At 62.7% G+C, this 453,502-nt stretch carries 426 protein-coding genes, 4 tRNA genes, 1 rRNA gene, 1 other RNA gene, 5 pseudogenes and 1 riboswitch (2 of these 438 running past the window's edge); of the genes and pseudogenes, 225 read left to right on the top strand and 212 right to left on the bottom strand.

Going from position 1 to position 453,502, the window contains the following annotated elements; translation table 11 throughout:
• Window positions 1-1,045: ribosomal RNA gene (locus AFIC_RS03505) — 16S ribosomal RNA — on the bottom strand; it reaches 442 nt to the left of the window's first position.
• Window positions 1,046-1,726: 681 nt separating this feature from the next.
• Here AFIC_RS03505 and AFIC_RS03500 point away from each other — a divergent pair.
• Entirely contained in the window at window positions 1,727-3,799 is a 2,073-nt protein-coding gene (locus tag AFIC_RS03500; RefSeq protein WP_275247793.1) for a M23 family metallopeptidase, read from the top strand.
• Between the two features lie 77 nt (window positions 3,800-3,876).
• Here AFIC_RS03500 and clpB read toward each other — a convergent pair whose 3' ends face one another.
• Entirely contained in the window at window positions 3,877-6,513 is a 2,637-nt protein-coding gene (clpB, locus tag AFIC_RS03495; protein WP_275247792.1) for an ATP-dependent chaperone ClpB, read from the bottom strand.
• 180 nt (window positions 6,514-6,693) lie between these two features.
• On the opposite strand from clpB, the gene AFIC_RS03490 reads away from it, so the two are divergent.
• On the top strand, window positions 6,694-7,464 hold the full coding sequence (locus AFIC_RS03490) for an MOSC domain-containing protein (protein WP_275247791.1): 771 nt from the start codon (window positions 6,694-6,696) through the stop codon (window positions 7,462-7,464).
• Here the strand turns inward: AFIC_RS03490 and AFIC_RS03485 are convergent.
• The 3 genes from AFIC_RS03485 to metX form a co-directional block, all read right to left on the bottom strand.
• Window positions 7,461-8,096: a TIGR02594 family protein gene (locus AFIC_RS03485; protein ID WP_344965898.1), complete on the bottom strand. Its 636-nt coding sequence runs from the start codon at window positions 8,094-8,096 to the stop codon at window positions 7,461-7,463. The two genes, AFIC_RS03490 and AFIC_RS03485, sit on opposite strands and share 4 nt — an antisense overlap.
• Window positions 8,097-8,289: 193 nt before the next feature.
• Window positions 8,290-8,943, bottom strand: a complete 654-nt coding sequence (gene metW / locus AFIC_RS03480; protein ID WP_275247789.1) for a methionine biosynthesis protein MetW — start codon at window positions 8,941-8,943, stop codon at window positions 8,290-8,292.
• A 1-nt stretch (window position 8,944) separates the two neighbouring features.
• Complete coding sequence (gene metX, locus AFIC_RS03475) at window positions 8,945-10,153, bottom strand: homoserine O-acetyltransferase MetX (RefSeq protein WP_275247788.1); 1,209 nt, start codon at window positions 10,151-10,153, stop codon at window positions 8,945-8,947.
• A 58-nt stretch (window positions 10,154-10,211) separates the two neighbouring features.
• Window positions 10,212-10,291: riboswitch (SAM riboswitch) on the bottom strand.
• A gap of 139 nt (window positions 10,292-10,430) precedes the next feature.
• On the opposite strand from metX, the gene AFIC_RS03470 reads away from it, so the two are divergent.
• From AFIC_RS03470 to AFIC_RS03460, 3 genes are read left to right on the top strand one after another with little or no spacing between them, the layout of a single operon-like run.
• The gene (locus AFIC_RS03470; protein WP_275247787.1) at window positions 10,431-11,279 is read left to right on the top strand and encodes a chorismate mutase; all 849 of its coding nucleotides are present in this window, start codon (window positions 10,431-10,433) and stop codon (window positions 11,277-11,279) included.
• Window positions 11,280-11,297: 18 nt separating this feature from the next.
• Complete coding sequence (gene hisC / locus AFIC_RS03465) at window positions 11,298-12,392, top strand: histidinol-phosphate transaminase (protein ID WP_275247786.1); 1,095 nt, start codon at window positions 11,298-11,300, stop codon at window positions 12,390-12,392.
• Window positions 12,389-13,342, top strand: coding sequence for a prephenate/arogenate dehydrogenase family protein (locus tag AFIC_RS03460; protein WP_275247785.1), 954 nt, complete (start codon window positions 12,389-12,391; stop codon window positions 13,340-13,342). The genes hisC and AFIC_RS03460 overlap by 4 nt, the downstream gene beginning before the upstream one ends.
• Before the next feature lie 9 nt (window positions 13,343-13,351).
• On the opposite strand, the gene AFIC_RS03455 is transcribed toward AFIC_RS03460, so the two are convergent.
• Window positions 13,352-14,551, bottom strand: coding sequence for a DUF2125 domain-containing protein (locus AFIC_RS03455; protein ID WP_275247784.1), 1,200 nt, complete (start codon window positions 14,549-14,551; stop codon window positions 13,352-13,354).
• Between the two features lie 109 nt (window positions 14,552-14,660).
• Here AFIC_RS03455 and AFIC_RS03450 point away from each other — a divergent pair, with 109 nt between their 5' ends.
• Window positions 14,661-15,245, top strand: coding sequence for a gamma-glutamylcyclotransferase (locus tag AFIC_RS03450; protein ID WP_275247783.1), 585 nt, complete (start codon window positions 14,661-14,663; stop codon window positions 15,243-15,245).
• 12 nt (window positions 15,246-15,257) lie between these two features.
• Here the strand turns inward: AFIC_RS03450 and AFIC_RS03445 are convergent, their stop codons facing one another.
• The 4 genes from AFIC_RS03445 to ftsE form a co-directional block, all read right to left on the bottom strand.
• A complete protein-coding gene (locus tag AFIC_RS03445; protein WP_275247782.1) occupies window positions 15,258-16,025 on the bottom strand; it encodes a lysophospholipid acyltransferase family protein in 768 nt (255 codons plus the stop codon).
• Window positions 16,025-16,735: a YdcF family protein gene (locus AFIC_RS03440; protein ID WP_275247781.1), complete on the bottom strand. Its 711-nt coding sequence runs from the start codon at window positions 16,733-16,735 to the stop codon at window positions 16,025-16,027. Before AFIC_RS03440 ends, AFIC_RS03445 begins: the two co-directional genes overlap by 1 nt.
• A gap of 104 nt (window positions 16,736-16,839) precedes the next feature.
• Window positions 16,840-17,772 (bottom strand): cell division protein FtsX, encoded by a 933-nt coding sequence (locus AFIC_RS03435; RefSeq protein WP_275247780.1) that lies wholly within the window; start codon window positions 17,770-17,772, stop codon window positions 16,840-16,842.
• A 23-nt stretch (window positions 17,773-17,795) separates the two neighbouring features.
• Complete coding sequence (gene ftsE / locus AFIC_RS03430) at window positions 17,796-18,455, bottom strand: cell division ATP-binding protein FtsE (protein WP_009337508.1); 660 nt, start codon at window positions 18,453-18,455, stop codon at window positions 17,796-17,798.
• Between the two features lie 171 nt (window positions 18,456-18,626).
• Between ftsE and AFIC_RS03425 the strand changes: the two genes are divergently transcribed.
• Window positions 18,627-19,487, top strand: coding sequence for an MJ0042-type zinc finger domain-containing protein (locus AFIC_RS03425; protein WP_275247779.1), 861 nt, complete (start codon window positions 18,627-18,629; stop codon window positions 19,485-19,487).
• Complete coding sequence (locus tag AFIC_RS03420; protein ID WP_275247778.1) at window positions 19,487-19,867, top strand: response regulator; 381 nt, start codon at window positions 19,487-19,489, stop codon at window positions 19,865-19,867. Before AFIC_RS03425 ends, AFIC_RS03420 begins: the two co-directional genes overlap by 1 nt.
• Here AFIC_RS03420 and AFIC_RS03415 read toward each other — a convergent pair.
• The 4 genes from AFIC_RS03415 to argH form a co-directional block, all read right to left on the bottom strand.
• Window positions 19,861-22,377 carry a TIGR02302 family protein gene (locus AFIC_RS03415; protein ID WP_275247777.1) on the bottom strand — a complete coding sequence of 839 codons (2,517 nt, stop codon included), beginning with the start codon at window positions 22,375-22,377 and terminating at the stop codon, window positions 19,861-19,863. The genes AFIC_RS03420 and AFIC_RS03415 overlap by 7 nt on opposite strands.
• A gap of 101 nt (window positions 22,378-22,478) precedes the next feature.
• Window positions 22,479-23,744, bottom strand: a complete 1,266-nt coding sequence (lysA, locus tag AFIC_RS03410) for a diaminopimelate decarboxylase (RefSeq protein WP_275247776.1) — start codon at window positions 23,742-23,744, stop codon at window positions 22,479-22,481.
• Window positions 23,745-23,750: 6 nt separating this feature from the next.
• A complete protein-coding gene (lptM, locus tag AFIC_RS03405; protein ID WP_275247775.1) occupies window positions 23,751-24,053 on the bottom strand; it encodes an LPS translocon maturation chaperone LptM in 303 nt (100 codons plus the stop codon).
• Between the two features lie 81 nt (window positions 24,054-24,134).
• On the bottom strand, window positions 24,135-25,532 hold the full coding sequence (gene argH / locus AFIC_RS03400) for an argininosuccinate lyase (RefSeq protein WP_275247774.1): 1,398 nt from the start codon (window positions 25,530-25,532) through the stop codon (window positions 24,135-24,137).
• 73 nt (window positions 25,533-25,605) lie between these two features.
• Between argH and tlpA the strand changes: the two genes are divergently transcribed.
• Both tlpA and AFIC_RS03390 read left to right on the top strand, forming a co-directional pair.
• The gene (tlpA, locus tag AFIC_RS03395; RefSeq protein ID WP_275247773.1) at window positions 25,606-26,265 is read left to right on the top strand and encodes a thiol:disulfide interchange protein TlpA; all 660 of its coding nucleotides are present in this window, start codon (window positions 25,606-25,608) and stop codon (window positions 26,263-26,265) included.
• 79 nt (window positions 26,266-26,344) lie between these two features.
• Window positions 26,345-26,704, top strand: a complete 360-nt coding sequence (locus AFIC_RS03390) for a DUF1428 domain-containing protein (protein ID WP_275247772.1) — start codon at window positions 26,345-26,347, stop codon at window positions 26,702-26,704.
• On the opposite strand, the gene AFIC_RS03385 is transcribed toward AFIC_RS03390, so the two are convergent.
• The 6 genes from AFIC_RS03385 to AFIC_RS03360 form a co-directional block, all read right to left on the bottom strand.
• Window positions 26,701-26,892, bottom strand: coding sequence for a putative motility protein (locus AFIC_RS03385; RefSeq protein WP_275247771.1), 192 nt, complete (start codon window positions 26,890-26,892; stop codon window positions 26,701-26,703). The two genes, AFIC_RS03390 and AFIC_RS03385, sit on opposite strands and share 4 nt — an antisense overlap.
• 73 nt (window positions 26,893-26,965) lie before the next feature.
• On the bottom strand, window positions 26,966-27,847 hold the full coding sequence (locus AFIC_RS03380) for a 3-hydroxybutyryl-CoA dehydrogenase (RefSeq protein WP_275247770.1): 882 nt from the start codon (window positions 27,845-27,847) through the stop codon (window positions 26,966-26,968).
• 109 nt (window positions 27,848-27,956) lie between these two features.
• Window positions 27,957-28,901: an electron transfer flavoprotein subunit alpha/FixB family protein gene (locus AFIC_RS03375; RefSeq protein WP_275247769.1), complete on the bottom strand. Its 945-nt coding sequence runs from the start codon at window positions 28,899-28,901 to the stop codon at window positions 27,957-27,959.
• Window positions 28,901-29,647, bottom strand: a complete 747-nt coding sequence (locus tag AFIC_RS03370; RefSeq protein ID WP_275247768.1) for an electron transfer flavoprotein subunit beta/FixA family protein — start codon at window positions 29,645-29,647, stop codon at window positions 28,901-28,903. Before AFIC_RS03370 ends, AFIC_RS03375 begins: the two co-directional genes overlap by 1 nt.
• Window positions 29,648-29,769: 122 nt before the next feature.
• A complete protein-coding gene (locus AFIC_RS03365; RefSeq protein ID WP_275247767.1) occupies window positions 29,770-30,342 on the bottom strand; it encodes a cob(I)yrinic acid a,c-diamide adenosyltransferase in 573 nt (190 codons plus the stop codon).
• Between the two features lie 12 nt (window positions 30,343-30,354).
• Window positions 30,355-30,549 carry a twin transmembrane helix small protein gene (locus tag AFIC_RS03360; RefSeq protein ID WP_275247766.1) on the bottom strand — a complete coding sequence of 65 codons (195 nt, stop codon included), beginning with the start codon at window positions 30,547-30,549 and terminating at the stop codon, window positions 30,355-30,357.
• A gap of 151 nt (window positions 30,550-30,700) precedes the next feature.
• Between AFIC_RS03360 and AFIC_RS03355 the strand changes: the two genes are divergently transcribed.
• Window positions 30,701-31,585, top strand: a complete 885-nt coding sequence (locus AFIC_RS03355) for a YihY/virulence factor BrkB family protein (protein ID WP_275247765.1) — start codon at window positions 30,701-30,703, stop codon at window positions 31,583-31,585.
• Here AFIC_RS03355 and AFIC_RS03350 read toward each other — a convergent pair.
• Complete coding sequence (locus tag AFIC_RS03350) at window positions 31,518-32,786, bottom strand: ATP-binding protein (protein ID WP_275247764.1); 1,269 nt, start codon at window positions 32,784-32,786, stop codon at window positions 31,518-31,520. The two genes, AFIC_RS03355 and AFIC_RS03350, sit on opposite strands and share 68 nt — an antisense overlap.
• Before the next feature lie 46 nt (window positions 32,787-32,832).
• Window positions 32,833-33,717, bottom strand: coding sequence for a tRNA glutamyl-Q(34) synthetase GluQRS (gene gluQRS, locus AFIC_RS03345; RefSeq protein WP_275247763.1), 885 nt, complete (start codon window positions 33,715-33,717; stop codon window positions 32,833-32,835).
• A gap of 18 nt (window positions 33,718-33,735) precedes the next feature.
• Here gluQRS and AFIC_RS03340 point away from each other — a divergent pair, with 18 nt between their 5' ends.
• Window positions 33,736-34,527 carry a DNA-3-methyladenine glycosylase family protein gene (locus tag AFIC_RS03340; protein WP_275247762.1) on the top strand — a complete coding sequence of 264 codons (792 nt, stop codon included), beginning with the start codon at window positions 33,736-33,738 and terminating at the stop codon, window positions 34,525-34,527.
• 89 nt (window positions 34,528-34,616) lie between these two features.
• Entirely contained in the window at window positions 34,617-35,174 is a 558-nt protein-coding gene (locus AFIC_RS03335; protein ID WP_275247761.1) for an HNH endonuclease, read from the top strand.
• Between the two features lie 139 nt (window positions 35,175-35,313).
• On the opposite strand, the gene AFIC_RS03330 is transcribed toward AFIC_RS03335, so the two are convergent.
• The 5 genes from AFIC_RS03330 to AFIC_RS03310 form a co-directional block, all read right to left on the bottom strand.
• Window positions 35,314-36,348 carry a carbon-nitrogen hydrolase family protein gene (locus AFIC_RS03330; RefSeq protein WP_275247760.1) on the bottom strand — a complete coding sequence of 345 codons (1,035 nt, stop codon included), beginning with the start codon at window positions 36,346-36,348 and terminating at the stop codon, window positions 35,314-35,316.
• Between the two features lie 42 nt (window positions 36,349-36,390).
• On the bottom strand, window positions 36,391-37,506 hold the full coding sequence (locus AFIC_RS03325) for an enolase C-terminal domain-like protein (RefSeq protein ID WP_275247759.1): 1,116 nt from the start codon (window positions 37,504-37,506) through the stop codon (window positions 36,391-36,393).
• Window positions 37,503-40,445 carry an FAD-binding and (Fe-S)-binding domain-containing protein gene (locus tag AFIC_RS03320; RefSeq protein WP_338063149.1) on the bottom strand — a complete coding sequence of 981 codons (2,943 nt, stop codon included), beginning with the start codon at window positions 40,443-40,445 and terminating at the stop codon, window positions 37,503-37,505. Before AFIC_RS03320 ends, AFIC_RS03325 begins: the two co-directional genes overlap by 4 nt.
• Window positions 40,446-40,578: 133 nt before the next feature.
• A complete protein-coding gene (locus AFIC_RS03315) occupies window positions 40,579-41,793 on the bottom strand; it encodes a pyridoxal-phosphate-dependent aminotransferase family protein (protein ID WP_275247758.1) in 1,215 nt (404 codons plus the stop codon).
• Window positions 41,794-41,955: 162 nt separating this feature from the next.
• Entirely contained in the window at window positions 41,956-42,831 is an 876-nt protein-coding gene (locus tag AFIC_RS03310; protein WP_275247757.1) for a LysR family transcriptional regulator, read from the bottom strand.
• 267 nt (window positions 42,832-43,098) lie between these two features.
• On the opposite strand from AFIC_RS03310, the gene AFIC_RS03305 reads away from it, so the two are divergent.
• On the top strand, window positions 43,099-44,814 hold the full coding sequence (locus tag AFIC_RS03305) for an L-lactate permease (protein WP_275247756.1): 1,716 nt from the start codon (window positions 43,099-43,101) through the stop codon (window positions 44,812-44,814).
• A gap of 110 nt (window positions 44,815-44,924) precedes the next feature.
• Here AFIC_RS03305 and AFIC_RS03300 read toward each other — a convergent pair whose 3' ends face one another.
• The 14 genes from AFIC_RS03300 to AFIC_RS03235 form a co-directional block, all read right to left on the bottom strand.
• Window positions 44,925-45,938, bottom strand: a complete 1,014-nt coding sequence (locus tag AFIC_RS03300; RefSeq protein ID WP_275247755.1) for an XdhC family protein — start codon at window positions 45,936-45,938, stop codon at window positions 44,925-44,927.
• A gap of 334 nt (window positions 45,939-46,272) precedes the next feature.
• The gene (locus AFIC_RS03295) at window positions 46,273-47,445 is read right to left on the bottom strand and encodes an MHYT domain-containing protein (protein WP_275247754.1); all 1,173 of its coding nucleotides are present in this window, start codon (window positions 47,443-47,445) and stop codon (window positions 46,273-46,275) included.
• 416 nt (window positions 47,446-47,861) lie between these two features.
• Window positions 47,862-48,479: an SRPBCC family protein gene (locus AFIC_RS03290; protein ID WP_275247753.1), complete on the bottom strand. Its 618-nt coding sequence runs from the start codon at window positions 48,477-48,479 to the stop codon at window positions 47,862-47,864.
• The gene (locus AFIC_RS03285) at window positions 48,479-49,324 is read right to left on the bottom strand and encodes an XdhC family protein (RefSeq protein ID WP_275247752.1); all 846 of its coding nucleotides are present in this window, start codon (window positions 49,322-49,324) and stop codon (window positions 48,479-48,481) included. The genes AFIC_RS03290 and AFIC_RS03285 overlap by 1 nt, the downstream gene beginning before the upstream one ends.
• 3 nt (window positions 49,325-49,327) lie before the next feature.
• The gene (locus tag AFIC_RS03280) at window positions 49,328-50,533 is read right to left on the bottom strand and encodes a vWA domain-containing protein (RefSeq protein WP_275248626.1); all 1,206 of its coding nucleotides are present in this window, start codon (window positions 50,531-50,533) and stop codon (window positions 49,328-49,330) included.
• Window positions 50,533-51,420 (bottom strand): AAA family ATPase, encoded by an 888-nt coding sequence (locus tag AFIC_RS03275; protein WP_275247751.1) that lies wholly within the window; start codon window positions 51,418-51,420, stop codon window positions 50,533-50,535. Before AFIC_RS03275 ends, AFIC_RS03280 begins: the two co-directional genes overlap by 1 nt.
• A gap of 36 nt (window positions 51,421-51,456) precedes the next feature.
• Window positions 51,457-53,886, bottom strand: a complete 2,430-nt coding sequence (locus AFIC_RS03270) for an aerobic carbon-monoxide dehydrogenase large subunit (protein ID WP_275247750.1) — start codon at window positions 53,884-53,886, stop codon at window positions 51,457-51,459.
• The gene (coxS, locus tag AFIC_RS03265; protein ID WP_275247749.1) at window positions 53,883-54,383 is read right to left on the bottom strand and encodes a carbon monoxide dehydrogenase small subunit; all 501 of its coding nucleotides are present in this window, start codon (window positions 54,381-54,383) and stop codon (window positions 53,883-53,885) included. The genes AFIC_RS03270 and coxS overlap by 4 nt, the downstream gene beginning before the upstream one ends.
• Before the next feature lie 20 nt (window positions 54,384-54,403).
• Window positions 54,404-55,282, bottom strand: coding sequence for an FAD binding domain-containing protein (locus tag AFIC_RS03260; RefSeq protein WP_275247748.1), 879 nt, complete (start codon window positions 55,280-55,282; stop codon window positions 54,404-54,406).
• A gap of 155 nt (window positions 55,283-55,437) precedes the next feature.
• Window positions 55,438-56,724, bottom strand: coding sequence for an MHYT domain-containing protein (locus AFIC_RS03255; RefSeq protein ID WP_275247747.1), 1,287 nt, complete (start codon window positions 56,722-56,724; stop codon window positions 55,438-55,440).
• Entirely contained in the window at window positions 56,721-57,026 is a 306-nt protein-coding gene (locus AFIC_RS03250; protein ID WP_275247746.1) for a hypothetical protein, read from the bottom strand. The genes AFIC_RS03255 and AFIC_RS03250 overlap by 4 nt, the downstream gene beginning before the upstream one ends.
• A 9-nt stretch (window positions 57,027-57,035) precedes the next feature.
• Window positions 57,036-57,935 (bottom strand): transporter, encoded by a 900-nt coding sequence (locus tag AFIC_RS03245; RefSeq protein ID WP_275247745.1) that lies wholly within the window; start codon window positions 57,933-57,935, stop codon window positions 57,036-57,038.
• Between the two features lie 555 nt (window positions 57,936-58,490).
• Entirely contained in the window at window positions 58,491-59,483 is a 993-nt protein-coding gene (locus AFIC_RS03240; RefSeq protein WP_275247744.1) for a beta-ketoacyl-ACP synthase III, read from the bottom strand.
• A gap of 183 nt (window positions 59,484-59,666) precedes the next feature.
• On the bottom strand, window positions 59,667-59,942 hold the full coding sequence (locus tag AFIC_RS03235) for a ribbon-helix-helix domain-containing protein (RefSeq protein WP_275247743.1): 276 nt from the start codon (window positions 59,940-59,942) through the stop codon (window positions 59,667-59,669).
• 432 nt (window positions 59,943-60,374) lie between these two features.
• Between AFIC_RS03235 and AFIC_RS03230 the strand changes: the two genes are divergently transcribed.
• Entirely contained in the window at window positions 60,375-62,465 is a 2,091-nt protein-coding gene (locus AFIC_RS03230; RefSeq protein ID WP_425583837.1) for a methyl-accepting chemotaxis protein, read from the top strand.
• Between the two features lie 106 nt (window positions 62,466-62,571).
• Here AFIC_RS03230 and AFIC_RS03225 read toward each other — a convergent pair whose 3' ends face one another.
• The 6 genes from AFIC_RS03225 to AFIC_RS03200 form a co-directional block, all read right to left on the bottom strand.
• Window positions 62,572-63,408: an ABC transporter ATP-binding protein gene (locus AFIC_RS03225; RefSeq protein WP_420833379.1), complete on the bottom strand. Its 837-nt coding sequence runs from the start codon at window positions 63,406-63,408 to the stop codon at window positions 62,572-62,574.
• A gap of 22 nt (window positions 63,409-63,430) precedes the next feature.
• Window positions 63,431-64,264 carry an ABC transporter permease gene (locus AFIC_RS03220; protein WP_275247740.1) on the bottom strand — a complete coding sequence of 278 codons (834 nt, stop codon included), beginning with the start codon at window positions 64,262-64,264 and terminating at the stop codon, window positions 63,431-63,433.
• Window positions 64,265-64,274: 10 nt separating this feature from the next.
• The gene (locus AFIC_RS03215) at window positions 64,275-65,243 is read right to left on the bottom strand and encodes an ABC transporter substrate-binding protein (protein WP_275247739.1); all 969 of its coding nucleotides are present in this window, start codon (window positions 65,241-65,243) and stop codon (window positions 64,275-64,277) included.
• Window positions 65,244-65,525: 282 nt separating this feature from the next.
• Complete coding sequence (locus AFIC_RS03210; RefSeq protein WP_275247738.1) at window positions 65,526-66,884, bottom strand: sigma-54-dependent transcriptional regulator; 1,359 nt, start codon at window positions 66,882-66,884, stop codon at window positions 65,526-65,528.
• Entirely contained in the window at window positions 66,877-68,607 is a 1,731-nt protein-coding gene (locus AFIC_RS03205; protein ID WP_275247737.1) for a sensor histidine kinase, read from the bottom strand. The genes AFIC_RS03210 and AFIC_RS03205 overlap by 8 nt, the downstream gene beginning before the upstream one ends.
• A gap of 486 nt (window positions 68,608-69,093) precedes the next feature.
• Complete coding sequence (locus tag AFIC_RS03200) at window positions 69,094-69,579, bottom strand: hypothetical protein (protein WP_275247736.1); 486 nt, start codon at window positions 69,577-69,579, stop codon at window positions 69,094-69,096.
• A 172-nt stretch (window positions 69,580-69,751) separates the two neighbouring features.
• Between AFIC_RS03200 and AFIC_RS03195 the strand changes: the two genes are divergently transcribed.
• On the top strand, window positions 69,752-69,976 hold the full coding sequence (locus tag AFIC_RS03195; protein ID WP_275247735.1) for a PsiF family protein: 225 nt from the start codon (window positions 69,752-69,754) through the stop codon (window positions 69,974-69,976).
• Window positions 69,977-70,069: 93 nt separating this feature from the next.
• On the opposite strand, the gene AFIC_RS03190 is transcribed toward AFIC_RS03195, so the two are convergent.
• Window positions 70,070-70,552: a disulfide bond formation protein B gene (locus tag AFIC_RS03190; RefSeq protein ID WP_275248625.1), complete on the bottom strand. Its 483-nt coding sequence runs from the start codon at window positions 70,550-70,552 to the stop codon at window positions 70,070-70,072.
• Between the two features lie 189 nt (window positions 70,553-70,741).
• Between AFIC_RS03190 and AFIC_RS03185 the strand changes: the two genes are divergently transcribed.
• A tRNA-Leu gene (locus AFIC_RS03185) sits at window positions 70,742-70,826 on the top strand.
• Window positions 70,827-71,097: 271 nt separating this feature from the next.
• On the opposite strand, the gene AFIC_RS03180 is transcribed toward AFIC_RS03185, so the two are convergent.
• Window positions 71,098-72,804, bottom strand: a complete 1,707-nt coding sequence (locus AFIC_RS03180) for a methyl-accepting chemotaxis protein (protein ID WP_275247734.1) — start codon at window positions 72,802-72,804, stop codon at window positions 71,098-71,100.
• A 737-nt stretch (window positions 72,805-73,541) separates the two neighbouring features.
• Between AFIC_RS03180 and AFIC_RS03175 the strand changes: the two genes are divergently transcribed.
• Window positions 73,542-73,796, top strand: a complete 255-nt coding sequence (locus AFIC_RS03175) for a DUF3551 domain-containing protein (RefSeq protein WP_275247733.1) — start codon at window positions 73,542-73,544, stop codon at window positions 73,794-73,796.
• A gap of 7 nt (window positions 73,797-73,803) precedes the next feature.
• On the opposite strand, the gene AFIC_RS03170 is transcribed toward AFIC_RS03175, so the two are convergent.
• The 5 genes from AFIC_RS03170 to AFIC_RS03150 form a co-directional block, all read right to left on the bottom strand.
• Entirely contained in the window at window positions 73,804-74,838 is a 1,035-nt protein-coding gene (locus tag AFIC_RS03170; RefSeq protein ID WP_275248624.1) for a GGDEF domain-containing protein, read from the bottom strand.
• A gap of 262 nt (window positions 74,839-75,100) precedes the next feature.
• Window positions 75,101-75,631, bottom strand: a complete 531-nt coding sequence (locus tag AFIC_RS03165; RefSeq protein WP_275247732.1) for a hypothetical protein — start codon at window positions 75,629-75,631, stop codon at window positions 75,101-75,103.
• Between the two features lie 123 nt (window positions 75,632-75,754).
• Window positions 75,755-76,336: a YqaA family protein gene (locus tag AFIC_RS03160; protein WP_275247731.1), complete on the bottom strand. Its 582-nt coding sequence runs from the start codon at window positions 76,334-76,336 to the stop codon at window positions 75,755-75,757.
• 62 nt (window positions 76,337-76,398) lie between these two features.
• Window positions 76,399-76,791 (bottom strand): phosphoribosyl-ATP diphosphatase, encoded by a 393-nt coding sequence (hisE, locus tag AFIC_RS03155; protein WP_275247730.1) that lies wholly within the window; start codon window positions 76,789-76,791, stop codon window positions 76,399-76,401.
• 114 nt (window positions 76,792-76,905) lie between these two features.
• Entirely contained in the window at window positions 76,906-77,310 is a 405-nt protein-coding gene (locus AFIC_RS03150; RefSeq protein WP_275247729.1) for a hypothetical protein, read from the bottom strand.
• 190 nt (window positions 77,311-77,500) lie between these two features.
• On the opposite strand from AFIC_RS03150, the pseudogene AFIC_RS03145 reads away from it, so the two are divergent.
• The 5 genes and pseudogenes from AFIC_RS03145 to AFIC_RS03125 all read left to right on the top strand — a co-directional run bounded on the left by AFIC_RS03145 (window position 77,501) and on the right by AFIC_RS03125 (window position 84,956).
• A pseudogene (locus tag AFIC_RS03145) lies at window positions 77,501-79,301 on the top strand (glucan ABC transporter ATP-binding protein/ permease).
• A 237-nt stretch (window positions 79,302-79,538) separates the two neighbouring features.
• Window positions 79,539-80,954 carry a D-alanyl-D-alanine carboxypeptidase family protein gene (locus tag AFIC_RS03140; protein ID WP_275248623.1) on the top strand — a complete coding sequence of 472 codons (1,416 nt, stop codon included), beginning with the start codon at window positions 79,539-79,541 and terminating at the stop codon, window positions 80,952-80,954.
• 145 nt (window positions 80,955-81,099) lie between these two features.
• On the top strand, window positions 81,100-82,782 hold the full coding sequence (locus tag AFIC_RS03135; protein WP_275247728.1) for a long-chain-fatty-acid--CoA ligase: 1,683 nt from the start codon (window positions 81,100-81,102) through the stop codon (window positions 82,780-82,782).
• A gap of 167 nt (window positions 82,783-82,949) precedes the next feature.
• Entirely contained in the window at window positions 82,950-83,498 is a 549-nt protein-coding gene (locus AFIC_RS03130; RefSeq protein ID WP_275247727.1) for a DUF924 family protein, read from the top strand.
• An 81-nt stretch (window positions 83,499-83,579) separates the two neighbouring features.
• Window positions 83,580-84,956, top strand: a complete 1,377-nt coding sequence (locus AFIC_RS03125) for a lipopolysaccharide biosynthesis protein (RefSeq protein ID WP_275247726.1) — start codon at window positions 83,580-83,582, stop codon at window positions 84,954-84,956.
• A gap of 9 nt (window positions 84,957-84,965) precedes the next feature.
• Here AFIC_RS03125 and AFIC_RS03120 read toward each other — a convergent pair whose 3' ends face one another.
• From AFIC_RS03120 to cysG, 8 genes are all read right to left on the bottom strand, one after another.
• A complete protein-coding gene (locus AFIC_RS03120) occupies window positions 84,966-85,754 on the bottom strand; it encodes a 3-hydroxybutyrate dehydrogenase (RefSeq protein WP_275247725.1) in 789 nt (262 codons plus the stop codon).
• An 84-nt stretch (window positions 85,755-85,838) separates the two neighbouring features.
• Window positions 85,839-86,342, bottom strand: coding sequence for a CAP domain-containing protein (locus tag AFIC_RS03115; RefSeq protein ID WP_275247724.1), 504 nt, complete (start codon window positions 86,340-86,342; stop codon window positions 85,839-85,841).
• 92 nt (window positions 86,343-86,434) lie between these two features.
• Window positions 86,435-87,481, bottom strand: coding sequence for a sulfate/molybdate ABC transporter ATP-binding protein (locus tag AFIC_RS03110; protein ID WP_275247723.1), 1,047 nt, complete (start codon window positions 87,479-87,481; stop codon window positions 86,435-86,437).
• The gene (gene cysW / locus AFIC_RS03105) at window positions 87,471-88,349 is read right to left on the bottom strand and encodes a sulfate ABC transporter permease subunit CysW (RefSeq protein WP_275247722.1); all 879 of its coding nucleotides are present in this window, start codon (window positions 88,347-88,349) and stop codon (window positions 87,471-87,473) included. The genes AFIC_RS03110 and cysW overlap by 11 nt, the downstream gene beginning before the upstream one ends.
• A 1-nt stretch (window position 88,350) precedes the next feature.
• Window positions 88,351-89,229 (bottom strand): sulfate ABC transporter permease subunit CysT, encoded by an 879-nt coding sequence (gene cysT / locus AFIC_RS03100; protein WP_420833360.1) that lies wholly within the window; start codon window positions 89,227-89,229, stop codon window positions 88,351-88,353.
• 39 nt (window positions 89,230-89,268) lie between these two features.
• Window positions 89,269-90,258, bottom strand: a complete 990-nt coding sequence (locus tag AFIC_RS03095; RefSeq protein ID WP_275247720.1) for a sulfate ABC transporter substrate-binding protein — start codon at window positions 90,256-90,258, stop codon at window positions 89,269-89,271.
• A gap of 123 nt (window positions 90,259-90,381) precedes the next feature.
• Entirely contained in the window at window positions 90,382-91,140 is a 759-nt protein-coding gene (locus tag AFIC_RS03090) for a phosphoadenylyl-sulfate reductase (RefSeq protein ID WP_275247719.1), read from the bottom strand.
• Window positions 91,083-92,495, bottom strand: coding sequence for a siroheme synthase CysG (gene cysG / locus AFIC_RS03085; protein ID WP_275247718.1), 1,413 nt, complete (start codon window positions 92,493-92,495; stop codon window positions 91,083-91,085). Before cysG ends, AFIC_RS03090 begins: the two co-directional genes overlap by 58 nt.
• Window positions 92,496-92,637: 142 nt before the next feature.
• Here cysG and AFIC_RS03080 point away from each other — a divergent pair, with 142 nt between their 5' ends.
• The 4 genes from AFIC_RS03080 (at window position 92,638) to AFIC_RS03065 (ending at window position 98,125) form a co-directional block, all read left to right on the top strand.
• The gene (locus tag AFIC_RS03080; protein ID WP_009337567.1) at window positions 92,638-92,952 is read left to right on the top strand and encodes a 2Fe-2S iron-sulfur cluster-binding protein; all 315 of its coding nucleotides are present in this window, start codon (window positions 92,638-92,640) and stop codon (window positions 92,950-92,952) included.
• 19 nt (window positions 92,953-92,971) lie between these two features.
• Window positions 92,972-93,766: a sulfate adenylyltransferase subunit CysD gene (gene cysD, locus AFIC_RS03075; protein ID WP_275247717.1), complete on the top strand. Its 795-nt coding sequence runs from the start codon at window positions 92,972-92,974 to the stop codon at window positions 93,764-93,766.
• 15 nt (window positions 93,767-93,781) lie between these two features.
• Window positions 93,782-95,698, top strand: a complete 1,917-nt coding sequence (gene cysC / locus AFIC_RS03070; protein WP_275247716.1) for an adenylyl-sulfate kinase — start codon at window positions 93,782-93,784, stop codon at window positions 95,696-95,698.
• A 261-nt stretch (window positions 95,699-95,959) separates the two neighbouring features.
• The gene (locus AFIC_RS03065; protein ID WP_275247715.1) at window positions 95,960-98,125 is read left to right on the top strand and encodes a malate synthase G; all 2,166 of its coding nucleotides are present in this window, start codon (window positions 95,960-95,962) and stop codon (window positions 98,123-98,125) included.
• A 184-nt stretch (window positions 98,126-98,309) separates the two neighbouring features.
• Here the strand turns inward: AFIC_RS03065 and AFIC_RS03060 are convergent, their stop codons facing one another.
• The 3 genes from AFIC_RS03060 to AFIC_RS03050 all read right to left on the bottom strand — a co-directional run bounded on the left by AFIC_RS03060 (window position 98,310) and on the right by AFIC_RS03050 (window position 100,019).
• Window positions 98,310-98,468 (bottom strand): Thivi_2564 family membrane protein, encoded by a 159-nt coding sequence (locus AFIC_RS03060; RefSeq protein ID WP_009337575.1) that lies wholly within the window; start codon window positions 98,466-98,468, stop codon window positions 98,310-98,312.
• A 90-nt stretch (window positions 98,469-98,558) separates the two neighbouring features.
• On the bottom strand, window positions 98,559-99,200 hold the full coding sequence (locus AFIC_RS03055) for a DUF2865 domain-containing protein (RefSeq protein ID WP_275247714.1): 642 nt from the start codon (window positions 99,198-99,200) through the stop codon (window positions 98,559-98,561).
• Window positions 99,201-99,245: 45 nt separating this feature from the next.
• On the bottom strand, window positions 99,246-100,019 hold the full coding sequence (locus tag AFIC_RS03050) for a L,D-transpeptidase (protein WP_275247713.1): 774 nt from the start codon (window positions 100,017-100,019) through the stop codon (window positions 99,246-99,248).
• A gap of 273 nt (window positions 100,020-100,292) precedes the next feature.
• On the opposite strand from AFIC_RS03050, the gene AFIC_RS03045 reads away from it, so the two are divergent.
• The 3 genes from AFIC_RS03045 to AFIC_RS03035 all read left to right on the top strand — a co-directional run bounded on the left by AFIC_RS03045 (window position 100,293) and on the right by AFIC_RS03035 (window position 102,321).
• Window positions 100,293-101,390: an AI-2E family transporter gene (locus tag AFIC_RS03045; protein ID WP_275247712.1), complete on the top strand. Its 1,098-nt coding sequence runs from the start codon at window positions 100,293-100,295 to the stop codon at window positions 101,388-101,390.
• A 101-nt stretch (window positions 101,391-101,491) separates the two neighbouring features.
• Complete coding sequence (locus AFIC_RS03040; RefSeq protein WP_275247711.1) at window positions 101,492-101,827, top strand: ElaB/YgaM/YqjD family protein; 336 nt, start codon at window positions 101,492-101,494, stop codon at window positions 101,825-101,827.
• 74 nt (window positions 101,828-101,901) lie between these two features.
• Complete coding sequence (locus tag AFIC_RS03035) at window positions 101,902-102,321, top strand: hypothetical protein (RefSeq protein WP_275247710.1); 420 nt, start codon at window positions 101,902-101,904, stop codon at window positions 102,319-102,321.
• A 56-nt stretch (window positions 102,322-102,377) separates the two neighbouring features.
• Here AFIC_RS03035 and AFIC_RS03030 read toward each other — a convergent pair whose 3' ends face one another.
• Window positions 102,378-102,803 carry a hypothetical protein gene (locus AFIC_RS03030; protein ID WP_338063148.1) on the bottom strand — a complete coding sequence of 142 codons (426 nt, stop codon included), beginning with the start codon at window positions 102,801-102,803 and terminating at the stop codon, window positions 102,378-102,380.
• Window positions 102,804-102,967: 164 nt separating this feature from the next.
• Window positions 102,968-103,768, bottom strand: a complete 801-nt coding sequence (locus AFIC_RS03025) for a response regulator (RefSeq protein ID WP_275247709.1) — start codon at window positions 103,766-103,768, stop codon at window positions 102,968-102,970.
• A 220-nt stretch (window positions 103,769-103,988) separates the two neighbouring features.
• Between AFIC_RS03025 and AFIC_RS03020 the strand changes: the two genes are divergently transcribed.
• Window positions 103,989-104,210 carry a NepR family anti-sigma factor gene (locus tag AFIC_RS03020; RefSeq protein WP_275247708.1) on the top strand — a complete coding sequence of 74 codons (222 nt, stop codon included), beginning with the start codon at window positions 103,989-103,991 and terminating at the stop codon, window positions 104,208-104,210.
• Complete coding sequence (locus AFIC_RS03015) at window positions 104,210-104,758, top strand: sigma-70 family RNA polymerase sigma factor (protein ID WP_002718381.1); 549 nt, start codon at window positions 104,210-104,212, stop codon at window positions 104,756-104,758. The genes AFIC_RS03020 and AFIC_RS03015 overlap by 1 nt, the downstream gene beginning before the upstream one ends.
• Window positions 104,759-104,863: 105 nt before the next feature.
• Here the strand turns inward: AFIC_RS03015 and AFIC_RS03010 are convergent, their stop codons facing one another.
• Entirely contained in the window at window positions 104,864-106,504 is a 1,641-nt protein-coding gene (locus AFIC_RS03010; RefSeq protein ID WP_275247707.1) for a CHASE domain-containing protein, read from the bottom strand.
• Window positions 106,505-107,194: 690 nt separating this feature from the next.
• Between AFIC_RS03010 and AFIC_RS03005 the strand changes: the two genes are divergently transcribed.
• The 3 genes from AFIC_RS03005 (at window position 107,195) to AFIC_RS02995 (ending at window position 109,458) form a co-directional block, all read left to right on the top strand.
• Window positions 107,195-108,727, top strand: a complete 1,533-nt coding sequence (locus AFIC_RS03005; RefSeq protein ID WP_275247706.1) for a DEAD/DEAH box helicase — start codon at window positions 107,195-107,197, stop codon at window positions 108,725-108,727.
• Between the two features lie 18 nt (window positions 108,728-108,745).
• On the top strand, window positions 108,746-109,027 hold the full coding sequence (infA, locus tag AFIC_RS03000; protein WP_275247705.1) for a translation initiation factor IF-1: 282 nt from the start codon (window positions 108,746-108,748) through the stop codon (window positions 109,025-109,027).
• A gap of 218 nt (window positions 109,028-109,245) precedes the next feature.
• The gene (locus AFIC_RS02995) at window positions 109,246-109,458 is read left to right on the top strand and encodes a cold-shock protein (protein ID WP_002714433.1); all 213 of its coding nucleotides are present in this window, start codon (window positions 109,246-109,248) and stop codon (window positions 109,456-109,458) included.
• Window positions 109,459-109,578: 120 nt separating this feature from the next.
• Here AFIC_RS02995 and AFIC_RS02990 read toward each other — a convergent pair whose 3' ends face one another.
• The 3 genes from AFIC_RS02990 to cpaB form a co-directional block, all read right to left on the bottom strand.
• The gene (locus tag AFIC_RS02990; protein ID WP_275247704.1) at window positions 109,579-110,163 is read right to left on the bottom strand and encodes a TadE/TadG family type IV pilus assembly protein; all 585 of its coding nucleotides are present in this window, start codon (window positions 110,161-110,163) and stop codon (window positions 109,579-109,581) included.
• 20 nt (window positions 110,164-110,183) lie between these two features.
• On the bottom strand, window positions 110,184-110,729 hold the full coding sequence (locus tag AFIC_RS02985; protein ID WP_275247703.1) for a TadE/TadG family type IV pilus assembly protein: 546 nt from the start codon (window positions 110,727-110,729) through the stop codon (window positions 110,184-110,186).
• A 154-nt stretch (window positions 110,730-110,883) separates the two neighbouring features.
• Window positions 110,884-111,708 (bottom strand): Flp pilus assembly protein CpaB, encoded by an 825-nt coding sequence (cpaB, locus tag AFIC_RS02980; protein ID WP_275247702.1) that lies wholly within the window; start codon window positions 111,706-111,708, stop codon window positions 110,884-110,886.
• A gap of 365 nt (window positions 111,709-112,073) precedes the next feature.
• Between cpaB and AFIC_RS02975 the strand changes: the two genes are divergently transcribed.
• From AFIC_RS02975 to AFIC_RS02940, 8 genes are all read left to right on the top strand, one after another.
• Window positions 112,074-112,244, top strand: a complete 171-nt coding sequence (locus AFIC_RS02975) for a Flp family type IVb pilin (RefSeq protein ID WP_275247701.1) — start codon at window positions 112,074-112,076, stop codon at window positions 112,242-112,244.
• 289 nt (window positions 112,245-112,533) lie between these two features.
• Window positions 112,534-113,058: an A24 family peptidase gene (locus AFIC_RS02970; protein WP_275247700.1), complete on the top strand. Its 525-nt coding sequence runs from the start codon at window positions 112,534-112,536 to the stop codon at window positions 113,056-113,058.
• Between the two features lie 133 nt (window positions 113,059-113,191).
• Window positions 113,192-114,646 carry a type II and III secretion system protein family protein gene (locus AFIC_RS02965; RefSeq protein ID WP_275247699.1) on the top strand — a complete coding sequence of 485 codons (1,455 nt, stop codon included), beginning with the start codon at window positions 113,192-113,194 and terminating at the stop codon, window positions 114,644-114,646.
• A 20-nt stretch (window positions 114,647-114,666) separates the two neighbouring features.
• Window positions 114,667-115,407: a CpaD family pilus assembly protein gene (locus tag AFIC_RS02960; RefSeq protein WP_275247698.1), complete on the top strand. Its 741-nt coding sequence runs from the start codon at window positions 114,667-114,669 to the stop codon at window positions 115,405-115,407.
• Entirely contained in the window at window positions 115,404-116,669 is a 1,266-nt protein-coding gene (locus AFIC_RS02955; protein ID WP_275247697.1) for a CpaE/TadZ family protein, read from the top strand. Before AFIC_RS02960 ends, AFIC_RS02955 begins: the two co-directional genes overlap by 4 nt.
• An 18-nt stretch (window positions 116,670-116,687) precedes the next feature.
• The gene (locus tag AFIC_RS02950) at window positions 116,688-118,154 is read left to right on the top strand and encodes a TadA family conjugal transfer-associated ATPase (protein ID WP_275247696.1); all 1,467 of its coding nucleotides are present in this window, start codon (window positions 116,688-116,690) and stop codon (window positions 118,152-118,154) included.
• A gap of 11 nt (window positions 118,155-118,165) precedes the next feature.
• Window positions 118,166-119,140 (top strand): type II secretion system F family protein, encoded by a 975-nt coding sequence (locus tag AFIC_RS02945; protein ID WP_275247695.1) that lies wholly within the window; start codon window positions 118,166-118,168, stop codon window positions 119,138-119,140.
• 10 nt (window positions 119,141-119,150) lie between these two features.
• On the top strand, window positions 119,151-120,128 hold the full coding sequence (locus tag AFIC_RS02940) for a type II secretion system F family protein (protein WP_275247694.1): 978 nt from the start codon (window positions 119,151-119,153) through the stop codon (window positions 120,126-120,128).
• A 61-nt stretch (window positions 120,129-120,189) separates the two neighbouring features.
• On the opposite strand, the gene AFIC_RS02935 is transcribed toward AFIC_RS02940, so the two are convergent.
• Entirely contained in the window at window positions 120,190-120,999 is an 810-nt protein-coding gene (locus tag AFIC_RS02935) for a tetratricopeptide repeat protein (RefSeq protein ID WP_275247693.1), read from the bottom strand.
• A 153-nt stretch (window positions 121,000-121,152) separates the two neighbouring features.
• On the opposite strand from AFIC_RS02935, the gene AFIC_RS02930 reads away from it, so the two are divergent.
• Complete coding sequence (locus AFIC_RS02930) at window positions 121,153-122,529, top strand: leucyl aminopeptidase family protein (RefSeq protein WP_275247692.1); 1,377 nt, start codon at window positions 121,153-121,155, stop codon at window positions 122,527-122,529.
• Window positions 122,522-123,379 carry a C40 family peptidase gene (locus AFIC_RS02925; protein ID WP_275247691.1) on the top strand — a complete coding sequence of 286 codons (858 nt, stop codon included), beginning with the start codon at window positions 122,522-122,524 and terminating at the stop codon, window positions 123,377-123,379. The genes AFIC_RS02930 and AFIC_RS02925 overlap by 8 nt, the downstream gene beginning before the upstream one ends.
• A 6-nt stretch (window positions 123,380-123,385) precedes the next feature.
• On the opposite strand, the gene AFIC_RS02920 is transcribed toward AFIC_RS02925, so the two are convergent.
• The 6 genes from AFIC_RS02920 to AFIC_RS02895 all read right to left on the bottom strand — a co-directional run bounded on the left by AFIC_RS02920 (window position 123,386) and on the right by AFIC_RS02895 (window position 131,764).
• Entirely contained in the window at window positions 123,386-125,023 is a 1,638-nt protein-coding gene (locus tag AFIC_RS02920) for an ABC transporter ATP-binding protein (RefSeq protein WP_275247690.1), read from the bottom strand.
• A gap of 5 nt (window positions 125,024-125,028) precedes the next feature.
• Complete coding sequence (locus AFIC_RS02915) at window positions 125,029-126,201, bottom strand: ABC transporter permease (RefSeq protein WP_275247689.1); 1,173 nt, start codon at window positions 126,199-126,201, stop codon at window positions 125,029-125,031.
• Window positions 126,198-127,304 (bottom strand): microcin C ABC transporter permease YejB, encoded by a 1,107-nt coding sequence (locus tag AFIC_RS02910; protein ID WP_275247688.1) that lies wholly within the window; start codon window positions 127,302-127,304, stop codon window positions 126,198-126,200. Before AFIC_RS02910 ends, AFIC_RS02915 begins: the two co-directional genes overlap by 4 nt.
• A gap of 3 nt (window positions 127,305-127,307) precedes the next feature.
• Window positions 127,308-129,170: an extracellular solute-binding protein gene (locus AFIC_RS02905; RefSeq protein WP_275247687.1), complete on the bottom strand. Its 1,863-nt coding sequence runs from the start codon at window positions 129,168-129,170 to the stop codon at window positions 127,308-127,310.
• On the bottom strand, window positions 129,167-131,050 hold the full coding sequence (locus tag AFIC_RS02900; RefSeq protein ID WP_275247686.1) for an extracellular solute-binding protein: 1,884 nt from the start codon (window positions 131,048-131,050) through the stop codon (window positions 129,167-129,169). The genes AFIC_RS02905 and AFIC_RS02900 overlap by 4 nt, the downstream gene beginning before the upstream one ends.
• A gap of 198 nt (window positions 131,051-131,248) precedes the next feature.
• A complete protein-coding gene (locus tag AFIC_RS02895; protein WP_275247685.1) occupies window positions 131,249-131,764 on the bottom strand; it encodes a c-type cytochrome in 516 nt (171 codons plus the stop codon).
• Window positions 131,765-131,984: 220 nt separating this feature from the next.
• On the opposite strand from AFIC_RS02895, the gene AFIC_RS02890 reads away from it, so the two are divergent.
• Together AFIC_RS02890 and AFIC_RS02885 are read left to right on the top strand one after the other, a co-directional pair.
• Entirely contained in the window at window positions 131,985-132,728 is a 744-nt protein-coding gene (locus AFIC_RS02890; protein ID WP_275247684.1) for a 3-deoxy-manno-octulosonate cytidylyltransferase, read from the top strand.
• Window positions 132,729-132,736: 8 nt separating this feature from the next.
• Window positions 132,737-133,600, top strand: coding sequence for a prephenate dehydratase (locus AFIC_RS02885; protein WP_275247683.1), 864 nt, complete (start codon window positions 132,737-132,739; stop codon window positions 133,598-133,600).
• Window positions 133,601-133,700: 100 nt separating this feature from the next.
• On the opposite strand, the gene AFIC_RS02880 is transcribed toward AFIC_RS02885, so the two are convergent.
• A complete protein-coding gene (locus AFIC_RS02880; protein ID WP_275247682.1) occupies window positions 133,701-134,720 on the bottom strand; it encodes an LLM class flavin-dependent oxidoreductase in 1,020 nt (339 codons plus the stop codon).
• A gap of 323 nt (window positions 134,721-135,043) precedes the next feature.
• On the opposite strand from AFIC_RS02880, the gene metF reads away from it, so the two are divergent.
• The 3 genes from metF (at window position 135,044) to AFIC_RS02865 (ending at window position 140,614) form a co-directional block, all read left to right on the top strand.
• Complete coding sequence (metF, locus tag AFIC_RS02875; protein WP_275247681.1) at window positions 135,044-135,949, top strand: methylenetetrahydrofolate reductase [NAD(P)H]; 906 nt, start codon at window positions 135,044-135,046, stop codon at window positions 135,947-135,949.
• A 60-nt stretch (window positions 135,950-136,009) separates the two neighbouring features.
• Complete coding sequence (gene metH, locus AFIC_RS02870) at window positions 136,010-139,858, top strand: methionine synthase (protein WP_275247680.1); 3,849 nt, start codon at window positions 136,010-136,012, stop codon at window positions 139,856-139,858.
• Window positions 139,859-140,083: 225 nt separating this feature from the next.
• The gene (locus AFIC_RS02865) at window positions 140,084-140,614 is read left to right on the top strand and encodes a hypothetical protein (protein ID WP_275247679.1); all 531 of its coding nucleotides are present in this window, start codon (window positions 140,084-140,086) and stop codon (window positions 140,612-140,614) included.
• A gap of 9 nt (window positions 140,615-140,623) precedes the next feature.
• Here the strand turns inward: AFIC_RS02865 and glpK are convergent, their stop codons facing one another.
• Both glpK and AFIC_RS02855 read right to left on the bottom strand, forming a co-directional pair.
• Window positions 140,624-142,156 (bottom strand): glycerol kinase GlpK, encoded by a 1,533-nt coding sequence (glpK, locus tag AFIC_RS02860; protein WP_275247678.1) that lies wholly within the window; start codon window positions 142,154-142,156, stop codon window positions 140,624-140,626.
• 112 nt (window positions 142,157-142,268) lie between these two features.
• Window positions 142,269-143,456, bottom strand: coding sequence for an acetyl-CoA C-acyltransferase (locus AFIC_RS02855; protein WP_275247677.1), 1,188 nt, complete (start codon window positions 143,454-143,456; stop codon window positions 142,269-142,271).
• Window positions 143,457-143,683: 227 nt separating this feature from the next.
• On the opposite strand from AFIC_RS02855, the gene AFIC_RS02850 reads away from it, so the two are divergent.
• Window positions 143,684-144,964, top strand: coding sequence for a glycerate kinase type-2 family protein (locus AFIC_RS02850; protein ID WP_275247676.1), 1,281 nt, complete (start codon window positions 143,684-143,686; stop codon window positions 144,962-144,964).
• Between the two features lie 84 nt (window positions 144,965-145,048).
• On the opposite strand, the gene AFIC_RS02845 is transcribed toward AFIC_RS02850, so the two are convergent.
• The 5 genes from AFIC_RS02845 to AFIC_RS02825 form a co-directional block, all read right to left on the bottom strand.
• On the bottom strand, window positions 145,049-145,435 hold the full coding sequence (locus tag AFIC_RS02845) for a hypothetical protein (RefSeq protein ID WP_275247675.1): 387 nt from the start codon (window positions 145,433-145,435) through the stop codon (window positions 145,049-145,051).
• A gap of 94 nt (window positions 145,436-145,529) precedes the next feature.
• Window positions 145,530-146,153 (bottom strand): hypothetical protein, encoded by a 624-nt coding sequence (locus AFIC_RS02840; RefSeq protein WP_275247674.1) that lies wholly within the window; start codon window positions 146,151-146,153, stop codon window positions 145,530-145,532.
• A 116-nt stretch (window positions 146,154-146,269) separates the two neighbouring features.
• The gene (locus AFIC_RS02835) at window positions 146,270-146,773 is read right to left on the bottom strand and encodes a TPM domain-containing protein (RefSeq protein WP_275247673.1); all 504 of its coding nucleotides are present in this window, start codon (window positions 146,771-146,773) and stop codon (window positions 146,270-146,272) included.
• An 11-nt stretch (window positions 146,774-146,784) separates the two neighbouring features.
• Window positions 146,785-147,648 (bottom strand): TPM domain-containing protein, encoded by an 864-nt coding sequence (locus AFIC_RS02830; protein WP_275247672.1) that lies wholly within the window; start codon window positions 147,646-147,648, stop codon window positions 146,785-146,787.
• 24 nt (window positions 147,649-147,672) lie between these two features.
• Complete coding sequence (locus AFIC_RS02825; RefSeq protein ID WP_275247671.1) at window positions 147,673-148,332, bottom strand: LemA family protein; 660 nt, start codon at window positions 148,330-148,332, stop codon at window positions 147,673-147,675.
• Window positions 148,333-148,645: 313 nt separating this feature from the next.
• Here AFIC_RS02825 and AFIC_RS02820 point away from each other — a divergent pair, with 313 nt between their 5' ends.
• The 4 genes from AFIC_RS02820 to AFIC_RS02805 are packed head-to-tail and all read left to right on the top strand — an operon-like array spanning window position 148,646 to window position 153,096.
• Window positions 148,646-149,818, top strand: coding sequence for an ABC transporter substrate-binding protein (locus AFIC_RS02820; protein ID WP_275247670.1), 1,173 nt, complete (start codon window positions 148,646-148,648; stop codon window positions 149,816-149,818).
• Window positions 149,819-149,876: 58 nt separating this feature from the next.
• Window positions 149,877-151,055: a hypothetical protein gene (locus tag AFIC_RS02815; RefSeq protein ID WP_275247669.1), complete on the top strand. Its 1,179-nt coding sequence runs from the start codon at window positions 149,877-149,879 to the stop codon at window positions 151,053-151,055.
• Entirely contained in the window at window positions 151,043-151,717 is a 675-nt protein-coding gene (locus AFIC_RS02810; RefSeq protein ID WP_275247668.1) for a response regulator transcription factor, read from the top strand. The genes AFIC_RS02815 and AFIC_RS02810 overlap by 13 nt, the downstream gene beginning before the upstream one ends.
• Before the next feature lie 5 nt (window positions 151,718-151,722).
• Window positions 151,723-153,096: a sensor histidine kinase gene (locus tag AFIC_RS02805; RefSeq protein WP_275247667.1), complete on the top strand. Its 1,374-nt coding sequence runs from the start codon at window positions 151,723-151,725 to the stop codon at window positions 153,094-153,096.
• Window positions 153,097-153,261: 165 nt separating this feature from the next.
• Here the strand turns inward: AFIC_RS02805 and AFIC_RS02800 are convergent.
• Window positions 153,262-153,338: transfer RNA gene (locus AFIC_RS02800), tRNA-Arg, on the bottom strand.
• Window positions 153,339-153,515: 177 nt separating this feature from the next.
• A complete protein-coding gene (locus AFIC_RS02795) occupies window positions 153,516-154,949 on the bottom strand; it encodes an ATP-binding protein (RefSeq protein WP_275248621.1) in 1,434 nt (477 codons plus the stop codon).
• Between the two features lie 401 nt (window positions 154,950-155,350).
• Here AFIC_RS02795 and rpmH point away from each other — a divergent pair, with 401 nt between their 5' ends.
• The 10 genes from rpmH to AFIC_RS02745 all read left to right on the top strand — a co-directional run bounded on the left by rpmH (window position 155,351) and on the right by AFIC_RS02745 (window position 163,263).
• On the top strand, window positions 155,351-155,485 hold the full coding sequence (gene rpmH, locus AFIC_RS02790; RefSeq protein WP_006609582.1) for a 50S ribosomal protein L34: 135 nt from the start codon (window positions 155,351-155,353) through the stop codon (window positions 155,483-155,485).
• 29 nt (window positions 155,486-155,514) lie between these two features.
• Window positions 155,515-155,892, top strand: coding sequence for a ribonuclease P protein component (gene rnpA, locus AFIC_RS02785; RefSeq protein ID WP_275247666.1), 378 nt, complete (start codon window positions 155,515-155,517; stop codon window positions 155,890-155,892).
• Between the two features lie 22 nt (window positions 155,893-155,914).
• On the top strand, window positions 155,915-157,747 hold the full coding sequence (yidC, locus tag AFIC_RS02780; RefSeq protein WP_275247665.1) for a membrane protein insertase YidC: 1,833 nt from the start codon (window positions 155,915-155,917) through the stop codon (window positions 157,745-157,747).
• A gap of 81 nt (window positions 157,748-157,828) precedes the next feature.
• The gene (gene yihA / locus AFIC_RS02775; protein WP_275247664.1) at window positions 157,829-158,494 is read left to right on the top strand and encodes a ribosome biogenesis GTP-binding protein YihA/YsxC; all 666 of its coding nucleotides are present in this window, start codon (window positions 157,829-157,831) and stop codon (window positions 158,492-158,494) included.
• A complete protein-coding gene (locus AFIC_RS02770; protein WP_275247663.1) occupies window positions 158,491-158,874 on the top strand; it encodes a DUF423 domain-containing protein in 384 nt (127 codons plus the stop codon). The genes yihA and AFIC_RS02770 overlap by 4 nt, the downstream gene beginning before the upstream one ends.
• A gap of 85 nt (window positions 158,875-158,959) precedes the next feature.
• The gene (gene argB / locus AFIC_RS02765; protein WP_275247662.1) at window positions 158,960-159,847 is read left to right on the top strand and encodes an acetylglutamate kinase; all 888 of its coding nucleotides are present in this window, start codon (window positions 158,960-158,962) and stop codon (window positions 159,845-159,847) included.
• 35 nt (window positions 159,848-159,882) lie between these two features.
• The gene (locus tag AFIC_RS02760; RefSeq protein WP_275247661.1) at window positions 159,883-160,575 is read left to right on the top strand and encodes a pyrimidine 5'-nucleotidase; all 693 of its coding nucleotides are present in this window, start codon (window positions 159,883-159,885) and stop codon (window positions 160,573-160,575) included.
• Between the two features lie 100 nt (window positions 160,576-160,675).
• Window positions 160,676-161,521 (top strand): 2,3,4,5-tetrahydropyridine-2,6-dicarboxylate N-succinyltransferase, encoded by an 846-nt coding sequence (dapD, locus tag AFIC_RS02755; RefSeq protein ID WP_275247660.1) that lies wholly within the window; start codon window positions 160,676-160,678, stop codon window positions 161,519-161,521.
• A gap of 4 nt (window positions 161,522-161,525) precedes the next feature.
• A complete protein-coding gene (gene dapE, locus AFIC_RS02750) occupies window positions 161,526-162,680 on the top strand; it encodes a succinyl-diaminopimelate desuccinylase (RefSeq protein ID WP_275247659.1) in 1,155 nt (384 codons plus the stop codon).
• A gap of 10 nt (window positions 162,681-162,690) precedes the next feature.
• Window positions 162,691-163,263 (top strand): phosphorylase family protein, encoded by a 573-nt coding sequence (locus AFIC_RS02745; RefSeq protein WP_275247658.1) that lies wholly within the window; start codon window positions 162,691-162,693, stop codon window positions 163,261-163,263.
• Here AFIC_RS02745 and truA read toward each other — a convergent pair.
• Genes truA through def form a run of 3 tightly spaced genes read right to left on the bottom strand, consistent with a single transcriptional unit; the run spans window position 163,257 to window position 165,453 of the window.
• Window positions 163,257-163,994, bottom strand: coding sequence for a tRNA pseudouridine(38-40) synthase TruA (gene truA, locus AFIC_RS02740; RefSeq protein ID WP_275247657.1), 738 nt, complete (start codon window positions 163,992-163,994; stop codon window positions 163,257-163,259). The two genes, AFIC_RS02745 and truA, sit on opposite strands and share 7 nt — an antisense overlap.
• Window positions 163,994-164,926, bottom strand: coding sequence for a methionyl-tRNA formyltransferase (fmt, locus tag AFIC_RS02735; RefSeq protein WP_275247656.1), 933 nt, complete (start codon window positions 164,924-164,926; stop codon window positions 163,994-163,996). Before fmt ends, truA begins: the two co-directional genes overlap by 1 nt.
• An 11-nt stretch (window positions 164,927-164,937) precedes the next feature.
• Window positions 164,938-165,453: a peptide deformylase gene (def, locus tag AFIC_RS02730; RefSeq protein WP_275247655.1), complete on the bottom strand. Its 516-nt coding sequence runs from the start codon at window positions 165,451-165,453 to the stop codon at window positions 164,938-164,940.
• Between the two features lie 138 nt (window positions 165,454-165,591).
• Here def and AFIC_RS02725 point away from each other — a divergent pair, with 138 nt between their 5' ends.
• Together AFIC_RS02725 and AFIC_RS02720 are read left to right on the top strand one after the other, a co-directional pair.
• Entirely contained in the window at window positions 165,592-166,794 is a 1,203-nt protein-coding gene (locus AFIC_RS02725; protein WP_275247654.1) for a DNA recombination protein RmuC, read from the top strand.
• Window positions 166,795-166,858: 64 nt separating this feature from the next.
• Window positions 166,859-168,211: an AmpG family muropeptide MFS transporter gene (locus tag AFIC_RS02720; RefSeq protein WP_275247653.1), complete on the top strand. Its 1,353-nt coding sequence runs from the start codon at window positions 166,859-166,861 to the stop codon at window positions 168,209-168,211.
• A 1-nt stretch (window position 168,212) separates the two neighbouring features.
• Here AFIC_RS02720 and recR read toward each other — a convergent pair whose 3' ends face one another.
• The 4 genes from recR to ffs all read right to left on the bottom strand — a co-directional run bounded on the left by recR (window position 168,213) and on the right by ffs (window position 171,199).
• Window positions 168,213-168,818, bottom strand: a complete 606-nt coding sequence (gene recR, locus AFIC_RS02715) for a recombination mediator RecR (protein WP_275247652.1) — start codon at window positions 168,816-168,818, stop codon at window positions 168,213-168,215.
• Window position 168,819: 1 nt separating this feature from the next.
• On the bottom strand, window positions 168,820-169,137 hold the full coding sequence (locus AFIC_RS02710) for a YbaB/EbfC family nucleoid-associated protein (RefSeq protein WP_275247651.1): 318 nt from the start codon (window positions 169,135-169,137) through the stop codon (window positions 168,820-168,822).
• A gap of 18 nt (window positions 169,138-169,155) precedes the next feature.
• Window positions 169,156-171,009 carry a DNA polymerase III subunit gamma/tau gene (locus AFIC_RS02705; RefSeq protein ID WP_275247650.1) on the bottom strand — a complete coding sequence of 618 codons (1,854 nt, stop codon included), beginning with the start codon at window positions 171,007-171,009 and terminating at the stop codon, window positions 169,156-169,158.
• A gap of 93 nt (window positions 171,010-171,102) precedes the next feature.
• An RNA gene (ffs, locus tag AFIC_RS02700) (signal recognition particle sRNA small type) lies at window positions 171,103-171,199 on the bottom strand.
• A 186-nt stretch (window positions 171,200-171,385) separates the two neighbouring features.
• Between ffs and AFIC_RS02695 the strand changes: the two genes are divergently transcribed.
• The 5 genes from AFIC_RS02695 to AFIC_RS02675 all read left to right on the top strand — a co-directional run bounded on the left by AFIC_RS02695 (window position 171,386) and on the right by AFIC_RS02675 (window position 175,572).
• Entirely contained in the window at window positions 171,386-171,802 is a 417-nt protein-coding gene (locus AFIC_RS02695; protein WP_275247649.1) for an HIT domain-containing protein, read from the top strand.
• A gap of 107 nt (window positions 171,803-171,909) precedes the next feature.
• Entirely contained in the window at window positions 171,910-172,848 is a 939-nt protein-coding gene (locus AFIC_RS02690) for a sugar kinase (RefSeq protein WP_275247648.1), read from the top strand.
• Between the two features lie 84 nt (window positions 172,849-172,932).
• Entirely contained in the window at window positions 172,933-173,448 is a 516-nt protein-coding gene (locus AFIC_RS02685) for an Lrp/AsnC family transcriptional regulator (RefSeq protein ID WP_275247647.1), read from the top strand.
• A 187-nt stretch (window positions 173,449-173,635) separates the two neighbouring features.
• A complete protein-coding gene (locus tag AFIC_RS02680) occupies window positions 173,636-174,673 on the top strand; it encodes a YeiH family protein (protein WP_275247646.1) in 1,038 nt (345 codons plus the stop codon).
• Between the two features lie 8 nt (window positions 174,674-174,681).
• On the top strand, window positions 174,682-175,572 hold the full coding sequence (locus AFIC_RS02675) for a LysR family transcriptional regulator (protein WP_275247645.1): 891 nt from the start codon (window positions 174,682-174,684) through the stop codon (window positions 175,570-175,572).
• Window positions 175,573-175,579: 7 nt separating this feature from the next.
• On the opposite strand, the gene AFIC_RS02670 is transcribed toward AFIC_RS02675, so the two are convergent.
• Window positions 175,580-177,079: a phosphomannomutase/phosphoglucomutase gene (locus tag AFIC_RS02670; RefSeq protein WP_275247644.1), complete on the bottom strand. Its 1,500-nt coding sequence runs from the start codon at window positions 177,077-177,079 to the stop codon at window positions 175,580-175,582.
• A 144-nt stretch (window positions 177,080-177,223) separates the two neighbouring features.
• On the opposite strand from AFIC_RS02670, the gene AFIC_RS02665 reads away from it, so the two are divergent.
• Window positions 177,224-177,826: a DUF938 domain-containing protein gene (locus AFIC_RS02665; protein WP_275247643.1), complete on the top strand. Its 603-nt coding sequence runs from the start codon at window positions 177,224-177,226 to the stop codon at window positions 177,824-177,826.
• Window positions 177,827-177,838: 12 nt separating this feature from the next.
• Here AFIC_RS02665 and AFIC_RS02660 read toward each other — a convergent pair whose 3' ends face one another.
• From AFIC_RS02660 to AFIC_RS02650, 3 genes are all read right to left on the bottom strand, one after another.
• A complete protein-coding gene (locus AFIC_RS02660) occupies window positions 177,839-178,369 on the bottom strand; it encodes a TIGR02281 family clan AA aspartic protease (protein ID WP_275247642.1) in 531 nt (176 codons plus the stop codon).
• A 172-nt stretch (window positions 178,370-178,541) separates the two neighbouring features.
• Complete coding sequence (gene hrpB, locus AFIC_RS02655) at window positions 178,542-181,013, bottom strand: ATP-dependent helicase HrpB (protein ID WP_275248620.1); 2,472 nt, start codon at window positions 181,011-181,013, stop codon at window positions 178,542-178,544.
• A gap of 151 nt (window positions 181,014-181,164) precedes the next feature.
• The gene (locus AFIC_RS02650) at window positions 181,165-182,475 is read right to left on the bottom strand and encodes a UDP-glucose dehydrogenase family protein (protein ID WP_275247641.1); all 1,311 of its coding nucleotides are present in this window, start codon (window positions 182,473-182,475) and stop codon (window positions 181,165-181,167) included.
• 181 nt (window positions 182,476-182,656) lie between these two features.
• Between AFIC_RS02650 and AFIC_RS02645 the strand changes: the two genes are divergently transcribed.
• Entirely contained in the window at window positions 182,657-183,718 is a 1,062-nt protein-coding gene (locus AFIC_RS02645; protein WP_275247640.1) for an acyltransferase family protein, read from the top strand.
• An 8-nt stretch (window positions 183,719-183,726) separates the two neighbouring features.
• Here AFIC_RS02645 and AFIC_RS02640 read toward each other — a convergent pair whose 3' ends face one another.
• Window positions 183,727-184,320, bottom strand: a complete 594-nt coding sequence (locus tag AFIC_RS02640) for a hypothetical protein (RefSeq protein ID WP_275248619.1) — start codon at window positions 184,318-184,320, stop codon at window positions 183,727-183,729.
• Between the two features lie 132 nt (window positions 184,321-184,452).
• On the opposite strand from AFIC_RS02640, the gene polA reads away from it, so the two are divergent.
• From polA to AFIC_RS02615, 5 genes are all read left to right on the top strand, one after another.
• Window positions 184,453-187,485 carry a DNA polymerase I gene (gene polA, locus AFIC_RS02635; RefSeq protein ID WP_420833359.1) on the top strand — a complete coding sequence of 1,011 codons (3,033 nt, stop codon included), beginning with the start codon at window positions 184,453-184,455 and terminating at the stop codon, window positions 187,483-187,485.
• A gap of 19 nt (window positions 187,486-187,504) precedes the next feature.
• A complete protein-coding gene (locus AFIC_RS02630) occupies window positions 187,505-188,140 on the top strand; it encodes a LysE family translocator (protein WP_275247638.1) in 636 nt (211 codons plus the stop codon).
• A 107-nt stretch (window positions 188,141-188,247) separates the two neighbouring features.
• The gene (gene pyrE / locus AFIC_RS02625; protein WP_275247637.1) at window positions 188,248-188,808 is read left to right on the top strand and encodes an orotate phosphoribosyltransferase; all 561 of its coding nucleotides are present in this window, start codon (window positions 188,248-188,250) and stop codon (window positions 188,806-188,808) included.
• Window positions 188,809-188,814: 6 nt separating this feature from the next.
• Window positions 188,815-190,254 (top strand): sodium:proton antiporter, encoded by a 1,440-nt coding sequence (locus AFIC_RS02620; protein WP_275247636.1) that lies wholly within the window; start codon window positions 188,815-188,817, stop codon window positions 190,252-190,254.
• A 115-nt stretch (window positions 190,255-190,369) separates the two neighbouring features.
• Complete coding sequence (locus tag AFIC_RS02615; protein ID WP_275247635.1) at window positions 190,370-191,173, top strand: DUF2865 domain-containing protein; 804 nt, start codon at window positions 190,370-190,372, stop codon at window positions 191,171-191,173.
• A 12-nt stretch (window positions 191,174-191,185) separates the two neighbouring features.
• On the opposite strand, the gene AFIC_RS02610 is transcribed toward AFIC_RS02615, so the two are convergent.
• The 3 genes from AFIC_RS02610 to AFIC_RS02600 all read right to left on the bottom strand — a co-directional run bounded on the left by AFIC_RS02610 (window position 191,186) and on the right by AFIC_RS02600 (window position 194,290).
• Entirely contained in the window at window positions 191,186-191,629 is a 444-nt protein-coding gene (locus AFIC_RS02610; RefSeq protein WP_275247634.1) for a hypothetical protein, read from the bottom strand.
• A gap of 145 nt (window positions 191,630-191,774) precedes the next feature.
• The gene (locus tag AFIC_RS02605) at window positions 191,775-193,391 is read right to left on the bottom strand and encodes a phosphoenolpyruvate carboxykinase (RefSeq protein ID WP_275247633.1); all 1,617 of its coding nucleotides are present in this window, start codon (window positions 193,389-193,391) and stop codon (window positions 191,775-191,777) included.
• 161 nt (window positions 193,392-193,552) lie between these two features.
• On the bottom strand, window positions 193,553-194,290 hold the full coding sequence (locus AFIC_RS02600) for a HugZ family pyridoxamine 5'-phosphate oxidase (RefSeq protein ID WP_275247632.1): 738 nt from the start codon (window positions 194,288-194,290) through the stop codon (window positions 193,553-193,555).
• A gap of 224 nt (window positions 194,291-194,514) precedes the next feature.
• Between AFIC_RS02600 and AFIC_RS02595 the strand changes: the two genes are divergently transcribed.
• The 14 genes and pseudogenes from AFIC_RS02595 (at window position 194,515) to modC (ending at window position 205,829) form a co-directional block, all read left to right on the top strand.
• Entirely contained in the window at window positions 194,515-195,219 is a 705-nt protein-coding gene (locus AFIC_RS02595) for a response regulator transcription factor (RefSeq protein ID WP_275247631.1), read from the top strand.
• 74 nt (window positions 195,220-195,293) lie between these two features.
• Entirely contained in the window at window positions 195,294-197,126 is a 1,833-nt protein-coding gene (locus tag AFIC_RS02590; RefSeq protein ID WP_275247630.1) for a sensor histidine kinase, read from the top strand.
• A pseudogene (locus tag AFIC_RS02585) lies at window positions 197,123-197,567 on the top strand (HPr kinase/phosphorylase). Before AFIC_RS02590 ends, AFIC_RS02585 begins: the two are co-directional and overlap by 4 nt.
• Window positions 197,568-197,777: 210 nt before the next feature.
• Entirely contained in the window at window positions 197,778-198,179 is a 402-nt protein-coding gene (locus tag AFIC_RS02580) for a PTS sugar transporter subunit IIA (RefSeq protein ID WP_275247629.1), read from the top strand.
• Window positions 198,180-198,182: 3 nt separating this feature from the next.
• The gene (locus AFIC_RS02575; protein ID WP_275247628.1) at window positions 198,183-198,479 is read left to right on the top strand and encodes an HPr family phosphocarrier protein; all 297 of its coding nucleotides are present in this window, start codon (window positions 198,183-198,185) and stop codon (window positions 198,477-198,479) included.
• A gap of 103 nt (window positions 198,480-198,582) precedes the next feature.
• The gene (gene lepA, locus AFIC_RS02570; RefSeq protein WP_275247627.1) at window positions 198,583-200,388 is read left to right on the top strand and encodes a translation elongation factor 4; all 1,806 of its coding nucleotides are present in this window, start codon (window positions 198,583-198,585) and stop codon (window positions 200,386-200,388) included.
• A 133-nt stretch (window positions 200,389-200,521) separates the two neighbouring features.
• A complete protein-coding gene (locus AFIC_RS02565; protein ID WP_275247626.1) occupies window positions 200,522-200,704 on the top strand; it encodes a YegP family protein in 183 nt (60 codons plus the stop codon).
• A gap of 137 nt (window positions 200,705-200,841) precedes the next feature.
• Window positions 200,842-201,765, top strand: a complete 924-nt coding sequence (mepA, locus tag AFIC_RS02560) for a penicillin-insensitive murein endopeptidase (RefSeq protein ID WP_275247625.1) — start codon at window positions 200,842-200,844, stop codon at window positions 201,763-201,765.
• A 160-nt stretch (window positions 201,766-201,925) separates the two neighbouring features.
• On the top strand, window positions 201,926-202,513 hold the full coding sequence (locus tag AFIC_RS02555) for a rhodanese-like domain-containing protein (RefSeq protein WP_275247624.1): 588 nt from the start codon (window positions 201,926-201,928) through the stop codon (window positions 202,511-202,513).
• A gap of 154 nt (window positions 202,514-202,667) precedes the next feature.
• Window positions 202,668-202,877, top strand: a complete 210-nt coding sequence (locus AFIC_RS02550; protein WP_275247623.1) for a TOBE domain-containing protein — start codon at window positions 202,668-202,670, stop codon at window positions 202,875-202,877.
• A complete protein-coding gene (locus AFIC_RS02545) occupies window positions 202,877-203,380 on the top strand; it encodes a hypothetical protein (RefSeq protein ID WP_275247622.1) in 504 nt (167 codons plus the stop codon). The genes AFIC_RS02550 and AFIC_RS02545 overlap by 1 nt, the downstream gene beginning before the upstream one ends.
• 255 nt (window positions 203,381-203,635) lie before the next feature.
• Window positions 203,636-204,448, top strand: coding sequence for a molybdate ABC transporter substrate-binding protein (modA, locus tag AFIC_RS02540; protein ID WP_275247621.1), 813 nt, complete (start codon window positions 203,636-203,638; stop codon window positions 204,446-204,448).
• Between the two features lie 18 nt (window positions 204,449-204,466).
• Complete coding sequence (modB, locus tag AFIC_RS02535; protein WP_275247620.1) at window positions 204,467-205,162, top strand: molybdate ABC transporter permease subunit; 696 nt, start codon at window positions 204,467-204,469, stop codon at window positions 205,160-205,162.
• A 1-nt stretch (window position 205,163) separates the two neighbouring features.
• The gene (modC, locus tag AFIC_RS02530) at window positions 205,164-205,829 is read left to right on the top strand and encodes a molybdenum ABC transporter ATP-binding protein (protein WP_275247619.1); all 666 of its coding nucleotides are present in this window, start codon (window positions 205,164-205,166) and stop codon (window positions 205,827-205,829) included.
• Between the two features lie 4 nt (window positions 205,830-205,833).
• Here the strand turns inward: modC and AFIC_RS02525 are convergent, their stop codons facing one another.
• The gene (locus tag AFIC_RS02525; RefSeq protein WP_275247618.1) at window positions 205,834-206,676 is read right to left on the bottom strand and encodes an ABC transporter substrate-binding protein; all 843 of its coding nucleotides are present in this window, start codon (window positions 206,674-206,676) and stop codon (window positions 205,834-205,836) included.
• Between the two features lie 92 nt (window positions 206,677-206,768).
• Here AFIC_RS02525 and AFIC_RS02520 point away from each other — a divergent pair, with 92 nt between their 5' ends.
• Window positions 206,769-207,776, top strand: a complete 1,008-nt coding sequence (locus tag AFIC_RS02520) for a FecCD family ABC transporter permease (protein ID WP_275247617.1) — start codon at window positions 206,769-206,771, stop codon at window positions 207,774-207,776.
• Window positions 207,773-208,558, top strand: coding sequence for an ABC transporter ATP-binding protein (locus AFIC_RS02515; RefSeq protein ID WP_275247616.1), 786 nt, complete (start codon window positions 207,773-207,775; stop codon window positions 208,556-208,558). The genes AFIC_RS02520 and AFIC_RS02515 overlap by 4 nt, the downstream gene beginning before the upstream one ends.
• An 18-nt stretch (window positions 208,559-208,576) precedes the next feature.
• Here the strand turns inward: AFIC_RS02515 and AFIC_RS02510 are convergent, their stop codons facing one another.
• The gene (locus AFIC_RS02510; protein ID WP_275247615.1) at window positions 208,577-210,370 is read right to left on the bottom strand and encodes a potassium/proton antiporter; all 1,794 of its coding nucleotides are present in this window, start codon (window positions 210,368-210,370) and stop codon (window positions 208,577-208,579) included.
• 231 nt (window positions 210,371-210,601) lie between these two features.
• On the opposite strand from AFIC_RS02510, the gene AFIC_RS02505 reads away from it, so the two are divergent.
• The 7 genes from AFIC_RS02505 (at window position 210,602) to AFIC_RS02475 (ending at window position 219,217) form a co-directional block, all read left to right on the top strand.
• Window positions 210,602-211,951, top strand: coding sequence for a mechanosensitive ion channel family protein (locus AFIC_RS02505; RefSeq protein ID WP_275247614.1), 1,350 nt, complete (start codon window positions 210,602-210,604; stop codon window positions 211,949-211,951).
• A 96-nt stretch (window positions 211,952-212,047) separates the two neighbouring features.
• Window positions 212,048-212,875 (top strand): type I methionyl aminopeptidase, encoded by an 828-nt coding sequence (map, locus tag AFIC_RS02500; RefSeq protein ID WP_275247613.1) that lies wholly within the window; start codon window positions 212,048-212,050, stop codon window positions 212,873-212,875.
• Window positions 212,876-212,967: 92 nt separating this feature from the next.
• Window positions 212,968-213,576 carry a JAB domain-containing protein gene (locus AFIC_RS02495; RefSeq protein WP_275247612.1) on the top strand — a complete coding sequence of 203 codons (609 nt, stop codon included), beginning with the start codon at window positions 212,968-212,970 and terminating at the stop codon, window positions 213,574-213,576.
• Window positions 213,577-213,732: 156 nt separating this feature from the next.
• The gene (locus tag AFIC_RS02490; protein WP_275247611.1) at window positions 213,733-214,986 is read left to right on the top strand and encodes a tyrosine-type recombinase/integrase; all 1,254 of its coding nucleotides are present in this window, start codon (window positions 213,733-213,735) and stop codon (window positions 214,984-214,986) included.
• The gene (locus tag AFIC_RS02485) at window positions 214,983-216,329 is read left to right on the top strand and encodes a PDDEXK nuclease domain-containing protein (RefSeq protein ID WP_275247610.1); all 1,347 of its coding nucleotides are present in this window, start codon (window positions 214,983-214,985) and stop codon (window positions 216,327-216,329) included. The genes AFIC_RS02490 and AFIC_RS02485 overlap by 4 nt, the downstream gene beginning before the upstream one ends.
• A gap of 179 nt (window positions 216,330-216,508) precedes the next feature.
• Complete coding sequence (locus tag AFIC_RS02480; protein ID WP_275247609.1) at window positions 216,509-217,276, top strand: HNH endonuclease; 768 nt, start codon at window positions 216,509-216,511, stop codon at window positions 217,274-217,276.
• 123 nt (window positions 217,277-217,399) lie between these two features.
• The gene (locus AFIC_RS02475; protein ID WP_275247608.1) at window positions 217,400-219,217 is read left to right on the top strand and encodes a competence protein CoiA family protein; all 1,818 of its coding nucleotides are present in this window, start codon (window positions 217,400-217,402) and stop codon (window positions 219,215-219,217) included.
• Window positions 219,218-219,342: 125 nt separating this feature from the next.
• Here AFIC_RS02475 and AFIC_RS02470 read toward each other — a convergent pair whose 3' ends face one another.
• The 6 genes and pseudogenes from AFIC_RS02470 to AFIC_RS02445 form a co-directional block, all read right to left on the bottom strand.
• Window positions 219,343-220,044: a 3'-5' exonuclease gene (locus tag AFIC_RS02470; RefSeq protein ID WP_275247607.1), complete on the bottom strand. Its 702-nt coding sequence runs from the start codon at window positions 220,042-220,044 to the stop codon at window positions 219,343-219,345.
• A gap of 22 nt (window positions 220,045-220,066) precedes the next feature.
• Window positions 220,067-220,921 (bottom strand): IS21-like element helper ATPase IstB, encoded by an 855-nt coding sequence (gene istB / locus AFIC_RS02465; RefSeq protein WP_338063147.1) that lies wholly within the window; start codon window positions 220,919-220,921, stop codon window positions 220,067-220,069.
• Between the two features lie 8 nt (window positions 220,922-220,929).
• A pseudogene (istA, locus tag AFIC_RS02460) lies at window positions 220,930-222,420 on the bottom strand (IS21 family transposase); the annotation flags it as partial.
• A 438-nt stretch (window positions 222,421-222,858) separates the two neighbouring features.
• Complete coding sequence (locus AFIC_RS02455; protein WP_275247606.1) at window positions 222,859-224,157, bottom strand: ATP-binding protein; 1,299 nt, start codon at window positions 224,155-224,157, stop codon at window positions 222,859-222,861.
• Window positions 224,154-224,819 carry a response regulator gene (locus AFIC_RS02450; protein ID WP_275247605.1) on the bottom strand — a complete coding sequence of 222 codons (666 nt, stop codon included), beginning with the start codon at window positions 224,817-224,819 and terminating at the stop codon, window positions 224,154-224,156. Before AFIC_RS02450 ends, AFIC_RS02455 begins: the two co-directional genes overlap by 4 nt.
• Window positions 224,820-225,048: 229 nt before the next feature.
• Window positions 225,049-225,927: a MurR/RpiR family transcriptional regulator gene (locus tag AFIC_RS02445; protein ID WP_275248618.1), complete on the bottom strand. Its 879-nt coding sequence runs from the start codon at window positions 225,925-225,927 to the stop codon at window positions 225,049-225,051.
• A 99-nt stretch (window positions 225,928-226,026) separates the two neighbouring features.
• On the opposite strand from AFIC_RS02445, the gene AFIC_RS02440 reads away from it, so the two are divergent.
• The 4 genes from AFIC_RS02440 to AFIC_RS02425 all read left to right on the top strand — a co-directional run bounded on the left by AFIC_RS02440 (window position 226,027) and on the right by AFIC_RS02425 (window position 227,971).
• The gene (locus AFIC_RS02440) at window positions 226,027-226,788 is read left to right on the top strand and encodes a COG4280 domain-containing protein (protein ID WP_275247604.1); all 762 of its coding nucleotides are present in this window, start codon (window positions 226,027-226,029) and stop codon (window positions 226,786-226,788) included.
• Window positions 226,785-227,000 (top strand): hypothetical protein, encoded by a 216-nt coding sequence (locus tag AFIC_RS02435; protein WP_275247603.1) that lies wholly within the window; start codon window positions 226,785-226,787, stop codon window positions 226,998-227,000. Before AFIC_RS02440 ends, AFIC_RS02435 begins: the two co-directional genes overlap by 4 nt.
• Window positions 227,001-227,244: 244 nt before the next feature.
• Window positions 227,245-227,553: a hypothetical protein gene (locus tag AFIC_RS02430; RefSeq protein ID WP_275247602.1), complete on the top strand. Its 309-nt coding sequence runs from the start codon at window positions 227,245-227,247 to the stop codon at window positions 227,551-227,553.
• Between the two features lie 100 nt (window positions 227,554-227,653).
• Complete coding sequence (locus AFIC_RS02425) at window positions 227,654-227,971, top strand: YMGG-like glycine zipper-containing protein (protein ID WP_275247601.1); 318 nt, start codon at window positions 227,654-227,656, stop codon at window positions 227,969-227,971.
• 306 nt (window positions 227,972-228,277) lie between these two features.
• Here the strand turns inward: AFIC_RS02425 and AFIC_RS02420 are convergent, their stop codons facing one another.
• Window positions 228,278-230,413 carry a heavy metal translocating P-type ATPase gene (locus tag AFIC_RS02420; protein ID WP_275247600.1) on the bottom strand — a complete coding sequence of 712 codons (2,136 nt, stop codon included), beginning with the start codon at window positions 230,411-230,413 and terminating at the stop codon, window positions 228,278-228,280.
• Between the two features lie 67 nt (window positions 230,414-230,480).
• Between AFIC_RS02420 and AFIC_RS02415 the strand changes: the two genes are divergently transcribed.
• Window positions 230,481-230,903: a MerR family transcriptional regulator gene (locus AFIC_RS02415; protein WP_275247599.1), complete on the top strand. Its 423-nt coding sequence runs from the start codon at window positions 230,481-230,483 to the stop codon at window positions 230,901-230,903.
• Between the two features lie 37 nt (window positions 230,904-230,940).
• On the opposite strand, the gene AFIC_RS02410 is transcribed toward AFIC_RS02415, so the two are convergent.
• From AFIC_RS02410 to AFIC_RS02400, 3 genes are all read right to left on the bottom strand, one after another.
• Window positions 230,941-231,498, bottom strand: coding sequence for a phosphatase PAP2 family protein (locus AFIC_RS02410; protein WP_275247598.1), 558 nt, complete (start codon window positions 231,496-231,498; stop codon window positions 230,941-230,943).
• 55 nt (window positions 231,499-231,553) lie between these two features.
• A complete protein-coding gene (locus tag AFIC_RS02405) occupies window positions 231,554-232,777 on the bottom strand; it encodes an MFS transporter (RefSeq protein ID WP_275247597.1) in 1,224 nt (407 codons plus the stop codon).
• Between the two features lie 84 nt (window positions 232,778-232,861).
• Window positions 232,862-233,518 (bottom strand): Chromate resistance protein ChrB, encoded by a 657-nt coding sequence (locus AFIC_RS02400; protein WP_338063146.1) that lies wholly within the window; start codon window positions 233,516-233,518, stop codon window positions 232,862-232,864.
• Window positions 233,519-233,656: 138 nt separating this feature from the next.
• Here AFIC_RS02400 and AFIC_RS02395 point away from each other — a divergent pair, with 138 nt between their 5' ends.
• The 8 genes from AFIC_RS02395 to AFIC_RS02360 all read left to right on the top strand — a co-directional run bounded on the left by AFIC_RS02395 (window position 233,657) and on the right by AFIC_RS02360 (window position 247,128).
• Window positions 233,657-234,697 carry an efflux RND transporter periplasmic adaptor subunit gene (locus AFIC_RS02395; protein WP_420833378.1) on the top strand — a complete coding sequence of 347 codons (1,041 nt, stop codon included), beginning with the start codon at window positions 233,657-233,659 and terminating at the stop codon, window positions 234,695-234,697.
• Window positions 234,690-237,845, top strand: a complete 3,156-nt coding sequence (locus tag AFIC_RS02390; protein WP_275247596.1) for an efflux RND transporter permease subunit — start codon at window positions 234,690-234,692, stop codon at window positions 237,843-237,845. The genes AFIC_RS02395 and AFIC_RS02390 overlap by 8 nt, the downstream gene beginning before the upstream one ends.
• Before the next feature lie 573 nt (window positions 237,846-238,418).
• Window positions 238,419-239,114 (top strand): VIT1/CCC1 transporter family protein, encoded by a 696-nt coding sequence (locus tag AFIC_RS02385; protein ID WP_275247595.1) that lies wholly within the window; start codon window positions 238,419-238,421, stop codon window positions 239,112-239,114.
• Between the two features lie 2 nt (window positions 239,115-239,116).
• Window positions 239,117-241,093, top strand: coding sequence for a heavy metal translocating P-type ATPase (locus AFIC_RS02380; RefSeq protein WP_275247594.1), 1,977 nt, complete (start codon window positions 239,117-239,119; stop codon window positions 241,091-241,093).
• Window positions 241,094-241,203: 110 nt separating this feature from the next.
• Window positions 241,204-242,478, top strand: coding sequence for a TolC family protein (locus tag AFIC_RS02375; protein WP_275247593.1), 1,275 nt, complete (start codon window positions 241,204-241,206; stop codon window positions 242,476-242,478).
• On the top strand, window positions 242,475-245,732 hold the full coding sequence (locus AFIC_RS02370) for an efflux RND transporter permease subunit (protein ID WP_275247592.1): 3,258 nt from the start codon (window positions 242,475-242,477) through the stop codon (window positions 245,730-245,732). Before AFIC_RS02375 ends, AFIC_RS02370 begins: the two co-directional genes overlap by 4 nt.
• Window positions 245,733-245,805: 73 nt before the next feature.
• Entirely contained in the window at window positions 245,806-246,345 is a 540-nt protein-coding gene (locus tag AFIC_RS02365) for a cytochrome b (RefSeq protein WP_275247591.1), read from the top strand.
• A 216-nt stretch (window positions 246,346-246,561) separates the two neighbouring features.
• Window positions 246,562-247,128: a hypothetical protein gene (locus AFIC_RS02360; RefSeq protein ID WP_275247590.1), complete on the top strand. Its 567-nt coding sequence runs from the start codon at window positions 246,562-246,564 to the stop codon at window positions 247,126-247,128.
• Between the two features lie 194 nt (window positions 247,129-247,322).
• On the opposite strand, the gene AFIC_RS02355 is transcribed toward AFIC_RS02360, so the two are convergent.
• On the bottom strand, window positions 247,323-247,973 hold the full coding sequence (locus tag AFIC_RS02355) for a DeoR family transcriptional regulator (RefSeq protein ID WP_275247589.1): 651 nt from the start codon (window positions 247,971-247,973) through the stop codon (window positions 247,323-247,325).
• A 111-nt stretch (window positions 247,974-248,084) separates the two neighbouring features.
• Between AFIC_RS02355 and AFIC_RS02350 the strand changes: the two genes are divergently transcribed.
• Genes AFIC_RS02350 through AFIC_RS02340 form a run of 3 tightly spaced genes read left to right on the top strand, consistent with a single transcriptional unit; the run spans window position 248,085 to window position 251,477 of the window.
• Complete coding sequence (locus AFIC_RS02350; RefSeq protein ID WP_275247588.1) at window positions 248,085-249,650, top strand: recombinase family protein; 1,566 nt, start codon at window positions 248,085-248,087, stop codon at window positions 249,648-249,650.
• Complete coding sequence (locus AFIC_RS02345; RefSeq protein ID WP_425583833.1) at window positions 249,647-250,549, top strand: plasmid partitioning protein RepB C-terminal domain-containing protein; 903 nt, start codon at window positions 249,647-249,649, stop codon at window positions 250,547-250,549. Before AFIC_RS02350 ends, AFIC_RS02345 begins: the two co-directional genes overlap by 4 nt.
• Window positions 250,542-251,477, top strand: a complete 936-nt coding sequence (locus AFIC_RS02340) for a plasmid partitioning protein RepB C-terminal domain-containing protein (protein WP_275247587.1) — start codon at window positions 250,542-250,544, stop codon at window positions 251,475-251,477. Before AFIC_RS02345 ends, AFIC_RS02340 begins: the two co-directional genes overlap by 8 nt.
• Before the next feature lie 55 nt (window positions 251,478-251,532).
• Here AFIC_RS02340 and AFIC_RS02335 read toward each other — a convergent pair whose 3' ends face one another.
• On the bottom strand, window positions 251,533-251,766 hold the full coding sequence (locus AFIC_RS02335; RefSeq protein ID WP_275247586.1) for a helix-turn-helix domain-containing protein: 234 nt from the start codon (window positions 251,764-251,766) through the stop codon (window positions 251,533-251,535).
• Window positions 251,767-251,908: 142 nt separating this feature from the next.
• Here AFIC_RS02335 and AFIC_RS02330 point away from each other — a divergent pair, with 142 nt between their 5' ends.
• The gene (locus tag AFIC_RS02330; protein WP_275247585.1) at window positions 251,909-252,235 is read left to right on the top strand and encodes a GrlR family regulatory protein; all 327 of its coding nucleotides are present in this window, start codon (window positions 251,909-251,911) and stop codon (window positions 252,233-252,235) included.
• 29 nt (window positions 252,236-252,264) lie between these two features.
• Here the strand turns inward: AFIC_RS02330 and AFIC_RS02325 are convergent, their stop codons facing one another.
• The 5 genes from AFIC_RS02325 to AFIC_RS02305 form a co-directional block, all read right to left on the bottom strand.
• Window positions 252,265-253,179 (bottom strand): ArdC family protein, encoded by a 915-nt coding sequence (locus tag AFIC_RS02325; RefSeq protein WP_275247584.1) that lies wholly within the window; start codon window positions 253,177-253,179, stop codon window positions 252,265-252,267.
• A gap of 67 nt (window positions 253,180-253,246) precedes the next feature.
• The gene (locus tag AFIC_RS02320; protein WP_275248614.1) at window positions 253,247-253,552 is read right to left on the bottom strand and encodes a DUF736 domain-containing protein; all 306 of its coding nucleotides are present in this window, start codon (window positions 253,550-253,552) and stop codon (window positions 253,247-253,249) included.
• A 1,129-nt stretch (window positions 253,553-254,681) separates the two neighbouring features.
• Window positions 254,682-255,161 carry a hypothetical protein gene (locus AFIC_RS02315; protein ID WP_275247583.1) on the bottom strand — a complete coding sequence of 160 codons (480 nt, stop codon included), beginning with the start codon at window positions 255,159-255,161 and terminating at the stop codon, window positions 254,682-254,684.
• A gap of 188 nt (window positions 255,162-255,349) precedes the next feature.
• The gene (locus AFIC_RS02310) at window positions 255,350-257,344 is read right to left on the bottom strand and encodes a ParB/RepB/Spo0J family partition protein (protein WP_275248613.1); all 1,995 of its coding nucleotides are present in this window, start codon (window positions 257,342-257,344) and stop codon (window positions 255,350-255,352) included.
• 504 nt (window positions 257,345-257,848) lie between these two features.
• Window positions 257,849-258,775 (bottom strand): hypothetical protein, encoded by a 927-nt coding sequence (locus tag AFIC_RS02305; RefSeq protein WP_275247582.1) that lies wholly within the window; start codon window positions 258,773-258,775, stop codon window positions 257,849-257,851.
• A gap of 154 nt (window positions 258,776-258,929) precedes the next feature.
• On the opposite strand from AFIC_RS02305, the gene AFIC_RS02300 reads away from it, so the two are divergent.
• The 11 genes from AFIC_RS02300 (at window position 258,930) to AFIC_RS02250 (ending at window position 270,854) form a co-directional block, all read left to right on the top strand.
• Window positions 258,930-259,331 carry a DUF3846 domain-containing protein gene (locus AFIC_RS02300; RefSeq protein ID WP_275247581.1) on the top strand — a complete coding sequence of 134 codons (402 nt, stop codon included), beginning with the start codon at window positions 258,930-258,932 and terminating at the stop codon, window positions 259,329-259,331.
• A 13-nt stretch (window positions 259,332-259,344) separates the two neighbouring features.
• On the top strand, window positions 259,345-260,085 hold the full coding sequence (locus AFIC_RS02295) for a hypothetical protein (RefSeq protein WP_275247580.1): 741 nt from the start codon (window positions 259,345-259,347) through the stop codon (window positions 260,083-260,085).
• A gap of 54 nt (window positions 260,086-260,139) precedes the next feature.
• The gene (locus AFIC_RS02290; protein WP_275247579.1) at window positions 260,140-260,625 is read left to right on the top strand and encodes a hypothetical protein; all 486 of its coding nucleotides are present in this window, start codon (window positions 260,140-260,142) and stop codon (window positions 260,623-260,625) included.
• A gap of 203 nt (window positions 260,626-260,828) precedes the next feature.
• On the top strand, window positions 260,829-262,010 hold the full coding sequence (locus tag AFIC_RS02285; protein ID WP_275247578.1) for a hypothetical protein: 1,182 nt from the start codon (window positions 260,829-260,831) through the stop codon (window positions 262,008-262,010).
• A 102-nt stretch (window positions 262,011-262,112) separates the two neighbouring features.
• Window positions 262,113-262,943: a hypothetical protein gene (locus tag AFIC_RS02280; protein ID WP_275247577.1), complete on the top strand. Its 831-nt coding sequence runs from the start codon at window positions 262,113-262,115 to the stop codon at window positions 262,941-262,943.
• Complete coding sequence (locus AFIC_RS02275; RefSeq protein ID WP_275247576.1) at window positions 262,943-263,320, top strand: hypothetical protein; 378 nt, start codon at window positions 262,943-262,945, stop codon at window positions 263,318-263,320. The genes AFIC_RS02280 and AFIC_RS02275 overlap by 1 nt, the downstream gene beginning before the upstream one ends.
• A 22-nt stretch (window positions 263,321-263,342) precedes the next feature.
• Window positions 263,343-265,115 (top strand): type IV secretion system DNA-binding domain-containing protein, encoded by a 1,773-nt coding sequence (locus tag AFIC_RS02270; protein ID WP_275247575.1) that lies wholly within the window; start codon window positions 263,343-263,345, stop codon window positions 265,113-265,115.
• Between the two features lie 147 nt (window positions 265,116-265,262).
• Complete coding sequence (gene mobF / locus AFIC_RS02265; RefSeq protein ID WP_275247574.1) at window positions 265,263-267,959, top strand: MobF family relaxase; 2,697 nt, start codon at window positions 265,263-265,265, stop codon at window positions 267,957-267,959.
• A gap of 198 nt (window positions 267,960-268,157) precedes the next feature.
• Window positions 268,158-268,592, top strand: a complete 435-nt coding sequence (locus AFIC_RS02260; RefSeq protein WP_275247573.1) for a hypothetical protein — start codon at window positions 268,158-268,160, stop codon at window positions 268,590-268,592.
• 78 nt (window positions 268,593-268,670) lie between these two features.
• Window positions 268,671-270,335, top strand: a complete 1,665-nt coding sequence (locus AFIC_RS02255) for a recombinase family protein (protein WP_275247572.1) — start codon at window positions 268,671-268,673, stop codon at window positions 270,333-270,335.
• Between the two features lie 291 nt (window positions 270,336-270,626).
• Window positions 270,627-270,854 carry a helix-turn-helix transcriptional regulator gene (locus AFIC_RS02250; protein ID WP_275247571.1) on the top strand — a complete coding sequence of 76 codons (228 nt, stop codon included), beginning with the start codon at window positions 270,627-270,629 and terminating at the stop codon, window positions 270,852-270,854.
• 156 nt (window positions 270,855-271,010) lie between these two features.
• Here AFIC_RS02250 and AFIC_RS02245 read toward each other — a convergent pair whose 3' ends face one another.
• The 5 genes from AFIC_RS02245 to AFIC_RS02225 form a co-directional block, all read right to left on the bottom strand.
• Entirely contained in the window at window positions 271,011-271,394 is a 384-nt protein-coding gene (locus AFIC_RS02245) for a hypothetical protein (protein ID WP_275247570.1), read from the bottom strand.
• Between the two features lie 171 nt (window positions 271,395-271,565).
• Window positions 271,566-272,210: a hypothetical protein gene (locus AFIC_RS02240; protein WP_275247569.1), complete on the bottom strand. Its 645-nt coding sequence runs from the start codon at window positions 272,208-272,210 to the stop codon at window positions 271,566-271,568.
• Between the two features lie 36 nt (window positions 272,211-272,246).
• Window positions 272,247-273,659: an exonuclease domain-containing protein gene (locus AFIC_RS02235; RefSeq protein ID WP_275247568.1), complete on the bottom strand. Its 1,413-nt coding sequence runs from the start codon at window positions 273,657-273,659 to the stop codon at window positions 272,247-272,249.
• 15 nt (window positions 273,660-273,674) lie between these two features.
• On the bottom strand, window positions 273,675-274,196 hold the full coding sequence (locus AFIC_RS02230; RefSeq protein WP_275247567.1) for an ImmA/IrrE family metallo-endopeptidase: 522 nt from the start codon (window positions 274,194-274,196) through the stop codon (window positions 273,675-273,677).
• On the bottom strand, window positions 274,193-274,546 hold the full coding sequence (locus AFIC_RS02225) for a helix-turn-helix domain-containing protein (RefSeq protein WP_275247566.1): 354 nt from the start codon (window positions 274,544-274,546) through the stop codon (window positions 274,193-274,195). Before AFIC_RS02225 ends, AFIC_RS02230 begins: the two co-directional genes overlap by 4 nt.
• 159 nt (window positions 274,547-274,705) lie before the next feature.
• Between AFIC_RS02225 and AFIC_RS02220 the strand changes: the two genes are divergently transcribed.
• From AFIC_RS02220 to AFIC_RS02195, 6 genes are read left to right on the top strand one after another with little or no spacing between them, the layout of a single operon-like run.
• Complete coding sequence (locus tag AFIC_RS02220) at window positions 274,706-275,629, top strand: AAA family ATPase (protein ID WP_275247565.1); 924 nt, start codon at window positions 274,706-274,708, stop codon at window positions 275,627-275,629.
• Window positions 275,626-276,102: a hypothetical protein gene (locus AFIC_RS02215; protein WP_275247564.1), complete on the top strand. Its 477-nt coding sequence runs from the start codon at window positions 275,626-275,628 to the stop codon at window positions 276,100-276,102. Before AFIC_RS02220 ends, AFIC_RS02215 begins: the two co-directional genes overlap by 4 nt.
• Window positions 276,099-276,599 carry an HORMA domain containing protein gene (locus tag AFIC_RS02210; protein WP_275247563.1) on the top strand — a complete coding sequence of 167 codons (501 nt, stop codon included), beginning with the start codon at window positions 276,099-276,101 and terminating at the stop codon, window positions 276,597-276,599. Before AFIC_RS02215 ends, AFIC_RS02210 begins: the two co-directional genes overlap by 4 nt.
• Window positions 276,599-277,495 carry a CBASS oligonucleotide cyclase gene (locus AFIC_RS02205; protein ID WP_275247562.1) on the top strand — a complete coding sequence of 299 codons (897 nt, stop codon included), beginning with the start codon at window positions 276,599-276,601 and terminating at the stop codon, window positions 277,493-277,495. Before AFIC_RS02210 ends, AFIC_RS02205 begins: the two co-directional genes overlap by 1 nt.
• A 32-nt stretch (window positions 277,496-277,527) precedes the next feature.
• On the top strand, window positions 277,528-278,253 hold the full coding sequence (gene nucC, locus AFIC_RS02200; protein WP_275247561.1) for a CBASS effector endonuclease NucC: 726 nt from the start codon (window positions 277,528-277,530) through the stop codon (window positions 278,251-278,253).
• A 55-nt stretch (window positions 278,254-278,308) separates the two neighbouring features.
• Window positions 278,309-279,367 carry a hypothetical protein gene (locus AFIC_RS02195; protein WP_275247560.1) on the top strand — a complete coding sequence of 353 codons (1,059 nt, stop codon included), beginning with the start codon at window positions 278,309-278,311 and terminating at the stop codon, window positions 279,365-279,367.
• Between the two features lie 196 nt (window positions 279,368-279,563).
• Here AFIC_RS02195 and AFIC_RS02190 read toward each other — a convergent pair whose 3' ends face one another.
• The 5 genes from AFIC_RS02190 to AFIC_RS02170 form a co-directional block, all read right to left on the bottom strand.
• Complete coding sequence (locus AFIC_RS02190; RefSeq protein WP_275247559.1) at window positions 279,564-281,468, bottom strand: UvrD-helicase domain-containing protein; 1,905 nt, start codon at window positions 281,466-281,468, stop codon at window positions 279,564-279,566.
• 2 nt (window positions 281,469-281,470) lie between these two features.
• Window positions 281,471-283,453 (bottom strand): ATP-dependent nuclease, encoded by a 1,983-nt coding sequence (locus AFIC_RS02185; RefSeq protein WP_275247558.1) that lies wholly within the window; start codon window positions 283,451-283,453, stop codon window positions 281,471-281,473.
• 841 nt (window positions 283,454-284,294) lie between these two features.
• Window positions 284,295-285,566: a hypothetical protein gene (locus AFIC_RS02180; RefSeq protein WP_275247557.1), complete on the bottom strand. Its 1,272-nt coding sequence runs from the start codon at window positions 285,564-285,566 to the stop codon at window positions 284,295-284,297.
• Complete coding sequence (locus AFIC_RS02175) at window positions 285,563-285,913, bottom strand: hypothetical protein (RefSeq protein ID WP_275247556.1); 351 nt, start codon at window positions 285,911-285,913, stop codon at window positions 285,563-285,565. Before AFIC_RS02175 ends, AFIC_RS02180 begins: the two co-directional genes overlap by 4 nt.
• A complete protein-coding gene (locus AFIC_RS02170; RefSeq protein WP_275247555.1) occupies window positions 285,913-286,407 on the bottom strand; it encodes a hypothetical protein in 495 nt (164 codons plus the stop codon). Before AFIC_RS02170 ends, AFIC_RS02175 begins: the two co-directional genes overlap by 1 nt.
• 237 nt (window positions 286,408-286,644) lie before the next feature.
• On the opposite strand from AFIC_RS02170, the gene AFIC_RS02165 reads away from it, so the two are divergent.
• The 4 genes and pseudogenes from AFIC_RS02165 to AFIC_RS02150 form a co-directional block, all read left to right on the top strand.
• Window positions 286,645-287,325, top strand: a complete 681-nt coding sequence (locus AFIC_RS02165) for a DUF6088 family protein (RefSeq protein WP_275247554.1) — start codon at window positions 286,645-286,647, stop codon at window positions 287,323-287,325.
• Window positions 287,322-288,362 (top strand): nucleotidyl transferase AbiEii/AbiGii toxin family protein, encoded by a 1,041-nt coding sequence (locus tag AFIC_RS02160; RefSeq protein ID WP_275247553.1) that lies wholly within the window; start codon window positions 287,322-287,324, stop codon window positions 288,360-288,362. The genes AFIC_RS02165 and AFIC_RS02160 overlap by 4 nt, the downstream gene beginning before the upstream one ends.
• A 196-nt stretch (window positions 288,363-288,558) precedes the next feature.
• The gene (locus tag AFIC_RS02155; RefSeq protein WP_275247552.1) at window positions 288,559-288,810 is read left to right on the top strand and encodes a helix-turn-helix transcriptional regulator; all 252 of its coding nucleotides are present in this window, start codon (window positions 288,559-288,561) and stop codon (window positions 288,808-288,810) included.
• 189 nt (window positions 288,811-288,999) lie between these two features.
• Window positions 289,000-289,164: pseudogene (locus AFIC_RS02150) on the top strand (JAB domain-containing protein); the annotation flags it as partial.
• 10 nt (window positions 289,165-289,174) lie between these two features.
• Here AFIC_RS02150 and AFIC_RS02145 read toward each other — a convergent pair.
• From AFIC_RS02145 to AFIC_RS02125, 5 genes are read right to left on the bottom strand one after another with little or no spacing between them, the layout of a single operon-like run.
• Window positions 289,175-289,876: an AprI/Inh family metalloprotease inhibitor gene (locus AFIC_RS02145; RefSeq protein ID WP_275247551.1), complete on the bottom strand. Its 702-nt coding sequence runs from the start codon at window positions 289,874-289,876 to the stop codon at window positions 289,175-289,177.
• Window positions 289,873-290,853, bottom strand: coding sequence for a 2-hydroxyacid dehydrogenase (locus AFIC_RS02140; RefSeq protein ID WP_275247550.1), 981 nt, complete (start codon window positions 290,851-290,853; stop codon window positions 289,873-289,875). The genes AFIC_RS02145 and AFIC_RS02140 overlap by 4 nt, the downstream gene beginning before the upstream one ends.
• Before the next feature lie 5 nt (window positions 290,854-290,858).
• On the bottom strand, window positions 290,859-291,686 hold the full coding sequence (locus tag AFIC_RS02135) for an ABC transporter permease (RefSeq protein ID WP_420833358.1): 828 nt from the start codon (window positions 291,684-291,686) through the stop codon (window positions 290,859-290,861).
• Window positions 291,686-292,453: an ABC transporter ATP-binding protein gene (locus tag AFIC_RS02130; RefSeq protein WP_275247549.1), complete on the bottom strand. Its 768-nt coding sequence runs from the start codon at window positions 292,451-292,453 to the stop codon at window positions 291,686-291,688. The genes AFIC_RS02135 and AFIC_RS02130 overlap by 1 nt, the downstream gene beginning before the upstream one ends.
• Window positions 292,450-293,475, bottom strand: a complete 1,026-nt coding sequence (locus tag AFIC_RS02125; protein ID WP_275247548.1) for an ABC transporter substrate-binding protein — start codon at window positions 293,473-293,475, stop codon at window positions 292,450-292,452. The genes AFIC_RS02130 and AFIC_RS02125 overlap by 4 nt, the downstream gene beginning before the upstream one ends.
• Before the next feature lie 106 nt (window positions 293,476-293,581).
• On the opposite strand from AFIC_RS02125, the gene AFIC_RS02120 reads away from it, so the two are divergent.
• Window positions 293,582-294,394 carry a creatininase family protein gene (locus tag AFIC_RS02120; protein ID WP_275247547.1) on the top strand — a complete coding sequence of 271 codons (813 nt, stop codon included), beginning with the start codon at window positions 293,582-293,584 and terminating at the stop codon, window positions 294,392-294,394.
• A 272-nt stretch (window positions 294,395-294,666) separates the two neighbouring features.
• A complete protein-coding gene (locus tag AFIC_RS02115; RefSeq protein ID WP_420833376.1) occupies window positions 294,667-296,655 on the top strand; it encodes a carbohydrate porin in 1,989 nt (662 codons plus the stop codon).
• A gap of 2 nt (window positions 296,656-296,657) precedes the next feature.
• On the opposite strand, the gene AFIC_RS02110 is transcribed toward AFIC_RS02115, so the two are convergent.
• The 3 genes from AFIC_RS02110 to AFIC_RS02100 all read right to left on the bottom strand — a co-directional run bounded on the left by AFIC_RS02110 (window position 296,658) and on the right by AFIC_RS02100 (window position 300,660).
• Entirely contained in the window at window positions 296,658-298,283 is a 1,626-nt protein-coding gene (locus AFIC_RS02110) for an FMN-binding glutamate synthase family protein (RefSeq protein ID WP_275247545.1), read from the bottom strand.
• A 147-nt stretch (window positions 298,284-298,430) separates the two neighbouring features.
• Window positions 298,431-298,507 (bottom strand) — tRNA-Arg (locus AFIC_RS02105).
• Between the two features lie 224 nt (window positions 298,508-298,731).
• Complete coding sequence (locus AFIC_RS02100) at window positions 298,732-300,660, bottom strand: methyl-accepting chemotaxis protein (protein ID WP_275247544.1); 1,929 nt, start codon at window positions 300,658-300,660, stop codon at window positions 298,732-298,734.
• 247 nt (window positions 300,661-300,907) lie between these two features.
• Between AFIC_RS02100 and AFIC_RS02095 the strand changes: the two genes are divergently transcribed.
• Window positions 300,908-301,318 (top strand): VOC family protein, encoded by a 411-nt coding sequence (locus AFIC_RS02095; RefSeq protein WP_275247543.1) that lies wholly within the window; start codon window positions 300,908-300,910, stop codon window positions 301,316-301,318.
• Between the two features lie 242 nt (window positions 301,319-301,560).
• Window positions 301,561-302,064 (top strand): hypothetical protein, encoded by a 504-nt coding sequence (locus AFIC_RS02090; RefSeq protein WP_275247542.1) that lies wholly within the window; start codon window positions 301,561-301,563, stop codon window positions 302,062-302,064.
• Between the two features lie 91 nt (window positions 302,065-302,155).
• Here AFIC_RS02090 and AFIC_RS02085 read toward each other — a convergent pair whose 3' ends face one another.
• Window positions 302,156-304,528, bottom strand: a complete 2,373-nt coding sequence (locus AFIC_RS02085) for an efflux RND transporter permease subunit (RefSeq protein WP_275247541.1) — start codon at window positions 304,526-304,528, stop codon at window positions 302,156-302,158.
• Window positions 304,529-304,780: 252 nt separating this feature from the next.
• Between AFIC_RS02085 and AFIC_RS02080 the strand changes: the two genes are divergently transcribed.
• The 5 genes from AFIC_RS02080 to AFIC_RS02060 all read left to right on the top strand — a co-directional run bounded on the left by AFIC_RS02080 (window position 304,781) and on the right by AFIC_RS02060 (window position 308,460).
• A complete protein-coding gene (locus AFIC_RS02080; RefSeq protein ID WP_275247540.1) occupies window positions 304,781-305,101 on the top strand; it encodes a DUF6496 domain-containing protein in 321 nt (106 codons plus the stop codon).
• Between the two features lie 143 nt (window positions 305,102-305,244).
• Window positions 305,245-305,841: a YidB family protein gene (locus AFIC_RS02075; RefSeq protein ID WP_275247539.1), complete on the top strand. Its 597-nt coding sequence runs from the start codon at window positions 305,245-305,247 to the stop codon at window positions 305,839-305,841.
• Window positions 305,842-305,882: 41 nt separating this feature from the next.
• Window positions 305,883-306,152: a GlsB/YeaQ/YmgE family stress response membrane protein gene (locus AFIC_RS02070; protein ID WP_275247538.1), complete on the top strand. Its 270-nt coding sequence runs from the start codon at window positions 305,883-305,885 to the stop codon at window positions 306,150-306,152.
• Between the two features lie 67 nt (window positions 306,153-306,219).
• Window positions 306,220-306,969: a thermonuclease family protein gene (locus tag AFIC_RS02065; RefSeq protein ID WP_275247537.1), complete on the top strand. Its 750-nt coding sequence runs from the start codon at window positions 306,220-306,222 to the stop codon at window positions 306,967-306,969.
• A 3-nt stretch (window positions 306,970-306,972) separates the two neighbouring features.
• Window positions 306,973-308,460, top strand: a complete 1,488-nt coding sequence (locus tag AFIC_RS02060) for a M48 family metalloprotease (RefSeq protein ID WP_275247536.1) — start codon at window positions 306,973-306,975, stop codon at window positions 308,458-308,460.
• Window positions 308,461-308,547: 87 nt separating this feature from the next.
• Here AFIC_RS02060 and AFIC_RS02055 read toward each other — a convergent pair whose 3' ends face one another.
• From AFIC_RS02055 to AFIC_RS02035, 5 genes are all read right to left on the bottom strand, one after another.
• A complete protein-coding gene (locus tag AFIC_RS02055; RefSeq protein WP_420833357.1) occupies window positions 308,548-309,510 on the bottom strand; it encodes a CarD family transcriptional regulator in 963 nt (320 codons plus the stop codon).
• Window positions 309,511-309,724: 214 nt separating this feature from the next.
• Window positions 309,725-310,063 (bottom strand): ferredoxin FdxA, encoded by a 339-nt coding sequence (gene fdxA / locus AFIC_RS02050; RefSeq protein WP_275247535.1) that lies wholly within the window; start codon window positions 310,061-310,063, stop codon window positions 309,725-309,727.
• Window positions 310,064-310,155: 92 nt separating this feature from the next.
• Window positions 310,156-310,425, bottom strand: coding sequence for an RNA-binding S4 domain-containing protein (locus AFIC_RS02045; protein WP_275247534.1), 270 nt, complete (start codon window positions 310,423-310,425; stop codon window positions 310,156-310,158).
• A 9-nt stretch (window positions 310,426-310,434) separates the two neighbouring features.
• On the bottom strand, window positions 310,435-313,617 hold the full coding sequence (locus tag AFIC_RS02040) for a helicase-related protein (RefSeq protein WP_275247533.1): 3,183 nt from the start codon (window positions 313,615-313,617) through the stop codon (window positions 310,435-310,437).
• A gap of 308 nt (window positions 313,618-313,925) precedes the next feature.
• Window positions 313,926-314,762, bottom strand: a complete 837-nt coding sequence (locus tag AFIC_RS02035) for a DUF3108 domain-containing protein (RefSeq protein ID WP_275247532.1) — start codon at window positions 314,760-314,762, stop codon at window positions 313,926-313,928.
• Between the two features lie 280 nt (window positions 314,763-315,042).
• Here AFIC_RS02035 and rpmB point away from each other — a divergent pair, with 280 nt between their 5' ends.
• Window positions 315,043-315,336: a 50S ribosomal protein L28 gene (gene rpmB, locus AFIC_RS02030; RefSeq protein WP_275247531.1), complete on the top strand. Its 294-nt coding sequence runs from the start codon at window positions 315,043-315,045 to the stop codon at window positions 315,334-315,336.
• Window positions 315,337-315,483: 147 nt separating this feature from the next.
• Here rpmB and AFIC_RS02025 read toward each other — a convergent pair whose 3' ends face one another.
• The 6 genes from AFIC_RS02025 to cobS all read right to left on the bottom strand — a co-directional run bounded on the left by AFIC_RS02025 (window position 315,484) and on the right by cobS (window position 322,804).
• A complete protein-coding gene (locus AFIC_RS02025) occupies window positions 315,484-316,995 on the bottom strand; it encodes a tripartite tricarboxylate transporter permease (RefSeq protein ID WP_275247530.1) in 1,512 nt (503 codons plus the stop codon).
• Window positions 316,996-317,041: 46 nt separating this feature from the next.
• Window positions 317,042-317,542 carry a tripartite tricarboxylate transporter TctB family protein gene (locus AFIC_RS02020; RefSeq protein WP_275247529.1) on the bottom strand — a complete coding sequence of 167 codons (501 nt, stop codon included), beginning with the start codon at window positions 317,540-317,542 and terminating at the stop codon, window positions 317,042-317,044.
• 73 nt (window positions 317,543-317,615) lie between these two features.
• Window positions 317,616-318,632, bottom strand: coding sequence for a Bug family tripartite tricarboxylate transporter substrate binding protein (locus AFIC_RS02015; protein ID WP_275247528.1), 1,017 nt, complete (start codon window positions 318,630-318,632; stop codon window positions 317,616-317,618).
• 214 nt (window positions 318,633-318,846) lie between these two features.
• Window positions 318,847-319,887: an esterase-like activity of phytase family protein gene (locus AFIC_RS02010; protein ID WP_275247527.1), complete on the bottom strand. Its 1,041-nt coding sequence runs from the start codon at window positions 319,885-319,887 to the stop codon at window positions 318,847-318,849.
• A gap of 7 nt (window positions 319,888-319,894) precedes the next feature.
• On the bottom strand, window positions 319,895-321,799 hold the full coding sequence (cobT, locus tag AFIC_RS02005; protein WP_275247526.1) for a cobaltochelatase subunit CobT: 1,905 nt from the start codon (window positions 321,797-321,799) through the stop codon (window positions 319,895-319,897).
• A gap of 6 nt (window positions 321,800-321,805) precedes the next feature.
• Complete coding sequence (cobS, locus tag AFIC_RS02000) at window positions 321,806-322,804, bottom strand: cobaltochelatase subunit CobS (protein WP_275247525.1); 999 nt, start codon at window positions 322,802-322,804, stop codon at window positions 321,806-321,808.
• 286 nt (window positions 322,805-323,090) lie between these two features.
• Between cobS and AFIC_RS01995 the strand changes: the two genes are divergently transcribed.
• Window positions 323,091-323,732, top strand: coding sequence for a DedA family protein (locus AFIC_RS01995; protein ID WP_275247524.1), 642 nt, complete (start codon window positions 323,091-323,093; stop codon window positions 323,730-323,732).
• Window positions 323,733-323,742: 10 nt separating this feature from the next.
• Here AFIC_RS01995 and AFIC_RS01990 read toward each other — a convergent pair whose 3' ends face one another.
• On the bottom strand, window positions 323,743-324,387 hold the full coding sequence (locus tag AFIC_RS01990) for a J domain-containing protein (protein ID WP_275247523.1): 645 nt from the start codon (window positions 324,385-324,387) through the stop codon (window positions 323,743-323,745).
• A gap of 150 nt (window positions 324,388-324,537) precedes the next feature.
• On the opposite strand from AFIC_RS01990, the gene AFIC_RS01985 reads away from it, so the two are divergent.
• The gene (locus tag AFIC_RS01985) at window positions 324,538-324,804 is read left to right on the top strand and encodes a BolA family protein (RefSeq protein WP_275247522.1); all 267 of its coding nucleotides are present in this window, start codon (window positions 324,538-324,540) and stop codon (window positions 324,802-324,804) included.
• Window positions 324,805-324,811: 7 nt separating this feature from the next.
• On the opposite strand, the gene AFIC_RS01980 is transcribed toward AFIC_RS01985, so the two are convergent.
• Genes AFIC_RS01980 through AFIC_RS01970 form a run of 3 tightly spaced genes read right to left on the bottom strand, consistent with a single transcriptional unit; the run spans window position 324,812 to window position 327,962 of the window.
• Complete coding sequence (locus tag AFIC_RS01980; RefSeq protein WP_275247521.1) at window positions 324,812-326,167, bottom strand: HlyC/CorC family transporter; 1,356 nt, start codon at window positions 326,165-326,167, stop codon at window positions 324,812-324,814.
• On the bottom strand, window positions 326,164-327,336 hold the full coding sequence (gene aroB / locus AFIC_RS01975; RefSeq protein WP_275247520.1) for a 3-dehydroquinate synthase: 1,173 nt from the start codon (window positions 327,334-327,336) through the stop codon (window positions 326,164-326,166). Before aroB ends, AFIC_RS01980 begins: the two co-directional genes overlap by 4 nt.
• Before the next feature lie 11 nt (window positions 327,337-327,347).
• Window positions 327,348-327,962 carry a shikimate kinase gene (locus tag AFIC_RS01970; protein ID WP_275248610.1) on the bottom strand — a complete coding sequence of 205 codons (615 nt, stop codon included), beginning with the start codon at window positions 327,960-327,962 and terminating at the stop codon, window positions 327,348-327,350.
• Between the two features lie 176 nt (window positions 327,963-328,138).
• Here AFIC_RS01970 and AFIC_RS01965 point away from each other — a divergent pair, with 176 nt between their 5' ends.
• The 4 genes from AFIC_RS01965 (at window position 328,139) to AFIC_RS01950 (ending at window position 331,956) form a co-directional block, all read left to right on the top strand.
• Entirely contained in the window at window positions 328,139-328,285 is a 147-nt protein-coding gene (locus AFIC_RS01965) for a histidine kinase (RefSeq protein ID WP_275247519.1), read from the top strand.
• Between the two features lie 13 nt (window positions 328,286-328,298).
• Window positions 328,299-329,258, top strand: coding sequence for a site-specific tyrosine recombinase XerD (gene xerD / locus AFIC_RS01960; protein ID WP_275247518.1), 960 nt, complete (start codon window positions 328,299-328,301; stop codon window positions 329,256-329,258).
• 115 nt (window positions 329,259-329,373) lie between these two features.
• Window positions 329,374-330,336: an acetyl-CoA carboxylase carboxyltransferase subunit alpha gene (locus AFIC_RS01955; RefSeq protein ID WP_275247517.1), complete on the top strand. Its 963-nt coding sequence runs from the start codon at window positions 329,374-329,376 to the stop codon at window positions 330,334-330,336.
• A 192-nt stretch (window positions 330,337-330,528) separates the two neighbouring features.
• Complete coding sequence (locus tag AFIC_RS01950; protein ID WP_275247516.1) at window positions 330,529-331,956, top strand: L,D-transpeptidase family protein; 1,428 nt, start codon at window positions 330,529-330,531, stop codon at window positions 331,954-331,956.
• Between the two features lie 74 nt (window positions 331,957-332,030).
• Here AFIC_RS01950 and secA read toward each other — a convergent pair whose 3' ends face one another.
• Window positions 332,031-334,865 (bottom strand): preprotein translocase subunit SecA, encoded by a 2,835-nt coding sequence (gene secA, locus AFIC_RS01945; RefSeq protein WP_275247515.1) that lies wholly within the window; start codon window positions 334,863-334,865, stop codon window positions 332,031-332,033.
• Between the two features lie 356 nt (window positions 334,866-335,221).
• Here secA and AFIC_RS01940 point away from each other — a divergent pair, with 356 nt between their 5' ends.
• The 3 genes from AFIC_RS01940 to mutT all read left to right on the top strand — a co-directional run bounded on the left by AFIC_RS01940 (window position 335,222) and on the right by mutT (window position 337,982).
• Complete coding sequence (locus AFIC_RS01940; protein ID WP_275247514.1) at window positions 335,222-336,115, top strand: peptidylprolyl isomerase; 894 nt, start codon at window positions 335,222-335,224, stop codon at window positions 336,113-336,115.
• Window positions 336,116-336,269: 154 nt separating this feature from the next.
• A complete protein-coding gene (gene argJ, locus AFIC_RS01935; RefSeq protein WP_275247513.1) occupies window positions 336,270-337,505 on the top strand; it encodes a bifunctional glutamate N-acetyltransferase/amino-acid acetyltransferase ArgJ in 1,236 nt (411 codons plus the stop codon).
• Window positions 337,506-337,580: 75 nt separating this feature from the next.
• Window positions 337,581-337,982 carry an 8-oxo-dGTP diphosphatase MutT gene (gene mutT, locus AFIC_RS01930; RefSeq protein WP_275247512.1) on the top strand — a complete coding sequence of 134 codons (402 nt, stop codon included), beginning with the start codon at window positions 337,581-337,583 and terminating at the stop codon, window positions 337,980-337,982.
• Between the two features lie 13 nt (window positions 337,983-337,995).
• Here the strand turns inward: mutT and AFIC_RS01925 are convergent, their stop codons facing one another.
• On the bottom strand, window positions 337,996-338,844 hold the full coding sequence (locus AFIC_RS01925) for a methyltransferase domain-containing protein (protein ID WP_275247511.1): 849 nt from the start codon (window positions 338,842-338,844) through the stop codon (window positions 337,996-337,998).
• Window positions 338,845-338,933: 89 nt separating this feature from the next.
• Between AFIC_RS01925 and AFIC_RS01920 the strand changes: the two genes are divergently transcribed.
• From AFIC_RS01920 to AFIC_RS01900, 5 genes are read left to right on the top strand one after another with little or no spacing between them, the layout of a single operon-like run.
• Window positions 338,934-339,734, top strand: a complete 801-nt coding sequence (locus tag AFIC_RS01920) for a ComF family protein (RefSeq protein ID WP_275247510.1) — start codon at window positions 338,934-338,936, stop codon at window positions 339,732-339,734.
• A gap of 31 nt (window positions 339,735-339,765) precedes the next feature.
• On the top strand, window positions 339,766-340,041 hold the full coding sequence (grxC, locus tag AFIC_RS01915; RefSeq protein WP_275247509.1) for a glutaredoxin 3: 276 nt from the start codon (window positions 339,766-339,768) through the stop codon (window positions 340,039-340,041).
• Between the two features lie 5 nt (window positions 340,042-340,046).
• Window positions 340,047-340,940: a carbon-nitrogen hydrolase family protein gene (locus AFIC_RS01910; RefSeq protein WP_275248609.1), complete on the top strand. Its 894-nt coding sequence runs from the start codon at window positions 340,047-340,049 to the stop codon at window positions 340,938-340,940.
• Complete coding sequence (locus AFIC_RS01905; protein ID WP_275247508.1) at window positions 340,937-341,401, top strand: DUF1178 family protein; 465 nt, start codon at window positions 340,937-340,939, stop codon at window positions 341,399-341,401. The genes AFIC_RS01910 and AFIC_RS01905 overlap by 4 nt, the downstream gene beginning before the upstream one ends.
• A gap of 15 nt (window positions 341,402-341,416) precedes the next feature.
• Window positions 341,417-341,857, top strand: a complete 441-nt coding sequence (locus AFIC_RS01900; protein WP_275247507.1) for an EamA family transporter — start codon at window positions 341,417-341,419, stop codon at window positions 341,855-341,857.
• On the opposite strand, the gene AFIC_RS01895 is transcribed toward AFIC_RS01900, so the two are convergent.
• The 3 genes from AFIC_RS01895 to AFIC_RS01885 form a co-directional block, all read right to left on the bottom strand.
• Entirely contained in the window at window positions 341,854-342,750 is an 897-nt protein-coding gene (locus AFIC_RS01895) for a DMT family transporter (protein ID WP_275247506.1), read from the bottom strand. The two genes, AFIC_RS01900 and AFIC_RS01895, sit on opposite strands and share 4 nt — an antisense overlap.
• A 103-nt stretch (window positions 342,751-342,853) precedes the next feature.
• Complete coding sequence (gene ubiG / locus AFIC_RS01890; protein ID WP_275247505.1) at window positions 342,854-343,606, bottom strand: bifunctional 2-polyprenyl-6-hydroxyphenol methylase/3-demethylubiquinol 3-O-methyltransferase UbiG; 753 nt, start codon at window positions 343,604-343,606, stop codon at window positions 342,854-342,856.
• Between the two features lie 12 nt (window positions 343,607-343,618).
• On the bottom strand, window positions 343,619-344,086 hold the full coding sequence (locus tag AFIC_RS01885) for a PH domain-containing protein (RefSeq protein ID WP_275247504.1): 468 nt from the start codon (window positions 344,084-344,086) through the stop codon (window positions 343,619-343,621).
• A 140-nt stretch (window positions 344,087-344,226) separates the two neighbouring features.
• Here AFIC_RS01885 and AFIC_RS01880 point away from each other — a divergent pair, with 140 nt between their 5' ends.
• From AFIC_RS01880 to AFIC_RS01855, 6 genes and pseudogenes are all read left to right on the top strand, one after another.
• Window positions 344,227-345,483, top strand: a complete 1,257-nt coding sequence (locus AFIC_RS01880; protein WP_275247503.1) for an aspartate kinase — start codon at window positions 344,227-344,229, stop codon at window positions 345,481-345,483.
• A 16-nt stretch (window positions 345,484-345,499) separates the two neighbouring features.
• Entirely contained in the window at window positions 345,500-346,180 is a 681-nt protein-coding gene (locus AFIC_RS01875) for a MarC family protein (RefSeq protein WP_275247502.1), read from the top strand.
• A gap of 117 nt (window positions 346,181-346,297) precedes the next feature.
• Window positions 346,298-348,567, top strand: a pseudogene (gene ptsP / locus AFIC_RS01870) (phosphoenolpyruvate--protein phosphotransferase).
• A gap of 45 nt (window positions 348,568-348,612) precedes the next feature.
• On the top strand, window positions 348,613-349,695 hold the full coding sequence (gene prfA / locus AFIC_RS01865; protein ID WP_275248608.1) for a peptide chain release factor 1: 1,083 nt from the start codon (window positions 348,613-348,615) through the stop codon (window positions 349,693-349,695).
• A complete protein-coding gene (gene prmC / locus AFIC_RS01860) occupies window positions 349,692-350,570 on the top strand; it encodes a peptide chain release factor N(5)-glutamine methyltransferase (RefSeq protein ID WP_275247501.1) in 879 nt (292 codons plus the stop codon). The genes prfA and prmC overlap by 4 nt, the downstream gene beginning before the upstream one ends.
• 473 nt (window positions 350,571-351,043) lie before the next feature.
• Entirely contained in the window at window positions 351,044-351,733 is a 690-nt protein-coding gene (locus tag AFIC_RS01855) for a DUF4167 domain-containing protein (RefSeq protein ID WP_275247500.1), read from the top strand.
• 15 nt (window positions 351,734-351,748) lie between these two features.
• Here the strand turns inward: AFIC_RS01855 and AFIC_RS01850 are convergent, their stop codons facing one another.
• The gene (locus AFIC_RS01850; protein ID WP_275247499.1) at window positions 351,749-352,492 is read right to left on the bottom strand and encodes a class I SAM-dependent methyltransferase; all 744 of its coding nucleotides are present in this window, start codon (window positions 352,490-352,492) and stop codon (window positions 351,749-351,751) included.
• A 113-nt stretch (window positions 352,493-352,605) separates the two neighbouring features.
• Between AFIC_RS01850 and gloB the strand changes: the two genes are divergently transcribed.
• A complete protein-coding gene (gene gloB / locus AFIC_RS01845) occupies window positions 352,606-353,373 on the top strand; it encodes a hydroxyacylglutathione hydrolase (protein WP_275247498.1) in 768 nt (255 codons plus the stop codon).
• Entirely contained in the window at window positions 353,373-353,816 is a 444-nt protein-coding gene (locus tag AFIC_RS01840; RefSeq protein ID WP_275247497.1) for a cupin domain-containing protein, read from the top strand. The genes gloB and AFIC_RS01840 overlap by 1 nt, the downstream gene beginning before the upstream one ends.
• A 3-nt stretch (window positions 353,817-353,819) precedes the next feature.
• On the opposite strand, the gene yddG is transcribed toward AFIC_RS01840, so the two are convergent.
• The 3 genes from yddG to AFIC_RS01825 all read right to left on the bottom strand — a co-directional run bounded on the left by yddG (window position 353,820) and on the right by AFIC_RS01825 (window position 356,802).
• Window positions 353,820-354,692 carry an aromatic amino acid exporter YddG gene (yddG, locus tag AFIC_RS01835; protein ID WP_275247496.1) on the bottom strand — a complete coding sequence of 291 codons (873 nt, stop codon included), beginning with the start codon at window positions 354,690-354,692 and terminating at the stop codon, window positions 353,820-353,822.
• Window positions 354,693-354,751: 59 nt separating this feature from the next.
• Window positions 354,752-355,477, bottom strand: a complete 726-nt coding sequence (gene phbB, locus AFIC_RS01830) for an acetoacetyl-CoA reductase (RefSeq protein ID WP_275247495.1) — start codon at window positions 355,475-355,477, stop codon at window positions 354,752-354,754.
• A gap of 146 nt (window positions 355,478-355,623) precedes the next feature.
• Window positions 355,624-356,802 carry an acetyl-CoA C-acetyltransferase gene (locus AFIC_RS01825; protein WP_275247494.1) on the bottom strand — a complete coding sequence of 393 codons (1,179 nt, stop codon included), beginning with the start codon at window positions 356,800-356,802 and terminating at the stop codon, window positions 355,624-355,626.
• Between the two features lie 280 nt (window positions 356,803-357,082).
• Here AFIC_RS01825 and phaR point away from each other — a divergent pair, with 280 nt between their 5' ends.
• Window positions 357,083-357,685: a polyhydroxyalkanoate synthesis repressor PhaR gene (gene phaR / locus AFIC_RS01820; RefSeq protein WP_275247493.1), complete on the top strand. Its 603-nt coding sequence runs from the start codon at window positions 357,083-357,085 to the stop codon at window positions 357,683-357,685.
• A 60-nt stretch (window positions 357,686-357,745) separates the two neighbouring features.
• On the opposite strand, the gene AFIC_RS01815 is transcribed toward phaR, so the two are convergent.
• Window positions 357,746-359,494, bottom strand: a complete 1,749-nt coding sequence (locus AFIC_RS01815; RefSeq protein WP_420833356.1) for an EAL domain-containing protein — start codon at window positions 359,492-359,494, stop codon at window positions 357,746-357,748.
• 353 nt (window positions 359,495-359,847) lie between these two features.
• Between AFIC_RS01815 and AFIC_RS01810 the strand changes: the two genes are divergently transcribed.
• Window positions 359,848-360,045: a hypothetical protein gene (locus tag AFIC_RS01810; RefSeq protein ID WP_275247492.1), complete on the top strand. Its 198-nt coding sequence runs from the start codon at window positions 359,848-359,850 to the stop codon at window positions 360,043-360,045.
• 10 nt (window positions 360,046-360,055) lie between these two features.
• On the opposite strand, the gene AFIC_RS01805 is transcribed toward AFIC_RS01810, so the two are convergent.
• From AFIC_RS01805 to mtgA, 3 genes are all read right to left on the bottom strand, one after another.
• Window positions 360,056-360,805, bottom strand: a complete 750-nt coding sequence (locus AFIC_RS01805) for a hypothetical protein (RefSeq protein WP_275247491.1) — start codon at window positions 360,803-360,805, stop codon at window positions 360,056-360,058.
• A 131-nt stretch (window positions 360,806-360,936) separates the two neighbouring features.
• Window positions 360,937-361,122: a 50S ribosomal protein L32 gene (gene rpmF / locus AFIC_RS01800; protein WP_002718196.1), complete on the bottom strand. Its 186-nt coding sequence runs from the start codon at window positions 361,120-361,122 to the stop codon at window positions 360,937-360,939.
• A gap of 132 nt (window positions 361,123-361,254) precedes the next feature.
• Entirely contained in the window at window positions 361,255-361,926 is a 672-nt protein-coding gene (mtgA, locus tag AFIC_RS01795) for a monofunctional biosynthetic peptidoglycan transglycosylase (protein ID WP_275247490.1), read from the bottom strand.
• 156 nt (window positions 361,927-362,082) lie between these two features.
• On the opposite strand from mtgA, the gene AFIC_RS01790 reads away from it, so the two are divergent.
• The 3 genes from AFIC_RS01790 to AFIC_RS01780 are packed head-to-tail and all read left to right on the top strand — an operon-like array spanning window position 362,083 to window position 365,362.
• Window positions 362,083-363,021 carry a polyprenyl synthetase family protein gene (locus AFIC_RS01790; protein ID WP_275247489.1) on the top strand — a complete coding sequence of 313 codons (939 nt, stop codon included), beginning with the start codon at window positions 362,083-362,085 and terminating at the stop codon, window positions 363,019-363,021.
• A 7-nt stretch (window positions 363,022-363,028) separates the two neighbouring features.
• Window positions 363,029-363,745 (top strand): DUF1345 domain-containing protein, encoded by a 717-nt coding sequence (locus tag AFIC_RS01785; protein ID WP_275247488.1) that lies wholly within the window; start codon window positions 363,029-363,031, stop codon window positions 363,743-363,745.
• A gap of 9 nt (window positions 363,746-363,754) precedes the next feature.
• On the top strand, window positions 363,755-365,362 hold the full coding sequence (locus tag AFIC_RS01780) for a Na+/H+ antiporter (RefSeq protein ID WP_275247487.1): 1,608 nt from the start codon (window positions 363,755-363,757) through the stop codon (window positions 365,360-365,362).
• Window positions 365,363-365,474: 112 nt separating this feature from the next.
• Here the strand turns inward: AFIC_RS01780 and ispG are convergent, their stop codons facing one another.
• On the bottom strand, window positions 365,475-366,767 hold the full coding sequence (ispG, locus tag AFIC_RS01775) for a flavodoxin-dependent (E)-4-hydroxy-3-methylbut-2-enyl-diphosphate synthase (RefSeq protein ID WP_275247486.1): 1,293 nt from the start codon (window positions 366,765-366,767) through the stop codon (window positions 365,475-365,477).
• A gap of 184 nt (window positions 366,768-366,951) precedes the next feature.
• Window positions 366,952-367,440, bottom strand: a complete 489-nt coding sequence (locus AFIC_RS01770) for a Fur family transcriptional regulator (protein ID WP_275247485.1) — start codon at window positions 367,438-367,440, stop codon at window positions 366,952-366,954.
• 203 nt (window positions 367,441-367,643) lie between these two features.
• Between AFIC_RS01770 and AFIC_RS01765 the strand changes: the two genes are divergently transcribed.
• Window positions 367,644-368,750, top strand: coding sequence for a patatin-like phospholipase family protein (locus AFIC_RS01765; RefSeq protein ID WP_275247484.1), 1,107 nt, complete (start codon window positions 367,644-367,646; stop codon window positions 368,748-368,750).
• Between the two features lie 87 nt (window positions 368,751-368,837).
• Window positions 368,838-371,573: a DNA mismatch repair protein MutS gene (gene mutS, locus AFIC_RS01760; protein ID WP_275247483.1), complete on the top strand. Its 2,736-nt coding sequence runs from the start codon at window positions 368,838-368,840 to the stop codon at window positions 371,571-371,573.
• A 3-nt stretch (window positions 371,574-371,576) separates the two neighbouring features.
• Here mutS and AFIC_RS01755 read toward each other — a convergent pair whose 3' ends face one another.
• From AFIC_RS01755 to AFIC_RS01740, 4 genes are all read right to left on the bottom strand, one after another.
• Window positions 371,577-372,089 carry an OsmC family protein gene (locus tag AFIC_RS01755; RefSeq protein WP_275247482.1) on the bottom strand — a complete coding sequence of 171 codons (513 nt, stop codon included), beginning with the start codon at window positions 372,087-372,089 and terminating at the stop codon, window positions 371,577-371,579.
• A gap of 107 nt (window positions 372,090-372,196) precedes the next feature.
• Window positions 372,197-372,979 carry an ABC transporter ATP-binding protein gene (locus AFIC_RS01750; RefSeq protein ID WP_275247481.1) on the bottom strand — a complete coding sequence of 261 codons (783 nt, stop codon included), beginning with the start codon at window positions 372,977-372,979 and terminating at the stop codon, window positions 372,197-372,199.
• 2 nt (window positions 372,980-372,981) lie between these two features.
• Entirely contained in the window at window positions 372,982-373,830 is an 849-nt protein-coding gene (locus tag AFIC_RS01745) for an ABC transporter permease (protein WP_275247480.1), read from the bottom strand.
• Window positions 373,831-373,969: 139 nt separating this feature from the next.
• On the bottom strand, window positions 373,970-374,944 hold the full coding sequence (locus AFIC_RS01740; protein WP_275247479.1) for an aliphatic sulfonate ABC transporter substrate-binding protein: 975 nt from the start codon (window positions 374,942-374,944) through the stop codon (window positions 373,970-373,972).
• A gap of 281 nt (window positions 374,945-375,225) precedes the next feature.
• Between AFIC_RS01740 and AFIC_RS01735 the strand changes: the two genes are divergently transcribed.
• Both AFIC_RS01735 and AFIC_RS01730 read left to right on the top strand, forming a co-directional pair.
• The gene (locus AFIC_RS01735) at window positions 375,226-377,955 is read left to right on the top strand and encodes a [protein-PII] uridylyltransferase (RefSeq protein ID WP_275248606.1); all 2,730 of its coding nucleotides are present in this window, start codon (window positions 375,226-375,228) and stop codon (window positions 377,953-377,955) included.
• A gap of 103 nt (window positions 377,956-378,058) precedes the next feature.
• A complete protein-coding gene (locus tag AFIC_RS01730) occupies window positions 378,059-380,329 on the top strand; it encodes a transglycosylase domain-containing protein (RefSeq protein ID WP_275247478.1) in 2,271 nt (756 codons plus the stop codon).
• A gap of 15 nt (window positions 380,330-380,344) precedes the next feature.
• Here AFIC_RS01730 and AFIC_RS01725 read toward each other — a convergent pair whose 3' ends face one another.
• The gene (locus tag AFIC_RS01725; RefSeq protein WP_275247477.1) at window positions 380,345-381,184 is read right to left on the bottom strand and encodes a M48 family metallopeptidase; all 840 of its coding nucleotides are present in this window, start codon (window positions 381,182-381,184) and stop codon (window positions 380,345-380,347) included.
• Between the two features lie 254 nt (window positions 381,185-381,438).
• Window positions 381,439-382,764, bottom strand: coding sequence for a polyhydroxyalkanoate depolymerase (locus tag AFIC_RS01720; protein ID WP_275247476.1), 1,326 nt, complete (start codon window positions 382,762-382,764; stop codon window positions 381,439-381,441).
• Window positions 382,765-382,914: 150 nt separating this feature from the next.
• On the opposite strand from AFIC_RS01720, the gene AFIC_RS01715 reads away from it, so the two are divergent.
• The 5 genes from AFIC_RS01715 to AFIC_RS01695 all read left to right on the top strand — a co-directional run bounded on the left by AFIC_RS01715 (window position 382,915) and on the right by AFIC_RS01695 (window position 386,576).
• Entirely contained in the window at window positions 382,915-384,246 is a 1,332-nt protein-coding gene (locus AFIC_RS01715) for an ActS/PrrB/RegB family redox-sensitive histidine kinase (protein ID WP_275247475.1), read from the top strand.
• Window positions 384,247-384,337: 91 nt separating this feature from the next.
• Complete coding sequence (locus AFIC_RS01710) at window positions 384,338-384,910, top strand: ActR/PrrA/RegA family redox response regulator transcription factor (protein ID WP_275247474.1); 573 nt, start codon at window positions 384,338-384,340, stop codon at window positions 384,908-384,910.
• Between the two features lie 107 nt (window positions 384,911-385,017).
• Window positions 385,018-385,248: a hypothetical protein gene (locus AFIC_RS01705; RefSeq protein ID WP_275247473.1), complete on the top strand. Its 231-nt coding sequence runs from the start codon at window positions 385,018-385,020 to the stop codon at window positions 385,246-385,248.
• Between the two features lie 19 nt (window positions 385,249-385,267).
• A complete protein-coding gene (locus AFIC_RS01700) occupies window positions 385,268-385,825 on the top strand; it encodes a biliverdin-producing heme oxygenase (RefSeq protein ID WP_275247472.1) in 558 nt (185 codons plus the stop codon).
• An 82-nt stretch (window positions 385,826-385,907) separates the two neighbouring features.
• The gene (locus AFIC_RS01695; protein WP_275247471.1) at window positions 385,908-386,576 is read left to right on the top strand and encodes an MBL fold metallo-hydrolase; all 669 of its coding nucleotides are present in this window, start codon (window positions 385,908-385,910) and stop codon (window positions 386,574-386,576) included.
• 7 nt (window positions 386,577-386,583) lie between these two features.
• Here the strand turns inward: AFIC_RS01695 and AFIC_RS01690 are convergent, their stop codons facing one another.
• Window positions 386,584-387,732, bottom strand: coding sequence for a DUF3095 domain-containing protein (locus tag AFIC_RS01690; protein WP_275247470.1), 1,149 nt, complete (start codon window positions 387,730-387,732; stop codon window positions 386,584-386,586).
• Window positions 387,733-387,824: 92 nt separating this feature from the next.
• Between AFIC_RS01690 and AFIC_RS01685 the strand changes: the two genes are divergently transcribed.
• From AFIC_RS01685 to AFIC_RS01670, 4 genes are all read left to right on the top strand, one after another.
• Window positions 387,825-388,925, top strand: a complete 1,101-nt coding sequence (locus tag AFIC_RS01685; RefSeq protein WP_275247469.1) for an NADH:flavin oxidoreductase/NADH oxidase — start codon at window positions 387,825-387,827, stop codon at window positions 388,923-388,925.
• An 11-nt stretch (window positions 388,926-388,936) separates the two neighbouring features.
• Window positions 388,937-389,200: an Ada metal-binding domain-containing protein gene (locus tag AFIC_RS01680; protein WP_275247468.1), complete on the top strand. Its 264-nt coding sequence runs from the start codon at window positions 388,937-388,939 to the stop codon at window positions 389,198-389,200.
• Window positions 389,201-389,230: 30 nt separating this feature from the next.
• Window positions 389,231-389,635: a YccF domain-containing protein gene (locus AFIC_RS01675; RefSeq protein ID WP_275247467.1), complete on the top strand. Its 405-nt coding sequence runs from the start codon at window positions 389,231-389,233 to the stop codon at window positions 389,633-389,635.
• 51 nt (window positions 389,636-389,686) lie between these two features.
• Window positions 389,687-389,763 (top strand) — tRNA-Arg (locus AFIC_RS01670).
• 1 nt (window position 389,764) lies between these two features.
• Here the strand turns inward: AFIC_RS01670 and murC are convergent.
• Window positions 389,765-393,712, bottom strand: coding sequence for a UDP-N-acetylmuramate--L-alanine ligase (gene murC, locus AFIC_RS01665; protein WP_275247466.1), 3,948 nt, complete (start codon window positions 393,710-393,712; stop codon window positions 389,765-389,767).
• Complete coding sequence (locus AFIC_RS01660; RefSeq protein WP_275247465.1) at window positions 393,713-394,321, bottom strand: YdcF family protein; 609 nt, start codon at window positions 394,319-394,321, stop codon at window positions 393,713-393,715.
• A 255-nt stretch (window positions 394,322-394,576) separates the two neighbouring features.
• On the opposite strand from AFIC_RS01660, the gene AFIC_RS01655 reads away from it, so the two are divergent.
• The 7 genes from AFIC_RS01655 to AFIC_RS01625 all read left to right on the top strand — a co-directional run bounded on the left by AFIC_RS01655 (window position 394,577) and on the right by AFIC_RS01625 (window position 399,127).
• Window positions 394,577-395,545, top strand: coding sequence for a glycoside hydrolase family 3 N-terminal domain-containing protein (locus AFIC_RS01655; RefSeq protein ID WP_420833355.1), 969 nt, complete (start codon window positions 394,577-394,579; stop codon window positions 395,543-395,545).
• A gap of 85 nt (window positions 395,546-395,630) precedes the next feature.
• Complete coding sequence (blh, locus tag AFIC_RS01650; protein WP_275247463.1) at window positions 395,631-396,923, top strand: bifunctional sulfur transferase/dioxygenase Blh; 1,293 nt, start codon at window positions 395,631-395,633, stop codon at window positions 396,921-396,923.
• On the top strand, window positions 396,917-397,261 hold the full coding sequence (bigR, locus tag AFIC_RS01645; RefSeq protein WP_275247462.1) for a sulfite-sensing transcriptional repressor BigR: 345 nt from the start codon (window positions 396,917-396,919) through the stop codon (window positions 397,259-397,261). The genes blh and bigR overlap by 7 nt, the downstream gene beginning before the upstream one ends.
• Entirely contained in the window at window positions 397,258-397,665 is a 408-nt protein-coding gene (locus AFIC_RS01640) for a YeeE/YedE family protein (RefSeq protein WP_275247461.1), read from the top strand. The genes bigR and AFIC_RS01640 overlap by 4 nt, the downstream gene beginning before the upstream one ends.
• Window positions 397,662-398,087, top strand: coding sequence for a YeeE/YedE family protein (locus AFIC_RS01635; protein WP_275247460.1), 426 nt, complete (start codon window positions 397,662-397,664; stop codon window positions 398,085-398,087). The genes AFIC_RS01640 and AFIC_RS01635 overlap by 4 nt, the downstream gene beginning before the upstream one ends.
• 41 nt (window positions 398,088-398,128) lie before the next feature.
• Window positions 398,129-398,602, top strand: a complete 474-nt coding sequence (locus AFIC_RS01630; protein ID WP_275247459.1) for a TlpA disulfide reductase family protein — start codon at window positions 398,129-398,131, stop codon at window positions 398,600-398,602.
• Window positions 398,603-398,668: 66 nt separating this feature from the next.
• Window positions 398,669-399,127, top strand: coding sequence for a group III truncated hemoglobin (locus tag AFIC_RS01625; RefSeq protein ID WP_275247458.1), 459 nt, complete (start codon window positions 398,669-398,671; stop codon window positions 399,125-399,127).
• A gap of 6 nt (window positions 399,128-399,133) precedes the next feature.
• Here the strand turns inward: AFIC_RS01625 and AFIC_RS01620 are convergent, their stop codons facing one another.
• The 7 genes from AFIC_RS01620 to AFIC_RS01590 form a co-directional block, all read right to left on the bottom strand.
• Window positions 399,134-399,451: a cupredoxin domain-containing protein gene (locus AFIC_RS01620; protein WP_275247457.1), complete on the bottom strand. Its 318-nt coding sequence runs from the start codon at window positions 399,449-399,451 to the stop codon at window positions 399,134-399,136.
• A gap of 35 nt (window positions 399,452-399,486) precedes the next feature.
• Complete coding sequence (locus AFIC_RS01615; RefSeq protein ID WP_275247456.1) at window positions 399,487-400,008, bottom strand: DUF4142 domain-containing protein; 522 nt, start codon at window positions 400,006-400,008, stop codon at window positions 399,487-399,489.
• 126 nt (window positions 400,009-400,134) lie between these two features.
• Window positions 400,135-401,661, bottom strand: coding sequence for an FAD-dependent oxidoreductase (locus AFIC_RS01610; RefSeq protein WP_275247455.1), 1,527 nt, complete (start codon window positions 401,659-401,661; stop codon window positions 400,135-400,137).
• A gap of 16 nt (window positions 401,662-401,677) precedes the next feature.
• Window positions 401,678-402,301 (bottom strand): GTP cyclohydrolase I FolE, encoded by a 624-nt coding sequence (gene folE / locus AFIC_RS01605; protein WP_275248605.1) that lies wholly within the window; start codon window positions 402,299-402,301, stop codon window positions 401,678-401,680.
• Window positions 402,302-402,364: 63 nt separating this feature from the next.
• The gene (locus AFIC_RS01600) at window positions 402,365-403,060 is read right to left on the bottom strand and encodes an RNA polymerase sigma factor (RefSeq protein WP_275247454.1); all 696 of its coding nucleotides are present in this window, start codon (window positions 403,058-403,060) and stop codon (window positions 402,365-402,367) included.
• Window positions 403,061-403,167: 107 nt separating this feature from the next.
• Window positions 403,168-403,611, bottom strand: coding sequence for a PAS domain-containing protein (locus tag AFIC_RS01595; protein WP_275247453.1), 444 nt, complete (start codon window positions 403,609-403,611; stop codon window positions 403,168-403,170).
• Window positions 403,612-403,692: 81 nt separating this feature from the next.
• Entirely contained in the window at window positions 403,693-405,480 is a 1,788-nt protein-coding gene (locus AFIC_RS01590) for a chloride channel protein (protein WP_275247452.1), read from the bottom strand.
• 109 nt (window positions 405,481-405,589) lie between these two features.
• Here AFIC_RS01590 and AFIC_RS01585 point away from each other — a divergent pair, with 109 nt between their 5' ends.
• Window positions 405,590-406,075, top strand: coding sequence for a MarR family winged helix-turn-helix transcriptional regulator (locus tag AFIC_RS01585; RefSeq protein WP_275247451.1), 486 nt, complete (start codon window positions 405,590-405,592; stop codon window positions 406,073-406,075).
• 12 nt (window positions 406,076-406,087) lie between these two features.
• Here AFIC_RS01585 and AFIC_RS01580 read toward each other — a convergent pair whose 3' ends face one another.
• Both AFIC_RS01580 and ftsY read right to left on the bottom strand, forming a co-directional pair.
• Entirely contained in the window at window positions 406,088-406,690 is a 603-nt protein-coding gene (locus AFIC_RS01580) for a septation protein A (RefSeq protein ID WP_275247450.1), read from the bottom strand.
• Window positions 406,691-406,698: 8 nt separating this feature from the next.
• Window positions 406,699-407,655, bottom strand: coding sequence for a signal recognition particle-docking protein FtsY (ftsY, locus tag AFIC_RS01575; RefSeq protein WP_275247449.1), 957 nt, complete (start codon window positions 407,653-407,655; stop codon window positions 406,699-406,701).
• Window positions 407,656-407,724: 69 nt separating this feature from the next.
• Here ftsY and AFIC_RS01570 point away from each other — a divergent pair, with 69 nt between their 5' ends.
• Entirely contained in the window at window positions 407,725-408,459 is a 735-nt protein-coding gene (locus tag AFIC_RS01570; RefSeq protein WP_275247448.1) for an RluA family pseudouridine synthase, read from the top strand.
• Here the strand turns inward: AFIC_RS01570 and mtaB are convergent.
• Window positions 408,448-409,701, bottom strand: coding sequence for a tRNA (N(6)-L-threonylcarbamoyladenosine(37)-C(2))-methylthiotransferase MtaB (mtaB, locus tag AFIC_RS01565; RefSeq protein ID WP_275247447.1), 1,254 nt, complete (start codon window positions 409,699-409,701; stop codon window positions 408,448-408,450). The two genes, AFIC_RS01570 and mtaB, sit on opposite strands and share 12 nt — an antisense overlap.
• Window positions 409,701-410,573, bottom strand: coding sequence for a diaminopimelate epimerase (gene dapF, locus AFIC_RS01560; protein WP_275247446.1), 873 nt, complete (start codon window positions 410,571-410,573; stop codon window positions 409,701-409,703). The genes mtaB and dapF overlap by 1 nt, the downstream gene beginning before the upstream one ends.
• 140 nt (window positions 410,574-410,713) lie before the next feature.
• Here dapF and AFIC_RS01555 point away from each other — a divergent pair, with 140 nt between their 5' ends.
• On the top strand, window positions 410,714-411,514 hold the full coding sequence (locus tag AFIC_RS01555; RefSeq protein ID WP_275247445.1) for a GyrI-like domain-containing protein: 801 nt from the start codon (window positions 410,714-410,716) through the stop codon (window positions 411,512-411,514).
• A gap of 10 nt (window positions 411,515-411,524) precedes the next feature.
• The gene (locus AFIC_RS01550; RefSeq protein WP_275247444.1) at window positions 411,525-412,220 is read left to right on the top strand and encodes an SIMPL domain-containing protein; all 696 of its coding nucleotides are present in this window, start codon (window positions 411,525-411,527) and stop codon (window positions 412,218-412,220) included.
• A gap of 121 nt (window positions 412,221-412,341) precedes the next feature.
• Here the strand turns inward: AFIC_RS01550 and AFIC_RS01545 are convergent, their stop codons facing one another.
• Window positions 412,342-413,403, bottom strand: a complete 1,062-nt coding sequence (locus tag AFIC_RS01545; RefSeq protein WP_275247443.1) for an MBL fold metallo-hydrolase — start codon at window positions 413,401-413,403, stop codon at window positions 412,342-412,344.
• 269 nt (window positions 413,404-413,672) lie between these two features.
• Here AFIC_RS01545 and ffh point away from each other — a divergent pair, with 269 nt between their 5' ends.
• The 5 genes from ffh (at window position 413,673) to rplS (ending at window position 417,496) form a co-directional block, all read left to right on the top strand.
• Window positions 413,673-415,220: a signal recognition particle protein gene (ffh, locus tag AFIC_RS01540; RefSeq protein WP_275247442.1), complete on the top strand. Its 1,548-nt coding sequence runs from the start codon at window positions 413,673-413,675 to the stop codon at window positions 415,218-415,220.
• 40 nt (window positions 415,221-415,260) lie between these two features.
• A complete protein-coding gene (gene rpsP, locus AFIC_RS01535) occupies window positions 415,261-415,587 on the top strand; it encodes a 30S ribosomal protein S16 (protein WP_275247441.1) in 327 nt (108 codons plus the stop codon).
• Window positions 415,588-416,127 carry a ribosome maturation factor RimM gene (gene rimM, locus AFIC_RS01530; RefSeq protein ID WP_275247440.1) on the top strand — a complete coding sequence of 180 codons (540 nt, stop codon included), beginning with the start codon at window positions 415,588-415,590 and terminating at the stop codon, window positions 416,125-416,127.
• Window positions 416,124-416,843, top strand: coding sequence for a tRNA (guanosine(37)-N1)-methyltransferase TrmD (trmD, locus tag AFIC_RS01525; RefSeq protein ID WP_275247439.1), 720 nt, complete (start codon window positions 416,124-416,126; stop codon window positions 416,841-416,843). The genes rimM and trmD overlap by 4 nt, the downstream gene beginning before the upstream one ends.
• A 263-nt stretch (window positions 416,844-417,106) precedes the next feature.
• Window positions 417,107-417,496: a 50S ribosomal protein L19 gene (gene rplS / locus AFIC_RS01520; protein WP_275247438.1), complete on the top strand. Its 390-nt coding sequence runs from the start codon at window positions 417,107-417,109 to the stop codon at window positions 417,494-417,496.
• 72 nt (window positions 417,497-417,568) lie between these two features.
• On the opposite strand, the gene AFIC_RS01515 is transcribed toward rplS, so the two are convergent.
• Entirely contained in the window at window positions 417,569-417,979 is a 411-nt protein-coding gene (locus AFIC_RS01515; protein ID WP_275247437.1) for a VOC family protein, read from the bottom strand.
• A gap of 137 nt (window positions 417,980-418,116) precedes the next feature.
• On the opposite strand from AFIC_RS01515, the gene leuC reads away from it, so the two are divergent.
• Window positions 418,117-419,529 (top strand): 3-isopropylmalate dehydratase large subunit, encoded by a 1,413-nt coding sequence (gene leuC / locus AFIC_RS01510; RefSeq protein ID WP_275247436.1) that lies wholly within the window; start codon window positions 418,117-418,119, stop codon window positions 419,527-419,529.
• An 84-nt stretch (window positions 419,530-419,613) separates the two neighbouring features.
• Here the strand turns inward: leuC and AFIC_RS01505 are convergent, their stop codons facing one another.
• The 3 genes from AFIC_RS01505 to AFIC_RS01495 all read right to left on the bottom strand — a co-directional run bounded on the left by AFIC_RS01505 (window position 419,614) and on the right by AFIC_RS01495 (window position 420,773).
• Window positions 419,614-419,955 (bottom strand): hypothetical protein, encoded by a 342-nt coding sequence (locus AFIC_RS01505; RefSeq protein ID WP_275247435.1) that lies wholly within the window; start codon window positions 419,953-419,955, stop codon window positions 419,614-419,616.
• 130 nt (window positions 419,956-420,085) lie between these two features.
• Window positions 420,086-420,304: a hypothetical protein gene (locus AFIC_RS01500; RefSeq protein WP_275247434.1), complete on the bottom strand. Its 219-nt coding sequence runs from the start codon at window positions 420,302-420,304 to the stop codon at window positions 420,086-420,088.
• Window positions 420,305-420,506: 202 nt separating this feature from the next.
• Entirely contained in the window at window positions 420,507-420,773 is a 267-nt protein-coding gene (locus tag AFIC_RS01495; protein ID WP_420833354.1) for a hypothetical protein, read from the bottom strand.
• Window positions 420,774-420,991: 218 nt separating this feature from the next.
• Here AFIC_RS01495 and leuD point away from each other — a divergent pair, with 218 nt between their 5' ends.
• A complete protein-coding gene (gene leuD / locus AFIC_RS01490; protein ID WP_275247432.1) occupies window positions 420,992-421,597 on the top strand; it encodes a 3-isopropylmalate dehydratase small subunit in 606 nt (201 codons plus the stop codon).
• 138 nt (window positions 421,598-421,735) lie between these two features.
• Here leuD and AFIC_RS01485 read toward each other — a convergent pair whose 3' ends face one another.
• Entirely contained in the window at window positions 421,736-422,620 is an 885-nt protein-coding gene (locus tag AFIC_RS01485; protein ID WP_275247431.1) for an HpcH/HpaI aldolase/citrate lyase family protein, read from the bottom strand.
• 115 nt (window positions 422,621-422,735) lie between these two features.
• Between AFIC_RS01485 and AFIC_RS01480 the strand changes: the two genes are divergently transcribed.
• On the top strand, window positions 422,736-423,425 hold the full coding sequence (locus tag AFIC_RS01480) for a carbonic anhydrase (RefSeq protein WP_275247430.1): 690 nt from the start codon (window positions 422,736-422,738) through the stop codon (window positions 423,423-423,425).
• A 63-nt stretch (window positions 423,426-423,488) separates the two neighbouring features.
• Here the strand turns inward: AFIC_RS01480 and AFIC_RS01475 are convergent, their stop codons facing one another.
• Entirely contained in the window at window positions 423,489-424,523 is a 1,035-nt protein-coding gene (locus tag AFIC_RS01475; protein WP_275247429.1) for an aspartate-semialdehyde dehydrogenase, read from the bottom strand.
• A 305-nt stretch (window positions 424,524-424,828) separates the two neighbouring features.
• Between AFIC_RS01475 and AFIC_RS01470 the strand changes: the two genes are divergently transcribed.
• Entirely contained in the window at window positions 424,829-425,200 is a 372-nt protein-coding gene (locus AFIC_RS01470; protein WP_275247428.1) for a hypothetical protein, read from the top strand.
• 73 nt (window positions 425,201-425,273) lie between these two features.
• On the opposite strand, the gene leuB is transcribed toward AFIC_RS01470, so the two are convergent.
• Window positions 425,274-426,386, bottom strand: a complete 1,113-nt coding sequence (leuB, locus tag AFIC_RS01465) for a 3-isopropylmalate dehydrogenase (protein WP_275247427.1) — start codon at window positions 426,384-426,386, stop codon at window positions 425,274-425,276.
• 125 nt (window positions 426,387-426,511) lie between these two features.
• Between leuB and AFIC_RS01460 the strand changes: the two genes are divergently transcribed.
• Together AFIC_RS01460 and AFIC_RS01455 are read left to right on the top strand one after the other, a co-directional pair.
• Complete coding sequence (locus AFIC_RS01460) at window positions 426,512-427,708, top strand: YbfB/YjiJ family MFS transporter (protein ID WP_275247426.1); 1,197 nt, start codon at window positions 426,512-426,514, stop codon at window positions 427,706-427,708.
• 90 nt (window positions 427,709-427,798) lie between these two features.
• Window positions 427,799-429,328 carry a malonate--CoA ligase gene (locus AFIC_RS01455; protein ID WP_275247425.1) on the top strand — a complete coding sequence of 510 codons (1,530 nt, stop codon included), beginning with the start codon at window positions 427,799-427,801 and terminating at the stop codon, window positions 429,326-429,328.
• A gap of 81 nt (window positions 429,329-429,409) precedes the next feature.
• Here the strand turns inward: AFIC_RS01455 and AFIC_RS01450 are convergent, their stop codons facing one another.
• Window positions 429,410-429,640: a hypothetical protein gene (locus tag AFIC_RS01450; RefSeq protein ID WP_275247424.1), complete on the bottom strand. Its 231-nt coding sequence runs from the start codon at window positions 429,638-429,640 to the stop codon at window positions 429,410-429,412.
• Between the two features lie 294 nt (window positions 429,641-429,934).
• Between AFIC_RS01450 and sdhC the strand changes: the two genes are divergently transcribed.
• The 4 genes from sdhC to AFIC_RS01430 are packed head-to-tail and all read left to right on the top strand — an operon-like array spanning window position 429,935 to window position 433,379.
• Window positions 429,935-430,330: a succinate dehydrogenase, cytochrome b556 subunit gene (gene sdhC, locus AFIC_RS01445; RefSeq protein ID WP_275247423.1), complete on the top strand. Its 396-nt coding sequence runs from the start codon at window positions 429,935-429,937 to the stop codon at window positions 430,328-430,330.
• Complete coding sequence (gene sdhD, locus AFIC_RS01440; RefSeq protein ID WP_275247422.1) at window positions 430,327-430,734, top strand: succinate dehydrogenase, hydrophobic membrane anchor protein; 408 nt, start codon at window positions 430,327-430,329, stop codon at window positions 430,732-430,734. The genes sdhC and sdhD overlap by 4 nt, the downstream gene beginning before the upstream one ends.
• A gap of 3 nt (window positions 430,735-430,737) precedes the next feature.
• Window positions 430,738-432,549 carry a succinate dehydrogenase flavoprotein subunit gene (sdhA, locus tag AFIC_RS01435; RefSeq protein WP_275247421.1) on the top strand — a complete coding sequence of 604 codons (1,812 nt, stop codon included), beginning with the start codon at window positions 430,738-430,740 and terminating at the stop codon, window positions 432,547-432,549.
• A 47-nt stretch (window positions 432,550-432,596) separates the two neighbouring features.
• The gene (locus AFIC_RS01430) at window positions 432,597-433,379 is read left to right on the top strand and encodes a succinate dehydrogenase iron-sulfur subunit (protein WP_275247420.1); all 783 of its coding nucleotides are present in this window, start codon (window positions 432,597-432,599) and stop codon (window positions 433,377-433,379) included.
• A gap of 82 nt (window positions 433,380-433,461) precedes the next feature.
• Here AFIC_RS01430 and AFIC_RS01425 read toward each other — a convergent pair whose 3' ends face one another.
• Together AFIC_RS01425 and AFIC_RS01420 are read right to left on the bottom strand one after the other, a co-directional pair.
• The gene (locus tag AFIC_RS01425) at window positions 433,462-434,514 is read right to left on the bottom strand and encodes an alpha/beta fold hydrolase (protein ID WP_275247419.1); all 1,053 of its coding nucleotides are present in this window, start codon (window positions 434,512-434,514) and stop codon (window positions 433,462-433,464) included.
• Between the two features lie 78 nt (window positions 434,515-434,592).
• Complete coding sequence (locus AFIC_RS01420; RefSeq protein ID WP_275247418.1) at window positions 434,593-435,027, bottom strand: organic hydroperoxide resistance protein; 435 nt, start codon at window positions 435,025-435,027, stop codon at window positions 434,593-434,595.
• 153 nt (window positions 435,028-435,180) lie between these two features.
• On the opposite strand from AFIC_RS01420, the gene AFIC_RS01415 reads away from it, so the two are divergent.
• Complete coding sequence (locus AFIC_RS01415; RefSeq protein ID WP_275247417.1) at window positions 435,181-435,663, top strand: MarR family winged helix-turn-helix transcriptional regulator; 483 nt, start codon at window positions 435,181-435,183, stop codon at window positions 435,661-435,663.
• A 100-nt stretch (window positions 435,664-435,763) separates the two neighbouring features.
• Complete coding sequence (locus tag AFIC_RS01410) at window positions 435,764-436,093, top strand: c-type cytochrome (protein ID WP_275247416.1); 330 nt, start codon at window positions 435,764-435,766, stop codon at window positions 436,091-436,093.
• A 17-nt stretch (window positions 436,094-436,110) separates the two neighbouring features.
• Here AFIC_RS01410 and AFIC_RS01405 read toward each other — a convergent pair whose 3' ends face one another.
• Complete coding sequence (locus tag AFIC_RS01405) at window positions 436,111-436,488, bottom strand: MAPEG family protein (RefSeq protein WP_275247415.1); 378 nt, start codon at window positions 436,486-436,488, stop codon at window positions 436,111-436,113.
• Between the two features lie 128 nt (window positions 436,489-436,616).
• On the opposite strand from AFIC_RS01405, the gene AFIC_RS01400 reads away from it, so the two are divergent.
• From AFIC_RS01400 to AFIC_RS01390, 3 genes are all read left to right on the top strand, one after another.
• Window positions 436,617-436,856 (top strand): hypothetical protein, encoded by a 240-nt coding sequence (locus tag AFIC_RS01400; RefSeq protein WP_275247414.1) that lies wholly within the window; start codon window positions 436,617-436,619, stop codon window positions 436,854-436,856.
• Between the two features lie 738 nt (window positions 436,857-437,594).
• Window positions 437,595-438,860, top strand: coding sequence for an OmpA family protein (locus AFIC_RS01395; protein ID WP_338063145.1), 1,266 nt, complete (start codon window positions 437,595-437,597; stop codon window positions 438,858-438,860).
• Window positions 438,861-438,967: 107 nt separating this feature from the next.
• On the top strand, window positions 438,968-439,753 hold the full coding sequence (locus tag AFIC_RS01390) for a class I SAM-dependent methyltransferase (RefSeq protein WP_275247412.1): 786 nt from the start codon (window positions 438,968-438,970) through the stop codon (window positions 439,751-439,753).
• 14 nt (window positions 439,754-439,767) lie between these two features.
• On the opposite strand, the gene argG is transcribed toward AFIC_RS01390, so the two are convergent.
• The 8 genes from argG to AFIC_RS01350 all read right to left on the bottom strand — a co-directional run bounded on the left by argG (window position 439,768) and on the right by AFIC_RS01350 (window position 446,966).
• Complete coding sequence (gene argG / locus AFIC_RS01385) at window positions 439,768-441,105, bottom strand: argininosuccinate synthase (protein ID WP_275247411.1); 1,338 nt, start codon at window positions 441,103-441,105, stop codon at window positions 439,768-439,770.
• 134 nt (window positions 441,106-441,239) lie between these two features.
• Window positions 441,240-442,739 (bottom strand): ArnT family glycosyltransferase, encoded by a 1,500-nt coding sequence (locus AFIC_RS01380; protein ID WP_275247410.1) that lies wholly within the window; start codon window positions 442,737-442,739, stop codon window positions 441,240-441,242.
• Window positions 442,736-443,521 carry a phosphatase PAP2 family protein gene (locus AFIC_RS01375; RefSeq protein WP_275247409.1) on the bottom strand — a complete coding sequence of 262 codons (786 nt, stop codon included), beginning with the start codon at window positions 443,519-443,521 and terminating at the stop codon, window positions 442,736-442,738. The genes AFIC_RS01380 and AFIC_RS01375 overlap by 4 nt, the downstream gene beginning before the upstream one ends.
• Window positions 443,518-444,000, bottom strand: coding sequence for a hypothetical protein (locus tag AFIC_RS01370; protein ID WP_275247408.1), 483 nt, complete (start codon window positions 443,998-444,000; stop codon window positions 443,518-443,520). Before AFIC_RS01370 ends, AFIC_RS01375 begins: the two co-directional genes overlap by 4 nt.
• A 68-nt stretch (window positions 444,001-444,068) precedes the next feature.
• Window positions 444,069-445,280 carry a dual-specificity RNA methyltransferase RlmN gene (gene rlmN / locus AFIC_RS01365; protein WP_275247407.1) on the bottom strand — a complete coding sequence of 404 codons (1,212 nt, stop codon included), beginning with the start codon at window positions 445,278-445,280 and terminating at the stop codon, window positions 444,069-444,071.
• 134 nt (window positions 445,281-445,414) lie between these two features.
• Complete coding sequence (locus AFIC_RS01360) at window positions 445,415-446,059, bottom strand: invasion associated locus B family protein (RefSeq protein ID WP_275247406.1); 645 nt, start codon at window positions 446,057-446,059, stop codon at window positions 445,415-445,417.
• Window positions 446,060-446,200: 141 nt separating this feature from the next.
• Window positions 446,201-446,578 carry a YkvA family protein gene (locus AFIC_RS01355; protein WP_275247405.1) on the bottom strand — a complete coding sequence of 126 codons (378 nt, stop codon included), beginning with the start codon at window positions 446,576-446,578 and terminating at the stop codon, window positions 446,201-446,203.
• 85 nt (window positions 446,579-446,663) lie between these two features.
• Window positions 446,664-446,966 (bottom strand): 4a-hydroxytetrahydrobiopterin dehydratase, encoded by a 303-nt coding sequence (locus AFIC_RS01350; protein WP_275247404.1) that lies wholly within the window; start codon window positions 446,964-446,966, stop codon window positions 446,664-446,666.
• 254 nt (window positions 446,967-447,220) lie between these two features.
• Between AFIC_RS01350 and AFIC_RS01345 the strand changes: the two genes are divergently transcribed.
• The 3 genes from AFIC_RS01345 to AFIC_RS01335 all read left to right on the top strand — a co-directional run bounded on the left by AFIC_RS01345 (window position 447,221) and on the right by AFIC_RS01335 (window position 451,969).
• The gene (locus tag AFIC_RS01345; protein WP_275248604.1) at window positions 447,221-448,546 is read left to right on the top strand and encodes a TAXI family TRAP transporter solute-binding subunit; all 1,326 of its coding nucleotides are present in this window, start codon (window positions 447,221-447,223) and stop codon (window positions 448,544-448,546) included.
• A gap of 169 nt (window positions 448,547-448,715) precedes the next feature.
• Complete coding sequence (gene typA / locus AFIC_RS01340; RefSeq protein WP_275247403.1) at window positions 448,716-450,539, top strand: translational GTPase TypA; 1,824 nt, start codon at window positions 448,716-448,718, stop codon at window positions 450,537-450,539.
• Between the two features lie 191 nt (window positions 450,540-450,730).
• A complete protein-coding gene (locus AFIC_RS01335; RefSeq protein ID WP_275247402.1) occupies window positions 450,731-451,969 on the top strand; it encodes a flavin monoamine oxidase family protein in 1,239 nt (412 codons plus the stop codon).
• On the opposite strand, the gene AFIC_RS01330 is transcribed toward AFIC_RS01335, so the two are convergent.
• Window positions 451,966-452,832, bottom strand: a complete 867-nt coding sequence (locus AFIC_RS01330; RefSeq protein WP_275247401.1) for an alpha/beta hydrolase family protein — start codon at window positions 452,830-452,832, stop codon at window positions 451,966-451,968. The genes AFIC_RS01335 and AFIC_RS01330 overlap by 4 nt on opposite strands.
• Window positions 452,833-453,009: 177 nt before the next feature.
• On the opposite strand from AFIC_RS01330, the gene AFIC_RS01325 reads away from it, so the two are divergent.
• On the top strand, window positions 453,010-453,502 hold the 5' portion of the coding sequence (locus tag AFIC_RS01325; RefSeq protein WP_009338487.1) for a GNAT family N-acetyltransferase. 17 nt of this gene lie beyond the right edge of the window; 493 of the gene's 510 nt are visible here — the first part of the coding sequence; the start codon lies at window positions 453,010-453,012; its stop codon lies off the right edge, out of view.

The raw sequence follows: 453,502 nt of genomic DNA, 5'->3' as shown, positions 1-453,502 counted from the left end.
TGCGGGACTTAACCCAACATCTCACGACACGAGCTGACGACAGCCATGCAGCACCTGTGCTCCAGGCTCCGAAGAGAAGGTCACATCTCTGCGACCGGTCCTGGACATGTCAAGGGCTGGTAAGGTTCTGCGCGTTGCGTCGAATTAAACCACATGCTCCACCGCTTGTGCGGGCCCCCGTCAATTCCTTTGAGTTTTAATCTTGCGACCGTACTCCCCAGGCGGAATGCTTAAAGCGTTAACTGCGCCACTGAAAAGTAAACTTTCCAACGGCTGGCATTCATCGTTTACGGCGTGGACTACCAGGGTATCTAATCCTGTTTGCTCCCCACGCTTTCGTGCCTCAGCGTCAGTATCGGGCCAGTGAGCCGCCTTCGCCACTGGTGTTCTTGCGAATATCTACGAATTTCACCTCTACACTCGCAGTTCCACTCACCTCTCCCGAACTCGAGATCCTCAGTATCAAAGGCAGTTCTGGAGTTGAGCTCCAGGCTTTCACCTCTGACTTAAAGACCCGCCTACGCACCCTTTACGCCCAGTGATTCCGAGCAACGCTAGCCCCCTTCGTATTACCGCGGCTGCTGGCACGAAGTTAGCCGGGGCTTATTCTTGCGGTACCGTCATTATCTTCCCGCACAAAAGAGCTTTACAACCCTAGGGCCTTCATCACTCACGCGGCATGGCTGGATCAGGCTTGCGCCCATTGTCCAATATTCCCCACTGCTGCCTCCCGTAGGAGTTTGGGCCGTGTCTCAGTCCCAATGTGGCTGATCATCCTCTCAGACCAGCTACTGATCGTCGCCTTGGTGAGCCGTTACCTCACCAACAAGCTAATCAGACGCGGGCCGATCTTTCGGCGATAAATCTTTCCCCGTAAGGGCTTATTCGGTATTAGCACAAGTTTCCCTGTGTTGTTCCGAACCAAAAGGTACGTTCCCACGCGTTACTCACCCGTCTGCCGCTCCGTATTGCTACGGCGCTCGACTTGCATGTGTTAAGCCTGCCGCCAGCGTTCGCTCTGAGCCAGGATCAAACTCTCAAGTTGGACTTGAACTTTGAACCGGCTGATCACAACGTTTGACGAGGTCCCACCATTGTCGATCGAAATCGACTTGCTGTCTGCGATTCACATCGCTGACAACGATGGTGTAACCTTTGAAACGTGTACCGCCGAAGTCTTTTGTCCGGTCCCGAACCGAAAGCCGAAGCTCTCAATTGCGAGACCCGCAAGGACTCCGCCGTCCACGTTTCTCTTTCTTCATCTTTACTTGTCAAACAGCCCGGGACCGAAGTCCCAACTCTCTATTAAGGACCTTCCGACGCCAAATAACAACCGACAACTATCGGCTGTTACTTCACTCATCGGAATGAGGAACCTCAAGGGTGCGCAGTCCTGCCCGCCCGAAGGTCAAGCAACGCCGCACCGGAGTGGGCGGGTTATAGGCCGCCCCCTCGCCGCTTGTCAACGACATTGTCAATAAATCGTCGCAACGCACCAAAATTCAAGAAGTCCCTGAATTGATTGGCCCGCAGGGGCCTCACGCCGCACTTGAGCCACATTCCTCGGACGTTCTGGGCACAGAAATTGTCGGCCCTGACCGACATATTTCGAAGATCGGCGTTTTCGGCTATCACTGTGTCACCCCGCGGGGGCGGCGGATCGACCGGACGAGCTTGAGCGGACGCCTTCTGGCGCCGCCAAACAGACGACGTTGGGGACCACGGCTTGCACCACAGGACGACAGGCGGACAATACGGACGTTCCGCGCCGATCGATCTCGGCCACGAACCGCCATTGTCGGTCGACGGCTCGGAAGCCGCCGTCATCGATCGCCGCAGCGTCTCCGTGCAATGGTTCAGCGGCACCATTCTCACAGGTCTTTGCGGCGCGGCCCTGATCGGCGGCGCCGTTTTCGCGTCCCTCGACGGCGAGACCACCTTCGCCAAGGTGCCCGAACGCGTGGAAACCGCGCTGCGCGGCGCATTCGGCGGCGCCGACAAGAACGCCATCGCCCGCAAGAGCGACCGCCTGCCGCCGCCGAGTGAAGCCACCGCCGCGCGGCAGGTCATCAAGGTTTCGATGGTCTCCAAGCTCGGCAATCGCGAAGTGGTCCGCGTGCGCCCGTTCGTGCGAATCGCCGGCAACCTGTCGCTCTCCGAGGCGGCCGATCTTGCCTCCAAGATCCCGCCCTTCGACGCCCAGCGCATTCTGACCGATGTCAGCCGCGCAGCACCCGACGGTGACGATGCCCGCGGTCCCGGTGCCGCCGCCGAGCCCGACGCGGAGGTCTCATTCGTGATGCGGGATCTCGGCAGCGTGTTGCCGCATGCGAAGATCGCGGCGACCGTGCCCGCGGAGGAAGTGCTGATCCAGGTCCGCAATGCCTCGAACTGGCGCGGCAATTCCGGCGTTCGTTACGCCTATAACGGCTCCTCCGGGCTGAAGATGGCCTACGCCTCCGAAGGTGGCATCGATCCCTATCGCGGCTTCGAGGCGCGTCTGGTGCCGGAAAACGTCACGCTTCTCGCCAAGACCAGCGCGCAGGCCACCGGCGGTTCGAACACGGCCGAGCGGGTGCGCGTCGTCAAGAAGGGCGAGAGCGTCGAATCGATCCTGCGCGACGAAGGCGCCAGCGCCAGCGATGCCCATGCCATCGCCTCCCAGCTTGGCGTCCGCGGCCGCGATGGCGGCCTGAGGGAAGGTCTCAAGCTGCGCATCCTGATGGCGCCGGCCGGTCCCGGCCTGCCGCTACAGCCCGTGCGCGTGATCGTCGCCAACGAAACCGCCATCGAAGCCGTCGCCGCGCTGTCCGATCTCGGCAAATACGTCGCCGTCGATGTACAGAGCTTCAACGCCTCGACCGAGACGGCTTCCAATGCGAGCGACGATGACGACGAGGACGATGACGGCACCGGCGTTCGCCTCTACCAGAGCATTTACGAGACCGCCCTGCGCGACAAGGTCCCGCAGCATGTCATCGACGACATGATCCGCATCTACTCCTACGACGTCGACTTCCAGAGGAGGGTGCAGGCCGGCGATTCGTTCGAGGTGTTCTTCGCCGGCGAGGACGAGACGCCTGCGGCCGGTGAAAAGCCCGAAATTCTCTACGCCGCGCTGACCACCGGCGGCGAAACCAAGAAATACTACCGCTTCCAGACCCCCGACGACGGCGTCGTCGATTACTACGACGACACCGGCAAGAGCGCGAAGAAATTCCTGGTCCGCAAACCCGTCAACAACGCCATCATGCGCTCCGGCTTCGGCGGCCGCCGCCATCCGATCCTCGGCTTCACCAAGATGCACACCGGCGTGGACTGGGCCACCGCCTACGGCACGCCGATCTTCGCTTCCGGCAACGGCGTGATCGAAAAGGCCGAGTGGGAAGGCGGCTACGGAAAATATATCCGCATCAAGCATCCCAACGGTTACGAGACGGCCTATGGCCACATGAGCGCCTTCGCCAAGGGCATGGAGCCGGGCAAGCGCGTGCGTCAGGGCCAGGTGATCGGCTTCGTCGGCTCCACCGGCATGTCCACCGGCGCGCACGTCCACTACGAAATTCTCGTCAACGGCCGCTTCGTGGATCCGATGCGCGTGAAGCTGCCGCGCGGACGTTCGCTCGAGGGCGGCATGCTCACCGCATTCGAAAGCGAGCGCGACAGGATCGACGCGATGATGGCGAGCCGCAGCGCGCCGAAGGTGGCGCAGAACCAGCCGGCCGTCACGCAGACGCCCGCCAACCGCGTCCCGAGCCTGCCGCCGATCTCCTCCGCGATCAGCACGCGCGCGCGCTAAAGCTCAACCCCTTTCATGAAAAAAGCCCGGCCAGAGCCGGGCTTTTTCATCGTTACTGCCGGAGCGCGCGGGCATGTTCAGTTCAGCACCCGCTTCGCATTCGGCGCTTCATCGAGATCCGATGCGTCCTCGCCGACAGCCTTGCCGTTGAAGGTCAGGCCGCTCTTGCCGGCCGAGATTTTCACGGTGGCGCCGTCATGGACATCGCCGGCGAGGATCATCTCGGCCAGCGGGTCCTGCACGCTGCGCTGGATCACGCGCTTGAGCGGACGCGCGCCATAGGCCGGGTCCCAGCCTTTTTCCGCCAGCCAGTCGCGGCCTTTGGCGTCGAGCACGAGGTCGATCTTGCGATCCTCCAGCAGCCTGCGCAGCCGTCCGAACTGGATTTCGACGATCTTGCCCATCTCGCTCTTTTGCAAACGATGGAACAGGATGATCTCGTCGATGCGGTTCAAAAATTCGGGACGGAAGTGCGTGCGCACCATGCCCATCACCTGATCGCGCACCGCCGCCGTGTCCTCGCCTTCCGGCTGGTTGACGAGGAATTCCGCGCCGATGTTCGAGGTCATGATGATCAGCGTGTTGCGGAAGTCGACGGTGCGGCCCTGACCATCGGTCAGGCGGCCGTCGTCCAGCACCTGCAACAGCACGTTGAACACATCCGGATGCGCCTTCTCGATCTCGTCGAACAGCACGACCTGATACGGCCTGCGCCGCACGGCTTCGGTCAGCGCGCCGCCCTCGTCGTAGCCGACATAGCCCGGAGGCGCGCCGATCAGCCGCGCCACCGAATGCTTCTCCATGTATTCGGACATGTCCATGCGCACGAGCGCGGTCTCGTCGTCGAACAGATATTCGGCAAGCGCTTTCGTCAGTTCGGTCTTGCCGACGCCGGTGGGCCCTAGGAACATGAACGAGCCGATCGGCCGGTGCGGGTCCTGCAAGCCCGCGCGCGCGCGGCGCACGGCGGTCGAGACCGCGCGCACCGCCTGTGCCTGACCGATGACGCGGTGGCCCAGCATCTCCTCCATGCGCAGCAGCTTGTCCTTCTCGCCTTCCAGCATCTTATCCACCGGCACGCCGGTCCAGCGCGACACCACCTGCGCGATGCTGTCGGCGGTGACCGCCTCGTCGATGGTGGACGTGCTCTCGCTGGCTTCCACCGCCGCCAGCCGCTTTTCCAGATCGGGGATACGGCCATAGGCGAGTTCGCCCGCGCGCTGGTACTCGCCCTTGCGCTGGGCGTTGGCGAGTTCGGTGCGCAACTGCTCCAGTTCGCTCTTCAGCTTCTGCGCATCGGAGAGCTTGCTCTTCTCCGCCTGCCAGCGCGAGGTGAGGTCGGCGGATTTCTTCTCGAGATCGGTGAGATCGGTTTCCAGCGCCTGCAAGCGGCTCTTCGAGCCCGCATCGGTTTCCTTCTTCAGCGCCTCCTGCTCGATCTTGAGCCGGATGATTTCGCGGTCGAGCGAATCCAGTTCTTCCGGCTTGGAATCGACCTGCATCTTCAGCCGCGCCGCGGCCTCGTCCACAAGGTCGATCGCCTTGTCCGGCAGGAAGCGGTCGGTGATGTAGCGGTTCGACAAGGTGGCGGCAGCGACCAGCGCGGAATCCGCGATGCGGATGCCGTGATGCAGTTCATATTTTTCTTTCAGGCCGCGCAGGATCGAGATCGTGTCCTCGACGGTCGGCTCGGAGACGAATACCGGCTGGAAGCGCCGCGCCAGTGCCGCGTCCTTCTCGACATGCTTGCGGTATTCGTCGAGCGTGGTCGCGCCGATGCAGTGCAGTTCGCCGCGCGCCAAAGCAGGCTTGAGCAAATTGGAGGCGTCCATCGCGCCATCCGCCTTGCCCGCGCCGATCAGCGTGTGCATCTCGTCGATGAACAGGATGATGCCGCCCTCGGCGGACGTCACTTCCTGCAACACGGCCTTGAGCCGCTCCTCGAACTCGCCGCGATATTTCGCCCCGGCGACCATCGCGCCGAGATCGAGCGACAAGAGCTTCTTGTCCTTGAGGCTTTCCGGCACATCGCCGTTGAGGATGCGCAGCGCCAGCCCCTCGACGATGGCGGTCTTGCCGACGCCGGGTTCGCCGATCAGCACCGGGTTGTTCTTGGTGCGGCGGGAGAGAACCTGAATCGTGCGGCGGATTTCCTCGTCGCGACCGATCACAGGATCGAGCTTGCCGTCGCGCGCGGCCTGGGTGAGGTCGCGGGCGTATTTCTTCAGCGCGTCATAGGCGTTTTCTGCCGACGCACTGTCGGCGGTGCGGCCCTTGCGCAGCGCGTTGATCGCAGCATTGAGGTTTTGCGGCGTGACGCCGCCCTTGGCGAGCAGCTTGCCCGCCTCGCTGTCCTTGTCCAGCGTCAGCGCCAGCAACAGGCGCTCGACAGTGACGAAACTGTCGCCCGCCTTCTCCGCGGCCTGCTCGGCCGCGGTGAAGGCCCGCGCCGTCTCGGGCGCGAGATAGATCTGGCCCGCGCCGCCGCCGGAGACTTTCGGCAGCTTCGCGAGCGCCTGCTCGGTCGCCTGCAAAATGGCGCGCGAGTTGCCGCCGGCGCGGTCGATCAGACCGCCCGCAAGCCCCTCGCTGTCGTCGAGCAGAACCTTCAGGATGTGGAGCGGGGAAAATTGCTGATGCCCTTCCCGCAAGGCGAGCGACTGCGCGGACTGGATGAATCCCTTCACGCGGTCGGTATATTTTTCAACATTCATAAGTGGCCTTCCCTCAGCCTGCCCCGCCGCCTCGAAAGCACGGCGAAGGCATCTTCAATGGGTTGCACCGGCATTGCACCGGCCTGGTCACAATGTGGGAACACAGGGTGGTTTGGGGAAGGGGCAGATCCGGAAAATCGGGTCATTGGCGCGCGGCCAGAACCTCCGTTAAAAGGCGATATGTTTGATCCCGCTCAAGTCACGCTCACCGGCCTTTACCGCTACCCGGTCAAGGGGCTTTCCCCCGAACCGCTCGCCGGAGCCGCGCTGGCCGCCGGGCAGACGGTGCCGGGCGACCGACGCTACGCCATCGCCAACGGGCCGCTCGATTTCGACCCCGCGCACCCGAGGCACTTTCCTAAAATCCGTTTCCTGATGCTGATGCGCGACGAACGTCTGGCGGCCCTGCGGACCTGCTTCGACGACACCAGCAGTACCCTGCGCATCGCCTTTAACAACGCCGAGGTGGCGCGCGGCGATCTCTCCACCGCCACGGGACGAACGGCGGTCGAGGATTTCTTCGCCGCGAACTTCACGAAGGAATTGAAGGGGCCGCCCAAGATTCTCGAGGCGCCGGGTCACAGTTTTTCGGACGTCGCCGCCAAGGTGGTGTCGATCGTCAATCTGGCGAGCGTGTCGCAGATCGAGGACGCGGTCGGCCAGCCGGTCGATCCCTTGCGCTTTCGCGCCAACCTGTATGTCCGGGGATGGCCCGCGTGGCACGAGCTTGAATTGATGGGGCGGGAAATGCGTATCGGCGGCGTCCGCTTGCGCGTGACGCGCAATATCGTGCGCTGCGCGGCGACCAATGTCGATCCGGTGACGACGGAGCGCGACATGAACATTCCGAAGACGCTGATGGACCGTTTCGGCCATGCCCATTGCGGCGTCTATGCGGAAGTGATCGCCGGGGGCGAGATCGCACCCGGCGACCGGATCGAGGTTCTTTAGCTCGACGGCATCACGTAGGCGTAGATGCGCCCGCGCGAATAGGTCGCCTCGGCGACACGATGACCGTGGTTGCCGGAGATGATGATCGGGTTGCCCTTGGCATCGATGCCGCTGACGACGCCGACATGACCGCCGCGACGGCCGCGCGACATCACCGCGATGGCCCCGATTTGCGGACCGGACACGCGCTGGCCATAGCGCGCGAACGAACTCGCCATGTCCGAGCCGGTGCCCTTATGGCCGGTCTTCTGCAAAACCATGTTCATGAAGCGCGCGCACCATAGCCGCGAGCGGCCCGTGGGATTGCCCTTGCCGATAAAGCTCCGCGCTTCCGCAACGACGTTCGAGCCGCCGAAGCCGCCACCGAAACCGCCGGACGTGTCCATCGACGCATTGGTCTCGCCGAACTGCTGCGCCTGCGCCCGGAATGCGCCCCAGCGCGCGCTGTGGCGCACATGATGGCGATGGGCATGATGCTTGTGGGCGTGATGCTGGCTGACGTGATGCCTGCCGTGATGGCGCGGACGCGCCTCAGCCGGATTGGTGATCGCCGCAACCGCAACCGCAACCGCAACCGTACACATGACACAGGCTGCGAGACGCAACGGCGAAAAAGTCGTGGATCGTTTCATTCTTCGAAGGTTCCTTTACGCAGACATTTCGCGCACGCAGCGCGAGATGGCGCGTAAGACCCCTTTCGATGTGGCGAGAAGACGGCACGATATGTCAGCGCATGACAGGTATTCGCCATGCGGGCAGACTGGGGGCACTTCCGGCCCTCACATCCGAAAGAATCGCGGAAATGCCCTATTTTGGCCGCTCAGATTAATTGCGCCGGGTGAGCAGAAACACCCCCTGCTCGCCGAACATATTCCAGAACCACCACGGCGCGTTGAGGCGCAGCGGCCTTCCGTAAAGGTCGAGCGCCACCGCGCGTTCCATCCTGACGTTGATCTCGTCGCACAACTGGACGAAATCCTTGATGGTGCAGAAGTGAATGTTCGGCGTGTCGTACCACGTCGCGGGCAGATTCTCGGTGCGCGGCATATGCCCGCCGACCAGCAATTGCAGCCGCATCCGCCAGTGACCGAAATTCGGAAACGAGACGATGGCGCGGCTGCCGATGCGCAAAAGATTTTCCAGCACCTTGCGCGGCTGCCGCGTCGCCTGCAACGTCTGCGACAGGATCACGTAATCGAACGAGTCGTCGGGATAACTGTCGAGGTCGGTGTCTGCGTCGCCCTGCACCACCGCGAGGCCCTTGGCGACGCAACTGTTGACGCCCTCGCGCGACAGTTCGATCCCGCGCCCGTCGACGCCGCGCGCTTCCAGCAATTGCAAGAGATCGCCCTCGCCGCAGCCGACGTCGAGCACCTTGGACCCCGGCGCGACCATTTCAGCGACCAGAAGATGATCGCCGCGAACGCCGTCGATCTTCGGGAGTTGCGCTGTCGGGCGGAAAAATTCAGGCGCGTTCATGTCAGCTCACAGTATTCAGGCCATGCGTGCTCGCGGCCGCTTCCAGAAAGGCGCGCGAGATCGCGAAGAATTCAGGCTCGTCGAGCAGGAATGCATCGTGCCCCTTGTCGGTGGTGATTTCGGCGAAGGAGACGCGCGCGCTGCTCGCGTTCAGCGCATGCACCACGGCGCGCGCCTCCGAACTCGGAAACAGCCAGTCGCTCGTGAACGAGATCACGCAGAAGCGCGTCCGCGTGCCGAGAAACGCCGCCGCCAGCACGCCGTTATGATCGGCGGCGATGTCGAAATAATCCATCGCGCGGGTGAGATAGAGATAGGAGTTGGCATCGAAGCGCTCGACGAACGACGAGCCCTGATGGCGCAGATAGCTTTCCACCTCGAAATCGGCGTCGAACGAAAAAGTCGGTTCGTCCCGGTCCTGCAAACGGCGACCGAACTTGCGATGCAGCGCCGCGTCAGACAAATACGTGATGTGCGCGGCCATGCGCGCGACGCCGAGGCCGCGTCGCGGATGCGTGCCGTGCTCGAAATATCGCCCCTGCCGCCAGTCCGGATCGGCCATCACCGCCTGACGGCCCAATTCATGGAAGGCGATGTTCTGCGCCGAATGCTTCGCGCCGCAGGCGATCGCCAGCGCCGCGAACACCCGTTGGGGATACGCGGTCGCCCATTGCAGCACCTGCATGCCGCCCATCGAGCCGCCGACCACCGCGAACAGTTTGGTGATGCCGAGATGATCAATCAGCATCGTCTGCGCGCGCACCATGTCGGGGATGGTGATGACCGGAAAATCCAGCCCCCACGGCTTGCCGGTGGCGGGATTGGTCGAGGACGGCCCGGTCGAGCCCATGCAGCCGCCGACGACATTCGAGCAGATCACGAAATAGCGGTCGGTATCGATCGGCTTGCCCGGCCCCACCAGCGTCTGCCACCAGCCGGGCTTGCCCGTGACCGGATGCGTGTTGAACACATGCTGGTCGCCGGTGAGCGCGTGGCAGATCAGGATCGCGTTGGAACGGTCGGCATTGAGCGTGCCGTAGCTTTGATAGGCGATCTGGAACGGCGAGAGATCGACGCCGCAATCGAGATGCAGCGGCTTGTCGGCGCCGAACACGACAGACGGCGACGACGGATGGTCCGCCTCGCGCGCGCGCTCCTCGCTGCGGGTGGGTTTTTTGCCGGCCGGTTGTCGGCTTGCAACGTCGGACATCGTCTCTCCCGGACCCTTCAGGCCCAAAAAAACCGGCCTGAACCAATTGTTCGGCCGGGATCACATGTCCCCGGCCTGTTTAGCGAATTCTTTAACGTGGCTGCAAGCCGGCCGGCTCAAATGACCACGGAACACAGGAAAAATAGTCCTGCGACCCTAGCCCGTCAAGACGCATCGGGCGGGTGCATGGCCGCCAACCGCCGTTAAGCATGAAGGTTTTCTTTGCTTTCGGGCACCGTCTTTCCTAATCAGAACCCCTGTCGCGAAAGCTGTCTGCATGCCCGATACACCTGCCCCCATTTCACTCCAGGATTTGCGCCACGAGATCGATACGATCGACGAGCAGGTGCACACGCTCTTGATGCGGCGCGGCGATATCATCGACCGCCTGATCCGCGTGAAGCAGACACAGGAGGTCGGCTCCGCGTTTCGCCCCGCGCGCGAGGCGGACATGATGCGCCGTCTCGTGACGCGGCATCACGGCATCCTGCCGCTCGACACCGTTGAGAGCATCTGGCGCGTCATCATCTCGACTTTCACTTACGTGCAGGCGCCGTTCTCCGTGCATGCCGACCTATCGTCGGGCGAAAGCGCCATGCGCGACAGCGCGCGCTTCCATTTCGGTTTCACGGTCCCGTTCCTCGCTCATTTCAACGCAGGCGCGGCCGTCGAGGCGGTCGCGAAATCGCGCGGCGATCTCGCTCTGGTCTCGGCCACATCGAGCCAGACGCCGTGGTGGAGCGCCCTCGAACAGCCGGGCGCGCCGAAGATCATCGCGCGGCTGCCGTTCGTCGAGCGCGCCGACCATCCGGCCGCGATGCCGGTCTTCGTCATCTCCCGTGTGGCGGACGATGCGCTGGTGACCGAGATCGAGACCTGGAGCCTGCATGTCAACGGCTGGAGCCCGGCCGCCGCCCGCGCCCTCTCGCCCTTGTCCGACGTGCTGGCGGTCGCGGACGCCGCATCGGGCACCGCCGCGCTGCTGGTGTCGGTCGCCCACACCGACGGCGTCGAAAAGATCATATCTGCCCTGACCGAGGCAGGCGCAGCCGTGCGGGCATCCGCTCTCGTCGGCGGCCACGCAACGCGCTATAGGGTGCCCACGGCCGGCACCGCCGCGCCCTGAATTTTTCTGGAGCCCACAATGTCCCGCCCCGTGCCGAAGCCCGGCATTCTCGATATCGCGCCTTACGTGCCCGGCAAGAGCGGCGCGGGCATGCATGGGCGCGTGTTCAAGCTGTCGGCGAACGAGGCGGCTTTGGGTCCCTCGCCGAAGGCGGTGGAGGCATTCAGCCGGACAGCCGCAGGGCTTGAGATTTATCCGGACGGCTCGGCGCGCCTCATGCGCGAGGCCATCGGCCGCGCGTTCGACATCGATCCCGCCAATGTCGTCTGCGGTGTCGGCTCGGGCGAATTGCTGCACACCATCGCCAACATCTATCTCGGCCCCGGCGACGAGGCGATCCACACCACGCACGGTTTCCTGCTCTATCCGATCGCGACCATGAGCAACGGCGCGACGAACGTCGTCGCGCCGGAGACAAACTTCACCGCCGACGTCGACGCGATTCTCAAAGCCGTCACCCCGCGCACGAAAATCGTCTGGCTCGCCAACCCGAACAATCCCACCGGCACCTATGTGACCGCCGCCGAAGTGCGGCGGCTGCGCAAAAATCTGCCGCCGCAAACGCTGCTGGTGCTGGATGCGGCCTATGCCGATTTCTGCTCGAACGCCGACTATGAAGCGGGCATCGAACTGGTGAAGGAAACCGACAACACCGTGATGGCGAGGACCTTCTCGAAGATCCACGGCCTCGCCGCCGTGCGCCTCGGCTTCATCTTCGGGCCCAGCCACCTGATCGACGTGGTCAACCGCGTGCGCGATCCGTTCAATTCGAACGGACCCGCGATGCAGGCAGCTATCGCCTCGCTCGCCGACACCGAGCACTACAAGGCGGCGCAGACGCACAATGAAAAATGGCGCGCATGGCTGACGGATGAAATCTCAAAGCTCGGCCTCACCGTGACGCCGAGTGCGGCGAATTTCATCCTGATCCACTTCCCGACCACGCTGGGCAAGACGGCGGCGGATGCCGACGCTTTCCTCACAAAGCGCGGGCTGATCCTGCGCGCGGTCGCGGCCTACAAGCTGCCGCAGGCGCTGCGGCTCAGCGTCGGCACCGAGGAACCCAACCGCCTCGTCGTCGAGGCCCTGCGCGAATTCATGGGTGCAGCGTGAGCACGATCCAGTTCAACCGCATCACCATCATCGGGCTTGGCCACATCGGCTCCTCGATCGCACGCGCTGTCAAGCAACTGCGCCTCGCCAATGAACTGGTGGTGACGGACGGCTCCGCCGCGATCCGCGCGCGCGCCGCCGAGATCGGTTTGGGCGACCGCGTGGCAGCGGACAATATCGAGGCCGTGAAGGATTCCGACCTCGTCATCGTCTGCGTGCCGGTGGGCAATCTCGGCAAGGCCACAGCCGAGATCGCATCGCATCTCAAGGCTGGAGCCATCGTCTCCGATGTCGGCTCGGTCAAGGGCCCGGTGACGCGCGAGATGGCAAGCCATCTGCCAAAGACCGTTCACCTCGTGCCGGGGCATCCGGTCGCGGGCACCGAGGATTCCGGCCCGGATTCCGGCTTCGCCGAACTCTTCATCAACCGCTGGTGCATCCTCACTCCGCTGCCTGACGCGGATGCCGCCGCCGTTGAAAAACTCGCCACGCTCTGGCGCACCATCGGCGCCAATGTCGAAACCATGTCGCCCGATCATCACGACATGGTGCTCGCGGTGACGAGCCACCTGCCGCATCTGATCGCCTACACCATCGTCGGCACCGCCGAGGACATGGAGAAGGTGACGGAAGCGGAGGTGCTGAAATTCTCCGCGGGCGGCTTCCGCGACTTCACCCGTATCGCGGCCTCCGATCCGACGATGTGGCGCGACATCTTCCTCGCCAACAAGGACGCGGTGCTGGAGATGCTCGGCACGTTCCAGGAAGACCTGTCGAAACTCACCCGCGCCATTCGCCATGGCGACGGCGAGGCGCTGTTCGACCATTTCACGCGCACGCGCGCGATCCGGCGCGGCATCGTCAATCTCGGTCAGGATTCATCCGGCGCCAATTTCGGCCGCCCAACGGAAAAGCTTCCGCAGGATAAGACACCGGCGCCGTCGAAGTAATCGCGCCGCCTAGAACAGCGCCGGGGTCTGCGCCACGCGCAGCGGCCCGAGCAGCAGCGCACCGTCCATGAAGCGCAGCGTGATCGCGCGCGCGGGACGGCCTTCCAGCGTGGTCTGCTGACCGATCAGATTCAGCCCCGCGATCAGTCCCGCATTGGCGTTCTTGCGCGCGACACGTCCAAGCCCCGGAATGATCCGGTCGAGCGAATCGATCACCTTGTTGACGTCCTGCGTCGAGACGCCCGGCGCGACATTCGACGGCGGCGCGCCTTCGGCGAGGGCCTTCTCAAGGCCGAGCGCGGGCACGATCTTCTCGAATCCCGCGATCGTCATCTGCAACTGGCCATCGAGATGCCCGCTCGGGGTCAGGCTGAGCGTGCCCGCCGCCACCGCGACGGTATCGCCCTGCTGGATACGCGATTCGGTGACGTCGATGCCGCCGCCATTGGCCTGAATCTCGCGAAACCGCTCCGGCCACGGCTTCGGCGAAAAATCGTTGAGCCCGCGCAGCTTCACGTGAATGGTTTCATCGAACGGCGTCGCCAGCACCGGATGAACGTCCTGCACGCTGGCGCCCTCGCTGCGCAACACGCTCTCGATCACCGGATGATCGTGGAGTTCGCCCTCCACCAGCCGGACATGCCACTCCAGATGCCTGGCGCTGAAAAACGGCGCGGTCACGCCCGCCACGATCCGCTCGACGACGGGATCGTTGAACTCCATGGAAATGCGCTTGGGCACCGACGGCAGACCCGCGGCGCTGGCATGGCCGAGCGTCCAGTTGGCGGTCGCGAACGGCTGCTGCCCGGTTTCTCCGACCGTCACCGGCCCGGTAAATTCCGCGATCACGCGGGTGGGGTCGTAAATCTGGGCGACGGCGAGAATCTGGCTCAGCTTCGCCGTCAGCGGCGTTTTGGTGGCGAATTGCTGCGCGGTCTGCGCCGTCAGCGAGACCACCGGATCGGCGCAGCGCACCTCGAAGCGGAACGGAAAGCCGCCGACATCGCGCCGCGCGCAATTATAGAGGCGCCCCGATTTCGCCTCGCGCTCCTGCCATCCCTTGAACTGCACATCGACCTGATTGGCGGCATAGAACCAGAATCCGCTCCAGCCGATGGCGGCGAGCAGCAGCAGCGCGGACGGAACAAAAACCGGCCACAACCGGCGGCGGCGAGGCAAAGAAGCGCGTGGTTCGGCATAAGTCATCATAGGCGGTCCCAGAGCATTCAAATCCGGCGGATGAAAGACACTCATCGCCGCGTTAGGCCTTGAAGTCCAGTCGAACAGATATGATGATTCACTCAAGAAGGCGCGATTCATGGCGATGAGACCCATTCCCGACGAAGACCTGCCCCGGGGGGACCTGTGGGTGTTCGGCTATGGATCGCTGATGTGGCGCCCCGGCTTTGAGTACATGGCCGAATTTCCCGCGCGCCTGATCGGCGAACACCGCGCCTTGTGCGTCTTTTCGCACCACCATCGCGGCACGGCGGAACGGCCGGGCCTCGTGCTCGGGCTCGACCGTGGCGGCACCTGTCAGGGCACCGTGTTCCGTGTCGCGGAAAGCCTGCGGAAGGCCACGCTCGACTATTTGCGCGAGCGCGAGCAGATCACCGGCGTCTACCGCGAGGTGCTGCGCTCGGTCTGGATCGAGGGTGATGCCCGCGAACGGGTTCAGGCGCTGGCCTTCGTGGTCGATCGCAGCCACCCGCAATATGCCGGGGCGCTCACGGTGGAGCAGCAGTTACATTATGTCGCGCACAGCCACGGCGCTTCCGGGGCCAATCGCGACTACGTGATCTCGACGGTGAAAACGCTGGAAGCCCGCGGCTGCCGCGACGAACAGCTCCATCGTCTCGTCGCGCTCCTGCAAAATGAAGTGCCGTTGCAAAAAGCGGAATGATCCGCAGGCCGCTTACGGCGCGGAAAATCCCATGATCCGCTCCTGCTCGGCGCGCCCTTCCCGGATCAGGCGATTGCTCGCATCCTCGATCGCGGACGAGACCTGCGCGGTGAAGTCGTCGCGTGCCAGCCCTGCCGGAATAGGTTTCAGGAATTCCACCACCAGCGTGCCGGGATAACGCAGGAAGGTGCGGCGCGGCCAGAACAACCCCGAGTTCAGCGCCACCGGCAGGCAGGTGACGCCACAACCGACATAGATCTGGCTGACGCCGACCTTGTAATCCGGCGGCGCGCCCACGGGCCGCCGCGTACCTTCGGGGAAAATGATGAGCTGTCGCCCGCGCTGGACCTGATCGCGCGCGCTCTTCATCATCTTCAGCAAAGCGCGCCCGCCCGACTCGCGGTCGAGGCCGATCATCTGCGCCTTGACGAGATACCAGCCGAAAAACGGAATCCGCGTCAGCTCGCGCTTGAGGATGAACAGCGGCTGATCGAAGAACGGCATCAGCGCGAAGGTCTCCCACGCCGACTGATGCTTGGACGCGACGAGCAGAGGTCCCTCCGGAATATTCTCGACGCCGCGATATTCCACCTTCACGTTGCAGATCAGCGTCAGGAGCCACGCGCTGGTGCGCGCCCATGTCTTGGCGATCCAGATGATGCCCCAGCGCGGCATCGCGTAGGTCGGCAGGCCGATCACGCACCACAGGATCGTGTTGAGATAGAACACGACGTTGTAGACCAGCGACCGCACGAACAGCGAAAACTTCGTCATGCGCATCAACCGGCCGATACTGATGGTCTGGACACCGCGCCGCTTTTGGCGGGCTGCTCCTCCCACTCGGGGAAATTGATGCCGAACGCCGCGAGGCGCACGCGAACCTGCGCAACGAGATATTTCACGTATTCAAGCGCCACCAGCCGCACCCCGGCGGGACTGTTCCACCACGGCTCCCCGCGCCATGCTTCGCTGACCACGGGATAGAAGATGAGATCGATGTCGGGCATCGCGTGCGTCAATTCCACGGTGGCGCGCGGCATATGGTAATTCGAGGTCACCACGATCAGCGAGCGGTAGCCGCGCTCCTTCACCCAGCGTTGCGTCTCGATGGCGTTGCTGCGGGTGTTGACGGCGGAACGGTCGAGGTCGACGCAGCATTTCAGCAGCGCCTCTCTCTCCGGCTGCGCCCGCAGGATGTCAGCGGTGCCGTTGGCGGGATGCACGCCGGAAATCAGGAGCCGCTTGCCGTACCCCTTCGACAACAGATCGAGCGCATCCGCCACGCGCGAAGCGCCGCCGGTCAGCACCACGATGCCATCGGCATGGCGGTCAGGCTTGCTTTCCTCGGAGCGCAGTTGCGAGGCGAACCAGGCAAATCCGGCAAGAAAGATAATCAGGAATGAGAACAAAAACCGCGTCACCGGCCAGCCGCCGGCGCGCGCCCGCGCTTCGGCCTCGCTCATTTTCGAATGATCCGGCCTGCCGGTCATGACCGTGATGCGCTCCGTCCCGATCGTATCGTTTCCCCGCGCCCAAAATGCCCGAACCGGCTGCCGCCCGCAATCACTCCCACGACATCATTCCCAGGCCCGTCTCAATCGATCTCGTCGAGGGTCGCGAACAGCGTGCGGCGCGACGCCCATGCCGTGACGGCGGCAATCAGCATCGCCTGCCCCGCGAGCACGAGATATCCGGATGCCGGCAGCGCGAAGGTGCCGAGGAGTGCCGCGAACTGGTCGCCGGCCGGGGTGCCGGAAAACCAGCTTGCGATGGATTCCGAGAATCCGAACACCAGAATCGCGGCTATGCCGCCGATCGCGCCGCCTTCGAGGCCCAGTTGAAGGAAGTGCCGGAAGAAACGATTGGCGATGAAGCGGTCCTGCGCGCCGACGAAATGCAGCACCTCGACAATCGGCCGGTTGGCGGACATCGCGCCGCGGGTGGCGAACGACACCGAGATCACGGTGGCAAGGATCACAAGGGCGAGAACGCCCGTTCCCGCCAGCACGATCGCGCTGCTCATCGAGCGCATCCGCTCGATCCATGCCCGATGGTCATCCACCGTCGCCGAGGGCGCGATCGCCACGAGGCGCTGTTGCAGCCCCGCGATGTCGATCGCGCCGCCGACCCGCGCCACGATGATGCGCGGCACCGGCAGGTCGTCGATGGAAAAGCCGGTGCCGAGCCATGGCTCGAGCAGCTTGGCGGATTCTTCCTTGGTGAAAGCGCGCGCATCGACGATGCCGCTCTCGCCGCGCACGGCGTCGGTCACCGCCTTGACGTCGCGGTCGATATCGCGCCCGGAGGTCGCACGCACCTGAATGGTGATTTCGCTCGCGACATCCGACTGCCATTGGGCGGCGGAGGCCCGCACCAGCAGCACCGCGCCGGTGGTGATGGAGGCGAGAAACGTCATGATCGCGACCACCGCGACCAGCGCCCGGCCGGACATCGAGCCGCGCGGCACGATCGGCGAGACGTTGCGCGACGGCCCATCGTCCCCGGTCTGGTAGCGCGCATCAGTCACGGCGGTGCACCCGAGCGAAAAGCCTACTCATAGATATGCAGCCTGGATTCATGAAGGACCATGCGGCGCGCCTGATACTGATCCATCAAGGCGATATCGTGGGTGGCGATGATGACGGCGGTCCCGGTCTTGTTGAGCTGGATGAAGAGATTGAGCAGCCGCCGCGCCAGCGACGGATCGACGTTGCCGGTGGGCTCGTCGGCGAGCAGAATCTGCGGCCGCGCGATCACCGCACGCGCGATCGCCGCGCGCTGCTTCTCGCCGCCGGACAGGATCGGCGGCAATGCATCCATCCGCTCGCCGAGGCCGACCCATTTCAGCAGATCGATCACCTCGCGGCGATAGCTCGATTCATCCTTGCCCATGACGCGGAACGGCAGCGCCACGTTCTCATACGTCGTCATGTGATCGAGCAGGCGGAAGTCCTGCAACACGATGCCGATGCGCTGGCGCAGCCGCGCGATGGCATTCTTGTCCAGGAGCGAGATATCCTGCCCGAACATGTTGACGAGGCCGCGCGTCGGCCGCAGCGACAGGAACAGCATCCGCAGCAGCGAGGTCTTGCCCGCGCCGGAAGGGCCGGTGAGGAACTGAAAGGAATGCGCCGGTATCTGGAAGGTCAGATCCCGCAACACCTCCGGACCAAGCCCATAGCGCAAACCGACATTTTCGAATCGGACCAAGCTCAGCTCCGTTCGGAAAGGGGCGCGAATTCCATGGCGGGAACAATTCCGCCGCGAAGCAGGGAAATATCTCTCGCCAGTCTCGGTACCAGTCTTGGGGCCGTTATGGTTTCCGATTCGTTAACGGACGCCGCATAGACTGCGGGCGGCTCACTCTCGGCGATTCGATTTATGCAGATCATCTGTCCCCATTGTACGACATTCTACGACGTGGACTCGTCCAAATTCGGCGCCGCCGGCCGCAATGTCCGCTGCGCGCGCTGCGGCGAGACCTGGCTCGCGAAGCCGGAATCCGCCTCCGCGATGGCGGGCCCCGACCCGTTCGAGGAGGTCGATGCGGGCTGGGGTCTGGCGGCGGAAACGCCGGTCCGAGAGGAGGAAACCCCTCACGTTCAAAGCCCCTCGATCGCAGCGGACTGGCGGGATGAATATGCCGCTCACGAGGCAATCGATGGCGAGGATGAACCTCGCGCTTCCCGCGCCCCGGAATGGCTGCAAAGCCTGCTGCGCCCGCTGCGGCCTGTCCTCCATGCTCCTGCCGTGTCCGGCATCGCATCCCGCATTCCGGGCGTGCCGCACCTGCGGCTGCCGAAGGTCAGCCTGGCTTTCATCAGCACCGCGATGGCGGCCGTCTGTCTTGGCCTCATTATCTGGCGCGCCGATGTCGTGCGGCTGATGCCGCAGACCGGCCCGTTCTTCAAAATGACGGGGCTCGGCGTCAATCTGCGCGGGCTTGAGTTCGACAAGCTCAAGCTCTCCTCGGAGATGGTGAACGGCAAATCCGTGCTGGTAATTCAGGGGGCGATGAAAAACATCACCCGCAAGCCGGTCGAACTGCCGCGCCTGCGCTTCATCGTCCGCGACCAGAACGGCGCCGATATCTACGCATGGAATTCCGTGCTGGAGCAGCCGGTGCTGAAGGCCAACGAGCGGCTGGCGTTCAAATCCCGTCTCGCCTCGCCGCCAGCAGAAGGCCGGGAAATCGCCGTCCGGTTCTTCCAGCGCCGGGATATCGGGGCCGGGGCGACCTGATGGCGAAAATCCTGATCGCCGACGACGAGGAGTCGATGCGCCTCCTCGTCGCCCGCGCCATCGCGATGGACGGCCACGACATCACGACCGCCGAGGACGGCGCGGAGGCCCTCGACATCATCACCCGCGCCGACGGCGCGTTCGACCTGCTGCTGACCGACATCAAGATGCCGGTGATGGACGGCATCGCGCTCGCGCTCGCGGTCGCGCGCGACTACCCGAAGCTCACGATCCTCCTGATGACCGGCTTTGCCGACCAGCGCGAACGCGCCTCGGGTCTCGAGGCCATCGTACATGACGTGGTGACGAAACCGTTCGCGATCGCCGACATCCGCACCGCCGTCGCCGACGCGCTGGCCTCGCGGCCCGACGCTCAATAGTCCTTCAACAGCCGCTCGATGTAGTCGAGTTCGATCTGCGGACGGTACGAGTCGCCGAGCCGCCGCCGCAGTTCTTCCAGAATGCGGCGGACGCGCTGCACGTCGATCTCGCCGGGAATCTTCACGCTCTGGTCGTCGCTGTAATCGCGCCCCTTCAGCGGCCGCCCGAGCGGATCGGTCTCCTGCCCACCGCTCTGGCGCTGGCCGAAGCGATTGCCCTGTTGGCCTTCGCCCTCGCCCTGATTCTGCTGCGCGAGATTCTGCGCGCCCTTCTTCAACGCATCGACCGCGCGACCCTGCGCATCCGTTGCGCCACTTGCGCTGCCCTGACCGAGCTGGCCTCCCGCTTCGCCCATCGCGTTGTCGGCGTCGCCGAGCGGATTGCTCTCGCTCAACTCGCCGTTCTCGCCGGGCTGTTTGCCGCCCTGCTGGGGCATCATGCCCTTCTGCTTCATGCCGTCGAGCAGCTTCTGCAAGCGGTCGCGCAGGTTCTGCTGCTCGCGTTGCAGATCGCCCATCGCGCTGCGGCCGTCCTGCTGATCGCGATGCGAATTGCGCGAATTCTGCCCCTCGTTATAGGTCCTATCGCGCAACTGCTGCTGCTTGCGGGCGAGATCGCTCAATTCGTTGAGCGCCTGCTGCATGTCCTGATCGCCCTGCCCCGGCTGCGCCATTTGCAGGTTTTCCAGCATCTGCTGCATCTGTTCGAGCAGTTGCTGGGCTGCCTCCTTGTCGCCGGAACGCGCCAGACGCTCCATGCGGTCGATCATCGCCTTGAGATCCTGCTCGCTCATCACCCGCGCGTTGCGGTCGAGCGGGCGCGCCAGTTCCTGCGGATTCTTTTGCAACTGCTGCGCCAGTTGCCGCAGATAGTCGCTCAGCGCCGCGCGCAGATCCTGCGTGAGCTTCCTGATTTCCTCGTCGCTCGCGCCGCGTTCCAGCGCCTGCTTCAGCGCATCCTGCGCCGCGCGCAACGCCTTCTCGACATCGGTGACGTTCTTGTCCTCGATCGCCACCGCCAGCGCCCACAGGTTGTCCACCGTGCCGCGCAACGCCTCGCGGGTGTTGGCATGCGCGAGCTGGTTGGCAACGGCATGGAGGCCGAGATACTCGCCCGACTCCGGCGTGAACGCCTGCGGCGCGACCAGAAGCGCTTCCAGCGCGATCATCACCAGCGGCTTCTGGCTGGCGTCGAGCGCCAGAAGGCGGCGCTGCTCGATCAGGGCCCGCGCCAGCGGCTTGTTGAAGACACGTTGCGGCAGCCGCATGTTGAAAGGCTCGCTGCGCCCTTCGTTGCCGGCTTCGTCCCGGGCCGTCAGGGTCAGCGTGACCTCCGCGCCCGCATAAGGATGCTCGCTCAGATCCTTCACGGTCTGGCCGACGCCCGTTTTCGTCCGCGCGTTCGGCAAGCCCAGGGCAAACGCGATCGGGTCGTACAGCGGCGAGGTGGCTTTTTCCGGCGTGCCGTCGTCATCCGCATTGCGAAGGGCGATATGCGCCTGCGCCTGCGTGACGCCGTAGTCGTCCTCGAGCTTGTAGGACAGCGACAGGCCGCCATGCGCCTGCCGCTCGGGGTCCTTCGCCAGCGCAATTGTAGGCGCATGGTCGGGAATCGCCCTGAACGACCATTGCGGCAGCGAGGACGGCGAGCGGACCCGCGCGCTGCCATCGGTCGCGATGGTGAAGCGGCGCTCGTCGGTGCCCTTCGGCTTGCCTTCGGTGTCCGTGGCCGCGGCGACGCCGCCGCTCAGGCTGACGTCGAGCGAACCGCCGCTGGCGCGCACGATCAGCGTGCTGCCCGCCGGAACCGAGATCGGCTCCCCGGCGGAAGCCGCCTTCTGCGGACCTGAGATCACGACCGGCGGGCGGTTGGTGTAGGGCGGCGGATCGATCCAGGCATCGATGCGCGCCGGAGTGCCCGAGAACATCCCGTTCCAATCGAATGCCTGCATGAGGCGCGCGGTCCGCTCGTCACCGGCGGCGATGAAGGTCGCGATCAGCAACAGGATAGCCGCCGCGCGCAGCGCCAGCGGATCGTGACGCGGCAGGCCCGGCGACGGCAGCCGCGCGCGGATGCGGTCGAGCGAGGCCCGCATCCGCGCGCGTTGCGCGTTCCACAAGGCCAGCGCCACCGGGTCTTCCGACTTCAGCGTGTCGGTCAGCGCGGTCGCGGGACGATGAACGATGCCGGAATCGAGATCGAGACGCCGCAGCGCCTCCTCGCGGGCGGGCCAGCGGAAGCGCACCAGCGGCACCAGCGCCGCAAGACCGGCGATGGCGAAAACCGTCACGCCCGCGACACGCAGGACAAACGGCGCCACCGCCCACGCGCCTGCCCAGGATGCGGCGAGAAACAGACCGACGACCGTCAACACGCGCGCCAGCGACGGCCACAGCCGCTCCCACGCGATCGCAAACCGCGCGCGCTGCACCGCGCGGGCGATCGTCTGGCGCAGCACATCCTCCTCGGTAGGAGGCGTCCGCGGGGAATCGGGGGTCTGGCCGCTCACGAAAATCTCCGGTTGAACGAAGATCAGCCTATCACGGCGGCCTCAATGAGGCACGGCCGGAACCCGGCCCTGCCCACGCTAAAGGGTCACAGCCAAATCACTTAGAGCCAGGGCGCGATCCGGTCCATCGCGATCAATTGCGCGGCATCGATGCGCGGGCGGACCACGGCATATTGATCGCCCTTGACCAGAACCTCCGGCACCAGAGCGCGGGTATTGTAGGTGCCGGCCTGCACCGCGCCATAGGCCCCCGACGACATCACCGCCACGAGATCGCCCGCCTTCAGTGCGGGCAGATGACGCCCGAGCGCGAGGTAATCGCCGGTTTCGCACACCGGTCCGACCACGTCGGCCACGATGCCATCCCCCGGAGACGATGCCTTGCGCACGGGAATGATGTCGTGATGCGCCTCGTACAGCGTCGGCCGGATCAAATCGTTCATCGCCGCGTCGATGATGACGAAATTGCGCGCCTCGCCATGCTTCACATAGATCACGCGGCTGACGAGAATTCCGGCATTGCCGACGATCATCCGCCCGGGCTCGAACATCAGGGTGCAGTCGAATCCCCTGGTGACGCGCCTGACCACCTCCGCATAAGCATCCGGCGCCGGCGGCACCGGCAGGTCGCTCTCATAGGGAATGCCGAGGCCGCCGCCAAAATCGATGTGATCGATCGCATGACCGTCGGCGCGCAAGGTGCGCACGAAATCGACCAGCAGCGTGAAGGCCGACTCCATCGGGCCGAGATCGGTGATCTGGCTGCCGATATGCATGTCGACGCCGGTGACGCGAATGCCCGGCAGCTTCGCCGCCCGCGCATAGACCGCGCGCGCGCCGTCCAGCGGAATCCCGAACTTGTTCTCCGACTTGCCGGTGGAAATCTTGGCGTGGCCGCCCGCGCCGATATCGGGATTGAGCCGCAGCGAAATGCGCGCGGTGTGGCCGGTCTCGTGCGCGATGCGCGAGAGCAGATCGAGTTCGGGCTCGGACTCGACATTAATGCAGAGGATGTTCCCGGCGAGCGCCTGACGCAACTCGTCTTCCGTCTTGCCGACGCCGGAGAACACGATCTTCTCAGCCGGGATGCCCGCGGCGCGCGCGCGCATCAATTCGCCGCCCGAGACGACATCCGCGCCCGCGCCGAGCCGCGCCAGCGTGCGCAGCACCGACTGGTTGGAATTCGCCTTCATGGCGTAGCACACGAGCGTGTCGAGACCCGCGAATGCCTCGATGAACACGCGGTAGTGCCGCTCCAGCGTCGCGGTCGAATAGCAATAGAACGGCGTGCCGACGCTCTCCGCCAGACGGCCTATATCGACGTCCTCGGCATGAAGAACGCCGTTACGATAATGGAAGTGATGCATGGCCGCTCAATCCAGGATCGGATCGAGAATAATGCGCTTCTTCTCGCCGCGAGGCGCGACCATCTGCCTGCCGCCCTGACTTCCGGACGGCGCAAAGAGCGTCTCGTCGGCCGACGAACCGGGCGATGCCTGCGAACGATAGGTCTGCGTGTTGCTGCCCTCGACCTCGGTCTGCGAGGGTGTCAGCGCAGCGCCGGGCGGCAGATCGAGCGGTCCCTTCCGGCCGCAGCCGCCAAGTGCGCAGGCCGACAGAATCAACCCAAGCGCAGCGAGCTTCGACCAGGAAACGTGAGAAACGAGACGGTTCACGGCAGTGTCCTTGAATTCGGCCGCACCATACAAAGAACGGCTGCCGCTGGCGAGGCCCCCGCGCCGTCAATCTTCGGCCTGTCAGCCCGATTTTTGCTCTTTTTCCAGCCGCATCAGCCAGTTTTTCGCCTGTTCACGCACGTTTTCCGGAGCGGTGCCGCCGAAGCTGGTGCGGCTCTCCACCGAGGCTTCCACCGACAGCACGCCGAACACATCTTCGGTGATGGCAGGCTCGACGGCCTGCATGTCGGCCAGCGGTAATTTGTGCAGCGCCAGTCCCGCCTCCGCCGCCTTGGCGACGATCCGGCCCGTGACGTGATGCGCCTCGCGGAACGGCATCTTCAGTGTCCGCACCAACCAGTCGGCCAGATCGGTCGCCGTCGCATAGCCTTCACCGGCGGCCACCTTCATGCGCGCCTCGTCCGGTTCGATGTCGAGCACCATGCCGGTGATGGCGCGGATCGCCAGCGACATCGCGGCGAACGCTTCCATCGCGCCCGCCTTGTCCTCCTGCATGTCCTTCTGATAGGCGAGCGGCAGGCCCTTCATCACCATCAGGAGCGCGTTCAGCGAGCCGACAATGCGGCCGGTCTTGGCGCGCACCAGTTCGGCCGCATCGGGATTGCGCTTCTGCGGCATGATCGAGGAGCCGGTGGTGAACTTGTCCGACAGATGGACGAGCCCGACCAGCGGCGAGGTCCAGATCACGATTTCCTCGGCGAAGCGCGACAGATGCACCGCCGCGATGGAGCACGCGGACAGTGTCTCCAGCACGAAGTCGCGATCCGAAACCGCGTCGAGCGAGTTCGCCATCGGCCGCTCGAAACCGAGCGCCGATGCCGTCGCGCGCCGGTCGATCGGGAACGAGGTGCCCGCAAGGGCGGCCGCGCCGAGCGGATTTTCATTGAGGCGCTTGCGCGCATCGGCGAAACGCCCGCGATCGCGCGCGACCATTTCGACATAGGCCAGAAGATGATGGCCGAACGTCACCGGCTGCGCGGTCTGCAAATGCGTGAATCCCGGCATCACCGTTCCGGCATGCTCGAGCGCACGCTTCACCAGCGCCCGTTGCAGCGAGGCGAGATCGTCATCGAACGAGTCGATCGCATCGCGCACATAAAGGCGAAAATCTGTCGCGACCTGATCGTTGCGCGAACGCGCGGTATGCAGGCGGCCCGCAGCGGGGCCGATCAACTCTCCGAGCCTGCTCTCCACATTCATGTGAATGTCTTCGAGCGCGCGTTTGAAAGTGAACGTGCCCGCTTTGATCTCTGACAAAATCGTGTCTAGACCACCGGCGATGTTTTTTGCATCGTTGGCGGTAATGATCCCTTGCGCGGCCAGCATGGCTGCGTGAGCCTTTGACGCGGCGATGTCCTGGGCATAGAGGTGCTGATCGACGTCGATCGAGACGTTGATTTCCTCCATGATCGCATCGGGGCTCTCTCCGAAGCGGCCGCCCCACATCTTGTTGCTCATGACCGATGACTCACGACTGATAACTTACGACTGCCGACCTGACTTCACATTCAATCCGCGATAAATAGCACCAATGACCGAACAGACACCGCCGACCCGTTCCCGCCCCCGCATTCCCATGGCGCTTGCCACCGTTATTATCGGCGTTGGCGTCGCCACTGTGGCGATATACGGGATGCGAGGCATGCAAGGCAATGCGTCTGGCGACCCGGTTTGCCGCCCGGCGGTCAATCTCGCGCAGAAACTCAAGCCTCTCGCCCAGGGCGAAGTCGCCGCGTTAACCATGGCCTCGCAGCCGCTGCGGGTCCCGGATCTCACTTTCGACGACGCCTCCGGTAAATCGCGCAAGCTGTCGGAATTCCGTGGCCGCACCCTTCTGGTGAATTTGTGGGCGACATGGTGCGTGCCGTGCCGCAAGGAGATGCCGGCGCTCGACCAGCTTCAGGCCAAGCTCGGCGGGCCGAAATTCGAGGTCGTCGCTGTCAATATCGACACTCGCGACCCCGAGAAGCCGAAGGACTTCCTGAAAGACGGCGGCCTCACCCATCTGGGCTATTTCTACGACAACAGCGCCAAGGTGTTTCAGGACCTGAAGGCCGCCGGGCGCGCGCTCGGCATGCCGACCTCGATGCTGGTCGATCCTTCGGGCTGCGAAATCGCGACCATCGCGGGCCCCGCCGAATGGGCCAGCGGCGATGCGATCAAGCTCGTGACCGCGGCCCTCGGACAATAGGCCGCCCTTCTTTCCTTACATTCGTCGCCTTTGACGGCGTCCATGTCGCTGCGATGCATCAGCAGCGAAAGGGCCTGTCATGCAATATATCGACGGATTCATCGTCCCTGTGCCGAAGAAGAAGCTCGCCGCCTACCGGGCGCTCGCCCGCAAGGCCGGCAAAGTCTGGCGTGAGCACGGCGCGCTCGAATATCGCGAATGCGTGGCCGAGGACGTCAAACCCGGCAAGCTGACCTCGTTTCCGCAGAGCGTGAAACTGAAACCGCAGGAGACCGTGGTGTTCTCCTGGATCGTCTACAAATCGCGCAAGCATCGCGACCGCGTCAACGCCAAGGTGATGAAGGACCCGCGTCTCGCCGGCATGATGGACGCCAGGAAGCTGCCGTTCGACGGCAAGCGGATGATCTATGGTGGCTTCGAGATGATGCTGAAATTCTAGGCGAAAATATCGAGCTGCCCGCCGATACCCGCCGCATTGTTCGCGGCGGGGGCGTTTTGCGCGGGCGCAAGCAGTTGCAGCACCGAGCCTTGCGCGTTCAGTTGCGATTTGAGCACGCTGGTCGCGATCTGCTGCTGGGTATTTCCAGCCTGCATCGCCATCGCTGCGGCAACGAGACTCATATCCATGGCGCGCTCATCCTGTTCGAGACAGGCAAACTAACCCGCGAAGGTTAACAATCTCGAACCGGTGCGCGGCGCGTCAGCGCGTCGGAACCGGCTTGTCGCCGCGATAGTCGTAGAAGCCGCGCTGCGACTTGCGGCCGAGCCATCCGGCCTCGACGTACTTCACGAGCAGCGGGCATGGGCGGTATTTCGAATCCGCGAGCCCTTCATGCAGCACCTGCATGATCGACAGACAGGTATCGAGACCGATGAAGTCGGCCAGTTCCAGCGGCCCCATCGGATGGTGCGCGCCGAGCCGCATCGCGGCGTCGATCGCCTGCACGTTGCCGACGCCTTCATAGAGCGTGTAGATCGCCTCGTTGATCATCGGCAGCAGGATGCGGTTGACGATGAAGGCCGGAAAATCTTCCGACACCGCGATCTGCTTGCCGACCCTGGTGACGAAAGCGCGCGCGGCCTCGAACGTGGCGTCGTCGGTGGCGATGCCGCGGATCAACTCCACAAGCTCCATCAGCGGCACCGGATTCATGAAGTGGATGCCGATGAACTTTTCCGGACGATCGGTGGACGCGGCAAGGCGCGTGATCGAGATCGAGGACGTGTTCGAGCCGATGATGGCGTCAGGCTTCAGCACCGCGCACAGGTCGTGGAAGATCTTGCGCTTGACTTCTTCCTTCTCGACCGCGGTCTCGACCACGAGATCGCAGGAGGCGAGGCCGTCCAGCGTTGCCGAGGAACTGATCTTTTTCAGCGCGGCCTGATGCTCCGCTTCGGTGATGACCTTCTTCGTCACCTGTCGCGACAGGTTGCCGTTGATGGTCGCCATCGCCGATTTCAACCGGTCTTCCGAAATATCGTTCAGCACGACATTCATCCCGGCGAGGGCGGCGACATGCGCGATGCCGTTGCCCATCTGACCCGATCCGATCACGCCGATTGACTTGATTTCCTTTGTCATCTTTCCGTCGCCATCCGTTCGCGGCACATCCGCTGCAAGTCTTCGCGGGCCTGCGCTCTCTGTATTACACCAAAACCCCGCCGCCTGCCGGGTCTTCCGGCATGCGTCATTAACGCCGTCGCTTGGCCAGTTCCTCGGTCAGTTCCGGCACGATCTGATAAAGGTCGCCGACCAGACCGTAATCCGCGACCTGGAAAATCGGCGCATCCTCGTCCTTGTTGATCGCCACGATCACCTTCGAATCCTTCATGCCGGCGAGATGCTGGATCGCACCGGAGATGCCGACGGCGATGTAAAGATCGGGCGCGACCACCTTGCCGGTCTGCCCCACCTGCCAGTCGTTCGGCGCATAGCCCGCATCGACGGCGGCGCGCGACGCGCCGACGCCCGCGCCGAGCGTATCGGCCAGCGGCTCGATATATTTCGTGAAGTTCTCCCGGCTCTGCATCGCGCGGCCGCCGGAAACGATCACCTTGGCGGAAGCAAGCTCGGGCCGGTCGCTCTTGGCGACCTCCTCGCCGATATAGGCCGACTTGCCCGGCCCCGCCACCGCCGCGACATCCTCGATTGGCGCGTTGCCGCCGTCCGCAGCGGCCGCGAACGACGAGGTGCGCACCGTGATGACCTTCTTGCCGTCCTTCGACTTCACGGTCTGAATGGCGTTGCCCGCATAGATCGGCCGCTCGAACGTGTCGGAGGCCACGACCTTGGTGATCTCTGAAATCTGCATCACGTCGAGAAGGGCCGCCACGCGCGGCAGCGTGTTCTTGAAGCGCGAGGTCGCGGGCGCGACGATGGCGTCATAATCGCCCGCGATCGAGACGATCAGCGCGGCCAGATTCTCGGCCAGATCGTGAGCATAGGCCGCGTCATCGGCGAGCCGCACCTTGCGCACGCCGGAGAGCTTGGCCGCAGCCTCGGCGGCTGCACGGGCGTTTTGACCCGCGACCAGAATATCGACCTCGCCACCCAGCGCCGCCGCAGCGGTGAGCGCCTTGGCGGTTACGTCCTTCAGCACGCCGTCCGCGTGCTCGGCCATCAATAATGTCGCCATCACAGCACTCCCGCCTCGGTGAGCTTGCCGACGAGTTCGGCCACCGAGGCCACCTTGACGCCAGCGCTACGGCCCGAGGGTTCGGACGTTTTCAGAATTTCGAGACGCGGTGCGAGATCGACGCCGAGTTGGTCCGCCGTGATCTCCTCGATCGGCTTCTTCTTCGCCTTCATGATGTTCGGCAGGCTCGCATAGCGCGGTTCATTCAACCGCAGATCGGTGGTGACGATGGCCGGGCCCTGCAACTGCACCGTCTGCAACCCGCCATCGACTTCGCGCGTCACCTGGATGTTGGCGCCGTCGGCTTCGAGCTTGAACGCGAAGGTCGCCTGCGGCCAGCCGAGCAGCGCCGCCAGCATCTGGCCGGTCTGGTTGGAATCGTCGTCGATCGCCTGCTTGCCGAGAATAACGAGACCCGGCTGCTCGCGCTCCGTGACTGTCTTGAGAACCTTGGCGACCGCGAGCGGCTCGACGGTCGCATCGGTCTTGACGTGAATGCCGCGATCCGCGCCCATCGCGAGCGCGGTGCGGATCGTCTCCGCCGCCTGCGCGGGCCCGATGGACACCGCGACCACCTCGGCCGCTTTCCCGCCCTCTTTTAACCGCAGAGCCTCTTCGACCGCGATTTCATCGAACGGATTCATCGACATCTTGACGTTGGCAAGCTCGACGCCGCTGCCATCGGCTTTGACCCGGATCTTGACGTTGTAGTCGATGACCCGCTTGACCGGCACCAGAACCTTCATGGTTCCCCTTCATTCTGATTTAGTGTGCGCTGCGGAACCTAAAGAGGTCGCCCAGCCGGGTCAACGCGCTTGGACGGTGGAAGGGCTTGAAAGCACCCGAAAGCACAATGGCCGCATCCCGTTCATCGGTTCCGGCCCGGCACCCAAAGCACGTCCCCCGCGCCGTCGCGGTTCGCGGCCCGTGACGCCACGAACAGGAAATCCGACAAACGGTTGAGATAGCGCACCACGGCATCGCCGACCGGCTCATTGTCTTTCCCGGCCAATTCCACCACCAGCCGTTCGGCGCGGCGGCACACCGTCCGGGCCTGATGCAGATGGGCCGCCGCAGGCGTTCCACCCGGCAGGACAAACGACGTTAGCGGTGCGAGCGCCCCGTTCAACGCGTCGATGTCCCGTTCCAGCCGCTCGACCTGCACCGGCAGGATCCGCAACCGCTCGGCCTTGCCTTCACGTTCCGGCACCGTGAGATCGGCGCCGAGATCGAACAGATCGTTCTGGACAAGACCCAGCATCGCATCGAGCCGGGCATGATCTGCGAGGTGCAGCCGCGCCACCCCGATGGCGGCATTGGTTTCGTCCACCGTGCCGATGGCCGCGACCCGCAGGTCGTATTTTGGCCGCCGCTCGCCGCTGCCGAGCGCGGTGGTACCGTCGTCTCCGGTGCGGGTGTAGATGCGGTTGAGGGTAACCATATCCTCGCTCGACTAGCGGCCCATCGCCCAGACCGCCGCCATGGCGATGATGATGGCGATGAACTGAAACAGCACCCGCAACCGCATCAGGCGCTGCGAGGTGTTCGGCGAGCCGCCGCGCATCATGTTGATCAGGCCCAGCAGCAACACGCAGGTGACGGCGATCAGGGCGATTGGAAGAAGGAATAAGGAAAAAAAGGAGGTCATGAGCGTTACATACCACCCGGCGACCCTCCCCCCAAGGATTTAGAGAGCTTTCTGCCGGTCTCGCGGGAGGAACATGGCTGGGCATCCCGGATTTCATGACTTGCTCACCGTCTCCCGCTAACCTCATCTCCGAGAGGAATCCCCGCGCCTCATGACACTCATCCGCCGCGCCTTTCAGATCGGGCTCGACGCCTTCAATGCGTTTCTGGCCGACGACGGCTGGGCGATCGCGAGTCATATTGCGCTGTCGGCGCTGATGGCGTTCTTTCCGTTCCTGATCGTGCTGGCCTCGCTGGCGGGGTTTCTGGGCTCCAAGGATCTGGCCGATCAGGCAGCCAGCCTGATGTTGCAGGTCTGGCCAAGCCAGGCCGCCGATGCGCTGGTGACACAAATCCACGGCGTCCTGACCCAGACGCGCGGCGATGCGCTGACCTTCGGCCTCGTGCTGTCGCTGTATTTCTCCTCCAACGGCGTGGAGAGTTTGCGGGTCGGGTTGAACCGCGCCTACGGCGTCACCGAAACGCGGCCCTGGTATTGGCTGCGGCTGGAGTCGATCGGCTACACCCTGATCGCGGCGGCCGTCTCGCTGGTGCTCGCGCTATTGCTGGTGCTCGGCCCGCTGCTGCTTGCCGCCGCGCGCTATTACTTGCCGCTCATCATCGCGCCGAAAGAACATCTGCTCAACTTCGCGCGTTATGCCATCGCACTGGTGTCGCTTGTGAGCGCCCTGTTCGTGCTGCACGCATGGCTGCCCGCCGGCCACCGGACGCTCCGTCAGATCATGCCGGGAATTGCGTTCACCGTGATCGCCTCGCTCGCCTCGGCGGCAGGCTTCGGACAATATCTGGCGCGCTTCGCAAACAATTACGTCACGACCTATGCGGGCCTCGCCTCGGTCGTGATCGCGCTGGTGTTTCTGTATTTCGTCGCCGCGATTTTCATCTATGGCGGCGCGCTCAATGCCGCGATCATCCGCCGGAAGCAGCCCGGCGAACCGTCGCCTGCCCAAGCGCCGCCGCCAGCGCACGGGGACTGACCGGCTTCATCAGGAAAGCATCGGCGCCAGCGGCGCGCGCCTTGGCTTCGTCCTGCTCACGGCCGGAGACACCGATGATCCCGACGCGCTCGCCCGCAGTCCCAAGCGCGCGCAACCGGCGAATGGTCTCGACGCCGTCGATACCCGGCAGCACCATGTCCATCAGCACGACATCGAGATCGCCGCGTGACACGCGCTCCGCCGCAAGCTCGCCCTGTCCGACGAATTCGATTCTGTGTCCCAACTCGCCAAGCACCGTGTTGAGCACGACGCGGCCGAACGGATTGTCCTCGACGCTGAGGATTTTCAGCGCGCCCGCATAGGATGATGACGGCGCGGACGGCGTGCGCTCCTCGCGCGGCACGCCGACGCGCACCGTCAGCGTAAAGACGGTGCCGCCGTCCTTGCGCCGCACGACATCAACATCGCCACCCATCGCCTGCGCGAGTTGTTTCACCGACCACAGGCCAAGTCCCGCGCCGCCAAAGCGCGATGCCACATCTATGCTGGCCTGCGAGAACGGCTTGAACAACCGGTTGATCTCGGCGAGCGACAGGCCGATGCCGCTGTCGGACACCGCGAAGGAGACATTCATTCCATTCTTGCCGTGTGACGCGGCGGAAACGTCGAGTTCGACCAGCCCGGACGGCGTGAATTTCACCGCATTGTCGATCAGGTTTTCCAGCGCGGCGCGCAGGCGCACGGCGTCGCCTGTCACGAATTGCGGCAAACCCTCGGCAACCGTCACCCTCGATTGCAGACCGTTGGCGGTGGCGCGGCCGGCAAGTCCATCGCCCGCCGAACGCGCCAGCGCACGCAGGTCGAAAAAATCCTCCCGCATCGGCAGGCGCGCGGCCATGCTTTTGGCGGCATCGACATAGAGCGTCGCGAGTGCCGCGAGATGCTCCGCGCCGGTGCGGATGGTTTCCACCCAGCGACGCTCGCGCGCGCCCAGATCCGACGTCTCCAGCAGCGATGAGATCGCGAGGATGCCGGTCAGCGGCGTGCGCACCTCATGGGCAAAAGCGGCAAGCGCCGTCTCCACCACGCCACGCGCCGGGCCTGCGGGCTTGCGTGGCGGCTTGCTGGCAGCGCGCTTGGGCGCAGCCTTCCTGACCGGCTTCTTCGCCGGAGGCCGCTTTCCCTTGCGCGATGTTTTCGACTTCCCCAGGCGGCGCGTCGAACGCGGCTTCGTCGCCATGTAATCCCCCAGCAAGGCTTCATCCTGCCATCCGTGGGGACAAGAGTCACGGCAACCCGACCATCTCCCGGATATTTTGTGGGCTGAGACCCTGCTCCCGCAGCGATTGCAGCGAGGCCGCCCGCGCCGATTTGGAAAGTTTCCGGCCGTCCTCGCCGCGCAACAAGCCGTGGTGCCGGTAGACCGGTGCGGGCAGGCCCAGCAATTGCTGCAACAGCCGATGCACGCTGGTGGCCCAGAACAGGTCCTGCCCGCGCACCACATGGGTCACGCCCTGCAAGGCGTCATCGAGCACGACCGAGAGGTGATAGCTGGTCGGCGTCTCCTTGCGCGCCAGCACCACGTCGCCCCACGCCTCGGGCCGCGCCGCAACTCGCTTTGTCTCCCCTCCGGGGCCGGAACCTTGCTCTTCCCACATGAGCGCGCCCGCCTGCCGGCAGGCCGTCCCGGAATCCAGCCGCAGCACGAACGGTTCACCCGCCCGCATCCGGGCTTCACGCTCCTGCGGCGGCAAAGTCGTCACCGAACCGGGATACAGCGGCGAGCCGTCGGGGTCGCGGGGCCAAGGCTTGGCCGAAACCTGCATGTGCGGACTCTGCTCGATCATCCGCACAATCTCCGCCCGGCTCTCGAACGCGGGATAAACGAGCCCATGCCCGGCGAGCCGTTCCACCGCATCCCGGTAGAGATCGAAATGCTCCGACTGTCGCCGCACCGGCGTTTCCCAGACGATGCCGAGCCATGCAAGGTCCTGATAGATCGCCGCCTCGTAGTCCGGGCGGGATCGCGCCCCGTCGATATCCTCGATCCGCAGCAGAAACCGCCCGCCGTTCTGCCGCGCGAGGTCGAAGTTCAGCAGCGCCGAATAGGCGTGACCGAGGTGCAGCAGGCCATTCGGACTCGGGGCAAAACGAAAAACAGGTGGCGGCATTGATCCAATTCACGCGACATGCTGATTCTAAATGACATGACACTATACCTGAACACGCAGGCTGACCTCGACCGCGCCATCTCCACGCTCATCGCAGCCGACCCGAGCCTTGCGGACATCGCGCAGGTGGCGGGAACGCCCGCGCTGCGCCGTCGCGAGCCGGGGTTCACCGGCCTTGCCGCCATCGTCTGCGGCCAGCAACTCTCGACCCATGCCGCCGCCGCGATCTGGAAGCGGGTCAGCGATGCATTCGACCCGTTCCATCACGACCTGATCCGCAACGCGCGCGCGGCGCGGCTGGCACGGCTCGGCCTCTCGGCCGCCAAGATCAAGACGCTGAAGGCGCTGGCGCGCGAGCTTGCAGCGAACCGGCTCGACCTCGATACGCTCGGCCGGCAAGAGGCTGATCTCGCTCACGCCGCATTGACGGCGCTGCACGGCATCGGCCCATGGACCGCCGACATCTATCTGCTGTTCTGCCTTGGCCATGGCGATGCCTGGCCGGGAGGCGACCTCGCCGTGCAGGAAGCCATGCGAATCGGACTGAACCTCGAATCCCGCCCGACCCCTAAACAGGCGACGGTGCTGGCGGAACGCTGGCGACCCTGGCGCGGGGCGGCGGCCCATTTATGGTGGGCCTATTATCACGCCGTGAAGCGGCGCGAGGGTATTCTGCCCGATGACAGGACGCACCCGAAACCCAGAGCACCGGCACGGCCGCGCCCGCCTGCCGCTATCGCCCCCGCTCAAGCCCCCGTGAAGGCCGCCAAAAAACCGCGAACGGCGAAACCGGTGCACCGGAAAAAATAGCTGGTACCCTTCACAATCGTGTCGCGCTGCATGTAGTATTCTGCCCATAAAGCTGCTTCGCAGCCGATCAGGGGGGTCAGGAGCGTTACTTGAACGCACATGTCTCACAAGGCGGTTGGCCGGCATTGGTGTTGAACGCCGATTTCCGGCCACTGAGTTACTACCCGCTCTCACTTTGGTCATGGCAGGACGCAATCAAAGCCGTGTTCCTTGACCGCGTGAATATCGTTGCCAGTTACGAGCACGCGGTTCACAGCCCATCTTTCGAAATGCAACTGCCGAGCGTCGTCTCGCTCAAATCCTTCGTCAAGCCGACGACCCATCCCGCGTTCACGCGCTTCAATGTTTTCCTGCGCGACCGCTTCTCCTGCCAGTACTGCACCTCGCAGGAAGACCTCACATTCGATCACATCATCCCGCGTTCGCGCGGCGGACAGACGACGTGGGAAAATGTCGTCGCGGCCTGCTCACCCTGCAATCTGCGCAAGGGCAGCATGACGATGCAGCAGGCCAACATGTTTCCGCGCCAGACGCCCTATGCGCCGACGGTCCACCAGCTTCATCGCAACGGCCGGCTATTCCCGCCGAACTACTTGCACGATAGCTGGCTCGACTATCTCTACTGGGACACCGAACTCGACCCATAGGCCGCGGGTATTGGGATTTCGCTTCTGTTCATCCACACCTATCCGCGCAAATTCCCGCAATCCGATCAGCGATATCGATCGGACGACTGGACTCGCAACGGATAGGCGTTGTCATGGAAACAAAGAGCCGAAATATCCCTTACGCTTCCGTTTCTGAAGCGGGCGCAGAGTCATCCAATCCTTCAAAAGAGGGAATCTGTTCGCTGACAAATTCCGCCGCCACAAGCGCGCGGCGATTCACCTTGAGCTGGAAAACGTCGAAGCGGTTGTAGTAGCCGACAACATCCTGGAATTGCTTCGGCACAACGCAGAGCGACAGGTCGATATCGGCGTAGGCGATGCCTTCCTCCTCCTTGAGAACATTGCTGATCGGTGTCCCGCCCGGGCCCATAATCAGCGACACGCTCTTCGATGCCTCTTCCAGAAGCTGCCGGGCACGAGCGTTATCGCGGCTAATGATATCGATCGCCTCCGGCGGCAGGAAGCCTGACGCCACGATGTTAAACAGCTTGCCTTCGAACGCGTGAGCGCCCGCGCGCAGACGGATCGCGGCCTCGAGATCGTAGGCCGCCTCACCCGGCGGATGGGTCGGCCAACGCGGCGAGAACGATGAAATATGCACGTTCTCGCCCTGCGCCAGCAGCGCAAATCGCGCGAGACCGTTGGTGTTCTCACCGCACACCAGAGCGCCGATGCGGCCGATCCGGGTGTTGACGACACGCAAACCCGAACCGTCGCCATTGCTCCAGGTGAGTTTTTCCCAATAGGTCGGAACGAGCTTGCGGTGGACGTTCAGCAGCGCACCGTCGTCGCCGATCAGGATGTTGGTGTCATAGATGCAGCCGTCGCTGATGGGCGAAGCCTCGTTGATACCGATCGAGACAAAAACGCCATGACGGCGCGCGACGCCACGAATGCGCGCTATCTCCGGTCCATTGACCTCGACCGACGACGCCACCAGCTTGCAGAAGAATTCATGGACATCGACCGGGGCCCACACCCCGGACCACACCGGGAATGAGGCAATAAAAGCCTCGGGGAAAGCGATCAGTTCGGCGCCGTTGCGCGCGGCCTCTTCGATCCAGGCACAGGCCTTGTCGACCGTGGCGTGCGCGTCGAAATAGACCGGCGCGGCGTGGCAGGCGGCCGCCTTGAAGCGTGGGTACTGTTTCATGCTTGGGTATCCTCTGATGTTATGTGTTGATTGAATGCGTGTTCAGGTCAGCAGTCTTGCGACCGCGGCTTCGTTCCACTCGATCCCGACGCCCGGCGCATCGTCCGCGCGAACCTTGCCGTTGCGCACCGGCAGCGACTTTGCCAGAACCGGTCCCGCCAGATCGAAATACTCGACGAAATGCGCGGTCGGCGTCACCGCCATCAGATGCGCACTTGCCTCCTGGAAGAAATGATTGCTGACCGGCATGCGCGCGCCATGGCAGATCGCCGATGCGCGGAGCCAGCCGCTGACGCCACCGACCTTGATCAGGTCCGGCATCATCAGATCGGATGCGCCAAGCCGGATGCTCTCGGCAATGTCCTGCGGACCCCACAGGTTCTCGCCGAGTTGCAGTGGAGTGCGAATGCTGGCCGCGATCTTGGCGTGACCTGCCGTGTCGTCATAAGACGTCGGCTCCTCGATCCAGGCCAGGCCTTCATCATCCAGCGCGCCGCAGCGCATGATCGCGTCGGGGACGTTGAGGCTTTGATTGTAGTCGATCAGCAACGACACATCGCCGATCGCCCGTTTGACGGCGCGAACAACGGCAAGATCGTCGGCAAAATTCTCGTAGCCGACCTTGATCTTCACCGCGCCGAAGCCTTGCCCGGCCGCCTCCGTCGTCAGGCGTACGGCATCATCGAGTCCATCCATGCCGAAGCTGGCATAGGCCGGCAGGTCGACCGGCTCTCCGCCGAGAAGACGGACCAGCGGTTGCTTGAGATGTTTCGCATGGGCATCCCACAACGCGATGTCGAGTACCGCAAGGGCCATGTCGATCAGGCCCCGGCTTCCGATCAGTACAAAGCGCGAGCGCAGCGACTGCATCAATGTCTGCGGCTGGAGCGGCTTACCATCGAGAAGATCGGCGATATCGGCCACAAGGCGCGTCAGCGACGCGAGCACGACCGGCGTATAGGCAAACGCATAACCGCGTCCCACAACGCCATCCGTGGTCGCGATATCGACCAGCACCAGCGGCGCGCTGCTCATGACGCCGCTCGCGGTCCGCAGCGGACGCTGCATGGGCGCGATCACGCCACGGGCCGTGATCGCCGTAATCTTCGGCCCGTCCTGTACGGCCGACCCCGCCACCGGCGTAAATTGCTGATTCACCGGGCAGCCTCCTCTTCTTCTGTTTTCAGTGCCGCAGCGAGAATGCATGCAACATGATGAGCTTCCGTATGAGCACCGTCGAGAATTTGATGGCGGCAGCTCGTGCCGTCGGCGATCACGATCGCATCAGGCCCGGCCTTGCGCACAGCCGGAAGCAGCGACAATTCCCCCATCGCCATCGATGCTTCAAAATGCTCAGCCTCGTAACCGAAACTTCCGGCCATTCCACAGCACGATCCCTCGATCTCGCCGACATCGAGAGACGGTATCCATGACAGGACGGTCTTGATCGGCGTCACGGCATTGAACGCCTTCTGGTGACAATGGCCATGCAGCAAGGCACGCGATATCGGCAACGGCTTCAACTCGAGATTCAGCCTGCCGGCGCTGTATTCACGCACAAGGAACTCCTCGAACAGGAAAGCCGATTGCGAAATGAGACGCGCTTCCTCGCCAAAACCATACGTCAGGAATTCGTCACGGAGCGTCAGCAGGCAGGACGGCTCCAACCCCACAATCGGCACGCCACGACGCACGAGCGGCAGCAGCGCATCGATCATCCGCCGCGCCTCGGCCTTGGCCTTGTCGACCAGACCCGCCGCAAGGAAAGTGCGTCCGCAACAAAGCGGACGCTTCCGATCCCCGGCGTGCAGATGGACGCGATAGCCACCCGCGCGGAGAACCTTGAATGCGGCCTCGGCATTGCCCGGCTCCATCGAGTTGTTGAAAGTGTCCACGAACAGGAACACCTCCTTCCCGGCAACGGCACTCTCCGAACTATTCCGCGCGCGGGAAAGGAACGAACGCCGGAAGCGCGGCAGCGAGCGCTGGGGAGCGATCCCCATCGTTCTTTTGGCGAAAGCCGAAATCAGCGGCAGGCGATCGGCCAACGCAAGCAGCCACGACACATAGCCCGCCGGGGTCGCATAGTATGGCATATACGCAACCATGCGATCGCGCAGCCGCACGCCATTCTCCGCCGCCCATACCGCGCGCGCCTCGATCTTGACCTTGGCCATGTCGATGCCTGTCGGGCAATCGCGCTTGCAGCCCTTGCACGACACACAGAGATCGAGAACCTCCTTGACCTCCTGGCTTGCAAGCCCACCGCGTCCGAGTTGCCCGGACAATGCGAGGCGGAGCGTATTGGCGCGGCCGCGCGTGACGTGGCGCTCGTCACGGCTGATGCGATAGCTCGGACACATCGTTCCCGCATCGAATTTGCGGCAATGCCCGTTGTTGTTGCACATCTCCAGCGCCTTGGCGAAGCCGCCGGTGAGGTCGCCGCCGCTGCCGCGCGCACCCTCCACGCCTGTCATGGGGTCGCGCGTTACATTCCATGGTGACCAGTCGAGTTGGGGAGAAAACGGCAATTCGCGATAGGCTGGCGGATAACGAAACAGCCTCGTGTCGTCCATTCTCGGCGGATTGACGATGCGATCCGGACTGAAGCGGTTTTCAGGATCGAACAGGGACTTGATACTCTGAAACGCCGCATTGATCTTCGGGCCGTATTGCCAGGCCACCCACTCGCCGCGGCAAATGCCGTCGCCATGCTCGCCCGAATAGGCGCCCTTGAAGTGGCGAACCACGGCCGATGCCTCCTCCGCCAGCGCACGCATCTTCACCGCGCCGTCGCGCCGCATGTCGAGAATCGGCCGCACATGCAGAAGACCCACACTGGCATGGGCATACCATGTGCCTTCCGTGCCGAATTTGCGGAACAGACCCGTCAACCGATCGGTGAATTCCGCGAGATGCTCGAGCGGGACGGCGCAATCCTCGATGAAGGAGACAGGCTTGCCGTCGCCCTTCATGCTCATCATGATGTTGAGACCCGCCTTGCGCACGTCCCAGAGTGACTTCTGCTCTCCCGGCGATGTCAGATCGACCACCGATCCCGGCAACCCAAGATCGCCCATCAACTCGCCAAGCCGCGACAAATGACGCTTCCCGGTTTCCAGATCGCCGCCCGCAAACTCCACCAGCAACAAGGCCTGCGGGTCCCTCACCAGAACCTTTTCAATGACCGGCCGGAAAGCCGCATTCCCGAGAGCAAGATCGATCATCGTGCGATCGACCAGCTCGACCGCCGCCGGAGCCAGCTTGACGATATGCTGGGTCAGATCCATCGCCTGATAGAAAGTCGGAAAATTCACCACGCCGAGCACGCGATGGTTCGGCAACGGCGACAGCCTCAAGGTCAGTTGCCGGCTAAAGGCGAGCGTACCCTCCGATCCGACCAGCAGGTTGCTGAGATTCGGAACACCATCCGATGTGTAGGATTTTTGGTTTTGACAATTGAATAGATCGAGATTGTAACCCGCCACGCGGCGCAGAACCTTCGGCGTGCGCTCGACCAGTTCGGCATCGACGCTGCGAGCGATCGTCTGGATATTCCGAACCAGCTCCTGCGTGCCCGCATCCGGCGTCATCGCATGCAGCGTACCGAACAGGATCTCGCGTCCATCCGGCAGGATGGCATCGATCCCCTCGACATTGTGCACCATGTTTCCGTAGCGGATGGAGCGCGAACCGCAAGAATTGTTTCCGGCCATGCCCCCGATGGTGGCCTGCGCGCTGGTCGAGACATCGACAGGATACCACAGCCCGTGCGGACGCAGGAACGCATTGAGATGGTCGAGCACGATTCCGGGCTCGACCGTAACGGTCATCCTGTCCGCATCGAAGGCGATGATCTTGTTGAGATGCCGCGTGGTGTCGATGACGACGGCCTCGCCGATGGTCTGGCCGCACTGGCTCGATCCCGCGCCGCGGGCGAGAACAGGCGCATGATGCGCCCGCGCCACATCCAGCGCACGACGAAGATCATCCTGACTTTTCGGAATGACCACGCCGATCGGCATGATCTGATAGATCGAGGCATCCGTCGCGTAGCGTCCGCGACTCCCGGCGTCGAACAGGACATCACCGCTCAACGCGGATCGGAGGTCTTTCTCCAACCCGGAGAGCCCGGCGCGAGGTTGGACGCGGCTCATCATGCTTTGTGTGGGAGGGATGTTCATACAAAATGCCGATGAGCCGCGCCCGGTCTGCAATATCTTCCCAGCCTTAAAGTGACAGGCCAAACTGACTTGCAGACGATTCCAGATGATCCATGGCCGCGCGCGCGCCCTTGGCGTTCACGGGGACGCCCGCGATGCGAAGCCCCATCTCGCAACCGGACAGGGCCGCCATCAGTGTCAGTTCGTTGCAGTTTCCAAGATGCCCGATCCGGAACATCTTGCCCTTCGCCTTTCCAAGGCCCGCGCCCAGCGACAGATTGAATTTCTGATAGATAACCTTGCGGACGTGATCGGCATCGACGCCCTCGGGCATCACCACGCCGGTCAGAACCGGGGAATAAACTTTCGGATCGAGACACTGGATCTCAAATCCCCAGGCCTGCACTGCAACCCGGCACGCCTCGCCAAGACGCTTGTGACGCGCGAACACGTTGTCAAGACCTTCGCCCGCGATCATGTCGAGTGCTTCGGACAGCGCGTAAAGCAGATTGGTGTTCGGTGTGTAGGGCCAGTAACCCGTCTCGTTCGCCTTCAGGATCGGCGTCCAGTCCCAATAACTGCGCGGCAAGGTCGCCTTTTTATGAGCCGCGAGAGCACGATCGGATATCGCGTTGAAGCCAATGCCGGGCGGCAGCATCAAGCCTTTCTGCGAACCGGAAACCGTAACGTCCACGCCCCATTCGTCGTGACGGTAATCAGCCGATGCAAGACTTGAAATCGTATCGACAAACAGCAGCGCCGGATGGTTGACACTATCGATGGCGCGGCGCACCGCGACAATATCGGACGTCACGCCGGTGGATGTCTCGTTATGAACGACGCAGACGGCCTTGATGTCATGCGCCTTATCCGCACGCAGCCGCTCGGCGATCATCTCCGCCTGCACGCCATGACGCCAGCTTTCGTAACTGGACAGGCCGATGAATTCCGGCTTCAGGCCGAGGCTCTCGGCCATCTCTTTCCAGAGCGTGGCGAAATGCCCGGTTTCGTACATCAGCACGGTGTCGCCGGCATTCAGCGTGTTGACCAGCGCGGCTTCCCATGCGCCGGTGCCGGAAGATCCGTAAATGACCACAGGGCTATTGGTCTTGAAGATCGCCTTGATCCCGCCCAGCACCTGACGGCCGAGCGCGCCAAATTCCGGACCACGATGATCGATGGTGGGATAACTCAATGCCCGCAACAGACGATCCGGCACCGGGCTCGGACCGGGAATCTGCAAAAAATGCTGTCCGGACGGATGAAAATTCAGATTGAGCATTCTTCCTCCTCGGCCTTGTGCCCGGCCCTGTTGCTGGCTTCGCATCGTCAGGGACGGATGCTGCGCAAAAGGGTGATAGGCCGCAGGAGAACTGAGATAAATTGAAATGGAATCGCGATATTGTTGCCTTCAGGCTAATCAGGGATTCCGAGCTTCGACCGGCTACGGCAATGCCGACTTGCGGATCTGCGCGATCAGCGCGCGGGTCGCGGGCGACCATTCATTTCGTCTGTAAGCCACGGCGATCTCGGACAAAATGGGGGGCGCGGTCAGTTCACGATAGACAACCCGGCCAATGTTCACGGCATGACGCAGCGAACCCGGCACGATGGCGACACCCGAGCCAAGCGACACATGCGTGATGACCGCCGTCAGACGGCCGGGCTGAGGCCCCAGATGGGGGTCGTATCCTCCCCGGCGGCCAACCTCCAGCGTGCCGGAAACCTGTTCGGGAAGAACGAAAATCTCTTTCTCGAGCAGTGCGGGCTTGATCCGCTTGTGAGCGGCCAGGCGATGACCGTGCGGCAAGGCAACCACGAACGGATCGCGGAGCAACGTCATTGACGCCACGCCCGTGGGATAGGTCATCGGCGGCCGGAGAAAAGCAATGTCGATCCGGCCGTCATCCAGCATGTCCGGCAAGCGATCCATATCGACTTCATGAAACCGCAGGTCGACTCCGGGATACGACTTCCGATACAGCGCCGCTTCCCTTTGCAGCAGTCCAAGATAGGCCGTCGAGGCGACATATCCGACCTCGATGCATCCGGCCTCGCCACGCCCGGTACGGCGCGCCGTGTCCTCGGCCCTTTCCACCTGTCCCAGCACCCGGCGCGCATCCTGAAGAAAAATATCTCCCGCCGCCGTGAGAAAGACCTTGCGCTTGGTCCGCTGGAACAGGCGCACGCCAAGTTCGCGCTCAATCTCCTGTATCTGCTTGGTCATCGATGGAGGACTGATGCCTACATCGTCGGCAGCCTGCGAAAAATGCAGGCGTTCGGCGGCAGCCACAAAATAGCGGTACTGGCGCAACTCCATAGCTTCCTGCCTTCAATTTTGTGCCGTCGTCGCGACGGCAGCTAGCATGCCCTCGCTCCGATATCGCCGACCGGAGCCGCCGCCAATGCCCGGCGGCATTTTCGATAAGAACCAAAATTAGCTCACGCGCAATTATTTGACGACGATCCGGCAATACACAATCGCGCGCGGTAGCCTAACGATACTCCCGGCAAATTGACGATCGTCAATAGCGTCGCACGCCTGAAATAGGGCGGCACGGAAAAAAACACGCCATGGAGGAAATCAATGAATGTCTGGCACCAGATTTACGATCCATTTGGGAATCCACTTCTCTCGACCGCGATAGCGGCTATTCCGGTTGTTATCCTGCTGGGGTTGATCGCACTCGGCCACGTCAAGACGCATGTCGCCGCGATGATCGCATTGGCCGCCGCTTTTCTCGTCGCGGTGTTCGGATTTTCAATGCCCGCCATGATGGCCGTCAAGGCATCGTGGTACGGCTTCATGATCGGCCTGTTTCCAATTGGCTGGATCATCATCAACGTCATTTTCCTGTATCGACTGACCGTCGAGAACGGATCGTTTCAGACGCTGCAAAACTCTCTTGCCGATATCGTCCCGGACCGGAGGCTTCAACTTCTGCTGATCGCGTTCTGTTTCGGCGCGTTCTTTGAAGGAGCGGCGGGCTTCGGCACGCCTGTCGCGGTGACGGGCGCGATCCTGATCGGACTTGGATTTTCTCCGCTCGCCGCATCCGGCCTCGCCCTGATCGCCAACACCGCGCCGGTCGCCTTCGGCGCACTTGGCACGCCGATCATCACACTCGCATCGGTGATGCAACTGACGGGCAACAACGATCTCGACGCTTTCCATCTTGGCGCGATGGTTGGACGCCAGCTTCCGTTCTTTTCGCTGCTGGTGCCGTTCTGGCTGATCTGGGCGTTCGCCGGCTTCCGCGGAATGATCCAGATCTGGCCTGCGATTCTGGTCTGCGGAGGATCGTTCGCGTTGATGCAATTCGCGATCTCGAACTACCATGGTCCATGGCTCGTCGATGTCGCCGGATCGCTCGTGTCGATGCTCTGCCTGATCGGCTTCCTCAAAATCTGGCAGCCTCGCCAGATCTGGACCAGCGCGAAGTTGCGCAACAGGCCGGACGACATACCCGCCGACGCGGTGCCCGCCGGATCGTTGAGCGCCGCCGCCACTCCCGAAAGCCTTCGCACGACAGCCGACCGCAAGGCCGTTCTATCGTCGTGGGTGCCATGGATCATCCTCTGTGTCTTCGTTTTCATCTGGGGCACACAGACCTTCAAGAGCATCGTCAATCCGATCTTCTCGCCGAAATGGGCAATCGATGGTTTGCACATGCTGGTCCAGAAGATGCCGCCGGTCGTTCCGACGCCGGTGCTGGAAGGCGCGGTCTTCAATTTCAATATCCTGACCATGACCGGCACGGGCATCTTCGTTGCGGCCATCGTCGCGGGGCTGGTGATGAAATATTCTCCCGTCCGCCTCGTTCGGGCGTATGGCGAAACTTTCTGGGTCCTTCGTGCGCCGCTCCTGACCGTTGCCGCCATGCTTGCTCTGGGAACGCTGACCAAATACTCCGGCGTCGACGCGACGCTCGGTCTCGCCTTCGCAAGCACCGGTGTGCTCTATCCCTTCTTCGGCACGCTTCTTGGCTGGCTCGGCGTCGCACTCACCGGATCAGACACGGCTTCGAACGTCCTGTTTGGCGGCCTGCAAAAAACAGCCGCGCAGCAGCTTGGCCTCTCACCCATACTGATGGGCGCGGCCAATTCATCCGGTGGCGTGATGGGCAAGATGATCGACGCCCAGTCGATCGTGGTTGCGGCGACGGCAACCAACTATGTCGGCAACGAAGGAAAAATCCTGCGCTACGTGTTCTGGCACTCGATCGTCCTCGCCTGCCTCGTCGGCGGACTGATCATGCTTCAGGCCTACGTCTGGCCGTTCACATCCCTGGTTATCCACTAGGCCAGACCATACTGCCGCGATGCCCTCACAGGCATCGCGGCTTTTTATTGAAGGCTCAACACAGATCCAATTCAATCGGCGCGGGCTCACCCTAAGACTTAAATGCCTGATCAGCCTTCCATCCTCATTGCCGATGCCGCGATGCAGTGAGAGACAGGGATGAGAGGCGCGCCATCAGTGAAGCAGGCGCGAAGCGCTTTCTGATTTTCGTCCTGCTCGATCTGCGAAATCTCCGAAAGAATCGAAAGCGCGACATCACTGGCGCTTTTGCCACCGGCGTACAGCCCGGCCGGACCGTGAATACGCTTGAGCTGCATCTCACTGATCCCGAGCTCACTCAATTGCACAAGCCGCTGGCGATGCGTCGTACGGCTGCCGAGCGCTCCCACGTAAAATGCATCGGTCTTGAGTATTTCCGGCAGGAAGCTCAGTTCCCAATTGTGGTCGTGAAACATTGAAACAAAAGCCGTTCGCGAATCCGCACACAAAGGAGGAATCACGCTCGGACTGATGACACCAGTGACCTCCACATCATGAGATTCCGCGGCCTGTAGCGTCGGTTTATCGGGCGAATAAAGGTGGGTATCGAATCCACTCATCCGCGCCAGACGTGCAAGTTGCACGGATGAGGGACCAACTCCGGCAATCAGCAATTGCCGGCGCGGAAGATAGTAGCACTGCTCAAAATTATCGTGACCACTTTCGTGGCGGGACACTCCGATCTTCATCGATGCAGGTCGGCGGCTGCGCAGCAGCGCATCGATATCCGAAAGTTCGGCTAGCCTCCTGTCAACCTCGAACACAAGTTCAATGGCGCTTCCGCAAGGCAATTGAATGTCGAGATATTTCGATCCGCGCCCGTAGCGCACCGTCCGGTTTTTACGTTCCTTGATAGCTTCAATCGCCTCAGCCACAACGGCTCGCTCAATACATCCTCCGGAGAGATAGCCTACCCACTTCCCGGTTTCCGACACGGCCATCTGCGCACCTAGCGGTCGCGGCGATGATCCTTCGATCTTGGCAAGGGTAACGATCGCAATTCGCGTGCCCGCGCGCATCTGATCGACCGCGAAATCGAGAACATAGTCCTCAAAAACATCCCAGCTCCCATCGCAATTCTTCATCGCGGCGCGTCCACACCGCTTGCATGTCTTGCCAGGCATGTCGCCGCGAATTGCGACACCCGGCCGAGTTGCCAGCAGACCGATGAGTATCCTCGCCAAAATCCGGGAGAATCATCAAAGAAGGATGACTTCGAAGGCACGTCGCTCCTCCCGGGAGGCTGTCTTTTCTACAGTTGGCCCGGAATGAGAAAACCAAAGCGATGTCACGGCAATCGGACGTGAACGAATGGCTGCGGAAAAGCACGAACGCCAATACTGGGCAGCACGAATTGCAGTATTTCCGCATCAACTGCCGAGGGCTGCCCGACTCTATGGGAGCCTGAACGCCGTAGTCTTATTGCGCCAGACTCACTCGTGCCTGTAGCTGCTGCTTGACCCACGTGCGGCGGCCTCGACTTAACGGAACTTTATAAGGCCTCTTGCTTATTGCCTCGAACATTCCGCCATTGCCTGCGCCGCGCACAAGCCTGAAACGGTCGAGGTTGATAATATGGCTACGATGGACTTGCGCGAATTTCGCGGGATCCAGGGCCTTGGCGACTTGCGAAAGCGACAACGGACAAAACCACGTGTCTTCGCCGTCAAATAATAAAGTGTAATGGGCCTGGGCCTGCACGGCAAAAAGCCGGGAAACCGCTATCGTGCTACGTTGACCGTTTTTCTCGACAGGAAGGACACGATCTAAAACCGAGACAGAGGTGTCTAAGGGAGAATTTCCCAAGCCCGCCATGGACACCTCAACCGGTAGAACCTCATGACCTTGGAAGGCGGACAAATCACTTGATACGACCGCGATAAGACCGCTCTCCGGCACCAGCGTGAGAAGGAAAATTCCAGAGATCACAAACGCCATCACCGCAACAATGATGGCGAGGAATCCCTGAGAGAGCGCCGGCGCTTCAATCGCACTACCCGGCTCGCACAGCGAAAGAATCTGAAATCCAGCCATGGCTGTGTAGTGCATCGCCGAAATAGCAAGGGCCATCACCACGGCGGACAAAACCGTTGAACGCCACGTTGCGCCGACAAACGTCAGCCACAACGACAGGCCCGACGCCGCTACTCCGATCACGATGCTTGCCGCCACAAACAAAGGCGCGTGGGCCATGTTGACGCTGGAATGCAGCGCATACATTCCGAGATAGTGCATTGTGACAATGCCGGCGCCCATCAAGACCGCCGCTATGGCAATGCGGTTGAGCGTCGGCACGCCCGTTCCCATTGCCAGCACCGCACCACCTACAACCAGCACACACACCAGAAATGACACCAGAGTCGGCAAGGCCAGAAAATCAACTGGCACCGGCAACTCGACAGCAAGGATACCGATAAAGTGCATCGTCCAGATCGCCAGCGCGATAGAGAATGCTGACATTGAAATAATGACGCGGCGGCGAACTCCACCGGCAAGACCTGCCTTACGCGCGAGATGCAATCCCACGTAGCTGGCTTGAAAAGCCATTATGAGGGACAGGGCGACCAACCATAAATCGTGTTTCAGTCCCATGGCTCTCTCTCCAGGAGCACGGGTCTCCCGCTCTCACCAGAGCGGGAGACTTCAACAAACGCCTTTAGAATGGCTCTTAGTTATCGAGATTACGCATGCCGGCGGGAGATGCAATATTGCAGTGGGCAGACTTGTGCCTGCTGCTCTGGCTTATGATTTACAAGCCACACGGTTCTCATGCTGCGGTGCCGCACTACATTCAGCTCTTGGCAAAATCATCTGGCGACCGCCTCGACTGACAGTGCAAGCGCAAGTCCTCGCGCCATTCACCGTCCGGTGCTGCACGATATGATTCCGGATTTTGACCTTTTCACGCAGGAGATCGGGCTACGATCTCGCCAATCCTCACCATACCGACCCTGGCCGATACGCCGCGCCTCAATCGGAGCACCGCCAAGCCCGTGGACGTAGATATTTCAAATTCGCGATGAACAAATCGAAGACATCAGCGGATCGTCCTGACCATGAATATGGCCGCCGATACAACACCAGTGCGCGCCAACCAGGAGACTAAAGACAAGAACGCTGAGCGCGCCGGTGATCTTGCGGAGCCAGCCCTTCTTCTCTGACGGTTCTTCTTCATTTGCGGGCGCTACAGGCCCGACAATATTGCTGAACTTCTCGAAAAATTCCCCGGCGAGCTTCGTCGCCGTCGCATCGATCAACCGCCCGCCAAGCTGCGCCAGCTTGCCGCCAACCTCCGCCTTAACAGTGTAGTGAAGAATCGTCGCGTCTCCATCCGCTTCCAGTTTCACCGTGGCACCGCCCTTGGCAAAGCCAGCCATACCGCCTGTGCCCTCACCCACAATGGTGTAACCGTTTGGCGGATCCAGATCCGACAGGGTCACCTTGCCGTTGAATGATGCCTTCACGGGACCAACGCGCAGCGTGACCTTTGCAGTCATTTCATTGTCGGAGATCTTTTCGATGGACTCGCAGCCAGGAATGCACTGCTTGAGCACCTCGACGTCATTGAGCGCGGCATAGACTTTTTCACGTGAAGCCTCGATGCGCTGTGATGCGTTCATATCCATCAGATCGTTCCTTCTTGCTTCTGAGTGTCCGGTTGCCGCTGCCCGCGGCGACGTATTTCGACCATCTCCGCCACGATCGAGAGCGCGATTTCATCAGGTGTGATGGCGCCGAGATCGAGCCCCGCAGGCGCATGCAGCGTTTCCAGGAGGGATGGAGTAATGCCTGCCGCGGCAAGTTCTTCCTTCAACACCGAAGCCTTCTTGCGCGAGCCGACAAAAGCTACGTAAACCGACGGCGAGGACAATGCCGATTTCAGCGCGGCAGTATCGCCACGCCCTTGCGTCGAGACGACCACATAGCGATTGCCGCCGCTTTCGGGAGGAATCTCATATGCGTCGATCAGCCGATCCACACCTTCGAACAGCGTATGATCTGCCGACGGCGCACATACCGACACGAAAAATCCCATGCGGGGCGCAATGGCTGAGATCGCCACAGCGACAGGCGACGCACCGCAAATATAAAGTTGCGGGCGCGGCAGGATCGGTTCGACAAAGATATCCATGCTACCGTGACTCGGACACATATTGTTTGCGTAGAGCACCCCGTCCTGAGCGTCGCCTGCCTTCAGGCCCTGCTCTTCCAGCACATCCTTCGGCTGCACACTGATCAGGCGCGGCTGGCCATCCGAAAGAGATTGCCGTGCGGCCTTGAGCACATTGGATCGCGCGCAACCGCCGCCAATCCATCCGGCCGTCATGGTGCCGTCGCTTAGGATAACGGCCTTTGCACCTGCCTTGGCCGCCGTGAGCGACACCGTGCGCACCACAGTCGCGAGAGCAAACGGCTCACCGCGGGCTTTCATGTTGTTGACGAGATCGAGCACGTCAGGAGCAAGTGTCATGACTCAAATCCTCGCAAGGTAAGGCTCAATGGCTTGCAGGCTTTCGAGATTGTGAGCAGGCGCGAACAAATCGACATGCGGCAGCGCCGCCTTCATCCCTGCCGCTTCCGGCGAATAGCCGCGCCAGCCGATCATCGGATTGAGCCAGGCGATACGGCGGCAGCGGCGGCGCAGCGCGGCCATCTCCTGCCCCAGTTGTTCGGCCGGCCCGGTGTCGTAGCCGTCCGACACAATCATCACACAGGTGCGCGAATGAATTGCACGCTTCGCATGCCACCGGTTGAACGTGGCAAGCGACTCGCCGATCCGGGTGCCACCGCCGACCCCCTGCGCCAGCAGCGACATGCGCTCCACGGCACGCGTCGCATCGCGCTCACGCAGCGCCGGCGAAATGTGAATGAGGCGCGTATGGAAGACAAAGGCCTCGGCCTCCCGGAAATTATCAAGAATGCCGTGCATGAACCGCAGGAACACCGCCGAATACATGCTCATCGACCCGGACGCGTCGAGCAGCACCACCAACCGCAATGGCTTGTGCTTGCGTTGCCGCCAGACCAGTTCGAGCGGCGTTCCGCCATGGGCAATGCTTTTGTGAATCGTGCGGCGGAGGTCTATGCGACGGCCCGCACGGCGCGCCTGTTCGCGGCGGGTTAGTCTCACCCGCATCGCCTTTGCAAGCCTTGCAGCTACGGCATGAGCCGCAGCGAGATCGTCCGGATTGGCGAGATGACGGAAATCAGCTTTCGCCAGCGAAGCCGCACGCGACGCGCCTTCCCGCAGGCCAGGGCTATTTTCATCGCTGTCATGATCCGCCCCCAGCCTTCGCTGCACGTGATCCGGCGCGCCATCCGGATTTCCCGGCCGGGTGCCGTCCCTTGAACTGTCCATGCCAGGCGGAGTTTTTTGCAGCACTCCGGAAATGCGCGTCGCAGATTTCATACCGCGCCCAAGCCAGAATGCATCGAAGATTTCGTCGAATTTTTCCCAATCTGCCTTGTTGCCGCAAAACAGCGCGCGCAGCGCCGGACGCAGCCGCGATGGCGTCACAGAGGCCGCGCTGCTCAGCATTGAGAGCGCATCGCCCGTCTCCGCAAGTCCCACGACGAATCCATTGTCACGGAGCACGCGGACAAAATCGCCAAGCTTGCGGCGAGTACCCGCGCTTATCGTAGCCGCGCCGGTTTCATGGATGGTCGCGGTTACCGCCATCACGCGACCCTGCCCAGAAGCCGGTCGGACACTTCGCGCGTTACGCGCGACTTGTCTTCCGCCGTTTTGATCAAGCACATCATTGTTTCGAAGACGGCTTCGGGGGCGGCACGCAGATCCTCGACGCCCAGCCCTGCCAATGCCGCCGCCCAATCGAGGGTCTCCGCGACGCCGGGGCTCTTGCGCAAATCTTCCTTGCGGATTCCCTCGACCATTCGGGCGATCTGCAACGCCAGCGCGACATCGATGTCGGGCATGCGCACGGTGATGATGTGCGCCTCGCGTTCGACATCGGGATAATCGACGTAATGATAGAGGCAGCGGCGGCGCAACGCATCGGACAACTCGCGCGTGCCGTTGGATGTGAGAACCACTTGCGGGATCGTCGTCGCGCGGATGGTTCCGAGCTCAGGAATCGACACCTGATAATCCGACAGCAATTCAAGCAAAAATGCCTCGAACTCTTCATCGGCGCGATCGACCTCATCGATCAGCAGCACCGGAGGCCTGGATTGACGGATGGCGGCCAACAGCGGCCGCTCAAGCAGAAATTTTTCCGAAAAAATATGATCCTCGATGACATCCACTGCGTCCGCGCGCGCCTCCCGCGCCTTGATCGCCAGTAATTGCCGTTGATAGTTCCATTCATACAATGCCGCGTTTTGATCGAGGCCTTCGTAGCATTGCAGGCGAATGAGCTTCGTTTCATTCGCCCGCGCCAGCGTCAGCGCAACCTCGGTCTTGCCGACACCCGCCTCGCCTTCCAGCAACAGCGGACGCGACAGGCTTTCCATCAGCCAAACGGCAGTCGCAAGATCGCGATCGGGAATATAGCCCGCCGAGGCCAGCCTTTCTGCGATCTTGTCTCGTTCAACGTGATGACGCATGAGCTATTTCAAAACTCCAACCGCGATAGCGCGAGACTAGACATGCAGACCGAGACGCTCGCCCACCTTCCATAACCGCCAGGCGTCGTGCGGCATCTGGATGTGGCCGGCATTCAGAAATGCATAAGCGTCGTTCACGGCATTCGAGAAGCATGGCACGCCGCCGACATGCGGGCTTTCACCCACGCCCTTGGCACCGATTGGATGGTGCGGCGACGGCGTCACGGTGTAGTCGGTCTCCCACTTCGGCGTCTCGACAGCCGTTGGCAGGAAGAAATCCATGAACGATGCGCCAAGCACGTTGCCCTGCTCGTCGTATCGAATCTCCTGCCCCATCGCGACGGCAAAAGCCTCGGTGAGACCACCATGAACCTGCCCTTCGATAATCATCGGGTTGATGCGCGTGCCGCAATCATCAAGAGCGTAGAAGCGCCGGGTCTTAGCGACGCCAGTATCGACATCGATATCCATGATGCAGAAATAGGCGCCGAAGGGATAAGTCAGGTTCGGCGGATCGTAATAATTCACCGCTTCGAGCCCTGGCTCGAGATTCGGCGGCGGGCTGTTGTAGGACGCCCAGGCGAGTTCTTTCATGGTCTTGAATTTTTCCGGAAGGCCCTTCACCCGGAAACGATCCACGTCCCATTCCAGATCGCCCTCGTGCACTTCGAGCATGTGCGCCGCGATCATCTGCGCCTTGGCCTTGATCTTGCGCGCAGCCACGGCGGTTGCCGCGCCAGCCGTCGGCGTCGAACGCGATCCATAAGTGCCGAGGCCATAAGGAGCGGTGTCTGTGTTACCTTCCTCGATCATGATGTCGTCGGCGGGAATGCCGAGTTCGGTGGCGATGATCTGGGCATAGGTCGTCTCGTGCCCCTGGCCCTGGCTTTTGGTGCCCATTCGGGCAATCACCGAGCCCGTCGGATGGATGCGTATTTCCGCCGAGTCAAACATCGACACACCGAGAATATCGCAATTCTTCGATGGGCCGGCACCGACAATCTCGGTGAAGAACGAGATGCCAATGCCCATGATCTCGCGTGTCTCGCCGCGCCTGAAGGCTTCCTGCCTGGCTTTCTGCTCGGCCCGAAGCTGACGATATCCGACCGTATCCATCGCCTTCTTCATCGCGAGCGGATAATTGCCGCTGTCGTACTCCCAGCCCAAGGGCGCCTGATAAGGAAACTGTTCCGGCTGGATGAAGTTCTTGATGCGCAGATCGGCAGAGTCCATTCCGAGTCGCTGCGCCAGCGTCTCGATCGCGCGCTCGATGGCATAAACCGCTTCCGTCACCCGGAACGAGCAACGATAAGCCACGCCGCCGGATGCCTTGTTGGTATAGACGCCATCCACGGCCAGATGCGCCACCGGCATGTCATAAGAGCCGGTGCAGATGTTCATGAAGCCCGCCGGCCATTTCGATGGATCGGCACAGGCGTCAAACGCTCCGTGATCGGCCAGCACGTGACAGCGCATCGCAAGAATCTTGCCGTCCCTGGTGGCAGCAAGCTCTGTCGTCATATGGTAATCGCGCGCAAACGAGGTCGTGGAGAGATTCTCCATCCGGTCCTCGACCCATTTCACAGGAACGCCGAGCACGATCGAGGCAACCACCGCGCAGACATAGCCGGAATAAGCACCCACCTTGTTGCCAAACCCGCCCCCGATGTCCGGTGCGATAACGTGGATTTTGTGCTCCGGCAAACCCGAGATCAGCGACACGACGGTGCGGATGACATGCGGCGCCTGGAATGTGCCCCACAATGTCAGCTCGCCCCTGATCTTATCCATCGAAGCAACGCACTGGCACGTTTCCAGCGGCGACGGATGCACCCGATGATAGGTGAACATATCCTTTGATACGACGTCGGCCTTGGCGAAGGCCGCATCGGTGCCTTCCTTGTCGCCTATTTCCCAGCAAAAAATATGATTGTGATGTTTGCGCGCGCCGTGTGCGCCGGTCATCTTGTCTTTGATGTCTTCCCGCAACAAAGGCGCATCCGGCTCCATGGCCTTGAACGGATCGACCAGAACCGGCAGCGGTTCATAATCGATCTCGACCAGTTCGATCGCATCCGCCGCGATGTAGCGATCCTTCGCCACCACAAAAGCGACTTCCTGATTCTGGAAAAGAACCTTCTCGTCCGCCAGCACGGCCTGCACATCACCAGCCAGCGTCGGCATGTAATGCAGGTTCAACGGCTTGAGGTCCGCCGCTGTCAGAACGGCCAGCACGCCGGGAAGCGCCTTGGCTTTCGAAGTATCGATGCTTTTGATGCGTGCATGGGCGTGCGACGAACGCACGAAGTCACCAAACAGCATGCCGGGCAGCTTTACGTCATCGACGTAATTGCCCTTGCCTTGGGTAAAGCGGATATCCTCGACACGCTTGCGCTTGCAACCCATGCCCTGAAGCTTTTCGGCGCGCTCCGCGCTTGTCGGTTCAACAGTGGTCTGGATGTTCATTCCGCGGCCTCCTCGAAAGGCACGCCGTTGATCTTTGCGGCGGCATACTGGATTGCTTTGACAATGTTCTGATAGCCGGTGCAGCGGCACAGATTTCCCCCGATACCAAAGCGTATTTCCGCCTCGGTCGGATTTGAGTTTTCCTGCAACAAGCGGTGCGAGCGCATGATCATACCCGGCGTGCAGTAACCGCACTGCAAGCCATGCATCATGCGGAAGCCTTCCTGCAACGCGCTGAGCGTGCCGTCCGGAGCGGCCATGCCCTCAACCGTAGTGATGGAAGCACCATTGGCCTGGACGGCGAACATCGTGCAGCTTTTAACCGACATGCCATCGAGATCGACCGTGCAGGCGCCGCAGTGGCTGGTGTCGCAGCCGATATGCGCGCCGGTGAGATTCTGCTGCTCGCGAATGAAATGGATCAGCAGCGTGCGCGGTTCGACCAGCGCCTCCACCTGCTGTCCGTTGATCGTCAACTCGATGTGGGCTTTCGCCATGCTGGACTCTCCCTGATTTTCTAGTTTTTGGCGCCGGTCATCGCGCGCTCCTTGGCCCGCTCGGCCGCGCGACGCAGCATGACACCCGCCATCCTGGTTCGATATTCCGCTGGCCCGCGGCCATCCGATGCCGGCGCGGTGATCGCCTCAGCCAACGCGACAGCCTTGTCGAGAGCGGGCTTATCGAGCGCCGTTCCGATCAGCGCCTTGCCAGCGTCTTCCGCCCACAGCGGTGTGTCCGCGACATTGGTGAGACCGATTGATGCCGTCATGCATTTGCCACCGCTCATCGTCAGCACGATGGCGGCCGCTGCGGTGGCATAGTCGCCGATTTTCCGCTTCAGCTTTTCGTAGGCGTAACCGTGCCCGCGGGGAGGCACTGGAATTCGAAGGGCGGTCAGAAGTTCGCCGGGTTCGATCGCCGTGAAGTACGCGCCCTGATAATAATCGCGCGCTGCAACCTTGCGCACGCCATTGGGCCCGGTGAGCTCGTAGGCCGCGCCGAGGCACTGCATCAGCGCCGGCATGTCGTTGCCCGGGTCGCCGTTGGCGGCATTCCCGCCGATGGTGCCCATGTAGCGGATTTGCGGGTCGGCGATCAGCAACGAGGTTTCGCGAATGATCGGTAATTTTGCCGCCAGCAGATCGGAGTCTATGAGCATGTGCTGGGTGGTCATCGCTCCGATGACGACGTCCTGGCCATCCTCCCGAATTCCGACGAGATCTCCGATATCCCTGAGATCGATCAGATGCTCCGGCGTGGCCAGCCGGGTTTTCATCATTGGAATTAGGCTGTGACCTCCGGCCAGCGGCCGGGCGTCCTCACCGAGTTTCGTCAGAAGCGCGACGGCATCTGCGACCGATTTCGGGCGATGATAATCGAATGAACCAGGTATCACGGCGACCTCCCCAGGTTACCTGCGCCCCAGATCTTTGCCGATCCGGTTCACATCAGCGCAACTCCGAGGAAGCCGGGAAGGTTGGAAGCGTTCAAGCGCAACCACACCAGACAGCTGTTTTCGTCACCAAACGCAGCTTCGCTGCACGAAATGCGTCAGTGTTGCTGGCTTAAATTGGCTTTTGTCTGCAAATATGCCGCCAGTTGCTCGCGCAAGTGCGGGAGCCGGCTGCGGCTGACCGGCACAGAACGGCGGACCGGCGAATCGAGATCGGCAATTCCATTGTCACCGGCACGCCTCAAACGAGAAACGCAGTGGATATTGACGATATAGCTGCGGTGCACGCGAAGAAAAGAATCGGGCGGGAGCCGTTCGATAATCTCGCCAATGGAAAGTGGGCAGAAGATGTCCTCCCGGCCATTGAACACATAAGTATAATGTGCGTTGGCGTGGACCGAGAAGATATCCGCTATATCGATCACCTTGCTGCCGTGATGCTTTTCGATCGGCAAGGTCTTTTCGTATGTGTGAGCATTCGGAGCGTGCATCGGCTCGCCTGCCGAGGCGGCAGCTTCTCCCACGGAAGCGATAACCGGAATTTCCTCCTGCGCTGCGGCCGCCTCTGAAACCGGCGCGGGCGTGCTGGATTCGATCGAGCCCGATGCCTCCGTTGCATATTCCGTCTGATCAGGAACCAGCGTCAGCATGAAGAAGCCGGAAACCAGAAACGCAACGACACTCACAATCAGCGCAAGCAGGCCGCTTGAGATGGCGGGTACGGCCACAGGCCGCACTCCGGCCATTGCGTGCCACGTTACCCCCGCCATCGCGGAATAGTGCATTCCCGCGATAGCGCAGCCGAGAACCGCAGCACATACAAGCAACGGTGGGCGCGTCTCGGAAGCGAACGCCAGCCACAGTGCCAGGCCGGAGGCGAAAACGGCAATCAGAATGCTCGCGACGACATATATTGGATCATGAGTCATATGGATGCTGGCATGAAGTGCCAGCATCCCGATGTAATGCATCGAGACGATTCCGAATCCCATCACCATTGAGGCAATGAGCAACAATCGTTGCGAGCGTTGCGTTGCAAGATATACGGCTATTCCAACGACCAGCACACAGATCAGAAGCGACAGCAGCGTCGGCAACACCAAATAGTCGACGGTCACGGGAAGTCTGACTGCCAGCATTCCAACGAAATGCATCACCCAGATGCCTATCGCGAAGGAGAGAGCCGCCCCGGCAATCAGCAACCGCCGCCGCAGCGCAAACGCCGGCGAAACGCGAAGAGAAAGATTTAAGCCGACGTAGCTTGCCTGTATTGCCACGAGCAATGATAGAGCTACCAGCATCGGATCGTGTGCGATGGGCATATCCCAGCATTCCTGTCCAACCCGCAACCAGCGTAATTTGGTATGCAAAGTAAAATCAATCAATCAGGAATCAAAATCGGTTTTACGCCGGGATAGATCGCTACGATTGCATTGCCTTCATCGCTCGGTTTGGGAACGCGCGCGCCATTCATTTCTGCGTTACGATATATCTTTCCAGCGAGAGGCATCATGGCGCTGTTTGTAGCGCGCCTGAAAATCAGCGATGCGGCGCGCGTATCGCAAAGTCGTCCCCCGAGCTCCGCACTGCATGTACCAATCGTATTTTCAGTTGGCTCCGCGACGGCGATCCGGCATGCCTGAGCAAACGATAGCCTGCCGAAATTCCGGCAGGCTATCGTCACCATGAAGACCCGTTACTTAGTAATGAGAGGCTTGCGTGACACCGGGGCATCGGGGTTCCAGAGCGGAACAATCACGCGCGTCCAGACTCGGGTATCATAGCCAGTGTAGTTGCTTTCCGTGATGTCGCGCGTCATGTAGACCTGCGCAATGACAGGACCGAAATTGTAACCAATCAGGCCGCCCAGAGCGAACTGGCTCTGCTTCGAAATCTGGCCCAACGGGCCGCCCGGACCGGCGGCTATCAGTCGTGGGCCTGCATAGTCGAGATCGGCCGATCCGTATCCGACAAGACCCACCTCCCATTTATTGAAGTGCCTGGAAATCGAAAAATCCACCTGCGCCGTATCGGGTTGAGTCCGATAGCCGACAAAGCTGTTGCTACCGCTGTGCGAGTAGAAGAAGTTCGCGCTGGCACTCCAGCCATCGCGATTATAGGATAACGCGGCCGCTTCCACGAATGTCGCGAAATTGCCTCCAAGATTGAGGTTGTTGCCGATGTAGGTATTCACCGGCGCGAACCCACCGATGAAGTTGGAGAAGCCCCAGCCGCCGCCGAGATCCCAGGCAAGGCCGACCAGGCCCGCGGGATTGTAGACATCGCGCGCCCAACTCGTCGTGCCGACGCCGATGCCGCTGTTCGGACTGGTGCCGACGGCAAGCTCGGGCACGGTGCCGATCACTTCCAGACGGCCGCCCAGAACCGTCCACGGCGTGGACCACGCGATCATCGGCAGGTTGACTGCCGCATCGATCTTTGGCGCGCCTGACGCCTTGGCAGATCTTTCAAAATAGGTGGCCGTATCGAGAAAATAAACGCCTTGCGGAAGAGCCGCACCGAGCGCGAGTCCCGCGGTCGAGCCCGCCGGCAAAACAGGATCCGCGACAGCGGCGCCGGTCAGCGCGATCAGCATGGTTGCTGCAAGCGTGGCCCTTACGTTGAATTTAGCGAACGGCGTCCGCGACGTTATCTTCTGCATCTTGATACCCCCATGGTTCAGTTGCCAGCAATCGCTGTCATCAGTACCGCCCGCGAAAATGCGACCGATACTCCGCAGCAGTTGAAGAGAGATTGGGAGAGTTCGAGCCGGTTCCCGGCCTGGCGGCACGGTACTTGCCGCGCCTGCGTCGTTCGCAACCCATTTGCGTGTCCCCCGGCGTCGCATTCCTGACGATGCGACGTTCACAGGACACGATAGAAGTTGCCGCAAAGCAGCATCAAAGGCTTTCGCCTAAATGGGTTCTAAATTCCACCAACTGCGGTGGCTTCTGCATGAACTGCACAATAGATGCGAGTCTCCTGCACGAATGGAGGCGCACATCTCCACGCGGTTCAAATTCAATACTCGAATCGGATTTCTTTTTGCGTTGCGAAGACAGAGCGCATGTGCCGGGCCGTCTCGCCCACGACTGTCATTCAGCGGAACCGCAATATAATTTTCGGGGACGCGTGCCGACCTCCCGGCACATCAATCCATCGCCATCCTGAACACGATCGCGCCGCCGGTGAAGCCCGCGCCCACCGCGGACATCAGAAGAAGCTGGCCGTCCGCCAGATGGCCGTCCTGCGCCGCGAGCGACAGAGTGAGCGGAATGGTGGCCGCCGACGAATTGCCGAACTCCTCGATCGACCGCAGAGTCCTGCACGGATCGATGTCCAGATTTTCCGCGACGAGATCGAAGATGCGCGCATTGGCCTGATGTGGAATGAAGTGATCGATCTGCGAAGCCTTGATGCCCGCCCGCCCCAGCGCCTGCTCCGAGCAGAGCGTCATCAACTTCACCGCCTTCTCGAAGACCACCTTGCCATCCTTGATCCGGATCACGCGGTCTTCCAGCTCCGCCGCGCTGATGTCCGGATTGCGCGTGCCGCCCGCCTTGATCGCAATCATGTCGTAGAGACTGCCGTCGGACATCACGCTTGAGCCGAGCAGCCCGGCATCGTCCCGCGACGATGGCGCAAGCACCATCGCCGCCGCAGCATCCGCGAACAGAACGGCGCTCGTCGTATCCGCCTTGTTGATGCGCCGGCTCAGGATATTGGCCGCAACGATCAGGACCGATTTACCGGTGGTTTTGACGAACCCGTCGGCGAAAAGGAGCGCGTAGACGAAACCCGAACACGCGCCCGTCAGATCGATCGCTCCGCAGGTGAGCCCGAGGCGATGCGCCAACAATGGCGCGGATGGCGGCAGCAGATGATCCGGTGTGGAGGTCGCCAGCAACACGAGACCGATATCGTTCGCCTCAGGCTGCGCGCGCGCAAGAGCGGATGAGGCGGCCTCCACGGCGATATCCGTCAACGCCTGCTCCGGTGCCGCCCAGCGCCGTGCCTTGATGCCGGTGCGGCGCGCGATCCATCCGGCCGGCAACCCGAAATCCTGCTCGAGAACGGAATTCTCGATACGGTGCTCGGGCACGTAATGACCGAGGCCTGCGATCCGCGCGGACCGCACATTCATGGAATGTTTCACGTCGAAAAAATCTTGCATCGATCATCGGATCACGCGTTGCCGCGCCATCCATCGCACGCGCGTTGCCTGCCCGCAATGAGGCGATCATACCGCTGGATGACAAGCGCGTCACCCGCAGGATAGCCCGCTACCTTTGCATGAAATCCGACAGATGAATTCTGCTACGCGGCCTCAGGTCGCAAGCAGGATTTTCTGAATCCTGTTATCTTCCCGCGCATGTTTCTTGTGAAAGAAATAATCGAAGACGAACAGCCGTATCTCCGAAGACAGATTGCTGTCTTCCCGATCCTCCTTGATCCTGGTCACGATGCGCGCCAGCGATTGGTTGTGCGTTTGCGCGATTTCCTTGAGTGCGTCCCAGAACGGCTGTTCCATGCTCACACTGGTCTTGCGGCCAGCAACCGCGATCGAGCGCTGAATGATAAGAGACTTCGTCGATGAGACCATTATTTGTTTCCCCGGGTAGCGACTGGTCATGAAGCGAGCCTTGAACGGCCATTGCGCTTAGCTTTGAGTCACGAGGAGCAAGAAAGATGCCAGTGTAAAAATCTCGTCACACGATCGTATCGTGGGAAATTTCGGGAAGACCATGGATTCTTTTGCGCTGTTTTTTGCCGAGATGATCCATCCTCGGCAATAATCCGCCGAGAAGACGGCCAGAAACACTCATTCGCGATCTGAAATCGCAGAGAGCGGTACCGCTATCGTTGCGCGATGCAATTTCACGCGAGCGGAAATCCGCACACCGAAGCGATACATTGCCCTTATCAAAAATTTAAATCGAAGCAGCGAAAGTATCCGGATAGGGGGAGTTATCGGACGGTTGCGTATGCCATGCCGTTAGCTGCCCCGTTCCAATTCAGCGCCTGGGGGCACTTGATGAAACGTCCAAGCATTGCTTCGACCTTGAATTTGATGATCACGTTGATGGCGGTCTCGATTGTATTGATGCTTGCCCGTCAGTCCTGGCATTCCTGGGAACGCCTGACCGAGACAAAACGGATGACCGTGATCTCCGATTTGTCGGCCGATGCCTTCCAAGCGATGCACAATTTGCGCGCCGACAAATCGACCATGGTCCGCACGCTGAAGGACACCAAGACGATCGAGCCCAAGATCCAAAAATATCTCGATGACCTTCACACCGGTGAAATCAGGGCGATGCGCGCGGTCGGCAAGAACCTCGCATCCATCAACTTCGATGGCCAGGCAAAAATCCGCGAAGAGCTTCTCAGCCTCACCGATCGCTTCGCCGCGCTCCAGACCGAATCCATGGGCGCCGTGCACAACGAGAAAGCGACCCGCCGCGCCGCCTTGCCGACCGAGTACAATGAGACCAGCATCAAGCTGCTCAGCCTTCTGGAAGACCTGTCCACGCGGCTGGTCGGTTTGATCAATCACGCCGACGCTACCGTCGACCAGTTGCTCGCCATCAAGCAATCAGCATGGCTGTTGCGCAGCACGACCGGCGAAGCATCGCTTGCCGTCTCGACGGCGTTAGGTGCCGGAAAAATGTCTCCGGAAGCGCATACGAAATTCATCAAGGACGTCGGCGGCATTGCAGCGGCGTGGGAGGGCGTGAAAATCGCGGCAGAAGGCATGCAACTGCCGGAAGCCGTCAAGAACGGGATGAAAGCCACGGAGACCGCTTATTTCGACGAGAAATATACCGGGCTTCGCGAGCGTCTGGCCGATGCGTTGACCAACGGCACCCCGCCGGAAACCAATGCGGATTATTGGAGCCCGTATTCCGTCAAACAGATGGGTAACGCGGTCGTGCTTGCCGAGAGCGCGCTGGACGCCGCCCGCGCCCGCAGCGCCGATCTGTACGCCCAGGCCAAGACATCGTTGATGTGGCAGATTGGATTCCTTCTCACCGCGATCATTTTCGCGGGCTCCTGCATCGCGGCGGTGAACAAGGTCGTGATCCGCCCGCTTCACAAAATCCGTGACGCCATGCAAAGCGTCGCGGCGGACGACCTCAGCGTGAAGGTGCCCTTCGCCACCCGTGCCGATGAAATCGGAGCCCTGGCGGCGACGCTCGCGACCTTCAAGCAGAACGCCGAGGACAAGAAGCGCATCGAGAGCGAAAACGGCGCGGAGAATGCCCGCAAGCTCGCGCGGCAGCGCACCGTGGAATCCCATATCGCCGCTTTCGAACAACAGATCGGCAGCGCGCTCGATGCGCTCTCGATGTCTTCCGAGCAGATGAACCATACCTCCGAGGAGATGTCTGAAATCTCGGATCGGACCAACGATCAGGTCATGACGGCGGTCAACGCGGCGAATGCGGCGCTTGCCAACGTCCAGAGCGTTGCCGCGGCTTCCGAAGAGCTGACCGTATCGATTCATGACATCAGCCGTCAGGTCACCCATGCGGCCGACACGGCGCTGCGCGCCGTCGAGCAGGTTCAGCAGACCGATGATCGCGTCAAAGGCTTCTCGGAAACCGCGAGCAAGATCGGCGATGTGGTCAATCTCATCAACAACATCGCTGCCCAGACCAACCTGCTGGCGCTCAACGCCACCATCGAGGCGGCCCGCGCAGGCGACGCCGGCAAGGGCTTTGCGGTAGTCGCATCCGAAGTGAAAATGCTGGCCAGCCAGACCGCCAAGGCGACCGAGGAAATCTCGACGCAAATCCTTGCCGTCCAGAACGTCGCGCAGGATTCGATGGAGGCGATGAAGGGCATCCGCGGCACGATCATGGAGGTGAGCGAGGTCGCGACCGCCATCGCCGCCGTGATCGAGCAGCAGGGTGCCGCCACGCAGGAAATCTCCAGCAACACCCAGCAGGCCGCCCAGGGCACGCAGGCCGTCTCCGACAATATCGGCGGCGTGTCGGAAGACGCCAAGTCCACGGGCGATTCGGCCCGGAACGTCCGGGAAGCGGCGGAGGTGCTGTCCGTGCAGGCGCAGCAACTCCGGCAGCAGGTCGACAATTTCCTGGGACAAATTCGCGCGGCCTGATCCGCACCACCAATACACCACGCGATCGTCCGGCCCTTCAGGGCCGGGCGATTTCTTTAGCCGACGCTGATCCGACCGCGAATGCCCATGTCGCCCCTCAGATCATCTAGCCGCGAAGCCCGGCAAGCTTGCCTTCGTCCTCCGCAAACCGCTCCTGCTCCTTCATGACCAGCGACGTGAGGTACTTCTTCAGGTCGTTGAACTCGGTCCGCGTCGAATCGCGCGGCCGCTCGATCTCGACACGGACATCCGCCTTCACGGTGCCGGGGCGATAGGTCATGACGATGATGCGGTCGGCGAGGTAGATCGACTCGTCGATGCTGTGGGTGACGAAGATGATGGTCTTCTTCAGCTCGGCCCAGATCCGCAGCAGTTCGTCCTGCAGGGAGCGCCGCGTCAGTGCATCGAGCGCGCCGAACGGTTCGTCCATCAGCATGATCGGCGAATTCAACGCCAGGACGCGGGCAATCGCCACGCGCTGACGCATGCCGCCTGACAAGTCCTTCGGAAAGCGATCCCTGAAATCCTGCAGCTTCAGCTTGTGCATCAGCGTCTCAGTGCGCTCGTCGATTTCAGCCAGCGACCGCTTCTGGATTTCAAGACCGAACGCGATGTTCTGGCGCACGGTCATCCAGGGGAACAGCGCGTATTCCTGAAACACCATGCCGCGGTCGGGCCCCGGCGCCACGACATCCCTGCCCTCGACGGTGATCCGCCCCTCCGTCGGAGACGAAAATCCCGCAATCGCGTTCAGCAAAGTGGACTTGCCGCAGCCGGACGGCCCCAGCAGGCAGACGAACTCGCCATCGCTGATTTCGAGATTGATGTCCTTGAGCGCCGTCACGGTGTCATCAGCCGTACCGAAGCGCTTCTGGACGCCCGCAACCTTGATCTGGGTGTCCTCCCGCTGGCGTCCGGGAAGAATCGGCGTATCCATGATCATGACATTGTCCTTACGCACTGCTTCACGCATCGATGCCTCTATGCCAACGCAGAAGATGATTGTTGATACGAGTCATCACGGTGTCGATGGCCAGGCCGAGAAAGCCGATCGTGAACATTCCGGCGATGATCTTGTCGGACCAGAAATACTCGCGCGCTTCCAGAATGCGGAAACCAAGCCCGCTGTTGACCGCGATCATCTCCGCGACGATCACGACGATGAACGCCGTGCCCATGCCGATGCGCGCGCCTGACAGGATGTACGGCGTAGCCGCAGGCAGGATCACCCGCACGAACATCTGGTACTGGCTGACGCCGAGATTGCGCGCGGCGCGGATATAGATGCCGTCCACATGGCGCACGCCGGCGATGGTGTTCAGCAGCACGGGGAAGAACGCCCCGATGCTGATGAGAAAATAAGCCGGCGGATTGCCGAGGCCGAACCACAGGATCGCCAAGGGAATGTAGGCGATCGGCGGGATCGGACGCAGCACTTCGATCAGCGGATTGAACAGCCGATAGATCTTGTCGTTCGCGCCCATCAGGAGGCCGAGCGGCAAGGCAAGACCGGCGCCGATGAGAAATCCGACGACGACGCGCTGGAAACTCGCAAAAGCATCGAGCGGCAACTCGCCCGACAGCGCCCATGACAGCCAGCTATCCGTCAACGGATTGCGGGGCAGCGGCGGCAGCAGGTAGGCCCACCACTTCTGGATCACTGCAAGCGGGCCCGGCAGGATGATCGGGCTGAGAATATGAGCCGATGAAAAGGCCTGCCACACCACGAGAACCGTGATGGGAATGATGGTCGCCCGAAACAGGCGACCACCTTTCTCTGTTAGAGTGCGCTTGGACATCACACGCCTCTCAGTTGATCTTCAGATCGGCCTTCGCGGCCTTCAGCAGATCGAGTTTGGTCCAGTCGGCAGCCTTCGGAGGCACCGCCATGCGGCCGACACCGAACTTCTGCATCATATCGGTCGTGACCTGAACGTGACGCAGGTCGATGTCGTAGGAGAACGACGCGTTCGACATCGCATCCTTGTAGTCCTGCTCACTCAATTGACCCTTGAACAGGCTGGTGCGGACATACTTCTCGGCCAGAGCCGGATCGTTCTTGAAGGTCTGGGTCGCCTTCACGAACAACTGCATGAAGCGCTTCGCAACCTCGGGGCGCTCCTTGTACATTTTCTCGGTCATGACGAGCGCGCGGATCGGCTCGCCCATCTCGGTGTCATACGGCTTCAGAATCTCGACGCCCGCACCCTTGTTGATGACCTGGGCGGCCTGCGGCTCGGACTGACAGATCGCATCGATCTGACCGCCGATCAGCGCCTGATTGAGATCGGCGAAGGCGAGATAGTAGATCTGCACGTCCTTGCCGGGCTTGTCCGACCAGGTCAGGCCGGCCTTCGACAACTCCGCCAGAAGCAGAAGCTCCTGAGCGCCGCCGCGAGCCACGCCGATCTTCTTGCCCTTGAAATCGGTGATCGAATGAATGCCGCTCGCTTTCGAGGCGACGATACGCACGCCGCCCTTTGCAAATCCGGCAACGACATAGATCGGCGCGCCGCCGGACCGCCCGGCAATCGCGGCGTCCAGAGCACTCGCGGCGACATCGATCTCACCGGCGAGAATTGCCGGTATGATGTCGAGACCCTTGGCGAAAATCCGCTCCTCGACCTTCAGACCGAACTCCGGCGCAATCTCCTTCATGTAGGAGACGGCTCCATAGTGAGCGAACTTTAGATTGCCCAGACGGACAACATCCTCGGCATGCGCGGACTGAATGCCCACGGCCATGGCGATGGAGAGAATGACAGCACGAAACTTCATGATAGACGTCTCCTCACAGGACAGAGTCTTCCCGCCGGTGGACCGGCGTGGCGTGATCGTTTTGGAAGGAAAGAAAAGTTGCCGGCTCAAGTCCGCAACGGCGGCGCCCTCCCAGACGCCAGAGCGTTTGCCGCCCTTTGCCATCAGGATCGCAAGAACGATGCCAACACAAAAAATACAGTCATTTCAGAAGGAGGATGAAGCGGGCACGAAATCGCCCGCGGATATCGGCAGATTATCGCCGAGCAAAACACATCGATGAGCCAAATTCCGCCGCCCGCGTCACGGACGGCAATAATCCTTCCGCTCGATCGCGTAGCGCGTCATCTTCTCGTTCAGCGTACGGCGCGGGATATCGAGCATTTCGAGGACTTTCGCGACATTACCCTCGCTTGCGAGCAACGCTTTTTCGATGACGCCGCGCTCGAAGTCGGCGACCAGATTGGCGAGCGACTGCGGCAGCGCCTGTCCGCCCGCAACCACCGCGCCCGCGGGCTTGCCCCCGACGCTCAGCCCGAGCGCGAAGCGTTCGGCGACGTTCTTCAGTTCGCGCACGTTGCCGGGCCACGTATGGCTCAGCAGACTGGTGAGATCGACGGCGGTGATCTCCCGGCTTTTGCGGTTTTGCGCAGCCGCGGTTTCGGCGACGAAATGCTCGAACAGAAGGCCAATGTCCTGTAGCCGCGCGCGCAGCGGCGGGATCGTCAGTTCGGAGACGTTGAGCCGGTAATAGAGATCTTCCCGGAAATTGCCTTCCTTCACCGCCTCGGACAGATCGACCTTTGCCGCAACCACGATCCGCGCGTCGAACGGGATCGATTTGTGCGAGCCGAGCCGCTCGAAGGCCTTTTCCTGAAACGCGCGCAGCACCTTGACCTGCAACGCAGGCGGCATGCTTTCGATCTCGTCGAGAAACAGCGTGCCCTTGTGCGCGTATTCCAGCCGGCCGATCCGCTTGCCGACCGCGCCGGTGAAAGCGCCCTGCTCGTGACCGAAGAACTCGCTCTCGAACATGGTCTCGGGAATAGCGCCGCAGTTCACCGCCACGAAGGGATGTTCGCTTCGCGGCCCGAACTCATGCAAACATCTGGCGACAAGCTCCTTGCCCGTGCCGGTTTCGCCGCGAATGACGACATTGAGCGGCGTCGCGGCAAGTTCGAGGATATCGGCGCGAAGCTGGCGGATTGCCGGCGAGATACCCACCAGCCGCCGTTCGATCCGGTTGCCGAATGTCGCGTCCAGCCGCAGGCGCCTGTTCTCCAGCACGAGCTGGCGCATCTCGCAGGCCCGCCGCACCGTGCCGATCAGCCGATCCGGATCGAACGGCTTTTCAAGAAAGTCGTAAGCGCCCTGCTTCATCGCATCGACCGCCATCGCCACGTCGCCGTGGCCGGTCAGCAGCACCACCGGGATATCGCGATCGATCGCAAGACATTCCTGAAGCAGATCGAGCCCGCTCATCTTCTTCAACTGAACGTCCGTGAGCACGACTCCGGAAAATTGCCGGTCGATGATGGCGCGCGCATCTTCCGCCGATGAAAGGATGGTGGCGTTGATATCGGCGAGCGCCAGCCATTGCTTCATGGATTCGCGCATGGCGGCTTCATCATCGACGAAAATGACTTGATTGGTCTCAGGCATGGTCACCGGCATCTTTGAAGATCGGCAGCTTCACATAGAACGAAGCGCCGCCATCGGGATTGTTCTCGCACGTTACCGTTCCGCCGAATCCGCGGATGATCGTATAGGACAGCGACAGCCCGAGCCCCAATCCCACGCCCGCGTTCTTGGTGGAGAAAAACGGCTCGAACAGTTTTGAAAGATTCTCTTTCTTGATACCCGAGCCGGTGTCGCCGACTTTCAGGATCCAGAAATCCCGGTCGCGGGTCGCCTGAAGCGTCAGCTTCCGCACGGGCTGCTCCCGCATCGCGTCGATCGCATTCCGGATCAGGTTGACGAGCACCTGTTCGAGGCGAATTTCATTGCCGCAGACCACCGCATCGCCGGGCACCGTGCGATCGATCTCGATCTCCGCATGGTCGATCGTCGTTTGCAGCAGCGCCAATGCCCGCTCGACACAATATTCCAGCGACACCGGGTCGCGCTTCATCGCCGACTTGTGCGAGAAGGTCCGCAAATGGCCGGTGATGCCGGCAAGGCGCTTCGTCAGGCTGCCGATCATGTCCAGATTGGTGCTGACGCCCTGCTTGTCGCCTTTCTCATATAGAAGGCGGGTGCTCGCCGAATAGGTCTGGATCGCGGCAAGCGGCTGGTTGATCTCATGGGCGATGGCCGCAGACATCTGCCCCAACGCCGCCATCTTGCCCGCGTGAATCAATTCCTCCTGCGTCGCGCGCAATTCGAGTTCGGCCTTTTCGCGCTCCGATATCTCCGCCTCCAGATCGAGCGTTCGCTCCCGCACCTTCTGCTCAAGCTGATCGTGCGCCACCCGCAACGCCTCGGAAACCGCCTTGCGGGCGTTCAATTCGGCATGCAGGCGCAGACGCCTTTGCCAGAAGAACAACCAGATCAGCACGAGAAGCGCGAGGACCGCGCCACTCGAGATCATGACCTCGCGCCATTTGGCGTTCACCGGCGCGATGTCGCTCAGATAGCCGATGGTCCAGCCGTCGTCACCGAAATCGCGGGTCTGCATCAGATAGCGGTGCTTCTCGAAATCCACCACCGAGGAATGCGTGGCCAGACTGCCGAGTCTCTTGAACGCCAGAGCATGCAGATTAGCGTTGCCGTACTCCTGCGTTTCCTTCAATTCCTCGGCGATGCCCGGTCCGAGCGCGTGCAGCATCCCGTACTTCCAGCCGAGATAGCTCGACAGGATCACGACCTTGTTCCGGTCCATGACGAACAGGCGTTCGCCGCCGCTCGCCCATTCGGCCTGCAACGGCTCGAGGTCGATCTTGACGACCACGACGCCGACGATCGTGCCGTCCGCGTAAATCGGGCTGGATATGAAGTAGCCGGCGAGATTCGTGGTCGTGCCCACGCCGTAGAAATGTCCCGACTGTCCCTGCATCGCCTGGATGAAATAGGGCCGGTACGAATAGTTTTTTCCGACAAACGACAGCTGACTGTCGAAATTACTGGATGCGCGGGTCAGCCCCGTGGTGTCCATCACATAGATCGCGGCACTGCGCGCATTTTCATTCGTCAGTTTCAGCTTGGCGTTTGCGGCTGCCACACGCGACGCATCATCGCTTCTCACGGCGGCGGCGATGTCGCTGTCGCGCGCAAGCACCGACGGAAGATAGGCATAGGTCGCCAGCGCGTTCGAGACCGTGCTCGCATAAAGCTCGATCCGCTGAAAGCCCGCAGCCTCGATTTCGCGCAGGGCGCGCGACGACATCGCCGATGCGATTTCCCAGACGGCAATCGCACCGATCACAATAAAAACGGCAAGCGCCGCAAAAACGCGGCGGCTACCGTGAAATGTTGAAAATCCAAAGTTCAGCCGGCTTCGCGGGGCCGATGCAGTTATCGTCATTCACCTGAACCTGACCGTTGTCCTGAGGCAACGTCACGGTCACCGATTACCACACGCAGAAAATAAAATCGCGATTCAACTGTCCAGCGTTAATGCCGGAATGCTTGACGCATGATGTAGGTTAACTTCTGATATTTTGTATACCAAGAATGCCGGCGACTTTAGCTGATGCGTCTCGCAAGGCGCGGGAGCGCAGGCAAGAGACGGCCGTCACAGCGGCATCTCGTGACACGATACATAACCATGACACGATGCATAATATGAGCATCGCGGCGGTGGCGGGCCTGCGCCCAGCCGTCCGCCGCGATGACCGTCATATCTTGCTGGAGCGTTCCATAGCGGACAGGACTAGCCGCCCTTCAGGCGCTTGGTGCATTCGCTGTAATAGCCGCCGCCTTTTTGAATCCACTTCAGGCCGCCATTGGCATTGGAGGCTTTGTTGGCGTTGTACTGATCCACGCAGGTGTGCATGCGAGCCTTGCCCGCGCTCTCGGACGCATATTTCGGCGCAACTGCGTTCGGGAAAACAGCCGGGCCGGACGCCGTCGCCGCAGGAGCGGCCGCTGGCTTGATCGCAGGCTTGGCGGCGGGTTTTGCTGCCGCCGTGGCCGGTGCTGGCGCAGGCGCCGCAGCCGGAGCAGCCGCAGCCTCCGCACCGCATTGGGCCTTGCGGAAATCCTTCCAGCTCTGGCCGCCGAGCGAGCCGTCGGCCTTCGCTGACTTATATTTGGCGCTGCACTCCGTCATCGACAGCGCGCTTGCCGGACTTGCCGCAACGACGGCCATCAAGCCCGCCATAGCCGCAGCAAAAAGCAATTTTGACTGAAAACCCATTGCCTGCCTCCTGAGATGAAGAGGACCCGATCCTAGCGCAGCGCCGGAGGGTTTCAACGGATGAACGAAAGCGTGATCAAAATATCGTCTTCCGATGTCGGCCGCCCTGGCCATTCATGAACAGTTCATCCGCCGGAAGACAGGGTGTGGACCTGAACTTGAGGGTCCAACCATGACATTCCTGTCTCGCGCCATCGGCGCCGTATTCGTCGTCAGCCTGCTGGCAGGGCCAGCTCTCGCCCAGGCTCCAACGGCGCCCGCGCCCGCCGCCAAGGCCGAGAAGCCGCGCTCCGCCGCCTCGCTCGACTGCTCCAAGCAGGCCGACGCGAAGGGGCTGCACGGCAAGGAGCGCCATAAGTTTCGCTCCAAGTGCAAGCACGATGCGACCAAGAAGTAGTTTTTTGTTGCGTGCGTAGACGTACCTCACCTGCCCTGAAACTTGAGCCGGCGGTCTGACCGCCGGCTTTTTCATTGCGCGCAGGAAAAGCCTTTATGTCGTGCGGCGGCCCAAACCAAGCAGGCCCCATCCCGCCAACGCCGCCATCAGGGCCGAGATCAACGCGTTGTAGCCCGCCAGCGACAGGCCGAGGAAAGACCACTGCACCTCGTCGCAACGCACGACCTTGGCGGTCTTGAGATTTTCCAGCAGATTGCCCGGATTGCCGAAATCGACGGCCGACCCGGTACATTCGGTCGGGCCCGGCCAGAAGCCCCATTCGACCCCGGCGTGATAGGCGCCGAAGGCGCTGTTGAACACCGTCACGCAGAACAGCACCGCAAATCCAGCCACGAGCAGGGAGCGGGACCCCTCGCGAGCGGCCACCAGGGCCAGTACGGCGGCCAACGGAATCCCGATGTAGTAGGCGTATCGCTGCTCAAGACACATCGGGCATGGCTGAATGCCGAGCACAAGCTGGAAGAACCAGGCCCCCGCGATGGTGGCGAATGCAATCACGCAGATCGCCAGCGCCATCCGGAAAGCGCGCGACCGCGCCGGTCGATCGGATGAAAAAACAACGTCGGTCAAGGCGGCCTCCGGGTTCGCCCGCTCCTAGCGCGCCCTCCGGCGGGTGTCGAGAGAGGCAGGATCACAGCCGGTTGACCCGCCGACGCCGCTGGCTATAGTCCGCCCCGCTCGCCGCGCCTGACCCGTGCTGCAAGCGCCCCTGTGGCGGAACTGGTAGACGCGCTCGACTCAAAATCGAGTTCCGCAAGGAGTGCTGGTTCGATTCCGGCCAGGGGCACCAACAGCCCGTTCGGCGCCGTTTCTCTCTCATCGAGAAACATCATTATTATCTATATATATCAATAGCTTATATAAAGACTGCGGTCGTGCAGATCTGCCGCTGGTCGCGGATGCGCGCGAACTTCCCGGCCTGAAGCGACCGTTTTCGCTCAACGGCAACTGCCGGACGCCAGCCCCGCCATTCCTCAGCCGCCAATCCAAAAAGGCCGGGCTTAACCCGGCCTTTTCCACTCGCTTGAAGCGTTCATCGCGCGTGCGCGAAAGGCGGTCAACTACGCCGCGCGGACGTTCGTGAGGAACGCATCCATCTGATAGCGAAGCTGCTCAGACTGCTTCGCGAGATCGGCCGAGGCGCCTTGCACCTGATTCGCCGCAATGCCTGTCTGCTCCGCCGCCGACGCGACACCGGCGATATTGGACGTCACTTCGCCGGTACCGACCGATGCCTGATTGACTGCCTGCACGATCTCGCGCGTCGCCGCGCCCTGCTGCTCCACCGCCGCGGAGATTGCGGACGTTGCATTGTCGATCTCGCGCACCGTATGCGTGACGCGCTGGATCGCCTGCACCACGTTGCCGGTCGTGTTCTGGATGCCCGCCAGTTGCGTGCTGATCTCGGCCGTCGCCTTGGCGGTTTGCGTCGCCAATTCCTTGACCTCGCTCGCCACCACGGCGAACCCGCGTCCCGCCTCACCGGCGCGCGCCGCCTCGATGGTCGCGTTAAGCGCCAGCAGATTGGTCTGGCTTGCGATGGTCGAGATTATATCGGCGATGCTGTCGATACGCGCCGCCGCCTGGCTGAGCTCGTTGACCGTCGTTGCGGCCGCTTCGATCTCGCCGACGGCGGACCGGGTCATCTGGGACGATTGCTCCGTCTGCCGGCCGATTTCCACCACCGATGCGCCAAGCTCCTCAGCCGACCCCGCGACCGATGTTACGTTTGCCGCAGCCAGATCCGCGGCGGAAGACACCGAGTTCGATTGCGCCGATGTTTCTTGTGCGGAAGCCGTCAACTGGCTCGCGGTTGCCTGCATCTCGGTGGCGGCAGATGCGACCTGATCAACGATAGCCCCGACGGAACGCTCGAACTGATCGGCAAGCTGGACCATGTCCGCCTTGCGCTGTGCCGCAGCGCGCTCGGTGGCTTCACGCTGCTCCGCCTCCAGTCGAATCTTGGCGAGACCATTGTCCTTGAACACCATCGCGGTCTGGGCAATGTCGCCAACCTCATCCTTGCGATCGGCCCCCGCCACCTCGACCTGGTAGTCCCCGCTCGCGAGTTTCTGCAACAATGCAACGGTCCGGCGGATCGGCAATGCAATTCCATATTGTCCGATCAAGAATCCGATCATCAACCCCATGACGATGCCGATGCCCGCGACGATCATCAGCAAATTCGAGGTCCGGTTGTACTCCTCGGCCGCCGCCTCGGTTTCTCGCGTGACATCATTCTGGAGCGTTTCGGAAATCTCCCGCAACGACGCGCGCAGTTCATTGGCGACCTTGGTGCTCTGGATCGCCTCGTTGCGCAGTTGCTCCAGTTGCTCGGTCATCCGGAAATCGGTGACGGCAGCGGCAGCCCGATACGTCCCTTCCAGCTCTTCGCGATATTTAGTCCATCCGGTTTCGAGCACTGCGACATGATGACGGGTCGATCCGGCACTGCGCTTGCTGAATGCTTGCAGGCGCTCCTCGAAAAGCTTCGTCTCCGCCTCGATGGCCCGATGCGCAGCCTTGATGTTATCCGGGCGCGGATCCGTGGACATCTGGAATTCAGCCCGATTCATCGTGATCAGATTCACCGCCAGCTGCTGGGCCAGCATCGCACGCGCCGCGCCAGACTCCATCCGGTCAGTCGCGTCGTTCAAGGACTTCAGCGCGCTGATGCCGAGGGCCGCCAAACCGCAGGCGATTGTCGAGAGGAGAAGGATGACCGAAAGAATTTTCGGCAGAATTCGGAAGCGGGATAAAAAGGACATGCTGAATCCAGATTGGCTCTTTTGTGACAGAGACGATATATTTTCGGCTATTATTTTTTTAAAACGATCTACACGATATATTTTATCGATCCGTAAATTTTGCTTTTCTCCCCGCACGCAGAACTATACGCACGCGATAATGACATGACGGGTGATCGCTGAAGAAACGATCGCCTTGTTGTCCGGAATGACAGCGACGATATCCATCATGACAATCGTCGCATTCAGGATGGGCCGATGTTCTTTTCGTCCATGTCTCGGCCTCCGCACGTACTGCATCTTTCAGCCTTCACAGCGCGACCGGCACCGCACTTATCCGCGACATATCGGTGTTTGTTGATCTCATGTCGCGCCTGCTCAAGCCGCCGCGGCACTCGCCATCGGGACAATGACTGCAAGAATTTCGATCAGAATTTTAGTGTTGGAGAGCAACGGGACTGAAGATGATTTCGCCAAAGGCTCGCTCCTCCGGGAGTTCGCCAGATGCGCCCCACACGTCGTCAGAGATTCCACCTTGCGGGAAGAATGTTCGAGGTGCGACAATATGACAGCGCCTCAAACCTGTATTTTACAAGGCGCAAGCGGCTTTGGAGAAATGCTCCAACCAAAGTATGAGCATGCTGATATGCGGCTCATCCTTCGATACAAACGGCATGTCCGCATTTCTTGCTGGCCGCATCTTCAGGAACCTCTTTCCGCAGCCAGACTTGGATTGCCGACCAACTAAGGAGGATCACATGCGCATTTCAATGGCTGCCATTCTGGCGTCTGCGCTGGCAGGCTTGATCTGGAGCGCGCTTCCGGCGCAGGCCCGCAACTATCGCTATTGCCTCTACGAACACAACGATACTGCAAGCGACTGCGCCTTTGACACGTATGCCCAGTGTGCGGCCTCGGCGTCAGGCCGCGTCGCTTACTGCAACATCAATCCGATGTATACCGAGCCGACGAAACCGCGCCGGCATCGCCGCAAGCCACCACGGGACTATTGAGGCTCGCTTACGCCGCGCAGTCGGCGTCGGTGAGATCGTCCTCAGAGACGACACGATTACGGCCTTCCGCCTTGGCCTTGTACAGCGCTCGGTCACAGCGCTCGATCAGTGTCGCCATCGATTCGCCGGGTCGGAATTGCGCCACCCCGATCGAGACCGAAATGTCCGGCAGCGATTCCCCCGTCGAACGGCGGGTGAGATGGCAACCCGCGACAGTCGCCCGAATCCGCTCGGCGACCTCGTGGCAGGTCGCAAGGTCGGCACCGGGCAGCACCGCGATCAATTCCTCGCCGCCATAGCGCGCCGGCAGATCGTTCTCCCGCACCCGCTCGCGCAACACGCTCGCAATCAGCCGGATCACCTGATCGCCGACGCTGTGGCCGTAAGTGTCGTTGAACTTCTTGAAATGGTCGATGTCGAGCATCAGGAGGCTGAGCGGGTCCTCCACCTCCATGGCCCGCATCTGCGCCATGCGGAAGAACTCCTCGAGCGCCCGGCGGTTCGGCAGCGCCGTCAGCGTGTCGGTCTTGGCGCGCTCCTCCGCATCGCGCAGCGAGGTGCGGATGGTGTCGAGCTCCTGCGAGGCTTCGGTGAAATTGGATTCGAGAACCGAGGCGCGGCTCGCGGCGCTCGACAATGCGCCCATCAGACTCTCGATCAGCGAACGCGGGTTGATTCCCTGATCCGCCTGTGTGGCAACCCCGTCTATTTCGCGGATATGATCGCGGTTGTCGGTGATGGCGGTCGCCAGATACTGCTGCGCCTGCGACATCACGAGAGCGAGCTGCTCGGAAATATTCTGGGCCGCAGGCGCGTTGACGCCCGGCGTCGCGATATACATCGAACGCAGATCGTCGCAGACGAAGCTGTCGAACTTGCGCTTGTTGCCGACCAGGATGTCGATCGTCCGTTTCAGATCCGGCGGCGTGCCGAGGCAATAATTGAACCAGACGGTGAAATTGTTCGGAGTCAGCGGGACGTTCTCGCGGATCATATGATCCATGGCCCTGTCCGCGATCTCTTTCGCGGAGTCGAAGTCCATGTCGTCCTGTACAATTCTTGTCATGACCTGCGGTCTAAATTATCAAAAATTCCACCGCGAGGTTCTTCGCGTGGAGAGCGTCAGGAAACCGGATTACCGCGAGCGGATAGCCCACGAGAGTCCGGCACCCGGCACAGGCGCAGACTCACTCAATTACTGTATGTCTATACCAATGCGGTTTAGGAAGTATTGCAAAAGCGATACCGCCCATCCCCATCATTCATGATGCAGCGCAAAATAAGCAGCACGCCGGTCAATGCCCTTATTGGCAGACCGCTCGCGTTACATAATTTTCGGTGCGGCACTCGCCCGGCGCGCCGGTTCGCCCCGACAGGTAAACCTTCGCCGAGCATTTTTCGGAGGTCTCGATATCGAGGCTTTTGCCGCTCTTGAACCCCTTGCCCTTGCACAATTGCTCCGCGGCGACGTTGCAATCAGGCGCTCCATTGGCCGTCATCGGGCAAGCAGCCCGGCCAGTCGTGACCGACTGCACCCGCGTCAGGCTTTCCGTTGCGTCCTTGGTCTTGGCGTTGAGGTCTTCCAGCGTCTTCTGAGAGCCCTTCCATCCCGATGAGAGCTGTGAGGCCGAATCCTTCAGCATCTTGCCGAGTTCTTCCACGAAGCCCGGATTGTGTACCGGCGCGGGTGGTGGCGCAGGTGAAGGTGGCGATGCAGGAGACGGGGGTGGCGGCGCGACGGCGGGAGCGGCTGGCGGCGGCGGTGTCGAATCCGGCGCCTGTCCGGACGGCACGAGCGCTTGAGAGAAGGCAGGAAGCGGCGCCGCAATCATCATGGGGCACGCCACGAATCCGGCCGCAAAGCAGCAAGTCCGGATTCCCAGATACCAAAGCCATCGTGCCATGGCCGGACACTATCGCGCCACCGGCGGCACGCAAGGGTGTTCAACGTCTCAGGTTTAAAACAGCTTGAATGCGATAATGAAGCCCGCGACCAGCACCGCTGCGCCGATTCCGACCCAGAGGCCAAGGCGTTTCTCGATATGGTGGCGGATCGTCTCGCCATAGCGGTTCAGCAGGACCGCGGCGATGAAGAAGCGCGCGCCGCGGGTGATCGCCGAAAGCAGGATGAACAGCCAGATATTATAACCGGCGAAGCCGGAGGTGATGGTGACGATCTTGTAGGGGATCGGCGTCAGGCCCTTCAGCAGGATGATCCATGCACCGTAATGGGCATAGGATTCACGGAAGGCCTCGACCTTGTCGCCATAGCCGTAAAGCCCGATCAGCCATTGTCCGACGGAGTCATACAGCAGGAAGCCGATCGCATAGCCCAGCACGCCACCGGCGACAGACGCCACAGTGCAAACCCCGGCATAGATCCATGCGCGCTGCGGCCGTGCCAGCGCCATCGGAATCAGCATGATGTCCGGCGGAACGGGAAAAAACGAGCTTTCGGCAAAGGATACGGCCGCCATCAGCCACAACGCGTAGGGCTTGTCGGCGGCGGCGATGCACCAATCGTAAATCCGTCTCAGCATGGCGCGATGAAACACGCGGACGCGCGTTTGTCCATGCATCGCATCGGGTCAGCTTGCAATGGTCAGCGTGTCGCCGCAGGCCGAGCCAAAACCCGGCGGCGAGGCGCCGGAATTCCGGCGGGGCCGGTCTTGATCGCGGCTTTCTGTTTCGGCAGCTTCTCGGCGATTCCCTGAGTGCGCTCGCGGCGATCCATCTCGTCCCAGACATCCTGCGGGCAGATGCCGGCGGCGGCCCATAACACCGTCAGATTGTAGAGAAGGTCGGCACTTTCACGAACCACCGCGTCCTGCTTGCCGCCGACCGCGTCGATCACGACTTCGATGGCTTCCTCGGCGAGCTTCTTCGCCATCTTGGAGGGGCCGTGCTGAAACAGCCGCGCCGTCCGCGACGTCGCCGGATCGAGGGTTCGTGCAGCGATCACCGCACGGTATAGCCGCTCAAGCGAATCACTCATGTCTTCAAACTAATCCAACCTTGTCGCCATGGGGTTAACGCATGCCGGACGCATGACTGTCACAAACGAACGCCGGGGCCGATCTGCCCCGGCGCAGACTCGCGGCTTCATTCCTCAGTAAGGATAGTAGCGGTAACCGCCGTAATAGGCCGGGCCGCCGTAATAGGGGCGTCCGTAATAGGGGTCGCCGCCGTAGTAATAATCCTGCCGGTAGTAATCGCGGCGGCGCGACTCCACGATCGCGGTCCCGATCGCACCCGCGGCAAGGCCGAAGATCGCGGCGGCAGCCGCATCGTTGCGGCGATAGTTGCGCCGCACGTGACGCTGCCGGGCGCGCGCGCTCACATCCGTCAGGCGCTCACCGGCAACGGTACTCGCGGCCATCGACGAAGTCCCCGGCAGAGCCGTCGATGCCGCCTGGGCAGACCCCGAACCGGACACGGCCACCAGCATGGCCGCCGCGAAAGCAACCGCCGCACCCTTGCCTGCGACGGAGATGGGTTGCCTCGGAAATGTCATATGTCGCTCCTCTGAACGGACTGGGGTATCCAGAAAGAAACCCTTGTGGGAACATGGGGTTCCATTCTGCTCCGTCAAGCGGCAGATGGCCGCATCACAAACTCCGCCGATACCGTCAAACATCCAAACCTGTCAGTCACTTGTATGAAACCGGCGGGTTTGCCAAAGTCGGGCCGCACCGGTTTCACCCATGTCCCTCCTCCGTCTTTATCTGCGGGTTCTCGATCAGCTCGGCAACGAAGCCCGGCTGGCCTGGATTCTGGCTTTCGCAAATCTTCTGCTCGCGACCGCGCAATTCGCCGAGCCGGTGCTGTTCGGCCGCATCATCGACGTGCTGTCAGCAAGTCCCGGCGCGGGCAACGGCCGCCGCGATCCCCGCGCAATCGCCGTGGCTCCTGCTCGCCGCATGGGCCGGATTCGGACTGTTCACGATTATCTGCAATGCCGCCGTCGCCTGGCATGCCGACCGGCTCTCGCACCGCCAGCGGCAGGCCGTGCTGACCAGCTATTTCGACCACATCATGCAATTGCCGCTCACCTTCCACACCGGCACGCATTCGGGCCGGCTGATGAAGGTGATGCTGCAAGGCACCGACGCGCTGTGGCGGCTGTGGCTGTCGTTCTTCCGCGAGCACTTCGCATCCGTGCTGTCGCTGCTCGTGCTGTTGCCGCTCGCGTTCTACATCAACTGGCGGCTCGCGATCCTGCTGTTCGTGCTGTGCATCGTCTTCACGACGCTGACGACGCTCGTGGTGCGCAAGACCTACGGCATGCAGAACGAGGTCGAGGAACAGTACAGCAACCTCTCCGCGCGCGCCTCCGACGCACTCGGCAACGTGGCGCTGGTGCAGAGTTTCGTGCGCATCGACGCCGAGGTGCAGGGCCTGCGCGGCATCGCCGACAAGCTGCTCGCCGCACAGATGCCGGTGCTGTCATGGTGGGCGCTGGTTTCGGTGATGACGCGCGCCTCCACCACCATCACCGTGCTCGCGATCTTCACCGTCGGCATCGTCCTGCACCAGCGGGGCCTCACCAGCGTCGGCGAGATCGTGATGTTCGTGTCCTTCGCCACGATGCTGATCCAGCGGCTCGAGCAGGTGGTCGGCTTCGTCAACAGCGTGTTCATGGAAGCGCCGCGATTGCAGGAATATTTCGACGTCCTCGACGCCGTGCCCGCCGTGCGCGACCGGCCCGGCGCCATCGATCCCGGCCGTCTGCAAGGGCTCGTCGAATTCAACGACGTGTCGTTTTCCTATGACGGCAAGCGGCCAGCGATCGAAGACCTGTCGTTCACCGCCCTGCCCGGCCAGACCATCGCGCTGGTCGGCGAAACCGGCGCGGGCAAATCCACCGCCATCGCGCTGCTTCACCGGGCGTTCGATCCGCAATCCGGCGTCATCAAGATCGACGGCATGGACATCCGCGCCCTTACGCTCGCGGGCCTGCGGAAGAATATCGGCGTGGTGTTTCAGGAAGCGCTTTTGTTCAACCGCTCCATCGCCGAGAACCTGCGTGTCGGCAAGCCGGACGCGACCGACGAGGAATTGCGGCAGGCCGCGAAAGGCGCGCAGGCGCTCGACTTTATTGAGCGCAGCGAACAGAAATTCGAGACCAATGCGGGCGAGCGCGGGCGCATGCTGTCCGGCGGCGAGCGCCAGCGACTCTCGATCGCGCGCGCGCTGCTGAAGAACCCGCCGATCCTCATCCTGGACGAAGCCACCTCCGCGCTCGACGCCGTCACCGAAGTCAAGGTCAACGCCGCTCTCGACACCGTGATGGAGGGCCGCACCACGTTCGTGATCGCGCATCGCCTCTCCACCATCCGCAACGCGACGCGCATTCTCGTGTTCGACAAGGGGCGCGTGATCGAGAGCGGAACCTTCGATGAACTGGTTGCGCAAGGGGGATATTTTGCCAATCTCGCCCGTGCCCAGTTCATGGTGCAGGAAGCCGACCGTGATGCTCCGCCGATAGCCATCGAGAAGCTTTAGGAATCCCCGACGGCGACGAAATTTAGCCCAGTTCGTGGCGGATAGACTGCCGAAAGGGGCGTTCACAGGCTTTCTCTCGCGCCCAACCCGGTATAGGTTTGCCCGCGTCGCTCCATCCGTTTTCATGCATCCGCAAGAGCGGCTTCATCGCAACGCGTCAGCCTGCTTCGCCGGCGCCACAACGAACCGGACTTAAGCGTGACTGATTTTATGCTTCGCCATTCCGGCGCATTTCGCATGTGGCTGATCGCAATCGCTGCGGCGTTTTCGCTATATGCTTCAGCCACACCGGCCCGCGCGGAAGCCTATCTGCTGATCGACGCCAATTCCGGTAAAGTGCTGCAAGCCGAGAATGCCACCCAGCCATGGTATCCGGCATCTCTCACCAAGATCATGACCGCCTATGTGACGCTGACGGCGGTGAAGCAGGGCCGCATCAGCCTGGACACGCTGCTCACCGTATCGCCGAACGCGGTCGCGCAAGCTCCCTCGAAAATGGGTTTCCCCGCCGGGACGACGGTGACAGTCGATAACGCGCTGAAGATGATGATGGTGAAGTCCGCGAACGACATGGCGGTCGTGCTCGCCGAAGGCGTCGGCGGGTCCATCGAAGGTTTCGCGGGAATGATGAACGAGACCGCCCGGCAGCTCGGCATGACGCAGAGTCATTTCGTCAATCCCAACGGCCTGCCCGACGACGCACACATTTCATCGGCGCGCGACATCGGCATCCTCGCGCGCGCCTTCTACCGCGATCTGCCGGAATACGAATATTTCGCACATCTGCCCGGCATCAAGTTCGGCCGTCGCGTGACGATGAACTTCAACAAGCTGATCGGCCGCTATCCCGGCGCGGACGGCATGAAGACCGGCTTCATCTGCGCCTCCGGCTTCAATCTCGTCGCCAGCGCCACGCGCAACGACAGGCATCTGATCGCGGTGGTGCTCGGCGCGCCCTCATCGGCCCAGCGCACGATCAAGGCCGCGCAACTTCTGGAAAAGGGGTTCAACCACAGCAAGCTCGCCTGGCTGAAGCCCTCCCTCGGCACCGTCGAACAATTGCCGCCCCTCGACGCCGCGCCGCCAAACCTGCGCGATCAGGTCTGCGGTCCGCATCGCAAGCGCCCCGCCGCCGAGGACGAAGACGACGATGTCGAGATCACGCTCGACAACAAGAGCGACTCCGCGAACCCCGCCTTCGCGCTCGCCAAGCTTCAGGTCAACATCAAGGCGTCGGACATCCTGTCGGTCCCGGCCGTGCAGGCACAACCGATCATCGTCTATACCGGACCCACGCGCAGCGGCTCCGCGCTGCTTGCGGCCAATGCCGAGGAAGCCGCCAAACAGGCCGCAGCGGGCAAGGCCCTCCGCAAGGCCAGGGCGGCCAAGCATGGCGCGCGCAAGCACGCCAGACAGGCGGCCGCATCGGCAGAAAAGCCGGAAGCATCGAAACAGGCGGCACCGGCCGCCGGCAAGAAGCACACCGCCTCGGCTGCCCCGGCCGCAAAGCCCGCGGCCCAACCAGCGCCTACAAAGCCCGCAGCCCACGCGAAGCCTGCAACGCACCCGGCCAAGAAACCCACGGCGAACGCTTCCGCCAAGCCGAAGCCAAAACCCGCCACGTCGCAAAAAGACACCGCACCAAAAACCTGACGATGCGATGATCCTGCCGCATCGCTAAGAGCGCGCGGCAAAATGTTCGGTGTGCATCCCGATCGCGCGGACCCTGTGCCTTGCGTTGGGCAGGCCGCTCTCCGATACTCGCGCAAGGAGTAGCCGCGCCGCCTCGGGAGATGTCATGGAACGTATCTGGCTCAAAAGTTATCCGCCCGGCATACCGGCGGATATCGATGCGAGCCGTTACGCTTCCCTTGTCGATCTGATCGAGGAAAGCATGGCGGCTTTCGCCGACCGCACCGCCTTCACCTGCATGGGAAAGTCGCTGAGCTATCGGCAGTATGACGAGTTCTCCGTCGCTCTCGCCGCTTATTTCCAAAGCCTCCGCCTGCCCAGGGGCTCACGCGTCGGCGTGATGATGCCGAATGTGCTGCAACACCCGATTACGTCCACCGCGATTCTGCGCGCGGGCTTCGTCGTGGTGAACATCAATCCGCTCTACACGCCGCGCGAGCTAGAGGTGCAGCTCAAGGACAGCGGCGCGGACGCCATCGTCGTGCTGGAGAATTTCGCGCACACGCTGGAAAAGGCGCTGGCCGTCACCCCGGTGCGGCACGTCGTCGTCGCCTCGCTCGGCGACCTGATGGGCTTCAAGGGCAGGATCGTCAATTTCGTGGTGCGGCACGTCAGGAAGATGGTGCCCGCGTTCTCGATTCCCGGCGCGATGCCGTTCAACGATGCGCTGGCGCGCGGGCGTAGCCTTTCATTCAAGAAGCCCGCGCTCGGCCCGGACGATATCGCCTTCCTGCAATATACCGGCGGCACCACCGGTATCGCCAAGGGCGCGGTGCTGCTTCATCGCAACATCGTCGCCAACGTGTTGCAGAACGATGCATGGCTGCAACCGGCACTGAAGAAGAAGCCTGTCGAAGGGCAATTCCTTCAGGTCTGCGCGCTGCCGCTCTATCATATCTTCGCACTCAGCGCCTGCTTCCTGCTGACATTGCGCGCGGGCGGCGCAAGCCTGCTCATCCCCAATCCGCGCGACATTCCCGGCTTTATCAAGGAATTGAAGCAGTACCGCGTTCACAGCCTGCCGGCGGTGAACACGCTTTACAACGCGCTGCTGCACGCGCCGGGATTCGACGAGATCGACTTCAGCCACCTGATCGCCTGCGCGGGCGGCGGCATGGCGGTGCAGCGCACGGTCGCCGAGGAATGGAAGAAGCGCACCGGCTGCGCCATCGCCGAAGGCTATGGCCTGTCGGAAACGTCGCCGGTGCTGACCTGCAATCCGTCCGACATCGACAGCTTCAACGGCACCGTGGGGCTGCCGTTGCCCTCGACGATGATCTCGATCCGCGATGACGACGACCACGAGATGCCTGTCGGAGAGCGCGGCGAGGTATGCGCCAGCGGACCGCAGGTGATGCAGGGCTACTGGAACAGGCCCGACGAGACCGCGAAGGCGATGACGGCGGACGGCTTTTTCCGCACCGGTGACATCGGCTTGTTATCGGCCGAGGGTTATCTTCGGATCGTGGACCGGAAAAAGGATATGATTCTGGTGTCCGGCTTCAACGTCTACCCGAACGAAGTCGAGGAAGTGCTATCGAGCCATCCCGGCGTACGGGAATGCGCGGTGATCGGCGCTCCGGATGGAAAGTCCGGCGAGGTGGTGAAGGCGTTCGTGGTCAGGAAAGACCCCAATCTGACAGAACAGGCGCTGCACGATTTCGCCGCCGAGCAACTCAGCAAATACAAAACGCCGCGACGCATCGAATTCCGCGACGAGTTGCCCAAATCCAATGTCGGAAAAATCCTGCGCCGCGCGCTGCGCGATGAAGAAATGGCAAAACACTAGTGTGGTGGTTCAGAAGTTTGCTTCGTTATCTCCGCGACTCCTTCAAGCGAGCTTCCGAACCTAAACCACACTAGAATCAGAGATTTGCTAGTGTCCTTTCGAATCCGAAGTTCGCTAAGGAAGGCGCGGTTACAGTGAAGCGAACTTCGGATTCGGGACACTAGACGATGACAACTTCGTTTTCTCCCGACGACATCATCTCGTTCTGGCGTGACGCCGGCGAGGATCGCTGGTTCAAGGCGGATGCCGGTTTCGACGCCGATGTGCGCGCGCGTTTTCACGCGCTATGGCAGGAAGCCCGTGACGGCCACCATGCCGATTGGGAAACGAATGCCGAAGGCATGCTGGCGCTGATCCTCGTGCTCGATCAATTCCCACGAAACATGTTTCGCGGCAGCGCCGAGGCATTCTCGACCGATCCGCAGGCCCTCGCCCTCGCCAGGCGCGCCATCGAACAGGGCATGGACCAGAGCATCGGTCCCGACCTGCGCGCCTTCGTCTACATGCCTCTGATGCATTCGGAAAACCCCAAGGACCAGCTTCGCTGTGTCGAGCTGTTCCGCGCGTTCGGCAATACGAACAATCTGGCGTTCGCCGAAATCCATGCCGACATCATCCGCAAATTCGGCCGTTTTCCTCATCGCAATACTGTGCTCGGGCGGCAAACGACCGCCGAGGAAGCGGCGTTCCTCGCCGAGGGCGGCTTCAAGGGGTAGGTTCGCGCCGCCCAACCATATCTTAACGAATCCTTGCTAGGTGGGACCATCGCCGCGGATGCGGCAGATGGATCATCACTCTTGGCTCTCATGGACGCGCAACGCCCGACCAACCGCCTATCGCACTGGCTGGAGCGGCTGCGCGGCATGCTGGGCGGCACCGCCGAAGCATCGCTGACCAACCGCCTCGCAGGCACCGTATTCATCATTCGCGTACTCAGCGCCGGTCTTGCCTATCTGTCGCAGATCCTGCTGGCACGCTGGATGAGCGGATCGGATTACGGCATCTACGTCTATGTCTGGACCTGGGTGTTGCTGGTCGGCAGCGTTCTTGATTTCGGCCTCGCTGTTTCATCGCAAAAGCTCATTCCGGAATATCGCGCCAGCGGCCAGCACAATCTGCTGCGCGGCTTCCTGTTCGGCAGCCGCATGATGGCTCTCGGCGCCTCGACGCTGATGGCCCTTGTCTTTGCCGGGATCGTCCATCTCGTGACGCCATGGCTGGAAGCAGGACTCTCCACACCTCTCTACATCGGCTGCCTGATGCTGCCGCCCTTCGTCGTCGCCAACATGCAGGACGGCATCGCCCGCTCGCATGACTGGATGCGCCTCGGGCTGATGCCGCAATTCATCGTCCGCCAGACGCTGATCATTGCGTTCACGGCCGGCATGGTCGCGCTTGGGCTGCATCTCGGGGCAACCGCCGCCATGCTCGCGAGCGCGGCCGCGGTGTGGATATCCGTGACGGGGCAGATGTTCGTTCTGAACCGGAAGCTGCGCTCCGTGGTCGAACACGGACCGCGAGACTACGCGCTCGCAAGCTGGCTCAAGCTGTCGCTCCCCATCATGATGGTGGAAGGCTTCTATCTGCTGCTGTCCTACACCGATATCCTTGTGTTGCAGCACTTCCGGTCATCCGAGGAAGTCGGCCTATATTTCGCGGTGGTGAAGACGCTGGCGCTGGTGTCCTTCATCCATTACGCGATGTCGACCACCACGGCGCACCGCTTCACCGAATATTATACCAGCGGCGACACCGAACGGCTGTCGGCCTACGTGACGCACGCGATCAAATTGACGTTCTGGCCCTCGCTCGCCGCGACGCTTGCGCTGCTTGCGGTCGGCAAGCCGTTGCTGTGGCTGTTCGGTCCGCAATTTACCAGCGGCTATGGCATCATGTTCGTCGCCGCGATCGGATTGATCTCGCGCGCGGCGATCGGTCCGGTGGAGCGGCTTCTCAACATGAGCGGCAACCAGAACATCTGCGCGCTGACCTACGCCCTCGCCTTCCTGATGAACCTCGGCCTGTGCATCGCGCTGGTGCCGCGCTACGGCGGTTACGGAGCCGCCGTCGCGACCTCGACGGCGCTGGTGTTCGAGAGCGTGCTCCTGTTCGTCCTCACCAAGCGACGGCTCGGACTCCACGTCCTCGCCTTCGGCGGGCGCAAGAGCGCCTGAGCAAGACGCCTACGCCGCCGTCCAGCCGCCGTCGATCGACAGGTTGGCGCCCGTGATCTGGGCCGCGTCATCGCCGCACAAATAAACCGCAAGCGCCGCGACCTGCTCGGAGGTGACGAACTCCTTGGTCGGCTGCGCCAGCAGCATCACATCCTTGATGACCTGATCCTTGGTCATGTTGCGGGCCTTCATGGTGTCAGGAATCTGCTTTTCGACCAGCGGCGTCCAGACATAGCCGGGGCTGATCGCGTTGCAGGTGATCTTGAAGGTCGCAAGCTCCAGCGCCACGGTCTTGGTGAGACCGGCGATGCCGTGCTTGGCCGAGACATAGGCCGACTTGAACGGCGAAGCCACCAGCGAATGCGCCGAGGCGGTGTTGATGATGCGGCCCCAGCCGCGCTTCTTCATCCCCGGTACCGCCGCGCGGATGGCATGAAAGGCGGATGACAGATTGATGGCGATGATCGCGTCCCACTTCTCGGGCGGAAACTCCTCGATCGGTGAGACGAACTGGATACCGGCGTTGTTGATGAGGATATCGACCGAACCGAAAGTCTTCTCTCCGAGCGCGATCATCTGCTCGATCTCGGCAGGCTTGCTCATGTCCGCCGGAGAATGCACCGCCTTCACGCCGAACTCGCGCTCGATGCCGGAGCGTTCCTTCTCGATATCGGCGGGCTCGCCCATGCCGTTGAGCACGATATTCGCGCCAGCCTTGGCAAGCGCGCGTGCGTAAGCGAGACCGATACCGCTGGTCGATCCGGTGATGACGGCGGCCTTGCCTGCCAGTGAACCCATTGCGTGCTCCTGCGTATGGAAGAATGTCGCGGAGAACGTGGGGCGTGATCGATGCGCCGTCAATCCCGACAAGCGCAGGAGATGTTAACGATCCGGCGAGGCCAGGATCATGGTCCAGAACACCTTGTATTTGGAGTTCGGCGCATAGACGGCGGCGATGCCCATTTTTGTGACACCGCTCGCCAGCATATTGGCGCGATGCGAAGGCGAGTCACGCCAGCCGGAAAACGCTTCCGCCATCGTGTGGTAGCCGGCGGAAATGTTCTCGACCGCCTTCGCCGCATTGAAGCCCGACGCTTTCACCCGCTTGCCGAACGGTGCAGCGACATCGTGATCGAGCTTGTTCTTCGCCGCCATCGCCCGCGACTGCGTTTCGGCGGCGGCCATCAATTCGGGATCGATCGTCACCGCGCCCAGGCCGTTGTTCTGGCGGTATTGGGAAATCATCGAGGCCGCCGCACCAGCATCGAGCCTGGCGTTCGGATTCGCCATGCTGACATAAAAGGACGGCTGTTCGCTGGAGATGTCGTTACCGGCACAACCGGCGAGCACGAGCAATCCCAGAATGGCGGCGGCTAATCGTAACATCTGTGCAAAGGCCCCTTGAGAGAGCCGTTGTTGCACAGGAACCGTGGCTGAAAGGTGAACGCGACGCAATTTTCCAGATCGCCCACCCCGATTCAGGCCCCGGCAAAAATCCGGAACCGGCGGGGTTGTAGCCCCACCACATCGCCGGACTTGAGCCCACGGTCGCGCGGCGCATCGATTTCGATCATGGTTTCCTCACCGCCGACATGGAGCGCGATATCGGCCCGCTGGGTGGGCCCGAACGTGCGCACATGCCTGACATCGCCTTCAAGAAGCCCGCTGCCCGCAGGACCCACCGCGACATCGTGGCGGCGGATGAACAGTTTCGACGGCCCCGAAGCGCTGCCCTGCGAGTCCAGCGCCAGCGTCGTCTCGCCGAGGCGGATCTGGCCGTCCACGACATGCACCGGCAGCACGATGGATTCGCCGATAAAGCCATGCACGAAGGCGCTGGCCGGATTGTCATAGACATCGCCCGGCGAGCCGACCTGCTCGATCCTGCCCTTGTCCATCACCACCACTCGGTTGGCGACTTCCAGCGCTTCCTCCTGATCGTGCGTCACGAAAATCGAGGTGACGTGAATCTCGTCATGCAACTGGCGCAACCAGCGCCGCAACTCCTTGCGGACCTTGGCGTCGAGCGCGCCGAACGGCTCATCCAGCAGCAGAATGCGCGGCTCGATCGCCAGCGCACGCGCCAGCGCGATACGCTGGCGCTGGCCGCCGGAGAGTTGCGCGGGATAGCGGTCGGACAACCAGTCCAGTTGCACGAGATCGAGCAATTCCTTCACGCGCCTGCGGATGGCATCCTCGCTCGGGCGTACCGCGCGCGGCTGTACCCGCAGGCCGAAGGCGACATTCTCGAACACGGTCATGTGGCGGAACAGCGCATAATGCTGGAAGACGAAGCCGACATTGCGTTCGCCGGCGCCGCGCGACAGCGCATCATTGCCATCGAACCGCACCGAGCCTGCATCGGGCCAATCGAGGCCCGCAATGATGCGCAGAAGCGTGGTCTTGCCCGAGCCGGACGGGCCGAGCAGCGCCAGTAGCTCTCCATCATCAACCCTCAGACTGACATCGTCGAGCGCCTTGAACGCGCCGAACCGTTTGACGAGATTGCGAACATCAATCGTCATTTGCGGGTTCTCCTTCCAAATGTCCTTCGAGGATGGTCTTGGCGACCAGCGTCACCAGCGCCAGCAATGCGAGCAGCGAGGCGACAGCGAACGCCGCGACGAGTTGATACTCGTTGTATAAAATCTCGACCAAGAGCGGCATCGTGTTGGTCTCGCCGCGGATATGGCCCGACACCACCGACACCGCGCCGAATTCGCCCATCGCCCGCGCGTTGCACAACAGCACGCCATACAGGATGCCCCATTTGATGTTGGGAACAGTGACGCGGAAAAATGTCTGAAGCCCGGATGCGCCGAGCGAGATCGCGGCCTCTTCCTCCTGCGTGCCCTGCTCCTGCATCAGCGGAATCAGTTCGCGCGCAACGAACGGGAACGTGACGAACGTCGTCGCCAGCACGATCCCCGGCGTTGCGAACAGAATCTGAATACCGTGCTGTTGCAGCCAGACGCCGAACAGACCCTGAGTGCCGAACAAAAGCACGAACACGAGTCCCGAAATCACCGGGCTCACCGAGAACGGCAGATCAATCAGCGTGATCAGCAGCGTCTTGCCTCTGAACTCGAACTTGGCGATCGCCCATGCCGCCAAAAGGCCAAACACGAGATTGGCGCTCACCGAGATCAGCGCCGTCGTCAGCGTCAGCAGGATCGCCGATAGCGTCTCGGGGCCTGACAATGCATCGAAATAGACCGACACACCCTTGGCGAGCGCGGTGACGAAAACCAGAATCAGCGGCAACAGCACGAAGACCGACAGGAACGTGATCCCGAAGGCGATGACAAGACACCGCAGGATACGCGGCTCCGAGCGCGCATCGGGGCGCGCCAGCGGCAGAATACGGCTTGTGGTGAGGACAAGATCGCTCATTTCAATAACTCGCGGCGCCACGGGTCTGGGCCCAGCGCTGAATGCGGTTGATGACGAAGATGATCAGGAAGGCCACGACCAGCATGACGACCGCGATAGCGGTCGCATCGGCATAGCGGAATTCGGACAGCCGGATCACGATCAGCAGCGGCGCGATCTCCGACACGTTCGGCAGGTTACCCGCGATGAAAATCACCGAGCCGTATTCGCCGACCGCCCGCGCGAAAGCGAGCGCGAAGCCGGTGAGAATGGCCGGCGTGAGACTCGGCAGAATGACCCGCGTGATGACCTGCCAGCGCCGCGCGCCGAGGCTGCTCGCGGCCTCCTCCAGCTCCGGCTCCAGATCGGCCAGCACCGGCTGCACCGTACGCACCACGAACGGAATGCCGATGAAGATCATCGCCACGAAAATGCCGAGCGGCGTGAACGCCACCTTGATGCCCAGCGCCGCCAGCGGCGCGCCGAGCCAGCCCTTCGCGCCGAACAGCGTGCTCAACGCGATCCCCGCGACCGCCGTCGGCAATGCGAACGGAATATCGACGATGGCGTCGAACAGGCGGCGGCCGGGAAAATCATAGCGCGTCAGGGCCCAGACGACGATGACCCCGCCCACGAGATTGACCAGCGCCGCGGCGAACGCGATGCCAAACGACACCGACAGCGCATGAAGCGTGCGACCGCTCGTCACCGCATCGACAAATCCGGACCAGCCAAGTTCCGCGCTCTTCAGGAACAGACACGCAAGCGGCAGCAGAATCAGGATCGATAGCCATGTCAAAGTGAGCCCGAGGGTCAGCCCGAACCCCGGCAACACGCTCCGTCTCGTCAACACACTCACAGCGCCTCGCTTGCTTCGATAAACCGTGACCGCCGGGCGCATGTGATGCACCCGGCGGTCTTTCGCCGATCGATGGGTTGGTCAGTTCTTGTAGATCTTGTCGAACACGCCGCCCTCGGTGAAGTGTTCCTTCTGGGCCTTGGTCCATCCGCCGAACACATCGTCGATGGTGAACAGATCAACCCTGGCGAAGTTCGCCGCATATTTCCTGGCGACTTCTGGATCGCGCGGGCGGTAGAAATTACGCGCGGCGATCTCCTGCGCTTCCGGCGTGTACCAATGTTTCAGATAGGCCTCGGCGACGGCGCGCGTCCCCTTCTTGTCCACGACACTATCGACGATCGCGACCGGCGGCTCGGCCAGAATGGAGACTGACGGCGCCACGATCTCGAACTTGTCCGCGCCAAACTCCTTCACCGCGAGATAGGCTTCATTTTCCCATGCCAGCAGCACGTCGCCGACACCACGCTCCACGAACGTCACGGTCGAGCCGCGCGCGCCGGTATCGAGCACCGGCACATTCTTGTAGATGCTCGCGACGAATTCACGCGCCTTGTCTTCGGAGCCGTATTTCTTCAGCGCATACCCCCAGGCGGCGAGATAATTCCAGCGCGCTCCGCCGGAGGTTTTCGGGTTGGGCGTAATCACGCTGACGCCGGGCTTGATGAGATCGTCCCAATCCCTGATCGCCTTCGGGTTGCCCTTGCGGACGAGGAACACGATCGTCGAGGTATAAGGCGACGAATTCTGCGGCAGGCTTTTCTGCCAGTCCTTCTTCAGCACGCCCTTGTTGGCAATGGCATCGATGTCATAGGCCAAGGCGAGCGTCACAACGTCCGCCTGCAAGCCGTCGATCACCGAGCGCGCCTGCGAACCCGAGCCGCCGTGCGACTGCTTGATCTCGACGGTCTTGCCGGTTTCCTTCTGATAGGCAGCCGCGAATGACTTGTTGAAATCGACGTAAAGCTCGCGCGTCGGATCATACGATACATTCAGCAACGTATAATCGGCGGCATGCGCGGCGCCTGCAATCACGATTCCCGCAAGCGCAAGAAGGGTACGACGGATCATTAAAATCTCCATGCAAGCCAGCGACAAAACGTCATCGGCGATGGAGCTACAGTCGGAAACTCGCACGCTTACGTCAACGAAACGGGATTTCTTAGTTTCGCGCGAAGCGCAACGAACGTGCTCTCAAGTCTTCGCAACGTGAATGCCGCATTCTGTCTTGGCTTGTCCGCGCCAGCGACCGGCACGCGCGTCTTCTCCCGGCGCACTTCGACTCGAGCACGGCATGCACCCGACCGACGCGAAGCCGGACGCGACCAGAGGATGCTGCGGCAGTTTCGCATCCACATAGAGTTTTTTCAGTTCATCCGCCGTCACATTGGCGAGCGGATTGAATTTCAATCGTGCACCATCGCGCTCGACGACAGGAATGGCCGCACGCGCGCCGCCCTGAAATCGCTTGCGGCCATTGAGCCAGCCTGCGAACGGCGCGAGCGCCCGCGTCAGCGGCTCCACCTTGCGCAGATGGCAGCAGGCATCGGGATCGGTCAGCCACAATTCGCGATCCGCATCCTGCCGCGCGACATCTTCGGTGAGCGGGTGGATCGTGCGCACATCGGTCAGGCCGAGATGGTCGATCAGCGTATCGCGGTAGACGAGCGTTTCCGCGAACAGCCAGCCGGTATCGAGAAACACAACCGGGATCGCCGGATCGACATCGGCCGCGAATTTCAGCAGCGCCGCCGATTCCGTACCGAACGACGACACCAGCGCGAGCTTCTCGCGTCCGACCGCCTCAACGGCCGCACGAATGATCTCCGCGGGCGAAGCATCGTTCAGCCGCGCGTCCAGCGCCGCGACGTCCTCAGCTTTCACATCCAATACCGTCACTGGATTTTCTCCATAAGACTCGCGGCCAACCGGCCCAAGTCGGAGCCGCGCCATAACAGCGAGCGCTCCACCACGTCGCCGATGATCAGGATCGCGGGGCCGTTCTCAACCTGCGTGACAAGATCGGGAAGCTGGTCGAGCGTGCCGACCACCGCCTTCGCATCCGGGCGCGTCACGCGCGCGAACACGCCGACCGGCGTGTCGGGCGAGCGTCCCGCCGCCAGCATTCCGGCGCGGATCGCGGGCGCCGCCGTGATACCCATGTAAACCACCACCGTCATCGCGACATCGGTGAGCAGCGACCAGTCCACGGCTTCGGCATCGTGTGTCTTGTGCGCGGTGAGGAAGGTGATGCGCGTGGCTTTCTTGCGGAACGTCAGCGGGACCTCGAATTGCGCGGCAGCGCCGATGCCGGCGGTGACGCCCGGAATGACGGCATAGGCAACACCCGCTTCGCGCAGCGCCGCGATCTCCTCGCCGCCGCGACCGAAGACGAAAGAGTCTCCGCCCTTGAGGCGGACGGCACGCTTGCCTTCGCGCGCAGCCGCGATCATCAGCGCGTTCGTTGCGTCCTGCCCAATGCCCGGCTTGCCGATCCGGCGGCCCACCGACACACGCGCGGCATCGCGGCGCGCGCGGTCGAGCACTTCCGACGACACCAGATCATCATAGAAAATCACGTCGGCGTCCTGCAACGCGCGCAACGCCTTGATCGTGAGCAGATCCGGATCGCCCGGCCCCGCGCCGACCAGCGTGACGAGACCGCGCTCGGATGCGAAGGCTTCCGGGTTTTCAATCGCGCGCAACGCCTGCTCGGCCTCGCTTTCGCGCCCGGAGAGAATCAATGCACCGATCGGGCCGTCAACGATGCGCTCCCAGAATGTCCGCCGCGCCGACATCTCCGGCAGACGCGCCTGCATCGGCTTGCGCCAGCGGCCGATGAACGCCGCAAGGTCGCCGATGCGCGCGGGCAGAATGCTTTCGATCTTCTCGCGCACACGCCGCGCCACCACCGGCGAACTGCCGCCGGTGCCGACCGCGACGACGACATCGCCGCGATCGACGATGGCCGGGAAGATGAAGGTCGAATGCGCAAGATCGTCCATGACGTTGACGGGGATGCCCGCCGCCCGCGCCCGCGCTGCCACGGTTTCGCCCAACTCCCCCGCCCCGGCGCAGAGAATGGCGATGACACCATTCAGGTCGGCTGATAAAGGATCGCCGGCGCGTTCGACCCGGCCGGCAGCCTCGCTATCGAGGCCGGATTCGTAGTCGCCATCCACGGCAAACCACCTCACCCGCGCTCCCGCTGACAACAGCAGCCGCAGCTTTGCCCGCACCAGATCCCCCGCGCCCACCAGAAGAACGGGCCCGGCTTGAAGGTCGAGAAAGATCGGCAGGAAGCGCATGATAACTCGAAGCTGAAATTCTGGATTGACTAGAATTAATTTCTATATATGTATCTATAAGATACACAAAGTAGAATTTAATTCTTCTATAGAACGATCCGATCGAAGAATTTTTGCCTTCCCAAATAGTGAAACAAGGGAAATGTATCTTCTTGTCGAAGACCGCGACGGCCAAGAGCACAAACTGGAAGGTCTGGACGGATGGCGCGTCATGGAGGTCATCCGCGATTGGGGACTTTCGATCAAGGCCGAATGCGGAGGCGCCTGCGCCTGCGCGACCTGCCACGTCTATGTCGACCCGGAATGGGTCGGGCGGCTCGCGCCGCCGAGCGATGAGGAAATCGACATGCTCGACGGAGCGTTTTTCGTCGAGCCGAATTCACGGCTTGCCTGCCAAATCCTGATGACTCCCGAAACCGACGGCCTGCGCGTCAAGCTGGCCCCAGGCACGGAGTAGCTGCCAAATATGAGGACGCATGGACCATCTCGACGAGCTTGAAGCACAAAGCATCTATATTTTTCGAGAAGGGTTCGCGCGCCTGAAACGGCTCGCCTTGCTGTGGTCGCTCGGCAAGGATTCGAACGTCATGATCTGGCTGGCGCGCAAGGCGTTCTTCGGCAAGGTGCCGTTCCCGTGCCTGCACGTCGACACGCAAAAGAAATTCCCGGAGATGTACGCCTTCCGGGATCACTACGCGAAGGAATGGGGCCTCGACCTCAAGGTCGATTTCTGCCCGCCTGTGGAAGAGATCGACCCGACGCTGCCGCCCGCCGCCCGCTCGGCGGCACGCAAGACCGAAGGGCTGAAGCTCGCACTCGCCAAATACGGCTTCGACGGCCTGATCGCCGGCATCCGCCGCGATGAGGAAGCCACCCGCGCCAAGGAGCGCGTGTTCTCGCCGCGCGGCACGGAAGGCGGATGGGACGTCCGCGACCAGCCGCCCGAGTTCTGGGACCACTTCAACGCCTCGGTGCCCACGGGCGCGCATCTGCGAATTCATCCGATCCTGCATTGGACCGAGACCGACATCTGGGCCTACACCCAGCGCGAGAACATTCCCATCATCCCGCTTTATCTGTCGAACAACGGCAAGCGTTATCGCTCGCTCGGCGACCAGGACATCACCCATCCCGTCGCCTCGAACGCATCGAACATCCCTGAGATTCTCGCCGAATTGCACAGCACCAAGGTGCCGGAGCGCGCGGGCCGCGCGCTCGACCATGAAACCGAAGATGCCTTCGAGCGGCTGCGCGTCGCTGGTTATCTGTGAAGCGGGAGCAGCGCCATGACCATTCTTGTTTCTCCTTCCGCCGTTCCGCACGCCGCAACCGGCGAGCGCCCGCAGGTTTCCATCGTCATCGTCGGCCATGTCGATCACGGCAAGTCCACTCTCGTCGGCCGCCTGCTGCATGAGACCGGCAGCCTGCCTGATGGCAAGCTCGAAATGCTCAAAGCGGTCAGCGCGCGGCGCGGCATGCCGTTCGAATGGTCGTTCCTGCTCGACGCATTGCAGACCGAGCGCGATCAGGGCATCACCATCGACACCACGCAGATCCGTTTCCGCACGCCCTCGCGCGACATCGTTCTGATCGACGCGCCCGGCCATGCCGAATTCCTGCGCAACATGATCACCGGCGCCTCGCAGGCCGACGCCGCAGTGCTGATTATCGACGCGCTTGAGGGCGTGCGCGACCAGACCCGTCGCCACGGTTATCTGTTGCATCTGCTCGGCGTGAAGCAGGTCTGCGTCGTCATCAACAAAATGGACCGCGTCGAGTTCAGCGAGGCGCGCTTCGAGGAGATCAAGCGCGAGATCAGCGAGCACCTCACCGGGCTCGGCGTGACGCCCATCGCCGTGATCCCGATTTCCGCGCGCGACGGCGATGGCGTCGCGCACAACACGCCGCGCATCGCCTGGTACAAGGGCCCGACCGTCGTCGGCGCGCTCGACACGTTGACGCCGACACGGGCTCTCACCGAATTGCCGCTACGCCTGCCGGTGCAGGCGATCTACAAATTCGACGACCGCCGCATCGTCGCAGGCCGCATCGAGGCCGGACGGCTCGCACCCGGCGATGAAATCGTCATCATGCCGGCGGGCAAGATCGCCAAGATCAAGACCGTCGAGAGCTGGCCGAACACCCCCTTAAGCGGGCCGCAAGGTGCGGGCCGCTCGGTCGGCATCACGCTCGACCGCGAACTGTTTCTTGAGCGCGGCGACGTCATCGCCCACACGGCCACGGCTCCGCGCGACACCCGCCGCCTGCACGCCCGCATCTTCTGGCTGCACGAGGCGCCGCTGAAGACCGGCGACACTGTGCTCGTGCGCATCGGCACGATGGAAAGCCGCGCCACCGTGGTCGCCATCGAGAAGGCCGTCGATCCCGGCGAACTGACGGGCGTCGCAAGCACCTCGATCGCGCGCAACCATGTCGGCGAGATCGATCTGTCGCTCGCGCGGCCCGCCGCCGCCGATGCCTATGCGGACAATCCGCGCAACGGACGGCTGGTGATCGAGGTCAATGGCCGCATCGCGGGCGGCGGACTCGTGCTCAGCGTGGATGCCGGACAGCGCGCCGTGCCGGTCGATATCGTCCCCGTCGAATCCGCCCTGCAACCGCAGGAGCGCGCGGCGCGGCATCATCACTCCGGTGCGGTGCTGTGGTTCACGGGCCTGCCCGGCGCGGGCAAATCGACGCTCGCGCGCGCCCTGGAGCGCAGGCTGTTCAGCCGTGGCGGCTCCGCGATCCTGCTCGACGGCGACACGCTGCGCGCGGGCCTCAACAGCGATCTCGGATTTTCCGCCGACGACCGGCGCGAAAACATCCGCCGCCTCGCCGAAGTCGCGGCGCATCTTGCCCGCAACGGCCACATCGCCATCGTCGCCGCCGTATCACCCGCCTCCGAAGACCGCGCGCAAGCCCGCCGCATCGCCGACGACCTGTTCCATGAGATCTACGTCTCGACCTCCGCCGAGGTCTGCGAAAGCCGCGATCCGAAGGGCCATTACGCCAAGGCGCGGGCGGGCGGCCTGCCCGGTTTCACCGGCACCGGCACGGATTACCAGCCACCGGCCGCCGCCGAGCTTGTGCTCGACACCGCGACCCGGCCCGTTCTCGAGGCGGTCGGCGAGATCGAGCGCATGCTGCTTGCGAGCCATGTCCTTCAGCAAGAACCGGTGGATATTGCCGCTCACATCTGAGGGCAGCAGGCACGCTTTCCTCCGCGCGGGGCAAAATCTGTCATCGCGCGGAGTAAAATTGTAAATTTTGTAAAAATAGATTTGCAAAATCGCAACGCCTAGTCGTTTTCGTGCGCCATAGGTCTAATAGGTGCTATGCAGCAAAACGCTTCTCTTTATGGGGTGTTTATCGTTAGATCGTCTCAATCCAATTCATTTCGGCGGACATTTCATTCCATTTTTTGAAATGGCCGCCGGTGGCTGTTTGGGAATGGGACTGAAATGACTCGCACAGAAATCGCCGGCCTGAAGATTGCTCCTGTCCTCGCGGAATTCGTCGAGAAAGAAGCCGTGCCCGGCACCGGCATTTCCGCCGAGACATTCTGGAGCGGCGTCGCCACGCTGGTGAAGGAATTCGCCCCTGACAATCAGGCGCTTTTGAAAAAGCGCGACGAACTGCAAAAGCAGATCGACGAATGGCATCGCGCGCATCGCGGCAAGCCGATCGACCTCGCCGCCTACACCGCGTTTCTGAAGGAGATCGGCTACCTCGTGCCCGAGCAACCGACGCAGCCGGTGAAGACCGCCAACGTCGATGACGAGATCGCCTGCATTCACGGGCCGCAGCTCGTGGTGCCGCTGAGCAACGCGCGCTATTCGCTCAATGCCGCCAATGCGCGCTGGGGCAGCCTGTATGACGCGCTCTATGGCACCGACGCCATTCCTTACGATCCCGGTTACAACAAGAACGGCTACGACAAGAATCGCGGCGCCAAGGTCATCGCCAAGGCCAAGGAATTCCTCGACCAGTCCGTGCCGCTCGCCAAGGGCAGCCATGCCGACGTTACCGGCTACTCGGTCGAGAAGGGCGAACTGGTGGCGCGGTCGGCCAGCGGCGCAACCGCGCTGAAGAACCCCGCGCAGTTCATCGGTCATCGCGGCAACGCCGCCGCTCCCTCGGCGATCCTGCTCGTCAATCACCGTCTGCACATCGAGATCGAGATCGACCGCACGGCGACGATCGGCAGGGACGATCCCGCCGGGGTCAACGACATCGTCATCGAATCCGCCGTCACGACCATTCTCGACATGGAAGACAGCGTCGCCGCCGTCGATGCCGAGGACAAGGTCCTGATCTACCGCAACACGCTCGGCCTGATGCAGGGCACGCTCAAGGCGCAGTTCGTCAAGGGCGGCAAGACGCTTCATCGGGCGCTGAATGAGGACCGCGCCTACACCGGCCGCGACGGCAAGGAATTGACGCTGCCCGGCCGCAGCCTGATGCTGGTGCGCAATGTCAGCATCCACATGTACACCGACGCCGTGCTCGACGCCGCCGGCCAGGAAATTCCCGAAGGCATCCTCGATGCCGCGATCACCGCGCTGCTGGCGCTGCACGACCTCAAGGCGCGCCGCAACAGCCGCGCCGGTTCGGTCTATATCGTCAAGCCTAAACTGCACGGCCCCGAAGAGGTGGCGCTGACCGCGCGTCTGTTCGGCCGCGTGGAAGAAGTGCTGTCGCTGCCCGCCAACACGCTCAAGGTCGGCATCATGGACGAGGAGCGCCGCACCACCGTCAACCTCAAGAACTGCATCCAGAACGCGTCCGAGCGCGTCTGCTTCATCAACACCGGCTTCCTCGACCGCACCGGCGACGAGATCCATACCTCCATCGAGGCGGGCCCGATGGTCCGCAAGTCAGAGATGAAGGCCAGCGCCTGGATCAAGGCCTACGAGGATTCCAACGTCGATACCGGCCTGCTCGACGGCCTCCCCGGTCATGCCCAGATCGGCAAGGGCATGTGGGCCGCGCCCGACAAGATGGCGGACATGCTGGCGCAGAAGATCGCGCATCCGCAGGCGGGTGCCGCGACCGCATGGGTCCCATCGCCCACCGCAGCCACGCTGCACGCGATGCACTATCACCTCGTCGATGTCGATGCGCGCCAGAAGGAACTGAAATCGCGGCCACGCGCGAAGCTGTCCGACATCCTCACCATTCCGCTCGCCAACTCCAACTGGTCCTCGGATGACGTGAAGGAAGAACTCGACAACAACTGCCAGAGCATTCTCGGCTACGTCGTGCGCTGGCTCGATCAGGGCATCGGCTGCTCGAAGGTTCCGGACATCCACAATGTCGGCCTGATGGAAGACCGCGCGACGCTGCGCATCTCCAGCCAGTTGCTGGCCAACTGGCTGCATCATGGCGTGATCGACCGCGAGCAGGTGATGGAAGCACTCAAGCGCATGGCCGTCATCGTCGACAAGCAGAACGAGGGCGACGCGGACTACACGCCGATGGCGCCGCGCTATGACGGCATCGCCTTCCAGGCGGCCTGCGACCTGATCTTCAAGGGCCGCGAGCAGCCGAATGGCTACACCGAATTCATCCTCCATGCGCGCCGTCGCGAAATCAAGGAAGCGGCGCGGCGGAAGCTGGCGTCCTGAGCACAATCACATCGGCAAACAAAAAGCCCGGCCTTTGCGCCGGGCTTTTTCATCTTCGTCTGAGATTGTCATGCGCGGACTTGATCCGCGTATCCATCTTCTTAAAAAATGAGATGGATTGCCGGGCCGAAAGGGCGTTCACGCCCGTCTACGACGGGCTATGCCCGGCAATGGCACCTCATGCTCACAGCGTGATGTATCGCACCAGCGAGAGAATGCCGATGATGATGACGACGATGCGGATAATCTGCTTCGCCCGTCCCTCGATCGGCAGCATGTTGACCAGATACAGAACGAGAATGACGACAACGAACGTAATCAGCGCGCTGATGAGCAATGACATGAAGGCCCCGTCTGTTTGAACACGGCGGAAATCGCCGCTCCTCACATACGCAACGCACCACGGAACCCGGAGTTCCCACGCGGGAACGGATTACTGCGCCGCCATGACCGGAATGGTCGCGAAGCGGGAGGCTCCGCTCTTCGGCTGGGCCGGGCTGGTCTTCAGCGTCACCCGGCCGGTCTTCGCTCCGGTCGCCGCCAGCTCACCGTCGGCGTTGGCAACCAGATCGCCCTTTCGCAGCGTCGGGTCATCCCTGATATCGATATGCGCCAGCCCGCCCGGCGTCCTGCCGTTGCAGGTGCATCCGCTCACGAGTTCATTGCGATAACGGAAAGCGTTCGGAAGCGCGGAATAGGGTTTGCCACTGTCGGTCGCGGCGCTGTCGATGTCATGCCCGTACACGACCCTGGTTGCGCTGGCGGGGCAAAGGCTCTGGCACATCCCGGCCTTGCTCTCGTTGCCCGTCGCGCCAAGCGGGAAATACCGGCCATCGCAGGTGCGCACGCAGTAAGCCTTTGAAGGCCCCGCCGCGACGCGCGGCTGCTCCGGCGCGGCGTTATCGTAGCCCGGCTCGGCAAACGGCAACGACGGAGCGTGATAACTGGGCCGCGAAAATCCGCCGAACAGCGATGAAAAGAAATCCTGAGCTTGCGCCGGGGAGCCGGACACGGCGACGGCCATGGTCAACCCTGCGGCGAGCCCCGCGATCCACGTTGCATGTTTCGGCGGCATTGCACTTCTCCTCACACCCATCCCGCGCGTGCTACCGGGATAGTGTTAATCGAGCCTCGACAACTGCATCGGCTGGCCGGCTGTTTGCGTGGTTCTGGTTAGCGAGGCTTGAGACGGCATCGCGCGTTTTGCTTCAAATTGCGGAGATCGGCTCTTCGGCAGCACGATGACCTTGGCTCCCACCTTCACGCGGCTGAACAGGTCCTCGACATCGGTGTTGGTGAGGCGGATGCAGCCGCTGGAGACGAACTTGCCGATGGTCGAGGGATCGTTGGTGCCGTGAATGCGATAGTCGCTATGGCCGAGATACATCGCCCGGGCGCCGAGCGGGTTGCCCGGGCCGCCCGCGACGAAACGCGGCAGATAGGGCTGGCGCGCGATCATTTGCGCCGGCGGATGCCAGTCCGGCCATTCCGCCTTGCGCGAGATGGTCTGCACGCCGGACCATGTGAAGCCTTCCCGCCCGACGCCGACGCCATAGCGCATGGCGCGGTTGCCACCGAGAATGAGATACAAATACGTATTGCGCGTATCGATGACGATCGTGCCCGGCGCCTCTCGGCTCGGATAGGACACCACCGCGCGCCGCAAGCGATCCGGCAACGCCGCATCCTCTGAGACATCATCGTCGGGCACGCCCGACGGAGCGGCTGCATTCTGCGGCCAGTACAGGCCCGGCTGCGCCGCGTAGCTCAGCGACTGCGCCGAAGCCGGCGCGGCCACGATCATGGCCGCTGCCATCACAGACACACCGGCGCCCCGGCTCAGCACCGAGCGCAATGCGAAGAAGTCCCTGCCACCGCGAGCCAGCTTACTCATGACACCACGCCTCCGCGCATCCCATGATGCGAGCGCCGAGCCAATGCACGGGCAAGCCTTGCGGTTCCTTCCGTCCGCGCCGATTGATGAAAAACGTTCAGCCTGCGAGGAGGAACCATTTTCCAATCCGCCTCGTTATGACGCCTGCCAGATCGGAGCCACCGGCGCCGGCGAATGCCGCCGGAGGAAGTCCGCAGCATCAGGCGGCAGCCGGCGTTTCTGCCAGTCCATTTCAAGTTGGCCATCGCCGGATGCCGATCGAGCGAAAATCCCATGAACGAACGCACGATCGAGACCCTCGGCGAGCCCGTCCCCGAAGGCAATGCGCTGTCCCCTCCCATCATTCAGCGTGCCGAGATCACCTCCCTCTGTCTGGTGACGCTGGTGATACTCGCCGCTGTCGCTGTGCTGTATGTCGCGCGCGCGTTTTTTCTCCCGGTCGTCACCGCGATCATTCTCGGCACCATGCTCTCGCCCGCGGCCAAGCGCCTCGAAGCCTTCCGGGTGCCGCGCCCGGTCTCGGCCGCGCTGATCGTCGTCCTGACATGGGCGGCTTTCGTGCTGATGATCGGACTGATCTCGGTCCCCGTGATGGATTGGTTCGGCAAGCTGCCGGAGCTTGGCCCCATCCTCAAAGATAAGTTGCACGTGTTCGACCGCCCGCTGGCGGTCTGGCACCAGTTGCAGACCATGCTCGGCACGCCGGATACGGGGGAGCAGCCGTTTCAGTTGCCGAAAGTCGCGTGGGTGCAGCCGACGCTTGAATTCCTGTCTCCCACTTTTACCGAGATTTTGCTGTTCTTCGCCGTGCTGGTGCTTTTCATCGCGAGCTGGCCGGATCTGCGCCGCGCGCTGGTGATGAACTTTCCCAATCACGACTCGCGGCTGCGGATGCTGAAAATTTGCAATGCCATCGAGACCAATCTCGGCAACTATCTGCTCACCGTCACCCTCATCAACGCAGGGCTGGGCGCCGCCACCGGGCTGGCCTGCGCCGTCGCGCACATGCCCAATCCAGCTGGCCTCGGCGGACTCGCCGCCACACTGAACTTCATCCCCATCATCGGCCCGATCCTGATGTTCGCGATCCTGCTGTGTGTCGGGATCGTCGCGATTCCGACCCTTGGCGGCGCGCTGATCGCGCCCCTCGCCTTTGTGGCGATCGCCTTCGTCGAAGGACACTTCGTCACACCGACGATCATCGGGCGACGGCTGTCGCTCAACGCGCTCGCGGTGTTTCTCGCGCTCGCATTCTGGACCTGGCTGTGGGGCCCGATGGGCGCATTTCTATCGTCTCCGCTCCTGATCGTCGGCCTCATCGTCAAGGAGCACATGATGCCCGAGCGCGAGCAGCCATTTCTCACGGAATGAAGCTGCGGAACCTTCCGCGATGCGGACGCGTTTGTGCTGCACACGCCCGCCGCCGCGGCGGGCATTCAGATGCCGCGTACCTGTAACGGGAAAAACAGCCGATGACCGACCAAGCCAATCTCGACCGCATCCAGAAAGATTTCGACTCCCTCAAAAAGGACGTATCCAACCTCACCAGGCAGCTCTCCGAGTCGCTCAATTCACTCGCCGACGACGCCCAGAGCCGCGCCCGTCGCGGCTATCGTCAGGCGCGCGCGCAGGTCGATGCCGCCGTGTCCGATGCGGCGGACCGCGGCAGCGCGGCGCTCGACATGGCGCAGGACGCCGCAAACTCGCTGGAGGAAACCCTCGAGGAGGCAATCAGCGAACGCCCCCTCGCGGCCGTCGGCCTCGCCATCGGCCTCGGCTTCCTGATCGGCGTGACGTGGCGACGCTAGTTTCGTGAGCCTGGAAGGCGGGCGCGTTCGCGGCCGCCTTTTTCATTTGTCCTGTTTTGTGGATCGAGGCTTTCATGCTCGACAAATTCGTTGACGACCTGAAGGAAAGCGCCGGAACGGCGATGCGTCTCACCTCGCTCGCCGCTGCTGTCGCTGTCTGTCTTTTCATCACCACCGGATTCCTGTGCGGAGCGGCCTTCATCGCCGTGCTCAACAAATATGGTCCGGTCTATGCCTGCCTCGCGGGCGCTGCGGTGTTCTTTGTCTGCGCGGCAATGGCCGCGATCTGCTACGCGCTGCGCAAACGCGCCATCCGCCAGCGGCCCGTGGAAGCCGCGAAATCGACGCTGCAAACGGCGCTCGGCGACCCGATCGTCATGGCGACCGCATTGCAGGCTGTCCGGATCATCGGCGTGAAACGGATGATCCCGCTGCTCGCGGTCGGCGGCCTAGCGCTGGGATTGATGTCGAAGCGGCCTTCCGCGAAAGACTGATCGCCCGCGTAAAGACGCGGGCGATGCAAGCTCTATCATCCAACGCTTTGAAAACGTCAGGTGACGCAGCGTGAAGGTTGCAGCAGTTTCGCCACCGGCGTCAGCACGCTGACGGACGGCTCGCATGCCACCATGCGCTTGCCGATGGAAGCCCGCTCCACGGAAGGACGCGCCGTGTGGTCTGCCGCGGGCCCGCCCGCGGTCAACGGAACACGCATCATCACCGAGCTATCGGCACCCGGAAGCTGGAAGGAGACGGTCAGGTTCTTTCCCTCCACGGAGGGCGACGGGAGACGGTCGCCTTTGCCCGCGCGTTCGATCTGAGGCGCCGCATCGGCCCGCACAATCGCGGCCTGCTGGCCCTGATCGCCTTTGGCGGAGACTTCGAGATGCACGGTGCCGAACGCCAGCGTCGCCGCGGCAGCACCCAGAATTCCTGAAGCCAACTGAAACATGGTCGTCGTCGCTTTTGCCAAACGCATCACATGCGATGCACGGGATAACGACTGCCGGAAGGCTTCGTTCCTGAGGCTGGCGGCGGATGGTCAGGTGTTTCGGCGCAGTCCGTGTATGCGGGGCGGCGGCGCATGAAAAAGCCCTGCCGAAGCAGGGCTTTTCCAGTTGTTCCATTTAAGCAGCCGCCGGGTCAGGCGCTCGCCCGCTGGTTACGATTGCGTGAGTTCCTCTGGAAGAACAGTGCCTGGCTTGCCACCGCCGAAACCATCGCCGGCTGGAACGGCTTCGAGATCAGGAAGGCCGGTTCGGGACGCTCGCCGGTGAGGAAGCGCTCCGGATAGGCGGTGATGAACACCACCGGCACCTCGAAAGTGCGCAGCAGTTCGTTCACGGCATCGAGACCCGAACTGCCATCCGCGAGCTGGATGTCGGCGAGGATCAGGCCCGGCCGCTTGGTTTTCGCCAGCGCCAGCGCATCGGTATGGGTGCGCGCGACGCCGATCACGTTATGGCCGAGGTTCTTCACCAGGCTTTCGAGATCCATCGCGATGAAGGTCTCGTCCTCGATGATGAGCACATCGGTCGCGATCTCGGCCGCGAGTTCGCGGCCCGCCGTGTCGGTCAAAGCGCGCACTTCCGCGACATCGATATCGAGAATGAAGCTGACTTCTTCCTCGGAGAAACCTTCAAGGGACAGCAGCAGAAAAGCCTGACGCGCGAGCGGCGTGATGTTGGAGAGCCGCCGCTCCGACGCGGCCAGAGGAACAGGCTCGCCCTCCTCGTTCAGCGCGACCGAATGCCAGATCTTGGTGAAGAGACGAAACAGGCCGACCCGGGGACCATGACTCTCATCCAGCAGAGAGGGATCTTGCAGCAAGGCTTCCAGCATCGCACCGACATAAGAATCTCCGGACGCCTGGCTTCCTGTCAGCGCGCGGGCGTACCGGCGCAACAGGGGCAAATGTTCAGCAACAAGCTGAGAACGGGACATACCCCCTCCATAAATCGATATCGTGGCTGCGGGCGATCAGGACTATGTCCCGGAAGCCGTATCCCTATCTACCCCCGAGCCCGATTAAAGTTCCCTTCTCCCGGAACTTTCTGGTTTGAACCGCATTAGATTTCGGAGAACGGCCTACAGACTATCTGGCTGGCCCAAAAAAGCATTCTCCTCGAAGGAGTTAACCGATGGCGACCGCATGGATTCACCCATGAAAGACCCCAAGCCGCTCCCCACCAAGCCGGCCCCCAAAAGTGGCCTCAATGCAGAAATTCAGGCACGGATCGGCCACCAGCTCCGCGCCATGTACGACGATGTCGTCAAACAGGGAGTGCCGGATCGTTTCGCCGATCTGATCCGCAAACTGGACGCCGGGGAGACACCGGGGACCGACGCCGAAGGCCTGCCGCAAAACAGTATCGGGAGGGACTGATGCCTCTCACAGATTCTCTTCGCGACGAGATCCTCGCGTCGGTGCCGAGTCTGCGCGCCTTCGCGATTTCGCTCAGCGGCAAAAGCGACCGCGCCGACGATCTGGTGCAGGAAACGCTGCTGCGCGCACTCGCCAATATCGACTCATTTCAGCCCGGCTCGAATCTGCCGGCCTGGCTGTTCACGATCCTGCGCAACCTGTTTCGCTCGGATTATCGCAAACGGCGGCGCGAGGTCGAGGATGCCGAGGGCAGCTATTCTAAGACGCTGAAGTCGCAGCCTGCGCAAAGCTCGCATCTCGAATTCGAGGAGTTTCGCGCGGCCCTCGAGAAATTGCCGCAGGACCAGCGCGAGGCTCTCATCCTCGTCGGCGCCTCCGGTTTCTCGTACGAGGATGCAGCGGCGATCTGCGGATGCGCGGTCGGCACCATCAAGAGCCGCGTCAACCGCGCCCGTTCGAAACTCAGCGCCATGCTGTATGTCGACGGCACGGAGGACTTCGGCCCCGACAGCACGGTTCGCGCCGTGATCGGCGGCAGCGGCAACTGATCGCCGCTGTCCCTGCATCGAAACGAGACAACGGGACGCCATCCGGCGTCCCGTTGTTATTTCGCGCACTATTCCGGAGATCCGGCGGACATGATGACTCCGCCTTCAGGTCGTCCGAGAGATATAGCCGGTGCGGTTCATCTCGTTTTCATCCACCACCGTCGCCATCGGCGCCGTCAACTCATAGACGTAGCTGACATCGGTGAAGTATCGCTTCGAGGTGCCTCCAAGCGCCTCGGGGGCGACGCGATCAAGCAGCACGATACCGAAATCGCTCTCGGGCCGGCGCGTCGCCACGCTGGTGTTGAATTCCTCCCAGTGAAATTTGAAGGTCGCATGCGGCTCTTCCCCGGAGACGGTCCAGTTCGCCACGATATGCGGATGCTTGCCGACCAGCGACAACCCCTCGTCGGAATGCGAGGCCAGCTCGAAGAACAACAGCGACAGGCTCTGCGCCGCGCGCGCCGACACCGTGATGTCGGGCCCATCGAGCGCGATGCGGTCGCCATGCGGAATCGCGCGTGAATCGAACAAGCCCTTGAGCTTCACGCCCTGCCACTGACTGTCACTCAACAGCGTGACGACATTCGACATCGCGTGAATACGGCCGATCAGCAGTTCGCGCGCGCTGTCGATATCGGAGCCATGGCGCAAGGTCCGCGTCACGATCGACTGGATCACCGCGAGGATATTCTTGACGCGATGATTGAGCTCGTCGATCACCGCCGTGAGCCTGCGCTCGAACCCGATCCGGGTCTGTATTTCGCGGCTGAGGCGCACGTTGTTGTAGGAGACGTAGCCGAACAGCGAACACAACACGACCGTCACCGCGAGGCCGATCAGGCCCGCGACGAGCGCATGATTGAGGGCACGCTGCATGGTGTCGGTCTTGGGATAATAATCCAGCGCCCACTGCCGGCCGCCGAACACGATCTTGCGAATCTCGGGCCGGTTTTCTTCCGGCCGCGACGCCGCCGTCACCACCTCGCCGTCATTATCGAGCACGAGTTCGCCGCCATTGGCGCGGGGATCTCGCAACGCCACGGAAAACAGCGAAAGGTCGTCATTTCCCAGCATCAGCGACAGCCGGTATGAGGTGGTGATGAAGCCGATCGGGGACTTCGTCTCCGGCTTCATGACAGGCACGACCAGGACCACGCCCAGGGGGCTTCCCACCGGTGACAAATTCACCGGATCGGACGCTTCCGGCTCGCCTGTTTCGCTTGCCTTCGCCAGCGTGGGACCGATCACCGGATGCTGGTCGTAAGCACGTCCCGGCAGCTTCAACGTGTTGTCGTCCTGCGGCTCGACGTCCATCAGCACATCGACGCCTTTCGCTGCTGCTGCGGCGTCGAGCGGCTTATCGTTGAAATTGCGGATCTGCGGATTCCTGAAGCCGGCTTTTTTCAATTCAGCTTCGGCGGCCGGAAAATCAGACGGCATCAGGCGAGCGATCCAGCCCGTCACCACGAAATTCGTCTTGAAGGTGTAGATCGAGGGGCGCAGCGGCTGCAAGGCCCGCGAGGAAATGGCCGTGGAAGGCTGGAAGGCGCCCGCAGAAACGCGCGCCAGAACTTCACGCTCGCTCAATCGCTCCTGAACAAGTCCGGCATGGGCATCGATCTGGCGCGTCAGCGCGGCGCGATCGATAACGCCTTCCTGCTCATAGATACGATACGACACCAGCCCGGAGACCAGTATCCCGATGATGGCGAGAAGCCCGATGAAAAAACCAACCCGGAGCACGCTTATCAACTCGCAACAGAGATTTGCGGGAGACGCTTCAAGATGACTGCTCCTCCTCCGGATACAGGGCAGATAAAAAACGGCCCACCTCGGGCCAATTCAAAATAACAATGAACCCTCTATCGAAACTTACTGACCCCATCCGGCAAAACCGAAACGACGTCAAACCCCGGCATGACTGATAGTTCCTCCCGTCGAACCTCAAAATACCAGAGAAATCAACGTATAAGGACTGTCATAAGTCCCGCCACCATAATGAAGAGCCCAAGCAGGATCATGGCGAGGAGAAAGTCGCCGTAATCGATGGATTTCTTTTGGACCCTCAGCCACATGCAGGTTCAACGGGCGACCCATAGGACCGTTCCGCTCAAAGATGGGAATTAGCCTATTGGATCATGTGGTTGGGATGATGACCCCCCGGATGGGATCGCCGGGACGGAACATTCTGGCGCGCTTGTTTGATTTTAACCTTGAAAGCGCCGCCTTCGTGCTTCATAGGCTTGCCCACGACCTTGAGAATCGTCAGGTCTTTGCGAGCCGCGTGTTCGGATCCGTTTACGGTTTCTGGCTTGCCTTCTTTCAGCTAACCGAACCGACGCCCCAAACACGCGGGTGTCTCCGACACCCGAGCGCCCCCGAGGTCCAAGAAGACCGCCGGGCTCGCCCTTTGATTCATACAGAAAGCCTCACTTGACCTCCTTTCAGGATTTCGGCCTCGCCGATCCCATCTCTCGTGCTCTCGCCGAAGAGAATTACGTCACCCCCACTCCCATCCAGGCCCAGACCATTCCGATCGCGATCACCGGACGCGACGTGGTCGGCATCGCCCAGACCGGCACCGGCAAGACCGCCTCGTTCGCGCTGCCGATCCTGCATCGGCTTCTGGAGAACCGGGTTCGCCCGCAGCCCAAGACCTGCCGCGTTCTGGTTCTTAGCCCCACCCGCGAACTGTCCGGGCAGATCCTCGACAGCTTCAACGCCTATGGCCGCCACCTGCGCCTGAGCGCCACGCTCGCCATCGGCGGCGTGCCGATGGGCCGTCAGGTCCGCGCCATGATGCAGGGCGTCGAGGTGCTGGTGGCGACCCCCGGCCGCCTCATCGATCTCGTTCAGGGCAATGCCGTCCGGCTCAATCAGGTCGAGTTTCTCGTCCTCGACGAGGCCGACCGCATGCTCGACATGGGCTTCATCAACGACATCCGCAAAATCGTGGCCAAGCTGCCCGCACGCCGCCAGACGCTGTTCTTCTCGGCCACCATGCCGAAGGACATCGCCGAACTCGCCGAGCACATGCTGCGCGATCCGGCGCGCGTCGCGGTGACGCCGGTGTCCTCCACGGCCGAGCGCATCACCCAGCGCATCATCCAGCTCGATCACAGCGCCAAGCCGGCCATGCTTTCGGAGCTGTTGAAGTCCGAGCCGGTCAACCGGGCGCTGGTCTTCACCCGCACCAAGCACGGTGCCGACAAGGTCGTGCGCGGCCTCGTCAAGGCGGGCATTCCCTCGGAAGCGATCCACGGCAACAAATCGCAGAACCATCGCGAGCGCGTGCTGGCCGCGTTCCGCAACGGCGACATCCGCACGCTGGTCGCGACCGACATCGCGGCGCGCGGCATCGACGTCGATGGCATCACCCACGTCTTCAACTTCGATCTGCCGAACGTGCCGGAGACCTACGTCCACCGCATCGGCCGCACCGCGCGCGCGGGCGCCGATGGCACCGCGATTTCGCTCGTGGCGGGTGAGGAAAATACCTATCTGCGCGACATCGAGCGGTTGATCCGCGTCAATCTTCCCCGCGAGGACCGGCGCACCGGCAAGCACGATGCGACCCCGCCCGCCGCGCAGCCGCGCAAGAACCATCGTGGCAAGGGCCACGGCGGCCAGGGGCACGGCGGTCATCAGGGACATAATGGTCAGGGACACGGCAAAGGCCGCTCCTTTGAGGCGCCCGATCGGGGCCATGGCGATAACGCCCCCGGGGCCCGCGGGCCGCAACGCCGGCGGCGGCATCCCGGCCATGGCGCCAACCCCGGCCCGAACCCCGGCTCCCATCACGATCCGGCGGCCACGCCCCGCGCCGAACAGGGCAAACATGAGCGAACTCGGCCGTCGCAAGCCGGCCAGGGAAGCGGTATACAGGGCGTCGCCTTCCTCCACCGTGGCAGCGCGCCCGCGCGCACCGCATCACAACCCAATCGCAATCGGCGCCCGCAGCGCTGAACTGATCCGGAGACGTTTATGGCTAAAGAAGAACTGATCCAATTTGAGGGATTGGTAACCGAAATCCTCCCCGACGCGCGCTATCGCGTCCAGCTGGATGCCGGGCATGAAATCGTTGCCTATACCGCGGGCAAAATGAAGAAGAACCGCATCAAGACGCTGGCGGGCGATCGCGTGACAATCGAAATGTCACCCTACGATCTGGAAAAGGGCCGCCTGATTTTCCGTCACAAGGACGAGCGCCCGGCCGGCGCGCCGCGTCCCGCATCGCCGCGCGGTGGCCAATTCCGCCGCCGCTGACCGCCCTTTTGCATGCCCGAAACCTGCCTCCAAAAACGTCGGGGGCAGGATTGTTTTGGGGGCTTCTTTCGAATAATATCGCCCAATCGAATTTCGGCCGGACGACAATAGCTATCCCCGGTATAGCCGGTTAGCGCTGACGACCTCTTCCAAATTTCGATCTCACCAACCCGTGGCGACACGGGTCATTCGACATCTACTTGAGAGGAACTACCCACGTGAGCATGGGAACAGTGAAGTGGTTTAACGCGACCAAGGGCTACGGCTTCATTCAGCCGGATGATGGTGGCAACGACGTGTTCGTCCACATCAGCGCCGTTGAACGCGCTGGCCTCGGCACGCTGCGCGAAGGCCAGAAGATCAGCTACGAAATCGTTGCCGATCGCCGTTCGGGCAAGTCGTCTGCCGATAATCTTCGCGCGGCCGGTTAAAACCGATCTCGCCGATATTTCGGTGATCTATCAAGGCCGCGCTCTGCGCGGCCTTTTTAGTTTGATGGCTTTTGGCTTGATGACTTGAGACTATGGGGCGCGCGTGAAATCGCGGCCCTCTCAGTTACAGACCGGAGCGGAGGGATAAGCCACCGAGTCCGTCTGCCGCGGACGGGTGAAGGTTCTGTCGCTCAGATGGAGTGTCGGCGGCGTGAAGCTCCCGCCGCTCATCCCCGCAGCCGGCGTGAAATCGTAAGCTACCTCGCTCATGATGAGATAGGTACCTGCGACGTTGATGCCGGGTGGGACAAGCGTGGTCACCACCTCGTTGCAGCTATGTACCGACGTGTTCGACGCCTTGCTCCACTTGACCTTGGCGACCCCGTTGCTGTCGATGAAAACCTGCGAGATCTTCGCCTGCACCGGGGTGTTGGAATAAGGCGCCATCACCGCGGACGAGATATTGAATGCATTGCTGATATCCGTGTCGGTGACCGACTTCGCCTGCGAAATCAGGTCGGACAGCGTCCGCGTCAGGATGATGACCTTGCGATCGACGGCAACGCCTGTCGACACTTCGATTGTTCCGAAAAACAGCATCAAGGCGACTGGAAAAATAACGGCGAACTCGACGGCGGCGAGGCCGCGAACATCGCGCACAAAATTGCGTGCATTCAACCATTCAGCCAGTCGATAAAGCGACATTGTCATGTTTCCAAATCGCGTTACGGCTCGACGCGAAACGCCGTCGTCGAAGAGAGAAGCCGCTTGTCGGTTCCGAGATTCGCCAGCGAGAAACCAAGGTTCGTGATCAGGAGCGGCCATTTGTAAAACGTCCTCACCACGACGATGCTGGCACTCCCCGCCGCCGGCGGCTGATAGGAGAAATTGTTGGTGGCGTTTCCTGCGCCATCGAACAGCGTCGGCACGGTAAAGGGATCACCGGCGGGATAGGCTCGCACGTCGAGATAGATGCCGCTGCATGTCAGCAGGAAATCAACCCGGCCGCACAGATTGTCGTGAATCTGTTCGGCGGTCATCTGCTGATCTTGCGCCTGATGCGTCAAAAGCAGGCGCGCGGTGTCCTGCGTCCCTGTCTCGAGAACCTGCGTGGCAAAGAACATCATCGCGACTTCGACGATCGCGAACAGCAATGCGAAAAACAGCGGCGCGACCATCGCGAACTGAACCGCCGCGCTGCCCTTCCGGTTCGCGCCAAAGCGGCGAAGAACATCTCTCAGGCGCAGCGTGTGCGGCAACGGCGCGGGCATCGTGTTATCCTCAGTCGGGCCATTAAATAGCTACCGCCGAGACTAACCGACAGAGATTGTCGAATGCTTGCGCCCGATCCAGACAAGGCAAGGGGTGCAGTTAAGGAAATGGTAACCAGTTTGTTCCGGGCTTTGGATCCGTCAGAAAGCAGGGTTAGCCGCCGTCGCTGCCGCGCTTCTTGCACGACGCCGAGCAATTGTAGGTTTCACGCTCGCTGCCGCCCTTATAAACCGTAATCAGCTTATCATCGCTCGCGTCCTCGACCTTGCCGGGCTTATTGGCATCGACGAGGCTGCGCAGGGCAAGCGACAGCGTTCCGCTCTGGCGGGAACGTGCCAGCGTTTCCGCCTCGGCGGGCTTTAGCTCCAGTGTCGCGGTCTTGCCGACGACGACCTTCTGGCCGTTCTTTTCCTCGACCGTCTGGTCGATCGCGAGGACCCGTACATCGCTCAGGATGATCTCCGAGCTGACGCTCTCGCCGCCATTTCCGTCGCGGCTCTTCTGACGGCGGGACAGCAGCACATCGACGCGGTCGTTAGGCAGGATAAAGCCCCCGGCTCCGGTTTCCGGCGAGATTTCGGTCGAGATCGCGCGCATTCCGCTCGGCAGAATGGCCGCCATGAAGCCCGAGCCGTTGGCCTTCACCAGCTTGGTTTCGCGGATCGGTTCACCGGCGAGGAAAGGCGAGCGCACGATCGAACCTGTCATGTCCTTAATAGCGTCGGCGCGTTCATTCTTCTTGATGAAGCTGGAGCTTGCCGTCGCGGCGGGCCAGGACTGCCATTTCATGTCGTCGGCGGAGATGGTCTGGCCAAGCGGGATGTCGTTCTTCGCCACCAGAACATCTGTGGTTTCCAGTTGCGGCGCCGGGGCAGCGACACGCGGCGCCGGCTTCTGGTCCGATCCACTGGCAAGGAAGGCTGCAACGCCACCGGCGCTGACAGCAATGGCCAGCACCACAACACGCGCGGTGTTCATCTGCTTACTCTCTTACGCAACAGTACAGGGGCCTCGACACGACCCGGTATGGCAAATCTGCCGTTAATTGATGAATGAACTGCAAATATTCAGGGATGCATTGGACCTAACGGTTGCACGCAGACATCTCGACTCTCATTTATCTCAATATTCACGCACCAATTCAGCACCATTCAAATGCGATACATCGGCTTAACGCTGCATTTACCGTGTGCAAGAAGACCCTGATACAAGCGACTTTCCGCAATCGAATTAACTGCGACGCAATTCCTAGATTTTAGTCTCGCGCTTGGCCTCGGTGCCCACCCGCTCCGGATGGACCAACTGAAACAGACAGCCACGTAAATACATTTATGGAGTCTCCAATGACCAATCTGCTCGCTCGCTTCGTCAAGGACGAATCCGGCGCCACCGCTATCGAATACGCGCTGATCGCCGCCGGTATTTCCGTCGTCATCATCGGCGCTGTGCAGACCCTCGGCAGCACGCTGAACGGCGTTTTCACGAGCATCAACGGCTCGCTGACCGCGAAGTAAGCCTCCAAGGATGCAATGAAGGCTTCGGGAAACCGAAGCCTTTTTGCGTTCATGCCACCCATGATAACGCAGGGCCTCGACGTGAAAGTCCAACCAGTGCCGCGCCATCAGGGTGCGAGCCTGCTCCGGCGCACAGTGGTTGCGCACGATCTGGAAGGGCTGTTGCTCATCTGCGCCGGGCTCGGCCTGGCCTGCGTGATCCTTGCCGTCAGAATTCTAAGCGTTTGGTGATTGTTCACGTCTGACATCTAGTCTTCGCGGGAACGCTCCGAACAATCTGCGAGACCCCATGCTGCTGGACCTGGCGCGCCTGTTTCTGTTCCCCGCGCTGATGGCATTCGCCGCCGCCAGCGACCTTCTCACCATGACCATCTCCAACCGCGTATCGCTGCTGCTGACCGCGGGGTTCTTCGCTCTCGCCCTCGTCACCGGAATGGGCTGGGAGGCGATCGGCTGGCATACGCTCGCCGGACTGAGCGTCCTCATGATTGCCTTTGCCTGCTTCGCGTTCGGCTGGATCGGCGGCGGCGACGCCAAGGTGGCGGCCGCTGCCGCGCTGTGGTTCGGGTTCGGTTATCTGCTCGATTATCTCCTGCTCGCATCGGTGCTCGGCGGCGTGCTCACGCTGGGGATCTTGCAGTTCCGCAACTGGACGCTGCCGGCCTGGCTCATGGGCCAGGACTGGCTGGTGAGGCTGCATGGCAGGCAGACCGGGATTCCCTACGGCATTGCCCTCGCCGCCGCGGCGCTTCTGATTTATCCGGACACCGAGTGGACCAAGGCGGTCGATCTGTTCCAGCTCGCAATGCGGTGAACAACAACAGCGGGCGATAAAGCTTCCATTAACCCGATTTAGATACGCCTCATTAACCATGCTTTGACGAATAACTGGTCAAATCCCCTCACAGCGACAGAGCCGTCGCCGCGTGATGTGGAAAGTGAAGCGTATGAAGACCGCCCCCTTGATTGCCCGCGCTCTGTCGTTCGTGGCCGTCTCCGCTCTCATTCTTAACTCATCCCTTTCGCCCGTTCTGGCAACGGACTACCAGGCCGCCTCCGCCCATACCGCATCCGCGGATGCCCTGAACGCAAGATCGCTGAGGCTTGGCATCAGCAAGTCGCTGGTCGTCGACCTGCCGCGCGACGTCAAGGACGTCCTGGTGGCGGACCCAAAAATCGCCAACGCGGTCGTGCGCTCGTCGCGGCGCGCCTACATCATCGGCGCCGCCGTCGGCCAGACCAACATCATCTTCTTCGACGCCGACGGCCAGCAGATGGCCGCTTACGACGTTGCCGTGACCCGCGATCTCAACGGCATCCGCGCCGCGATCCATCAGGCATTGCCGCAATCTGACATCCAGGTCGAAGGTCTGGGCGATGGCGTGGTGCTGAGTGGCAGCGCCGCCAACCAGGCCGAGGCGCAGCAGGCTTACGAGCTTGCCGCGCGCCTGATCGGCGGCCCCTCCAAGGCCAACGATCTGGTCGTCAACAACATCACGGTCCGTGGCCGTGATCAGGTGATGCTGAAAGTCACCGTCGCGGAAGTCCAGCGCAACATCGTCAAGCAGCTCGGCGTCGATCTGAGCGGCAAATTCAGCTACGGCACCGCCGTTGTGGATTTCAACAACGCCAACCAGTTCAGCGCGCTCGGTCACGCGCTGGCGCCCGATAATGCGGTTTCCACGTCTTTCGGCTCCGCGCCTTCGGTGAAAGCGACATTGCGCGCGATGGAAAGCGCGGGCGTGGTCCGCACCCTTGCGGAACCGAATCTGACCGCGATTTCCGGTGAAAGCGCCACGTTCATCGCGGGCGGCGAATTCCCGATCCCGACCGGCATCACCTGCCAAACGGGAGCAGGCACCTCCAGCAATTGCCAGCCTTCCATCGCCTTCAAGAAATTCGGCATTTCATTGAACTTCACGCCGATCGTGCTGACCGAAGGCCGCATCAGCCTGCGAGTGATGACAGAAGTCTCGGAAATATCGAACGAGAATTCGATCACGGTCAGCAACATGACGATCCCTTCCATTAAAACCCGCCGCGCCGAAACCACTCTGGAAATTCCCTCGGGCGGCTCGATGGCGATGGCCGGCCTGATCCAGGAGCAGACCAAGCAGGCGATCAACGGCCTGCCGGGCCTCGCGCAGGTGCCGGTGCTCGGCTCGCTGTTCCGCAGCCGCGATTTCATCAACAACCAGACCGAACTGATGGTGCTGGTGACGCCTTACGTGGTGCGCGCCGTGGCGCAGAAGGATCTGTCGCGGCCGGACGACGGCTTCGCCTCGGCATCGGACCCGCAGACCGTCCTGCTCGGCAACATCACCCGCATCTACGGTGTCCCGCGCCGCGAAGGCCCGGCCGGCAGCAATTATCGCGGCAAATACGGCTTCATCACCGATTAAGGTTGGACAGGATTTCGACCATGAGCAAACGCGTATCCAACCTCTCCTCCACAACGGCCCTGGCCGCACTGGCGCTGGTGAGCCTCACCATGCTGGGCGGGTGCATGCACAGCCAGGAAGCCGAGATCGTGACCGGCTCGGTGCCCGAAGACTACCGGCTGCGCCATCCGATCGTCATTCAGGAAGCAGCCAAGACCACCGAGATTTTTGTCGGCCATGCGCGTGGCGGGCTGACGACGGCGCAGCGCGCCGATATCGTCGGGCTCTCACAGGCGTGGCTCAGCGAAGGCACCGGCGCCATCACCATCGACGTTCCGGCAGGCACACCGAACGCGCAGGCCGCGAACGTCACGGTTCGCGACATCCAGAACATTCTGGCCGCCGCCGGCATTCCGCCGAAGGGGATCAGGGTGATGCCCTATCATCCGAACGACCCGCGCCAGTTCGCGCCGGTTCGCGTGCGTTATGCGCGAATCATCGCGGATGCCGGCCCCTGCGGACTCTGGCCGGAAGATCTCGGCCCTTCGGTCAAGAACAAGTCCTATTACGAAAACCGCTCCTATCAGAACTTCGGTTGCGCCTATCAGCGCAACATGGCGGCGATGGTCGCCAATCCGGCCGATCTCGTTCAGCCGCGCGCGGAAACGCCGCCGAATTCGGCGCGCCGCACCGAGGCCTTCGCCAAGTATCGTAGCGGACAGACGACCGCGACCGATTACCCCGAGGCCGAAAAAGCCAAACTCAGCACGGTAGGCAAATGATCAGTTACGCGCGTCAGGGCGAGCAGAACGACGAGACCAGTCAGGCGGCGGTGGACGACCATATCGCCCCCGCGCCGCGCGTATCCGTGCAGGCGTTCTGCGAAACCGTCGAGACCGCGGCCGCCGTCCAGGCAGCCTGCGAGGACCGGCGGCTGGCCAAGGCTCACCTGAAGATCCAGATGGGCGGCATGGCCGCCGCGATCGAGGCCTATCGCACGGCGCCGACGCCCAACGTCATTCTTCTCGAAACCGAGAGCGAGACGGGAATCCTGTCCGGCCTCGACCAACTCGCAGCGGTTTGCGATGCCGGCACCCGCGTCGTCGTCATCGGCCGCATCAACGACGTCACACTCTACCGCGAACTCGTGCGGCGCGGCGTCAGCGATTACGTGATCTCGCCTGTCGGCCCGCTCGATATCGTACGCTCGGTCTGCAACCTGTTCACGACCCCGGAAGCCAAGGCCGTCGGCCGCATCATCGCCGTCGTCGGCGCCAAGGGCGGCGTCGGCGCCTCCACCATCGCGCACAATGTCGCCTGGGCGATCGCCCGCGACCTCGCGCTGGATGCTGTGGTGGCGGACCTCGACCTCGCCTTCGGCACGGCCGGGCTCGACTACAATCAAGACCCGCCGCAGGGCATCGCCGATGCCGTGTTCTCGCCGGATCGCGTCGATACCGCCTTTCTCGACCGCCTGCTGTCGAAGTGCACGGACCACCTCAACCTGCTCGCGGCGCCCGCCACGCTCGACCGGGTCTATGATTTCGGCAACGATGCGTTTGACGCGATCTTCGACACGCTGCGCACCACCATGCCCTGCATCGTCCTCGACGTTCCGCATCAGTGGTCCGGCTGGACCAGACGCGCGCTCGTCGGAGCCGACGACATCCTGATCGTGGCTGCGCCGGACCTTGCCAATCTGCGCAACACCAAGAACATGTTCGACACGCTGAAGGCCGCCCGCCCGAACGACCGCGCGCCGATCTATTGCCTTAATCAGGTCGGGATTCCGAAGCGTCCCGAGATCAAGGCCGGAGAATTCGCCAAGGCGATCGAGAACGATCCGATCGTTTCGATTCCGTTCGAACCGCAGATTTTCGGGTCTGCCGCCAACAACGGCCAGATGATCGCGGAAATCTCGGCCAATCACCGGACCGCCGAGATGTTCTTGCAAATCGCGCAGCGCCTCACCGGCCGCGGCGACTCCAAGAAGTCAGGTAATTCATTCTTAGCCCCCCTTCTCGGAAAGTTACGCCGGAAATAATCCGGTTTGAGGTAGAGCGTGTTTGGCAAGCGTAGCGGAGGAGACACGAACTTCGGGCCCGGAAGCACCGCCGTAAAACCGGCGGAGCCCCAGGCAGCGGCTCCGCGCGCACCGGTCATCGACGTGCCGAAAGCCGCGGCGCCGCCGCTGGCCCCCGCGCGGACGACTCCGCCGCCCGTCAGTGACTCACGCCGCTCGGAAACCTACTATCAGGTCAAGGCGACAATCTTCGGCGCGCTGATCGAAGCGATCGACCTTGCCCAGCTCGCCAAGCTCGATGCCGAGTCGGCGCGCGAGGAGATCCGCGACATCGTCAACGAGATCATCGCGATCAAGAACATCGTGATGTCGATCGCCGAGCAGGAGGAACTGCTCGACGACATCTGCAACGACGTGCTGGGCTACGGCCCGCTGGAACCGTTGCTCGCCCGTGATGACATCGCCGACATCATGGTCAACGGCGCCGGCACGGTGTTCATCGAAGTCGCGGGCAAGATCCAGAAGACCGGGATTCGCTTCCGCGACAACCAGCAGCTTCTCAACATCTGCCAGCGCATCGTGAGCCAGGTCGGCCGCCGCGTCGACGAATCCTCCCCGATTTGCGACGCCCGCCTTGCCGACGGTTCCCGCGTCAACGCGATCGTGCCGCCGCTCGCCATCGACGGGCCCGCGCTCACCATCCGCAAGTTCAAGAAGGACAAGCTGACGCTCGACCAGCTCGTCAATTTCGGCGCGATCTCGCCGGAAGGCGCGCAGATTTTGCAGATCATCGGCCGCTGCCGCGCCAACGTGCTGATCTCCGGCGGCACCGGCTCCGGCAAGACCACGCTGCTGAACTGCCTGACCAACTATATCGACGAAGACGAACGCATCATCACCTGCGAAGACGCCGCCGAACTGCAACTTCAGCAGCCGCATGTCGTGCGCCTTGAAACCCGCCCGCCGAACATCGAGGGCGAGGGTCAGGTCACCATGCGCGATCTGGTCAAGAACTGCCTGCGTATGCGTCCCGAACGCATCATCGTCGGCGAAGTCCGCGGACCCGAGGCGTTCGACCTGTTGCAGGCGATGAATACCGGCCATGACGGCTCGATGGGAACGCTGCACGCAAACAACCCGCGCGAAGCTCTTTCCCGCTGCGAATCCATGATCACGATGGGCGGCTATTCGCTGCCCTCGCGCACCATCCGCGAAATGATGTGCGCCTCGATCGATGTCATCGTTCAGGCCGCGCGCCTGCGCGACGGCTCCCGCCGCATCACGCACGTCACCGAGGTGATGGGCATGGAAGGGGACACCATCATCACACAGGATATTTTCGTCTACGATATCACCGGCGAGGACATCAACGGCAACATCCTCGGCCGGCATCGTTCGACCGGCATCGGGCGTCCGCGCTTCTGGGATCGCGCGCGCTACTATGGCGAGGAAAAGCGGCTCGCCGCGGCGCTCGACGCGGCGGAAGCGCCAGATCCGACACGGTAAGGGGTGATCTCATGAAGATTCAGACCCTTGCGATTGCATTCATGAGCGCGGTGACGCTGGGCGGTCTTGCCTGGGTGTTTCTGTATCCCCTCCTGTCCGGCGAACGGCAGGCCGAGAAGCGCCGCGCATCGTTCTCCCGCACCGAAGCCGCGACGCGGCGTACCGATCGCAACCAGCGTTCGCGCCGCGAGCAGGTCGAGGACACGCTGAAGGATGTTGAAGACCGCGCCAAGCAGGCCAAGAAGATTCCACTCAACACACGGCTGGCCCAGGCTGGCGTGAGCTGGAGCAGGCAACAATTCATCATCGGCTCGGCTGCTCTTGGCCTTCTGGTGTTCTTCATTTGCCTCGTGACCGGCGCAAATCTGATCGCAACGGCCGCGCTCGCCCTCTCCGCCGGGCTGGGCCTGCCGCGCTGGGTGCTGGGCTATCTGAAACGCCGCCGCGAGAAGCAGTTTCTGGAGGCGCTTCCCGATGCCGTCGATGTCATCGTCCGTGGCGTCAAGGCAGGCCTTCCGCTGTTCGACTCGCTCAAGGTGGTCGTCACCGACTCGCCGGAGCCGCTGCGCTCGGAATTCCGCGCCATCATCGAGACCCAGAGCATCGGCATGCCGCTCGGCGAAGCCTGCATGCGGCTTTACGAGCGCATGCCGCTGCCGGAAGCCAATTTTTTCGGCATCGTGATCGGCATCCAGACGAAATCCGGCGGCAATCTGTCCGAGGCGCTCGGCAATCTGTCCAAGGTGCTGCGCGAACGCAAGAAGATGAAAGCCAAGATTCAGGCGATGTCGATGGAGGCGAAAGCCTCCGCCGCCATCATCGGCGCGCTGCCGCCTTTCGTCATGACCGCCGTGTACATCATGTCGCCGGATTACATTTCGCTGCTGTGGACCCACCCGACAGGCCGTTTCATGCTCGCTTGTTGCGCCGTCTGGATGACCGCCGGCATTCTCGTGATGAAAAAAATGATCAACTTCGATTTCTGATGGATACGTCATGCTCGACATGTTGATCGATAAAGTCCAGGACGTCCGGTTTCTGACGATGGTGTTTGCCGCGATCGCCGCGAGCGCCACGGCCTATGCCCTGATCTCTCCCATGTTCGCCAGCGACGGATTGGCGCGGCGAATGAAAGCGGTCGCCAGCGAGCGCGAGCGTATCCGCCAGCGTGAACGCGACCGCATGAGCCGCAACGAGAGGGTCACCCTGCGCCAAAGCCCAAAGCAGTTCATCGGCAAGATCGTCCACGACTTCAACCTGGGCAAATGGCTCGCGCAGGAAGAGGCCAAGGAAAAACTGGTCATGGCCGGCTATCGCGGCCATGCGCCATACATCACCTTCCTGTTTTTCCGCATGGTAACCCCGCTCATCCTTCTGGCGGTGACCGCGCTCTACATCTTCGTGATCCTGAAGCTCAATCAGACCACGCTGGTCAAAATCGGCATCTGCATCAGCGCTGCCTGGCTCGGCATGCAGGCCCCGATGATGTTTCTCAAGAACGCGATCAGCAAGCGGCAGCTCTCGATCAAGCGCGCCTTTCCCGATGCGCTGGACCTTCTCCTGATCTGCGTCGAATCCGGCATGTCGATCGAGGCGGCTTTCCGTAAGGTCAGCTTCGAGATCGGATCGCAGTCCGTGGCGCTCGCCGAGGAATTCACGCTGACGACCGCCGAACTGTCCTATCTGCAAGACCGCAAGACCGCCTACGAGAACTTGCAGAAACGCACCGGCCTCGATGGCGTGAAATCGGTCTGCATGGCCCTGATGCAGTCGGAGCGCTACGGCACGCCGCTCGGCCAGACCCTGCGCGTCATGGCGCAGGAAAATCGCGACATGCGCATGAACGAGGCCGAGAAGAAGGCCGCGGCCCTGCCGCCGAAGCTCACCGTGCCGATGATCGTGTTCTTTCTGCCGATCCTGTTCGTGGTCATTCTGGGACCGAGTGGCATCAGGATCGTGGCCACCATGCACTGAAACGCGACAGCGGTTCGCCGCCGAAGCGGGCCCGCGCACGCTTACTCAAAATCGAGAATTTTCAGGACCGCGACGATGCGACGTTGCGCGGACGAACGGTCGTCTTGCCGTTCTGCCCGCTGTTCAGCATGTTCTTGAGGTAGGCGACATTGGCGGCGGCTTCATCCGGAGGCAGGTCCGCCTGCACGATGGCCTCGGCTTCCGCGAAGCGGCCCTGCAAGCCGAGCGCGAGCCCGAGGTTCTGCCGGATGCGGGGATCGTTTGGCGCGAGCTTCTGGGCGCGGCGCAACGTCGCCTCCGCTTGAGGCAATTCCTTGGTGAGCACGTAGGACAGCCCGAGATTCGACAGCACCGAAGGATCGTCCGGCCTGATCTTCAGCGCGCTCGCGTAATAGCCCCGCGCTTCATCCGGCTTACCCATCTGGTCGAGCACCGCGCCCTGGATCGAGAGGATGCGCCAGTCCGGATTGGCCGGAGTATGCGCGCGCGACAACACATCGAAGGCCAGCTTGAAACTGCCGTTCTCCGCCAGCGCCCGGCCATAGGCACCGAGCACGGCGCGATTGCCGGGGTGCGCGAGATTGACCTGCTCCAGCACAGCCACGGCCTGCTCATGCTGACCGTTGGCGCGCAGGGCCTGTCCGTAGCGTAGCCCGGCATCGAGGTCTTTCGGATTGGCGCGATATTTCTCGCCATAGGCTTCGGCCGCGTGGCGCGTATCCGTCTCCGGTGCAGCGGCACTAGCCTTGCCGCCGAGCGATCCCGTGATGTCCGGCGCACCCGTCGTCTGGCAACCGGCAAGACCAACTACGGCGATGGCCAGAAAACCGGCCGAGCCGAGATAACGGGCGAGACGGGATGATGGACGCATGGCACGTTCGCTCAAGGCATGATGGATGACGAAAGTCGGCCGATCCTTCAGCAGTAAATTGTTAACCCTAATGAGTGGTTAATTTCGCCGGCGTCGTGATACACCCATCCCCGACCGCGCTTCACGCCCGCCGAATGACCCCGAGTTGCCCTGATGCCAGCCCCTTTTTCGACTGCTCCCGCCTCCTCCGCCATACCCATCCTGTTCGCCACGGCATCGACCTGGGACAAAGTCGCCGCCACCCTGCCCGCGCCGGCGCGCGAATTCGCGACCGCGAATGGTTTCTCCGCGAAACCCGGCGAATGCCTCACTTTGCCCGGCGAGAGCGGCAAGCTCGGCTTCGTCCTGTTCGGGCTGGAGGACGATGCCGCCAAGGCCGATCCGTTCCGGGCCGGGCAATTGCCCGCCAAACTGCCGAAAGGCACCTATCGCTTCGCTAACGCGCCGCATGACGCACGCCTTGCCGCGCTCGCCTTCGCGCTCGGTAGCTACCGATTCGGCCGCTACAAAAAGGCGGAGCCTTACGAAGTCAGCCTGGTTCCGCCCGAAGGCATCGACACCGATGAACTGGCGCGCATGGCGGACGCCGCCGCGCTCGCGCGCGACCTCATCAATACCCCGCCCAACGACATGGGACCGGACGAACTGGCGGACACGGCCAAGGCACTGGCGGATGAATTCGGCGCAGCCTGGCACTGCGTCGGCGGTGAGGAACTGGCGCGCGAATTTCCGCTGATCCATGCCGTCGGCATGGCCTCGACCCGCGCGCCGCGCCTGATCGACTTCAGTTGGGGCGATGCCTCGCACCCGAAGGTCACGCTGGTCGGCAAGGGCGTCTGTTTTGATACCGGCGGCCTTGATCTGAAACCTTCCAGCGCCATGCTCATCATGAAGAAGGACATGGGCGGCGCGGCCAACGTGCTCGCACTGGCGCGGATGGTAATGGGTGCGAAGCTGAAGGTGCGGCTGCGGGTGCTGATTCCGGCGGTGGAGAATTCCGTCGCCGGCAATGCCTTCCGCCCGCTCGATGTCTTCACATCGCGCAAAGGACTGACCGTCGAGATCGGCAACACAGACGCCGAGGGCCGCCTCGTGCTGGCCGATGCCCTCACTTTGGCCTGCGAGGACAACCCCGATCTGCTGATCGACATGGGCACGCTCACGGGCGCAGCGCGCGTGGCGCTCGGCCCCGATCTGCCGCCCTTCTACACCAACGATGAAGCGCTCGCCGCCGATGTCGCCCGTCACGCGCGGCAGGAGAACGATCCGCTGTGGCGGCTGCCGCTGTGGCAGCCTTACGACGCGTGGCTCGATTCCAAAGTGGCCGATATCAACAACGCGCCATCCGGCGGCTTCGCGGGCTCGATCACCTGCGCGCTGTTCATGCAGCGTTTCGTCACCGCCGAAACGCGCTGGCTGCACGCCGACATCTATGGCTGGACGCCGTCGGCGAAGCCCGCCCGCCCTGAAGGCGGCGAATGCCAGGGCGCGCGCGCGTTCTACAAGCTGTTGAGCGAACGCTATGGCTGAGACGAGGCTCGATCCACGGCTCACGCCCGCGCGTCCCGATCTTGCGGCCTCGTACCTGCGAGGCAAGGTGGAGGCCGCGCGTTTCGTTGATGGCGAGGAGAACGAGGTGATCGACTCCATCGCGCCGGTGCGATGCGAGCCTTCCCATCACGCCACGCTGCTCACGCAGGCGCTGAAGGGCGAGCGCGTCACCATCTACGATCGCGACGGCGAAGGCTGGGCCTGGGGGCAGTTGAACGCCGACGGCTATGTCGGCTGGATACCTGAATCGGCGCTGGTCTTGCCACGCACGACGCCGACGCATCATGTCATCGTCCAGCGCACGCTGGCTTTTCCCGGCCCGTCCATCAAGCTGCCGCCGGTCGAGAGCCTCCCGCTCGGGGCGCATGTCGAGATCGTGAAAACCAGCGACAATTTCGCCGTGACGCCGCAAGCCCATTACATTCCCTCGCGGCATCTCGCGACGCTTGCTGCTCATGAAAATGATTTCGTCGCGGTCGCGGAGCGTTTCATCGGCACGCCCTATCTCTGGGGCGGCAAGAGCAACATGGGTATCGATTGTTCGGGACTCGTGCAGGTCTCGCTGGCCGCCGCAGGGATCAAAGCGCCGCGCGACAGCGACATGCAGGAAAATGCTCTGGGCGAGGCTGTCCCGCCCGCGCAATGGAACGAACTGCGGCGCGGCGATCTGGTGTTCTGGAAAGGACATGTCGCCATCGTCAGCGGCTACGACATGCTCGTGCACGCCAACGCCTATGCGATGGCCACGGCCCATGAGCCTTTTGGACAGGCCATCGCGCGGATCGAGGCGGCTGGCAGCAAGGTGACGAGCGTGAAGCGCTTGAAGTAAGACGCCTCACGCCTCCGGCGCAATCGTCGCATCGGCCTCGATATTGAACGCCGCCGCGAACAGCGCGCGGGTGTAATCCGTCTTCGGATTTTTGAACAGCGTGGTGGCTTCGCCTTCTTCCACCACCTTGCCCTGACGCATCACGATCAGATGACTAGCGAGCGAGGCCACCACGCGCAGATCGTGGGAAATGAACATGTAGGTGAGATCGCGCTTGCGTTGCAAACTGCGCAAGAGATCGACCATCTGCGCCTGAAACAACATGTCGAGCGCGCTGGTCGGCTCGTCGAGCACGACGAAATCCGGCTCCAGCACGATGGCTCGCGCCACGCTGATGCGCTGGCGCTGCCCGCCCGAAAACTCGTGCGGATAACGAAACCGCACCTGCGGATCGAGGCCGACATCGGTGAGCGCCTTCACCACGCGCGCCTCGCGTTCGGCCGCAGACAGTGACGGCTGATGCACGCTCAACCCCTCCGCCACGATATCATTCACCGACATGCGGGGGCTGAGCGCGCCATACGGGTCCTGAAACACGATCTGCATGTCGCGCCGGAACGGCCGCATCTCCTTGAAGCGCAGTCCCTGAATGGGCTTGCCGAGAAATACGATGGGGCCTTCCGAGGAAATCAGCCGCAACAGCGCCAGACCAAGCGTGGTCTTGCCCGAACCGGACTCCCCCACTACTCCCAGCGTCTCGCCCTTGCGCACCGCGAGCGATACGCCATCGACCGCCTTGACGTGGCCGACGGTCTTGCGCAGCAGCCCGCGCTTGATCGGAAACCAGACCTTGAGATCGTCCGCCTGCATCACCACCGACTCATCGGGACGCGGCGGCGCAGGATCGGGCTTCGGCTCGGCGGCCAGCAGCGCTTTGGTGTAATCGTGCTGAGGCGCGGTGAACACTTGCTCGACCGGCCCCTGCTCGACGATCTTGCCGTTGTGCATGACGCAGACGCGATCGGCGATGCGCCGCACGATGCCGAGATCGTGCGTGATGAAGAGAAGGCTCATGCCGAGCCGCGCACGAATATCGGCGAGCAGCTTGAGAATTTGCGCCTGCACGGTGACATCGAGCGCCGTGGTCGGCTCGTCCGCGATCAGGAGGTCCGGCTCGTTGGCGAGCGCCATCGCGATCATGATGCGCTGGCGCTGCCCGCCGGACAATTGATGCGGATACGCGCCAAGCCTCGTCTCCGGATCGGGAATGCCGACCTGCGTCAGAAGCTCCAGCGTTCGTGCGCGCGCAGCCTTGCCGCGCAGGCCGCCGTGCAGCAGCAGCGCCTCGCCGATCTGGTCCTCGATGGTATGGAGCGGATTGAGCGACGTCATCGGCTCCTGGAAAATGATCGAGATGTCGTTGCCGCGCACGCCGCGCATTTCATTCTCGTCGAGCGGCAGCAGATCGCGCCCGTTGAATTTGATGCTGCCCGAGGGGTGAGATGCCGTTGGATAGGGCAGTAGCTTCAGTACCGACAGTGCGCTGACGGACTTCCCGGAGCCGGATTCACCAACCAGCGCGACGCACTCGCCGCGATGGATCGTGAACGAGATTTTATCGACCGCAATGGATATCTTGCCGCCCTGCCGGAAAGCCACCGATAGGTCCCGCACATCGAGCAAGGGTTGCGAGCTTGTATCCATGCCGCTCACTCGAACGTCTTGCGCGGATCGAACGCGTCACGCACCGCTTCGCCGATAAAAATCAAAAGCGACAGCATGATCGCGAGTGAGAAGAAGCCGGAGAGGCCGAGCCACGGCGCCTGAATGTTGGCCTTGGCCTGCGACAGCAATTCTCCGAGCGAGGGCGAACCCGGCGGCAGGCCGAAGCCGAGGAAGTCCAGCGCGGTCAGCGTCATCACCGACGAGGAGACGATGAAGGGCAGGAACGTCATGGTCGCGACCATCGCGTTCGGCAGCAGATGGCGGAACATGATGGTTCGATCCGAGACTCCGAGCGCGCGCGCCGCCTGGATGTACTCGAAGTTGCGCCCGCGCAAAAATTCCGCGCGCACGAGCCCCACCAGCGACACCCACGAGAACAGCAAGAGGATGCCGAGCAGCACGAAAAATCCCGGCACCAGAATCGATGACAGGATGAGCAGAAGATAAAGCGAGGGGATCGCCGTCCACACCTCGATGAAGCGCTGGAAACCGAGATCGACCCAACCGCCGAAATAGCCCTGAATGCCGCCGGCGGCGACGCCGACGATCGAGGAGACGATGGTGAGCGCCAGACCGAACAACACCGAAATACGGAAACCGTAGATCAGCCGCGCCACCACATCCCGGCCCTGATCGTCGGTGCCGAGCCAGTTGTATTCGAGATCGCGGCAGCTCTTCAGCCCCTTGCGCTCCACGACAGGCGCGCATTCCTTCTCGGTCAGCATCCATGTGGGCTTCGACGGCGCGGGCGTCGGCAGGTCGAGATTATGCGTGTCGTAGGAATAACGGATCAGCGGCCAGACGATGTGCCCGCCTTTGTCCGCGATCAGCTTCTGCAAATAAGGGTCGCGATAATCCGCCGCCGTCTCGAAATCGCCGCCGAAGGCCGTCTCCGGATAGGTGACGAAGGCGGGAAAATACAAATGGCCGTCATACTGAATGAGGAACGGGCGATCGTTGGCGATCAGTTCCGCGAACAGCGAGACGATAAACAGGATCGAGAAGATCCAGAACGACCAGTAGCCGCGGCGGTTGGCCTTGAAATTCTGCCAGCGCCGCCGGTTCAGCGGCGACAGCCGCAAACCATGCTGCGAGGCAGGCACCGCCTCTCCGAGCGGCGACAGGCTTTGCGTCTCGATCGGCGGGGTCACGCTCATGCCTGACGCGCCTCGAAATCGATCCGCGGATCGACCCACATATAAGTGAGATCGGAGATCAGGTTCACGACAAGGCCCACCAGCGAGAAGATGAACAGCGTGCCGAACACCACGGGATAGTCGCGGTTCAACACACTTTCAAAGCCGAGCAGCCCGAGCCCGTCGAGCGAGAAGATCGTTTCGATCAGCAGCGAGCCGGAAAAGAACGCATGGACGAACGCGCCGGGGAAACCGGCGATCACGATCAGCATCGCGTTGCGGAAGATATGGCCATAAAGCACTCGATGCTCGCTGCATCCCTTGGCGCGCGCGGTCATGACATATTGCTTGCGGATTTCGTCGAGGAACGAATTCTTGGTCAACAGCGTCATGGTCGCGAACGAACTCAGCGCCATCGACAGCAGCGGCAGCGTCAGGTGCCAGAAATAATCGATGATCTTCCAGTACCACGGAAATTGCGACCAGCCATCCGAGGTCAGCCCGCGCAACGGGAAGATGTCGTAAAACGAGCCGCCCGCGAACAGGATGATGAGCAGGATCGCGAACATAAATCCTGGAATCGCGAAGCCGATGATGATGACCGCCGAGGTCCAGGTATCGAAGCGTGAGCCGTCCGCCACCGCCTTGCGGATGCCGAGCGGAATCGAGATCAGATAAGTCAGGAGCGTCATCCAGATGCCGAGCGACATCGACACCGGCAGCTTCTCCTTGATGAGCTGCAACACGCTGACATCCCGGAAATAGCTCTTGCCGAAATCGAAGCGGGAAAAATTCCACAGCATCAGCGCGAAGCGTTCCGGCGCCGGCTTGTCGAAGCCGAATTGCTTCTCGAGACTCTTGATGAATTCAGGGTCGAGCCCCTGCGCGCCGCGATATTTCGAATTCATCGCATCCATCGAAGCGCCCGGCGCGCCGCGGGCTCCGAGATCGCCGCCGCCCCCCGAAATGCGCGAGCTTGCGCCGGTGTCAGCGCCCGAGAGTTGCGCGATCACCCGCTCCACCGGGCCGCCCGGCGCGAACTGCACCACCACGAACGACACGAACAGGATGCCGAACAGTGTCGGCACCATCAGCAGAATGCGGCGAGCGATGTATGCGCCCATGGTTTATTTCGCCTGCTCTGGCTTCGAAGCCTTTGCCACATCATGCCACCACAGGTCCGGTACGCCCACGCCCGCGTAGCGCGGCAGCTTCGCCGGATGGCCGAACACATCCCAATACGCGATGGGATGATTGTTGCGGTACCATTGCGGCACCCAGTAGCGGCCCGCGCGAAACACCCTATCGAACGCATGACAGGCCACGCGCAACTCATCGCGACTGTTGGCCGCGATGATCTTCTCGATCAGCGCATCGAGCACGGGATCGGCCACGCCCGACAGATTGTTCGATCCCTTGATGGCGGCGGACTGCGAGGAGAAGAACGTACGCAGCGCCTCGCCCGGCGTCGAGGCCATCGAGAACCGCTCGATGGTGACGTCGAAATCGAAATCGTCGCGGCGGGCGCGGTATTGCACCGGGTCCACCACGCGCAGGCTGGCATCAATGCCGAGCACGCCGAGATTCTTGATGTAAGGCGCATGGTGAGGCTGGAACGACGGCTCGTCGAGCAGAAATTCGAGCGTGAAGCGCTGGCCCGAGGCAGACACGCGCTTGCCGTCCTTGATGGTCCAGCCCGCTTCCTGCAACAGATGCGCAGCCTTGCGCAGCAGCTTGCGGTCCTGTCCGGAACCATCGCTCACCGGCGGCACGAACGGCGCGCTGAACACTTCATCCGGCACCTGCCCGCGGAACGGCTCCAGCAGCTTAAGTTCGTCCGCGTCTGGCGCGCCTGTCGCCATCAGATCGGAATTCTGGAACGGCGAGACGGTGCGCGCATAGGCACCGTACATGATGCTCTTGTTGGTCCACTCGAAATCGAACGCGCAGCCAAGCGCCTCGCGCACGCGCGGGTCCTTGAACTGGTCGCGCCGCATGTTGATGAACCAGCCCTGCGCGCCGGACGGCGTCTCGTCCGGCAGCGTTTCGCGCTTCACCCGCCCGTCCTTGACGGCCGGAAAATCATAGCGCGTCGCCCAGACGCGCGCGGTGAATTCCTCGCGATAGAGATAGTTACGCGCGGTAAAGCCCTCGAACGCCACATCGCGGTCGCGATAGAATTCGTAACGCACGGTGTCGAAGTTGAACGCGCCCTTCGCCACGGGAAGGTCCGCGCCCCACCAGTCCCTGACGCGGTCGTATTCGATGAAACGGCCGACCTCGAACTTGCCGACTTTATAAGGGCCGGAGCCGAGGGGCGTTTCCAGCGTCGATTCCTCGAACGGCTGCCTTGCGTAATAGGCGCGCGAGAGAATCGGCAGCGTCGCCACGTAAAGCGGCACGTCGCGCGCGCGATTCGGCGCGAACGTCACCACCAACGTGGCATCGTCGGGCGCTTCCGCCTTGATGACGTCGCGCATCTGCTGGCGGATGATCGGATGACCCTTCTCTTTCAGGATGCTCAGCGAGAAGGCCGCATCTTTCGCGGTCAGCCGCGCGCCATCATGGAAGCGCGCTTCGGGACGCATCCTGAAACGATAAATCAAACCATCCGCGGAAACCTGCACGCCGCTCGCGGCCAGGCCATACATCGCATCGGGTTCGTCACTGGCACGCGCCATCAACGCGGTGAAGGTCTGCTCCATCCCGATCGCACCGTCGCCCTTGAGAATAAAGGCATTGAGCGAATTGAAGGTCTGGAACGACTGGTTGTAGGAACGAATCCATGGCACCGTCGAAAACAGCCCGCCCTTCGGGGCATCGGCGTTGACATAATCGAACTGCTTGAAATCCTTCGGGTACTTCAGGTCGCCGAACGCCGACATGCCATGCACGAAGCCGCCATCGCCGCCTATCGCCGGTCTGAGAACGCCCGCCGCAGTGGCGGCGCCGCCAAGCACCAGAACGTGTCGGCGCGAAATCCGCGTCAAGAGCGCCGCCCGATCTTGCCGGCCTTATCGGCGTCAAACCACCAGATATCGGGGAACGCGGACATGCCGTATTTCGGCATCTCGGCAGGGCGGCCGAACCGGTCCCAGCGCGCGGTGCGGGTCTTGCCATAAGTCCATTGCGGCACGACGAAATTGTGCCAGAGCAACACGCGGTCCAGCGCCTTCGTCGCCGCGACAAGATCCTCGCGATCCTTGGTGAAAATCACCCGTTCGATCAGCTTGTCGATCGCGGCATTCTTGATGCCGATGATGTTGCGCGACCCCGGCATGTCGGCGGCCTGCGAGCCCCAGAACTCGCGCTGCTCGTTGCCGGGAGACAACGACTCGGCCCACGAATTCACCACCACGTCGAAATCCCAGTTGCGCAGGCGATTTTCGTACTGGGTGGCATCGACGGTACGCACGCTCACCGTCATGCCCATCCGTTCCAGCGAAGGCTTGAAGAACAGCAACACCCGCTCGAAGCTCGGATCGTAGGTCAGCAATTCAAGCTCGAACGGCGCGCCGGTCTTGGCATCGACGAGCTTGCGGTCCTTGATGTCGTAGCCTGCCGATTTGAGAAGTTTCAGACCTTCGCGCAAATTATTGCGCACGTTCTCCGGCGAGCCTCCGACCGGATTGGTGTATGGCGTGGTGAACACTTCGGGCGGCACCCCGTCGCGAACGGTTTCGAGAATCTCTAGCTCCCGGCCCTGAGGCAAGCCACTGGAGGCTAACTCGGTGCCCTCGAAATAACTCGCGATGCGCGTGTACTGGCTGAAAAAGATCTGCCGGTTCATTTCCTCGAAATCGAACGCGAAGTTCATCGCGCGCCGCACGCGCGGGTCCTTGAACTTGTCGCGCCGGATATTGAATGCGAACGCCTGCATGATGCCGACGGTGCGGTTGGGGAATTCCTCCAGCACCACGCGCTTGTCGGTCACAGCCGGAAAATCATAGGCCGTCGCCCAGTTCTTGGCGCTGTTCTCGCTGCGCCAGTCGATCTGGTCGCCCTTGAAGGCTTCGAGCGCCACGGTGGAGTCGCGGAAATATTCGTAGCGCAGCTCGTCGAAATTGTTGCGGCCGACATTGATGTTGATGCCGTTGCCCCAGTAGTCCTTGACGCGCTCCAGCACGATGGAGCGGCCCGGCACGAAACTCTTGATCTTGTAGGGACCGCTGGAAACAGGCGGCTCCAGAGTCGTCGCGCCGATGTCGCGCGGCTTGCCGTCGCTGTCCTTGCCTTCCCAGTAATGCTTCGGCAGCACCGTCAACTGACCGAGAATCTGCGGCAGTTCGCGATTGCCCGGCGCATCGAAGGTGAACTTGATCTCGCGCGGCCCGGCCTTCTCCGCCTTCGTCACGTGACGGTAATAGGCCGAGTAGAACGGATGATATTTCTTGAACGTCTCGAGCGAGAAGATCACGTCGTCCGGCGTCACCGGCTTGCCGTCGTGCCACCTGGCTTCCTTGCGCAACCGGTAGGTAACGGACGAATAATCCGCCGGATAGCTCATCGCTTCCGCGAGCAACCCGTATTGCGTCGAGACCTCGTCGAGCGAGGACACCGTCAGCGCCTCGTAGATATCGCCGATATTGGCGATCGCACCCTTCACACCGGCGACGACCATATTGAAATTGTCGAACGTGCCGATCGCGGTCTGCCGCACCAAACCGCCCTTCGGCGCTGTCGGATTGACGTAATCGAAATGCGCAAAGTCGGCGGGATATTTGACGTCGCCGAACAGTGACAGGCCGTGCGTCCATGCGCCGTCCTTGGGCGATGCCGTTTCAGCAAACGCCGGCCTGACAGAGCTGAGGAGAGGAAACGAGGCGGCGAGTGCGCCGCTGCGGAGGAGTTGGCGTCGGGAAATCGGCAACCGTCAAAATCCTGTGGTTGTGAAATAAACGCAACGCGGCAGTGCGCGACCGCTTCACCGTCCGCGTTCATTATGTCGGTTTTTGGATACGATTCCAGCCCGCCGAAACGATAAATCCGCGCGACGATGTCGCGCGGATTCTAAAAAATTGTTTAGGCTGGACCGTACCGCCCGGATGACGGACGGGGGAGCCTCGCCTTACTTGAGCGTCTCGAGATAGGCGATCAGGTCCGCGCGCTCGCTGTCCTTGCTGATGCCCGCGAAACCCATCGCCGTGCCGGGGACAAAGCCCTTCGGGTTCTTGATGAAGTGGTTCAGGTCCTCGGCGGTCCAGTTGCCGCCCTTGGCCTTCATGGCGGCGGAGAAGTTGAAGCCGCCGCGGCCCTGGCCCCTCGGCTCATCGACAATGCCGAACAGGTTCGGACCGACCTTGTTCGGGCCGCCCTTCTCGAATGTGTGGCAGGCCGCGCACTTCTTGGAAACCGCCTGGCCCTTTTCGGCGGAAGCCGTCTTGAGCAGATCCGCGATCGGCACTTCGGGCGCTTCCTTGGCTGGCGCGCCAGCGGCCGCCGCTTCCTTCACCGCGATCTCAAAGCCCGGCTTGTCCAGCTTCTTCGGAGCAAAAATCGCATTGGCGGCGAAATTCGTTACCAGCAAAACAAGGCAGGTGCCGAGAATCGCACCCATGATCTTGTTGAGTTCGAAAGAGTCCATTTCAGATCAGGCTCCGGGCCGGGAAATTGACCTGATGCCTTGCATTTTCCGCTGAAAAGCGGACCAAAACATCAGTGCAGGGTCAGCTACGCGCCACTTGCGAGGCAGCGCCGAGGGAATAACGGTTTGCCCGGCTTCTGGCAACCCGTATAAATGTCCCGATCCTGCGAATATCCCGCATTTCCGTGCGTTTCCAGCCCTACAGCCCGGCCTTCCGTCCATGACCGAACAAGACACCCTGGTCCTGATTCCCGCCCGCATGGCGGCGTCGCGGCTGCCGGGAAAACCGCTTCTGGACATCGCGGGGCTGCCGATGATCGCCCATGTGCTGCGCAGGGCGCAGGATGCCCGCCTCGGCCGGGTCGCGGTCGCCACCGATTCAGCCGAAATCGCCGCCGCCGTCACCGCGCAGGGCGGCGAGGCGATCATGACCCGCGCCGACCACCCCTCCGGGTCGGACCGTATTTTCGAGGCATTGGGCAAACTCGACGGCGCTGGCCGCATCCAGACCATCATCAATGTCCAGGGCGACCTGCCGACCATCGCGCCCGCCGACATCCGCGCGGTGCTGCAACCCTTCAGCGAACCCGCCGTGGATATCGCTACCCTGGCCGCGGAAATCCGCATCCCGGAAGAACACACCAACCCCAACGTGGTGAAGGTGGTGGGCTCGCCTTTATCCAAGGACACCCTGCGCGCGCTCTACTTCACCCGCGCCACCGCGCCCCATGGCGAGGGGCCGCGCCACCATCACATCGGGCTTTATGCCTATCGCCGTTCGGCGCTGGCGCGCTTCGTCGCGCTGCCGCCCTCGCCCCTCGAGCGGCGCGAGAAGCTCGAACAATTGCGCGCCCTGGAAGCCGGCATGAGGATCGACGTCCGGATCGTCGATTCGGTGCCGCTCGGGGTCGACACCCCGCACGATCTGGAAGCCGCGCGCCGGACACTGGCAAAACAGGTATAACGACAAGCATGACGACAGAACCCATGACCATCGCCTTTCAGGGCGAGCCCGGCGCCAACTCGCATATCGCCATCGACGAGGCATATCCCGGCGCCAAGGCCCTGCCCTGCGCGACCTTCGAAGATGCGCTGGCCGCGATTTCCTCCGGCGAGGCCGATCTCGGCATGATCCCGATCGAGAATTCGGTCGCGGGCCGCGTCGCGGACATCCACCATCTGTTGCCGAAGTCGAACCTGTTCATCGTCGGCGAATGGTTTCTGCCGATCCATCATCAATTGATGGCCCCGCGCGGCGCGACGCTCGATGGCCTCAAGACCATCGAAAGCCACGTCCACGCGCTCGGCCAGTGCCGCAACATCATCCGCAAGCTCGGTGTGCGCTCGATCGTGGCCCCCGACACCGCGGGCTCGGCGCGCGCGGTCGCGGCAGCAGGCGACAAGACCCGCGCGGCGCTTGCGCCGAAGATCGCCGCCGGTATCTACGGTCTCGACATCCTCGCGGAAGACGTCGAGGACGAACACCACAACACCACGCGCTTCGTCATTCTCGCGCGCGAGCCGAAATGGGCGGCCCACGATTCCGGGGCGACGGTCACCTCTTTCGTCTTCCGCGTGCGCAACCTGCCCGCCGCGCTCTACAAGGCGCTCGGCGGCTTCGCCACCAATGGCGTCAACATGACCAAGCTGGAAAGCTACATGGTGGAGGGCAATTTCGCCGCCACGCAGTTCTTCGCCGATGTCGATGGCCACCCCGACGACCAGAACCTTGCCTATGCGCTGGAGGAATTGAAATTCTTCTCGGCGGAATTGCGCATCGTCGGCGTCTATCCGGCGCATCCGTTCCGCATCGCGTTCAACGGAAAAAACGGCTAGTAACCGTCATTGCGAGCGAAACGAAGCAATCCAGGAGCTAAAAATAAGGTCTGGATTACTTCGTCGCTTGCGCTCCTCGCAATGACGAAAGGCGAATGCATTATGTCGCCTCTTTTTTGTTCAGCCCGAACGCCTCGGCCAGCAACGCATAAGACCGCTTGCGTGCCTCGTGATCGTAGATCGCGCTCGTCACCATCACCTCGTCCGCCTTGGTTGCCTCGATCAACGGCGTCAACCGCTCGATGATCGTGGCAGGCGAACCGACAAACAGTTTCCCGCGATTGCGCGCGATGATGGCGCGGTCGGCTTCCGTGTACGGATAGGTTTTCGCTTCCTCGACGCTCGGGATCGGCAGATACGCGCCGCGCTCGCGCTGCAAGCGGTTGAGGTCCATCGACATCGCCAGTTCTTCCGCTTCCGCATCGGTCGATGCCGCGACAACCGCGACCGCGAGGATGCCATATGGCGCCTGCCGCCATGGCGACGGACGGAAATGCGCGCGATAATGCGTCAGCGCCGCGACCGCATCGAACGACGCGAAATGGTGCGCGAAGGCGAAGCCCATGCCGACCTGCGCCGCCAGTTGCGCGCTGTAGTCGCTGGAGCCGAGCAGCCACAGCGGCGGCAGCGGCGTGTCGTCCGGCATCGCGACGACCTTGTTGAAGGGATGGTCGGGCGGGAATTCCCGCGTCTCCCACAGCATCAATTCCTGCAACCGCTCGAGAAAATCGTCGCCCGGCCGGCCATCCAGCCGGTTGCGCAGCGCATAGGCGGTGACGCCATCGGTGCCCGGCGCGCGGCCCAATCCCAGATCGATACGGCCGGGAAACAAGGCCTCCAGCATCTTGAAGCGCTCGGCCACCACCAGCGGCGCATGGTTCGGCAACATCACGCCGCCGGAGCCGACGCGGATGCGAACTGTGGCCGCCGCGATCTGCCCGATCATGATGTCGGGCGCGGGACTTGCGACCGAGGCAAGCCCGTGATGCTCGGCAAGCCAGTAGCGGGTGTAACCCAGCCGGTCGGCCTCCCGCGCCAGATCGATGCTGTTGCGCAGCGCCTGTGCGGGTCTGGTGCCGGTGGTGACGACGGAAAGGTCGAGGACGGACAGAGGGGGCATGGTCTCTCAGGTAATGGCTGCGTCAGCACGCTCAAGTTGCCGGTGGGCAAGGGCGCCTGACAAGCCTCTTGAAAGCGCTCTCCAACCAACCCTTCCCTGTTGTTTTCTCCGGGAACGCGGCACCAAACCTTCACTGCCTCGGCCCACCGGGTGGCCAGCAACTGGATTTTTCCGCATTGCCTCCCATGTTATGGGCAATTTCCCACTATGGTAGACATCGTAGTGGGCTGTCGAATTGGAGCTTTATCGCCTATTTTAGCGTATGCGCGGTAGCTTGAAGCCACCGCGCCACACACTCACATTTCAGCGGCTCTCGAGGCGTCATGAGCGACACCATCTCCTCTGCCCACGCGCAGGCCAAACGGCCCACGATCTCGTTCGAGTTCTTCCCGCCGAAGACCGAGGAGATGGAGCAGAATCTGTGGGGCGTCATCAATCGTCTCGCGCCGCTGTCGCCGAATTTCGTCTCCGTCACCTACGGCGCGGGCGGCTCGACCCGCGAGCGCACCCATTCGACGATCAAGCGCATCCTCGACGAAACCAGCCTCACGCCCGCCGCGCACCTGACCTGCGTCGATGCCGTGCGCGCCGATGTCGATGATGTCGTGGACCGTTATCACGAGATCGGCGTCCGCCATATCGTGGCGCTGCGCGGCGACCCCTCGGGCGGCATCGGCACGGCCTACCAGGCCCACCCGCAAGGCTACAAGACGTCCGCCGACCTCGTCGCCTCGATCAAGCGCCGCCACCCCGATATGGAAGTGACGGTCTCGGCCTATCCGGAAAAGCATCCCGAGAGCAGCAACCTCGATGCTGACATCGACGTGCTGAAAGCCAAGGTCGATGCCGGGGCCGACCGCGCCATCACCCAGTTCTTCTTCGATAACGATCTTTACTTCCGTTATCTCGACCGCGTGCACGCGGCGGGGATCACGATTCCGATCGTGCCGGGCATCCTGCCGGTGCAGAATTTCAAGCTGGCGAAGAACTTCGCCACGCGCGCGGGCGCCACGGTGCCGGATTGGCTCGCGAGCAAATTCGAGGGCCTCGACGACGACGCCGAGACCCGCAAGCTCGTCGCCGCCACCGTCGCCGCCGGACAGGTCCAGAAGCTCGCCAAGCACGGCGTCGAGAATTTCCACTTCTACACCATGAACCGCGCGGACCTCGTGTTCGCCATTTCGCATTTGCTCGGCATCCGCCCGAACGGATCGCAACAGGCAGCGTGATATTTTCTTCCATCATGTCCGCGTTTGCTGCGGAAGTGATGCATGCAGGGTAATGAGTAAATGACCTCCTCCACCGCCGACAAATTCCGCGCCCTCGCCCGCGAACGCATCCTCGTGCTCGACGGCGCGATGGGCACCATGATCCAGCGGCTCGAACTGGACGAAGCGGCATTTCGCGGCGAGCGATTCAAGGATTTTCACCGCGACGTGCGCGGCAACAACGATTTGTTGATCCTGACCCAGCCGCAGGCGATCGAGGACATCCACTACGAGTATCTCAAGGCCGGCGCGGATATCGTCGAGACCAATACTTTCTCCTCGACCTCGATCGCGCAGGCCGACTACGATATGTCGGACCTCGCCTATGAACTGAACCGCGAGGGCGCGCGGCTGGCGCGCAACGCCGCCGACCGCGCCGAGGCCGGGGACGGCAAGCCGCGTTTCGTCGCCGGCGCGCTCGGCCCGACCAACCGCACCGCCTCGATCTCGCCGGACGTCGCCAATCCCGGCTATCGCGCGGTGACGTTCGATGGCCTGCGCATCGCCTACAGCGAGCAGATCAACGGGCTGCTGGACGGCGGCGCCGACCTGTTGCTGGTCGAAACCATTTTCGACACGCTCAACGCCAAGGCCGCGCTCTATGCCATCGCGGAAATCTGCGAGGCACGCGGCATCGACGTTCCGGTGATGATTTCCGGCACCATCACCGACAAATCCGGCCGCCTGCTGTCGGGCCAGATGCCGGAAGCGTTCTGGTATTCGGTGCAACATGCGAACCCGATCACCATCGGCTTCAACTGCGCGCTCGGCGCGGAAGATTTGCGCGCGCACATCGCCGATATCGGCCGCATCGCCGATACGCTGGTCTGCGCCTACCCGAATGCGGGCCTGCCCAACGAGTTCGGCCAGTATGACGAGACGCCGGAATACATGGCGCGCCTCGTCGGCGAATTCGCGCAGGCCGGTCTCGTCAACGTGGTCGGCGGCTGCTGCGGCACCACGCCCGACCACATCAAGGCGATCGCGCAGGCGGTCGCGCCGCACAAGCCGCGTGTCGTGCCGGTGATCGAACCGCGCCTGCGGCTGTCGGGCCTCGAGCCGTTCGTGCTGACCAGCGACATTCCGTTCGTCAATGTCGGCGAGCGCACCAACGTCACCGGCTCGGCCCGCTTCCGCAAGCTCATCAAGGACGGCAATTACACCGCCGCGTTGCAGGTCGCCCGCGATCAGGTCGAGAACGGCGCGCAGGTGATCGACGTCAACATGGACGAGGGCCTGCTCGACTCCAAGCAGGCGATGATCGAATTCCTCAACTTGATCGCTTCCGAGCCGGACATCGCCAAGGTGCCGGTGATGGTCGATTCCTCGAAGTTCGAGGTAATCGAGGCCGGGCTGCAATGCATCCAGGGCAAATCGATCCTGAATTCGATCTCGATGAAGGAAGGCGAGGAGAAATTCCTTCATGAGGCCGCCATCGCGCGCCGCTATGGTGCGGCTGTCGTGGTGATGGCGTTCGACGAGGTCGGACAGGCCGACACCTACCAGCGCAAGATCGAGATCTGCAAGCGCGCCTACGACTTGCTGACGGCGAAGCTCAATTTCCCGCCGCAGGACATCATCTTCGACCCGAACATCTTCGCCATCGCGACCGGACTTGAGGAGCACAACAATTACGGCGTCGACTTCATCGAGGCGACGCGCTGGATCCGCCAGAACCTGCCGCACGTCCACATCTCGGGCGGCGTCTCGAACCTGTCGTTCTCGTTCCGCGGCAACGAACCGGTGCGCGAGGCGATGCATTCGGTGTTCCTGTATCACGCCATCAAGGCGGGCATGGACATGGGCATCGTCAATGCCGGGCAGATGGTGATCTACGACGACATCGATCCGGAACTGCGCGAGGTTTGCGAGGACGTCATCCTCAACCGCGATCCCGGCGCGCCCGAACGGCTGTTGCAGCTCGCGGAAAAATTCCGCGGCCAGGGCAAGCAGGTCAAGGAGCAGGATCTGAGCTGGCGCGAATGGCCGGTCGAGAAACGGCTGTCGCACGCGCTGGTCAACGGCATCACCGAATATATCGAGGTCGACACCGAAGCCGCGCGCCTCACCGTCGAGCGGCCGCTCAATGTGATCGAAGGCCCGCTGATGGCCGGCATGAACGTGGTCGGCGACCTGTTCGGCTCCGGCAAGATGTTCCTGCCGCAGGTGGTGAAGTCCGCCCGCGTCATGAAGCAGGCGGTCGCCTATCTGATGCCGTTCATGGAAGAAGAGAAGGAACGCAACAAGGCCGCCGGCCTTACCGAGGGCCAGCGCTCGTCCGCCGGCAAGATCGTAATGGCGACGGTGAAGGGCGACGTCCACGACATCGGCAAGAACATCGTCGGCATCGTGCTCCAGTGCAACAATTTCGAGGTGGTCGATCTTGGCGTCATGGTGCCCGCCGCCAGGATTCTCGAAACCGCGAAGAAAGAGAACGCCGACATCATCGGTCTTTCCGGCCTGATCACGCCCTCGCTCGACGAAATGGCGTTCGTCGCATCCGAAATGGAGCGCGAAGGCTTCGACATTCCGCTCCTGATCGGAGGGGCGACCACGAGCCGCGTCCACACCGCCGTGAAAATCGATCCGCGCTACCGCAAGGGCGCGGTGGTGCACGTCAACGACGCGAGCCGCGCGGTCGGCGTCGCGTCCTCGCTGCTGTCGGCGGAGAAGCGCGACGAATACATCGCCGAGGTCCGCGCCGATTACGCCAGAATCGCGGACGCGCATTTCCGCGCCCAGCAGAACAAAAAGCGGCTCACGCTCGAAGCCGCGCGCGCCAATCATCTGAAGATCGACTGGAGCAAAACCAAACCGGTCAAGCCGTCGTTTCTGGGCCTGAAGACCTTCACCAACTATCCGCTCGCCGAACTCGCCGAGTGCATCGACTGGACGCCGTTCTTCCAGGCGTGGGAGCTTGCGGGCCGCTTCCCCGGCATCCTGAAAGACCCGAATGTCGGCGAGGTCGCGCAATCGCTCTACAACGACGCGCGCAAGATGCTCGACACCATCATCAAGGAGAAGTGGTTCACGGCGAACGCCACCATCGGCTTCTGGCCCGCCAATTCAGACGGCGACGACGTCACGCTCTATGGCGACGAAGCGCGCACCAGGCCGGTCGCGACGCTGCATACGCTGCGCCAGCAGCTCGAGCGCCGCGCCGGCGTGCCCAATCTCGCGCTCGCCGATTTCATCGCGCCGAAGGACAGCGGCGTCGCCGACTATATCGGCGCGTTCGTCGTCACCGCCGGGATTGGCGAGGAAGCGATCACCATGCGCTTCAAGAAAGCGAACGACGATTACTCCTCGATCATCGTCAAGGCGCTGGCGGACCGGCTCGCGGAAGCCTTCGCCGAGCGCATGCACCAGCGCGTCCGCATGGAATTCTGGGGTTACGCCGCCGACGAGGCGCTGTCGAACGACGACCTGATCCTCGAGAAGTATCAGGGCATCCGTCCGGCGCCGGGTTACCCCGCGCAACCCGACCACAACGAGAAGACCACGATCTTCAAACTGCTCGATGCCGAGCGCAATGCCGGCGTGACGCTGACCGAAAGTCTCGCGATGTGGCCGGGCTCATCGGTGTCCGGCATCTATTACAGCCACCCCGACAGCGCCTATTTCGGTGTCGGCAAGATCGAGCGCGATCAGGTCGAGGATTACGCCGAGCGCATCGGCGCGACCGTAGCCGAGACCGAGCGCTCGCTGGCATCGGTGCTGAATTACATTCCCGCGAGCGAACCTCAGCCGCCCGCGCCTGCGGACGACGACATCGCCAGTCTTCCCCCGGCCCAGCACCCGCCGGGTTGCGGCTGCGCGATCCATATGCGCATGAAGATGAAGCCGCGCACGGATCCGTTGCCGAACTGACGCCCTCATTATTTTCCCAAGATTTTCAACAAAAGGCCGAACGGAACCTCCATTTCGTTCGGCCTTTTCCGTTCACGTCTGAGTGACGCGAAACCCCGCCGGAACTCGATCCCTTCCGGTTCGTTCTGCCCGCACAACGCCGGAAATTCGGCGGCGTTGCGCCACGTCGGAACTTTCCTCCGGCCTTCTCATCGAATTTTCTCAACAGAAGAAAGGAGACTCACTGTGAACAAGGCAACTCTCCTCGCGGCGGCCGCCGCGATTGCGTTCATCGCCACCCCCGCGCTCGCACGGGATATGGCCAAGCCGCACTCCAATGCGCAGATGAAATCATCCAAGATGCACCACCACAGCATGCATCAGGCTCGCACCATGCGCTCAGGCGACCGCCTTGCGCGGCGTGATGAACGCGACAGCAACTGGAACCATCGCAGCGGCTTCTGGCCCGCCGCCACCGCAGGCGCGATTGCCGGCGGCGCGATCGCAACTGCCGGCGCGATTGCTACGGCGCCCTTCCATGGCGGCTATTATGACAACGGCTATTACGGAGGATACAACCGGCCATATGGCGACATCGCCTATCGCAGCGGCTATCGCTATGACAACACCTATGCCTCCATGGACGAGGACTTCGGCCCCTACAACTATAACGGCACCGCCATTCCGGGATCACCGAGCTTCGATGCCCGCAACGGCTTCACCTGCCGTCCCGGCACCATCATCAAGCTGAATGGGCAACCTACGCTCTGTCAGTAACGACCTCTCCTAACCCTCCCCCGCATGCGGGGGAGGGGCAAAGGCCGCATCGTCGCTCGCGAGCAGACCTTGCACGGCCTGCGACCAGCCTCGCAATTTCCGCGCGCGGGTTGCATCGTCCATCAATGGCGTGAAGCGACGATCAAGCTGCCATTGCGCGGCGAACGTCTCGGGCGGCGGGCAGACACCCGCAGCCAATCCCGCGAGATAGGCCGCGCCCAGCGCCGTGGTCTCCGGGATCATGGGGCGATCGACCGTCGCCTTCAGGATGTCGGCGAGACGCTGCATGGTCCAGTCCGAGACCGACATGCCGCCATCGACGCGCAGCGAAACATCCGTGATAGCGAGATCCGGCCAATCGGCACGCATCGCTTCCCACAAATCGCGCGTCTGATAGCAGACGCTTTCCAACGCGGCATGCGCGAGTTCGGCGGGGCCTGTGTTACGCGTCAACCCGAACAGCGCCCCGCGCACGCGCGGATTCCAGTATGGCGCACCTAACCCGACGAAAGCCGGGATCAGATAGACCGACTGCGTCTCGTCCGCCTGCGGCGCGAGGTCGTCGCTGTCATGCGCGGTCTCGATGAGATGAAGGCCATCGCGCAGCCATTGCACGGCGGAGCCCGCGACAAAGATCGAGCCTTCCAGCGCATAAGTGCGCTTGCCGTTCAACTGATAGGCGATGGTCGTCAGCAGCTTGTTTTTCGACGCCACCGCCGTTTCGCCGGTGTTGAGAAGCGCGAAGCATCCGGTGCCGTAGGTGGATTTCATCATTCCCGGCATGAAGCAGGCTTGTCCCACAGTCGCCGCCTGCTGGTCGCCCGCGACGCCGCGAATGGCGACCGGAGCGCCGAACAATTCCGGCAGCGTCACGCCGAAATCCGCCGCGCAATCGCGGACCTGCGGCAGCATCGCGCGCGGCACCCGCAGCAGATCGAGTAGATCGTCGTCCCATTCGCCGGTGTGAATGTTGAACAGCAGCGTGCGCGAGGCGTTGGTCGCATCGGTCGCATGAACCGCGCCGCCGGTGAGCCGCCACAACAGATAGCAATCGACCGTGCCGAACAGCAGCTCGCCGCGCATGGCGCGTTCGCGCGCACCACTGACGTGATCGAGAATCCATGCGATCTTCGTGCCGGAGAAATAAGGGTCCGCGATCAATCCGGTCCTGGCGGAGATCAGCGGTTCATGCCCGTCCGCCTGCAACCGCGCGCAGACATCCGCCGTGCGCCGGTCCTGCCAGACGATGGCGCGATGGATCGCCTTGCCCGTGGCGCGCTCCCACACCACCACCGTCTCGCGCTGGTTGGAAATGCCGATGGCCGCGATGTCGCGCGCGCTGACATTGCCTTCGCGCATCGCGGCGCGGCAGGTCGCGATCGTGCTTGTCCAGATATCTTCGGGCTCGTGCTCGACCCAGCCCGATGCCGGAAAGTGCTGCGGATATTCCTGCTGCGCCCTAGCGGCGACAGAAAGATCGCCGCGAAACAGCATCGCGCGCGAGGATGTCGTGCCCTGATCGATGGCGAGGAGGTAAGCCATTCGCGGATGCCTCGAGCATGATCCCGAAAAGTGGAGACCGGTTTTCGGAAAAGATCATGCTCAAACAAAAAGATAAACAGTAGAGTCTGGTTCAACGCAGTTGAACCAGACTCTACTGCACGATCTCGAACAGTCCGGCCGACCCCATACCGCCGCCGACGCACATCGTCACCACGGCGTATTTCGCCTTGCGCCGCCGCCCTTCGATCAGCACATGGCCCGCGAGCCGCGCGCCGGTCATGCCGTAAGGATGGCCGACCGCGATGGCGCCGCCATTGACGTTGAGCTTTGCCGGATCGAGGCCGAGCCTGTCGCGGCAGTAAATCACCTGCACCGCGAACGCCTCGTTCAATTCCCACAGGTCGATGTCATCGACGCTCAGCCCATGACGCTTCAGAAGGCGCGGCACCGCGAACACCGGGCCGATGCCCATTTCGTCCGGCTCACAACCCGCCGACACCATGCCGCGAAAGATTCCGAGCGGCTTGAGATTCTTCCGCGCCGCCATCTTGTCGCTCATGATGACGACGGCGCTGGCACCGTCCGACAACTGGCTGGCGTTCCCGGCGGTGACGGTGAAGCCCTCGCCCATCACCGGCTTCAGGGCGGCAAGGCCCTCGGCGCTGGTGTCGGGACGCGGTCCCTCGTCCTGCGACAGCGTGATATCCTTGAACGACACCTCGCCGCTGGCCTTGTCGAGCACGCCCATCTTGGTCGCGATCGGCGCGATCTCGTCATTGAACTTGCCCGCGGCCTGCGCGGCGGCGATGCGGCGCTGGCTCTCCAGCGCGTATTCGTCCTGCCGCTGCCGCGAAATGCCGTAGCGCTTCGCCACCACCTCGGCAGTGTCGAGCATCGACATGTAGATCTCCGGCTTGACCGCCTTCAGCGCGGGATCGACGGCGTGAAACATGTTCATCTTGTCGTTCTGCACGAGGCTGATCGATTCCCCGCCACCGCCAACCGCGATTCCGGCACCGTCGAACAGCACCGAGCGCGCGGCGTTCGCGATGGCCTGCAAGCCCGACGCGCATTGCCGGTCGACCGTGGTGCCGGCAACGCCCACCGGCAATCCCGCCCGCAACAGCGCCTTGCGCGCGATGTTGCCGAAGGTCGCGCCTTGCTGGAGCGCCGCGCCCATTGTCACGTCCTCGATTTCCGCAGGATCGAGGCCCGCCCGCTCCACCGCCGCCTTGATGGCATGGGCGAACAGCGTCGCTCCCTCGGTGGCGTTCAGAGCCCCTCGATAGGCCTTCCCGATTGGGGTGCGGGCTGTGGACACAATGACGGCCTCCGGCATGCAATTCCCCCTTGTCGCACAGGCGCCGATTCTCGCGCCTGACGATGTTGCGCGCTTCACCAGCCAAAAACCATGACCGGCTACCCGGCGTTAGCCACGCCGGGTTCCAGAATAGGCCAAAGGTTGTAATCCGTTCCGCTTTTCCTTATTCCGGCGCAGTCCGTTCAGTATGCGCCGGCAGAAATCTCCTGTTTCAAGCGGTACCGAATCCATGCATAAGGTATCTAATGACCGATAAACGTCCCCTGCTTCGCACCATTTTCGATGCTGCCGTGGGCGCTGCCCACCCTGACAAAATGCTGCGCCGGCATTTGCCCGGCCCGCCGCGAGGCAAGGTGTTCATCGTCGCCGCCGGCAAGGCTGCCGCCGCGATGGCCGCCGCCGCCGAGCGCCATTACATGGACGATGCCGGTCTGGGTGCGGACCGGATCGCGGGCGTTGCGACCACCCGGCACGGCCATGCCGTGCCGACCCGCCGGATCGAAGTCATCGAAGCGGGTCATCCCGTCCCCGACGAGGCCAGCGTGCGCGGCGCCGAGAAAGCCCTGGCTCTCGCCGCCGAAGCCGGGCCGGACGATCTGGTGCTGGCCCTGATTTCGGGCGGCGGCTCCGCCAACTGGATCGCCCCCGTCGAAGGCATCCCCTACGCACTCAAGCAGCAGGTCAACAAAAGCCTGCTGCGTTCCGGCGCGCCGATTTCCGACATGAACACCGTGCGCAAGCATCTGTCGCGCATCAAGGGCGGGCGGCTTGCCCGCGCCGCCTATCCCGCCCAGCTGGTGACGCTCGCCATCTCGGACGTGCCGCATGACGACCCGGCGGTGATCGCATCCGGCCCGACCGTTCCCGATCCCTCGACGCTTGCTGATGCCCGCAACATCGTCGAGCGCTACAAGCTGCAAGTGGACGACGCGGTGCGCGCCGCCCTCGCCGACCCAGGCAACGAGAGCGCCAAACCCGGCGACAAGGCCTTCGAGCGCGCGCGCTTCGACATCGTCGCCAGACCACGCGATTCACTCGACGCGGCCGTGCGGGTCGCAGCGCAAGCCGGTTACGAGATCATCGACCTCGGCGCGGACCTTGAAGGCGAGGCGCGCAAGGTTGCCGCCGAGCACGTCAAGCTCGCTCTGGATGCCCGCGCCAAGGGCAAGCGCGTCGCCATCATGTCGGGCGGCGAATTGACCGTGATCGTGCGCGGCAACGGGCGCGGCGGTCCGAACCAGGAATACGTTCTCGCCGCAGCGGCGGCGCTGGCCGATACCAAGGGCATTTCCGTCCTCGCCGCCGATACCGACGGCGCCGATGGCGGCGGCGGCTCGCCGACCGATCCTGCCGGCGCGATGGCCGACGAGACGACATTCGCGAAGATGCGGGAGCTGAAGCTCGACCCGGTCGCCTATCTGGACAACAACGACGCGACGACCTTTTTCGAGAAGACCGGCGATCTCGTGCTGACCGGGCCGACGCTGACCAACGTCAACGACATCCGGATCATTCTGGTCGATTAAGGCATCGACCGGTTGGCGCTTGCCCCTCGCGGCAAGCGCGGTCCCGGCGCATCATGCGCCCGGATAAAATTGGCCTGATATCGATCAGGCGCTGAGCGGCTCGATATCGTCGTCGGCCATTTCGGGAATGGCCCGTAGCGGCCTGGTCGACAGCGTGATGGCGCGGCGGCTGCTTGAAGCGGGAGCAACCTGTTCGGACGGCGCCTCGCGCGACATCGCGAACAATGTCGCGCCGACGGTCCCGCCCTGCTCTCTCAAATCCTGCTCGCTGCATGTCGCCGCGATCGCAAGGCTCATCGAATGCAGATGCGCCCGGCGATAACAGAACAGCGCCAGCATCGCCCGCACATCGCCCGACACCGTCTCGACCAGATGGGCGAGGCCGTGTTCGCTCGCGCGATAGAGGCTGCCGAGCAGTTCGTCACCGACGGGGCAGGAATCATTGTCCAAGGAAGTACGGCTGGAAGGCATGGCTCTCTCCTTCCGCGAAAGATGCGATGCAATTCGCTAACGGAAGGTTAACCATAAGGAACCACGGCGCCGGGCAAAGACTATTCGCCTGCGCTCAGTCTTCCTTCAGCCAGCGCTCGACCGGCATGACGTCGGGGGCCTCGGCATATTTCTTCGGCCACAAATCCACCACCCATTCGGTTCCGGTAGCCTTGTCGACCACCACCGCCGTGTTGTGCGGCGTCTGGAGCGCGAACGGATTGCCCCGGTAGCGCGGATTGCCGACGGTGTGGAATTTCAGCAGGCCCCACTCTTGCAGCACCAGCAGCAGGCTGGTGGTGTCGCGGGTGGTATCGAAACAATCGAAATTGGTGGCGTCCGATCCGGCACGGATATCGGCCTTGGCGACCCGCTTGCTGGTGCCGATCACCGGCCCCACGCGGCGGTCGAACCAGATGACGGCCTTCTGAAGCGCCGCGCGCTCGGCAGCGGCATTCACTTTTCCCGCCGACAGGGTCTGCGTCAGCGTCCTGCGATCCGCGTCGGAGAACACCAGAGTCATGCGGCGGCGGCAGACGAAGCCGTAGCACACCGTCATCTCGCTTCTGGACGGCGGATTGATCGACACCGAAGAATAAAGATCGGCCTGCGGCGGGGTCAGTTCCATCGCGATGGCTGGAGCCGGCGACATTGCAACCATCGCCAGAAGCGCGCCCTGGATGACTGACCTGCGGAACATGAGCAACCCTGCCCGTTACGAGATGACTTCCCGAAAACTAATCGAGGACCACCGCCCCGCCAAGCCGCCGTAACATTCTCACCGCCACGCGCGGAAATTTCCCCTGAACTGATGCATCAAAGAACCACCGGCTGGTCCGGCAATTCATTACGGTGCACGCCTTGAGCCGGAAAATGCGCGGCGAGTTCAGCCGTGATCCGCTCGATCCCGGACAACGCACCTTTTTCGAAATGGCCCTGCTGGAACTCGCTCTCCATAATGGCGCACACCTCGCGCCAGCGAGCCGCGCCGACCTTCGCGTCGATGCCGCGATCGGCGACGATCTCGACATCGCGGTCCGCCAGCAGCAGATAGATCAGCACGCCGGAATTGTGTTCGGTATCCCAGATACGCAGATGCGCAAACAGGTCAAGCGCGCGCTCCCTCGCCGATTGCCCCGCCAGCAGCGGGCGGCCATCGAGCGCGCCTTCGACCACGAAACGGATCTGGCCGGCATGGCGCGCTTCGCTCGCCTTGATCGCAGCCTCGATGCGCTTCAATCCCTGCGGCGAAAACGCCTTGCGCACGCGCGCGCGGTTGCCGAGAAGATGCTTGCCCAAGCGCTTGATGTTCACCGCCATCGCCGTTCCCGCTACCAGCTTCCCGATGCGCCGCCGCCGCCGAAGCTGCCGCCGCCTCCGCTGAAGCCTCCGCCCGATCCGCCACCCCAACTCGATCCGCCGCGGCCACCACCATACCCGCCACCGCCGCCGGACAACGGAATGGCATCGCCGATCAATGTGAAGAAGAACGCGATGAACCCGACGATCAGCGCCACCGCCCAAAAGCCCGCAAACCACCACGCCACCATGGCGACGCCGCCGCCGGTCAGCAGCGAGCCCGGAAACCGGCCAAAGACCTGACGCAGAATCCCACCGATCACGATCGTCAGGATCAAAAGCACCGGGAAGGCCTGGCCGATCTCGTCCCAACTGCCCTGACTGATCTCATTCCGCGGCTTGGGCGCGGGCAGCGGCTCGCCATCGATGACCTTGATGATCCGATCAACCCCGGCATCGATGCCGCCGGCGAAATCACCCTGCTTGAATTTCGGCGTGATGATCTCGTTGATGATGCGGTTGGCGGTGACATCAGGCAACGCGCCTTCGAGGCCATAACCGACCTCGATGCGCAGGCGGCGATCGTCCTTGGCGACCAGCAGCAGCACGCCGTCATCGACACCCTTGCGTCCGAGCTTCCATTGCTCGACGACGCGGATGGAATATTGCGCGATGTCTTCGGGCTGCGTCGTCGGCACGACCAGCACCGCGATCTGGCTACCCTTGCGGGCTTCGAACGCGGCCAATTTCTGGTCGAGACTCGAGATGTCGGCGGTGCTGAGCGTGCCGGTCAGATCGGTGACGCGCGCTGTGAGCTGCGGCACCGCGACATCCGCCACGGCGACCGCCGCCCAGCACAGCAGAAACGCAAGAACGAGCTGCCTCGCGATCTTCATCGGCCCGCTCCGCCGGTCACCCCGCTACTTGGCAGGCGCGGGAGCCGGCGATGGAGCGGGAACAGGTGCAGGTGCAGGTGCTGGCACCGGAGCAGGCGCGTTGAAATCGACCTTCGGCGCGGTCGAGATCGACTTCTCGTTATCGACAGTGAAGTTCGCCTTGGTCTTGTACCCGAATGCCATCGCGGTCAGGTTGTTCGGGAAGGTGCGGATGTTGACGTTATAGTCCTGCACCGCCTTGATGTAGCGGTTGCGCGCCACCGCGATGCGGTTCTCGGTGCCTTCCAGTTGTGCCATCAGATCGCGGAACAACTGGTCGGACTTGAGCTGCGGGTAGTTTTCGGTGACGACCAGCAGGCGCGACAGCGCGCTCGACAGTTCACCCTGCGCCGCCTGGAATTTCTGCAACGCCGCCGGATCGTTGACGACATCGGGGCCGGCCTGCACGCTGCCGACCCTGGCGCGCGCGTTGGTGACGCCGAGCAGCACGTCTTTCTCCTGCTGCGCGAAACCCTTCACCGAATTGACGAGGTTGGGCACGAGATCCGCCCGGCGCTGATACTGGTTCACCACTTCCGACCAGGCCGACTTCACCTGCTCGTCGTTCTGCTGGATCGCGTTGTATCCGCAATTGGTCAGACTAAGTGTCGCGAGCGCGGCGAGAACCGTCAGCAACCTGCGCATGAAAAATCTCCTGTCATTGGACACGCCCATCCGCGTGCGATGATGGCCGCATCATATATCATCACGACGACTGCATCGCATCACAGCCGCAGGCATCGAACCGGCGAGGCGCGACCTTGTATAGAGGCAGGATAGCGTCAGAGCATCGATGAATAAAATCAATCGATGCCATCGGTTCCACCGATTAATTCAAAATAGATGCTTTTGCCGGATTGTATGCAATCGGGACTGAGTCTTCGCGGGGGCGGGACGTCGGAGAGTTTTCGTCGACCTTGCCGGCAACCAACACAATTGAAATTCAAGGATATTTTCCATGCGCCCGTCGTTCAGAATGGCTTCGATTGCGCTGGCTGGCTTCATGGCCGCCCTACCCACCGCCCACGCCGAGGATGGCGTCTCGACGGACAAGATCGTGCTTGGACAGGCGGCAGCGTTGACCGGTCCGGCAGCGGCCCTGGGACAGGGCATGAAGCTGGGCCTCGAAGCGGCATTCGCCGAGGCCAACAAGGGGGGCGGCATCAAGGGCCGCAAGCTCGAACTCAAGAGCATCGACGACGGCTATGAACCGACGCGCTCGATCGGAGTGGTCAAGAAGCTGCTGGAAGAAGACAAGGTCTTCGCAATCATCGGCACGGTCGGCACGCCGACCGCCGCCGCGATCCTGCCGATCGCAACCAATGCCGGCGTTCCGATGATCGGCGCATTCTCCGGCGTCGAGTTTCTCCGCGAGCCCTATAAGCCGTTGGTGATGAATGTCCGCGCCTCCTACTATCAGGAGACCGAGGCAATGGTCGAACATCTCACCAAGGATCTCGGCTACACCCGTATCGGCATCATGTATCAGGATGACGGCTACGGGCAGGCAGGTCTCGCCGGGCTACAGCGCGCGCTGGAAAAGCGCGGCATGAAACTCGCCGGCGAGGGAACGTACGAACGCAACACGGTCGCGATCAAGGCCGCGCTGCTTGCGGTGCGGAAGGCCAAGCCCGAAGCCGTGGTGATGATCAGCTCCTACAAGCCGGCGGCGGCATTCATCAAGCTGGCGCGCGAGATCAAGTTCGATCCAACCTTCGTCAATGTCTCCTTCGTCGGCTCCGACGCTCTCGCCAAGGAGCTTGGCTCCAATGGTGCGGGCGTGGTCGTGACGCAGGTCGTGCCGTTCCCGCTGGACAATAAAATTCCCGTGGTTGAACGTTATCAGGCGGCCCTCAAATCCGTGGCGCCGGATGCCAAACCCGGCTTCGTATCGCTGGAGGGTTATCTGGTTGGCCGCACATTGATCGCCGGGCTTGAGAAGATCGATGGCGCGCCGACGCGCAAGGGATTGATCGAGGCGGTCCAGAAAGCCAGCCCGATCGACGTCGGCGGCATGAAGCTGTCCTACAGCACCACCAGCAATCGCGGTTCCGATCAGGTCTTCCTGACGGTGATTCAAGCCGACGGCAGCCTGCAAGCGGTCAACCGCTTGCAAAAAACAGGAATGTGACGGCGAAGGCTTCAGTCAAGACAGCAACAATGAATAAGCACGAGCTTCGGGGGATACGATGAAGGCCGTACTGTCGAAATTGCATTTTGGTTTGCGAGGCCGCCTGTTCATGGCGTTCGGATTGGTCGCGGCATTGACCGTGATTGCAAGCCTGAACGCGATATTCTCCTATGTCAGCCTCGGCAATTCTCTCGGCGTCATCGCCAAGCAGAGTCTTCCCGAATTGACGCGGTCTTCCAGCGTCATCAAGGCAGCAGGCGATGTCGGCGCGGCCGCCCCAAGCCTGCTTGCCGCGGCGAACAAAGCCGAGCGCAGCGATGCCCTCAAGGCGCTCACAGCGGCGCGCGAGGAGATGAAACGCAGCATCGGCCTGCTGAGCGCGGATGATGCCGCCAAGCTCGACGGAACGGCCGGACGCATTCTTGAAAACCTGACGCTGCTGGAAAAGTCCGTCACCGAGCGCCAGTCGATCGCCGAAGCCCGTCATGCCCTGATCGGCGAACTGCGCAAGACACACCAGAAGCTCGCAGAAAAACTGATCCCGATTGCGGACGATGTCGCCTTCGCGCTCACGATGGAGCTGGAAAAGACAGCTAACGAGCCCAACCCTGCAACCGTTCACACCACGCTGATGGGGTTGGCGGACAACGAGCTGGGTGCCTTGCAGGCGGTACTGGCCCTGCGCGCCGAATCCAACCTGATGCTCGGCGTCCTCGTCGAGGCCGCCGATCTCGCATCCGCCGATCTGCTGCCGCCGGTGAAGGATCGCTTCAATGCAGCCGCCAATCACATCAACAAGGCGGCGGCGATCCTCAAGGACGCGGAAACGACCAGGCTTGTCGGCCAACTGGTCGCGATCGGACGCGGTTCGAACAATATTTTCGACCTGAAGCAGAAGGAAATCGCGGTCACCAAGGCCGGCGTGGACGTGGTGGCGAAGAACCGCGTGCTCGCAACGGAGTTTGCCAGGGAAGTGGCCGGGCTTGGCCGGCGGAGCGAAGTCGCCGCCGCGGGCGCGGTGCAGGCCTCCCAGGCCGAAATCGGACGCGGCCGGGTCGTGTTGATCACGATCGCCCTTGCGAGCCTGCTCGCGGCGCTGCTGATCGGCTGGTTCTATGTCGGCCGTGGCGTGGTGCGCCGCCTCGTCGGATTATCCCGATCGGACTTGTTCGAGGCGCAAATTCGTCCCATTGGTAGGCTCTCATCTCACCCAACGGGCAACCGATGCGTTTGCTGATCGTGGAAGACAATGTCGAGCTGGCCGGCCTCCTGGCAAAGGGGTTGCGGGCCGCCGGATATGAAGCCGATGTTCTCTCCACCGTTGACGATGCCAGCGCCGCTCTCCGCACTACGTTTTATGCGGCACTCATTCTCGATCTCAGCCTTCCCGATGGCGACGGTCTGGCACTTCTACGCGAGATCAGGCACCGCGACATTCCGATGCCGGTGCTGATTCTGACGGCGCGAGGCGGCTTGCAGGATCGCGTGCATGGATTGCGCAGCGGCGCGGACGACTACCTCGTAAAACCGTTCGCGCTCGAGGAGCTGATTGCGCGCCTCGAAGCGCAGCTACGAAGGCCCGGACATTTGCTGGGAGGCATGCTGCGCATCGCCAATCTGGAGTTCGACACCGGAAACCGCCAGGCTTCGATCAACGGTCAACCGCAGCTTCTCTCGTCGCGGGAAACCGCGGTCCTGGAGCTTCTGATGCGCAGCAAAGGCCGAGTCGTATCGAAGAAACAGGTCGAAGATCATATTTTCGGACATTCCAACGAGATCGCGTCGAACGCAATCGAGGTTTACGTTCATCGGCTGCGGAAACAACTCGCGGATATGGGAGCGAAGGTACAGGTCCATACGGTCCGGGGCGTCGGATATCTCCTTGCGGAGGACAAATAGCATCGATGCCTCAATTCAAATCGATCATTTCGCGAATTGTCATTCTGCATGTCGCCGCGGTCGCCGTAACATCGATCCTGATATCGGTGGCATTGTCCTGGCTCCTCAACTACGCGACCGACAGTATCCATAACCAGGCCATGAAGAAGCAGGCTGCGGCACTGGCCCAGCGCTTGCAAACGATGCCGGATGGCAAGCTCAGCCTGAACCTCACACCGGATCTTCAGGGCCTCTATTCACAGCCCTACGGGCGTTATTCTTATGCAGTGATCGATGGCGAGAACCGCGTACTTTTTTCCTCGCTCAAGGACCACGCCGCGCTGTTTCCGACCCATACAAAATCGAGGAACGTAGAATTCTTTCAGCGCAGCCATGGCTCAGCCACCGTTTCGGGCGTGAGCATCAAAAGGAGTATCGGCGGACATAACTTTTGGATTCAGACAGGCGAAGACCTCGACAACCGTGATGTGCTGACCGACGATATTGTCGCCGAGTTCTTCAGGAAAGTCGGCTGGATCGTCCTCCCCATTCTCCTTGTTTTATTATTCACCGACATTGCAATTTTCCGGCGCGCCCTGAAGCCCCTGCGGCAAGCATCGGAGACCGCCAAAAGAATCGGACCACTGCGTACAGATCTTCGGCTGCCGACCACGGAGATACCGCGTGAGGTCCAGCCTCTCGTGCTGGCGGTCAATCAGGCATTGGACCGTCTCGAGGAAGGTTTCCGCGTCCAGCGCGATTTTACAGCAGATGCGGCTCACGAGCTTCGCACGCCGCTAAGCATCCTGCGAACGCGTATCGAGACTCTCGAAGATCGGCAAATTGGAAATGTTTTGCTCAGCGACATCGACAGCATGGCACGCATCATCAGCCAGTTGCTCGATATAGCGGAACTGGATTCATTCGTGATCGACCCGCACGAGAAGGTCGACCTGCAAATGGCCTGCGCGGAAGTCGTGGAATTTCTCGCACCGATGGCACTGGCGCAGGGAAAGGAGGTTGCATTGATGGGAACGCCGAACCCGGTTCTCATTCACGGCAATGCTGAAATGCTCAATCGCGCCCTCCGGAATCTGGCAGAGAACGCCATCAGACACACACCCTCGGGGTCGGCGGTGGAATTCATCGTCGAGGAAAATGGGACGGTCAGCGTCCTGGATCACGGGCCCGGTATCTCGGATGCGGAACGCGATTTTATCTTTCAACGTTTCTGGCGCCGCGATCGCAATATCACAGGAAGCACTGGCCTGGGCCTTCCAATCGTCCAGCGCATCGTCGAATTGCACGCAGCCGCTCTCACGCTCAGTAGCCGCGAACCCACCGGCGCGTGCTTCTCAATCAAGTTTGCATCGCAAATCGTACAAAAAACTTCCGTCTGACTCCTGCCAGAGTCAACGCTCAACGGTTTTCCGACCAATGTCCGCTTGGGTTAAAACCGACCACCGCAAATCAACAGAATGATGCGGGCGATAAGCCTTATCGGAACGCGTATTTGCACCCTATCGTAACACGGTGCTGAAAACTGACGTAAGTCTTTGATTTAATGGCGCGCCCGAAGAGATTCGAACTCCTGACCCCCAGATTCGTAGTCTGGTGCTCTATCCAGCTGAGCTACGGGCGCGTGTCGCGGATATGGGACGGAGATGCCCTCGCGAGGGGGCATAGCTAGCGGCTCCGGTGCTGATTGGCAAGATCGGTTTTGACAGGATTATGTCCAAGCCATACGGCCCGTTTCACAAGAACCCTCTCAGGGTTTCGTCCAAGGATTCATCCAGAGCAGCCCCCGGTTTCCGCCTTTTCAGGCGCGGGAACGCTCCTGCCGGAGTTGATGCAGCGGAATGGTCCGGTCGGGAATGACGATCCGGAACGTCGCGCCGATCGTCCCCTCCACCAGATCAATCTGCCCGCCATGAGCCTTTATAAGCTCGGCGGCGATTGCAAGACCGAGCCCCGTGCCGCCGTCGCGCGAGGACCCCTGAAACGCCTCGAACAGATGGGCCCGCGCCTGCTCCGGAATGCCGGGGCCGGTATCGGAAATCTCCAGCACGGCGACGGCGCCTTCCCGGCGGCCCGCGATGCGGATCTGCTTCGGCGCAATGTCGGCATGCGGCTGGCCTTCGAGCGCCTGAAACGCGTTGCGCACCAGATTGAGCAGCACGCGGAACAACTGGTCCGGATCGGCATCCACCACGAGACCGCGTTCGATCGCGTTGCTCCAGACGATATCGGGATCGGTGGCGATGCCCGCGGATTCGCGCACCTCGTTGATGATCGGCTCGACCGCCACCATGCGCCGCTCGGGCCGCGCCTCCTGCACCTTGCCGTAGGACAGCGTCGATTGGCAGAACGCGATGGCGCGCTCCAGCGAACGCAATAGCTTCGGCGCAAACCGCTGCACGCGCGGGTCCGGCACGCTCGCGAGCTGGTCGGACAAGAGCTGCGAGGACGCGAGAAGATTGCGCAGATCGTGGTTGATCTTCGACACCGCGAGTCCGAGCGCCGCCAGATGACTTTTCTGATGCAGCATGGACACCAGATCATGCTGCATGTCGGCGAGTTCGCGCTCGGCCACGCCGATCTCGTCCGCGCGGTTCGATGGCACGATCGCGCGATCGGCGCTTTCCGGGTTCTCGTGGAATGCAATGAGATTGGCGGTCATCCGCCGCATCGGCCGCACGAACAGGAAATGCAGGGCGAGATAGATCAGTCCCGCCGTGGCGATGGCGAAGCCGAGCGACAGCAGCAGCACGTTCGAGGAGAAGCGGTACATCGCCCTGCGCAGCGGCGCTTCGTCCACCACCACCTCGATGAACTGCTCGCCCTGCGGCGCCGGCCCGATGATACGGATGACGCCGTCGCCGCGCTCCAGCATCATCGAAAATGAATCGACGATGGCTTCCCACACGTTCATGGTGCGCATGTCGATATCGCGCACCACGGCGGGCGGCATGTCCGCCACCGCGAGCAGGCGGCGCTGCTGGCCGGTCTTGATCGCAACCGCGCGCGCACCGATGCTTTGCAGGATGCTCCGCGCCAGCGAATCCGGGACCATGCCCGCGGGCGCCGCATCAAGCACCAAAGCGGCGGTGTTGGCGGCGGCGATGCGATCGTTCAGGCGGTTGACGCTGAAATTGGCGATCGAGGGCACGTAGATCAGCACCTCGGCGATCATCACGAGCGGGATCGTCAGCAGCAGCAGCTTGCCGGACAGGTTGAGCCGCCCGCGCGGCATCGCCGGCCTCTCCTGCGACGTCATCGGCGGCACGCTTTCAGTCACGATCCGGCTCTTGATTTTCGATCTTCCGCGCCGCCACAGTCGCACCTGCGGCTGGCCCCGTCAAACCCCGGAAATACCTGAAATTGATGGATATTTCAGGGCAACCGCCGTGGGCGGGCGGCAAGAGGGCGATTTGGGCGCTCCGTTGACGAAAACAGCCCGCTCCCGTATAAGCCCGGCCAACTGTCCGCGATGGCCCGGCTCGACCGGGCCGGTTCATTTAAGGACCCTGGTCTTCAAACCTCGGCCCCGCTGAACCCGGACGATACCATTAAACCTGCTCGGCAATTCGAATTTGCTCGGCACTCACTGGGGCGATGCCATCATCGGCAACCGCCCGGTAGCGGAGAACGACCGTGAAGCGGACTTATCAACCCAGCAAACTGGTGCGCAAGCGCCGTCACGGCTTTCGCGCGCGTCTCGCGACCACCGGCGGCCGCAAGGTTCTCGCTGCCCGCCGTGCGCGCGGCCGCAAGCGTCTGAGCGCCTGAACCGGCACCACGATGCGCCGGTTGACAGCATGGACCGGTTGAAAAAACGCGCGGATTTCATTGCCGCAGCCCGAGGCCCCCGCATTGCCCGGCCCGCCTTCGTGGTGCAATCGCGGCTTCGCGACGACACCGGCCCCACCCGCATCGGCTTCACCGTCACAAAAAAAGTCGGCACCGCGACCGAGCGCAACCGCGTTCGCCGCAGGCTGCGCGAAATGGTCCGGCTGGCGGGCGTCATCGCGCCGCCATCGCCGTGCGATTACGTCATCGTCGGCCGGCGCGCCGCGCTCCATCATGAATTCTCCGTCATGATCGAGGATTTCCGTTCCGCACTGATGCGTCTGGCCCGTATGAAGGATCGCACCGGCGATCCCCACGTTTCCCGCCCTTCACCGAAATTCTCTTGAGCCTACCCACGAGACCTGACCGATGACCGAGAATCGCAACACCATCATCGCCGTGCTTTTGTCCGGCCTCGTGCTGCTTGTCTGGCAGTATTTCTACAACATGCCGCAGATGGAGAAGCAGCGCGCCGCGCAGCAGGCCCAGATGCAGGCCGCCAACCCGGCCAACTCCTCGGCACCCGCGGCGACCACGCAGACGCCCGCCGCCGGCAGCGCCGCGCCGACACCCACTTCTCCGAGCGCTGCGCAGCAGCAGGCCGCACCGGTGAGGGACCGTGCCGAGGTGATCGCCTCGTCGCCGCGCGTCAAGATCGACACGCCGAACCTGATCGGCAGCATCGCGCTGAAGGGCGCGCGCATCGACGACGTTTCGCTGGTGAAATACCGCGAGACCGTCGATCCGAAATCTCCGGCTGAGGTGCTGTTCTCGCCCACCGGCACCAAGGCGCCTTACTACGCGGAGTTCGGCTTCGTGCCCGCCGCTGGCGCGAACACCAAAATGCCGGGCCTCGACACGGTCTGGACCCAGCAAGGCTCGAATGCGCTGACGCCCGCGACGCCGGTCGTGCTGACATACGACAACGGCCAGGGCCTCACCTTCACCCGCACCATTTCGGTGGACGACAAATACGTCTTCACCATCCAGGACGATGTCGCCAATTCGGGCACGGCCGCCGCGACGCTCTATCCGTTCGGCCTGATCTCGCGGCACGGCCTGCCGGAAACCTCCGGCTATTACATCCTGCATGAAGGCCCGATCGGCGTTCTCGGCGACAAGGGCCTGCAAGAATACAGCTACAAGAAGATGGACGAGGCCAAGACCTCCGAATTCAAGGTCAGCAATGCCTGGCTCGGCATCACCGACAAATACTGGGCGGCAACGCTGTTGCCCGACCCTGCCGCCGCGCTGACCGCGCGCTTTTCGTCGAACCTGTCCGGCACCACCCGCGTCTACCAGACCGATTACCTGCTCGACCCGGTGACCGTGCAGACCGGCAGTCATACGACCACCACCACACGCCTGTTCGCGGGCGCCAAGGAGGTCTCGACCGTCGATGCCTACGACAAGCAGCTCAAGCTCAACCGTTTTGAACTGCTGATCGACTGGGGCTGGTTCTACTTCATCACCAAGCCGATGTTCTGGACGATCGACCACCTGTATCGCCTGTTCGGCAATTTCGGCGTCGCCATCCTGCTCGTCACCGTGATCGTGAAGGCGATCTTCTTCCCGCTGGCCAACAAGTCCTACGCCTCGATGGCGAAGATGAAGGCCGTGCAGCCGCAACTCGCCGCGCTGAAGGAGAAGTATCCCGACGACAAGGTGAAGCAGCAGCAGGAGATGATGGAGATCTACAAGAAGGAGAAGATCAATCCGATCGCAGGCTGCCTGCCGATCGCGATCCAGATCCCGGTCTTCTTCGCGCTTTATAAAGTGCTGTTCATCACCATCGAGATGCGCCACGCGCCGTTCTTCGGCTGGATTCACGATCTTTCCGCGCCGGACCCGACGCATGTCTTCAACCTGTTCGGCCTGCTGCCTTACGATCCAAGCGCGGTGCCGCTGATCGGCCATTACCTCGCGATCGGCGCGTGGCCGCTGATCATGGGCGTGACGATGTGGTTCCAGATGAAGCTCAATCCCGCGCCGCCGGATGCGACGCAGAAGATGATCTTCGACTGGATGCCCGTGATCTTCACCTTCATGCTGGCGTCCTTCCCCGCCGGTCTTGTGATCTACTGGGCCTGGAACAACCTGCTGTCGGTGCTCCAGCAGAGCGCGATCATGAAAAAGAACGGCGTGAAGATCGAGCTGTTCGACAATCTGAAATCGACCTTCGCGGGAAAGAAAAGCGGGTAGCTGTCCTCTGACAAGCTCCAGCACCTATCATCATGCCCGGTCTTGTGCCGGGCATGACCATTTTTATAGTCTCGAAAGACCATGATGACCGAACCCGACGCCGAACTGATTGAATCCGGCCGCAAGCTGTTCGCCGGCGACTGGCAGTTCTTCTGGGCGTCACCCTCCATCGAGACGCTGCCGCCGATGCAGGGCGTCGAGATCGCCTTCGCCGGCCGCTCCAATGTCGGCAAGTCGAGCCTCATCAACGCGCTGACCAACCGCAACGCGCTGGCCCGCACCTCGCACACGCCGGGCCGAACGCAGGAATTGATCTTTTTCAAGGGGCCGGGGCCGCTCGACGCGCGCACGCCCGAACTGCGGCTCGTCGATATGCCGGGCTATGGCTACGCCTCCGCGCCGAAGACCCAGATCGCGTCTTGGACCAAGCTGATCCATAACTTCCTGCTCGGACGCGCCAGCCTCGCGCGCGTCTATGTGCTGATCGACTCCCGCCACGGCTTCAAGGATGCCGACAACGAGGTGCTGACCACGCTGGATAAAGCCGCCGTCAGCTACCAGATCGTGCTGACCAAGGCGGATCAGGTGAAGAAATCCGCGCTCGAACAGACCATGGCCACGATGGCTTCCAGCCTGCGCAAGCACCCGGCCGCCTTTCCCGAGATGCTGGTGACATCGTCACGCGACGGCGGCGGCATGGCCGGGATGCGCGCGGCCATCGTCAAACTTCTAAGGGAGCGGGCATGATGTCCACCTTGTCGCTGCGGATCGCTGTCATCTTTGCGGGCCTGATGGGCGCCACCGGCGTCGCGCTGGCCGCCGCCGCCGCGCATCTGGCGGATGCGCGGCATCTGGGCATCGCATCCTCGATGCTGCTGTTCCACGCCTGCGCGGTGGTCGGCGCGGTGCTGCTGGTCAATCAAGGTCTGGTGAGACGGCGGCTCGGACTGACCGCCGCTTACGGATTCGTGCTCGCCGGTATTCTTTTCGGCGGCGACCTCGTGTCGCTGCACTATGCCGGTCACGGCCTTTTCCCGATGGCGGCGCCGACCGGCGGCACCCTGTTCATCGTCTGCTGGCTGATGCTGGCAGCCGGAGCTCTCGCGCCCGGACGCCCGCGCGCCTGAGGTGCTTTGCACCGTCACATCAATCGGCTAAACCCTTTCCGCCCGGCCAAATCTTATGGGCCGCCCGCCATTCAAGGTTCGCTTCATGTCCGAGATCAGCCCGCAGGATCAGGCCCGCATTCTGTCCGAAGCGCTGCCGCATATGCAGCAGTACGACGAGGAAACCATCGTCATTAAGTATGGCGGCCACGCCATGGGCGAGGAAAACCTCGCCCGCGAGTTCGCCCGCGACATCGTGCTTCTGGAGCAGACCGCGATCAATCCGGTGGTGGTGCACGGCGGCGGTCCGCAGATCGCCACCATGCTGGCGCGCCTCGGCATCAAGTCCGAATTCGCGGCCGGCCTGCGCATCACCGATGCCTCCGCCATCGAGATCGTCGAGATGGTGCTGGCGGGTTCGATCAACAAGCAGATCGTCAGCCACATCAACGCGGCGGGCGGCAAGGCCGTCGGCCTAAGCGGCAAGGACGGCAATATGGTCACCGCCGTGAAGGCGACGCGCACCATGGTCGATCCGGATTCCAACATCGAGAAGGCGATCGACCTCGGCTTCGTTGGCGAGCCGGACAAGGTCGATCTCGCATTGCTGAACCAGTTGATCGGCCACGAGCTGATCCCGGTGCTGGCGCCGCTTGCGGCGTCCTCCGATGGACAGACCTACAACGTCAACGCCGACACCTTCGCGGGGGCGGTCGCGGGAGCGCTGCGGGCAAAGCGCCTGCTGCTGTTGACCGATGTTCCCGGCGTGCTCGACAAATCGAAGAAGCTCATTCCCGAACTGTCGATCAAGGATGCGCGCGCGCTGATCGCGGACGGCACCATTTCCGGCGGCATGATCCCGAAGGTCGAGACCTGCATCTATGCGCTGGAAGCGGGCGTCGAAGGTGTCGTCATTCTGGATGGCAAGACCCCGCACGCCGTGCTGCTGGAGCTGTTCACCAATCAGGGCACCGGCACGCTGATGTACAAATGACGGAGCGGGCGCGGCGCGCCGCTTCAGAAGAAATCATGACGGACAGACGCGGCTTCGGCCATATCGACACCTGGGTGTTCGATCTCGACAACACCCTTTATCCGCATCACGTCAATCTGTGGCAGCAGGTCGATGGCCGCATCCGCGATTTCGTCGCGGACCGGCTCAAGGTCGAGGCCGCCGAAGCCTTCCGCATCCAGAAGGATTATTATCGCCGCTACGGCACCACGATGCGCGGCATGATGACCGAGCACGGCGTCAGCCCCGACGACTTTCTGGCTTACGTCCACGACATCGATCACTCGCCGCTGGAGCCCAACCCGGCGATGGGACAGGCGCTGGCCAAACTGCCCGGCCGCAAACTGATCCTGACCAACGCCTCCGTCGCCCATGCCGAGAAGGTGCTGGAGCGGCTTGCTCTCGGCGTCACCTTCGACGGCGTGTTCGACATCATCTCCGCCGAGTTCGAGCCGAAGCCCGCGCGCCAGACTTACCGGCGCTTCCTCGATCTGCACGGCGTCGATGCCGGGCGCGCGGCGATGTTCGAGGACCTCGCCCGCAATCTCGCGATCCCGCATGAGTTCGGCATGACCACCGTATTGGTGGTGCCGGACGGCACCAGGGAGGTCGTGCGCGAAGCGTGGGAAATGGAGGGCCGCGACGCCCCCCACGTCGACCATGTCACCGAAAACCTGACAGGATTTCTGGCGCAATTAGCGAAGTCCTGATCGCGCCCGCCTTGCTCTCCCCGGAAAATTCCGTCAAAGATCGTCTGCAATTATGCAGGCCATCTGCAATTCCTATCCATCTGATTTTCCAAGGAAACCGATGTCTCTCTCCGCCCTCGAAACCACGCTGAACACTGCTTTCGACGCCCGCGACACCGTCAACGCCTCGACCAAGGGCGAGGTGCGCGACGCCGTGGAGCTGGCGCTCGACATGCTCGACAAGGGCGAGGCGCGGGTCGCGGAGCCGCAGGCGAACGGGCAGTGGAAGGTCAATCAGTGGCTGAAGAAGGCCGTGCTGCTGTCGTTCCGGCTGAACGACATGGCGCCGATTCCCGGCGGCCCCGGCGGCGCGCACTGGTGGGACAAGGTGCCCTCGAAGTTCGAGGACTATTCCGAGCAGAGCTTCCGCGAAGCGGGCTTCCGTGCGGTGCCGGGCGCGATTGTCCGCCGCTCCGCCTTCATCGGCAAGAACGTCGTGCTGATGCCGTCCTTCGTCAATCTCGGCGCCTATGTCGATGAGGCGACCATGATCGATACATGGTCCACCGTCGGCTCCTGCGCGCAGATCGGCAAGCACGTCCACATCTCCGGCGGTGTCGGCATCGGCGGCGTGCTCGAGCCGCTACAAGCCGGTCCGGTCATCATCGAGGACGATTGTTTCATCGGCGCGCGCTCGGAAGTGGCCGAGGGCGTCATCGTGCGCAAGGGCGCGGTGCTGTCGATGGGCGTGTTCATCGGCGCATCGACCAAGATCATCGACCGCGCCACCGGCGAGACGTTTGTCGGCGAAGTGCCCGCCTATTCGGTGGTGGTGCCGGGCTCGCTGCCCGGCAAGCCGATGAAGGACGGCACGCCCGGCCCGTCGCTGTATTGCGCGGTGATCGTCAAGCGGGTGGACGAGAAGACCCGCTCGAAGACCTCCATCAACGAATTGTTGCGCGACTGATCCCATGAGCAAGGCGCTCGACATCGCCCGCGACCTGCTGCGTTGCCCTTCGGTGACGCCGGCGGATGCGGGCGCGCTCGGCGTTCTTGAAAAGCTTTTGAAGGACGCGGGTTTTGAAACCCATCGCCTGACCTTTACCGAGCCGGGCGCGGACGACACCGACAACCTCTACGCCCGGATCGGCACCAGCGCACCACACATCACCTTCGCGGGCCACACCGACGTGGTGCCTCCGGGCAATGACGCGGCATGGTCGCACGATGCGTTCGCGGGCGAGGTCGATGGCGGCGTACTGTACGGGCGCGGCGCGGTCGACATGAAGGGCGCGATTGCCTGTTCGGTCGCGGCCGTGCTGGATTATCTGCAAGCGAACGATGGACACCCGAAAGGCTCGATTTCTTTCCTTATCACCGGCGACGAGGAAGGCCCCGCCGTCAACGGCACGGTGAAGTTGCTCGACTGGGCGGCGAAGCGCGGCGAAAAATTCGACCATTGTCTGCTCGGCGAGCCGAGCAACGTCAACGCACTCGGCGATTGCATCAAGGCCGGGCGGCGCGGCTCGCTGTCCGGGACGCTCATCGTCGAAGGCAGGCAGGGCCACGCCGCCTATCCCGACCGCGCGCACAATCCGCTGCCGGACATCGCGGCGCTGGTCAGCGCGCTGAACGCCGACCCGCTCGATCAGGGCAGCGAACATTTCCCGCCGTCGAATCTGGAATTTCTCTCGATCGACACCGGAAACCCGGCGTGGAACGTGATCCCCGCGCAGGCACGGGCGCGCTTCAACATCCGCCATAATGACAGCCGCACGCAGGACGCGCTGCGCAAGTTGATCGAGGAACGCGTCGAAAAACTTTCCGGCAACCGCATCACCGCGCGCATCGAATGGGAGCCGTCGAACGCAGACGCCTTCCTGACGCAGCCCGGCGCGTTCACCGATCTCGTCACCGGCGCGATCAGCGAGGTCACCGGCCGCACGCCGAAACTCGACACCGGCGGCGGCACCTCGGATGCGCGTTTCATCACGCATTATTGCCCGGTGCTGGAATTCGGCCTCGTCGGCCAGACCATGCACCAGATCGACGAGCGCACGCCGGTCGCCGATCTCGAAGCCCTGACGAAAATCTATCGCGGCGTGCTGGATCGCTACTTCAAGTGAGGGCGCGCGCATGAGCGGCAACATCCTCGTTCTCACCGCCATCGACGACGAACTCGACAAGGCGCGCGCGCCGGACGGCGTCGAAGTGATCTACACCGGCGTCGGCAAGGTCAACGCGGCAAGCGCTGCGACGCTCGCGCTTTTAGTGCTGCGCCCGCGCCTCGTCGTCAATTACGGCACCGCCGGGAAAATTCACAAGATGCACAACGGCCTCGTCGAGGTCGCCCATGTTATTCAACGCGACATGATGGCGATGCCGCTAGCACCGCGCGGGCGCACGCCATTTTCACCGGAGATCGATCGTCTGTCCTCCGGGCACGACGGCGTGATCTGCGGCACCGGCGACAGTTTCGTCACCGCGGCCGATCCATGGCTGGTCGAGAACAACGTCGATATCGTCGACATGGAGCTTTACGCCATCGCCCATGTCTGCCAGCGTCATTCGATGCCGTGGCGCGCGTTCAAGTTCATCACCGACGAGGCCGACGACAACGCCGCCGATCACTGGCAGGACAACGTCAAAGACGGCGAAGAACTGTTCTGGGATGCGATGAAGCCGCTGCTCGCGCAGACCGCTCAGTAATCCACCTTCACCAGATATAGCCCGTCCGGCGGTGCGACCGGACCACAGGCGGCGCGATTGCGCGCATTGAGCGCCTTGCGCATGTCGTCAGCATTCCAGCGCCCATGCCCGACCCAGACCAATGAGCCGACCATCGAGCGGACCTGGCTGTGCAGGAACGAACGTGCGGAGGTGATGATGTTGACGGCATCGCCGTGGCGCACGACATCAAGCTGATCGAGCGTCTTCTCCGGCGACTTCGCCTGACATTCGGTGTCGCGGAATGTCGTGAAATCGTGCTTGCCGATCAGCACCTGCGCGGCGTCCTGCATTTTCGCGACATCGAGCGGCCGCGCCACGCGCCACGCATGATTCACATCGAGCGCGAGGTTCGCGCGGCGGTTGCTGATGCGATAGATGTAGTGCCGCTTGAGCGCCGAGAACCTCGCCTCGAACGTCTCCGGCACGATCTCCGCCGACAACACGCCGATGGGATGCGGCCGCAGATGCGCGTTCAGCGCGTCACGCACGCGATCGGCGCGATAGGTTTTTTCCAGATCGATATGCGCGACCTGCCCCAGCGCATGCACGCCGGCATCGGTGCGGCCCGCGCCATTCACGCGCACACGGCTTCCCGTCATTGCATGGACGGCATCTTCCAGCGCGCCCTGTACCGATGGGCCGTTGTCCTGATACTGCCAGCCACAAAACGGCGTGCCGTCATATTCGATGATGAGCTTGTAGCGCGGCATCAGACCACACGCAGCGGTGGCGACAACGGTGTACCGCGCAGAAAGTCCGCCGCCATCATCGGCTGCTTGCCCGCGCGCTGGATTTGAATAAGGCGGATCGCGCCACTCCCACATGCGATTGTCAGCCGATCGTCGAGCAGCGCGCCCGGCGCGCCTGAGCCTTTCGCCAGTTCACACCGCAACACCTTGATGCGAACCGGCGCGCCATCGATCTCCACCTCGAACCACGCGCCAGGAAACGGCGACAGACCATGGATATGTCGCAGCACCTCGCGCGCGGGTTTCGTCCAGTCGATCTTCGCCTCAAGCTTGCCGATCTTGGCGGCGTAGGTGACACCCGGTTCATCCTGCGGCGTAAGAGCGAGACGGCCCTGCTCCAGCGCGGCCATCGCCCGCACCATGAGGTCCGCACCGCGCGGCGCGAGCGCGTCGTGCAGATCCTGCGCGGTCATCTCGTCCGTGATCGGCAGGCGGTCCGTCATCGCGACATCGCCGGTATCGAGCCCGACGTCCATCTTCATCACCATGACACCGGATTCGGCATCGCCCGTCATGATGGCGCGCTGGATCGGCGCGGCGCCGCGCCAGCGCGGCAGCAGCGAGGCATGAAGGTTGAAGCAGCCCAGCGGCACAGCGTTGAGAATATTTTCGGGCAGGATCATGCCGTAGGCGACGACGACTGAGGCATCGGCCTTGTGGGAGCGAAATTCGACTTCCGCTTCCGGTGTCTTCAGCGTGGACGGCGTCAGCACGGCAAGGCCCAGTTCGCGCGCCGCTCGCTCCACAGGCGTGGGCTGCAATTTCATGCCGCGCCCTGCGGGCTTGGCCGCGCGGGTATAGACCGCCACGATCTCGTGGCCGTGCGCATGCAGCGCGCGTAGCGTCGGCACCGCGAAATCCGGCGTGCCCATGAAGATCAGACGAAGCGGCATGAGGCTCGCTGTTACTTCGCCGCGAGTTTCGCGGCCTTGGTGAACTTCTTCATCACGCGGTCGCGCTTGAGCTTGGACAGATAGTCGATGAACAGAACGCCGTTGAGATGATCGATCTCGTGCTGGATGCAGGTCGCGAACAACCCTTCCGCATCCTCCTCATGCACCTTGCCGTCGAGGTCCATGAAGCGCACACGCACCGATGCCGCCCGCTCGACTTCCTCATAATATTCCGGGATCGACAGGCAACCTTCCTCGTAAACCGAAAAATCCTCGGACTTCGACAGAATTTCCGGATTGATGAAGACTCGCGGCGCCTTCTCGCCCTCCTTCTTGGCGAGGTCCATGGTGATCAGCCGCAACGGCACCGCCACCTGGATGGCGGCGAGTCCGATGCCCGGCGCGTCGTACATGGTTTCGAACATGTCCTCGGCGAGCGCGCGCACCTCGGGCGTGATCTTGGCGACAGGATCGGAGACAGCGCGCAGGCGCTTGTCAGGAATGCTGATGATGTCACGAATGGCCATGCCCGCGATGTAATCGCTGCGCGTTTCGCGGTCAAACGGCCCATGCGGACTCGCGCCCGGCGCGGCCGAAATAAATTATTAACCATAAATGTTCCCTATTCGTTCGCACCGCATTCCGAATCGCGCTACAGTGCCGCGATGAACGAGATCCTGTTTTCCATCGGCGACCTTCCCGTCCGCACCGGCGCGGCCCTGCTCGGCTTCGGCGTGCTCGCGCTTGTTCTGCTCGCGATCATCGCGCTCATCATGTCCCTCTCGGGACGCCGAAGCGCTGCGCTCGCCATGGCGCAGGCGATCCGCGCCGACGAGATGGAGGAGCGCCTCAGCGAGGTGCTGCGCACCCAGAACGAAGCCGCGGGCCGCGTGCACGAGATGGGACAGGCGCTTGTCGGGCGGCAGGCCGAGATGGCGCGCGCAGTGAACGAGCGGCTGGATTCGGTGACGCACCGCGTCGGCCAGTCCATGGAGCAGACCACGCGCAACACCATGGACAGCCTGCGCGCGCTGCACGAGCGCCTCGGCATCATCGACAACGCACACAAGAACCTCACCGATCTCACCACGCAGGTCACGACGCTGCGCGACGTGCTCGCCAACAAGCAGGCGCGCGGCGCGTTCGGGCAGGCGCGGATGGAAGCCATCGTGCAAGACGGGCTACCGAAAGGCTCCTTCGCCTTCCAGCACACACTGACCAACAACAAGCGCCCGGATTGCGTGGTGTTCCTGCCCGACCAGCGGCCACTTTGCATCGACGCGAAATTTCCGCTCGAAGCCGTCACCGCGCTGCGCGAGGCGAAAACCGACGACGAGAAGAAATTTGCTTCGCAGCGGCTGCGGCAGGACGTGATGAAGCACGTCTCCGACATTGCCGAGAAATATCTCGTTCCCGGCGAGACGCAGGACACGGCATTGATGTTCGTGCCGTCCGAATCCGTCTATGCGGAAATCCACGATGGCTTCGACGACGTCGTGCAGAAAGCCTATCGCGCCCGCGTCGTGCTGGTATCGCCCTCGCTCCTGATGCTCGCGATCCAGGTGATGCAGCAGATTTTGAAAGATGCGCGCATGCGCGACGCGGCGGATCAGATCCGCACCGAGGTCATGAACATGATGACCGACATCGAGCGGCTGCGCGACCGCGTCAGCAAGCTCGGAGGCCATTTTGATCAGGTCAACGAGGATGTCCGTCAGGTGCTGATCTCGGTCAACAAGATCGGCAAGCGCGCAGCCAGGATCGAGGAACTCGATTTCGAGAAGACTGACGCGTCCGAGACAGCCAAGGCCAGCGGCGGCTCCGACCTGTTTCCCGCGCAACCGCGTCGGTTGCAGGCGGGGGAGTGACATCCCAATGAGGCGGTCCCCGTGCGGGCGGGGAAAAGTCGGACGAATCTGCTAACACCGCTTCATGACATCGCCCGAGAACGCCGAGACATCCCCCACCCCCCGCACATCTTGGCGCACAGCGCTCGCGGTCTATCTTCAGCCGCGCGTGCTGGTGGTGCTGTTCCTCGGCTTCTCCTCGGGCCTGCCGCTGGCATTGTCGGGCTCGACGCTGCTGGTGTGGATGCGCGAGGCGGGCGTCGATCTCAAGACTATCGGCCTGTTCGCGCTGGTCGGCACGCCCTACACGATCAAGTTTTTCTGGGCGCCGCTGGTCGATGCGCTGAACGTCCCGATCCTCACCCGCCTTCTCGGACGGCGGCGGGCTTGGCTGATCTTTTCCCAATTGCTGCTGATGGCCGCGATCGTGTTGCTGGCGCTGAGCGATCCAACAAGGCCGCTCGGTGTCGCGCTAGCCGCGCTGTTCGTCGCCGCGGCGTCGGCGACGCAGGACATCGTGATCGACGCCTTCCGCGTCGAGGCGCTGCCCGAGAACGAGCAGGCCGCCGGCATGGCCTCTTATGTCGCGGCCTATCGCGTCGGCATGCTGCTCTCGACCGCGGGCGCGCTGTTTCTCGTCAGCGGGTTCGAGAGCGCCGGCTTGAACCGGCATGCGGCATGGCAGTGGGGCTACATCGCGATGGCGGCGCTTGTCGTCATCGGCATGGTGACCGCGTTGCTCGCCACCGAGCCTGAATCATCGCGGCGGTCCGAAGAAGGCAGCACCGAGCGCACGTTCGGCCGCATCGTTCATGCCGCGACCGGCGCGTTCACCGAATTCGCGGCCTACAAGGATGCGTGGGCCATTCTCGCTTTCGTCGTGCTGTTCAAGTTCACCGATGCGTTTTCCGGCACCATGACCGCCCCCTTCGTGATTGATCTCGGCTTCACCCGCAATGATTACGCTGCCATCGTGAAAGGGCTCGGCCTTGGCGCGACGCTGCTCGGCGGGTTCGCGGGCGGCTTTCTCGCCAGCCGCTACTCGCTGGTCGCGAGCCTGTGGATCGGCGGCATCCTGCAAGCCGTCGCCAATTTGTCATTCTCGTGGCTCGCCATCGTCGGCATCGATCATTACGCGCTGGCGCTGGCGATCACCGCCGAGAACTTCACCAGCGCCGTCGGCACCGTGATCTTCGTCGCCTATCTCTCCGCTCTATGTAGGAACCCCGCGCACACCGCGACCCAATACGCGCTGCTCACCGCGCTTGCTGCCATCGGGCGCACCTATCTCTCATCCGGCGCGGGCTATGTTGCGGCCGCGACCGGCTGGGCATGGTTCTTCGCGATCTGCATGCTGGTCGCAATACCGAGCTTCATGCTGCTGGCATGGTTGCAGGCGCGCGGGCATTTCGAGACGCTCGGTCCGATCAAGACGTAGGTTAAAACAACGTCCGCTGTCGCATCGCCGCCGACAGCGTGCCCTCGTCGAGATAATCGAGCTCGCCGCCGACCGGCACACCATGCGCGAGCCGCGTCACCTTCACGCCCGCGTCCTGCAACAAATCAGTGACGTAATGCGCCGTGGTCTGGCCATCGACAGTCGCGTTGAGCGCGAGAATGATCTCCGTCACCTCGGGCGCCTGCGCGCGCGTCACCAGCGCGTCGATGGTGAGATCCTGCGGCCCGATGCCGTCGAGCGGCGACAGCGTCGCGCCCAGCACATGATAGCGGCCCTGCGTGGCGTGCGCGCGCTCCAGCGCCCAGAGGTCGGCGACATCGGCCACCACCACGATGATCGCCGGATCGCGGCGCGTGTCGGTGCAGATCGTGCACGGGTTCTGCGTGTCGATGTTCCCGCAGGTATGGCACACTTGGATGCGCTCGATCGCGACCTGCAACGCGGAAGCCAGCGGCGTCATCAACGCTTCGCGCTTCTTGATGAGGTGCAGCGCCGCGCGCCGCGCCGAACGCGGGCCGAGGCCCGGCAGCCGCGCCAGCAACTGGATCAGCCGCTCGATCTCGGGTCCGGCAACCGTGGACGCCATCTCAGCCGAGACCCAGCCCCGGAATGTTGAACCCGCCGGTGATGGACTTCATCCGCTCCTGCATCGCGTCTTCCGCCTTGCGGCGCGCGTCGTTCTGGGCCGCGACAAGCAGATCCTCCAGCACCTCGCGCTCCTCCGCCTTCATCAGCGACGGATCGATGGACACCGACTTCAACTCCATCTTCGCGGTCATGCGCACGGTGACCATGTTGCCCCCGGCCGAGCCTTCGACCTCGATCTGGTCGAGCTGCTCCTGCATCTCCTTCATCTTCGATTGAAGCTGGGCGGCCTGCTTCATCATGCCGAGAAAATCAGCCATCAATTGTCCTTCTCGTTCTCAAAGATCGTCGTCGTTATCGAAGCCGTCGCCATCGTCCTCGACCGGCATCACCGCTGGCGGCGGCTCCGGCGCGAGACGGCGCACATCGATTACCTGCGCGCCGGGAAACGCCGTCATCACCGCCTGCACGCGCGGGTCGGCCTGCACGTTTTCGGTGAGCTTGTCCTTTTGCTCGCGCGCCTGCGCGCGCAACGTCGGCTGGCCTTCTTCGTTCGAGACCGCCACGGCCCAGCGGCGGCCGGTCCATTGCTTGAGCTTGCGTTGCAGATCGTTGACGACCGAGCGCACGGCGCTGCGCTCCAGTGCAACCTCGAGCTTGCCGTCCTCCATCCGCACCAGCCGAAGATCGGCCTCCAGCGCGGTCTTGAGCGCGATGTCGCGCTTCTCGGCCGCGAGCGCGACGATCTCGGGATAGCTCGACAGCCGCAGTGTGGGCGCAGTCTGGGGCGCCGTCGATTGCACCGGTTGCGGCTGCTGGCGCGCCACGGTCTCGCCTGATGAGCGTTGCGGCGGCAGCGCGCGCGGCGCGGGCGATGTCGGCGCGGATGCGCGCGGCGCGGCACCAGCGCCGGAAACAGGCGAAGATGCAGTAGGCGCACCGCCCCCCTCGCCGATCATCCTGATGGCCTCGTCCGGCGTCGGCAGATCCGCGACATAGGCGATGCGCACCAGCACCATTTCGGCGGCGGCCTGCGGGCGCGTGGCGTTCTGCACCTCCGCGATGCCCTTGAGCAGCATCTGCCACATCCGCGACAGCACGCGCATCGAGAGCTTGGTCGCGAACTCGCGCCCGCGCGTACGCTCCGCCTCGCCAAGCGCGACGTTGTCCGCCGTCGCGGGCACGACCTTCACCCGCGTGACGAAGTTCACGAACTCGGCGAGATCGCTCAGCACCACCACCGGATCGGCACCGGTGTCGTACTGCTCGCGGAATTCGGCGAAGGCGCTGGCGATATCGCCTTTCGCCAGATGCTCGAACAGATCGATCACGCGGGTACGGTCGGCGAGGCCGAGCATCTGCCGCACGTCCTCGGCACGCACGAGGCCCGCCGCATGCGCGATCGCCTGATCGAGCAAAGATAGAGAATCGCGCACCGAGCCTTCGGCGGCGCGTGCGATCAGGCCCAGCGCCTCGGGTTCCGCCTCGACGCCTTCGCGTGTCACGATATTGGCGAGATGCGCCATCAGCACGTCTGCATCGACGCGGCGCAGATCGAAACGCTGGCAGCGCGACAGCACCGTCACCGGCACTTTACGGATTTCGGTGGTGGCGAACACGAACTTGGCGTGCTCCGGCGGCTCCTCCAGCGTCTTGAGGAAGGCATTGAACGCTTTCTCCGACAGCATGTGGACTTCGTCGATGATGTAGACCTTGTACCTTGCGCTCGATGGTGCATAGCGCACGCCATCGGTGATCTGGCGCACGTCATCGATGCCGGTGTGGGACGCGGCGTCCATCTCCAGCACGTCGATGTGCCGGCTTTCCATGATCGCCCTGCAATGCACACCGGGCGCGGGCATGGTGATGGTCGGCCCCTTCACCGAGCCGTCGGCCAATTCGTAATTCAGCGCGCGGGCGAGAATGCGCGCAGTCGTGGTCTTGCCGACGCCGCGCACGCCGGTGAGGATCCAGGCCTGCGGAATGCGTCCGGTCTCGAACGCATTCGAGAGCGTGCGGACCATCGCGTCCTGTCCGATCAGGTCGTCGAAATTCGAGGGACGATATTTGCGCGCCAGAACGCGGTAGCCGGATGCGCTCGAAGTCCCGCCCGTGTCGGCGGCAATGCCGGGACCCATATCAAGGCCCGCTTGATCGTCCGCACTCAGGCCTGGAAGGTCGGACTCTGACATCGAACGATCCGCATCGGTTATCGGGCGCGCCGCTCTGCCACGCGGAATGGCGGGCAGTCGGCCGGCATCGCGCCAGCCCCGGCATGAAAAGAGGTAGGAGACTGACGAGCGACCCGATCCGGACCTCGTTAGGGCTGCTTCCTTCCGGACCTGACCCGGTTGGCGAGTGGCTCGTCCACCGCCAATCTCCCGAGGCCTATTTGGGGCCAAACCGGCGGGAAAGCAAGCAAGGCGGCGGCGGTTTTACCGCTTTACACGGCGGAGCGAAGGCACGCAGGACGATGCCCGGATGCGTATTCCGGCGGATGCGCAAGTTCCTCACGCAGGTGTTTACCCTGCTAGAGTGAGACGTTGCAGAATCAATTGCGAGGCCCGCATGCCGTCATCGTGGTCGCTTCATCATCAACTCGCGAAGGACACGCTTGAAGTCGGCGACCTGCCGCTGTCGCGCCTCCTCATCATCAAGGATTCCAATTATCCGTGGCTCCTGCTGGTGCCGCGCCGCGACGGAGCATCGGACATCATCGACCTCAACGAGGTCGAGCAGGCGCAGCTCACCACCGAGATCAACCGCGTCTCGAAGGCGCTGAAAGAGATCACCAGGCCCGACAAGCTGAACGTCGCGGCGCTCGGCAATGTCGTGCCGCAACTGCACGTGCATATCATCGCGCGGCGGATCAGCGACGCCGCCTGGCCGCGTCCGGTCTGGGGGCTGTTGCCGCCAGCACCCTACGACCCCGCCGAAGCCGCACGCTTCACGCAGGCGTTGCGCGACAAAATCTGGATCGCGTGAACCGCGCATTCGCGCGTCAGGTATGGCCCATATGATCTCAGGAGGGGAACCGGCTGCATGGTCCGGCTGTTTCCTTCAAATGCCTCGCTCGTTTGAGGGGAACCCGCATGCCCGCACAACGCCGATCGGCCGCCCCTAACATCCTTTGCATCGGCATGCCGGTGCGCGATCTGGTGTTCCGCGTCGAGAACATCCCGGCGCGCGGCAACAAGATGCGCGCCACGCATTTCACCGAATATAGCGGCGGCAACGCGTTCAATGCCGCCATCGCCATCGTCCGCCTCGGCGGCCGGGTGCTGATGTCGGGGCCGATGGGCCATGCCGGAGAGAAGGCCGCCGAACAAATTCTGGAGGATGTCGCGCGCGAAGGCATCGACGGCAGCGCGATGGTGCGGATGCCCGGCCTCGTGACGCCGATCTCCAACATCATGATCGACGCCACCGGCGAGCGGACCATCGTCACCTACCGCGATCCGGAGATGTGGAACGTGACGCTGCCCGATACCGATGAACTGCTGAAGGACTGCGACGCGATCCTCACCGAGAACCGCTGCGGTTTCGTGCGCGATCTCTGCTTCGAAGCCAGGGAGCGCGGCATTCCGGTGATCCTCGACGCCGACCGCGCGATGCCGCTGGACGAGCCGCTGCTGCAAGCCTCCAGTCACATCGTGTTTTCCGCCGAAGCCCTGCACGCCACCACGGGGGCCGGGAATGACACCGACGCGTTGCGCGCCATCGCGGCGCTGACATCGGCCTTCGTCGGCGTGACCAACGGCGCGGACGGCATGACATGGCTCGAAGACGGACAGCCCCGCCACATGGCGGCGTTCCAGATCGAGGCGGTGGACACGCTCGGCGCGGGCGACGTGTTCCACGGGGCGTTCACGCTGGCGATCGCCGAGGGCCGTTCCATCGAGGACGCGATGCGCTTTTCCGCCGCCGCCGCCGCGTTGAAATGCACCCGGTACGGCGGCGCGTTCGGATCGCCTCAACGCATTGAAGTTGAAAAGTTTTTGGCAAAATTAGTGACGCTGCATTTCGCCTGACAGCGTTCCGGAATCTGGACTTGCCGTGAGAATATTTTTCTATATGATGGCTATATATCCCATTCATATAGAAGAATGTTTTCAATGTCAGAGACCGACCTCGCCACCGCCGTGCCCGACGCTCCCCGCCGGCTCGATGCCATCGACCGCAAGATTTTGACCGTGTTGCAGGACGACGCCTCCCTGTCGGTTGCCGAAATCGGCGACCGGGTCGGTCTGTCATCGACGCCGTGCTGGAAGCGCATCCAGCGGCTGGAAGCCGAGGGCATCATCCTGCGCCGCGTCGCGCTGGTCGATCAGAACAAGATCGGCCTCGGCATCACCGTGTTTGTTTCAGTCGAGAGCGGCGACCATTCCGATGCCTGGCTGAAGACCTTCGCCACCGCCGTGAAGGCGATGCCCGAGGTGATGGAATTCTACCGAATGGCGGGCGATGTCGATTACATGCTGCGCGTCGTCGTCGCCGACATGCAAAGCTACGATGTCTTCTACAAAAAGCTCATCAGCGCCGTGGCGCTGAAGAACGTCACCTCGCGCTTCGCGATGGAGAAGATCAAATCGGTGACGGCCCTGCCCGTGCCGGCCCTGACCCCGGCCTGAGACAGGGCCTTCCTGAACATCCCTTCGCCTGCTCCGCCAACGCGCCGCCCCGCCAGCGGCGCGTTTGCTTTTGGCCGGGGAGCGTCTCCCTAAATAATCGCTTTTATAGATTGAATATACATATACAATGCGTTTGAACGATTAATCGTGATTTGCGATCAGTGGCCGCATTCAAGGAGTTCGGCCCATGTCCACCATCACTTACACCTCCGCGGAGCAGGATAAGCCCCGCACCCAACGCAGCTTTCGTGTCACGGGCATCTGGCCGGGCCTGTTCCTGACGACCCTAATCGCTTGCGCCGCCTATGGCCTGCACCTGCTTCCCGTCGTCTCCACCTTCAGCCCGCTGATCCTCGCGATCCTGCTCGGCATGATCTTTCACAACGTCGTCGGCACGCCCGCCAGCGCCAAGCCGGGGGTCACCTTCTCGCTGCGTCGGATCCTGCGGCTGGCGATCATCATGCTCGGCCTGCAACTGACCGTATTGCAGATCGGCGAGATCGGCGCGACCGGCATCGCCATCATCGCGGTGACGCTCATCGCCACCTTCCTGTTCACCGGCTGGTTCGGCCGCGTGATGGGCATCGACCCCAAGCTCGCCCAGCTCATCGGCGCAGGCACCTCGGTCTGCGGCGCGTCCGCCGTGATCGCGACCAACACCGTGACCGACGCGCACGATGAAGATGTCGCCTACGCGGTCGCCTGCGTCACCGTGTTCGGCTCGATCGCGATGTTCGCCTACCCGACGCTCGGCACCCTGCTGCATCTCGACCCGCGCGCCTACGGCCTGTGGGCCGGCTCCTCGATCCATGAGATCGCGCAGGTCGTTGCCGCTGCCTTCCAGGAAGGCCGTCAGGCCGGCGAGTTCGGCACCATCGCCAAGCTGTCCCGCGTGATGCTGCTGGCGCCGCTGGTGATCGCGCTCGGCATTGCCGCCGCCCGCCGCAGCAGCGGCGCCTCCAGCGCCCGCGCGCCGATGCCATGGTTCGTGCTCGGCTTCATCGCGATGATCGCGCTCAACAGCGTCGTCGCCATCCCGCCGGACGCGAAGTCGGTGATCGTTTCCGTCACCACCTTCCTGCTGACCATGGCGCTGGCCGCGATGGGACTCGAAACCGACATCGGCAAACTCTATGCTAAGGGGCTTCGCCCGCTGGCCGTCGGCGCGGTCGCCTCGATCTTCATCTCAGTGCTCAGCCTGACGCTGATCAAGCTGACCTCGTAAGGTAACGAATGACGCTGGAGCAGCTTCGAATCTTCGTTGCGGTTGCGGAGCAGGAGCACATGACCCGTGCCGCAGGCGTTCTCAATCTCACCCAATCGGCGACCAGCGCCGCCATCGCCGCGCTGGAAGACCGTTATGCCGTCAAACTGTTCGACCGGATCGGCCGCAACATCCGCCTGACCGACGCCGGACGGCAATTCGTCGTCGAGGCGCGCGCGGTGCTGGCGCGCGCCGCCGCCGCCGAAGCCGTGCTCACCGATCTCACCGGCCTTGCGCGCGGTTCGCTGTCGCTCGCGGCCAGCCAGACCGTCGGCAATTACTGGCTGCCGCCGCTGATCCATCGCTTCCACCAGAAATATCCCGGCATCAACGTGACGCTGAAGATCGGCAACACCGAACAGGTCACGGCATGGGTGCACAGCGGGCTGGCGGATCTCGGCTTCATCGAAGGCGACATCGAGGACTCTGGACTGTCAATCAGCAATGTCGCCAACGACGAGCTTGCGCTGGTCGTCGCAGACACGCATCCCTGGGCGGCGATGAAGAAGCCCACGGCCGCTGATCTCAAGGACGGAAAATGGGTCGTGCGCGAGCCTGGCTCCGGCACCCGCCATGTGCTCGAGACGGTTCTGTCGGGACTCGGCATCGCCCGCAACGAGATTTCCATCGCGCTCGAACTGCCCTCGAACGAATCGGTACGCGCCGCCGCCGTCGTCGCGGGCGCGGGCGCGACCATCATCTCCCGCATCGTGGTCGCGAACCTTTTAACTTCCGGTGCGCTGGTCGAACTGAAAATCCCGATGCCCTCGCGGCGCTTCTTCCTGCTGCGCCACAAGGAGCATCACGTCACGCAGGCCGAGCGCGAGCTTGAAAAGCTGATTGCGGAGACGCCGCAGTAAACCGCGCTCAGATCTTCTGATTGTATTCGCCGACCTCGGGATGGGTGCGGAGCACCGCATCCATCGCCTCGAACATGTCGCGCATGCGCTGCTCGGACACCGGGCTTTCGACCACGACGACAAGCTCCGGCTTGTTCGACGAGGCGCGCACCAGGCCCCAGCTTCCGTCCTCGCAGGTGACACGCACACCGTTGACGGTGACGAGGTCGCGGATCGGTTGACCGGCGACCTTCTCGCCCTTCGCCTGCGCGGCCTCGAAATGCTTCACCACATCGGCGACGATGCCGTACTTGGCTTCGTCCGCGCAGTGCGGCGACATCGTCGGCGACGACCATGTTTTCGGCAGCGCGTTCTTCAGGTCGGACATTTTCCTGTTGCCCGCGCGCTGGAGCATCTCGCAGATCGCGATGGCCGAGACGAGACCGTCGTCGTAACCGCGCCCGACCGGCGGATTGAAGAAGAAGTGCCCGGACTTCTCGAAGCCCGCCAGCGCGCCCAACTCGTGCGTGCGCCGCTTCATGTAGGAATGGCCGGTCTTCCAGTAGGTCGCGTTAACGCCCTGCTTTTGCAGCACCGGGTCCGTCACGAAGAGACCGGTCGATTTCACGTCCACCACGAACTGCGCATTCTTGTGAACCGCCGACATATCGCGCGCCAGCATCACGCCGACCTTGTCGGCGAAAATCTCCTCGCCGGTGTCATCAACCACGCCGCAGCGGTCGCCGTCGCCGTCGAAGCCGAGACCGACATCCGCCTTGTTGGCGAGCACCGCATCGCGGATCGCGTGCAGCATCTCCATGTCTTCGGGATTGGGATTGTATTTCGGGAAGGTGTGATCGAGTTCAGTATCGAGCGGAATGACGTCGATGCCGAGTTTTTCCAGCACCTGCGGCGCGAACGCACCCGCGGTGCCGTTGCCGCAAGCCACCACCGCGCGGATGCGGCGCGCGAAAGGCTTGCGGTTGGTGAGATCGGCGATGTAGCGCGCCGGGAAATTCTCGTGGAATTGATAGCCGCCGGCCGGCTTCAGCTTGAACGCGGCACCGAGCACGATCTCCTTCAGCCGCGTCATTTCGTCGGGACCGAAGGTGAGCGGACGGTTCGCGCCCATCTTCACGCCGGTCCAGCCATTGTCGTTGTGCGAGGCGGTGACCATGGCGACGCACGGCACGTCAAGATCGAACTGCGCGAAATAGGCCATCGGCGTCACCGCGAGGCCGATGTCGTGCACCTTGCAGCCCGCAGCCAGCAGGCCCGAGATCAGCGCGTATTTGATCGAAGCCGAGTAGCCGCGAAAATCGTGCCCGACCACGATCTCCTGCTTCACGCCCATCTCGCCGATCATGGTGCCGAGGCCCATGCCGAGGGCCTGAATGCCCATCAGGTTGATCTCCTTGCCGAACAGCCAGCGCGCGTCGTATTCGCGGAAGCCGGTGGCCTTCACCATCGGCTCGGACTCGTAGGCATAGGTGTTGGGCTTCAGCTCGGCTTTCGGCTTCGGAAACATGCAGGGGGCCTCGTGGAAAGAACAAGTGGCAAGAGCCATAGCGAGTGCGGCGGCTCGGGAAAAGGCGGGACAGAGACTTTAGAAATGAATTGCGGCAGTTTGGCAGTCATACTACGACCAGATATCTAACGCATTCTTCCCGTCATGACCGACTACCGCCTGCAATACCCCGCCACGAGCCGCAACCGCGACGCCATCCTCGACGTGCTGCGCGGCGTGCTGCCGCCTGCGGGGCTGGTGCTGGAGATCGCGAGCGGTTCGGGCGAGCATATCGTGCATTTCGCGACCGCGCTGCCGGGCCTGACGTTCCAGCCATCGGACCCGGAGGACGCTGCCCGCCTCAGCGTCGCGGCATGGACGGCGGAAACAGGCCTTCCCAACATCCGGCCGCCGCTCGCCATCGACGTGCGGCGTGAGCCGTGGCCGATCGCGCAGGCCGACGCGATGCTGTGCATCAACATGATCCACATTTCGCCGTGGGAGGCGACGCAGGCGCTGATGCGCAACGCCGGGCGAATTCTTGCGAAAGGCGCGCCGTTTTATCTTTACGGGCCCTACCGGCAGACGGAGGTCGTGACCGCCGACAGCAACGAGGCCTTCGACGCGAGCCTGAAGTCGCGCAACCCGCAATGGGGGCTTCGCCAACTGGACGATGTGGCGGCGCTGGCGCGCGAGGCGGGATTCTCGGGGCCCGAGGTGACGCCGATGCCGGCCAACAATCTCAGCGTGGTGTTCCGGCGGATGTGACCAGGCGAGAGCTTACTGCTCCAGCACCAGATTGCCGCTGCTGTATTCAAACCGCTTGAGCTTCGACAGATACGCCATGCCGAGCAGGTTCTGCTGGAGCGCGCCTTCCGGCATCACCAGCGCATCGACATCGCGCACCACCACGCCGCCGATATCGATGCGGTTGATGCGTGCGCGCGCGGCCTTCGCCGGACCGTTCGCGGTGTTCACGCTGGTGGTGTAGTCGCTGAGGAACGGGCGGATGCCGATCCGCTCCGCGTCCTTCTGCGTCAGCGCGATCACGGTCGCGCCGGTATCGACCAGAAAATCGAGATCGCGGCCATCGACCCGCGCCTCGGTGCGGAAGTGTCCGCTGCGGTCGGAGCGCAGCGACACCCGGCGCGACCCGCTAGAGGCGTCCGGCATCGCGGCATAGGCATTCATCACCTTCGCCGGCTGGCTATCGGCCTTCGCGGGCAACGGAAGATCCAGCCGCTCGGCAACCTTGGCTATATAGCTGCCGGAGGCGGCCATGATGATCGCAACGATCAGGACAGTACGCATTCGCCAACGCCTGCTTTCTCGAAACCATGGCCCGCCAAAATCCGCTTCACGCCGATCAGGCCGACCGACTCCCTGCCCGGAGGTGTTAACAAACCGTCCGCCCCGGCAGGCACTGCTCCTGTTTCGGGCAATAGGGTAAGCAAAGTCTTAATTTTGGGGCCGGTTCCCGCTCTCAGGTGCCGCGCGGCTTCACCCGGCGCGTGGGTTCCGCCGCGGCCGGGTCTTCCGGCCAGGGATGGCGCGGATAACGCCCGCGCAGGTCGGCGCGCACGGCAGCATAGGAGCCGCGCCAGAACCCCGGCAGATCGCGCGTCACCTGCACCGGCCGGTGGGCGGGCGACAGCAATTCCACCACCAGCGGCAACCTGCCGTTTGCGATCGAGGGATGGACATTCAGGCCGAACAATTCCTGCAACCTTACCGCAATGGTCGGTCCCTGCTCGGCTTCATAATCGATCGGCAACGGCGTGCCGGTCGGCGCGGTGAAGTGGGTGGGCGCGTCGCGCTCCAGCCGCGCGCGCTTGTCCCATGGCAGCAGCGCCATCACCGCATCGGACAGATCGCCCGCCGAGAGATCGGACAGCGAGGTCTTGTCGATCAGCGCGGGCGCGAGCCAGTCCGCGCGGCTCGCGGCGAGAGCAGTATCGGACAGGTCCGGCCATTCATCGGGCGCGGCCCCTCGCAGGAACATGACGCGGTCACGCCATTGCTTCAGCGGCTTTGACCAAGGCAGACGCTCGAGCCCTGCGGCGACAAGACCATCGGCGAGAATTCGCGCGGTCTCCTCGGACGCCGCGACCGGCAGGTTTTGTTCCGACAGCGTAATCGCATGCAGCCGCTTGCGCCGCCGTGCGCGCAACGCCATCGCGGATTTATCGAAGCTCGTTTCATCCTCGATCGTGATGTGATCGGCGAAACGCGCCTCGATCTCGTCCTGCGTGATGGGTGCTGCGAGCAAGATGCGCCCGCTGGCGGCGGTGCCGGTCAGTTCGGCCACCGCGATATAGGGCGCTTTCGCCAGCGCCGAGGCCGGATCGGCATTGGCGCCGCGTCCGTTGGCCAATGTAAAATTCGCCTTGCCGCGATTGCGCGCGACGCGATCCGGAAACGCGAGCGCGAGTATCGCGCCGGTCGAGAGTCCCTCACCCCGCTCGGTGGGTCGGAGGATTTCCTTCACCTGTCCGACCCATCGCTGCGCCAGTTGCCGCGCACCCTGCGCGCGCGGCGAGCGATCCCGCGCAAAATTCTCCAGCCGCGTGTCGCAATCGACGCTGTCGCCACCAAGCCCGCGCTCGGTCAGAATCGCAGCGATCCGCGCCGCCTCCTCGCCTGCACCATGACGATGTGCATCGACGATCATGCGCGCCAGACGCGGCGGCAGCGCCAGCGCGCGCAACGCCTGGCCTTCCGCCGTGATGCGCCCGTCCACATCCAGCGCATCGAGTTCGCGCAACAGCGCGGCCGCTTCCTTGAGCGCCACCGGCGGCGGGGGATCGAGAAACGCCAGCGTCGCCGGATCGCTTACGCCCCAATGCGCGAGGTCGAGCACCAGCGAGGACAGATCGGCGGAGAGAATCTCAGGCCGCGTGAACGCCTCGAATGATGCCGTCTGCGGCTCGTCCCACAGCCGGTAGCACACGCCGGGCTCGGTGCGCCCCGCGCGGCCACGGCGCTGATCGACCGCCGCGCGCGAGGCGCGAACTGTTTCGAGCCGCGTCAGCGCGATGTCGGGCTCGTAGCGCGGCACCCGCGCCAGCCCTGAATCGACCACGATCCGCACGCCCTCGATGGTGAGCGAGGTTTCCGCGATCGAGGTCGCCAGCACCACCTTGCGCGCGCCCTTCGGCGCGGGCGAGATCGCGCGGTCCTGCACGGCGGCATCGAGCGCACCGAACAGCGGCACAATTTCGATGGAAGGATCGTGGATGCGCTCGGCAAGAAAAGTCTGCGTGCGGCGGATCTCTGAAGCGCCCGGCAGGAACGCCAGCACCGAGCCGGAATCCGCACGCAACGCGGACGCGATCGCGTCCGCCATCTGCCGCTCGATCTGAACATCCGGCTTGCGGCCGAGATAGCGCGTCTCGACCGGGTAGGCGCGGCCCTCGCTCTCGATCACGGGCGCATCGCCCAGCAGTTTCGCGACCCGCGCGCCGTCGAGCGTCGCCGACATCACCAGAATGCGCAGGTCTTCACGCAAGCCCGCTTGCGCATCGCGCGCGAGCGCGAGACCCAGATCGGCATCGAGCGAGCGTTCGTGGAATTCGTCGAACAGTACCGCCGCGACGCCCTTGAGTTCAGGATCGTCGAGAATCTGGCGGGTGAAGATGCCTTCCGTCACCACTTCGATCTGCGTCTTGCGCGAGATTTTAGAGCCGAAGCGGACGCGATAGCCGACGCGTTCCCCGACCTTCTCGCCAATCGTGTGCGCCATCCGCTCGGCGGCGGCACGCGCTGCGATGCGGCGCGGCTCCAGCACGATGATCTTGCCCTCTCCTACCCACGGCGCATCGCGCAGCGCCAGCGGCACCCGCGTGGTCTTGCCCGCGCCGGGCGGCGCGACCAGCACGGCGGTATTGGTCCGCGCGAGCGTCGCCGCGAGATCGCCGAGGACGGCATCGATGGGAAGGGGCGTGGTGAAGTTCATCAAATCCATCAGCGTCGCTCCCGCGAAGGCGGGAGCCCATAACCACCAAGGTGGCCGGCGCCATGCTTATATCAGCTTGTCAGGAAAGTATGGGTCCCCGCCTCCGCGGGGACGACATCGCAAATAGGGTGCGAGCGCCTGCTCAAGCGGCTCAGATATCTCCCCGCCCCACGCTCTCGTAAATGAAGCCGAGCGCCTTCATCTCGTCGCGGCGGTAGATGTTGCGCAGATCGACGATCACCGGATGCGCCATCTCCTGTTTCAGCCGCACCAGATCGAGCGCGCGGAACTGCACCCACTCGGTGACGATCACCAGCGCATCCGCGCCCTTGGCACAGTCGTAGGGATCGACGGCGTAGGCAATGTCCGGCAGATCGTGCTTCGCCAGCTCCATGCCGACCGGATCGTAGGCCCGCACCTGCGCGCCGAGATCGAGCAGGCCCGTGATCAGCGGAATCGACGGCGCCTCGCGCATGTCGTCGGTCTCCGGCTTGAAGGTAAGGCCGAGCACCGCCACCGTCTTGCCGCGCAGATTGCCGCCGACAGCCGCCGCGACCTTGCGCGCCATCGCGCGCTTGCGGTTGTCGTTCACCGCCAGCACCGCCTCGACGATGCGCAGCGGCACGTCGTGATCGAGCGCGGTCTTCACCAGCGCGCGGGTATCCTTGGGAAAGCACGAACCGCCGAAGCCCGGCCCCGCGTTGAGAAATTTCGAGCCGATGCGGTTGTCGAGGCCGATGCCGCGCGCCACCTCCTGCACGTCCGCGCCGACCTTCTCCGACAGATCGGCGATCTCGTTGATGAAGGTGATCTTGGTCGCGAGAAACGCGTTCGCCGCGTACTTGATGAGTTCGGCGGTGCGCCGCTCGGTGTACATGATCGGCGCCTGGTTGAGATAAAGCGGACGATAGACCTCGCCCATCGCCTTGCGCGCGCGCTCGTCGTCGGTGCCGACCACGATGCGGTCGGGATGCTTGAAGTCGCGGATCGCGGCACCCTCGCGCAGGAATTCCGGATTCGACGCCACCGCCACATCCGCGTTCGGATTGGTTTCGCGGATGATGCGCTCGACCTCGTCGCCGGTGCCCACCGGCACGGTCGATTTCGTGACGACGACAGTGAAGCCCTTCAGCGCGGCGGCGATCTCGCGCGCGGCCGCGTGGACGTAGCTCAGGTCCGCGTGGCCGTCGCCGCGACGCGACGGCGTGCCGACCGCGATGAACACCGCATCCGCTTCGCCGACGGGCCCGGCAAGATCGGTCTGGAAATCGAGGCGGCCCGCCTTCACGGAGGCTTCGACAAGCTGATCGAGACCCGGCTCGAAGATCGGCATCTCGCCGCGATGGAGCGCCGCGATCTTGGCGGCATCGGTATCGACGCAGGTCACGCGATGGCCGAAATCGGCGAAACAGGCGCCCGAGACAAGCCCGACATAGCCCGTCCCGATCATCGTTATCCGCATTTGTCAGCCCGCCTCATGGTTAACACCCGCTTGACGAATTCCTTCGCCTCTTAGCGGCTTTGGTAACGGGAGAAAACCCATGCCGCAAACCCAAAGAGCAACCCGGCATGACATTTGAATGAATAAACCGGAATGAAACCTGGGGCATCGAATGTGCCGCCAGCATACCGGACATGGGACAATGGTGAGCAAAAACGGGACACATGCGGCACCTCGCGTCAATGCCGAGCGCGTCGACTGGGTCGATTACGCCAAGGGCATCTGCATCATCATGGTGGTGATGATGCATTCGACGCTCGGCGTCGAGGCCGCGACCGGCCAGACCGGCTTCATGCATCTGGTCGTGGCTTTCGCCAAGCCGTTCCGGATGCCCGACTTCTTCCTGATCTCCGGCCTGTTCCTGCCGCTCGTCATCAACCGCGACTGGCGCACCTATCTCGACCGCAAGGTGGTGCATTTCTTCTACTTCTATCTGCTCTGGACCGCGATCCAGTTCGGCTTCAAGGCGCCGCATTTCGCCGCCGAAGGCGGAAGCTGGGCGCATGTCGGCGTGATGTATCTGGAAACCTTCATCGACCCGTTCGGCACGCTCTGGTTCATCTATCTGCTGCCGATCTTCTTCGTCGTCACCAAGGCGACGCTGCGCGTGCCAGCCTGGGCGATCTGGATCATCGCCGCGCTGCTGGAAACTTCCCACCTCAATACCGGCTGGACCACGATCGACGAATTCGCCTCCCGCTTCGTCTATTTCTATACCGGCTACCTGTTCTCCAGGCACGTGTTCGCGCTCGCGGAAGCCATGCGCCGCAATCCGGGGCTCGCTTGTGCCGGACTCGGTGCATGGGCGCTGGCGAATGCGGGCCTCGTCTATGCCGGCATGAGCGAGTGGCCGGTGATCTCTCTGGCGCTCGGCATCGCCGGTGCATGCGCCATCATCACCATCGCCACGCTGCTCGCCCGCATGAACTGGATCGGAGCGATCCGCTACTGCGGCGAACATTCGATCGTGATCTACCTCGCCTTCTTCCTGCCGATGGCATCGACCCGTACGCTGCTGCTGAAAACGCACCTCATCACCGACATCGGATGGATCTCGCTGATCGTCACCGCCGTCGGCGTGACCGGCTCGCTCCTGATCTGGTGGGCGCTGCGCAACACAAGGCTCGGCTTCCTGTTCACGCGCCCGGCGATGTTCTGGATCGCCCCGCCGAAACAGCGGGTGGTGTTGCAGCCCGCGGAGTAAATCCGCTCCTACTGCAACATTCCGGGCTTCACGCCGTCTTTCATGTCCGCGATCCGCTCGCGATACGCATCGGCATCGCCGAAATCGGCGAACCCGACATAATGCGGATGCGGGCCCAGCACGCGGCGCGCATGCTTGATCGGACACCAGTAGACCTCGGTGCGCGACGCCACTTCGCGAACGAAGGCGACCGTCTGGTTGAAATACGAACAGTAGGCGCAGTTTATCTTCTCGATGATATTCAGATAGGCGAGGTGATGCCGGTCGAACACCAGATAGTCGCGGCGGCGCACTTTCGGAATTCCGTAGATCGGAAAACAGATCGCCTGATAGGCCATCACGAAAATATCGAGAACGATCATCGGAACGATCAGCGAGTAGATCACCGGCGCGGTCAGCATCACCAGCAGATTGGCCTCGAACAGATAGCGCAGCGTGTGGGTCTTCATGGTTTGGTGAAGGCGGCGAACCTCCTGCTCGAAAACCACGCGCCGGTTGTGCATCTCGTAACGCAGGGCTTCGCGCCGCCGCGTCAACTCGGCCTCGATGTCGGTCTCGGCCGCCCGCAGCTTCTCGAACAATTCTGACAACTGCGCATCCATCATAGTCTCCTTCGTCACCGACACCGCAACCGGCCATGGAAAACGCTTCTCAAAACTGTTTCCACGGCATTTCCAGGTAGCGCCGATCCGGTTCAGGGTGATATTGCCTAGGTTCCCTCCTATATGAGCGCCATGGCAAAGTCCCCCGCAAAATCCGCCGCTCCGCGCACGCCCGCCGGGGTGAAGCCGCCCGCGAAGGGCGACCATGTGTTTCTGGTCGACGGCTCGGGTTACATCTTCCGCGCCTATCACGCGCTGCCGCCGCTGAATCGCAAATCGGACGGCTTGCAGGTCAACGCCGTGCTCGGCTTCTGCAACATGCTGTGGAAGCTGATGCGCGACATGCCGCCGGACAACCGGCCGACGCACCTCGCCATCGTGTTCGACAGGTCCGAGGTCACGTTCCGCAACACGATCTATCCCGAATACAAGGCACACCGTCCGCCCGCGCCGGACGATCTCATTCCGCAATTCGCGCTGATCCGCGAAGCGGTGCGCGCCTTCGACCTGCCCTGCCTCGAACAGGCGGGCTTCGAGGCCGACGACCTGATCGCGACCTATGTGCGGCAGGCCTGCGAGCGCGGCGCGAGCGCGACCATCGTCTCCTCCGACAAGGACCTGATGCAACTCGTGACCGATTGCGTCACGATGTACGACACCATGAAGGACCGCCGCCTCGGCATCCCCGAGGTGATCGAGAAGTTCGGCGTGCCGCCGGAGAAGGTGGTCGAGGTGCAGGCGCTGGCGGGCGATTCCGTCGACAATGTGCCGGGCGTGCCCGGCATCGGCATCAAGACCGCAGCCCAACTCATCAATGAATATGGCGACCTTGAAACGCTGCTCGCGCGCGCAGGCGAGATCAAGCAGCCGAAGCGGCGCGAGTCGCTGATCGAACATGCCGGGAAGGCGCGCATCTCCCGCGAACTCGTGCTGCTCGACAACAACGTGAAACTCGACGTTCCGCTCGACGAGCTTGCTGTGCACGAGCCGGATTCGCGCAAGCTGATCGCGTTCCTCAAGGCGATGGAATTCTCCACGCTGACGCGGCGCGTGGCCGAATACGCCCAGATCGACGCCGCCGATGTGCGTCCCGACGATCACCTGAAAAGCGCGAACGCACCTTCGCCTCTCCCGCCTTCGGGGGAAGCCAGCGCGCGCAGCACGACGGGTAGCGACCTTTTTTCCAGCGACGACACCCCGCCCTCCCCCGCGCGCGGGGGAGTGAGCAGGGTCGTGACCAATGGCGACAGCTCGCCTTCCTCGCCGCAGACCCTCGCGGCCGCCCGCACGTCGCAGGCCGCGACCGGCAAGATCGAGCGCAGCAAATATCAGACCATTCGCACGCTCGACGAACTGAACGTGTGGATCACGCGCGCCCACGATCTCGGCCATGTCGCCATCGACATCAAGGCGACCTCGATTGATCCGATGCAGGCCGGCATCTGCGGCATCGCGCTGGCGCTCGCGCCCAACGAAGCCTGCTACATTCCGCTCGGCCACAAGAAATCCGGCGGCGGCGACGATCTGTTCGCGAGCGGCCTTGCCGAGGGACAGATTGAGACCGCACAGGCGTTCGAGGCGCTGCGCAGGCTTCTCGAATCCAACGCGGTGCTGAAATCCGGCTTCGACATCAAGTTCACCTCCGTGATGCTGGCGCAGCACAAGATCGCGTTGCGCACCATCGACGACGTGCAACTGATGTCCTACGCGCTCGACGCCGGGCGCGGCGCGCACGACATCGAATCGCTGTCGGAGCAATGGCTCGGCCATGCGGCGATCAGCCATGGCGACGTGATCGGCAGCGGCCGCAACAAGCTCTCGCTCGATCAGGTGACGATCGAACGCGCCACCGAATATGGCGCGGAGACTGCCGACATCGTCATCCGGCTGTGGCTTTTGATGAAGGCGCGGCTCGTCGCCGAGCGCATGAACAACGTCTATGAATCGCTGGAACGGCCGCTGGTCGGTGTGCTGGCGCGGATGGAACGGCGCGGCATCATGATCGACAGGCAGGTGCTGTCGCGCCTGTCCGGCGATTTCGCGCAAACCGCGACGCGGCTCGAAGCCGAAATCCGCGAGATCGCGGGCGAGGACATCAACCCCGGCAGCCCCAAGCAACTCGGCGACGTGATCTTCGGCAAGATGGGTTTGCCCGGCGGCCAGAAGACGAAAACCGGCGCATGGTCGACCTCCGCCTCGATCCTCGAGGATCTCGCCGAGGAAGGTCACGTCTTCCCGCGCAAGATTCTCGACTGGCGTCAGGTCTCGAAACTGAAATCGACCTACACCGATGCGCTGCCGACTTACGTCAATCCGCAGACCCAGCGCGTCCACACCACCTACGCGCTCGCCGCCACCACCACGGGACGTCTGTCGTCGAACGAGCCAAATTTGCAGAACATCCCGGTGCGCACCGAGGACGGCCGCAAGATCCGCCGCGCCTTCATCGCCGAGAAAGGCCACAAGCTCGTCTCGGCCGATTATTCGCAGATCGAATTGCGACTGCTCGCCGAGATCGCCGATATTCCGGTGCTGAAGCAGGCATTCCACGACAAGCTCGACATTCACGCCATGACGGCGTCGGAAATGTTCGGCGTGCCGGTGAAGGACATGCCGGGGGAAGTGCGCCGCCGCGCCAAGGCGATCAATTTCGGCATCATCTACGGCATCTCGGCGTTCGGCCTCGCCAACCAGCTCGGCATTCCGCGCGAGGAAGCCGGCGCCTACATCAAGAAATATTTCGAACGCTTCCCCGGCATCCGCGCCTACGTGGACGCGACGCGCGATTTCTGCCGCGAGCACGGCTATGTCGAGACGCTGTTCGGGCGCAAATGCCATTACCCCGACATCAAGGCGAGCAATCCGTCGCTGCGCGCCTTCAACGAGCGCGCCGCGATCAACGCGCGTTTGCAAGGCACCGCCGCCGACATCATCCGCCGCGCCATGATCCGGATGGAGGACGCGCTGACGCAAAAGAAGCTCGCCGCGCGGATGCTGTTGCAGGTGCACGACGAGCTGGTGTTCGAGGTGCCGGACGGCAAGGTCGATGCGACCATTCCCGTCATCCGCGAGGTAATGGAGAATGCGGCGTTCCCCGCAGCGCGCCTGTCGGTGCCGCTGCATGTCGATGCCCGCGCCGCCCACAATTGGGACGAGGCGCACTAGACCATCATGGCCTGACCGAATGGGCGAAATACTTGCCAGTCCGCTCGCGGGGTTTGCGCTGACCGCGCTCGTCATCGAGATGACGCCGGGGCCGAACATGGCCTACCTCGCGGCGCTGTCGTTGTCGCAGGGCATTCGCGCGGGACTTGCCGCCGTGGTCGGCGTCGCGCTCGGCCTTTCGGTCTATGGCGTGGCGGCGGCCCTCGGCCTCAGCGCCATCATCGATAATTCGCCGTTCCTCTACGAGATGCTGCGCTGGGGCGGAGTCGCCTATCTGTTATGGCTGGCGTGGGAAGCGTGGGCGAACGAAGCCGAGACCTCGCCCGAAACGGCAGACGACCTCAATGCACGGCCATGGATCGCCTTCCGCCGCGGTCTCATCACCAACCTGCTCAACCCCAAGGCGGCGGTATTTTATGTCGCGGTGCTGCCGGACTTCGTCCAGCTCGGCAAGGGCCCGGTCGCGACGCAGACCCTGATGCTGTCGGCGATCTATGTCGGCATCGCCACGGCCATCCATCTCGTGATCGTGCTTCTCGCCGGACGCCTGCAAGGCGTGATCGCCACACCGGACAAGCGCAGGACCATTCGCCGCACACTGGCGCTGCTTCTGGCTGCCATTGCGATCTGGTTCGCCTTCAGCACCGCCCGCTGACAGCCGGACATTGATTGTTGACGGGCTGCTGCTGCGGTAGCGCCTGTCGGCCACAGTAGGTTAAAGTGCTGGCCATCCGACAATCAACCAACAATCAGAGCCTGCCCGTGTCCACCTCCTCCCGCGCCCGCCTGGCCGACATCATCCGCACCCGCTCGTTCGGGCGCGGCGAGATCACCCTCGCCTCCGGGCGCAAGAGCGATTTCTACTTTAACCTCAAGCCGACCATGCTCGACCCCGAAGGCGCGGCGCTGCTGGCGGAATTGTCCTACGACGCGCTGAAGGACGAGAAGATCGATTACATCGGCGGACTGGAGATGGGCGCGGTGCCGCTCGCGGGCGCCATCGCCCAGCTCTCGTGGATGAAGGGCAATCCGATCGCGGCGTTCTTCGTGCGCAAGAAGCCGAAGGAGCACGGCGCGCGGCTCGCGGTCGAGGGACTTGCAAAGGGCGAGAGTCTCAACGGCAAGCGCATCGTCATCGTCGAGGACGTCACCACCACCGGCGGTTCGGCCATCAAGGCCATCGACGCGGTGAAGGAGTCCGGCGGCGATGTGGTGATGGTGCTGACCATGGTGGACCGCAACGAGGGCGCCGACGCAAATTTCCGCGAAGCCGGCCTCACGCTGCGCGCGCTGTTCAAGGCCGACGAATTCCTGAAAGGCTGACGCGGCATGACGGCAGCCAGCGCGCGTTTCCATACACGCCGGCTTTCCGCCGCCGCCATCGGCATTCTTGTTGCGGCCATTCCCGCGCCCGCCTTCGCAGCCGAGGGTCTGAACGGCGCAAATCTTTCACTATGGTGGGGCCTGCCGTTCGTCGGCATTCTCCTGTCCATCGCCACCGGCCCGGTGCTCTATCCCCATCTGTGGGAGCATCATTTCGGAAAATTCACCGCGTTCTGGTCGGCGTTGATCGTGATCGCGCTGCTGGCGGCGACCGACATCGCGACCGTTACCGGCGCGCTCGCGCACACCGCGTTTCTCGAATACATGCCGTTCATCCTGCTGCTGCTGGCCCTGTTCACGGTCGCGGGCGGCATCTATCTCGAAGGCAATCTGCACGACAGTCCCTTCACCAACACCGCGCTGCTCGCGTTCGGCGCGCTGATCGCCAGCGTCGTCGGCACCACGGGCGCGGCGATGATCCTGATCCGCCCCTTGATCCGCGCCAACGACGACAGAAAGTACAACGCCCATGTCGTGGTGTTCTTCATCTTCCTCGTCGCCAATATCGGCGGCGCGCTGACCCCGCTCGGCGATCCGCCTTTGTTCATCGGCTTTCTCAAGGGCGTCGATTTCTTCTGGACCGCGCAGCATCTGTGGCTGGAGACGTTGACCACCGCCGGCATCGTGCTCGCGATCTTCTGCGCGCTCGACCTTTACTTCCACCATCGCGAAGGACGCTTCGCGCGCGTCAAGGACCCGACGCCGGACAAGCCGCTCAGGCTGCACGGCCAATCCAATCTGCTGCTGCTCGTCCTCATCATCGCGGCGATTTTGATGAGCGCTCAATGGAAGCCCGGCATCGTCTTTCATGTCGCTGGCGTCGATCTGCAATTGCAACATTTGCTGCGCGATCTGGTGTTCGTGCTCGCCGCCATCGCTTCCATCCGCCTCACGCCGAAAGCCGTGCACGCCGCCAACAGTTTCTCGTGGGGGCCGATCAGGGAAGTCGCGATCCTGTTCGCGGGCATCTTCATCTGCATCGTTCCGGTGATGGCGATGCTGCAAGCCGGCTCCCATGGCCCGTTCGCCAACCTGCTGACGCTGGTGAGCAAGACGGACGGCTCTGGCAACCCGGCCGCCTATTTCTGGCTGACGGGCGCGCTCTCATCCTTCCTCGACAACGCGCCGACCTATCTGGTGTTCTTCCAGCTCGCGGGCGGCGATCCGCACACGCTGATGACCACGCAATCCGCGCTGCTCGCCGCGATTTCATCCGGCGCGGTCTACATGGGCGCCAACACCTATATCGGCAATGCGCCGAACTTCATGGTGTATGCGATCGCGCGCGAGAACGGTGTGAAGATGCCGAGCTTTTTCGGCTACATGGTCTGGTCGTCGCTGGTGCTGCTACCGACGTTTCTGCTCGTGACGTGGCTTTTCTTCTAGAGGCGCACGCCCCCCGCCACCGTCTCCTAACCTCGTGTTTACCATCCCGCGATAATGTTGCGGCGCAGGCGGAAAGACCGCCAGCCAACATTTTGTCGCGTCGGTGGAGTGAGCGTTGCGTTTGCGTATCCCATTCAGGGCCGGTTTCGCCGCGCTGCTGGCTTTGCCCCTGCTGGCGCTGACGCCGCATCCCGCCTCCGCGGGCTTCTTCGATTTCCTGTTCGGAGGCGACCGCCCGCAGCCTCGCGCAGCGCAAGCGCCGTCACAGTCTCAGCAGACCGATTTCTTCGGCAACCCGATCGATCCGGGTCCGACAGCCGTCGCGCCCGTGAGCAGCGGCCGCTCCGCCTCCTATTGCGTGCGCACCTGCGACGGAAAGTATTTCCCGCTGTCCGCCCGCGCGGGCGTCACGCCGGCGCAGATGTGCCAGTCGTTCTGCCCGGCGAGCACCACCAAGGTCTATTTCGGCGGCAGTATCGACACCGCGCTCGGCGCGAACGGCGAACGCTACGCCGACTTGCCCAACGCCTTCGCCTATCGCAAGGCGCTGAAGGCGGATTGCACCTGCAACGGCCGCGACCCGGCGGGACTCGCGCCGATCGATCTGTCGCTCGACACCACGCTGCGGCCCGGCGACATCGTCGCCACCACCGACGGGCTCGTTGCCTATAAGGGCGTGTCGCCGATCAACGGACAGACGCCGGAGTTCACGCCGGTCGCGAATTATCCGGGCCTGACATCGGACCTACGCGCCAAGCTCGGCGAGATGAAGGTCGCGCCGGTGCGGGCGGACGTGAGCGAGATCAAACCGAATTCGACTGTCGAGGTCACCGGCGCTTTGTCCGCCGCAAAACCCGCGCATACGGGCAGCGCCGCGCCGAAGATCGCGATGCCGAAAACCCGCGCCGCGATTTACTAAGCAGACAGCCGTTCAGCGGCTCACGATCACGCCGATCACGTTCGGCACCGAGCGGAAACGGTCTTCCCATGCGAGCCGCGCGGCGGTGCGGTTCTCCGGCGTCAGCAGGCCACGCTTTTCCGCGAGAATCATCCAGCAATAGCCCCACCAGTCGGTGAGGATGCCCTCGTCGCCCAACAGATCGTAGCCGTGCTCGGCGGCGAACAGCCGCGCGCGATATTCGTCGAGCGTGTCGAGAAACTCGTGATCTTCCGGCGCGAGCATGTCGTCGGAAATATCCTCGATGGTGTAGCCCCACACCGACAGGCACACCGCATTGAAGGCACGGTCGATCTGGTCGTCGTCGATCATCTGATGGCGCGCCGCCACATGCAGCCGCGTCAGCGTCCGCGCGAAATCGGCGATCCGGGTCATGGCGACGGCGTTGAGCGCGGTATTGGACGCGATATCGGACATGGCACCCTCGAAACGAAAGGGCGCCTCCAGCGGCGCCCGGCGAATCACCATGCTACAGCAATCGTTAAAAATGTTCTATATTTGTTCTCATGCCTAAAACCGCCCGCCACGGCACCAGACCGGGCGGGCGGAATGAAGGATCGCGCTATTCGGCGGCCTGTTTCGCCTCGGGCGCCGCCGCCAGCACATCGGCATCGACCAGCTTCTCGAACTTGGCGAAGTTCTTCTGAAACATGCCGACCAGCGCCTGCGCGGTCTTCGCGAACTCGGCCTTGTCGGCCCATGTCGTGACAGGATCGAGGATGCCGGAAGGCACGCCGGGCAGCGATGTGGGGACCGCAAAACCGAAATACGGATCGGTGCGGAATTTGGCGTCGCGCAGCGAGCCGTCGAGCGCCGCTGTGAGAAGCGCGCGCGTCACCTTGATCGGCATCCGGTGGCCGGTGCCGAACTTGCCGCCGGTCCAGCCGGTGTTCACCAGCCAGCAATCGACATTATGCTTCGCGATCAACTCGCGCAGCATCTTGCCGTACACGGTCGGATCGCGCGGCAGGAACGGCGCGCCGAAACAGGCGGAGAATTCCGGCTGCGGCTCGGAGCCCAAGCCGCGCTCGGTGCCCGCGACTTTCGCGGTGTAGCCCGAGAGGAAGTGATACATCGCCTGCGACGGCGTCAGCTTGGCGATCGGCGGCAGCACGCCGAAGGCATCGGCGGCGAGCATCACGATATTCTTCGGTTGACCGGCGCGGCCGGTCGGAGACGCATTCGGAATCGCATCGAGCGGATAGGCCGAGCGGGTGTTCTCGGTCTTGGAGCCGTCGTCGAAATCGACCGCGCGGGTTTGCGGATCGACCACGACATTCTCGAGGATTGCGCCAAAACGAAGACTGGCGTCGTAGATCGCGGGCTCGGCCTCGCGCGAGAGGCGGATGGTCTTGGCGTAGCAGCCGCCCTCGAAATTGAACACGCCGTCCGGTCCCCAGCCATGCTCGTCGTCGCCAAGCAGCGTGCGGTTCGGATCGGCCGAGAGCGTGGTCTTGCCTGTCCCCGAGAGGCCGAAAAACACGGCGGTATCGCCCCTGGGGCCGACATTGGCCGAGCAGTGCATCGGCATCACGCCCTGCTCGGGCAGATAGAAGTTCAGCGTGGTGAACACCGACTTCTTCATCTCGCCCGCGTAATGGGTGCCGCCGATCAGCACGATCTTGCGGGTGAAGTCGATCGCCACCACGGTTGGCGAGCGCACGCCGTGGCGCGCGGGATCGGCGCGGAAGCTCGGCAGATCGATGATGGTGAGTTCGGGCACGAAGTCCGCGAGCGCCGCCGTCTCCGGTCTGCGCAGCATGGTGCGGATGAACAGCGAGTGCCACGCCAGTTCGGTATAGACGCGCGTTCTAATCTGGAATTTCGGATCGGCGCCGCCATAGAGGTCCTGCGCGTAAAGCGTCATGCCCTCGGCATGCTTGATGAAGTCGGCGTGAAGCGTGGCGAACTGGTCGGGCGTGATCGACTGGTTGGTGCTCCACGACATCGTCGTGTCGGTGAGCGCGTCGCGCACCGTGAACTTGTCCTTCGGGCTGCGGCCGGTGAACTCGCCGGTCTCGGCGCACAGCGCGCCCTCCTGCGTCAGCTCCGCCTCGTTGTTGCGAAGCGCGTATTCATAAAGCGCGGCCGTGCCGGAATTCCAGTGCACCGCCTTGAGATTTTTGAGACCGAACTTGTCGGCGCCGAATGCGCCGTTATGTACGCCACTCTGCTCCACGTCACGTCTCCCCTTGTGCCGCGCATTGTGCGCAGTCGTTGATTTAAGGCGGCGACCTTATCGCCTCGGAAACGGGCTGACGACGAACCCGCTTTTGGCCTTTAGTCGTGCCTGCCGCCTAGTCCTGCCTAAAGGCATGGCGGTAAATCAAGCGATTTCGCTCACCCGGCCTGCGCGCGCGCCTGCGCGGCCAATTCCTTCAGAACCATCCGCAGGACCTCGGGCGTGGTCACGCGCTTCGGGAACGCCAGCCGCAGGGTCCGCCCGTCCGAGGCGAGATCGAGGCCATCGGGATCGCAGGCCACGCAATGCCAGTCCGCCGAAGGCGCATCCGCCAGATGCATCGCATACAGATTCATCGTGTCGCGGTGATCGGCATTGAGATGCGCGACGATCCCCTCCTCCGCCGCGAGCAGGCTCTGCGCATCATCGACCGGCGTGAGAAAGCGCGACGGCGGCAGATCGACGATGCGGCCGAACCCCGCGACCAGATGCACGCCGGTAGGGAAGACCTTGAGAAAGGAGAAATCGGCGAAGCCGGCAAAATCCGCCGCCGAGGGGTGGAACGCGAGATACCGCCGCCTGATGCGCAGCAGATCGTCCGGCGCGGGCGGCCGCGCCTCGCCCGCCAGCATGATCCGCACGCCCTCGAGCGGATCGCCCGCCCGGCGCTCGTCCAGCATCACCGAGACGCGGGCATCCGAGACGATATTTTTGGTATGCAGCGCCAGCGCCGAGACCAGCAGGAGCGGCGCGCCATCGGCGTCCGGCGCCACGTTCACCAGCGAACAGTAAGGTGCGCCGGAACCGGCCATCAGCGTCGCCAGCGCCCCCTGGCGGCTGGAACGGAGCAGATCGCGGACCATTCCGGCGGAATCGGGCGATAGCGGCGGTGTCATGGTCCAGAACCTTTCTTGAAATTAAAGGACTTTTTCCGAGCAAAAGGTGGTTCTTTTCGTGTTTTGGCGCATTATATGAGTGAAATCAGGTTGATTTGCTCAGGGCTGGGGAACCCGGTCACATTTCAGCCCAGCTTGCATTGCTCGTGGATTATCCCGATTGCCTTATTTTGCTCGGCATCAGGGTCTCAACCAGACGCATCAAAACGCTCGGAAACCAGACCATGCCAACAATCGCTCTCGTTGACGACGATCGCAACATCCTCACCTCGGTCTCGATCGCGCTGGAAGCCGAAGGCTACCGCATCATGACCTACACCGACGGCGCTTCCGCGCTGGACGGCTTCAAGACCAGCCCTCCGGACATGGCGATCCTCGACATCAAGATGCCGCGCATGGACGGCATGGAGACGCTGCGCCGCCTGCGCCAGAAATCCGACCTGCCGGTGATCTTCCTCACCTCCAAGGACGAGGAAATCGACGAATTGTTCGGCCTCAAGATGGGCGCCGACGATTTCATCCGCAAACCGTTCTCGCAGCGCCTCCTCGTCGAGCGCGTCAAGGCGGTGCTGCGCCGCGCGGTGCCGAAGGACCCCAGCGTCCAGCAGAAGGAACTCGACGCCAAGGCTCTGGAGCGCGGCATGCTGCGCATGGACCCCGAGCGCCATACCTGCACCTGGAAGAACGAGCCGGTGACGCTGACGGTCACCGAATTCCTGATCTTGCAAGCACTGGCCCAGCGCCCCGGCGTCGTGAAAAGCCGCAACGCGCTGATGGACGCCGCCTATGACGATCAGGTCTATGTCGACGACCGCACCATCGACAGCCACATCAAGCGCCTGCGCAAGAAGTTCAAGGTCGTCGACGACGATTTTGAGATGATCGAAACGCTTTACGGCGTAGGCTATCGTTTCAAGGAAGCCGCCTGAGCGGCTGTCCACTTTGCAATCGAAGCTGACGGCGGGCTTCCTGACATCAAGGCGCCCGCCGCAACGACAGGCGAATGGGTTTACGATTGCTCGATCGCACGCCATCAGATCAATCGAAGACCTCCGGCGGTGCTGAACCGGCCGGCCTCGCGGCTGACGACACCGTTGAGGATTTCGCGCCCGCCGAGGTTCGCGCCAAACCGCTGAGCGTGTTCCAGCGCGCCAGCCGCTATTTCCTTGCTTTGACGTTCTCCAGCCTGACGCGGCGCATCGTCTCGCTCAATCTCGCGGGACTGATCGTGCTGGTGGTCGGCATTCTCTATCTGTCGCAATTCCGCGCGGGCCTGATCGACGCGCGCGCGCAGAGCCTTCTGGTGCAGGCCGAGATCATCTCGGGCGCGATCGCGGCATCCGCCACCGTCGAGACCAACGCCATCACCGTCGATCCGGATCGCCTCGGCGACCTCAAGACCGGCGAGAGCTACGGGCCGAACGACGAAACCCTGTCCGGCATGGATTTTCCGATCAACCCCGAGCGCGTCGCGCCGGTGCTGCGCCGCCTGATCTCGCCGACCAAAACGCGCGCGCGCATCTACGACCGCGACGGCGTATTGCTGCTCGACAGCCGCAGCCTTTACGGGCGCGGCGACGTGCTGCGGTTCGAACTCCCCGCGCCGTCCGACAGCAAGCCCGGCCTGTGGGAGCGCACGGTGATCGCGATCCGCACCTGGCTCAATCGCGGCGACCTGCCGCTGTATCGCGAACTGGGCCCCGAGAACGGCAACGGCTACGGCGAGGTGCAGCAGGCGCTCGACGGCCAGAGCGCCAGCCGCGTGCGGATCAACGACCGCGGCGAGGTGATCGTCTCGGTCGCGGTGCCGGTGCAGCGCTTCCGCGCGGTGCGCGGCGCGCTGATGCTCTCGACGCAAGGCGACGACATCGATGAAATGGTCACCGCCGAACGCCTCGCGATCCTGAAAGTGTTCGGCATCGCCGCCGTGGTGATGATCGCGCTGTCGCTGCTGCTCGCCTCGACCATCGCGGGCCCGGTACGCCGCCTCGCCGCCAGCGCCGAGCGCGTGCGCCGGCGCATCAAGACCCGCGTCGAAATTCCCGACTTCTCCTCGCGCAGCGACGAGATCGGCCATCTGTCGCAGGCGCTGCGCGACATGACCGGCGCATTATATAAACGCATCGACGACATCGAGCGGTTCGCCGCCGACGTCGCGCATGAGCTGAAAAATCCGCTGACCTCGATGCGCTCGGCCGTTGAGACGCTGCCGCTGGCGAAATCCGACGACAGCCGCGGCCGCCTGCTCGCCGTGATCGAGCACGACGTGCGCCGCCTCGACCGCCTGATCTCCGACATCTCGGACGCAAGCCGCCTCGACGCCGAATTGCAGCGGCAGGATGCCGCGCCGGTCGATATCCGGCGCCTGCTGGAAACGCTGACCGCCGTCGCCAACGAGACCCAGCAGGGCCACGAGGTGAAGGTCGAAACCCGCTTCGAGGGCACGGCGTTCGATGCCTTCTCGGTGCCCGGCCACGATTCCCGCCTCGGCCAGGTGATCGCCAATCTTCTCGCCAACGCCCAGTCCTTCTCGAACCCCGGCAGCAAGGTCCGCGTCATCTGCCGCCGCCGCCGCGATCAGGTCGAGATCGTGATCGACGATGACGGCCCCGGCATTCGCCCCGGCGCGTTCGAGAAAATCTTCGAGCGCTTCTACACCGACCGGCCGCATCAGGGCTTCGGCCAGAACTCCGGTCTCGGTCTGTCGATCTCGAAACAGATCATCGAGGCGCATGGCGGAAAGATCTGGGCCGAGAACCGCGCCGGTCCCTCCAACGCCGAAGGCGACGCGCGCGTCGCCGGCGCGCGCTTCGTGGTGCGGCTGCCCGCGACATGACGCCGCCGCCCGCCAGCGTTCACGCCTCCGCCGTTCGTGTCGGCGAACCGGGCGATCCTCATTCGCGGCGCGTCCGGCACCGGCAAGTCGCGCCTCGCGCTCGATCTTATTCTCGCGGGCCGCACCGGCGCGATCGCGCAGACGCTGCTGATCGGCGACGACCGCGTGCGTCTCGATACGCGAGACGGCCGTCTCATCGCGCACGCCGTGCCGGAGCTTGAAGGCATGATCGAAATTCGCGGCCTCGGCATCCGCCGCTGCGACTTTACGGCCGAGGCAGAGGTCGCGCTGGTGGTCGATCTGGCCGCCTCGGATGCTGCGCGTCTGCCACCGCCCGAGCGGCTCAAAACCTTGATTTCAGGGGTCGAATTGCCCCGGATTCCGGTCGCCGCCGGAGACAATCCGCTGCCGCTGGTGCTCGGGTTCCTGATCACGAATTAACCCTCCGGACATCTGGCGGTAAGGCTGTTTCGGATTGCCGGAAGGGATTTGGTAACCATATAAATCCCACTATAACCTCCAGTTTAGCCGGCACGGCTTCCTGCGGTTTCAGCGGGGCAATGCCATTGACCCTCTTGCGCCCAGGCGCGGGATGGTCAACATGTGGCCCTTTCGTGCGGTGCACCATAACGCACCCGCGAGGAGTCTTTGATGATTGGTCTTGTTCTGGTGACCCACGGGCGTCTTGCCGACGAGTTCAAGGCGGCGCTCGAGCATGTCATGGGTCCGCAAAAGCAAATCGAAACGATCACGATCGGCGCGGAAGACGATGCCGATCTGTGTCGCAGCGATATTATCGAAGCCGTCAAGCGTGCCGACAGCGGGGAAGGCGTCGCCATCCTCACCGACATGTTCGGCGGCACGCCGTCGAACCTCGCGATCTCCTGCATGAGCCGCCCGAAGGTCGAGGTGCTCGCGGGCATCAACCTGCCGATGCTGGTGAAGCTCGCCAAGGTGCGCGAGGAGAAGTCGCTGCCCGACGCGATCGCCGCCGCTCAGGAAGCCGGACGCAAATACGTCACCATCGCCAGCCGCGTTCTGGCCGGAAAATAAAATATGGCGGACGAGCAGACCTCACGGGCCGATGCCGTCGTCCGGGAAATCCCGATCACCAACAAGCGCGGCCTGCATGCGCGCGCGTCCGCCAAGTTCGTGCAGATGGCGGAGAAGTTCGACGCCGAGATCACGGTGACGCGTAACGGCGAGAGCGTCGGCGGCACCTCGATCATGGGCCTGATGATGCTGTCGGCAGGCATCGGAACCTCGATCACGGTTTCCGCCACCGGCCGCGAGGCCAGGGAAGCGGTCGAGGCCATCGCCACGCTGGTGGAGAACAAGTTCGACGAAGAATAACGCCGCCTGCCGCACGTCCGACTCCCGCGAAACCCCTTTATTTCTGTCCCGAAGCGGCATTCGGCCTTTGCCGGAAAATCCCGCAAATGCTATCTCCGCGCGCATGACAACCACCAAGATTTCCAACATCCGCAACTTCTCCATCGTCGCCCATATCGACCATGGCAAATCGACGCTGGCCGACCGCCTGATCCAGACCACGGGCGGCCTCGCCGAGCGCGAGATGAAGGAGCAGGTGCTCGATTCGATGGACATCGAGCGCGAGCGCGGCATCACCATCAAGGCGCAGACCGTCCGCCTCCACTACAAGGCGAAGGACGGCAAGGACTACGTCTTCAACCTGATGGACACGCCCGGCCACGTCGACTTCGCCTACGAGGTCAGCCGCTGCCTCGCCGCCTGCGAAGGCGCGCTGCTGGTGGTCGACGCCTCGCAGGGCGTCGAGGCGCAGACGCTCGCCAACGTCTATCAGGCCATCGACAACAATCTCGAGATCGTGCCGGTCCTCAACAAGGTCGATCTGCCTGCCGCCGAACCCGAGCAGGTCAAGCAGCAGATCGAGGACGTGATCGGCATCGACGCCTCCGACGCCATCATGGTGTCGGCCAAGACCGGCCTCGGCATCCCTGACGCGCTGGAAGCCATCGTCACCCGCCTGCCGCCGCCGCAGGGCGACCGCGAGGCCACGCTGAAGGCGCTGCTCGTGGACTCATGGTACGACGTCTATCTCGGCGTCGTCGTGCTGGTGCGCGTCGTCGATGGCGTGCTGAAGAAGGGCGACCGCATCCGCATGATGGGCACGGGCGCCGCCTACGACATCGAGCGTGTCGGCGTGTTCACGCCGAAGATGGTCAATGTCGATGAACTCGGACCCGGCGAAGTCGGCTTCATCACCGCCGCGATCAAGGAAGTCGCCGATACAAGAGTTGGCGACACCATCACCGACGACAGGAAGCCCGTCACCGAGATGCTGGCGGGTTTCAAGCCGGCGATCCCGGTGGTGTTCTGCGGCCTGTTCCCGGTCGATGCCGACGATTTCGAGACGCTGCGCGCGGCGATGGGCAAGCTGCGGCTCAACGACGCCAGCTTCTCGTTCGAGATGGAGACCAGCGCAGCACTCGGCTTCGGCTTCCGCTGCGGCTTCCTCGGCCTGTTGCATCTCGAAATCATTCAGGAACGATTGAGCCGCGAGTTCAACCTCAACCTGATCGCGACCGCGCCGTCCGTCATTTACAAGATGCACCTCACCGACGGTCAGGAGATCGAGATCCACAATCCGATCGACATGCCGGACGTGGTGAAGATCGCCGAGATCGAGGAGCCGTGGATCGAGGCCACGATCATGACGCCGGACGAATATCTCGGCTCGGTGCTCAAGCTCTGCCAGGAGCGTCGCGGCACGCAGAAGGAGCTGACTTACGTCGGCAGCCGCGCGATGGCGAAATACGAACTGCCGCTCAACGAAGTGGTGTTCGATTTCTACGACCGGCTGAAATCCGTATCAAAAGGTTACGCCTCGTTCGACTACCACCTCACCGACTACAAGGCGGCCGACCTCGTGAAGATGCAGATCCTCGTCAACAACGAGCCGGTCGATGCGCTCTCCATGCTGGTGCACCGCTCGCGCGCCGAAGGTCGCGGCCGCGCCATGGTCGAGAAGATGAAGGAACTGATCCCGCCGCACATGTTCCAGATCCCGATTCAGGCGGCGATCGGCGGCAAGGTGATCGCGCGCGAAACCGTGCGCGCGCTGCGCAAGGACGTCACCGCGAAATGCTACGGCGGCGACATCACCCGCAAACGCAAACTTCTGGAGAAGCAGAAGGAAGGCAAGAAGAAGATGCGGCAGTTCGGCAAGGTCGACATTCCGCAGGAAGCCTTCATCGCGGCTTTGAAGGTTGATAGCTGAGCCCTGCATGTCTCGAAAATAAAAATGCCGTCGAGACCTGCACATCATACCCGCAACGACACGATACACTTGACTTCGCTGTTTGATCCCGTGACGTTTCCTGCCGTTCGCATCCTGAGCAACGGAGATGACAATGGCTTACAAGTTCGAGGTCTATACGGACAAGGCTGGAGAATTCCGGTTTCGTTTTCGTGCGTCCAACGGAGAAGAGATGTTCGGCTCTCAAGGCTACAAGCAAAAAGCCTCGGCGATGAGCGCTATCGAATCGATTAAGGCCCACGCCCCCGGCGCCACGATCGAGGATCAGACCAAGTAAACTCTGTCTGTTTGAAAGTATTTTAACAATTTCCGATCCCCGGCCAGTGCCGGGGATTTTTCTTGCCGCAATGCCGGGGGAGCTTCGGGACAGGTCACATACCTCGTTTGAGGTGACGCAATAGGCTATAAGACGGCATGAACTCCCTGCGGCTGATTCTCGCTTTCGGCTTCGCCCTCTCGTCTTCCGCAACACTTGCGCAGGATAGAGGCACGCTCGATCCGAAGCCGCTGCCGCCACTCGCCAATCCGAACGATCCGCACCTCGCGGCGAAGCAGTTGTTCGGGCGCGAACTTGCACCGGCGAAGCTCGCGCCCGGTTCGATCGGCTTCTACTCCAAGGGCTGTCTCGCCGGCGCGCAGAAATTGCCGATCGACGGGCCGACCTGGCAGGTGATGCGGCTGTCGCGCAACCGCAACTGGGGCAATCCCGCGCTTATTGCGTTTCTGGAAAAACTCGCCGCGAAGGCTCACAAGCTCGGCTGGCCGGGCCTCTTAGTCGGCGACATGTCGCAGCCGCGCGGCGGGCCGATGTTCACCGGCCACGCCAGCCACCAGATCGGGCTCGACGCCGACATCTGGCTGACGCCGATGCCGAACCGCACGCTCACGCGCATGGAGCGCGAGAACATGTCGGCGGTGCAGATGGTGCGGAAGGATCGCCTCGACATCGACCCGCGCGTCTGGACGCCAGAACACCTCAAGGTCATTCGCGCCGCCGCCGAAGCTCCGCAGGTCGAGCGCATCTTCGTCAACGCCGCGATCAAGAAGGCGCTGTGCCGCGAGGCGACCGGCGACCGGCACTGGCTGTCGAAAATCCGGCCGATGTACGGCCACGATTATCACTTCCACATCCGCATCAAATGCCCCGCGGGAAGTGCCGGATGCGAGCCGCAAACGCCGCCGGACCACAACGAACATTGCAGCGGCCCCGACCTCGCTTACTGGTTCAGCGACGCGGTGTTGCATCCGAAGCCGCCGAAGGTGCCGACGAAACCGAGGCCCCCTCTGACTCTGGCGGATCTGCCCGCCGCATGCCGCACTGTTCTCGACGCGCGCTAGATGCCGGCGCCGCGCTGTTGCAGATATTGCTAATTTAGTATAATCTAAACTATTGAGCCTCCCGGAATGTGTCCCGAGGATCGGCGCAACGAGACGTGCTCTCGCATGCGACCCACCCGCCCGGCTCACACCATCCTCACTCGTTTTCCGGGAGACTTTCATGAAACGATTCCTGTTCGGCCTGCTTGCATTCCTGCTCACGATCTCGGCGTCGTATGCCATCGATCCGGCGTCGGTGCCGAAGCAGAAACAAACCAGGCTCGGCAAATATCTCTCCGCGCCGGAAGCCGCCGACTTCGTCGCCAAACATCCGAAGGACAGCCTGTTCCTCGACGTGCGCACGCCGTCCGAAGTGGTCTTTCTCGGCATGCCGAGTCAGGCGGATGCGAACGTGCCTTACATGCTCGAACCCGAAATTCCGGTCTTCGATCAGGCCAAGAACACGCTGAAGCTGGAGCCCAATCCGGATTTCATTCCCGAAGTGCGCCGCCGCCTGAATGCGAAGGGACTTACCAGCGACAGCCCGATCGTGCTGATCTGCCGCTCCGGCGACCGCAGCGCCGCGTCGGCGAACCTGCTGAGCGAGGCCGGATTCAAGAACGTCTACAGTGTCGTGGAAGGCTTCGAAGGCGATCTCGCCTCGGATGGGCCCCGCGCGGGACAGCGCTCCGTCAACGGCTGGAAGAATGCCGGGATGGCGTGGTCCTACAAGCTCGACAAGGCAAAAATGTACCGTGTCGAGAACTAAAGGTCGCAGGGGCGGCTCAGGATTTGAACCGCCTCTTCCGTCTGCTATCCTGCCGCAACGCCGCATTTCGCGGCGGTTTCAGGATTTATGATCCTGCCCAGATCACGCGCCCGCCCCCGCCGGGTGGCGGGCCATCAGATGCAAGGAGACAGACATGCGCATCAGTGCACGAAACCAGATCAAGGGAAAAGTCGTCGAAGTCACCAAGGGCGCGACCACGTCCCATGTCCGCGTCGATGTCGGCGGCGGCCAGATCGTCACCTCGTCGATCACCAACGAAGCCGTTGACGAGCTCGGCATCAAGAAGGGCGACAGCGTCATCGCCGTCATCAAGGCTTCCGACGTGATGATCGCGGTGAACTGATGCGCCAGCGTCTCGCCGTCGCCATCCTGATGCTGGGCCTTGCGCCCGCCTGCGCCGCCGAGCCTGCCGGCTGCGAGCATTTCAAATGGCCGGTGACACGCGAGCGCGCGCTTCTGACCACGTCCGACTTGCCAAATCTCAAGTCGGGCGTGGACGCCCCGACGCTGCCGCCCTTCGCGGCGACGCTGTCGTTGCATCCCGCGGCGGACGCGGGATTGCCGAAACCTTCCGAGCGGACGCAAAAACCGGGCACCTTCGCCGGATACCTGCGCCTCGGCCAGATTCCGGGCGGTATCTACACCGTCAGCGTGTCGGACTCCGCCTGGATCGATATCCTTCAGGGCGGCAACTATCTCAAGCCGACGGAAGTTAGCGGCGTGACCGGCTGCAATGGCATCCGCAGGACCATGAAATTCAATCTCGCCGCCGGAGCCGCGACCGTGCAGATCAGCGGCGTCGCAGCCGATGCGATCAGGCTCGCGGTGGTGCCCTCCTCCGATTGAGGGGGTCACCGCATCGCGTCACCTAATCAGCCGCCTTGTGGCCGGCGACAGCATTGTCATGGTTCTGCAACCGGCAAACTGCGGCGGTACCGACCCTTTACGCGCCCGCCCTGCCTGATATGGTGCGCCCCGCACGATGCTTTGGCTCGCCGTAAGCCAGCCGAAGCCTTTGGAACGGCGCTTCCAATTTTCCGACATTCCCATCTGACACCAGGACTCCGTCCGGATTTTCGGCGGAAGGATATGGAGCGCTCCATGCAATTGTTTTCCCGGATTTTCCTCGCCGCCGCGCTGGTCAGCACCCCGCTCGCCACGCAGGCTTTCGCCCAGGATGCCAGGCCCGCCGCCGCAACCTCGGCCAAGACCTTCATCAATTTCGCCGCCGCATCGATGAAGAACGCGCTCGATGAGGTCGATGCCGCCTATGCCGCGAAGTCCGGCAACAAGGTCACCGCGAGCTACGCGGCCTCCTCCGCGCTCGCCAAGCAGCTCGAACAGGGCGCGCCCGCCGACGTCTTCATCTCGGCCGACACCGCCTGGATGGACTACGCCATCAAGAACAAGAGCGTGAACCCGGCGACCCGCGTCGATCTGCTCGGCAACAGCATCGTCCTGATCGCGCCGAAGGATTCCAAGATCAACCACGTCGACATCAAGCAGGGCTTCGATCTGGCCAAGCTCGCCGGTGACGGCAAGGTCACCACCGGCGACGTCAAGGCCGTGCCGGTCGGCAAATACGCCAAGGCCGCGCTGGAGAAGCTCGGCGCATGGCAGGCCGTCGAGCCGAAAATGGCGATGGCCGAAAACGTCCGCGCCGCTCTGGCGCTGGTGTCGCGCGGCGAGGCCGTGCTCGGCATCGTCTATTCCACCGACGCCAAGGTCGATCCCGGCGTGAAGATCGTCGGCACCTTCCCGGCGGATTCGCATCCCCCGATCATCTATCCGGTGGCGGCGACCGCCACCGCCAAGGACGGCACCGCCGACTATCTGTCGTTCCTGAAGAGCTCGGCGGCAAAAGCCACCTTCGAGAAGTACGGCTTCAGCTACCTGATCAAGCCGACGACCTAAGCGATATCGCCCACGACCGTGTTCGATATTTCTCCCGAAGAGTGGACGGCGATCGAGCTTTCGCTCCGTGTCGCCGTCGTCGCCACGCTGGTATCCACGCCGATCGGCATCGCCGTGGCGTGGCTGCTGGCGCGCCGCGATTTCTGGGGCAAGGCGATGCTCGACGCGGTGATCCATCTGCCGCTGGTGCTGCCGCCCGTCGTCACCGGCTATCTGCTGCTGCTGAGCTTCGGGCGCAAAGGCCCCATCGGCGGCTTCCTCGACCACTATCTCGGCATCGTGTTTTCGTTCCGCTGGACCGGCGCCGCGCTCGCCTGCGGCGTGATGTCGTTTCCCTTGCTGGTGCGGCCGATGCGGCTGTCGATCGAGGCGATCGACCGCAAGCTCGAACAGGCCGCGGGCACGCTCGGGGCGGCTCCCTGGGAGGTGTTTCTCACCGTGACGCTGCCGCTCGCTTTGCCCGGCATTCTCGCCGGCATGATTCTGGGCTTCGCCAAGGCGCTCGGCGAATTCGGCGCCACCATCACTTTCGTCTCCAACATCCCCGGCGAGACGCAAACCATTTCATCGGCAATCTATTCACTGATCCAGACGCCCGACGGCGATTTGCCCGCGCTGCGGCTCGTCATCATCTCCGCCGTCATGGCCGTGGGCGCGCTGATCGCCTCGGAATTCTTCGCGCGCCGCGCGCTGCGCCGCGTGCATGGACTATGACATGCTGAGCGTCGACGTCACCAAGCAGCTCGGCGAATTGAAGCTCGAAGCCGCATTCCAGAGCGACAGCCCCGTCATCGGCCTGTTCGGGCCTTCCGGCGCGGGCAAAAGCTCGATCATCAACATGATCGCCGGCCTGTCGAAGCCGGATCGCGGGACGATCGCCATCGGCGGCGAAACGGTGGATGACACCGCGAGGGGTCTGCATGTGCCGCCCCATCGCCGCCGCATCGGCTACGTGTTTCAGGACGCGCGACTGTTTCCTCATCGCAACGTCGCGCAGAATCTCGATTACGGCCGGCGCATGAACAAGCTGCCGCCCGATGCCGCGCATCTGAAGCGCATCCTCGATCTGCTCGACATCGGCCATCTGCAATCGCGGCGACCGGGGCAGCTTTCCGGCGGCGAACGCCAGCGCGTCGCGCTCGGCCGCGCGCTGCTCGCGAAGCCGCGTCTCCTGCTGCTGGACGAGCCGCTCGGCTCGCTCGATCAGGACCGCAAGGCGGAAATCCTGCCCTATTTCGAGCGGCTGCGCGACGAAGAGAATATCCCGATGGTCTATGTCAGCCACGACCCCGACGAGACGCGCCGTCTCGCGGGCCATGTGGTGATGCTCAGGCGCGGACGTATCGTGGCGCAGGGCGGCCCGGACATTCTGCCGGCTTGAAGTTTTAACGCAGCTTCTTCAGCTCATCCTTCAGCACGCCGAGACCTTCGAGCAAGGCCGGGCCGCCGCACAGCGTGTAGCGCGACGGCAGGCTGATACGTTTGGTTTCGTCGTAGCGCGCGCGCAGCGCCGGATGGGTGAGAAACAGCGCGCCCTGATCGCTGGCGTTCTTCGCCGTCTCCTGCAACACCAGAATGTCCGGTCCCGCCGTGAGCAGCGTTTCCATGTCCATGAAGCCGCCGATGCCGCCGCGCGCGTTCGGCGGCGGCTTCAATCCGGCCGTCGCCAGCATCGATGCGACAAGGCTTTCGGTACCTTCGGTGTAGCCTTCCCGTTGCAGGACGATGGCGGTGCGCGGCGGTTGCAGCGCTACGGCCTTGAGATCGTCTTCGGCGCGTTGCAGTTTGCCGGCCAGCACCTCGCCGCGTTCGGGATGGCCGAGCAATGTCGCGATCTCGCGCACCTGCGCGCGCGCCTCGTCCAGATTGCGCACCAGCGCGACCTGCACCACGCGCAGCCCCGTCGCGGCCAGAATCGCCTGCGTCGGCCGGTCACTGAATCCCGACAGCACGAGGTCAGGCGCGAGATTGACCACCGATTCCGAATTCCAGTCGATTTTTGGGAACGAAGCACCCTGCTTCGCCGTCACCGACAGCGTGCCGTCGGTGGCATAGGGCGAGAGGGCTGCGATCTGCGAAGGGTCGGCCAGCGCCAGCAGCAACTGGTCGGCGCACAGGTTGAAGGACACCACGCGCTTCGGCGGCTCCGCCCGGCCAGCCGTGCCGCCCAGAAAAAGGACGAATACGCCCAAAAACGCTTTCCAGATCGGCATCTTCCAGAGCGGCATTGTCCTGATCGCCGTTTTCTTGATCGAAGCATCCTGTTATGCCACGCCATCGCTTCGCGCCAGCCTTGCGGCGCTCAATCATCCGGAATGAGATGGCCCTCGACCGACCGGGACATTTGCTGACGCTTCTGCTCGCGGCGCTCGTCACAGTGCTGTTCGCGGCGTCGTTGATGACGGGCCCGGCCCATTTCGGCGCCGAGACCGTGGCGAAGGCGCTGGTCTCCGACCAGGGTGTCGCCTCGATCATCGTTCGCGACGTGCGGCTGCCGCGCACGCTGCTCGCAGCCCTGATCGGCGCGACATTTGGCATCGCGGGAGCATCCCTGCAAGGATTGCTGCGCAATCCGCTCGCCGAGCCGTCGCTGTTCGGCGCGCCGCAAGCCGCCGCGGCCGCCGCAGCGGGCCTGATGGCGTTCGGCCTCGTCAGCCCGGTGTCGCTCGCGGTGCCGCTCGGCGGCATCTTCGGCGCGCTATTGTCGGTCGGCGCGCTGGTCGCCATCGCGGGCCGACGGGCCTCGCTGACGATGACGCTGCTCGCGGGCCTTGCATTGGCGAGTTTCGCGGGCGCGGCCATCGCGCTGGTGCTCAATCTCGCGCCCAATCCCTACATTGCGCTGGAAATCGCGTTCTGGCTGCTCGGCTCGCTGCGCGACCGCAGCATGATCCATGTCTGGATCGCGGCCCCGTTCATGATCGCGAGCTGGATCATCCTCGCGGCAAACGCGCGCGCCTTTCGCGCATTGACGCTCGGCGAGGATGCCGCCGCCTCGCTCGGCATCAATGTCGGGCGGGTGCGGATCTGGGTGGTGATCGGCGTCGCCATGGGCGTCGGCGCGGCGGTATCGGTCGCGGGCGCGATTTCCTTCGTCGGCCTCGTCGCACCGCATCTGGTGCGGCGGTTCTACGGCTCGGACCCCGCGCGCACGCTGCTGCCGTCCGCATTGGCGGGCGCGGCGTTGTTGCTTGCCGCCGACATCATCGTGCGGCTGGTGCCCGGCCCCCTGGAGATCAAGATCGGCGTCATCACCGCGCTGATCGGCGTGCCGTTCTTCATCGCGATGATCTTCCGCGAGCGTCAGGTGCTGGAGGAGACGGCATGAAGCCCGATCTCGCGCCGCGCCTGCGCGCGGAAAACCTCACCATCCATCGCGGCGCGCGCGCCATCGTCGCCGATGCCAATCTCGTTCTGAATGCCGGAGAACTCACCGTTCTCGCGGGGCCGAACGGCGCCGGGAAAACCACGCTGGCGCGCGCCATGGCAGGGCTTATTCCCGCGCAGGGCACCGTCAGCCTCGATGGCGTCGCCCTCGCAGCCATGAACGCACGCCAACGCGCCCGCGCGCTGGCTTACCTGCCGCAGGGCCACGAATTCCACTGGCCAATGAGCGTCGAACATATCGTGGCGTTGGGCCGCGAGCCGCACGCCGATCCGTTTTCGCAAGTCACCTCCGAGGACCGCGCCGCCATTCTGGCGGCGATGGAGGCGACGACGACCGACACGCTCGCCTCCCGTATCGTCACCACGCTATCCGGGGGCGAACGCGCCCGCGTCGCGCTCGCGCGCGCGCTGGCGACGCAAGCCTCCGTGCTGATCGCCGACGAGCCGATCGCCGCGCTGGATGAACGCCACCGGCTCGTGGTGATGGAGTTGCTGCGCGACATCGCCCGTCAAGGCGCTGCGGTGCTGGCGATCATTCACGATCTGACGCTGGCCGCGCGGTTCGCCGACCGGGTGGTGCTGATGGATGAGGGCCGCATCGCCGCCAACGACGCGCCGATGGCCGCGCTGACGCCGGAGCGCATCGCCAGGATTTTCAATGTTTCGGTGCACCGGATCGAGACGCCGGACGGGCCGCTGCTGATTCCCTCGCGCGCGCTCTAGGACGCAGGATCGCGTGCGCTAGGTGCTCGACAGCTTCTTCCAGAGCCGCAGGGCCTTGCGCTGGAAAGCCGGGACGCGCCTCGGCACGCGGATCGGCTTTTCATCCTGCGACAGCCGCAGGCCGATGACATTGACGCGGTTGCCGCCGAGGCCGCGCGCCACCAGCGCGATGGAGCCGAGCGGCAACGCCGCGCCGACACGCGGCGCGCCATCCAGATGCACGTCGAAATAATCCGCCAGCGTCAGCGAACGCGCATCCGCCGGGACGTCGATGCCGTAGACCTCCGCCACCGCCTCCAGCGTCACGTCGCCCGCGATCATGAAGTCGCCCAGCAGATTCGGATCGGGCGCGGAGGCAGGCGCCATGTCGACGAAGAACCGGTCGAGCGCGCCCGCCTTTTCCGGCGGGGCGAGCAGATAGAGATAATCGCCCTTCTGCACCGGGGCTGCTTCGGCCGCAGAGAGGATCTTCTCCTCGCGGATCACCAGCGTCGGCTTCGACCATGATGGAATGAGGCCCCGCTTCAGGAACAGGCTGTTCGGCCGCACAGCATAGCCGACCAGTTGCTGCTCGAGCTGGCCCGGCAGGTCCAGCTCGATACGGCGCGGGCCGCGATCGGTGCGCGGCAGGGCGACGTGCAATTTTCGCGCGGCGAAACCGAGCGTCCAGCCTTGCAGCAGCAGGGACACCATCACGACGATGAACGCTACGTTGAAATAGATCTGCGCCTTCGGCAGGTCCAAAAGCAGCGGAATCGACGCCAGGAAGATCGCCACCGCGCCGCGCAGGCCGACCCATGCGATGAATATTTTTTCGCGCAATTGGAAAGGAAACGGCGCGAGGCAGAGAAACACCGCGATCGGGCGCGCGAAAAACACCAGTGCCAGCGCCACGACGAGCGCGGGCAGCGCCACCGCCACCAGCTTGTCGGGCGAGGCGAGAAGCCCGAGCAGCACGAACATCACGATCTGCGCCAGCCATGTCGCAGCGTCGAGAAACGTCAGCACCGAATTGTGCGCCCGCGTCGGGCGGTTGCCGATCACGATCCCGGCGAGATAGACCGCGAGAAAGCCGGAGGCATGATCGATCTGCGCGAAGCCGAAGATCACCAGCGCCGCCGTCGTCACGAACGGCGCGTGCAGGCCCTGCGGCAGTGAAATCTTGTTCAGCGCGAACACCACGAGCCGCCCGCCGACCAGACCGATGACGATGCCGAGCACGGCCTCCTGCGCGAACTGCCAGAAGATGTGCGACGCCGAGCCTTTCCCGAGCGACAGGAATTCCACCAGCACCATCGTGAGAAACACGGCGAACGGATCGTTGGTGCCGGATTCGACCTCCAGCGTCGCGCCGATGCGCGGGCGCAGGCGCAGGCCTTGCGCATGGACCAGAAGAAACACCGCCGCGGCGTCGGTCGAGGCGACCACCGCGCCGAGCAGGAAGGATTCCGGCCAGGTCAGGTCGAGCACATATCTGGCGATCGGGGTTGTCAGCAGCGCCGTCAGAAGGACGCCCACGGTGGCGAGAACCGCCGAGGGCGCGAGCACCGCGCGGATGCTTTGAAAGCGCGTCTTCAGCCCGCCGTCGAACAGGATCAGCGCCAGCGCGGCGGAGCCGACCAGATAGGCGATCCTGACATCGTCGAATTTCAGCTTGCCGAGGCCGCCTTCGCCCGCGAGCAAGCCCAAACCAAGGAAGACGAGCAACAGGGGCGCGCCGAACCGCAGCGCCAGCAGGCTCGACAATATGCCAGCCATGATCAGCACGGAGCCGAGCAGGATCGCGAGACTGACGGAATCGAGGATGGCCATGGGCGGCGGAGGCTTTCGACTGGGGCTTCAATCTTTGCTTATAGGTCTCGCGGCGGATCGCCAAACAAAATCTCGGCATCATAAATGTGCCGGATTCCCGGCGCTAAACGCATCGCATCGCGCGCCCGCTCACCCCATGCGAGCCTCGCACAACCCTGCCGATATTGACGCCTGCGTCGCAAGGACGCATGAGAAGACGAATCTCCCCTGCTCACCTGACGGGACCTGCCAATGGATTGGGACGACCTGCGAGACGCCCTCAACCGCACGATCCAGTCGGTCGGCGGGGAGATCACCTCGCCATGGTTCTACATGCAGTTCGGCGTCATCCTGGTCGCCGCCGGCCTCTCGCTGGCGCTGGGCAGCAGCCTGCGGGCCCGGTTCGACGTCACCTCGCTGACGATGGGCTGGCCGGCGCCGCTGCGGCTGCTCGCCCGCACCGTGATGCAGCGCGCCGGCACCATCATTTTCGCGCTGCTCGCCGAAATATCGCGGGTGGTCATGGTCCAGACCGGGCTGCTCTATCGCGGCTACGTGCTGTCGACGGCGGTCAATCTCGCGACCGCGTGGCTGATCATCCGTCTCGCCACCAGCGTGATCCGCAACGAATTCGTGGTCCGCGTGGTGTCCATCGCGGCATGGGCGGTGGCCGCGCTCAGCATCATCGGCCGCCTCGACGATGTGTCCAGCGCGCTCGATTCGATCTCGATCACCATCGGCACGCTGCGGCTGACGCCGCTGGTGCTCATCAAGGCGGGCGTGCTGCTGGCCGTGGCGATGTGGCTCGTCAGCGCCGCCGGAAATTTCATCGAAGCCCGGATCGCCCGCTCGCGCGACCTCACCCCCTCAGTTCAGGTCCTGCTGATCAAGCTGGTGCGGGTCGCGCTGATCGTCGCCGCCATCGCCATGGTGATGTCGGCGGTCGGCATCGACCTGTCGGCCTTCGCGCTGTTCTCCGGCGCGATCGGCGTCGGCCTCGGCTTCGGCCTGCAAAAGATCATCGCCAATTTCATCAGCGGCGTGATCCTGCTCGCGGACAAATCGGTCAAGCCGGGCGATCTCGTGACCATCGGCGACAGCACCGGCAAGATCAGCTCGATGAATACCCGCTACATCTCGGTCGCGGCGGGCGACGGGCGCGAGATCCTGATTCCGAACGAGGATCTCGTCACCCAGCGCGTCATCAACTGGACCTATACCGACAAGACCATGCTGGTGAAGGTCAATTTCGCCACCAATTACGAGGCCGACCCGAACCGGGTCTGCGAGCTGGCCGTCGATATCGCCCGCAATACGCAGAACGTCGCCACCTTCAAGGCGCCGAACTGCCTGCTCACCGAATTCGCCGAAACCGGCATGAAGTTCGCGCTGACCTTCTGGGTCGCCGATCTCGACGTCGGCATGGACAATGTCCGCAGCAACGTGATGCAGGGGCTGTGGACCGCCTTCAAGAACGAGAACATCCGCGTGCCCTATCCGGTGCGCGAATTGCGGGTCCGCAGCGGCGCGCTGCCGGTGGAAACCATCCTCGAGGTTCCATCGGACAATTCCGGCCCCGCCGGCAAGCCCGGCGCGGAATGACCCGCGCCCCTGGCGCAAAGGTTGCGAATTGCCGGCAAGGCATTAAATTAGCGTGATCCGGCCACAGCGCCCGCAACCTCCGAAGTCAGACTGTTCATGAATTACGTTGACGCCACCCAAGCCGCCGCGCGCAAGACCGGCCAGATCAAGCTGCACGGCCCGTCCGGTTTCGCCGGAATGCGGAAAGCCGGCGCGCTGACCGCCCGGTGCCTCGACGAGCTGGCGCCGATCGTGCGGCCGGGCATCTTCACCTCGCAGATCGATGAATTCGTCCGCAAGTTCGCGATCGCGCACGACGCCATTCCCGCGACGCTGATGTATCGCGGCTACCGCCACTCGACCTGCACCTCGATCAACCATGTGGTCTGCCACGGCATCCCCGGCGACCGGCAGTTGAAGGAAGGCGACATCATCAACATCGACGTCACCCTGATCGTCGATGGCTGGTATGGCGATTCCAGCCGCATGTACACGGCGGGAGCGATCTCGCGCCGCGCCGAGCGGCTGATCGACGTGACCTACGAGGCGATGATGCGCGGCATCGCCGCCGTCAAGCCCGGCGCCACCACCGGCGACATCGGCCATGCGATCCAGAGCTTCGTCGAGCCGCAGCAGATGAGCGTGGTCCGCGACTTCTGCGGCCACGGCCTCGGCCGCCTGTTTCACGACGAGCCGAACATCATCCACATCGGCAAGCCCGGCGAAGGCGTGGCGCTGCGCCCCGGCATGATCTTCACCATCGAGCCGATGATCAATCTCGGCAAGCCGCATGTGAAAATCCTCTCCGATGGCTGGACCGCCGTGACGCGAGACCGTTCGCTGTCGGCGCAGTTCGAGCATTCGGTCGGCGTGACGCAAACCGGCGTCGAGATTTTCACGCTGTCCCCCGGCAAGCTCGACAAGCCTCCCTACAGCGCCGCCTGATTCCGCCCGCGCGGGCGGTAGCGAAATTGCTCCTTGCAAAAGACGGCGGGCGCGGCATGGTGACCGGGTAGAGCCCGCGATCATGCCAGCCCATGCCCAAAAACGCTGACGATCCGTCAGACCAGCCCGGTTTTTCCGAAGCGCCGCATTATCACGGCCATCGCGAACGATTGCGGGATCGCTTCCGCGACGCCGGTCCCGATGCGCTTAGCGATTACGAGCTGCTGGAAATGGTGCTGTTTCGCGCGCTGCCGCGTCGCGACGTCAAGCCCCTGGCGAAAACGCTGATCGCAAGGTTCGGCTCCTTCGCCGAAGTGGTGCATGCCCCCGAGGCGCGGCTGCGCGAAATCAGCGGGCTCGGCGATGCCGCCGTCACCGAGATGAAGCTGATCGCGGCGACCGCGAGCCGCGTCGCCAAGGGGCAGGTCAAGCAGCGCACGGTGCTGTCGTCATGGTCGAGCGTGATCGACTATTGCCGCACCGCGATGGCGTTCGCCGACAAGGAGCAGTTCCGCATCCTGTTCCTCGACAAGCGCAACCAGCTGATCGCCGACGAACTGCAACAGGTCGGCACCGTGGATCACACGCCGGTCTATCCCCGCGAGGTGGTCAAGCGCGCGCTGGAATTGTCCGCGACCGCGATCGTTCTCGTCCACAACCATCCCACTACCCCCTTTTCGATCACACTGGATCACGCATAAGCTAATTGAATTACAACGATTTTTTGGCTTGTCGCACTTCCGGCTACTGTGGCATATTGGGGTCGGTTTTAAGGGGATCGAAGCCTTTTTTGACCCCAGTTGCCGGCACCACTGATCCGACTGGCGACCCCACTCAAAAGCCGACGGGAGACCCCAGTGCCAAGCCTTACAGATGGAGAAATACGCCGCGCCCTGAAGCAGGTTGAACAGACCGGAAAACAGCTAAGCCTCGTCGATGGCGAGGGTCATGGCACCGGTCGTCTCGTCCTTGTCATGAAGCCTATGCCGACACGCGTGACGGCCGATTGGATGGCCCAACAGTGGCGCGACCAGAAGCGGCTCAAGAAGAAACTCGGCTCATATCCATCAATGCCACTCAGCAAGGCGCGCGAAGTGTTCAACCGCGACTTCGCAGAGATGATCCAAAAGGGTCGCAGCATCAAAATCGCCGGCGACACACGGCCGGGCACAGTAGCCGATCTCTTCGAAGCCTATGTCGCCAACCTCAAGGAGGCCGGAAAGCCATCTTGGAAAGAGGCGGAAAAGGGCCTCAATAAAATCGCCGACACGCTCGGACGCAACCGTCCTGCCCGCGACATTGAACCGGACGAGATCACTGCGATCATCCGCCCCATCTATGAGCGCGGCAAACGCTCGATGGCCGATCATGTCCGCAGCTACATTCGATCCGCTTATAGTTGGGGCTTAAAATCCGAACACGACTATCGCACCACGTCGTCCCGACGCTTCGGCCTCGTTTTCAATCCCGCAGCTGGTATTCCGACCGAGCCCAAGAATGTCGGCACGCGCTGGCTAGATGAGGACGAATTCCTCCGTCTCTATCGTTGGCTTGAATGCCCGGACAGGCCTGTTCATCCACCTTACGCCCGTGCCGTTAGAATCCTGATGCTAACCGGCCAGCGCGTCGAGGAAATCGCGCGGTTACACGTTTATCAATGGGATTCGGCCGAACGCATTATTGACTGGTCGAAGACAAAGAACGGCAAGCCACACGCTATTCCCGTGCCCAGAATTGCTGCTGAACTTATCGAGTCGATTAAACCGAACGAATTCGGCTGGTTCTTCCCGTCGGCGACCGATCCGTCAAAGCCTGTCAGCCATGGCACGCTTTATTCGTTCATGTGGCGCCAGCGCGACCGCGAGATTATTCCTGTCGTAACCAATCGCGATCTCCGGCGAACATGGAAGACCCTCGCCGGTAAAGCCGGCCTGTCGAAGGAAATTCGAGACCGGCTGCAAAACCACACGCTCCAGGACGTCAGCTCCAAGAGTTATGATCGCTGGAACTACATGCCAGAAAAACGAGCAGCCGTGGCAAAGTGGGACAAATTTGTCCGTGAACTGCTGTCGAAGAAGAGGCGCAAACCCTTGCTGAAGGAGGCCGCGTGAGTCCTCGACCCTCCAAACCTGCGCCTCGCCGCGCGAAGGCCTCCAACCCGGTCGTCGAAATCGACGCGCAGAGCTATTCCGCCTTCGTCGGCGATCTGAAGCAGAAAATCGCCGAGGCGCGCTATCGCGCCAGCCTGTCGATCAATCGAGAAATGATCCTCCTCTATTGGGGCATCGGCCGTGATATTCTGGCCCGGCAGGAGCGTGAGGGTTGGGGCACCAAGGTCATCGACCGACTGGCGGAGGATCTCCGCCAGGCCTTCCCCGAAATGACCGGGCTTTCGGCCCGAAATCTGAAATACATGCGCGCCTTCGCAGACGCCTGGCCCGATAGCGAAATTGTGCAACGGGTCGTTGCACAATTGCCATGGGGCCATAACGTTAGCCTCCTCGATGCCGTTAAAGCGACAGATGAGCGTGTCTGGTACGCGCGGCAGGCCATCGAACATGGCTGGAGCCGCCCGGTCCTCGTCCACCAGATCGAGAGCAATCTGTTCGTCCGCCAGGGCAGCGCGCTCACCAACTTCTCGCGAACCCTGCCTGCCCAGCAGTCCGAGCTTGCCCAGCAGCTCCTCAAAGACCCTTACACCTTTGATTTTCTCGCGCTCGGCCCCGACATGCTGGAACGCGATCTCGAACGTGGCCTCATCGAGCACTTGCGTTCACTTATTCTCGAACTTGGCAAGGGCTTTGCTTTCGTCGGCAGCCAGTACCATCTCGAAGTTGGAGGGCAGGACTACTATCTCGACCTTCTCTTCTATCACCTCCGGCTGCGCTGCTTCGTCGTGATTGAGTTAAAGATCGAGGACTTCAAGCCCGAGTTTGCAGGCAAAATGAACTTCTACCTCTCGGCTGTCGACGATCAGCTTCGGCATGAGCATGATCAGCCAACCATCGGCATCATTCTGTGCAAGGGCCGCAACGAGCTGATCGTTGAATATGCGCTACGCGACACCAGCAAGCCGATGGGTGTCGCCCAATATAAGCTTTCGCCCGCGTTGCCACCGCAGCTTCAGCAGGAATTGCCAACGGTCGAGGAGTTCGCGCGCGAGTTTCCGTTGATGTCGGTGGTCAAGCTTCGCATCGAAATCGAGCGCGCACTCCGCGACCTCGCCGCGGAAAGAAGCGTCACCTTCGATCGACCCGCTGGCATCATGAATATGCTGCGAGATATGCGACGGCAGGGATCGATGCCTGCCAGTACTGAGCAAATGCTGGGCGCGCTGCGCGTCATGAACGAAGCCACGCATGGCGTGGACGTCGACGCGAGCGCAGCAATGCAAGCTGTGGAGATTGGCACCCTCTTCCTTGCCGAACTCAGGACCCTAAATACCAACGACTGAGACGCTCAACAAGAAAACCAAACCCGGCGGCTCCGCCTCGGCCACTGAGTGAGTGCTTTACTCACGCTAAGGAACCTAGACTGCTAAAATGTTTCCTGAATCACAAATTCGATTCGCCAATCGTCGCAGCCAGGCGGGTACTTCCGGCCTGACCGTCAATGCGAGGCAAAGGAGCATGAATGGCGAAACCGACGGATAAGACCATAAAGCGGCTATTCGCTCTTTCTGGAAACATTTGCGCATTCTCTGGATGTACCCTACCGATCGTCGAAGGCACCGTCACCGGCGAAATCTGTCACATTACTGCCCGCAGCCCGGGAGGCCCTCGCTACGATCCCTCACAATCCGATAAAGATCGGAACGGCTTTGGCAACCTCCTCTTATTATGCGGGCATCATCATAAAATTATCGACGGAGAACCAAGACTCTATACGGTGGATGTTTTGCGGGACATAAAGGCCATTCACGAAAGTGCCGCCGGCCGAGCCGAGCAGCCGACCGACCTCATATTCGCGAAGATCCTTTTGAACGATCTCAACGGGATCACGATCAACCAGAACAGCGGCAATATCGCGATCAATAGCCCTGGCACAATCCAGGCGCACCAAGTCCACGTCAGCACCAACCGTCGTTCCATCAGCATCAATGCGCCACCCGGGACAATCGGCTCTGATCAGGAAACTACGCGCTATGTGAAATATCTGATCGACCGATACAACAAATTCGCTAGTGCAGATCGGATGCGCACGTCGAAATTTAGCTATGGGGCGATATCCAAGAACATTGAGAGCAACTTCGGCGCCCCCTGGCGGCTACTACCAACCGACAAGTTCGATGCAGTCTGCGAGTATCTGCAGCAGCGGATTAAGCGAACGGTCATAGCTAAATCGAATGCCGCAAATGGAATGCGCGCCTATTCCACCTATATGGAGTTCAACACGAGATAGACTTCCGAATGTGATCTCCAGGCACGAGAAGCTAGGGTCCAAGCTGTCGTTGGTCCACCAGAGCGGACAGTGCCCGAAACCGATGACCATCGCGCACCGGTGCGCCATCGATGCGGAGTCAGAATGCCTCTGAAAGCCAAGCTCGATGGCCGCGAAATAGTTTCTGTCCTTTGCTCGGACAGGGACTGGTCAGAGGCGCAGCATGCGTCAAAGGGGACAGAAAATCGGCTACGTATGTCCTGCTGCGATGCCCCAGCTTACGCCAGCCACAGTCCGCTCGACCTACGTTATTTCGCCCACAAGTCCGGCTATGATCGCTGTCCGTCCGGCGGCGAGTCCGACGAGCACGAGTCCTTGAAGGCAGCCGCAGCAAGAACAGTTCAATCTCTGGCAGGATGGCAGGCAGATGTTGAGGTCTCGGGGGACGGCTGGCGCGCCGACGTTCTAGCTATGCGCGGCAGCATCAAGATCGCAATCGAAGTCCAGCTTTCGGCGCAGGCAAAACGACAGACTGGGGCGCGTAATGACAGGTTCGAAGCCTCGGAGGTTTCAGCATTCTGGCTAAAGGGTCCGAAAAACCGCTTCAATGATTTTGGCGACGGCCTACAAGGTCCGGTCCACGGGGCGTCGATCCGAGAACAGATGGCGAGTGTAGGCGTGGCAGTCAGGAATCTGATCGGTGCTGTTGAGCGCCAAGTGAGGATGGCAAACGAACTCGCTCGACTCATCCGCACTATTCCCGGATGGAAGTACGACATCGATCTGCAGGGGACCATTCCAGCTTGCTTCGAACTACAACGCGAGGCCAAGCGACAACAGATCCTGCTCGGCGAACTGGGCCCATCCCTTTTACCGACGATCTTTCGTCCTGTTGACGGAAAGCAGATCGGCGCGGATCAATTTGCCGGCGCGATCCTACAGTTGCGCGTGAATGCTCCACATCTTCGCGGCTACCAAGCGTCGAGCTTCCAGCTCGCATCCGAGGACTTAGCCAACTCGCTCGCACGTCAGCTCCGTCCAATCCTCGAAGGCAAAAAAACCTGGCAAGGCAAGGAACACACCGAGGTCGTGCCAGGAGCCTTCGTGCATTACCCGGAACAATGTCCAGGCTGCGAAACTCGCTTTCTCAGGATCACTCATCTTCTCATCGGACATCCTCGCCGACCACGCACGCTTCCCGTCAAGGTCGTGCGAGACGAGTGGCGTTGGTACGAACCGATCCTTTCGAAAGCCGAACTACTATCGAGGAAGGTTGGGCTTCCCTTGGGACCATTGGTCGACCACGGTGAAAGTGCATACTTCCAACCAAAACGCGTCGACCAGAGGTGCCCCGTTTGCGGAAAGCAAGCCCCTGATCCCTTGATCTCCAATGACGAAGCGCTCCGCGCTTGGCCTGGTCGTGACGAGCACTTCCGCTATCGCTTGCCCGCGCCCGGCAAAGGATGGAGCGCGTCGACCCGATGGGTAATGCAGCTCGCGCCTGACGCCGCCGTTTGGGACGCTCTGCTGGACGCGAAACGTGCCGAACGTCAAAAGGAGCGTGAGGAGGAGCGCCGACGCGAGGACTTAGCCGAAGCGGAACGCAACCGCCGATACGAAGAACTGAAGCGGCAAGCAGAAGAACGACGTCAACAACGCATTGCAGACGATTTAGTTCGCAAGGCGGTCGACGAGCAGCGAGCCATAGAGGCGCGACGCCAAGCCGAAGAGGACCGTCAGGCGCGCATAGTAGCTCAACAAGAGGAGAGGAAGGACAAGCTGCGCACGGCCGCGGAGACGGCGATCAGAGATAGATTGCGTCGCAATCTCTGGCTGACAACCGGCAATTCTCATCTACGATTGGCAGGTGATGCCGTCGCCCCGCGCCCAATCGAAGTTGCCGCCCAGAGCAAGGAAGGACTTGAGATGGCGTTGCAATTGCTTCGATCAACTAAGTTCTGAGTGTCTCTCAGGACGCAAGCTTGGCGACCTGCGATCACAAAGAACATTGGCGCATGTACGATCAATACCGCCGAAGCACATGCAACGAGACAGAGTTTTTCGATGACCACGGCAGCTAAAGGAAACTAGACCCTGCTCGAAAACCGATCATAGGCAGTGACGCGAACCGTTCGAATATCTACTTCATATCGATATATTTCTCGCGCGAGGTAAGAGATTTCTGCCTCTTTCTCAGCATCTTCAACATCGACATACCAGGATCTCGGCTTCCCGTTTTCCTCACCATTCCACCGATACCCCCGCGCTTTCAGGATATCCTTGAATTCAAAGGGTGAGTTCTCGGCCCATATACGCCATGTTGGCAACCGTGCGCGCTCTAGCAGCTTTGCCAGGGCTGGTGCTTGTGTACGGGGCAACTCGCGCGCAAGAATCTCGATGGCTGCCAAGCAGTCATTCGCTGCTCGATGCCGCTCGTAGAAGAAACCCATAGCCATCGCGAGATAGGAGAGTTTCGTGCCCTCGAACCCTTCGGCTGCCCACTCGATCTCGGACATCGAACAGGCCCATGGCTTAGTCGAAAACACCGAGCTGTAGCGCTCCAGAAAGCGCCGATCGAACGCTGCATTGTGCGCGATGATCACAGACGCCGGCGCAGCAAACGCCGTGACTTCTGAGGGATCAATCGACTTTCCCGAAACCATGGCGTCCGTGATCCCCGTCAACACAGTGATTTCGGGTGAGATCGGTTTCGTCGGTTCACGAAGGCGGTCGAAAGGCTCCAAAACCTCAATCACCGTGCCATCAAGCGCGTATCGGAACGGCACCATCGCGAGTTCAATGTCAATCGGCTTACAAATTTGACCCCGTATCGGCGTCCAATTTTGACCCCTTCGCGCGGCGTGATTTGAGGGTAGCGCTCGTCTCGTCGGAGCTGGCCGGGATTGCGGAGACGAGACGAGCGCGGGCGGCGTGATCGTCGTCGCGGCTTTTGAAGCGCCAGCTGTCGTTGCCGGTCTCGACGATGTCGCAGTGGTGGGTCAACCGATCGAGCAGCGCGGTGGTCATCTTGGCGTCGCCGAACACGCTGGGCCATTCGCCGAAGGCGAGATTGGTAGTGACGATGACGGAAGCGCGCTCATAGAGCCGACTGACGAGATGGAACAGAAGCTGGCCGCCGGATTGGGCGAAGGGCAGATATCCGAGTTCGTCCAGCACGATGAAGTCCATCCGGGTCAGATGTTCGGCAAGCCGGCCCTGACGTCCGTTACGGGTCTCGATCTCGAGGCGGTTGACGAGGTCGACCACGTTGTAGAAGCGACCGCGGGCGCCGGATCGGATGCAGCTTCTGGCGATTGCGATGGCCAGGTGGGTTTTGCCCGTGCCGGTGCCGCCGACGAGCACGACGTTGCGCTGCTGGGCGATGAAGCCGCCGCCGGCGAGATCGTTGACGAGCGTCTGATTGATCGGCGTGCCTTCGAACTGGAAGTCGTCGAGATCCTTGGCCAACGGCAGCTTGGCGATGGTGAGCTGGTACTTGATCGACCGCGCCTGCTTCTCGTTGATCTCGGCGCTGAGCAGGTCGCCGACGATATGCTGCGGTTCGTGCTGGCGCTTGACGGCCGTCGCCATGATCTCGTCGAAGGCAGCCCTCATGCCGTAGAGTTTGAGCTCGCCCATGAGGTCGAAGATTTGGGTTCGTTCCATCAGATGGTCCTCCGGAGGTTGTCGTAGCGGGCGCAATCGGCGATCGGCGCATGGCGGAGCGTCAGTGCCGCCGGCGTCATGATGTTGGCCGGTGCAGCGGGTTCGCGTTGGCGAGCCAGGATGTTGAGAACGACGTCAGCGGAATGGACGCCGTGACCAAGCGCCTCGGCGCAGGCGGCTTCGACCGCCGACAAACCGTCAGTCAGCACCGCATTGAGGATGTCGACCATCTGTCGATTGCCGTCGTCGGTGCTGGCGAGCCTGCGCCGGATCCGTTCGATCGCGGCCGGCAGCACCCAGTCCTTGAAGGGTGCGCCGTTACGCAAGGCCCCGGGTTTGCGCGCGAGCACCGGCACGTAGTGCCAGGGATCGTAGGTCGTCTCGCCGCGTCCGAACGACCGCGGATGCTCCGCAACGATCCGTCCATCCTGACGGATGACGATACGGTCGGCATAGGCTTGAACCTCGACCGGACGTCCGACGGCGCTGGCTGCGACCGAGTATTTGTTGTTGTCGAAGCGCACCAGGCAGGTTTTGGAGACCGATGCCGGCACCGCATGGAATCCGTCGAACCGACCGGCATAGGGAACGAGCTTCGGCCGTTCGGCTTCGAACACATCCCAGATCGTCTGATCGGACAGCTCCGGATGCCGATGCGCCTTGGCGTAGGCGATGCATTTGTCGAGCAGCCAGGCGTTGAGTTCGTCCAGCTTTTTGAACCGCAGCCGCGGCGTGAAGAAGCGTTCCCGGACCAACCCGACCTGGTTCTCCACCTGGCCCTTCTCCCAGCCCGACGCCGGCGTGCAGGCGACCGGATCGACCAGGTAGTGGCTGCACATCTGCAGGAAGCGGCGATTGTAGCGGCGATCCTTGCCGACGAAGATCGTCTCCACCGCCGTCTTCATGTTGTCGTAGATGCCGCGACTGCAGGTGCCCTTGAACAGTGCGAACGCCCGGTCGTGGGCGTCGAACACCATCTCCTGCGTCTCGCGCGGATAGGCGCGCACGAACAGCATGCGGCTATGACACAGCCGGACGTGGGCGACCTTCACGAGTACCGTCACGCCGTTGAGGAGAACGATCTCGTGGCTCCAGTCGAACTGATAGGCTTCTCCTGGCGCAAAACTCAGCGGGACATAGGCCGCCGCCGTCGATTGCCCGCGCTCCTTGCTCCAGCGCCTGGCGTAACGCCGCACGGCATCGTAGCCGCCGTCATAGCCGCGTCCGCGCAACTCTTCGAAGATCCGGATCAGCGTCAGTTGTTCGCGCGCGGATTTGGCTGCGTTCGCCGCCAGCAGTTCATCGAGTTCCGCCGCCCATCGTCCAAGCTTGGGCCGCGGCTGCACCTGACGCTCATACTCGAACGAAGTCTCTCCGGATCTCAGCACCTTCCGGACCGTGTTCCGCGACACCTTCAGGTCACGGGCGATCTCCTTGATCGTCTTGCCCTTGATGAAGTGCTCGCGCCGTATCCGCGCAATCGTCTCCACGATCAGCATCCCCGACCACCTGCTTCATGACAAAGCAGGCAGCGCAACAGCCAATCTATAGGGGGTCAATTTTGGACGCCGATCCCCCGGCTCAGGGGGTCACTATTGCAGGCCGAATAACACTGACGGTGAACTGGAGCTGAGACTGGCGCGGTACATCGCTGACAAATATCAAACGGCCGATATCTCGATTCCGTAGCACTAGCGCCGAACCAGATCAAATCGCATCGTGCGCTAATGCGATCCAGACGCCAGGATTCGAATAATGCCGGTTGCCGACGGATTATTATTCGGGTCCACCGAGGCAAATCCGCCAGTAGCGGAACTGGCGGCTCGATCTCCCGCTTATTGAAGCGAGAAGGGCTGCTGCGACATGATTCAGTGAGCTCAGTCAACGTTACTCAAAACGCTGTGGCACTCGAGAACTTATAGGCCAACTACGCGGTGTCAGGAAGCGGCGCCAGATACGCGCGCGATCAGTCCTTGGCGATCCGGGCGGTTGATGATCTCGATTTGAAGGCCATGACTTCTGGCCACGGAGGCTGCGATTGCTAGACCTAAACCGCTACCTTCAACGTCCAGCGGCGCGGCTCGAAAGAAGCGGTCGAACAGGCGCGGAATATCGGCCTCCGCCACGCCCGGGCCGGTATCCGTCACCTCGACGACAAATCTACCGTTCAGCCGCCGAATAGAGACGTTCACGACACCTCCCTTCCCGGTATAGCGGACTGCATTGTCGATCAGATTACCAAAAAGAAGCGCAAGATCGCCGCGTGAACCGATGATCGATACCGGCTCGGATTGAACGATGCCAAGATCCACGCCCTTGGATTCGGCTATCGTAATCACATCGGCGACGCATTGCGTAACGACGTTCGAGAGCTCGATGACTTCTCGTGTCGAGGCGTTCTCTGGTTCGTCAGAACGCGCAAGACGGAGTAATTGCTCGACCAATCGGCGCGCGCGCGCCAAGCCATCCCGCAGCATCGTGGTTGAGGCTGGGTCTGCGTCATTGTGCCGTGCATCCAGATTGTCGACTTGAATTTGAAGAGCGGTCAAGGGCGTGCGAAGCTCATGGGCCGCATCGGCGACAAAACGCTTCTGTTGGTCCAGGGCGTCGCGCAGCCGGTTGGTGAGTCCATTCATCGCCTCGACCAACGGTATGATTTCGGTCGGCACGTTAACTGTTGGTACGGGCGCTCGACTGTCGAGGCTTTTTCCAGCGATACTTTCGGCGAGGCGCTGCAATCGGCCGGTTAATTGCCCGACGGACCACCCGACGACCAGCCAGGCCAACGGAATGAGGATCAGGATTGGGATCCCTGCCTGGATTGCCGCCGAGGCCGCTATTTCCCGACGAACCTCCATCTGTTGTGCGATTTGCACCGTCCGACTAGCATCTCGCGCCTGATATACACGCCAGGATACTCCCCCGGCCTCGATAGTAGCAAAACCTGCCGCATCCAGACGCGGAACCGAAGGTGCGTTCGGCGTTCGGCGCAAAATTGCTCCGGTATGGGACCACACCTCTACAACAAGCTCATCCTCGGGATCCTGTGGCTCAGTTGGCGCGGGCGCTAATATCGCGCTGTCGCCGACGTTGATGGCGATCTGCCGGAGCTGGCCGTCAAGAAAGTCGGCGGCTTCCTGTTGCGCGATGACGTATGCGGCGATGAACGCGACGACTCCTACAACCGTCAAGACTGCCGTCATCCAGATGAGTGCGGCACGCCGGATTGAGATCATCGTGCGCTCCGTGGGATCATCCATCCGGCGCCGCGGACATTGCGAACGACGTCTTTGTCAAATTTTTTCCGTATCGAGTGGATGAGGAAGTCGATCGCGTTGCTCTCCACCTCCTCACCCCAACCATAAATGCGCTCCTCGATGCGCGATCGCGGTAAAATTGCGCCGGGTCTCTCGGCCAGAGCGTGCATCAGCGCGAATTCGCGCGCCGGGAGCACGGCCGTTGTCCCACGATAGGTCGCTTCGTGACTCTCAAGGTCCAGCGTAACCTCACCGGCAATCAGGGTGGATTGAGCGGCGCCGGCATGGCGACGCAACACCGCCCGCATCCGTGCCAGAAGCTCGCGCATTTCGAACGGCTTAACGATGTAGTCGTCAGCACCGACGTCCAGGCCGATGATGCGATCATCGACGCCATCGCGTGCGGTGATGATGAGAACGGGTGTGGAATTGCCTGCTCGCCGTGCATCTTTCAGCAGATCGACGCCTGATCGGCCAGGCAAGCCGATATCGAGCAGAATGAGCCCGTGACCGCCGTTGGCCAGCGCGTCCTCACCATCGGCGCCGGTGCGAACCCAGTCGACCGTCATTCCTTCCCGCTTCAGCGCCGCGATCAGACTGTCGCCGATCATGCGGTCATCTTCGATCAACAGAACACGCATTTCATCTCCGGACCGCGCCAACACGCCTGCGATAACATATCTTTGAAGATCCGTTGCATCGTCGCCGACATGCATGGATAACGTGGCGGGACGTAAAGCTGCAATCGGCCATCGAACACTGGGTGAACAATCCTGGGATCGCTGGATTAGCTGGAAATGAGCGAAATCATCAGCACCCGATTCTGTTGAGCGGACATCTCCTGACCACGAGGCACATTCTTCAGCGAGTTTACGAGCCTGACATCGGCAAATGCGCACCTTTTCCGGCCAGTCTTTCGCGCAATTGGTTTAATTTTTTCAGGCTGGCGAGCGTTTGACGCGGCCTTGTTGCCGCGATCCCGACCAGAAGCGTCTCGATCAGCCCGAGCGTGGCCGTATGCATGCTCAGCAAATCAGCGCGCCCTCGTGCCACGGGCAGAACGAGATCGACGCGGCGCCGCAGTCTGCCAGCAAGGGTATCCGTCAGGAGCAGAGACGCCAGCCGGCGCCGTTGGATTTCCTCGAGGAGAACTGCCAGTTCCGCATAGACGCGCCCGTAGGCCAGGATGACGACGAGATCGCCATCGCGCAGTTTCCGCAAGTCATCGGCGAAAAGCAGGCCGGTGTTGGTCAGGCACCCGGCGTCCAGACCAAAGCGCCCAAGCTGGATGACGAAGTAGGCTGCCATGGCGCTCGACGGCCCAAGGCCGAAGACCAGGACGCGCCGCGCTTTGGTGATGTTGCTTACCGCCTTCTCAAACTGATCGGCGGTGATGGTGCGACGGAGGTTTTCGAGCGATCGAATATGAACTTCGAGCGTCATCTCGAACGCATTGGCAAGGCTTGGGCCGACCTCGTTGAGCGTTCGCGTCAACCGCTCGGCCGGAGTGAGTAAATTGCGCAGCTCGCCGGCGAGGGCGCGGCGTAGGTCGTCGAGCCCGGCAAAGCCAAGCGCCTTTGCTGCCCGCACAATCGTGGCGTCGCTGGTCTTCGCCTTGGCGGCCAATGCGGCTGCCGAGGCGATCAGCACTTCCTCTCGATTCTCCTGAAAGAACCGGATCACACGCTGCTCCGCAGGGCTCATCCGCTCGAAACGGTCTGCAACTCGTTCATCAAATGCGATCGTCACGTCGGTCAACTTTCTTGGGCCAACTTCCTTGAAATCGTCATAATTACTACGAAAATTATACCATGGTGTAGTAGATACTACAAAGCCGTGAGGTGTTGAATGGATGCGGCATCCTGGAGTGTCGCAGCGCCGGCAATCGGCTCCGCGTTCCTCGCCTCACTCGTTGAGGTGGTGGAGGCGTTCACGATCGTCCTGGCGGTCGGTACGCTGCGCGGTTGGCGACCTGCAGCCCTCGGCACGCTTTCGGCTCTCGCCGTACTCGGCCTGGCGGTCGTGCTTCTTGGCCCGTTGCTCGGTCGCGTCCCGATCCAGCTTCTCCAGCTTGTCATCGGTGTACTCCTCCTTCTGTTCGGCATGGGATGGCTGCGCAAAGCGATCCTGCGGGCGGCCGGCGTCATCGCCCTGCACGATGAGGAAGCCATTTTCACATCCGAGTCGGCTCAATTGTCGAAGACTGCCGATCAGCGGCGGGTCTCGCTTGATTGGATCGCAGGTTTGACGGCGTTCAAGGCGGTGCTGCTCGAAGGACTTGAGGTTGCTTTTATCGTCATAGCGGTTGGTGCGGCTCGTGGTTTGCTGTGGCCCGCCGCATTCGGCGCCCTTGCGGCCTGCCTTGCGGTCCTGACGGTGGGTGTCGCCGTTCACAGACCGCTGGCGAAGGTTCCCGAGAACACCTTGAAGTTCGGTGTCGGCGTCATGCTGTCGGCCTTCGGTGTTTTCTGGACAGGCGAGGGCCTGGGCATTGATTGGCCCGGTCACGACATCGCCCTGATTGCCTTTGCGGCGCTGTTCTTGGTTGTCGCTCTCGCAACGGCAGCTACGCTTCGACGCGTCCACCCGCGCCCGGTGACCGCACGATGAGTTTTCTCGTCGATGTTGCCAAGGAGCTTCTCGGCATGTTCCTCGCCGACGCGAGGCTTGCTACAGCGACGCTGCTACTGGTCGCGATCGTGGCTGCTCTGCTCGCGGGATATGTCGAGCCGCTTTTGGGCGGTGCCGTCCTTCTCCTTGGGTATCTCGCACTTCTGGTCGAAGCAACCGTCCGTGAGGCCAGACATCGAAGTATTTCATGAAGATGGTGACGAGCGCTTGGCCAAAGCGCGTACCAGGACAGTAACGGGTGATCGTCCATGCCATGTTGATACCTGGCTCTGTCGGTCGACCTGAATATCTGATGGCCAATGTTTCGGCCGGCGCAGAAGACGCTATCGAAAGCCTCAGCTTCCCCACATTTCACCACGATCGAACCGCAATCCATTCAATCAGGGTTCATTCGGCACGCTCTATGCTGCGCTTCGCAACCCGATGGAGTCCTCAATGCGAAAGGTGTTCCTGGCTGTTACGTCTGCTGCGGCTCTGGGTGGCCTGGCCATGACAGCCGCCAATGCGATGCCGGTCGCTCCAGCGCTGCCCGCGGCGTCCAATGTGGATCAGGTTCGCTGGGTTTGTAATGAATGGGGCCGCTGCTGGCGGAGTCGGGATTACGATCGCCCCTACCGCTACTATCGTGACAACGACGATGACTGGCGATGGCGCCGCTACCGACATGGGAAAGGCTATTACGGCGGGTCGCATGATCGGGGTTGGCATGGTGGCTGGCATCGTCGTTGGAACGACGACGATTGATGTGTCGATAAGCAAGTATTCACCGGACAATCTGATACTTTCATCATTCTCGGGCACGGCAGCGTAGCCGTCGTGCCCGACCATCGTAGAGGTTCCATTCATGGCAAATCTGAAGACGGCAGTGTTTATTGCCCTGCTCGGGATTGTGCTGGCAGGCTGCGCTCAGACCTATGGGGAGCAGCGCACCGCTACTGGCGCCGTCCTGGGTGGGGCCACGGGCGCACTCCTTGGTCAGGCCATTGGCGGAAATACTGGAAGTACGCTCCTCGGCGCTGGCGCCGGCGCCTTGCTCGGAGCGGCCGTCGCTGATTCAACCAACCCACGTCCAGGCGGTCCGCCAATGTGCCGCTACCGCGCCCCTGACGGACGCATCTATGTTGCTGAATGCGACGAACGCTATTACCGAGGACGGTACTGATAGCGGACGTCTCAAGCCAGAGGTGAGCCTTCCGCCTCGCTATACCGGCAATGGCCCTACCGGCACAGAGGCAGCCGGCCATCCAACATAATGGGGCGCCGAAGCAGGCCACCACGCCGGCGCTCCAACGACCATTCGCGTCGTTTCGACACGTTATTCGATTTGCTAACCCGGCTGCGGGTGAGGCTCCCCGCCTGGGTCGAGCTGCATGCCTCCATTGCTGTCTTTCTCGACAAGGACAATTGGAACGCTGACCGCCGCCGGGGCGCAGTCAGGCCCGGCCCGCGCCGATTCATCTCATGATGTCTACGTCTTCACTTCGAGGCGCAGCAGCCGCAAAGCGTTCGCGGTCACGAGTACCGTTGCCCCGGTATCAGCCAGAATAGCCATCCAGAGCGGCGTCGCGCCAACCAGCGTGGTGACCAGAAAAACACTCTTCAAGCCAAGCGCGAGCGCGATGTTCTGCCAGATGTTGGACAGGGTCGCGCGCGAAAGCGCGATCAGTTCGGCAACGCCGGTGACACGGTTTTTCAGAAGGGCCGCGTCCGCGGTCTCCAATGCGACGTCGGTCCCGCCTCCCATGGCGATGCCGACCGAGGACGCGGCGAGCGCCGGGGCGTCATTGATGCCGTCGCCGACCATGGCGATGGGGCCTTCACTTTTATAATCCGCTATCGCGACAAGCTTGGCGTGCGGCAACAGCTCGGCTCGGACATCAAGGCCGAGCGCGCCGCCGATCGCCGCGGCGGTACGAGCATTGTCGCCGGTCAGCATGATCGGGCGAACGCCAAGCGCGCGCAGCTTGGCAAGACCGCCGGCGGCATCCGAACGCGGCTCGTCGCGCAATGCGATCAGTCCGAGGAGATGCTTGCCTTTGCTAACGACAACGACCGTCTTGCCCTGGCTTTCCAGGCCTTCGACGCGCTTCTTGATCTCATCCGACATGTCGCCCTGCTCGGCCGCATGACGAGGCGACCCCACCGAGACGAAGCCGGATTTGAGCCGGGCCGTGACCGCCTTTCCGGGCGTCGCGATCCCGCCCCCGAAGGCCTGTGGAATGCCGAGACCACGCCTTTCGGCCTCGGCGACGATGGCCACCCCGAGCGGATGGCTGGAGCCGCGCTCGACGGCGGCGGCTTTCGCCAGCATCTCGGCCTCGATGCCCTCGATCACGACAATGTCGGTGACCTGCGGGTGTCCGTTGGTCAGCGTGCCGGTTTTGTCAAAGGCAACGGTTTTGACCTTGCCGAGTGTTTCCAAGGCCGCGCCACCTTTGACGAGAAGGCCGCGCCGCGCGCCGCTTGCCAACCCCGAGGCGATGGCGGCCGGAGTGGAGATGACCAGTGCGCAGGGACAGGCGATCAGCAGCACCGCCAGCCCGCGATAGATCCAGGTGAACCAGTCGGCGCCGAGCATGAGCGGAGGGACGAGCACGACGAGCGCCGACATGACCATGGCCATCGGCGTGTACCAGCGGCTGAAGCGGTCGATGAAGCGAGCCGTCGGCGCCTTCGAGCCTTGTGCTTCCTCGACCATATGGATGATGCGTGCAATCGTGTTGTCGGCCGCTGTCCGGGTGATCTCGACGCGCAACTCGCCATTGGCATTGATGCTACCGGCGTAAATTATTGATCCGGGCTCCTTGCCGACCGGGACGGATTCGCCGGTCACCGGCGCCTCGTTGACTTCCGACATGCCCTCGATCACGATTCCATCCGAGGGAATACGATCGCCGGGACGAACGATCACCGTGTCACCGATGGCGAGAGCTTCGACCGGCACCGTCTCCACGCTCAAACCGCTTTGGAGAAGCGCCGTGCGCGGAATGATGTCGATCAGCGCCTTGATGCCGGCCCGTGCCCGGCCGGCCGCGATCCCTTCCAGCAACTCGCCGACCGCGAACAGGAACACGACGACGGCCGCTTCTTCCGCCGCACCGATCGCAACCGCGCCGATCGCGGCGATCGACATCAACATCTCGATGCTGAACGGCGTGCCCGACACCGCGCCGGCGAGCGCCCGCCGGCCGATCGGGACCAGGCCGACCAGCGTCGCGACCATATAGGCCCAATTCGACCAGTTCGGTTCGACATGGGATACGGTAAAAGCCAGCGTCAGCAGGGCGGCGCTGCCGATGACCAGCCGTCCCTTCGGCGACGACCACCAGGCGCTTTCCGTCGCGTCACGATGATTGTCGCGGAGCGCGGAGGCGATGGGTCCGGGTGGAGCGACAGGAGCATATCCGAGCGCCTTGATCTTGGCCTCGATCGCGTGCCGAGAGGTACGGTCTTCGTCGACCACCAGAGAAAGCGATTGCAGGCTGTAGTTGACGTCGATCTCGCTGACGCCGGGTAGCCGCTTCATCGCGTTTTCGATTTTCGTGGCACAGGCGCCGCAGTCCATGCCTTCGATACGCAGCTTCAATGCAGTGGCGGCGGCCATGGGATCACCTCGACAAGTTCGACATGACTATCCATATGGACCCTGTAGCAACTATAGGGTCAAGGCCATGACAAGTGATTTTCTGGCGATCGGGGAACTGGGGCGCAGAACCGACACCAAGGTCGAGACCATCCGCTATTACGAGCGGATCGGTCTGCTGGCCGCGCCGGGCCGGACGGCGGGCAATTACCGCGCCTACGGTGCAGAGCACCTCAATCGTCTCAGCTTCATCCGGCGCTCGCGAGACCTTGGGTTTTCGCTCGACCAAGTGCGCGCATTGCTCGATTTGGCCGACCAGCGCGACCGGTCTTGCGACGCTGTTGATGCGATCGCAAAACAACATCGGGCTGAAGTTGACCGAAAGATCGCCGACTTGCGTGCGTTGCGTCGCGAGCTGGACAGTATGATCGATCAATGCCGCTGCGGCACCGTTGCCGATTGTCGGATCATCGAAGCTCTATCACCCCAAGCTCAACGCCGACCGAGATAACTGGGGCGTTTTCTGCTCCCGGATTGTCACACTGACCCTAAAGAATGTTGGTGATCATCCGATCGGCTCGCGTCCCTTCCCGATAGAGTGAGCGGACCAGCATGGCAGCAACAATCCCGGTCGAGGCCCCGCCGAGAACGTCGCCAACATAATGTGTTCCGACGTAGACGCGGGAAATCGTCACAAGCACGGCAGCGGCTAGGAACCACAGACCAAGCCGCCGCATGCCGTGCAGCAGAAAGGCCGCAGCGATGGCAAAGGTCGCGGTGGCGTGATCGGAGGGGAATGACGGATCGGCGCTGCGGTCGATCAGAAGGTGCGTGATGCCGCCGTCATATGGCCGTAGCCGATGGACGAACAACAGGATGATCTGATTAATCGCAAGGCCAAGGAGAAAGGAAAACCCCGCGGCGAAGAGAACGTGCCTGTTATGCGATCTGTCCGAACCTCGCCACCATTGTCCGGCGACAGCCAGGACAAGAAGCGGAATGCCGACCGCCGAGATCGAGATCATCAGGAAGTCGATCGTGGTGCTTGCTCCGGCGAGGCCGTTGATGGTGCGGGTCGCTGCGGCGTCGACATCGTAAAGCTGCAACTCTGAATCCTCATCTTGTTGTAGGTATCGTGTGAAAGTGTTGGTGCGTGGTCCTTCAGACTTGGCGAGGCTTTTTCAGCCGGCCGCGAACGGGCAGCAGACCCAACGTGGTCAGCACGGCGAAAGCGACGCCTGCGAGGAAGGTCGCCTGCGGTCCGATCGCATCCCAGAGTGTTCCGGCAATCACGCTGGCGGCCAGCAGCATCAGACCGGTGACGAGATTGAACATGCCATAGGCGGTGCCTCGAAGCTCGCCAGGAGCGGCTTCGGCGATCAGTGTCGCGAAAAGCCCCTGGGTGAAACCCATATGCAGTCCCCAGAGCACGACGCCGATGCCGATACCCAAAAGGGTGGTTGCGAAAGCGAGTGTGAGATCGGCGAGGATGAGCAAGATCATGCCGAGGATCAGGATCGTCATCCGGTCCATCCGGTCGGAGAGAGTGCCAATCGGATAGGCCGAGAGCGAATAGGCAAGGCTCATAAGCACCAGCACGATCGGGACGAGCGCCAGCGGCAGGCCGATCGACTGGGCGTGCAGGATGAGAAAGGCTTCGCTGAAGCGGGCGAGCGTGAACACCGCCGCGACCGCCACGATCCACCAATAGGCCGGACCCAGGCGGCGTAACTCCGCGCGATGCAGCGGCATACGGACTTTGCGCAGTTCCTTCGGACGCTCCGGCTCCTTCACGGCGACGAGAATGAGCGCGACCGACAGGAAGGCCGGAATGACGGCGATCCAGAACACGGTCTGGAAATGGTCCGCCGTCAGCCACATCAGCCCAATTGCGAGAAGCGGGCCGATGAAGGCGCCCACCGTATCGAGAGACTGACGCAGGCCGAAACTGGCGCCGCGCAGTTCGGGCGGCGCGATGTCGGCGACGAGTGCATCGCGCGGCGCGCCGCGGATGCCCTTGCCGACGCGATCGATAAAGCGCGCGGCGACGAGCCACTCAAGCGAGGAGGCGAGTGGAAAGATCGGCTTGGTGAAGGCGGCAAGCCCGTAGCCGAGGGCTGCGAGAAACTTGCGCTTGCCGAGCCAGTCGCTGAGAGCGCCCGAAAAAACTTTGGTGATCGAGGCGGTCGCTTCCGCGATGCCCTCGATGAGGCCGACGGCAAGGGTCGAGGTCCCGAGCACCGTCACCATGTAGACGGGCAACAGCGCGTGGATCATCTCCGAGGAGATGTCCATGAGCATCGAGACGAAGCCCAGCGCCCAGACGCCGGCTGGAATGCCGTGCCGCGCTCGGGAGACCAGGGTTTTCTCCGTGATCTTGTCCATCTCATCGGTTCTCTTCGTGGGCGTTGAAGACACGCTGAGCGTGGCTGTCGAGCAAGCCCACACAGCCGAAGGCGGCCTACTTCTTCAGGCGGAATTGGTGCTTGAGCGGTTTTCGTCCTGCGCCTCGAACACTTCGCGCGCATAGTCATCCAGCAGGGTTGCGCAACGGGCGAGTCGTTCCTCAGCTTCGGAGCGGAGGGAAGCGCCGTAGAAATCGAGACGGACGATTTTCTCGAGCCATGCCCGCAGCTTCGTCAGATCCTCTTCGTTCTCTTCGACCTCGGCATAGGTGAACTTTCCAACTCCGCGCTCCTTCGCTATTTCGCCGTCAAAGTCGTCGCAGCGGCTGATGAATTCGCGATAGGCCTCGTCCCGCTCGGCCGAAAATCGAGCGATCACCTTCTGCTCCTGTGCGTGGTCAAGCCCCACCGTTTCGAGAAGCACCGCGTCGCCATCCATCTCGGAGATCTCATTCTGCAAAACCTTCAAACGCCGCTCGTGTGCGTCGATCTTAGGTAACAGGCACACGCCATTTTGCAGATAGATGGCCCCCAGCGCTTTCAATTTGCGCCATAACGCGATGCGTCGCTTTGCCGGCTCGGCGGGCACCTTGTACGTCAGAAGCAGCCATGATCGAGAACCGCCTTGGCGGACCTTTCCGGATTTCGACCTGATAGTCTGCGGCCCGTGTTTGATTTCCGGGCGGCGCGCTCTTTTTGCGCGGCTGCGTTCTGCTGTCATGATTTTTAACTCGACTTGGGGAACCTTGGGCGGTCCCCTGACAGTCGCTCCTTGAACCGATTCAATATCCACGATAGATGTTACGGTCGTAACATTCTATTTGTCCAGATGCTCTATAAGAACCGAGGCTGGCCGTATATGTCTTGCCAACAGGTGCGCACTGTGACCGCATTCCGCGCGGCGCTGCTCGTGCTGACCGTGTCATCTTGGGTCGGCGCCGTCCAAATCGGGCAGGCTCAGCCCGCCACTCAACCTCAGCCGTCAGGTTTGGCCGGTGGCGACCCGACAACGGTCAAGCTTTCTCCGGAACAGCAGAAGCAGATTGGGCTTCAGACTGCGGTGTTGATCGTGGAACCCCATCCCGAGCAATTCCGTGCCTACGGTGCCGTCCTGGATATCGCCCGCGTAACCGACCTCACCAACAGTTATGCCAATGCCCAAGCGCAGCTCCAGATGGCGCAGGCAAGGTTCGACGTCGCAAAGAGCGCATTCGAGCGCGCGAAGAGTCTGACGCAGTCCGCAGCCCTTCCCAGAAAGGATGCCGAAGCCGCTGAGGGAACGTTCCGCACCGAGCAGGCCGCGCTGACCGCCGCTGAATCGCAGGTGAGGACCTTGGCGGCGACGGCGCAACAAGAATGGGGTCCGCTGATCGGCAGGGCAATCATCGAGCGCTCGCCAACCGTTGTCCGATTGATCGAACGCGAAAGGTTTCTGGTTCAGGTGACGCTACAGCCCGGTGTCACCTTGGCGGGTCCTCCTCGGACGGCTCTCGCCCAGGCGCCCACGCGCGAGGCCAATATTGACCTCCAGTACCTCTCGCCGGCAACGCGGACGGACGCGCGCATTCAGGGCGTGAGCTACTACTTCACGGCGCAGGGAGACAGCGGTCTGCTGCCAGGAATGAACACGACGGTCTATGTGCCGTCTGGCAAGATATACGACGGAGTGTTCGTCGAGGACACAGCCATCGTGCGCTGGCAGGGGCGCTCCTGGGTGTACCTGCGCGTCGGCCCCGAGGCATTCAAGCGGCACCCGATCAACACCGACCAACCGGTTTCCGACGACGATTACGTCGTGCGGGACCTTCAAGCCGGCACGGAAATCGTGACCCGTGGCGCGCAGGTCCTCCTTTCCGAGGAGGCCAAGAGCGAGCTTCGGGGCAGCGCCGACAATGACTAACGGCGATCTCGGTACCCACGCGGGGCCCCAGGCAGCTCTGGTCTCGTTTGCCATTCGCTTCCGTGGAATCGTGCTCGCTTTGGCGTGCGCGCTGTTGGGCTACGGATTGTATTCGCTTGCGAGCGCCAAGTATGGCGTGTTTCCCGAATTCGCGCCGCCGCAAGTCGCGATCCAGACGGAAGCGCCCGGGCTGAGCCCGGAGCAAGTCGAGATTCTTGTCACCCAGCCGATCGAAACGTCCATCAACGGGTTGGCGGGCGTCGAAAGTATGCGCTCATCCTCGATTCAGGGCTTGTCGGTCATCACCGTCGTATTCCACCCCAGCAGCGACATTTACCGTGCGCGCCAACTCGTCAACGAGCGCCTCGCGGTGGTCGCCGCCCGGCTCCCGCAGGGCGTCCAGCCTCCCGCGATGACCCCGTTGACCCCAACCGCCGGCACAGTCCTTGTCATCGGTCTGACGTCCGACCAGCGCTCGCTGATGGATTTGCGCACCATCGCGGATTGGACCGTGGCGAGGCGCCTGTTGGCCGTGCCAGGTGTCGCGCAGGTTTCGACCTACGGCAGAGACGTGAGATCCCTCCAGGTGCAGGTCCGCCCGGACGATCTGATCCGGTTTCGGGTTGGCATGAACGACGTCCTGGCTGCCGCGCGCAAGGCCACCGGGGTGCGGGGCGCCGGTTTCGTAGACACGGTCAATCAGCGCATTACGCTCCAGACCTTTGGCCAGTCGTTGACCCCGGAGCAAGTCGCCCGCACCGTTCTGATGCATGAGGGCGGCGCAAGCATCGTGCTCGGGGACGTTGCGAACGTCGTCGTAGCTCCGGAACCGCCGATCGGTGCCGCTCTCATCAATGGCAGGCCTGGCGTCGTGCTGATGTTAAGCCAGCAATACGGAGCCAACACGCGGGAAGTCACAACACGGGTGGAAGCTGCGCTGCAGGAGCTGCGACCCGCCCTTGAGCGCGAAAAGGTGCAACTTCATGCCGACCTGTTTCGGCCGGCCAACTTCATCGACACGGCAACCCAGAACGTGCTGCACGCCCTGCTGATCGGGGGGGCGCTGGTGATCATCATTCTGTTCCTCTTCCTGTTCGACTGGCGCACCTCGATCATCAGCTGTACCGCGATCCCGCTCTCGCTGGTCGCGGCGGTGCTTGCCCTGCAATGGATGGGTGAGACCCTCAATACCATGACGCTCGGCGGGCTCGCCATTGCCATCGGCGAGGTGGTCGATGATGCGGTGATCGGCGTCGAGAACGTCGTGCGCCGATTGCGCGAGAATCGCCGATTGGCTGAGCCGAGAGCCGAGGGCCGCGTCGTGCTCGACGCGATCCTTGAGGTCCGCAGCGCCGTCGTGTACGCGACCTTCGCTGTCTTGCTGGTGTTCTTTCCAGTCCTCACGCTCTCTGGCGTCGGCGGACGTCTGTTCGGGCCTTTGGGCATCGCCTACATCCTTGCGGTGCTTGCCTCCCTTGCGGTCGCGCTGACCGTTACACCCGCGCTTTCGATGTTGCTGCTCGTCGGAAAGAACCGAAGAGAGCATCGGGACCCGCCAGTGGTCCGCTTGTCGCGCGGCTATTATGAGACACTGCTCCGGCGTATCGAGCGCTTCCCGAGGCTCGTCGTCGCAACAGCGGTTGCCCTTACGATCGCGGGCGCAACCATGTTGCCGTTTTTCGGCGGAACTTTCCTGCCCGATCTGAAAGAAGGCCATCTGATCTTGCACGTGTCGGCGATCCCGGGCACTTCGCTCGACGAGTCGCTTCGGATCGGAGGCCTGATCACGGAAGCTCTACAAAAGGTTCCGGGCGTGCGCAGCGTCGCACAGCGCGCAGGGCGCGCCGAAGCCGGCGTGGATACCGTAGGCCCGCATTACAGTGAGTTCGAGGTCGATCTGCAGCCGGGGCTTTCCGGTCACGATCAAACCATGGCCGAAACGCGCATGCGGGAGGCCCTTGCCAACTTCCCCGGCATCAGTTTCTCGCTCAAGACCTATTTGATGGAGCGAGTGGAGGAAACGGTATCGGGCTTTACCGCTGCGCTGGCCGTGAACGTATACGGCGCTGACCTGGACGCATTGGAAAGAGCCGCACGCGACGTGGCCCGCGAGCTCGGCGAGGTTCCAGGCGCTGTGGATGTCCAGCAACAATCTCCGCCGGGGATGCCGCAGATCAACGTGTCGCTACGTCCCGCCGACCTCCAGCGATGGGGCCTCGATGCCGTTGAAGTGCTTGAGCTGATCCGCACTGCCTACCAGGGCGATGTGGTCGGGCAGGCCTACGAAGGCAATGCGGTCTTCAATGTGACCGTGATCCTCGACGCGCAGGCGCGCGTCCGGCTTACGCAGATTGGCGATCTCCCTCTGCGGACGTCGGGCGGAGCCTACGTTCTTCTGAAGCAGGTGGCCGATGTCTACGAAACATCCGGTCGGTATCAGGTCCTGCATCGAGGCGCGCAGCGCGTTCAGACGGTGACTGCGAACGTGAGCGGACGTGATCTCGCGTCGTTCGTCAGTGACGCCAAGCGGAAGATCGCCAAGGACGTCGCGTTACCACCCGGAGCACACGTGGAGTTTGCCGGGGCGGCCGAGGCGCAAGCTCAGTCGCAGCGCGATCTGCTGGTCAACGCGTTGCTGGCGGGGATCGGCATCGTTCTTCTGCTTTCGATTGTCACCGGTCACTGGCGCAACCTTGTTCTGGTTCTGATCAATCTGCCGTTTGCTTTCGTGGGCGGAGTCTTTGCGGTCGCTTTGACCGGTGGACTGCTCTCGCTTGGATCGCTGGTCGGCTTCGTAACCCTGTTCGGCATCACGTTGCGCAATTCCATTCTGATGATTTCGCACTACGAACATCTCGTCATGATCGAGGGCCGTGCCTGGGACCTTGAGACCGCCGTCGAGGGCGCGGCGGATCGACTCGTTCCGATCCTGATGACCTCTCTGGTGACCGGCCTCGGTTTGCTTCCGCTCGCGCTTGGCGCGGGCGAGCCGGGCCGCGAGATCGAAGGACCCATGGCGATCGTCATCCTCGGCGGTCTCATGACCTCGATGGCGCTGAACCTTCTGGTCTTGCCGACGCTGGCGCTTCGATACGCCCGCTTCGATCGTGGAAAGACAGGTGTGCGTCGAGGGAAGGCGATGGCCTGATGGTGGACTCGAAAGGGAATGGCGCGCCATTCAGAATAAAACTGCGAACTCATATACCATTGAAATATCGATATAATTTTCCTCGATGTATTGTCAGGAGAAGGTATCGTTTCAGGCGACATGGTCAATCGGCAATCGATGGGTTTTGTGACGAACGTCTGCCAACCATTCACCTGGCGAAGGTCGGCTTGCCTTCAAAGCGGACAGAGCCCAGCCCAACATCACGACAATGTTGTTACAAGCCTCCTCTACGTCCCGCCCAAATCAGCCACTCATGTTCACTACAACCGTCGGAATCCCGATTTATCCGACGGATCTTTCTGAACGGGCAGTCTAACGAGCCATCAGTACGGTCCGACGTGCACGGCTACATCCTCTCGGAATAGTACCGGTTGCAGCATCTTACATTAGAATAATTCTAATATATTGACGGGCGATGGCTCACTCGCTAATAAATTTAGAACGGTTCTAACTCTCTTAGTTCGAGACGATCTGCAGGCCGCAGATCTGCTGGTACACGAATAGGGAGCGCTGTGTTTCAGAACCTGCAATTCACGGTCTGGAGCACTGCCGATGCGTACCCTTCACAAAGAAAACCATCTGATCGAACGTATTGGTTGGCTGCGCGCTGCCGTGCTGGGCGCCAACGACGGGCTGATTTCGACGTCGAGCCTCATCGTGGGCGTGGCGGCCGCGACCCCAGCCTCGCGCGAGATCCTCGTGGCAGGTGTTGCGGGGCTGGTGGCCGGCGCGATGTCGATGGCAGCAGGGGAATATGTCTCCGTCAGCTCCCAGGCCGACACCGAAAAAGCCGATATGGCGCGTGAACGGCACGAACTGGCCACTCAGCCGGAGGCTGAATTGGCCGAACTCGCCGCGATCTATGAGCAACGCGGCTTGTCGCCCGATCTGGCTCGTCAGGTCGCTGAGCAGATGATGGCAAAGGATGCATTTGAAGCGCATGCGCGTGACGAACTTGGCCTGACGAGCCATGTGATGGCGAGGCCCGTCCAGGCGGCCTTCACATCCGCAGTGACCTTCGCGACAGGTGCCGCTCTGCCACTGATCGTCGCCCTGCTCGTGCCGGCGAGAACCGCGTCCTGGACGGTATCCATCGCCTGCCTGATCGGGCTTGCCGTCCTCGGTGCAATCGGCGCCCGCACAGGCGGCGCCAGCATCTGGAAACCAACAGCGAGAGTGGTTTTCTGGGGCGCGGTTGCGATGGCGTCAACCGCCATCATCGGCTCCCTCATCGGTCGGGCGGTCTGAACATGAAACGCGCGTCGTTCGACTTGCCGACGTTTATGTCGCTTATGGCCACCCTCGGGATGATCCTTGCCATGGCCGGAACTTGGTTGCCGGTCAAAGAGCTTGCCGTCCTTCGGTGGCTTGGACTGATGCTCGTCTATTTCGCCGGCGGGCTTCCTGCCATGTGGCGAGCAGTGTCGGCGCTTTGGCGGGATCACATCCTCGATATTGATCTCCTGATGGTGGTTGCCGCTATTGCTGCCGCCATTGTCGGTGCGCCGTTCGAAGGCGCTGTGTTGCTGACACTCTTCAGTGTATCCACCACGCTCGAGCATCATGCGCTCGGGCGCGCGCGTCACGCCGTCGAGGCCCTGATGGCGCTTCGCCCGGAAACCGCGTTTCGCAGGAACAAGGATGGCACAGTTGTGGAGGTCCCCGCCGCTGAGCTTGCCGTCGGCGATACGGTGATTTTGCGTCCCGGTGCCCGTGTGCCAACCGATGGCGTGATTATGCAAGGCCGGGGCGGTATCGACGAGGCGAACATCACGGGTGAGTCCATGCCTGTCTCGAAGGAGATCGGCCAACAGGTGTTCGAAGCCACCGTGAATCTCGATGGTGTTCTGGAAGTTGCCGTCACCAAGACGATCGGCGATAGCACGATCGCACGCATGATCCAGCTCGTGACGCAAGCTCAGGAGGCCAAAGCCCCGTCTGAGCGGTTCAGTTCGTGGTTTGGACAACGTTATACCGTTGCAGTCATCCTGGGGGCGATGCTCGCCTTTGTCGCGTTTTACTTGCTGGGCCACGACTGGGAACAGGCTCTCTACAAAGCTGCGACATTACTGGTTGCCGCCAGCCCCTGCGCAATCGTCATATCGGTGCCGGCCGCGATCTTGTCGGCTCTCTCAGCGGCGGCGCGAGGCGGTGTGTTGTTCAAAGGAGGCGGTGCGCTTGAAACCTTGGCCGCAGTCGATACCTTCGCCTTTGACAAGACCGGCACACTGACCAATGGCCGTGCGGTGGTGAGGCGGATTATCACGCTGGATGGCGATGAACGGCGCTTTCTGTCCCTGCTGGCTGGGCTCGAAGCCCATTCCGAGCATCATATCGCGGCAGCCATCCGTCGGGAGGCTGCGGTGCGCGGCATCGCGCCGACGAATGTCATCGATGTCAGTTCCCGCCCAAGCGCCGGCATCGTCGGCTCGGATGAGTTTGGCCCGCTATGGGCGGGCAACCCCCGCCTTGTCAAGGATATGGGCGCATCCGTTGATCGTGCTGAGTTTCGGGAACTGGCCGACACCACGCAAACCGTTGTCTATCTGGGACGCGGATCGACCGTCCTGGGAGCCGTCAGCGTAGCGGATGAGGCGAGACTCAGCTCCGCTCCGGCACTCACCGCCCTGCGCAATAGCGGTGTTCGCCACATCGTCATGATGACCGGCGACCGCAGGCCGGTGGCTCTGCGGATCGGCGCGGAGCTTGGTCTCACGCCCGATGAAGTCCACGCCGAGATGCTCCCGGAGGACAAGGTGCGCCGCGTCGGCGAACTGGCGGCGCATGGCAAGGTCGCCTTCGTCGGAGACGGCGTGAATGACGCTGCGGCACTGGCACGCGCTGATGTCGGCATCGCCATGGGCGCGGCTGGTTCAGATGTTGCTCTTCAGGCCGCCGACGTAGCTCTGTTGTCGGAAGATATGAAGAAGCTGGCCGATGCGCGCGGTCTGGCCCGCCGCACGGCTGCGATCATTCGGCAGAATCTCACTGTTGCGATCGGCGCCATGCTGGTGCTCGTGACAGGCGGCCTATTTTTCGATCTGCCGCTTCCGATGGCGGTAATCGGACACGAGGGCGGGACCGTGCTGGTTGTCCTGAACGGGTTGCGGCTCCTGTCGGATAGGATTCGGCGAAACACGAACGAAATTGCATCGACACGCCAGACGTGGAGCGACCGAAGCGCATCGACGCTCCCGTCGAAAACGTTTTCCGCCAAAATATCGTAACGGCAAAGCTGACCCGAGTCCCTGGGCCATTTCCGCAAATGAGGTCAATTAAATTGAAGCGATGCCATCGCGCCTGCAGTGACACCGATCACGCTGACAAAGGTCAATCGATGCCCACGTGGCTTTCGATTATCATTTCCACGGCTGCACTCGCTCTGGCTGCGCCGGCCCATGCCCAGCCACCGAAGCCCGTATCAATCGATGCGCTCGCCAACATCGTTGTATCGAGCAATCCCGAGCGGCGCTTTTATGTACAGCAGATCGGTCTCGCGGGTGTCGAACGCGACGCCGCGAATCGGCTGCCAGATCCCGAAATAGCATTTGAGCTCGGACAACGTCGAACGTCCGACGTCCTGACCGGCACGCCGACGGGTGATGGGCCCACATACGGCGTGTCCCTCATGCAGCCACTTGATTTCGCCGGCCGGGGCGCTCTGCGTCGGGCTATTGCCGAACATCAAGTGGCATTGGCGCGCATCGGTCTTGCGCAATTCGATGCTACATTGGTCAGCCGGGCGCATTCGCTCGGCTACTCGCTATTTGCAGCGGAACAGAAGGCAATCGCGGCACGCGACGTCGCGACGCGGATGCGAGCGCTTGCGGAAGTGGTGGCGCAACGTGAAGCGGCTGGCCCTGCACCTACGCTGGATGCGGCGATCCTGGAGGCCGGCGCTATCACCGCCGAACGCAACGCCGCCACTGCCGAGGCTGAAGCCCACGCCAGCCTCTATGAGTTGAACCAGCTGCGGGGAGCACCTCTTGGCACAAGCATTCGCGTTGCTCGCCCTGATATACGGCTTGTCGCGCTTCCAGCCGTGGGCCGCATGACGCGAGAGGTGGATGCCAACAATTTTGAGCTTCAGTCCCTGCGCACACAAACACGACAGCAGGGACTGCGTGTTGACATGGCGGAAAAATCGCGCGTGCCGAACGTGGCGGTCGGCCCTTATTATAATCACGCAAAATCTGACATTCGCGAGACCAATTTCGGTGTCCGGCTTACGACATCGCTGCCGCTTTGGAACAGCCAGGCGGCGGGCGTAGCGCAAGAGCAGAGCCGCCAGTCCGAAGCTAACGTCGCATTGCTCGCGGCCCAGCGAAGGATAGCACGACAAGTTTACGAGCGTGCCGCACTTTACGAGACCAAGCGCCGGGCGCTGGCGAACTGGCCTATATCCGCCGCGGACAAGTTCGCGGCCACAGCAGCTGCTGCCGACAATCTTTTCCGGCAGGGTGCGATCCCAATCGCAACCTATGCGGAAATGCAACGCCAATATCTCGACGCTTTATCGGCCGTGCTGGATACGAGGCGCGAAGCCTTGGAGGCCTCACTTCAACTCCGTGCGCTTAACGGGGGGCGCCGCTTCGGCGGCATGAGCCAATGATGCGCCAACTGCTTCATTGGGTAAGCAGCCGCCCGGCTGCTATAGGCGCAATGGCTCTCCTGGTCGCGGCCTTCGGAGTTTGGTCATTCCTGCAGCTTGAGGTTGACGCCATCCCCGACATCACCGGGGTGCAGGTGCAAATCAACACGACTGTGCCGGCATTTGCGCCGGAGGAAATCGAGCGTCTCGTAACCTTGCCGATCGAGCGGGCAATGGCCGGCCAGCCGGGCCTTCGCGACATGCGATCGCTGACCAAGACTGGGTTGTCACAGGTTACCCTGCTTTACGAAGATGGCACCGATCAGCTTCGTTCACGCCAGCTTGTCACCGAAAGATTAGCGACGGTCCGTGACATGCTCCCTGCAGGATCCACGTCACAGCTTGCGCCGATCACCACGGGACTTGGTGAGATCTGGTATTATACGCTCGAATGGGTACAGCCTCCGGCTAGACTAGACGAACAGCAGCAATTGATGGAGCTGTACGAGGCTCAGGAGTACATCGTCAAGCCGATGCTCCGCGCGACCCCGGGCGTAGCAGAGGTGAACTCCAACGGCGGCCTCGAACGGCAGTTTGTCGTTGAGCCCGACCTTAGCCGACTAACGGCGGCGGGCGTCACGCCTACCGAGCTTGCCCTGGCTGTAGGTGCCAACGTGGAGAATGCCGGCGGCGGAACAATTACCGCAAATGGTCAGCGCTTCACCTTGCGGACTGAGGCACGGGTCACAACCGTGGACATGATCCGTGCGCTGCCTGTCAAATTTGCTGGAAGCGTCCGGCCCCTCACAGTTGGCGACCTGGCTACCGTAACAATCGGTCATGCCTTGCGTGAAGGTGCAGCAACCGCCAACGGCAAAGAGACCGTTCTCGGCACGGTGATGATGCTCGTGGGCCAAAACAGCAGGGATGTTGCCAAACGCGTCGATGCACGATTGCCGGATCTGCGCGCGGCGCTGCCGAAGGGTATGGCCCTGCGCGTTCAGTATGACCGCTCCGAATTGGTGGATCGCACCGTCGCGACGGTCGAACGCAACCTTGGCGAAGGCGCGTTACTGGTTGCCGTGGTGTTGTTGGTCGTGCTCGGCAATTGGCGAGCGGCGATGATCGTCGCTCTCGTTATTCCGCTCGCATTTCTGATGATGATTACGGGCATGAACGTGCTTGGCGTTTCCGGCAATCTGATGAGCCTGGGAGCACTCGATTTCGGTCTCATCGTCGATGGCGCGATCGTGGTTGTTGAAAATGCCATGCGCCTGATGAGTCAAGCCAGTGCGGAAAAGAAGCGAGAGCTAACAGCGCGCGAACGCCGCACGATTGTTGTTGAGGCGACAAGTGGCGTGGCGCGCCCTGTCTTTTTCGGTGTTGCCATCATCACCCTTGTCTACGTGCCGGTGCTCAGCCTGGGCGGCGTGGAAGGCAAGCTGTTTCACCCCATGGCACAGGCTGTGATGCTCGCGCTGGGCGCTGCCCTGTTCGTCACCTTCACTCTGGTTCCGGCACTGTGCGCCTGGATGTTGCGTTCCAACATGAAGGCTCGCCAACACTCTGGCGGCGAAAATGGCGCAGCGGCCCGCACCAGTCACGATATCGGGCATAGCAGCGGCCTTTCTGGCTTTATCGCGCGCGGCTATGTCCCCCTCCTGAACTTTGCGCTCCGCCACCCTGCAGCATCGGTTTGCCTGGCAGTCTGCTTGGTGGGCGGATCGATTGCCGTTTTCCTGACGCTCGGCTCACAGTTCACCCCGCGCCTCGATGAGGGCTCCATCACGGCGATGGTTTACAAGCCAGTCGGAATGTCGCTCGACCGGAGTCTCGTGATCGAGCAAGAAACAGAGCGGGAAATTTTGCGACGCTTCCCACAGGTCACACGCACATTCTCGCGGATCGGCACCAGCGCAGTTGCGACCGATCCGATGCCGCCCAACGAGAACGACCTGTACATCTTCTACAAGCCGCTGGACCAATGGCCGCAAGGCGACGGCATGCCCCGCAACAAGGCCGAACTGGTCTCAGCCATTGAAAAAACAATAACGGCGGTTTTCCCCGAACAATCCTTTCTGTTCGCACAACCCATTGAGATGCGTTTCAACGAAATGCTGGAAGGTACGCGTGCTGATCTTTCGGTGAAAATATTCGGGAACGATTACGATATGCTTGAGAAGCTTGCCGCGCAGGCACGAGAGGAACTGCAGACCCTGCCCGGCACCGCCAATGTGCAATTTGAGACCGCCGACCGCACGCGCAGCCGGGTTGTCAACATCGATCACGACGCGCTCGTCCGCTTGGGGCTCGGTGCCGCGGAAGTAAACCGCGCCATTACGTCGGCTATTGCCGGTGATGAGGTCGGCTTCATCGCCGAGGGCGACCACCGCCATTCTATCGTCATTCGCCTGCCCGAAACGCTTCGGGCCGACAACAGGTCTCTCCTGTCACTGCCGCTGCGTGTGGGCACGACCGGTCTGGTACCGCTCGATCGGGTTGCGACATTGCGCGACATGCGCACGGTCGAGCCAATCCTGCATGACAACGCCAAGCGTCGCGCGGCGTTGATGGTCAATCTCAACACCAACGATATCGAAGGTTATGTTACCGCGGCGAGAGCGCGGCTTGCCGACAGGCTCAAACTACCGGAATCCTACCGCATCGAATTCGGCGGCCAGTTTCGTCAGTTGGAAGCCGCACGCAGCCGCCTGATGATCGTCGTGCCGGCCGCACTGCTGATGATCTTTGCATTGGTCTATTTTGCGGTCGGCAGCATACGCCAGGCGGCCGTCATCTATACAGGCATTCCGTTTGCGATCACCGGCGGTGTGCTGGCTCTGTGGTTGCACAATATGCCCTTTTCGATCACCGCGGCGATCGGGTTCATAGCATTGTCTGGCATTGCGATGCTGAACGGCCTGGTGTTGGTCGATCATATCAATGCTCTGCGAAAAATCCTGCCGTTCGCAGATGCTGTACGACAAGCCGCAATGGATCGGTTGCGTCCGGTGCTGTCGACCGCCATGGTCGCTGGTATCGGCTTCATGCCCATGGCAATCGCACAGGGCGCAGGAGCGGAAGTACAGCGCCCCCTCGCCACCGTTGTCATCGGAGGGATTATATCCTCGACTGTCTTGACGCTGCTGTTGCTTCCGACGATCTATCGCTGGGTGGAGCGGCGTTCCGCGGATAGCCACAGACAAGAAAATCTTCCACCAGTCGGGTTTGATCAATCGGCGCAGGAAGCTGGCCGTCGCCAACAAGTCATCTGAAAAATCCCCGGTAGTCCGCCAAGAGAATGCAACCGGCCACAGCGCGTGAATTCAAGATGGAGTTCTGATAACAATGTCACCCGCACTGCAGTATGGAACAACCGCCAAGATCTTGCATTGGACGACAGTTGGGTTGCTGGTGATCCAGTATCCGCTTGGCTGGCTTATGCCGGACATCCATGGTGGCATGCAACCGGGCGTCGGAATGACTTTTCACATCTCAATTGGGCTGGTCATTCTCGCCGTATTCGCGGTGCGCCTGAGCTGGCGCTTGACGCATCCCGTCGTTCCGGAGAGTTCCTTGCCCGCGTGGCAAAGGCTCACGTCTGAACTGACTCACTGGATGCTTTATGTAATGGTCCTGCTGACTACAATAACGGGCTGGCTGTTCGCTTCTTTCAGAGGCTGGTCAGCGTCGTTCTTTTATTTGTTTCCATTCCCCATGCTGGCATCGGGAAACGCCCAGGTAATCAAGTCGATTGATGGCCTGCACCAAGCAGCTGAATGGATACTTCTCGGATTGATAAGCCTGCACGTCGCCGCGGCTTTGATTCATTTTTTCTATTATCGCGATAGAATCATGGCCCGTATGCTGACGGTGAGCAGGCGTTAGCATGGTGAGAGGCGGCCCGTTAATGATCCTTGATAGCCAGTTCGCCAACCCGCAACCGACCAATAAGTTATCGTAACGTCGATGAGTTTTTACCCCAACGCATCGGGGAGGGATGCACAGGTGTGAGCCATGCAAGCTTCTTCTTTCTTCTGCATTTCCATTCAAGATTGATGCAATATTTTGCATAGATTTGCAGAAGCCAGGGTGAGTCCCTATGTGAATCATGTTGTCACAGGGGTTGTCTGGGTGCTGACGAACAAGCAAATCGAGGCTGGTGCGAAGGCTATTGCCGCAGACATGACGCTTCCCGGCGGCGGCCGTAAGAAGTTGGCACGCCTGGTCGCAGACCATTTGAATTGGTTCGATGCTGTTGAAGAGCGCGGCCTGACCTGGGGCGACATGTCCCGGGTACTGTTTGCTGCCGGCGTCCACGGTCCCGGCGGCCGCCCGATCCCGGTCGGCACGCTTTCGTCAACTGTGTGGCGCAAGCAGCAGGAGGCAGCGACATCTTCTGCGCCAGCACCTACCCGCCGGGGAACTGGCCAACAGTCGCGCAACAACGACCAAACGACCTCTGCTAACTATCACGCACGCGTAGAGGAAAAGCGCGTACCCGCTATCGTTCGCCAGAAACCTTCAAAGAGATCGAGACATCTTGCAGCCGAGGCCACGAAGTCACAAGCAACTAAGACCTCAGCAAGTGATCCACCTGCTACCTCAAACCGGCAAACACTTGACTTCATGCAGAGGGCAGCCGCGCTACGACGGAACCGAGCGGATTAATCCAATCAAAGTTATGAGGTCCGTATGCCGCTCGCCCTCAGATCGATCGCGGCTCTCGTTCTGGCTACTCACGTCTGCCCTTGTCGAAGAGTTTTGCGGGGTCGCCCCTAACTTCGCCACGACCCGGTCGAGGGTTTCCAGGGCCAGACCGGCAGCGGCACCCCGGATCTCGGGCATTGTCGATTAGGCGGCTATCACGATAATGATGGCCACGCCGTGTGTTTACGCCGATATCTCCCTTTTCTACGTGATCCGACATACTCAAGAAGTTGCGCCTTCTGAAGGGCGCCAATGTCCCGCCGAGCAGTTTTCAGACTTACCTCCCATTCCGCCACAATCTCTTTGGCTCCGCACCGGCCTCCTTCTGCGACACGGGTCAGAAACCAGCGTTGCCGGTCGCTGAGTTCGATTGGATCAGGGACATTGATGGGGACATTTATAGGGACAGGTTCAGGGTCATTTTTTTGCCCGCCTGTTGCCGGTCTCCTGCCAACGGCTTCCCCAGCGACATAGGCCTTCCTATTTGCGGCGAGCGAAAAGCGATCTACGGGATCGAAAGGCGAGCTTGCTGCCGGGCTTTCGATCAAGCCAAGAACGAAGGCTCTTATGATCGGCGAAGAAACTACGAGACGCAAGAAATACACTGTATCCGGGCCATGCTGCGCCGAAAGCCAGTGCTTTACAGTTCTTTCGCTCGCATCGGTTTGCCGCATGAGCTGTTTAATCGCGCGATGGCTATCGCCATGCTCCTTGCGCAGCAAATCGGCGATGGTGCGTGCATAAGGTTCACGCCCAACGAGCACACCCTTCCATAGAGGTAACTTCCTGCCCTTTTTCAGCAACATCTTCCATTTCCTCCGCCATTAAACTGGGTTCAGTGCGGAATGGCCGCAAAAGTACGCTGTGGCGACAGGTCGGCTCGAAGCGCCACAGTCGGAAATGGGAAAGCGCGTGAAGTGACGAATACAACATTCGACGATTGGTCGGGGCACCCGGAACGCCCTATTCAGGCGGCCGAGTACGTCCGCATGTCGACAGATCATCAAAAATACTCAACTGAAAACCAATCCGACGCGATCAAGCAATATGCGAAAGATCGCGGGATCAGGATTGTTCGAACTTATGCTGATGCCGGGAAAAGTGGCCTGAAGATCGAGGGACGCGATGCGCTGAAGCAGCTTATCCAGGATGTTCAATCCGGAAATTCCGATTTCACGCTGATTCTCGTCTACGATGTCAGCCGCTGGGGCCGATTTCAGGATGCTGACGAGAGCGCCTATTATGAATACATCTGCCGACGTGCGGGCATTGCCGTCGAGTACTGCGCGGAGCAGTTCGAGAACGACGGTAGCCCGATTTCAACTATTGTTAAGAGCGTCAAGCGCGCGATGGCCGGTGAATTCAGCCGCGAACTTTCGACAAAGGTGTTCGCGGGCCAAGGGCGATTGATCGAAAAGGGATGTCGTCAGGGGGGCCAAGCGGGTTTCGGCCTGCGACGCGCCCTGATCGACGAATACGGCGAAGTCAAAGGAATTCTTGAACGCGGCGAACATAAGAGTATCCAAACAGACCGCGTGATCTTAACCCTCGGCCCAGCAGAAGAAGTCGTTCTAGTCCGCAATATCTATCACGCTTTCGTACATGAAGGTCGTAGCGAGAGCGACATAGCAACCAGCCTCAATGAACGGGGCATCTCCACTGACCTTGGACGCCCTTGGACCAAGGGCACGGTCCATCAGCTTCTGATTAATGAGAAGTATGCCGGCGATAACGTGTGGAATCGCCGATCCTTCAAACTAAAGAAGAAACGCGTTCGTAACGAACCCGATATGTGGATCAAGGCTCCCAATGCGTTCGAAGCGATCATCGAACGTAAACTCTTCGAGGCGGCCCGAGCCATCATCAATGCCCGTTCTTTCCGCCTGAGCAACGAAGAGATGCTGCAATCGTTACAAGATCTGTATCAGCAAAAGGGGCTATTGTCGGGAATTATCATCGATGAATGCGACGCCCTACCATCCAGCAGCGCCTACAGTACCCGCTTCGGTAGTCTGCTTCGAGCCTATCGCCTCATTGGATTTACGCCGGACCGTGATTATCGCTATGTCGAAATCAATCGCGAACTCCGTAAGCTTTATCCTACCGTTCTTGGTGAGATACTCGATAAATTACGCGCCACAGGCAGCGACACATTGCAGGAGCTTCAAACCGACCGAGTGATCGTCAACAGCGAGTTCAGCGTATCCGTGGTGATAGCTCGATGTTTAGAGACACCGACTGGGCTTTTACGTTGGAAACTGCGCTTCGACACATCACTTGCATCCGACATCACAATCGTCGTCCGCATGAATAGGGACAATCGCTCGCCGCTCGATTATTACCTGTTTCCGCGCATCGATATGCTTTCCGACAAATTGCATCTGGCGGAAGATAACGCCCTTCGTCTCGATGCTTATCGCTTCGATGATCTCGCCATTCTCTACGACATAGCAACGCCCATCACACTCTCGGAGGTGGCATGATGCCTGCAATTCATCCGAACCGAATCGAGATGATCCCTACCGCACGGATCACGGTCCTGAACCCGCGCGCGCGCAACAAGCGCCAACATCGCGAAATCGTAAACAACATCGAAGCTATCGGGCTAAAGCGGCCGATCACAGTAAGCCGGCGCGATGGGGTCGACGGCCCAAGATATGATCTCGTCTGCGGCGAAGGCCGGTTGGAAGCCTTCCAGATGCTCGGGCAAACCGAAATACCAGCGGTCGTGATCGAGGCCAGTGAGAGCAAGTGCCTAGTGATGAGTCTGGTCGAAAATATCGCCCGGCGCACACCACGCCCCATCGACCTTATGCGGGAAATCAGTGCGCTCCGATCGCGCGGCTATAGTGACACCACTATCGCCGAGAAAATCGGAGTTGGCTCATCTTGGGTCAATATGATTGCCTCTCTCCTGGAGCGTGGCGAAGAACGATTAGTGGCAGCCGTCGAGACAGGCCTCATACCGATTACACTGGCAATGGAAATCTCCAAGGCGGAGACTGAGCAAGCCCAGAATCTGCTCCTTGATGCCTATGAGACCGGCCAATTGAGGGGCAAGAAACTTGCTGCCGTTCGGCGGATGCTCGACATGCGACTACGAACCCAGGGAAAAGGGTTGCCAATTGGTCGCCTGGGGCGAAAAACCAATAGCCGGCGTATGACAGCTAATGACCTTATGCAGGTCTATCAGCGCGAAGCTGAAAAGCAGCGCTTGCTGGTGAAGAAGTCGGACTTTGCTCAGACTCGACTTCTCTTCCTAGTTGAAGCGCTGAAGGATTTGCTTGCTGATGACAGCTTTGTAAACTTACTACGAGCGGAGGGTCTTGCAACCATGCCTCGACCGCTTGCTACCCGCGTATCAGGAGGCGATCATGACTGATACTCCGCAAGCTCGGCAAGACCCCAATATTCGCTTGGCTTTTGATCGAAGCTTTTTAAACATCCCGTTGTCAGCGATCGTTCCGCTTAAAATCTTGCCAGATGGCGTTAGAGCCAGCCGAACGTACACTCAGATTCTGAGCTCCATCAAAGCAATCGGCCTAGTTGAAGCACCTGTTGTAATGGCCGCTCCGCAGAAATCAGGAACATGGTTCCTTCTCGATGGCCACCTACGGGTTGAGGCGTTGAAAGAACTGGGCATCGTCGAAGCCGAATGTCTACTGGCTACGGATGACGACACCTATACCTATAATAAGCGCGTGAATCGCATACCTCCGATTCAGGAGCACCGAATGATCGCACGCGCTATGGAGCGAGGCGTATCGTCCGCTGACATCGCAAGCGCCCTTAACCTTCAGGTTGAGTCGGTCCTGAGACGATTCCGGCTATTGGAAGGGATCAGCCCGGAGGCTGCGGACCTGCTCAAAGATACACCTTGCTCAATGAAGGTGTTTGACATTCTGCGTCAGATGTCTGCTGTTCGTCAGATTGAAGCCGCAGATCTAATGATCGGTCAAAACAATTTCACCGTGATGTTCGCCCGAGCACTACGAGCAGCAACATCAGAAAGCCAACTTGCTGTAACTAAGAAGGGAAAAGGAGGCGGTTCCCCTACACCTTCGGGTCAACAGATTGCCCGTATGGAACGGGAACTGGCAGCACTGCAAACTCAAGTAGAGTCCGTCGAGGATACCTACGGTATCGAGAACTTACATTTAACCGTCGCGCGAGGATATATCGCCAAACTTCTCGCTAACAAACGGATCGCTCGCTGGCTGGCGAACCACCAACAAGACTATCTCATAGAATTCCAGAAAATTGCGGAAATCGACACACTCGGCGCAGTCACGGAAGGACCGAAAGTCTAAAATGATGCTGAAGACACAACATCTCTAGCTCGATGGCGCTCTTCTGCAACGCACTTCAACGTCCCGACTTCTCGAGAAGCTTTGCGAGTTCGACCCCGAGAGCTGTCGCCACCCGGTCCAAAGTCTCCAAGGTCGGATTTGCGGTTTCGACCTCGATCGCGCTGACGAGGGCCTGACGCACGTCGGCCTCCGCAGCGAGGTCGTCCTGTGACCATCCTCGCTCAAGCCGGAGCCGCCGCAAATTGCGGGCCAGTATGCGCTTGCTCGATGGAGTTTCCCGCTTCGCCATTTGTCAGGATGAACCATCCCGGCAAACAACGCGCCACACGCTTTAACGTGTAATATACGCTTCAGCGTGTATCTGTTCCTCAACGATGGTCGACACAAGGTCAGCCATCGCTTTCGGTTCAAGGACATTTTCCCAAAATCTCATGCTTCAAGGACTGTATAAAGCAGAGTTCGAAACCCCTCGCGGCAAGGCCGTTGGCGTTGTTTTCGCGCATGATGGCAGGATACATGGCGGCGACTCGGCGTTCGCCTATGTCGGGACCTTTCAGCAGGTGGGGCATACGGTCAGCGGGACGGTCACGACCCTCCGGCACACCAACGACCCGAAAGCTTTGTCCCTGTTCGGCATTGATAGTGCCCGGGTGACTTTGCATGGATTTGAAAAGGACGGGTTTGCTACCCTGGACGGAACTGCCGCAGAGGCGCCGTCCCTTGGGCTTAAGGTCGTGCTTACGCGTCTTTGCGACTGATCGTCATTTGGCGAAGTCGCAGATCTGGCTCACCGGGATTCGGTGAGCCAATCAACAGCCTTCTGCGCGAGAGCGGCTACACCGAAGATCGCGCGCTTGTCAGCCTTGAGTATATCGAGCCAACTGGCGATGTAGGCAGCATGATCTGGCCGAGGTTCAAGAGTGATCCCAAGATCAACGCAGAGGAAGGCCGCACCTATTTCTGCGACAAGCTCTTCCCGGGCGTAAGCATTGTCGCCAAAACGCTTGCCGAGGTCACGGTCGCACCGATGTTTCGGTGAGGTCCAATGCACCAGTTCATGGAGCAAGGTGGCGTAGTACCCCTCGGCCGCACTGGCCGTCCGGGTGTCGACAAACAGACCATAGGGCGGCATCTCAATGCGATCGACGGAAGGGATATAGCAAGCGCGGTTGCCCCGATGCACGATGGTTGCGCCAGTCCCAGCAACGAACGCATCGGCGTGCTCGATCCGGGCAGGGATGGAATGACCCGGCATTAGCACTGGTTTCACCACGCCTGATAGGCCGTCGATCTGATCGACGTTGAACACCGTGTAGGCCCGCAGCACGGGGATGCGTGTCGCCACAGTATCATCCGTATCGGCGACGTGATCGGTCTGGGTGGTCTTGTCAATGATATTGGCATAAACGACGGTCGTGCCCCGTTCGCCTTTGCGGACCTGCCCGCCGAGAACCGTGGCCTGCCGGTAGGTCATCCAGGTCGAAGACGCGTAGCCATGCGCGGCCGCCTCCGACCACAGGATCAGGACGTTGATGCCGCGATAGGGTGTGCCGTCGTGCCGAAGTGGCCGGACGGCATTGCTGACCGATACCGTCCACGGCTTGATCCAGGGACGAACGCCCTGTTCGAGATTGCTGATGATGACATCGGTGACGCGCTGATAGATATCCGCGCGCGAGTTTGAGCTGAGGAGCTTGCTCATCGGAAGGATCCTTCGATGTGAGGAGATGAGGACCGGCGCGGCCGGATGTGGCCGCGCCGATTGCGGCTCAGTCGGCGCTGCGACGTGACCAGATCAGTTGATGAGTGGCGTCTTCGCCCTCGATCAGATTTGCAAAAATCGGCAGGGCGAAGCTTGGATCATCAAGGCGTACCGAGAGATATTCGCGGCCGTTCTGTGCGGTCTTCTTCCAGGCGGCGCCGAACTCGACGCTGCCGGAGAGGATGCGATAGTCGGGAGCCTTGTCGCTTTCCTTCTCGGCCGGAATGAACTTGGCCTTGACGTTGAGACTCAAGGACCTGACCGCGCCCGCAAAGCCGCTCTCGCTCTTGGTGAAGGTGCCAATGGTTGCCATGATCGTCTTTCCTGTTTGCTGTCGGGCGCGCGTGATTGCGGCCTCGATGGCGGCCCTTGCGCCGGGCGACGATCGACCTGCACCGGAGGCTGGAGCACAGCGGAGGACGGCTGAGCGGATGGCTTTTTTGTCTTGCGCGAGGAGACACGCAGAGCGTGGCGGGGAAAAAAGCCGGACGCGCCGTTGCAGGGACACGATCGGGGCCGAGGGCCCTTTATCGTTCGGCGACACCGCTCATCGTCAGAGGCCAACACCTGCGCGCTTTGTCGTACAAACAGGTGATAGGTCACAACCGTGGCACATTACTCATGCGAGGCTTGCGGCGATCGAGAAGGCAGACCTCAGCGTAAGGCGGCATCCGGCCGGCATTGCGACAGAATGCACGACAGCAGCCCGTCAGCACGTTCATCGTGAATCGGCCTGACACCACAGCAGAGCGGATCGCAAACGATGGTGCCGGAAAAGCGAAACATACCAGAACGACTAGCCAACTATGAGGCGGGGCATCAGCAGAACTGGTCGCGCGTTATTAACCCCGCCGGTGGCCGCCCACATCACGGCGGCACCGCATAAGCTTTCGGAACACATCGCTCTTGGAGGGCTGGAGCGACCTACGGCTCATCGCGGCATGGCATTGCCGACACACCATCCGCTGTCTGCTGGGCGATCTCATTGGCGCGTGGTTGCCGCGCATTGACCGATGCCACACGGCAGGCTCCGGACGAGGCAATTTTGAGGATCATCAATTCTTCAGATTCGTGATCGCGACCGTTCGCGTCGGTCACAAGCCGCCAGATGCGGAGGATCGCCGCATGAGGATGCCCTTCCCTAAGTCGCCACTCGAGCTTCTCACCGAATACCCGGCCTGAGCCTCGCCACGACACCGCATGCGGTGACGCCCGCCGTGCATTCAGCCGCCAGATAGCAATGCCGGCGATGTTGCCCTCATCCGTATACCCCGCTACGTAGCCCGCCGGGCCGGGACAATGCCATTGATTGAGACCGTCACGCGACCGATCCGTGCAAGATGGTCCGTGTGTGGGAACATATACGTATGTCTCCTGCGCAGCTTGCGCGACAGAGACAAACGCTCCCAGCACACCGGCGACCAGTCCTGCACGCATAGACTTCAAATACGTACCGCCTGCTGCTGTCGCAGACGCTGGACTTCTGCAGGGTTTGATCCGTAGAAGCGCTCTCGCCGGTTGACGCGACCCGACAGGATCGTGATCAGATGGCCAATACCTGGAAAAAACCAGAACGCCCCCAGGAATCCAATCGGCATCAAGAGCAATCCGAAGATGATATGATGCCACATCACCATTATCCGTACATTGGTGCGATCGATCACCGCCATGTTCTCGGCTTTGATGCCCCAGAGCTGGCAATGGTACCGCCGCCCATATACGAACATCTTGTCGAAGAAAAACTCACCACTCGTTTCCATCGCCAACAATGCGGCTGTATCGTTGCAAACCGCCACCTTATCGATCTGAACGCGGCGTCCGGAGGGTTCGGTAATCTCGATATAGGCGTAAACTGTATGAATATTGTCGAACTGGCTCTGACCGAGAGCCGTCACCGTACCTGCAATATTGAACAAACCCATCATAACACCCAGTAATTGTTATCAATGCACGATACACGTTAAAGCGTGTCGTACTCGTTAAAACGTTTGATCGGATTTTCGGCAACGCCCGAATTCTTCGACCCGCACGCCGCCGAGCACGTGACCGGAGGCCGCACAGCGGCCTCCGGTCACGGCATTCCACCGGTTCATTCCGCCGCGATCATGCCCTAGGCGTTGTCCACCGCCCGTCCCTCGTCATCGGTCATCCCGCCAGCGGACACGTCAACGCTGGCCGGACCAGCGATGATCCGGGGTAGCCATCCTGTTCCAGCGACAAGCTGTTCGGCGGCGTCCGCCATCGGCGCTTTCTTCATTCCCGCGATACGGTTGGCTGCTTCCGGCCCGACCGCCTCACTAACGGCGGCGATGATGTGGTCCTTGGCGACACGGCCAAAGTAGGATCGCGCCGTCGGCGTCCAATATTGGCTCATATCGAAAGCAAGCACTGTCGCAAGCGTATCCGCCGTCGCCAACGCAAGCGGCTTCTTGTCCCACGGTACTCTGACCGCAAACACGGTCAAAGCGGCGCAGTGGGCGAACAGCGCCATGCGGCTGTCGTGATCGAGTTCAACAACAAAGCGCCAGAGATCGGACGGTGATTCTGGCAGTTGCGCAGCCCATCGGTCATGACGATCCGCCAATGCTCTTGCGGCGGCGGTATCCTCGATGCCCTCGGCATGGGCCGCGAGTGCCGCGCTGGTGAGCCGGATGTCGAGGCAAGATGTGGCTTGGTGATAAAACGTCTGCGCCACCATGGCCTGGATGACCGCAATCAGCGCCACATCCGGTTGCTCGCCGAGCGCGAGACGCAGGCCAAGCGTGCGGTACGCGGTTAGGTCACGAACCAGCAAATCCGACAAGGGTTTGCCGGTTGCCGCCTCGTCGTTCCAACCAATCGACAGCGAGCCCCCATCAGCATCACCCATGCCTGAGCGACCCTCGGCATCATCCGCGTCCGTCACCGGGCTGGCCGGGTGCAGATGCTCGTCCTCACGACGCACAAAACCGCGCTCGATCCGCAGTGTCCCGTCATGATTCAGAATCACGAACGCGCCACAGCGGCTGATGACATCAGGATCATAAGCTTCGCGTCTGGCGTTGATCCGCTCGATTTCAGCCTCAAGCTCGCCAAACCGCTCATCAATGTCATCGGGCAATTCCTCAACGCCCTCGAATTGCGTGGTGAGAGCGTCGTAGGCCGCCTGCGCGGCCTCATAGGCCGCGATGTCCTCCGGCGAGAGATCAACCGCAGACGGATAGAGCCGCCGCAGGCCGTGCGAATGCGGATAATCAAGATGAGCTTCCGCCCATTTCCAGCCCTCGTATTCGCAAAGCTCGGCAGCCGCGTTCTCCAGCCTCTCCTTGGTCAGGCGATCAAGCAATGCCGCATCCTCCAGATAGCCACCCTGATCGTCCGAGAACAGGTCGCGCAGAATCATCCCGCCTGCCGCGTCATAAGTTTCCAGCCCGACGAAGCGCGCACGGCGATCCCGCGCCGGAACATTGGTCTCGGTCAATAAACGCCGGATCGCATAAGGTTCGCGATTATGAATCAGACGCTCAAAGGCGTCTTCCTGTCGTGCATGATCCCCGGTGATGGCAAAGGCCATCAACTGATCCAGCGTCAGGTCGCCGTCGCGATAGACTTGCATCAGCTTTGGCGACACCGATCCAAGCCGCAACCGCTGGCGCACGATATGGGCGGTGACACCAAACCGCGCCGCGATTTCCTCGGCACCGTAGCCTTTTTCTTCGGCAAGATAGGTAAAGACCGCGAACTGATCCGCCGGATGCATCTCCGTCCGCGTCACATTCTCGTCGAGGCTGATTTCTCGCGGGTCATTCGCGACATCGAGAACGCAGCGGATCGGCTCCGACTTCTTGATCTGCTTGCGCTTGGCGCGCAGTGCCTGCGCCTGTCGCCGTCCCTCGCCGACCGTGACCAGATAAAATCCGGTCTCTGCTCCGTCCGCATCGACCTCGGGTTCGACCACAAGATTTTGCAGCATCCCCTTGGCGGCGATGCTGCCCGCCAGCGCTTCGATGGCGGCTTCGCCATGGGGCATCTTGCGCGCATTCTTCGGGGATTTCTTGAGCTTGCTGAGTGGGATGAAAATTTCAGTCCCGTTCTCAACAACAGTTTCTGCTTGCTTGGCCGACATCATTGATCTCCTTTTGGCTTCATGGGCGCAGAGCGCACCTCGCGCCTGCGCCCTGCCCGTCGGCGAGACCGGGGTAGCAAGGGCAAGGGCGGCCGGGCGGAGGGGGATCACCCGGCCTGCACAAGCGATTTGGGTCGTGAGAATTTTTGCAGCGGTCCGCGCGGAAGGTCGGGGAGACCGCCCCAGCCGGTCCTGGTTCTTCCGGGACTTCACCCTTGCCTGCGCGAGGGCGGAGCCCTTAGCTCCCAAGCAGAAAAGGGCGTCTGTGCCATAGCGAAGCGAAGGCCAGTCGGCAGTCGCAAGACCGGTTAAAAAGGCACCCGCAGGAGGATCAGCATAGCGCCGCCTCTTGGCGGGATCCGGGATCGAGTGCCTCCGGCGAGCGACACATCATCGCGCGGGATCGGAGTCGAAAGACTATGACAAGCAAGCTGGGCGAAAGGCTCTCCGTACTGCGCCCGAGCCGGAGGTCTTAAATCTCTCGAGCGTCGTGTAGCACCCTCGTCAGGCTTGAACGGACCGGAGTCGTTTATATCCGTAACTGGAGAAGATCTGACTTCTGCGATCCGGTATCGGGGACCTCGATGTGTCCGGTTCGAGAATTGTGGAACAGGAGCCGTTCGCGACGTCGATCAAAACTAGGCCAACATTCGTGAGTTGGAGATTGTTGCACGCGGAGATGAAATTTCCGGCCAGCGCGCTCGGCGGCATCAAACACCAAAAATGAGTAAAGAACGTCGACTCGAATGCGACTTGCGGAATTTTTCTTCTCAAAGCGTCCGATTGACTGGCGCCCGAGATGAAATAGCAGTCGATCGCATCTAGCTGAGGTGCCAATGGGGTCGAGAGATCACGAATGATATAGTCTGGATTCGTGTAGCCGAGTCCGACGATGGGACGAAGAATGGTTCGCTGGCCGTGCGGATAGCGATTGCCGGCCGTGAGTTCTTTTGTCTCAAGTAAAATGCGGCGACATGCGTCAATGAATTGCTTGGCAGCATGCTTGCCCGCGGCAATGGGTGACGCGTGGCCCGACCCTTTGGACCGCAAGTCTCGATACTTCCCCAGAAGATCCAGATATGTGTATCTGACGGTGCCAGCGCTATCGATGAGCTCAAGCGATTTGGCTTGGTCGAGCTGCCATATCTTGCCTAGCACCTCGACGTGGGAGAATGGCAGCACACGTAATCCCTCTCCAACGCGAGGGTCCTTTGCATGCACCTCGCGAAGAAACTCCAGAGCGCGGGTAAAGCGACGCAGCTGATTGTCGGTGAGCTTGCTGGCCTCAGCAGCATAGGCAATCCACGTTCTGCCGTCGGGTGCGCGGTTCGAGTTGGCTTCCAACTCGTGAAGGGCTTCGGCAACCTGCAGCCAAGGAACCTGGCGCGGGCCAGCCTCACGGAGAACGTCAAGATCGCTTGCGGTAGTCATCCCACGTAGTGCTTTGTTTTGCTTGACACTTTAATACCCCAGATAACTAGGAGTTGACAGTGGATTAATCATGTTTCGGAGCGCTATGCGACTTTTCTTGACCATATAGCATAATGTGCTATGTTCATCTTAAGTTCACGACAAGGAGGTCTTCATGCGTGCAATCCTCATTGATCCCGTCCGACGGGTGGTCGAGCCATACACCATCGACCACCGACTGGCGTCGCTGCAGGCGGCGGTCGGGGGCCTTATTGCCTGGGGCACAGAACTCAAGACTGGTGATGTGCTCTATATCGACGACGAGGCCCTATTGAAGCCTAACCCGGCGTTCTTCGCGCTGAATGGGCGCACATTCCCAGGCTGCGGACTCATCGTCGGCCCCGAGAATCCCCTGATTACCGACGTCATTTCAACGGTCGAGCAGGTCGCCAACATGATCCGCTTCAACGTGGATATCGATCTCGACCGGGCCCTCGTCGTCAAGTCGACGACGTTCGACTCGGCGGATGAGTTTCTCGAATACCTGAGCCGGCAATGCAAAGTCGACCGCGAGTAGTCGTGCATAAAGAGTGAGCAACGTGATGATGGGCTTCAGCGAATCTACCCAGCACGACGGTGACAGCACATACGCCGACAACGGCCGGACGGATGCCCACAACAATGAGAATGTTGCGGGAAGCAACAAACTGATGCTGGCAATCGCGGAGGCCGACAACGCAATCCATCGCTGCAACGACCGCCTTCTCAGCGAGGTCGAAAAGCTCGGCGGCACGATACCAACGGCCGGCGTGGTGGCCGGCATCTACACCGCGTATTGCGCGATCGAGGCAGCGGGCCGCCGCGAGCAATTTTTGGCTGAGCGTGGCATCAAGATTCACGGCAACACGCAGAACGAGTGCTACCCGATCTTCCGCGCCTTTACGAAGAAGGTTCATTCGTGGCTGCGCGACCGCGTCTGCAAGTACGCCACGGTCGCAGCGCTTGCTCGCCATGAGGGCGTATTGCCCCATGACTTCCCCGGTTGGTTGAAGGATCACCCAATCGAGGAGGCTTGCGAAGAATACCGGCGGATCAAGGCTGAGCTCGAAGAAGCGAAGCGCCGCGCGTTCATGGTCGATGCCAGCAAGTATCCCGAAAAGGTACCGACGATCCAGGCGACGCCGGTCACGCATGGGCATATCGGGCTGAAGCTCGGGGTGCTGGAGTTCGCCAAGGATGGCAGCGGCGAGTTTCGCCTGCTCGGGATATTGCCCCACGAGCGCAATGCGGTGATGCGCATGGTCATGACGGCTGCGCGGAACGCGACGTAAGCCGACAACAAGTAAAGGAGTACAGATATTCCGACTATCGATAACGATCAGGACATGAGCCCAGCCGTGCTTTTCATGGAATCTGCAAGCGTTGAGTTGAAGAAGGCCAAGAATTTCATCCTGGAAAATCTTGAGCTCTCCTTAAAGCTCGGCGGTGCGGGAAAAATCCACCTTGAACACACGGTCGACATCGACGTCTGCAACCCCGACCACTCGATCGCATTCAAACTGCCGCTTCACATTGCCATAGATAAAGCGGCACTGATGTCGGAAATCCTGAGTGCTTCTCTGCGCAACAGGCTCCGCCTCAAGGGTTTTCACGTTGTAGAGGGCGAATTCACTCAGCCACGGCTCGTCTTGCTTCTCGGCCGCCGCGTAGTCGGACAGCTGTACTGCTCGCATGACGGCGAGAGCCTGCGCCTCGAAATCAAGGCCCGACCCGATGCGCGGGATATGGGCAACGCCGTGTTGGCGCTCGGTCCGCTGAAGTTCAACGTGTATACGCCGTTCGGTTCTGTGCAGGCCGACATCGTCCACTGACCGCAGCCGTGGCGGAACGAGGTACCATCGCCGATAACCGAAAAGCACTGCGCGGCCTTGATCAACTGGCACCTCTTGCAGACTTGCAAGGCATTCAGGCCCAGTTGAAGGCGGCGGCTCGACCACGACCTCCAGTAAACCGTAGAGCCCGGCGGACTCAACGATAACGAAGTCCGTTGTCGGCAGTAGAGGCACAGAACTCCATGGACAACGGTGACAACCTAAGATTCGTGAAACTGAAGAAGCGGCTTGAAACGCTGGATCCGCCGACCACCAACGTGATCATTCACGATCAGCGATTCACGACGGACGCTGGTCACAGCGAGATTGAAGCGATCCGCGCTGCCCTCGGTGAACGCCCCGTCGAAACGATTGACATACCAACCGAGTGGCTACGAAGACTCTTTATATTCGCACCGCCAGACCAGCTCTCCCGATATCGCAACGGCTTTCCGATTGTGATCAGGGGTGTCGATCGCGAAGATCTCACCATCCGGCAGAAACACGATCGCCACGACGGTGATTTGGTCAAGGCCGCAAAACAGGCACTTGAAATCGAAACCTTTCGCCTCACCGGTCGCCAGGCCGGCGTCGAACTGGCGCGCAATACCCGCCTCCGCACGTTGACCGCGAGCGAAGCGGAACATCGGGCGAAGCAGACGACGGGCGTGGCTGCTCATCGGAGCAAGGTCGGCGCGAAACTCATTATGATCGTGCCAACATTCGACACGATCATGCGCCTGGTCGAAGGGTTGATCGACCGCGGCCGCAGATTGGTAAAAGCTTTCTTCGCCATCCTAGCACCCAAAGACCTGATCGCCGGCGAGCAAGCCGATGTCATGGTCCGGATGCATAAGCGGGGAGCAGGAATCCTCGAACATATTGAGGAGGACAATATCGGCCGGGTGCGCGGGGTGGCCTGGAATCGAGAGCGTGCGGGATTCTTTACCAAAGCCATGGAGAGCTGGACGAAACGGGCGGCTTCCGAAAAGCCCATCACTTTCCTGAGTGGCAGGTACCTGACCAACGCGATCGAAGAGCGGATGACTGGGGTCGCGTTGATGAAGATTGCCATTTCAGGCAATCTTCAACCTTCGGACATCCACAAAAACTTGCTGATCGAGGAGGATCGCTTCGCGGTCGGACAGTTGATCGGCCAACTGTCGCGAGGAAAACCGATCGAAATCGATGCCTCGCAAGCAAAAATCTTGCGGCACGCGATCATCAAGCGAGGTTTCGGTTGCCTCGAAACGCAATCCGACAGCATGAACTTTCTACTAGCCGACGCCGCCCTGTCTTGCCGGGGCATGGCCGCCTGGATGAGGACGCTCGATTGCATCGTCTCGACGGGTCAACCTGAAATAATTCAGCCCGAAACCAGGTAAATTTCATTTTTGGCATCTAATCCCAAACCCGGGGATCGGTGCCACCCCTACGATCCCTCCCGTGGCTGTGCCGTAACGGCCGGCAGGTGGGAAAGGATCGGCATGAAGAAGAACAAAACTGCCGCGATGAGTGGCTCCAGCCAGCTCATCATCATCGCGAATGACAAAGGCGGCCAAGGTAAAACATTAGCTTCGCTAGTCGTCGCCGATCATGCTCATCTGCACGATGCGCCGCTGGCCATCGCTCAGGTGGACGTCCAGCACCGCCTGGCTCGCACGGTGGGCCGTAATGTCCTGACGATACCAGCGGTACCACGCGAATCACGACGCGATCCGACCGCCGATGCCCGCTCCTTCACGCCGCTTTACCACATGCTGGAGCGCGTGAGCGCTCGCAACGCGAACTGCTTGCTCGACATCGGCGCCAACCAGGTCGACCGCTTCGCCAACTGGGCCGGGATCGTTGAACTCGACGAAGATCTCGAAGCATGGCGCTTCGAGGCCACGATCATGATCCCGTGCGTGGCGGAAAGCGAGGGCATTCGTCAGGCCGCCATGACCGCAGATGCTTTGCTGCAGCGCTTTCCGCGCGCCAACTTGGTCTTTGTCCAGAACGAACGCGACGGCGAATTTGCCCATCTGCATACAGCCTCTGACGCGGCGTCTATTTACCGTACATCGATCGAACCTCTATTGGACCGGGCTACATTGCTCCGTATGCCCGTCGTCGAGGCTGGCTCCTGGCGTCCGTTTGAAGCAGCACACTGCCGCTTGATGGACGTACCGTTGATGCCCATCCGCAAGGTCATGGCGTTAACAGGCTTGCCGCACCCCGAAAGCAAGATTGCGAAGGGCGAAGTAGCCGCCTGGACGTCTGTCGTTTTCGGCGAACTCGACCGCGTTTTGAACTGGGCAACGACGGAAGCCAAGTGATGCCAGAACAGCGCGATCTGTTTGACCTCGCTGCAGCAGATGCTGTGGCAGCCCGTACCTCCGCACAGGCTGAACTCGCTAAAAATCTTGCCAATGAGATATTGAAGGGTCCCGCTAAGTTCGACCCGAAACGCCTGAAGACGCTCAGCCCTCAGGGCATCCTCGTTCTGCTCGCTGCGATTCGTCAGCACAAGGTCGGCGAAGCGGAACCTCTGCGCGAAACATCGGCCGACAGTTTTGACGAGCGCATGAAATCCTCGTCGTGGCAGCACTTGCGCAAGCCGGAGCCTAATCGCTTGCTCCGCGGCCTAGCTGCTGGCGTGACCAGTGGTCTCGTTATCGTCGCGATCGGCCTCGTCACCGCGGCGTTCTTGTAACCGACAAATAGCGAGCATCATCATGTCAACTGTCAATCCGTTCGTCGAAACAAAACCCCTTGTGCCCACCATCCTGGGAGCAACGCTCGCCGCCTTCCTCGTCCTGATCGTGGGGCTGGCAATCCTCTTTTCGGCCGACGCTCCGTATGTGGTCGGCGCCAACGGGATCGTTCCGCTCAATCTTCAGATGATGGGCCGGATCGCTCTGGAGTTTCTCCGTGGCGATACGTGTGTAGCAGGCCTGACCAAGGTCATTGGGCTTGACTGCCGATTCCAGTATCTGGACCGTGTCTTTCAGGCAATTGCGGCGTCCAGATCAGCGTCGATTCATGCCGTGACCTTGCCGCTGGCCATTGCGGTGTCGTGGGGAACGACGGCATACATGATGCACGCGGCAACGTCGAAGTGCGAGCGATTCGTCACCTTGCGCGGATGGCGACTGCTGTTCGATGGCGAGGGCCGCGCGTCCTTGCGGGGAGTGATCGCGAGAACCGGACGACTCCTCAAACGCGGCTTGTGGTTGCTGCCCCATGTCCAACTGACGAGCGAGTGCGAGGGTTACAACATTCTCGCCCTTGGCACTCAAGGCAGCGCCAAGACATCGACGCTACGCGGCCTGGTCGAGCAATGCGAAGCCAGGGGCGATCAGATGTTTATTCATGAGGTCAAGGGCGACTTCACCGCAGGGCTTCCGATCAACCCGTTTATTCTGGTTGCGCCGCATGATCGCCGATCCGCCGCCTACAACATCGCGCGAGACATAAGGAACGAAAAGCATGCACGCGAATTCGCCGCGCACGCGGTTCAAAAATCCGACCACGATTCGATGTGGGGCGACGCCGCCCGCGCTGCGTGGGCGGATCTGGTCATGACGCTGCACGCGGAGAATCCCGGCGACTGGAGCTGGGATGATCTCGCCTCGGTTCTGCTGTCGCCGGGCGAAACCATCAAGGCAACGTTAGAGGCCGCCGGCAAGGACAGCGCCAGCCGCTTGATCTTCGGCAGCGATAACCCCGAGGACAATCGCACCACGATGTCGATACTCGTGACCATGTGGGTAGCTGCACTAACCACCGTGTTGCCGCTCGCGGAAGCGTGGCGCGACGTGCCGCTTGCGCGACGCTTCTCCTTGCGGCAGTGGCTGGACGAGCCAATGGCATATCCGCGCGTCATCGTACTGCAGAAGTCGAGTGAGTATCCGGAGTTGTCGGGCGCAATCGGCGGTTTTCTGATCGACCGGCTGATTGCTCTCGCCCTGCGTCCCGGCCGTCAGCCCAATCCGACGCGCAAGCTGGTGTTCTGCCTGGACGAGTTGCCCGAGTGCGGCAACGGCCATATCCAGGGGCTCCCAAGACTCCTGAACACCGGGCGCGAGTTCGGCATCGTGATACTGGCGGGAGTTCAGGAGATTGCCCACCTGGTCGAGATTTACGGCGAGAATCTGGCCAATGTTTTGCTCGGCCGATTCAGGATCAAGCTGATCCACCAGCTCAATGCGGGCGATTCGGCAGAACGGGTCAGCGCATTGCTTGGCGAGCGCCGCATCGAATATCCTGGCCCACCTGTTCGCGATCAGGCCTCCGACCGCTGGGTTCGCGAGACCGTCCGCGAAACGGTGCCGGTGTGCCCGGCTGACCGCCTCGAAAGCGATCTCGGTGTGACGAAGAGCGGCCGCCACACGACGGCGCGGATACTGGTGATGGGATTGGGGAATCCCGCGATCGTAGACGTGCCCCTGACAGTGTGGTCCGATCGTCGTCCCGGCCATGTCCCTGCACCCTGGACCGGCGAATAGGCCAAAGCAGATCCATCTGACCCGTGACGCACAAAACGGCCGCCACCCAGCGGCCGCTTTTTCAGAAATCTTTCCGACACCCTATCTAATCCCAAAATCCGGGATCCGGCCGCGAGCTAATTGAACAGCCTCCTCGGAGGCTCTTTCGTGGTCGCAACCTTCGCTATCATTCATCGTCCCGCCTACTACACGTCCCAACCATCGGCGTACTATACGACCGACAAGGAAACCGCCGGCGTGTGGCTGCGCGGCAACGAGCGGTTGGGGATCGTCCAGGGATCAGCGGTCCGTCCCCGCGATTTCGACCTCCTTTGCGAGGGCTGCGACACAGCCGGCAACAAGCTGGTTAAGACGCCACCGTTCAAGCGCAGGGTGCTGGGCGTCGACATCACGCTGTCATCGCCCAAAGCTGTATCGGTCCTCTATGCCGCCGGCGATGATACGCTACGGGCAGAAATCGCCAGCGCCGAGCGCGCTGCCGTCGAAGCCACCCTTCGGATCATCGAGCGGGAAATCCCGCTCGCGCGTCGCGGGCATAACGGTGTCCAACGTGAACATGCGAAGTTTACTGCGGCCGTCTTCACTCACTCCGAAGCGCGTCCAGAGACCCATGCGAATGGCGGTGTTCTCGCTTCGGTGCAGCGCCATCATCACGTTTGCATCCCGTCCATCGTAGAGCGTCCGGATGGAACACTTGGCGCGGTTGATTCTGCAGGCGGCATCCGATCGGGTAAGAAACTCCTAGGTTCGGTCTACAGACTGCAACTCGCCACCGAACTAGAGCAACGAGGCTTTGCGATCGTACGCTCCGACGACGGTTGGCGCTGGAGCATAGCTGGCGTTCCCGACAAGGTCGCAAAATTCTTCTCCGCGCGCAGGTCGGCTATCGAAGCCGAATTAGCCAAGGCCGGCCTGACCTCTGGCGAGGCACCGGCCGTGGCCGCTGCTATCACCCGAAAGAGCCGCCGAACAAAGGATACGGTGAATACCGCCGACCGTATTGCCGGCTGGCAGGAGGCCATCAAGGACCTCGGCTTCGATCCTGGCGCGATCGTTGAAGCGGCCCGCGAAGCTGGCCGCGAGGCGGTGGCTCGCGATTCCGCGATCGTGAATGCACTCATTCATTCACGGATGGCGGCCCTCCCAAGCGCACTGACAGAGTCCGAGGCAACGTTCGAGCGACGACATCTCCTTGAGGTTGCGTGTAATGCGTTGGTGGGCACCGGCGTATCGGTCGATCAGGCTGTTAAGGAGGCCGACGCTCTCCTCGAGAGCCGTGCCATCGTCGAGCTCGGCACGACGCGTGATGGCGTCGTCCTGTCCACCCCCGAAATGGTCGCGACCGAACGGCGGCTTGTCGAAACTGCGGTCAACCTCGCGCAAGCCTGTTTAGCCGCTCCCGCCCCGGACTTGGTGCGGCGTCTTTGCAGAGAGAACAGCCTGTCACAGGAGCAGACGAAAGTCGCGCTTGCGGCAACGTCGGGTGCCCGACTGGTGAACGTTCTCGCGCCCGCGGGCACCGGCAAGTCCAAACTCCTTGGCGTGATCGCGCGCAGCTTTGAAGCTGCTGGATATTCGCCAGCGCTGGGTACATCTCCGACCGACGCCTCTTCGGTCGTCGTTCTGCCGGGCGCTTCCGTGGTAGGGGCCTCCGTGGCCTGGAGAGCTGCTCTCGATCTAGGCCACGCCATCAACGTTCCGTCGTCCGCGATCGATGCGCTGCTGAAGCGTCTGGATGCACGTGTAGCAGCCGGAAAGTCTGCGTTCGAAGGCAGAACGGTTCTGCTAATCGACGAAAGCGGCCTGCAATCAAGCCCTCAGCTTGCGCGGATTCTCGATCATGTCAGCCGGGGCAACAGCCGCAGTCTATTGGTGTTGGTAGGCGACGAGCGGCAGGTAAGGCCGATAGGTCCAGGCCACGCTATTCGGCTCGTTCGAGAAGCCATCGGTGCTGCCACGCTCAGCCAGATTTACCGGCAGCGCGAAACTTGGACACGCGAAGCCCCACAAGCGTTCGCGCGTGGTGATGCCGCGGCAGCCCTGAAAGCGTTCAATGAGCATGGCCTCATTGAGTTTCACAACGGGCTGAAGCCGACGGTCGATGCATTAGCCGATGCCTGGCAGCAGGCCAGACTGAGCCGTCCCAGCGAACAAATCACCGTTCTCACCAAGACCAACGCTGAAGCCCGTGCGGTTGCAGCGGTGCTTCGCGACAGACTCAAACGCGAGGGCTTCATTAAAACTCGCGAGGTACTACTTCCGGCGGTCGATGCTTCCGGCAATCCTCACACGCTCCCGGTAGCGGCGGGAGATACTCTGGTCGCGCTTCGCCGCGTCGATCGTCTCGGCGTGGTCAATGGCACGCCGCTTGTGGTCGAGCGCGTCAAGGTCGCATGCCTCTCCAAGAAAGTCACGATCACCGCGCGGCGCGGCGACGAAATCATCCAGTTCACACCGGAAGATATCGCGGACGGCAAGGGACGCGTTCGCCTTGCCAACGGTCTCGTCTCCACGATCTTTCGTGCTCAAGGCACCACCGTCGATCAATCTTTTGTGTTGCTCAATGAAAAATTCGATCGACACGATTCTTACGTCAGTGCTTCAAGGGCCAGAGGTGACACGCGATTTTTCTGCTCGAGGTCGCTCGACTCGTCAATTCGCGCCTCCAGCGGTGACTTTCACAGCGAGATAAACGACGCGCAACGCCTCGACCATCTGGCGCAGCGGTTGTCGCGCGAGCGCGTCAAGACCACAACGCTTGACCTGATTGACGTCGCCAAATTTGCCAAGGCGCATACCAAACGCGAGCGCAATCGCCAGAAAGAGCTCGGGCATGAGCTCTAGGCAATTGAAGTCAAAGCTCCGGCCCATCGATCCGGAGTCCTGGACGGTCGAGAACGAGCTGCCTGATCCGCTTCCCGTCTCAACGGCCGAACTGGATGCGATCGAGCGATATTTTGGCGGTGTGCTCAACGCCATCTTCGACTCCGCACCCCGAGCACTACCGGTGGCAATGACCGCATCTCAGAAAGGAAAGAGGCGATGACGACCGAACCGTTCTACGAACCCCATATCCTGGAAATGTCCTTGGAAAAGTATGCGGATATCGCCATCGATGGCGGCCTCTGGTTGGTCGGTGAACTGCTGGCGCAGGGCTGTTTGACCGAGCATGGATTCGTCCCAGATTCCCGCTACGTCTACAAGGCCCGGCATCGGGAGACCGCGATCATCGAGCTTAGCCGAGCCAGTGAGGAATTTCGTCACCAAGTCTTCATCGCAGGATTCTTGATGTTGCCGGACAATGGTGCGCAGGGCACCTTTAAGCGCTTACTCGTGACGCATACCGAAATGCTGCACGAGACGTTCCGCCGTGAATGGGAGCTTCGAACGCGCCGAATGATCAATGTCAGCCATCGGCATTGGCTCCAAGCCAATGTTACAGCACAGATCCTTCACAAGCTCATTCTCGATCGCTAGACTCACTTTGCTACTAGGACTACGGCTATTTTGCTGTGTTTGAACCGACGTGCGATTGCTCGTTTAGCTGAGGGAAAAATGAACAAGCATACCTTCGGGAACGTTGTTCGGAGTGGTAAAGCCGCCCCAAAGAGAGCAGTGCTTTATTTGCGCGTCAGCACTGGCAGACAAGCTACTAACGACGTCTCCTTGCCATCGCAGCGAGATATCACCACCGCGCACTGCACAGCCAACGGATGGCTCGTGATCGACGAATTTGTAGAAGCAGGAGCAACCGCGACGGACGATCGCAGGCCGGCGTTTCAAGACATGATGGAGCGCGCCTGCGATCCCAGCCGACCATACGACGTTGTCGTTATCTACGCATTCAACCGTCTATATCGTAACGGTGTCGAGTTGGAGCTTGCTGTTCGTAAGCTGCGCAAGAACGGGGTTGAAGTTGCCTCAGTGACTCAGCCAACTGGTAACGACCCATCACAAGAACTGATGCGCCAACTCATCGGCGTGTTCGATGAACACACGTCCCGCGAAATAGGAAAAAATACCAAAAGAGCAATGATGCAGTCCGCGAAGCAAGGCTTCTGGAACGGTGCAACGCCACCGTTGGGCTATAAAATCGTTGAGGCGGAACGCCGCGGTCAAAAGATCAAGAAGAAGCTCGATATCGACCCCGTCGAGGCGGAGACTATCAGACTGATGTTCCGTCTTTATCTCGAGGGCGACGGAAACACGGGTCCGCTCGGCGTCAAGGAAACAACGAAGTGGCTCAATAGCCACGGTTACCGAACGCGGCGTGGATCCTCATTCGGCGTGGGACCGGTCCACAAGATACTGACCAATACATGCTACGCGACCGGGCTGTGGGTTTATGGGAAAAGAGACTCTCGCAATGGCGGGCTCAACGATCCCTCGACAGTCGTCGAGATTCCAATTCCTGCTCTGATTGAACTGGCGATCTTTGATCGTGTTCAGGCAAAGCTGAGTAACAATAACCCGCGGACCACCGCGCCACGCATCGTCAACGGTCCGTCCTTGCTGACCGGGATTGCCATGTGCGCATCCTGCGGCGCTGGCATGACACGCACCGGCACAAATCGACGCGGCAAGTCTTATTCTTATTATAGCTGCGCAGGTTGCCACCGGAAGGGAGAGACCGCTTGCAAGGGACGACATATTCCGACAGGTACGTTGGACCAAATCGTTGTCAGCAATCTCAAGCAGAGGCTGTTTGCACCGGAGCGGCTCGCTGAATTGCTCCAGACCCTGGCAGATCGACGTTCCGCCAAGAGCCTTGCGGAAGACAATCGGCTCGTTTCCCTTCGTCACCAATTGACCGAGACTGAAGAGCGCCTCAAGCGGCTCTATCGTTCGATCGAAGATGGCGTAGTCGAACTCGACGACATTCTCCGGGAACGAACCGCTACCCTCAAATCAGAGCACGAGAGGGCAAGAGCCGCACTTGACCGTGCCCGCAGCCAATGCGGAGCCGAGATATCGATCAACGCGGACAAAATCGACAGCTTCTCAAGGCTCATGACCGAGAAACTTGATCACGGCGACGTCAATTCGAAGAAGGCCTATATCCGCGCCGTCGTCAGTGCGATCGAAGTTGACGATACAACGATCCGAATCATCGGCAGTAAGGACATGCTGCAGGCGGTCATTGCCGGAAAACAGACCACGAACGAAAATGTTCGTGGTTTTGTACGCAAATGGCGCACCCGACAGGATTCGAACCTGTAACCTACGGCTTCGGAGAGTAAGGACCTAATGCAGTCGTGATCTTGGATAGCCAAGCTCGGTAGCCCGACCCTCCTATATCTAACCCTGACTATCCGCGTTCCCTACCCCGATAAAATCAGGCTTCCCTGATTTCACCTCCGGGCTGCATGGTTACTCGTGCAACAGCGTGAGCGACCGATGATGGGACAGCCCGACGGCGACGTGGGGTGACATTTGCACTCAAAGGAATCCACCTCGCGCTCGATAACCATCGGATGAGCGACACCATGTCGTCGATCAGGGGAGGCCACATTGGACAGCAAATTTCTGACACCTGAAGAAGTCTCGGAGCGCTATCGCAATGGCGTCTCGGTAGGAACGCTTCGGAACTGGCGGGCGATGAAAATCGGGCCATCGTTTGTTAAGATCGGCAAGGCGGTCCTCTACCCGATCGACGAGCTTGAAGCGTGGGACGAAAAGAATAGAGTGAATTGCCGTGCATCAAAGCGACACACTGAATGCGCCGGTGAGCAGCCGTGACGATCACGATGGGTCATTGGAAACATATCCCACTTATCGGCACCAGTGGCGAATAACCTCAGAAATTTCGATACAATATCAATATCTTATGTAGATAGATTGCCTGTTGCACAACTATCCCTCTCCGTACCCGTCTTCACGCTCAATCACGAACCATCATTCCCGATTAGTGATCGAGCGTGAATTCGATACTTTCGAATCTTCGGTCAATACGAATGCCCAGGAGGCTTCTGCGCGTTGGAGGTCGGCGATTACATCGCGGACCCCAAGCACCGACCAGATGGCATCGCGAAGCAGGAACCGCCAACTGTTGGTTCGCTCTACACGCTTTGCCAACTCCACAACGCGGACGTGCGGGATCAAGGCAGCCCTAAGAACTCGATAGTCTTCTTGGAACAGAACGGCGGCAAGCACATCAAAAGCCTGCGCCGGCAAATCGCGAAGCGCCCCGAGTTGTCGCGAGTTGTTATGCGACGTCAGGCGTCGTCCCTTGATCTGATATCGCACCTTCGCGGCATCTGTGGCGTCCGCATCGCGCATCGAGTTCGGCGCCTGCTTCCACCCGAAGGCACGACAGATGCTCGGCAAGATCGCCGACGGGATTATTCGAACTTCGAATGACGCCGCGCCGCCGCAGTTCCTCCGATACCGCAGCGTGCATCACGAGCAGCTCAGGCGGCGTTAGATCTCTCAAATCTCGCAAAGATTCACCTAGTGCTCGCGCGGCTCATACATCTCATCCGGATATGGAAGCCTGCCGTTGATCGACCGGAGGAGTGCGAGATAGCTGCGCACGGCCTTCTGAAATTCGATCCCGTCGCCAATCGGTCGGTCTTTGAATGCGTGAATCGCGTTTCGACGTTGCTGCACGAGCTCGACAAGCGCATCGCCTTCGGCGCCGAGCAGCTCTTTCGTTTTGCAATAATTGCGCAGCTTCTCCAGGCCGAGTCCGTCCGGGGCGTATGCCACCTGCTTTGCGTTATCGTAGGCGTTCGCCTTCTTGAGATTGTCGATGTCGGCCTTGTAGGTCTCATACCAGACCGACAGAAGCGTCTTAATCGTGCCCTCGACGAGGCTTCCCAGATTGGCCCAAGCCAGGATGAGTTCCGCCGGTGTGAGCGCGTTGGGTGGCTCACGCATCCAGAGCCTAAGCGATCCCGACAATGACGCTTGCCAATCGAGCCGCGACTTTCCGAGCAGGCCGGCAGCGGTGACAGGAGCCCAGCCGTCGCTCTTTGACCAGAACTTGGCGATGCCTTGGTTCAAGGTCTCAATCCGATCGACCACTTCCGCCATGGCCATCGTAGCAATTGATTTCGGAGGAACCTTTGTGACGAAGCTCAACGATGCAGCCATTCCTCTTCCCTCGCGCCAGGCCGGCCGTCACCGTATCTAGATGGCGAACTGCTTCGCCCGAAAATCGGTGACCCGCGCCATCCGACCGACAAGATATGAGCGGTAGTCTGCCAGCAGTCCTCCCGCATCAGATCCGTCATCACCTAGCGTTTCGTCGATCGCGCGCAGGGCCTGTTCGAGAGTTAGACCGCCCGCTTCGGCATCAACCAAGCGGCCGCTTAAAGCACGCTCAAGTTCGAGTCTGAGAGCTTCTGGTAGAACCGATCGCGCCTCGAAGTACAACAACCGAAGGCCGAAAAATCGCAGGCGCTCATCATCGAGACTTTGAACAATCGCTAATCTATCCGTCCATTCCGCATCATGAAATTCGACCATGCGGGCTTCGTCTTGCGGACCAGGAAATCCGTCATAGAGGCGCTCCTCGGCATGCCGCGAAGGAATCCGTGGTTCGCGCGTTGAAGTGTAAGCTGCGACAAGCCTCGTGCAGAGCGACGGATCATCCTTCACCCGGCGCGCTCGCGCTTCAATCGTATCAAGATCGAGGCCATCCAGCATCAGCCCTGGCGCGTCATAGAGAGCCGTCAATGTTGGCGCTGCGTTGATCCGAAGCCGGCGAACCGGACAGGGCTTCTGAGCCAGCTCGGCTCGAAGCTCATCGTCTGTCATTGCTGCGAGGCGATCCACGTCACTGTTGAGACTCAAACAAAAGCGGCCATTGGCTTGATCCGGATCTCGACCAATGCGCACCACCGGCGTGTGATATGCCTGATTGGCAAAGAACTCGGTGAGCATGAATCCATCTTCAGCTTCGACGAAGTCGGCGACGGTCGCTTTCTTTGAAAAGCGTACGAAGCGCTGCCAGAGTTCTGGCGACCGCTGATGCACGAGGCGACAAAGTTCGAGCGTGGTGATGACGTCGGACAGAGCATCGTGGGCCTGTTCCTGAGCGACGCCGTTGGCGAGCGCCAATTGTTCAAGGCGAAAGATCGGTCGCCCCTCTGGACCAATTGGAACGTTGAGACATGCCGGCGACACAGCGGCTGCGGCCATAACCAGCCCCCACACGTCCGCACGGCTGTTGTTGTGGTTGCTGGTAAGATAGGCGGGGTGAAGCGTTTGGAACAACGCGTGCCGCAACATCTCCTCGTCGAAACGGATCGAGTTGTAGCCTAGAAAGATCGAAGGTGACCACGAGAGCAGCCTCTGCCGGATCGCTCTGACCATGTCGTAATGGGACGGAAGACCCGCATCCAAGAGTCTTCCGATCGGCAGGCCATTGGTGCGCAGCGCCGCCGGATGGGGAAGCACATGCGGCAGAAGACGCGAACGCGCTTCGAAACGCTCGATCTCATTCAGATTTGCGTCGGTCCGTATGGCCGCGAAATGCACGATCTGGTCGAAGCCGTGCTTCAGGCCGGTTGTCTCAGTGTCGAAGAAGACAAAGCTCAACGGACCCGCCTATTCCTAGAAGCGCCCTGCTAACCGATATCGCATCGCCGAGGCGCTCACCCGGAATTTGCGGGCAAGCGCTTCGATCCCGGCGTCATCCTCGATATCCAATCCGCCCGCATCCAACGCGTTCATAAGGAATTCCCTCGGCATCAGCAGTTCCGATGCGAATGCGTTGGCCTCAATCTCCAGCGGATCAATGCCCTGCGAAGAGACATCGTCACGCAGAAGCACCCGGAATCCCTTATCGACGTGAACCGCCTTGCGGATCTCCTGGGCGTGCAGCTCGTGGTGACCAAGCTCGTGCGCCGCCGAGAATCGTTGACGATTGGGATGATGCAGCGCGTTCACACCGATGATGCCAACGCCATCCTTGATGTAGGCCATCCCGGAGAGGTCCTCCTCCAGTGGGGCGTATTGGAGGACGATGTTTCGGGCTTTGATGATGCGCTCGACCGGAACGGGCACCCCCTTCACGCCGAAGTCTCGCAGGATGGCACGAGCAGCCTCCCGAGCGCGTTCGGGATTGGGCGTCATGACCCAGCCTTTGCGGCGCCGCGCTGCGCGAGCGCACTGGCGATCAGATCGGTGATCTGGGCTTTACCGCGCGGAGTCACGGTTTCGTCTGAAAGGATCATATCCAAGTCCTCCTGTGTCGCTGGTTTTGGTTGCGCCGGCAGCAGGTCTGAGACCTTGGAGAACTCAAGCGCCGATGCCAGTCGATAGACGTGGTGCAGCAGCACATTCTGCCGACCGCTCTCGATGTTGGCGATCGAGGCGCGCGAGATGCCCACGCGGGCAGCTAGCGTAGCCTGGGTAAGGTTCAGCCCCTTGCGTCGCGTGGCTACCGCCTGCCCGAAAGCCCTATAGATCGCTTCGTCCGACATGCGGGATGATTGCTACGCGCGAATCTGAATGTCAACCTCACAAACATTTGTGAGTAATAAGCACAGTGTATTGTGCTTGTTGACAGCATCTGCTTCTTCTGGAATCCATGCTGGGGTCGGCGAGCGGGCTCCATCGGCGACAGCAAAGGACGGTCGACGATGCAGAAGCTGACTGCGGTGCAAACTGAGGATTTCAACCGACCAAAAGGGATCCAGCGATCACGCCGGCTTCCGGATGCCGCTCTCGGCGCCCTCTGGGACTCCATTATCCTGGAAGAGCGTCTGAAGGCTCAGCTCCTCTCCCAAGCGATGCTGAACTTCACGATGCGCGGCAAGGTCGATCGTAGCGTCATTCCGCTGCATGGCGTGATCCTTCTCGTCGGACCGCCAGGTACAGGAAAAACCTCCCTCGCCCGCGGACTGGCACATCGCACAGCCGAATCCTTCCAGGGTGGTGGATTCCGGCTTCTCGAAGTCGAGCCGCACGCGCTGACCAGTTCGGCGATGGGCAAAACGCAGCGCGCGGTTTCGGAATTGTTTTCGCAGTCGATCGCGGAGTCAGCCGCGGCCGGCCCGACCATCGTCCTCCTTGATGAGGTTGAGACGCTCGCGGCCGACAGATCGAAGATGAGCCTTGAAGCTAACCCCATCGACATCCATCGCGCGACTGATGCCGTTCTGGTTCAGCTCGACGCTCTCGCCGAGCAGCATCCGAACCTGCTGTTTCTTGCCACCAGCAATTTTCCTCAGGCCGTGGATGCGGCCTTCACGTCGCGGTGCGACCTTGTAGTCCAGGTGCCCCTACCGGACCGCGAGGCCTGCGCGCGCATCCTGAAAGACTGCCTCACTGGGTTGGGTAAGACCTATCCGGCCATCGCGCGGTTGGCGACCAGCGCGAATTTTGACCGCTGCGCCGCGGAGTGTGTAGGGCTCGACGGGCGCGCCATCCGCAAGATGGTCGCCAACGCTCTCGCCAGCACGCCTCAGACCGCGATGAACCCGGAACGGGTCACCGCCGAAGACCTGCTGGCGGCGGCGCGCGCCGCCAAAGCGGGACGCTCGCCGGGAGGTAAAGTCCCGTGAGCACAGTCGCCAGCCGCACCTTCAAGAGTACGCCCGAGCGTGACGCCGGCCGAACCTGGGCGGCGATCGTCGACCTGCTGACTCAGGGGAAAGCCGGTGATGCGCGGACCGAGCTTCTGGCCGTCGCCGGCGTGGCGGCAAGCGTCATAGCTGATCAAGCACCCAAGGAGGCAGCCATCACGGTGACCTGCGACGGTCCCCGCACACGCATCTACTGTCTCTATGACGATGACGCGGTCGAAGGCTCAGACGCCAACGAAGACAACCTCGGCTTCGATCCGTTGAACGGAGATTGGCACGTCTCGCTTCCGTGTCTCGCGGACGACCTTGCCTGGGTCCAGGGCGCCTTGAAGAAACACAGCACCCGCATCACAGCGCGCGATCTTAGCGCCGCTGTGTCCGCCGAGGATGAGGCCGCTACAACGAAATCCCAGGCGCTCGTCTTCGATCCGAAGGGGTTTCTCGGCTCATGACCAACGTCGCCGTCAACACCTACACGCATTCCGTCACCTATGTGGCGGACAACATCCTGAAAAGCCTGAAGGACATCATTCGCCTAAGCGGCCTTGATCCATCGGAATTTGTCGGTGACTGGGACACACATATGCGTGGCATCCAGACCTGGTTGAATACCGGCGATCTTGAGACTGTAAAGCTGGAGATTTACGACCCGAAAACCGACGCGCTCATTTTTCGGTGGGACATCGAGATCTCTTACGGCTGGTCGGGCGGGGACGGAAGTTTTTGGACAGACACCGACCAGCTCCGATACGCGATCCGAAAGGCCGGGCTGGCTCCGAGCGAAGCGCGCTATCGGTTCCTTTTGCACACGAAGCCCGGGCGGCCCGACGTCATCGGATGGAGTAAGACAACGGCGCGCTCGACGGACGGAATGATCCGCCAGAGCCTGGGCACAACGATCGAGCACAGTGGCCTCGGCGCGAGAACATCCTATCTGAGGAGAGCCTGATGCTGACGATCGACGAAGCCTTTCGGAAATTCAAAAGCCGCCTCGAGCTGAACGACAGAGAGCAGGCGAACGCCTCGGCACGTCAGACGGAGGTGCGAGACTATCTCGATACCAAGTTCAAAATCGACCGGAGCTTTTTGACCGGCTCATACGCACGCTGGACCAAGACAAAGCCGTTGAAGGATGTCGATATCTTTTTCGTTCTAAAAGCGTCGGAGGATCACTATCGCTCGAAGGCGCCATCGATCGTTCTGACCGATTTTCACAATGCGTTGGACGAGAAATACGGCGACAAGGCCAAGAAGCAGAACCGCTCGATCAATGTGGACTTCGGAGTGAAGGCCGACGCCGAGGACAACACCGACTATCGCGTCATCAGCGTCGACGTCGTGCCAGCTTTCGACAAAGACGATGATTTCGAGATTCCCGACAATGAGGTCGGCAAATGGATTGAGACCAATCCGAAGGTCCACGCTGAAAAGGCAACCGCTGCGCATCAAGCCTATTCCAGCGAGTGGAAGGGGTTGGTGCGGATGGTCAAATACTGGAACAACAACCCCAAGCACGGCGAAAAGCCGGTAAAGCCCTCCTTCCTCCTCGAGGTCATGGCGCTGCAGTGCCTCCATGGCGGTTGGGGCGGCAGCTTCGATCGCGAGATGCAAGGCTTCTTCGCGACACTTGCCGACCGGATTTTCGACGAATGGCCGGATCCCGCCGGCCTCGGCCCGGCTGTTAGCGATGGGATGGATTCGGCGCGCAAGACTCGGGCACGCGACCTTCTGCGGGCGGCGGAGCGGGAAGCGACGCTCGCGATCGATCATGTTCGCCGTGGCCGGAATGGCGAGGCGCTCCGAGCCTGGCGCGAGCTATTCGGCCCTAAATTTCCGTTGTCCTGACGCGGGCCGGCCAACTCTTGTAGAGGTCTTCGATGTCAGAATGGTCCCTGTCTCAGCTTCTCTCTTCGCTGCACGAAGATATTCAGCAGCGTCTGGCGACCGTGCGGAAGACGTTCGGCCATCCCGGCACGAAGGGTGACGCCAGCGAGAACGTTTGGATCAGCTTGCTGGAGACTTACCTGCCCAAGCGCTATCAGGCGGCGAAGGCGCATGTGGTGGACAGTCTCGGAAATTTTAGCCAGCAGATCGACGTCGTCGTCTTCGATCGCCAGTATTCACCCTTCATCTTCACCTATGAAAACGAGACGATCATTCCCGCTGAAAGCGTCTACGCTGTCTTTGAGGCCAAGCAGACCGCGGACGCCGCTCTCGTCGCTTACGCACAGGAGAAGGTCGCCAGCGTCCGGCGTTTGCACCGCACGAGCCTCCCCATTCCCTACGCGAAAGGCGTGTATCCGGCGAAGCCGCTGATTCCGATCTTGGGAGGCCTTCTGACGTTTGAGAGCGAGTGGAGCCCGGCGTTAGGGCCATCATTTGAAAAGGCGCTAACAACTGAGGTTGGTGACGGACGGCTTGATCTCGGTTGCGTTGCGTCGCACGGCCATTTCTTCTTCGATCAAACTGCCGCTCGCTATACATTCGTTAACGAAACCAAACCGGCGACGGCGTTCCTGTTCAAGTTGATTTCACAGCTTCAGTTCAGTGGAACTGTCCCGATGATCGACGTAGAGGCCTACGGCCAATGGCTGACGAAATAACCCTGAGGCGAGGCTAGGTGGCAGTGCGTTCGCCGCAAGCTAAAGAAGAAGCCTAGTGCAGAACAAAGAGCAAAATCAGCCTGACAATGGTGTGTCTATCGCCGGGCCCGACGAGCCACCTGTCGAAACTCTTCCCCCAAGCTGCTCCGTCAACATTCGCGGCTGGGAGAACGACAACGAAGCCCAGGCACGAGAGTTTGGCGAGGGTGTGATGTCGCTCGCGAAGGAGCTCTCGCGCTATCTGGATCTAAGCCGCCTGAAATCGATCATCATCGGTTGGGACTATGCTGAGGCGCTTGCGAGTGTCGATCGCGGAGACGGCATCCCGCCGGCAGCGCCGACGGCAAACGAGTATGGTCAGGGTGGCGCCATGGCTGTCCATGTGATCCACAACGACGAGATCTGGAGTGTCGTCGTGATCTGGACCGGATTGGTGCGCCAGCTAAACCAGACGGATCACCCCGAGCATAAGCTGGCTCTCCAAACCTTTGTCCATGAGTTGGTTCACGTTAACGATTTGCGGTTGTTTACTCGAACCTATCCCGGTGGCTGGCGAGCGGCGAAACCCAGGAATGGGAGAGATGCCAACCTTCAGCCGATCGTGAACCCGTGCCAATCCGAGTACTCTGCACAACGTCGCGCCGCCTGGGCAGCGCCCGAACACGGGCTTGATCTCCTCGAAATGCTGGGTAAGGCGATGAAAGACGTGGATGATCAGATTCGGTCGGCACGCCTGAGCTATCGCCTGCACGGGGACATGGATAAATACTGGCCAGTGGTGGTCGAGCGGCTAACGTTCCTATTCCAAGCGATCGGATATGGCCTCGGTCACGCCGACTGGGTTGAGGCGAAGGCCGACGATCATCCCGAACTTGCAGCTCGCTACCGCGCCAAGCTCGAGGAGCTCGCCGGCTATCCCTCCGGATGGATGCTTGACGCTTGTCGAGACGCAGTCCAGCCATTCTTCGATCTTGAGGAATGGATCGATCAAGAAATCTATGATCCGTTGATCGAGGTGTTGGAACGGCTTCTCAACCAGAACGGAATGTACACGCGTGCGCATGGCGACGGAATCTATGTCGACATGCCCTACACCGGGTTCCACGATCTTTAGACGCTCGAGACACTGAGCCCCTGACCCGGCTAGCTTCGGCGAAGGCGTGCGCAGCTTGTCCGGGTGCTATCTGCGGTTGGCGACGTGATTCGCATCCGTCTTGGTCGCACTGGCCGGGAATTCGTCGCGCCCAAAGTCGGATGTTCTGGCGAACCTCCTCGATCAGGATGTCGTGTATTTCTAGGAGCGCTGCGGTTCAGCCTATCTTGAAAGTCTGTACACCAGCCTGCGCGAGCAACTCGTAGAGCGTAGCGATCTTGGTGCGCGTTCCGCGCCTCGCGCAGTAGGTGAACACGACCCGTTGCTTGGCGCGCGTGAACGCAACGAAGAAGCCCGCCGTCGCCTCCACCTGATCATCTGAAAAGCTCCACCAGGCGCCGTCGTCGAGCCCAACGAAGATCACCGTGTGATATTCGAGTCCCTTGCTCTTGTGGATCGTCATCAGCGGAATCGCATGAAGTCCCTCGTAGGAATCAAGCGCCGCTGTCCAATCACTCGTACCTGAGGCGGACTGAGCAAGGTGCGTCGCTGCCGACGTGAGCACCTTCTCCAGCCAGTCGCCCTGACCATAAACCGGATGCGCTGCAACCAGCCTGCTGCGACCGATAAAGCCAAGCACATCGTCTATCAGCTTGCGCGCCGCGGGCCCGGCCGGCGGCGGTGTCGGGTAGTCGCGACCGAGATGCATCGCGAAAGCGTCCAACTCCTTCGCGAAGCGATCCTGTTCGATCTCGTCGTCCGGTCCAATACCGCGCAGCGAACCAAGGGCCTCCTGACATTCAGTCCAATGCCGGCCGGCACGCTTCGTCATCGCCAGCCGCAGCACGGAGATGATGAGCTCGGAAGCCTCCTCCGCGAGCAATTCTTGCAACATCATCGCGCCCGCTTGCCCGGCCTCGTTGCGCAGCGGGATGCCAGCCGCAGCGAAGGCAGGTTGCAACACGGCCGCATAGTCGGCGGCCTTCTGGCGCACGAGTAGCACGAAATCACGTGGCCCAAGATCGTGCACTTTCATCTCGGAAGCGACGAACGCAGCCAGCCTTTCCGCTTCTCGCTCCGGCGACGAAAAATCCCAGATCGCACAGCTGTCGCCCGAAATCGTTGCGCTGGTTTTCGAAACAGGCTTCACCGACTTCGCGTCGAGCGCCTGCGCGAGTACGTGCTGGATCCGGACAAGCTCGGGAGAGGATCGGTAATTGTTGTAGAGGGGGGTGCGCTTTGACTTGAAGTCCGAGTCGAACGCCGCGAACGGATCGTCCATCGCCATAGCCCAGCGCATGATCTGCTGCTTATTGTCGCCAACCGCGGTGACGATCGTGCTGCCTCCAAGAAATATCGCGCGAACCAGATCGTACTGAACCTGCGTCGTGTCCTGGAACTCATCCATGAACAGGTGCGAATACGTCAGCCGCAACGCATCTCGCGCCATCGGATTGAGCCGGAGCAGCAGTTCGGCGAGACGGCCGATCATCGGAAATGACAGATGGCTTTTCTTGCCGCCGTGCAGCGACGACTGCCAATATTGATCGGCCGCCCATTCTCCCGGCGAGGGCTCGGACCAGCCGTCGACCGGCAAGGGCGATCCGAAGAGGTGGCGTCGCTCGAACTGCTTCACGGTCAGCGCCATGATGTCGGCAAAGGTGCCGACAGATTTGGGCGGCGCGCCAAGCGACTGCTGGAGGAAATCGCGGTAGCCGCGGTCGGTCGGAAACATGATCTCGTAATCTGGTGATGGCCGCCACCGCTCCGGCAGCGCCTGCCCAAAGCGATCGAGCAGGCCCTTTGCGAACGCGTCGAAGGTCATCGAATCGAAACGACCCGCATGCTGACGATGGCAACGTTTGCGCACGCGCGCGCCCAGATTCGACGCGGCGTCGCGTTTGAAGCTGATGGCGAGAATCCGCTGCGGCGCCGGCGACGTCCCCGTTTGCAGAAGGTAGGCGGCGCGCTGCGCCAACAACTCGGTCTTGCCGGCCCCTGGGCCGGCGATCACCGATCTATTCCCAGCCGAACGCACCACGGTCATCGCGTTCGCCTCTAGTTCGTCGACGCCGATCGGAGTCCAATCCTCGGGGCGCACCCGCCGTGCCAGGACGCTCATGGTCAGTCCCGCCTCAGACTCTTCGCGATATGCGCGAGGACTTCGGCAAGCACCGGCGGCATGTCCGCTTTGAGCTCGCTCTCCTTGATATGCGTGAGCGCGGCCAAGTGGGTCGCCGGCTTGCTCTGGGTCAGGAAATGATAGCGATAGGCCGAAAAGAGCGGCGGGTAATCCTTGTATGGCCCCGTGTAGATTGTCGTGCCGGGGCCTGAGGTCCCGAGCACGGCCTCGGCCGCCTTCTCGGCGGTCATCTTCGGCCCACCGCCTTTCGGAATAACGGCCTCATATGCCTTCGGGAATGCCGCCAACATCGCCAAGTCAAGATCGAGCGGCTCCGAGAAGAAGACGGAGTGCTTCTTGAGACAATCGATCCAGCCACGCAGGATCTTCCGATCCTCTGCATCTTGCCAGGTGTGCATGGCGGCAAACTCGGCGTCGGTCAGCACGCCTTTGTCGGTCTTAAGCAACTCGGCTTTAGAGGCTCCCGCTTCGATCAGGTTCGCGATCGCGGTCTTGATGCGCCCAAAACCGCCTCCAGCCCGGCCGAGGTCGAGATCGAGCAAGGTTGCATAGGGGATATCGAGCTGCGACAGCAGCCGCCAGAAATGCTGAACATGGCGACCGCCGAGCGGGACGATGGCCACAAAGGCGGGATCGATCAGCAGATCGAGCGCCTCCGCGAGTCGGGGAAGGACGACACGCTCGGAATCGCCTTCGACCAGCAGCACGAAGCGCGCAAAATAGAGCTCGGGAAAGGCCAGCATCGCCCCGCGAACAAACTTGCCTTCCTCGCTGGCGCTGGTCGGCAGCTTAATCTTCCTGACCGAGGAAACTCGGGTCTTTGGATCGCACCGGCAATAGCGAACCTCAATCGGCTTGACGCGGCTGAGCACCGCCGGCGAATGGCTGGTGAGGAGCGCCTGCGCACTGCCTTCTTCGGTGAGCGAACGGACCTGGCGCACGATGCGCGCGAGGAAGTAGGGCGACAGGTGGTTTTCCGGCTCCTCGAGCGCGAAGATCGACAGTGCCGGAATGCGCAGTTGATCCTTGTGAAACCCGGAGACTTTGCCTGTTGCAACCTGCCGCTCCATGTCGAACACAGCGGCGACAAGAGCGAAGTAGAACAGCGACTGCTGACCGTCGCTGAGCGCGTCGAGCCCGCGCTCATAACCGTCCGGGCCTTGCTCGAAGATGACCGCGATCTTGCTGACCACCTCTTCGAAGCGGCGGCTCACCAGGCTCAGGCGCGGCTTCGTATCGACCTTCTCGTCGTGCAGCGTCGCCCAGCGTTTTTGTAGCGCCTTGCCGATCGCCGTGATCGCGGCTTCACCTTCGAAGGCATCCGCCAGACTCTCGCTCGCCTCCTCGACGCTTTCGCGCGCAACGTCTGACCATTCGATTGCGCGAAGCAGCCGCGCGGCCAGAGCGCCAGCCGTCGCGCGGACCTGCGCGCCAGCATCGCGATTGGCTGGGGTGTAGTAGAGCTGGATCAGCGCGCGATCGGCGGCCGCGACGGCATGCTTCTTATCATCCTTGGGATCGTCGTCGAGGGTATCGACCCAGTACAGTTCCTGCGACACCTCGCCTTCGACCGTCCCATCGTCTTCCCATCGCGCTTCGAGCCGCAGCCGGCAAACAGGCGCCTTGTCCTTGCGCGTGATCAGCATGTGCCGGAACGATGGCGCGACGGTTTCCGGTGTCGCGGTGCCGTCCGCCAATTCCGGCAGCACGACCAGGACATCGATCACAAGATTCTTGGGCTCCAGATCGTCGGGATCGGCGTCGGCGGCCAGGTGAAAATCGGATCGATCGATTGTGCGCTGCGCGCGACTGACCCCGAACAGCTTGACGAGCGCCTGGAGGAGTGCGGTCTTGCCGGCCGCGTTCGGGCCGACCACCGCGGTGATCTCGGCGCCGAGGGACACTGTGATCGGATCTGGGCCGAAGCAGCGGAAGCCGGATAGGGTGACGCTTTCAAGACGCAAGGGAATTACCTTCGAGCATGGGGGAAGCAGTTGAAATGCCAAGGGCTTTCGAAGTTGCGCGTCCGAAAGCCCGACGAAAACCTCGAGATTCGTTGATAGAATAAAGGCTCGAATCTACGGGCCGGTTGGACCGGGGAAGACGGGAGCATCCTTGAGCGAGGGGGAGCAACGCCGCATCGATGCGACTTTTGAGGCGGCCGACGACCTGCTGTGGCAAGCCGTGGCCGGCCGCCTGCCGCAGTTGCCGCCGCTGACCCTCGCTCGATCCGGCCTTATTGGCCCTCTGATCGAGCTTGCCATCGCTCACCTGGCGACGCCCGACGCTTATCGCGGCGTGACGATAGAGCCGCCGATCTTCCATCAGGTCGAACGCGCGCTGTGCGATGGCGCGGTCAGCGGCGCCGGCGCGCATGATCGGGCTGGTGTCTTTCCGCTCAGCCGTTTCGATCTGTCTGCCGGCGCTGACAACGCCCTCTGGGACCAATGGGTCAAACATGCCGAAAACGCTGGCGTCACCGCAGGCCTGCCAAGGAGTTTGGTGACCGGCCTCATGGGCGCGATCGGTGAACTGCAGGACAATGTGTTCGAGCACAGCGCCCGCCCTGCCAGCGGACTGCTCGCTTACGGCGCCGGTAATGGTGCGTTCGAGCTCGTCGTCGCCGACGCAGGGCGCGGCGTGCTCGCCAGCCTGCGCGAGAACCCTGAGTTCGCGCATCTCTCCGATTCGGGAGCGGCGCTGCGCGTGGCCGTTTCCGACGGCGCGTCGCGTTACGCGCGCAGCACGGGCCATGGCTACGGCATCGGTCAGTTGTTTCGTGCGCTCGCTCACCATGCCGCCGAGCTACGATTTCGCAGTGGCGACCACGCGCTGCGGCTGTGCGGCGACGCCCCCAGCCTCACCGGGGAGGTCGAGCTCGCGCAGAAGGCGTGGCTCGACGGACTCGTCGTTAGCGTGCGCTGCGCGCCGGGGCCGCCCCGGCAGGGATCGTGAAGCGAGCGCCGGATGGCGTGGCGCCTCGTAAGCGGCGCGCACCAAGCTCACATTGTGCGCGAACAAGTCGTCGATCGGCGCGCCGACCGGCGTCGCGAACTTCGCCCACTTCAGCCGCCCCGCTTCAGTCAAATAGGCCCTTCGCCGCCGAATGGTGCGGGCGAATGCCTCGGTCTCGATCAGGTTCACTTGTGCGAAGTGCTGCCGCAGAACGTCGAGCTTGCGCCCGCCGCCACGAACAATGATTGACAGGGGTCGCCCGACGCGCCGGGCAAGCGCGCAGAGCTGCGCGACATGCCAATCGATCCGCTCGCCCCGACCACAGCCGGTCGCGAACTCGAACGCCACGACCTCGATCTCCGGCCGGCCGGCGATCAAGTCGCCCCAGCGCGAATAATCGTGCTCGGTCCGCCCGTTCAGATGCAACGCCGCCGGCAGCCCGGCCGCCGCCATCTCGGTCCACGCCAACAAAATCCGCTTCATCGCATGGAGGTTGTCGGTGCGCGGCACGTCGGTCAGCACGCTATAGTTCGGCGTGGTGACGAGAGTGACCCCGAGGTGCCTCAACGCCGCCAGGATCGATCCGCGGTCCGTCAACTCCCACCAACGCTCGATCGGCCCGTCCTTGCCGACCCCGCTGACCACGATCTGCGCACCGTCGGGAATGAGAAACCGCGCGGCGAGCTCCGCGCGAGAGCCGACATGGACCTTGCCGGTCGCCATGTTGACCAACTCATAGAGCGAGATCGCGACGACAGGCTCGTCGAGAATCGCGGCGCGGCCATATCGGTGATCGACAAACGGCACGACGAGCGGAATTTTCGGCACGCCGTTGGCGTGCGTCCGCGGCGCATTGTTGAAGCCGAGCCCTTTGACCTCACGCATGCGCGCAACGAAAAGGCTGAGGTTAAACCGACACACCATGTCGCACTTCGCCTTGTCGGCGCAGGTGCAAAGATCGTGGCAGTCGAGGATACCGGCATCGGTATGGACGCCGCCGCAGCGATCGCGCTCGAGGCAGGTTGGACAGCCCAGCGATGGCGCATGATGCGCCGCGTCGTCCCACAGCCGCTGCGGCTGCGGGAACTGACGCGAGGGTTCGTGGGCAGGCCGGCGGTTCATTTGACGGCGATCTCCGCGGTGTCGCCGAACAACCCGACGCGCTGAAGCTCGCCCTCGGCATAGCCGCCGCTGTCGTGGACGGCCGCCGTCATCTCCGCCGTTGGATTTTCAATGCGCCCCACCGATCGCAAGCCGTCGCTGACGACGAGCCCGTCGGCGGTGCTTTGGACGATCAGCTTGTCGCCGGCCTTGACGCGCGCAGCGGGGTCGAGCTTCGCCGTCACCACCCGCGACGCGTCCGACATCGTCAGGTCAAGAAGAGTCGGCGTCTTCAGGCGATCAAGACCGCCATCCCACCGCTTGCGCCACGGCTTGCCCGTCTGGGCCCGGATATAGTCGAGGCCCATCAAGCAATCTCCAGAAGCGGGCTGAAGGATTTGGACTTGCCCTGCCGCCGCTCGATCAGCAGGCCCTTGTTTGCGAGCGCGGAGAGCCGGTTGTTCCACGCCGTCGGGCCTATTGGCTGGTCGGCGAAGCGCGCGGCGAGCTCGGGCGCGGAGATCGCGCCGACCTCGCGGACGGCATCGAAGGTGGCGCGCTGCGCTGGATCGAGATCGCCGAACAAGCGAGAGGCGACGACCTTACCCTGCGCATCGAGATCGCAGGTCAGGACGACATCACCGCGCGCACGGACGAAAAAGTCTAACTCCTCCGCGACGGCGGCGGGCAGGTTGGCAGCGACCGGGTAGATGTTCGGCAGCGCCTGTCGGGCGTAGTCGCGGAAGCCAATCACCGACTCGCGCAGGAACGACGCCGTGGCAACCTCGACGCCTTCGAAATCCAGAAACGCCAAGGTCGGGGTGCCGGCCGAGGGCGTTGCCGTGATCAAGGCGCTCAGCAATCGGCGTCCCGGGATGGCGCCCGAGAGAACCCTTTGACCGTCCATCAGATCAATTAGTCGATGGCGCAATTCACAATCCTCACGTTGATTAGGTGAAGATAGTGAACGAATCGCCTCGCGTCAAGAGTTCTCTGATTACGCCTGGCTTTCCCCCTTGGCGGAGACTCTCCGATACGCATTTCTTTAAGCGTCCGAAGTATGCTGCATATTTCGGACGGGCTTGCCGGCGTCCGAAGAATGTCGCATATTTCGGACATGGCCACGGCCGCCCAGACCGTCGATCTTCGCGGACAAATCCTTCAGCGCATCGCGAAGGATGCCGCTGCCGTATGGACGCCGGCGGACTTCGCCGATCTTGCCGGTCGCGCGGCGGTAGACAAGGCGCTACAGCGTCTGGCGGCCAGCGGCGACCTTCGCCGCATCGACCGGGGGCTCTACGACAAGCCCGGATCGAACAAACTGACCGGCAAGCCGACCGTCCCGAACTACCAAGCCGTGATCCAGGCCGTGGCCCGCCGCGACAACGTCCGCTTTGTCGTCGACGGCATGACCGCAGCCAACGACCTCGGTCTGACCACAGCCGTGCCCGCGAAGATCGAAGTGCTCGTCGACTCCCGGTTAAAGTCCATTAAGCTCGGCAATCAGGAAATCCGCTTCAAGCCCGCGGCCGTCAGCCGCCTGACCTGGGCCGGGCGTCCCGGCATGCGCGTCGTCCAAGCCCTTTACTGGCTGCAGGATATGATGCTGCGAGACGGCGAGCGCGAGCGCATCGCCTCGATCCTGCGCCGCGTCTTCGCCGACCCAAAACATGGCCAAGCCATCCAGGACGATCTACGCAAAGGAATTGGCGCGTTGCCGATCTGGATGCAGAATTTCTTGCGGCCCTTGCTGTTCGACAGCGAGCCGCCCCCCTCGTGAGCACGCGCGACTATATTGCGCTAATCGGCGCCTCGCCGCGCGATCGTCTCGGCGCATTCCTGGCGACCGCCAATCGGCTCGGTGCCCCGGTCGGCAATATCGAGAAAGACTTCTGGGTTTGCTGGACACTCGACGCGCTCTACCACCAATTGCCTCACGGCCAGCCCCGCCTTCTCTTCAAGGGCGGCACCTCGCTGTCCAAAGCCTACGGCCTGATTGATCGTTTCTCCGAAGATATCGACGTCACCGTCTTTCGCGACGATCTCGAGCAGGCGACCTCGGTTGAGGAGTTGGAAGCGCTGTCGAACAAAAAGCGTCGCGCCAAGCTCGACGCCATTCGCGATGCCTGCCGGGCCTACATCACGGGACCCCTGCGCGCAGCGCTGACCGAAATCGCCACCGAGGCAACCTCGGGCGCTGGACGCGTTGAGGTCGACGATACCGACCCCGACGGGCAGACCTTGCTCATCCATTATCCCGAAGTCGAGCCGCGCGACGGCGCTTATGTCCGGCCGGTCGTGCGCATCGAGTCCGGAGCCAAATCGGCGCTCGATCCGAATGCGGCGGCCATCGTCCGCCCCTATGTCGCCGACGAGATCGAAGGCCTCGACCTGGCAGTCTCCGATGTGACCACCATCGAGGCTGAGCGCACATTTTGGGACAAGGTTGTCATCGCGCACGGCCTGCGCCGCTGGTTCGATCGCCGCGGCGCGCTCCGTCAAGAAGGCCAAAGGATCTCGCGCCACTATTACGACCTGCACCGCCTCGTAGCGTCCCAACCCGGCCGCCTAGCGCTCGCCGACGACGCCCTTGGCGAAGATTGTGTCAGACATGCGCGGATGTTTTTTGATCGCCCCGATTACGACCTCAAGTCGGCCCGACGTGGGACCTATGCCCTGGTCCCGCACGACGCGATGACCCATGCGCTTCGCAACGACTATGAGAATACCAAGGCGATGATCTTTGGCGCCCCACCAACATTCGACGATATCCTCGCATCCATTGCGAAGCTCGAAGCGGAATTGAACGGCCAGTGATGACAGCGAGCCTCACACGAACCGCGGGGCCGTCGTAACGTGAAAGCTAAGTCGGCGAATTTCGAAACGGGCACGTTGTAGCCAGGGCTGCGGCGCCTTCCCCTTCAGCGATCACACGTCGGAGGCTCCTATCCATCGTGATGATCAACTAATCGTGCAACAGCCTGTTGCACGATTGCAGCTACGAGGAGCCTCCGTGTCGAGCCCTGCCTACCTAACGATTGATGAAGTTGTAGAGCGATATCGTGGCCAAATCAGCCAAGGCACATTCCGCAACTGGCGATCCCTGCGAATCGGACCATCGTTCATCAAGATCGGCAAAGTGCCCCTCTATCCGATCGAGGAGCTCGATCGCTGGGACAGATCGAACCTTGTCGTGTGTCGGCGATCACGAACCTTTCAGATGAACGAGTCAGCCATCGCAAACGCGGCGGCACCTAGCTTTTGAGCATTCTACCCGAATGGTGTAGAGTTATTAGTGAACCAACGTGCTCTCAGCGTCCTCAGCATGACTAGACGTTGTCGAGGATGAAGGACACGTTGGATCACAGACTACCGGCCCCAAACCCATACCCCAGCGATTTCGCGCTCTGACAAAAATGCTTTCTAATTCAACGCGATATCATCTGATGGAAGATTGGTCCACAACCACCCCTCCGGCGATCCGACGCCATCACAGGCCGACATCCAGATGACGAAATCCATCGTCGGCATCGCGGCCCCGCTCGGCATCTCCGTGCACGACCACATCATCGTCGGCAAGAACGGCCATGCGAGCCTCAAGGGCATGAAGCTGATGTGAGGCGGCAGATTTACTGCCGCACCATGATGAACGGATCGGCGCTGTCGGGAATCCGCCGCCATTGCGCATGATCGTCGGCGCCGAAGCGCCAGACCTCGCCGCTCGATGAAATCAGCAGCATCTCGCCGCGCTCCAGCCGCCACATCACCGGGGCGAACCGGCTCACCAGCGGATCGCATTTCGGCTTGAGGAAAACCCGGAAGTTCTCGGGGCTGGCCGCTTCGGTGTTGGTGAGCGTCAGGCCGCAGATCGGATTGCCGTTGCCGCGCACCATCGCCCAGTCGCCGATCATCTGGTCGGTCGATTTCGACAGCGCGCGCGCCGCCGCCAGACCCTGAAGAATATAGACGCCCTCGCCGCTGCGCACGCCCTCCAGAATGCCGTTCTCGACCTCGGTGACATCCAGCACCGGCTCGCCCTTGGCATCCTGAAAACGGACGATGTCGAGGCCCTTCACCGTCCATGACGCGATCGCGCCGGTGAACGGCAGGGCTTCCGCGCATCCCTTTTCCAGATCGAGTTTCATGCCGGGCGGCGCGGGGTCGTTCCTCAGCGTCACCACGCAGGTCCGGTCGCGCCCGGCAGTCGCCAGCTCCCACTGGCCCACCATGGCCCTGGTCTGGGCCGCGGCATCCTGTTGCGCGAACGCCGCCGTCGCGGGCCAAAGACCAGCGGCAACACAGACAGCCAGAGCGGCGGCGCGACGGATCATGCACGCTTCCCGAAAGGCGTCTCGGGCACCGGCGTCAGCGCCGGTTTGCCGGAAAACCAGTTCAGCAGATTATCGACCACAAGCTGATCCATCGCGTCCCGCGTCGCCACCGAGGCGGACGCGATATGGGGCAGCAACACCACATTGTCCATCGACCAGAATGCCTCCGGCACATTCGGCTCATGCGCAAAGACATCAAGCCCGGCGGCCATGATCGTTCCATCCTTGAGGGCCGCGATCAGCGCCTCCTCGTCCACCACCGAACCGCGCGCGACATTGATGAACACGCCGCGCGGCCCTAACGCCTTCAGCACTTCGGCATTGATCATGTTCAATGTCGAAGCCCCGCCCGGCGTGATGGCGATCAGCGTATCGACCGCCTTCGCCATCTCGATCAGGTTCGGATAGTGCTTGTGGGAGACGCCCGCCGCCGGATTGCGCGAATGATAGACCACCGGCACGCTGAACGCGTCCAGACGCTTTGCGATCGCCTGCCCGATCCGCCCCATGCCGACGATGCCGATGGTGCGGTCGCGCAGCGATCCCGGACTGAGACGGTAACTCTGTTTGGCCCAGCGGCCCTCACGCACATAACGGTCGGCGGTGATGAATTCGCGCAGCGTCGCGATCAGGAGTCCGACCGCTGTGTCCGCGACCTCATCGGTCAGCACGTCCGGCGTGTGGGTGACGACGATGTTGTGCTCCGCCGCGTAGCGGAAATCGACGTGATCGTAGCCGACGCCGAAGGAGGCGATCATTTCGAGCTTAGGAAAACGCGCCAGCATCGCGCTGTCGGCCTTGACCAGATTGGTGATCGCCATGCCGCGAATGTTTTGAGCCTGCCCGGACGGGAGTTTGGCGAGATCATCCGGGTGGTGGAAGATGTGCACGTTGAAGCGCTCGGCGAGGCCCCGCTCGATCAGGGGCTTCTTCGGGCCATAAATCAGGATGTCGGGCTTCGCCGTCTCGTTCGCCATCGTCGTCAGTCTCCTTCCACCGCGCTCTCATGCCAGTGTCGTAGCACGAGGCGCGACACCGCCGAGAGCCCGGCATAAATCACAATCCCGGCAGCCGACAAGAGCGCCAGTGCCGCGAACATGCGCGGAATATCCAGACGATATCCCGCCTCCGCGATCCGGAACGCAAGGCCCGAGCCGGAGCCGGCGGAGCCCGCCGCGATTTCCGCCACCACCGCGCCGATCAGCGACAGGCCGCCCGCGATCCGCAAGCCGCCCATGATGTAGGGCAGCGCCGAGGGCAAACGAAGCCGCCACAGTTTTTGCGCGGGAGAGGCTTGATACAGCGCGAACAATCCCGACAGATTCCGGTCGACCGATTTCAACCCGAGCAGCGTGTTCGACAGCACCGGAAAGAATGCCACGATCCACGCGCAGGCGACCACGGCCAGATGCTGCGGCAGATAGACCAATAGCAGCGGCGCGATGGCGATGACCGGCGTGACTTGCAGGATCACCGCATAGGGCAGGAACGCATCCTCCACCCACTTCGCGCGGCTGAACAGCAACGCAAGACCGACGCCGCCGATGACCGCCGCGAGAAACCCCTCCAGCGTCGCGCGCAGCGTGGTGAGCAGCGAGGCAAACAGGATGCCCCAATCCTTCACCAGCGTCTGCGCGATCAGGCTCGGCGCGGGAAGGATGTAAGGCGGGATCTCGCGCAGACGAACCGTCGCTTCCCAGAATCCCATGAGCGCCGCAAAGACGATCACGGGCAGCAGCACGCGCAGCGCCCGCGGCAGCGGACGATCTTGCGAGGGCATCGCTCCGGTCTGCTCTTGATCCCGGCGCATCAGGCAACCCGCCCGCTGTGCTGCACGCTCGCCTGCCCCAGCAGGGCGGAAACCTCGCGGCAGAAGCCGGCATAGGACGCCGAGGTGCGGAAGCTCTCGTCGCGCGGCTCGGGCGCATCGATCCGGCGCTCCGCGAAAATCCGTCCCGGCCGCGCGGTCATGACGATCACGCGCTGCGACAGAAACACGGATTCGAACACCGAATGGGTGACGAACACCACCGTCTTGCGCAGATCGCGCCACAGCGCCAGCAGATCGTTGTTGAGACGAAAACGCGCAATTTCGTCGAGCGCCGCGAACGGCTCGTCCAGCAAAAGAATGCCGGGGTCCGTCACCAGCGCGCGCGCAAGAGAAGCCCGCATCTTCATGCCGCCGGACAATTGGCGCGGATAGGCCCCGGCGAATTCGGTGAGGCCGACGCGGGCGAGACAATCGTCGATCCGCGCATGACCTGCCGAGCTGTCATCTTCCGTGAGCCGGAGCGGCAGGCGGACATTGTCGCGCACGCTCGCCCACGGCATCAGCGTCGGCTCCTGAAACACGAAGCCAATGCCGCGCGACGATCGCGCGCGCGCATCGACGGCAACGCTCCCCGTGCTCGGGGCATCGAGCCCGGCGATGATCCGCAGCAAGGTCGACTTGCCGCAACCCGAAGGGCCGAGCAGCGAGACGAACTCGCCCTCGCGGATTTTCAGATCGACCGGGCCGAGCGCCTCCGTGCCATTGGCATAGCGCCGCGTGACGCCCTTGCAATCGATGGCCGTCATTTCGCGGGACGCAGGTCGAGGCCGACGCCTTTGTTGACGAAGCGCAGCGTATAGGCCTTGCGGAAATCGACCTCCCGCTTGACCACACCGGCATGCACCATGGTCGAGAAGAAATCCTCCATCCGCGCATCGCTCATCGCGCCGATCCCGTTCTTGAGCGTGTCGCCGGAATCGACGATGCCGTATTCCTTCATCCTGGCGACCGAGTAATCCAGGATCGCGTCGGTCATGTCGGGGTTCATCTTCTTAATGAGCGCATTGCCGGCTTTGTTGTCGCCATAGAGATAATGATACCAGCCGATGATCGAGGCATCGACGAAACGCTGCACCAGATCGGGCTTGTCCTCGACCAGATCGGCGCGGGTTTCGATGAAGGTCGAATAGGCGTTGAAGCCGTAATCGGCGAGCAGGATCACGGTCGGCTTGAATTTGGCTTTCTGCTCGATGGCGAAGGGCTCGGAGGTCACATACCCCTGCATCGCGCTGTTGCGGTTCGCCAGAAACGGCAGCGCGTTGGAGGTGTAGGGTTTGACGCGATCCTCGCTGAAGCCGTGCTCGCTTTTCAGCCACTGAAAATAGGTCGGCATCCCCTCCTTCGAGACGAACAGCGTCAGCGGCTTGAGATCATCGAGGGTTTTGACCCTGGACTCCGGATGCGCGATGAAAACCTGCGGGTCCTTCTGGAACATCGCGGCGACCGCGACCACAGGCACCTTGTTGGCGACCGCGTCGAGCGATTGCAGATTGTTGGCGGCGATATCGAAATCGAGCTTCTTCGACACAAGCAGGATGCGGTTGTTGACGTTGGGTCCGCCCGGCACGATCGTCACGTCCAGCCCGTAGGCCTTGTAGGTGCCGTCCGCCAGCGCCTGGAAGAAGCCGCCCTGCTCGCCTTCCGCCAGCCAGTTGGTGCCGAAGGTGACCTTGTCGAGCTTTTGCGGTGTTTGCGCCCGCGCGGGCATCAAAACCGACATCAGCAGACCTGCCGCCGTTAACGCTCGTAACGAAAGGGCAGGCTGCATGATTGGACTCCGCTGGTCGTTCTGGCCCATGATAGAAGCCGAGGGCTCGAGGGAGCCACCCGCGTTCTAGTCGATCAGCCCCGTCCATCCAAAGATATCTTCATTCATGAGCGCCACACCACCCCGCGACTGGGCTGCCATCAAATGGCCGGATGTCGATCCGGCCGCCGCAGGCGAATGGATCGCGGTGCTGCCGCTGGCCGCCACCGAACAGCACGGCCCGCATCTGCCGGTCGGCACCGATACCTTCATCGCGGAGGCCTATCTCGCGCGCGTGCAGGCGCTGCTCCCCGGACACGTTCCGGCCTCATTTTTGCCGGTCCAGAGCGTCGGCTTTTCGATCGAGCATATCGACTACCCCGGTACGGTGACGCTGCCCTATCACGTCGCCATCCGCCACTGGATGTCGCTCGGCGAAAGCGTTGCGCGCAGCGGCGTGAAGAAACTCGTCATGGTGACGAGCCATGGCGGCAACAGCGCGCCGATGGCGATCGTCGCGCAGGAGTTGCGCGCGCGCCTCGACATGCTGGCGGTCACGACCAGCTGGCACCGTTTCGGCACACCGGACGGGCTTTTCCCGGATACGGAAATCGCGCACGGCATCCATGGCGGCGCGGTCGAAACCTCGATCATGCTTGCGGCGCAGCCCGATCTGGTGCGCAAGGACAAGATCGCCAACTTCGAGCCCGCAAGCGTCGCGATGACCGGCGAATTCCGCTGGCTGTCGCCGCATCGTCCCGCACCCTTCGCTTGGGCGGCGCAGGATCTGCACCCGAGCGGCGTTGCGGGCGACGCCACGCTGGCCAGCGCCGACAAGGGCCGGCAATTGATCGAGCACGGTGCGAAAGCGTTCTGCGAACTGCTCGCCGACGTCCACGCCTTCGACATGGCGCGGCTGGCGAACCGCCCGACCGTCTAAAGCTCTCAGCCTCAAGCAATCTTAGCCAACCCCGGCCGCCGCCCCTCTCAGGGACGGGCTGCCGCCATGGCTGCTTAGCCGAGATTCGAAAAGCAGCCTCCTGCACCCAGTTGCAAATCATTCTCAATGCTATTGACAATCATTTGCAGGTATTGTTCTTAGCAATCATGGGGAGCAACCGCTTTTTGCAGCAGGCCCGTGACGGCCTGACGACAGTGCACACACCGCAACAGCCTGTGGCGCGGCGATGGGCGGCATGGCACCTGTGGCCCATGATAGCGATTCGCCGGTCTCATCGATCGATCAGCACGCCTGCCACCTGCGCGCTTGCGGCGACGATGGCGGTGGCCTCGCCGTGCGCCATCGCCTTTGCTGCCGACTTCCCTGTCAAAGCTGCGCCGGTCTTCGACTGGAGCGGCGCCTATGTCGGCGCACATTTCGGCTATGGCTTCGGTGACTCCCGCGCGAGCGTGTTCGACGGCGCTGCCTTCAACACACGCGACCATATCGGCACCGCCACCGCAGGCGTGCAGGGCGGCTACAATGTGGTGCTGCCCTCGCGTGTTTTGCTCGGCGTCGAAGCCGACCTGACCTTTCCGGACTATATCGAATCCAGCGGCGTTCTTGCCGTGACACCAACGACAAATGGCACGCTCACCGAGCGGCTGGATTATGCCGGTTCGTTGCGCGCGCGGCTCGGTTATGCCGCGCCGCGCTGGCTGCTTTACGTCACCGGCGGTCTCGCTTTCGCTGGCGAACGCTTCGAGAATGCAGCACCATCCTTCAATGAAAAGAAGCTTGCGCTGCGCACCGGATGGATCGCGGGCGTCGGCGCCGAATACGCGATCAGCCCGAAATGGAGCGCGCGGGTCGAATACCTGTACAGCGATTACGGTCGCGACCATGTGCAACTCGGCTCCGGCGTGCAGTCGGCAAGCGCATTCGATGTCCAGAGCGTTCGTCTCGGGCTCAACCGGAAGATCGACTTCACCGGCTCCGGTTCAAAGGAGACGAGCTTCGGCGACGGCCTACCCTCGAACATGGAAATCTCCGGCCAGTCCACCTATCTCGCGCAGGCCTATCCATCCTTCCGCGCGCCCTATTCCGGCCTGAACAGCCTTGCGCCAACCGGACAAGCCAAGGCGACGTGGAGCAACAGTCTCTTCATCAATGCGCGTCTGTGGGACGGCGGCGAACTCTATTTCAATCCCGAACTGGTGCAGGGCTTCGGTCTCAGCGACACGGTGGGGCTTGCCGGATTTTCCAGCGGCGAGGCTCAGAAATCGAATTTCCCCTACCCGCGCTTCAACCCTTCGCGCTTGTATGTGCGTCAGACCTTCGGCTTCGGTGGCGAGCAGGAGACGCTTGAGAGCGGGCCGAGCCAGTTGAGCGGCAAGGCCGATATCTCCCGCCTGACGGTGCAGGTCGGCAAGTTCGCCGTACTCGATGTGTTCGACGGCAATGCCTATGCCAAGGACCCGCGCAAGGATTTCATGAACTGGGCGATCTGGGCGCCGGGCGCGTTCGACTACTCCGCAGACAAGGTCGGCCTGAGCTACGGCGCGACCGCCGAGTTGAACCAGAAAAACTGGGCGCTGCGCTTCGGCTATTTCCTGATGGATGCCGAATCCAACTCGAACAATTTCGACATGCGCCTTTTCCGTCGCGGCGAATACGTCGCCGAATTCGAGCAACGCTACACGCTGTTCGGACAACCGGGTAAACTTCGCGCCATCGGATGGATCAACAGCGCCTTCGCGGGCAGCTACCGCGCCACGCTCGACAATCCCGCGCTCAATCTCGATATCGCCGCCACGCGCGAGGGACGCATCAAATACGGCTACGTCGTCAATCTTGAGCAGGCCGTGAATGACACCGTGGGCCTGTTCGGCCGCTGGAGCTGGAACGACGGCAAGACCGAGATCATGGCGTTCACCGATATCGACGCCAGCCTCTCGGGTGGCCTGTCGATCAAGGGCAAGTCATGGGGCCGCCCCAATGACACCATCGGGCTTGGCGGCGCCATCAACGCTCTGTCGCGCGATCATCGCGATTTCATCGCGGCTGGCGGCATGGGCGTTCTCATCGGCGACGGGCGGCTGAATTACAGTCAGGAGCGGCTGATGGAAGCCTATTACGCCTACGCCATCACGCCGAAACTGACGGCGACCGCGGACTATCAATTCGTCGTCAATCCCGCCTACAACGCCGATCGCGGGCCGGTGTCGATCTTCTCCGCGCGGCTGCACGGCGAGTTCTGAACTCACACTTTCGGCGCGAACGTCTCGGCCTGCGCCAGTTCCCACGCTTCGGCGAACCACGCATTGTCGGTGCCGGACAACAACTCACCGGGCTGAAGCTGCGGGTAGAGTTGCGCGAACGACACCACCTCGTTGCCGGAAATCCGCTGCGAGAAATGGATCGGCCGGATCTCGCCCGGATGCTCCAGACCGGCGGCGGCGACCAATTCGGCGAGCGCGCGCACCATGGCGTCGTGATAATTCGCAACCCGTACGCGTTTGTCCTCGACGACAAGCGCGCGGCTGCGCGTCGGGTCTTGCGTGGCGACGCCCGTGGGGCAGCGGTCGGTATGGCAGCTCAATGACTGGATGCATCCCAGCGCGAACATGAAGCCGCGCGCGGAGTTGCACCAGTCCGCGCCGAGCGCCATCGCCCGCGCCATGTCGAAGGCGGTCGCGATCTTGCCCGACGCGCCGATGCGGATACGTTCACGCGCATTGATGCCGATCAGCGCGTTGTGGACGAAATTGACGCCGTCGCGCATCGGCATGCCGATATGATCGGCGAATTCGATCGGGGCGGCGCCGGTGCCGCCTTCCTTGCCATCGACGACGATGAAGTCGGGATAAATGCCGGTCTGCAACATCGCCTTGCAGATCGCGAGAAATTCCCAGCGATGTCCGATGCACAGCTTGAAGCCCGCGGGCTTGCCACCCGACAGCCGCCGCATCTCGCCGATGAACTGCATCAACCCCACGGGCGTCGAGAAAGCGCGATGATAAGCGGGCGAGATGCAGTCCTCGCCCATCGCCACGCCGCGAATGAGCGAAATCTCCTCGGAGACTTTCGCGGCCGGAAGCACGCCGCCGTGACCCGGTTTGGCGCCCTGGCTGATCTTGAGTTCAACCATCTTGATCTGGTCATCGGCCGCGGCCCGCGCGAATTTTTCGGGATCGAACTGCCCGTCACGGGTGCGACACCCAAAATAGCCCGACCCTATTTCCCAGATAATGTCGCCACCATTCTCGCGATGATACGAACTGACGCCGCCCTCGCCGGTGTCATGCGCAAAGCCGGCCTGGCGCGCGCCGGCATTGAGCGCGCGAATGGCGTTCGCGCTCAATGCGCCGAAGCTCATTGCCGAAATGTTGAAGATGGAAGCCGAATAGGGCTTGGCGCATTCCGTGCCGCCGATGACAATGCGGAAATCCGATTCCGCGGGCGGCTTCGGCGTGATCGAATGGTGCATCCATTCGTAGCCGTCGACATAGACATCCTTCTGCGTTCCGAACGGACGCTTGTCGAGCATCATCTTCGCGCGCTGATAGACGACCGACCGTGTGTCGCGGCTGAACGGCCTGCCGTCCTTCTCGCTCTCGAAGAAATATTGCCGCATCTCGGGGCGGATTTCCTCGAGCAGAAAACGAAAATGCGCCGCGATCGGATAGTTGCGCAACACAGAATGCGACTGCTGCATGAGATCGCTGATACCGATGCATGTAAGGGTCGCGAATATCGCGACAGCCACCCACAGGAGAGCCGGCAGCCCTCCGTTCGCAAGTCCCGCGCCGAGCAAAACCAGTGTGGCAAGCGCACAGACCGTGAGCAGGATGAACCGTGGGGAGAAGAGCAGCGCCAACGTCTGCATGAAGTTCCTCGGAATGAATCGAACGCAATCAAGCTTACCGGGAACTTCTACCTTCTGACAGATCACGGAATCACGACAAAACCAAAATCACTCCGGAAAACCGGGCTTTTGGAAGCCAAATGGCTGCAAACCGCCCGCAAGGGGCCATGGCGATCCCGGGAAGACTCGAACTTCCGACCTACGGTTTAGGAAACCGTCGCTCTATCCGGCTGAGCTACGGGACCGGCGGGGCCGTTCATAGCAGAGGCGGCGCTATGAGGCTACGGGGACACTCAGCGAGCGCAGGGCAAGAATGCAACCTGCGCTCGCTGGAGCTTGCAACAACCTCAATCGGCGACGCTGCTTCCCTGAAAGCTGAAGCCGACACCGGCCGCGGCCAGATGGCGAAACGCCCCGCTGGCCGCCCTGGCGGCTCCGATGCCACCGCCGATACAGGGAGCCGACACGATCAGGCGGCACGCACCTCGTTGAGGAAGGCCTGAACCTGCTGCTTCAGCGTCTCACCGTTTTCGGAGAGCGCCGCAGCGGCATCGACCACGCGGCCGGCGGTGACGCCGGTTTCGCGCGCGGCGTCACGGACGCCCGCGATGTTGCCCGACACTTCGCTGGTGCCTTCCGCAGCCTGCGAGACGTTGCTGGCGATCTCGCGCGTCGCGGCACCCTGCTCCTCGACCGCCGAGGCGATCGCGCTGGCGATCTCGTTGACGCGCCCGATCGTCTGCGTGATCTCGTCGATCGCATCGACAGACGTGCGCGTCGCGGACTGGATCGCCGCCACCTGCGCGGCAATTTCCTCCGTTGCCTTCGACGTCTGGGTCGCAAGCTCCTTAACCTCGGACGCAACGACGGCAAAGCCGCGACCTGCATCGCCCGCGCGCGCCGCCTCGATGGTGGCGTTGAGCGCCAGCAGATTGGTCTGCGCCGCGATTTCGCTGATCAATTTCACCACATCGCCGATCCGCTGCGCGGCCTGCGCCAGATCGCGGACGCCGGCATTGGTGTTATTCGCCTGCGCCACCGCGTCGCCCGTCACCTTGGTCGACTCGTTGACTTGTTGGGCGATCTCGTTGATCGAAGCATTCATTTCCTCGATCGCGGTCGCGACCGCCTGCGAGCTGCGCGACACGCCCTCGGAGACGCGCGCCACGAGGTCGGTCTGGCTGGTGGCCTCTTCGGCCGTGCTGGCCATCGATTCCGCCGTGTTCCGCAAATCCATCGCCGACGTACTGACGGACGAGACGATGTGGCCGACACCTTCCTCGAACCGGGTCGCCAGCGCGTACAGCGTCTCGCGCCGTTCCGCTTCGGACGCGGCGCGCTGCTGCTCCTGCGCGCTCCGCAGACGGCCGGTTTCCGCAAGGCTGTCCTTGAACACTTCAACGGCGGCCGCCATCGAGCCGATTTCGTCGGCCCGCTGGGCGCCCGGCACCACCAGATCATGATCGCCGGCGGTGATCGCCCGCATCGCGGCTTCGAGCGCGCGAATTGGCCGGGCAAGGCTGCTCCCAATCCACGCCGAGATCAGGCTTCCCAAAACCATCGCCGCGATTGCCATCATTGCGAGCCACATTGCCGCGCTGTTCTTCAGGGCGGTATAGGCCGATGCATCGCGCACGATTTCCAGCACCGCGACGGGCTTGCCGGAATAACTATTGATCGGTCCGAACACGGTGGCGACCGGACGGCCTGCCTGCTCGCCCTGATGGGTGGTGACCTCACCGTTCAGGGCCCGCTTGACGTCGTCCATGCTCGCCCCGGAATCCGAAAGCGTGGATGCGAGAGTTTTGACCTTGTCATCTTTTATCTGATGGATCGCGACATCGACGCCAAACCGCGCCTTCATGTTCTTCACGAATGCATCGCCAAAGGGCTCGCCGATATCGACATTGCCGATCACCTTGTCGCCATCGACCATCGGAGCCGAACCGAACACGTTGAGAATCTCGCGGCCGACTTCGACACCGCCAAGAGCCTTCTTGGTGGCGAGCGCCTCAACCACCATCTTGCGGCGAGCGCCGACATCGTCGCCGAACACCTTCGGCGCATGGGCCCGCATGAAAGAAATGGACGGCGGCGTCTGGATCGTGATCAGCTCAAGCCCCAATGGCTTGATCTTGTCCAGCACCTTCTGCGTCAGTGCGATCGTACCGTCACGATCGTCGGCGCTGACCAGCGCCTTGAGCTGGGGCATGACAGAAAGAGTATGCGCCACGGCAAGCGTCGTGCGCGTATCGGCATCGAGCGCGGCCGTCAGGTTTGCGTAGTCGGCACGCGATTCGCGCTCCAGCGCGGTGTCGATCGTTTTTTGCTGACTCCACAATCCGAAGCCGCTCCAGATGACGCAAGAAGCTGCGGCGACGAGAGAAATCATCACCATGATACGAACTGAAATAGATTTGAACTTCACCGCAGCCCCCAATTGTCCAATGCAGAACCGGCAGGACAGTAAAGGAAGCGACTCAATAACGGATTAACATCGTCGAGTTATCGCGGCTTCACCTGGTCATCGGTTTCATTTTTCAAAATTTTGGCGGCCTAAAATCTATCGTAACCGTTGCCAATCGGCCCAGGACTGTCGCAAGGTTTGCATATCGTGTCTGCTTGGCTGCCAATGTGGAAGTTACATGACCATCACAATCGAGGCGCTCGATCATCTCGTCGTCAATGTCACTGATGCGGAAGCCTCCGCCCAATGGTACGAGCGCGCGCTCGGCATGACCCGCGCCGTCTTCGACCCCGGGCACGGTAAGGCCCCGCGCATCTCCATGCGGTTCGGACGGCAGAAGATCAACCTGCGGCCAGTCACGACCGACAAGGTGGAATGGTTCACCGCCGATCACGAAGCTGCGGGCAGCGATGACCTGTGCTTCCTGACCTCCGCCAGTCCGGAGACTGTCGTCGCGCATCTGCGGGCCTGCGGCATCGACATCGAAGTGGGACCGGTGAAAAAACAGGGCGCAGTCGGCACCCTCACCTCGGTCTATTGCCGCGACCCCGATGGCAGCCTGATCGAAATCTCATCATACGACGGATAGCTCCCCCGGGCGGGCGCCGGGGCCATGCAAAACCCTTTGAACCTTTTTCCGGTCCTGCCGACTTATGAACATGGAGGCGGACCGGGAGCCTGCGACCCTTACCCCCTTGGCGCTTCCGAGCCGGTTCCTATATCCTTCGGGCCAGTCATCCCTGTGCTGCGGCCCAACTTTCGTCACGGATCGAACAAGCCATACCGGTTCGTGGAACAACAGCAAATATGTTCACTGTAGGAACTCGTCACATGATTCGTTTTTCAAGAACTTTGCCGGGCGCTGCCGCCGCCCTTGCACTTGGCGCCGCGATGCTGTTGCCGTGTTCGGCCAGCTACGCCGATAGCGGCGCGTTCGCCGATTATGCCGGCCAGTGGTCGGGCAGCGGCACAATCACCATTGCCTCCAATAACGGCACCAGCAACGAGCGGATTCGCTGCCGCGGGCAATACACCACCAGCAACGGCAACAATGTTGTGAGCATCAATTTGCGTTGCGCAAGCGACAGCTATCGCTTCGATCTCGCCAGCGAAGTGCGCTCCAGCGGCGGCCAGCTCAGCGGCTCATGGACGGAATCGAGCCGCGGGGTGAACGGCAGCGTCGAAGGACGCGTCTCGGGCGGACAGGTCACCGCGCTGGTGCAGACCAACGGTTATGCCGCGACCTTCAATATCTCAACTCGCGGCAACAAGCAGACGATCGCTATCGCCTCGAAGGGCGAACTGCGGGCGGTCAATATCTCGCTGAGCAAGTAAACTCGCTGGACCGATCATCAAAAAACCTCCGGGCCAAAAGCCCGGAGGTTTTGTTTTTGGGGGATGCCCTCATCCGTCCGCGCGGGCCTGCTCATTCCGCAGGCTTCGGATCGGTGCGCCGCGTGCCACGCAGCCGGTGCGACAGGCTGATAAGGAACATCGCCGTCGGGCGCAGGATGAACAGATCCGCGACCAGCGCGGCAATCATCGAGAAGGCGCTGAGCCAGCCGAACAGCCGCAGCGACGGCAGATCCGAGAACACCGTCACCACCAACCCGCAGGCCAGCACCACCGTGGTCAGGATCAGCGCCGGACCGACCAGCACCGTGGCCCGCTCCACCGCAAGCCCCTCGTCCACGCCGGGCTGCTCCTCAAGCCGCAGCCGGTTGAGGAAATGGATCGTCGCCGACAGGCCCAGCCCGAACGAGACGGTCAGCGCCACCACGCTGGCGAATTGCAGGCCCTCCCCCATCAGCCACAATACGGTGCCGGACAGCACCACCGGGAAAATGCCGGGCAGGATGCTGACAAACATGATGGTCAGCGAACGGAACGCGAGACCGATGAAGGCCGCCACCAGGCCGAATTCGATCGTGAGGCCATGGTTGAGCTTGTCGATCATGCTGGCGCTGTTGCGCGCCGCGATCGCCGATAGTCCGGTGACGGCGATCTGGTAACCTGGATGGGCCTGCCGCACCGCGGCCATCGCGGCATCGAGCTTGTTGACGGTCGGCAAAATCTGGCTGGAATCGAGATCCGGCACGCGGCCCGAGACCACAACGGCATCCTGATCGGGGGAGATGAAGCGGCCGACCAGATGCTTCGGCAGCATGTCGACATATTCCTTGAGCGTGGCGACATCGGAGCGGCCGGCCTTCTCGGCCAGCCAGCGCCGCAGCGTTTCCAGCGACCAGACGTTGCCGACGCCCGCCTGCTTCTCGACGATGCCGTGAACGTCGGCGATCACCTGCAAAGTCTGCGGCGAATACAAGCTTTCACCCTTGGGGAATTCGATCAGCACATCGATCGGATTGGCGCCGGTCAACTTGGCATCGAGACGGCTACTGGCCTCGACCGCCTGCTTCTTGTCCGGTACCTGATCGGCGAGGCGATAGCGCGGTTGCAGATTGGCGTAGATCGCACCGAGCCCGAGCACCACCAGCAGCGCGATCAGGCTGAAAAATCCCGGATGGCCAACCATGCGCACGGCAATCCAGCGGCAGAACGAGCGCAGCGCCTCGACGCCGGCGTCGGCACCCTTGATCTTGGTGGCGAACACGTTCTCCTTGCGCACCAGCAGCACACCGAACACCGGCACCAGCGACAACACCGCGACCAGCGCGATGATCGTCGCCATCAGCCCGGCCTCGCCGAATTTGCGGATCAGGTCCGAATCCGAAAACTGCAACGCGATGAAGGACAGCGCGGCCGTGCCATGGGTGAGCACGCAGGCCGGGCCGACGACCAGCACGGCGTTGCGGAACGCGGTGCGCTTGTCTTCGCCCGCGATCAGGCGATCGCGCGCCGCGAATGTGAGCTGCATCGAGTCGGCGAAACTGATGACCATGATGAGCGGCGTCATCACGTTCAGGAACATGTTGAGACTGAAGCCGAGCCAGCCGAGCGCGCCGAGCGATAGCAGGATCGCCAGCAGCGGCGGAAAAGCCGCGGCGACCATGAACGATACCCGCCGGAAGAAGACGATCGCGATCAGGCAGCCCGCCAGAATTCCCGCGATGTTATAAGTAAGGCCATCCCGCTCGACCGCGTTGCGGATTTCGAGCTGCATCACCGGCACGCCGGACAACTGGCTCGTCAGTCCGGTCCCCGCGAGGTCGTCAGCCATCAGCTTGCGGATATCGCCAATGGTCTTGCCAAGACCCTTGCTGCTGACGACTTCCGGATCGAGCGCCAGCACCACAAGCGCCAGCGTGCCATCCTCGGACAACAGCTTGCCGCGAATGACCTCGTTGCTTCTGACCTTGGCGATGAAGTCCTGATACGCCTGCCCCTGCGGCAGCGTCTCGGGGAAAAGCGCCGCCGGCAGATTGCCGTTCTCCGGCGGCTGGCGCGCGGAAAACAGCGAGATGATGCCACGGGTACCATCCACAAGCTGGAGGTCGGTGACGAGATCGCGCAATTTCTCCAATGAGTCGCGTGCAAGCAGCGTCTTGCCTTCGACCACCACCAGCACGTCGTATTCGCTGGAGGGGAAGCGCTTCGTCACCTCCTCATACTGCTTGTATTCGGGGGTGTCCGAGCGAAACAGCTGGCTGAGCGAATCGTCGATCTTGATGCGCTGAAGGCCGAAGAATGCTCCGACGCACAAGGCAGCCAGGATCACCAGCGACAGGACCGGCGCCTTGACCGCGATCAGGCCGATCCGCTCGAGCCCGAAGGCAATCGAAAAATTACGGCGGGGATCGGCCGGAACGGAGGAGGTGTTGGGCGGAGGAACGGTCATAGGTGATCCGGGTGACGATTGAGAACGGAGTTCGGACGCGATCGATCAACGGCTGACGACGCTACCGCGAAGCATTTTCGATCTTCGCGATGCGCCGCACGTTGATACCAGAGCGGTTCCACTCTCGCCAGCGGACATCCCCTCCCGGCCCGTATCCTTAAGGCCCAAGATATCCCTGCTTGACGGCGAAATCTGGAAATCGGGAACCAGGCGGGAGCCTGCGGATTTTATTTCAACCAACAGGAGCATGACATGGCGAGACAATACTCCAGGGGCGCAGCCCGCAAGGTTGAACGCGCGATGAAGAAGCGCAAGGCTGGCACGCTCAAAAGCGGCCGCAGCGGAAAGAAAGTGAAGAGCCGCAAGCAGGCGATCGCCATCGGCCTCTCCGAGGCTCGCAAGGCAGGCAAGAAAGCCCCGAAGAAAAAGACCGGCCGGAAGGGCGCCAAAAAGAGTACCCGGAAAATCGCGAAAAAGGCCGCCGGAAAGACGGCACGCAAGGCTTCCAGGCGTCCGGCGAAAAAGCGCAAGAATGCCCTCAAGCGCCGGCGCGGTACCAAATCCCGCTCCTGACCCTGCTTCCGCCCGGCGGTATTGACGTCTTGAAGGCGTCACACTCTCGTGGCCGCATTGTGCAAATTGTGGGCGGCCATTCCCTTGTGGGGCGTTTCAGTCGCACCTATCCTGAATGGAATTGAGTATCGAAGGAGGTTGTCATGGGTTTGCTTGATGTTCTCAACGGGATGCAAAACGGGCCGCGCGGTCCGAAAGATCCCACCGCCTCCGGCGGCATGTCGCCAATGACGATGGCGATCCTGGCGCTGCTTGCCTACAAGGCCGTCAAGCATGTCACCGGTTCGACCGGCACGGCGACCGCGCCGACCGGCGGCAATTCAACCTTGCCGGGAAGCACGACTGCTCCAAGCGGCGGCATGGCAACCGGGGGCCTGAGCGGCGGCCTCGGGGGTCTCCTGCAAGGCAATCTCGGCGGCGCGCTCGGCGGCCTCCTGGCCGGTGGCGCGGCGGGCAGCGTGCTGAGCGGCGGCCTCAACGACCTGCTCAAGCAATTTCAGGATGCGGGTCATGGCGACGCCGCCAATTCCTGGGTCAGCCCCGGCACCAACAAACAGATTTCATCGGGCGATCTGGCGAACGCTCTCGGCGCCGACCAGATCAACACACTGACGACCCAGACCGGTCTGTCACGCGATGAACTGCTCGAAGGGCTGGCGCAGCAGCTTCCGAACATCATCCATCAGCTTACGCCCGATGGACGGCTGCCGAACGCACAGGAAGTGTCGCGCTGGCTGTAAGCCAGCCGCGCCTTCCCATCTTTTGCAAAAGGAATTTCGCGATGCTCTACATCATTCTGGTCGGGTTCGTTGCCGGCATTCTCGCGCGCTTTCTGTCTCCCGGCCCCAACAACCCGTCGGGATTTATCCTGACCACCGTGCTCGGCATTGTCGGCGCCTTTCTCGCGACATGGATCGGTCAGGCGGTCGGTCATTACGGCCCAAATCAAGGCGCGGGATTCATCACCGCGACGCTCGGCGCGCTGCTGGTGCTATTCATCTGGAATAGACTCGTTGCCCGCGGCGTGATCTCCGATCCAAGCAATCGCTGACATCATGTGCGCCGGCGGATCATTGAGACGCCGGCGCATTTTCTCTCTTCTCGCCGCGACATGCATCGTGACGCTTGCGATCGCGGCCGCGCAGGCCGCTTGCGACAGCCCCCTTCAAGGCGAGGGGCAAGTCTCCGCCATTCTCGACGCCCGCACGCTGCGCCTTGACGATGGGCGCGAGGTTCGCCTGAGCGGGATCGAAATCCCGAAATCCGCCGAGACGGCAGGGACCGCATGGCTTCGTGACCACGCTCTCAGGCAAAAGGTCATTTTGCGCGGCGCCGACGATGCGCCGGACCGCTACGGCCGGCAGCACGCATTCATGGTGCTGGACGGCAGCGAGATGACCTTGCAGAGCGCGCTGGTCGGGGAAGGACACGCCGTCGTATCGGCCAGCTCCGGCGACAAAGCCTGCGCGACGGAATTAAGGGAGGCGGAAACGCGCGCCGAGGGTTCCCGGCTCGGTGTCTGGTCGCAATCCGCTTTCGTTCAGAATGCGGGCGCGACAGCCGATATCTTGAAATATATTGGCCGTTTTACCCTCGTGGAGGGTACAATATTATCCGCGCGGCAGGCTGGCGCGACGCTTTACCTGAATTTTGGCCGACGCCGGATTCAAGGCTTTGCCGTGACCGTTTCCCGTCGCATGATGGCGAGCTTTGCCGCCGCGGGGATGACCCCCGCGACACTACAGGGAAAGCGGGTTCGGGTCCGGGGATGGATCTCGCAGCATGGCGGGCCGCGCATCGAAGCGAGGCTCCCCAGCCAGATCGAGTTCGTCAGCGACACAAGGACGGCTGCGGCCGGAGGCAAATAACACGTGGGACGGCAGGCGCTGACGCACCATCATGGAGCAGGCCGCTTCGCGGCGGCGGCTGTGCTGTGCCTCACGCTTGCAATGGGCGCCTGCACCGACATGGGGCGCTTCCAGGTCTCCGGCAACGAGAAGCCGCCGCCGACAATCAAGGTGACCCGCCCCGCGCCTGAAACCAGCGCGACCGATCGCGAGCATCAGCGCATCCTCGCCTCCTATGGCGGCGCCTATAACGATCCGAAACTTCAGGCGTTGATCACCAAGGCGGTGGACCGTCTCGTCGCGGCCTCCGACCGGCCGGACTTCTCCTATCGGGTGACGATCCTCAACTCGGGCGCGGTGAACGCCTTCGCGTTGCCGACGGGCCAGCTTTACGTCACGCGCGGCCTGCTCGCGCTGGCGAGCGATACGTCGGAACTGTCCAGCGTGCTGTCGCATGAAATGGCGCATGTGCTCGCCAAGCACGCCTCGATCCGCGAGGAGCAGGCCAGGCGGGCGGCGCTCGTCAACAACATGGTCGGCGAAGTGGACAGCGGCGACGCCAACATGCAGGCGTTGGCGCTGGCGAAAACCAAACTGACGATGGCGAGCTTCTCCCGCGCGCAGGAATTCGAGGCCGATGCGATCGGCGTGGCACTTGCGGCGAAGGCCAATTTCGATCCCTACGGCGCGGCCCGCTTCCTCTCGGCGATGGAGCGCAACGCCGCGCTGAAGACATCGCACACCGCGGACCCCCGCTCGCAGGATTTCCTGTCCTCCCATCCGGCAACGCCCGAGCGCGTGGAAAATGCCGAAACCAGCGCCAGGCAATATGCCGCCTCCGGCAGCCATGAGCGCGACCGCAACGCCTATCTCAGCGCGATCAACAATCTCGTCTATGGCGAAGACCCCAGCGAGGGCTTCGTGCGCGGGCGGCGCTTCCTGCATCCCAAGCTCGGCTTCACCTTCGTTGCGCCCGAAGCCTATACGCTCGACAATACCGCCCAGGCCGTGGTCGGCGTCCGCGACGGCGGCACGCAGGCGCTGCGGTTCGACGTGGTGCGCGTGCCGCAGGAATTGTCGCTGGCGTCCTATCTCAATTCCGGCTGGATGGAGAACGTCGATAAAAGCTCCGTCGAGGAAAGCACCATCGGCGGCTATCCCGCCGCGACCGCAACCGCCAGCAGCGATCAGTGGCAATTCCGCATCTACGCGCTGCGTATCGGCGGCGATGTCTATCGTTTCATTTTCGCGGCGAAGGACAAGACAGGAGATGCCGAGAAGTCGTTCCGGGAAACGGTCAACTCGTTCCGCCGCCTGACGCTCAATGAGATCCAGGCGGCGCGACCGCTGCGCGTGAAGATCGTCTCGGTGAAGCCCGGCGACACCGTGGAATCGATGTCGCGGCGGATGCAGGGGGTCGATCGTCCGCTGGAGCGTTTCCGCATCATCAACGGCCTGGACCAGCGCGCGGCGCTCCGGCCGAATGACCGCGTCAAGATCGTCGTGGATTGAAGTCCCCCAGGGGCGGCCTTCATTTTCTAAGAGGCAATAAAAAACCCGGCCATATGGCCGGGTTTTTCAATCAATCAGACAGCAGCATCAGGCCGCTTCGTCTTCACTGACGGAATCGTCGTCGTCGCCATCATCATCCGACGCATCGTCCGCCACCGCATCCGCTCCGGCTTCCGTCTTGGCGGCGCCGCGGCGCGGGCTCTTGGCGAGATTGGCTTCGACTTCCTTGACCGCTTCGGTCTCGGTGATGTGCTGCACCACCGCGATCTCGCGCGACAGGCGATCGAGCGCCGCTTCATAAAGCTGGCGTTCGCTGTAGGACTGCTCGGGCTGCGATTCCGAGCGATAGAGATCGCGCACGACTTCGGCGATGGCGACGATATCGCCCGAATTGATCTTCGCTTCGTATTCCTGCGCGCGGCGCGACCACATCGTGCGCTTGATGCGCGCGCGGCCCTTCAACGTCTCCAGCGCACGCTTGACGAGTGCCGGGTCCGACAGCTTGCGCATGCCGACATTGATGACCTTCGCGGTCGGGACGCGCAGCGTCATCTTGTCCTTGATGAAGCTGATGACGAACAGCTCGAGCGTCGCACCCGCGATCTCCTGCTCCTCGATCGCGAGAATCTGGCCGACGCCGTGCGCCGGATAGACCACGAATTCATTGGTCTTGAAGCCCTGACGCTGCGTCAGAACCTTCTTCGGTTCCTCGATCTTCGCCACCGGCTTGGCGGCCGGCTTCACGGGAGCCTTCGCCACCGGCTTCGGCGCGGCCTTCGCGGCGGGTTTGACGGGGGCCTTGGCGACCGGCTTGACGGCCGGTTTGGTCTTGGCAGCGGCCGGCTTCGCCGCTCCCTTGGCTGCGGACTTGGCAGGGGACTTCGCGGCGGGCTTGGTGCTCTTCTTTGCTGGCATTACACTTCTTTTGCTTTTTGAGGTGCTGGCTGCCATGGCGGCAGCCTTCTTGCCGGAAGCGCCACGAGCGGGCGTCTTGCCGGAGTTCTTGTCCTTGGTTGCTTTGGTTTTGTTATGACGCGATTTGTCTGCCACGGCGCCCTGCGTGGAACCGCCACGCCCCTGATCGACCCGGTTGCCCTTCGACGCCGGTATCCGGAGCGGACAGGGCGTGAACAACCGACGGAATGTGCCAATAATAGCACATTTTCCGCAAAAATCAAAGGTTTATGGCCAATTGAGGTGTTTAAGTACCGTTTCTGAAAGACGCGCGATCAACTACGGTTAAGAGGATTCCACGCTGGTCGCTTCAGTCGCCGGTGCCGGGGTTGGGCGAGAAATACTTGTCGAACTTGCCCGGGGTTCCGTCGAACTCCTTGGCGTCGGCAGGAGCGTCCTTCTTCTGGGTGATATTGGGCCAGGTCTTGGCGTATTCGGCGTTCACGCCGAGCCATTTCTCCAGATCGGCCTCGGTGTCGGGCTTGATCGCTTCCGCCGGGCATTCCGGTTCGCACACACCGCAATCGATGCACTCGTCCGGGTGGATCACGAGCATGTTCTCGCCTTCGTAGAAGCAATCGACGGGACACACCTCAACGCAGTCCATGTATTTGCACTTGATGCAATTTTCGGTGACGACGTAAGTCATCCAGATCTCCGGAACCTTTCTAAATTCGGGTGTTGGCCTAGCGCAGGATATGCAGCGCCGCAAGAGAAGGGGGCCTCTGCTATCGCAGATAGTTACTTCTCTTTCCCGTTCAATTCCTCATAGAGGGTCTGCACCGATAGCGCATCGCCTCGCCGTTCGCTGAAAGCTGCAACCCTCAAGATACGGACCCGCGCATCGAGCGCCACCGTCAGCACATCGCCGGACTTCAAGGCATGGCCGGGCGACGTCTGCCGCAGGCCGTTGAGACGAACCCGGCCGCCCGACACCAGTTTCGCCGCGTCGGCACGCGTGCGCACGATCCGCACATGCCACAGCCATTTGTCGAGACGCTGGCGATCCAAGTGCGCGTATCAGTCCTTGCGATTGCCGAGTTGTTCCTTGAGCGCGGCAAGCTTGGCGAATGGCGAATTCGGATCGGCCACGCGTTCGCGCTCGCGCGGCGCGCTGGTGGCGAAGGTGCGGAAATTCGAACCGTTATCCTTGCGGTCGCGGTCTCGCTTGCCTTCGAACTTGCCCTTGCCCTTGAAACGCTGATGCGGACGATCGCCGCGCTCCTCGCGCGGGCCACGGGCCTGAGCGCCCTCTCCTTCCGGACGCGGCTTGCGATCTTCCCGCGCCCGATCGCGGTTGTGGCGGCGCTGACCGCCCGGGCGCTCGTTTTTCTCGCCCGCCTCCGCCGTAGCACCCGCTTCCGGCGCGGCTGCGTGCGATGGGCGGCGGTGATGACGGTTGCGATCGTGATGATGGCGGCGCTCGTCATGGCGACCCGCGGGACGCCACACTTCAACAAGCTCCGGCTCCGCCGGTGTAGCGGCCACCGCTTCATCGGAAGGCGCGGCATCCACGGCAATGGCTGCCGTATCGGGCTGCGATGTTTCCGCACCGTCTGCGGCAGGCGTTTCCTCGCTAGCCGGTTCCACATCAGCCGGTGCGAATGCAACCTCCGGCAACTTCGTGGCACTCGCGATATCGGCGGCGGCCTCTGCCGTCACCTCGGCCTCCACTGGCGCAGTCTCGACAGCAGCAGTTTCGATTGCCGCTTCGGGAGCGGCGTCTGCCTGCGAAGCATCAGATTCGGTTTCGGTCGCGGCGGTGGCAGGTGTTTCCGCAGGCTTCGGCTCCTCCGGCAACGGCGCGCGGCGGTCCATGCGATAACCGAGCGAGCGCAGCACCGAGGCGAAGTCCTCACCAGCCGAGCCGGTCAGCGACGTCATCGCCTGCGTCACCGTGAAGGAGCGTCCGTCGAACGCGCCCGCGGGCTTCTCAGCACCCGTGCCGGGACGCCACGACAGAGCGGGACGAATGAGATCGGCAAGACGCTCGAGAATATCGACGCGCACCGCGCGCTCGCCCGCGAGCTTGTAGCCAAGCACACGGTAGGCATCCTGCGACAGCGCCTTGTCGGCCGGGAACGAGGTGCGGCCGGAGGCCGCGAGATGCTGCGCGCCGCCAAGCGCGTTCATGTCGATCTCGTTCTGCTTCAGCGCCCACAATAGCGACGCCAGCGTGCGTGCGCCGGGCTTCAGCAGCGCCGGGAAGAAAATATGGTAGGCGCCGAACCGCACGCCATACTTGCGCAATGTCGCGCGCGACGGCTGATCGAGATCCTTCATCTCGGCGGCGATCTTCGTCCGCTCCAGCACGCCGAGCGCCTCATTGAGCTGGAAGGCGATGCCGCGCGCGATGCCGGTGACGTCCTCGGCCTTCGACAGTTCGAACATCGGCCCGAGAATCTTCTCGACATGGGTCTTGAACCACAGATCGAGCCGCGCCTGCACAGCATCGCGCGGCGCGCCGGTGAGACGCTCGTCGGCGATGATGCGGATACGCGGATGCAATACATCGTCCGCCGATGTCAGTTTGCCGACCGCATCGCCGGTCCAGCGCAGCGTGCCATCGGAGGCCAGCGCGAACTGATCGTCGGCGGCAGCAGAGAGCTTCTCCGCCCGCGCATCGATCTCGCCCGCCAGCGCCTTGAGCGCGGTGGCCTGCAACGCCTTCGCCTCGGAGCCTGCCTCGGCGGCATCGGGGGCGAACATGAAGCCATCGAGGCGGCCGATCACATGGCCCTCAACGGTGACTTCGCCGGTCTTTCCAATTTCAGTCGTCAACATCGTGTTTTCCCGCAAGCGGCGCATCAATACACTGGTCCGGCGATCAACGAAACGCTCAGTTAGCCTCGAATGCAGCGCATCCGACAATTTATCTTCCACCGCGCGGGTGGTTTCCTGCCAATAAAGGGGGTCGGAAAGCCAGTCGGGCCGGTTGGCGGCGAAGGTCCAGGTTCTGATTTGTGAAATCCGCGCGGACAACGTGTCGATATCGCCATCGGTCCGATCCGCCTGCGCCACCTGGGCCGCGAACCATTGATCCGGAATCCGCCCCTTGCGCATCAGGAAAGTGAACAGCGCCGTGACGAGTTCGGCATGGGCCGCAGGCGATAGTTTACGGTAATCGGGAACCAGACAGGTTTCCCACAGCTTCTCGACCGCCTCCGCACTCGCCGCCATGTCGCGCACCTCGGGGTCGCGCGACGCATGATCGAGCACGCGCTGATCCTCGCCGAGCGGCGCGCGCGTTAACGCCTCGTGTCCCGGTGCCGCCGCGAGCGACACCTGCAATGCAGCGAGCGAGGAGAAATCGAGCGCGGTGTTCCGCCATTGCAGCATCTTCACACTGTCGAAGGTGTGGTTCTGCAACGCATTGACGAGTTCGGGCTCGAACGGCGCGCAGCGGCCCGTGGTGCCGAACGTGCCGTTGCGGGTGGCGCGCCCCGCACGGCCCGCGATCTGGGCGAATTCGGCGGGCGTCAGGCGGCGGAACTGATAGCCGTCATACTTGCGGTCGGATGCGAAGGCGACGTGATCGACATCGAGATTGAGACCCATCCCCACAGCATCGGTGGCCACGAGATAATCGACATCGCCGGACTGGAACATCTCCACCTGCGCGTTGCGGGTGCGGGGCGACAGCGAACCCAGCACCACCGCCGCGCCGCCATGCTGGCGCCGGATCAGTTCGGCGATGGCGTAGACTTCGTCGGCGGAGAACGCGACGATCGCGGTGCGGCGCGGCTGGCGCGTGATCTTGCGGTCGCCCGCGAATTCCAGAAGCGACAGACGCGGCCGCGTCACGATATTCGCGCCGGGCAGCAGCCGCTCGATCAGGGGCCGCATCGTCGCGGCTCCGAGCAGCAGCGTCTCGTCGCGGCCGCGCCGATGCAGCATGCGGTCGGTGAAGACATGACCGCGCTCGAGATCGGCCGCGATCTGGATTTCATCGACCGCGAGAAACGACACGTCGAGATCGCGCGGCATCGCCTCGACGGTGGAGACCCAGTAGCGCGCCTTCGGCGGCTTGATCTTCTCCTCGCCGGTGATCAGCGCCACGGAGTCCGCGCCGGCCCGCGCGACGATCTTGTTGTAGACCTCGCGCGCCAGCAGCCGCAGCGGCAGCCCGATCATCCCCGAGGAATGGGCGAGCATCCGCTCGATCGCCAGATGCGTCTTGCCGGTGTTGGTCGGGCCCAGCACGGCCGTTACGCCCGCGCCGGGGGCGCGATCGGGCCGAATATGAGGGGCTGAAGCTGAGATGTGTTTCACAACGCGACGCTTTTCGGTCTCGGATTTAAGGAATGGAACGAGTCCGGAACGAAAGCGGCCCGAATCGCTGACTCATGTCGTGTTCGGCTTCGTTCACCGCAAGATATCGTGCGGACAGGATTGCCCTGCCACCAGATCGCGGATTCCATGGCGATGAATTGAGCACGGCAAGCATCGATTCCTTAACTGCACGGAGGACTCCGTTTGCCTTGCGAGTCAAGCCGTCGCGCGGCGGGAATTCAGTTGGCTCGCTTCGCCGCCTGCGGCTGCGCCACGGTGTTGAATTCCACAGCCTGCACCACGCCAGGGCCGATGGGCGTCGGAATCCGCACCCGCACCGGCACCATCACCCGCGTGCCCGCGACAGGCGCGAGCGCCACATCCATGTCCTGGCGCTTGACCAGATATTTGATCGCCGCCCGCGAGGGTACATAGCCGGCCAGCGGCATGAAGCTCACCGAACAGACGACCGTCGAAAGCCTTGCGCCGTTCGCCAGCGTCACCGTCTCCAGCGCCTTGAAGGCGAGTTGCAGATCGTAGCGCATCCGCCCGTCGAAGATCGCGGCTTTGGCGGCGCATGCCTGGGCGTTGGGCAGTTCCTCCTTGCCGGGTGCAACAAACATCACCCCCGACATCGGGTCGCTCACGCCGCGTTTCTGGGCATCCGTCACCGGAATGCGATCCGGCGTCGGAGGCGGTTCAGGTTCGATGGCCGAAGCCGTCACGCGATCACCGCCAAAGGAGATGCGGATGGCCTCGTTCTTCTTGCCGTAGAACACCGAGCTCAGATAGGTCTCCGGCGCCAATCGCCCGGCGAGCACCTTGCCTTGCGCAGATCCCGTGCCGTGTCCGCCGCCGATGGCCTTGACGAGCCCCGTGGTGCCGCCGGACGTCGATCCCGAATAATCCTTGTCGCCGACCACGATCGTCCAGGTGCCCTTGCCGATCACGATCCCGCTCAAGGTCGCCTGATACTTGGCGTCCAGCCGGCCCTGCGCCTGGGCAGGGCCGCTCAGAAGAAGCATCGGCGCTACGTAAAGCAGCCGGCTCCAGAAGCCTCGATCAAAAAAATCCATCAAATGAAAGTCCTGGTCCGTCCCGGCAATGCGTCACAGCCGGGAGAAAACCGGGAACCGGCAAACGCATTGTCTCCCGCCCGATTGCGCCGATTATATGTTGGGAAATGCTTGGCTTTGTTCATAAAATCGCTATTCTCCCGGCGTTTTCGGGCATTTCGGCGCCTTCGCCGTCTTGACGCTGGGCCACCCTCCGACTATACGTCCGCGGTTCCTGAAATGGACGGTAGCAACCCCCGCGCGGGCCTTTTCCGGCTCCGGGAGACACAAGGATTTCGCCATGTCACGGCGCTGCGAGTTGACGGCCAAGGGGCCGCAGGTTGGCCACAGGGTCAGCCATTCGAACATCAAGACCAAGCGCCGGTTCCTGCCGAACCTGTGCAACGTCACGCTGATCTCCGAAACGCTCGGCCAGTCGGTGCGCCTGCGGGTGTCCACCAACGCGCTCAAGAGCGTCGATCACAATGGCGGCCTCGATGCCTTCCTGCTCAAGGCCAATGTGGCGACCCTGTCGCCGAAGGCCGCCGACCTGAAGCGTCAGATCGAGAAGAAGAAGGTCGCCGCCGCGAACTGAGCCTGCACAAGGTTCGTGGCGCGGCCTCCGCGCCTCACAGTCCGCAGACAGCATTAAAAAAGCCGGATCTTTCGATCCGGCTTTTTTCGTTGCTGGTGACCGTCGATCCTCCCGAGGCTTACGCCTCGAGAGGAGATTGATTGCGGATCAGACCGCGGCCTTCGCCGGCTTGCGGAGCTTGGCCCAGAGGTCCGAGATCACACCCCAGAACAGCGCGACCAGACCCAGGCACATGATCGTCGACACCAGGCCATTCGAGAAGAACACGCTGAGGTGGCCGCCCGAGGACAGCAGCGACTGACGGAACGCCTCTTCCGCCTTGTCGCCGAGCACGATGGCCAGAACCATCGGCGCCAGCGGGTAACCCGTCTTCTTCATGACGTAGCCGACGATGCCGAACACCATCATCAGGATCACGTCGAAGCTGGAGTTGTGCACCGTGTAGGCGCCGATCGCGCAGATCACGAGAATGACCGGAGCGATGATGCTGAACGGAATGCGCAGGATCGCCGCGAACAGCGGCACGCAGGTCAGCACCAGGATGAGGCCGACGAGGTTGCCGAGGTACATGGAAGCGATCAGGCCCCAGACGAAGTCCGGCTGTTCGACGAACAGCAGCGGTCCCGGCTGCAAGCCCCAGATCAGGAGGCCGCCGAGCAGCACCGCAGCCGTCGGCGAGCCAGGCACGCCGAGCGCGAGCATCGGCAGCAGCGCGGAGGTGCCCGCGGCGTGAGCCGCGGTTTCCGGCGCGACCACGCCCTCGATCTCGCCGTTGCCGAAATTGTGGCCGCGCTTCGAGATGCGCTGGGCGATGCCGTAGCTCATGAACGAGGCCGGCGTCGCACCGGCGGGCGAGATGCCCATCCAGCAGCCGATCAGGCAGGAGCGCAGCGACACCATCCAGTAACGCGGCAACTCAAGCCAGGTCTGCAACACCACCTTCGGGTTGATGCCTGCCGCCTTGCCCTTGAACGCGAGGCCCTCTTCCATGGTGAGAAGGATCTCACCGATGCCGAACAGGCCGATAACCGCGATCAAGAAGTCGAAGCCGTTGAGCAGTTCGGTGAAGCCGAACGTCAGGCGCAACTGTCCGGTGACGCTGTCAAGACCCACCGCCGCCAGCACGAAGCCGATCATCATGGACGCGATCGTCTTGAACGGCGGCTCCTTGCCCATGCCGATGAAGCTACAGAAGGCGAGGAAGTAGACCGAGAACTTTTCGGCCGGGCCAAATTCGAGCGCGAAGTCCGCGACCAGCGGCGCCACCAGGGTGATGACGATGACCGCGAACAGCGCGCCGACGAACGACGAGGTGAAAGCGGCGGTGAGCGCCTCACCGGCGCGGCCCTGCTGGGCCATCGGATAGCCATCGAATGTCGTGGCCACCGACCACGGCTCTCCGGGTATGTTGAACAGCACCGATGTGATGGCGCCGCCGAACAACGCTCCCCAGTAAATACAGGAGAGCATGATGATCGCGCCGGTCGGCGTCATGCTGAAGGTCAGCGGCAACAGGATCGCGATGCCGTTTGCGCCGCCGAGGCCGGGCAGCACGCCGACGATCACACCAAGCAAGATGCCGATGACCATCAGCAGGATGTTTTGCGGCTGCAACACGACCGCGAAGCCGTGAAACAGATTGGCGATATCTGCGAGCATGGTTTCCTACCTAATCTCTTTTATTGTTTCGAGCGCACTGCTCGCGTCACAGTCCGAGCCAGTACTCGATCGGCCCCTTCGGGAGCGGAACGAGGAACCACTTCTCAAACATGAAATAGATAGCGACGGGGACGCCCACGCCGTACAGGACCGCCTTGTACAGGGGGTACTTGCCAAGCCACATCATGAAGCCGCCGATCAGCACCATCGATGCGATATAAATGCCGGTGTAGGGCAGCACGAAAACGTACACGGTGGTCGGAACGATCACCGCCAACACCTGCTTAAGCTGATACCAGGTGGCAAACTCACGCTCGCCGTCGATGGCGCGAGCGCTGTTCAGGTTCATCAGGCTCGACAGCACGATGATGACACCAAGATAGAAAGGAAAGAAGCCGGATTGCGGGCCTGAGGCATCCCATCCGATACCGACCTGCATGCTTCCAAAAATCGTGATGATGCCAAAAATGATACAGGCAACGGCAACACCCATCTCGACGGTGCGATGAGCCGGGCCGCCCGACTGGTCGTGTGATGCTTCGCTCATTTAAGTCGAATCCTTGCGCGGAAAGAGTTCACCCGGCGAACGACGATGTTCGCCGGGTTCACAATTGTGACGATTACTTTTTCGCGATGAACCCTGCGTCCTTCATCAGGGTCTCGTGGGTCTTCTCGGCATCATCGACCCACTTCAGGTATTCAGCGCCGCTGAGAGCGGTCTGGTTGAAGGCACCATCCTTCATGAGCTGGGCCCATTCCGGAGTCGCACGCACCTTCTTCATCAGATCGACGTAGTAGGCGACCTGATCCGGCGTCGCGCCGGGAGCCATGAAGAAGCCACGCAGCATCAGGTATTCAACGTCCAGGCCCTGCGACTTGCAGGTCGGGATGCTGGACCATGCCAGATCGCCCGCCACCTTGTCGTTGTAGGCGAGTTGCTTGCTGTCGAACACGCAGAGCGGACGCAGCTTGCCACCGCGCCACTGCGCCACGGCCTCGATCGGGTTGTTCACGCTGGAGTCGATGTGATTGCCGACGAGCTGAACGGCAACTTCGCCACCGCCCTTGTAGGGGATGTAGGTGAGCTTCTTGCCGGTCGCCTTTTCAAGCGCGACGGTGATGATCTGGTCTTCCTGCTTCGAGCCGGTACCGCCCATGCGGAACTGGCCATCCGGCGCGGCCTTGATCGCGTCGATGTATTCCTTCGCGGTCTTGTACGGCTTGTCCGCGTTCACCCAGAGGATGAATTCGTCCAGCGCCATCATCGTGACCGGGGTGAGATCCTTGTAGGAGAAAGGGATACCCGTCGCGAGCGGCGTGGTGAACAGGTTCGACAGCGTAATGATCAGCTTGTGCGGATTGTTGCGCGAACCCTTGACGTCGAGGAAGCCTTCGCCACCGGCGCCGCCCGACTTGTTCACGACGATCATCGGCTGCTTCATCAGATTGTGCTTGCTGATGATGCCTTGCACGACGCGCGCCATCTGGTCGGCGCCGCCGCCCGTGCCTGCCGGCACGACCAGTTCAACAGGACGCGTGGGCTCCCACGCGGCCATCGCAGACATCGGAGCCAGCCCGAAAGCGGCGGCACCGAGCAATGCGGCAAAGGCATAACTCGTCTTCGTACGTACACTCATGCATATCCTCCCTGAAACACCAGCCGGTCTTTGATGCCGGATTATTTTGGAACGGTAATTGGCACTACCGCGATAGGGATCGTGCAACGGACTGGAAGAATTTTACATATGCCAGATGGGGGGATGAGACGATCTGTCGCAGGGCGTTCTGTCGCACACCCCTTCAAATCTATTGCATGGCATCATTTTGCTGCAATCGCACAAAGAGCGGCATTCACCGGTCGAGCAATGTGAACTGGAGCAGCAGCGTTCTTTGGATAACAGAGAAATTATCATCTGAAATCAATGTAATAACTGTCTCTCCGGATCGCGCCACATGAGCCGCGATGCCTTCGAAATTATCGACCTCAGCACCTAAATCAGCCTCGAAGATAACCGGCCCATCGACGAGCGAACCCGGGGCAATTACCGAAACTGGTATACAACGTACTTGGATGCCAACTCCCTTGGTCAGGGAAAACTTCCGTTCCAGCAGCAAGACATCTCCTGACGGCAGCAGTGTAGCATCACTGACGTCGAAGTCATTCGACCGCTTGATATGAAAAATACCAGGCGAAGGGCCGCCGATCAGAAAGGCCGCGATGTTGCCTCTCGCATCGAGAGAGCGTTCCGAGACCGCAAGTATCGTACCGGCGAGCCGATGCCCCTTGCCGATATAAACCAGCGATTCCAGCCCCCGATTATAAGGCAGTTTTGCGATTTCCGGCGGCGCCACGACATCCTCCGCGCGTGCGAGGATGCCACCCTTGTCGAAGTCGAACCGCACGATCTTGTTGACCCGCTCGATCCCGACATAGGCGATCGAGCCATCGAAGGTCAGCGATTCGGTATCGAACCAGCCTTTCGCCGCGAGCGGCTGACCGTCGCGGTCGCGCATCGGCGCCGACCTCACATCGGCCAACCCGCTTAGAGCATCGCCGTTATAGACAAGGCGTCCGGTGAACCAGTCGCCCTTGTCGCTCGCCATCACGAAATTCTCGCCCGCGGCATCGAGGTGCAGCGAAGACAGCCCGCCGAATTTGCGGAATGGCGAGGTCAGCACCAATCCGCTGCGGAATTGAAACGAACCGAAGCGGACATGCGAGGGATCGCGCAGGTCGAAGGAGACCAGCGCCCGCGCATTGACTTCGACCGGAACGATCCCATCCGCGGATCGCGCCTGCGCGCGGGTCTGAAGTAAAGGAACGATCTGCGCGGCGGCGAGGCCGCCAGCCACACGTCCCAGAAACGCGCGGCGGGAAATGCGGCGCGCCATGGCCTGCTCAGTGCAGCTTGCGGCGACGGTCTGCCGGAGGCGCGCCGTGGGTTTCGCTGAACAGTTCGGCGAGCTTTTCGGTAATGGCGCCGCCGAGTTCTTCCGCATCCACGATCGTCACCGCACGCCTGTAGTAACGCGTGACATCGTGGCCGATGCCGATGGCGATCAACTCCACCGGCGAACGGGTCTCGATCTCCTCGATGATCCAGCGCAGATGCCGCTCCAGATAATTTCCGGAATTCACCGAGAGCGTCGAATCGTCAACCGGCGCACCGTCCGAGATCATCATCAGGATCTTGCGCTGTTCGGGGCGCGCGAGCAGACGCTTGTGCGCCCAATCGAGCGCCTCGCCGTCGATGTTCTCCTTGAGAAGCCCTTCGCGCATCATCAGGCCGAGATTCTTGCGCGCGCGCCGCCACGGAGCATCCGCCGACTTGTAGATGATGTGGCGCAGATCGTTCAGGCGACCGGGATTGGCGGGCTTGCCTGCCGCAAGCCACGCCTCGCGCGATTGCCCGCCCTTCCAGGCCCGCGTGGTGAAGCCGAGAATCTCGACCTTGACGCCGCAGCGCTCCAGTGTCCGCGCCAGAATGTCGGCGCAGGTTGCAGCGACGGTGATCGGGCGGCCGCGCATCGAACCGGAATTGTCCAGCAGCAGCGTCACCACCGTATCGCGGAAGGTTGCCTCCTTCTCGTGCATGAAGGAGAGCGGATGGAACGGATCGGTGACGACACGCGACAGCCGCGCCGGGTCGAGCATGCCTTCCTCGAGATCGAATTCCCACGCCCGGTTCTGCTGGGCCATCAGCCGGCGTTGCAGGCGGTTGGCGAGGCGCGCGACCACATGCTGCAAATGCGCAAGCTGCTTGTCGAGATAGCCGCGCAGCCGCGTCAGTTCCTCGGCGTCGCACAGCTCGTCCGCGGAAATGACCTCGTCGAATTTCGGCGCGAAAGCGTGATATTCGGGGCCCTTCGGCTCGTTGCGTCCATGCTGGTGCGGCCGCGTGGCGTCGCCGGGCGTATCTTCCTCGCCCATGTCGCCTTCGTCGTAATCCTCACTCGAGGCGAGTTGCGATGCATCGATGACGCTATCCGACGAGACATCCTCGCTCTGCGATTGCGACTGGTCGGCGGACGCCTCGTCCGTCTCGTCCTTGTCGGCCTCGGCTTCCTGACCGGATTCGCCCTTGTCGCCGCCCTTCTTGTCCTCTTCCTCGTTCTCGTCTTCGTCCGGCTCGGAGATCCGCTCGTCGCTGAGTTCGAGCGCGGTCAGCACGTCCTGGATCGACTCGCCGAACTTCGCCTGATCCTCGGTGAGGCCCTGCAACTGATCGAGCCGGTGACCGACCTTTTCCTCCAGGATCGGCCGCCACAGATCGACGATCCGGCGCGCGGCCACAGGCGGCGCCTGCCCTGTCAGGCGTTCGCGCACCAGCATCGCCAGCGCATCCGCCAGCGGCGCATCGGCGCGGTCGGTGATTTCGTCATACTTGCCGCGATGGAAATGATCATCCAGCATCGCGTTGAGATTCCTGGCGACCCCCGCCATCCGCTTTGAGCCGATGGCCTCGACGCGCGCCTGCTCCATCGCCTCGAACACCGCGCGGGCCTGCTGGTTGCTCGGCGCGAGCTTGCGGTGAAGTTTCGGATCGTGACAGGCGAGCCGCAACGCGATCGAATCCGCGTGGCCGCGCACGATCGCGGCGTCCTTCCGGGTCAGCTTGCGCGAGGGCTCCGGCAGCCGCGCCTTGCCGGGCGCGATGCCCGGCCGCTCGGCGGAAAACGTGACGTCAAGTTCGGCCTTCTGCGCGATCGCCTTCAGGCACGAGGTCACCGCCCGCTTGAACGGCTCCGCCGGCGCTTCCTTCGAGGACTGCCTGAACTTGACGTTCGATGCGCTGCTGCTCATGCCTGCTCAGCTCAGTGCGACGTTGACGGCACTTTCCGGCAGATCGACGTTGAAGCAGCGCTGATAGAATTCGGCCACCAGCGGGCGCTCCAGCTCGTCGCACTTGTTGAGGAAGGTGACGCGGAACGCAAAGCCGAGATCGCCGAAGATCTCCGCGTTTTCCGCCCAGGTGATGACCGTGCGCGGGCTCATCACGGTGGAGAGGTCGCCATTGGCGAAGGCGTTGCGCGTGAGGTCCGCGAGCCGCACCATCTTGTTGACGATGTCGCGGCCGGCGTCGTTGCGATAGTGCTTCGCCTTGGCGAGCACGATCTCGACTTCCTCGTCGTGCGGCAAATAATTCAGCGTGGTGACGATGGACCAGCGGTCCATCTGGCCCTGGTTGATCTGCTGGGTGCCGTGATAAAGGCCCGAGGTGTCGCCGAGGCCGATGGTGTTGGCGGTGGCGAACAGGCGGAACGCCGGATGCGGCTTGATGACCTTGTTCTGGTCGAGCAGCGTCAGACGGCCGGAGACTTCCAGCACGCGCTGGATCACGAACATCACATCCGGACGGCCCGCGTCGTATTCGTCGAACACCAGCGCGATGTTGTTCTGTAGCGCCCACGGCAAAATGCCGTCACGGAATTCGGTGACCTGCTTGCCGTCCTTGACGACGATCGAATCCTTGCCGACGAGGTCGATGCGGCTGATGTGGCTGTCGAGGTTGACGCGCACGCACGGCCAGTTCAGCCGCGCGGCGACCTGCTCGATATGCGTGGACTTGCCAGTGCCGTGGAAGCCCGTGACCATGACGCGGCGGTTCTTGGCGAAGCCTGCGAGAATGGCGAGCGTGGTCGCGCGGTCGAAGCGATAATCCGGATCGACATCCGGCACGTGGGGATCGACCTCCGAATAAGCGGGGACCTCGAGATCGCTGTCGATGCCGAAAACCTGGCGCACGGACACCTTCATGTCCGGCAAACGGGTGGCTTCCTGCGATTGCAAAGTGGCGGCAGTCATCATTCCTCCGTGGTCTCGGATGCTCCCGAAACCAGACGTGCATTGTTCGCGCGGGTGGGATGCGGGGTGAACCTAGCAGAGAGCCGCAAACGGCAGAAGCCTTGCGACTGCTAAAAGTTCTTTCGTTACATCAAAAACATAGTCCATTTATCGGAATTATTGAAGGCCTCCCGGTACCGCATGTTTGCCGGGCAGGCCCGCAGATTTGCAACGCCGCATTGGATTTCCTCTCTGCGTTCCCACCTATAGGCGGTCCAACCGTTCCTTCATTCCACATTTTGGATCGTGCGTGAGCCAGTATCTCGATCTCATCGTCGCCTTCGTCTCGTCCCACGGCGCCGTTGCCTATCTTGTGATCTTCCTGTCGGCGTTTCTCGAAGCCGTGCCGCTGGCGGGTTCGATCGTGCCGGGCTCGACCGTGATTTTAGCGCTGAGCGCGCTGGTCCCGAGCGGCAATCTGAAGATCGCGCCGATCCTGATCGCGGCCATTGCCGGCGCGGCGTTGGGCGACGGCCTTGCCTACTGGCTCGGCTACGCACAGAAGCGGCGTGTGCTGTCGCTGTGGCCGATGTCGAAATACCCGGTCCTGATCGCGGAGAGCGAGCGCTTCTTCCTGCGCTACGGCACGTTCGCGGTGTTCTTCGCCCGCTTCGTTCCGCCGATCCGGGCGTTCGTGCCGATCACCGCAGGCGCGCTCGACATGCCGCCTCCGAAATTTTTCGCCATTGATGCCCTGGCCGTTCTGACATGGGCCCCCGCGATGATCCTGCCCGGCGTTCTTGCCGGATCGGCCGTCGAGCAATGGGGCGCGAAGGCCGAGCACTACGCATTACCGCTGGTCTGCGGGCTGATCGCGATCGGCGCGGCAATCTGGGCGTTTCGCTGCCGGCGGACACGCCGCCGCGCGCTGGATGCCGCGGCCTGCAAATAACCCGCGGGCCCTACGGGCGGACCACGGTCTTCAGATAATTGTATGCCTTGACGATCTCGATCAGCCGATCCTCGGTCGAGCGATCGCCGCCATTGGCGTCGGGATGATGCTGCTTCACCAGCAGCCTGTATTTGGTCTTCACCATCTCGAGCGTGGCGTCCGCGCCTAATCCCATCACCTGAAGCGCCTTGCGCTCGGCGTTCATGACCTTCCGCGTCTCGGTCTTGGTTTCCGCCTTCGCGCCCGGTCCCGGCCGCCAGCGGCCGCGCCCGTTCATTTCCTGGAACATCGCGAACGGATCGAGCGCGCCCTCGAACTCGTCCTCGACACCGGCCTTGCCTTTGCCCTTGCCGGTGTTCGCGCCCATCTTCCAGGTCGGGCGATGGCCGGTCTGCGCATCTTTCTGATAGCGCGCGACCGCCTCGTCGCTCATGCCCGAGAAGAAATTATAGGACTGGTTGTATTCACGCACATGATTGAGGCAGAAGTGCCAGTATTCCCGCTCCTTGCCGCGGCCCTTCGGCGCGCGATGCGGCGCTGGATTCTTGCAATCCGGCCATTCGCACGTCACCGCCTCTTCCTTGACGCGGGGTTTTCCCTTCGCGGCAGGTTTAATACGGATCTTGTCAAAATATTTCGAATCGAAGGACGACATCAGCTCGGACAATTCGGCTCAAGAGGACAGGAAAATCGCGAGTTTCGCGAACCGTGGATTATACATCGCAGCGACTGCCGACCGCAAATCATAAGGACCGCAAGCCAAGCGCATTGACGGCGCTCAATAACGCGCGATATTGCGGATATCATGACCGCCAGAGACACCATCGAAAAAAAACTGACCGACGCTCTCCATCCGGAAAGCCTCGACGTCATCGACGAATCGCATTTGCATGAAGGGCACGCCGGGCATCGCCCCAGCGGCGAAACGCATTTCAGGGTTCATATTGTGTCTCGCGCCTTCGAAGGGAAGAGCCGCGTCGAGCGCCACCGGATGATCAATGCGATCCTGGCCGACGATCTCGCGGGCCGCGTCCATGCTCTGGCGCTGAAGACACTGGCACCCGGCGAATAGCCGCCCTTCAGAAAAAGCTGAATGCCCTGCCGGCGCGGCGCGGCATCGGCTCCTCGACCGCTTGCGGCAAGGGGAAGATTCGCAGCGCGGTGATGCGGTTGCGCTCGCGGCGAAGCACCCGGAAGCGGAAGCCGTGGAAGGTGAATATCTGGCCGCGATCCGGGATCGAGCGCGCCTCGTGAATGACGAGGCCCGCGATGGTGGTCGCCTCCTCATCAGGAAGCTCCCAGTTCATCGCGCGGTTGAGATCGCGAATCGGCACACTGCCGTCAACCACGACGGACCCATCGGGCTGGGCTCGCACACCCGCGACGGCGACGTCGTGCTCGTCGGAAATATCGCCGACGATTTCTTCCAGAATATCCTCCAGAGTTACCAGACCCTCGACCTCGCCATACTCGTCCACCACCAACGCAAAATGCGTCTTGCGGCGGCGGAACGCCTTGAGCTGTTCGGAGATCAGGCGCATTTCCGGAACGAACCATGGCGGCAGCGCGATCGCGCTTACGTCAACCCTGGAGATGTCACCGTCCGTCTGCCGGATCGCACGCAACAGATCCTTGGCGTGAAGGACACCGATGATATTCTCCGGCTTGCCGCGCCATAACGGAATTCGCGTGTACTCGCTCGCAAGCACCGCCCCCACGAGTTCCTCGGACGGAAGATCGGCGTTCACCATCACCATCGCCGTGCGATGGACCATGACGTCCGATACCACGAGATCGCCGAAACGAAACACATTCTGAATATATTCGGCCTCCCCGCTTTCGATCTTGCCGTACTCGGCGGACTCGCCGACCAGCCCCTCGATCTCCGTGCCGGTCAAAACTTCGTGCTGGGAAATCTCCTGCACACCGAGCAGCCGCAGCAACCCGCTGCTGGCGTTGTTCAGCAGGCGGTTCAGCGGATAAAATAAAATATACGACACACGTAATGGATACGCGATCCAGAGCGACACCGGCTCCGGACGCCTGATGGCGAATGTCTTGGGCACCTGCTCGCCGATGACAATGTGCAGCGAGGAAAAGACCAGAAAGCCGGTCACGAACGACGTCAGATGCAGCGCTGACTGGGACAGGCCGAGAGGCACGAGAACCGGCTCCAGCAGCGCAGCAACCGTCGGCTCTCCGACCCAGCCGAGGCCAAGCGACGCCATGGTGATGCCGAGCTGGCAGCAAGCGAGATAAGCCTCGATGTCATCCAGGATTGTTTGCACGAGGTCGGCACCGAACCGGCGCTGCTCCACCATCGTCTTGATTCGAAAACCCCGGCTTTTAACCAGCGCGAATTCCGCCGCGACATAGAAAGCATTGGCCGCAAGCAGAAGAGCCGCAATCAGCAGATTGAGCGCCGTGGAGTTCATATCCGTCTTGTATCCGCTACAAGCTTTTCAGCGAGAAACTCGCGCACCTGCGCCGGATCGACATCGTTGACGATGACGGCGCGGCCGAGCTCTTCCAGCAGGATAAAGGTGAGCTTGCCGCGCTTGACCTTCTTGTCCTGGAACATCAGCGACAACAGCGCATCCGCGTCGCCGACGCCTTCCTGGGTGAAGCCCGAGATATCCTGCAACCGCGTCGGCAGGCCGACGGCGGCCAGATGCGCCTGCACGCGCGCCACATCGTCTTGCGAAATCATCCCGCGCCGCGCGGAAAATTCCGCAGCGAGAGTCATACCGATCGCGACGCCCTCGCCGTGAAACAGGCGATCGGAAAATCCGGTCGCGGCTTCCAGCGCGTGGCCGAAGGTGTGGCCGAGATTGAGCAGCGCGCGCTCGCCGGTCTCGAACTCGTCACGCCCCACGATGCCCGCCTTGGCGCGGCAGCTTGCGGCGACCGCATGTTCGCGCGCCGCACTCCCTGAGAAAATCCCGTCGTAATTTTTTTCCAGCCACTCGAAGAATCCGAGATCGCCGAGCAGCCCGTATTTCGCGACTTCCGCATAGCCCGCGCGGAACTGTCGCTGAGACAGCGTGTCGAGCACGGCGGTGTCGGCCAACACCAGAACCGGCTGATGGAATGCGCCGATCAGGTTCTTGCCTTTCGGTGAATTGATTCCGGTCTTGCCGCCGACGGAGGAATCGACCTGCGCGAGCAGTGAGGTTGGCACCTGCACGAAATCGACGCCGCGGCGCACGATGGCGCTGGCAAAACCCGCGAGATCGCCGACCACGCCGCCGCCGAGCGCCACGACAAGATCGTTGCGCTCGATCTTGGCGCCGATCAGCCCTTCGCTGACATCCTCGAGCACGCCGTAGCTTTTCGATCCTTCGCCATCGTCGACGATGATCGGCAGCGCCGCTTCAACGCCCGCCGACTTCAGCGCATCCATCGCCGGGACGAGCCAGTGCCGCGCCACCGTGCGGTCGGTGACGATGGCCGCGCGCGCGCCGGGCCGGATCTCCTTGATGCGCTCGCCGAGAGAAGGCAGCAGGCCGCGCCCGATCGCGATGGGATAGGAACGCGCGCCAAGGCCGACCTCGAGCATCGTCGCATCGTTGGGACGGGATTTTGTTTCAGCGGCGGCCGGCATCGGAATCCTATTTAAGTCCTGTTTGCGAAAGCGACAGGCGTTCCGCACAAATATTCATGGAGCGCGTCGATGCACTCATCGACGATCTTGTCGTGCGGCACGTCGCGCGACACGATGGACATATCCGCGAGGCCGTAGAACGGCTCGCGTGCGGCAATCAGACGCTCAATGGTCGCAGCCGGGTCTTCGGTTTGCAGCAGCGGCCGATCGGAGCGGCGCTTCACCCTGCGCAGGATGGTGGGGCCATCCGCCTTCAACCAGATCGAGACCGCCTTGTCGCGAATCCGCGCGCGCGTGTCCTCGCGCAGGAAAGCACCCCCGCCGGTCGCGAGCACCTGCGCGCCGCCATCGAGCAGCGCCGCAATCACCTTGGCCTCGCCCTCGCGGAAATACGGCTCGCCATGATTGGCGAAAATCTCGGTGATCGTCATGCCGCCGTGCCGCGTTTCAATCTCATGATCGGCATCGACGAACGGCAGCCGCAGCCGCGCGGCCAGCCGCCGCCCGACGGTGGATTTCCCCGATCCCATCATGCCGACAAAGACAACCGCCCGCGTCCCGAGCGCGGACAGAATGTCGGCGATCTGGTTCTGGGCAACACCTTGCCGGGCAAGGATTTCGGGCATTTCCACTGGCTCGTCGGGGCTCATATCCGGCCATCTTACCGCCTTCGGCCGCCTTGCCATAGAGGACATTATGGAAGGCTTGCTGAAACGGCCCGAACATGGTGGATGTCGTTAACGCTCCGAGGCTGCCGGGGCGCCCGGAGATGGGGACGGCAGATGCCGATGCCGGAAAACCAATGCCAAGTCTGTTTCGCTTCCTGAGCGTGATCGCGATCATCGGCGGCCTGATCTACGGCGCCGTGTATGCGCTGGCGAATTTCGTCAAACCGACGCCCCGTGAGATGACGATCAACATCTCTCAGGACAAGTTCCAGAAGAAATGACGTAGGAGGCGTGATGGCCGCATCCTCCGACGCAAGAACGATCGATCTGTTTCTCGACATGCTCGCCGCCGAACAGGGCGCGGGCGACAACACGCTCAACGCCTACCGCAGCGACCTCGAGGACCTCGCGGCTTTTCTCGCGCGCGCCAAACAGGATTTCGCGCGCGCCGATACGCAGGCGCTGCGCGACTATCTCGCCGACCTCGACCATCGCGGTTTCAAATCATCAAGCGTGGCGCGACGGCTGTCGTCGATGCGGCATCTGTTTCGCTTTCTGCTCAACGAGCGCAAGCGCAGCGACGATCCCGCCGCGATTCTCGCAGGCCCCAGGCGCGGCCGCGCGCTGCCGAAAGTTTTGTCCATCGCCGATGTCGATCGATTGCTCGCGAAGGCGCGCGAATTCGCGGACCGCGATCAATCACCATTGCAGAAGCTGCGCGCGATGCGGCTGTGGTGCCTGCTCGAGGTGCTGTACGCCACCGGCCTGCGCGTCTCGGAATTGGTGGCGCTTCCTGTATCCGCAGCGCGGCGCGATGCACGGATGATCGTGGTGCGCGGCAAGGGCGACAAGGAGCGTCTCGTCCCCCTCAACCAGAGTTCGCGCGATGCGATGGCCGCCTACCTCGCCGCTGCCGGGTCCGCTAGGGAAGACAAGGGCGAAAAGGCAAAGCCCGAACCCGCCTCAAAATGGCTGTTTCCGTCCTCGGGAGAGAGCGGGCACCTGACGCGGCAGCATTTTGCACGCGATCTGAAGGAGCTTGCGGTCGCCGCCGGTATTTCGCCGCGCCTCATCAGCCCGCATGTGCTCCGTCACGCCTTCGCGAGCCACCTGCTGCATAATGGCGCGGATTTACGTATCGTGCAGACCCTGCTCGGCCACACCGACATCTCCACGACGCAGATCTATACCCATGTGGTGGAGGAGCGATTGAAGAGTCTGGTGCGCGACCTTCATCCGCTCGCGGAAAAATAATATTTCAAATATTTCAGTCGTTTATCTTTCGTTCCGCCGCGCTTGACTTGGGAGGTCCCTAAGTCCAGTTTCCGCCCGCCGCACAATCCTTCCATTCCATCCTATATTTGTTTTCATGGCCGATCCGATCCGCAGCTATCTCGACTTTGAAAAGCCCGTCGCCGAACTCGATTCGAAGATCGACGAGTTGCGCACGCTCGCGGCCGGCGGCAGCGATATCGGCGAGGAGATCTCGCGGATCGAGGACAAGGCGAAGATCGCGCTGCACGATCTCTACGCCAATCTGACGCCATGGCAGAAAACACAGGTCGCGCGCCATCCGCAGCGGCCGCATTGCGTCGATTATATCGCGGGCCTCATCACCGAATTCACCCCGCTCGCGGGCGACCGCAAGTTCAGCGACGACGACGCCATGATCGGCGGCTTCGGACGCTTTCGCGGCGAAAGCGTCTGCATCCTCGGCCAGGAGAAAGGCTCCACCACCGAGAGCCGTCTCAAGCACAATTTCGGCATGGCGCGCCCCGAAGGCTATCGCAAGGCTGTGCGGCTGATGGAGATGGCCGACCGCTTCGGCATCCCGGTGTTGTCGCTTGTGGACACCGCTGGCGCCTATCCCGGCATCGGTGCGGAGGAGCGTGGACAGGCCGAAGCCATCGCGCGCTCGACGGAAGCCTGCCTCAACCTCACGGTGCCGAACGTCGCCGTCATTCTCGGCGAGGGCGGCTCGGGCGGCGCGATCGCCATCGCCACCGCCAACCGCGTGCTGATGCTGGAGCATGCCGTCTACAGCGTGATCTCGCCGGAAGGTGCGGCCTCGATCCTGTGGCGCGACGCCGCCAAGGCTCAGGAAGCCGCCACCAACCTGAAAATCACCGCGCAGGACCTCGCGCGGTTCGGCATCATCGACACCATCCTGAAAGAACCGCCGGGCGGCGCGCATCGCGATGCCGCCGACATGATCGCGCGCACGGGCGATGCCATCGCGCAATCGTTCCGCGATCTCGCCTCGCTCGATCCGGTGGCTGTCCGCACCCAGCGGCGGCAGAAATTTCTCGATATCGGACGCCGCCTCGGCTGAGGGCGTCCCGCCGCAATCGTGGCTTTTTCGTGAAATTTGACTTAACTTTACTTTCACTATGGGACGGGTTCCTCACACCCCTCCAGCTTGCGGGTGAAGGTTCTTTAAGGATAATAATCGGAAATATCCGCTCGTTCAGGTTCCCGCACGCCGCGGCATTCGCGTCGTGGAATCCGAAGCGCAGGGTGCATCTTGATCAACCGTTCCCTCATCCGCGCATTGATGGTTTCCGCAGCTTTGGCGACCGGCACTTTGCTGGCCGGCTGCAACGGCGAGAATCTTGCGCAGAGCGCCAAGGCCACCAAGCCTATTCCTGAAAAACTCCTGGCCGAGATGGAAGCCAAGAACATGGACAAGGGCTCGCCGATCCTGGTGCGCCTGTTCAAGCAGGAATCCGAACTCGAGGTCTGGAAGCAGGATCGCAGCGGACGCTTCGGGCTGTTGAAGACCTATGCGATCTGCCGCTGGTCCGGCGATCTCGGCCCGAAGATCCGCGAAGGCGACCGCCAGACGCCGGAGGGCTTCTACTCCATCACGCCGGGACAGATGAATCCGGCCTCGGCCTACTATCTCTCCTTCAACATGGGCTATCCGAACGCCTATGACCGCGCCTGGGGCCGCACCGGCTCGCAGCTCATGGTGCACGGCGACTGCTCGTCGCGCGGCTGCTACGCGATGACCGACGAACAGATCTCGGAAATCTATTCATTGGGCCGCGAATCCTTCTTCGGCGGCCAGACCGCGTTCCAGGTGCAGGCCTATCCGTTCCGGATGACACCGCAGAACATGGCGAAGTATCGCGACAATCCGAACATGCCGTTCTGGCGCATGCTCAAGGAAGGCAACGACATCTTCGAGGTCACCAAGACCGAGCCGAAGGTCGACGTCTGCGACAAGAAATATGTCTTCAACGCCGAACCGCTGCCGGGCGGCAAGCCGCTGGCGTTCAACCCCACCGGCAAGTGCCCGGCCTATCAGCTCAACCCGGAGGTCGCCCAGGCGCTTCAGGACAAGGAGCGCGCCGACCGCAGCAAGCTCGCCGAGCTGATTTCGCGTGGCGCACGGCTGGCGAAGTCGCGCGCGGGCATCGATGGCGGCATGCATCCGGTATTCGCCACCAAGCTGCCGGACTCGCAGTCGATCGCGGTGAGCGACGTCAACGACTACACCATTTCAGCCTCAAGTCCCGCGCCGGGAACGATCCCCTCTTACGTCAATCCGCCGCGCGCGCCGGAAGGCGCGGTGATGGAGACAGCCGCAACGAGTTCTTCGTCCGAGACGGCGAGCCAGACCGGCGGCCCGAGCGTTTTCTCGGCTCTCGCCAGCAAGGTCGGCTGGAAGCGCGAGCAACCCGCCGAGCCGCAGGCTGCGCCCGCGCCAAAACAGGCTCCCGCGCCGAAGTCGAAGGCCATCGCGAAAAACGTGGCGCCCGCGCGCGCCCCCGAAGTCAGGATGCCCGAGCCCCGGGTCATTCCGCTCAACCGCACGGCGCAGGCCGGACCCGAGACCAGGCCTGCTGAATCGAAGCCCTCTGCTCCGATGCCGCCCGAGACGATCGCCGGAGCGCAACCCACCGCGCCCGCCAATTCGTTCAACAGCCGCTGGTCGAGCTTCCAGTAGGACGCTTCAATCGTCACAAAAAAACGCCGGTCCCTCGACCGGCGTTTTTTATTGGTGCGGCAATCGCAGCGCGCTTACGCGAAGCGGCCGTGACAGTGCTTGAACTTCTTGCCCGAGCCGCAAGGGCAATCCTCGTTGCGGCCGACCTTGCCCCATGTCGCGGGATTCGCCGGATCGCGCTGTGACGCAGGCACAGGCGCCGCCGCCATCGCCGTCTGCACGCGCGCCACTTCGTCCTCGCCGGTGTTCGGATCGAACTTGTGGGCTTCCATCACCGGCATCGGCGGCTGCTCGTCCGGCGGCACGATCTCGACACGCATCAGCTGCGCGGTCACCGCCTCGCGCAGATGCGCGATCAACGATTCGAACAGCTCGAACGCTTCCGACTTGTATTCCTGCAACGGATCGCGCTGGCCGTAGCCGCGCAAGCCGATCACCTGACGCAGGTGATCGAGCATCACCAAGTGCTCGCGCCACAGATGGTCGAGCGTCTGGAGCAGGATGGTCTTCTCGACGTAGCGCATCACGTCGGGGCCCCATTGCGCGGACTTCGCCGCCATGTGCTCGTCGACATGCTTCTCGAGCCGCGCCAGCATCTCCTCGTCGGCGATGCCTTCTTCCTTGGCCCAGTCCTCGACCGGCAGGTCCAGATCGAGCACGCGCTTCAATTCCTCATGCAGCCCGGACACATCCCACTGCTCGGCATAAGCGTGCTCGGGGATATGCTTGGCGACCAGACCTTCGATCAGGCCATGGCGCATGTCGGTGACGGTTTCGCTGACGTTCTGGTCGCGCATCAGGTCGATGCGCTGTTCGAAGATCACCTTGCGCTGATCGTTCTGCACGTCATCGTACTTCAGCAGGTTCTTGCGGATGTCGAAGTTGCGCGCCTCGACCTTCTGCTGCGCTTTTTCCAGCGCCTTGTTGATCCACGGATGGATGATCGCCTCGCCTTCCTTGAGACCGAGGCGCTGCAACATGCTGTCGAGACGATCCGAGCCGAAAATGCGCATCAGGTCGTCGTCGAGCGACAGATAGAACTTGGTGCGGCCGGGGTCGCCCTGACGGCCGGCGCGGCCGCGCAGCTGATTGTCGATACGGCGGGACTCATGGCGCTCGGAGCCGATGATGTAGAGGCCACCCGGCTTCTGGATCGTCTTGCCGCCGGGCTTGCCGGGATCGAGTTCGACGGTTTCCTCCGCCGCAAGCACCATGGTCTTGAATTTCTCGATATCGGCCTTGATGCCCTCGACGACCTTTTCTTTCTCCGCCGCATCCTCGATGCCAGCGGTCGCGGCAGCGGCGCGCATTTCCAGCGAGCCGCCGAGTTTGATGTCGGTGCCGCGGCCCGCCATGTTGGTGGCGATGGTGATCGCGCCCGGCACGCCCGCTTCGGCGACGATGTAGGCTTCCTGCTCGTGGAAGCGCGCGTTCAGCACCGCGAACAGCTTCGAGGGCTTGCCCGCGCGCGCGGCGTCATAGAGCTTGGCCATCGACTTCGGGTTGGCGAAGTCGATCTGCTTGTAGCCGTGTTCTTTCAGGAAATCGGCCAGCACTTCGGATTTCTCGATCGACGCCGTGCCGACCAGAACCGGCTGCATCCGCGAATTCGCGCGCTCGATCTCGGCGAGGATCGCGGTATATTTCTCGCGCGAGGTGCGATAGACCTCGTCATCTTCATCGAGACGCGCGATCGGCAGGTTGGTCGGGATCTCGACCACCTCCAGCTTGTAGATGTCGAAGAATTCGTCCGCCTCGGTCGCCGCGGTGCCGGTCATGCCCGCGAGCTTCTTGTACATGCGGAAGTAATTCTGGAACGTGATCGAGGCGAGCGTCTGGTTCTCCGGCTGGACCGGCTGATGCTCCTTCGCCTCAAGCGCCTGATGCAGGCCCTCCGAATAGCGGCGGCCCGGCATCATGCGGCCGGTGAACTCGTCGATGATGACGACTTCGCCATCGCGCACGATGTAGTCCTTGTCCCGCGTGAACAGCGAGTGCGCGCGTAGCGCCTGATTGACATGATGCACGACCGAGACGTTCTCGACGTCGTAGAGCGACTCGCCCTTGAGCTGGCCCGCATCGCGCAGCAGCGTCTCGATCTTTTCCATGCCCGCTTCGGTGAGCGTGACCGTGCGCTGCTTCTCATCGACCTCGAAGTCCGCAGTCTTTTCGAGGTGCGGCATGAAGGTGTCGATGGTGTTGTAGAACTCCGAGCGGTCGTCGAGCGGGCCGGAGATGATGAGCGGGGTGCGCGCCTCGTCGATCAGGATCGAGTCGACTTCGTCGACGATGGCGAAGAAGTGTTCGCGCTGGACCATATCCTCCAGACGATACTTCATGTTGTCGCGCAGATAGTCGAAACCGTATTCGTTGTTGGTGCCGTAGGTGATGTCGCAGCGATAGGCCGCCTGCCGCTCGGCATCGTCGAGGCCGTGAACGATGATGCCGGTGGTGAGGCCGAGGAAACCGTAGACCTGCGCCATCCATTCGGCGTCGCGCTTGGCGAGGTAGTCGTTGACGGTGACGACGTGGACGCCCTTGCCCGCGAGCGCGTTGAGATAGACCGCGAGCGTCGCGACCAGCGTCTTGCCTTCGCCGGTCTTCATCTCGGCGATGTCGCCCTCGTGCAGCACCATGCCGCCGATCAGCTGCACGTCGAAATGGCGCTGGCCGAGCGTGCGCTTGGCGGCCTCGCGCACGGTGGCGAATGCCGGAACGAGAATGTCGTCGAGCGTCTTGCCGTTCGCGAGTTGCTCCTTGAACTCCGCGGTGCGCGCCTTCAGCGCCTCGTCGGAGAGCGCGACAAGCTCGGGCTCCAGCGCATTGATGGCATCGACCCTCGCCTGATATCCCTTCACCCGCCGGTCGTTGGCGGAGCCGAATAATTTGCGGGCGAGCGCGCCGATCATCGTTTAATCCCGTCTGTCAGTTTGGCTTGCGATCCCGAAACCGGATCGTCCGTTAAGGTCATCCGTCATCAAGACTGCACGCATGGCCTTTTTGCGACCGGTCCTCGCGGGCGGATGCCTGCAAGGTGTGGAGCAGCAAAATGCTGAAGATCACCGGCCCTGCGGCGCGCGGTAAAAACCCCTGCGCCAAAAGCCGGTTGCCGGGAGAGATATGGGTCCCCCAAGGGCTTGTCAACGCGCCAACCTCTCAAGGATTTCATGATTTTGACGGGTTTTCGCGTTGCCATCGGCGGGCGGTTGGGCGAGTGTCCCCGCGACTTCGCTGTTCTCCGCTTTTGATCAGAAAAGGATATTCCATGACCCTCCCGACCCGCACGACATCCGCCGTGCGCCTTGGCCTGCTCTCGACCGCCGCGCTTTGCATGGCCGTGACCCTGATGGCGGCCCAGCCGCTGCGCGCCGACGACAATCCTGTCCTCGCCAAGGTTAACGGGTCCGAGATCCGGCAAAGCGATGTCACCGCTGCGGAAAAGGACATCGGCCCGAGCCTCGCCCAGCTTGACCCGGCCTCCCGCCAGGCCAGCGTCGTGCAGCTCCTGATCGACCTGAAACTCGTGGCCAAGGCCGCGGAAGACAAGAAGATCGCCGACACCCCCGACTTCAAGCAGAAGCTCGCCTTCACCCGCAGCCGGCTCCTGATGGACACCCTGCTCGATCAGGAAGGCAAGGCGGCCGTCACCGACGAGGCGCTGAAGAAGGTCTATGACGACGCCGCCAAGCAGATTTCCGGCGAGCAGGAAGTTCACGCCCGTCACATCCTGGTCGGGACCGAGGCCGAAGCCAAGGAGATCATCGCCGAATTGAAGAAGGGCGCCGATTTCGCCGAACTCGCGAAGAAGAAATCGAAGGACCCCGGCGCGTCCGATGGCGGCGACCTCGGCTTCTTCACCAAGGATCAGATGGTGCCGGAATTCTCCGCCGCCGCCTTCGCGCTCGAACCCGGCAAGATTTCCGAACCTGTGAAGTCGCAGTTCGGCTGGCACGTCATCAAGGTCGAGGAAAAGCGCGCCCGCAAGGCTCCGCCCTTCGAACAGGTGAAGCCGCAGCTTGAAGCCTTCGTCATTCGCAAGGCGCAGGCCGAGTACGTTGCCAAGCTGCGCTCGGACGCAAAGATCGAACGGCTCGACCAGAAGACCGACGCGGCCAAGCCCGCCGATCCGAAGGCCGCACCGGCTCCTGCGAAGAAGTAAATCGACTTCGCCGGCAGAACTGACTAACCTGACGTCATGCCCGGCCTTGTGCCGGGCATCCACGTCTTGAGGGCTTCATCAATGGAGGCATAAGACGTGGATGGCCGGAATAAATCCGGCCATGACGCATTTCCGTTGATCCAGGTCTCATCGCATGTCCACCACCGTTTCCCCCCTCGCTCCGACCTCCGTCCCCGAACTTCCGGTCATAGATGGCGTCAGGCTCGCCACCGCCGCCGCTGGCATCCGCTATCAGGGCCGCACCGATGTGCTGCTGGCGCTGTTCGGCAAGGGCACCACGGTCGCAGGCGTCTTCACCAGATCGAAGTGCCCGAGTGCCGCCGTCGACTGGTGCCGCGCCAAACTGAAGAAGGGTGTTGCCCGCGCGCTGGTGGTCAATTCCGGCAACGCCAACGCCTTCACCGGCAAGACCGGCAAGACCGCGACCGCGCTGACCGCGAAGATCGCGGCAACCGCGACCGGCGGCAGCGCCGACCAGATTTTTCTGGCCTCGACCGGCGTGATCGGCGAACCGCTCGACGCCACCAAGTTCAACGGCGTGCTTGACGACCTCGCGCAGAAGGCCGCGCCCGGCGGCTGGAATGAGGCCGCGCGCGCCATCATGACCACCGACACGTTTCCGAAGCTCGCGACCAAAACCGTGAAGCTCGGCAACGCCAGGGTCACCATCAACGGCATCGCCAAGGGCGCGGGCATGATCGCGCCCGACATGGCGACGATGCTGTCCTTTGTGTTCACCGACGCGCCAATCTCTGCCGCCGCTTTGCAGGCGCTGCTCAAGGGCGGTGTCGAGGACACGTTCAACGCCATCACCATCGACGGCGACACCTCGACCTCCGACACGCTGCTGGCGTTCGCCACCGGCACGGCGAAGAACGCGCCTAAAATATCGCGCGCCTCCGACCCGCGCCTGAAAGCGTTCACGAAGGCCTTCCGCGAAGTGCTGGCCGATCTCGCCGAACAAGTGGCACGCGACGGCGAAGGCGCGCGCAAGCTCGTCGAGGTGCTGGTCGAAGGCGCGACGTCAAAGAACTCCGCGCGCAAGATCGCGATGTCGATCGCGAATTCGCCGCTGGTGAAGACCGCCATCGCCGGCGAGGACGCCAATTGGGGCCGCGTGGTGATGGCTGTCGGCAAGGCCGGCGAGCCCGCCAACCGCGACAGGCTTGCGATCTACTTCAACGGTGTGCGTGTCGCCCACAAGGGCATGCGCGATCCTTCCTACGACGAGGCGGAAGTGTCATCGCTGATGAAGCAACCGAAGATCACCATCAAGGTCGCGCTCGGCCTCGGCAAGGGTCGCGACCGGGTGCTGACCTGCGACCTCACCAAGGAGTATGTCGCGATCAACGGCGATTACAGGTCGTGATGCACAAGCATTACACCTCAACGTCATTCCGGGGCGCGCCGCTTGGCGCGAACCCGGAATGACCTGGTGAACCATATGAAACTCACTCTGGTCGTCGCCTGCGCGCTGATCGACACCGACAATCGTGTATTGATCGCGCAGCGCCCCGAAGGCAAGCAACTTGCCGGGCTGTGGGAATTTCCCGGCGGCAAGCTCGAGCCGGGCGAGCGGCCCGAGCCTGCGCTGATCCGCGAACTGCACGAAGAACTCGGCATCACGGTGCAGGAATCCTGCCTCGCGCCGCTGACATTCGCGAGCCATGCCTACGAGACGTTTCATCTTCTGATGCCACTTTACATCTGCCGGCGCTGGGAAGGCACCGTCAGCGGACGCGAGGCTCAGCCGATCGCATGGGTACGCGCGAACAAATTGCGCGATTATCCGATGCCGCCCGCCGACATTCCGCTGATCTCGCATCTGACGGATTTGTTGCTGTAGCCGCGCACGGTGCCTATTTGCGAGCGCCCGCTTTCCTCACCGCCTTCTCCAGCGACATTTTCGCCGAGCCCGGCCTGAGCGGCTTCGGTTGACTCTCATGCGGCGACCAGCCCGCCATCCAGACGATGTCGAATGTCGCGCGGATGCGTCCGTCAAAATCAGAAAAACGCTGCGCGTAGACTTCCGCCGCCCGCATCAGCGTCGCGCGACGCAGCGGGGTGCGGCGGCGATCCGCCAGCATGTTGGTTGCACCCATCCGCCGCAGATCGCGCATCAGGCCGAACATATTGTCGTAGCGCACGGTGACGCGATCGACATCCGTCACCGGCAGCGCGAAACCTGCGCGTTGCAACAGCGCGCCCGCATCACGCAGATCGAGCATCGGGATCACGCGCGGCGAAAGCCCGCCGTCGAGCGCGACCTCAGCTTCGGCGAACGACTGGCGCAATTCGGTGAGCGTGTCGCCGCCGACCGTCGCAGCGAGGAAATAACCGTCCGGTTGCAATGCCCGGCGGATTTGCGCGAGCACTCCGGGAAGATCGTTGACAAATTGCAGCCCCAGCGCGGAGACGACGAGATCGAGCGAATTCGCTTCAAGCGGCAGCGCCTCATGCTCGCTTACAGACCAATCGAGATGCCGCGATTGCTTGACCGAGGCCGCGAGCACATCCACGACGCCATGCCCCGGCGAGCCGAGATCGACCGCGTTTCGAAAATCTCGCACCACGGCATGAAGCCGCTCGCTTAAGTCTTCCACGACGCGATCGAGCAGGAACGTCTCGGCACCAGCTTTCGCGGCCCTCGCCTGCCGCTGCCTGAGCAGCGCGAGATCGAACATTTTCGGCGGCGACGTGGATGTCATGAGCCGCTTGTTACGCCCAACGTCGCCCGCGTTCAATCGCTCGCATGAACAGGCTTGAGCGGCCTCATCGGCAGGGCTAGGCTCGCTTCATGCCGATGCAGTCGATACCGATGCGGCCTCTTTTGCGCGGCGCGTGGAGTGCCTGCCACGATGCAGGCCGCCGAGCCGCACGGCTCGCGCTCGACATCGCCTTACCGACGCTGTGCGTTTCCTGCCGCGAGCCGGTTTCGGGTGAAGGGCTCTGCCCTGCCTGCTGGGCGAAGCTCTCCTTCATCGCACCGCCTTACTGCGCCCGGCTCGGCATTCCGTTTGTCTACGATCCCGGCCCCGGCCTGCTGTCGATGGAGGCCATCGCCGCGCCTCCCGCCTACCAGCGCGCCCGCGCCGCCGTGCGCTACGATGACGCGGCGGGCACGCTGGTGCATGCGCTGAAGTATCAGGACCGCACGGATCTGGCGCCCGCGATGGGTCGCTGGATGGCTCGCGCTGGAGCCGAATTGCTCAGTGAGGCCGATGCGCTGATCCCGGTGCCGCTGCACTGGAAGCGCGGCTGGTCGCGGCGCTACAACCAGTCGGCCGCGCTAGCCAATGTCATCGGCCGCCAATCCAGCATTCCCGTGCAGGCTGGCCTGCTCCGCCGCACCCGCGCCACGCATCAGCAGGTCGGCCTGTCGCGCGCCGAGCGCGCCCGCAACGTGCAGGGCGCATTCGCGGTCGCCGACGACAAGCGCGCGTCCGTCGCGGGGCGGCATTTCATTCTGGTGGACGACGTACTGACTTCGGGCGCGACGGTGGACGCCTGCGCCCGCGCGCTGTTGCGCGCCAGGGCGGCTTCGGTGGATGTGCTGGTATTCGCGCGGGTTGTGGAGGCGTTCCGCCCTCCCATATAATCAGCCGCGATATTTTTCATGGAACGCACAAATGTCCGCCGCCGTCGAAATCTACACCAGACCGGGTTGCAGTTATTGCTCGGGCGCTAAAGCGTTACTCAGGCGCAAGCAAGTCGCATTCACCGAGTTCGACGCCGGCAAGAACCCGGATTTTCGTCAGGAAATGCTGGCGCGCGCCAGGGGCGGCACCACCTTTCCGCAGATCTTCATCGACGGCTATCATGTCGGAGGCTGCGACGAGCTATATGCGCTCGACGATTCAGGCAGGCTGGATGCCCTGCTGGCCGGAGAGAAAGAGCCCTCATGACCGAGATGGCAGCCACCGATTCATCCAGGACAACGCCCTTCAAGGCGGCGCTGGTGCAGTTGCGCACCGGCCTTCTGCCCGCCGAGAATCTCGTGCAGGCGACACAACTCATCCGCGAGGCGGCGGCGCAGGGCGCGCAATACATCCAGACGCCGGAAGTCACCAATGTGATGCAGGAGAACCGCAAGGCGCTGTTCGACCTGCTCGCGAGCGAAGCCGACGACGCTTCGCTGAAGGCATATCAATCGCTCGCGGCGGAATTGAAGGTTTACCTGCATATCGGCTCACTCGCGCTGAGGGCTTCGCCGGAGCGCGCGGTGAACCGCTCGTTCCTGATCGGGCCGGGCGGCGATGTCCTCGCCAGCTACGACAAGATCCACATGTTCGATATCGATCTGGACAACGGCGAGAGCTACCGCGAATCCGCCAACTACCAGCCGGGCGAAACCGCGGTGATCGCCGATCTGCCGTGGGGCCGCCTCGGCCTCACCATCTGCTACGACCTGCGTTTCCCCGCGCTGTTCCGCGCGCTGGCGGAGGCAGGCGCAACGTTCATCTCGGTGCCCGCCGCCTTCACCAAGCGCACCGGCGAAGCCCATTGGCACGCGCTGCTTCGCGCCCGCGCCATCGAGAACGGCTGCTACATTTTCGCCGCCGCGCAGGGTGGCCTGCACCAGAACAAGCGCGAGACCTTCGGCCATTCGCTGATTATCGACCCATGGGGCACGGTGATGGCCGAGGGGGGCACCGAGCCCGGAGTCATCACCGCCGAGATCGACCCCGCGCGGGTCGCGGCCGTGCGCAAGAGCATCCCGTCGCTGCAACACGGCCGCCGCTTCAGCGTCCGCGATCCGAACCAGCATCCCGACTATCTGCGCGCCGTGAGAGGATCGTCATGATCCGCTATGCGCTGCGTTGCGAATGCGGCCACACCTTCGAGAGCTGGTTCCAAAGCTCCAGCGCCTATGAGAGCCAGCACAAGCGGCATCTCGTGACATGTCCGGCCTGCGACTCCGCCAAGGTCGAGAAGGCGATCATGGCGCCGCGCCTTGCTTCAAGGAGCAAGAAGGCCGCACCCGCACCGGCGGCACCGCCGGATGCTCCTGTTGCAACCTCGCCTCTGGCGATGGCGCCGGAAGCGCAGGAGCTTGTCACCAAACTGCGCGAATTGCGCGAGCATGTGGAGAAGAACGCGGAGAATGTCGGCAGCCAGTTTCCGCGCGAAGCGCGCAAGATCCACTACGGCGATTCCGAACACCGTGCGATCTACGGTCAGGCGACAGCCGAGGAGACCCGCTCGCTGCTCGATGAAGGCGTCGAGGTAATGCCGCTGCCGCTGTTGCCGGACGAGCGGAACTAGCCAGGGAATATCACGATGAGCACTGGCGTTTGGTCATCCTGGCAGATATGGGCGCTTCTCTCCGCGACGTTCGCCGCCCTCACCGCGATCTTCGCCAAGCTCGGCGTGGAAGACATCAATCCGGACCTCGCCACCTTCATCCGCACGGTGATCGTGCTGATAAGCCTTGCACTGATCCTGTTCGCAACCAACCAGTTCAAGTCGCCCGGAAACATCTCGACAAAGACCTGGGCCTTCCTGCTGCTGTCGGGGCTTGGCACCGGCGCATCATGGCTTTGCTATTTTCGCGCGCTCAAGCTCGGCCCGGCCACGCTGGTCGCGCCGATCGACAAATTGAGCGTCGTGCTGGTGGCGCTGTTCGGCGTCGTCTTTCTTGGCGAACGTCCTTCGACAAGCAACTGGCTCGGAATCGCCCTCATTGCTGCGGGGGCGGTTGTGATCGTCCTGAAGCGTTAGCCCGCAACCAGCAATCCCACCCCGATCAGGATCAGCACCACGCCTGCGATCTCCCGCCGGGTGATCGTCTGTTTCATGCCGTAATGCGCAGCAACCTGCGCGATCAGCACTTCGACGAGAGCCAGCGTGCGTACGTTGGCCGCCGGGGTCAGCGCGAAGGCCAGAAACCAGAACAGCGAGGCGAAGGCGCCCATGAAGCCCGCGAACATCGAAGGCTTCCACAGCCGGAAGATCGAAATCATCACGCCCGGCCTGCGCGCGAGCAGATAGGCGGACAGCACCAGCGTCTGTAGCAGCAAAGCCACCGCGAGGGTGAAACTCGCCGCGGCCATGAAGCTCACGCCCTTCACCTCGAGGATGGCGCCGCGATAGCCGACCGCCGACAGCGCCATGAAGGAGGCCGCGAACAATCCCAGCAATGTCGGGCGCAAATTTCCGAACCCGCGCGCGCCGGGCCGCAGCGCCGTCAGCACCACGCCGATGGTCGCGATCAGAATTCCGGCCACCTTCATGCCGGTGAGATGATCGGCCAGGAACACGAAGCCGAAGACCGCCGCCTGTATGGCTTCCGTCTTGAGATAGGCGGTGGTGACGACGAAGGAATGTTCGTGCATCGCCGCCAGCATCAAGGCGGTGCCCGCGATCTGCGCGAGACTTCCCGCCAGCAGCCACGGGACAAAACCGGAGGCAGGCCAGCCGATATGTTCGCCGGTGGCGAAAAGTATCGCGCCCAAAAATAGCACCGCGAACGGAAAGCCGAACAGAAAACGGATATGCGTCGCGCCGAGCGTGCCGAGCGGCCCGGTGAGGCCCCGCTGCATGGCGTTGCGCGCGACCTGACCGGCCGCGCCCACCAGCGTGAAGGGTATCCAGAGCCATGTTAGATTTGTCATGAGCAACCGCGACGGTGATCTTTCATCGCCGCAAAAGGCTACGATGCCGTGGTTGCCGTCAAGCGAGCCAGTTGCATATCAGAACCGCGAAACCGCAGCGGCCTTACAGACTCTCCGCGATCACCATGTAGTTGACGTCCGTGTCGGACGACAGACTCCAGCGGTCGGCAAGGGGATTGAACACCACGCCGGTCTGCTCGGTGATGCCGAGCTTGCAGGCGTCGAGATAGTTCGTGAGTTCTTCGAGCGTCACGAACTTGTCCCACTGGTGCGTGCCGCGCGGCAGCCAGCGCAGCACATACTCCGCGCCGACGATGGCGAGCGCAAAACTTTTCCAGGTGCGGTTCAGCGTCGATACCGTCATCAGTCCGGAGGGTTTCATCGCCGCCGCGCAACGCGACAGAAACGCACCGACATCGGTGACGTGCTCGACGACTTCCATCGCCAGCACGATGTCGAACCGCTCGCGCAGATCGATCTGCTCGACCGTGGTGCAGCGGTAATCGATGGACAGGTGGCCGCGCCCGGCATGCAGCTTCGCCACCGAAATATTCGTCTCGGACGGATCGATGCCGACCACCTGCGCACCGAGCCGGGCCAGCGGCTCGCACAGCAGGCCCGCGCCGCAGCCGATATCGAGGATGCGCAAATCCGACAGGCAATTCAGGCTTTTGGGATTGCGCTCGAACTTGCGGCAGGCGGCGTCGCGGATATAGGCGAGCCGCAGCGGGTTGATCCGGTGCAGCGGCTTCATTTTGCCGTTCGGGTCCCACCATGTCTCCGAGAGCTTTGAGAAGCGCGCGATCTCGGCGGGATCGACGCTCGGGGAAGACGTGGCGTGAGAGGTGTCGGTCATGGGGGTCCGCCCTCAGTGCGCGGTGATGTGATTACGGAATTGCAGCGGCGAAGCGATCATGTTCATCGTTTTATGCCCTTCGCCGACGCCCTTCACGGTTACATCGCCCCAACCGAAAATTCTCCCCAGAATGCTTTGGGCAACATCGACGCTTTCGACCTTGTCCAGACTCATTTCGAACGTGTTGCGCTTGATGAAACCTTCCTTGTGCACCACCCGCAGGCTGGTGACGTCGGTTTCCGTGGTCCAGCGGCGAAACCACGCACTCAGGAGCGAGACGAGGGCCAGGGCCGCCAGAACCGCCGCGACGCCGATCAGCACCGCGACCAGGGTTCCTTCGGTGGTCGTCCATGCCCCGGCGAGGGCCGCCGCCGCCAGAACGAGGCAGGCCAGCCCCGGCGCATAGACGATGCCGTGGATCGAGGTCGAATAGCGAAGCTGCTCCCCCGGCTGCAAAATCTCGTCGACATAACGGCCCATCGCATCCACTTTCCCGGCCCCCGGAACTCATGGCTTGCCCCGGGCGGCGCAGGTATGTATAGCCGCGTTTTCGGAGCGGCGCTGCGGTTTTGAGCGGAACCGATCCTCCATCCTGAACCATAACGGGACTGCGCCACTCCATGGGCCGCCTTGTCATGAAGTTCGGCGGCACCTCCGTCGCCAACATCGAGCGTATCCAGAACGTCGCCCGCCACGTCAAACGCGAGGTCGATGCCGGACACGACGTCGCCGTCGTCGTCTCGGCGATGTCGGGCAAGACCAATGAACTGGTCGGCTGGGCGCAACAGACCTCGGCCTTGCACGATGCGCGCGAGTACGACGCCATCGTCGCCTCCGGCGAACAGGTGACGTCGGGGCTGCTCGCCATCGCGCTACAGGCGCTCGGCATTCAGGCCCGCTCCTGGCAGGGCTGGCAGATCCCGATCCAGACCAGCGACGCCCACGCCTCCGCGCGCATTACCGGCATCGACGGCGCCGAACTCATCAAGCGGTTCAAGGAGAACAAGGAAGTCGCGGTGATCGCCGGCTTCCAGGGCATCCATGAGGACACCGGCCGCATCACCACGCTCGGCCGCGGCGGCTCCGATACCTCGGCGGTCGCGATCGCGGCCGCGATCCATGCCGACCGTTGCGATATTTATACCGACGTCGATGGCGTCTACACCACCGATCCGCGCGTGGTGCCGAAGGCGCGGCGTCTCGACAAGGTGGCATTCGAGGAAATGCTGGAAATGGCCTCGCAGGGCGCCAAGGTTCTGCAAGTCCGCTCGGTCGAACTCGGCCTCGTGCACAACGTTCCGGTGTTCGTCCGCTCCAGTTTCGACAAGCCAGAAGATATCGACCCGCACGGCACACCGCCGGGCACGCTGATTTGCAGCGAGGAGGAAATCGTGGAAAGCCAAGTCGTCACCGGCATCGCCTTCTCCAAGGACGAAGCCCAGATCTCGGTGCGCCGCATCCAGGACAAGCCCGGCGTCGCGGCTTCGATCTTCGGACCGCTGGCCGACGCCAACATCAATGTCGACATGATCGTTCAGAACGTGTCGGAGGACGGCCGCTTCACCGACCTCACCTTCACGGTGCCGGCCTCGGATTTCACCCGCGCACAGGACGTGATCGCCAGAGCCAAGGACAAAATCGGCTACGAGCGGGTCGATACCGCGACCGATGTCGCGAAAATCTCGGCGATCGGCGTGGGCATGCGCAGCCACGCGGGCGTCGCCGCGCGCGCCTTCGCGGCGCTGTCGGAGCGCAACATCAACATCCGCGCGATCACCACCTCGGAAATCAAGTTCTCGCTGTTGATCGACGCCGCCTACACCGAGCTTGCGGTGCGCACGCTGCACACGCTCTACGGACTCGACGCCAAGACCTGACACAGGGCCGCCCCGCGTGAACAATGTCGCAGAGATCGTGAATGCGTTTCTGCTGGTCTACGCGGCGCTGTTTCCCGTGGTCAATCCGGTCGGCGGCGCGCCGATTTTCCTGCGGTTGACCAACCGCATTCCGAAAGCGCGGCTGCCGTCGCTGGCGCGCGGCGTCGCGGTCAACAGTTTCGTTCTCCTGCTCTGCTCGCTGTTCATCGGCTCGCATGTGCTGGTGTTCTTCGGCATCACCCTTCCGGTGGTCCGCATCGCCGGCGGTATCGTGGTCGCGGCGTTCGGCTGGCAGCTTCTGCACCAGGGCGACGACATCGAGGAGCGCGAGCATCCCGGCCCCCGCAGCACGGTCGATGCGTTCTATCCCCTCACCATGCCGCTGACCGTCGGCCCCGGTTCGATCTCGGTCGCGATCACGCTGGGCAGCCAGCGGCCCGCCTCCGGGACCGACCTCAGCCAGCTCGCCGTGCTCGGCGGCGGGGCTCTCGCCGGGCTTCTGGCGGTCGCCGTGACGATCTATGTCTGCTATCGCTTCGCCAGCAACATCGTCAGCGTGCTCGGCGAGCGCGGCACCAGCGTGATGATGCGATTATCGGCATTCCTGCTGTTCTGCATCGGCATCCAGATCATCTGGAGCGGCCTGCGCAGCCTCCTCCCTCCCGCCACCTTCGCCTCGCTGGGCCTGTCCCTATAACCCTTCCATACCGCCGGAATGGCAGGCCTTTTGCTTGGCAAAGGGAGGCCCAATTCGCTATAGCCTGTAAGGGCGAAGGTGACGTCCCGAACCATGTCGGAAGCGAGGAACGAGCGGATGCGCAGCGCGCTGGGAGGTCCCCGCGTCTTGTTAAGGCGGCTGCGCGAAGTGATGGCCGAACAGGTCAGCGCGCAGGACCGCCTCGACAAGATCGTGGTGCTGATCGCCGCCAACATGGTGGCGGAGGTCTGCTCGACCTACGTGCTGCGCGTGGACAACACCCTCGAGCTCTACGCCACCGAGGGCCTCAACCCAGACGCCGTTCACAAGACGGTACTGAACGCGCACGAGGGTCTCGTCGGCCTTGTTGCGAGCGAGGCGCAGCCGCTCAACCTGTCCGACGCCCAGAACCACCCGGCCTATTCGTACCGCCCGGAAACCGGCGAAGAAATCTACCACTCCTTCCTCGGCGTGCCGATCCTGCGCGCGGGTAACACGCTCGGCGTGCTCGTGGTGCAGAACCGCGCGCGGCGCACCTATGTCGAGGAAGAAGTCGAGGCGCTCCAGACCACCGCGATGGTGCTCGCGGAGATGATCGCCTCGGGCGAGCTGTCCTCGCTCGCCCCGCCCGGCGCCGAACCCGCCGCCCGCATCTCGGTCCACAAGTCCGGCTCGATCCTGTCGGACGGCATCGCGCTCGGGCATGTGGTGCTGCACGAGCCGCGCGTCGTCATCACCAACTACATCGCCGAGGATGTGCCGCGCGAGATCAAGCGGCTCGACAGCGCCGTCACAAAATTGCGCGCCGACCTCGACCATATGCTGGAGCGCGGCGACGTCGCCGACGGCGGCGACCACCGCGACGTGCTCGAAGCCTATCGCATGTTCGCCAACGATCAGGGCTGGCAGCACCGCCTGCGCGAAGCGGTCGCCACCGGCCTCACCGCCGAAGCCGCCGTCGAGCGCGTGCAGTCCGACACCCGCGCGCGGATGCTGCGCTCCACCGATCCCTATCTGCGCGACCGCCTGCACGACCTCGAAGATCTCGGCCATCGCCTGATGCGCCAGCTCGTCGGCCGCGATCATGCGCCCTCGCGCGAGCAATTGCCCGACAATGCGATTCTCGTCGCGCGCGCGATGGGTCCCGCCGCCTTGCTCGACTACGACCGCAACAAGCTGCGCGGTCTCGTGCTCGAGGAAGGCACCGCGAACTCCCACGTCTCGATCGTGGCGCGCGCACTCGGCATCCCCGCGATCGGCGAAGTCGCCAACGCGCCGGGCCTCGCCGATCCCGGCGACGCCATCATCGTCGATGGCACCTCCGGTTCGATCTATGTGCGGCCCTCGCAGGAAATCCAGTCGGCCTATGCCGAGCGCGTGCGCTTCCGCGCCAGACGGCAGGAGCAGTATCGCGAGCTGCGCGACAAGCCGTGCCGGACCAAGGACGGCCAGCCGGTCGAACTGATGCTCAACGCGGGCCTCGTCATCGACCTGCCGCATATCGAGGATGCGGGCGCGGCCGGAATCGGCCTGTTCCGCACCGAATTGCAGTTCATGGTCTCGACCAGCCTGCCGCGCACCAGCGAGCAGCTCTCGCTGTACCGCACCGTGCTCGATGCCGCCGGCGACAAGCCGGTGACGTTCCGCACGCTCGACATCGGCGGCGACAAGGCGCTGCCCTACATGGACACGATCGTCGAGGAGAACCCGGCACTCGGCTGGCGCGCGATCCGGCTCGGCCTCGACAGGCCCGGCCTGTTGCGCGGCCAGATTCGCGCGCTTCTTCGCGCCGCCGCAGGCCGCGCGCTGCGCATCATGTTTCCGATGGTCACGGTGGTGCGCGAGTTCGACGAAGCCAAGACCATGGTCGAGCGCGAGCTGACCTATCTGCGCCAGCACGGTCACACGCTGCCCGAGCGCATCGATGTCGGCACCATGATCGAGGTCCCCGCGCTGCTCTATCAGCTCGACGATCTGTTCGAGCGCGTCGATTTCGTCTCGGTCGGCTCTAACGATCTGTTCCAGTTCCTTTATGCGGTGGATCGCGGCAACGCGCGCGTCACCGACCGCTTCGACACCATGTCGGCGCCGATCCTGCGGGCGCTGCGCCACGTCGCACGCAAGGGCAAGGAAGCCGGGAAATCCGTGTCGCTGTGCGGCGAGATGGCCTCGCAACCGCTCGGCGCGCTGGCGCTGATCGCGCTCGGCTATCGCTCGATGTCGGTGAATGCCACCGCCCATGGTCCGGTGAAGGCGCTGATCCTCGAACTCGACGCCGCCAGAATCGAAGCCGAAATGGCGACATGGCTCGACACGCCCTATGACCGCGTGCCGATTCGCGAGAAGCTGACGGCGTTCGCCGCGAGGCGGAAGGTCTGCCGTTGTAGCGAGGCTCGCGCCCGCCTGCACCCTTTCCGCTGCTTCGTGAGACCATCCTTATGCTGCCCGACGCCAAACTCGATATTCTGCTGGCCCGCCATGCCGCGCTTGAGGCGGAATTGATGGCGCAAGTCAGCGCCGAGACGTACGTCCGCGCCACCCGCGAACTTGCCGAAATTTCTCCCGTGGTCGAGGCTGTGAAGGCCTACCGCGCAGGCGCGTCGGAGATTGCCGACCTCGATGCGATGATCGCCGACCCCGCGACGGACGCCGACATGCGGGCGATGGCGGAGAGCGAACGACCCGTTCTGCTTGAGAGGCAGGAGAGCCTGGAACAGGAGATCCGCGTCGCGCTGCTGCCGAAGGACGCGATGGACGAACGCAATGTCGTGCTGGAAATTCGCGCCGGTACGGGGGGCGACGAGGCATCATTGTTCGCGGGCGACCTGTTCCGCATGTACGAGCGTTTCGCCGCGTTGCAGGGCTGGAAGGTCGAGGTGATGTCGGCGAGCGAAGGCACCATGGGCGGCTTCAAGGAAATTGTCGCCGAAGTGCAGGGCCGTGGCGCGTTCGCGAAACTCAAATTCGAATCCGGCGTGCATCGCGTCCAGCGCGTTCCGGACACCGAAGCGTCCGGGCGCATCCACACTTCCGCCGCCACCGTGGCCGTGCTGCCGGAAGCCGAGGAGGTCGATATCGACATCAAGGACAGCGATCTGCGGATCGAGACCATGCGCGCGCAAGGCGCGGGCGGCCAGCACGTCAACAAGACCGAATCCGCGATCCGCATCACCCACATTCCGACCGGCATCGTCGTGATGATGCAGGACAGCCGCTCGCAGCACAAAAACCGCGCTTCCGCGATGAACATCCTGCGCTCGCGCGTGCTCGACGGCGAACGCCAGCGCGCCGCCGCCGAACGCTCGGCCGACCGGCGCGGGCAGGTCGGCTCCGGCGATCGTTCCGAGCGCATCCGCACCTATAATTTTCCGCAGGGCCGCGTCACAGACCACCGCATCAACCTGACGCTGTACAAACTGCCGCAGGTGATCGCGGGCGAAGCGCTGGGCGAGCTGGTCGATGCGCTGACGACAGAACATCAGGCCGCATTGCTAGCCGCCGAGACGGCCGCGTGAGCCTCACAGGACTGAGCCTCGATCAGGTGCGGCGCGAGATTCGCGCGCAGCTCGAGGATGCCGGAATCGAATCGCCCGAACTCGATACGCGGCTCCTGCTGGGCGATGTTCTTCACCTCGATCTTACCGGGCTGGTTGCTGCCGCCGCGCGCACGCTCAATGCAGATGAAGCCGCAGCGCTCGAGTCCCGCATACAGCGCCGGATCGCCGGAGAGCCAGTTGCGCGAATTCTGGGCCGCAAGGAATTCTGGGGACTTTCTTTCGCATTGTCCTCCGCGACGCTGGTGCCGCGTCCCGACACCGAAACCATCGTCGAGGCGGCGCTTGCCTTGCTGAAACAGGACGGGCGCCTGAACGACGCGCTGCGTATCGCCGACATCGGCACCGGCTCGGGCGCGATCCTGCTCGCACTTCTGTCCGAACTGCCGAACGCGCTCGGCATCGGCACCGACATCAACCCCGACGCACTGAATATGGCTGCACAAAATGCCGTCGCACTCGGCCTGAACGGGCGCGCGCGCTTCATCGAGTGCAATTACGCCGACGCCTTGCGCGGACCGTTCGACCTCATCGTCTCGAACCCGCCCTATATTCCCTCGCGCGACATCGACGGTCTCGCGATCGAGGTGCGCGCGCACGATCCGCGCCTTGCGCTGGATGGCGGCCCCGACGGACTCGATGCCTATCGCGTGATCGCGCCCGCGGCCTTTGAACTTCTGGCGCCCGGCGGCGTTGTCGTCCTTGAAATCGGACAGGGTCAGGAGAGCGATGTGGCCCGCCTGATGGCCGGTGCCGGGCCCGATGCGGGGGTCTCCGCAAAAGCCGACCTGAGCGGGATTCCGAGGGCTGTCATAGGGAGGAAACCCTTGTTTTAAAGGGGTTTCCGGACATAAAAAAATCACTTGGCGATTGGCTTAAGAGCGATTAGGTTCCGGTCATATCGGTTGGCCCTCCGGTTCCGCGCGGCGGATGGAAGGGCAAGGTCCTCGAGGAACTCTTTCGGGAAACAGAGGACCGCCGGACAGGGGTTCCGAAAGCGGATTGATTTGGGCGCGAAGGGCGAGAGAGCCGCGCTGCCTGCTTCCAGCAAATGAAAGCTGTTTAGGCTTGAACATTCAACCATGACATCGGCAACTGCCCGCTTCACGCTCAGGGCAGGAATTGAGGTCAACCCGCCATGGCGGCGCGCCATGGCCATACAGTTACATGGCTTGCAGACGCTATGTGCCGCTGAACGCCGGGCGATATGTCCGAATTATGCTCAACGGTGCCTCGTCATCGAGTCCGGACCAGACGCGGAATTGCTCCATTTCGATCAACACCATCAAGGATCGGTAAAAGGCACGACATGAGGAACGGTCAGAACAACAACAAGCGTATGCGCGGTCGCAACAATAACAACAACCATAACAACCGCCGCAGCCAGAACCCGATGACACGGGTGTTCGAGTCCAACGGGCCTGACATCAAGATCCGCGGCACCGCATCTCATATCGCCGAAAAATACGTTCAGCTGGCACGCGACGCGCGCTCCTCGGGCGATCCGGTCGCAGCCGAGAACTATTACCAGCACGCCGAGCATTACTTCCGCCTGATCGCCGCCGCGCAGGAACAACTCCGTCAGAACCAGCCGCAGCAACAGCCGCGCCTCGATAACGATCTCGGCGACGACGCCGGCGAGGATGACAATTATTCGAATTTCGGAGCCGAGCCGGGCTTCGCTCCGCAGCCGCAGCAGTTCGCGCCGCGCGAGCAGGCGCAGCCCTATCCGCAGCAGCGCGAACAGCCGCAGCCGCGTGAATATCGCGAGCCGCGCGAGAACCGCCAGCCGCAGGCACAGCCCGATAGCGGCGCAGCCGGGCTGCCGTCGTTCATCACCGGCGGCGCGGCGCAACCGGCGGCAAACTTCGAATCCAATGGCACCGGCGCGCCGCAGGGCGAGCGCTTCGCCCATCGCCGCCGTCGCCCGCGCGGCCCGCGTCCCGAGACGCAGGCTGCCGGCTCGATGCAGCCGGACGGCGATCTCGCCAGCGAGTAATTCTTTTACAAACGATCAAGGCCGCTGCCGTCGCAGCGGCCTCGGCACCAGCGCGGGCTCCAGCGCCGGAATGAGGCGCGTGCGTTCGCGCTTTGCGGGAATGCCGCGATAGACCTGCTTCGTCGCCTCGACCAGCAGCACGCCCGGAAACGGCGACGACAGCGCCGCGCTCATTTTTTCCCACGCCATCGCCGAGCGCAGCATCCATCCGCTGTCGATCGGCGGTACGAACAACGCCTCGCTCCACGCGATCGGCGTGAACCACGTTCGCCGCAGCAATTGCGTGAGCTGGCTGCGCGAATAAGGCTGGCCGTGCCCGAACGGCGTGTTGTCGCCGCGCGCCCAGACGCCACGGCGATTCGGAATCACCATCATGATCCGGCCCGACGGCGCGAGCACCCGCCACACCTCGCGCATGAAACTGTCCGGATCGTCCGACATCTCCAGCGCGTGCACCAGCAGGATGCGATCCACCGCCGCATCCGGCAGCGGCAGCGAGAATTCATCGACCAATGTCGACAGCGTCGGCCGCGCCGTCGGCCATTTCAGCACGCCCTGCGCGGCCGGCATGAACGCGAAGCAGCGTTCGCAATTGTCGCGGAACAGGCCGAGGTAAGGCGTCGCGTAGCCGAGGCCGAGCACGCGCTGGCCTTCCGCATCGGGCCAGTGCCGTGCGATGCCGCGGCTGATCAGACGCCGCGCCACCGCGCCGACGCGCTGCGAATAGAACCCGCGAAGATCGATGACATCGATGGTCATGCAATTTCTTACCACGCCGACGGCGCTTGCATAAGCCTGCGGCGGGAATGCAGGGTTAACCCCTCCCCTGCGGCATGCTAGACACGGTTAACCTTGAAATTGCCGGAGCGACCATGGCTGCTGAAATCCGCGTATTCCCGTGCCTGAGCGACAATATCGGTTATCTCATTCACGATCCCTCAACCAAGGCGACCGCGGCCATCGACGCGCCGGAAGCCAAGCCGATCATCGCCGCGCTGGAGCGCGAGGGCTGGACACTCACGGACCTTCTCATCACTCATCATCACGCCGACCACACCGACGGCATCGCGGAGCTGAAGGCCAAATACAAATGTCGCGTCGTCGGCCCCTATGAGAAGCGCGCGCATATCGACGGGCTCGATATTCACGTCAAGGAAGGCGACACGGTGAAGGTCGGCAATCTCACCGCGCGGGTATTCGAGACGCCCGGTCACACGCTCGATCACATCAGCTACATGTTCGACGAGGCGCATGCGCTGTTCTGCGCCGACACGATCTTTTCCATCGGCTGCGGCCGCGTCATCGAGGGCACCTATCCGATGATGTGGGACTCGCTGTTGAAGCTGCGCGCGCTGCCGAACGATACCCGCGTCTATTGCGGCCATGAATACACCGCCTCCAACGTCAAGTTCGCGCTCGGCATCGAACCTAACAATCCGGCGCTGAAGAAGCGCGCGGACGAAGTGACCCGGCTGCGAGCGGAAAACAAACTCACCATTCCCTCGCTGATGCGCGACGAGAAGGAAGCCAATGTATTCCTGCGCGCCGACGTGCCCGCCGTCGCGGCTTCGCTCGGCATGAGCGGCAAGACGCCGGCGGAGGTGTTCGGCGAAATCCGCGAGCGCAAGAACCGCGCGTGATGAGCCGCACGCCGCTCACCGCCGCCGAAATGATCGCCCGCCTCGGCCTTGCCCCGCACCCGGAAGGCGGCCATTTCCGCGAGACCTTTCGCGACATGGCCGCCACGCCGGATGGCCGCGCGCGCTCCACCGCGATCTACTTCCTGCTGGCGGCGGGCGAACGGTCGCACTGGCATCGCGTCGATGCGGTCGAGACATGGCACTATTATGCGGGCGACCCGCTGATCCTCAGCATCGCCGGGGATAATGTGCGGCACGACATCACGCTCGGCGGCGACCTTGCCGCGGGCGAAATTCCGCAGGCCATCGTGCCGTCGCACGCCTGGCAGGCGGCACGCTGCCTTGGCGCATGGACGCTGGTCGGCTGCACCGTCGCCCCGGGGTTTGAATATTCCGGCTTCGAGCTGGCACCGCCGGACTTCGATCCGGCACGCACGATTTGAACATCAACGCTTCGCGCGAAACGCATCCTTCGCCGCAAGCAGCCCGCCGCCCGCGATGAGAAGCGCCGCGAGCCAGAGCGACGATGTCGGCTCGGCATAGCCCCCGACAATCAGCAGCAGCGTCGATAACAGCGGCGTCGCGTAGGACGCAGCGCCCAGCAGGCGGATGTCGCCGCGCTTCATGCCGATATCCCACGCATAGAACGCAAGTCCCACCGGCCCGATGCCAAGTGCTGCGATCGCCATCCATTGCGTCGCGGTCTGCGGCATCACTGTTGGCTCGAAAGTGAAATGCACCAAAGCGGCCAGCACGGCGGTCGCGATGCAGAAGCCCGTCACCACATCGGTCGGCACCGCGCCGAATTTGCGCGACAGCACCGAATAGCTCGCCCAGACAAAAGCCGCGCAGAGAGCCGCAAGGAATCCCGGTGCATACCGCCCCTGAAACGCGCCCGACAAATCGCCGCCGAACAGCATCACCACGCCCGCAAAGCCGAGCAGCGCGCCGACGATGTGATGCAAGGCAAGCCGCTCACCCGGCAGCCACGACGACAGCAACACGATCAGCAGCGGCCACAGATAGTTCAGCAGCCCCGCTTCCGCCGCGGGCGCGAAGCGCAATGCCAGAAAATACAGCGCGTGATAGCCGAACAGTCCGGCCACGCCGACGAGCCAAACCACCGGCCGCTGGCGCAGGGCGGCCATCGCGGCGGGCCGGAACAGCCAGCCCGCCATGCCCGCGAGCGCGCCAATCGCGAACGTCACCGCCAGCAACTGAAATGCGGGGATCGCTCCCGTCGCGACTGTCAGCGCGGCGAGCGCGGACCACAGCAGCAACGCCACAAGGCCGATCAGGGTCGCGGTGGAAGATCGCATGGGTCACACAGGCGGCATCGCCGCAACTCAATCAGCGATGCCGCCGGTGCACGCCATCATCAGGCCAGATATTGTCCGCCATTCACCGAAAGCGTCGAGCCGGTGATGAAGGCCGAATCGTCCGCCGCCAGAAACACCACGGCGCGCGCGATCTCCTCCGGTTCGCCGAGCCGGTTGGCGGGGATCAGCGGCAGGATCTTCTGCTCCAGCACATCCTTCGGCACCGCCTGCACCATCTCGGTGTTGATGTAGCCGGGGCAGATGGCATTCACGGTGATGCCGCCGCGCGCCGTCTCCAGCGCCAGCGCCTTGGTGAAACCGATATCGCCTGCCTTCGAGGCCGAATAATTCACCTGGCCGAACTGCCCCTTCTGGCCGTTGATGGAGGAGATGTTGATGATGCGGCCAAACTTGCGCGCGCGCATGCCCTCGATCACCTGACGCGACATGTTGAACAATGAGCCGAGGTTGGTGTTGATGACGGCATTCCACTGATCCAGCGTCATCTTGTGGAACGGCGTGTCGCGCGTGATGCCGGCATTGTTGACCAGCACATCGACCGGACCGACCTCCGCCTCGACCTTCTTGACGCCTTCGGCGCAGGCATCGAACGAGGCCACATCCCATTTGTAGACGGCGATGCCGGTCTCGGCCTTGAACTTCGCGGCGGCTTCGTCGTTGCCCGCATAACTCGCTGCGACATTGTAGCCCGCGCCCTTCAGCGCCTTGCTGATAGCCGCTCCGATGCCGCGGGTACCGCCTGTCACCAATGCCGTGCGAGTCATGACATCCTCCTCGTTCTTTATCGTTGCACTAGTCATCCATCACGACAGTTTCACGATCAAACGTCAAACCAAAAAAGAATGCCCGGCTTTAAACCGGGCATTCCGCGCATCGTCAGGTATCAATGCGTTGTTCTGTGTATACCAGATCAATCGCGTTCCACGCACATCGCGATGCCCATGCCGCCGCCGATGCACAGCGTCGCGAGCCCCTTCTTGGCGTCGCGCTTCTGCATCTCGTACAGCAGGGTGATCAGGACACGCGCGCCGGACGCGCCGACCGGATGACCGATCGCAATGGCGCCGCCATTGACGTTGACCTTCGAGGTATCCCAGCCGAGGTCCTTGTTGACGGCGCAGGCCTGCGCGGCGAACGCCTCATTGGCCTCGATCAGGTCGAGATCATCGGCTTTCCATCCGGCTTTCTCCAGCGCGCGGCGGGACGCCGGAATCGGCCCGGTGCCCATGATCGCGGGATCGACACCGGCCTGCGCCCAGGAGACGATGCGCGCCAGAGGCTTTTTGCCTTCCTTCGCGGCCCGCGAGGCCGTCATCAGTACGATGGCGGCAGCGCCATCATTGATGCCGGATGCGTTGCCCGCGGTGACGGACCCCTCCTTGTCGAAGGCCGGACGCAGTTTCGCCATGGCCTCCAGAGTCGCGCCATGGCGGGGATATTCGTCGGTATCGACGGTGATGTCGCCCTTGCGGGTCTTGACGATGAAAGGGACGATCTCGTCCTTGAAGCGTCCGGCCTTCTGCGCGGCCTCGGCCTTCTGCTGCGAGGCAACCGCGAACTCGTCCTGCTGCTGGCGCGTGATCTGGTACTGCTTGGCGACGTTCTCGGCGGTGTTGCCCATATGGTAACCGTTGAATGCGTCCCACAGGCCGTCCTTGATCATCGTGTCCACGAGCTCGGTGTTGCCCATCTTCACGCCGCCGCGCAGATATTGCGCATGCGGGGCCATGCTCATGGATTCCTGACCACCGGCCACGACGATCTCGGAATCGCCGTTCTTCAGCGCCTGATAGCCGAGCGCGACCGCCCGCAGACCCGAGCCGCAGAGCTGGTTGACACCCCAGGCCGGGCTTCCCACCGGAATTCCGGCCTTGATCGAGGCCTGACGCGCCGGATTCTGGCCCTGTCCCGCCGTCAGTATCTGGCCCATGATGACTTCCGAGACCTGCGAGGGATCGACGCCGGCGCGCTCGAGAGCGCCCTTGATCGCGATCGCGCCAAGTTCATGCGCCGGCACGGTGGCGAAAGCGCCGTTGAAGGAGCCGACCGGAGTGCGGGCGGCGCTGACGATGACGACATCGTCTGACATGGGACATCTCCTTGACATTGAAGCGCGAGGCTTGATGAAGCGCAGGGCCTGGTTGAACCGGCATGGGCGATGCCGGGGCAGATTAACTTAACCCTTTCCAGCCAAACGGCCAGACATCACCTCTCTACTTTCGTCGAGAATGGGCCGCTGTGGACCCGCGCTGGCCGTTAACCTGCCGTTCACAAAACGGTAGCCGAGCCCGGCTGAACGTGCTTACTTTCTGCATCGCACTATTTGCCGTGCGAGAGTTCCTGTCTCCTCAATTCTGCGGCGTGAATTCATGGCGAAATCCGACCAGCCCATTACGATCAAGAAATACGCCAACCGGCGACTCTACAATACCGGCACCAGCACCTATGTGACGCTCGAAGACCTCGCCAGCATGGTCAAGGAGGGCGAGGATTTTCTCGTCTACGATGCCAAGACCGGCGACGACATCACCCGCTCGGTTCTGGCCCAGATCATTTTCGAGCAGGAAAACAAGGCGGGGCAGAATTTGCTGCCGACCACCTTCCTGCGCCAGCTGATCCGGTTCTATGGCGACAGCATGCAGATGGTGGTGCCGAAATATCTCGAGCAATCGATCGACACGCTGACCCGCGAGCAGGAAAAATTCCGCAAGCAGATGACCAACACCTTCAGCGGCACGCCGTTCGCGCCGCTTGAGGAACACGTCCGTCGCAACATGGAAATGTTCGAGCGGACCTTCGCGATGTTCAAGCCGTTCGCGGCGCCCGCGACACGCAACGGCGCGGAGACGCAGGCGCCCGCGCCCGGCACCGAGCCCGCCGACAACGACGACATCGACGAGTTGAAGCGCCAGATGAGGGAAATGCAGGAGCGGCTGGAGCGGATGTCGAAGCCCTCCGGCGATAGCAACTGAGATTTTCAGAAGTTCAGCGAAAAGGCCGGGCCATCCCGGCCTTTTTCCTTGGGCCGCCGCTTATCGCACGTCCGCGACAGGATGCGGGGCGGCAACCAGATCCCACGGCCGTTGTGTCGAGGCAAGGCCGGTCAGCCGGCCCTGAATGTAGTCGCAACCCCAGATTCGCAGGAACCTGGCGGCTTCCTCGTCCTGCACCCATTCGGCAACGGTCTTGAGCCCGAGCCGATGCGCCAGATCGATCATGGTCTGCACGAAGGCGCGGTCGTCCGCCGAGCGCGCGATGTTCTGCACGAAGGCGCCGTCGATTTTCACGATATCGACGCCGAGCTTGCGCAAATTCCGGAACGACGTGTAACCCGCGCCGAAATCATCGATCGCGATGCGGCTGCCGAAATCCTTCAACCGATTCACGAAGCCGCGCAAATCGTCGATGTCCTGGATCGCAATCGTCTCGGTGATTTCCACGATCATGCGCTCCGCCACGCCGGGATAGGCGCGGAACAGGGACTCGATGCTTGCCCACCAGTTCGGGTCCATCGTGGTGTCGGGCGAAATGTTGAGGCTGAGCTGCACCTGCGGCGACCGCGCAAGCTCCTCCACCACAAGTTCGAGCACGCGATGATCGACAAGGCGAATGAGACCGAGCTTCTCGGCCACCGGGACGATGTCGGGCGCCAGCGAAAATTCGCCTTCGCCATGCCGCATCCGCACCAGACATTCGTAGAACGCGGGCTGGCGTGAGACCGCCTCAACCACCGGCTCGAATGCCATGACGATGCGGTGCTCATTCAAGGCGGCCACGATCTCGTCGGTGACGCGAATATTGACCCGGCGCTGCGCATCGCGCTCGACATTCGGATGCCATGCATGGAACGAACCGCGGCGGCGGCGCTTCGCCGTCTCCAGCGCCTCCTGTGTCCGGCTCATGGCTTCTTCCGCCGTGCGGGCATAACGCGGCGCGTTGACCGCACCGATCGAGGCCGTCAGCGACACCGGCCCGGAGGCGGTCGGCACGATCTCGTCGCGGATACCCGCGAGAAAACGCTCGGCCGCTACCTGCATGTCGTCGGCGGTGCAGTTCTTCAGGATCAATCCGAACTTGTTGCCGGAAAACCGGCCCAGCACGTCGCCGCCGCGCAGCCGGGCGCGAATCCGCCGCGACACCTCGCAGATCACCTCGTCGGCGACATCGAAGCCGAACGCCTCGTTGAGGCGGGCCAGATGGTCGATGCCGATCAGCATGAAGGCGAAGGAGGAGCGGAAGCGCGCGGCTTCTTCCACGGCCTCCGCAAGCGCTGCGGCGAGATGAGTGCGGTTGAGATCGCCGGTCAGCGGATCGCGCTGCGAAAGTTTGCGCAACTGTTCTTCGTGGGCATGCCGCTCGTTGTTGATGCGCAGGATGCCCCGCACATAAGCCGGCTTTCCATCGGCGCCCGCGAACCAGCGGCCGGTTTCCTCGATCCAGACGACCGGCGCCGACAGCCGCGCGCGCAGCCCATATTCGATCTGATAGGAAACACCCTGTCCCAAATCCTGCGCCGAGCCATGCATCACCGCCTCGCGGCGCAGATGCGGCTGCGGTTCGATCAGCTTGGCGAATTCCGCCCCCAGCTCCATCGCGTCCGATGGCACATCGGGCAGGACCTCATGGATATTCGCGCTCCACGACAGCGCGTCGCTTGCCATATCCCAGGTGAAGGCCGCCTGCCCCAGACATGCCAGAACCGTGTCCACGGATGATTCTTCGAGGCGGCCGGGAGCCGTCTCTGGAAGGGATATCGCGGAAGATTCTTGAATTGCGGACACTGTGCCTCGATCCGGGACAGACTCGAATCATTCGTTCGGAAGCATAGAGCGTGAATGCACCGCCACACTAGGTCGCGGTCCCTAAACAATTCAAAAAAGCGCGGATTTCCGGCGATCCCGCAAAGGGTAAGACGTTGCCGCCATGCCCGGCATAATCCTTGCGACGTCTGCACCGAAGCACCGTGGCTGTCCCATACCGGGACAGATGGCGCACCGGAATGGCGGCGATGATATCGGCAATTTCACCCGGACAAGGACTGGCGGCGCAGCCGCTTGAGAGCGGTTCCCATGCCAAGGCGCCTGAGACATCGCCCGCAGCGACGGAACTGGTGCCCGTTGCCCCGGTGCAGTCCATGAGCCGGTCACAAAGCCCAAGGCTGCGCCCCGATCCATCCTTCGTGATGCATCTGATCGCGACCGCAGCCCTCGCTCCGCAAACCCGCAGACTGCGGCAGACCACCGCGAGCGACGGCATGGCGCGCTACGCCGCAACGCGCGTCGCGGTCCAGCCGCGCGCATCGGGCAGATCGCGGTTCAACGACATCGCCTGATTTTGTGAGATCAGTCGCGGCGCGGCACGATCGGCGGAGGCACCGGCCTCGTCGTTTCCTGCCCGTCATGATCGCGCACGAGATCGGACGCGCTCCAGTCCGAAACGCTCTTGTGCGCAGGCTCCACCTTCACCACACCGCCAATGTCACCGGGCTTCGCCGCATCCGGCTGCACATGCTGCGAGGGGCTATCGACCTCGGGCGTGATGACCTCCATCTGCGGATGGGAGAGCGGCGGCTCTCTGGGTGCGAGTGGCGGAGGCTCAGTGCGGACAGGCGCGGGCGCGGAAGGCGGCGGCGCGGCAGGAACGGGGGCAGGAGAAGTTGCGGGCGCAGGTGCGGGCGCGGCTTCATGGCCGGCGCTCCGCAGCATCGCGCGGCGCGCCGCACGATGGCGCAGACTGAGCGTCAGGCCACCCAGGAAATCGACAAATGTGAGAAGCACCAGCAGGGCAAAGGCCGAGGTGCCGAACGGCGCGAGCCACAGGAATTCGGCGCCCGCCGCGCCGAGCACAACCAGCGACAGGATGTGATCCATCACATATTTGGCGCCGGGCCTTGAAGCGCGGGCGAATTCGAACAGCAGGAGAATGATGCCGAGCGCCAGCACGAGATCGTTGAAGCTGACGCCCCACGTGACGCCGGACAACAGCGGCAGCGTGAACAGCGGCGCGGTCAAACCCGCACCGGGCATCAGGAACACAACGATGTTGTAGATCGCGATCGGAATGAGCAGCAGCGGAAAACCGATTGTAGGCATCGGCGAAGCCTTCTATGGCGCAAGCTGCTGAAACGATACTCCGAAACTGCCGCGCGTCACATCACATCCCGCGGCAGGGGCAATCGCGCAAGGCAATCGCGGCGGCTCGCGCCGCGATTGAAGAGATCGCCTTAGTCTTCCTTCTTCACCTTCAGAACCTGACGGCCTTTGTACATGCCGGTCTTCAGGTCGAGATGGTGCGGACGGCGCAATTCACCCGAGTCCTTGTCTTCGACATAGGTCGGCTTCTTGAGCGCATCGGCCGAGCGGCGCATGCCGCGACGGGATGGCGATGTTTTTCTGCGGGGAACGGCCATTGGATCGTCGTCCTTCAAGCGAAAGCAGCCCGCCCTCGGGAGCTTTCTGGAGAATTTCGGTTGAGGCCGCGCTTATAGAGGATGAAGGCGTCTGACGCTAGGGCTGGAGCGGCTGAAAATGCTTCAAAATCTTCAATTCCGGGTCCAGCAGGCCAAAATCGCCGCCGAACGGGCGCGCGCCGTGTAGGTCCCGGCCAGACGGCGGATATGGGCGCTGGGCGCGCGGGCGCTGCGGGTCACGGGATTGGGCAGGACAGCGGCCAGAAGCGCTGCCTGATGGGGTGAAATCGCAGAAACACCCCGGCCGAAGGCATAGCGGGCACCTTCCTCGACGCCGAATTGCCCGCCCGGCCCGAACTCTGCAACATTCAGATAAAGCTCAAGAATTCGCTTTTTTGACAACACGAGGTCGATCCAGAGCGCCAGCGGGAGTTCCAGCCCCTTGCGGATGTAGCTGCGCCCCGGCCACAGGAACAGGTTTTTCGCCACCTGCTGGGTGATGGTGGAACCGCCCCGGGTCACTTCCCCGTCCTCGGCGTCCTCCAGCACGTCGCTCAGGGAATCCCAGTCCACGCCATGGTGGCTGCAAAACCGGGCGTCCTCCGCCGCAACCACCGAGCGGGGCATCGCCGGCGACATCGCCCCGATATCCACCCAGGTCCGCGAGACCGGGCTGCCGGTCAGGAAGCGCCCCGCCATCAGCACCGAAACCGGATGCCCGACCGAGTAAACCGGCACCAGCAGATACGGCAGCAAAAGCAGGGCCGCCACCACCAACAGGATCGCGCGGAGCGGGCGTTTCATCGGCGGCTGACGTTGCAAGAGCCAATGGGGCGGAAGCTGTCCATCTTCCCCCATAGCAGAAGCAGCAACGGGCACCGAATCCGGCATTTATCGCATGGCAGAATTGACGGGAGCGCTTCCATGAAGGCATGGTCCGGCCAAATTTCGGAGTTTTCGATGACCACGGCCCCTGCCTCGACCGCCTCAACCCAGGATTTCAACAAGCTGCTCGACGCGACCGCGGCCGATACCGAGGCGCTGCTCGACCGGCTTCTGTCGGACAAGCCCGAGCAGGGGGAAATCCTCCGCCCCAAGCGGCTGATCGAGGCGATGCGCTATTCCAGCCTCAACGGCGGCAAACGGCTGCGGCCGTTTCTCGCGGTGGCGAGTGCCGCGATGTTCGACGTGCCGCGTCAGGGCGCGCTGATGGCTGGCGCGGCGCTTGAATGCATCCATTGCTATTCGCTGATCCACGACGATCTGCCCTCGATGGACAATTCGGACCTGCGCCGGGGCCGCCCGACCTCGCACAAGAAATTCGACGAGGCGACCGCGATCCTCGCGGGCGACTCCCTGCTCACGCTCGCCTTCGACATCATCACCCGCGATGACGTTCACCGCGACCCGACGGTGCGATTGTTGCTGACGCGGGCGCTCGCGCGCGCCGCCGGCATCGGCGGCATGGCGGGAGGCCAGATCATGGACCTCGCGGGCGAGGGCCGCTTCGGCGACAAGGAGCCGCCGGATGTCGCCAAGCTCCAGCAGATGAAGACCGGCGCGCTTTTGAAATATGGCTGCATCGCCGGGGCGCTGCTCGGCCAGGCTTCGAAGGAGCAATATGCGTCCCTCGACGCTTACGGCCATGCCTTCGGCGAGGCGTTCCAGATCGCCGACGACCTGCTCGATGTCGAAGGTGACGCGGCCGCGCTCGGCAAGCCCGCCGGACAGGACGCGGCCCTTGGCAAGACCACCTTCGTCACGCAACTGGGACTTGATGGCGCCAAGCGCCGCCTGCAAGATTTGCTGAAGCAGGCCGACGCCGCGCTCGCGCCGTTCGGCGCGAAGGGCGATGTGCTGCGCGCGGCAGCCCGCTTCGTCGCGGAGCGGCAGAACTAAGGGCGGCATGGCGCAGAAGAAGACGGCTCCCCGCTCAAAAACCGTATCCCGCGAGGACGATCCTCTCGCACGTTTCCGGCGCATGCCGAAAGTCCTGCGCATCATCTATGCAAGGCCGCGATTTTTCATATCGATCGCGGTCGGGCTCATATCTCTATTCCTGCTGCCACCCGCCCTGCGCACGACGACACGGCTGCTGCTCGGCTGGGATATCGCGCTCGTACTTTATCTGACGCTCGCCTACACCACGATCTTTCTCGGCGGGCACGCCAACATCCGCCGCGTCGCCGCGATGGAGGATGACGGCCGCTTTCTTATTCTTGCGCTGACATCTGTCGCGGCCTTCGCCAGCCTTGCCGCCATTGTCTTTGAACTCGGCGCGCCTCATCGTGGCCCGATGCAATCAGGCCTCGCGATCGCCACGATCCTGCTGTCATGGGTCGCGATCCACACCACCTTCGCATTGCATTACGCGCATGAATATTATCGCGGCGAGAGCATCGGCGGCCTCGCCTTTCCCGGAGATGAAAGCGATCCGGATTACTGGGACTTCGTCTATTTTTCCTTCGTGGTGGGCATGACCGCGCAGGTCTCCGATGTCGGCATCACCGACAGGGTGATCCGGCGCACCGCGACCGCGCACGGAATAGCCTCTTTCCTGTTCAATACCGCTCTGCTCGCCTTGACGGTCAACATCGCCGCCAGCGCTCTTTCTCCGGGATAACAAACGGACGTGACTCACGCCTTTCTGACCTTCCTTCTTGTTTTGAGCGTGCTCGCGGCATCGGCGACGCTGGCGCGGCGCCTGCAACTGGCACCAGCCATCGTGTTTCTTCTTGTCGGCGGCGCGCTCGCCTTCACGCCGGGCTTCCCGCCGATCGAAATGAAGCCGGAAGGCGTGCTGCTTCTGGTGCTGCCGCCTCTGATCTACTCCGCCGGCGTATCGATGAGCTGGCGCGAATTCAAATTCAACCTGCGCCCCATCGCGATGCTCGCCATCGGCTGCGTGATCTTTACCACCTGCGCCGTCGCGGTCGCCGTCCATTTCGCGCTCGGCCTGTCATGGAGCGTTGGTTTCCTGCTCGGCGCTATCGTTTCGCCGCCCGACGTCGTCGCGCCGCTCGCCATCGCGCGCAGGATCGGACTGCCGCACCGCATCCTCGTGGTGCTTGAAGGCGAGGGACTGGCCAACGATGCGACCGCGCTCATCCTCTACCGTTTCGCTGTGATGGCGGTCTCAACGGGTGCGTTTTCGCTTTCGACCGCGACCGGCACCTTCGCCGCCATCGTCGTATGTGAAATCCTGTTCGGTGTTGCGGTGGGCTGGCTCAGCCTGCGGCTGCGGCAATGGGCGCACGACCCGCGCGTCGAGATCACGCTGTCTCTGCTCACGCCCTATCTCGCCTTCTGGGTACCCGAACATGCGGGCGGCTCGGGCGTGCTTGCAACCGTCGTCGCCGGACTTTACGTGAGCTGGAACGGCCCCTTGCTGATTTCGGCGGCGACGCGATTGCAGGGGATCTTCTTCTGGGACTTCGCAACCTGGCTGATCGAGGGTGTGCTCTTTCTGATCGTTGGATTCCAGACCCGCGCGCTGGTCGAAACCTCGAAATATCTGCATCTCGGCACGGTGCTGTCGGCCATCGCCATCACGACCGCGATCGTGATCGCAGCACGTTTCATCTGGGTATTTCCCGGCGCCTATCTGCCGCATCTGCTCAGCAAGCGCATCCGCGCACGCGAGGAGCGTCCGCCATGGCGTGCCATCGCGGTTGTCGGCTTCACCGGCATTCGCGGCGTGGTGTCGCTCGCCGTTGCCCTGGCGTTGCCCTACACGCTGGCCAACGGCGACCCCTTTCCTGATCGCGACCTGATCCTGCTGGTGTCGTTCGGCGTGATCTTCATCACCGTCGTCGGCATCGGCGGCACGCTGCCCTTCGTCTCGCGCGCGCTCGGCGTTTCCGAATACGGAAATTACGAGGCACGTCACGAACGCGAGAAGGAGATCGCGGCACGGCGCCAGCTCGTGGCCGCATCGCGCAAGGAATTGAATCGAATCCTCAAGGAGCGCGAACTGCCCGAGGGGCTCGCGCGCTTTCTCGAAGCGCGCCACGAGACCCGGGTGCGCGCATTGCCCGAGCCGCCCGCCAAGGAAGGCGACTTCACGCCTGCGACACGCGGGGCGGCCATGGTGAGGGAAATCATCGCCATCGAGCGCAAGCTGCTGCACAAGCTGCTGCGCGAAGGCAAGATCGCCGACGAGACGCGGCGGCGCATCGAGCGCGACCTCGATCTGGAGGAAGCCGTGGTCGACAATCGCGAGAAGAACTCGCCGCTGTAGAGAGCCACCGTCATTCCGGGGCACGAGCAGAGCGAGCGAACCCGGAACCTTCCCCCATTTACAGATTCCGGATCGGCTCGCGTTGCGGGCCGTCAGCAATGACGGGAAAGACTTATTCCGCCGCGGTGACCTTGGCGTTCGCGCCGTAACGCTGGTCGATGTAATCGATCACCAGCGCCTTGAAATCCGCCGCGATGGTCGGCCCGCGCAGGGTGCGGAATTTCTCGCCATCGACGAAAACCGGCGCGGCCGGCGTCTCGCCGGTGCCGGGCAATGAGATGCCGATATCGGCGTGCTTGGATTCGCCCGGACCATTAACGATGCAGCCCATCACCGCGACGTTGAGCTGCTCGACGCCCGGATAGCGCGTCTTCCAGCCCGGCATCTCGTCGCGGATGAAGCTCTGGATGTCGCGCGCCAACTCTTGAAACACGGTCGAAGTGGTGCGGCCGCAGCCGGGACACGCCGCGACCAGCGGCACGAAGGTGCGGAAACCCATGGTCTGCAAAATTTCCTGACCGACCTTGACTTCGAGCGTACGGTCGCCGCCCGGCTCCGGCGTCAGCGAGACGCGGATGGTGTCGCCGATGCCATCCTGCAACAGGATGCCGAGCGCCGCGGAAGACGCCACGATGCCCTTCGAGCCCATGCCCGCCTCGGTGAGGCCGAGGTGAATGGCATAATCGGAGCGCGAGGCCAGTTCGCGGTACACCGCGATCAGATCCTGCACGTTCGAGACTTTCGCCGACAGGATCATCCTGTTCTTCGGCAGGCCGATCTCCTCGGCGCGCTTGGCCGACAACAGCGCCGACTGCACCATGGCCTCGCGCGTCACCGCGCGGGCGTCGATCGGATTCGGCGACGCCGCGTTCTCCTCCATCAGCTTCGTCAGAAGTTCCTGATCGAGCGAGCCCCAGTTGGCGCCGATGCGGATCGCCTTGTTGTTCTTGATGGCGATCTCGACGATGTCGGTGAACTGGCTGTCGCGCTTGTTCTTGAAGCCGACATTGCCGGGATTGATGCGATATTTCGCGAGCGCCGCCGCGCAATCCGGATATTCGGTCAAGAGCTTGTGGCCGATGTAGTGGAAGTCGCCGATCAGCGGCACGTCCACGCCCATCTTGTCGAGCTTCTCGCGAATGTGCGGGACAGCGGCGGCCGCTTCCTCGCGGTCCACCGTGATGCGCACCATCTCCGAACCCGCGCGGGCGAGCGCCGCGACCTGCGTCACCGTGGATTCCACATCCGCGGTGTCGGTGTTGGTCATCGACTGCACGACGATGGGCGCGCCGCCGCCGACCTTCACGTTGCCGACCGTGACCTGAACGGTCTTGTGGCGGCCCTTCGGACCGGCCTGAATTTCCTTCACATCCTGCGAGCGGGTTAGCAAATCGGCATCGGTCATGGCGTTGAAATATCAGCTTTGTGTGACGGCCGGCCATCCGCCGGACTGGAAACATCTACCAGAAAACTCCCGGCCAAAGCCAGCGAGCCGACTTCGGGGTGCCTGGGACCCTTTTTTCCGGTGCGTCTTAAATGGGCGGCAAAAATGGCTTTGAAAAGGGCTTTTTACACACTTCTGCGGATTTTCAGGCCGCCCGCTGGCAATGGCTGCACAGGCCGGTGATCTCCACCACCGAGAGTTTTGGTGAAAATCCGGTTCCATCGACCATCTCGGCAACGCTCCTGGCCAATGGCGTGGCCGGAATTTCCCCGACCGAACCGCAGCGATCGCAAATCAGGAGCGCCACGACCGGCGTGGCATCATGATTGTGCACGCAGGCCAGAAAGGCATTGCGGCTCTCGATGCGGTGCACGAGGCCGTTTTCCATGAGAAATTCGAGGGCGCGATAGATCGTGATCGGTGCCGGGCGGGGCATGACGCGGGCCAGATCGTCAATGATTTCATAGGCTCCGAGGGGCTTGTGGCTTGCCAGAAGCGCCTGAAGCACCCGTCTGCGGATCGGCGTGAACTTCTGTCCCCGGGCCGCACATTGCTGTTCCGCATGGGACATCGCGTCAGCCGCGCAGCGTCCGTGGTCATGATCCGGGGCTGGAAAAGCGGGCTTCAGGGGCATGGGAGCGCTTTCTTATTGCAGCTATGCTGCGCAATATAACATTCAATATCAATAGCTTATGTAATCCAGGCATTGGTGAGAGGCAGGATTCACATTGCTGCTATTGCATTGCAACATAACTGGCCTAGCTTTTGTCGGTGGCCGCACCATCACGGTGACATGCGGATCATATAATAAGCGCTGGGATCACAGAAAGCAGGCCCATGGCGGCAAACCTGAAATCCTACCTCGACAGCCTCGCTCCCTGGGCCATGACTGGCAACCGGAAAGCGCCGGCCAGCGCCAAGAAGATCAACCTGGCCTTGCAGGGCGGCGGCGCGCATGGGGCCTTCACCTGGGGCGTGCTCGACCATCTGCTCGCCGACGGGCGGCTGGAGATCACCGGCCTGTCCGGCGCCTCGGCCGGGGCGGTCAACGCGGTGATGGTCGCCGATGGCCTCGCGCGCGGCGGTCCGGAGGAAGCGCGCAAGCGCCTCGCCGAGTTCTGGCGCGCGGCCAGCGTCGGCGGCGACCTGCCGCCGGTGCAGCGTGCGATCGCCGACCGGCTGTTCTCGATCTTTCCGTTCTCGACCTCGCCGATGCAGAATTGGTTCGAGACGATGTCGCATTATTTCTCGCCGTATGATTTCAATCCCCTCAACATCAATCCGTTGAGCGAATTGATCTCACGCTTCGTCGATTTCGACGCGATCCGCGCCAGCGACCTCGCGCTCTATGTCTCCGCCACCAACGTCCATACCGGACGGCTCAAGGTGTTCTGCCGCAATTCCATCGACGCCGATGTGGTGATGGCCTCCGCCGCGCTGCCGTATCTGTTTCGTGCCGTGGAGATCGACGGCGTGCCCTATTGGGACGGCGGCTACATGGGAAACCCGGTGATCTTCCCCTTCCTGCAAGCCACCGACAGCGAGGACGTGCTGGTGGTGCAGATCAACCCGGTGTCGCAGGAGGCCACGCCGAAAACTTCCGCCGAGATCGTCAAGCGGCTGAACGAGATCACCTTCAACTCCGCGCTGATCTCCGAATTGCGCACGATGGATTTCGTCAACCAGCTGATCGATGACGGGCGCCTGCCGCGCGGCAAGGAGCACAATCAGTACCGCCGCCTGAACATCCACCGCATCGACCTCGGCGCATTTGCGTCGAGCTTTGACGGCCTGAGCAAACTGAAAAACGACTACGACTTCTTCGAATCGCTGCACGACGAGGGCGTGCGCGCCGCCACGGTGTTTCTCGACAGCCATTTCGACGATATCGGCGAACGCGGCACGCTCGACCTCGCCGCCGAATCCGGCGTGGAATGGGCGTAAATTCCCCGCGCGAAGCGGGGAAAACCCCGATTCCATGGCCGTTTCGGGTGTGAAGCCCACTCCTAATTTTGCTAGCGTGCGCACACCATGACGATGCACGCCCCCGCTCCCGCAACGACCGCGCCCGCCGAGCCGAAAGACGCGGCCGCGCGCGTCACGCCGATGATGGAGCAATACCTCGAAATCAAGGCCGCCAATCCGGGCCTCTTGCTGTTCTACCGGATGGGCGATTTCTACGAACTGTTCTTCGAGGATGCCGAGACCGCCTCGCGCGCGCTCGGCATCATGCTCACCAAACGCGGCAGGCATCAGGGCGAAGACATCCCGATGTGCGGCGTGCCGGTGGAACGCTCCGACGATTATCTGCACCGGCTGATCGCGCTCGGCCACCGCGTCGCCGTCTGCGAACAGATGGAAGACCCGGCCGAGGCGAAGAAGCGCGGCTCGAAAAGTGTGGTCCGCCGCGACGTGGTGCGTCTCGTTACGCCTGGCACGCTGACCGAAGACAACCTGCTCGACGCCAAGGCCAACAATTACCTGATGGCGATCGCGCGCGTCCGCGCCTCGAATGGCGAAGATCGCCTCGGTCTTGCCTGGATCGACATCTCGACCTCGGAATTCACCGTCACCGAATGCAGCGCAAGCGAACTCTCGACCACGCTCGCGCGCGTCAGCCCGAACGAGATCGTGGTGCCGGACGCCATCTTCGGCGACGAAACACTCGGCCCGATCCTGCGAGAGCATACCGCGGTGACGCCGCTGACCCGCGACGTGTTCGACAGCGCCAACGCCGAGCAGCGGCTATGCGCCTATTTCGCCGTCGCCACCATGGACGGCCTCGCCACGCTGTCGCGGCTGGAAGCCACCGCCGCGGCCGCCGCCGTCACCTATGTCGAGCGCACGCAGGTCGGCAGGCATCCGCCGTTGTCGCCACCCGCGCGCGAGCTTGCGGGCTCGACACTCGCCATCGACCCCGCCACGCGCGCCAATCTCGAACTCACCCGCACGCTGGCGGGCGAACGGCGCGGCTCGCTGCTTGATGCGATTGATCTGACAGTGACGGCGGCCGGCTCACGGCTCCTTGCGCAACGGCTCGCAACGCCGCTGACCGACATTCCCGCCATTACACGACGCCACGATGCGGTAGCGACATTCGTGGCCGATCCAGCGGCGTCCGAAGATCTGCGCGCGATCCTGCGCGCGGCGCCCGATATGTCGCGCGCGTTGGCGCGGCTCTCTGTCGGGCGTGGCGGGCCACGCGATCTCGCGGGACTGCGCGACGGCATCGTCGCCGCCGATGCGGCCATCGCGCGGCTTCAGCGCATGGAAGCTCCGCCGCAGGAGATTGCTTCCGCCATCGAGGCTTTGCGCAAGCCCTCACGCGCATTGGCCGAGGAACTGACCCGCGCGCTCGCCGAGCAGTTGCCTTTATCGAAGCGCGATGGCGGCTTCGTGCGCGAACGTTACGATGCGACGCTGGACGAAACCCGCTCGTTGCGCGACGCCTCGCGGCTCGTCGTCGCCTCGATGCAGGCACGCTACGCCGAAGACACCGGTGTCAAGGCGCTGAAAATCCGGCACAACAACGTGCTCGGCTATTTCGTCGAAGTCACTGCGCAGCACGGCGAGAAACTGATGTCAGCGCCGCTGAACGCGACTTTCATCCATCGCCAGACGCTGGCGGGCCAGGTACGCTTCACCACGTCTGAGCTTGGCGAGATCGAAGCCCGCATCGCCAATGCGGGCGACCGTGCGCTGGGGCTTGAGCTTGAGATTTTTGAACGACTCGTCGCACAAACCGTCGCTATCGGCGACGATCTGCGCGCGGCCGCCCATGCCTTCGCCGTGCTCGATGTCGCGACCTCGCTGGCACGGCTCGCGATGGATGAAAATTACGTCCGCCCCGAAGTTGACGGCTCGCTTGCGTTCAACATCGAAGGCGGACGCCACCCGGTGGTGGAGCGCGCGCTGAAGCGTAACGGCGAATCCTTCATCGCCAACTCTTGCGATCTCTCGCCTGCACCGTCGCAGACCTCCGGGCAGATCTGGATTCTCACCGGCCCGAACATGGCGGGCAAATCCACCTTCCTGCGCCAGAACGCGCTGATCGCGCTCCTGGCCCAGATCGGCAGCTTCGTGCCCGCCAGGCGCGCGAAGATCGGCGTGATCGACCGGCTGTTCTCGCGCGTCGGCGCCGCCGACGATCTCGCACGCGGGCGCTCGACCTTCATGGTCGAGATGGTGGAGACGGCGGCGATCCTCAATCAGGCGGGTGAGCGCGCGCTGGTGATTTTGGATGAAATCGGGCGCGGCACCGCGACCTTCGATGGCCTCTCCATCGCATGGGCCTCGATCGAACATTTGCACGACGCCAACAAATGCCGCGCGCTGTTCGCGACGCATTACCACGAACTCACCGCGCTCTCGGCCAAACTGCCGCGCCTGTTTAACGCCACAGTGCGCGTCAAGGAATGGCACGGCGACGTGGTGTTTTTGCATGAGGTGCTGCCGGGCGCGGCGGATCGCTCCTACGGCATTCAGGTCGCGAAGCTCGCAGGGCTGCCGCCAGTGGTGATCGCACGCGCCAAGACGGTGCTGGCGAAACTCGAGGCGCAGGATCGCGGCACCGGCGCGCAAACGCTCATCGACGACCTGCCGCTGTTCGGGGTCACATCGCGTACGAGCGACAGCGAGCAAGCTCACTCGCCCGAGGCCACCGCGCTGATCGAGGCGCTCAACGCCATCCAGCCGGATGAACTGACCCCGCGCGAGGCGCTGGATGCGCTCTACGCGCTGAAGGCGAAGCTTTCCAGCCAGGCCTGATGCTTACACCCTGTTGATCGAGACGTGCGTGGCCTTCGGCCCGTTCTTAATGGTCTGGTAGACCACACAGTAACGCTCGGTGAGCTTCAGCAACTGGTCGAGCTTTTCCTGCGGCGCATCGGTCTCGACATCGAAGCGCAGGCGGATTTCCGCGAAGCCCACCGGCGCTTCCTTGTCCACGCCGAGCGTGCCGCGAAAATCGAGATCGCCCTCGGCGCTGACATGGCCGGACTTCAGCGGAATGTCGATCGCGGTCGCCACCGATTTCAGCGTCACGCCCGCGCAGGCGACAAGCGCCTCCAGCAGCATGTCGCCCGAGCACAATTCCAGCCCCGAGCCGCCGGTCGCCGGATGCAGGCCCGCCACCGCGAGCGCGCGGCCCGTCTCGACCTTGCAAGCGATGCCGTCATTGTCGATCGAACCCCTGGCCTTCAGGGTAATCAGGGCCGTCTTCGGATCTTCCTTGTAACGGCTCTTGATCGGCGCCTGCATGGCGCGAAGTTCGGTCGAATCCATCTTGTGTCTCCTCGTCATGGCCATACCGGCCATCCGGTTTCGTGTTTTCGTATAGTGGCGGGAAGCTTCGGCACAAGGCCGCAGATTCATAACACCGGCGTAAGCGGCTAAATTCCCTCGCCCGCAGTGAGAGCCTTGTCGATGACCTGCCGCATGCCCCGATCAAGCGAACGATCGAGCGCCTCCAGCACCTGAAACTTGACCGCCTCGAAGGCCGTCGCCGCACGATCCCGTGGCCGCGCCAGATCGACGCGCACTTCCTCGAACAAACGGCCCGGCCGGGGCTTCATCACCAATATCCGATCCGCCAGCACCACGGCTTCATCGACATCGTGGATGACGAGAACAAGCGTCGGCTGTGTGTCCGCCCACAGATCGAGCAGATGGTCCTGCAAATCGGCGCGGGTGAAAGCATCGAGCGCAGAGAACGGCTCATCGAGCAACAGCACCTCAGGCCGCGGCACCAGCGCGCGTGCAATCGCCACGCGCTGCGCCTGCCCGCCGGAAAGCTCTCGCGGCCATGCCGTCGCCTTGTCGAGCAGTCCGACGCGCGCGAGCGCCGACGCCGCGCGCTCGCGCCGTTGCGCGCGCGGGACATCGGAGAGACCGAACGCGACATTGTCGGCGACCGACAGCCATGGCAGCAGCCGCGGCTCCTGAAAGATGATGCCGATCTTTTCGTGCGGCGCCTTGATCGCCTCGTCATCGAGCGTGATCGCGCCGGACGTCGCGGGATCGAGTCCCGCGATGGCGCGCAGCAATGTGGATTTGCCGCAGCCCGAGCCGCCGATCACGGCGATAATTTCTCCAATTTTGATGCGCGCGGAAAAGCCTTGCAGCGCCTTGACGCCGTTCGGATAGGTTTTCCCGACACGATCGAGCACGAGCATGGCTACGCCTTTCCCGTCTGCGCGGAGAAGGCATCCTGCCAGCGCAGCCATGGCGCGAACGCGAGCTGGACCAGCCAGTCGGTGGTCTTGCCGAGCAGCGCGAACACGATGATCGCCGCCAGAATTTCAGCGGGCTTGCCGAGCTGCTGGCCGTCGATCAGGAGATAACCGAGCCCTTCCGACGCGCCCATCAATTCGGCGGCGACGACGAACATCCAGCCGAGGCCAAGGCCCTGCCGCAACGAGACGACATAGGAAGGCAGCACCGCGGGCAGCAGGATACGCCGGATCATCGCCGGGCCGGAGAGACGGAAGATGCGCCCGACCTCGACGATCTTGCGGTCGACGCTCAGCACCGCGCCCATCACGCCGAGATAGATCGGGAAGAACACGCCGATCGCGATCAGCGCGACCTTCGACATCTCGAAAATGCCGAGCCACAGAATGAACAGCGGCACCCAGGCGATCGACGGGATCGCGCGCAGCGCCTGCAAGGTCGGATCGAGCAGCCGCCGCGCCAGCGCCGAATAACCGCACAGCGCGCCGAGCACGGTGCCCGACACCACACCCAGCCCGAAACCGGCGGCGACACGCCACGTCGTGACAAGCACATGCCGGCCCAGTTCGCCGCTCTTCGCAAGCTCCGCCAGCATCTCGTAAATCTTGCTCGGCGGCGGCACCAGCCGGCCGTTCGACCAGCCGCGCGCAACCGCGATCTCCCAGCCGATCCCGACCACGAGCGGCACGATCAGGCCGAGCGCGGGCTTGATCCAGCGTGGCGCGCGGCGCGATGCCGTCGCGGCAACCGCTTCGGTGGCAGGCGTGGTGGAGGTATCGAGCGTCATGACCATAGCAAAGATCGCTTATCGGTCCGGAATGCAAGGCGGCGCGCGCCTGCATCGTCCATTTAGGGCCGGGGCTGTATCCCATTCCCGGCGGAATGAGCCCCGCCTGCCATACCCGCTGGGCACGGCAGGCGGGGGTGCTGTTTTAGTTCGATGGCAACTGGACGTCCGCGTCGAGCAGCGCGTCGGTATTCTTCTTCACATCGACATCGGCGGCGATGACTCCGGCCTTCTGCAACGCAAGGCCCGCCTGAAGGATCGCATCGCGCTGCGGCGCGCCGATCTTGCTGAAGGTCAGATCCGTGCGCTCCTTGAGCTGCTTGTCCACCACGGCGTCGGGCAGCCTGGTGACGGCGATGAAGTCGGCCTTCAACTCGTCATAGTGGTTGAGCGAATATTTGCGCGCTTCCTCATAGACCGCGAGAACGCGGTTCACGATATCCGGATGCTCCTTGAGAAACTGTTCGCGGACATTGAGGATGCCGAAGGTGTTGGCCTCGGGCTTGCGATAGAACAGCCGCGCGCCGTCCTCGATCTCCGCCTGCGCCATCATCGGATCGAGACCGGCCCACGCATCGACATCGCCACGGATCAGCGCGGTCTTGCCGTCCGGGTGCTGGAGCAGCACCGGCGTGATGTCCTTTTCGGTCAGGCCGGCATCGAGCAGCGCGCGCACCAGGAAGATGTGCGGATCGGTGCCGCGCGTCACCGCGACGCGCTTGCCCTTCAGATCGGCGACGCTGTTGACCTTGGAATCCTTGGTGGTGACGAGTGCGGTCCATTCAGGGCGCGAATAGGTGTAGACCGACTTGATCGGGTTGCCGTTGATGCGCGCGACCAGCGCCGCCGATCCCGCCGTCGAGCCGAAATCGATCGAGCCCGCATTCAAAAACTCCAGCGCCTTGTTGGAGCCGAGCGTCTGCACCCAGACGATCTTGATCCCGTCCTTGGCGAATTCCTTTTCCAGAAGGCCCTGCTTCTTCAGCAGGATCGAAACCGGATTATAGGTCGCCCAGTCGATCGCGATCTGGGTGGGCTTGTCGGCAGCCAGGGCCGCGCCCGGCGCGAGCAGCGCGATGGCGGCGCCAAGAGTAAAGATGCGCCGGGACAAAGGGGTCATGGGAAGCTCCGATCAGACAAGATTTTAATGCCGGGGTGACTAAAGATTACGCTTGTTCTTCAAGGCGTTATCGTCAAGAGTCAACTGGAAGAATGTTTGCCTCGAAGCCTGCCCGGACAAGAGAATGTTCTTGCCCGCGTGAAGGCTTCGTCAGTCCGATTATTTTGCAGCCAGCGCCCATGACCCCCACGTCGTCTTCCGCTCTTGAGACCCCTCCGTCCGACAGCACGCGCGAACGCGGCAGCGAACTGCCCGTGCTCGGCTTCGATTCCGCAACGGTGATGAACCGGATCGATGCGCTCGCCGAAAAACACGAAGGGCACGATGACGCGTTCCGTTCGGCAATGGCCCAGTTGCTGAAAGCCGAACTGGTGCGCGCCCGCGATGTCGCGCAGGCGGAACTGCTCAACGAGCGGCACGGCCGGCGCACCGCCGAGCGGCTGTGCGCGCTGCACGACGCCATCATTCGCATTCTCTACACGACGGCAACAAGGCATCTCTATCGCTCGCCGACGCCATCCGATTCCGAACGGATGGCGATCGTCGCCACCGGCGGTTACGGGCGCGGCCTGATGGCACCGGAATCCGACATCGATCTGTTGTTCGTGCTGCCCTACAAGCAGACCGCATGGGGCGAACAGGTCGCCGAAGTCATCCTCTATTGTCTCTGGGACATGGGGCTGAAGGTCGGCCACGCCACTCGCACCGTCAACGAGTGCATCCGTCAGGCGCTCGCCGACATGACGATTCGCACCGCGGTTCTCGAGAGCCGCTACCTGATCGGTGACCGGCATCTCTACGACGAGTTGATGGCGCGCTTCGACAAGGACGTGGTGCAGGGCACGGCGTCCGAATTCGTCGCCGCCAAGCTCGCCGAACGCGAGGAGCGGCTCACCCGCGCCGGACAGTCGCGCTATCTGGTCGAACCCAACGTCAAGGACGGCAAGGGCGGCCTGCGCGACCTGCACACGCTGTTCTGGATCGCGAAATACGTCTATCGCGTCCACGACGCCAGCGAACTCGTCAAGCGCGGCATTTTCGACGCCGCCGAATATCGCACCTTCCGCCGCTGCGAGGATTTCCTCTGGTCGGTCCGCTGCAACATCCACTTCCAGACCAACCGCGCGGAAGAGCGGCTGTCGTTCGACATCCAGCGCGAGATCGCGCAACGGCTCGGCTACACCGAACATCCCGGCATGCAGGATGTCGAGCGCTTCATGAAGCATTACTTCATGGTGGCGCGGCAGGTCGGCGGCCTCACCGCGATCCTGTGCGCCAAGCTGGAGGAACAGGAGGCCAAGCCCGCGCCGGTGCTCAACCGCGTCATGGCGCGGCTGCGGCCGCACAAGCGTCGCGGCAAGATCGCGGGCACCGAGGACTTCATCGTCGACAACGCCCGCATCAATCTCGCGGCTCCCAACGTCTTCAAGCACGACCCGGTCAATCTGATCCGCATCTTCCGCCTCGCGCAGAAGAACAATCTCGATTTCCATCCCGACGCGATGCGCGCGGTGACGCGTTCGCTCAACCTGATCACGCCGCAGGTCCGCGACAATCCAGACGCCAACGCCCTGTTCATGGAAATCCTCACTTCGCCGGACGCGGAGACGGTGCTGCGGCGCATGAACGAGACCGGTGTGCTCGGCCAGTTCATCCGCACCTTCGGCAAGATCGTGTCGATGATGCAGTTCAACATGTATCATCACTACACGGTGGACGAGCACCTGATCCGCTGCGTCGGCATTCTGCAAGAGATCGAGGCCGGGACCCACGAGGAGTTCACACTCGCCAACGACCTGTTCAAGAAAATCCGGCCCGAGCATCGCTCGGCGCTTTACATGGCCGTATTCCTGCACGACATCGCCAAGGGCCGGCCGGAAGATCACTCCATCGCGGGCGCGAAGGTCGCGCGGCGATTGTGCCCGCGCTTCGGCTTCAACGCCGCCGAGACCGAACTGATCGCCTGGCTCATTCAGGAGCACCTCACCATGTCCACGGTCGCACAATCGCGCGATCTGTCGGACCGCAAGACAATCGAGAATTTCGCGGCCGTGGTGCAATCGGTCGAGCAGATGAAGCTCCTCACCATCCTCACCACCGCCGACATCCGCGGCGTCGGCCCCGGCGTGTGGAACGGCTGGAAGGCGCAGCTCCTGCGCACGCTCTATTACGAAACCGAACCCGCACTGACCGGCGGCTTCTCCGAAGTCAATCGCGCACGCCGTGTCGATGTCGCGCATGACGAATTCCGCAACGCGCTGCGCGACTGGCCGGAAGCCGAACTCGACGCCTATATCGGCCGGCAATATCCGGCCTACTGGCTCAAGGTCGATCTGCCGCGCAAGATCAATCACGCGCGCTTCATCAAGAGCGCCGACGCCAGCGGCAAGAAGCTCGCGATCGAAGTCGGCTTCGAGGAAGGCCGCGCCGTCACCGAACTGACATTGCTCGCGCCGGACCATCCGTGGCTGCTGTCGATCGTCGCGGGCGCCTGCGCAGCCAACGGCGCCAACATCGTCGATGCGCAGATCTACACCACCACCGATGGTCTCGCACTCGACACCATCGCGATCTCCCGCGAGTACGACCGCAACGAGGACGAGGCCCGCCGCGCCTCGCGGATCGGCGAGATGATCGAGCAGGTTCTGGAAGGCAAGGTGCGCCTGCCGGAAGTGATGGCGCGCCGCACGCAGGCTCGCGCGAAAACCAAAGTGTTCGTGGTCGAGCCGGAGGTCGTCATCAACAACCAGTGGTCGGATGTCTACACCGTGATCGAGGTGACGGGCCTCGACCGGCCCGGCCTGCTCTATCAGCTCACCACCGCGATCTCGAAGCTCAGCCTCAACATCGGCTCGGCGCATGTCGCGACCTTCGGCGAACGGGTCCGCGACGTGTTCTATGTCACCGACCTGATGGGCGCGCAGATCACCGCGCCGACACGGCAGGCCGCGATCAAGCGGGCGCTGGTGCACCTTCTTGCCAATCCCGATGCCGCACGGGGCACGGCATAAGGCGGCCGAGTGCTAATGGCCGTTAACCAGCCGGTAACCTGCCCTTAAACCGCCGCCGTTAGCTTCCAACCCGGTCACCGGAGAGAGGCACGGACGCAAGCGGATGGCGCGGAAAAAATCAGGCGGACGCCGCGAACCGAAATTCGAGGGCAAGGCGTCCCTCGACGGCTTGCGCCTGAACCGCAGCGACCGCGTCGGTGACAACAGCGATTTCGAGGACGAGGACGAGCCGCCCGCGCGCCGCGAGAAGCCCGAACCGCGCGAACGCAAGGCGTCCACAAACAAGGCTTCCAAAGGCGGATCCCGCCGCGCCAGCAAAGCTCCTTTCCGCAAGCGCTTCGGCCGCATCGCCTATTGGGGCGTCGTTCTCGGCCTGTGGGCGATGATCGCCGCCGTCGGCGGCGTGATCTGGGTCGGCGCGCATCTGCCCTCGATCAGCTCGCTGGAAATTCCAAAGCGACCGCCGACGATCCAGATCGTCGGGACCGATGGTTCCGTGATCGCCACGCGGGGCGAGATGCCGGGCGCCAACGTCTCGCTGAAGGATCTGCCGCCCTATCTGCCGAACGCCTTCATCGCCATCGAGGACCGGCGGTTCTACTCGCATTTCGGTATCGACCCGATCGGCATCGCGCGCGCCGCCATCGCCAACATCCTGCATCGCGGCGTTTCGCAGGGCGGCTCCACGCTGACGCAACAGCTCGCCAAGAACCTGTTCCTCACGCAGGAACGCACGCTACAGCGAAAATTGCAGGAGGCTGAACTCGCGCTGTGGCTGGAGCGCAAATACAGCAAGAAGACAATTCTTGAGCTCTATCTCAACCGCGTCTATTTCGGCTCCGGCGCCTATGGCGTCGAAGCGGCGGCGCAGAAATATTTCGGCAAGCCCGCCAAGGACGTGACGCTGTTCGAGGCGGCAATGCTCGCGGGCCTCGTCAAGTCGCCGTCGCGGCTAGCGCCCAACCGCAACCCGGAAGGCGCGGAGAAGCGCGCCGACACTGTCCTCGCGGCGATGGTGGACGCCAAGCTGATCACGCCCGCGCAGCAGAAGGCCGCGCTCGCGCATCCGTCCTTTGCGGTGAAGCCGACCGGTGCGGGCACCATCAACTATGTCGCGGACTGGATCGGCGAGGTGCTCGACGATCTGATCGGTCAGGTCGATCAGAATATCGTGGTCGAAACCACCATCGATCCCAAACTGCAAGGCGTGGCGGAAACCGCCATCATCGACGAACTCGCCGCCAAGAGCGTGAAGTACAATGTCAGCCAGGGCGCGCTGGTTTCGATGACGCCGGACGGCGCGGTGCGCGCCATGGTCGGCGGACGCAACTACGCCGAGAGCCAGTTCAATCGCGCGGTCACCGCGAAGCGGCAGCCGGGCTCGGCGTTCAAACCCTTCGTCTATCTCACCGCACTGGAAGCGGGGCTGACGCCCGACACCGTACGTCAGGATGCGCCGATCGACGTCAAGGGCTGGAAGCCGGAGAATTACAGCCATCAGTATTTCGGACCCGTCACGCTGACGCAGGCGCTGGCGATGTCGCTCAACACCGTGGCGGTGCGGCTCGGCCTTGAAGTCGGCCCGCAGAATGTGGTGCGCACCGCGCACCGGCTCGGCATCGCCTCCAAGCTCGAGCCGAACGCCACGATTTCGCTCGGCACTTCGGAAGTGTCCCCGACCGAACTCGTCGGCGCTTACGCCACCTTCGCCAATAACGGCATCGCCGTCTCGCCGCACGTCATCATGCGCATCAAGGCCGCCGACACCGGCAAGGTTCTCTATGTGCGCCCGCCCGATCCCGCCTCGCAGGTGATCGATCCGCGCTACGTCGCGATGATGAACGGCATGATGCATGAGACGCTGGTGATCGGCACCGCGAAGAAGGCTGACATTCCAGGCTGGTACGCCGCCGGCAAGACCGGCACCAGCCAGGATTTCCGCGACGCATGGTTTGTCGGCTACACCGCGCATCTCGTCACCGGCGTGTGGCTCGGCAACGACGACAGTTCTCCGACCAGGAAGGCCACCGGCGGCGGCCTTCCGGTGGAAGTATGGACGCGGTTCATGCGCGCCGCGCATCAGGGCGTGCCGGTCGCGAACCTGCCGGTGCCGCAACCGGGCAATCCGGTCAGCGATTTCTTCCAGTCGTTCTCGCGCGGCGGCAACGCGCCAGCGCCGCAACAGCTTGGCCCGGCGCCATCGGATCAGGCCACCTATGCGAGGGAGCCATCGTATGGCGCGAGCCGCTATGCCCAGCCTGCTCCGTCGCGCGGCGGCAACCCTCGGCCTGCGCAAACCTCGGGACGGCCGGAAGCCGACGCCGGGTTGTCCGGCGGCGGCTGGCTGATGGATCGACTGTTCGGCGGTCGATAGGCTGAAGCGCGGCGCTTAGTCCTTGACGCCATAGCGGTGCAGATCGTTGCCATGGACATCGAGCCACTTCTTGGCGCGCTCGGTCTGCGGGCAGATTTTCCCGACCACGCGCCAGAACCGCGCCGAGTGATTCATCTCGACCAGATGCGCCACTTCATGCGCGGCGAGATAATCCAGCACGTACGGCGGCGCGAGGATCAGCCGCCACGAAAATGACAGCGCGCCCGCCGAGGTGCACGACCCCCAGCGGCTCGACTGGTCGCGGATCGAAATCCGCTTCACCTTCACGCCCAGCATCTCGGCGTAGTGGCTGGAAGCGCGCATCAGTTCCCGCCGCGCCTCGCGCTTGAGGAAATCGAGCACGCGGCGCTCCACATGTTCGACGCCGCCGGCCACGCACAAAATCTTCTCGCCGCTGTCGCGCGTCTCCGCCCAGACGGTGCCGCGTTCGCCGGCGCGATGCACGATCCTGTGCGCGACATGACGCAGCGGCAGCGAGGTTCCGGGCGAGAACGGCGCGGCCTTCGGCAATCCGCCGAGGCGCGCCGCGATCCAGGCGCCATGGCGCTGCGCGAAATCCTTCGCATCGGCCAGATTGCCGCGCGGAGGCATGGTCAGGATGGCTTCGCGGCGGCTCGGATGGATGCGCAAAGTATATCGCCTCGCGCGCCGGTGCCTTCGCAACTGAACCGCATAAATCGCGGCGCCGATTTTGACGGCGAGCGTACGAGGTTCGGTGGGACGGCGATAAAGAAGGGCGCGAAAAGCCATGTCAGGAGACCCGGGGACGAGAAGAAGGCCCGGATTCTGCCATATCCGCCGCCAGGGAAATCCGCTTTGGCTAAAACAAATCATTTGCCCAATATCTCGTGGGACTGGAGGGTTCCTCTCCCATATCAGGGGGCAAGGAACAGAGATTCGCTATTCATTTTTACCCTGAAACCCGGATTCCGTGGCGGCCCGTCTGGTCACTTTGATGCCACAGAATTTAAGCGTGGAAAATGATAAGGATTCAATAACTTACGCCCGCGAAGGAGCACCCGGCGGCGCTCCGGAGCCAGAAATGGCCGCCAAATCGGCACTTCCTGCGAATCCTGCTCGCAACTGGGCTATTCGGCGGCGACCCTGGGGCTCGCGGCGGCGGGAACCGAGACGATGAAATCGGCGATCCGGGGCAGAATCTCGGCGCGGAACCGCGAGCCGTTGAAGACGCCGTAGTGGCCGACGCCCTTCTGCATGTAATGCACCCGCCGCTCGGCCGGAATCGAGGTGCAGAGGTCGTGCGCCGCTTCCGTCTGGCCCAAACCCGAGATGTCGTCGTTCTCGCCTTCCACCGTCATCAGCGCGACACGATGTATTTTCGACGGATCGACCCGCGTGCCGCGATGCATCAGCTCGCCCTTGGGCAGCGAATGCTTCACGAACACCTCCTCGACGGTCTGGAGGTAGAATTCCGCGGTCAGATCCATCACAGCGAGATATTCGTCATAGAATTCGCGGTGCTTGTCGACGAGATCGCCGTCGCCCTTGACCAGATTGTCGAACAGCTTCTTGTGCGCCTCGAGATGGCGGTCGAAATTCATGCTGACGAATCCGGTCAGTTGCAGGAAGCCCGGATAGACATCGCGCATGAAGCCGGGATGCGGAAACGGCACCCGGCTGATGACGTTGTTGCGGAACCACTCCATCCCCTTTTCGGCGGCGAGATTGTTCACCGCGGTCGGATTGCGCCGCGTGTCGATCGGGCCGCCCATCAGGATCATGGACGCCGGCACGAACGGATCGTTGCGCGCCTCCATCACCGAAACCGCCGCGAGCACCGGCACCGAAGGCTGACAAACCCCCACGACATGCACGTTTCCGCCAAGCGCATGCAGCATCTCGATCACGTAGTCGACGTAATCGTCGAGATCGAAGCGTCCCATCGCCAGCGGCACCATGCGCGCATCGACCCAGTCGGTGATGTAGACCTCGTGATTGGGCAGGAACGCTTCCACCGTGCCGCGCAGCAACGTCGCGTAGTGGCCCGACATCGGCGCCACGATCAGCACGCGCGGCTGCGGCTCGCGCAGCGGCCGCAGAAATTTGCGCCGGAAATGCAGCAGGCGGCAGAACGGCTTTTCCCAGACCGTCCTGATTTCCACCGGCGTCGAGACGCCCTGCACCTCGGTATGGTCGATGCGCCATTCCGGCTTGCCGTAACGGCGCGTGGTGCGCTCGAACACTTCGCAGCCCGCCGCGATCGATTTGCCGATCTCGGTGCCCGCCAGCGGATTGAGCGGGCTCTGGAACATCAGCTTGGTGGCGTCGGCGAAAGCGCGTGCCGGGCTGAGAGACGCCTGCCCCATTTCGTACATCCAGTACATCGGAGAGACGACAGGCGCGCCCACATCCTCTGGCAAAGACGGCGGCCGCCCGAATTCTCCAATCGGCATCGCGAATCCTTTCGATTTTGCGCTGCAATAGCATGATGGCAGCATTCCGCTGCGTCAATCCGCCGTATGGAGTGACGGCCGGCTTTCTCAACCTTAATCATGCCTGCCCCAGGCACTTGGAACTTTCCGCAATCGAGGGTTGACGTATAAATGACGCTCATGGGCGATACCCTCCATTCGGATTTCCGGCACCCTCGGCCGGACGTGCGCCTGCACACCATCCTGCGCCTGCGCTGGCTGGCGGTTCTCGGGCAACTGGCAGCAATCTTTATCGTGGTGCAGGGCTTCGACTTCGAAGTTCCGATCCTGCCCTGCCTCATCGTCATCGGCCTTTCGGCAGGCCTGAACCTCGCTTTGCAAATCGCCTACGCGCCGACCCACCGGCTCGACCCGGTGTTCGCCGCCGCGTTGCTGGCCATGAACATCGTCGAGCTCGCGGCGCTGCTGATGCTGACGGGCGGGTTGCAGAACCCGTTCTCGTTCCTGTTCCTCGCGCCGGTGCTGATCTCGGCGACGGCGCTGCCGACCCGCTACACCATCGCGCTCGGGCTGCTGGCCGCGACCTGCGCCACCCTTCTCGGCTTCTTCCATCTGCCGCTGCCGTGGAACGGCGACGAGCCGCTGGTGCTGCCGCCGACCTACATGCTCGGCGTCTGGTTCTCGATCATCATGGCGCTGGTGGTGACGAGCCTCTACGCCTTCCAGGTGACCGAGGAAGCCCGCAAGCTCTCCGACGCGCTCGCGGCCACCGAACTTGTCCTCACCCGCGAGCAGCACCTCACCCAGATCGACGGCCTCGCAGCAGCCGCAGCCCACGAACTCGGCACACCGTTGTCGACCATCTTCCTGATCGCCAACGAGTTGCAGAACGCCGCGAAGGACCGGGCGCCGGACGATCCGCTGATCACCGACGTCGCCACAATTCGCGAGCAGGCGAAACGCTGCCGCGACATCCTCGCCAAGATCACCCAGCTTTCATCGAGCGGCGCGCCGTTCGACCGCATGCCGCTGACCAACCTGATCGAGGAGGTGGTGGCGCCGCATCGCGAATTCGGCATCGACCTGAAAATCCGCATCGCCGACGGCAGCCCGCCCGAGCCGGTCGGCCTGCGCAATCCGGCGGTGCTGTACGGCATCGGCAATCTCGTCGAGAACGCGGTCGATTTTGCCCGCGACGCGGTGGGGGTGAATGCCTGGTGGAGCCGGGAGCAGGTCGACATCGTCATCTCCGACGACGGCCCGGGCATCCCGCCCGATCTGCTGAAGAAGATCGGCGAGCCCTATCTCTCCCGCCGGGCGGCCGGGGACAGCCGGAGCGGCCATCGCGGTCTGGGCCTCGGGGTGTTCATCGCCCGGACCCTGCTGGAACGAACCGGCGCCAAGGTCGGTTTCTCCAACCGGCCGTTCCCGGATCATGGCGCGATCGTCACCATTTCCTGGCCGCGCGAGCGCTTTGAAACCGGTGTCAGCGGGCCCACTTAAGGGCTAAGCTCCGGTGAGGCGTTCTGACGCAGGGGCCCGACATATTGCCGGATCAATTTGGAATAGGATGACCATGGACAAAGGAAAACCCATGTACGCAGCCACCCAATCGTCTTCCTATCAGTTGCCTGTCGAGCCCGCGCCCCGCACCCTGCTGATCGTCGAGGACGACAAGGCCTTTCTCGAGCGGCTGTCGCGCGCCATGGAAACTCGCGGGTTCACCGTCACGAGCTGCGACAACGTCCCCGAGGGCCTCGCGGCCATCGAACAGTCGCCTCCCGCCTTCGCGGTGGTCGATCTGCGCGTCGGCGACGGCAACGGGCTCGACGTCGTGGCGGCGCTGCAAAGCAAGCGGCCGGGCGCCCGCGCCATCGTGCTGACGGGCTACGGCAACATCGCCACCGCGGTCACCGCGGTGAAGCTCGGCGCGGTCGATTACCTCGCCAAGCCTGCGGACGCCGACGAAGTCGCGGCCGCGCTGCTCGCGGTCGGCGGCGCCAAGTCGGAATTGCCGCAGAACCCGATGTCGGCCGACCGGGTGCGGTGGGAGCACATCCAGCGGATTTACGAAATGTGCGACCGCAACGTCTCGGAGACCGCGCGGCGGCTGAACATGCATCGCCGCACGCTCCAGCGCATTCTGGCCAAGCGCGCACCGCGCTAAGCCTGACGTCAGAACCGAATTCGTCATCCGGCCCGTTCGCAGCGGGCCGGAACTTTTTTGGGCCGCTCCGCGTTGCACCGGTGAATTCAGGGAGCAACCGAGCGTCCATGCGCAAAGCCCGCCATATCGACATCTCGACACGCCTCGAAGCCACCAAGCGCCTCGGCCTGTTGGAGGACTATCGCGTGGACTGGGACAAGCCGCTGGGCGCGCCCCGCATCACCGTGCGCGGCCGTCCCGCCTATCCCGCGCAGATCACCAAGAATTATATCGCCGACCTTCTCTCCGAACTGGTGACGGCGCGCGAGATCGTCGTCACGCGGCCCTCCAGGGCTTGAGACCATCCGCGAGCGGGCCATGATCCACGATCTCATCCGCGAAGCGACCCACACCTCCCACCGGCGGCTCGACCTCGCGCTGTCGTGGCTCGACCTCAGCAAGCCCCGCTATTACGCGAGCTTCCTGCGCGGGCAGGCCGAGGCGCTGTTCCCCATCGAGACCGCGCTCGAGCGCAACGGCGTCGCGTTCATCCTGCCCGACTGGCCACGCCGCGCGCGCTCCGCAGCACTCGAACACGACCTGATCGTGATGGATGCCTCCTGCGATCCGCTGCCGGAACCGCAATTCGAGAATCCCGCGCAGATGTTCGGAGCGGTCTACGTGCTGGAGGCGTTGCGCATGGGCGCGCGGGTGATGCTGTCGCGTCTCGCGCAATATCCCGACTCCTGCTCGATCGGCGCGACGAAATATCTGCGGCACGGTTTTGGCCAGCGGCTGTGGCCGACATTCCTCGACGCACTGGAAACCCATCCCGCCGCGCTGAACGATCCGCAGTCCGTGGTGCAAGGCGCGCAGATCGCCTTCGGCATGTTCGAGAGCGCGCTGGTGCCGATCGTCAGCACCGCCGCCGAATAATCCGAAAGTCCGCTTCAGGCTCGCTCAAAAATCCACTCAAAAAACCCCTTGGCCGGGCGCGGAAAATACGCTTTGTGGCCGCATGACCGAACAGACCATTGAGGCGCCCAAAGCCGGCGCCAGCATCATTCCCGTCACGCCGTTCCAGCAGAACTGCATGTTGCTGTGGTGCGAGCAGACCAAAAAGGCCGCGGTGGTCGATCCCGGCGGCGACGTGCTCGACATTCTCAACGCCATCAAGCGGGCCGGGGTCAAGGTCGAGCACATCTGGCTCACCCATGGCCATGTCGATCATGTCGGCGGCGCCGATGAACTGCGCGAGCATCTCAAGGTGCCGATCACCGGCCCGCACATCGCCGACAAGTTTCTTCTCGATCATGTCACGGACAGCGCGCGGCGCTATGGCCTCACCGGCCTGCGCAACGTGGAGCCCGACACCTGGCTGAACGAAGGCGACAGGGTCAGCGTCGGCGAACTGACGTTCGATCTGCTGCATTGCCCCGGCCACTCGCCGGGCAGCATGGTGTTCTTCAACCCGGACATGAAATTCGCGATCATGGGCGACGTGCTGTTCAACGGCTCGATCGGACGTACCGATTTGCCGGGCGGCGATCACGAAACGCTGCTGGCCTCGATCCGCGACAAGGTGCTGCCGCTCGGCGACGAGGTCGGCTTCATCTGCGGCCACGGCCCCGGCTCGACCATCGGCCAGGAGCGGCTGAGCAATCCGTTCCTCACCGGCATGGCCTGATCGCGTTTCAACCCATCGCGGCCTTGAGCGCGACCGCCGCCGAGGCATAGCCGCCGCGCGCGCCGTCGACGAAATGGAAATGACCGGCGCCCGCCGCCGCCAGCGTGAAGCATGTCATCAGTGCCGCGTCCTGCCGGTGCAGGCCGTAACGGATCGTGCCCGCTTCCGCCGCGCGCGCCAGCAGCTTTTCGATCGCATTTGCGGTCTGCGGCGGACAATCGATCACCATGCGCAGGCCGTCGTCATATTTCCGGAAGTCCGAATTCTCCACCACCTGCTGTAGATAGGTCCGCATCGCGTATCTACCGATGCGAACTGGAGAGCGCGCCATCCCAACAAGCCAGAGCGCACCCAGCGACGCCACGCCGCGACGCCACCACAGCGGCCCGCGACGCCACGCGCGTGCGACATAATCCGCGCCCGGCGAAGGCCAGCGGCGCGGCGGGCCTTGCGGCGGAATCGGACGGCCACCCTCCGGACTCATCTCCACCAGCGCCAACATTCTTTCGATCACCGCGCGGAATGCGGATTTGTTATCGCCATGCGGCACCACGAGAATCGACAACATCACCCCGCGCGCCGACAGGATTTCGGAAAAATGACAGGACAGACCGGTGAGATCGGGATGGCTGCCGCGCGGCGCTTGCGGCACCGCGAACGCACCGCGCTTCATCGCGGCATCGGCCCATCTCAAACCGCCGCCCTCGAACATCGCATAAGAGACATGGGGCGACGGCGCATAGCGCGCCACGCGCACATCGAGCCCTGCCGCACGGATCGCCTCAACCGGAACGAGCGCCACGCGCATGGTGAGATGCAGCGCCTCATCCACCCAGGCCGCCGTTTCCGCAAGCACGCGCGCGGCGATCTCGCGGTCGGCTGCCGCCACCGCGAAACTCGCGCCGTCGCCGCCGAACACGAACGGAAAATCCCGCAGCTCCATCGCATTGGTCATGGCCGCGATCACCGCAGCGCCCGCCATGTTGACGGCCTTGTAACGCCGATTGGCGATCGCATCGGTCGAACGCACGATGTCGGCCGTGCCGATCAACCAGCCCTCCGGCAGCGGACGATACAGCGACGGCTCCATCAGGCGGCCGAAATCATCGAATGCCGGAATGCCGGAATAGAACGCGGCATCTTTGTCCCGATTCATACCGTTCCGCTCCGGCTCATGCTTCTGTCTCATTTGGATCATCGGCCCGGTCTGCTACCAAGTCCGCCTTACCAACGATAGTGAGATCACGCGTGAGTGAATTGTTCGCACCCTGGCAGTTGGGCCAGCTCGCTTTGCCCAACCGCATTGTCATCGCACCGATGTGCCAATACTCCGCCAAGGACGGCAGCGCCACCGACTGGCACATGATCCATCTTGGCCATCTGGCGTTGTCCGGCGCGGGACTCCTCATTCTGGAAGCGACCGGCGTGTCGCCCGAGGGCCGCATCTCGCCGCAGGATCTCGGACTTTACTCCGATGCCAATCAAGCGGCGCTGGCGCGCGTGCTTCATGCGGTGCGCGTCTATTCGCCGATCAAGGTCGCGATCCAGCTCGCCCATGCCGGGCGCAAGGCCTCGACCAAGGTGCCATGGGAAGGCGGCGGACAGATTCCGCCGGGCGGGAAAAATGGCTGGCAGACCGAGGCCCCCTCCGCGCTCGCCTTCGCGGCAGGTGAAAATCCGTCGGCCGCGCTCGATGCGCAGGGGCTTGCACGCGTGCGCGACGATTTCGTGCGCGCGGCGCAACGCACCGCCGAACTCGGCATCGACGGCATCGAGATTCACGCCGCGCATGGTTATCTGCTGCACCAGTTCCTGTCGCCGCTGTCCAACGCACGCACCGATCAATATGGCGGCAGCCTTGAGAACCGGATGCGGTTTCCGCTCGAGGTCTTTGACGCGGTACGCGCGGCATTCCCGGCGGACAGGCCGGTCTGGGTCCGCCTCTCCGCGACCGACTGGGCCGACGGCGGCTGGGATGTCGAAAGTTCTGTCGCTTTCGCGAAGCAATTGAAAATCCGCGGCTGTCCCGCGATCCATGTGTCCAGCGGCGGACTGACGCCGGCGCAACAGATCAAGCTCGGCCCCGGCTATCAGGTCGCGTTCTCCGAGCGCATCCGCACCGAGGCGAACATTCCCACCATCGCGGTCGGTCTCATCACCGAGCCTCGGCAGGCGGAAGAGATTCTCAAAAAGGGGCAAGCCGACGCCATCGCGCTCGCCCGCGCCGCGCTGTACGATCCGCGCTGGCCGTGGCACGCCGCGGCCGAACTTGGCGATCACGTTCACGCGCCGCCGCAATATCTGCGCTGCGCCCCGCACGGCCATTCGGATTTGTTCAACGCGCCTTAAAGGCGACCGGCATGCCCACAACCTATCGCCTGCTCGGACCTGACGGCACGCTTTATGACAGCCCGACACCCGGCCTGTTCGGCGGCCATAAAAAGCAGCGCATCTATGGCCGCCTCGACTGCCGCACCGCTGTCCGTGCGCTGACAAAGGGCGATACCTACCGGCGGCATCGCGTGTTCTTCGCCGACGAGGCGAGCGCGATTGCGGCCGGATACCGTCCTTGCGCGGTCTGCCTGCCGACCCAATATCGAGCATGGCGCGCACGAACGGCGTGACGCACGCAACGCAGCCCATGAGGACCGCTTATGTCTCCGGTTTCGCTTCTCCTGAACATTCTCTGGATCGTGCTCGGCGGCTTCTGGATGGCGGTCGGCTGGATGGTCGCGGCCGTGCTGATGGCGATCACCATCATCGGCATTCCATGGGCGCGCGCGGCGATGAATATCGCGGGCTACACGCTGTTTCCGTTCGGCCAGCGCGCAATGTCGCGTGAGATCGTCACCGGCCGTTCCGATGTCGGCACCGGGCCGCTCGGGGTGATCGGCAATATCATCTGGTTCATCCTCGCCGGCTGGTGGCTGGCGCTGGGGCATCTCGGCACCGCGCTGCTGATGGCCATCACCATCGTCGGCCTGCCGTTCGCGTGGGCGCATCTCAAGCTCGCGGGTATCGCGCTGTGGCCGATCGGCAAGACCATCGTCCCGGCGTGACCCTCAGGTTCGCGTTGCCCGAAGCCGCGCGATCCGGTACAGGAACGTCAGGCACCCGTAGCTCAGCTGGATAGAGCGTTGCCCTCCGAAGGCAAAGGTCACACGTTCGAATCGTGTCGGGTGCGCCAATTAATTCAATGATTTAGATGGAAGGCTCCGCGCGCCGTTCGATGCGGCGGCAGGCGCGTCCTCAAGCCGTGCGCGCAGCGCGCGGGCGAAATGGTGCACATTCGGCTCGCGCAAAGAGTCGCCGTGGACGCCGGGCACCAGATCGACGGTGTAGGAATCGCCGTAGATCTGGTCGTAACGCTCCAGTCTGCTCTCGAACCGCCGCATCGGATTGAGGAAGCCATCTTCCGAATAGAAGAGCGCGATGGGACCAGGATAGGCGAACAACCGGAACTGCTCGATGACGACGAACAGTTTCGGCGGCCGATGACGCTCCGCCAGCCGCAGCGCCATCTCGCGCATGATCAGGCTGCCCTGACAAACGCCCGCCATCACAATCTCACCGCCGTCTAACAGGGGCAGCATCTCCTGAAGATAATATTCGGCCAATGCGCCCACCTGCGCTTCGCTGTACTCCATCACGAGATGGCCCGAGCGCATGCCGTGCACGGAAAAATCCGGCCCCAATGCATGCGCTAGCATCTCGATTTCCTCATCGAGTTGCGCGCAAATGAATAATTGGTAGCGGGCGCGCGGCGAAATGTGCGACATGATGAGCGAACCTGGCGTCCTGCGCTCGCCGCTCCAGTCGAACGTCAACTGTTTCAGCCGCTTGTAGAGCAGCCCGCTTTCGAACGATCCATCGGCGGGCATGTCGCCGGATTTCTCCTGCGTCATGGTTTCGATGGCGGCCGCCATGTCCAGCGCGTTGAGGCCGGCGTGAAACGCGCCGGGAGGCACCCGCACACCGAACGTCCGCTCGACCTCCTCGATCATCAGCAAAAATTGCAGCGAGTCGCCGCCAAGGCGATGGAACGAATCGTACACACCTATATCGAATTCCGGCGCCAGCACGGTTTTCCAGATCGCGAGCAGTTTCTGCTCGGGCTTCGTCTCAGGCGCAGTATAGACCGCGCGACTCATCGCGCGCCGGCCGAAATTCGCCAGCGCCCAGTTCCGGTCTTTCTTGCCACTCGGCGTCAGACGGATTTCCGGCACCTCGATGATCTGCCTCGGCAGCATCGCCTCCGAAAACCACGATGCCAGTCGCGCGCGGATCGATGGCAGGTCGGCGTCCGCCTCCAGCACGACGAAAGCGACCAGATCCTTCTGCTCGCGGACGGTTCGGACACAAACAACGGCGTCGCGCACGCCGGGAGCTTCCCGCAGACGGGACTCGATCTCCTCAAGTTCGATCCTGTTGCCGTTGATCTTGATCTGGTTGTCGGCGCGGCCGAGATAGAGCAGGCGGCCCCAACGGTCTTTGCGAACCATGTCGCCGGTGCGGTACAGGACGCTTTCGCGCCCCGCCCGATGCCTTGTGACGAAACTGTTCGAGCTCCCCTCGGTGCCCGCGATATAACCGCGCGCGACGCCCGGCCCCTCGAGGCAAAGCTCGCCGATCTCGCCCTTCGCGACCGGCACGAGGTTTTGATCGAGCACGAGGGTGCGCACATGTCCCAACTGCCGCCCGATCGTCACCGGCCGCTTTCTGCGGCACAAAGCAGCGGTCGCATAGATCGTCGCCTCGGTCGGACCATAGGCGTTGACAAGATGCTGGCCCCTCGCCCATCGCCGCACCAGAATGTCCGGCAAGGCCTCGCCCACCGAAACGATGCATTTCAGCGAGCGCAGCGTCTGCACCGGAACGCTCATCAGGATGCTCGGCGTCACCGACAGATGGGTGATTCTCCTGTCGTTGATGAAATCGGCCAGGCGTTGCCCGACCAGCGGCCTGATCCAGTCGGTCACAACTGCCTCTGAGCCGCCCGTGAGCGACATCCAGATTTCGCCAAGCGAGATGTCGAAACTGATCGAGGTGTTGATCGACACCCGCGCGCCGGGCCTGACCTTGAATCGTCTTGTGATGTCCTTACACAACAAAAACAGCGAGCGATGGGATATCGCGATCCCCTTCGGCTTGCCGGTCGAACCCGACGTGAAGCAGATATAGGCAGCATCTCCGCCGCGCGGCGCGAGGCTTTCCAGCGATGGCTCTCCGAACAGCGTCTCTTGCAACAGCCGCTCGATATAGCAACGCCTCACGCCGAAGGCCGGCAGATCGTGCGCGGATTGCGACCGTGTCAGCAGCACCGGCGCATGCGAGGCTCTGAGCATGTATTTCACCCGCTCGGGCGGCAGGCTCGCATCGAGCGGGAGATAGACGCCGCCGATTTTCGCGATGGCGACGATCGCGATGATCAATTCGACGGACGATGGCAGCGATACCCCCACCGTCGCACCGGGCTCGACGCCCCGTTCCAGCAAAACCACCGCGAACCGGGACGCTGTGAGATCCAGTTCGCGATAACTCAGCGTTCCGGCCTCGCCGGACACGGCGGGCGCATCGGGGTTACGTCTGACATGGCGATTGAAGAGATCGAGCACGGTCTTCGGGCGGGCGCGGCCGAGCCAGTCGGTGTCGCGTTCCCCATCGTCGGCCTCCGGAACCGAAAAAGCCCGCACCTTCCCGTTCGCGGATGGAGTTTCATTCGCGGCACCGGGTAGCGCGCCTGATTGCGATTGCGGCTCCAAAGCGAATCCACCTTTTGCGAAATCCGCCACCGCCTGCCGGATGTTGCCCGCACCGGCAACAATCAGCGTGTCGCCCCTTGAGGCAAGGCTCGATACGTTCCGCAGCAATTCTCCGGCATCGGGGAAGGCGAGCACTGTCTTCCCGGCCTCGCGCAATGCGTCCGCGAGATGATGGACGCTGACGCCGGACGTGTTCTTTTCACCAGCTCCGTCGATTTCAACGAGGCCAACGCGGTCGAATCCTTTCAGCACCTCGACATATTCAGCGAACAGACGCCGCGTGCGCGAATAGAGCTGCGGCTGAAACGCGAGACAAAGACTCCCGGAATGAGCGGCGGCCAGCTTCGCTGTTTCCAGGCAGGCCCTCAGCTCCGTCGGGTGATGCGCATAGTCGTCGATCAAACGAAGGCCATGGACCTCTCCATGCATCTGCCATCGCCGCGATACGCCGGTGAACTGCTCGAAACCGCGCCGGATCGCCGCGAACGGCACGTCGAGCGCGAGACACGCGGCAACGCACGCCAGCGCATTGCCGACCATGTGCCGGCCCGGCACCTTCAGCCGCAGCGCTCCAAGTTCCGCGCCATGGGCGATGACGGAGAATGTCGAGCCGCTGCCGTCCATTGCGATATCCGCGGCATGAACATCACACTCGGCCGAAAGGCCGAATGTCGTGACCGGCACCGATGCGGCGGCCGCGGCGTCACGCGCCCGCGCGTCCTCGCCGTTGACGATCAGCGCGCCACCGTCGCGGATTCGCCCGGCGAAATCCCGGAATGCGCCGAGCAACTTTTCCACCGAGCCATAATGCTCGATGTGGTCGTCGTCGATATTGAGGATCAGCGCGATGTCCGGCGATAATGGCGCGAGATTCTGGAACGCCTCGCAGGCCTCGAACACGAAGATATCCGAGGCGCCGCGCCGCCCCTGGGCATTGTCGAGACATGGCGAAGGCGCCCCGACGATATGGGAGGCGTCATGACCGCCGGCCCGCAGAATATTCGCGATCATCGTCGTAGTGGACGATTTGCCGTGCGAACCGGAGACCGCCACCGCGCGCGAGCCTTCGAGCAGCCGCCCGAGGCATTGCGCGCGCTTGACCATCGGAAGATCGCGTATCCGCGCTTCGGCAAGCTCCGGGTTCGAGAACGGGACGGCGTCGCTGTAGACCACCATTCCGGCGCCGTTGATGTGATCCGAACGGTGGCCGTGAAAGACCGTCGCGCCTTTCTGTTCGAGAGGACCACCGCGCGTCGCATTGAGGTCGCTGCCCGTCACCGTCTTGCCGAGGCCGAGCAGATATTCGGCAAGCCCGGTCATTCCGGAGCCGTTGATGCCGATCAGATGAATGTGCTGGGGGAGAGAGTCGCGCACTTAAAAGCCCTCGATGTCCCCTTTGAGGGCATATGCGCCGATCGACCGCAATTCCTTCATTACGAAATGACGCCCCACCGGCGACGTCCACCATTCATCCAGCGGCGGATCGTCCGCGGCGTAGGACGGCCGCATGACGTAGCGCAGATGCGCCGGCCAGACCTTGAGAGCGGTCATCAGCGCGCGCCGCATGTGATAGGGCTTCGCGGTCAGGGAAACCGTGTGGATATTGGTCCAGCCGAACGTGGCCTCGATCATCCTTGCGGAGAAGACAAAATTCTCCAGCGTGTTGCTGGAGCGATCCTCCACCCAGATCGCTTCCGCGGGAACACCGCGCTCAATCGCCAGACGCTGATAGATCCTGCTTTCCGGCTCAGCCTTGTTTTTCCTGAAAGGTCGCCATCGCCGGGGCTTGGGTCCCTTTCCGGAAATCCATATCCGCTTCGTCAGCCCGGCCTTGAACAGATCAATCGCCGGATCGATGTTTGAAGGCGTGGCGCTGCCCAGAACAAAACTCAAATCGACAGGCTGTGGCTCATCCTCGAGATGCAGGAAACGCGCGACGGCCGCCCGGACCTCTGCAACGCGTATGTCGCGGCTTGACTCCATCGGAGCCTCTCCCGTTACCGCATGACCGGCAGGCACAGCACAATCCTCCGTGTGTCCTTGCCGCTATCGACGGTTCGCAACGCTTCAGGTTTAATGTGAGAGCGTATCATGTGCCTGATTGGGGATTGAGTGCCGCGTTTCAATTCACGGATAAGCCGCCGTGCCTTTATAGCATCTGCCGCCGGCGTTGCTACTTTCGCGGCGAGGGCGGCCGAGCCGCTCCCTTCCCTCGCCTCCGACGTTGCATCCCTGTTGATGGTCGGCTTTGCCGGATCGACCCCCGATTCGCCCTCCGCCATCCGGCTGGCCCGGCACATCCGTCATGGCCATGTCGGCTCGGTCTTGTTCGTCCAGGATAACGTCGGGTCCAATCGCGATCTTGAGGACCTGGTCGCAGGCTTCAAGGCCGCGCGCCCCCGCCTGCGCCTCGCCATCGATCACGAAGGAGGCCTTGTCCAGCGGCTGATCCCGATTCACGGATGCCGTCGCCTTCCAAAGGCGTTCGACATTCCGGGGAGCATGAGCCCGTCCGAGGCACTCGATCTGTACACGCAGGCCGGCGCCGAATTTGCCGCGACCGGTTTCAACATCAACCTCGCGCCTGTGGTCGATATCTATGCGCCCGGAAACCCGGCGATCGCGAAATTCGGGCGCGCTTTTTCGTCTGACCCGAATGTCATCGCCGGCTATGCGCGCGCCTTCGTCGATGGCTTCCGTGCCTCGCGCATCGTCTGTGCCCTGAAGCACTTTCCCGGCTACGGAAACGTCATGGAAGACAACCACGACGAGCTTCCCGACATCACCAAAACCTGGTCGGCCCGCGATCTGGAGCCATACACCGCACTCCTGAACAATGGCCGCACCGACCTCATCATGGGCACGCATCTGAAACTGACCTCGCTGGATCCGCTGCTGCCCACGACGCTGTCCCGCAAAGTCACGACAGGACTGCTGCGCGAGAAACTGCGCTTTGCGGGCGTCATCATGACCGACGACATCGACATGGCCGCGCTTGCCAAAAACATGGACCGCAAAGCGGCGTTCATCGCCGCCCTCGCGGCGGGCAACGATCTGATCATGGCCAAGAACGTCACCGATCACGATCCGAATTTTCCGCTGCATGCTTTGAAATGGGTGGAGGAGGCCATCGCGGGCGGCATCCTGTCGCGCGAGGCCATCGCCGCCTCCGCGCGCCGCGTCGAAGCCCTGCCCGTTGCGATCTGAGCGTCGCGCGCGCGGCCAGATAGTTCTGGCGTCCCGACAATATATAGTTTAATATATTGTATATTGACGAATCCCGTGGGGTTTCATGAGCGCCGTGAAAATCACCGACCGCCTGACGGTCGCGAGCCAGCCCGATATCGGCAGCATCGCCGGTCTCGCGAAAGACTACGCTGCCCTGATCAACCTCCGCCCCGATGGCGAGGAAGCAGCCCAGCCCGGCAACCGTGCGGAGCATGCAGCGGCCACCGATGCCAGGCTCGGCTACGCGTTCCTGCCGGTCACGGGCTCGACGATCACCGAGGCCGATGTCCGCGCCTTCCAGCACGCGATGAATTCAGCCGACGGCCCGGTTTACGCCCATTGCAAGGGCGGCACGCGGGTGCTGACGCTCTACGTTCTCGGCGAGGTTCTCGACGGGCGAATGCGGCGCGAGGAAGTCGAGACCTTCGGCAAGGCGCGCGGTTTCGATCTCTCTCGCGCCGCGCGCTGGCTCGCGCGCCATGACGCCTGCAAGCCAGCAGTGAAAGGATTTTACGACGTCCGCACCGGCAGCATCCAGTATGTCGTGTCCGACCCCGCGGCCAAACGCTGCGCCATCATCGATCCGGTCTATGATTTCGATGAAAAGTCCGGCGCGACGGGCACCGCGAATGCCGACGCGATCCTCGCCTACATCGACAGCGAGGGATTGACGGTGGAATGGATTCTCGACACCCACCCTCACGCCGACCACTTCTCCGCCGCGCATTATCTCAAGGGCAAGACCGGGGCTCCGACAGCGATCGGCGCGCATGTCACCGACGTGCAGAAGCTCTGGAAGGCCATCTACAACTGGCCCGAACTCCAGACGGACGGTTCGCAGTGGGACCGCCTGTTCAATCAGGGCGACACGTTCAGGATCGGCACTATCGAGGGACGCATCCTGTTCTCGCCGGGCCACACCCTGGCCTCGATCACCTATCTGATCGGCGATGCGGCCTTCGTGCACGATACGATCTTCATGCCGGACTCCGGCACGGCGCGGACCGATTTTCCCGGCGGCAGCGCGCAGACATTATGGGCTTCGATCCAGCAGATTCTGGCGCTGCCCGACGACACGCGCCTGTTCACAGGCCACGATTATCAGCCTCACGGACGCCATGCCCGCTGGGAGAGCACGGTCGGCGAGCAAAAGCACGCCAACCCTCACCTTGCCGGAATTAATGAGGCCGCCTTCATCCGGCTGCGCGAAGCACGCGACAGAACGCTGCCGATGCCGAAGCTCATTCTGCACGCGTTGCAGGTCAACATTCGCGGCGGCCGCCTTCCCGAACCGGAAGCCAACGGCAAACGCTATCTCAAATTTCCGCTCGATGCGCTGGAGGGTTCGGCATGGTGAGCCGCGCGGGAGCGGCGGCGCGGGTTCTCGCGCGGCCGATGGATATCGAGGCCAACGCCAACGAGGCGGCGGCGCTTCTGAAAACCCTGAGCCATCCGGGACGGCTCGCGCTCGCCTGCGCGCTGGCCGAAGGCGAATATTCCGTGGGCGCGCTGGAGGAGCGGGTCGGCATCCATCAGCCGAGCCTGTCGCAGCAGCTCGGCATCCTGCGCGACGCCGGCGTGGTCAAGACGCGGCGCGAGGCCAAGCAGATCTTCTATCGGTTGACGGAGGCCAAGGCGGCGCAACTGATCGAAGCCCTGCATGATATCTACTGCCGGAAAGGAAAACGGAGATGATGTCCTATTGGCCATCGCTCGCTGGCGGCATGCTGATCGGCCTGTCCGCCATGCTGCTGCTGTTTATCAACGGCAGGATCGCGGGCATCAGCGGCATCGTCGGACGGCTTCTCGGCGGCCAGCAGATCGGAACGAATGCCGCTTTCGTTGCCGGGCTTCTATGCGGGCCGTGGCTTTATGCGGCCATGACCGGGCACCTGCCGCCGGTGACGATTGCCGCGTCGGCTCCCGTTCTCGTGTTGGCCGGGCTTCTCGTCGGCATCGGCACCCGCATGGGATCGGGTTGCACCTCGGGTCACGGCATTCTGGGGCTGGCGCGATTCTCGAAGCGCTCGCTCGTCGCGACGTCGATTTTCCTCGCGACGGGAATAGCCGTCGCCACCATCATGGGGGCATTGCGATGAACGCCATGCTTCGCCTTCTCGTCGCTCTCGCGGCAGGCGCGATATTCGGATTCGGATTGTCGATGTCCGGCATGGTCGATCCCGCGCGCGTGATCGGCTTTCTCGATCTCGCAAGCGGCCACTGGGACCCGAGCCTCGCTTTCGTGCTCGGCGGCGCGCTTCTTGTCGCACTTCCCGGCATGGCGCTCCAGCGCAGGATGACACGGCCCGCGCTCGATGATTGCTTCCATCTTCCAACAACCACCATCATCGATCCCCGGCTCATTGCCGGTTCTGCCGTTTTCGGAGCGGGCTGGGGACTCGCCGGCTTCTGTCCCGGTCCCGCGGTCGCGTCGCTTTCGATCGGCCTCGCGCCTTCCTTCATTTTCGCAATCGCCATGGCTGCGGGCATGATGCTGTACGACCGCATGCTGGCCGGATAACTCGTTTGGCGTTATGCTCTCTTGTCAACGAGTGTGCCGCCATGACCCCCGCTCCCAGGCTAGACGTGATGCAATGGTTCAATGTCGCAGCGCCGCTGACGCTCGAAGAACTGCGCGGCCGGGTCGTCGTTCTTCACGCCTTCCAGATGCTGTGTCCGGGCTGCGTTCAGGCCGGCATTCCGCAGGCCCAGCGCATCGCCAACATCTTCTCTCCCGACAAGGTTGTCGTGATCGGGCTCCACACCGTGTTCGAGCATCACGCCGCCATGACACCCGTCGCGCTGGAGGCGTTCCTGCATGAATATCGCATCGATTTTCCGGTCGCGGTCGATCGGCCCGGTGAAACCACGCCGATCCCCCACACCATGGCGGCCTATGGCATGACCGGAACGCCGAGTCTGGTGCTGATCGACCGGGCGGGCCATATCCGCAAGCACACGCTGGGGGCCGAGGACGACCTGCGGGTGGGCGCCGATATCGCCTTGTTGACCGCGGAACCCGGGCCAGCAGGTTGATTTTCCTTGGAAAGATGCATATAGGATGCATCATTCGATCAAGGGTTACCCATGTCGGAATCTGTCATGTCAGCGGCCGAGCGGCGCGCCGAGATCACCAGCGCGATCCGCGCCGAGACGGGAATCGACGAAGCCCTGATCGACCGCATCGTCGATGAGTTCTACAGCCGCGTCCGCAACGACGATCTGATCGGCCCTATCTTCAACCAGCGCATCGCCGATTGGGGCCCGCATCTGCGGCAAATGAAGGCCTTCTGGTCCTCGGTCGCGCTGATGAGCGGGGAATATCACGGGCAGCCGATGCGCAAGCATCTGCCGCTGCCGGTGGACGCGCAGCATTTCGACCGCTGGCTGCAACTGTTCCAGGAGACCGTGAACGATCTCTGCACGCCGAAGGCCGCCGAGCACTTCATGGAGCGCGCGCGACGCATCGCCGAAAGCCTCGAACTGGGGATCGCGGGCGCCAATGGCGTGATGCTGGCCAAAGGCGCCCGCTTCAAGCGAGTCGAATCTTCCATTTCCTGAGCGGCGTCAGTTCGTGACGTCGATCCGGGCTTTCATGTTGGGATGAAAGCGACAGTAGTATTCGACCTCTCCCGCCTTCTTGATCACCAGCGTCGCCGACTTCTTCGGTGGAATCAAAACATCCCAGTCGCCCTTCACCGTCGCGGTGTGAGCGAGAATGTCGTTGTTGACCCATTCGATGGTGTCGCCGACCCTGGCCTTCACCACCGCCGGCGAAAACACCAGTTTGTCGATGGTCACGCGCACCGTCTCGGCATGCGCCGGAGCGCTGCCGAGGACAGTCGCGACAATCATGGGCACAAGCCAATAGCGCGCCGCAAGCATGCTAGCTTCCTTTCGCTCGTGGCAGGGACAGCGCGTTACTTCAGATCCGCGAGCGTATGCTCGGCATGCTGCAAATGGCCCTCGAAAATCTTCAGGCCGGTCTCCAGCAGGCTTTTCAGCTCGGCATTGCTCGACGAAGGGATCAGCAGCTTGGCCAGCGCGCCATCGACCGCCTTGTGGAAGGCCACTTCGTTGGCGACGTAAGCCTTGTCGTAGGCCGCGCCGCTCAGCTTGGCGAGTTCGGCCTGCTTGTCCGCCGCCTGCCTGGCGAGCGAGCGGCTGGTGTCGTTGTCTTCCGGCGTGACCTTCAGCTTGTTGACGAGATCGAGCGCCTGCTTGTTGACAGCCTCGTGATCGCGAACCATGTCCTTGGCGAAGGCGATGACTTCCTTGTTCTTCGACTTCGACAGCGCCTGCTTGGCGGCGGCAACATCGATCACGCCGGCGGTATAGGCGATGTGCGCGATCTGCGGATCGGTGAGCTTGGCGCCCTGCGCGAAAGCGGACGTGCTCAAAAGGCAAATGGCGGCAACGGCCGCGCTGAGTTTGACCAACATAATGCTGCTCCAGTGGCCGCCGTGGAATAACGGCGGGCGACGACACTTGGGTCGTATGTCCGTTGGATGCAGCCGCGCGGCAAAGGTTACGCAACCTTAAAAAATTATTTTATCGGCCGCCGCGCCTCATACCGGCGCGCGGCCTTCCTCCATCGCGGCGGCCGCCTTCAGGCTGTCGGCATCGCGGAAGATCGAGGCCACCGCCAGCGTCTTGCCGTTGAGCTTGTATTCAAGGAGGCAATCATGCGCCATGATCTCGCCATGCACGACGATCTCATCCCACTTTTCCGCATGGCCGACATAGTTGATCGGAATATCGTAGTGCTGGCTCCAGAAGAACGGCACGGCATCGAATGCCTCATGCGCCCCGAGCATGTTGCGCGCGGCCACCTGCCCCTGACGCTCGGCCACCACCCAATGTTCGACGCGGATGCTTTCACCCGAATGAGGGTCCGGCCAGCGCGCGATGTCGCCCGCCGCATAGATTCCGGGCGCGCTGGTTTGCAGATAGCGGTCGACGACAACGCCACGGTCGATCGCAAGTCCCGCCTTCTCCGCAAGCGCGAGCCGCGGCTTGACACCGACCCCGGACACGACGAGGTCCGCCGCGATCACTTCGCCGCTCTTGAGCACGACGCCGCGATCGTCGATCGCGCTGACGCCTGCCTCAAGATGGAAAATCACGCCATGCTCCTCGTGAAGGGCACGCACGCACCGTCCCATCCCGGGGCCGAGCACCCGCTCCATCGGAATTTTCTCGGGCGCAACGACATGGACCTCGATGTCGCGCGCCCGGAGTGACGCAGCCACCTCCAGCCCGATAAAACTTGCGCCGATCACCACCGCGCGGCGCGCATCCTTCGCACTGGCGATAATCGCATTGCTGTCGGCCAGCGAGCGCAACACATGCACGTTCGGACGGTCCGCGCCGGGCACCGGCAAACGATTCGGCTCCGCGCCCGTCGCCAGCAGCAGCCGGTCATAAGCGAGCCGCGCACCATCCTTCAACACGACCGCTTGGCCCGTAACATCGATACTGTCGGCTTCGACGCCAAGCCGCAGGTCGATTTTCAGGTCGCGGTAGAAATCCCCGGAGCGCAGTGGAATCCAGTCCGCCTGCGCACTACCGGCGAGATAATCCTTCGACAGATTGGGGCGATCGACCGGCGCGGACGCCTCGCTCGACAGCATGACGATCTCGCCCGCGAACTGTTCACGGCGCAACATTTCCGCCGCGGCAAACCCCGCCGCGCCGCCGCCGACGATGACGATTTTGTCCGGCGTCTCCTTCAGCACGCGCGGCCGGACCGGACAGGGCGCGACCTTGTCGCCGACGAACACCTTGCCGTCGCGCTGTTCCACCTTGAACCGCGCAATCGGGTCAAAGGCCGGCGCCCGCGTCGCCTCGCCGGTGCGTAGATCGAAACAGGCATGATGCCACGGACAGCGGATGCTGTTGCCGACGACCAACCCGTCCGCCAGCGGCCCATGATAGTGCGTGCAGTGCGCGCCGACCGCGAAGATATCGCCGCCGGACTGGACCAGCAGGACCTCCTCGTCGCCGACATGGCCCAGCAACTTGCCGCCGGAAAGTTGCGCCAGTTCGACGCCGCCGGCGAGATCCGGGCCCTTGGGTGCATCATCCTGCTGCATGGCGACTACCTCCGCTCTAGTCCCGTTCCGCGGTCATGCTCAAAAATTCCTGCCGCGTCGCCGGATTGTCGCGGAAGCAGCCGAGCATCCGGCTGGTGACGAGATCGGTGCCGGGCTTGTGGATGCCGCGCGTCGTCATGCAATGATGCTGCGCCTTGATCAGCACCGCAACGCCTTGCGGCTTGAGCACGTCATTGATGGTGTTGGCGATCTGCGCGGTCATCTTCTCCTGGATCTGGAGGCGCTTGGCGTAGATCTCGACAACGCGGGCGAGCTTGCTGATGCCGACGACACGGCCGTTCGGGATATAGGCGACCCAGGCCTTGCCGACGATCGGAGCCATGTGGTGTTCGCAATGGCTCTCGAAGCGAACGCCCCGCAGCGTGATCATTTCGTCATAGCCCTCGATTTCCTCGAAGGTCTTTTGCAGCACCGTCACCGGGTTCTGGCTGTAGCCGATGAAGAACTCCTCGAAGGCGCGGGCGACGCGGCTCGGCGTCTCGATCAGGCCATCGCGCTTCGGATCGTCGCCGGTCCAGCGGATGATGGTGCGGAACGCATCTTCCACCTCGGCGCGATCCGGCCGCTCGGGGGCGGTCACATCCCGCTCGCGTTCAAGCAGCTTGACGTTGGAAATCATAACGATCGTCTCCTTCGGCGCCATGCGCCGCGTTCATCTGATGATTGGACAAAAACGGATGGATCAAACAAGGCCGAGCCGCTGCATGACATTCTGCGTCATGCGCTCGCAGCGCTTGCCCGCGAAGGGGAATGCGTCGAGCATCACCGGGCCGATCTCGCGATCGAGATGCTCGCGGACGAGCTTGCGCGCGCGGTGCAGCCGCGTCTTCACCGTCTCGATGCGGATGCCGAGCAGTTCAGCCGTGTCCTCGACACTCATGCCCTCGATCACCCGCGTCACGAACACCGTGCGATAGACATCCGGCAACTCGTCGGTCACCCGCTCGACAAGACGAAGAAGCTCGCGCTGGGCCATGGTGCGTTCCGGATCGGTTCTGGCGGTGTTTGGAAATTGAATGATCTCGGCCGCCTGACCGGGCGTCTCGACCTCGGCCAACTCGGCCATGGGGCGGCGGTTGCGCAGCCGTCCGAGCGATTCGTTCATGACGATGCGCGACAGCCAGGTCGACAGGCTGGACTCGCCGCGAAATGCCGCGAGATGCGTGAAGGCGCTGACATAGGCTTCCTGCACCGCGTCTTCCGCCTCGGTATCGTTGCGCAGGATACCCCGCGCGATCCGGTAAAGCCTGCGGTTGTACTTGGTGAGGATCGCGCGAAAGGCGCGCGCATCGCCGCCCCGCGCAGCGTGGACCAGCACCTCGTCGCTTGTGGTTTCGTCCAGCGCCGGAAGCCGCGCCTGATTATGAGAGTCGGTCATCCCTGTTCTCCATGCTGCCTGTTAGATGGAGCCACACGGAAAAGGTTACACACTTTTTTCCCCGAAGCGGAACCGGAGCCTCTTAACCAATCAAATCGCGGCGAACGCTAAATATTCTCTCTGGCCGCGTTCTGCGCCGCCGCGAGCTTTTTGCGCAGCGCACGGTTTTCCTCGAATTTTTTGGTCACGTCACGCATCACCGCCGCCGTGCCGTTGGGTTTGCCGTCCGGCCCGAACAACACCACCATGGTGAATTCGACGGAAATGCGGGTGCCCGCCTTGTTCAGCGCCGGCACCGCCAGAAGGTCGCCATGCGAATAGCGGCTCTGCCCGCTTTCCATCACCTTGTCATAGCCTTCCCAGTGCCGGGCCCGGAGGTTCTCGGGAATGATGATATCGAGCGATTGTCCGACGGCCTCGTTCTCGGCAAACCCGAAGATTCGCGCCGCGCCCGGATTCCAGAAGGTGATGGCGCCATCCTTGCCGGTCGCAACGATGGCATCCGATTCCGAAGAGAGGATGGCGTCCCCGAGTGCCGTGCGAAAGTCCATGACTGATACCCCTGATGCAATTCCACCTGGCAAAGGCGTCGATCAGGCCGGGGAATATTGTCTACGGTCGCGGCGTCTCAGCTATGCCGTTGTCGCAGACAGCTTCTTCCTGCGCAAGAAATATGACAGCCGGTCGGTTTCCGCCGAGAGCGCGTTGCCGCGCGTGCGCATCAGATCCTTGCGCGTCATCAGGCCGACCAGTCGTCCGCTGACGCGATCGACGATCGGGACGCGGCCTGCCTCCGTCGCCACCATCCGGTCAGCGAGTGCGGCCACCTGTTCATCGGGATAACCTGTCACCACCGACGAATCCGAGATGCAATCGAACAAAGTTTCATCCGTTTCGGGATTCTCCGCACGCCAGCGCAAGATGTCGCGGCGGCCGACGACACCGACCACGACGCCATTTTCATCAATCAGCGGATAGGATTTATGCAGCGGCGGCGTATCGCCGCAGAAGAACGCCACCGCCTCGTCCACCCGCATGCTCGCGGGCAACGTATCGACGTTCTTCACCATGACGTCCGACACGCGCAGCAACTCGAACGGATCGATGCTGTACTCGCGCACGACATGCTGGCCGCGCCGCGCGATCTTCTCCGTCAGGATCGAACGCTTCAGGAGCAGCACCGTCAGCGCATAGGCGGCGCCGGTGCAGACCAGCAACGGTTCGAGCAGGCCGAAATGGCCCGTCAGTTCCACCGCGAACATGATGCCGGTCAGTGGCGAGCGCATGGTGCCGCCCATCATCGCCGCCATGCCGAGCAAGGCCCATGCCCCGGTATCGCCCGGCAGGACCAGACCTTCCAGCCATGCGAGGCATCCGCCGAAAATCAGCAGCGGCGCCAGCACGCCCCCGGAGGTGCCCGAGGCCAGAGCAATGATCCAGATCGCCGATTTGACGATCAGGATCGTCAATACCTGCGAGGTGACGATCCTGTCGTTCAACAGGCCCGCGATGATGTCGTAGCCGACACCGAGCGCGCGCGGCTCGATCAGGCCGCCCAGCCCGACGAGCAGGCCGCCGATCGCCGGCCACCACATCCAGTGAACCGGAAGCCGCTCGAACAAATCCTCGGCCTTGTAGAGCACCGCGGTGAGCAGGCCCGATTGCAGGCCCCCCACAATACCAACCGCGATATAAAGAAAGACGCCCCACCACGGCAGATCGAGATGGCCCGCGAACGGAAACAGCGGCCCATGACCGATGATGAACGGACGCCAGGCCGCGGACACCACGCAGGCGGCGATCACGGGAATGAGGCTGCGCGGCTTCATCTCGAACAACAGCAATTCGACCGACAGCAGCATCGCCGCGATCGGCGTGCCGAAAATCGCGGTCATGCCGGCGGCCGCGCCCGCCACCAGCAGCGTCTTCCGTTCCGCGGCGCTCATATGGAAGCACTGCGCGAACAGCGAACCGATCGCGCCGCCGGTCATGATGATCGGCCCTTCGGCGCCAAACGGGCCGCCGCTGCCGATCGAAATCGCCGACGACAGGGGTTTCAGGACTGCGACTTTTGGCTGCATGCGGCTGCCGCCAATCAGGATGGCCTCGATCGCTTCCGGGATGCCGTGACCGCGAATTTTCTCCGATCCGAAACGTGCCATCAGGCCGATGATGAGCCCGCCCAACCCCGGTGCCAGCACCATCCAGAGACTCGGCCTGAGGCCCGCAAGTGACAGATTCGCCGTACTAAATGTCTGCAACCAAACCAGATTCGTGACCAGCGCGATCATGTGCAGCAAGACCCATGCGGAGGCTGCACCGCCGCTGCCGACCAGAAGCGCCATCGCGACCAGAACCAGTACGCGTTTGTCGGCGGTGAAGTCGCCAAGCCTCGGCGCCACATTGGAAGAACGTGACATATTCGTAAGGATCCGAAATAGGATTGAAATTACCGAAAGCGCGCGGTAAGGCCTTTCGGGCGGGTCACGTCAATATATCGCTATACGATAGAAGGCAACGGGGTCAGGAATGGCAAAATCAACAAAGAAAACCGCAAAATCGGCACAACTTCGCATTTCGGCACAAAAGCGCATATCTGCCCTGCCCCGCAGCGTGGTCATCAAGGACAAGGATTATTTCATACTGGCCTCGTTCCGCCGCGAGTTGCGCAATTTCCTCAATTTCAGCGAGCAGGCGGCGCAAAATCGCGGCCTGACGCCGAAACAGCATCAGGCGATCCTGGCGATTCGCGGATTTGAGGATGAGAACGGCGTCACAGTCGGCGACCTCGCCGAGCATCTTCACCTCAAGCACCACACCGCGGTCGAACTGGTGGACCGGCTGGTCCGGGCCAAGCTCGTGGTGCGCAAGACCGACCGGGAAGACCGCCGCCGCGTGCTGCTGAACCTGACCGCGAAGGCCGATGCCGCGCTCAAGGGGCTGTCCGGCATTCACATGGCGGAAATCCGCCGCAACGCGCCGGGCATGATCAAGCTGCTGAAGCAGCTGAGCTGATATTTCCGGCGTTCAGCGCGGCGTGATATCGCCGCGCTCGCTGTCGGGCGCTTCCGCCGTCGCTTCCTCGACATGGTAGCGCTTGACGAGCGGCATCTGCGCCATCGCGAAAACCATCGTCAGCGGCAACACTCCGAAGGCCTTGAACGCCACCCAGAAGTCCGTGCTCTGGGTGCGCCAGATCACCTCGTTCAGCACCGCCATGGCCGCGAAGAACATCGCCCAGCGGATCGTCAACAGCCGCCAGCCCTGTGGCGTGAGGTTGAACACCTGATCGAACAGCACCGCGATGAACGATCGCCCCAGCATCAGACCCACGAACAGCGTTCCCGCGAACAGCGCGTAGATGATGGTCGGCTTGATCTTGATGAACGTCTCATCATGCAGCACGAGCGTCAGGCCGCCGAACACCAGCACGATCACCGCCGTGACCAGCGCCATCAGCGGCACATGCCGCACCACCACATAGGACGCGATCACCGCGACAACGATCGCCACCATGAACGCGCCCGTCGCCACGAACAGGTTGAATTTGGCATTGGCGGCAAAGAAAATCAGCAGCGGGCCAAGCTCGGTCGCGAGCTTGAACAGCGGATGGGGCGCGCGCTTGTCCATGATCCTGATTATCCCTGTCCCGCATCCTTGCCCGCGATCGCGAGCGCGAAATCATGCGCGGTGAACGGCGCGAGGTCGTCGATGCCCTCGCCGACGCCGATGAAATGCACCGGCAGTCTGTAGGTTTCCGAAATCGCAACCAGGATGCCGCCGCGCGCGGTGCCATCGAGTTTGGTCATCACAAGCCCGGTGACGCCCGCCGTCTTGCGGAACGCCTCGACCTGCGACAGCGCGTTCTGCCCCACGGTGGCGTCCAGCACCAGCAGCACCGCATGCGGGGCGACGGCATCGACCTTCCTGATGACGCGCGCGACCTTCTCCAGCTCGACCATCAGTTCGGCCTTGTTCTGCAACCGCCCTGCGGTGTCGATCAACAGCACGTCGCGATTGTCCGCTTTCGCCTCGCTCGCCGCGTCGAAGGCAAGGCTCGCCGAATCCGAGCCGTGCGCGCGCGCCACCACCGGCACGCCCGTGCGCTCGCCCCAGACTTTCAGTTGTTCGATGGCGGCGGCGCGGAATGTATCGCCCGCCGCCAGCATCACCCGGCGGCCTTCCGCCGTGAACTTCGCCGCGAGCTTGCCGATGGTCGTGGTCTTGCCCGAGCCGTTGACGCCGACGACCAGAATGACGAACGGCTTCTGGCTGTCGTCGATGACCAGCGGCTTCGCCACCGGTGCGAGCACCTTCTCCACCTCGGCGGCGACGATCTCCTGAACATCCTGCGCCGACACATCCTTGTCGTAACGCCCCTCGCCGACCTTCGCCGCGATCCGCGCCGCGACTTCGGTTCCAAGATCGGCGCGCAGCAGCACGTCCTCGATATCCTCGAGCATGGCGCGGTCGAGCCTGCGCTTGCTGACGAGATCGGTAAGCGCGCCGCCGATCGAGCCGGACGTGCGCCTGAGCCCGGCGGACAGCCGCTGCCACCAGTTCTGCTTCGGTTTATCCTGCGGCGTATCTGTCATATGCGGACTGTCAACATTGCGGGGGGTGTGTTACCCGGTTCACGCCAAAAACGAAAGCCGCACGTCATTATGGATACGCCACAGCCGACCGCCGGGGAGATGCAGGCGCGCGTGCTTCATCGCGACGGCCTGATGCTGGTGATCGACAAGCCGGCCGGGATCGCCGTGCATAAAGGTCCCAAGGGCGGCCCCAATCTCGAAGCCTCGTTCGACGCGCTGCGCTACGGCTTGCCGCGCCCGCCCGTGCTGGCACATCGTCTCGACCGCGACACCTCCGGCTGTCTCGTGCTCGGCCGCCACCGCAAGGCGACCGCCTCGCTCGGGCTGCTGTTCAAGCACGGCAAGATCGGCAAGACCTATTGGGCCGTGGTCGAAGGCGGCCCTGCGGAGAACGAAGGCGAGATCGACATTCCGCTCGGGCGGCTCGATGAAACACGCGGATGGTGGCAAAAGCCCGATCCGAACGGCCTGCCCTCCCAGTCACGCTGGAGCGTGATGGGACGCGGCGATGGCCTGACATGGCTTGCACTGGAGCCTGTCACCGGTCGCACCCACCAGTTGCGCGTGCATTGCGCGGCGATGGGCTTTCCCATCGTCGGCGACAACATCTACGGCAACGGTCCGCGCTTCGGCGAGCCGAGCCTGCATCTGCATTCGCGCGAGATCGTCGTGCCGCTCTCAAAGAACAAGCCGCCAGTGCGCGTGGTCGCGCCGGTGCCGTTGCATTTGCATGAGCGGCTGCGTGCGTGTGGATGGAACGGCGAAGACGTGCACGCACCGGAGCAGGTCGCGTCACACGCTTAAGCGTGCGCCGTCATGACCCGCAATGGTCATGGCCCGCACGTCGCCCGCAATGCCGCCTTCAATCGCAACGGGCAGGAAATGCTCGGTGCGGCCCTGTACAGCACTCTCGATCAGAATGTGACGGGTCTTGCCTGACTCGCTCGCAAGCCGCCGTTGCAGCGCCGCCTCACCCGCGTCACGCAACCGCTTCGCGCGTTCCCTGACGACGCGCCCCTCGACCTGCGGCATCTTCGCCGCCGGCGTGCCGGGCCGCTTCGAGTACGGGAACACGTGCAGGAAGGTGAGGTCGCAATCATCGACCAGCGCCAGCGACTGCGCAAACATCGCCTCCGTCTCGGTCGGAAAGCCCGCGATCAGATCGGCGCCGAAGGCTGTGTCCGGCCGCAGCCGCCGCACCTGATCGCAGAACGCAATGGCATCGCCGCGCGAATGCCGCCGCTTCATGCGCTTGAGAATGAGATCGTCACCCGCCTGTAGCGACAGATGCAGATGCGGCATCAGACGTTCGTCGTCGGCGATCACATCGAGCAGGTCGCGATCCGCCTCGACGGAATCGATTGACGACAGCCGCAGCCGCTTCAATTCCGGCACATGCTTGAGGATCTGTTTGACCAGCGCACCCAGTTTCGGCGCGCCCGGCAAATCTGCGCCATAGCTCGTGATATCGACGCCGGTCAGCACGATTTCGGGACAGCCACCCTCCACCAGCTTGCGGACCTGTTCGACCGCAGGCCCCATCGCCACCGAGCGCGAATTGCCGCGCCCATACGGAATGATGCAGAAGGTGCAGCGATGATCGCAGCCGTTCTGCACCTGCACGAAGGCGCGCGGCTGACCGTTGTGAAATCCATCCACCAGATGCGGCGCCATCTCGCGCACCGCCATGATATCGGCGACCGCGACTTTCTCGCCGTCATCGAGATCGAACGCGCGGCGCGTGTCCTGCCATGCAGAGGCGCGCATCTTGTCGTCATTGCCGAGCACGCGATCGACTTCCGGCATGCCTGCAAACATCTGGGAATCGGTCTGCGCCGCGCATCCGGCGACGATGATTTTCTTTGACGGCTGCTCGCGCCGCAATCGCCGGATGGTCTGGCGCGCCTGCGCCACCGCCTCGCTGGTCACCGCGCAGGTGTTGACGATCACCGCATCCTGTACGCCCGCGCGACCGGCTTCGGCACGCATCGTTTCCGATTCGGCAAAATTGAGACGGCAACCGAAGGTGACGAGTTCAACCGGCATCACGCCAGCGCCGAAAATAATTCCGGATCGAACACGCCTTCATATTCCAGCACCGCAGCGCCGGTCATCAGCACATGGTCGTCGCGCTCGCGCCATTCGATGGTGAGGTCGCCGCCGGGCAGACTCATCCGCACGATACGGTTGGTGCGCTTGAGCCGCGCCGCCGCCACCGCCGTGGCGCAGGCCGCCGAACCGCACGCCTTGGTCAGGCCCGCGCCGCGCTCCCATGTCCGCATCCGGATATGGTCGCGATCCACGATATGCGCGAGCGTGATGTTGGCGCGCTCGGGAAAGATCGGGTGATTTTCCAAAAGCGGCCCGAACCGTTCGAGATCGTAGGCGTCGATGTCATCCACCCAGAAGATCGCGTGCGGGTTGCCCATGCTGACCACGGACGGCGAATGCAGTACCGGCGCATCGATCGGCCCGACCTGCAATTCGATGTAGCGCGTGTCGCGGAATTCTTCCGCCAGCGGAATGTCCTGCCAGCCGAACTTCGGCGCGCCCATGTCGACCGTGTAAAGATCGGGTGACGGCCCCTGCCAGCAATTCAGGAGTCCCGCGCGCGTCTCGAAGGTCGCGGCGGTCTCGCCGCTTTCGCCGAACACGCGCCTGGCGACGCAGCGCATGCCATTACCGCAGGCGCCCGCCTCCGAGCCGTCATTATTATAGATGCGCACAAAGGCCTTGGTGCCGGCCAGCTTCGGCTTCTGCAACACCATCAATTGATCGTAAGGCACGCCATTCGGCGCGGCGACGGCGCGGGCCTCGGCCGCACTGATCTGTGAATCGGACTTGCGGAGATCGACGAGAACGATCTCGTTTCCGATTCCGTTCATCTTGGCGAAGCTATGGTTTGCGAGCACGGTCATGTCAAAATCCAGGCGCTTTATATGGCGAGGATGGCGGCAATGACCAGCCCGCCAGACACCCGCTTTTCGATGACCTGACGCCCCTGCCCCGCCATGCTACGCTTCTCCCACGCAAGCCCCCATAAAATGGAGATTTCCGGATGACGTCCCGCCCGACCCGACTGGTTTTGCTGGTCCCGATCGCTCTCGTGGCGGCCTCCATGGCGGTTCTTCCGGTCTCCGCGCAAGCGCCCGCGGCTCCCACGACCCCCGCGCCCGCGACGGCCGACAAGCCGGTGACGCCTCCCACGACACCTGCGCCTGCGCCCGATCCTGCCCCCGCGACCACTCCGGCGCCTGCGGCCACCCCTGCTCCGGCGACGCCGCCCGAATCATCCGCGCCTGCCGCTCCCGCTGTACCCGCCACGCCGCCTGCGGCAACCACGCCCGCGCCTTCTTCACCCGCGACCGAGGCCGCGCCTCCCGCCAAGGTGCAGACCGCCGATCCGTTCGGCGAGGAAACCACGCTGACCGCGAAAAAGGTCGTCGTGCTGAAAGGCAAGGCGGTGTGGGACTCGGCTTTCGAGACGCTGACGGATTCGATCAAGACGCTGAACACCCTGCTCGCCAAGCAGAAGATCGATCCCGCAGGCCCAGTGCTGATCGTCTACACCTCGACCGACGACGCCGGTTTCACCTTCCAGGCCGAAATGCCGGTCAGTCAGGAGCCGAAGAATCTTCCCAAGACCATGAGCATCGGCCAGTCGCCCGAAGGCAAGGTGCTGAAGTTCGTCCATCGCGGCTCCTACGACAACATGGACAACACCTACGAGGCCATCACCAACTATCTCGATGAGAAGAAGCTGGAAGCCAAGGACAGCTTCATCGAGGAATACGTCACCGATCCGCTCAAGACCGAAGAAGACAAGCTCATCATCAACGTCTTCGTCCCCCTGAAATAAGGAGTCCATCATGCGTTGTCTCGTTGCCGCCGCATGTCTCGCGCTTGCCTCGCCCGCATTCGCCGAAGCGCTGCCACCCGCGATCTCGGTCAGCGGCCAGGCCACCGTTTCGGCCGCGCCCGATCTCGCCGAGATCGAGGCCGGCGTGACCACGGAAGCCAAAACCGCGCGCGCCGCGAGCGAAGCCAACGCCAAGGCGATGAACGCCGTGTTCACCGCTCTGAAAGGAACCGGCATCGCTCAGAAGGATGTCCAGACCTCGCAGATCTCGCTGCAACCGCAGATGACCAGCCGCAACAATTCGAGCGCGCCTCCGCAGATCACCGGCTATCGCGCGACCAACCGCGTCAGCATCACATTGCGCGACCTCGCCAAGATCGGTGACACCCTTGATGCGCTGGTCGCATCCGGCGCCAACGACATCGGCGGTATCGGCTTCTCGGTGTCGCAATCCTCGAAGCTGCTCGACGAGGCCCGCGCCAAGGCACTCGAAGACGCGCACCGCAAGGCTGCGATTTATACCCAATCCGCAGGCGTAACTCTCGGCGGACCGCTCAACATCTCCGAAGGCGGCGCACCGCCGCCGATGGCTTTCCGCACCATGAAAGCCAGCATGGATGCCGCGCCGACTCCGATCGCGGCGGGCGAGCAGACGCTGCGGGTCTCGGTTCAGGTGACCTACGAGATCAAGCCGAAGACGCCGTGAGGGCGGACCGGAATCAGCCGCCCGTCATTGCGAGCGAAGCGAAGCAATCCAGCGACCTAAGATAGTATTGGCTACTGGATTGCTTCGTCGCTGAAGCTCCTCGCAATGACGACCTTGCAACCTAAATCTCAAACACCTGTCCCGGCTTCAACGCGACGAATTTTTCGCGCGGCACCTTCGCCTCTCCAAGCGCCGCATCGAGCGAGCGGGCCGGTGCGTCGATCGCCTCGTCGGTCAACTGGAACGTGCCGTGATGATGCGCCAGCGCCTGCGCGGCGCCGCAATCGACCAGCGCCTTCACCGCGTCGGACGGATTCATGTGCATGTCGCGCATGAACCAGCGCGGCTCGTAGGCCCCGATCGGCAGGATCGCAAGCCGCAACGCGCCGTGCGCCTCGCGCACGCGGCGGAAGTGACCGCCATCGCCATAGCCGGAATCGCACACGATGTAGATTTTGCCCGCGGGCGTCTCCAGCACGAAGCTCGCCCACAGCACCTTGTTGCGGTCGAACAGGCCGCGCGCGCTCCAGTGCCGCGTCGCCGCCAGCGTCACCGCGACGCCGCCGTTGCCGATCTCGACGCGCTGATTCCAGTCATGAGCTTCCGCGCGGATCGCATCGTCATGCCCGCGCATCGTCACGTCATTGCCGAGCGGCGTGATCACGCGCGGCGAGAACTTTGCCGCGAGCCTTGAGAGCGTACGCATATCGAGATGATCGTAATGGCCGTGCGACACCAGCACGGCATCGATCGGCGGCAGCGCATCGAACGCGATGCCTGGATCGTTGACGCGCTTCGGGCCTGCGAAGCTGAAGGGCGAGGCCCGCTCCGACCACACCGGATCGACCAGAATGTTCAGCCCGGCCGTCTGGATCAGCCAACTCGCATGACCGACGAAGGAAAGCCGGACCTGTTTCCCATCAACATTCGATGGCGGCACATCGGCAAACCCGCTCGGCGCATGGTCCGGCCATTTCGCCGGATGGCTGGAGAAGCGCCAGCGCAGCAGGTCGGCCAATGGACGAGGCGGCGCGCCGTGGGGATCGAAAAAGCGCAGGCCGTCGAAATGGTCCGAGACCGGGCCGTGATAGGTTTTCATGCCGGAAGCCCATGCCGAGAACCCGCCCGCGGTGGCGCCGAGGCCAGCCAGAGTTCCAAAAAAGCCGCGGCGGGTGATTTTCATGGCCGCGATAGGCCCCCAAATCGCATCGAGAAGCAAATAACGGCTCCGCGAAGCGCCTTTCCGGCCACAAAATCTGTGTTTTCCGCTCTTTTCTTGACTTTCGGCGGATGCGGGTATTTAACCGCGCCACTTCTCGAAAAGGCTTTCTTTTCGACCCGCCGCCCGGTGCGAGACGCCGGAGGTCAACGCCCGACAGCGCGATGCGCCCTCGGGCGCAAAAGTGTTTGGATCATTGCTCCATCCGGGGCGCAACGGGATACGACGCAGCGATGTTCGACAATCTGTCGGAAAAGCTCGGAGGCATACTCGACAAGCTGACGCGGCGCGGCGCGCTGTCGGAAGCCGATGTCGATGCCGCGATGCGCGAAGTGCGCCGTGCGCTTTTGGAAGCGGACGTGGCGCTCGATGTCGTGCGCTCGTTCACCGACAAGGTCCGCGAACAGGCCATCGGCGCCACCGTCGTCAAGTCCGTGACGCCGGGCCAGATGGTCGTGAAGATCGTTCACGACGAACTGGTGGCGACGCTCGGCTCCGACGGCCAGACCATCGACCTCAATGCGCCGGCACCGATCGCGATTATGATGGTCGGCCTGCAAGGCTCCGGCAAGACCACGACCACCGCGAAGCTCGCGCGCCGCCTCACAAGCCGCGACAAGAAAAAAGTCCTGATGGCCTCGCTCGACGTCTACCGTCCGGCGGCGCAGGAACAGCTCGCGGTGCTCGGCCGCGACCTTTCCATCGAGACGCTGCCGGTCGTCGCGGGCCAGATGCCGCAGCAGATCGCGCAACGCGCGCTGCAAGCGGCTAAGCTCGGCGGCTACGATGTCGTGCTGCTCGACACCGCAGGCCGCACCACGCTCGACGAGGAGATGATGCGCGAGGCCGCAGCGGTGAAAACCGCTGCCAATCCGCATGAAGTGCTGCTCGTCGCCGACTCCCTCACCGGTCAGGACGCCGTCAATCTCGCGCGCGCGTTCGACGAACGCGTCGGCCTCACCGGCATCGCGCTGACCCGTGTTGATGGCGACGGACGCGGCGGCGCCGCGCTGTCGATGCGCGCGGTCACCGGCAAGCCGATCAAGCTGATCGGCACCGGTGAAAAGACCGACGCGCTGGAAGACTTTCATCCCTCGCGTATCGCCAGCCGTATCCTCGGCATGGGCGACATCGTCTCCTTGGTCGAAAAGGCCGCCGCCAACATCGACGCGGAGAAGGCGGCGCGCGTCGCCGAAAAGATGCGCAAGGGCAAGTTCGATCTTGCCGACCTGCGCGAACAATTGGCCCAGATGCAGAATCTCGGCGGCCTCGGCGGCCTGATGGGCATGATGCCCGGCGTCGCCAAGATGAAGAACCAGCTCGCCGCCGCCAATCTCGACGACAGGATCGTCAAGCGGCAGATGGCGGTGATCGATTCGATGACGCGCGGTGAACGCAAGAACCCCGACATTCTGAAGGCGAGCCGCAAGAAGCGCATCGCCGCGGGCGCGGGCGTCAGGGTCGAGGACGTCAACAAGCTCCTGAAGATGCACCGGGGCATGGCCGACATGATGAAGGCCATGGGATCGGGCAAGCGCGGGCCGATGGCCGGCCTCGCGCAGATGATGGGCTTTGGCGGCGGCATGCCGTCGCCCGAACAGATTCAGCAATTGAAGGACCAGATGCCCCAAGGGTTGCCGCAAGGCCCCGGCGGCATACCGTCATTGCAGAAAGACTTTCCAGGCCTGCCCTCGGGATTGGGCGGCCTCGGAAAACCAACATTGCCGGGACTTGGGAAATCTCCACTCGGAGGATTTCCGGGACTGGGCAAGAAGAAATAACCCCACTTACACAAGCATTTTAAATCGAACGGAGATCACCATGTCAGTCGTCATTCGCCTCGCCCGCGCCGGCACCAAGAAGCGCCCGTTTTATCATGTCGTCGTCGCCGACTCGCGCTTTCCCCGCGACGGCCGCTTCATCGAGCGCCTCGGCTACTTCAACCCGTTGCTGCCGAAGGACAACGAAGCCCGCCTCAAGCTCGACATGGAGCAGGTGAAGGCCTGGCTCGCCAAGGGCGCGCAGCCGTCCGACCGCGTGATGCGTTTCCTCGATGCAGCCGGCGTCAAGAAGCGCACCGCGCGCAACAACCCCGAGAAGGCCGTGCCGCGCAAGGAGCGCAAGGCCGCCGCTGAAGCCGCGAAGTAATTGAGCAAGGCAGCGCGCATTTGCGTTGCGAAAATCGGCGCCGCGCACGGGGTGCGCGGCGAGGTGCGGTTGTGGCCGTTCACCGAAGACCCGATGGCGGTGATCGACTACGGCCCGCTCTCGACCAAAGACGGCGCGCGGCAATTTGAAGTGGCGCGCGCCCGCGTCACCAAGGATCATCTGGTGGCAATGCTCAAGGGCGTCACCAATCGCGACGAAGCCGAGCGCCTCAACGGCATCGAGCTTTATATCGCGCGCGACGCCCTGCCCGACACCGATGAAGGCCAGTACTACCACGCCGACCTGATCGGCCTTGCCGCCATCGATCCGCAAGGCGCGGCCATCGGCACCGTCACGGCGATCCATAATTTCGGCGCGGGCGACATCATCGAGATCGCGCCGAAAAGCGGTCCCTCATTGTTGTTGCCCTTCACCAACGCCGTGGTGCCGACCGTCGATCTTGCGGCGGGGCATGTCGTGATCGAATTGCCGGGCGAAATCGAGGGGGATAGCCCTGACTCGGCGGATTCCGCGCCATGAGCTGGCGCGCCACCGTCCTTACACTCTTTCCGGAGATGTTTCCGGGCCCGCTCGGCGTCAGCCTCGCCGGGCGCGCGCTGACCTCGGACATCTGGCAACTCGACGTTCGCGACATCCGCGCCTCCGCAACCGACAAGCACCGCAGCGTTGACGACACCCCGGCCGGGGGCGGACCCGGCATGGTGCTGCGCGCCGACATTCTGGCGGCCGCCATCGACGCGGTTGGGCAGGATACGAGTAGCCCACGCCTCTTGATGAGCCCGCGCGGTCGGCCATTGACCCAGACGCGGGTGGTGGAACTGGCGGAAGGGCCCGGCCCGCTGATCGTCTGCGGCCGGTTCGAGGGCGTGGACCAGCGCGTGATCGAGGCGCGCGGCCTCGAGGAAGTGTCCATCGGCGATTACGTGCTGTCCGGCGGGGAACTCGGCGCCATGGTGCTGATCGATGCCTGCATCCGGCTGCTGCCCGGTGTCATGGGCAAGCTCGCCTCGGGAACCGAGGAAAGCTTCTCCGACGGGCTTCTGGAGTACCCGCAATATACCCGGCCCCAGACCTTTGAAGGCCATGGAATCCCTGATGTTTTGACCTCCGGAGACCATGCCAGGGTCGAGGCGTGGCGGCGTGCGCAGGCCGAATCCCTGACCCGAAGCCGCCGTCCGGACCTCTGGGCCGCCCGAAACGGCTCAAGGACGCCAAAAAACACGACGGACGGGTGACAACCGTTGCGGTTTGGCGTATAGCAGCGCCCAATCCGTGCACGTCCTCGTGTCCCGAATTCGGCATTCGCCAGAATCCGCTGCGCATTCCGTAGCGAATGCCGATTCGATCGGACACGAGGGGTTTATATTTGCCAGTGGTCCTTTGGTTCTGACATTCGCAAGGACGACTGCTGCAACGGGGTGCGAATGTCAGAACCGGACCACTGGATACGAAATTTCGCGCAGTCCCTTTCGGGCGCGCCGCCCGATGGAGTTTTGCTATGAATCTCATCCAAGAGCTCGAGAAAGAGCAGCTCGAAAAGCTCGCCGCCGGGAAGACGATTCCCGACTTCGGCCCCGGCGACACCGTGACCGTCAACGTCAAGGTCAAGGAAGGCGAGCGCACCCGCGTGCAGGCCTATGAGGGCGTCTGCATCGGCCGCAACGGCGGCGGCATCAACGAGAGCTTCACCGTGCGCAAGATTTCGTACGGCGAAGGTGTCGAGCGTGTCTTCCCGATCTATTCGCCGATGATCGACTCGATCAAGCTCGTGCGTCGCGGCAAGGTGCGTCGCGCCAAGCTGTATTACCTGCGCGGCCTGCGCGGCAAGTCGGCCCGCATCGTCGAAAAGCAGGACCAGCGCCAGACCGCTGCTGCGGCCGCCGAGTAATCGTTCTTCTTTCACGAATTCAAAAAAGCCCCGGTTCGCCGGGGCTTTTTTCATGCGCGATCGGACCAGAAATTATGTCGCGAGCGGGCCGTTCATGATCCAGCGATGGCCGAACGGGTCGCGCACGATCGCGGTGCGCGTGCCCCAGAACGAGTTCGTCGGCGTCACCTCGCCTTTCGCGCCGAGTTTCGTGGCGCGCGCGAACACCTCGTCCACCTCCTCGGAGGTTGCGAATTCGAGGCTGACCGAGGCCGTCACCGGCTCGCCCGGCAGCGGCGGGCGGGCGGTGCCGAATTCCGGGAACGCATCCGACAGGAACAGCGTGCCGCCGTTGATTTCCAGTTCGCAATGCATGATGCGAAGGCCGTCAAGCGCGGGCATCAGGGCTTTCTGCTTGGCGTCGAAAGCGGCGCTGTAGAAGGCGATGGCGCCCGCCGCGGGCGAAACCGTCAAATAGGGTGCGACCGGCGGCCGTGCAGACATTGAGGAGCCCCATGCAGTTCTTATATGGCGAGGATACTTTCCCGTGGCCCCTTATGCGAGTAAAAAGCCCGCTGCAACAGGCGCCTACGGAAAGCGCCCGACCCGGACAAGCGAACACCGAGTAAAGCGAAAGCATCATGGCCAAACCGACCACCCTGTACGACAAGATCTGGAACGATCATCTGGTTGACGAGCAGCCCGACGGCACCTGCCTGCTCTACATCGATCGCCACCTTGTCCACGAGGTGACCTCGCCGCAGGCGTTCGAAGGCCTGCGCACGGCGGGCCGCAAGGTGCATGCGCCGGAGAAGACGCTCGCCGTGGTCGATCACAACGTGCCGACGACGGATCGCTCCAAGCCCAATCCCGATCCGGAGAGCGCCGAACAGATCGCCGCGCTGGCCACCAACGCGCGCGATTTCGGCGTGCAGTACTTCAACGAATTCGACAAGCGTCAGGGCATCGTTCACGTCGTCGGCCCCGAGCAGGGCTTCACGCTGCCGGGCACCACCGTTGTCTGCGGCGACAGCCACACCTCGACGCATGGCGCGTTCGGCGCGCTGGCGCATGGCATCGGCACCTCCGAGGTCGAGCATGTGCTCGCCACCCAGACCCTGATCCAGAAGAAGGCGAAGAACATGCGCGCCGTCGTCGACGGCAAGCTGCCCGAAGGCGTCACCGCGAAGGACATCATCCTCGCCATCATCGGCGAAATCGGCACCGCGGGCGGCACCGGCTACGTGCTGGAATACGCCGGCGACGCGATCCGCGCGCTCACCATGGAAGGCCGCATGACGGTCTGCAACATGTCGATCGAAGGCGGCGCGCGCGCGGGCCTCGTTGCGCCGGATGAGAAGGCCTACGAATTCCTGAAAGGCCGTCCGCTGTCGCCGAAGGGCGCACACTGGGAGCAGGCCATCCGCTACTGGGACACGCTGCGCAGCGACGACGGCGCGCATTTCGATGCCGAGATTCGTCTCGATGCCGCGAACCTGCCGCCGATCGTTACCTGGGGCACGTCGCCTGAAGACGTCGCGTCGGTCGCGGGCTTCGTGCCCGATCCGGCGAAGATCGAGGACGAAGCCAAGCGGCTGTCGAAGGAGCGCGCGCTGGCTTACATGGGGCTGAAGGCCGGCACAAAAATCACCGACATCAAGCTCGACCGCGTGTTCATCGGCTCGTGCACCAACGGCCGCATCGAGGATCTGCGCGCGGCGGCCAAGGTCGTCGCCGGGCACACCGTCAACGGCAACCTCAACGCCATGGTGGTGCCGGGCTCGGGTCTCGTGAAGGAGCAGGCGGAAGCCGAGGGCCTCGACAAGATTTTCCTCAAGGCCGGTTTTGAGTGGCGCGAGCCGGGATGCTCGATGTGCCTTGCGATGAACCCCGACAAGCTGTCGCCTGAGGAGCGCTGCGCCTCGACCTCGAACCGCAATTTTGAGGGCCGTCAGGGCTTCAAGGGCCGCACCCATCTGGTGTCGCCCGCGATGGCGGCGGCGGCGGCGATCGCAGGCCACTTCGTCGATATCCGCGACTGGAAGGCCGCTTAAGCGTCCTTCATCACATCGGACTCAAATAAAAAACGGGCGCCGAAAGCGCCCGTTTTGTTTGGCATGTTCGTTTGTCCGCGAACTTCAGAAACCGAAGCTGAAACCGACGCCACGACCCCAGCCATAATAGCCCGGGCCGCCGTAGTAGCCGTACGGGCGATAATAGCCATACGGCCGATAGTAACCCGGCCCGTAATAATACGGCCGGTAATAGGGCCTATAGTACGGCCGATAATAGACCGGCGGACGGTAGTAGCGGCGGTAACGGCGCCGCGCGCTGACATCGGTCATCGCCTGCTTGGCGGGATGCGCCTGCTGCGAAGCACCCTGCGACTGTAACGTGGCGGCCTGTGCGGATGGCGCCGCCAGTGCGGCCCCCAGCGCCACCGCTCCGGCGGCGAGCAATGTCCGAAGACTGAATGTCATCAAATCCTCCTTCGATCTGCCTCAACACCCCGTCATAGCGATATCACGTTCCAGGAGCCGATGCCGACTCCAATCATTCCAAAACGAAAACAGGCCCGGTGAGGGGCCTGTTCGCTGATCCGCTGAAAGATCACCAGCGGCGATGACGCCAGTGGCGACGATGAGGATGCCAGTGACGGCGAGGGTGCCAATGACGACGATAGCGGACCTCCGTCGTTGTCCCGGCGGCGGCATGATCGGCGGCCGCGGCGGTGCCCGGTGCCGCAAGCGACATCGCATTCGCCTGTTGCGACGGGGTCGCGACAAACATCAGACCCGCGACTGCGAGAAGTCCGAGAAGTTTCTTCATCGTCAAGCTCTCCTATGACCAATGCAACAGCCGCCATCCGGCGACCGCAATTTCACGCCTGATAACCCGCGTGAACCACAAGAGTTCCCGATCGGGAAAGGCACGGTCAGCCTGAAAGCAGAGCGCTGAATGCCCGCTGAATGAACCGGGACCATAAAATGACGCCTGCAAAACAGCAGGCCAACTGAAAACGCCTCAGGTCTCAGCCCTGCCAGTGACAGCTTTCGCGCGGCACGATCACCGTCCCGCTCAGGCGATATTCGTACTCATAATAGGAATGGCAGATTCTGACCGAGTTCGGCCCCGGCCCGCGCGGTGTGTAGATATGGACCCGGCGGGGCCTGCGATGCCGCGCGCGCTCCCGGCTCTGCGCGGAAAATTCATCCACCCTCGGCGTGGCGGCGGGCGCAGCCATCGCGCCGGATTGCGCAGGTTCGGCGGCCGCCTGCCCGCCCGTCTGGAGCGTCACCAGCAAAATCGCCCCCGCCATGCTTAACAATAAATGCCGCATCTTCCGCCCGCCCCGCTCAGGAAGCCCGGAACGTCTCCGATTGGCCCTCCCGCGTCAATAACCCTCGCTCGCAGCGCATTCAGCCATGCGTCCAATGGGCCTTTGCCAAATCCGCCATTCACGATAAGAACCGTTCCAAATTGGCCTGCCTTTGATGGGCCCAACGGATTGAGACGATGGAAAAATTCACTGTTGTGAGCAGCGTGGCCGCGCCGCTGAAGATCATCAATGTCGACACCGACATGATCATCCCCAAGCAGTACCTGAAAACCATCAAGCGGACCGGGCTCGGCAAGGGACTGTTCTCGGAGCAGCGCTACAAGGACGACGGCAGCGAGAACCCGGATTTCGTGCTCAACAAACCGGCCTATCGCCACGCCCAGGTCCTCGTCGCCGGTGACAATTTCGGCTGCGGATCGAGCCGCGAGCATGCGCCCTGGGCGCTCGCCGATTTCGGCATCCGCTGCGTGATCTCGACCTCGTTCGGCGACATCTTCTACAACAACTCGTTCAAGAACGGCCTGCTGCCGATCCGCGTCACCCACGAGCAACTGGACAAGCTGTTCGACGACGCCGAGCGCGGCGCCAACGCCACGCTGACGATCGACCTCGAGAAGCAGGAAATTCGCGGGCCCGACGGCGGCGTGATCAATTTCGAGATCGACCCGTTCCGCAAGCACTGCCTGCTCAACGGCCTCGACGACATCGGCCTGACCATGCAGAAGAAGGCGTCGATCGACAGCTTCGAGGCTCGCGAGAAAACCGCGCGACCGTGGCTGTAATCTCCTTCGACAGTTCTTCTGTCATGGCTGGGCTCGTCCCGGCCTATTCGTCATTGCGAGCGAAGCGAAGCAATCCAGTATATTTCCAAAGAAAGAACTGGATTGCTTCGTCGCTGCGCTCCTCGCAATGACGACGCTTTATCCCGCCTGCTCCAAACTCTCGATCGCATCCGCCATCGCCAGCGTCCGCCGCGCCATCTCGGCGTGAAGCCGCTCGACCATGCGGCCCTCATAGCGGATCGCGCCCTTGCCCGCCGCGTCCGGCCGCGCGAACGCCGCGATGATGCCGCGCGCCTCGGCAAGCTCGTCTTCTGTCGGTTTGAAAATACGATTGGCAATTTCAATCTGCGAAGGATGAATCAGCGTCTTGCCGTCGAAGCCGAGGTCGCGCGCCTGCCCGCATTCCGCAGCAAAGCCCGCTTCATCGCTGAAATCGCTGTAAGGTCCGTCGAGAATTTCAATTCCATAGCTGCGCGCCGCGACGACGCAATTCAGAAACAGCGGCACCATCCCGGCACGCCCCGGCTTCATGCGAATCCGGGTGTCGAGCGAAATGTCGTTCGGACCAATCACGAACGCCGCGAGCCGCGCACCTTTGACAGCGGCGCATGCCGCGATCTCGGCAATACGCAGCACCGCAAGCGGCGTCTCGATCATCACCCACAGTCTGATCGCGGGATCGGCTCCCAGTTGATCGAGCCGCGCGCCGATGGCCGCGATATCCTCCGGTCCGGCGATCTTAGGAACCAGAACGGCGTCGGGCCGCGCCTGCGTTACAAGCGCGCTGTCGTCCTGCCAGAACGGCGAGGCGGCAGCATTGGTGCGGATGACGCGCTCGCGCCCGCCAAAACCGCCTTGCGCCAAAGCCTGTGCGATCTGCCCTCGCGCGTTCGGTTTTTCCTCCGGCGCGACCGAATCCTCGAGATCGAAAATGACGCCGTCGGCGGCAAGACTGCGCGCCTTCTCCAGCGCGCGCGCATTCGAGCCGGGCATGAACAGAACGCTGCGACGCGGGCGGATCATCGGCATTGCTCCAGACACATAACTGGGAGAGGCGTATCATCGGTAATGGAGGGAGGAAAGCCTTGCTCCGTGCGGAGGATCATGGTTAGCCAATGGAAATCATGCGGGAGTGACCATGCCTGAGAGATTTCCAAAACAGCTGATTTCCGGATACCGCACATTTGCGGCCCATCGTCTGCCAACGGAACAGTCGCGCTATCACGAACTGTCCGACATCGGCCAGTCGCCGGAAGTCATGGTGATCGGCTGTTGCGATTCACGCGTGTCGCCGGAAGTGATTTTCGACGCGGGGCCGGGCGAACTGTTCGTGGTGCGCAACGTCGCCAATCTGGTTCCGCCCTATGCGCCGGACGGCGAGGCCCACGGCGTCTCCTCGGCACTGGAATTCGCGGTGCAGGTGCTGAAGGTCAAGCACATCGTGGTGCTCGGCCATGCGCAATGCGGGGGCATCAAGGCGCTGGTACATCCTTCCGCGCCGCTCTCGCCCAGCGACTTCATCGGCAAGTGGATGTCGCTGTTGACCCCGACACGCGATGCCACCCCGCGCCAGCCGGGTGAGTCCGATACCGACTACATCACGCGCATGGAAAAGCGGGCGGTTTCGACCAGCCTCGACAATCTGATGACGTTCCCATGCGTGAAAATTCAGGTCGAGCGCGGCAAGATGCAGCTTCACGGCGCCTATTTCGGCGTCTCGCACGGGTCCTTGTCGATTCTCGACCGCGCCACCGGCGAATTCCAGACCGTGACCCAGACGCTGCCGCTTGGCTACGAGAACGCCCGGCCTCATTCGGCTTCACACTGAACCCGCATACAAAACAAGCCGCCCGAAGGCGGCTTGCATCACATAGAATTGGAAGGCTGCCTTTCAGGCGGCCTTTTTCTTGGGCTGCAACAGCTTGCGGTTGACCAGCACTTCAGCGATCTGGATCGCGTTCAGCGCGGCGCCCTTGCGCAGATTGTCCGACACGCACCAGAACGCCAGACCGTTCTCCACCGTGGCGTCCTCGCGGATGCGGCTGATATAGGTCGCGTCCTCGCCCGCCGCCTCGTACGGCGTGGCGTATCCGCCCGGCTCGCGCTTGTCGATGACGAGACAGCCCGGCGCCTTGCGCAGGATCTCGCGCGCCTCATCCGGCGTGATCGGCTTTTCGAACTCGATGTTGACGGCTTCGGAATGGCTGATGAACACCGGCACGCGCACGCAGGTCGCGGTCAGCCTGATCTTGGGGTCGAGAATCTTCTTGGTCTCGGCCACCATCTTCCATTCTTCCTTGGTGTAGCCGTCCTCCATGAACACGTCGATCTGCGGGATGACGTTGAAGGCGATGCGCTTCGGAAACTTCTTCGTCACCAGATCGTCGTTGGTGTAGACCGACTTGGTCTGCGAGAACAGTTCGTCCATCGCATCCTTGCCCGCGCCCGACACCGACTGATAGGTCGAGACCACGACGCGCTTGATGGTCGCGGCATCGTGCAGCGGCTTCAAGGCAACGACGAGTTGCGCGGTCGAGCAGTTCGGGTTGGCGATGATGTTGCGCTTGGTGAAACCGGCGGCCGCGTCGGCGTTCACTTCCGGCACGATCAGCGGCACGTCAGAATCGTAGCGCCAGGCCGAGGAGTTATCGATCACCACCGCGCCCTGCGCCGCGATCCTGGGCGACCATTCCTTGGACACCTCGCCGCCCGCCGACATCAGGCAGATATCGACGTCGCTGAAATCGTAGTTCTCCAGCGCTTTGACTTTCAGGGTGCGGTCGCCGAACGACACTTCGGTGCCCTGGCTGCGGCGCGACGCCAGCGCGACCACTTCGTCGGCCGGAAAGGCGCGCTCGTCCAGGATGTTGAGCATTTCCCGGCCCACATTGCCGGTAGCTCCCACGCAGGCGACCTTGAAACCCATTTTGATTCTCCAAAGGACCGTACCGCCCGGCGGTCCGCGCGGGGCGGTAACGCCGGGTATCTATGCGAAAAACGCCGTGAATACAACGCCATGAATGCAGATGAACACCGCGCCGCCGTCATATCGGGGACGGGACGAACCGCACCCTCCCCGACCCATGGAGTCGCTGCCGGTAAATTGCTGACCTTTTGAAACATTTTCGGCTGCCGCGCCGTTTATTCGGTCCGACTGTGGCCCAATTCACCTTGTGGCGGCGCCCCCGGAACAGGTAAATTGTCCTCAACTCTGGAATTCGCGAGGGCACGATGGTTTTGAAAATGATGCGCACCAACGTCTTGGCGGCCGCACTGGCGACGCTGGCGGTGGCCGCTGTTGTGGGAGTTGGCGTCAGCGAGGCGAATGCCGCGCCGAAGAAGAAGCAGACCGTGGTGTCCCGCGATGGCCGTGGCGTGAACTATTCCTATCGCGCAGGCCCCCGCACCCGCGTTTTCATTTCCCGCCGGTCGTGGCTCGATGGCGGCACCGAGGTGCTGCCCGGCGATCGCAAGTTCACCGACTACGCGCTGGCGCCCGGCTATCACTATGGCCGCACCATCGACCGCACCAATGTCGGGCGCAATCCGCTTTCCGACAATTACGATCTCGGCGGCTATCCGACGGCGTTCCCGCTGTACTGATCGCAGCCTCAGTCCTGAATCGAAAATGCCCGGCTCGCGCCGGGCATTTTTATTTTCAGCCGCATGCAACCGATCAGCGGTGCAGCGCCTGCACTTCCTTCAGCACCGCCTCACCCATCTGCGAGGTGGAGACGCCCTTCGCGCCAGCGGCGGCGATGTCGCCGGTGCGGATGCCCTTCTCAAGCACATTCGCAATGGCCTTCTCGATGGTGTCGGCGAGCGCGCCCATATCGAACGAATAGCGCAGCGCCATGCCGAACGAAGCCAGCATCGCCAGCGGATTGGCGAGACCCTTGCCGGCGATGTCGGGGGCCGAACCGTGCACCGGCTCGTACAGCGCCTTGCGTTTGCCGGTTTTGGCGTCGGTCGCGCCGAGCGAGGCCGACGGCAGCATGCCGAGCGAACCGGTCAGCATCGCCGCGATATCGGACAGCACGTCGCCGAACAGGTTGTCGGTGACGATGACGTCGAACTGCTTGGGATTGCGCACAAGCTGCATGCCGCCGGAATCGGCAAGCTGGTGCTCGAGCTTCACGTCCTTGTACTTCTCGGCATGCACGCGGGTCACGACCTCGTTCCACAACAGGCCGCTCTTCATGACGTTGCGCTTTTCCATCGACGTCACCTTGTTGCCGCGCTTGCGCGCGAGGTCGAAGGCGACAGCGGCGATGCGCTCGATCTCGTAGGTCTCATAGACCTGCGTATCGACAGCGCGCTTCTTGCCGCCGCCGAGATCGGTGATCTCCTTCGGCTCGCCGAAATAGACGCCGCCGGTGAGTTCGCGCACGATCATGATGTCGAGGCCCTCGACGATCTCGCGCTTGAGGCTCGATGAATCCGCGAGCGCGGGATAGCAGATCGCCGGGCGCAGATTGGCGAACAGTTCGAGATCCTTGCGCAGCCGCAGCAGGCCCGCTTCGGGGCGCACATCGAACGGCACCGGGTCCCATTTCGGGCCGCCGACCGCGCCGAGCAGAACGGCGTCCGCCGCCTTCGCCTTCGCCACAGTGGCGTCGGTGATCGCGACCTTGTCCGCATCATAGGCGCAGCCGCCGACGAGGCCGGTCTCGGTCTCGAAGCTCGCGATGCCCTGCGCGTTCAGCCAGTCGATCAGGCGCTTCACCTCTCCCATCACCTCGGGGCCGATGCCGTCGCCGGGGAGAAGCAATAATTTGTGCGGTGCCATAGTAGAATTGTCCTGTCGCTGGTTGCCGGGTATGGGAAGTCGCGGTCTTGCTAGATTCCCCCTGCGCCTTTTGCAAGCTGCATCGGCCAAACACCGGCATTTGCAGGGCTCTCTGAGCGGTTTGCATGACCACGCGCGCTCCCACGGTCGCCGAAACCCGTCCGGCTCTGGCTGTCCTCACGCTAGCCCTCGGCCCCGCGATCGGCCTCGGCATCTGCCGGTTTGCCTATTCGCTGGTGCTGCCGGATATGCGCGACACGCTGGTCTGGTCTTATGCCACCGCCGGCGCGATGAACACGATCAACGCCGCGGGCTATCTCGCCGGAGCGCTGCTGGCCGCTCCGATGGCCAAGCGCATCGGGCTCCTGAAAACCATCCATCTCGGCATCGCGATGTGCCTCGTCTCGCTGGCGATAAGCTCGGTCTCCGGCGCGCCGGTGCCGTTCGGGTTCGCGCGAACACTCTCGGGCATCGGCGGCGCGTTCGCGCTGGTCTGCGGCGGCGCGCTTGCCGCCTCCATCGCGCAGATGCATCCAATGCGCGCGGCGTTATTGATCGGGCTGTTCTACAACGGCCCGGCGATGGGGCTGATCATTTCGGGATCGATTTCTCCGTTCCTGCTGCAAGGCTTCGGACGCGGTTCGTGGTGGATCGTGTGGATCGTGCTCGCCGCGATCTCGGCGGTGATGGCGGTGCCGCTGCTGCGTATCCGCGTGCATCCGGTCAGCGTCGGAACGGCCAGACAGGATTCATCGGTGATGCCGATCCTGCCCTATCTCGCGGGCTATTTCCTCTACGGCGCGGGCTACATCGCCTATCTCACCTTCATGATCGCCTACATCCGCGACGATGGCGGAGGCGCTGCGGCGCAGAGCGCGTTCTGGTGTCTGATCGGATTGGGCGGCATCAGCGCGCCATGGATCTGGCGCGGCGTGATGGCGCGCGGGCAGAGCGGCTTCGCGATGGCGCTGATGATCGGGATCACCGCGATCGGCGCGGGGCTTCCGCTCGCGGGCTCCTCGCCATGGATCTTTGCCGCGTCGGCGCTGATTTTCGGCAACGGCTTTCTCGCCACCACGATCGCGACCACCGCCTTCACGCGATTCAATTATCCCGAGCCCGCCTGGCCGCGCGTGATCGCGGTCATCACCATCATCTTCAGCATCGGGCAGATCCTCGGCCCTCTCGTCACCGGCGCGATCACCGATCTCACCGGAACGCTGTCGTCCGCGCTCGCAGTCTCGGCGGCGGCGCTGGCGCTCGGCGCGGTGGTGAGCCTGTTCCAGCGCGCGCTGCCTTTCAGCCGCAACGGCGCCCGCTAGGGCACGCTTCTTCATGCGATGGTCTGCATTGCATTGTGCAGCGCGGCTTTGGTAAAGCCGAATTCTCATCTGTTTATTGGACTTTCTCTCATGACCGCATCCGCCAACGCCAATCTCTACGCCCGCCTGTTCGACGGGTTGAAGGACCCTCTCAAGACGGCGATCGAACCGGATGGCCACGCGCCCATCAGCTATCGCGAACTCGATGAGCGCGCGGCGCAATATGCCAGCCATCTCCAGGCTTGCGGCGTGAAGCCCGGCGACCGCGTTGCCGTGCAGGTCGAGAAATCCGTCGCCGCGGTGATGCTCTATCTCGCCACCGTGCGCGCTGGCGCGATTTTCCTGCCGCTCAACACCGCCTACACGCTCAACGAACTTGAATATTTTTTCGGAGATGCCGAACCGTCGCTGATCGTCTGCGACCCCGCGAAAGCGGCGGGCATCGCCGGCATCGCCAAACCCATCGGCGCCCGCGTCGAGACGCTGGACAGCGAAGGGCGCGGTTCGCTCAGCGAGGGCGCGGCAAAGTCCGCAACATCTTTCCCGACGGTCCATCGCGATGGCAGCGACCTCGCCGCCATCCTCTACACCTCCGGCACCACCGGCCGCTCCAAGGGCGCGATGCTGTCGCACGACAATCTCACATCGAACGCGCTGACACTGGTGGACTACTGGCGCTTCACCGACAAGGACGTGCTGATCCACGCGCTGCCGATCTATCATACGCACGGCCTGTTCGTGGCGATCAACACCTGCCTGGTCGCGCGCGCGACGATGATCTTCCTCAACAAGCTCGACACCGACCGCATCATCGACCTGATGCCGCGCGCGACCGTGCTGATGGGCGTGCCGACTTTCTACGTGCGGCTGTTGCAGAATCCGCGCCTGACGAAGGAAGCCGCGTCCCACATGCGGCTGTTTATTTCCGGCTCCGCGCCGCTTCTCGCCGAAACCCATCGCGAATGGTCGGCGCGCACCGGCCATGCCGTGCTGGAGCGCTACGGCATGACCGAAACCAACATGAACACCTCGAACCCGTATGACGGCGACCGCGTGCCGGGCGCGGTCGGCTTTCCCCTGCCGGGCGTCACCATGCGCGTCACCGATCCCGAAACCGGCCGCGAACTGCCGCGCGACGAGATCGGCATGCTGGAGGTCAAGGGCCCGAACGTGTTTCAGGGCTACTGGCGGATGCCGGACAAGACCAAGGCCGAATTCCGCGACGGCTTCTTCATCACCGGCGACCTCGGCAAGATCGACCCGCGCGGCTATGTGCACATCATCGGGCGCGGCAAGGATCTCGTGATCTCGGGCGGCTTCAACGTCTACCCGAAGGAAATCGAGAGCGAGATCGACGCCATCCCCGGCGTGATCGAGAGCGCGGTGATCGGCGTGCCGCATGCCGATTTCGGCGAAGGCGTTACCGCCGTGGTGGTGCCCGACAGGAAGACGCCGCTGGATGAGGCCGCCGTGCTGCGCGCGCTCGACGGCCGCCTCGCGAAATTCAAATTGCCCAAGCGCGTGCTGTTCATCGACGAACTGCCGCGCAACACCATGGGCAAGGTGCAGAAGAACATCCTGCGCGACACCTACGGAAATCTCTACGCAGGCGCGAAATAGCCGGGCGGCGCATCAGCCGCGAGTTCCGCAGATGAGGCATGCCCGGTCTGCGGAACCTGAAGGTCTGCACACCGGGAAGCGCTACTCGCCACCGCCGAGCGAAAAGCCGAGCCATGCCGCCAGCGGACCGGCGGCACAGAGCAGGCAAATTTCCAGCGGCATGTAGGTGCGGGAGATCGGCATCCTCGTCAGGATGAGGCACAGCAACAATCCGATCGCGGAGAAGCCAAAGATGCCCATGAACGGGGTCTTTTTGAAATCCGGATCGGGCCGGCGGGCGGGCTGCTGGGGCGGGATTTCGGGAAGCGCCATCAAGAACATAATGCGTTAATTTGTCGCACTTTAGCCGAAAACCGACCCGTGAGCAAATCGAGGCTTCTCCAGAGGCGTCGGAAGATCAAAGAATGAATTATTGATCATTTTCATAAAGCGCGTGTTTGCACTGGCATACAAAATACATAGCTAATCGTCACAACTAAATAATGAATCAATATTCTCAATTATCATAGTTTCGCATTGCGCTCATTCCTTCCTGTCCGTAAATAGAAATTCTCTAACCCTCGGGCGCGAAGAAAACCTTCGCCGCATTTTCTCGAAAAGTCACCGATGGCCGCACAGACAGGACGTCCGCTCTCACCCTTCATGACCTATCGGTGGACGTTGACGATGATCATGTCGATCATCCACCGCGTCACCGGACTCGCCCTTTATGCCGGCACGCTGTTGCTGGCCTGGTGGCTGATCGCCACCGCGTCCGGCCCCGCCGCCTATGCCTGCCTCCAGAGTTTCACGACGAGCTGGATCGGCCGTCTGATCGAAATCGGCTTCACCTGGTCGCTCTTGCATCACGCCTTCAGCGGATTGCGCTACTTCGCCTGGGACACCGGGCATGGTTTCGGCCCGGAAGCCCGCGAGCGGCTGACGCAAATCGCGCTCGTCGCCGGGATCGTCGCCACCGCCGCGCTGTGGACCGCCTTCTACATGATCGGAGCCGGCCGATGAGCGCGCGTGACACCGGCAAATCCGCCTCGATGCGCACCCCGCTCGCCAATGTGCGCCGTCTCGGCGCCGCCCATGCTGGCACTTCCGATTTCTTCCGCCAGCGCGTCACGGCGCTCGCGATGGCGCTCCTGATAATCCCCGTCGCGGTCGTTGTGCTGATGCTGACCGGGCGCGATCAGGCCGCCGCCGCGCAGCTTCTCGGATCGCCGATCGTCGCGATCCTGCTCGCGCTCTTCATCGTCGCGGGCTGCCTGCACATGAAGATCGGCGTGCAGGTCGTGATCGAGGATTACGTGCACGGCGAAGCGCTCAAGCTGCTCGCCATCATCGCCAACAATTTCTTTTCGTTCGCCGTCGGGCTTGCGTCGATCTTCGCGATCCTCAAGCTCTCGTTCGGGAGTTAAATCATGACAGCAAACGGCAAGGCCGCGGGCCCGGCCTACCCGATCGAGGATCACACCTACGACGTGGTGGTGGTGGGCGCCGGAGGCGCGGGATTGCGCGCCGTGGTCGGCTGTTCGGAAGCGGGTCTTCGCACCGCCTGCGTCACGAAAGTCTTTCCGACCCGCTCGCACACCGTCGCCGCGCAAGGCGGCATCTCCGCCTCGCTCGGCAACATGCATCCCGACGACTGGCGCTGGCACATGTACGATACCGTGAAGGGATCGGACTGGCTCGGCGATCAGGACTCCATCGAATACATGGTGCGCAACGCGCCCGCCGCCGTCTATGAGCTTGAACATTGGGGCGTGCCGTTCTCGCGCACAGAAGACGGCAAGATCTTCCAGCGTCCATTCGGCGGCATGACCCGCGATTTCGGCAAGGGCCAGGCGCAGCGCACCTGCGCCGCCGCCGACCGCACCGGCCACGCCATGCTCCACACGATGTACGGTCAGGCGGTGCGCCATTCGGCGGAATTCTTCATCGAGTTTTTCGCCATCGATCTCATCATGGACGATCAGGGCGTCTGCCGCGGCGTGGTCGCGCTCAAGCTCGACGACGGCACGCTGCATCGCTTTCGCGCGCAAACCACGATTCTCGCCACCGGCGGCTACGGCCGCGCCTACCAGTCCTGCACCTCGGCGCATACCTGCACCGGCGACGGCGGCGGCATGGCGCTGCGCGCGGGCCTGCCATTGCAGGACATGGAATTCGTGCAATTCCATCCGACCGGCATTTTCCCGGCGGGCTGTCTCATCACCGAAGGCGCGCGCGGCGAAGGCGGCTATCTCGTCAACGCCGAGGGCGAGCGCTTCATGGAGCGCTATGCGCCATCCGCGAAGGATCTCGCCTCGCGCGACGTCGTCTCGCGCGCGATGACGATCGAAATTCGCGAGGGACGCGGCGTCGGCAAGAAGAAGGACCACATCTTCCTTCATCTCGACCATCTCGATCCCGCCGTGCTGCATCAGCGGCTGCCGGGCATTTCGGAATCGGCGAAGATTTTCGCCGGCGTCGATGTCACCCGCGAGCCGATCCCGGTGCTGCCGACCGTGCACTACAACATGGGCGGCATCCCGACCAATTTCCACGGCGAGGTTGTCGTGAAGAAGCCGGGCGACGACGACGCGGTGGTGCAGGGCCTGATGGCGGTCGGCGAAGCCGCTTGCGTGTCGGTGCACGGCGCCAACCGTCTCGGCTCGAACTCGCTGATCGATCTCGTGGTGTTCGGCCGCGCGGCGGCGTTGCGCTGCGCCGAGAAGCTGACGCCGGACGGCAAGCAGCCGGAGCTGCCCGCCGATTCTGCCGACAAGGCGCTCGCCCGCCTCGACCATTTCCGCAACGCCTCCGGCGGCACGCCGACCGCGAAGCTGCGCGACTCGATGCAGCGCGTGATGCAGAACAACTGCGCCGTGTTCCGCACCGGCGACGTGCTCGCCGAAGGCAAGGACCTGATCCACAAGGTTCACGGCGGCATCAGCGACATCGGCGTCACCGACCGCTCGCTGATCTGGAACACCGACCTGATCGAAACGCTCGAACTCGACAATCTCATCGTGCAGGCGGTGGTGACGATGGATTCCGCCGTCAACCGCACCGAGAGCCGCGGCGCGCATGCGCGCGAGGATTTCTCCGAGCGCGACGACAAGAACTGGATGAAGCACACGCTGGCGTGGATCGATCCCAAGGCCAACACCACGATCGATTACCGCCCGGTGCACAGCTACACGATGACCAACGACATTCAGTACATTCCGCCGAAGGCGCGCGTGTATTGAGCGATTGCCCGCTCCGCAGGGAATGACAAAGACAAAGGCTTTACGTCATGGTTGAATTCGCGCTGCCAAAAAACTCCACCGTCACAGGCGGAAAGACATGGCCGAAGCCGGAGGGTGCTGGCGAAACGCGCGAATATCACATCTACCGCTGGTCGCCGGACGACGGCCAGAACCCGCGGATGGACACCTATTACGTCAACACCGCCGATTGCGGCCCGATGATCCTCGACGGCCTGATATGGATCAAGAACCACATCGACCCGACGCTGACCTTCCGCCGCTCCTGCCGCGAGGGCGTCTGCGGCTCCTGCGCGATGAACATCGACGGGCAGAACACGCTGGCCTGCACCCGCGCGGCGAGCGAGGTCGAGAGCGGACCGATCACCATCCGCCCACTGCCTCACCAGCCTGTCGTCAAGGATCTCGTTCCCGACCTCACCAATTTCTACGCGCAATATGCGTCGATCGAGCCGTGGCTGCACACCACCACCGCGACGCCACAGAAGGAATGGCGGCAATCGATCCAGGAGCGCAGCAAGCTCGATGGACTTTACGAGTGCATCCTCTGCGCCTGCTGCTCGACCTCCTGCCCGAGCTACTGGTGGAACAGCGACCGCTATCTCGGTCCCGCCGCGCTGCTGCAAGCCGACCGCTGGGTCAACGACAGCCGCGATGAGGCCACCGGCGCGCGGCTCGACAATCTGGAAGACCCGTTCCGGCTCTATCGCTGCCACACCATCATGAACTGCACCAAGGCCTGCCCGAAGGGATTGAATCCCGCGAAGGCCATCGCCGACCTCAAGGCCAAGATGGTCGAGCGGCAGGTGTAATCTTTCGCAACCCACCGCTTCCAATCAAAAGGCCCGCCGCTCAATCCGGCGGGCCTTTTCTTTTCAGGCTGATTGTCTCACATCAGAACTTGTCGGCGTCGATCACCGCCTGTGCGAACGCCTGCGGCGCTTCCTGCGGCAGATTGTGGCCGATGCCGCCGGTGACCAGCCGGTGTGCATACTTGCCGGTGAATCGTTTCGCATAGGAGTCCGGCGAAGGATGCGGCGCGCCGTTGGCGTCGCCTTCCATCGTGATGGTCGGCACCGCGATGCTTGGCAATTGTTCGAGGCGGCTCTCGATGCTGTCGTATTTCGCCTCGCCCTCGGCAAGGCCCAGCCGCCAGCGATAATTATGGATCGAGATCGCCACATGATCGGGATTGTCGAGCGACTTCGCGCTGCGCGCGAAAGTCGCATCGTCGAATCGCCATTGGGGCGACGCCAACTGCCAGATCAGTTTCGCGAATTCATGAGTGTATTGCTTATAGCCGAGAGCGCCGCGCTCCGTTGAGAAATAGAACTGGTACCACCAAGCGAGTTCGGCCTTCGGCGGCAGCGGCTTTGCATTCGCCGCGCGGCTACCGATGAGATAACCCGACACGGCGACCAGCGCCTTGACGCGTTCCGGCCAGAGCGCGGCGAGAATGCCCGCCGTGCGTCCGCCCCAATCGTAACCCGCGACCAGCGCCCGCTCGATCTTGAGCGCGTCCATCAGCGCAATGGTATCCACCGCGAGCGCGGCCGGCTGGCCGTTACGCATCGTATCGGCGGAGAGGAATTGCGTGGTGCCGTAACCGCGCGCATGCGGAGCGATGACGCGGTAACCCTTCGCGACGAGTATTGGCAACACGTCGATGAAGCTGTGAATGTCGTAGGGCCAGCCGTGCAGCAAAAGCACCACGGGACCGTTCGCAGGACCGGCCTCAAAATAGCCGATGTCGAGAACACCGGCCTTGATCTGGCGGATCGGAGCGAGCGCGTCCGCATTGCTCGATGAGGCGGCGGCGCTCGCTGTGCCTGCACCTTGCGCATGGGCGGGGTGGAGCAATCCAAATCCCGCGGCGGTCAGCGCGGCGGCGCCGGTCGAGGCGATCTGGAGAAAGTTGCGGCGGTTCGCATTGATGGGGTCGGACATGGCAGGTTTCCGGAGGTTTGAGCGGAATGTCGGAAGCGGCGGACTCGATCCGTGGCGCGGATCGAGTCCATGCGCGGCTCAGAGCACGGTCAGTTCGACGTTGATGTTGCCGCGCGAGAGCTTCGAGTACGGGCAGATCTGGTGCGCGGCGGCGACAACCGCTTCGGCGACCTCGCGATCGAGGCCCGGCAGGCTGACAGCGAGACGGGCCTGAAGCTGGAAGCCGTCGCCCACCGTTCCGAGATCGACCTCGGCATCGACCGCCGTATCGGCGGGCAGCTTCACCTTCTGCGCGCTGGCGGCGCGGTTCATGGCGCCGATGAAGCAGGCCGACCAGCCCGCCGCGAACAACTGCTCCGGATTGGTGCCCTGGCCGTTCGAGCCGGGAGGCGACAACTTCACCTCCAGACGGCCGTCGGAGGAACGGGCGGCGCCATCGCGGCCTCCCGTGGCGTGGGTCTTGGCGGTGTAGAGCACCTTTTCGATCTGGCTGGCGGTCTTGGAGGAAGTCATGGCGGGGGTCCTTTGGGTTGGCATTATTAATCACTACCGATCTAATCGGATACGATCTAAATAAACCAGCCAGCCGGGATGTCAAGCCTTCCGATTTAATCGGAACCGATATATATACTGTCCGAGAGATCACATCCGTGTGAGGAATTTCGCATGACCCCCGCCAAGACCGCCGCCGGCAAGGCTTCTTCCGACAGGCCCAACCCGAGGCTTGAGGATTTCATGTGCTTCGCGGTCTATTCGGCCAACCTGGCCTTCGGCCGCGCCTATAAGCCGATTCTGGAAAAGCTCGGCCTCACCTACACGCAGTACATCGCCATCGTCGCGCTGTGGGAACAGGACAATCAGACCGTGGGCGGGCTCGGCGAAAAGCTGTTTCTCGAATCCAACACGCTGACCCCGATCCTCAAGAAGCTCGAGGAGCTGGGTTATGTGCAGCGCAAGCGCGATCCCGCCGACGAGCGCCAGGTCATCGTGCATCTCACCGAAGCGGGCCGCCGCCTGCGCGAGAAGGGTCTGTGCATGAACCTCGTCAAGGAAACCGGCCTATCGCCAGAGGACTTCCGCCACCTGCAAAAGGGCATCGTCGCGCTCCGCAACAATCTCGCCAGGGCTGCGAAGGCCAGCCGGTCGTGAACTAAAACAACCACACCGACGCCCATGCTTTTGCAGCGGCGCGCCACCGGTCTTGATGCACGTCAACGCGGCTTGTCCGCGATCGCCTCAAGATCGGGACATGGCTCATCCCGCACTTCTCACCGTTGCGCTCATCCTGTTTGCCGTGACGAGTACGGTTACGACCGTTCTGGCCGCGTCGCCCGCCGAAATGCGCGGGCGCGCTTTCGCGCAAACAAACTGCGCGCGATGTCATTCGATCGATCGCCACACGCAAAGCCCGCTCGCGATCGCACCGCCCTTCAGGACGCTACACACGAAATATCCCATCGAATCGCTTGCGGAATCTCTGGCCGAGGGCATCGATACCGGCCATCCCACCATGCCGATGTTCACGCTGGAGCCCGACCAGATCAACGACCTGCTCGCGTTCCTCAAAAGCCTGAAATAATTATCGCGACCCTGCCGTTACCTGAATGCGGGCAGCACGAAGATCGCGATGTTCGCGAGCAACGCAAGACCGTAGACAATCGAGCGCGCGGTCGATTGATTGAAGACGTACAGAAGGCCGTGCAGCACGCGCAGCGCCACGTAAGTCACCGCCAGCAGGTTGACGGTGGAAATCGCAGCGCCCTGCGTCACCGCGACGATGACGGCGGCCGCGAAGAACGGAAAATTCTCATAGGCATTGTAGTGCGCGGCATAAGCGCGCCGGTGCTTCGGCGGCAGATCGCTCGTCGAGTCGCGCGGACAATGATTGTCGACGTCGCCGCCCGCCTTCGCATATCCCGCCCAGACCAGCGGCAGCAGCGCGGCGACCAGAACGCACCAATAGGCCAGCGGCATCGTTGTCTTCCCCCGTGAGAGCCGCATTTCGTCGGCGCGGGGCCGCAAAGTCAACCGCATTGCAGGCAGCGCGCACGGAACATGCGGCAATGGCGTTCGTTGGTTTTGCCCGACACGAAGGAAAGCGAATGGCGCCGACACCGCAAACACCGCAGGGCGATCCGCCGGAAGTGCCACCCGCGACACCGGGCACGCCGACAGAGCCGCCGCGTGAGATGCCACCCGCCAATCCTCAGCCGGATATTCCGCCGCCGGTGCGCGAACCGGATTCGCCGCAGACCCCGCAGGAATTGCCCGGCGATATGCCCGGTGAAGCACCGCTCCGCGGACCGCCCTCACCGCTCCCGCCCGAACCCCTGCACGACTGATGCAAACAAACCGGCGCGATGTATCGCATTCGGTTCAGGAGCAATTCATCCCGATGAACGGGCCTTCACTTTCACGCGCGATGTTCCGCAATCTCACCGTGCGGCATGACAATAATTTATTTCGTCGCGCGTCTCGCCACATTGCCGCCTCACCATTATCGGTCCATCGTGCATGACGTCTCGTGGCGTCGATGAACCTTGCTGACGGACAACCTTCAAAGGGTGGATATGAACAGACTGAGATTGATACTGCTCGCGACCTGCGCATTTTCGATGTCGCAATTTGCTCATGCCGAGCCATCGCCATCGTTTCTGATGGCGCAGGCCGCTCCCGATCAGCAGAAGGCTCCGGAAGGCAGGACACCGCCGAAGGCGCCGCCGCAGGCCGCGCCAAGACCGGCGCCTCCTGCGCCGCCGAAAGCCGCACCGCCGCCTCCGCCCAGAACCGCGCCCCCTCAGGCTCCGAAGGCCGCGCCTCCGCATCCGCCAGCGGCACCGCAAGCGCCTGCGGCCCGTCCCGCGCCGCCGCCACCAGCTCCCCATGCCGCGCCGCCGCCGCAGGCTCATCCGCCCGGCGCACCCGCGCGTCCGACTCCTCCTGCCGCTGCGCCTCAACCGCCGCATCGGGGTGAGGCTCCTCGCCCGCAGCAACCGCCGACGCCGCAACAGCCCCCTGCGCCACGCGGCGAAGCTCCGCGCGCGCCGAACGCCCAGCCGGTCGCACCCGGCGTTCGCGATGTGACTCCGCAGCGCGCGCCCGTTGCACCGAATGCAGCGCCAGCTCCGGCGGCACCTCCGAACGCGCGTCCCAATGCTATTCAGACGCCGCCTGGCGGACATCCTCTGCCGAACGGCGCGCCGCCCGCGCCGAATGCTGCGCCCAACGCAGCACCGGGCGCTCCCGGCGCCAATGGACCGCGCACCGAGCGTCGCGGCCCGCCGCCCGGCCTTCCAGCAGGCACGCCTGCCGCCCCTGCCCGCGCACCGATCGCGGCTCCGCTGCCGCCCGCACCGGCTGCGGCCACGACGCCGCTGCCCGCGCGTGATGCGACGACGCAGCGCGGACGGATCGAGGACTTCCGCGGCAAGCGTCAGGAGCGCACCGAAGGCGGCCGCACCATCATCACCGAACCGGGCCGCGTGATCGTGCGCGATCCGAACGGACAGTCCTTCGTGCGGCATAACGACGTCGACCGCTTCCGCTACGGCGCGCGCGATGTGCGTGTCGACCGGCAGGGCAACGACACCCGCACCGTCGTGGTGCGGCCGGACGGCACGCAGATCATCACCATCAATGACGAGCGTGGCGGCCTGCTGCGCCGCAGCCGCCGCGGGCCTGACGGACGCGAGGTCGTCATCATCGACAACCGGCGTCACGGCGGTCCCGGCTTCGGGGCCGGCCTCGCCGCCGGCATGGTGGCGGGCGCCATCGGCGGTTACTTCGTCTCGCTGCCGCCGCCCGTGCTGCACATTCCGCAGGATCGCTACATCGTCGAGGCCGACAGCGCGCCGCCGGATCTGATCTACGACACGCTGATCGCGCCGCCGGTCGATCGCATCGAGCGTCCCTACTCGCTCGATGAAATCCGCTACAGCCCCTCGGTGCGCCAGCGCATGCCGTCGATCGATCTCGACACCATCAACTTCGAGACCGGTTCGTGGGACATTCCGCCGGATCAGGCCGCGAAGTTGCAGGTGATCGCCGATGGCATGAACCGTGCCATTCAACGCAATCCGCAGACGGTGTTCCTGATCGAGGGCCACACCGACGCGGTCGGCAATGACGTCGACAACCTGTCGCTGTCGGATCGCCGCGCGGAAGCGGCGGCGGAGTTGCTGACGCAGCAGTTCGGTGTCCCTGCGGAAAACCTCACCTCGCAGGGTTACGGCGAACAGTACCTGAAGATTCCGACCGACGCGCCGGAGCGCCGCAACCGCCGCGTCACGGTGCGCAACATCACGCCGCTGCTCAACGGCGGCGAGGCCAACGCCGCCCCGCGCTGAGGCGAGATATCATCAACATGACAACGGCCGGGATATTCTCCCGGCCGTTTTTGCATCTGGCCTCACCCGGCGGATCGGGCGCATGATGCGGCCAGCAGGAGTGTGCGATGAACGATGTTGCCGGACAGATCCACCACGCCGCCGCCAGGGGTTACACCTCCAAGGCCGAGGTGTACGCGCAAGGCCGCCCCGACTATCCGCCCGAGATCGTGGACTGGCTACAAAAACAGCTCGGCGTCGGGGCCGGTCAAACCGCCGTGGACCTCGGCGCGGGCACCGGCAAGTTCACCCGCTATCTCGCCGCAACCGGCGCGCGAATCATCGCGGTGGAGCCGGTGAAGCAGATGCGCGAACAGCTTGCCAAGCGGTTGCCCGGGATCGAAGTCCTCGAAGGCACCGCCACCGCAATTCCGCTGCCCGACAATTCAGCCGATGCGCTGACCTGCGCGCAATCGTTTCACTGGTTCGCCACCAAGGCGACGCTCGCCGAATTCCATCGCGTGCTGAAGCCATGGGGCAAACTCGCGCTCGTCTGGAACAGGCGCGACGAGTCCGTGCCGTGGGTCGCCCAATTGAGGGACATCATCGCCCCGTATCAGGGAGATACGCCACGCTTCACTTCAAAGACCCTGAGCGAGGTGTTTCCATGCGACGGATTCGGACCGCTGCATGCGAACCGCTTTCCCCATCCGGGTCATACCGGCGCGCCTGAGGATGTGATCGTCAACCGTTTCCGCTCGACGAGCTTTATCGCGGCGCTGCCGCCCGATGAGGAGGCCCGTGTTGTCGCCGCCATCCGCGACCTGATCGCCTCGACACCCGAACTTGCGGGCAAGGACAGCGTCACCGTTCCCTACGACACAGTCGTCTACTGGACGAACAGGACGGGTTAGCTGCGGATTTCTTTTCAGCTCTTGTCGCTGCCGAGCCTGGGGATGTGAGCGCCGGGCTCGGCCGAGAGCAAACCGGTCTTGGTATAGAGGTTGAGCTTGCCGCGCGTGTCGGAAATGTCGAGATTGCGCATCGTCAACTGGCCGATGCGGTCTGCGGGCGTGAACGGCGCGTCCTCGACCTTCTCCATGCTCAGCCGCTCCGGCGCATAGGTCAGGTTCGGGCTCTCGGTATTGAGGATCGAATAGTCGTTGCCGCGGCGTAGCTCCAGCGTCACCTCGCCGGTGATCGCGCGCGCCACCCAGCGCTGCGCGGTCTCGCGCAGCATCAGCGCCTGCGAGTCGAACCACCGCCCCTGATACAGAAGACGGCCAAGCCGCATGCCGCTGATGCGATACTGCTCGATGGTGTCTTCGTTGTGAATGCCGGTGACGAGACGCTCATAGGCGATGTGCAACAGCGCCATGCCCGGCGCTTCATAGATGCCGCGGCTCTTCGCCTCGATGATGCGGTTCTCGATCTGGTCGCTCATACCGAGGCCATGGCGACCGCCGATGGCATTGGCCTCAAGAAACAGCGCGACGGGATCGGGATAAGTCTTGCCGTTCAGCGCGACAGGCTGGCCTTCCTCGAACCGCACCGAAACCTTCTCGGCCTTCACGGCGCAATCGTCGCGCCAGAACGGCACGCCCATGATCGGATTGACGATCTTGATGCCGCTGTCGAGTTGTTCGAGATCCTTGGCCTCGTGGGTCGCGCCGAGGAGATTGCTGTCGGTCGAATATGCCTTCTCAGCGCTCATCTTGTAGGCGAAACCATGCGCGGTCATGAACGCCGACATTTCGGCGCGGCCGCCCAGTTCGTCGATGAACTGCTGATCGAGCCAGGGTTTGTAGATGCGCAGATTCGGATTGGTCAGCAGGCCGTAGCGGTAGAACCGCTCGATGTCGTTGCCCTTGTAGGTCGAGCCGTCGCCCCAGATGTTGACGCCGTCCTCCTTCATGGCCGAGACCAGCATCGTGCCGGTGACGGCGCGGCCGAGCGGCGTGGTGTTGAAATAGGCGATGCCGCCGGTCGAGACATGGAATGCGCCGGACTGAATCGCGGCGATGCCCTCATGAACCAGTTGCGTGCGGCAATCGACAAGCCGCGCCTTCTCGGCGCCGAACTCTCGCGCTTTACGCGGAATCTCCTCGTAGTCGGCCTCGTCCGGCTGCCCAAGATTGGCGGTATAGGCGAACACGCGCGCGCCCTTCTGTTTCATCCAGAGCAGCGCCGCGCTGGTGTCGAGCCCGCCCGAGAACGCGATACCGACATTTTCTCCCTTGGGGAGGTTTTTCAGAATCGTGCTCATGGGACTTCCTTCGGGCAGTTTCGTTGAGTGGCAGAGGCGCTGGACCGCGCTGGGATTAGACCGGCTTTCTATAGAAAGATTGCGAGGCCCCGAAAAGGCTCATTTTCGCCGCCCCAGCCAGCGCAGGGTCCCGCCTAGCCGCAGCCAGCGAGCGGCCCAAGCACCCCCTTCGGCTGATCCAGCAGAAACAGCGAGAAGCTGCGGCGCGAGGTCGGCCCCCGCACCATCGTCACCGGCCCGAGCGACGTGACGCTGCCGAACTGCGCTTCGAGCCGGGCCGGCAACGGGCATTCCGTGACGAACAGGATCGGCGCCGGTGACGTCGCCTTCAGCGGCCGGGAAATATCGAATTCATGGCTCGGCACGATCGACGGCGGCCATGCGAAAACCGGCAACCCGCTGTCGCGCGTGTAATAGATCAGCGACGAGACGAGATCGCGCGTGTCGGCCGCGATGCCATGTGCGCCATGCGCCTTGGCGGTGACGGCAACATCGTCGCCGAGGCGATGCCATCCCATGGTGCGGGCGTAAACGTCACCGTTGCGGATGCCAGGTATCGTGACGCGATCAGCGATATGATCGCCGGTCAGCAGCACGGCCTGCACCACGAGCCCGATAACGACGCTTGCCATCAGCCAGCCTCGGCGATCCTCCATCACCAGCACGGCGGTCGCGAGGATGGTCATGGCGATGGCCGATGGCGCGGCCCAGTTGGCATTGGCATGGGTGAGAAAAGCCACCGCCGCGATGATCGCAACCGGCGGCAACGCGAACGCCATCAGCATCCGCAGATTCGCATCGCGAAAATACTGGCGCGGCCGCACCAGCAGCGCGAGGAAGACGCCGAAGGTGATGAAGCCCATCACGACGAACTGGCTGGCGAGAAATTCGGCAACCTGCGGAAGACTGAACACCAGACCATGACCGCGGGCATTGTCGCCGGTGTGCTTGAAGGTGACGAAGCCGTTCGCCGCGTTCCACATCAGGTTGGGCGACAGCACCACGATGGCGATCGCCAGCGCGGACCAGAGCTGCGGCGTGCGCCACAGCCGCCGCGAGTCTTCATCCATCAGCGCGGCCAGCGCGGCGCAGGCGACAAAATAGATCATCGCGTATTTCGCCAGCATGCCGAAGCCGATCGCCACACCGAGCACGACAGCCCAGGTCCAGCGTGGCTTGCTGCGCAATTCGACGAAGGCGAGGAGCGCCAGCGCCCAGCAGAACAGCAGCGGCACGTCGGTGGAAATGATCCGCGTCGAAAACACGATGCCCGGGGCCAGCAGATAGATCAGCCCCGACCAGAAGGCGGCGCGGGCGCTGAACAGCCTCTGCGCGATCGCATAAATCAGAAATGCCGTGGCGCCGTGCAACAGCGGCGACGGCGCGCGGATGCAGGCTTCCGATGCCCCACAGATCGCCTGCGACGCGCCGATGATCCACGCAAGCAGCGGCGGCTTGGAGAAATAGCCGAAGTCCGGGGCCTGCGCCCATGCCCAGTATTGCGACTCGTCGAAGAACAGATCCACGACAGAAAAATGCAGCCCGGCAAGGCGGACAACGGTCAGCGCCACGACCAAAGCCGCGAACAGTTCAACCTGCCTGCCGCGAACCTCCGTCTGAGGAGCGAGGCTCATGCGTCCGTCTTCCGGACGACGCGATCCCGCAGCCGCCGGAACAGCGCGCCCGCCGCATTGAAGCAGGCCAGAAACCAGCCGGTGAGGCGGGCATCTATCTCCTCATCGCTCTGCATCGACCATAGCCAGCGATAATAGATGCCGTGCAGCAGCCACACGATCAGAAACGCCGCCACCCCGCCAAAGATCACGTCGGTGAAATAATGGCCGCCGAAGGCCATGCGCAGAAGGCCGGTCGCAAGACCGAACACCGTGGCGGCGGCATAAGCGAGCGGCCGCCATTGCGGCGGCGCAAGTGCCGCGGGCGCGTAGGTCCAGAACGCGGTCGTCGCCTCGCCCGAATAGAACGAGCAGTTGTGTGGGCATTGTCCGCTCGGGTCCCACCACGCCTTGAACTGCCATGGCCCGCCGAACTCGGCCGTGGCCACCGGACGCGGCCGTCCCCAATAGGTCTTGAATCCGGCGTTCGAGATGATCCCCGCGGTGAGGATAATAGAGAGCGTCAGAAACAGGGTGACACGCGGAGAAATCAACATCGGGCGGCGCGGCCGCACGATCTTCAGCGCCAGCGACACCAGCGCGGGCAATGCAAACGCCCATGTCACCCACATCGCCGCGTTGCGCGCAATGCCGGCCATATGCGAGGCCTGCATCGGAAAACGCCGGGTCACGGGATCGTAAAACAGCGCCGCGATCTTCAGATCGAGTTGGGGAAATATGCCGAACACGGCGCCCACGACGGCACCGACGGCGAGAGCGATCAGAAGGCCCGTCCTGTTCATCGCGCCTGACTATCAGACCGCGCCGGAGGGGGGAAGGATGGCGATGGGCGTTCCCGCCATGCTCCGGCATTGCGGCCCGCGATCAGCCAGTAGACCACGCCGCCGAGGATGCCCGCGCCGACCATCACTTCGGCGTGACGCCGTACGATACCCTCGAACGTCATCGTCACGGTGTCGAACGGGATGAAGGCGAGGTAGCAGCCAAGCCCCGCGAGCGCGCCGAAGATCGCATAAGCGAGAATATGACGGATCGAGAACGCCTCGGTGACGAGCACGGCGATCAGCGCGGGCAGCAAGGCAAAGCCGCTGATGAGCATGAAGCCGATGCCGAAGATCACGTTCACAGTGCCGTTGTCGAGGTCGAGCGTCTGGAGATCCATCTCGGGAAACAGCAGCGCATACACCACCACCGCCCCCGCGACGAAACAGGCCGCGAGGAAACCGAAGAACGTCGCGAACAGGCGTCCGATCACAGCCATGTAAAATACTTTTTATCATTGGGCATGATCTGATCCGAAAACCGTTTCACACTTTTCGGGATCATGCCCTAATCCGTCATCGCCATGGCGCGCAGCGCGTCACGCTCGCGCACCGACAATTTCTCCGTCTCCGATTTCAACTGTCCGCAGGCCGCGAGAATGTCACGCCCGCGCGGCGTCCGCACCGGCGAGGAATAGCCGGCGTTGAATACGTATTCGGAGAATTTCTCGATCTGCTCCCAGTCCGAGCATTCATACTTGCTGCCGGGCCACGGATTGAACGGAATGAGATTGATCTTGGCCGGGATGCCCTTGAGCAGCTTCACCAAGAGTCTGGCGTCGTCGAGCGAGTCGTTGACGCCCTTCAGCATCACGTATTCGAACGTGATGCGGCGCGAGTTCGACGCGCCCGGATAGTCGCGGCAGGCATCGAGCAGTTGCGCCAGCGGATATTTCCTGTTCAGCGGCACCAGTTCGTTGCGCAGATCGTCACGCACCGCATGCAGCGAGATCGCCAGCATCACGCCGGTCTCCTCGCCCATCCGTCCGATGTTCGGCACCACGCCCGACGTCGAGAGCGTGATGCGGCGGCGCGACAGCGCGATGCCTTCATTGTCCATCACGATGTTGAGCGCGTCGCGCACCGCATCGAAATTGTACAGCGGCTCGCCCATGCCCATCATCACCACATTGGTGACGAGACGGTTGCCGCTCGGCGTTTCGCGATCGACCCAGTCGTTCAGCCGGTCGCGCGCCACCATCACCTGACCGACGATCTCGCCTGCGGTGAGGTTGCGCACCAGCCGCTGCGTGCCGGTGTGGCAGAACGAGCAGTTCAGTGTGCAGCCGACCTGCGAGGACACGCACAGCGTGCCGCGATCGGTCTCCGGAATGTAGACGCACTCGACTTCATGGGCGCGGCCGACGCCATCGCCCGGCAGACGCAGCAGCCATTTGCGGGTGCCGTCGTTGGAAATCTGTTCGGCGACGACTTCCGGCCGGTCCACCGTGAAGCGCGCTTCCAGTTGCGCGCGCATGTCCTTCGACACATTGGTCATGTCGGCGAAGGTCCGCGCGCCACGCACATACATCCAGTGCCAAAGCTGCTGCGCGCGCATCTTGCGCTGCTTCTCGGGCACGCCGAGCTCGCCCAGACACGCCATCAGTTCCGCCCGCGTCAGGCCGACCAGCGAGGGCCTGTCGGGCGCGACATAGACCTCGAGCGCGGTCTTTTCCAAAGGCGCGTCGGTGCGCGCGGGGGCTGGCGTCGTCGGGTTCATGGCGCTTCAAATAGGCTTTTCACGCAGCCGAGGAAAGCCGCAGCCGGGCCGATTCAGGCCCCAGGCTTAAAGATTCCCAGCCGGAGGCATCAAAAATCCGCGTCCTCCGGACGGAGGAAGCTCCCGGAACCGGACTATTTCCGGCACTCCTGCGCGACCTTGTCGAGCGCCTGGGACAGCCCCTTCAGCGAGAACACGTCGGTGGTCTCGGTGCCCTTGGAGGAGGTCGCCTTCACCGTCGCGTCCGCGCCCTTGCGCATCGCGTCGATCAGGCGGTCCTCCTCGGCGGCATTCTTGATCCACAGGCCGTCGCCCTGCGCGTACATCGCGTAACGCGCGTTGCCGATGTTCAGCGTGGAATCGGAGCCCGGCTTGATCTGGTAGCCGATCATGATCGACACCTCGTTCGCCACTTTCTCGGCGGGACGGGTGGACACGAAGGCGTAGCCGGGATCGCGCGGCCGGTTCGGCGGATTGGTTTTCGAGGACGAGGGCTTGGCCAGCGCGAAGCAGACCTTCTTGCCGTTCGGTATGGCGACATAGGCGCCCCAGGTCGCGTACTGGCCGACCAGCGTCGGCTCCGCGCCTCCGGCATGCGCCGCCGCAGGCTTGGCCGTCGATTTCGCCTTGCTGGATTTCGCGGCGGGCTTGGCCTTGGACGAATGAGAACTGGACGAATGAGATTGAGTCTTGGGAGTCTGGGCCTGCACCGGAACAGGCACGGCCATCCATCCAATGAGCGCGACCGCGGTCACAGGTGCCAGCATCCGCAACATCATGAAGAACCTCTTTGATCGGGCTTCGCGAAAGCGCCGCCCGGCCTTGTCGAAAACGGGAATCGGCGAAGATTGCCCGCAGTTTGCACTGATTCCGCCGATCAGCCAAACCGCAGCAATGTGCCGCTTTTGGGGCTGAGGAACTTAAGGCTGTGCATCCTCGGCGCCGCGCCCCAGCGCGGCGCGCGCGGCCTGGCGGTGTTCGGAGGTGATATGGCCCGAAACCAGCCGGATCGCGGTCGCGAGCACGGCCGCGTCGTCGGTAAAACCGAGCACCGGCAGCATGTCCGGCACGAAATCGAACGGCAGCACGAAATAGGCGATGGCCCCGAGCAGCGCCACCTGCACATGGCGCGGGGTCTCGCGGTCGAACGCGCAATAATAGGCGGCGATCAGGTCCTCGGCGAAAGGCAGCTTGCCCGCCCCGCGCCTGAGCTTCTTCCAGAAACTCTCGCGCAAACGCTCGGGATTGGCGACCAGCGCGTTGGTGTCGAACTCGATGCTCTGTTCCGATCGGGTCATGGCTGAGTTGCGCGGCTCCTTCATCCGCATCCTGTTAGATGGGAATGCCCGCCGGGCGCGGCAAGCCGCCAATCCGCCGTGTTCCTCACACGCCGAGCCTCATTGCGATCTCGTTCATCACCTGGGCGAGCGCGACGTCGCGCGCGGTGACACCCCCGGCATCGTGGGTGGAAAGGCTTACCTCGACGGTTTTGTAGACATTGCGCCAATCGGGATGGTGGTCGCTTTTCTCCGCCGCCAGCGCCGCGCGGGTCATGAAGCCGAAGGCCTCGTTGAAGTCCCGGAACGTGAACGTGCGGTTCAGCGCCTTGCCGTCCGCAGCCTCGCTCCAGCCCGCCAAACCCGCCAGCGCATCCCTCCGCGCCTCCTCCGAAAGCAACCCGCCCATGCCACGCCTCCCTGACTGTCCCGCAACCGATGAACCCGGAATGCGCCGGGCGGTTCCGCGGCTTAACCAACATCCCGGCTCCGGCCGTATTCCGCCTCAATCTCTGTTACGATAGTGTCTGCGGTTCTCGACGCCTAGCCCGGGGCGGCGACCTCTGGAGGAGCATGGCAAAGGACAATCTGCTGGCACGCCCGACGTTGCAGCCGCAGGGCGCTTCCTCCTCGCGCTCGCGCCGGCGCATGCATGGCGCCCTGATGGCGGTCGCCGCCGTGCTCGCGTTCTTCGCGCTCGCCGGCGGCATCACCTATTACGTGCTGCGGCCGATCACATTGCGCATCGCGGTCGGACCTCCCAGCAGCGATGACGTCAAGGTGGTGCAGGCGCTCAGCCAGGCATTCGCGCGCGACCATGCCCACATCCGTCTGCGGCCCGTCATCACCGAGGGCGCCGCGCAAAGCGCGGCCGATCTCGCGCAAGGCAAAACCGATCTCGCCATCGTGCGCGCCGATGTCGATCTGCCGAAGAACGCCGGCGCCGTCGCGTTCCTTCGCAAGAACTTCGCGGTGATCTGGGTGCCGGGCGGCAGCTCGAAGAAACCGAAGATCACCAGCATCAAGCAGCTCGCCGGCAAGAAGATCGGCGTGATCGGCCGCACCAAGGCCAACATCAATCTACTCAACGTCATTCTCGATCAGTCCGGCGTGTCCCCGGACTCGGTGACCCTCACCCAGTTCTCGACCGTCGGCATTTCCGAGGCGCTGCGCAACAGCAAGCTCGACGCCTACATGGCGGTCGGTCCCCTCAACAGCCGCATCACCGCCGAGGCGATCGCGGCGACGTCGCGCGCCGGTGCCGAACCGCGCTTCCTGTCGCTCGAGACGGCGGATGCGATCGCGCAGAAATTCGCCGCCTACGATTCCGGTGAAATTCCCGCGGGCACTTTCAACGCCGCGCCGCCGCGGCCCGACGACACCGTCAGCACCATCACCGTCGGCCATCACTTCATGGCGCGGCGCTCGCTGTCCGACACCACGATCGCCACCTTCGCCCGCCAGTTGTTCGGCTCGCGGCAGGCGGTCATCAACGAATTCCCGCAATCGGCCAAGATCGAGACGCCCGACACCGACAAGGATGCCGCCATTCCCGCGCATCCGGGAGCCGCCGCCTTCGTGGACGGCGAGGAAAAGAGCTTCCTCGACAAATACAGCGATTACATGTGGGGCGGCATCATGCTGCTCTCGGTGATGGGTTCGGTGATCGCCTGGTTCGGCGGCTATCTGCGCAAGGATGAGCGCGTCGCCAATTCGGGCCTGCGCGAACGGCTCCTCGAAATGCTCACCGCCGCCCGGACCTGCGAATCGATGGAGGAACTCGATGCCATGCAGGCCGAGGCCGATACCATCATGCGGGAAACGCTGCATTGCTTCGAGGACGGGGCCATCGAGGAGGGCTCGCTGACGGCCTTCAGCATCGCGCTGGAACAGTTCCATAATGCGGTCGCCGACCGGAAGATGTTCCTGATCAACCTGCCGGAAAAGGCCCGGGGGCCACGGTCCGCACCCCCCATCCAGGTCGCTTAAGCATTTTTCGCATACCCGCCCGTTTGGGCGATTTATCCGTTGTTTTTGAGCGATTCCCGACTATATTGCGCCGCAACGCGTGCCCGGTTCGACAGAGCCGGGCACCTCTTTTTCGGGCCGCGATCTGGCCGCCCGATTGAACGCCGCCACGGCGGCCCCAGGATGATTTATGAACCTGCGTAATATCGCGATCATCGCGCACGTCGACCATGGCAAAACCACTCTCGTGGACAAGCTGTTGCAGCAGTCCGGCGTCTATCGTGAGAACCAGCGCATCACCGAGCGCGCGATGGATTCCAACGATCTCGAAAAAGAGCGCGGCATCACCATTCTCGCCAAGTGCACCTCGGTGCATTGGGGCGAAACCCAGATCAACATCGTCGATACCCCCGGCCACGCCGATTTCGGCGGCGAGGTCGAGCGCATCCTGTCGATGGTCGACGGCGTGATCGTTCTCGTCGATGCCGCCGAAGGCCCGATGCCGCAGACCAAGTTCGTGGTCGGCAAGGCGCTCAAATTGGGATTGAAGCCGATCGTCGCCATCAACAAGGTGGACCGCCCCGACGCGCGCGTCACCGAAGTCGTCAACGAGGTGTTCGACCTGTTCGCGGCCCTCGACGCCACCGACGAGCAGCTCGACTTCCCGATCCTGTACGGCTCGGGCAAAAACGGCTGGATGGGCAATTCGGAGACCGAGAACGACAAGGGCATGACGCCGCTGTTCGAACTCGTGCTCAAGCACGTCGCGCCGCCGGTGGTCGAGGAAGGCCCGTTCCGCCTGCTCGGCACCATCCTCGAAGCCAACCCCTATCTCGGCCGCATCATCACCGGCCGCATCGCCTCCGGTTCGGTGAAGCCGAACCAGGCGGTGAAGGTGCTCTCGCGCGACGGCAAGACCGTCGAGACCGGACGCATCTCCAAGATCCTCGCCTTCCGTGGCCTCGAGCGGCAGCCGATCGAACTCGCCGAAGCCGGCGACATCGTCGCCATCGCGGGCCTGACCAAGGGCACCGTTGCCGACACCTTCTGCGATCCGACCGTCGAGGAGCCGATCCAGGCGCAGCCGATCGATCCGCCGACCGTGTCGATGACCTTCATGGTCAACAACTCGCCGATCGCGGGCACCGAAGGCGACAAGGTGACGAGCCGCCTGATCCGCGACCGCCTGCTGCGCGAAGCCGAAGGCAACGTCGCGCTGAAAGTGGTCGAAGCCGCCGATAAGGATTCCATGGAAGTGTCGGGACGCGGCGAATTGCAGCTCGCGATCCTGATCGAAACCATGCGCCGCGAAGGCTTTGAACTCGCCGTGTCGCGCCCGCGCGTCGTTCTCGAGAAGGCCGCCAACGGCCAGTTGCAGGAGCCGATCGAGGAAGTCGTCATCGACGTCGACGAGGAATTCTCCGGCGTCGTCGTGCAGAAGATGAGCGAGCGCAAGGCCGAGATGATCGAGATGAAGCCGTCCGGCGGCAACCGCCTGCGGCTGGTGTTCTACGCGCCGACCCGCGGCCTGATCGGCTACCAGAGCGAGCTTTTGACCGACACCCGTGGCACCGCGATCATGAACCGCCTGTTCCACGGCTATGCCGCGTACAAGGGCGACATTCAGGGCCGCCGCAACGGTGTGCTGATCTCCAACGAGCAGGGCGAAGCCGTCGCCTACGCGATGTGGAAGCTCGAGGATCGCGGCCCGATGATGATCGAGCCCGGCTGGCGCGTTTATCGCGGCATGATCGTCGGCGAGCACACCCGCGAGAACGATCTCGAGATCAACGTGCTCAAGGGCAAGCAGCTCACCAACATCCGCACCACCTCGAAGGATGAAGCGGTGCGCCTGACGCCCCCGATCAAGATGACGCTGGAAAAGGCGCTGTCCTACATCGAGGATGACGAGCTGGTGGAGATCACGCCGAAGTCGATCCGCCTGCGCAAGCGCCATCTCGACCCGAATGAGCGCAAGCGCGCGGAGAAGCAGAAGGAAGCTCTCGCGAGCTGATCGCTATCCGTTTTGAGCAATCTGAAAATGCTCGGTCTTTAAACCGGGCATTTTTATTTTCAGAGCGTCTCTATTCCGTCATGCCCGGCCTTGTGCCGGGCATCCACGTCTTATAGGTGGGAATTGCATAAGGCGTAGATGGCCGGGACAAGCCCGGCCATGACGACTGTGACGGTATCGAGCTGTAACACATGTCATTCCCCTCTCATATCGATATCGCGATCATCGGCGCGGGCGCGGCGGGGCTTGGTGCCGCGCACGCGCTGCAAGGCTCCGGTTTCTCGACGCTTGTTCTGGAAGCGCGGGACCGGATCGGCGGGCGCGCGCAAACTATTTCGTTGCCTAACAATGTGATCTTCGACGTCGGTTGCGGCTGGCTGCATTCCGCCGACAAGAATCCGTTCGTGGCGATTGCGGAGAACCTCGGTTTCGCCATCAACAGGCACCGCCCGCCATGGCAGCAGCAGACCTTCGACGCCGGCTTTCCCCGCGCGGAGCGCGAGGACTTCATTGCCGCGATGAACGATTTCTTCGCGCGCGCGGAAGAAGCGGCGGATGGGCCCGACCGTCCGGCAAGCGAGCTGCTCTTTCCCGGCAATCGCTGGAACGCGCAGATCGACGCGGTGTCGACCTACATCAACGGCTGCGAACTCGATCAGGTTTCGATCCGCGACATGGCGGCCTATGAGGACACCGAAATCAACTGGCGCGTAGCCAAGGGTTACGGTGCGCTGATCGCCGCCTATGGCGCGACCTGCAACATCGCACGCAACACGCGCGTGACGCTGATCGACCATTCCGGTCCGCGCATCGTGATTCATACCTCGCGCGGCTCGCTCACCGCCGACAAGGTCATCGTCACGGTCTCGACCGATTTGCTGGCGCAGGAGAAAATCCGCTTCACGCCAGCGCTACCCGACAAGGTGAACGCCGCGGCGGGGCTGCCGCTCGGCCTTGCCGACAAGGTGATGCTGGCGCTTGCAACGCCTGACGATCTGCCTGCCGACGGCAATCTGCGCGGCCGCAACGGCACGGTAAAGACCGGCGCGTATCATTTGCGCCCGCAGGGCATGGCGTGCATCGAGGGCTATTTCGGCGGCACTTACGCGCGCGAATTGGAAGACGCCGGTGAAGGCGCGCTGGCGCAGGCGGCAATCGACGAGATCGCGGGCCTGCTCGGCAACGACTTCCGCAAAAAGCTGACGCCGCTGGCATCGTCGCGCTGGGCACATGACGAATTCGCGCGCGGCTCCTATTCGCACGCGCTGCCGGGACACGCGGACGACCGCGCCGTGTTGGCCGCGCCCGTCGATGGGCGATTGTTCTTCGCGGGCGAAGCCACCTCGCCGAATTTCTTCTCCACCGCCCATGGCGCGCTGGAGAGCGGCTTTCGCGCGGCGAAGGACGTGCTGGCGCAACGCGTCCGCTAACGCTTGCCGACGACCGACTCCACAATCGAACCGAGCATCCCCTGACCGGATTCTTCCACGAAGAAATGTCCTTCGTGCGCATGTGGCGGCAGAACCCTGAACGTCACACGATCGCCGCCTGCACGAAACGCATCCGCCATGTGCTTCGACAGCGCGGGTGAAAAATAGGAATCGTTGTCCGCCACCAGCCATGTCACCGGCACGCGCGCGTTTTGTCCCAGCGCGCCACTTGCGACGATCAGCTTCTCCGGCGCGCAGACGTCGCCCGCATGGCCATGCGCATGCCCGCCACGGCCGGGCGCGAAGACGATGATCGCAGAAATTTCGCGCGGATCGCGTTGCGCCAGCGCCAGCGCGCCGAAGCCGCCCGCCGAATGACCGGCGATCACCGAGCCATCCTTGCGCGCGAACGGTTGCGTGCGCAGGAAATCCAGCGCCATGCCGATCTCGCGGCCTGTCGTCTGCGCTGCGCGCGGATAATCCGGCGCATCGCAGCCGCCTTGACCTTCGAGATAGGGACCACCCGTTGCGCCATGGCCGGGCCGCTGCGGCACCAGCACCGCGAAGCCGCGCGCCACCAGCGCCAAAGCAAGATGCGCATACTCCGGCTGCGTCATCTGCGCGCGCTGGATCTCGTTCTCGACCGATGCGTGCGCGATGATCGCAACGGGAAACGGCCCCTCGCCTTGCGGCCGAAACAGCAGCGCGTGCGAAGCGATCGCAGCGTCCGGCGTCGGCACCCGCCATTCCTGCCGCCGCGCGGGTTCACCTTCAGGCCCGGCGGGGCCGAACGCGGGCGTCCGCGCGTTTGCCGCAACCGCCGCCATCGTCAGTCCCGCAATCAATACCGTTCGTATGACCATGCGCCCATCCTGCCGCACTATCGGGTTTGCGGCGCGGCGTGCCAAGCCACCGATGGGCCCGTAACACATGTCCTGTTTCGGGACGCGTCGCAGGCGCATGGTGCAAAAACCCCACATGTTAACCGATAATTAACGATAGACCTTGTCGAGCGCCCGGCGAGTTGCTTTGATTATCTCATGAGCACGATCCTGATCGAAGTCCGGCCTGCCCGGACAGCCGATGCAGCCGAGATTGCCGCCACCCATGACGAGGCGTGGCGCTCGGCCTATCAGGGCATTATCCCCGGCGCGGAACTGGAAAAGCTCATCAACCGCCGTGGTCCCCAATGGTGGAACGGCGCGATCCGCAAGGGCAGCCGTGTCAGCGTGCTGTCGTTCGGCGACAAGATCGCGGGCTACGCGAATTATGGCCGCAACCGCGCCCGCAGCCTCCACTTCGACGGCGAAATCTACGAACTGTATCTGCGCCCGGAATTCCAGGGGCTGGGCTTCGGCCGCCGCCTGTTCTCGGCTGCCAAGCGCGACCTGACCCAGAGCGGGCTGAAAAGCATGGTGATCTGGGCGCTGTCGGACAACGATCCGGCGGTCGGCTTCTACCAGAGCCTCGGCGGCCGCATGGTGGCGCGCTCCTCCGAGCAGTTCGGCGCCAAGGCGCTCGACAAGGTGGCCT

Origin of the sequence: [Pseudomonas] carboxydohydrogena (genome assembly GCF_029030725.1) — a bacterium.
Lineage (GTDB): Bacteria > Pseudomonadota > Alphaproteobacteria > Rhizobiales > Xanthobacteraceae > Afipia > Afipia carboxydohydrogena.
Note: the sequence above shows the minus strand (reverse complement) of the source record. Positions and strands in the feature narration are given on the sequence as shown.

What these genes read in the sequence shown, in the direction of transcription:
- clpB (WP_275247792.1), bottom strand. Translation starts at nt 6,513, where the DNA reads ATGAATGTTGAAAAATATACCGACCGCGTGAAGGGATTCATCCAGTCC.
- AFIC_RS03490 (WP_275247791.1), top strand. Translation starts at nt 6,694, where the DNA reads ATGTTTGATCCCGCTCAAGTCACGCTCACCGGCCTTTACCGCTACCCG.
- AFIC_RS03485 (WP_344965898.1), bottom strand. Translation starts at nt 8,096, where the DNA reads ATGAAACGATCCACGACTTTTTCGCCGTTGCGTCTCGCAGCCTGTGTC.
- metW (WP_275247789.1), bottom strand. Translation starts at nt 8,943, where the DNA reads ATGAACGCGCCTGAATTTTTCCGCCCGACAGCGCAACTCCCGAAGATC.
- metX (WP_275247788.1), bottom strand. Translation starts at nt 10,153, where the DNA reads ATGTCCGACGTTGCAAGCCGACAACCGGCCGGCAAAAAACCCACCCGC.
- AFIC_RS03470 (WP_275247787.1), top strand. Translation starts at nt 10,431, where the DNA reads ATGCCCGATACACCTGCCCCCATTTCACTCCAGGATTTGCGCCACGAG.
- hisC (WP_275247786.1), top strand. Translation starts at nt 11,298, where the DNA reads ATGTCCCGCCCCGTGCCGAAGCCCGGCATTCTCGATATCGCGCCTTAC.
- AFIC_RS03455 (WP_275247784.1), bottom strand. Translation starts at nt 14,551, where the DNA reads ATGATGACTTATGCCGAACCACGCGCTTCTTTGCCTCGCCGCCGCCGG.
- AFIC_RS03450 (WP_275247783.1), top strand. Translation starts at nt 14,661, where the DNA reads ATGGCGATGAGACCCATTCCCGACGAAGACCTGCCCCGGGGGGACCTG.
- AFIC_RS03445 (WP_275247782.1), bottom strand. Translation starts at nt 16,025, where the DNA reads ATGCGCATGACGAAGTTTTCGCTGTTCGTGCGGTCGCTGGTCTACAAC.
- AFIC_RS03440 (WP_275247781.1), bottom strand. Translation starts at nt 16,735, where the DNA reads ATGACCGGCAGGCCGGATCATTCGAAAATGAGCGAGGCCGAAGCGCGG.
- AFIC_RS03425 (WP_275247779.1), top strand. Translation starts at nt 18,627, where the DNA reads ATGCAGATCATCTGTCCCCATTGTACGACATTCTACGACGTGGACTCG.
- AFIC_RS03420 (WP_275247778.1), top strand. Translation starts at nt 19,487, where the DNA reads ATGGCGAAAATCCTGATCGCCGACGACGAGGAGTCGATGCGCCTCCTC.
- lysA (WP_275247776.1), bottom strand. Translation starts at nt 23,744, where the DNA reads ATGCATCACTTCCATTATCGTAACGGCGTTCTTCATGCCGAGGACGTC.
- argH (WP_275247774.1), bottom strand. Translation starts at nt 25,532, where the DNA reads ATGAGCAACAAGATGTGGGGCGGCCGCTTCGGAGAGAGCCCCGATGCG.
- tlpA (WP_275247773.1), top strand. Translation starts at nt 25,606, where the DNA reads ATGACCGAACAGACACCGCCGACCCGTTCCCGCCCCCGCATTCCCATG.
- AFIC_RS03390 (WP_275247772.1), top strand. Translation starts at nt 26,345, where the DNA reads ATGCAATATATCGACGGATTCATCGTCCCTGTGCCGAAGAAGAAGCTC.
- AFIC_RS03385 (WP_275247771.1), bottom strand. Translation starts at nt 26,892, where the DNA reads ATGGATATGAGTCTCGTTGCCGCAGCGATGGCGATGCAGGCTGGAAAT.
- AFIC_RS03380 (WP_275247770.1), bottom strand. Translation starts at nt 27,847, where the DNA reads ATGACAAAGGAAATCAAGTCAATCGGCGTGATCGGATCGGGTCAGATG.
- AFIC_RS03375 (WP_275247769.1), bottom strand. Translation starts at nt 28,901, where the DNA reads ATGGCGACATTATTGATGGCCGAGCACGCGGACGGCGTGCTGAAGGAC.
- AFIC_RS03370 (WP_275247768.1), bottom strand. Translation starts at nt 29,647, where the DNA reads ATGAAGGTTCTGGTGCCGGTCAAGCGGGTCATCGACTACAACGTCAAG.
- AFIC_RS03365 (WP_275247767.1), bottom strand. Translation starts at nt 30,342, where the DNA reads ATGGTTACCCTCAACCGCATCTACACCCGCACCGGAGACGACGGTACC.
- AFIC_RS03360 (WP_275247766.1), bottom strand. Translation starts at nt 30,549, where the DNA reads ATGACCTCCTTTTTTTCCTTATTCCTTCTTCCAATCGCCCTGATCGCC.
- AFIC_RS03355 (WP_275247765.1), top strand. Translation starts at nt 30,701, where the DNA reads ATGACACTCATCCGCCGCGCCTTTCAGATCGGGCTCGACGCCTTCAAT.
- AFIC_RS03350 (WP_275247764.1), bottom strand. Translation starts at nt 32,786, where the DNA reads ATGGCGACGAAGCCGCGTTCGACGCGCCGCCTGGGGAAGTCGAAAACA.
- gluQRS (WP_275247763.1), bottom strand. Translation starts at nt 33,717, where the DNA reads ATGCCGCCACCTGTTTTTCGTTTTGCCCCGAGTCCGAATGGCCTGCTG.
- AFIC_RS03340 (WP_275247762.1), top strand. Translation starts at nt 33,736, where the DNA reads ATGCTGATTCTAAATGACATGACACTATACCTGAACACGCAGGCTGAC.
- AFIC_RS03330 (WP_275247760.1), bottom strand. Translation starts at nt 36,348, where the DNA reads ATGAAACAGTACCCACGCTTCAAGGCGGCCGCCTGCCACGCCGCGCCG.
- AFIC_RS03315 (WP_275247758.1), bottom strand. Translation starts at nt 41,793, where the DNA reads ATGCTCAATCTGAATTTTCATCCGTCCGGACAGCATTTTTTGCAGATT.
- AFIC_RS03310 (WP_275247757.1), bottom strand. Translation starts at nt 42,831, where the DNA reads ATGGAGTTGCGCCAGTACCGCTATTTTGTGGCTGCCGCCGAACGCCTG.
- AFIC_RS03305 (WP_275247756.1), top strand. Translation starts at nt 43,099, where the DNA reads ATGAATGTCTGGCACCAGATTTACGATCCATTTGGGAATCCACTTCTC.
- AFIC_RS03300 (WP_275247755.1), bottom strand. Translation starts at nt 45,938, where the DNA reads ATGAAGAATTGCGATGGGAGCTGGGATGTTTTTGAGGACTATGTTCTC.
- AFIC_RS03295 (WP_275247754.1), bottom strand. Translation starts at nt 47,445, where the DNA reads ATGGGACTGAAACACGATTTATGGTTGGTCGCCCTGTCCCTCATAATG.
- AFIC_RS03290 (WP_275247753.1), bottom strand. Translation starts at nt 48,479, where the DNA reads ATGGATATGAACGCATCACAGCGCATCGAGGCTTCACGTGAAAAAGTC.
- AFIC_RS03285 (WP_275247752.1), bottom strand. Translation starts at nt 49,324, where the DNA reads ATGACACTTGCTCCTGACGTGCTCGATCTCGTCAACAACATGAAAGCC.
- AFIC_RS03280 (WP_275248626.1), bottom strand. Translation starts at nt 50,533, where the DNA reads ATGGCGGTAACCGCGACCATCCATGAAACCGGCGCGGCTACGATAAGC.
- AFIC_RS03275 (WP_275247751.1), bottom strand. Translation starts at nt 51,420, where the DNA reads ATGCGTCATCACGTTGAACGAGACAAGATCGCAGAAAGGCTGGCCTCG.
- AFIC_RS03270 (WP_275247750.1), bottom strand. Translation starts at nt 53,886, where the DNA reads ATGAACATCCAGACCACTGTTGAACCGACAAGCGCGGAGCGCGCCGAA.
- coxS (WP_275247749.1), bottom strand. Translation starts at nt 54,383, where the DNA reads ATGGCGAAAGCCCACATCGAGTTGACGATCAACGGACAGCAGGTGGAG.
- AFIC_RS03250 (WP_275247746.1), bottom strand. Translation starts at nt 57,026, where the DNA reads ATGGTGACGATAGCCTGCCGGAATTTCGGCAGGCTATCGTTTGCTCAG.
- AFIC_RS03245 (WP_275247745.1), bottom strand. Translation starts at nt 57,935, where the DNA reads ATGCTGATCGCGCTGACCGGCGCCGCTGTCGCGGATCCTGTTTTGCCG.
- AFIC_RS03240 (WP_275247744.1), bottom strand. Translation starts at nt 59,483, where the DNA reads ATGAATGTGCGGTCCGCGCGGATCGCAGGCCTCGGTCATTACGTGCCC.
- AFIC_RS03235 (WP_275247743.1), bottom strand. Translation starts at nt 59,942, where the DNA reads ATGGTCTCATCGACGAAGTCTCTTATCATTCAGCGCTCGATCGCGGTT.
- AFIC_RS03230 (WP_425583837.1), top strand. Translation starts at nt 60,375, where the DNA reads ATGAAACGTCCAAGCATTGCTTCGACCTTGAATTTGATGATCACGTTG.
- AFIC_RS03225 (WP_420833379.1), bottom strand. Translation starts at nt 63,408, where the DNA reads ATGATCATGGATACGCCGATTCTTCCCGGACGCCAGCGGGAGGACACC.
- AFIC_RS03220 (WP_275247740.1), bottom strand. Translation starts at nt 64,264, where the DNA reads ATGTCCAAGCGCACTCTAACAGAGAAAGGTGGTCGCCTGTTTCGGGCG.
- AFIC_RS03215 (WP_275247739.1), bottom strand. Translation starts at nt 65,243, where the DNA reads ATGAAGTTTCGTGCTGTCATTCTCTCCATCGCCATGGCCGTGGGCATT.
- AFIC_RS03210 (WP_275247738.1), bottom strand. Translation starts at nt 66,884, where the DNA reads ATGCCTGAGACCAATCAAGTCATTTTCGTCGATGATGAAGCCGCCATG.
- AFIC_RS03205 (WP_275247737.1), bottom strand. Translation starts at nt 68,607, where the DNA reads ATGTCGTCGCGCGCCCTGCGCGAAATCGAGGCTGCGGGCTTTCAGCGG.
- AFIC_RS03200 (WP_275247736.1), bottom strand. Translation starts at nt 69,579, where the DNA reads ATGGGTTTTCAGTCAAAATTGCTTTTTGCTGCGGCTATGGCGGGCTTG.
- AFIC_RS03195 (WP_275247735.1), top strand. Translation starts at nt 69,752, where the DNA reads ATGACATTCCTGTCTCGCGCCATCGGCGCCGTATTCGTCGTCAGCCTG.
- AFIC_RS03190 (WP_275248625.1), bottom strand. Translation starts at nt 70,552, where the DNA reads ATGGCGCTGGCGATCTGCGTGATTGCATTCGCCACCATCGCGGGGGCC.
- AFIC_RS03180 (WP_275247734.1), bottom strand. Translation starts at nt 72,804, where the DNA reads ATGTCCTTTTTATCCCGCTTCCGAATTCTGCCGAAAATTCTTTCGGTC.
- AFIC_RS03175 (WP_275247733.1), top strand. Translation starts at nt 73,542, where the DNA reads ATGCGCATTTCAATGGCTGCCATTCTGGCGTCTGCGCTGGCAGGCTTG.
- AFIC_RS03170 (WP_275248624.1), bottom strand. Translation starts at nt 74,838, where the DNA reads ATGGACTTCGACTCCGCGAAAGAGATCGCGGACAGGGCCATGGATCAT.
- AFIC_RS03165 (WP_275247732.1), bottom strand. Translation starts at nt 75,631, where the DNA reads ATGATGATTGCGGCGCCGCTTCCTGCCTTCTCTCAAGCGCTCGTGCCG.
- AFIC_RS03160 (WP_275247731.1), bottom strand. Translation starts at nt 76,336, where the DNA reads ATGCTGAGACGGATTTACGATTGGTGCATCGCCGCCGCCGACAAGCCC.
- hisE (WP_275247730.1), bottom strand. Translation starts at nt 76,791, where the DNA reads ATGAGTGATTCGCTTGAGCGGCTATACCGTGCGGTGATCGCTGCACGA.
- AFIC_RS03150 (WP_275247729.1), bottom strand. Translation starts at nt 77,310, where the DNA reads ATGACATTTCCGAGGCAACCCATCTCCGTCGCAGGCAAGGGTGCGGCG.
- AFIC_RS03140 (WP_275248623.1), top strand. Translation starts at nt 79,539, where the DNA reads ATGTGGCTGATCGCAATCGCTGCGGCGTTTTCGCTATATGCTTCAGCC.
- AFIC_RS03135 (WP_275247728.1), top strand. Translation starts at nt 81,100, where the DNA reads ATGGAACGTATCTGGCTCAAAAGTTATCCGCCCGGCATACCGGCGGAT.
- AFIC_RS03130 (WP_275247727.1), top strand. Translation starts at nt 82,950, where the DNA reads ATGACAACTTCGTTTTCTCCCGACGACATCATCTCGTTCTGGCGTGAC.
- AFIC_RS03120 (WP_275247725.1), bottom strand. Translation starts at nt 85,754, where the DNA reads ATGGGTTCACTGGCAGGCAAGGCCGCCGTCATCACCGGATCGACCAGC.
- AFIC_RS03115 (WP_275247724.1), bottom strand. Translation starts at nt 86,342, where the DNA reads ATGTTACGATTAGCCGCCGCCATTCTGGGATTGCTCGTGCTCGCCGGT.
- AFIC_RS03110 (WP_275247723.1), bottom strand. Translation starts at nt 87,481, where the DNA reads ATGACGATTGATGTTCGCAATCTCGTCAAACGGTTCGGCGCGTTCAAG.
- cysW (WP_275247722.1), bottom strand. Translation starts at nt 88,349, where the DNA reads ATGAGCGATCTTGTCCTCACCACAAGCCGTATTCTGCCGCTGGCGCGC.
- cysT (WP_420833360.1), bottom strand. Translation starts at nt 89,229, where the DNA reads ATGCGCCCGGCGGTCACGGTTTATCGAAGCAAGCGAGGCGCTGTGAGT.
- AFIC_RS03095 (WP_275247720.1), bottom strand. Translation starts at nt 90,258, where the DNA reads ATGATCCGTCGTACCCTTCTTGCGCTTGCGGGAATCGTGATTGCAGGC.
- AFIC_RS03090 (WP_275247719.1), bottom strand. Translation starts at nt 91,140, where the DNA reads ATGGCGCGGCTCCGACTTGGGCCGGTTGGCCGCGAGTCTTATGGAGAA.
- cysG (WP_275247718.1), bottom strand. Translation starts at nt 92,495, where the DNA reads ATGCGCTTCCTGCCGATCTTTCTCGACCTTCAAGCCGGGCCCGTTCTT.
- AFIC_RS03080 (WP_009337567.1), top strand. Translation starts at nt 92,638, where the DNA reads ATGTATCTTCTTGTCGAAGACCGCGACGGCCAAGAGCACAAACTGGAA.
- cysD (WP_275247717.1), top strand. Translation starts at nt 92,972, where the DNA reads ATGGACCATCTCGACGAGCTTGAAGCACAAAGCATCTATATTTTTCGA.
- cysC (WP_275247716.1), top strand. Translation starts at nt 93,782, where the DNA reads ATGACCATTCTTGTTTCTCCTTCCGCCGTTCCGCACGCCGCAACCGGC.
- AFIC_RS03065 (WP_275247715.1), top strand. Translation starts at nt 95,960, where the DNA reads ATGACTCGCACAGAAATCGCCGGCCTGAAGATTGCTCCTGTCCTCGCG.
- AFIC_RS03060 (WP_009337575.1), bottom strand. Translation starts at nt 98,468, where the DNA reads ATGTCATTGCTCATCAGCGCGCTGATTACGTTCGTTGTCGTCATTCTC.
- AFIC_RS03055 (WP_275247714.1), bottom strand. Translation starts at nt 99,200, where the DNA reads ATGCCGCCGAAACATGCAACGTGGATCGCGGGGCTCGCCGCAGGGTTG.
- AFIC_RS03050 (WP_275247713.1), bottom strand. Translation starts at nt 100,019, where the DNA reads ATGAGTAAGCTGGCTCGCGGTGGCAGGGACTTCTTCGCATTGCGCTCG.
- AFIC_RS03045 (WP_275247712.1), top strand. Translation starts at nt 100,293, where the DNA reads ATGAACGAACGCACGATCGAGACCCTCGGCGAGCCCGTCCCCGAAGGC.
- AFIC_RS03040 (WP_275247711.1), top strand. Translation starts at nt 101,492, where the DNA reads ATGACCGACCAAGCCAATCTCGACCGCATCCAGAAAGATTTCGACTCC.
- AFIC_RS03035 (WP_275247710.1), top strand. Translation starts at nt 101,902, where the DNA reads ATGCTCGACAAATTCGTTGACGACCTGAAGGAAAGCGCCGGAACGGCG.
- AFIC_RS03030 (WP_338063148.1), bottom strand. Translation starts at nt 102,803, where the DNA reads ATGCGTTTGGCAAAAGCGACGACGACCATGTTTCAGTTGGCTTCAGGA.
- AFIC_RS03025 (WP_275247709.1), bottom strand. Translation starts at nt 103,768, where the DNA reads ATGTCCCGTTCTCAGCTTGTTGCTGAACATTTGCCCCTGTTGCGCCGG.
- AFIC_RS03020 (WP_275247708.1), top strand. Translation starts at nt 103,989, where the DNA reads ATGAAAGACCCCAAGCCGCTCCCCACCAAGCCGGCCCCCAAAAGTGGC.
- AFIC_RS03015 (WP_002718381.1), top strand. Translation starts at nt 104,210, where the DNA reads ATGCCTCTCACAGATTCTCTTCGCGACGAGATCCTCGCGTCGGTGCCG.
- infA (WP_275247705.1), top strand. Translation starts at nt 108,746, where the DNA reads ATGGCTAAAGAAGAACTGATCCAATTTGAGGGATTGGTAACCGAAATC.
- AFIC_RS02990 (WP_275247704.1), bottom strand. Translation starts at nt 110,163, where the DNA reads ATGTCGCTTTATCGACTGGCTGAATGGTTGAATGCACGCAATTTTGTG.
- AFIC_RS02985 (WP_275247703.1), bottom strand. Translation starts at nt 110,729, where the DNA reads ATGCCCGCGCCGTTGCCGCACACGCTGCGCCTGAGAGATGTTCTTCGC.
- cpaB (WP_275247702.1), bottom strand. Translation starts at nt 111,708, where the DNA reads ATGAACACCGCGCGTGTTGTGGTGCTGGCCATTGCTGTCAGCGCCGGT.
- AFIC_RS02975 (WP_275247701.1), top strand. Translation starts at nt 112,074, where the DNA reads ATGACCAATCTGCTCGCTCGCTTCGTCAAGGACGAATCCGGCGCCACC.
- AFIC_RS02970 (WP_275247700.1), top strand. Translation starts at nt 112,534, where the DNA reads ATGCTGCTGGACCTGGCGCGCCTGTTTCTGTTCCCCGCGCTGATGGCA.
- AFIC_RS02965 (WP_275247699.1), top strand. Translation starts at nt 113,192, where the DNA reads ATGAAGACCGCCCCCTTGATTGCCCGCGCTCTGTCGTTCGTGGCCGTC.
- AFIC_RS02960 (WP_275247698.1), top strand. Translation starts at nt 114,667, where the DNA reads ATGAGCAAACGCGTATCCAACCTCTCCTCCACAACGGCCCTGGCCGCA.
- AFIC_RS02955 (WP_275247697.1), top strand. Translation starts at nt 115,404, where the DNA reads ATGATCAGTTACGCGCGTCAGGGCGAGCAGAACGACGAGACCAGTCAG.
- AFIC_RS02945 (WP_275247695.1), top strand. Translation starts at nt 118,166, where the DNA reads ATGAAGATTCAGACCCTTGCGATTGCATTCATGAGCGCGGTGACGCTG.
- AFIC_RS02940 (WP_275247694.1), top strand. Translation starts at nt 119,151, where the DNA reads ATGCTCGACATGTTGATCGATAAAGTCCAGGACGTCCGGTTTCTGACG.
- AFIC_RS02935 (WP_275247693.1), bottom strand. Translation starts at nt 120,999, where the DNA reads ATGCGTCCATCATCCCGTCTCGCCCGTTATCTCGGCTCGGCCGGTTTT.
- AFIC_RS02930 (WP_275247692.1), top strand. Translation starts at nt 121,153, where the DNA reads ATGCCAGCCCCTTTTTCGACTGCTCCCGCCTCCTCCGCCATACCCATC.
- AFIC_RS02925 (WP_275247691.1), top strand. Translation starts at nt 122,522, where the DNA reads ATGGCTGAGACGAGGCTCGATCCACGGCTCACGCCCGCGCGTCCCGAT.
- AFIC_RS02920 (WP_275247690.1), bottom strand. Translation starts at nt 125,023, where the DNA reads ATGGATACAAGCTCGCAACCCTTGCTCGATGTGCGGGACCTATCGGTG.
- AFIC_RS02915 (WP_275247689.1), bottom strand. Translation starts at nt 126,201, where the DNA reads ATGAGCGTGACCCCGCCGATCGAGACGCAAAGCCTGTCGCCGCTCGGA.
- AFIC_RS02910 (WP_275247688.1), bottom strand. Translation starts at nt 127,304, where the DNA reads ATGGGCGCATACATCGCTCGCCGCATTCTGCTGATGGTGCCGACACTG.
- AFIC_RS02895 (WP_275247685.1), bottom strand. Translation starts at nt 131,764, where the DNA reads ATGGACTCTTTCGAACTCAACAAGATCATGGGTGCGATTCTCGGCACC.
- AFIC_RS02890 (WP_275247684.1), top strand. Translation starts at nt 131,985, where the DNA reads ATGACCGAACAAGACACCCTGGTCCTGATTCCCGCCCGCATGGCGGCG.
- AFIC_RS02885 (WP_275247683.1), top strand. Translation starts at nt 132,737, where the DNA reads ATGACGACAGAACCCATGACCATCGCCTTTCAGGGCGAGCCCGGCGCC.
- AFIC_RS02880 (WP_275247682.1), bottom strand. Translation starts at nt 134,720, where the DNA reads ATGCCCCCTCTGTCCGTCCTCGACCTTTCCGTCGTCACCACCGGCACC.
- metF (WP_275247681.1), top strand. Translation starts at nt 135,044, where the DNA reads ATGAGCGACACCATCTCCTCTGCCCACGCGCAGGCCAAACGGCCCACG.
- metH (WP_275247680.1), top strand. Translation starts at nt 136,010, where the DNA reads ATGACCTCCTCCACCGCCGACAAATTCCGCGCCCTCGCCCGCGAACGC.
- glpK (WP_275247678.1), bottom strand. Translation starts at nt 142,156, where the DNA reads ATGGCTTACCTCCTCGCCATCGATCAGGGCACGACATCCTCGCGCGCG.
- AFIC_RS02855 (WP_275247677.1), bottom strand. Translation starts at nt 143,456, where the DNA reads ATGCCGGAGGCCGTCATTGTGTCCACAGCCCGCACCCCAATCGGGAAG.
- AFIC_RS02850 (WP_275247676.1), top strand. Translation starts at nt 143,684, where the DNA reads ATGACCGATAAACGTCCCCTGCTTCGCACCATTTTCGATGCTGCCGTG.
- AFIC_RS02845 (WP_275247675.1), bottom strand. Translation starts at nt 145,435, where the DNA reads ATGCCTTCCAGCCGTACTTCCTTGGACAATGATTCCTGCCCCGTCGGT.
- AFIC_RS02840 (WP_275247674.1), bottom strand. Translation starts at nt 146,153, where the DNA reads ATGTTCCGCAGGTCAGTCATCCAGGGCGCGCTTCTGGCGATGGTTGCA.
- AFIC_RS02835 (WP_275247673.1), bottom strand. Translation starts at nt 146,773, where the DNA reads ATGGCGGTGAACATCAAGCGCTTGGGCAAGCATCTTCTCGGCAACCGC.
- AFIC_RS02830 (WP_275247672.1), bottom strand. Translation starts at nt 147,648, where the DNA reads ATGAAGATCGCGAGGCAGCTCGTTCTTGCGTTTCTGCTGTGCTGGGCG.
- AFIC_RS02825 (WP_275247671.1), bottom strand. Translation starts at nt 148,332, where the DNA reads ATGCGCAGGTTGCTGACGGTTCTCGCCGCGCTCGCGACACTTAGTCTG.
- AFIC_RS02820 (WP_275247670.1), top strand. Translation starts at nt 148,646, where the DNA reads ATGCGCCCGTCGTTCAGAATGGCTTCGATTGCGCTGGCTGGCTTCATG.
- AFIC_RS02815 (WP_275247669.1), top strand. Translation starts at nt 149,877, where the DNA reads ATGAAGGCCGTACTGTCGAAATTGCATTTTGGTTTGCGAGGCCGCCTG.
- AFIC_RS02810 (WP_275247668.1), top strand. Translation starts at nt 151,043, where the DNA reads ATGCGTTTGCTGATCGTGGAAGACAATGTCGAGCTGGCCGGCCTCCTG.
- AFIC_RS02805 (WP_275247667.1), top strand. Translation starts at nt 151,723, where the DNA reads ATGCCTCAATTCAAATCGATCATTTCGCGAATTGTCATTCTGCATGTC.
- AFIC_RS02795 (WP_275248621.1), bottom strand. Translation starts at nt 154,949, where the DNA reads ATGCCGCGCGGGCGGCTCAACCTGTCCGGCAAGCTGCTGCTGCTGACG.
- rnpA (WP_275247666.1), top strand. Translation starts at nt 155,515, where the DNA reads ATGGACCGGTTGAAAAAACGCGCGGATTTCATTGCCGCAGCCCGAGGC.
- yidC (WP_275247665.1), top strand. Translation starts at nt 155,915, where the DNA reads ATGACCGAGAATCGCAACACCATCATCGCCGTGCTTTTGTCCGGCCTC.
- yihA (WP_275247664.1), top strand. Translation starts at nt 157,829, where the DNA reads ATGATGACCGAACCCGACGCCGAACTGATTGAATCCGGCCGCAAGCTG.
- AFIC_RS02770 (WP_275247663.1), top strand. Translation starts at nt 158,491, where the DNA reads ATGATGTCCACCTTGTCGCTGCGGATCGCTGTCATCTTTGCGGGCCTG.
- argB (WP_275247662.1), top strand. Translation starts at nt 158,960, where the DNA reads ATGTCCGAGATCAGCCCGCAGGATCAGGCCCGCATTCTGTCCGAAGCG.
- AFIC_RS02760 (WP_275247661.1), top strand. Translation starts at nt 159,883, where the DNA reads ATGACGGACAGACGCGGCTTCGGCCATATCGACACCTGGGTGTTCGAT.
- dapD (WP_275247660.1), top strand. Translation starts at nt 160,676, where the DNA reads ATGTCTCTCTCCGCCCTCGAAACCACGCTGAACACTGCTTTCGACGCC.
- dapE (WP_275247659.1), top strand. Translation starts at nt 161,526, where the DNA reads ATGAGCAAGGCGCTCGACATCGCCCGCGACCTGCTGCGTTGCCCTTCG.
- AFIC_RS02745 (WP_275247658.1), top strand. Translation starts at nt 162,691, where the DNA reads ATGAGCGGCAACATCCTCGTTCTCACCGCCATCGACGACGAACTCGAC.
- truA (WP_275247657.1), bottom strand. Translation starts at nt 163,994, where the DNA reads ATGCCGCGCTACAAGCTCATCATCGAATATGACGGCACGCCGTTTTGT.
- fmt (WP_275247656.1), bottom strand. Translation starts at nt 164,926, where the DNA reads ATGCCGCTTCGTCTGATCTTCATGGGCACGCCGGATTTCGCGGTGCCG.
- def (WP_275247655.1), bottom strand. Translation starts at nt 165,453, where the DNA reads ATGGCCATTCGTGACATCATCAGCATTCCTGACAAGCGCCTGCGCGCT.
- AFIC_RS02725 (WP_275247654.1), top strand. Translation starts at nt 165,592, where the DNA reads ATGAACGAGATCCTGTTTTCCATCGGCGACCTTCCCGTCCGCACCGGC.
- AFIC_RS02720 (WP_275247653.1), top strand. Translation starts at nt 166,859, where the DNA reads ATGACATCGCCCGAGAACGCCGAGACATCCCCCACCCCCCGCACATCT.
- recR (WP_275247652.1), bottom strand. Translation starts at nt 168,818, where the DNA reads ATGGCGTCCACGGTTGCCGGACCCGAGATCGAGCGGCTGATCCAGTTG.
- AFIC_RS02710 (WP_275247651.1), bottom strand. Translation starts at nt 169,137, where the DNA reads ATGGCTGATTTTCTCGGCATGATGAAGCAGGCCGCCCAGCTTCAATCG.
- AFIC_RS02705 (WP_275247650.1), bottom strand. Translation starts at nt 171,009, where the DNA reads ATGTCAGAGTCCGACCTTCCAGGCCTGAGTGCGGACGATCAAGCGGGC.
- AFIC_RS02695 (WP_275247649.1), top strand. Translation starts at nt 171,386, where the DNA reads ATGCCGTCATCGTGGTCGCTTCATCATCAACTCGCGAAGGACACGCTT.
- AFIC_RS02690 (WP_275247648.1), top strand. Translation starts at nt 171,910, where the DNA reads ATGCCCGCACAACGCCGATCGGCCGCCCCTAACATCCTTTGCATCGGC.
- AFIC_RS02685 (WP_275247647.1), top strand. Translation starts at nt 172,933, where the DNA reads ATGTCAGAGACCGACCTCGCCACCGCCGTGCCCGACGCTCCCCGCCGG.
- AFIC_RS02680 (WP_275247646.1), top strand. Translation starts at nt 173,636, where the DNA reads ATGTCCACCATCACTTACACCTCCGCGGAGCAGGATAAGCCCCGCACC.
- AFIC_RS02675 (WP_275247645.1), top strand. Translation starts at nt 174,682, where the DNA reads ATGACGCTGGAGCAGCTTCGAATCTTCGTTGCGGTTGCGGAGCAGGAG.
- AFIC_RS02670 (WP_275247644.1), bottom strand. Translation starts at nt 177,079, where the DNA reads ATGTTTCCGAAGCCGAAAGCCGAGCTGAAGCCCAACACCTATGCCTAC.
- AFIC_RS02665 (WP_275247643.1), top strand. Translation starts at nt 177,224, where the DNA reads ATGACCGACTACCGCCTGCAATACCCCGCCACGAGCCGCAACCGCGAC.
- AFIC_RS02660 (WP_275247642.1), bottom strand. Translation starts at nt 178,369, where the DNA reads ATGCGTACTGTCCTGATCGTTGCGATCATCATGGCCGCCTCCGGCAGC.
- hrpB (WP_275248620.1), bottom strand. Translation starts at nt 181,013, where the DNA reads ATGAACTTCACCACGCCCCTTCCCATCGATGCCGTCCTCGGCGATCTC.
- AFIC_RS02650 (WP_275247641.1), bottom strand. Translation starts at nt 182,475, where the DNA reads ATGCGGATAACGATGATCGGGACGGGCTATGTCGGGCTTGTCTCGGGC.
- AFIC_RS02645 (WP_275247640.1), top strand. Translation starts at nt 182,657, where the DNA reads ATGGTGAGCAAAAACGGGACACATGCGGCACCTCGCGTCAATGCCGAG.
- AFIC_RS02640 (WP_275248619.1), bottom strand. Translation starts at nt 184,320, where the DNA reads ATGGATGCGCAGTTGTCAGAATTGTTCGAGAAGCTGCGGGCGGCCGAG.
- polA (WP_420833359.1), top strand. Translation starts at nt 184,453, where the DNA reads ATGGCAAAGTCCCCCGCAAAATCCGCCGCTCCGCGCACGCCCGCCGGG.
- AFIC_RS02630 (WP_275247638.1), top strand. Translation starts at nt 187,505, where the DNA reads ATGGGCGAAATACTTGCCAGTCCGCTCGCGGGGTTTGCGCTGACCGCG.
- AFIC_RS02620 (WP_275247636.1), top strand. Translation starts at nt 188,815, where the DNA reads ATGACGGCAGCCAGCGCGCGTTTCCATACACGCCGGCTTTCCGCCGCC.
- AFIC_RS02610 (WP_275247634.1), bottom strand. Translation starts at nt 191,629, where the DNA reads ATGTCCGATATCGCGTCCAATACCGCGCTCAACGCCGTCGCCATGACC.
- AFIC_RS02600 (WP_275247632.1), bottom strand. Translation starts at nt 194,290, where the DNA reads ATGACACCGCCGCTATCGCCCGATTCCGCCGGAATGGTCCGCGATCTG.
- AFIC_RS02595 (WP_275247631.1), top strand. Translation starts at nt 194,515, where the DNA reads ATGCCAACAATCGCTCTCGTTGACGACGATCGCAACATCCTCACCTCG.
- AFIC_RS02590 (WP_275247630.1), top strand. Translation starts at nt 195,294, where the DNA reads ATGGGTTTACGATTGCTCGATCGCACGCCATCAGATCAATCGAAGACC.
- AFIC_RS02580 (WP_275247629.1), top strand. Translation starts at nt 197,778, where the DNA reads ATGATTGGTCTTGTTCTGGTGACCCACGGGCGTCTTGCCGACGAGTTC.
- AFIC_RS02575 (WP_275247628.1), top strand. Translation starts at nt 198,183, where the DNA reads ATGGCGGACGAGCAGACCTCACGGGCCGATGCCGTCGTCCGGGAAATC.
- lepA (WP_275247627.1), top strand. Translation starts at nt 198,583, where the DNA reads ATGACAACCACCAAGATTTCCAACATCCGCAACTTCTCCATCGTCGCC.
- AFIC_RS02565 (WP_275247626.1), top strand. Translation starts at nt 200,522, where the DNA reads ATGGCTTACAAGTTCGAGGTCTATACGGACAAGGCTGGAGAATTCCGG.
- mepA (WP_275247625.1), top strand. Translation starts at nt 200,842, where the DNA reads ATGAACTCCCTGCGGCTGATTCTCGCTTTCGGCTTCGCCCTCTCGTCT.
- AFIC_RS02555 (WP_275247624.1), top strand. Translation starts at nt 201,926, where the DNA reads ATGAAACGATTCCTGTTCGGCCTGCTTGCATTCCTGCTCACGATCTCG.
- AFIC_RS02550 (WP_275247623.1), top strand. Translation starts at nt 202,668, where the DNA reads ATGCGCATCAGTGCACGAAACCAGATCAAGGGAAAAGTCGTCGAAGTC.
- AFIC_RS02545 (WP_275247622.1), top strand. Translation starts at nt 202,877, where the DNA reads ATGCGCCAGCGTCTCGCCGTCGCCATCCTGATGCTGGGCCTTGCGCCC.
- modA (WP_275247621.1), top strand. Translation starts at nt 203,636, where the DNA reads ATGCAATTGTTTTCCCGGATTTTCCTCGCCGCCGCGCTGGTCAGCACC.
- modC (WP_275247619.1), top strand. Translation starts at nt 205,164, where the DNA reads ATGCTGAGCGTCGACGTCACCAAGCAGCTCGGCGAATTGAAGCTCGAA.
- AFIC_RS02525 (WP_275247618.1), bottom strand. Translation starts at nt 206,676, where the DNA reads ATGCCGCTCTGGAAGATGCCGATCTGGAAAGCGTTTTTGGGCGTATTC.
- AFIC_RS02520 (WP_275247617.1), top strand. Translation starts at nt 206,769, where the DNA reads ATGGCCCTCGACCGACCGGGACATTTGCTGACGCTTCTGCTCGCGGCG.
- AFIC_RS02515 (WP_275247616.1), top strand. Translation starts at nt 207,773, where the DNA reads ATGAAGCCCGATCTCGCGCCGCGCCTGCGCGCGGAAAACCTCACCATC.
- AFIC_RS02510 (WP_275247615.1), bottom strand. Translation starts at nt 210,370, where the DNA reads ATGGCCATCCTCGATTCCGTCAGTCTCGCGATCCTGCTCGGCTCCGTG.
- AFIC_RS02505 (WP_275247614.1), top strand. Translation starts at nt 210,602, where the DNA reads ATGGATTGGGACGACCTGCGAGACGCCCTCAACCGCACGATCCAGTCG.
- map (WP_275247613.1), top strand. Translation starts at nt 212,048, where the DNA reads ATGAATTACGTTGACGCCACCCAAGCCGCCGCGCGCAAGACCGGCCAG.
- AFIC_RS02495 (WP_275247612.1), top strand. Translation starts at nt 212,968, where the DNA reads ATGCCCAAAAACGCTGACGATCCGTCAGACCAGCCCGGTTTTTCCGAA.
- AFIC_RS02480 (WP_275247609.1), top strand. Translation starts at nt 216,509, where the DNA reads ATGGCGAAACCGACGGATAAGACCATAAAGCGGCTATTCGCTCTTTCT.
- AFIC_RS02475 (WP_275247608.1), top strand. Translation starts at nt 217,400, where the DNA reads ATGCCTCTGAAAGCCAAGCTCGATGGCCGCGAAATAGTTTCTGTCCTT.
- AFIC_RS02470 (WP_275247607.1), bottom strand. Translation starts at nt 220,044, where the DNA reads ATGGTGCCGTTCCGATACGCGCTTGATGGCACGGTGATTGAGGTTTTG.
- istB (WP_338063147.1), bottom strand. Translation starts at nt 220,921, where the DNA reads ATGGAACGAACCCAAATCTTCGACCTCATGGGCGAGCTCAAACTCTAC.
- AFIC_RS02455 (WP_275247606.1), bottom strand. Translation starts at nt 224,157, where the DNA reads ATGATCTCAATCCGGCGTGCCGCACTCATCTGGATGACGGCAGTCTTG.
- AFIC_RS02450 (WP_275247605.1), bottom strand. Translation starts at nt 224,819, where the DNA reads ATGCGTGTTCTGTTGATCGAAGATGACCGCATGATCGGCGACAGTCTG.
- AFIC_RS02440 (WP_275247604.1), top strand. Translation starts at nt 226,027, where the DNA reads ATGGATGCGGCATCCTGGAGTGTCGCAGCGCCGGCAATCGGCTCCGCG.
- AFIC_RS02435 (WP_275247603.1), top strand. Translation starts at nt 226,785, where the DNA reads ATGAGTTTTCTCGTCGATGTTGCCAAGGAGCTTCTCGGCATGTTCCTC.
- AFIC_RS02430 (WP_275247602.1), top strand. Translation starts at nt 227,245, where the DNA reads ATGCGAAAGGTGTTCCTGGCTGTTACGTCTGCTGCGGCTCTGGGTGGC.
- AFIC_RS02425 (WP_275247601.1), top strand. Translation starts at nt 227,654, where the DNA reads ATGGCAAATCTGAAGACGGCAGTGTTTATTGCCCTGCTCGGGATTGTG.
- AFIC_RS02420 (WP_275247600.1), bottom strand. Translation starts at nt 230,413, where the DNA reads ATGGCCGCCGCCACTGCATTGAAGCTGCGTATCGAAGGCATGGACTGC.
- AFIC_RS02415 (WP_275247599.1), top strand. Translation starts at nt 230,481, where the DNA reads ATGACAAGTGATTTTCTGGCGATCGGGGAACTGGGGCGCAGAACCGAC.
- AFIC_RS02405 (WP_275247597.1), bottom strand. Translation starts at nt 232,777, where the DNA reads ATGGACAAGATCACGGAGAAAACCCTGGTCTCCCGAGCGCGGCACGGC.
- AFIC_RS02400 (WP_338063146.1), bottom strand. Translation starts at nt 233,518, where the DNA reads ATGACAGCAGAACGCAGCCGCGCAAAAAGAGCGCGCCGCCCGGAAATC.
- AFIC_RS02395 (WP_420833378.1), top strand. Translation starts at nt 233,657, where the DNA reads ATGTCTTGCCAACAGGTGCGCACTGTGACCGCATTCCGCGCGGCGCTG.
- AFIC_RS02390 (WP_275247596.1), top strand. Translation starts at nt 234,690, where the DNA reads ATGACTAACGGCGATCTCGGTACCCACGCGGGGCCCCAGGCAGCTCTG.
- AFIC_RS02385 (WP_275247595.1), top strand. Translation starts at nt 238,419, where the DNA reads ATGCGTACCCTTCACAAAGAAAACCATCTGATCGAACGTATTGGTTGG.
- AFIC_RS02380 (WP_275247594.1), top strand. Translation starts at nt 239,117, where the DNA reads ATGAAACGCGCGTCGTTCGACTTGCCGACGTTTATGTCGCTTATGGCC.
- AFIC_RS02375 (WP_275247593.1), top strand. Translation starts at nt 241,204, where the DNA reads ATGCCCACGTGGCTTTCGATTATCATTTCCACGGCTGCACTCGCTCTG.
- AFIC_RS02370 (WP_275247592.1), top strand. Translation starts at nt 242,475, where the DNA reads ATGATGCGCCAACTGCTTCATTGGGTAAGCAGCCGCCCGGCTGCTATA.
- AFIC_RS02365 (WP_275247591.1), top strand. Translation starts at nt 245,806, where the DNA reads ATGTCACCCGCACTGCAGTATGGAACAACCGCCAAGATCTTGCATTGG.
- AFIC_RS02355 (WP_275247589.1), bottom strand. Translation starts at nt 247,973, where the DNA reads ATGTTGCTGAAAAAGGGCAGGAAGTTACCTCTATGGAAGGGTGTGCTC.
- AFIC_RS02345 (WP_425583833.1), top strand. Translation starts at nt 249,647, where the DNA reads ATGATGCCTGCAATTCATCCGAACCGAATCGAGATGATCCCTACCGCA.
- AFIC_RS02340 (WP_275247587.1), top strand. Translation starts at nt 250,542, where the DNA reads ATGACTGATACTCCGCAAGCTCGGCAAGACCCCAATATTCGCTTGGCT.
- AFIC_RS02335 (WP_275247586.1), bottom strand. Translation starts at nt 251,766, where the DNA reads ATGGCGAAGCGGGAAACTCCATCGAGCAAGCGCATACTGGCCCGCAAT.
- AFIC_RS02330 (WP_275247585.1), top strand. Translation starts at nt 251,909, where the DNA reads ATGCTTCAAGGACTGTATAAAGCAGAGTTCGAAACCCCTCGCGGCAAG.
- AFIC_RS02325 (WP_275247584.1), bottom strand. Translation starts at nt 253,179, where the DNA reads ATGAGCAAGCTCCTCAGCTCAAACTCGCGCGCGGATATCTATCAGCGC.
- AFIC_RS02320 (WP_275248614.1), bottom strand. Translation starts at nt 253,552, where the DNA reads ATGGCAACCATTGGCACCTTCACCAAGAGCGAGAGCGGCTTTGCGGGC.
- AFIC_RS02315 (WP_275247583.1), bottom strand. Translation starts at nt 255,161, where the DNA reads ATGGGTTTGTTCAATATTGCAGGTACGGTGACGGCTCTCGGTCAGAGC.
- AFIC_RS02310 (WP_275248613.1), bottom strand. Translation starts at nt 257,344, where the DNA reads ATGTCGGCCAAGCAAGCAGAAACTGTTGTTGAGAACGGGACTGAAATT.
- AFIC_RS02305 (WP_275247582.1), bottom strand. Translation starts at nt 258,775, where the DNA reads ATGACTACCGCAAGCGATCTTGACGTTCTCCGTGAGGCTGGCCCGCGC.
- AFIC_RS02300 (WP_275247581.1), top strand. Translation starts at nt 258,930, where the DNA reads ATGCGTGCAATCCTCATTGATCCCGTCCGACGGGTGGTCGAGCCATAC.
- AFIC_RS02290 (WP_275247579.1), top strand. Translation starts at nt 260,140, where the DNA reads ATGAGCCCAGCCGTGCTTTTCATGGAATCTGCAAGCGTTGAGTTGAAG.
- AFIC_RS02285 (WP_275247578.1), top strand. Translation starts at nt 260,829, where the DNA reads ATGGACAACGGTGACAACCTAAGATTCGTGAAACTGAAGAAGCGGCTT.
- AFIC_RS02280 (WP_275247577.1), top strand. Translation starts at nt 262,113, where the DNA reads ATGAAGAAGAACAAAACTGCCGCGATGAGTGGCTCCAGCCAGCTCATC.
- AFIC_RS02275 (WP_275247576.1), top strand. Translation starts at nt 262,943, where the DNA reads ATGCCAGAACAGCGCGATCTGTTTGACCTCGCTGCAGCAGATGCTGTG.
- AFIC_RS02270 (WP_275247575.1), top strand. Translation starts at nt 263,343, where the DNA reads ATGTCAACTGTCAATCCGTTCGTCGAAACAAAACCCCTTGTGCCCACC.
- AFIC_RS02260 (WP_275247573.1), top strand. Translation starts at nt 268,158, where the DNA reads ATGACGACCGAACCGTTCTACGAACCCCATATCCTGGAAATGTCCTTG.
- AFIC_RS02255 (WP_275247572.1), top strand. Translation starts at nt 268,671, where the DNA reads ATGAACAAGCATACCTTCGGGAACGTTGTTCGGAGTGGTAAAGCCGCC.
- AFIC_RS02245 (WP_275247570.1), bottom strand. Translation starts at nt 271,394, where the DNA reads ATGCGCGATGCGGACGCCACAGATGCCGCGAAGGTGCGATATCAGATC.
- AFIC_RS02240 (WP_275247569.1), bottom strand. Translation starts at nt 272,210, where the DNA reads ATGGCTGCATCGTTGAGCTTCGTCACAAAGGTTCCTCCGAAATCAATT.
- AFIC_RS02230 (WP_275247567.1), bottom strand. Translation starts at nt 274,196, where the DNA reads ATGACGCCCAATCCCGAACGCGCTCGGGAGGCTGCTCGTGCCATCCTG.
- AFIC_RS02225 (WP_275247566.1), bottom strand. Translation starts at nt 274,546, where the DNA reads ATGTCGGACGAAGCGATCTATAGGGCTTTCGGGCAGGCGGTAGCCACG.
- AFIC_RS02220 (WP_275247565.1), top strand. Translation starts at nt 274,706, where the DNA reads ATGCAGAAGCTGACTGCGGTGCAAACTGAGGATTTCAACCGACCAAAA.
- AFIC_RS02210 (WP_275247563.1), top strand. Translation starts at nt 276,099, where the DNA reads ATGACCAACGTCGCCGTCAACACCTACACGCATTCCGTCACCTATGTG.
- AFIC_RS02205 (WP_275247562.1), top strand. Translation starts at nt 276,599, where the DNA reads ATGCTGACGATCGACGAAGCCTTTCGGAAATTCAAAAGCCGCCTCGAG.
- nucC (WP_275247561.1), top strand. Translation starts at nt 277,528, where the DNA reads ATGTCAGAATGGTCCCTGTCTCAGCTTCTCTCTTCGCTGCACGAAGAT.
- AFIC_RS02190 (WP_275247559.1), bottom strand. Translation starts at nt 281,468, where the DNA reads ATGAGCGTCCTGGCACGGCGGGTGCGCCCCGAGGATTGGACTCCGATC.
- AFIC_RS02180 (WP_275247557.1), bottom strand. Translation starts at nt 285,566, where the DNA reads ATGAACCGCCGGCCTGCCCACGAACCCTCGCGTCAGTTCCCGCAGCCG.
- AFIC_RS02175 (WP_275247556.1), bottom strand. Translation starts at nt 285,913, where the DNA reads ATGGGCCTCGACTATATCCGGGCCCAGACGGGCAAGCCGTGGCGCAAG.
- AFIC_RS02165 (WP_275247554.1), top strand. Translation starts at nt 286,645, where the DNA reads ATGTCGCATATTTCGGACATGGCCACGGCCGCCCAGACCGTCGATCTT.
- AFIC_RS02145 (WP_275247551.1), bottom strand. Translation starts at nt 289,876, where the DNA reads ATGATCCGTCGCGCCGCCGCTCTGGCTGTCTGTGTTGCCGCTGGTCTT.
- AFIC_RS02140 (WP_275247550.1), bottom strand. Translation starts at nt 290,853, where the DNA reads ATGGCGAACGAGACGGCGAAGCCCGACATCCTGATTTATGGCCCGAAG.
- AFIC_RS02135 (WP_420833358.1), bottom strand. Translation starts at nt 291,686, where the DNA reads ATGCGCCGGGATCAAGAGCAGACCGGAGCGATGCCCTCGCAAGATCGT.
- AFIC_RS02130 (WP_275247549.1), bottom strand. Translation starts at nt 292,453, where the DNA reads ATGACGGCCATCGATTGCAAGGGCGTCACGCGGCGCTATGCCAATGGC.
- AFIC_RS02125 (WP_275247548.1), bottom strand. Translation starts at nt 293,475, where the DNA reads ATGCAGCCTGCCCTTTCGTTACGAGCGTTAACGGCGGCAGGTCTGCTG.
- AFIC_RS02120 (WP_275247547.1), top strand. Translation starts at nt 293,582, where the DNA reads ATGAGCGCCACACCACCCCGCGACTGGGCTGCCATCAAATGGCCGGAT.
- AFIC_RS02115 (WP_420833376.1), top strand. Translation starts at nt 294,667, where the DNA reads ATGATAGCGATTCGCCGGTCTCATCGATCGATCAGCACGCCTGCCACC.
- AFIC_RS02110 (WP_275247545.1), bottom strand. Translation starts at nt 298,283, where the DNA reads ATGCAGACGTTGGCGCTGCTCTTCTCCCCACGGTTCATCCTGCTCACG.
- AFIC_RS02100 (WP_275247544.1), bottom strand. Translation starts at nt 300,660, where the DNA reads ATGGTGATGATTTCTCTCGTCGCCGCAGCTTCTTGCGTCATCTGGAGC.
- AFIC_RS02095 (WP_275247543.1), top strand. Translation starts at nt 300,908, where the DNA reads ATGACCATCACAATCGAGGCGCTCGATCATCTCGTCGTCAATGTCACT.
- AFIC_RS02090 (WP_275247542.1), top strand. Translation starts at nt 301,561, where the DNA reads ATGATTCGTTTTTCAAGAACTTTGCCGGGCGCTGCCGCCGCCCTTGCA.
- AFIC_RS02085 (WP_275247541.1), bottom strand. Translation starts at nt 304,528, where the DNA reads ATGACCGTTCCTCCGCCCAACACCTCCTCCGTTCCGGCCGATCCCCGC.
- AFIC_RS02080 (WP_275247540.1), top strand. Translation starts at nt 304,781, where the DNA reads ATGGCGAGACAATACTCCAGGGGCGCAGCCCGCAAGGTTGAACGCGCG.
- AFIC_RS02075 (WP_275247539.1), top strand. Translation starts at nt 305,245, where the DNA reads ATGGGTTTGCTTGATGTTCTCAACGGGATGCAAAACGGGCCGCGCGGT.
- AFIC_RS02070 (WP_275247538.1), top strand. Translation starts at nt 305,883, where the DNA reads ATGCTCTACATCATTCTGGTCGGGTTCGTTGCCGGCATTCTCGCGCGC.
- fdxA (WP_275247535.1), bottom strand. Translation starts at nt 310,063, where the DNA reads ATGACTTACGTCGTCACCGAAAATTGCATCAAGTGCAAATACATGGAC.
- AFIC_RS02035 (WP_275247532.1), bottom strand. Translation starts at nt 314,762, where the DNA reads ATGGATTTTTTTGATCGAGGCTTCTGGAGCCGGCTGCTTTACGTAGCG.
- rpmB (WP_275247531.1), top strand. Translation starts at nt 315,043, where the DNA reads ATGTCACGGCGCTGCGAGTTGACGGCCAAGGGGCCGCAGGTTGGCCAC.
- AFIC_RS02025 (WP_275247530.1), bottom strand. Translation starts at nt 316,995, where the DNA reads ATGCTCGCAGATATCGCCAATCTGTTTCACGGCTTCGCGGTCGTGTTG.
- AFIC_RS02020 (WP_275247529.1), bottom strand. Translation starts at nt 317,542, where the DNA reads ATGAGCGAAGCATCACACGACCAGTCGGGCGGCCCGGCTCATCGCACC.
- AFIC_RS02015 (WP_275247528.1), bottom strand. Translation starts at nt 318,632, where the DNA reads ATGAGTGTACGTACGAAGACGAGTTATGCCTTTGCCGCATTGCTCGGT.
- AFIC_RS02010 (WP_275247527.1), bottom strand. Translation starts at nt 319,887, where the DNA reads ATGGCGCGCCGCATTTCCCGCCGCGCGTTTCTGGGACGTGTGGCTGGC.
- cobT (WP_275247526.1), bottom strand. Translation starts at nt 321,799, where the DNA reads ATGAGCAGCAGCGCATCGAACGTCAAGTTCAGGCAGTCCTCGAAGGAA.
- cobS (WP_275247525.1), bottom strand. Translation starts at nt 322,804, where the DNA reads ATGATGACTGCCGCCACTTTGCAATCGCAGGAAGCCACCCGTTTGCCG.
- AFIC_RS01990 (WP_275247523.1), bottom strand. Translation starts at nt 324,387, where the DNA reads ATGTCGTCCTTCGATTCGAAATATTTTGACAAGATCCGTATTAAACCT.
- AFIC_RS01985 (WP_275247522.1), top strand. Translation starts at nt 324,538, where the DNA reads ATGACCGCCAGAGACACCATCGAAAAAAAACTGACCGACGCTCTCCAT.
- AFIC_RS01980 (WP_275247521.1), bottom strand. Translation starts at nt 326,167, where the DNA reads ATGAACTCCACGGCGCTCAATCTGCTGATTGCGGCTCTTCTGCTTGCG.
- aroB (WP_275247520.1), bottom strand. Translation starts at nt 327,336, where the DNA reads ATGCCGGCCGCCGCTGAAACAAAATCCCGTCCCAACGATGCGACGATG.
- AFIC_RS01970 (WP_275248610.1), bottom strand. Translation starts at nt 327,962, where the DNA reads ATGCCCGAAATCCTTGCCCGGCAAGGTGTTGCCCAGAACCAGATCGCC.
- AFIC_RS01965 (WP_275247519.1), top strand. Translation starts at nt 328,139, where the DNA reads ATGCCAAGTCTGTTTCGCTTCCTGAGCGTGATCGCGATCATCGGCGGC.
- xerD (WP_275247518.1), top strand. Translation starts at nt 328,299, where the DNA reads ATGGCCGCATCCTCCGACGCAAGAACGATCGATCTGTTTCTCGACATG.
- AFIC_RS01955 (WP_275247517.1), top strand. Translation starts at nt 329,374, where the DNA reads ATGGCCGATCCGATCCGCAGCTATCTCGACTTTGAAAAGCCCGTCGCC.
- secA (WP_275247515.1), bottom strand. Translation starts at nt 334,865, where the DNA reads ATGATCGGCGCGCTCGCCCGCAAATTATTCGGCTCCGCCAACGACCGG.
- AFIC_RS01940 (WP_275247514.1), top strand. Translation starts at nt 335,222, where the DNA reads ATGACCCTCCCGACCCGCACGACATCCGCCGTGCGCCTTGGCCTGCTC.
- argJ (WP_275247513.1), top strand. Translation starts at nt 336,270, where the DNA reads ATGTCCACCACCGTTTCCCCCCTCGCTCCGACCTCCGTCCCCGAACTT.
- mutT (WP_275247512.1), top strand. Translation starts at nt 337,581, where the DNA reads ATGAAACTCACTCTGGTCGTCGCCTGCGCGCTGATCGACACCGACAAT.
- AFIC_RS01925 (WP_275247511.1), bottom strand. Translation starts at nt 338,844, where the DNA reads ATGACATCCACGTCGCCGCCGAAAATGTTCGATCTCGCGCTGCTCAGG.
- AFIC_RS01920 (WP_275247510.1), top strand. Translation starts at nt 338,934, where the DNA reads ATGCCGATGCAGTCGATACCGATGCGGCCTCTTTTGCGCGGCGCGTGG.
- grxC (WP_275247509.1), top strand. Translation starts at nt 339,766, where the DNA reads ATGTCCGCCGCCGTCGAAATCTACACCAGACCGGGTTGCAGTTATTGC.
- AFIC_RS01910 (WP_275248609.1), top strand. Translation starts at nt 340,047, where the DNA reads ATGGCAGCCACCGATTCATCCAGGACAACGCCCTTCAAGGCGGCGCTG.
- AFIC_RS01905 (WP_275247508.1), top strand. Translation starts at nt 340,937, where the DNA reads ATGATCCGCTATGCGCTGCGTTGCGAATGCGGCCACACCTTCGAGAGC.
- AFIC_RS01900 (WP_275247507.1), top strand. Translation starts at nt 341,417, where the DNA reads ATGAGCACTGGCGTTTGGTCATCCTGGCAGATATGGGCGCTTCTCTCC.
- AFIC_RS01895 (WP_275247506.1), bottom strand. Translation starts at nt 342,750, where the DNA reads ATGACAAATCTAACATGGCTCTGGATACCCTTCACGCTGGTGGGCGCG.
- ubiG (WP_275247505.1), bottom strand. Translation starts at nt 343,606, where the DNA reads ATGACCGACACCTCTCACGCCACGTCTTCCCCGAGCGTCGATCCCGCC.
- AFIC_RS01885 (WP_275247504.1), bottom strand. Translation starts at nt 344,086, where the DNA reads ATGGGCCGTTATGTCGACGAGATTTTGCAGCCGGGGGAGCAGCTTCGC.
- AFIC_RS01880 (WP_275247503.1), top strand. Translation starts at nt 344,227, where the DNA reads ATGGGCCGCCTTGTCATGAAGTTCGGCGGCACCTCCGTCGCCAACATC.
- AFIC_RS01855 (WP_275247500.1), top strand. Translation starts at nt 351,044, where the DNA reads ATGAGGAACGGTCAGAACAACAACAAGCGTATGCGCGGTCGCAACAAT.
- AFIC_RS01850 (WP_275247499.1), bottom strand. Translation starts at nt 352,492, where the DNA reads ATGACCATCGATGTCATCGATCTTCGCGGGTTCTATTCGCAGCGCGTC.
- gloB (WP_275247498.1), top strand. Translation starts at nt 352,606, where the DNA reads ATGGCTGCTGAAATCCGCGTATTCCCGTGCCTGAGCGACAATATCGGT.
- AFIC_RS01840 (WP_275247497.1), top strand. Translation starts at nt 353,373, where the DNA reads ATGAGCCGCACGCCGCTCACCGCCGCCGAAATGATCGCCCGCCTCGGC.
- yddG (WP_275247496.1), bottom strand. Translation starts at nt 354,692, where the DNA reads ATGCGATCTTCCACCGCGACCCTGATCGGCCTTGTGGCGTTGCTGCTG.
- phbB (WP_275247495.1), bottom strand. Translation starts at nt 355,477, where the DNA reads ATGACTCGCACGGCATTGGTGACAGGCGGTACCCGCGGCATCGGAGCG.
- AFIC_RS01825 (WP_275247494.1), bottom strand. Translation starts at nt 356,802, where the DNA reads ATGTCAGACGATGTCGTCATCGTCAGCGCCGCCCGCACTCCGGTCGGC.
- phaR (WP_275247493.1), top strand. Translation starts at nt 357,083, where the DNA reads ATGGCGAAATCCGACCAGCCCATTACGATCAAGAAATACGCCAACCGG.
- AFIC_RS01810 (WP_275247492.1), top strand. Translation starts at nt 359,848, where the DNA reads ATGAGCCGGTCACAAAGCCCAAGGCTGCGCCCCGATCCATCCTTCGTG.
- AFIC_RS01805 (WP_275247491.1), bottom strand. Translation starts at nt 360,805, where the DNA reads ATGCCTACAATCGGTTTTCCGCTGCTGCTCATTCCGATCGCGATCTAC.
- rpmF (WP_002718196.1), bottom strand. Translation starts at nt 361,122, where the DNA reads ATGGCCGTTCCCCGCAGAAAAACATCGCCATCCCGTCGCGGCATGCGC.
- mtgA (WP_275247490.1), bottom strand. Translation starts at nt 361,926, where the DNA reads ATGAAACGCCCGCTCCGCGCGATCCTGTTGGTGGTGGCGGCCCTGCTT.
- AFIC_RS01790 (WP_275247489.1), top strand. Translation starts at nt 362,083, where the DNA reads ATGACCACGGCCCCTGCCTCGACCGCCTCAACCCAGGATTTCAACAAG.
- AFIC_RS01785 (WP_275247488.1), top strand. Translation starts at nt 363,029, where the DNA reads ATGGCGCAGAAGAAGACGGCTCCCCGCTCAAAAACCGTATCCCGCGAG.
- ispG (WP_275247486.1), bottom strand. Translation starts at nt 366,767, where the DNA reads ATGACCGATGCCGATTTGCTAACCCGCTCGCAGGATGTGAAGGAAATT.
- AFIC_RS01770 (WP_275247485.1), bottom strand. Translation starts at nt 367,440, where the DNA reads ATGCCCCTGAAGCCCGCTTTTCCAGCCCCGGATCATGACCACGGACGC.
- AFIC_RS01765 (WP_275247484.1), top strand. Translation starts at nt 367,644, where the DNA reads ATGGCGGCAAACCTGAAATCCTACCTCGACAGCCTCGCTCCCTGGGCC.
- mutS (WP_275247483.1), top strand. Translation starts at nt 368,838, where the DNA reads ATGACGATGCACGCCCCCGCTCCCGCAACGACCGCGCCCGCCGAGCCG.
- AFIC_RS01755 (WP_275247482.1), bottom strand. Translation starts at nt 372,089, where the DNA reads ATGGATTCGACCGAACTTCGCGCCATGCAGGCGCCGATCAAGAGCCGT.
- AFIC_RS01750 (WP_275247481.1), bottom strand. Translation starts at nt 372,979, where the DNA reads ATGCTCGTGCTCGATCGTGTCGGGAAAACCTATCCGAACGGCGTCAAG.
- AFIC_RS01745 (WP_275247480.1), bottom strand. Translation starts at nt 373,830, where the DNA reads ATGGTCATGACGCTCGATACCTCCACCACGCCTGCCACCGAAGCGGTT.
- AFIC_RS01740 (WP_275247479.1), bottom strand. Translation starts at nt 374,944, where the DNA reads ATGACCCCTTTGTCCCGGCGCATCTTTACTCTTGGCGCCGCCATCGCG.
- AFIC_RS01735 (WP_275248606.1), top strand. Translation starts at nt 375,226, where the DNA reads ATGAACCGGATCGATGCGCTCGCCGAAAAACACGAAGGGCACGATGAC.
- AFIC_RS01730 (WP_275247478.1), top strand. Translation starts at nt 378,059, where the DNA reads ATGGCGCGGAAAAAATCAGGCGGACGCCGCGAACCGAAATTCGAGGGC.
- AFIC_RS01725 (WP_275247477.1), bottom strand. Translation starts at nt 381,184, where the DNA reads ATGATTTGTTTTAGCCAAAGCGGATTTCCCTGGCGGCGGATATGGCAG.
- AFIC_RS01720 (WP_275247476.1), bottom strand. Translation starts at nt 382,764, where the DNA reads ATGCCGATTGGAGAATTCGGGCGGCCGCCGTCTTTGCCAGAGGATGTG.
- AFIC_RS01715 (WP_275247475.1), top strand. Translation starts at nt 382,915, where the DNA reads ATGACGCTCATGGGCGATACCCTCCATTCGGATTTCCGGCACCCTCGG.
- AFIC_RS01710 (WP_275247474.1), top strand. Translation starts at nt 384,338, where the DNA reads ATGTACGCAGCCACCCAATCGTCTTCCTATCAGTTGCCTGTCGAGCCC.
- AFIC_RS01705 (WP_275247473.1), top strand. Translation starts at nt 385,018, where the DNA reads ATGCGCAAAGCCCGCCATATCGACATCTCGACACGCCTCGAAGCCACC.
- AFIC_RS01700 (WP_275247472.1), top strand. Translation starts at nt 385,268, where the DNA reads ATGATCCACGATCTCATCCGCGAAGCGACCCACACCTCCCACCGGCGG.
- AFIC_RS01695 (WP_275247471.1), top strand. Translation starts at nt 385,908, where the DNA reads ATGACCGAACAGACCATTGAGGCGCCCAAAGCCGGCGCCAGCATCATT.
- AFIC_RS01690 (WP_275247470.1), bottom strand. Translation starts at nt 387,732, where the DNA reads ATGAATCGGGACAAAGATGCCGCGTTCTATTCCGGCATTCCGGCATTC.
- AFIC_RS01680 (WP_275247468.1), top strand. Translation starts at nt 388,937, where the DNA reads ATGCCCACAACCTATCGCCTGCTCGGACCTGACGGCACGCTTTATGAC.
- AFIC_RS01675 (WP_275247467.1), top strand. Translation starts at nt 389,231, where the DNA reads ATGTCTCCGGTTTCGCTTCTCCTGAACATTCTCTGGATCGTGCTCGGC.
- AFIC_RS01660 (WP_275247465.1), bottom strand. Translation starts at nt 394,321, where the DNA reads ATGGAGTCAAGCCGCGACATACGCGTTGCAGAGGTCCGGGCGGCCGTC.
- AFIC_RS01655 (WP_420833355.1), top strand. Translation starts at nt 394,577, where the DNA reads ATGGTCGGCTTTGCCGGATCGACCCCCGATTCGCCCTCCGCCATCCGG.
- blh (WP_275247463.1), top strand. Translation starts at nt 395,631, where the DNA reads ATGAGCGCCGTGAAAATCACCGACCGCCTGACGGTCGCGAGCCAGCCC.
- bigR (WP_275247462.1), top strand. Translation starts at nt 396,917, where the DNA reads ATGGTGAGCCGCGCGGGAGCGGCGGCGCGGGTTCTCGCGCGGCCGATG.
- AFIC_RS01640 (WP_275247461.1), top strand. Translation starts at nt 397,258, where the DNA reads ATGATGTCCTATTGGCCATCGCTCGCTGGCGGCATGCTGATCGGCCTG.
- AFIC_RS01635 (WP_275247460.1), top strand. Translation starts at nt 397,662, where the DNA reads ATGAACGCCATGCTTCGCCTTCTCGTCGCTCTCGCGGCAGGCGCGATA.
- AFIC_RS01630 (WP_275247459.1), top strand. Translation starts at nt 398,129, where the DNA reads ATGACCCCCGCTCCCAGGCTAGACGTGATGCAATGGTTCAATGTCGCA.
- AFIC_RS01625 (WP_275247458.1), top strand. Translation starts at nt 398,669, where the DNA reads ATGTCAGCGGCCGAGCGGCGCGCCGAGATCACCAGCGCGATCCGCGCC.
- AFIC_RS01620 (WP_275247457.1), bottom strand. Translation starts at nt 399,451, where the DNA reads ATGCTTGCGGCGCGCTATTGGCTTGTGCCCATGATTGTCGCGACTGTC.
- AFIC_RS01615 (WP_275247456.1), bottom strand. Translation starts at nt 400,008, where the DNA reads ATGTTGGTCAAACTCAGCGCGGCCGTTGCCGCCATTTGCCTTTTGAGC.
- AFIC_RS01610 (WP_275247455.1), bottom strand. Translation starts at nt 401,661, where the DNA reads ATGCAGCAGGATGATGCACCCAAGGGCCCGGATCTCGCCGGCGGCGTC.
- folE (WP_275248605.1), bottom strand. Translation starts at nt 402,301, where the DNA reads ATGATTTCCAACGTCAAGCTGCTTGAACGCGAGCGGGATGTGACCGCC.
- AFIC_RS01600 (WP_275247454.1), bottom strand. Translation starts at nt 403,060, where the DNA reads ATGACCGACTCTCATAATCAGGCGCGGCTTCCGGCGCTGGACGAAACC.
- AFIC_RS01595 (WP_275247453.1), bottom strand. Translation starts at nt 403,611, where the DNA reads ATGGACTTTCGCACGGCACTCGGGGACGCCATCCTCTCTTCGGAATCG.
- AFIC_RS01590 (WP_275247452.1), bottom strand. Translation starts at nt 405,480, where the DNA reads ATGTCACGTTCTTCCAATGTGGCGCCGAGGCTTGGCGACTTCACCGCC.
- AFIC_RS01585 (WP_275247451.1), top strand. Translation starts at nt 405,590, where the DNA reads ATGGCAAAATCAACAAAGAAAACCGCAAAATCGGCACAACTTCGCATT.
- AFIC_RS01580 (WP_275247450.1), bottom strand. Translation starts at nt 406,690, where the DNA reads ATGGACAAGCGCGCGCCCCATCCGCTGTTCAAGCTCGCGACCGAGCTT.
- ftsY (WP_275247449.1), bottom strand. Translation starts at nt 407,655, where the DNA reads ATGACAGATACGCCGCAGGATAAACCGAAGCAGAACTGGTGGCAGCGG.
- AFIC_RS01570 (WP_275247448.1), top strand. Translation starts at nt 407,725, where the DNA reads ATGGATACGCCACAGCCGACCGCCGGGGAGATGCAGGCGCGCGTGCTT.
- mtaB (WP_275247447.1), bottom strand. Translation starts at nt 409,701, where the DNA reads ATGCCGGTTGAACTCGTCACCTTCGGTTGCCGTCTCAATTTTGCCGAA.
- dapF (WP_275247446.1), bottom strand. Translation starts at nt 410,573, where the DNA reads ATGACCGTGCTCGCAAACCATAGCTTCGCCAAGATGAACGGAATCGGA.
- AFIC_RS01555 (WP_275247445.1), top strand. Translation starts at nt 410,714, where the DNA reads ATGACGTCCCGCCCGACCCGACTGGTTTTGCTGGTCCCGATCGCTCTC.
- AFIC_RS01550 (WP_275247444.1), top strand. Translation starts at nt 411,525, where the DNA reads ATGCGTTGTCTCGTTGCCGCCGCATGTCTCGCGCTTGCCTCGCCCGCA.
- AFIC_RS01545 (WP_275247443.1), bottom strand. Translation starts at nt 413,403, where the DNA reads ATGAAAATCACCCGCCGCGGCTTTTTTGGAACTCTGGCTGGCCTCGGC.
- ffh (WP_275247442.1), top strand. Translation starts at nt 413,673, where the DNA reads ATGTTCGACAATCTGTCGGAAAAGCTCGGAGGCATACTCGACAAGCTG.
- rpsP (WP_275247441.1), top strand. Translation starts at nt 415,261, where the DNA reads ATGTCAGTCGTCATTCGCCTCGCCCGCGCCGGCACCAAGAAGCGCCCG.
- trmD (WP_275247439.1), top strand. Translation starts at nt 416,124, where the DNA reads ATGAGCTGGCGCGCCACCGTCCTTACACTCTTTCCGGAGATGTTTCCG.
- rplS (WP_275247438.1), top strand. Translation starts at nt 417,107, where the DNA reads ATGAATCTCATCCAAGAGCTCGAGAAAGAGCAGCTCGAAAAGCTCGCC.
- AFIC_RS01515 (WP_275247437.1), bottom strand. Translation starts at nt 417,979, where the DNA reads ATGTCTGCACGGCCGCCGGTCGCACCCTATTTGACGGTTTCGCCCGCG.
- leuC (WP_275247436.1), top strand. Translation starts at nt 418,117, where the DNA reads ATGGCCAAACCGACCACCCTGTACGACAAGATCTGGAACGATCATCTG.
- AFIC_RS01505 (WP_275247435.1), bottom strand. Translation starts at nt 419,955, where the DNA reads ATGACATTCAGTCTTCGGACATTGCTCGCCGCCGGAGCGGTGGCGCTG.
- AFIC_RS01500 (WP_275247434.1), bottom strand. Translation starts at nt 420,304, where the DNA reads ATGAAGAAACTTCTCGGACTTCTCGCAGTCGCGGGTCTGATGTTTGTC.
- leuD (WP_275247432.1), top strand. Translation starts at nt 420,992, where the DNA reads ATGGAAAAATTCACTGTTGTGAGCAGCGTGGCCGCGCCGCTGAAGATC.
- AFIC_RS01485 (WP_275247431.1), bottom strand. Translation starts at nt 422,620, where the DNA reads ATGATCCGCCCGCGTCGCAGCGTTCTGTTCATGCCCGGCTCGAATGCG.
- AFIC_RS01480 (WP_275247430.1), top strand. Translation starts at nt 422,736, where the DNA reads ATGCCTGAGAGATTTCCAAAACAGCTGATTTCCGGATACCGCACATTT.
- AFIC_RS01475 (WP_275247429.1), bottom strand. Translation starts at nt 424,523, where the DNA reads ATGGGTTTCAAGGTCGCCTGCGTGGGAGCTACCGGCAATGTGGGCCGG.
- AFIC_RS01470 (WP_275247428.1), top strand. Translation starts at nt 424,829, where the DNA reads ATGGTTTTGAAAATGATGCGCACCAACGTCTTGGCGGCCGCACTGGCG.
- leuB (WP_275247427.1), bottom strand. Translation starts at nt 426,386, where the DNA reads ATGGCACCGCACAAATTATTGCTTCTCCCCGGCGACGGCATCGGCCCC.
- AFIC_RS01460 (WP_275247426.1), top strand. Translation starts at nt 426,512, where the DNA reads ATGACCACGCGCGCTCCCACGGTCGCCGAAACCCGTCCGGCTCTGGCT.
- AFIC_RS01455 (WP_275247425.1), top strand. Translation starts at nt 427,799, where the DNA reads ATGACCGCATCCGCCAACGCCAATCTCTACGCCCGCCTGTTCGACGGG.
- AFIC_RS01450 (WP_275247424.1), bottom strand. Translation starts at nt 429,640, where the DNA reads ATGGCGCTTCCCGAAATCCCGCCCCAGCAGCCCGCCCGCCGGCCCGAT.
- sdhC (WP_275247423.1), top strand. Translation starts at nt 429,935, where the DNA reads ATGGCCGCACAGACAGGACGTCCGCTCTCACCCTTCATGACCTATCGG.
- sdhD (WP_275247422.1), top strand. Translation starts at nt 430,327, where the DNA reads ATGAGCGCGCGTGACACCGGCAAATCCGCCTCGATGCGCACCCCGCTC.
- sdhA (WP_275247421.1), top strand. Translation starts at nt 430,738, where the DNA reads ATGACAGCAAACGGCAAGGCCGCGGGCCCGGCCTACCCGATCGAGGAT.
- AFIC_RS01430 (WP_275247420.1), top strand. Translation starts at nt 432,597, where the DNA reads ATGGTTGAATTCGCGCTGCCAAAAAACTCCACCGTCACAGGCGGAAAG.
- AFIC_RS01425 (WP_275247419.1), bottom strand. Translation starts at nt 434,514, where the DNA reads ATGTCCGACCCCATCAATGCGAACCGCCGCAACTTTCTCCAGATCGCC.
- AFIC_RS01420 (WP_275247418.1), bottom strand. Translation starts at nt 435,027, where the DNA reads ATGACTTCCTCCAAGACCGCCAGCCAGATCGAAAAGGTGCTCTACACC.
- AFIC_RS01415 (WP_275247417.1), top strand. Translation starts at nt 435,181, where the DNA reads ATGACCCCCGCCAAGACCGCCGCCGGCAAGGCTTCTTCCGACAGGCCC.
- AFIC_RS01410 (WP_275247416.1), top strand. Translation starts at nt 435,764, where the DNA reads ATGGCTCATCCCGCACTTCTCACCGTTGCGCTCATCCTGTTTGCCGTG.
- AFIC_RS01405 (WP_275247415.1), bottom strand. Translation starts at nt 436,488, where the DNA reads ATGCCGCTGGCCTATTGGTGCGTTCTGGTCGCCGCGCTGCTGCCGCTG.
- AFIC_RS01400 (WP_275247414.1), top strand. Translation starts at nt 436,617, where the DNA reads ATGGCGCCGACACCGCAAACACCGCAGGGCGATCCGCCGGAAGTGCCA.
- AFIC_RS01390 (WP_275247412.1), top strand. Translation starts at nt 438,968, where the DNA reads ATGAACGATGTTGCCGGACAGATCCACCACGCCGCCGCCAGGGGTTAC.
- argG (WP_275247411.1), bottom strand. Translation starts at nt 441,105, where the DNA reads ATGAGCACGATTCTGAAAAACCTCCCCAAGGGAGAAAATGTCGGTATC.
- AFIC_RS01380 (WP_275247410.1), bottom strand. Translation starts at nt 442,739, where the DNA reads ATGAGCCTCGCTCCTCAGACGGAGGTTCGCGGCAGGCAGGTTGAACTG.
- AFIC_RS01375 (WP_275247409.1), bottom strand. Translation starts at nt 443,521, where the DNA reads ATGAACAGGACGGGCCTTCTGATCGCTCTCGCCGTCGGTGCCGTCGTG.
- AFIC_RS01370 (WP_275247408.1), bottom strand. Translation starts at nt 444,000, where the DNA reads ATGGCTGTGATCGGACGCCTGTTCGCGACGTTCTTCGGTTTCCTCGCG.
- rlmN (WP_275247407.1), bottom strand. Translation starts at nt 445,280, where the DNA reads ATGAACCCGACGACGCCAGCCCCCGCGCGCACCGACGCGCCTTTGGAA.
- AFIC_RS01360 (WP_275247406.1), bottom strand. Translation starts at nt 446,059, where the DNA reads ATGATGTTGCGGATGCTGGCACCTGTGACCGCGGTCGCGCTCATTGGA.
- AFIC_RS01355 (WP_275247405.1), bottom strand. Translation starts at nt 446,578, where the DNA reads ATGACCCGATCGGAACAGAGCATCGAGTTCGACACCAACGCGCTGGTC.
- AFIC_RS01350 (WP_275247404.1), bottom strand. Translation starts at nt 446,966, where the DNA reads ATGGGCGGGTTGCTTTCGGAGGAGGCGCGGAGGGATGCGCTGGCGGGT.
- AFIC_RS01345 (WP_275248604.1), top strand. Translation starts at nt 447,221, where the DNA reads ATGGCGGTCGCCGCCGTGCTCGCGTTCTTCGCGCTCGCCGGCGGCATC.
- typA (WP_275247403.1), top strand. Translation starts at nt 448,716, where the DNA reads ATGAACCTGCGTAATATCGCGATCATCGCGCACGTCGACCATGGCAAA.
- AFIC_RS01335 (WP_275247402.1), top strand. Translation starts at nt 450,731, where the DNA reads ATGTCATTCCCCTCTCATATCGATATCGCGATCATCGGCGCGGGCGCG.
- AFIC_RS01330 (WP_275247401.1), bottom strand. Translation starts at nt 452,832, where the DNA reads ATGGTCATACGAACGGTATTGATTGCGGGACTGACGATGGCGGCGGTT.